Source organism: Marinobacter shunpengi, from assembly GCF_045449695.1.
Taxonomy (GTDB): Bacteria; Pseudomonadota; Gammaproteobacteria; order Pseudomonadales; family Oleiphilaceae; genus Marinobacter.
In genome coordinates this window covers 226692-555004 of record NZ_JBJJKZ010000012.1, presented here as the reverse complement: position 1 = coordinate 555004, position 328313 = coordinate 226692, and the positions used below count along the sequence as shown (strand labels likewise).

Below are 328313 nucleotides of genomic sequence, written 5' to 3'. Positions count from 1 at the left end.
GAAGCCCTTCTTTCTGATCACTGGGTCAGAATTGCTCTTTAACAATTCGGATGAGATTGAAACACGAGATTGATTCTTCTAGTTCAGAGTCAATCTCAGCGATAACGATCAAGCGTTATCCGGTGTGTCGTTGAAGTGGTTGTTTATAGCTTCAGTCGGCTGTCTCTGAAAGCCATCCTTAACAGGATGATGACCTGGCTTGCCAGGGCATCGTTCGATTTAGGTTGGTGAACAGGTCAGTTGTCTTGGGGTTATATAGTCAAGCAACTAAGCGCATACGGTGGATGCCTTGGCAGTCAGAGGCGATGAAAGACGTGGAAGCCTGCGATAAGGCTCGGGGAGCTGGCAAACAAGCTGTGATCCGGGCATCTCTGAATGGGGAAACCCACCGACTTTCGGGTCGGTATCTTACACTGAATCCATAGGTGTAAGAGGCGAACCGGGGGAACTGAAACATCTAAGTACCCCGAGGAAAAGAAATCAACCGAGATTCCCTTAGTAGCGGCGAGCGAACGGGGACCAGCCCTTAAGCTGGACGACTGGTAGGAGAAGGTTCTGGAAAGGACCGCCATAGTGGGTGATAGCCCCGTATCCGAAACCTGAGTTCAGTGAAATCGAGTAGGACGGGTCACGTGTAATCCTGTCTGAACATGGGGGGACCATCCTCCAAGGCTAAATACTCCTGACTGACCGATAGTGAACCAGTACCGTGAGGGAAAGGCGAAAAGAACCCCTGTGAGGGGAGTGAAATAGACCCTGAAACCGTATGCGTACAAGCAGTCGGAGCCCCTTCGTGGGGTGACGGCGTACCTTTTGTATAATGGGTCAGCGACTTATGTTCAGTGGCGAGGTTAACCGTGTAGGGGAGCCGTAGGGAAACCGAGTCTGAATAGGGCGACTTAGTCGCTGGGCATAGACCCGAAACCGGGCGATCTATCCATGAGCAGGGTGAAGGTGCCGTAACAGGCACTGGAGGCCCGAACCCACTGTCGTTGAAAAGCCAGGGGATGACTTGTGGATCGGAGTGAAAGGCTAATCAAGCCCGGAGATAGCTGGTTCTCCCCGAAAGCTATTTAGGTAGCGCCTCGGACGAATACCACTGGGGGTAGAGCACTGTTTCGGCTAGGGGGTCATCCCGACTTACCAACCCGATGCAAACTCCGAATACCAGTGAGTACTATCCGGGAGACACACAGCGGGTGCTAACGTCCGTTGTGGAGAGGGAAACAACCCAGACCGCCAGCTAAGGTCCCCAAGTACCAGTTAAGTGGGAAACGATGTGGGAAGGCTCAGACAGCTAGGAGGTTGGCTTAGAAGCAGCCATCCTTTAAAGAAAGCGTAATAGCTCACTAGTCGAGTCGGCCTGCGCGGAAGATGTAACGGGGCTCAAACTGGTCACCGAAGCTGCGGCTGCATACGCAAGTATGCGGGGTAGGGGAGCGTTCTGTAAGCCTGCGAAGGTGTGCCGAGAGGCATGCTGGAGGTATCAGAAGTGCGAATGCTGACATGAGTAACGATAATGGGGGTGAAAAACCCCCACGCCGGAAGACCAAGGGTTCCTGCGCAACGCTAATCGGCGCAGGGTGAGTCGGCCCCTAAGGCGAGACCGAAAGGTGTAGTCGATGGGAAACGGGTTAATATTCCCGTACCTTGGGTAGCTGCGATGGAGAGACGGAGAAGGCTAGGTGAGCCGGGCGACGGTTGTCCCGGTTTAAGCGTGTAGGAAGGGGACTTAGGCAAATCCGGGTCCTCAATTCCGAGACGTGACGACGACTGCCCTTTCAGGGCGGGAAGTCATTGATGCCAGGCTTCCAGGAAAATCTTCTAAGCTTCAGGCTACTCGGGCCCGTACCCCAAACCGACACAGGTGGTCAGGGTGAGAATCCCAAGGCGCTTGAGAGAACTCGGGTAAAGGAACTAGGCAAAATGGTGCCGTAACTTCGGGAGAAGGCACGCCGGCGTTAGGTGAAACCCCTGCGGGTGGAGCCGAGGCCGGTCGAAGATACCAGGCCCCTGCGACTGTTTATTAAAAACACAGCACTGTGCTAACACGAAAGTGGACGTATACGGTGTGACGCCTGCCCGGTGCCGGAAGGTTAATTGATGGGGTTAGTCCTCGGACGAAGCTCTTGATCGAAGCCCCGGTAAACGGCGGCCGTAACTATAACGGTCCTAAGGTAGCGAAATTCCTTGTCGGGTAAGTTCCGACCTGCACGAATGGCGTAACGATGGGGGCGCTGTCTCTACCCGAGACTCAGTGAAATTGAAATCGCCGTGAAGATGCGGTGTATCCGCGGCTAGACGGAAAGACCCCGTGAACCTTTACTATAGCTTCACAGTGAACTTTGAGCATGTTTGTGTAGGATAGCTGGGAGGCTTTGAAACCGGGACGCCAGTTCCGGTGGAGCCAACCTTGAAATACCAGCCTGACATGTTTGAGGTTCTAACTTGGTCCCCTGATCGGGGATGAGGACACTGTGTGGTGGGTAGTTTGACTGGGGCGGTCTCCTCCCAAAGCGTAACGGAGGAGCACAAAGGTGGGCTAAGCATGGTCGGACATCATGCGGTTAGTGTAATGGCACAAGCCCGCTTAACTGCGAGACAGACACGTCGAGCAGGTACGAAAGTAGGTCATAGTGATCCGGTGGTTCTGTATGGAAGGGCCATCGCTCAACGGATAAAAGGTACTCCGGGGATAACAGGCTGATACCGCCCAAGAGTTCACATCGACGGCGGTGTTTGGCACCTCGATGTCGGCTCATCACATCCTGGGGCTGAAGCCGGTCCCAAGGGTATGGCTGTTCGCCATTTAAAGTGGTACGCGAGCTGGGTTTAGAACGTCGTGAGACAGTTCGGTCCCTATCTGCCGTGGACGTTGGAGATTTGAGGAAAGCTGCTCCTAGTACGAGAGGACCGGAGTGGACGAACCTCTGGTGTTCGGGTTGTCACGCCAGTGGCACTGCCCGGTAGCTATGTTCGGACGGGATAACCGCTGAAGGCATCTAAGCGGGAAGCCCCTTCCAAGATGAGATCTCCCCGGGCCCTCGAGGCCCCTGAAGAGCCGTTCAAGACCAGGACGTTGATAGGCCGGGTGTGTAAGCGCTGCGAGGCGTTGAGCTAACCGGTACTAATTGCTCGTGCGGCTTGACTATATAACACCCAAGACAACTGCGATAACCTTGATCGTAAAGCACTTCAATCTCATCCATCCCAGTGATCAACCGTTTTGCCTGACGACCATAGCGGTCTGGAACCACCTGATCCCATCCCGAACTCAGCAGTGAAACAGACCAGCGCCGATGGTAGTGTGGCGTTGCCCATGCGAGAGTAGGTCATCGTCAGGCTCTTAATCCCAAAACCCCGACAGCTAACGCTGCCGGGGTTTTTTATTGGCCGTTAGAAAGAGATGACCTACGAGAGTGTGAGCCTCGGTGCCCGACAGGGCAGGCGACGCGCAGCGTTGCCAGGGGCGAACGCCCGGAGCGTCTCGCGAAGGGCCGGGGCATCGTCGCCCTGCGCAGCAGGGCCTGGGGGCCACACCAAAACTCCTCGGCGCCCTGCGAGCGCTACCCCTCTCCCCAGCCCTCTCCCTCAGGGGGAGAGGGAGTAAGTCTGTGCAAACCGGCAACGGGGGCACTCAATACTCACCATAAAAAAGCCCCGACACCAACCGGCATCAGGGCTTTACACTCCGTTAAAAGCAGCCTCTCAGTCCCGCAATCCTAAGCACCACTCCCTCAAACAAACGCCATCCAGGGCACCGTCCACACCCCGAAGATCACCATCGCAGCCCCGGCAATCTGCCGAAACCACCGATTGGTGCGAAGTGCCTGTATCCAGGTAGCTGCGAGACCGGTGCCCAGCATGGAGGGCAGTGTTCCCAGGCCGAAGAACAGCATGGTGAGAGCCGCCGCAGGAACGGTGGGTTGCAAGGCGGCCCAGCCCAGGGTGCTGTAGACCAGTCCGCAGGGTAACCAGCCCCAGAGTGTGCCCAGTAGGAGCGCCTGGAATGGGTTGCGGACGGGTAGCAGCTTGCCGGTAATGGGCTGCAGGCGCCGCCAGACCGGCGCCCCGATCCGTTCAATGTGGCGTATGCCGTTCCACCACTGGCCCATGGAAAGCCCCATCAGGACAAGGAGCAGCCCCGCCAATGTCCTCAGGGGTGGTCCCAGGCTGCTCCAGGTGCCAGTGGCACTGACGCTGAGCCAGGCGATGAGGGTTGCGATAACCACATAGGAGGCGATACGCCCGCCGTTGAAGGCGAGCAGCATGGAGAGTTGACGAAACCGAAAACCGCGACCCACCGGCAGGCTCATGGACAGTGACGCACTGATGCCACCGCACATGCCCAGGCAGTGGGTACTGCCCAGGAGGCCAATAACAAAGGCGGCGGGGTAGCTCAGTGCCAGGTCGTTCAAGGTCAGGCCTTTGGCTCGTTCCGTTCGTCCTGATCGACAGTGCGCCCGGTTTCGGCTCGGGCGACGTCCCGGGGCTGCTTGGCGTCGTCGGGGATCATGTCCCGATCATCGTCGTAGAGGATGCGGTGCGCCGGGCCTTCCAGGTCGTCATACTGGCCATTTTTTACCGCCCAGTTAAACAGCAGGATACCGGCGGTCACCAGCAGCAATGTGATGGGAACGAGTATGAGGACTATATTCACCAGCTAATCACCTCTATCCGCCCGTGGCGGACATCTTGTGTTGGCCCTGTTCGCCAGGTTCGGGGAGAGACGCTTCCGTCTCCCTCCTGGCATCCTGGCTGAGCCTGAGTGCATTGAGGACCACCACCAGCGAACTCAGCGACATGCCGATGGCCGCCAGCCAGGGCGGTACAAGGCCGGCAGCCGCCAGTGGCAGGGCCAGCAGGTTGTAACCCAGTGCCCACAGCATGTTCTGCCGGATGATACGCCGCGTATCCCGGCTGGCGTCAATGGCCCTGGCCAGGAGCGACAGCCTGCCACTGAGCAGGATGGCATCCGCCCGGTATTGGGTCAGGTCAGTGGCGGAACCCATGGCCACGGAGACCGCAGCACCCGCCATGGAGGGCAGGTCATTCAGGCCATCTCCCACCATCATGATCTTCCTGTCCTTGTCCGCCAACCCCTGCAGGTATGATAACTTGGCTTCCGGGGAGGCACCGCCAATTGCTTGGTCGACGCCCAGTTCCCTGGCTACCCGATCCACGTGGCCGGAACGGTCACCACTGAGCATGATGGTCGCAATCCCCCGGGACTGTAATGTGTGGATGGCGTCCCGGGCATCGTCCCGGATCCGGTCATCGATCAGGAAGCATGCCTCGACCTGGCCGTCCACCGACAGCCACAGATCGATGCCGGCGCCATCCTCCGGCACTGGGGGAGGGGCTGTCGTTGTACGGGTGGCGATAAACTCCCTGTGACCTATTGCCACGGGGTGGCCCTGCCATCGGCCGGTCAGCCCCTCCCCGAGATGATTGTGAACGTCGGATACCTCCTCGGCGGACATTCCGGCGAATACCCGACTGATCGGATGTTCCGAATGCCGCTCCAGTCCCGCAGCCACCGCCAGGACCTGTCCGGACGACAGAGACCCCAGCGGCTTTGTGTCCAGCAGGTGCAGCCTGCCTTCGGTCAGGGTGCCGGTCTTGTCGAAGACAATGGTGTCGATTTCCCCCAGGGATTCCAGGGTGTGGCCCCTAGTGGGCAGGAAGCCCAGCTTCCGCAATGTCAGAGTAGCGCTGGTCAGGGCCGTGGGGGTGGCCAGTGACAGGGCACAGGGGCAGGTTACCACCAGCACCGACAGGGTGATATCGAAGGCGTGGTCAGAGCCGGCCAGCCACCAGCCCAGCCAGACCAGGGGCGCAATCACCAGTACACGGCTGACAAAGACTGCGGCGATTCGGTCTGCCATCCTGGCCACCCGTGGCTTGTCGGACTGTACCCGGTCGAGGATCCTCAAGATGCCCGACAGGCGGGTACGGCTGCCGGTCCGCGATACCTCGATTTCCAGCGGGTTCTCACCGTTGATGCTGCCGGCAAACACCTCGTCACCCGGTTGGTGGGATTCCGGCAGGTATTCGCCGGTCAGGGCTGCCTCGTTGAGTGTGGAACGCCCATGGACGATGACACCATCCACCGCCAGGGTCTCCCCGGGTTTCACCCGAATATGGTCGCCTGCCTGTAATTGGTGAGCTGGCACCACTTCCGGTTCCCCGTCACGGACAAGTGTGGCTATCCGGGGCTGGTAGTCGCCCAGGGCCTTGCCGGTGAGCCCCGCGCGGTATCGTGCCCTGGTCTCGATGTAGCGGCCCAGTGACAGGAAGAAGGTGAACATGCAGACCGACTCGAAATACACCTCCCCGCCGCCTGAGACGGTTACCCAGGCGCTGGCGATGTAGGCCAGACCAATGGCGGTGGCTACGGGCACATCCATAGTGAAGTGCCGGGCCTTCAGGTCGCGGATGGCATTGGTGAAAAATGGGCGGGCGCTGTAGACCACCACTGGGGTGGCCACCAATAGGCTGAACCAGCGGAAGAGCTGGATAAACTCCGGCGTCACGTCGCTGATCATGTCGAAATACAGCGGGATCGCGAGCATCATGCTCTGCATGGTGCCGATACCGGCCACCAGCAGGCGGATAATGGCGGAACGGTTTTCGGCCTTCAGGGCCTGCTCGGCTTCATCCGCGTGATAGGGGGAGGCCGTGTAGCCCAATTCCTGAATGGCGATCAGCAGGTCACTGAGACGGGTCTCGTCCGGTGACCAGACGAGCCTTGCCCGCTGGGTGGTGTGGTTGATGGAAAACGCCTCCACACCCGGGTACCGGGTCAGGTGCTTCTCCAGCAGCCAGATACAGGCCGCGCAGGTGATGCCCCCGATCAGCAGTTGCGCCTCCATGGCGCCCCTGACCGGTGCGACGAAAGACTCCTGGGCGGCGGGATGGTCCAGCTCACGCAGCCGTTCCAGGTCCGGTTCGGAGAGTGAGCGCGGGGTTGCCGCCGGCGCCGTGCGGAACTCGTAGAAACGATCCAGTCCCTCCTGGTGGATGGTCTCGAATACCGACTGACAGCCATGACAGCAGAACACCCGCGCGGGATGTGCCGGATCGGGGACGATGGCCCCGGCGGACCGGACGGGTTCACCGCAGTGGAAGCAGGAAAGCGTATCAGCCACGATCCGAGTCATCGGGGCGCAACGTTATCCCGGACTCAACAGGAAAACGCCCCTCACCCTTGATACGCCAGTCGGCGGATGGGTCGCTCAGGTCAAGGTACCAGCGACCGTCAATATTGCCGGCAATCTGGCCCTGGTAGAGGCCGGGGCTGACAGATCGGAGCTGGATTATCCGGTCCTCCTCACCCAGGGTCGGGTGGAACAGTTGCAGGACCAGGTACTCCGGTGCCACCGCCGTGGTCTCCCTGCTCTCCAGGGTAACCTCCAACTGGCGCTGGGACTGACGGATACGGGCTTCCAGGCCCAGGTCCGACGCCAGAATATCCCGGGCCATGGACTGATTGATGCCAAGCCCTTCCTTGGAATAGTCGTCCACCACCATGGAGTTCTGCGTGTTCAGGGCTATGGTAATGGCGATGATGCAGTAGGTAATGGACATCGCCGGAAACAGAACCAGGAACCAGAACCAGGGCTGTCGGTACCAGGGGCGGTTAGCTTCGTCGGTATGGATATTCGCGGTGTTGGACATGGTGTACTCGTTTCAGGGAACAGGTTGCCCGGCCCCGGGGCCGGGCTGGTGGTCAGCGGGGTCTTGGACCAATGAACTGGCTATCGGTTTCATCGGATATGTTAGGGCTGTCGACGGCTTCTATGCGGAAGGTGATCCTGGTATTGATGTCTTCCAGATCCTCCGGGTCCACCTCGACCACCACCGGCACCGATCGGTGACCGCTGGGGTCGACGCTGACCGGCTCACTCCCGCGGAGGAGCCTGGCTGACTCGATGCCGTCGACTTCAATGCGGTATTCCCGCGGATCTTCCGACAGGTTGTTGATTTTCAGGGTGTAGGTGTTCTCCACCCAGCCCCGGCCATTGTAGTTGAACATGGCGCCCCGGTCGCGGATCACATCCAGATCCACCGGTACCCGGGTGACAATGGTAACCACAACCGCCGCGATCATGAGCATCAGCAATGCCCCGTATCCGAAGGTGCGTGGGCGAAGCAGTTTCGAGCTTTTACCTTCCAGTTCGTTCTCCGTGGTGTAACGGATCAGGCCACGGGGGTATTCCATCTTGTCCATAACGCTGTCGCAGGCGTCAATGCACAGGGCACAGCCGATGCATTCATATTGCAGGCCGTCCCGTATATCGATGCCGGTGGGGCAGACCTGCACACAGAGACCGCAATCGATACAGTCGCCCAGCCCGATTTCCTCCCGGTCGGCGGACTTCTTGCGGCTGCCCCGGGGCTCACCACGGTTGGGATCGTAGGAGACCACCCGGGTATTGCGGTCGAACATGACGGACTGGAAGCGGGCATACGGACACATATACAGGCACACCTGCTCGCGCATCCAGCCGGCGTTCATGTAGGTAGCCAGGGTGAAGAAGCCGACCCAGAAATACGCCCAGCCGTTGGCGTCCAGTGTTGCCAGGTCCGCCAGCAGGTCGCGGATGGGGTAGAAATACCCCACGAAGGTCAGGCCGGTGGCCAGGGCAATCAGTAGCCAGGCAATGTGTTTCGCTGACTTACGCATGACCTTTTCAGGAGAGTTGGGGGCCTTGTCGAGTTTTATCCGCTTGTTACGGCTACCCTCGATACGCTCCTCAACCCACATGAAGATGAAGGTCCACACGGTTTGCGGGCAGGTGTAGCCGCACCAGACCCGGCCAAACAGGGTTGTGATAAAGAACAGTCCGAAGGCACAGATGATCAACATCGCCGCCAGCAGAAAGAAATCCTGGGGGTAGAAGGTGCCGCCGAAGAGATGGAACTCCCGGGCGGGCAGGTCAAAATGGATCAGCGGTTGACCGTCAAACGTCACCCACACGAACAGGAAGTACATGCCCATCAGGGCCATCAGGCTGAAGAAGCGGATACGCTGGAACAGGCCCGTTACTGCCCGCACGTAGATCTTCTTGCGGCTGGCGTAAAGCTCGACGGTTTCCGGCTTCTTTTTGTTGTTGTCGGAGGGGCCGTCAGTGTTCGGGTCTATTTCTTTGACCGGAATCTGACTGCTCATCAGTTACCTCCCGATGAAACAAGGTGACCAGCCCGTAGGCAGTGTGGTCCTTGGGGATCTTTTCAAGCCTGGGTCCGTGGTGGCAGGCCCAGGGTTGAAAAGACACCGGGCGCCGCAGGGCGACGCCGGAGACTTCAGTCGTTGGAAAGGCTGTACACGTAGGCGGCGAGGATATGGATCTTGTCGTCGCTCAGGCGTTCGCCCTGGGCAGGCATCTCGTTCTGACGACCGTAGAGTACGGTTTCCTCGATCCAGTCGTAGGTGCTGCCATACAGCCAGTTGTCGTCGGTCAGGTTGGGGGCACCAAAGGCATAATTACCCGTGCCATCGGCGCCATGGCATGACGAGCAGGCCTGGGCGAAGACTTCCTTTCCCGCTTCTGCTGCCGCTGCGTCCTGTTCACGGCCACTGAAACTCAGCACGTAGTTTACCACCTGGTCCACCTGCTCGGAGGTCATATTGGGCATCATGCCTTTTGCTGGCATGTTGCCCTTACGGCCATCGTGGATGGTCTGTACGATGGTTTCCGGGTCACCGCCATGGAGCCAGGCATCGTCCGTCAGGTTGGGGAAACCGATGGATCCCCGGGCCGCGGAGCCATGGCAGACAGCACAGTTGTTGGCGAACAGGCGCTGACCCATTTCATTGGCTTCTTCGTTCTGTGCCAACTCTGGAATCGGGACGTCGCCAAACTGGGCATAGATTTCATTGTAGCGGGCTTCCGCCTGCTGCATTTCCTCTTCCCACTGCTTTTCCTGACTCCAGCCGAGCAGGCCCTGCCAGTTACCGAGACCCGGGTACAGGGCCAGGTAGCCCAGTGAAAAGACACAGGTAGCGATAAACAGGTAAAACCACCATTTGGGCAAGGGGTTGTCATACTCCTCGATGCCATCGAAGGAGTGGCCAGTGGTTTTTTCAGTTTCGGTATCGGTCGTCTGGCTCTTGCGGGTTGCCCAAAGCAGCCACCAGCAGCCGAAAATGGTACCGAGCACGATCACACTGATCCAGATGCTCCAAAAGGTACTCATTGTTTCTTCTCCGTCTTGTCCTGTTTCAAAGTGCGGTCGGCGATGTCGTCATCGTCGAAGGGCAGATGTGCTGCCTCGTCGTTAGGCTTCTTGCGGTGGGCACTATAGGCCCACCAGACGATGCCAAAGAAGGCGATCATGACCAGAAGAGTCTGGATGCCTCTCAAAACATTAATATCCATCGACATCACCGCTTGTCTGAAATTACGGTACCCAGTTGCTGCAGGTAGGCGACCAGCGCATCAATTTCAAACTGCCCCTGGACCTGCTCGGCAGCGCCGGCGATCTGTTCATCGGTATAGGGCACGCCCAGTGTCTGCAGGGTTTTCATCTTCTGCGCCGTCTGGGTGTGATCTACCCGGTTTTCGAACAGCCAGGGAAACGCTGGCATGTTGGATTCCGGTACGACACTACGGGGGTCGTAGAGGTGCATCCGCTGCCAGGCGTCGGAGTAGCGACCGCCGACACGGGCAAGGTCAGGGCCGGTACGCTTGGACCCCCACAGGAACGGGCGGTCATAGACGAACTCGCCCGCCACGGAGTAGTGGCCATAACGTTCGGTTTCCGCCCTGAAGGGGCGGATCATCTGGGTATGGCACACGTGGCAGCCTTCCCGGATATAGATATCCCGGCCTTCCAGTTCCAGCGCATCCAGCGGCTCAAGGCCAGCCACCGGTTCGTTGGTCTCCTTCAGGAAGAACAGGGGAACGATTTCAACCAGAAAGCCACCGCTGATCACCAGCAGGATCAGCACTGACATCAGGCCAATGTTCTTTTCTACAATCTCGTGTTTCATCTTGCGTATCGCTCCTGATCAGGCCGGCTGTGCCGCGACGTTGTCGGCCGCAACCGCGTCTTTCTGGCGAATGGTCATCCAAACGTTCCAGGCCATGACCAGCATGCCGCTCAGGAAGATGACGCCCCCGATAAAGCGCACCAGATAACCGGGCCAGGAAGCCTCAAGGGCCTGTACGAAGCTGTAGGTCAGGGTGCCGTCTTCGTTCACCGCACGCCACATCAGGCCCTGCATGATACCGTTGACCCACATGGCGACGATGTACAGGACGGTGCCGACAGTGGCCAGCCAGAAGTGCACGTTGATCAGGCTAATGCTGTACATCTCCTTGATACCCCACAGTTTCGGGATCAGGTGATAGATTGCGCCGATACTGATCATGGCAACCCAGCCCAGGGCGCCGGAATGAACGTGTCCGATGGTCCAGTCGGTGTTATGGGACAGGGCGTTGACGGTCTTGATGGCCATCATCGGGCCTTCAAAGGTGGACATGCCATAGAAGGACAGGGACACCACCAGGAAGCGCAGGATCGGATCGGTGCGCAGTTTGTGCCAGGCGCCAGACAGGGTCATCATGCCGTTGATCATACCGCCCCAGGAGGGTGCCAGCAGGATCAGTGACATGATCATGCCTGCAGTCTGCGCCCAGTCTGGCAGTGCTGAGTAGTGCAGGTGGTGGCCGCCGGCCCAGACGTAGGTGGCAATCAGCGCCCAGAAGTGCACGATGGACAGGCGATAGGAATAGACCGGGCGGTTGGCCTGTTTGGGCACGAAGTAGTACATCATGCCCAGGAAGCCAGCGGTCAGGAAGAAGCCCACGGCGTTGTGGCCCCACCACCACTGCATCATGGCATCGGTGACACCCGCATAGGCGGAGTAGGACTTGAACAGGGAGGCGGGCAGCGCCAGGTTGTTACCAATGTGCAGCACCGCAACGGTGATAATGAAGGCGCCGTAGAACCAGTTGGCCACATAGATGTGGGGTGCACTACGCTTCATGATGGTGCCAAAGAATACAATGGCGTAGGAAACCCAGGTGACCAGGATCAGCAGGTCGATGGGCCATTCCAGTTCAGCGTATTCCTTGGTGGAGGTAAGGCCGAGGGGCAGGGTGATAACCGCTGCTACCAGAACAGCCTGCCACCCCCAGAAGGTGAAGGCCGCGAGACCGTCGGAAAAGAGGCGCGCCTGACAGGTACGCTGGACAACGTAATAGGACGTCGCAAACAGGGCACTACCGCCGAAACCGAAGATCACGGCATTGGTGTGCAGTGGCCGCAGCCGGCCGAAGTGGGTCCAGGGCAGGTCGAGGTTCAATTGTGGCCACACCAGCTGTGATGCAATGATCACACCCAGCGACATGCCCACAATACCCCATACCACCGTCATGATGGCGAACTGTCTCACCACCTTGTAGTTGTATGTCAGGTCTGCATTCACTGTGCTCATAGCCTTACCAATGGATTCAGGGGTGGGAAAGAAATCGGCGCAAGTATGGAGAAACGCTAACCCGTTTGCAATGACTCAGATCAACTCCGCCGGCCACGGTAATGCCGCTTAAATCAGTGTGATGGCGAATCTGTTCAATGTCGGACTGATGTACAATTCGCGGGATTTTCAATATTCATCAATAGTTCCCGCTACGTAACCAGGGCAGCAACAGGTACCGGTCTGGTTGCGCCTGCCCGTAGACCTATAAAGAGGAGGGTAGTTCCTCAGATGGAGCTTGCAAAATGACACACTGGCTTTTCGACGATGCCAACGACGCGCCGGACAGCGCACCGGTGATACTTCTGGCCCATGGCGCTGGGGTGGGGTATGACACTCCCTTTATGGAACGGCTGGCCTGGTCACTGAGTGTCAATGGTGTCAGCGTGACGCGCTTCGAGTTTCCCTATATGCAGAAACGCCGAGAGGACGGCCGTAAACGGCCACCAGATCGCCAGCCGCTGTTACTGGAGCACTTCGAGTCGATGGTCCGTCAGTGTCGCAGGGACATTGGCGATCAGCGGACGCTGGTGGTGGCGGGAAAATCCATGGGCGGCCGCATGGCCTCATTGTTGGCGGCGACCCCCGGGCTGCTGGAACAGATCCAGGGGGTGGTCTGTTTCGGCTATCCGTTTCATCCACCGGGGAAGCCGGATCAATGGCGTACCGGGCACTTTCCGGAGGTCGCCGTACCCATGGCGATCTTCCAGGGCACCCGGGATCCGTTCGGAAAGCCGAATGAACTCGCGGACCACGGACCGCTGCCAGCCCATGTCCGGTTGCAATGGCTCGACGGCGGCAATCATGACCTGCGGCCCCTGAAGAAGCAGGGCCTGGGTGCGGATGCCCTCATTGACGAGTCGGCCAGACGGGCGGCTGCTTTTGTCCGTTCCCTCGGGTAGGCTGTCGTCCTTTTATGGCCGTTGCTGAATAGGTGCATGATGGATTCTCCCCTGAACAAACTGCTGCTTTACTGCCGCCCGGGCTTCGAGGCGGAAGCCGGGCGTGAGTTGACCGATGCCGCAGCCTCCCTCGGAGCCTGGGGCTACTTCCAGCCCGCCGAGGGTATGGGATGGCTGGAGTTCACGCTGGCCGGCGGTATGGATGCACCGGCGCTGCTGTCCGACCTGCCGTTGAGTACCCTGGTCTTCGTGCGCGACTGGATGGTTGTGGTGGCGGATGTTGAATTGCCGGCAACGGACCGGGTTGGTGCCGTGCTTGACGCAGTGCGTTACGCCGGGGCCGACGCTGTCTCGGGCTGTGACCGACTTGAGGTGCGGGTACCGGAAAACAACAGCGATGCGGACCTGAGTCGCTTTAGCCGCAAGTGGGTGGCACCCCTGTCCCGCGCCCTCCGGGGTGCAGGCCTGCTTGGTGATGGAGGCGGCGATGGTGACCGCCTTGAGTTGCTGCTGGTGGACTTTTCCCGGGTGATCATCGGCATCAGCCCGGTGAACAACCGGGCACGCTGGCCTATGGGAATTCCACGACTGAAGCTGTCCGAAGCAGCGCCCAGCCGGTCAGCACTGAAGCTCGAAGAAGCCTGGAAGGTGCTGTTGCCGGAGGGCAGGGCGCTGGATTATCTGGGGGGCGGCAAGACCGGGGTTGACCTGGGGGCCGCGCCAGGGGGCTGGACCTGGCAGCTCGTACAGCAGGGGATGACCGTGACCGCAGTGGACAATGGCCCCATGGACGATGCCCTCATGGCAACCGGCATGGTGACCCACATCCAGTCAGATGGTTACCTGTGGCGTCCGAAACGTGCGGTGGACTGGATGGTCTGCGATATCGTGGACAAGCCACGGCGGACCGCCACCATGGTCAGCGACTGGTTTGCCGACCAGCTCTGCCGATACAGTGTCTTCAACCTCAAGCTACCCATGAAGCGCCGCTACGAGGAATGGCTGGTGTGCCGTGACCTGATCAGGGAACATCTGGCCGATGCCCCCTTCGCCGTCCGGTTACGGGCGCGTCAGCTATACCACGACCGGGAAGAGATTACCTGCTTTCTGGAGCGGACCGACTAGGTCAGCACTGTTCCAGGATGGTGATCTTTTCATCCTGGTCCATCATGGGTTTGATCTCGCTCAGCAACTGCTGGCGTTCCTCCGAATGATACCAGCGGTCCCAGTCCGCCTCGGAGCGCCAGTTGGCCAGGGTAATCCGGTGGTTGCGGTCCCTGGCGTCCACCAGGGTCTCGCCCGACACGAACCCCGGGGCGGTGACCGCGCTCTGCAGTATGAACCTTGAGCGGTCCTCGTAGGCGGATTCCAGGGATTCGGCGATATGACGTTCAATGATGACACGAATCATAGACACCTCAATGCTATACCGTTCAACGGGCGATGTGGTCTAAAATGGACCATCTAAACAGTAATTTAGCACCTGGACCGGGAATTACCATCAGGTTATTGAGGCACCATGACGCGGGTGCCTGAAACAACCGCCCCGGGGCCGGGGTGCAAAGCCCGGGAGATAAGCATGGCCGAGTTACCGAATCAGGATGCCGAACTGGATGCCCGAGGCCTGATGTGCCCCGAGCCGGTCATGATGCTGCATAACCGGATTGCCGATGTGCCGGTGGGGGGCGTGCTACGGGTACTGGCCACGGACCCGTCCACCACGAGGGACATTCCCCGTTTCTGCCAGTTCCTGAACCATGAACTGGTGCGGCAGGAAGAGACCGGCGGCGAGTACCTGTTCTGGATTCGGCGGGGAGCTTAGCAGGCCCGCGAATCTAATCTGCCGCGACCTGCTGTTGTCCGGACACCCCCTGGAGCATGGAGCTGGCCCGCTCCAGGTGCTCCCGGAACTGGGCCAGGTCCATTTCCCCCAGCACCCGGAGATCCGCCTGCTCTTGCCCGTTGCCGTCGTAGAACAGGATGGCTGGTGGCCCGAACAGGCCGAGCTCGTCGAGAAGCGCCTGTTGTGATGGGGTATTGTCGGTCATATCGATCTGCAGCAGGGTATAGGGTGCCATGGCGGCAATCACGCCCGGCTTGCTGAATACCTCCCGCTCCATGATCTTGCAGGAGATGCACCAGTCCGCGTAGAAATCCAGGATCACCGGCTGCCCCTGGGCGCTGGCCTGGTCCAGCCTTGTCCGGATGGCATCCGGGTCTTCCAGGCGCTCGAACGGGGCGTGTTCGGTCGCGGTTGCGCCACTGCTGCTGGCCGACGACGCCATAAAGGGTGCCAGTGGTCTCATGGGGTTCGAGGCACCCGAGAGGGCGCCGGCAAGTAGCGCAAGCCCCCAGGCGAACAGGACCAGGCCGGCACCTTTCCAGGTACGCTGCCATCCCGCCCGGGCCTGATCAAAGGCCCCCAGTTGCACGCCGGTGATGGCGGCCAGAACGCCCCAGAGTGTCAGTGCCAGCCAGGCCGGTACCAGCCGCTCCAGTAGCCAGATGGCCACGGCCAGCAACATCACCCCGTAGAAGGCCTTGACCACATTCATCCACGAGCCGGTCGTCGGCAGTAAGTGACGACCGCCCACGGCGACCAGGATCAGGGGAATGCCCATGCCCAGTCCCAGGGACAGCAGGGCAACCCCGCCCACCACCGCATCCTGGGTGGTGCTGATGTAAAGCAGGCTGCCCGCCAGGGGGGCGGATACACAGGGGGATACCACCAGGGCGGACAGTGCTCCAATGCCGAAGACGCTGGCGACACGACCGCCGCTGAGGTTCTGGCTGGCCTGACTCAGCCGGTTCTGGATGCCCTGGGGCAGTTGCAGGTCAAAGATATTGAACATGGCCAGGGCAAAGAGCACGAACAGGGCGGCGAAGCTGCCCAGCACCCAGGGAGACTGCAGGTGTGCCTGCAGGTTGAAGCTGGCCCCCAGCAGTCCGGTAATCACGCCGGCGGCGGCATAGGTAAGTGCCATGCCCAGCACATAGCTCAGGGCCAGCGCCAGCGCCTGCCCCGTGCTGCGGGTGTTCTGGCTGGACACCAGCGTGGAGATGATGGGCACCATGGGCAGTACGCAGGGCGTGAAGGTCAGCCCCAGCCCCAGCGCCAGGAAAACCAGCGCGATGATGGCCAGGGACTGCTCCGACAGGAACCCGGCCAGGCCAGTGGCGCTGTCCAGGTTGCCATCCGGGGTGGTGGTCGTGGCGCCGCCGGTCGGGCCGGAGCCTGCTGCCGCTGGCTCCTTTGACTGATCCTGGCTGGCATAGAACAACACTTCCCGGGTCTGTGGGGGGTAGCAAAGGCCTGCCTTGGCGCACCCCTGGTAGGTCACCTCCAGGGTTGCCTCGCGGACGCCCTCCGGCAGGTCCAGATCGACCCGGGCCTCCACCGGCTCATAGAACACGTTGACGGTGCCGAAGTAGGGGTCCTCCGTTTCCACGCCCGGCAGGGAGAAAGCCGGTTCTGACACACTGACCCCCTCGGTCAGCGTGGACACGGCAATACGCCCCCGGTACAGGTAGTGGTCTGGCGCGATATCCCAGCTCAACAACACACCGGACTCGGTGTTGGTAAAGCTGAAGGGCAGCGCCTCGTCCACTGGCAGGAAGTCCTGGCCGCCCAGGCTGTTGCTGTTGAAGGAGGCCCAGCCGGTGCTTGCGGACAGGAGCGTGGCCAGGGTCAGCAGGAACAGTCGCAGGAGGTCAGCAGGAAAACGGGATATCAGTGGCATGGATGTCAATGTCTGTCGGTTGGCAGGCGAGCGTATCCGGAATGAAAGGAAAGACTGGCTTCGATCCGGAAAGTTCCCGGTTTTTGCAGGAATATATCCGGGATTTAGTCAAGGATCCCTTAATATCCCGCTGGCATTCCTTTCGTTAAAGACGCACAATAACGGACCCATGAATCACCGTCCAGAAGACCTTGTCACACTGTTCAACAGACTGTTCCTTGAAAGTACGGGAACGGAACTGGTTCGCGGTGGCGATGAGCCTGAATACCTTCCTGCTGGCGTAGCCGGTCGCTATGCTCAGGTAATCTTCGCCCACGGCTATTTCGCCAGCGCTCTCCATGAAATCAGTCACTGGTGTATCGCCGGCGAGCGTCGGCGGCAGTTGCCGGACTATGGTTACTGGTATTGTCCCGATGGCCGTACCCGTGAACAGCAAAGGTCTTTTGAACAGGTTGAGGTGAAGCCCCAGGCGATCGAGTGGCTGTTCGCCACCGCCTGCGGCAGCCACTTCCATATCAGCGTGGACAACCTGGATGGCGGCGGTGCCATTGATGAGGACGGATTCCGTCGCAATGTATACCGTCAGGCATGCCGGTACCTGGACCTGGGTCTTCCGGTCAGGGCGGAGCATTTCCTGGAGTCCCTGATGGATTTCTACGGCACAGGGGCGGACGAGTTCTGCCGATGGCGTGAACGCCATGCCTGGCTGGCGGATGAGTTACGCCGGCAGCCACACCATTTCACAACAGAAAGCGAAGCCTATGACGCAAGCTCCTGAATCTGGTAACACCACGGACAACGTGGCCAGTGCAAACGATGATACCGAACTGAAGCAGAGTGGAACCCGCTTCTCCGAACTGGGTCTCCACCAGCAATTGCAGGATGCCATCAGTGGTATCGGGTTTGAATACTGTACCCCGATCCAGGCGGAGACGTTGCCCTACACCCTGGCCTGTCATGACCTGATCGGGCAGGCCCAGACCGGTACCGGCAAGACCGCGGCTTTCCTGATCACCGCCATCCAGACGCTGCTGGAGACGCCGATCCCGGACAAGGACCGGTTTGCCTCCGAGCCCCGCGTACTGGCCCTGGCGCCGACCCGGGAACTGGCCATGCAGATTGCCAAGGATGCGGAGCAGCTCTGCGAGCGGACAGGCCATCGCGTGGTGTCCGTGGTGGGTGGCATGAACTACGACAAGCAGCGGGAAGTGCTGAGGGAAGAGATCGTGGACATCCTGGTGGCTACACCGGGGCGCCTGATCGATTTCATGGGCACCCAGGATGTGTACCTGGACCAGGTGGATCTGCTGATCCTGGACGAGGCGGACCGGATGCTCGACATGGGCTTCATCCCGGACGTCAAGCGGATTATCCGCCAGTGCCCGCCCAAGGACGATCGCCAGACCCTCCTGTTCAGTGCCACTTTCAACCAGGACGTGCTGAACCTGGCGTCCATGTGGACACACGGTGCCGAGTTTATCGAGATCGAACCCCAGCAGAAGACCGCCGAGCGCGTGAAGCAGACGGTTTACCTGGTGTCCGAGGACCAGAAGCTGCCGGTGCTGGTGAATGCCCTGAAGCAGCAGGGGGTGGACAAGGCCATCGTCTTTGCCAACCGCCGCGACCAGTGCCGTGACCTGGAAGAAGACCTGAAGAACCAGGACGTCAAGGCGGCCCTGATGTCGGGCGAAATTCCCCAGAACAAGCGGCTGAAGACCCTCGACCAGTTCAAGAACGGCGATATCCAGGTACTGGTGGCCACGGATGTGGCGGGACGTGGTATCCATGTCGAGGGCGTGACCCACGTGTTCAACTACAACCTGCCGGACAATGCCGAGGATTATGTACACCGCATCGGCCGTACCGGTAGGGCGGGGGAGTACGGCATCTCCATCAGCTTTGCCAGCGAGGACGATGCCTTTGCCCTGCCGTCCATCGAGACCTACATCAGCCAGAAGCTGACCACGACGGTACCGGAGGAAGATCTGCTGCAACCGCTGGATAAACCACTGATCCAGCGTCGTCGTGGCCGTCGCCGGCCCAGTGGCGGCGGTGGTGGTCCCCGCGGTGGCAACCGGGGACGCCAGGGCGGTCGGCCCCGGTCGTCCGGTTCCCGCTAGCCCGGTTCCCGGCAGGCGGCCATGCTGCGTATCGTTGCCGACGAGAACATTCCGCTGCTGGAACCGTTCTGCGGCGGTCTGGGCAGCCTGACCCGGGTTAACGGCCGCACCCTTGGCCGGGAGCAGTTGATGGACGCCGACGTACTGCTGGTACGTTCGGTGACACGGGTGGACGCCAGCCTGCTGTCTGGCACGTCCGTCCGGTTTGTGGGCACGGCGACCATTGGCACCGACCATGTGGACACCGACTGGCTGGAGGAACAGGGCATTGCCTTTACTCCGGCGCCCGGCTGCAATGCCACCAGCGTGGTGCAGTATGTGTTATCGGTGCTCTCGCTGTTCCTGCTTCATCGCCAACCACGGTCGTTTGACGGTCTCACCGTGGGCGTGGTGGGCGCGGGCAATGTCGGCGGCGCGCTGGTCCGGCGCCTGCAGGCCCTGGGAGTAACGGTACGGGTCAGCGACCCGCCCTTACAGGCGCAGGGTGCCGACCTGCCATTCGCCTCGCTGGACGAGGTGCTTCAGTGCGATGTGATCTCCCTCCATACGCCCCTGACCAGGGGCGGCCCCCATGCCACTGCCCATTTGCTGGATGAGGACCGGTTGTCGCGCCTGTGCGGCAACCAGTTGCTGATCAACAGCGGGCGAGGACCAGTCATCGACAATCAGGCGCTGCTGAGGCGTCTTGACGAACAGGACGCGCCCACCGTGGTACTGGATGTCTGGGAAAACGAGCCCGAGCCCCTGTCGGCGCTGGTGGCCCGTTGCTGGCTGGCGACACCCCACATTGCCGGTTACAGCCTGGAGGGCAAGAGCCGGGGCACGGAAATGGTGGCCAGGGCACTACACCAGTGGGTAGGCCTGCCCATGGATACGGATCTGGCGACGGTGCTGCCGGCGCCCCCTTTGTCTGAGCTGCGGTTTACGGCCCGGGCAACCCCTATGGAGGCCCTGCACCGGGCTCTGATGGCCTGTTACGACCCGCGGGATGATGACGCCCGGTTACGGGCGGCGTATGCCCGTGTGGCAGGGCCTGGCTCCCCGGTGGGGCCGGCTTTTGACGGCCTGCGCAAGCAATACCCGGTGCGGCGTGAGCCCGCCAGCCTGAAGGTTGTAGTGCCGGCGGACAGCGGGCAGGGTGCCCTGCTGTCGGCGGCCGGCTTCCAGGTTATTGAAACCCCGGGCCCCTGAAGGCCCGGCACGATCGACCTACCCCAGACTGGCCTGCTTGAGGGCGGCAATCCGGTCCTCCAGCGGCGGGTGAGTCATGAACAGGGCGGCCAGGCCCTGGCGGGCGCCCCGGTTGATGCCAAAGGCCTGCAGGCTGTCGGGCATCTGGTCGGGAATCCCGCTTTCCTGCTTGAGCCGGGCCAGGGCGCTGATCATGGAGCCGCGACCAGCCAGTTGTGCCCCGGCGATATCTGCCCGGAATTCCCGCCGCCGGGAGAACCAGAACACGATGGTGCTGGCCAGGATGCCGAGCACAATTTCGGCCACAATACTCACCACGAAAAAGCCGATACCGTGCCCTCCCTCATTCCTGAAGACGACACGGTCCACCATCGAACCAATCACGCGGGCGGCAAAGATCACAAAGGTGTTCACCACACCCTGGATCAGGGCAAGGGTAATCATATCGCCATTGGCCACATGCCCGATCTCGTGTCCCAGGACTGCCCGAATCTCCTCCTTGCTGAAGCGTTGCAACAGTCCTTCGCTCACGGCCACCAGGGCATCATTTTTCTTCCAGCCGGTGGCGAAGGCATTGGACTGGCTGGCCGGGAAGATAGCGACTTCCGGCATGCCAATGCCGGCCTTCTTGGCCAGTTCCGCCACCGTATCCACCAGCCAGCGCTCCGCCGGGGTACGGGGGGAGTCGATGACCCGCGCGCGGGTCATTCGTTTGGCCATGAATTTCGACATCAGCAGGGAGATGAACGAGCCGGCAAAACCGAAAACGGCTGCAAAGATAAGCAGCGAGCTGTAGTTGATGCCGTTCTGGGCCAGGTAACTGTCGACACCCAACAGGCTGAGGGTGACGCTGGCCACCAGGATCACCGCCAGGTTGGTGGCAAGGAAAAGCAGTATTCTCATGGGTCAGTCTCTCTCAAAAGGGACGCATTACACACTAATGCCCAATATCGGGCCACTCCGGGTTATTTCAATGACCTGAGTGGTTCTCGATGCGGTGAGAAAGACCGGCTGACAGGAGATCAGTTCCCGGTAGGTGCGAAGAAGGCCGCCTGCATGGCCCGGTTGAGGGTGGGGGAGTGGCCGCCCTTGATGGACTGGCGCAACACGTGCACCCAGGTGGAGCGGTCCTGGCGGACCGATGCGGGCAGGGAGTCGTCATCCGGGGCGGGCACGCCAGGTTCCGGCAGCTCCAGGGCCGCCGCCAGGTCGGCTGGTGCCGGGGTGCTCAGGCGGATAAAGGCCCGGCGGGTTAGGACGGCCTGGTCCAGGGCCTCCTGGCGGATGGTATCCACGTACCGCAGCAGGCCCTCTTCCTCGAGCCATAGCAGTGCGCCGAAGCAGGCCATGTGCCGGGGGCTGTGGAGGCCGAACTCGTCAGGTTCATCTGGCCCGGCGATATCCTCCACGAACAGGTTGATACGCCGTGGGAACACGCTGTAGAGCTGGACCAGGGCAATGGCGGAATCCCGGTAGAACTCCTCGATGTGGATATCGGCCATGTTTTTCCTCTTACTGCATCCCTTACATTATGCCCGCCAAGTGGACAGGAACCTTTCCAGGCGGCCGATGGCATCCTCCAGGGCGTCGACCCGGGGCAGGAACACCACCCGGAAGTGCTGGCGGTCGTCGATGTTGAAGCCGGAGCCCTGGACCAGCAGGATACGTTCCTGCCGCAGCAGGTCCAGTACGAACTGCTCGTCGTTCTCAATGGGGTAGAGCGCCGGATCCAGCTTCGGGAACAGGTACAGGGCCCCCTTGGGCTTCACACAACTGATACCCGGAATGTCGTTGAGCAGGCGCCAGGCGGTTTCCCGTTGTTCGTAGAGTCGGCCGCCCGGCGCAATCAGGTCCTCGATGGACTGATAGCCCCCCAGGGCGGTCTGGATGGCAAGCTGGGCCGGCACATTGGCGCACAGCCGCATGGACGCCAGCATGTCGATGCCCTCGATCAGGTCCACGGCCTTGTGCTTCGCGCCACTGATGATCAGCCAGCCGGACCGGTAGCCGGCGGCCCGGTAGTTCTTGGACAGCCCGTTAAAGGTGAAGAACAGCACGTCGTCCGCCAGGGAGGCAGTGGGCACGTGCTGGACCCCGTCATATAGGATCTTGTCGTAGATCTCGTCGGACAGGATGATCAGGTTGTGCTGACGGGCCAGTTCGATTACATCCTCCAGCAACTCTTTCGGGTAGACGGCGCCGGTGGGGTTGTTGGGATTGATCAGCACGATGGCCTTGGTGCGGTTGGTGATCTTCCGGCGGATGTCGTCCAGGTCCGGGAACCAGTCCTGCTGTTCGTCGCAGCGGTAGTGCACGGCCTTACCGCTGGACAGGGTGATGGCCGCGGTCCACAGCGGATAGTCCGGAGCCGGTACCAGCACCTCATCGCCGGTGTTCAGCAACGCCTGCATGGACATGACGATCAGTTCGCTGACGCCATTGCCCAGGTAGATATCGTCGATATCCACCTTGTCGATACCAATCTGCTGACAATAGTGCATCACCGCCTTGCGGGCGGAGAACAGCCCCTTGGATTCTACATAGCCCTGGGCCTGGTGAAGGTTGTAGATCACATCCTGCTGGATCTCTTCCGGTACATCCAGCTCGAAAGCAGCAGGGTTGCCGATATTGAGCTTGAGTATCCGATGGCCTTCCTCTTCCAGGCGACGCGCTTCACGCAGTACCGGGCCACGGATTTCATAGCATACGTTGTCCAGTTTCGCGGATTTTCTGTAATTCTGCATAGAAGGCGTCTTCCCGGCGTTGGTAGGCATGCCGCAACAGGCGGCAGGATCAGAACAGGCTCACCATTCTAGCGGAGCCGGGGTTCAAAAAAACAGTCCGAAAAGGGCGCAATTGTGATGAAAAATGGCAGGGAGGGCTGCAATTTGGAGCCGGTTTCTCAAACTGGCTTTCGGAAATAAAATTGTGCACAATATAATTGTTGAAAATCCATAAGGAGCCTGACATGGCGAACGCGCCCCTCTACGACATCGAAGTAACGGATATCAAAGGCCAGCCCCGCACCCTGGCGGACTATGCTGGCAAGGTGATGCTGATTGTGAACACCGCTTCGAAATGTGGTTTTACGCCCCAGTTCGAAGGCCTGCAATCACTCCATAATGAACTGGCTCCCAAAGGGCTGGAAGTGCTCGGTTTTCCCTGTAACCAGTTCATGAACCAGGACCCGGGAGAGAACAGCGAGATCAGTGAATTCTGTTCCCTCAACTACGGCGTCAGCTTTCCCATGTTCGCCAAGCTCCAGGTCAACGGACCGGATGCCCATCCTCTGTACCGGCTGCTAAAAGACGAGGCGCCGGGTATGATGGGTTCGAAGAAAGTGAAGTGGAACTTTACCAAGTTCCTGGTGAACCGGGAGGGCCAGGTTGTCCGGCGTTATCCGCCGACTGCAAAGCCTGAAGCCATTCGCGATGATATTGTGGAGTTGCTGTAAGTGAGTGATTCGGCTATGCGTGCCAGCAAGGCTAACAGTGATGAGCTGCTGGCCCTGGACAACCAGCTCTGTTTTGCCGTGTACGCGGTGAACCGGGCGATTACCAGCCGTTACCGGCCACTGCTGGCGGAGTTGGACCTGACCTACCCGCAGTACCTGGTGATGCTGGTCATGTGGGAAGCGGACGAGGCGGGGGAGACGCCACGTGTCTCCTCCATCGGTCAGCGGCTGCGCCTGGATTCGGGTACCCTGACGCCCCTGTTGCGGCGCCTGGAACAGCGAGGCCTGATCATCCGCCAGCGGTCCAGCGAGGACGAGCGGGTGGTAACGGTTGCCCTGACGGGGGAGGGCCGCTCCATGCGTGAGCGGGCCACCGACGTACCGGTGCGGCTATTGTGCGAGCTGGGCGTGGGGCCGGAAGATGCGGTGCGCCTGCGCGGCGAACTTCGGGATCTGCTCAGTCACCTGGAGCAGGCGGAGTATCGGTAACACCTTCCGCAGTGGACCAGCGCTGGATCATCCGGTCCAGTACGTCCCGGTTGTAGGGTTTGGTGATGTAGTCGTCCATGCCCGCCGCCAGGCATTCTTCCCGGTCGCCGGACATGACATTGGCGGTGACGGCGATCACCGGCAGTTTCTTCCACTCCGGGTTCTGGCGAATCCGTCGTGTGGCTTCGTAACCATCCATCACCGGCATCTGACAGTCCATCAGCACCAGGTCGTAGGATTTCAGCGACAGGGCCGCCAGCGCCCGTTCCCCGTTCTCGGCGTGGTCCACTTCATGGCCGAGCTTGTGCAGAAGGCCCGAGGCAACGATCTGGTTGACCCGGTTGTCCTCCACCAGAAGGATACGGCAGTGGCGTCTGGTGGGCCCGGTTTCCACCACTTCCGCCATCTCCGTCTCGTCCCTGTCGGTACTCTCGTCCACCGGCAGCGGCAGGGTGACGGTAAACCAGGTTCCCTCGTCCTCCCTGGAGTCCACCCGTATCTGGCCGTGCATGCGCTCCACCAGTTGCTGGCAAAGGGCGAGGCCAAGCCCTGTGCCGCCGTAACGCCGGGTGGTGTCGGTGGCCGCCTGGGAGAACGGCGAGAAAATCCGGTCCAGTTCCTGCCGTGACATGCCAATCCCGGTGTCCCGGACTTCCAGTCGGATCCCTTCAGGGGTCTGCTCGAGATGAATGGAGACCGTGCCTTCATCCGTGAACTTGATGGCATTGGACAACAGGTTGTTGGCCACCTGCCTCAGGCGGGTGGGATCGCCCAGGTACCGGGTCGCGAGACCGGTTTCCAGGTGAGTGGTGAATTTCAGACCCTTGCGGCGGGCCTGCTCGCCATGGATGGTGGCACACTCATTGATCAGTTGTCGCAAGTCGAAGGAGATAACCTCCAGGTCCAGCTTGCCGGCCTCTACCTTGGAGATGTCCAGAATATCGTTGAGCAGGCTCAGTAGGCTCTGGCCGGCCCGGTGGGCGATTTCAAGCTGATGGCGTTGGGCAGGTTCCAGGTTACCTTCCAGGGCCAGCTCCAGCATACCCAGCACGCCGTTAAGGGGCGTGCGGATTTCATGGCTCATGCTGGCCAGGAAGCGGGCGCGGGTCTGGGCCCGTCGCACGGCGTCCTCCTTGGCGCGGATCAGGGCCCGGTTACCCCGCTGCAGGGCTTCGTTCTTTTCCGAGATTTCCCGGGTCCGGTCCTCAACTTCCCGTTCCAGTTTGCCGGAATAGTCCTTCATCTGGCTTTCCACTTCCCGCAGCTGGCTCAGGGAGGTGTCCACGGTCTGCAGGTGGCGGTTGATAATGGCCACCATGCTGCCGATCTCGTCATGTTCGTGGGAAGGCGGAACCGGTAGCCGGGCCTTTTCGGGCGCGTTGCGGACGTCCTGCAGGCTGCTGATGACCCGCATCATGGGCTTCGTCAGCACGAAATAGAACACCACCAGCAGCATGGCCGACAGCACCAGACTCTTGAGGATGCCGCTGATCAGGATGAATGCGGCCCGGGACAGGAACAGGTTGCCGTAGTAGTTGGTGGATATTGTGATGACCAGCTGGCCCAGTTCGATCTGTTGCAGGTCCGGTACTTCCAGCTCTGTGGAGTAGCGGCGGGTTTCCCCGAACAGCAGGTCACTGATCCAGCGGTAGCTGCCATCACCGCTGCCGCGGCTGGCGGCGGACAGGGTGCGGTTCTTGGTGTCCAGGATGCGGGCGTCGATCACCGCCGGGTGGCGGAGCATGCCGTCCAGCAGTTCACCAGCCAGCCGGGTGTCGATATTGTAGGCGATCTGGGACGCAGGGCTGTGGCTGATGTCCATCAACGCCTCAATATCCTGATCCATATAGGTGCGGGTACTGTGGTATTCCACCGTTACCTGGATCAGGTTGAGAACGAGCCCCACCGCCATCGCAAGCAACACGGTGTTGCGGGTGAGGCGGTATGACAGACGGTTCCTGAAAAGATGCGTCACTCTATTCCCTGTGCGGCTGGGCAGACCTGGGTGGGTTGTCAGTCGTCGTAGTCGGCTTTCTTCTTCCAGTCATCGTCATGGAGGAAGGTATCCCATTCCTTGTCCAACCGGTTCTGCTGTTCTGCGGAACGGGCGCTTTCGCCACTGTTCAGCTCCTGTTCCAGTTCATGGATGCGTTCCTTGAAGGCGGCCACCGCCCTGGCGGCCATGTCATTGCCCTTGGACTTGGCCATTTCCGACGCCGCCAGATGGTAGGCATGGATCGCCTTGCGCAGGTCATTATGCCTGACATGATCCCGTGCCTGGAAAACGAACAGGTCGGCGTGGGTCTTGTGGATGGTAAACAGCACGTGGCGCAGGTTGGCCTTGGCCGTGGCCGCATTGACCTTGCCGGACTTGTGGAGAGACTCGATCAGCTTGAAAAGGCTTTGCAGCAGCTCCTTGATATAGTTCGACTTGTCGGGGGAATCGATGATAACTTTCGGGTGCTCGTCGGTGCCGTCCAGCACTTTCTGTTTGTTTTCCTGCACCTTGGCCAGCCAGTCTTTCACGGGGAGGTCGGCCTGTTCCTGCTGGAGCCCCTTGCAGGTTTCCTCCATCCGCCGCAGCAGGAGCAGCTTGATGTCCCGGGTCAGGTACTGGCCCGGCAATTCGTCATAGATCCGGTAGGCCCGGTTGTAGGCGTCCTCCAGCGAGGTGATACGGCGGGCTCGTTCGATGCGGGCCCGTTCGCGCATCTGGCTGATCACCACAATCACGATCGAGGCAACGACAACCGCCAGTAACAGCAGAACAATGGTGATGGTATTCATGTATCCCGGGGGGCTCCCTGATTATCTTTCTGATTTGGGGAAGGCTGCCATGAAACGGATCCGCCAGTGCCCATGATGGGGCACAGGACCCGTCCCTATAGCGCCCGAGCTATCGCAAGTATCTGGCAGACTGACAGAAAAGTCTAATCGATTCCGTTCCAACATGTTACAGGTGATAGAATGGGATGTTTGCCGTGTCCCGGAGGCGTTGCCCGCAATGGATATTTCCCGCGTTGACCTGAATCTGCTGGTGTACCTGGATGTGCTGCTGCGGGAGAAGAATGTCACCAAGGCAGCCAATCACCTGGGCATCACCCAACCGGCCATGAGTAATGGCCTGCGGCGGCTCCGCGACCTGTTCGACGACCCGCTGCTGGTGCGCACCAGCGAGGGCATGACCGCCACCGAGCGGGCCACGGAGCTGCAACCGCTGGTGCGGGGCATCCTGTCGGATATCGAGCAGGCGGTGCAGGAGAAGGCGTCATTCTCCGCCAATGAGAGCCAGCGGGTGTTCCGGATCATGGCCAGTGACTATGCCGAGTCCTGTCTGATGCCCCGGGTGTTGCGGCGTATTCGCCAGGAGGCCCCCAACGTGATCCTGGACGTACTGACCCCCAGTGATGTGAGTTTCCAGGATGTGGAGCAGGGGCGTCTGGACATGGCCATCAACCGCTTCGACAAGATTCCCCAGTCCTTCCACCAGAAAACCCTGTGGACGGAATACTTCGCCTGCCTGATGAACGTGCGCAACCCGATCCTGCAGGATCCGTTTACCCTCGACAGTTACCTGGCGGCCAGTCATATCTGGGTCAGCAAGACCGGGTTCGGTGTCGGTGTCGGGGTCAATCCCAAGGATGTGCAGCGTCTGGGATGGGTCGACGAGGCCCTGGGCCTGATGGGGCGCAAGCGGCATATCGCGGTGTTCACCCGACACTACCAGGTGGCGATGCTGCTGGCGGAGCAGCATGACCTGATTGCCACCCTGCCCAGCCGGGCGGCGTGGTTGCAGAAGGATAACGCCAACCTGGTGATCAAGCCGCCTCCCTTTGACATTCCGCCCTTCGAGCTGAAGATGGCGTGGAGTCCGCTGTTGCAGCACAACGCCGACCATCAGTGGCTGCGGCGACTGGTGGCCGCCGTGGCGGAAGAGGTGGACGAGGAGTTCGCCGAGTTCGGGCGCCAGTTCGAGGCGGTGGAGCCGGATGGCCCCCACCGGTCAGAGCGGTAGTTCCCGCAATTCCAGCGACGGACGGGCGATGTCCCACATGCGCTGGAAATCCTCCGCCAGCAATCTGGCCCGGCCGCTGTCCGCGAAGCTGGCGAATCCCTCCGGACGGTCAAACCGGTGCCGGACCAGGACACCTTGCCGGTCCACCAGCAGGAATGGTTGCTCCACCGGCGGGTAATCGGTGTTGACCAGTCGCAGGTCGATGGCACTGGGCAGGCGCCGCAGCAGGTCCACCAACCGGTGACGACGTTTCACCAATGGTGCATCGTCGTGGATCAGCAGGCGGATTTCGCTGTTGCGGTGATGTCGGGCCAGCCACGACAGCAGATCCCGCAGACGCTGGCGGTCGTACAGGTCGTGGTCCAGCAGGCGGTCATAGAGCCACAGCCGTTGCCGGGCCTGCCCCGCCAGGCTGTCCATCAGGTCGGGTATCTGGTGGTCACCGTCAATCAGCCAGCTCTGTTCGTCCTCACCCAGTATCATGGGCTTGTGCCGTGGGGGTTCATCGTCAAATCCCCCGGTCACCAGTGTTGGTGCCAGGCAACGCATGCCGTAGTGGGGGATGCCCGCGTCGTCGTAGGGTTCCGTGAAGACATGGAAGCCACTGCGCTGGTAGAAGGGGACGGCGTGTTCCTGGGCTGACAGGTGCAGGTTCTGCACCTGGCCGGCGGCCTCGGTCATCAGGTGCCGCAGCATCTTCTCGCCGAGGCCGGTGCCCCGGTGCTGGGGCCGAACGGCCATGCGCCCGATGTGGGCGGTGTCATCAAGGGTATAGAACATCCGTGCCGTGGCCGCCGGGGTGTTGTCCGGCAGCACGGCGAGGAAGTGGTCGGCGATCTCGTCGGTGTCGTCCCACTCCAGTTCCGGCGGCACCTTCTGTTCGTCGATGAAGACGGACTGGCGGATATCCCTGACATCCCGGGGCGCCAGTTGCCAGCTGTACTTGCGGAATCTCACAGTCATTCGAAATAGAGGCTTCCCTGGTTGTAGAGTACGGTCAGCAGTTCCGCCAGGGCGGGATCCCGGCACAGGCGGGTGACCTCTGCCGCGTCTGGCCGGCTGGATGCGCACAGCACCGGCGCCAGGGGTTGTGCATCACCGCTGAGCAGGTAGCGTTCCCCGTCCACGAACAGGGCGGTCTGTCCGTCCAGTTCCGTATAAGCGAAACGGGAGCCCTCATTCCAGCGTAGTACACCGCCATCCACCAGGGCTTCCAGCAGGTCGTCGGTGGTTGCCGGTGGTTCCGCGGAAATTACGATGTCACTGTTCTTCGGGGACGTGCTGAACTGGCCGAACCACAACGCCAGGTTGCGTCGGTCGGACACCCGTGAGCGGATTTCCGCTTCCAGCCTGTCCAGTGCCTGGTCGCCGATGGCGCCCGGGTTATCCGGCAGGCGGGTATCGCCATCGGAGAGATGAGCGGAGACGTCGGTTTCCGTGCACAGGAAATCGGTAAAGCTGGTCAGCAGGTCGTCCACGGTTGGCGCGCGGAACCCCACCGACAGGGTGATACAGTCATCTTCCGCCACGCCATGGTGGCCGATGCCTGGCGGCAGGTACAGCATGTCGCCGGGTTCCAGCAGGACTTCCTCATCCGCCTGCCAGTCCTTCAGGATGCGAAGCGGGGTGCCTTCCACCCGGGGCGACTGTTCGCTGCAGGCGCCACCGAAGCGCCAGCGACGATGGCCCTCTGCCTGCAGCAGGAACACATCGTACTGATCGAAATGGGGGCCGACACTGCCACCGGCGGGGGCGTAGCTGGCCATGATGTCGTCCAGGCGCCAGTTGGGCACGAAGCGGAAGTGGTCCAGGATATCGGCGGCCTCCGGCACCCAGTGGTCCAGCCCCTGCACCAGCAGGGTCCAGTTTCCCGGCGGTGGGGAGGTAAAGCGGTCGGTGCTGAACGGGCCGTTGTGGAGTTGCCAGGGGTGGCCGTTCTCTTCCTCCACAACCATTCGGGATTCCACTGCCTGTTCACAGGCCAGGCCAGCCAGTTCATCGGCACTGACCGGGCTCTCGAAGCCGGGAAACGCCTGGCGGATCACCAGCGGCTTCTTCTGCCAGTAGTCCCGCAGGAAGGTGTCGGCGGACAGGCCGCCGGGGAGTCGGTCAGGTACCGTCATGATCCGATGTTTTCCGCCTGTTCGGCCGCATTGCCGGTATAGTTTGCCGGCGTCAGCGCCATGAGTTCATCCTTTGCGGCCTGGGGGATGTCCAGGTTCTGCACGAAGTCGTGGATCAGTTCCGGGCTCATGTCCTTGCCACGGGTCAGCTCCTTGAGCTTCTCATAGGGCTTTTCGATGTTGTAGCGGCGCATCACCGTCTGGATCGGCTCCGCCAATACCTCCCAGGCGTTGTCCAGGTCATCGTTCAGACGCGTCGGGTTGACTTCCAGCTTGCCCAGGCCTTTCAGGGTGGCCTCGTAGGCAATCAGGCTGTGGGCAAAGCCCACGCCCAGGTTGCGCAGTACAGTCGAGTCAGTCAGATCCCGCTGCCAGCGGGAAATCGGCAGTTTGCTGCCCAGGTGCGCCAGGATGGCGTTGGCAATGCCCAGGTTGCCCTCGGAGTTTTCGAAGTCGATGGGGTTGACCTTGTGGGGCATGGTGGAGGAGCCAATCTCGCCGGCTACGGTTTTCTGCTTGAAGTAGCCCAGGGAAATGTAGCCCCAGATATCCCGGTCCAGGTCGATCAGGATGGTGTTGAAGCGGGCAATGGCGTCGAACAGCTCGGCGATATAATCATGGGGTTCGATCTGGGTCGTGTAGGGGTTCCAGGACAGCCCCAGGCTCTCAACAAAGTCCCTGGCGTTGGCGGCCCAGTCCACGGAGGGGTAGGCGGACAGGTGGGCATTGTAGTTGCCCACGGCGCCATTGATCTTGCCCAGCAGTTCCACCTCGCGGATCTGCTTCAGTTGGCGGCGCAGTCGGTGGACCACGTTGGCCAGTTCCTTGCCCACGGTGCTCGGGGAGGCGGTCTGGCCATGGGTACGGGAGAGCATGGGCTGTTTCGCATGCTCCACAGAGAGTGCTTCCAGGCGCTGGACAATGCGGTCCATGGCCGGCAACAGGCCGTCGTCCAGGCCTTCCCGCAGCATCAGGGCATGGGACAGATTGTTGATGTCCTCGGAGGTGCAGGCGAAGTGGACAAACTCGGTGATGGCCTGCAGTTCCTCCACCGGTGCGATCCGTTCCTTGATGAAGTATTCCACCGCCTTGACGTCGTGGTTGGTGGTGCGTTCGATGGTCTTGATGGCCTCGGCGTCCGCCAGGCTGAAGTTTTCCACCACCCGGTCCAGGCCGTCCCGGGCACTGGCGCTTAGTGTCGGTACCTCGGTGATCTCTGGGTGGTTCGCCAGTTGCTGCAGCCAGCGTACCTCCACCTTGACCCGGTTACGGATCAGCCCGTACTCGCTGAAAATTTCCCGGAATACCGAAACTTTGTTGCCGTAGCGGCCGTCCACCGGAGAAATGGCGGTCAGGCTGGTCAGTTCCATCAGATTGTAACCTCATCAGAATCGGGCAGGGCGCAGGAATGCGCGAAGCCTGCGGGGTGAATAGTTTGGTGTCCATGATACACCAGCGCGAACGGCAATTCAGCGCCGGGTGGGTGTCGGGTGTGACACGATGGCAGGGGCGGGTTACCCGGAGTGATAGACCGACTGGTTGGCCTTCTCCGCCAGTTCCCGGGCAATGGCAGCCACCTTGCGGCGACGAAAGATCAGTTGCCAGCGGCGGCCCCCGGTCTGGCGCCAGAGCACGGCGGAGCGTATGCCGGCCAGCAGCAGGGCGCGTACCCGGGCGGCGTTCTCTTCCCGCTGGAGCACGTTGGGATCGCCGGTCACCTGGATGCGCAGACGGAAGGTGCTGATGGTGTCCTGATAGACTGAGGCCAGGTTGCTGATCAGGTTGCCGTGCACATAGCCGAAATGGCTGGCGGTGTGGCGGGCGCTGTCGATGCGTTGGCCGATGGCGGACAGCATGTCGCGGTTGCGGTTGAGGCTCGACTCCAGCTGGATCAGGTTCAGGCTGTAGCGAAGGATATCCATATCCTGCTGGCGGGTCTGGTTGCTGAGGATCTTGGCCAGGGCATCGAGACCTTCGCGCAGGTTCATCAGCTCACCGCCGTACACCTCCAGGGTGTCGTCCGGATTGGTGACAAACAGCGACCGCAGGGCGGTTTCCAGGCTGGACTCGGCACAGCGGCCCTGGTGGGCCACCTGGCTGACCAGGGTGGCGGCCTGGAAGACCCCTGCCAGTGCCAGTGTCTGGTCGGTGAGGGACTTGCTCAAGACGCCTCCGCCTTGGCGCTGGTGGCCGGGGCTGACGGTTCCTGCTGGTCGTCCCGCCAGGTGGTCTCGATAACGGCGCCACCCAGGCAGACCTCACCATCATAGAACACCACGGACTGCCCGGGGGTAACCGCCCGCTGGGCGTCATCGAACACGACCCGGGTACCGCGACCGGTCACAGTAACCTCGCAGTCCTGGTCCGGCTGGCGATAGCGGGTCTTGGCCTTGCAGCGGAAGCGGTGTGCCGGGGGCTCTCCGGCCACCCAGTCAACCGGCCCGCTGAGCAGTCCCCGGGACAACAGCAGGGGGTGCTGCTTGCCCTGGACGGCCACCAGTACGTTGCGGTCCAGATCCTTTTCAGCCACATACCAGGGATCGTCACTGAAACCCGCCAGGCCACCGATGCCCAGGCCCTGACGCTGGCCAATGGTGTGGTACATCAGGCCCTGGTGACGACCGATTACATGGCCGTCCGGCGTCTGGATCTCACCGGGCTGGGCCGGCAGGTACTGCTTGAGGAAGTCGCTGAACTTGCGCTCCCCGATAAAGCAGATGCCGGTGGAGTCCTTCTTGTCGTGGGTGATAAAACCCTGTTCCTCGGCGATACGCCGGACCTCCGGTTTTTCCAGTTCACCCACGGGGAACAGGGTGCGGGCGACCCGCTCGCCGGACACCGCGTGCAGGAAATAGCTCTGGTCCTTGTTATTGTCCAGCCCCTTGAGTAACTGGGCCCTGCCAGGATGATCCGGATCGGGACGCTGGCGGGTGTAGTGGCCGGTGGCGATATAGTCGGCCCCCAGGGTAATGGCGTAGTCGAGGAATGCCCGGAACTTCACTTCCTTGTTGCACAGGATATCCGGATTGGGGGTGCGACCGGCGCTGTATTCCGACAGGAAGTGCTCGAACACCCGGTCCCAGTATTCGTCGGCAAAGCTGGCTGTGTGCAGGGTGATGCCGATGGCATCCGCCACCGCCTGGGCGTCCGCAAGGTCGGTCATGGCCGTGCAGTATTCGGTGCCGTCGTCCTCGTCCCAGTTTTTCATGAACAGGCCTTCCACCTGGTAGCCCCGGTCCTTCAGCAGCCAGGCGGCCACGGAGGAATCCACACCGCCGGACATGCCGACGATAACCCGGGTATCTGCTGGTGCACTGGTAGTGAGCTGGTTCATGGCGTAAACGGATTCTGGTTGCCGGTGGATATCAGGGGCGCGATTGTAACACCGTTTGTGGTCGCTATGCTTCCGGCTCCACGATGACCTCCAGCGGGAAACGGCGGCCTTCTCGGTAATCCAGTATGCAGTCGAGCACCATGGGGCTGCGCAGACGGTCCCCCAGTTGGCGGATCTCGTCCAGGGTGAGCCAGTGGGCCGCGGCGATGCCGGTATCCAGTTCGGTGGTTACCTGGCGGACCGGGGAGGCGGTAAAGCAGAAACGGAAGTAGGTCACCCCGTTTGCGGGGGCGATATAGCGGTACATGCCCAGGAAGGCTTTGGGTTCCACTTCCCAGCCGGTTTCCTCAAGGGCTTCCCGGCGGGCCGCATCGGCCACGGCTTCGCCTTCTTCAATGTGGCCGGCGGGCTGGTTGAACACCAGGTCGCCGTTGATGCGCTCTTCCACCAGCAGGAAACGTCCCCGTTCATCTTCCACGATAACGGCGACGGTGGCATGTGGTTTCCAGGTCATGGGCAACTCCCGGTCAGGTGTGTTGGCGGCGATGTCGGGGGCGTCGGCGACTGGCACTGGGCCCTTTGCCAGCGGTCCTGCCTGGCCCTTTGGGAAGGTGGATCGTGAGTTGGCGATATTCCCCGGGGGCAAGGTTATCCAGGCTCCATTCCCCGATCTGCCAGCGCACCAGTCGCAGGGTGGGGAAGCCGGTGGCAGCGGTCATACGGCGTACCTGTCGGTTGCGGCCTTCGGTCAGCCTGAGTTCGAGCCAGGAGGTGGGGATGTTCGCCCGCTCACGCACCGGCGGGTTCCGGGGCCAGAGTGATGGTGTTGGTATGCGATGAGCGGCAGCAGGGCGGGTGGGGCCATCTTTCAGGTCGACACCCCGACGCAACTGGTCCAGGGCCGAATCGGTGATTGCTCCCTCTACCTGGACCAGATAGGTTTTGGTCATCTTCTGGTGTGGGGAGGCAATTCGGTGCTGCAGGCTGCCATCATCGGTCAGCAGAACCAGGCCTTCGGAGTCGTAGTCAAGACGACCGGCGGGATAGACGTCCGGCAGATCCACATAATCGGCCAGCGTTGATCGGCCCCGTTCATTGCTGAACTGGCACAGGGTGTGAAAAGGCTTGTTGAGCAGGATAAGGGCAGCCATCCCGACATGTTAACAGACTGACATCCATTAACACGGGGGGATGGCTTATGATCGTGGTAGCGATCTTGTGTCAGCCGTTGACCATACGTACCACGTTGCTGGCCTGACCCTGTTCCTGGTCGGTGTTATCGTTATCCCGCGCGGAATGAGAATCCTGTCCCTTCGTGGCGGGTTGCTGTTCCGGAACGATGTTCACCGCGTGAACACCCTTGTCGCTGGGTTTCTTGTCAAAGGTGACCGGTTGGCCGGCTTTCAGGGTTTTATACCCTTCCATTTGTACCGAGGAGAAATGTGCAAACAGGTCGTCACTGCAGCCCTCTTCGATAATGAAGCCATAACCCTTGGCGTTGTTAAACCACTTTACTTTGCCCCTAGGCATGATGAACTCCCTTGTCCAGTCATTATCTGTCGTAACCTACGGCCTGCGCGGGCCGCCTGATACGGCGTTTTACACAATTTTACATTGCAAGATTTACTTTTGATCATTAGTGGGTGTGAGTCAACACTAAACTCGCGGGAATTACTGATTGTGCACATTACATCATTGTTATGGGGCGCTATGGTGCACCGAAATCTACAGGTTTTCGGTATTTATTGAGCATGACGTTATAGCAGCGGAATTAATAAAAGCATGGGGTCTAAGGACGGCTTCCCATCTACCGATTCGGGCCCGCCGCCGGTCCGTCCAGTGCGGGATCTTTTCCTGGGGCGGGGTGTCGTTTTGGTGACAAGGGCACTCCGGGCTGGTTGCCCCGGGTATCGACGCGGTATCATGCGCCATTGAACCCGGTGGCGTTTTTACTGTCTGAGTGACTGTCGAGTGCTGACCTTCTGTTTCTTCCCTGGAATACCGGAAAGGTGGTCCGAAGAAGACGGGCAGCGAGAGTGCGTCCAGTCGCATAGCAGGGTAGCTCGGATCTTGAAAACCCGTCGCCGGACATCCATCTTATGTCACAGAAACCGACATCCGGTACGAGAATCATGCGGACACTCAGAAATTCTCTACTAATATTGAATCAGGGGGATCACGACGGTGAGGACGAGCCAGGGCGCGAAGACGGCGTCAGCGTGGCTCCGGAGAAACCGGCCCTGAAGCGGCCGCCCCAGTATCGGGTGGTCCTTCTGAACGACGATTACACACCCATGGATTTTGTGGTGGATGTGTTGATGAAATTCTTCGCCATGAACGAAGAAAAGGCGACGCAGGTGATGCTGCTCGTCCATACGCAGGGAAAGGCCGTATGTGGGGTGTATACCCGGGACATCGCGGAAACGAAAGCAGCGCAGGTGAACCAGTATTCCTCCGAGTGCGAGCATCCGCTGCTGTGCGAGATTGAACGTGCGGACTGACTGACCTTATGCGGGGTGGCCCATGCTGAGCAAAGATCTTGAAATTACGCTGAATGCCGCGTTCCGGAATGCCCGGGACAAGCGTCATGAATTCATGACGGTTGAGCACCTGCTGCTGGCATTGCTGGACAACGATTCAGCGGTGGGCGTCCTCAAAGCCTGCGGGGCTGACCTGCAGCGGCTGCAGGATGAGCTTACCGAGTTCGTGGACTCCACCACGCCTCTGATTCCCGGCAGTGACAGTGAGCGGGAAACCCAGCCGACCCTGGGCTTCCAGCGCGTACTGCAGCGGGCCGTCTTCCATGTACAGTCTTCCGGTAAGAAGGAGGTCACCGGTGCCAACGTCCTGGTCGCCATTTTCAGCGAGCAGGAGAGTCAGGCTGTCTACCTGCTGAAGAAGCAGAACATTGCCCGTATCGATGTGGTCAATTTCGTTTCCCATGGCATCTCCCGTGTCCAGGGAGGCGAAGAGCCGGAAGCTCCGGATCCGGCCGCGCAGGAAGAGGGCGCCGAGGAAGGTTCCTCCAACCGCCCTCTGGAAGCCTATGCCTCCAATCTGAACGAACAGGCTCGTCAGGGGCGTATTGACCCGCTGATTGGCCGCGAGCACGAAGTGGAGCGGGTGGTCCAGATCCTGGTCCGCCGCCGCAAGAACAACCCGCTGCTGGTGGGTGAGGCCGGTGTCGGCAAGACTGCCATCGCCGAGGGCCTGGCCCGTCGCATTGTGGACGGCCATGTGCCGGACATCATTGCCGATGCGGTGGTCTACTCCCTGGACCTGGGCGCGCTGCTGGCGGGCACCAAGTACCGCGGTGATTTCGAGAAGCGCCTGAAAGGGCTGCTGGCGGAGCTCAAGAAGGAGAAGCGGGCCATCCTGTTCATCGACGAGATCCACACCATCATTGGTGCGGGATCCGCCTCTGGTGGCGTGATGGACGCGTCTAACCTGCTCAAGCCGATGCTCAGCTCCGGTGAGATCCGCTGCATCGGGTCTACCACCTTCTCCGAGTTCCGGGGCATCTTCGAGAAGGACAGCGCGCTGGCCCGTCGCTTCCAGAAAATCGACGTTAACGAGCCCAGCGTGGATGACACCTACCAGATCCTCAAGGGACTCAAGCCGCACTTCGAGAAGCACCACGATCTCAAGTACACGGACAAGGCCCTGCGGGTGGCCGCCGAGCTGGCGGACCGGTACATTTCCGACCGTCACCTGCCGGACAAGGCCATCGACGTCATCGATGAGGCCGGTGCCCGTCAGCGTCTGCTGCCGGAAGCCAAGCGCCGCAAGGTGATCGGTGTGTCTGCCATCGAGGATGTGGTGGCTACCATTGCCCGGATTCCGCCGAAGAGCGTGTCCAGCAGCGACAAGGACCTGCTGCGTAACCTGGAGCGGGACCTGAAGATGACCGTGTTCGGCCAGGACCCGGCCATCGAGTCGCTGTCCAACGCCATCAAGCTGGCCCGTGCCGGCCTCAAGGCGCCGGAGAAGCCGGAGGGCGCGTTCCTGTTTGCCGGCCCCACCGGTGTCGGCAAGACCGAGGTGACCCGTCAGCTGGCCAAGGTGCTGGGCATCGAACTGGTCCGCTTCGACATGTCGGAGTACATGGAGCGCCATACTGTGTCACGGCTGATTGGCGCGCCTCCGGGCTATGTCGGTTTTGACCAGGGTGGTCTGCTCACCGAATCGGTCAACAAGCACCCGCACTGTGTGCTGTTGCTGGATGAGATCGAGAAGGCGCACCCGGAAGTGTTCAACCTTCTGCTTCAGGTGATGGATCACGGCACCCTGACCGACAACAACGGTCGCAAGGCGGACTTCCGCCACGTCATCCTGGTGATGACTACCAACGCCGGTGCCGAGGACATCAGCCGTCGCTCCATCGGTTTCCAGGAGCAGGACCACAGCACCGATGGCATGGAGGTGATCAACAAGATGTTTACGCCGGAGTTCCGCAACCGCCTGGATTCCATTATCCAGTTCGGCGGCCTGGCGCCGGAGATCATCACCCATGTGGTGGACAAGTTCCTCACTGAACTGCAGGCACAGCTCGACGAAAAGCAGGTGGTGCTGCACGTGGACGACGAGGCCAAGCTCTGGCTGGCGGAGAAAGGGTACGATCCGACCATGGGGGCCCGTCCTATGGCCCGCCTGATCCAGGACAAGATCAAGCGTCCGCTGGCGGAACAGATCCTGTTCGGGGCGCTGTCCGAGAACGGTGGCGAGGTGAATGTTCACCTCAAGGATGGGGAGCTGGTGTTCGAGTACGAGAACGAGCCGGCCGAAGCGGTGTAACGATCAGGCCCCGGGGAGCCGGGGCCTGTGATCCGCGCCATGCACAACAACGAAAAAGCCCCGCCTTGGCGGGGCTTTTTCTTGCGCAGATGTCAGGCCGCTGTGTTGCCGGCCCGGCAGGCTGGCGGCATTAACGGGCGCGGTAGACGATGCGCCCCTTGCTCAGGTCATAGGGAGTCAGCTCTACCTTGACCTTGTCGCCAGTGAGGATGCGGATGTAGTTCTTGCGCATCTTGCCGGAGATGTGGGCAGTGACAACATGGCCGTTGCTCAGCTCCACACGGAACATGGTGTTGGGAAGGGTATCCACAATTACCCCTTCCATTTCAATGACATCTGATTTCGCCATTCAGTAAGGACCTCGCTTGATTGGGTTTCCCTGATTCCGGAATGGCGCAATTCTGCCTCATTTGGTCGCGATTGGCAAAAAAAGCGTCAATCCTGCGGGAACGTCGTCTTATGGAATAACCGAAAGGCGGTGCTCAGGAGGGTTCCTGGTCCGGGTCGAACTGCTGCCAGGAGCCGTCGATCAGCGCCTCGATCGGACGGAAGCGGGTCTTGTAGTTCATCTTCCGGCTCTGGGCAATCCAGTACCCCAGGTAGACCCAGGGCAGCCCCTGCTCCCGGGCCTCCCGGATCTGCCAGAGTATGGCCAGGGTACCCAGGCTGCGCCTGTCGTGGTCCGGGCTGAATACGGTGTAGATGGCGGATAGCCCGTCATCCAGCTTGTCCAGCACCGCCAGGCCGATCAGCTCGTCACCGACGTTCATCTCCAGGAACCAGCTGTCCGTGGCACCTTCCACCAGGAAGGACTGGAACTGGTCCCGGGAAGGCGGGTACATGTCGCCGTCGGCATGTCGTTCATTGATGTAGTGCTCATAGAGCTGGTAGTACCGTTCGGAGAACTGGGCGGGCACCAGCTTGAAGGTGACATCCTCGTTGCGTTTCCAGACCCGGCGTTGGGACCGGTCCGGGCGGAACGCGCGGGCGTCCAGGCGAACCGGGACACAGGCGTTACAGTGCTCGCAGTGGGGGCGGTAGTAATGGGAGCCGCTACGGCGAAAGCCCAGAGCAGTGAGCTGGCTGTAGAGCCGCTTGTCTATCTGCGCCCTGGGGTCCACGAACATGGTGGTGGCGTCGCGGCCGGGCAGGTAACTGCAACTGTGGGCCGGTGTGGCAAAGAATACCAGCGTTCTCAGGCTGCTCATCCTTATCCCTCCCCCGGGCGTGAGCCTTGCCAGGTCCAGTCCAGTCGCCAGTGGTCCTGGCGAGGTGGGTGGTCGATGTTTTCCTCCAGTATAGATAAGAATACCCGCCGGGGAATAGTTCGTGCGCCCATTCTCAGCAGGTGGGGGCTTTCCACCTGGCAGTCCATCATGCGGTAGCCGGAGCGCCACAGCTCGCCGCACAGGTGAACCAGCACTGTCTTTGAGGCGTTGGTTTCCAGGGAAAACATGGATTCACCAAAGAAGCAGCGCCCGATGGACAGCCCGTAGAGGCCGCCCACCAGTTCATCGCGGTGATTCCAGGCTTCGATGGAATGGGCGTGACCACGACGGTGGAGTTCCTTGTAGGCCTGCTCCATGTCGTCGGTGATCCAGGTGCCTTCGGGCCGGGTGGAACCGCACAGATGGATGACGCGTCGGAACGACTGGTTCGTGGTGATGCGGAAGCGCCCCTGGTTCAGGGTGCGACGCAGGCTGCGTGAGATATGAATGTCATCGGGAAAGAGGACGCATCGGGGGTCGGGGGACCACCAGAGGATCGGCTGGTCGTCGCTGAACCAGGGGAAGATGCCGCTCCGGTAGGCGTGCAGCAGCCGTTCAGGGGACAGGTCGCCCCCGAGGGCTAGCAGGCCATCGGGTTCCCGCAGGGCTTCTTCCGCGGGGGGAAACCACAGGTAGTCCGGATCAAGCCAGGGCAGGGCACTCATCGGGTCTGCCTCTTGTTACCCACCCCGGGCTGACGCCGGGGCGGGTGATTTCCATGCGGGGTTCAGCCCTGCTGGTCCAGGAATTTCTCGGCATCCAGCGCCGCCATGCAGCCGAAGCCGGCGGAGGTGACCGCCTGGCGGTAGACATGGTCAGCCACGTCGCCGGCCGCAAAAACGCCGGGCACGCTGGCCTGGGTGGCCATGCCTTCCAGGCCGCTGCGAATGCGGATATAGCCGCCTTCCATATCGAGCTGACCTTCAAACAATTCGGTATTGGGGCGGTGGCCGATGGCAATGAATACGCCGGCCAGGTCCAGTTCCCGGGTGCTGTCATCCTTGGTGCTGCGAATGCGCATGCCGGTAACGCCGGTGCCATCGCCCAGAACCTCGTCCAGGGTATGGTCCCAGACAATCTTGACGTTGCCGTTCTCGGCCTTCTCGAACAGCTTGTCCTGCAGGATCTTCTCCGCCCGGAGCTTGTCCCGGCGATGGACCAGGGTCACTTCGTCGGCGATATTGGACAGGTACAGGGCCTCTTCAACGGCGGTGTTGCCGCCGCCGATCACCGCGACTTTCTGCTTCTTGTAGAAGAAGCCATCGCAGGTGGCACAGGCGGATACGCCCTGGCCCTTGAACTTCTCCTCGGACTCCAGACCCAGGTACATGGCCGAGGCGCCGGTGGCAATGATCAGGGCATCGCAGGTGTACTCGCCGCTGTCGCCCTTGAGGCGAAACGGACGGTTACGCAGATCGGCCTCGTTGATGGTGTCGTAAACCACATTGGTTTCGAAGCGCTCGGCGTGCTTGAGCATGCGCTGCATCAGTTCCGGGCCCTGGACGCCGTCGTTGTCGCCGGGCCAGTTGTCCACGTCGGTGGTGGTGGTGAGCTGGCCACCCACCTCAATGCCTGTGATCAGGGTAGGCTTCAGGTTGGCGCGGGCCGCGTAGACAGCCGCTGTATAACCGGCGGGGCCGGAACCCAGGATGATCAGTCGGGAGTGTTTGCTGTCGGTCATTGCTCGTGTCTCTTCAGTTCTCGGGGCGATTGTCCGTGGCGGAAAAGGATACCAAGATCTATGGCAAACGCGAATTTGATTGCCGTAATCTGGGTCATTGAGTGGCGCTATTCCTGTCGGATGACCGGGTGATCGTATGATGCCCGGTCGGGCAGAGGGCTAGGCTCGCCCGATGACCGGCACCTGGTCCAGTAGCTGCCGGACCCGTTGCTCGCCCTTGCCGCTGTCGCCCTGTTCCAGTCGATGACTGGCGATGGCCGGGAACACGGTCTGTACATCATCTGGCAGGACATGATGACGCCCCTGCATCAGTGCCCAGGCCCGGGCGGCCCGCATCAGGCCGAGACCGGCACGGGGAGACAGGCCATAGATCAGGCCCGGCATGCGCCGGCTCTCTTCCAGCAGGTTCTGGATGTAGTCCAGCAGGGCCGGGCTGGTACTGACCCGGGCGACGCCCTCCTGCAGGGTTTTCAGGTCCTCGGGGCGGAACATGGTGCGAAGCCGCTCGGTCATCTGGCGCCGGTCTTCCCCTTCCAGCAGTTCCCGCTCTGCCTTGGGGTCCGGGTACCCCAGGCGCAGGCGCATCAGGAAGCGGTCAAGCTGGGACTCCGGCAGGGGATAGGTGCCCCCCTGTTCCACCGGGTTCTGGGTGGCAATCACGAAAAATGGCAGGGGCAGGGGGCGGGTTTCACCCTCGATGGACACCTGGCGCTCCTCCATGGCTTCCAGCAGGGCACTCTGGGTGCGCGGAGAGGCGCGATTGATCTCGTCGGCCAGGACCACCTGGGCAAAGATGGGCCCCTGGTGGAACACCAGTGAACCGGCCTCCCGGTCGTACATGGAGAACCCCAGTACATCCGCCGGCAGCAGGTCGTTGGTGAACTGGATGCGCTGATAGGACAGGCCCATAACCTTGGCGAGGGCGTGGGACAGGGTGGTCTTGCCCATGCCGGGGATGTCCTCGATCAGCAAGTGCCCCTGGGCGAGCAGCCCGCACAGGGCGAGCCGGATCTGGGGCTCCTTGCCGAGGACGATGTGGTTCAGTTCGGTGATCGCGGCGTCGATCAGTTTCTTCATGGAGAATCCGGTGGTTGTGTGTCAGTCCCGCACGCGCTTGAGCAGGTCGCTGTACGCATCGATACGTCTGTCCCTGAGGTACGGCCAGATGCGACGCACGGACTCGCTCCGATGCCGGTCGATGTCTGCCGCCAGGATAGCTTCCTGGTGCTCGTCTGCGCGGTTGAGGAATTCCCCCTGGGCACCACAGATGAAGCTGTTGCCCCAGAAGCGGATGCCAGTGGTCTGGCCGGACGGGTCCGGTTCGATGCCCACCCGGTTGGGGGCAATCACGGGCAGGCCGTTGGCGACCGCGTGGCCCCGTTGCACGGTGATCCAGGCGTCCAGTTGCCGTGCCTGTTCGTCGGCGTCATCGGTGGTGTCCCAGCCAATGGCGGTGGGGTAGATCAGCAACTCCGCGCCGGCCAGTGCCATCAGTCGGGCCGCTTCCGGATACCACTGGTCCCAGCATACCAGCACGCCCAGCCGGCCTACGGAGGTGTCAATAGGGGTAAAACCGCTGGCGCCGCTGTTAAAGGTAGCGTCCCCCGGTGTGAAGTAGAATTTTTCGTAGAAACCCGGATCGTCGGGAATGTGCATCTTGCGGTAGAGCCCGGCGATGGAGCCGTCGCTCTCCAGCACCACGGCGGTGTTGTGATACACGCCATTCATGCGGCGTTCGAAGACCGAACCCACCAGTACAATGCCCAGCTCCCGTGCCAGCGAGGCCAGGCGGTCGGTGGTGGGACCGGGAATGGGTTCCGCCAGGTTGAAAACCGCCGTGTCTTCCGTCTGGCAGAAGTACAGGGTGGCGTGCAGTTCCTGCAGTATCACCAGTTGCGCACCTTCGGCGGCAGCCTGTCTGACCAGTCGCTCCGTGGTCTCCAGGCTGGCCGATTTATCGTCACTGCAGGCCTGCTGGATGGCGGCAACCCTGAGTGTCCGGTCTGCGCTCATAGATCCACCACGCCCTGTGGCAGTTGCATGGTGACACAGTGCAGGCTGCCGTGCTGTTCCACAAGGGGCCGACAGGCAACGGGGATGATCTCCCGGTCCGGGAACAGCGCGCGCAAGGTGGTCAGGGCGTCGTCGTCCTGGGGAACGTCATAGGTGGGTACCAGCACCGCGCCGTTGATCACCAGGAAATTGGCGTAGGTGGCGGGCAGGCGCTCGCCGTCCTCGTCCAGGACCGGGTCCGGCCAGGGTAACGGTGTCAGCCGGTAGGGGGAGCCGTCAGCCTGGTGGAACTGGCGCAACTCCTCCTCCATGGCCTTGAGGGCCGGGTAGTGTTCATCGTTGGGGGCGCCGCAACGGACATAACAGATATGGTCCGGGCTACAGAAACGGGCGAGGGTGTCGATGTGGCTGTCGGTATCGTCACCGGCCAGGTAGCCGTGGTTCAGCCAGAGCACACGTCTGGCCCCGATGGTCTCGCCCAGCAGGGCCTCAATGGCGGCACGGTCATAGTCAGGGTTGCGGGTCGGCGTCAGCAGGCATTCGCTGGTCACCATGATGGTGCCTTTGCCATCGGATTCGATGGACCCGCCTTCCAGGACGAAATCCACCGTTTCCAGTGGGGTGTCACCAAAACAGCCCCCGGTTGCCAGATGCTGGTTCAGGGCGTTGTCTTTCTCCCAGGGGAACTTGCCGCCCCAGGCATTGAAGCGGAAATCCAGCAACCGGGTCCCGTCTTCGGTCGTTACGGCAAGGGGGCCGTGGTCCCGGGCCCAGGTATCGTTGGATGGTGCGGCCACGCAGTGGGCCCTGCCTGGCAGGTTTTGTTCGCGGGCCCACTGGTTGAGCTCCTGCTCGAGCTTCTGGGCCCGGAACACATGCTCGCAACTTACCACCAGGTGCTCAAACCGGAGAACCGCCCGGGCGATGGCCAGGAAAACCGGTTCCACTTGATCCATCTGGCTGAACCAGTCAGTTCCGGGGTGTGGCCAGGTCAGCATGACGGCACTCTGGGGTGCCCATTCGGCAGGCATCACGCGTGTCGAAGTCAAAATAGCAACCATCCTGTCAGTGGTTCACGGTAGGGAACCGGCCATTGGGTCCCGCGTCGGATTTCGCCGCATTCTACCGGTTTGGTAGCGTAGCGTCAGTTGTGTTCGAGAGTGCGTACGGCATTCAGCGGGAGTGCCTGGCGACAGTGTGGATTACGTGGTTGTATTCGAAGTAGACCACGAAGTCATCATAGTGCCACTGGGAGATGGGGGGATCACCCACGGGGCCGGAAGTGCGGACCGGATCACCAAACCGCTGACGTACCATTTTCCGTGACTGGCCGGTATCCGGCAGTGTCATGGTCTGGCGGTCGCCCTGGGACATTACCGGCACCTTGACCTCGTCAGCCTGGGCCGTGGGTACCAAACCCGTTCCCAGTGCGGTAATGGCAAGACTCGCAGCGACGGCTGCGGACATCAGCTTGTTCATTGTCAGTTCTCCTGAAACTTCTTTAATGATTGATTCGGTCCATTATGAATCGAACCAGTTCATTATTGCGATGGTTCGCCGCCCTGTCTCTGTCGAATCTGCCATGCCATGACGTGTTTCGCAATCTGCTGACGGTCACCTTCCGGTATGTCGACGAAGGAGGTATGTATGAGCTCCAGACCGGCGCCCGGAGCTGATTCCAGTGGTGTGATATCAACCACTTCGGCGGTACCCTGGGGGCGGTAGAGTTCCGGTGGCAGGGTCAGGCGGAGGGCCACCAGATCACCCCGGGACAGTTCGCCACCTTTTGCCGGAAAGCTTACACCGCCTTCACTCAGGGTAACCTCCCGCCAATCTTCCGGTTGCAACGGATTTTGGTCAAAGGCCATAATGCGCGCCAGCGTATCAACCTTACCGTTCAGCGACTTGAGCAGGGAAGCCGCCAGCCGGTCCCGCTCCGCCAGTAACGGAAGCTGGTTGCGGAATTCCTGGTCCAGGCGTTTCAGTTCCGATTTCAGGCTGTCCAGGTGGTCCTCTGCAAAGGGATTGCCGCCGGTATCGTCCGGATGAATCCGCTGGTACTCCAGACCGATCCGATCTTCGATGCGGTAAAAATCCCGGCGGTCCGGGGCGTTATGATCTGACGTCATTCGGGCTCCAGCACATTGACGGGTGACCGGGCGATTCGCAGCAGCAGGCGGTCACCAGGACCAGGAACCGAAAGGGCACCCGTATCCAGAGCAGTTTAGCAGCTTCCCGGTGGCAAGAAAGCGGGGGCACTCGATTCGATTTCCGGCAGTGACAGGCGACCTGTATGTTTCGACCTCTCTCGTTCTACATCGGTTTGCGTTATACCGCAGCCAAGCGACGAAACCACTTTATCTCCTTTATTTCCCTGACGTCGATGATCGGCCTGATGCTCGGTGTGGCCGTGCTGATCATTGTACTGTCGGTGATGAATGGTTTTGACCGGGAACTCAAGCAGAAGGTGCTGGGTATGGTGCCCCATGCCGTGGTCAAGGGGGATCCCTACCTTTCGGACTGGCAGGACGTTGACCAGAAGGTGACGGCACATCCCCGGGTCCTGGCTGCGGCCCCCTTCATTGAGGGTCAGGGCATGGTCACCGGAGGCGGCAATGTTCGTGGTGTGCTGATCAAGGGGGTCGTGCCTGAGGAAGAGGACACGGTGTCGATCATCTCCAGCCAGATGATTGAGGGGAAGCTGGAGGACCTGAAGGCCGGCGAGTTCGGCATTATCGTGGGACGCCCCCTGGCGGCCAGCCTGCGTCTGGAGGTGGGCGACAGACTAACCATTGTGCTGCCGGAAGCCTCGGTCAGCCCGGCGGGGGTGATGCCCCGGCTCAAGCGCTTTACCGTGGCCGGTATCTTCAGTACCGGGGCCGAGCTGGATGGCAACTACACCCTGGTTCACATGGAGGATGCCAGTAAGCTGATGCGGACCGGCGGTCGGGCCGAAGGCGTGCGCCTGCTGGTGGATGACCTGTTCGCCGCGCCCACCGTGGTGGAAGAAGCCGCACTGAGTCTTGGTGGTCGCTACTACATCTCCGACTGGACCCGCACCCATGGCAGTCTGTTCAGTGCGATCCAGATGGAAAAGACCATTATCGGCCTGTTGCTGATGTTTATCGTGGCGGTGGCGGCGTTCAATATCGTTTCGACCCTGGTCATGGTGGTGACCGACAAGACCGGCGATATCGCCATACTCCGCACCATGGGGGCCACCCCGGGGCGGATCATGAGGATCTTCATGATCCAGGGAGCCATTATCGGGGTCTTCGGTACGCTGGTGGGGACCACCCTGGGCATCTTCGGCGCCTGGTACATCAGTGACCTGATCAGCGGGCTTGAGAGTCTGCTTAACCACCAGTTCCTCAACGCCGACGTCTATTTCATCAGTTACCTGCCCTCCGACCTGCAGTGGCCGGATGTGGCCATCATCAGTACGGCGGGGCTGGTCATGAGTCTGCTGGCCACCATCTATCCGGCCTGGCGGGCATCACGCATCGATCCGGCGGAGGCCCTGAGGTATGAGTGAGGAGCAGTCCATGCAATCGAACCAGCGGCCCGTGATCGAGTGCCGGACCATTACCCGAACCTACCGGGAAGGTCCCGCCACGCTGACCATTTTCTCCGACATCTCATTGGTGGTCGGAGCCGGGGAAACCGTCGCCATTGTCGGTAGCAGCGGTGCCGGCAAGACCACTTTGCTGAACCTGCTTGGCGGCCTCGACAAGCCATCGTCCGGCCATATCGCCATCTGCGGGGAGGACATCCACCGCATGAGCGAGGCCCGGCGGGCGCGCTTCCGCAACCGGCACCTTGGCTTTGTCTACCAGTTCCACCATCTGCTGCCGGAGTTTTCCGCCCGCGAGAACGTGATGCTGGCCTGTACCCTGGGGGGGATGTCCATCCGGGAGGCCGGGGATCGGGCCGATGATATGCTGGCCCAGGTTGGCCTGGCGGAGCGTCTGGGCCACAAGCCTGGCGAACTGTCCGGTGGTGAACGCCAGCGGGTGGCCATTGCCCGCGCACTGGTGAACGAGCCCGAATGCGTGTTGATGGACGAACCCACTGGCAACCTGGACGAGCAGACCGCCAACAGTGTCCAGAAGCTGATCGAAAGCCTGCGGGACCGGTTGGGTATCGCCTTTGTGGTGGTGACCCATGACATGACCATTGCCCGTGGTCTGGGGCGGGTGCTCAGGCTGGAGCAGGGCAAGTTGCATCCGGCCTGATCAGCGGCAAGGGCGGATCTCAGGGATGGCGGCGACGATGGCGCCATTCCGTACGTACCTTGCGGCGCCAGAGGAACTGGATCAGCAGGTAGCTGGCGCAGGCCAGAACCGTGGCCACGGCCATCGAGCCGATGTACAGCGGAATGCCGATTTCCACGATCCGTTCGCTGAACCAGTTCCATGAAAACTGGAACTCGAAGGTGATCACCGGGCGGTCCAGCAGCATGGCCCCCACCTTGTAGTTGAAGTAGAAGATAGGCGGCATGGTCAGGGGGTTGCTGATCCAGACCAGTGCCACCGACAGTGGCAGGTTGGCGTTGAGCCAGACGGCACCGAAGGCCGCCGCCACCATCTGGAACGGCATCGGAATAAACGCGAGGAAAATGCCGATCAGGAAGGCCCGGGCCACACAGTGGCGGTTGATATGCCACAGGTTGGGTTCATGAAGGATGTCCCCCAGGAAGTGCAGCGACTCGATGGAGCGCACTTTCTCCGGTGACGGGATGTAACGTTTCATGAACTTCTTCGGCATATCGAAGAAAAGCCTGGTTGCCTGGATGGCCCGGCATGGAGAAACCGGGTTCCGAACGCCTGGTTGATGGAATTGGGGTGGAGTCTCGTCCGGTTTGCTGAATGAGCCGGACCGGAGACCAGGAATCCCCTTCAGGATAGGGACGATCAACTCATGGGGGCAAGGATCGCCGCCTTTGCCTGCGGCGTCATCATACTGTACTCCGGGCTTTTTCCGCCACCTCGGGCGCTGTCGGTGTCGGTTTTCTGCCTGGCCCTGATGGCGATCGTTGCGCTCTGGCGGAGGCACGGCAGGGGACGTCACTATCTGGTGATGGCGATCTGCCTGATGCTGGGGCTCGCCTGGGCAGCCCTGGCCTCCCAGGGTCGCCTGGAGGACCGTCTGGCGTCCGCTCTTGAGGGCCGGGAGTTGACGGTCACCGGATACCTCTGTGACGCCCCGTCGCCGGGGGCCTGGGACAGTGTCCGCTTCAGCCTTTGCCTGACCGGCGACCGCCCCGACGGGGTGCCCCGTCGGTTGCGCCTGTCCTGGTATGGCGACGGCGCCACCCTCGCGCTTCCCAGCCCCATGACCGCCACGGTGGTGCTCAAACGTCCCTATGGCGCCATCAACCCCGGCGGTTTCCGTTACGAGACCTGGCTTTTTCGCAAGGGGTATGGCGCCACCGGCACCGTGCGTGAGGTGGGCGCTGCCCCGTCGGAATCCTGTGGCCTGCCTTGCCGGTACTATCGCTGGCGCCAGCAGGCACTGCTGGCCACCCGCGATACCCTGGATGACATGGCGCATAGCGGCCTGGCAATGTCGCTGCTGCTGGGCTATCGCGGAGATCTGGGCAACCGACACTGGCAGGTGCTCGAAGCCACCGGAACCATCCACCTGGTGGCCATATCGGGGCTGCACCTGGGTCTGGTGGCGACGCTGGCGTCCCTGGTGCTGCGCTGGCTGGCTCTGCGGTTGCCCCGCCGGGCACCCTCTCCCCGGCAACTGCGGTTGTGGCTCTGGTTGTGTGTGATCCTGGTGGCCGCTGGCTATGCCCTGCTGGCGGGTTTTACGGTTCCCACACGACGGGCGCTGGTGATGGTGGTGATCGCCGGCTGGCTGTTGCTGGTGGGACGCCTGTCCTCGCCCTGGCACGGGTGGTTGCTGGCCCTGGGGGCGGTCCTGCTGCTGGACCCGCTGGCGCCCCTGGACCAGGGGTTCTGGTTGTCGTTCTGCGCCGTGGCGGTGCTGATTCTGGTGTTCAGCCGTCGACAGGCGCAGCCTGGCGCTATCCGCGCCCTGGTGATTGCCCAGGCAGCGGTGTTTGCGGGGCTCTGGCCGGTACTGTCGGTGCTGGATCAGGGCGCCGCCTGGGCGGGCCTGGTGGCCAATATCCTGGCCATCCCCATGCTGTCCCTGATTGTGATGCCGGTGCTGTTGGCCGGTGGCCTGGTGTTGCTGGTGACCGGTGGGCAGGCGGCTGCCTGGGTTGGCATGGTGTTCGATGGTGTGCTTGGCAGCCTATGGTGGGTGCTGACGTCTCTGGCCGGGTTGGATCTGCCCCAGGGGCGGATGCCGGTGGTACTGGCTCTGGTGGTGGCCGGCACCGTGCTGGTCGCCCTGTGGGTTCCGGACCGTCGTCTGCGCTGGTGTTCGGTGCTGTTGGTGGGGGCGGTGCTGGTGGGTGCCGGGCTGCCTGCCGGAAACCGATGGCAACCGACTCCCCAGCTATGGGTCTGGGATGTGGGGCAGGGGTTGTCGGTGATGCTCCGGCACCGGGATGAGGTGCTGGTCTATGATACCGGGCCGGAATCCGCCTCGGGATACAACGCCGTATCCGAGGTGCTGATCCCTTCCTTTGAGCACATCGGTGTCCGGCACATCGCAACCCTGGTGCTCAGTCACGGCGACCAGGATCACGCCGGTGGCTTGGCCCATCTGTTCCGGCGCTATGAGCCCGGACGGATCATCTCAGGGGAAGCCGGCCGGATCGCCGACAATGTCGGGAATCGTGCCGTGGTGCCGTGCCATCGGCAGGAGCCCTTGAAGGTGGGGGCGGTGGAGGTCCATTTCTGGCAGGCGATGCCAGCGGAAATCGACGATGCCAACGATCGTTCCTGTGTCCTGGCCATTCGCCATGGCAACCAGCAGATCCTGTTGCCGGGCGATATCTCGGTGCCGACGGAGCGCAGGTTGCTGGCGGAGTGGCCCGTGGCACTCGGGGAGGGGCGTGAACTGACCCTGCTCGCCCCGCACCACGGCAGCAAGACCTCTTCCGGGGCGGCATTCGTCCGCCGGCTGTCTCCGGAGCGGGTGATCTTCACCGCAGGCTACCGGCACCGCTACGGCCACCCCCATCCGGATGTGGTGGCGCGTTACCAGTCCGCTGGCAGCGACCTGTTCAATACCGCGACATCCGGTGCCCTGAGGCTGGACCTGGATACTGATGGGTTGTGGGTAACACCCTGGCGGCAGGGGGCCCCGTTCTGGGTCCGTGGGCCGGAGTCCGTCACCCCGGAGTGAGGAATCCTTCCCAACCGTCGCTTTCGGGTGTGGTCTGATTCCGTGGCTATGCTAAAGTAGCGCCGCTTGTAACAGATCAGGGAGACCGTGCGTGTTTGAGCTTCTGAAAGCGGGTGGCATTCTGATGGTGCCGATTGTGTTGTGCTCCATTCTGGCGCTGGCCATTATCCTGGAGCGGTTGTGGACCCTCAGGCCCTCACGGGTGGCGCCACCGGATGTCATGTCCGAGCTGTGGCGCTGGATCAAGGCCAAGGACCTCAATGGCCGCAAGCTCAAGGCACTGCAGGCATCATCTCCCACCGGTCGGGTGCTGGCCAGCGGCCTGATGAATGCCAAGCATGGCCGGGAGGTCATGAAGGAAAGCATTGAACAGGAAGCGGCCCAGGTGATCCACGACCTGGAACGGTTCCTCAACCCCCTGGGCACCATCGCCACCATCTCGCCGTTGCTGGGTCTGCTGGGTACTGTCATCGGTATGATCAAGGTGTTTGCGAAGATGCAGGGCACCGAAGGGGCCGCCAACATCGCCACCCTGTCCGGTGGTATTTCCGAGGCGCTGGTGACCACTGCCGCTGGCCTCACTGTGGCCATCCCCGCGCTGATCGCCCACCGTTACCTGATTCGCCGTATCGAGGCGCTGGTGGTGGGTATGGAGCAGGAAGCCATCCGCCTGGTGGAGGTGGTGCATGGCGACCGCGAAATCGACGTTGAGGGAGCCTGACGGCCGTGAAATTCCAACGCCAGCGAAGCCGGGAAGTGGGGGTGGATCTTACCCCCCTGATCGATGTGGTATTCCTGCTGCTGATTTTCCTGATGGTGTCCACCACCCTGCCGGACGATAACCAGCTCAACATCCAGTTGCCCGAGGCCGACGGTGAACCGGTGGCCGTGGAGGCGGAACTGATCGACCTGGTGGTGAACGCCCAGGGCCACTACATTGTTAATGGCCGCACCCTGATCAATAATCGTCGTCAGACGCTGGAGCAGGCCATTCGCGATGCGGCGGGCGACAACAGCGACCTGCCGTTCGTGATTACGGCGGATGCCCGCACGGCCCACGAGTTTGTCATCCGGGCCATGGATGTCGCCGGCAAACTGGGTTTCACCAAGATCAAGTTCACCACCGATCCCACGTCGGACGACTCCTAGTGTCACGTCTGGGATACTGAATCCGGCAAACACCTGGCAGGGCGATGAACCAAGCTGAAGCTTCCAACTGGCAGACCTACGGGCGACTGCTCAAGTACGTCAAACCCTTCTGGTTCGCCTTCTCCCTGGCGGTGGTGGGCAACGTTATCTATGCGGCTGCCTCCACCGGTATGGCGGCGGCCATGGAATTCGTCATCCAGGCCATCGAGAATCCCACCGCCGAGAATCGCATGCTGATTACGGGGATGATCGTGGGGGTGTTTGCCTTCCGGGGCGTGGGCACCTTCATGAGCCAGTATTTTATTGCCTATGTGGGCCGCCATGTGGTCAACGCGCTGCGCAAGCAACTGTTTGACCGGCTGCTGTCGTTGCCATCCAGCTACTATGATAATCATGCCTCCGGGCGGCTGGTATCCAAGCTTACCTTTAACGTCGAGCAGGTGGCGGATGCCACCACCAACGCGGTGACCATTATCCTCCGGGAGGGGCTGACCATCGTTGGCCTGTTGGGGTTCATGGTCTATACCAACTGGAAACTGACCCTCATCTTTGTCGCCCTGGGGCCGTTGATCGGGCTGGTGGTGAACTACGCCAGCAAGCGTTTCCGCAAGATCAGCCGGCGCATCCAGAGTTCCATGGGGGATATCACCCACGTATCGTCCGAATCCATTACCGGTTACCGGGTGGTGCGCACCTTTGGCGGCGAGGACTATGAACGGCAGCGCTTCGGTGATGTTGCCGACCGCACCATGCGCCAGGGCCTGAAGATGGCCTCCACCCAGGCGATCGCGACACCAGTGGTACAGGTGCTGGTGGCCCTGGCCCTTGCCGCCCTGGTATGGGTGATGCTGGCGCCGGAGATCCGGGGGAGTATGACCACCGGGCAACTGGTGGCGTTTATCACCGCCGCGGCCACCATGGCGAAGCCGATCCGACAGGTGACGTCGGTGCATAGCAAGATCCAGAAAGGGGTGGCTGCGGCCCATGATGTATTCGGCACCATGGACGAGGAGCCGGAAGAGGATGCCGGTCAGTACGCGCCGGAGCGGGTCGACGGTGCGATCCGTTTCGACAACGTCTGCTTCCGCTACCAGGACACCCTGGACGACGTCCTGCACCAGATCAGCCTGAATATCCCGGCAGGGCAGAGTGTGGCCCTGGTGGGGCGGTCCGGCAGTGGCAAGTCCACCCTGGTGAGCCTGCTGCCCCGATTCTACGAATACCACCAGGGGGAGATCCGGCTGGATGATCACCCCATCACCGACTTCAGCCTGGCGGCACTGCGGGCCCAGATTGCCCTGGTGACCCAGAACGTGGTGCTGTTCAACGACACCATTGCCGCCAACATCGCCTATGGCTCGCTACGGGAACGCTCCCGGGAGGAGATCGAGGAAGCCGCCCGCAAGGCCCACGCCCTGGAGTTTATCGAGCGCATGCCTGAGGGGCTGGACACCGTGGTGGGCGACAATGGCGTGATGCTGTCCGGAGGCCAGCGCCAGCGCCTGGCCATTGCCCGGGCCCTGCTCAAGGATGCGCCGGTGCTGATCCTGGACGAGGCCACCTCGGCCCTGGATACCGAATCCGAACGCCACATCCAGGAAGCCCTGGAGGTGGTGATGAAGGGGCGCACCACCCTGGTGATCGCCCACCGCCTGTCCACCATCGAAAAGGCGGACCGCATCCTGGTGATGGAGTCCGGTCGCATTGTCGAGGACGGTAGCCACCAGCAACTGCTGGCCGCCGATGGCGCCTATGCGCAGTTGCACCGGATGCAGTTCAGCGAAGGGTGATGGGGAACCTGGCGGAGACACTCTGGTATCGGCAGCGACGCCCGCTGTGGCCACTGCTGCCGTTGTCCTGGCTTTACCAGCGGATTGCACGGAGCCGTCGCCAGCATTTGCAGGCAGCAGCCCGACCCTTGCCGGTACCGGTGATCGTGGTGGGCAATATCACCGCGGGGGGCACCGGCAAATCGCCCCTGACCGCCTGGCTGTCTGGTTATCTGGCGGAGCAGGGGTGGCGACCGGTAATCCTGTCGCGGGGCTATGGTTCCGATCGTCCCGCTGATTCACCGATGGTGGTGACCCCCGACAGCGATCCTGCCCGTACCGGTGATGAACCGGTGATGCTGGCAGCCCAGACCGGTCGCCCGGTGGTGGTGCATCCCCGCCGTCTCGAGTCGGCCCGGCTGGTCCTGGAGCAGGACCTGGGTGACCTGTTGCTCTGCGATGACGGCCTTCAGCACTATTACCTGGCCCGAGACCTGGAGCTGGCGGTCTTCGATGGCGCCCGGGGTATCGGCAATGGCGCTGGCCTGCCGGTGGGGCCGTTACGGGAAATGCCGGAACGCCTTGGGGAGGTGGACTTCGTGGTGGTCAACGGCGAGGCCACCGGGCCCGTACCGGCCCATCCCGACCGCTATGCCATGACCCTTGAGCCATCCCGGGTCCGTAACCTGGCCACCGGCGAGACACAGTCCCCGGACTGGTTGCAGGGGCGGGAGTGTGCCGCCCTGGCCGGTATTGGCAATCCGCAACGATTCTTCGACCAGTTGCGGACCCTCGGCGCCACCGTGGAGGGGAGGGAGTTTGCTGATCATCATCGATATACTGGACGGGATATCGCCATGGCCGACAACCGTCCCCTGTTGATGACCGCCAAGGACGCTGTCAAGATCCGGTCATTCGCCCATGACCAGTGCTGGGTGCTGGATGTGGAGCCGACCCTGCCCCCGGGGTTTGGACCGGCGCTGGAGCAGGCACTACACCGGAAACTGACGGGGCGTGGCCTGCAACTGACTTCTTCAAGAGAGACCTGACATGGACAAGAAACTGATTGCCATGCTCGCCTGCCCGGTGTGCAAGGGAGACCTCAAGCTCGACCGGGAGCGCAATGAGCTGGTGTGCTATGCCGACGCCATGGCCTTCCCCATCCGCGAAGGCATCCCGGTGATGCTGGCCACCGAGGCCCGCACCCTGTCCACGGATGAGCGCGTCGATCGGCCGCTGGGGTAATCAGCATGTCCTTCACCGTTGTCATTCCGGCCCGGTACGCCTCCTCCCGCCTGCCAGGCAAACCCCTGGCGGACATCAACGGCGTCCCGATGATTCGCCACGTCTACCAGCAGGCCTGCCGCAGCCATGCCGGCCGGGTCCTGGTGGCCACCGACGATGAACGCATCGTGGCCGCCTGCAAGGATTTCGGCGCCGAGGTGGTCATGACGTCCCCCGACCATGCCAGTGGCACGGACAGGTTGCAGGAGGTGGCGGAAAAACTGGGGTTGCCGGACGACGCCCGGGTGGTGAATGTCCAGGGTGACGAGCCGTTGATCCCCCCGGGCCTGATTGACCAGGTGGCAAAGGCCCTGGATGACTACCCGCAGGCTGCCATCGCCACGCTGTGTGAACGCATTACCACGCCGGCGGACCTGTTCAATCCCAATGTGGTGAAGGTGGTTCGGGACCAGGACGGCTATGCCCACTATTTCAGCCGTGCTCCCATGCCGTGGCTGAGGAACCAGTGGCAGACCCTGGCCACGCCGGACAGCCTGCCGGAGGATTACCGGGCCTGGCGTCATATCGGCATCTACGGCTATCGGGTCAGCCTGCTACACCGTTTTGTCGGCTGGCCGCCCGCGCCCACCGAGACCACCGAGAGCCTGGAACAGCTTCGGGCGCTCTACCATGGCGCGAGGATTCATGTCAGCGAGGCGTCGGAGCCCCCGCCGGCGGGGGTGGACACCCCGGAAGACCTGGAGCGGGTGCGCCAGCAACTGGCGTCCGGAAAAGGAGTGTAGGAGACCCTGATGAGCAACCAGATTCGCGTATTGTTCGTGTGCCTTGGCAATATCTGCCGGTCGCCCACCGCCGAGGGCGTGTTCCGGCACCGGCTGGAACAGCAGGGCCTGTCGGATCGTGTCGAGGTGGATTCCTGTGGCACCGGTAGCTGGCACATTGGCAAGGCGCCGGATGAGCGGGCCAGGCAGGCGGCCGCCAGCCGTGGTATTGATATCGGTCACCTGAGGGCCCGCCAGTTCCACCCGGGGGACCTGGAGGGGTTCGATTACGTGCTGACCATGGATCGTCAGAACCTGGCGGACGTGCGGGATATCTGGCTGCAGCAGGGCGGCACCGAGCCTCGTCTGTTCCTCGACTTCCTGGAAGCTGGTCACGAGGACGAAGTGCCCGACCCCTATTACGGCGGCAACGATGGCTTTGAACGGGTGCTGGACCTGATTACCGAAGCCAGCGACGGCCTGCTGGCCGACATCCGGGCGCGACTGGACTGATGCGCCCCCACAACCTGATTGAAAACGCCCCGCTGCAGAACCTGAGCACCATGGCGACACCGGCCGCAGCTCGCTACCTGGTGGAAGCGACTGATACCGGGGAAGCGAAGGCCGCCCTGGCATGGGCACAGGAGGAGGGATTGCCGGTCCAGGTGGTCGGTGGTGGCAGCAACCTGATCTTCTGCGACGACTTTCCCGGACTGGTCCTGCACATGGCCCTGAAAGGCCGCCATTGGACCGCAATGCAGGGCGACTGCGCCACGCTGGTGTTGGCGGCGGGGGAGAACTGGCACCGGGCGGTCCTCTATGCGGCTGCGGCAGGCTACCGGGGCATCGAGAACCTGGCCCTGATCCCCGGTACGGCGGGTGCCGCCCCGGTCCAGAACATCGGCGCCTATGGTGTCGAGCTGTCCGATACCTTCGTCAGCCTCAGCGCCTGGGACCGGCAACTCGGGGAGGAAGTGGTGCTGACCACCGAGGATTGCCGTTTCGGCTATCGCGACAGCCTGTTCAAGCATGATCCCGAGCGCTACCTGATCCTGGAAATCCGGCTGGCCCTGAGCCGCAGCCGTCCCTGGTCCCTGGGGTACGGCGAGCTTTCCCAGTGGTTCGAGGGTGAAGCGCCATCGTCACCCACGGCGGTGGCCGAAGCGGTGATGGCGGTACGTCGCCGCAAGCTGCCGGACCCGGCCCAACTGCCCAATACCGGCAGTTTTTTCAAGAACCCGGTGGTCAGCCAGGAGCAATGGGAGTCGCTGCAGCGGCAATGGCCGGAAATGGTGGCCTATCCCCTGGACGACGGCGTCAAGCTGGCCGCCGGCTGGCTGATTGACCAGTGTGGCTGGAAGGGCTACCGGAACCGGACGGTCGGGGTGCACCACCGGCAGGCCCTGGTGCTGGTGAACCATTCGTCGGGTACCGGTGCCGATGTGCTGGCCCTGGCCCGGAGGATTCGTGATGACGTGCGGGAGCGTTACGGAGTCACGCTGGAAATGGAACCGGGGGTCGTTCCTTCAGGCTGTGGACTGACACCGCCAGCCTGAAGCGGGCGTGATGCCGGGCGACAGGCTCTATCCCGGATAGCCTGTCGCCCGGCAGCGCTGTTTCAGAGTCCCCGGCGGGGGGAGGCATTGAGCAGGAACGGCAGGATGTCCTCCACGGCAACGTCCTGCTTGTCCGCATCCCGGCGGCCTTTGTACTCCAGGGTGCCGGCGGTCAGCCCCCGGTCCGAGACGACGATCCGGTGGGGCAGGCCCATCAGTTCCAGGTCCGCGAATTTTACACCCGGGCGCTCGTTGCGGTCGTCCAGCAGCACATCGAAGCCCGCCTGGCGCAGCTGCTCATAGAGCTTTTCGCCCGCTTCCTGCACCGCCGGTGACTTGTGTCCATTCAGGGTGACGATCGCCACCTCGAAGGGAGCGATGGCCTCCGGCCAGATAATGCCCCGGTCGTCGTGGTTCTGCTCGATGGCCGACGCCACGATGCGGGATACGCCGATGCCGTAGCACCCCATCTCCAGTATCGCGCTCTTGCCGTTCTCGTCCAGCACCGTGGCGCCCATGGCCTGGCTGTACTTGTTGCCCAGCTTGAAGATGTGGCCCACTTCGATGCCTCGACGAATCTCCAGCTGACCCTTGCCATCGGGGCTCGGGTCACCTTCCACCACGTTACGCAGGTCTTCCACGCGCCCCAGGGGCACGTCCCGTTCCCAGTTGACGCCGGTGAGGTGATAGCCCTCCCGGTTGGCGCCGCAGACAAAGTCCGCCAGATGCGCCGCAGCGCGGTCGACAATCACCGGTACTGTCAGCTTGACCGGGCCGATGGAGCCGGGCGGGCAACCAGTGGCCTCACGGATCTCGTCGTCGGTGGCCATGGTCAGCGGTTCGGCAATGCCCGACAGGTTCTCGGCCTTGATGTCGTTGAGGGTATGGTCGCCCCGCAGGATCAGGGCCACCAGGCCTGCATCCTCGCCTTCTTCCGCCTCGGCTTTCACCAGCAGGGTTTTCACGGTTTTTTCCGTGGGCACCTTCAGGAAGTCCGAGATGGCGGCAATGGTGGTCTGGCCCGGAGTTTCCACTTCTTTAAGGTCTTCGGAAGGTTGCGGGCGGTCACCCGTAGGTGCCAGGGCCTCGGCCTTCTCGATATTGGCGGCGTAGTCGCTTTCCGTACTGAAGGCGATCTCGTCCTCGCCGGAGGAGGCCAGCACGTGGAATTCGTGGGAGGCGCTACCACCAATGGCGCCCGAATCCGCCTCCACCGGGCGGTAGTCCAGGCCCAGGCGGTCGAAGATGGCGCAGTAGGTGCGGTGCATCACCTCGTAGGTGTCATCCAGGGAGTCGCGGTCAATGTGGAAGGAGTAGGCGTCCTTCATCAGGAATTCCCGCGCACGCATCACACCGAAACGGGGCCGCCGCTCGTCCCGGAACTTGGTCTGGATCTGGTAGAAGTTGGCCGGCAGTTCCTTGTAGCTCTTCAGCTCGTTACGGATCAGGTCCGTGATCACTTCCTCATGGGTGGGGCCGAAACAGAAGTCCCGCTCATGGCGGTCCTTCATCCGCAGCAGTTCGCCGCCATACTGTTGCCAGCGGCCGGATTCCTGCCACAGCTCCGCCGGTTGCACCGCGGGCATCAGCACCTCCTGGGCACCACTGCGGTCCATCTCTTCCCGCACGATGCGCTCCACCTTGCGCAGCACCCGCAGCCCCAGTGGCAGCCAGGTGTACAGGCCGGCGGCCAGCTTACGGATCATGCCGGCCCGCAGCATCAACTGGTGGCTGATGATCTCGGCATCGGAGGGATTTTCCTTGAGGGTGGCAATCAGATAACGGCTTGCTCGCATTATGGTTTCCGTAACGAAAAAGTGTTGTTGGTTCAGGAGTTCTGCAGGGCTCCTTGATGCTTGCCCCGTATTGTACGTGCCCTGAGGCAGAAATGAACCGGTCAGATGTTCCGGGGGGCCTGAAACTTTCCGTTGTTGTCGTTGTGGCCTACCTTTATGGATGGCCGCCAGACAAGCGGCTTTCTCCCATCCAGAGACAAGGAGGACCCATGAAACGTACAGGTTCAGCCATTTGGCAGGGCGGTTTGAAAGACGGTAAGGGCAAGCTCGCAACCCAGAGTGGCGTATTGTCCGACAGTCGGTATGGCTTCCAGACCCGATTCGAGGAAGAGCCGGGCACCAACCCGGAAGAACTGATCGCCGCAGCCCATGCCGGCTGCTTCTCCATGGCCCTATCGATGATTCTGGGGGAAGCGGATCTCACGCCGGATAAAATCGACACCAAGGCCCACCTGACCCTGGACAAGACGGAGGATGGTTTTGCCATCACCAGGGTACACCTCGACGTAACCGCCAGGGTGCCGGGAGCGGACCAGGCCCAATTCGAGGAACTGGCGCAAAAGGCCAAGGTCGGCTGTCCGGTATCCAGAGTGCTGAAGGCGGAAATCACAATGGACGCCAAGTTGGAATCTTAAAGGGGATGCTTCCCCGGTTGAGGAAGTAGGTCACGGTGGCGTTTGTTGTTCCGTGGCTTTGCTTCCAGGATTACCGGGTTGGCGTGGACACGCGGCCTTGATACTTTTTGTGCGTGACACCGGGGGAAGTCCACGTCAGAGTGCCGCGTTTTGTTAACTGGTTTTCTCGATATTGGCACGACGTTCCCGCTCCCGCTCAGTCATTTGTTCCTGGCGTTCCTCAAGGGAGTTCAGTCCAAGACGCGCACGGCGTTCATTAACCGTGGCAGAATCCTCGATAGGAAACGGTGTTGGCCAACCGTTTTCATCAACATCAAACTGGGTGCCGTAGTATTGAGGCTTGCCAGATAGCGTACGCACCCGATCCTGGAGGAATGCCAACTGCCAGCCCGCTACATCCTCTCTCGCAACGGCATCTTCCAGCAGGGAGACACACTTTCCCATGAACCCGGGATCTGAAACAGAATGCTGAACGACTAGCCATGCAGCTTTGGCAGCCTCTTCCCCAACTAGCGAAATGCCAGGCCAGCCGTGAGTACCAATAATCTCTTTCAGGCGGGAAGCATTGTGCTCATGCAGGGCTTTCATCCGGGGATGGTAAGACTCAGATGGCAGCTCGCCGGAATTGAAGAGTTGCTGCAACAACCGCTGGTCTTCCGTCATCATCGTGACCAGCTCATTCGCAAGATTCTGATTCATGGGCTCCTTCCCAGTTAACGTTAAGTATCATGGGTGATTCTACTACCGTAAATCTTCTTGACCGGAATCGCCTCTAGATCCAGCCCTTCCAGACACCTGACATTAACCGCCCAACCGTCGAAGGGCTCGACTCCCTCGCGTAGCTCCTGCGTCGTAGGATCGCTCGGCCGCCTAAATGGCAGGATGCCGCACACCGGACAGAAGTAGTCTTTCGCTGTTCTCGAACCCCATTGGTACAGTGCGAGATCGCTCCACGGAACCAACAAACGAAGCTTCCCCTTCGCTACCCGATGGTTCAGGGCACCTCTACGGAGGCACACAGAACAATCGCAGGAGCGCACATGATCAATGTCCGCATCCACCTCAAAGCGGATTCTTCCGCAATGGCAGGAGCCTTGGTATCTCTTCATGGCACTTAACGCAGCCGACAGCGGCCGGAGTGAAGGCACAAGGTGCCGTAACGGAGGTCCGGCCCACGAAGTGGGCGATGCTGACCAGCTTTGTTCTGCATTTATAAGAGCCTCTGCACGCCCCACCAGAGGCCTGATACAACAAGCCCCAGCGCCCCGAACTGCAAACCAGCGATGGCTAAGTACGCTACACCAGAATTTGCGGCATTCTTAGATGTGAGCGCTAGCAACAAAGTGAGTGCTATGGGTACCACGATTATAGCCAAGCTTATTGATGCCAACGTTCCAGGGTCAAACACCAAGATTCCCTCTAAAATTGAACCGACGCATAACAGCTAGTTATACGAACACGTTCGTATAACACTCCATTCGTATAATTCCATTTCGAAGCCGGCTTTCATCTGAAGAAAAGATCATGAATTCATAATGTTAAGTCAGATCCCCACGGCTACCTCAGGAGTTATACACCCGCGCAAGGCCGGCCCTGAATCTTCCAGGTGGGCGTATAACTCCACCGATCCCTGTTTCCCCTTCAACCCTATCAGATGGTTATTGCCATTTCCTCGTGAGCTGGCGGATTTATGCGAACGCGTTCGCTTAACTACGGACGACGTCGGGGCTCTGGACACGTTCGCATGCCCAGTGAATTGGCGGACATGCAAGGTGGTAATCACAGGCCCTCCAGATATTTCAGGGGCAGGGCGGTGGAATCGATCACCCGGCGCAGCACAAAGCTGGAGTGCACGCCGCTGACACCGGGGATGCGGGTGATCTGGTTCAGCAGGAAGTGATGGTAGTGGTCCATATCAGGCACCACCACCTTGAGCATGTAGTCGGCGTCCTGGCCGGTGATCAGGTAACACTCCTGCACCTCGGGGTACTGGGCCACCTGCTGCTCGAAGGCTTCGAACCGCTCCGGCGTGTGGCGGTCCATGCCGATCAGGATGATGGCGGTCAGGGACAGGCCCAGTTTCTTGTGATCCAGCACCGTCACCCGCTGACGGATGATGCCGGCTTCCTCCAGGGCCCGGACCCGACGCAGGCAGGGGGAGGGGGACAGGCCGACGGCCTCCGCCAGTTGCTGGTTATTGAGGGTGCCATCCCGCTGCAGGGCATCGAGGATGCGGCGGTCAGTACGGTCCAGTTTATGCAGTTCCTGGTGTTTTTCCGGCATAATATTCCAAAAATGTTGGCTTAAACGACGAGGATGTTGCCCTGATTCTGGCAATGGCAGCAAAAATAGCAATAAAATTCTATGCATCCTGCGTTAATATAGTGTCATATCATTCCTGACTCTGTTTCAGACAAAAGGACACAACCATGGCTTTCGATCACAGCAAGTACATCCCCTTCCGGCCGGTTCGCAAGACCGACCGTCGCTGGCCGGACAAGGTTATTGAACGTGCGCCCACCTGGTGTGCCGTGGACCTGCGGGATGGCAACCAGGCGCTGGTGAAACCCATGACCGTGGCCCAGAAGCAACGCCTGTTCGACCTGCTGGTGAAGGTAGGCTTCAAGGAGATCGAGATCGGCTTTCCGGCAGCGAGCCAGCCGGACTTCGATTTCTGCCGCAAGCTGATTGAGGAAGACAGGATTCCCGACGACGTTCGCATCCAGGTGCTGACCCAGGCCCGTCCGGAACTGATCGAGCGCACCTACCAGGCCCTTGAAGGTGCCAAGCGGGCCATCGTGCACGTGTACAATTCCACCTCCACCGTCCAGCGGGAGCAGGTATTCGGCATGGACCGGGACGGCGTCAAGCAGATTGCCGTGAACGGCGCGAAGCTGGTGCAGGAGATTGCCGGACGCTATCCGGATACCGACTGGACCTTCCAGTATTCCCCGGAGAGCTTTACTGGCACCGAGCTGGATTACGCCGCCGAGGTGGTGGATGCGGTCACCGAGGTGTGGCGCCCGGACCAGGGCCAGAAGGTGATCATCAACCTGCCCGCCACCGTGGAAATGGCCACCCCCAACGTGTTCGCCGATCAGATCGAGTGGATCTGCGACAACATCCAGCGCCGCGAGCACCTGAGTATCAGCGTGCACACCCACAATGACCGGGGTTGTGGCGTCGCCGCCGCCGAGCTGGCGGTGATGGCCGGTGCCGACCGGGTGGAAGGCACCCTGATGGGCAACGGCGAGCGCACCGGTAACATGGACCTGGTGACCATGGCCATGAACCTGTACAGCCAGGGCATCGATCCGAAGGTGGACATGTCCAACATGGCTGAAATCACCGATGTGGTGGAGGCCTGCACCGAGATCTCCACCCATCCGCGTCATCCCTACGCCGGCGAACTGGTGTTCACCGCCTTCTCCGGCAGCCACCAGGATGCGATCCGCAAGTGCCTGTCTTACCGCAAGGACGGCGACAAATGGAACGTGGCCTATCTGCCCATTGACCCGAGGGACCTGAATCGTCGCTACGAGGAAGTGGTGCGGATCAACAGTCAGTCCGGCAAGGGCGGCGTGGCCCACGTGCTGGAGCGGGACTACAAGATCAGCCTGCCCCGGTGGCTGCAGATCGAGTTCAGCCAGTGCGTGCAGAAGGAAGCGGAAACCAACGGGGGCGAAATCGATTCCGAGACCATCCATCGCCTGTTCGAGGACCGTTACCTGGCGGTGGCCGAAGCCTGGGCCCTGTCCACCTACGACCTGCACCGGGACGAGGAAGGTGTTAACGCCACCGTGCGGTTCGGTAAGCCGACCGTGGAACTGAAGGGGCATGGTCTTGGCGCGGTTGAAGCCGTGGTGGCCGCGCTGGAAGCGAGCTATGACATCTCTCTGGCCGTGGAGGCCTATGACGAGTTCGCCCTGGGCGAGGGTACCAATGCCAACGCCATGGCCTGTATCCGCATCGTGGTGGGCGGCCAGGTCCACAGTGCCGCCGCCCTGGCCGAGGACACCACCTCCGCCACCTTGCAGGCCCTGCTGTCAGCGGTGGGTAACCACGTGGGTGCGTCGGCGGGTGTTGAGCCGGCCACGGCCTGAGGTCGGCCCCAAACGCAGGAAAGCCGGCAACTGCCGGCTTTCCTTGACTCACTCCAAAGCCCGTGAGGGGCAATGGACGGAAGCCATAACCCTATACTGGGGTTACGTTTTCCGCCTGGGGGCCTTTCGGTCCCTGGGTAACGGAGAACTGCACCTGCTGGCCTTCGGCCAGAGTGCGGAATCCGCTGGCGTTGATTGCACTGTAGTGAACGAAAACGTCACTGCCACCGTCCTGGGCGATGAAGCCAAAACCCTTGGACTCGTTGAACCACTTCACGTGGCCGGTTTTGATATCGGACATTGATCTTTCCTGTGTTTCCTGTACGTTGCGCCCTCACGGGACCTTTCCTGTGTGCCGGTCCATGGGGAAAGTTCCGGCACGGTATAGCCGGGAACATGGCAGTTGTACTGAGGGAAGGAGTAACCGAACGCCTGATAAAGCAGACCGCTGAAACACTTTCACTTAATACCGCTGTCGTTCCACAGCAAATTCAGTATAGACCGAGTTCGGGGGCCGTCAAAGATTTTTTGAGACCCTTGAACCACCCCCGATTTCGGAGAAAAAACAGGCGTCTGTCACACTCACGACACAACCCTGTGGACTGATTACCGGCGCAGTTGCTGATCAATTTCCGTCAGTATCGCCGGGTCATCGATGGTGGACGGTGCGTTCCACTCTTCGCCATCGGCAATCTGCCGGATCACCCGCCGCAGTATCTTGCCGGACCGGGTCTTGGGCAGTCGTTCCACCAGCACTGCCCGGCGGAAGCAGGCGACAGCGCCGATTCGCTCCCGCACCATCTCCACCAATTCCTCCTCCAGCTCTTCCGGGTCGATGGTGGCGCCATCCTTCAGCAGCACCAGCCCCAGGGGAACCTGTCCCTTCATCTCGTCCCGTGCGCCGACAACACAGCATTCCGCCACGGCCGGGTGGGAGGCTACCACTTCCTCCATTTCCCCGGTGGACAGGCGGTGCCCGGCCACGTTGATGACGTCATCGGTCCGCCCCATGATGAACACGTACCCGTCTTCATCCACGAAACCGCCGTCACCGGAACTGTAGTAGCCCGGGATGGGGGCCAGGTAGGTTTTTCGGAACCGGGCATCGTCACCCCAGACCGTGGACAGGCAGCCCGGGGGCAGTGGCAGTTTCACCGCGACCTGTCCCTGTTCGCCGGGGGGCATGGGGCGTCCGTCGGGGCTGACCACCTGCACATTGAACCCGGGAGAAGGCAGGGTGGCGGAGCCGGGCTTGGTCTTCATCTCCTGGATGCCCACCGGATTACAGCAGATGGCCCAGCCGGTTTCCGTCTGCCACCAGTGATCGAGTACCGGCAGGCTGGTATGTTCTACCAGCCATTCATAGGTGGAGGGGTCCAGGCGTTCACCGGCCAGGAACAGGCGTTTCAATGAACGGATGTCGTAGTTGGCCATCAGGTCCGCTTCCGGGTCTTCCTTGCGCACAGCACGGAAGGCGGTGGGCGCCGTGAACAGGTAGTTGACGCGATGGTCCTGCACTACGCGCCAGAAAGCTCCGGCGTCCGGTGTCTTCACCGGCTTGCCTTCGTAGAGGATGGTGGTGCAGCCGGTAATCAGCGGTGCATAGACGATATAGCTGTGGCCTACGACCCAGCCTACATCCGAAGCGGCCCAGAACACATCACCGGGCCGGGCGCCATAGACCAGCTCCATGCTGTAGCGCATGGCGACGGCGTGGCCACCATTATCCCGCACAACCCCCTTGGGCTTGCCGGTGGTGCCGGAGGTGTAGAGGATGTACAGCGGATCGGTGGCCGCCACGGGCACCGGGTCGGCCGGCGTGGCCCCGGCCATTTCGGCCTCCCAGTCCAGGTCTCGTCCCGTGATCATGTCCGCCGTCACCTGGGGCCGCTGGAACACGATGCAGCACTCCGGCTTGTGCTCCGCCTGCTCAATGGCGCTGTCCACCAAAGGCTTGTAGGCAATGACCTTGTTGACCTCGATACCGCAGGAGGCGGTTACCACGGCCTTGGGCCGGGCGTCGGTGATCCTGACCGCCAGTTCCCGGGCTGCAAAGCCCCCGAACACTACCGAGTGAACGGCCCCGAGCCGGGCGCACGCGAGCATGGCGATAACCGCCTGGGGCACCATGGGCATATAGATGATGACCCGGTCGCCGTGACCAATGCCCCGGGCCTTGAGCACACCCGCAAAGCGTGCCACCTGGTCGGTCAGTTGGCGGTAGGTATAGCTCTGGGTGGTGCCGGTGACCGGGGAATCATGGATCAGCGCCTTCTGGTCACCGCGGCCGGCGCGGATATTGGCGTCCAGGGCGACATCGCTGGTGTTGATCAGGCCATCCGGAAACCACTCGCCATGGCCGTTTTCACTGGCCTTCCAGATGTCCTCGGGGGGACGGATCCAGTCGATCGCGTTGGCTTTCTCACGCCAGAACTGTTCCGGCTGCTCCACCGAACGACGGAACTCCGATTGGTAGTCCATGGGTCCACCTCATGCAGTCGATCATTGTTGTTTTATTGCACTGTTGAGGTCGACTGTAAGGGATATGGGGCGCAGAGGAAGTAGACCAAAGGCTAAGGGAGACTTTGGCTACAGTTACATGCCAGCTTGCCGCACCGAATGAGCAGGGAGGTTTCAGTCGGAACCCGTATCCACGGACGAGACAGTGGCGTCCACGGTGCCTTTCGCCAGCTTGGCCTGAATGCGGTCCCCCGGGGACAGGGTGGCCGGGTCCCGGACCACGGTCTGGTCGTCGCTGGACACAATGGCATAGCCCCGGCCCAGGGTGGCCAAGGGGCTGACTGCATTGAGGGTGCGGGCGGCTGATTCCAGACGCTGGCTCCGCTTTTCCAACTGGCGGCCGAGGCTGGCCTGCAACCGTTCACCCAACTGGTCCACTCGCTGTGTCTGTTCGCCGATGCGCCGGGAGGGCCGGTGGGCCAGCAGGCGCTGGGCCAGGTGGTCGCTGTGGGTTCGCTCCCGGCCCAGGCGCTGGCCGATGGCCTGGCGGAATCGCAGTTCTACATCGTCCAGGCGCTGGGCTTTCTCCTGCAGCTGTCGGCGTGGGTCCCGCAGTCTGGCCGTAAGCTGGCCGAGGCGGACATCCTGCTGGCGCAGGTAACGGCTGGCGGCGCCGGCCAGTCGCTGGCGGGTTTCGGTAAGGCGGGCCAGCCAGGCGGCCTGGTCCGGGGAGATTTTCTCGGCCGCAGCGGATGGCGTCGGGGCCCGGAGGTCTGCCACAAAGTCGGCAATGGTCACGTCCACTTCATGACCCACGGCACTGACGGTGGGAATCGGGCAGGTGGCGATGGCCCGGGCCACGGCTTCCTCGTTGAAGCACCACAGGTCCTCCAGGGAGCCGCCGCCGCGGCCGATAATCAGCACGTCGGCCCGGTTGTGGCGGACGGCCCGGTCGATGGCGCCGACAATGCTGGCAGTCGCGGCCTGACCCTGGACCGCCGTGGGGTAAAGGGTCACCGGAATACCGGGGCAGCGACGGCCCAGCACCGTCAGGATATCGTGGATGGCGGCCCCGGTGGGGGAGGTGATCACCCCGATATGGCGGGGCGTGTCCGGAATCGGCTTCTTGCGCTCCACTGCGAACAGACCCTCGGCCTGCAATCGGGCCTTGAGGGCCTCGAAGGCCTGCTGCAAGGCACCCAGGCCGGCGGGCTCCAGGTGTTCGACGATGATCTGGAAATCACCACGGTTCTCGTAAAGGCTGACCTTGCCCCGTATGCGGACCTGGTCTCCTTCTTTCGGCACCTGGCGGATGCGCTGGTTGAACCCCCGGAACATGGCGCAACGCACCTGGGCCCGCTGGTCCTTCAGGGAAAAGTACCAATGCCCGGATGATGGGCGCGACAGGCTGGACAGCTCACCTTCCACCCATACCTGCATGAAGCTGGTCTCCAGCAGGTGCCGGGCCTGGCGGTTCAGTTCGGAAACCGTCAGGGCCCTGGGCCGCAGGGACGGGGATGGGTCGGAGTGCATCGGCGCCTCTATCGTTGTGCGAGGAGTCTGGAAAACCACCATGTTATCAGAACCTTCCCGTCTGCCATACGGGTTTTCCGAGAAAGGGGGTGGTTAAAAGTTACCAAAATTCAGCAAGATGCGCGCTGAGGCCGGTGTTGACGCGGTTTACTGTCGCGCCCGCGACCCTTATAATAGTTCGATTAAGGTGACCGGTTCCGATGTCGCGCTGCCACACCGGCGCCGGGCCTCCACATAGATTGTCCAAAAGGCGGGTCCCAATGTTGCGAATAGCCGAAGAAGCCCTCACGTTTGACGATGTTCTCCTGATGCCGGGTTACTCCGACGTGCTGCCCAAGCACGTGGACCTGAAGACCCAGCTTACCAAAGGCATTACCCTCAACATTCCGCTGGTTTCAGCCGCCATGGATACCGTCACCGAGTCAGAGCTGGCCATTGCGATGGCCCAGGAAGGCGGCATCGGTATCATGCACAAGAACATGACCGTCGAGCAGCAGGCCGCCGCCGTACGCAAGGTCAAGAAATTTGAAAGTGGCGTGGTCAAGGACCCGATTACCGTATCGCCTTCCAACACGGTACGGGAACTGGTGGATATCACCATGGCTAACAGCATTTCGGGTCTGCCGGTGGTGGATGGCAAGGACCTGGTGGGCATCGTGACCGGCCGTGACATCCGCTTCGAGAGCCGGATGGAAACCCGGGTCGCCGATATCATGACCCCCAAGGACAAGCTGGTCACCGTCCGCGAGGGTGCCGACCTGGAGGAAGTGAAGGAACTGCTGCACCGCAACCGTATCGAGAAGGTGCTGGTGGTCAACGATGAATTCGAGCTGCGCGGGCTGATCACCGTCAAGGACATCCAGAAGGCCAAGGACTATCCGCTGGCCTGCAAGGATGACCAGGGCCGCCTGCGCGTGGGGGCCGCCGTGGGTACCGGTGGTGACACCGAGGCCCGTATTGCGGCGCTGGTGGAGGCCGGTGTTGACGTGATTGTGGTGGACACCGCCCATGGCCATTCCGCCGGTGTTATTGAGCGGGTCCGGTGGATCAAGCAGAACTACCCGCAGGTAGAGGTGATCGGTGGCAACATCGCCACCGCCGATGCGGCGATTGCATTGGCGGATGCCGGCGCCGACGCCGTCAAGGTGGGTGTGGGCCCTGGTTCCATCTGTACCACCCGGATCGTGTCGGGCATTGGTGTGCCGCAGATCAGTGCGGTGTCCAATGTGGCGGCTGCGCTCAAGGGTAGGGGGGTGCCGCTGATTGCCGACGGTGGCGTTCGTTTCTCCGGCGATATCGCCAAGGCGATTGCCGCAGGCGCCTACAGCGTGATGGTGGGTGGTCTGCTGGCGGGCACCGACGAATCGCCGGGCGAGGTGGAACTGTTCCAGGGTCGCAGCTACAAGGCCTATCGCGGCATGGGCTCACTGGGCGCCATGGGGCAGGGCTCCAGCGACCGTTACTTTCAGGACGCCAGCGAAGGCGTCGACAAGCTGGTGCCGGAAGGCATTGAAGGCCGCGTGGCCTGCAAGGGTCCGATGCGTAACATTGTCCATCAGTTGATGGGCGGCCTGCGGGCATCCATGGGCTACACCGGTAGCGCCGACATGGAAACCATGCGGACCCGGCCCCAGTTTGTTCGCATCACCAATGCCGGCATGCGTGAGAGTCACGTGCACGACGTGACCATCACCAAGGAAGCCCCGAACTACCGCGTAAGCTAATGTTGCCTGGTTTGCGGCCCTCTTCGGAGGGCCGTTTTCGTCTTTCATGTTGAGGAACCCATGTCCCAGAACATCCACGACCACCGCATCCTGATTCTCGATTTCGGTTCCCAGTACACCCAGCTCATTGCCCGCCGGGTGCGGGAAATCGGGGTTTACTGCGAGATCAAGCCCTTTGACATGACGGCAGAGGAGATCGATGAGTTCCGTCCCAAGGGGCTGATCCTGGCGGGTGGTCCGGAATCGGTCACCCAACTGGGTGGTCCGCGTGCGCCGGAAGGTGTGTTCGAACGCGGCGTGCCGGTGCTGGGCATCTGCTATGGCATGCAGACCATGGCGGAGCAGCTTGGTGGTAGCGTGGCCAGTTCCGAGAAACGGGAGTTCGGCTACGCCCAGGTCAAAGTGCGGGCAGAAGGGCCGCTGCTCAAGGACATCAAGGATCACCTCACCGCCCAGGGGGAATCCCTGCTGGATGTGTGGATGAGCCACGGCGACAAGGTGGTCAACATGCCGGAGGGCTTCGAGCTGCTGGCCTCCACCGAAAGTGCGCCGGTAGCCGCCATGCAGGACGTTAGCCGTAACCTCTACGGCGTGCAGTTCCACCCGGAAGTGACCCACACCCTCCAGGGGCAGCGCATCCTGGAGCATTTTGTAAAGGACATCTGCCAGTGTGAGGCCCTGTGGACACCGGCCCGCATCGTGGATGACGCGGTGCGTCAGATCCAGGAACAGGTCGGCGGTGAAAAAGTGCTGCTGGGCCTGTCCGGCGGCGTGGATTCCTCGGTCACCGCCGCGCTACTGCACCGCGCCATCGGTGATCAGCTCACCTGCGTATTCGTGGACAATGGCCTGTTGCGCCTGAACGAAGGCGACCAGGTGATGGACATGTTCGCCCGCAACATGGGAGTGAAGGTGATCCGGGCGGATTCCGAGGACCTCTTCCTGGGCCGCCTGAAGGGCGTCGAGGACCCGGAGCAGAAGCGCAAGATCATCGGCAACACCTTTATCGAGGTGTTCGACGAGCACGCGACCCAGATCACCGACGTGAACTGGCTGGCCCAGGGCACCATCTACCCGGACGTGATCGAATCCGCCGCCTCCAAGACCGGCAAGGCCCATGTCATCAAGTCCCACCATAATGTGGGCGGTCTGCCGGAGACCATGAAGCTCAAGCTGGTGGAACCCCTGCGTGAGCTGTTCAAGGACGAGGTGCGCCGTATCGGCCTGGAACTGGGCCTGCCCTACGACATGGTCTACCGCCATCCCTTCCCGGGGCCGGGCCTGGGCGTCCGTATCCTGGGCGAGGTGAAGAAGGAATACGCCGATATTCTGCGCCGCGCCGATGCCATCTTCCTGGAAGAGCTGCACCGGGCCGACCTGTACCACAAGACCAGCCAGGCCTTTGCGGTCTTCCTGCCGGTAAAGTCCGTGGGTGTGGTAGGCGATGCCCGTCGCTACGAGTACGTGATCGCGGTCCGCGCCGTGGAAACCATCGACTTCATGACCGCCCGCTGGGCGCGCCTGCCATATGAAGTGCTGGAAACCGTCTCCAACCGGATCATTAACGAGATCTCCGGGGTGTCCCGGGTAACCTACGATATTTCTTCCAAGCCGCCTGCGACCATTGAGTGGGAGTGAGGCTTTGGCCTGACAGAAAACGGCGCCCCAAGGGGCGCCGTTTTTATTTGCGGTAGAGCGGCAATACTTCAGAAGGTGTAACGGGCACTCAGGGCAATCGAGCGGCCCGGCTCCAGCAGGGTTTCTACCGTTGGGAACTCATGCCCGTAGCTGGCCCGGTCGGTGTAGGCCTCGTCGGTGAGGTTGTCCACGGACAGGCGCAGGACCAGGGGCTCGATGGGGCGGTAGTCGGCGTAGATGTCCACCACCTGGTAGCTGTCCTGCTTCGAACCACTTTCCTCGACGGCGTCGTTCTCCAGCGCGAATTCCGCGTTCATGCCCAGGTCCACCGACACAGAGGGGAAGGCCAGGGCGCCGTTGACGGTAATGATTTTGCCCAGGGGTACGGTGAAGTAGTTGCCGTCATAGGAGGTGGCCACTTCGCCGTCTTTCTCGGATTCGATATCCGAGTATTTGATCGACAGTTCGCCCCGCTCGTGCAGGTAGCCGGCGGCCAGATCGTAACCTTCAATATCAAAGTCGGCAAACAGGTCCGGACCGCCGCCCCAACTGGGTGTGCGACCGTTCTTGATCTCGGTCTGATAGACGTTGGCCTCACCGAAGAAACCGGCCGCCTGGACCCGCAGGCCAGCGGTATAGTTCTTCGATTCCACCGACTCAACGTCGTCGTAGACCCATGCGCCATTGAGGATGAAGTTCTCGGCCAGCGCCACGCCACCCCAGACATCCGAGTAACCGGCATTGATGGAGACATACTCGTTCAGGAACACTTCGCCGGAGAGGTTGGCGCTGACGCCGGAGTCGTCATGATCCGAGCCGTCGGTGCCGGTGAACTCCTGCCGGTCATAGCGGGCACCGTAGGAGAGTCTCAGCCAGTCGCCTACGGGCTGACGGACCTGGATGAAGGTACCGACATTCTCGGCGCTTTCCTCCAGGTCGGGGTCACCTTCGAAGCGGAATGTTGCAGTATCGTCATAGTAGTCGACGCCAGCGGTCACGGTAGCGAAGGGGGTATGGAACAGGTTCTGGACGGTGGCAGAATCACTCTCGGTGATACCGTTGTAGACGACGGTGGTTTCCGGAGCAGTCAGGGGGTGCTCCCGGGTTTCCAGATCCGTCTCGTTGGTGCCCAGGGTAACTTCGGGGTTCCACAGACCTTCGCCCCGATCACGGCTGTAGTTGAAGACGGTGTTGGTGCGGGTCAGGTCATAAACCCGGGATTCGGGCACCGGACGACCGGCAGTCAGATCGGCAAAGTTGGCCCGGTAGGGGCGGTCCGTGTCGTCGTTGACGACTTCATGACTCAGCTCCAGGCGGCCCAGTATGTCGTTCTCGTAGGCAATCTTGGCCAGGCCGCTGATCAGTGCGGGCGAGGTGTGGTCAACGGTATCTCCGTTACCATCCTCATAATCGTCGCCGTCCATATGTTTGATGTAGCCCAGTAGTTCCACATCGCCGGCACGGCCATAGAGGGATCCGGAGGTGGTCAGCTGGTCGCCGTTGGTGGCGTAGCGGCCATCCACGAAACCACCAATAGTGCGGTCTGGCGCCAGCACGTCGTTCACGTCGATGGTCTCGTACGCCAGGCTGCCGCCAATCGCCCCGGGGCCATCATCGGCCGGAGCCACGCTGGCGGATGCCCGCACGGCTTTCAGCAGGGCCGGATCAATCAGGTTGGTGGCGTTGTGGTGGAACACCTTGTTGTTTTGGCGGGCACCGTCCACAGTCACGGCCATGGCGGTTTCCTCGACGCCCCGCACATACACCTTCTGGTTCATGGCGATGGGGCCGCCCACGGACACGGAGGATTCCTCCTTGAACAGGTCCTTCATATCCTGGGGCTGGCTGGCCTCAATATCGGCACGGTTGTAGTTCACGGTGTCCGTGGGATTGGCGTCGATGGCGGCGAAAATCTGCACCGTGGGCAGCGCGGAAACCTCACCGTTGCCCTGCGCCAGTGGCTTTAGCAGTACAGCATTCTCGCCAGTGCGTTCGTAGGTGACACCGGTGCCCTGTAGCAGGTTCTGCAGCGCCTCATCCGGAGTGTAATCGCCACTCAGGGGGGAGGCGGTCCGACCTTCCAGCAGGGAGGTGTTGCCGCCAATGTTCAGGCCGGTCTGCTCCGCCAGTTCGGTGACCGCCTGGTCCAGTGGCTGGGCGGTGATGTTCACGGGGACTGCCGGCTCCTGGGCCAGGGTCAGGGTAGGTGTCGCCATGCCCAGGCCAAGGGCCAGCAGGGTGGCGGGAAGGTGTCGGTTGTTGCGCATCGAAATGCTCCTGATTGTCATTTGATAGTGTCTGTTATCTGTAATGACAATCCGGAGAAAGAATCGGGCAGTCATGGTCGACCTTTTTTTCAGTGGGCGACATCCAGGTACACCACATAGGGCGGGAAGCCCCGAGCATCCAGCCCCAGGGAGCCCGCGAGCAGACTGATGGCTGCCTCGGTATCCCGGGTAGGCAGGGCGCCGGTAAAACGCTTGTCGCTGGCGGCCAGTTCGTCGCTAATCATCAGCTTGCCGGAGTGATACTCTTCCAGCCGACCGACAACATCCTCCAGCGCGGCGCCGTTGAAGATGAGCTGTTCCCGGCTCCAGTCCGGCGTGGCCCGCAGTGACGCTGAGCCGCTCTGGAGCATGGCATCGCCCATGCGTGCCCACTGGCCAGCATTCAGTGCCAGGGATTCCCTGCCGTTGCCGGTGGTCACCCGGACCCGGGACTCGTACACCGTCACCAGGCTGTGGTCGTCATTGCGACGCACGCTATAGAGGGTGCCCATGGCCTCGGCTTTGCCGTCGCGGGTGGTCACGATGAACGGGTGGTCCGGGTCCGTCTCCACTTCTAACAGCACCTCGCCTCGGATCAGGCTGATCTGGCGGCGGCCCTTATCGAAGTTCACGTCAACGGCGCTGTTGGTGTTCAGGGTGATTTCGCTGCCGTCGGGTAGCTCAACGGTCGTCACCTCGCCGACGGCGCTACGGTAATCCGCCTGCCAGTATTGCCGGGGCAGTTGCAGTCCGGCCACGGCAACCAGCAGGCAAAGGCCTGCCGCACCCAGCGCACGTCCCAGGTGTGACGGAGAAGTAGCCGGGGCGGCGCCGGTCCACAGTCGCTGCATCTGTTCGAACACGTGGCGGTGTCGGGGATCCCGGGTCAGCCAGTCCTGGAATTCCCGGTTGTCGGTCGGATCAGGCGGCCCCTCGGCATCGAAATGGATCAGCCATTCAGCGGCCTGCTCACGGATGGCGTTCATCTGGCTCATTCCCCGTTCCTCCGAAAATCGTCATAGAGGCGGGCATGGCAGTGCACCAGGGCCTTTGATATGTACTGTTTGACGCTGCTTTCCGAGACATCCAGCCGCCGGGCGATCTGGCGGTAGCTGAGGCCTTCCGTCCGGGCCAGCAGGAAGGCTTCCCGGGGCTTTTCCGGTAGTTCCTCGGTGAGCATTATCAGCACCTGGTGGAGCAGATCCCGTGCTGCCACGATTTCTGCCGGCCCCTTGTGGTTGCCGGACTCCATGGTATGGGCAACCTGCTGCAGCACGTCAGCCTCCAGGTGCCTGCGACGGTGGCGGTTGATCATCAGCCGGTTGGCAATCACCAGCAGGTAGGCACGGGGTTCCCGCAAGACGGACAGATCCACGGTCAGCAGGCGCAGAAAGGTGTCCTGGCTCATGTCGCCGGCATCGGAAGGGCAGCCCAGCTTACCCTTGAGCCAGTTGAGCAGCCAGGGCTGGTGGTCCCGATACAGACTGTTTACGTCCCCTTCCGCGGAAAAGACAGGGGCTGTGTGTGAGTCCTGCGAGCTGGTGGACATGGAAGGTGAAACCTGTGCCTGTAGTAACTTGCGAATAGTAACCATTATCATTTTTAAGCTCAAGTTTTACGTATTTAACGGGGACAGGTGGATGGGGTGGTTGGTCTCTGGAAAGGCGCCGTTGGCGGAGGGTTATCGAAAGTCGCACAATGACTCGGGCTTTTGGTATTCTTGTCGCCGGTTAAGCAGCCCTACAGCGGGCATTGTTGAGAGGTTTCTCGGGCGGTAGCGTGTCGGAACATTCCGAAGACGATCAATTCTGGATGCAGCGGGCCCTGGCGCTGGCCGCCCATGCCGCGCGTCTGGGTGAGGTGCCGGTGGGCGCGGTGGTGGTGCAGGGCGGCCGCGAGGTGGGGGTCGGTTACAACGCACCGATATCGGCCTGTGATCCCACTGCCCACGCGGAGGTCCGTGCACTGCGTGATGCCGCCGCCCGGCTCGGCAATTACCGCTTGTCCGGTGCGACGCTTTACGTAACACTCGAACCCTGTACCATGTGCGTAGGCGCACTGGTTCACAGTCGCATTTCCAGGCTGGTATATGGAGCCACCGAACCCAAGGGCGGAGCGGTGGCGTCGGTCCGTGCCACCCTGGAGGAACCCCACTTCAACTGGTCGGTGACGACCACCGCCGGGGTCCTGGCCGACGAGTGCGGGCGGATGCTGACCGATTTTTTCGCGGCCCGGCGTGAACAGATTCGCCGGGCCCGGACCAAACCTCAGGCCTGAATGATTCAGGGACGAAACGGAACACTGACATGAAAGTACTGGTGACCGGCGGGGCCGGCTATATCGGAAGTCATGTGGTACGCCAGCTTGGCCAGGCGGGGCATGACATCATTGTTTTCGATAATCTCTCCACCGGCTATGCCTGGGCCGTGACCGCCGGTGAACTGGTGGTGGGTGACCTGGCGGACGAACAGGCCATCGACGAGCTGTTCGCCAGACACAGCTTCGACGCGGTGCTGCACTTTGCCGCCAACATCGTGGTGCCGGAGTCCGTTGCCAATCCCCTCAAGTACTACAGCAACAACACCCGCAACACCCTGAACCTGCTCAAGGCGGTGGAGCGTTACGGGGTCTCCTACATGGTCTTCTCTTCCACGGCGGCGGTCTACGGCATGCCGGAGGAAACCGTGCTGACAGAGGACATGCCCCTGGCACCGATCAACCCCTATGGTGCCTCCAAGATGATGAGCGAGCGGATGATCATGGATCTTGCCGCGGCCTCCTCCCTGAACTACGTGATTCTCCGCTACTTCAACGTGGCCGGCGCCAACCCGGAGGGACTGTTGGGGCAGGCCACCCCGGAAGCCACCCACCTGATCAAGGTGGCCTGCGAATGCGTGACCGGAGCGCGGGCAGGCATGAGCATTTTCGGCACCGACTATGATACCCGCGACGGTACCTGCATCCGTGATTACATCCACGTGGAGGACCTGGCCAAGGCTCATGTCATGGCGCTGGACTACATGGCCCAGGGCGGCGAGTCCCGGGTACTGAACTGTGGCTATGGCCGCGGCTTCACGGTCCGTGAGGTGATCGATATGGTCAAGGCGCGCTCCGGGGCGGATTTCCCGGTGGAGGAGACCGGCCCCCGTGCCGGCGACCCGGTGGCCCTGATGGCCGACAACCGGCGCATCACCGACACCCTCGGCTGGATCCCGGACCATGACGACCTGGGCACCATCGTCCAGACCGCCCTGGACTGGGAAGCAAAATGGCAGAAGATTCAGAAAGAAACGGTTTAATCGCAATAGGTTGCGAAAGACTTTTAACGTAAATTCTACTCGATTCGATAGCAGGGAATGAGCCCATGAAAATTACCATTTTTGGCACAGGCTATGTGGGACTGGTGACAGGCGCCTGCCTGGCGGATTCCGGCCACGATGTGCTTTGCATGGATGTTGACCAGGGAAAGATCGAACGACTCAGGAATGGCCAGATCCCCATCTACGAGCCGGGGCTGGAGCCCATTGTCCGCCACAACGCGGATGCAGGACGCCTGAAGTTCACCACGGATACGGCGGAAGCCGTGGCCCATGGCCTGCTGCAGTTCATTGCCGTGGGCACGCCCCCGGATGAGGACGGTTCCGCCGACCTGCAGTATGTACTGGCGGTGGCCAAATCCATTGGCCAGCATATGGACGACTACAAGGTGGTGGTGGACAAGTCCACGGTGCCCGTGGGTACCGCCGACAAGGTGCGTGACGCCGTGCGCCTCGAGCTGGACCACCGTAACCTGGAGCTGGATTTCGATGTGGTCTCCAACCCCGAATTCCTCAAGGAAGGGGCCGCGGTCAACGATTTCATGAAGCCGGACCGCATCATCATCGGCACCAACAGTGACCGGGCGGAAGAGGTTCTGCGGGAGGTTTACTACCCGTTCAACCGCAACCACGACCGGATGATCTTCATGGACATCCGTTCCGCCGAGCTGACCAAGTACGCCGCCAACGCCATGCTGGCCACCAAGATCAGCTTCATGAACGAGGTTGCCAACCTGGCGGAACGCCTGGGCGCGGATATCGAGGCGGTGCGTCGTGGTATCGGTTCCGACCCGCGTATCGGCTACCACTTCATCTACCCGGGCTGTGGCTACGGTGGCTCCTGCTTTCCCAAGGATGTGCAGGCGCTGGCCCGCACCGCCCATGGCTGTGGGTATGAGTCAAAGCTGCTCAATGCCGTGGAAGCGGTAAACTACGACCAGAAGCACGTACTGTTCGACAAGGTCAGCCACTACTTCCAGGGCGACCTGGCGAACAAGACCGTGGCGGTCTGGGGGCTGTCCTTCAAGCCCAACACGGATGACATGCGAGAAGCGCCGGCCCGTACCCTGATGGAATCCCTCTGGGAGGCCGGTGCCAGGGTCCAGGCCTTCGATCCGGAAGCCATGGAGGAAACCCAGCGTATCTACGGTAACCGGGATGACCTGCAACTCTGCGGTACCAAGGAGCAGGCCCTGCGCGGCGCCGACATCCTGGTAATCTGTACCGAGTGGAAGGAATTCCGCTCACCGGACTTCGAGGCCATCGTGAAGACCCTCAAAGAGCCGGTGATCATCGACGGCCGTAACATGTACGAGCCCCAGATGCTGGATCGTTATGGTCTGGTTTACTACGCTATCGGTCGCGGTCGTAACCAGTTCAACGTCGGCTGACGTCATGGCTGGAGATTTCCTCCTTCACGCACGGCTGGAGGCTGACACCATCAGCCTCGGTCGTACCGACCTGTGTGAAATCCGCCTGATGAACGACCGGACCTGGCCCTGGGTGCTGCTGGTGCCCAGGCGTCCGGATATCCGGGAGATCTACCAGTTGTCCGTTGCCGATCAGCAGCAGTTGCTGGCGGAATCCTCGTTACTGGGGAAGGGGATGATGGGGGCGTTTGGTGGCGACAAGCTTAACGTCGCGGCACTGGGCAATATGGTTCCTCAGCTCCACCTGCATCACATTGTCCGCCGGGAGGGGGACACCGGCTGGCCTGGTCCGGTCTGGGGGCTCCAGGCCCCTGAGCCCTACGGTGAGGGCGAGCTGGAGGCGTGTCTTGCGCGGCTTGAACCAGTGCTTGCCGAACTGATCAAAGGGGTTCCGGCGGGCTGATTCCCAAATCCTGGTTCAGAGCCGGATCGTGTTCCGGTGCCGTGCCATTACCTGGGAGCCCAGCAGCACCATGCGCAGCTCCATTTTCAGCCGCTTCCGCAACTGCTCCCTTTCCTCGCGACTGGCATCCAGGGCCTCCGCACCCTGGTTGAACACCAGCGTCACCATGGCTTCCGCCACCGTGCGGGCATTGTAGAGTGGTTTGCCCCGTTCCTCGCCAAAGCGGGCCAGGTCATCCGCCAGTTCCGTCACGAAATGATCGATCTCGGCCTTCACGGCGGTACGGAACTGCTTGGATACCCCGGTCCGTTCACGCAACATCAGGCGGAACAGGTTGGCGTTGTTGCCCAGGTATTCCAGGAAGGTATCCACCGACGTGCTGATGGCGCTGCCGTTACGGGCGATCCGCTTGCGGGCCTGGCGCATGAGTTGGCGCAGGGCGACACCGCCTTCGTCCACCAGGGCCAGGCCCAGTTCGTCCAGCTCCGCGAAGTGGCGATAGAAGGAGGTGGGTGCAATGCCCGCCTCCCGGGCCACTTCCCTCAGACTCAGGCTGCCGAAACCCCGGTCGGCGCTGAGCTGGGAGAGGGCAGCGTCCATCAGGGCACGGCGGGTACGGAGTTTCTGTTCGGCGCGGGCTGACACGGGGTATCCTTGGTTGGTCTGCTGGCGAGTCATTGTAGACAGGCAATTATGAGGATGGTAGCGGACAGCGACGACTCTGAGACAAATCACCGGAACGGATTCCATGTGCCGTGCGGCCGATTCGTGAATCCGCAGCAAATCCTGGTCCTGATTTTGGGCGCGATTGTGTTTATAATGACCCGCTTTTTCAAAGGCGCCTTCAGGGCAGCCACCATCCTGGTGGCAGGACTTCAGAACACACACTTGTAACGACAGCTATGGGAACGGGTATGCGCAGTCATTATTGCGGTGGAATCAACGAGTCAAACATCGATCAGGACGTCACGCTCTGTGGCTGGGTCCACCGCCGGCGGGATCACGGGGGCGTTATCTTCCTGGATCTGCGTGACCGGGACGGCATGGCCCAGGTGGTGTTCGATCCGGATACCGAGGAAAGTTTTGCCAAGGCCGAGAAGGTTCGTAGCGAGTTTGTGATCCAGATCACCGGCCGGGTCCGTCGTCGTCCCTCTGGCACCGAGAACCCCAACATGCCCACCGGCCAGGTGGAAGTGCTGGGCCGCGAGCTGACCATCCTCAACGCCGCCGCCACCCCGCCGTTCCCCCTGGACGAGCATGTGGATGTGGGGGAGGACGTGCGCCTGCGCTACCGTTTTGTCGACCTGCGTCGCCCTGAGATGCTCAACCGTCTGCGGTTCCGTTCACGGGTCACCAGCTACATCCGTAACTTCCTGGATGGCAACGGCTTCATGGACGTGGAAACCCCGATCCTGACCCGTGCCACGCCGGAAGGTGCCCGTGACTACCTGGTGCCCAGCCGTACCCATGAAGGCTCCTTCTTCGCGCTGCCCCAGTCTCCACAACTGTTCAAGCAGTTGCTGATGGTGTCCGGCGTTGACCGTTATTACCAGATCGCCAAGTGTTTCCGGGACGAGGACCTGCGTGCCGACCGTCAGCCGGAATTCACCCAGGTGGATCTGGAGGCTTCCTTCGTCAATGAGGAAGACCTGATGAACCTGACCGAATCCATGACCCGCAACCTGTTCAGGGACGTTCTGGACGTGGAGCTGCCGGAATTCCCTCGCATGCCTTACGGCGAGGCCATGCAGCGTTACGGCTCGGACAAGCCGGACCTGCGTATCCCGCTGGAACTGGTGGATGTGGGCGACCTGGTCGAGAGCGTCGACTTCAAGGTATTTTCCGGCCCGGCCAAAGACCCGAAAGGCCGCGTTGCCGCACTGCGGGTGCCCAATGGCGGCAGCCTGACCCGCAAGCAGATCGACGACTACACCAAGTTCGTTGGCATTTATGGCGCCAAGGGGCTGGCCTACATCAAGGTGAACGAGGTTGCCAAGGGCGTTGAAGGTCTGCAATCGCCCATCGTCAAGTTCCTGGGTGATGAGACCGCCATGGCGGTCATGGAGCGTACCGGCGCGGAAGACGGCGACATCGTATTCTTCGGTGCGGACAAAACCAACGTGGTCAATGAGGCCCTGGGGGCCCTGCGGATCAAGGTGGGCCACGACCTGGAGATGCTGACTAAAGAATGGGCGCCCCTGTGGGTGGTGGATTTCCCCATGTTCGAGGAAACCGACAACGGCGGCCTGACCGCTATCCACCATCCGTTCACGGCGCCGAGCTGCACTCCGGAGGAACTGGCGGCAGACCCCGCCAATGCCCTGTCCCGGGCCTACGACATGGTACTGAACGGTACCGAGTTGGGCGGTGGCTCCATTCGTATCCATGATGAGAACACCCAGCAGTCCGTGTTCCGGGTACTGGGGATCGACGAGGAGGAAGCCCGGGCCAAGTTCGGCTTCCTGCTGGATGCCCTCAAGTTCGGTTGTCCTCCCCACGGTGGCCTGGCCTTCGGCCTGGACCGTCTGGTGATGCTGATGACCGGCGCCAGTTCTATCCGTGACGTGATTGCGTTCCCGAAAACCCAGAGCGCCACCTGCCTGATGACCCAGGCACCGGGCGAGGTGGACGAGAAGCAGCTCAAGGAACTCAACATCCGCCTGCGCAAGCCGGTCGCCAAGGCGGCCGACCAGGCCGGGGAGAAGTCCGAAGGCTGAGACAGGGCCGCTCCGGTATTCGTTTCGGTCGGGGCGGCTCCCAATCCATTGGCCAGCAGCAAGACAGGAGTGGTTTATGGCCGGGCACAGTAAATGGGCCAACATCAAGCACCGCAAGGCGGCCCAGGATGCCAAGCGTGGCAAGATCTTCACCAAGATCATCCGTGAACTGGTGGTGGCGGCAAAGCTGGGTGGCCCGGACCCGAACGATAACCCCCGTCTGCGTGCGGTGATGGACAAGGCCCTGACCGCCAACATGAAGAAGGACACCATCGAGCGCGCCATTGAGCGGGGCGCCGGCGGTGGCGACGACAACAACTACGAGGAACTGACCTACGAAGGGTATGGTCCCGGAGGCGTCGCCATGTACGTGGAGGTCATGACCGATAACCGCAACCGTACCGTGGCCGAGGTGCGTCACGCCTTCAACAAGTTCGGCGGCAACCTGGGCACTGATGGTTCGGTGGCGTTCCTGTTCAGCAAGCAGGGCATTCTCAGCTATGCTCCCGGCACCAGCGAGGAACGGTTGATGGAGGTGGCCCTGGAGGCGGGCGCGGAGGATATTGTCGAGCAGGATGATGGCTCCTTCGAGGTACGCACCACCCCGGAAACCTACCTGGATGTGAAAGAAGCCCTGGTGGAAGCCGGCCTGGAACCCGACAATGCCGAAGTCACCATGGTGCCGGCGACCACCGTGGACCTGGACCGGGATGGCACCGAGTCCAACCTCAAGCTGATCGACATGCTGGAAGACCTGGACGACGTGCAGAACGTCTATTCCAACGCCGAATTCGACGACGAGGTTCTGCAGGAACTCAACGCCTGAGTCGACTCCCTACCCACAAGACGCGGGGGCAGTGCCTGATGGCAATTATCCTTGGGGTGGATCCCGGATCCCGTATTACCGGGTATGGCGTCATCCGCACCAGTGGCCGCACTACCGAATACCTGGACAGTGGCTGTATCCGGGTCGGGGAGCGGCCCATGGCGGAGCGGCTGCAGGTGATCTTCCAGAGCCTGGCCACGCTGATTGCCGAGTACCGGCCGGACGAATTCGCCATTGAGCAGGTGTTCATGGCCCGCAACCCGGATTCAGCCCTCAAGCTGGGGCAGGCCAGGGGCGTGGCTATCGTCAGCGCCGCCAATTCCGGGCTGGCGGTACACGAATACTCCGCCCGCCAGGTGAAGCAGGCGGTGGTGGGCAAGGGCGGCGCCGACAAGTCCCAGGTCCAGCACATGGTGCAGGCCATCCTCAAACTCGCCCGCAAGCCCCAGGAGGATGCCGCCGACGCCCTGGCCATCGCCCTGTGCCATGCCCACATGAGCCAGAGCGTGGCCCGCCTGTCCGGGGCCGGTCAGGCATCCGCAACGTCGGCCACATCACAGGCGGCTGCCGGCAGGCGTGTCCGCGGCGGTCGGATGCGTTAATCTTCCCTCTATCCCGGAAACAGAACACTATTCCAGTAACAGAACAACGGAGACAGACCCGGTGATCGGACGACTGCGCGGTACCCTGGTTGAAAAGCAGCCTGGCCAGGTCCTGGTGGAGGCTGCCGGCCTCGGCTATGAAGTGGATATTCCCTACACCACCTTCTTCCATCTGCCGGAAGCCGGCCAGGAAGTCACCCTGCATACCCACTTTGCGGTCCGTGAGGATGCCCAGAGTCTGTATGGCTTTGCCCGGCGCCTGGACCGGGATCTGTTCCGCCTTCTGATCAAGGTGAACGGGGTGGGCCCGAAGCTGGCTGTGGGGATTCTTTCGGGTCTGGATGCGGATCAGTTCATCCGTTGCGTGGAGCAGAGGGACACCAGCGCCCTGGTGAAACTGCCGGGTGTGGGCAAGAAGACCGCCGAGCGACTGTTGATCGACATGGCTGACCGTATCGGGCAGCTTGAGGGGCAGTTCGTGGTATCCAGTGATGGTGCCGTGAAAGAATCGGACCTGCCGTCACGGTCTCCAAAGCAGCCGGACGCATCGGAAGAGGCGGAGGCCGCCCTGATCGCCCTGGGCTACAAGCCCCAGGAGGCCAGCAAGGCCATCAATCGTGTCGCCGAGGACGGCATGAGCCGGGAAGAGTTGATCCGGCAGGCGCTCAAGGCCATGATCCCCGCCACCTGAGGTGGATATCCGGCTGTTCGCCGTTCGGAAATGGCCGGGGAATGTGTAAAGAGCGTAACGTGACAGGCATACTACTGACCGTACAATGTGTCCGGGTTGAGGGGATGACCGGAAGCACTTGGCCAGGGCCTGCCGACGTGGGTCAGGGAAGGGGATGCACCGACGGGGTCCGACAATGCCGGTCAGGGCGGATGAACAAGTCATCCGAACACAGGTATGATGGTGAAAACCTGTAACGAGTCTTTACATGATTGAATCTGATCGACTGATTTCTCCCCAGGCCGGGCTACAGGAAGAGGCCTACGACCGCGCGATACGGCCCCATCGCCTGGAAGACTACGTGGGTCAGCCCACTGTCCGCGAACAGATGGAGATCTTTATCTCCGCCGCCCGGGGCCGCAACGAGGCCCTGGACCACACGCTTATCTTCGGCCCTCCGGGTCTCGGCAAGACCACCCTCGCCAATATCATCGCCAACGAAATGGGCGTGGCCATCAAGACCACCTCCGGTCCGGTGCTGGAGAAGGCCGGTGACCTGGCCGCCATGCTCACCAACCTGGAGCAGGGCGATGTCCTGTTTATCGACGAGATCCACCGCCTCAATGCAGCGGTGGAGGAAGTGCTCTACCCGGCGATGGAGGACTACCAGCTCGATATCATGATCGGGGAAGGGCCGGCGGCCCGCTCGATCAAGCTGGACCTGCCGCCGTTTACACTGGTGGGGGCGACCACCCGGGCCGGATTGCTGACATCACCGCTGCGGGACCGCTTCGGCATCGTGCAGCGGCTGGAGTTCTACAATACCCGCGACCTGACCTCAATTGTGCTGAGGTCGGCCGCCCTGTCCGGCGTCTCCATTGATGACGCCGGTGCCTATGAGATCGCCCGGCGCTCCCGGGGCACGCCGCGAATTGCCAACCGCCTGCTGCGCCGGGTGCGGGACTACGCGGAAGTAAAGGCCGACGGTTCCATTACCGCCGGGGTGGCGGACCAGGCCCTCAACATGTTGAAAGTGGACAACGAAGGCTTCGATCACATGGATCGACGGCTGCTGCTGGCCATGATCGAGAAATTTGATGGGGGCCCCGTGGGGGTCGACAGCCTTGCCGCCGCCATCAGCGAAGAGCGGGGCACCATCGAGGATGTGCTGGAGCCTTTCCTGATACAGCAGGGGTTCATGGTTCGGACGCCGCGAGGGCGTATGGTCACCAACAGTGCCTACCTTCACTTTGGCGCCACGCCGAAATCATCACACCAGGAGGATCTCCTTGACGGACAGCCGTAACGACGCCGATCAGGAACTCGCCGCCTTTACCCTGCCCGTACGTGTCTATATCGAGGATACAGATGCTGGCGGTATTATCTTTCATCCCAAGTACCTGCATTATATGGAGCGGGCGCGTACTGAATGGTGTCGGGGGCGTGGCGTGGGGCTTCGCTCCGGGCTCAGCGACAACATCAGCTATGTGGTACAGAAACTGAACATTCACTACGCGGCGCCCGGTTATGTCGACGACGAACTGCTGGTCACGGCAGACCTGGTGAATGCCGGGCGCGTATGGATGGAGTTCGACCAGAGGGTAAGCCGCGCGGCGGATGACCGGGAACTGGCCCGCGCCAGTGTCACGGTTGCCTGCGTGGCCCTGGATTCCGGGCGCCCGAGGCGGCTGCCGGAAGACCTGGGGCAATTGCTGCAGCGGCACCTGGCGGCAAAGACATCATCACAGACACATCAGGAGTAAATGGTGGATTCAGAACTTTCCGTATGGCATCTCATCGCCCAGGCCGGCCCGCTGGTACAGCTTGTCATGCTGTTGCTGGCGCTGGCATCGGTGATTTCATGGGCGCTGATCTTCCAGCGTATCCAGGTTTTCCGCAAGGCAAAGCGGGCACAGCGGGCCTTTGAGGAACAGTTCTGGTCCGGCATGGACCTCGGCCAGCTCTATCGGGAAGTCAACGCCAACCCGACCCCCTATTCCGGCATGGAGTCCGTTTTCCGGGCCGGTTTCCGGGAATTCTCCCGCCTGCGCCAGCAAAGCCGCGATCCCGATGCGGTGATGGACGGTGTCCAGCGGGCCATGCGGGTGGCCTTCTCCCGGGAACAGGAGCGTCTGGAAACCCATCTGCCGTTCCTGGCGACCGTCGGCTCAACCAGCCCCTACGTCGGTCTGTTCGGGACCGTCTGGGGCATCATGAACTCGTTCCGCGGGCTGGCGACCGTGCAGCAGGCGACACTGGCCACGGTGGCGCCGGGTATCTCCGAAGCGCTGATCGCCACGGCCATGGGTCTTTTCGCGGCCATTCCGGCGGTTATCGCCTATAACCGGTTCTCCTCAAGGTCCGACGCGCTGCTGCAGAACTATGAAACCTTTGCCGAGGAGTTCTCCAGCATACTGCATCGCCGGGTGCACGGTAACGGTGGCAGTCAGGGCTGATCGCGAAGGCGACGGGAGAGGATGTGATGAAAGGCGGAATGATGCACACGGTTCGCCGCAAACCCATGGCGGAGATCAACGTCGTACCCTATATCGACGTGATGCTGGTGTTGCTGGTCATCTTCATGGTGACCGCTCCCATGCTGACCCAGGGTGTGAAGGTGGACCTGCCGGAGACAACCTCGGATCCGATCCAGGCTGAGAAGGAGACCGAGTCTGTGGTGGTATCCATCGACGCCAATGGTGCCTACTATCTGCAGGTGGGTGATGAGGACAGTGATCCGATGCCCTTACGTCAGGTACAGGAGATGGTCGGCAAGATCATGGCCGGGCGCACCAATCGCGAGGTGCTGGTGCGTGGCGATCAGAACGTACAGTACGGCAAGGTGGTTCAACTGATGTCGGTACTGCAGCAGGCGGGTGCCACCAATGTGGGCCTGATTACCGAGGCAGAAGAGACGGATGAGGCGGGTGGATAATCTGTGACGGATCCACGACCCGAAGAACGTAAGGAAAGCCGCCCGGCGTGGACATCGCCGGTATTATTGTCGCTGGTGCTCCACGGCGCCATTGTGGCGATTACGCTGATGAGCTGGCACTGGGTTTCGCCCATTGAGGAACCGCCTGAGCCCAGCATCTCCGCCCGGCTGGTCGCTCCGGAGGCTGTGCCGCCCCAGGAAACCACCACACCGCCGCCAGAGCCTGAACCCGCGGAGCCGGAACAGCCTCCGGAGGATGAGCGTCAGCAGCAGGAAGAGGAGCAGCGGCGCATTCAACAGGAGCAGGAGCGCCAGCGCCAGGAACAGGAGCAGCGCGAGCAGGAACGTCTGGAACAGCAGCGACGTGAGCAGGAGGCCGCCCGCGAACGTGAGCGCCAGGCCCGTGAGGAAGAGGCTGCCCGGCAGAAAGCCCAGGCCGAAGCGGAAGAGGAAGCCCGCCGCCAGGCCGAGGAAGAGCGCAAGGCCCGCGAAGAAGCGGAGCGCAAGGCCGAAGAGGAACGCAAGCGCCAGGAGCAGCAGCGTCGTGAGGAAGAGGAGCGGCGCCGCCAGGAAGAGGAACGCCAGCGTCAGGAGGAAGAACGCCGTCGCCAGGAGGAAGCCGAACGCCAGCGTCAACAGGAAGAAGCCGAGCGTCGCCAGCGGGAGCAGCAACTGGAGGACATGGCCCGGGAGGCCGAGGAATCCCGGCTGGCAGAGGAGCGCCGACAGCAGGAGGCCGCCGCGGCCAGGGCCCGGGAAACCGAGATGCAGAACGAAAGGGCCCGCTACGTGTCACTGATAGGGCAGGCCATTGAGAATCAGTGGTATCCGCCGTCGTCGGCACGGGAAGGTATGAGTGTCCTGTTGCGTCTGACGTTGCTGCCCAATGGTGAACTGCAGTCGGTGGAAGTCGTCGAAAGCAGCGGGAACCAGGCATTTGACAACTCCGCTATCAGTGCCGCCCGGGCAATCCGTGAGTATCCAATTCCGGAGAGCCGCGATACCTTTGAGCGCTACTTCAGGCAGTTTACGATCAAGTTTGAGCCGGAGGTCTGAGGTGTGATGCTGAACACCCAACCGGAACCCCGAAAAAGGATGGTGAGGCCAGTATGACAGTAACCAACCCCACGAACACGGCCAGTTCCCTGAGGATCACCGGACCGGTTGCACTGGTCCTGTTGATGGCGACCCTGTTGCTGGCTACCTCGGTGGCCCGGGCGGAACTGATGATCAGGGTGACCAAGGGCACCGGAGAGGCGATTCCGGTGGCAGTGGTACCCTTCGGAAAGTCCGGTGACCTGCCGGCGGGGGATGATATCAGCACCATTGTCCGCAATGACCTGGAAATGACCGGCGAATTCACCCCACTGTCGGCGGAGCGCATGCTCAGCCTGCCGTCCAGCGGTGACGACGTCTTCTTCAGGGACTGGCGCATGCTGGGGCAGCGCTACCTGCTGGTGGGCAATGTTACCCTGGAGGGGGATCGGGTCCGTGCCCGCTATGAGCTGTTCGACGTGAACAGTGAGAAGCGCATGCTGGGGGAAACCTCCACCACGTCGGTCAACAACATACGCACGCTGGCACATCACATCAGCGACAAGGTATACGAGGCGTTGACCGGCGAACCGGGCATCTTCTCCACCAAGCTGGCCTATGTCACCCTGGATGAACATGAGGGCAAGCCCCGCTACCGCCTCCAGATCAGTGACGTGGATGGTCGCCGCTCCAGCGTCCGGCTGGAGAGTCGCGAGCCCATCCTGTCTCCGGACTGGTCGCCGGATGGCAAAAAGCTGGCCTATGTGTCTTTCGAGAGCGGCAGGCCGGAGATCTTCATACATGAGCTGGCCACTGGTAAACGTTCCGTGGTGGCGTCTTATCCCGGTCTGAATTCCGCCCCTAACTGGTCACCGGATGGTCGTTCGTTGCTGGTAACCCTGTCCCGCTCGGGCAATGCCGAGATCTACCGGCTGGATGTGGATACTCGTTCCCTGACGCGCCTGACCGACCACTGGGGCATCGACACCGAAGGTGCCTGGCATCCGGACGGAGACGGTCTTGCCTTTACCTCCGACCGTTCCGGTGGCCCGCAGATCTATATCAAGGAGAGCGAACGTGCCTCGCCCCGCCGGATTACCTTCGGTAGCCGATATAACGCGCGGCCGCGTTTCAGCCCGGATGGCGAGTACATCTACTACGTCCATCAGCGCGACGGCGCCTTCCTTATCGCGCGGACCGAGCTGGACTCCGGCGACGAGCAGGTGCTGACCCGCACCGGCATGGACGAATCCCCAAGCATCGCGCCCAACGGCCGACTGCTGATCTACGCGACCCGCCAGGGGAATGACAGCGTACTGACCGTTATATCCACCAATGGTGGCGCTGCCTATACGCTGCCGGCGGCCCGTGGGGATGTACGTGAACCGGCCTGGTCCCCCATCCTCCGTTGAACAGCGGCGGGGGAGGAACAGGCCCATTGAAAACCATGAAATTGGAACAACAGAAACCTAAGCAGAAGGACGTTCTATGAACACCATGATGAAAAAATCCGCATTTGCCCTTGTACTCTCGCTGGGTCTGGTCGCTGGCTGTAGTACCACTGGTGACGAGCCCATGGGCGATGATGAGATGACTGCCGTGGATCAGGACGGTGGTGCCTCCGTATACGGCGATGATGGCGACGGCGGTGTTTCCTCCGATGAACTGAGGGACGGCGAGCGCGGCCAGGCAGGTCAGGCCGCCACTGGCGAGGATGCGGCCCTGCGTCGTATCACCACCTTCTACTTCGATTTCGACACCGCCGAAATCAAGGCGGAGTCCCGGGATGTGCTGGCGGCTCACGCCCGTTACCTGGCCGGCAACCCGAACGTGAACGTACGCCTGGAAGGTCACACCGATGAGCGTGGCACCAAGGAGTACAACCTGGCCCTGGGCGAGCGTCGTGCCAATGCGGTGCAGCGTTTCCTGGTGGTTAACGGTGCTGACCGCGGCCAGATCGAAACGGTAAGCTATGGTGAGGAAAAGCCGGCGGCCATGGGCTCCAATGAAAGTGCCTGGGCCCAGAACCGTCGTGTGGAACTGATTTTCCGCTAAGACACAGCGGTGACTGACAATAGGTGTACCCATGAGAAAGCTTCTCGTGGCGGCAGTGGCACTGGCGGTTTCCGCCGGTGCCCTGGCGCAATCTTCCACGCCGGCCTATCAGAACAACGAGTCGGAAGCCCGGCGGCAGTCCGCCGGTAACCAGGGCAATGCCGAGCTCTTCTTCATGATCGAGCGGCTCCAGCAGGAAGTACGAAGCCTGCGGGGAGAACTGGAGGAGCAGCGAAATCAGCTTGAGCGCCTGACACGGCAGTCCCGGGAGCGTTATATCGATCTGGATCAACGGCTGATGGAGCTGTCCGAACAGCAGAGTCAGTCCCGCTCCGGTGGCGGCGGCTCGTCCGGTGGTTCAGCAGCCGCCGCGTCCAGCGAACGGCAACAGCCCCAGACCGTTAGCCAGGAATACCGGCAGCCGTCGGCGGAGGAGCGGGAAGCCTACGAGCGGATCCAGGCACTGATCCAGCAGGACAAGGCCTATGACCAGGCCATTGGTGATCTGTACGACTTCATCGGCGAGTACCCGGAAGGGGACCTGACGGTAAATGCGTACTACTGGCTCGGCGAAGTCTACCTGGTCAAGCCCCAACTGGAGCAGGCCAAACAGGCGTTTACGATTGTTGCCACCCGGTATCAGGATCACCGCAAGGCACCGGATGCCCTCTACAAACTGGGGGTGGTCCATGACCGTATGGGTGAGAAGGATCAGGCCGAACGGTACATGAAGCGGGTAGTTGATCAGTACGGCACCAGCCAGGCGGCCAATCTGGCAAAAAAATACCTGGGCGCCGGTTAAAAGGGGTTGATCACCCCAAAAAAATCCGTACTATATGCGCCTCGTTTGGGTCGTTAGCTCAGTTGGTAGAGCAGTTGGCTTTTAACCAATTGGTCGAAGGTTCGAATCCTTCACGACCCACCACTATTGCTTCGGCTGGCATGGAAAGCCGGTCTGATCCCGGTCATGGGTCGTTAGCTCAGTTGGTAGAGCAGTTGGCTTTTAACCAATTGGTCGAAGGTTCGAATCCTTCACGACCCACCAATCAGGCAGGCTGTATCGGCCTGCCGTAAAAAAGAGCCTCCGGGCTCTTTTTTTTTGCCTGAAAATCCCCACAATCAGGGGGGTACGGTGTCTGTCCCATGCTTCACGGTGTTTGGTGCAGGGCTGTGACCGACGCCGGGGGTGATATACTGCCCGTATTCAGGAGTAGCAACAGAGAAGCGAATGATGACACGAGTTGAAGATCGTATCCTGGTTCAGGAATACCTTGCCCACGAGGCGGAGCCCAAGCCGCTGAGTGACGAGGAAAAGGCCGGACTGGAATCCCGCATCCGCGAGGCACTCCGGCAACAGGATGCGGTACTCGTTGCCCATTACTATACCGACCCGGATATCCAGCGCCTGGCGGAGGAAACCGGTGGTTGTGTGGCCGATTCCCTGGAAATGGCCCGTTTCGGGAACCAGCACCCGGCGTCCACGGTGGTGGTGGCCGGCGTTCGCTTCATGGGCGAAACCGCCAAGATCCTCAACCCGGAAAAGCGGGTACTGATGCCGACCCTGGAAGCGACCTGCTCCCTGGATATCGGCTGCCCCCCGGACGAATTTGCGGCCTACTGTGATCAGCACCCGGACCGTACGGTGGTGGTCTACGCCAACACCTCCGCCGCCGTGAAGGCCAGGGCGGACTGGGTGGTAACCTCAAGCTGTGCCCAGGCCATCGTCGAAGACCTGGACGCCCGGGGTGAAAAGATCCTGTGGGCTCCGGACAAACACCTGGGGGGCTATATCAAGCGCACCACCGGCGCCGACATGCTGATGTGGGATGGCTCCTGCATCGTGCACGAGGAGTTCAAATTCCGGGGCCTGGAAGACCTCAAGGCCCTGTATCCGGATGCTGCCGTGCTGGTTCACCCGGAATCGCCGGAACAGGTGGTGGATATGGCGGATGTGGTGGGGTCTACCTCGCAGTTGATCCACGCCGTGCAGTCCATGCCCAACGAACGCTTTATCGTGGCCACTGACAACGGCATCTTCTACAAGATGCAGCAGCTTGCGCCCAACAAGACCCTGATCGAGGCGCCCACCGCCGGTAATGGAGCCACCTGCCGCAGCTGTGCCCATTGTCCGTGGATGGCCATGAATGGCCTGGAGAACCTGCTGCACGTGCTGCAACAGGGTGACCAGGAGATCCGGGTGGATGAGGCCCTGCGGGAGGATGCCCTGCGCCCCCTGCGCCGGATGCTGGACTTCACTGCCAATATGAACCTCAAGGCCGCCGGCAACGCCTGATCAGGCGTTGGCGCCTTTCCCTTCGACGGTCCGTCGCCTCAGGACTGGCCCAGGCGACGGCTGACTTCCGCCAGTCTCTCGGAAATTACCTGTCGCAGCGGGGTACTGGACGGTGCCCGTTCCTGGGCCTGTCGAAGCTGGCGCTGGGCTGCTTCCAGATCGCCCATCAGGATGTCGTATTCCGCCCGGGCCCTGTGCACGCCGACAATATTCCTGGCCATGCCCTCCGCTTCCGCAAGCCGCAGCCACAGGTCCTCGCGATTAGGGTATTCCCGGGTCAGTGTCTTCAGGTAGTCCGCAGCCCGGCTGCCGTTACCCGCCTGGATCTCGATGTGGGCCAGGCGATCGGTGATGGGGTAGTTGCCGGGGTTGCGGCGCAGGGCGGTTTCCATCAACTCCCGGGCGTCGGCTAACCGGTCCTGCGCCTGCATGGCTTCCGCCAGGGTGACCTGGTAGGTGATGCGGTTGGGGCTTTCCTCCAGCAGTTCCTCCAGGATGGTCCGGGCACGATCAGGCTGCCCGTTGGCAAGCAGCGCAACGGCCAGACCGTATTGGGCTGCTGCTTCGCTACCTGAGGTCGGGTCTTCCAGGTAGGACTGGAAGGCATCGATGGCTTCCCCTTTGTTGCGGGCGTAGCGTACCTGCAGCCGTGCCCGCACCAGGTGATATTCGTGGTGGTCGCTGGCGCCGGCTCCCCGGTACTGGTCGGCACGGCTGCGGGTGTCGGACACCCGGGACTGGGTCAGGGGGTGGGTTGAGAGGTATTCCGGCACCCGGTTCCCCTGCAGACGGCTTTGCCGCATCATGACCTCGAACATTTCCGGCATGCCACGGGGATCGAGGCCGGCGTCCGCCATGATTTCCATTCCGACCCGGTCAGCTTCCTGTTCGTGGGCACGGCTGTAGGCCAGCATATTCTGCACGCTCATGGCCTGGGTGCCCATGATGGTGGCGATACCAGCCTCCGAACCGGTGACGGCGGTCAGCACGATGCCGGCGATGATGCCCGCCGCCGTCAGCGGTGCCGAGCGTTCCTGCTGCTCCAGCCGGCGTGCAAAATGGCGCTGGCTGAGGTGGGCCAGTTCGTGGGCAATGACGGAGCCGAACTGTTGTTCGGTCTTGGCGTTCAGGAAGAGGCCGCCGTTGACCCCGACAATGTTGCCGGGCACCGCAAAGGCATTGATGTTGGGGTCGTCAATCACCACGATGGTGAGCTCACGGTTGCTCAGAGGGGTATAGGGCACCAGTCGATATATCATCGACGTCAGGTACTCATACACCAACGGGTCCTGGATCTGTCCGGCGGAGCGTCGTATTGAGCTCATCACCCGCTGACCAATCTCGGTCTCCATCTGGTCCGATAGCAAGCCGCCGCCTAGACCGCCAATGGCAGGCAGGTCCCTCTCCTGGGCCTGGGCCAGCCCCGGCCATACCGGGGACAGGAGCATGACCAGGGTCATGGCCAGCGCTACGGAGCGCCTCAGCGGGCAGGTGTAAATACTGGAATCGAAAGTCATACCTTGGCTGATATACTCCAAACGAAACAATGCAACACGCCGGAACCAAGGGCATAATGGTGGCCCGGCAACCACAGCGAGACTGTCAGAAACAACCTATGGTTGATATTACCCTTGATGCTACCGGGCTGCGATGCCCAATGCCATTGCTAAAGGCCAAGCTCCAGATTGGCGCCATGACAGCCGGCCAGGAACTGGAAGTACTGGCCACCGATGCCGGATCCGCAAGGGATATTCCCGCCTGGCTGGCGCATACCGGGCACGAACTTGTCTCCAGCGATGAAGAGCAGGGTCGTTTTCGCTTTATCATTCGTGTCGGAGATCAGGAGTAAGTTCCACCATGGTTCGCATTCTACGTGGCCTGGCCCATAAATATTTTTCAGATGACGAAGCCGTTATCCTGTTCCTGCTGCTGTTGGTCGGCGTACTGACCATCGTCTTCCTGGGGGCCATGCTGGCGCCGGTGATCGCGTCGGTGATTATCGCCTTTATCCTGCAGGGCCTGGTGACCCGGTTGACCCAGGTGGGGGTGCCAGAGATCGTCTCCATCATCGGGGTGTTCGTGGTATTCCTGGGCACCCTGGCCGGCTTCCTGTTCGGGCTGCTGCCGCTGATCTGGACCCAGCTCGCCTCATTGGCCACCGAGGCCCCGCGCATCTTCCGGGATATGCGCAGTTACCTTGAACTGTTGCCGGAACAGTATCCCAACCTGATCTCCATGAATGCGGTGAACGACTTCTATCACCAGGTGACGGCGGAAGCGGGCAACGTGACCCAGTGGTTGGTGTCCTTCTCCCTGAGCAGCATTCCCGATCTGGTGGGGCTGCTGATCTATCTGGTACTGGTGCCCATCCTGGTGTTCTTCCTGCTCAAGGACCGTCGTCTGATCCTGGCGGCCATTACCCGGCTGTTGCCCAGCCAGCGACCGATGATGAGCCAGATCTGGCGTGAGGTGAACCAGCAGTGTGCCAACTACGTGCGGGGCAAGGCGGTGGAGATCCTGATCGTCGGCGGTGTCACCTTCGTCACCTTCAAGATCCTTGGGGTTCCCTATGCCGCGCTGTTATCGCTGCTGGTGGGGCTGAGTGTCGTGGTGCCGTATATTGGCGCCGCCGTAGTGACCATACCGGTGGCGATGATTGCGCTGTTTGCCTTTGGCTGGGGCTCCCAGTTTATCTGGGTGATGGTGGCCTACGGCATTATCCAGGCCCTCGATGGTAACGTGCTGGTGCCGCTGCTGTTCTCCGAGGTAAATAACCTCCACCCGGTGATGATCATCATCGCGGTGCTGTTCTTCGGTGGTATCTGGGGGCTCTGGGGGGTGTTCTTCGCAATACCGCTGGCCACTATGGTCAAGGCGGTGTTTGCGGCGTGGCCGGTGCGACCGGACGACCCGGTCCGGCTGCCCGAGTAACGGGGCTGCCGGTCGGGTGTCCGGGGCAGGGCGCGGACACCCCAAACGGCTACTGACGGGCGGTCAGAGTTCCCGGACGGCGTCCAGAACCTCTGCAGCGTGTCCCTTGACCTTCACCCCGCGCCACTCCCGGCGCAGCTTGCCTTCCCTGTCGATCAGGAAAGTGCTTCGGTCAATACCCATGTACTCCTTGCCATAGAGTTTCTTAAGCTTGATAACGTCGAACAGGGAGCAGACGGTTTCGTCCTTGTCGGAGATCAGGTGGAAGGGAAAGTCGTGCTTGGCCCGAAAGTTCTCATGGGCCTTGAGCCCGTCCCTGGAAACGCCGAGAATGACCGCATCAAGCGCCTGGAACTGGTCGTAGAGATCCCGGAAGTCCTGGCCCTCGGTGGTACAGCCAGGGGTGTTGTCCTTGGGGTAGAAGTAGAGCACCACAGGGTTCTGTCCCCGGAAATCGGACAGTCTGATGGTCTGGTCTCCGGTGGCTGGCGCTTCGAAATCAGCAACGGGTTGGTCGAGTTCTGGCTTCGCCATGGCTTCTCCTTTGTTTCCCTTGTGTCGGTTGACACCCAAGATTACCATAACCGTTTTATTTGCACGGAGTCCTTATGATTACTGGTAGCCTTGTCGCTCTGGTGACGCCCATGCACCCGGATGGCAGCATTCACTGGGAGCAGCTGGATGCACTGGTGGACTTTCACCTTGATAACGGTACCCACGGCATCGTCGCGGTTGGTACCACCGGCGAGTCAGCAACCCTGACCCCTGCGGAACACCTCAAGGTGATCGAGCAGATCATCAAACGGACAGCGGGCAGGATTCCGGTGATTGCTGGCACGGGGGGCAACTCCACCCACGAGGCGATCGCACTCACCTCCGAGGCGGCCAAACTCGGCGCCGATGCGTGCCTGCTGGTGGTGCCGTACTACAACAAGCCCACCCAGGAAGGCCTCTACCGTCATTTCAAGGCCATCGCGGAGGCGGTGCCCGACGTCAGCCAGATCCTCTACAACGTACCGGGCCGTACCGCCTGTGACATGCTCAACGAGACCGTGGAGCGCCTGGCGGATATTCCCAACATCGTCGGTATCAAGGACGCCACCGGTAACATCCCCCGGGGTGCCGAGCTGATCAGGGCCGTGGAAGGCCGTCTGGCCGTCTACTCCGGTGACGATGCCACCGCTGCGGGGCTGATGCTCGCTGGCGGCAAGGGCAATGTCTCAGTGACCGCCAATGTGGCGCCGAAGCTGATGTCGCAACTGTGCGAGGCCTCCATTGCCGGTAATCAGGAAGAGAGCGATCGTCTCAACGAGATCCTTGATCCCCTCAACCGCAAGCTGTTCCTTGAGGCCAACCCGATCCCCGTCAAGTGGGCCCTGCAGCGCATGGGCATGATGGATACGGGAATCCGGTTGCCCCTGACACCCCTCAGTGACAAGTTCCACAACGAGGTTGAAGAAGCACTCAAGGCCGCAGGCGTACTCTGAATGACAGATAGCAACAACACAGTGATGCATTGCTCCCGCGGTGTTATCCGGGTTCGTTCACTGCTGGCGCTTGCCATGGCCGGCATCCTCGCCAGCGGTTGCAGCCTGATCCAGGACCGTTCCGATGACTACGCCACTGCCGAACAGGCCGAGCCCCTGCATGGCCTTGATGGTGAACCACTGCCACGCCAGCGTTCGGCTTATCCGATCCGATCGGTGAGCGGAAGCGGAACCATGGCCAACCAGGTGCCGCGGCCACCGGACCTGACCGCCGAAATCCTCGACGAGAACTATGTCATCGAGTCGGTGAATGACCAATCCTGGTTGCTGGTCAACGAGGTGCCGGGCCGTATCTGGCCAGCGGTGGCCGCCTGGATGAACGAAACCGGCCTGGCCGTTGCCTCCGACAGCACCCAGCTTGGCATGATGCAGAGTGAGATCGCCAACTTCAGCCGCCGCGCCCGGGAACTGGTAGGGCTGGGTGAAGCCGTTTCCGGTGAGTCGCTGACGCTGGTGCAGGTCCGCCTGGCCCCCGGCGTACGGCGCAAGACCACGGAAATCCAGGTGCGCCCCCGCCAGGTGTCGGAATCCCCCGGGCGGCTGCTGCCATGGCAGGACCAGCCCATGGATCAGACCCGGGAAGAGCAACTGCTTAACAACCTGTCCCAGTTCCTGCAGGCTCGGGAAGATAATCGTTCCTACTCCCGTGCGGCCCTGGATATGAGCAGTGAACCCCGGGTCAGTATGCGCCGGCCCAACGCCGAACAGGCGCAGGCGGTGGTCATTGAGTTGCCTTACGACCGCGCCTGGGGTGAAGTTCGCCGTGTCCTCGAGGACGAGAATATCCCCGTGCTGGACCTGGATCAGAGCGCTGGATATTTCCTGGTGGACGGACGACCCGCTGAGGACCGCCAGCGTGGCTGGTTGACCAGTTGGTTCGCCGGGGATGAAGTGGAGCCGGTGGCCACCAACCGGGTGGATCTGGTGGAAGAGGATGGCAGGGTAGTCGTCACTGCCGACCGTGCAGACGGCTATAATGGCGGTAACTACTCCCGCTCCGTGCTGTCCCGGCTCTACGAATACCTGTACTGATACCGCGGACCCCAACAGGGGGTTGGCAAGAACAACGCAGTGGTCAGGATAGCTTGCCTGGCCACCGGAGACTGATATGGAAAAGCGCAAAGAACTCTACGCGGGCAAGGCCAAGTCCGTTTTTACCACCGATGACCCTGAGCGGTTCGTGCTGGTGTTCCGTGATGACACCTCCGCCTTTGACGGCCAGAAGAAGGAACAGCTCAACCGCAAGGGCATGGTGAACAACCGCTTCAATGCCTTCATCATGGAAAAACTGGAGGCGGCCGGCGTTCCCACCCACTTCGACCGGCTGCTGTCGCCGACGGAATCCCTGGTCAAGAAACTGGAGATGATTCCCGTTGAGTGCGTGGTCAGGAACGTCTCCGCGGGCAGCCTGTGTCGCCGCCTGGGGGTGGAAGAGGGGCAGGACCTGAACCCGCCCACCTATGAGTTATTCCTCAAGAATGACGAACTGCACGACCCCATGGTCAACGAATCCCTCGCGGCAACCTTCGGCTGGGCGAAGCCGGAGGAGCTGGAAGAAATGAAGCGACTGACCTACGAGGTCAACAGTGTGCTCAAGTCCCTGTTTGCCGACGCCGGCATGCTGCTGGTGGATTACAAGCTGGAGTTCGGCCGTTGTGAAGGGCGTATTGTGCTGGGGGACGAGTTCAGTCCCGACGGTTGCCGTATCTGGGACCGCGAGACCCGCAAAAAGATGGACAAGGACCGGTTCCGCCAGGGGCTGGGCGAGGTAATAGAGACCTACGAGGAAGTGGGGCGTCGCCTCGGTATCAGCTTCGACTAAACTCACTGAATGGGGGCCTCTGGAGGCCCTCGTTTATATAGGTTGTCTACTATCGACCATAGGGGAGCCGCCCATGAACAAACTGATACCCGCTGCAACCGCTTGCCTTTTTGTCACCGCTCCGGTGGCCCAGGCCGATGTCATGGGACTCGGCGCCACCATTGGCTACTGGGATTCCGACCTGTCCGGCAAGGTCTCCAATGGCTCTGACCGGGTCAACGTGGAGAACGACCTGGACCTCAGCAACAACAACGAGGCCAACCTCAGCGCTTTCCTGGAACATCCGATACCGCTGCTGCCGAATGTCCGCCTGAGCTATGTTCGTATCGACCAGACCGGTCGCGGCGAACTCAGTTCCGGTTTCGACGGCGTGCCTGCCGGGGTGCCGGTGGATTCGGAGCTGGACTGGCGGCAGACGGACCTCACCCTGTACTACGAGATCCTGGACAACTGGGTGAATCTGGACCTGGGCCTCACGGTCCGTGACCTGGACGCCGAGCTGAAAGTCAGTGATGTTGCCGGTCTTACCCGCAGCAAGACGGACGTGGATGCGGTCGTTCCCATGGCCTACGCCGCCAGTCGTTTTGACCTGCCGCTGACCGGCCTGTCCGTGGGTATCAGCGGTAACCTGGTCAGTTACGGTGGTGATTCCCTGTATGACTATGATCTCTTTGGCCAGTACCAGATCTACGGCGTACAGCTTCGTGCCGGCTACCGGGAAATGGCGGTTGACTACGAAGACGGTGATGATCGCCTGGATATCGACGTGGGCGGTCCCTTCGCCAGTGTCGGCTTCAACTTCTGATGTAGAACAGGGACAGAACCTTGAAACTGCTTGTTACCGGCACCGCCGGATTCATCGGATTCCATCTTGCCCGTCGTCTGCTGGAGCGCGGCGACGAGGTGATCGGCGTTGATAACGTCAACGGCTATTACGACACCAACCTCAAGGAAGCCCGGCTGGACCGGCTTCGGGACCATCACGGCTTTACCGAGGTTCGCCAGGATATTGCCGACCGGGCTGCCATGGAATCCATGTTCCGGCAGCACCAGCCCCAGCGGGTCGCGCATATGGCCGCCCAGGCCGGCGTCCGTTATTCCATCGAGAACCCCCATGCCTATGTGGACAGCAATATGGTGGGGTTCATGAATATCCTGGAAGGGTGTCGCTACAACGGGGTGGAGCACCTGGTTTATGCATCCAGCAGTTCCGTGTATGGCGCCAACGAGACCATGCCGTTCTCGGTCCAGGACAATGTGGACCATCCGGTAAGCCTGTACGCGGCCTCGAAGAAAGCCAACGAGCTCATGGCTCATACCTACAGCCACCTGTACCAGATACCCACCACCGGGCTTCGCTTCTTTACCGTGTATGGCCCCTGGGGGCGCCCGGATATGGCGCCGTTCATCTTTACCCGTAAGATTCTTGCCGGCGAGCCCATCGACGTTTTCAACTTTGGTCACCACAAGCGGGATTTCACCTATATTGATGATATTGTCGAAGGTGTGATCCGCACACTGGACCATGTGGCCTGCTCCAATACAGACTGGAGTGGGCTGGAACCGGATGCCGCCAGCAGCAAGGCGCCGTACCGGCTCTATAATATTGGCAGCAACAATCCGGCGGAACTGGCCCGTTTCATCGAGATTATCGAACAGGAAACCGGCAGAACCGCGGAGAAGAACTACCTGCCCATGCAGCCGGGTGATGTGCCTGCTACCTACGCCGACGTAGATTCACTGATCAGGGACGTGGGCTACCGGCCGGAAACGTCGCTGGAGGAAGGGCTGTCGCGCTTTGTTGCCTGGTATCGTGAGTTCTACGGCGTCTAGCTGAGCTTCCAGATCGTCATCGGCGAAGCGGACGCCCGAACAGAATCGGGAGGACACCGGTGATTGGTCCCCAGCTTGCAGATGATAACCTGATTGAGTCGTTTCGCATGCACGCCCGCTGGCAGGAGCCCGCGGAACTGCAAGAGCATGACGGCATGCTGATGATTGCCGGGTGCAACAGCCGCCCGGGACTCTACCGCAATTGCGCCCTGCGGCTGGATCCGTCCGTGCCGGCAGGGAAAGCCTTCGAGCAGACCATGCGGTTCTTCGGTTCCCGGGAGCGGGGGTTTACCCTGGTCACCCGCAAACGCTTCGACGAGGATATGGAAAAACTGCTGGCGGACGCCAGCATCTTCCCTCGTGGCAGTTCCCCCTGCATGATCATCAACCGTGAGCTGGAGCCGGCGCCCCTGCCCGAGGGGGTCTATACCGTGGCCATTTCCGATCAGGATCAGTTGCGGGACAGCGTCCAGGTGAACATGGAAGCCTACCCAAGGTTGGGCATGGCGGCGGAGGAAGTGGCCGCTTTCTTCCACCACGGCGACCGGGTCATGGGTGACAGTGTCAGCGGCCTGGTAGCCTACAAGGACGGCGTCCCCCTGGCCACGGCGCTGACCTATGTCACCGGCCCATCCGCCGGTATCTACTGGGTGGGTACCGTGGCGGCCGCCGAGCGCCAGGGCCTGGCAGGCGCCTGCACCCGTCTGGCCGTCAACGCCGGATTCGAGCAGGGTGCCCGCGTTGTGACCCTCCAGGCCAGCCCCTTCGGCCTGCCGGTCTACCAGCGTCTGGGTTTCCAGAATTACGACGGACTCAGTTTTTACTTTTTTGGTCGTTCGCAGGTCAGTTGACCTCCGGTTCGGCCCACGTCGGCATAGCCACAAACAAAAAGCCCCCGAACGTTTCCGCTCAGGGGCTTTTCAGTATCTGGTAGGACCAGGCAGATTTGAACTGCCGACCTCTGCCATGTCAAAAATGCGCGCTAACCTTAGCAACAAATTGAATAGAATAAAGAAAAATGTTTAAGCGCCCTGTATCGTGTGCATGTATTGCACACTTTATGAATCAATGCATTAGATACTGTATATTGACAATGGATTTTGGCGGGAGTGGGTATGGTTTGGTCGGCAGTTTCCGGGATTTTGGGTGTACTGGTTGGACTGTTTCTCGGGCACCGGTTGGCTCTGGGGCGGGATAGGCGGTTGGAATTCAACGAAGCAACGGAGAAGGTACGGGTAAAGTTGCTTGGGCACCTCAAAGAGATCGAAGGGGGCAATACTGTAACTTTAATCGAGGATCAGGATATCGATGGGATAGTTGGGGCATTGGGAGTTAAACGGTCAGAGGTGATAGTCGCGAAATACAACCGTTATAAGGCCACGTTTGATGAACACGTAACTTATCGCGCGGATGTTACCAGAGAGCTTATTGGGTGGCCCATGGGACACTTTGACTCATCCGACGGTCAGGCTAAATTGCTCGGTGCCGCCCAGAATCTCTATAGATCGGTTCAGCCTAAATAATCGACTTAATTTCCAGCCCAGCCTCAACCCGCACCCACTCCCGCTGGTGCCCCTTCTGATAATGCTCCGTCATCTTCCCATCAGCGTGAGCCATGAGCGGCTGGATGTAGGTTTCGTTGTCGTAGCCGGCCTGTTTGTAGAGCCAGGAGCCCAGGGCGCGGATCTCGTGGAAGGTGGGGCGTTGCTCCCGGGGTAGGTGGTCGAAGGCTTTCGACTTGTCCCGGTACTTACGGAACTGTTCGGTGAAATGGTTCGGGGTGAGCTGGGTCCAGTGCTCCCGGCCTTCTGCGTCTTTCTTACGCTTGGGGAAACGGTGGACGATGTAGGGGCTGGCGACGCCGGATTTCCGGGCCCGCTTGATGATGTCTTCCAGCTCCGGGCAGTAGATCTCCAGGTGTGAGTGCTCGTGTTTGCTGGTTTTCTGGCGGACGACGCGGATGGTTTTGTCCTGGTACTGGTCGAACTTCATGCTTATGACTTCCGCGCGGCCCTGGAGGGTGATCAGGGCGATTTCCATGGCGATCTGCAGCCAGGCCGGCGCCACCGCGTGGATCTTCCGGAACTGCTCCAGGGTCATCCGGCGCCGGTCCTTGCCATAGTCTGTCTTGGCATAGGTGGTTTCAGCGGGGTTTCCCCATTCGGCGGGATACAGGCCTTTCATCATGGCGAATCGGAACAGCTCGATCAGCATGGCCCGGTGCTTTACGTAAGAATCCCGCTCGAAGTTGTCGTCCAGGTATTCGGCGATCGCCTGCACATCCACCTGGTCTATCTGCCGGTCACCGATATCCCGCCCGATCCGGCCCAGCCGGTAGTTGGTGGTCTGTAGGGTGCTGGCCGCCAGCTTCTTGGTGGGCAGGTGTTCTTCTTTGAACCGCTTGATCAGGTGGTTGATGTTCTGTTCAGCGGTGCCCATGACCTGGCCGACCAAGTCGGAGTCTTTCAGCAGGATGCCGTTCAACTGGCGCGCGGCGGCACAGGCCTCCGACTTGCTGGCCCCCATGCCATGATGCACGCCCGTCTCCGGGTGCCGGTATTTGTAGTAGGTCACCCCGTTCACCTTGTTGGTGTAGAGGTTCGCCGGCAGGTCCTTGTTCTTGCTTAAACGTCGTCGCGGTGCCATCAGCCAGCCTGCAATACTCGGTCAACCAGCGGGTTGCCGGTGCGTTGTTGTTCTTTCTGAGGGTCTACGAACCAGAGCCCTCCGATTTTCTTTGCCCCCATGATATGACCTTCCCGGGCCCACTTGTAGCAGACGCTCTTTGAGGGGCGGGGTTCGGCGAAGGTTCTCTCCCGCCACACTTCCAGGGGTATCAGTTGTGCCATGGTTCAGCCCTCCGGATATTGGTCCCAAAGCTGGCCATCCAGGCGGCGGCCTGCCTTTTTCTTGCCGGCCCATCCCATGAGCGTGCCGTCTTCAAAGGAATGCTTGTTGCTGCGAATCGGGACACCTTCAGCCTGGCCCAGCACGGGTAGCCACTCGCCCCATTGCTTGAACAGAAACGGCACGCCTGCCTTCAGACACTGGTTCCTGATCGATCGGGGCCAGTCGGGGTGCATGGGGCGGGCGCCGGAACCGGATTCGCCGCCCACGACTACCCAATCCAGTGCGGGGCGCACCCAGGTTGTTTCCTCGTATTGGGGATCTGACAGCATGGCTGCGGCCAGTGGATCAACGTCGGCCAGGCCGTGGTCTCCCCGGTACAGGAACGGGCCAAGATCCACCTGTCCGAGAAGTGGTTCCGCGCTTATCCATCGGATTGCCGCCGGGGCATCCAGTAGGGCCGGAATTCGCTCGTCAGCTGTCTTTTGATCCTCCACGCTTACGCCCAGCCAGACGTTAGGCAAGGGCCACGTGCCATTAAGATCAACTCTCAGGTTTCCGCCACCGTCAGGCAGGACCTCGGATGCCTTCTGCGCGAGAAAGAACGGGCGCCAATCAGCGTCCGGGTATTTCTCCTGCAGCTGGTCGGACTCGAACTGTGCCCGTTCCGGGTGCTCATCCACCCATTGGAAGAATTGCAGCATGTGTTCAGGGCGCTTAGTCAGTACCTGGAAGGTGTGCCAGGAAGCGGCGGCCATGATTCCGAAGATGCCGGCTACCAGGTCGAACGGAATGGAGGGGTGGAAAAGGTCGCTCATGCTGTTCACGAAAATCCGCCGAGGCCTGGTCCACAGGCAGGGTTCAGCCAGCTTGTCGTGTATCACCCGGACGCTGCCGTTCCACTGGCCTCCCTTGGCGATCAGGCCTTCGTAGGGCTGGCCGGGGCCGCTGAATCGGTTGGCGACCGTTTCCGCGTAGCAGTTACGGCAACCCTCGCTGACCCGGGAGCAGCCACGGATGGGGTTCCAGGTGGCTTCGGTCCATTCAATGTTGGATTTCTGGCCCATTACTCAACCTCCAGATCTCTTTTGGTGACGTATACGGTCCGCTGTGTCCCGTCCACCATGATCGACAGCTTGCCTTTGTTGGGCCCGGTCTTCGCTTCCCGGAACTGGGCGCCGGAAACCTTCATCGTCCTGAAGTCCTCCGGACGATCTTCCATCCAGCCCATTTCGTATAGCCTGAAGTTCTCTGGCAGGGGGCCGTTTTCGGACATCACCTTGAGGGCGGCCTTGCCGAATGAGGTGCCAGCAAAAATGTCTGTACTCATATCACTCATTGGCGGAGTCCTCCTGATCGGACGGCTCTACCTTCCGCCACTCAAAGTTCATGAAGATCCTGCACTTCCCGTCTTCCTTGTAGGCTTTCCCGTCCCGGACAGTGATGGCCATTGGCTCGTCATCGTCTTCGTCCATGCGGCATTCATAGGAGCCGTCTGGTGGTAGCCCTTCGTACTCGATCCATTCGCCCACACTCTGCTGGCCCTCCTGGTTGTTGTGCGGGATCTCTCGATACCAGATCACAACCGGGCCATCCTCGGTGTCGTGAATGCTGAGCATGTGCCATTCGGGGCCAGGTGGTTCCGGACTCCATCCGACGCTACCGGGGTGGCCTTCTTCGAAATGACGAATCCAGGCCGGGTGGTCTGGCGCCAGCTCTCCATCCATTTCGGATACAGTGGTCTCGATGTTGTGCATGGCGCACCATTGCTGCCATTCGTCAGCTGGGATCACTTCACGGTCACCGAATAGGGCTGGTAAGGCTGAGTGGGTCCAATCGCCATCGGCATCGCGTTGTACGGGCTCCGGGGTTAGCATTTGTCTGTCTCCTGTGCTGGTGGGTTGGGGCGATCCATCTGCACCAGTTCAGCCCTTGCATCGGCATATTCCTCGTAGTCAGAGCAAGATTCCGTGCGAATCAGGTTCCACATTTCGGTTATGGTGTCCTCATCCACCTCGGCCTGGAGGCTGAACCCGCAATCCCCACAGTTGATCTCTGACACCTGGAGTTCTCTACTGGAGTCGCAGTGTGTGCAATCCGATCCACATCGGGGGCAATTTTGGAGTTCACCTTCTCCCCACCACTTTTCAGACCCGCTGAAGCGGAGGACGAACCCCGCCTCTTTGGCCCGAGAGTGGGCGCACTCGACACACAGCAATCCTCCATCGCCTTCGGGCGATGGTTTGATGTGATCCCAGACATGATCCGGTGCCCAATAGATGGCGTGGTAGGTACGCCCGCAGGATTGGCATAGTTCGCCGGCGCCATGTTCGCCATTGTGGGTGGCCGGCCTGGTGGTTGTTCTTTTCAGGTAGTCCTCGACAGTCACGGCCATGGGCTGGTTGCCGTCGCCGAAATAGGTATCGGCGAGGCCGGCTTCGGTTTCGGGATCGACCTTCCACCCTGACTTCGTAACCTCCCGTACTCGTGCCGCCGCCAAGTGTCGGGCGTCTTCTTTGGTGACGGAGACAAACACCAGCGTTGCTTCAGTGGGCAGCCTCTTGGTCCGTGGTTCATCGCGCCCCATTACATGGGTGGATAGGCCATGACAGTCCGCTCGGGAACAGCCCATGGCAAAGGGCGTCACGCCATCCCGGGAGTTCCAGGCCTGGTTAATGTGGCCACAGCCGCCGCATTTGTAGAGCATCAGGCGGTAGGCTTCCTGATGCTTGTAGGGTGGGTCGTACTTAAAGCTCATGAGTTTTTTCTCCGTCCAGGTGCTTCGGGCTGTTGGTATGGCCAGCCGGTTTCGGTCCAGGGCCATCGTCAAGCAGTGCGGACCTGGCTACGTCCATGGCCTCATTGAACCGCTCCCATTTCGAATGGCTGACGTTTACTGCCCGGGTGCCGTCTGAGTCGATATCTGCGCGCATCAGCAGGTCATCCCGGATCTCTTCGCAGGCGTGAAGTAGGCGCCCCAGTTTTGCCATGCCATGCGGTCTGTTATCCAGAATAAATTGAAGGCGCTCAGCTACCTGTTGTTGGTCGCAGCCTTCAGGACCGATCCATTCGAATATCAGGTCGACGATGGCTTCGATCCGCGTCGTCGGTGGTGCCTTCATGACGTCCCTTTGCTGGAGCTCTTCCAGGATCTGCTCAATGTTCATGGCCACGCCATCCTTCAGGATCACGGCGCCGTCGTGGGTTACGCCCTGGGTGTATTCAGTCATCGTCGGATCTCCCAATGGTTTCAGCGATCGCGTCGCGTTCTTCGCCTACGAGCTCTACAACATCGTCCGGGATAGGACAGCCAGGGTTAGCAAACAGATGCCAGGTGCCGTCTCGTTTAGCGTATCCGGGTGTGAGGAATCGCCCTTTCAATGGATGGATGTCGAGGCCCAGGGATCTGAGGAATTCGAGCATGTCCGGCTTTGCGGGTAGTGCCTTGAAGTCTTTCGCCGCCTCGGACAGCGGGCCTTTCAGTGAGGGTCTATAGGCTACGCCCCATGATTTGCAGCGGACCCAGCCTTCTGGCGGGGATTTGTCGTCAAAGGTTATCCCTTCCAGAGTGGCCCCAGCATAGAGCCGGTCGCCGCCGTATTTTTTGCAGAACACGGTCCATTCGGCCTCAACCTGCGCCCGTGTTTCCGCGTCCCGGGCGAGGGCCGCGTGTGTGCGGGAGTCCGTGGGCACCCGGAATAGGGGTTGTTGGACAATTCTCATGAAATTTCACCGCGTTGATCGGTTGTGGATTCTGAGGTTTCTGCTGGCGCCAGGAACAGCTCCGTACCATTCGGCAGGGGTGCGCCCTTCCAGTGGCCGGAGACATGCAGCATCAGCTGGCTCCCCTGTTGCTGGCACAGAACTACCTGCCCGACTGGTTGGGCCTCGATCTGTTGCCGGCGGTGCCAGTGGGCTTTGATCTGATCGGCCAGGTACTGGGCGCCGGACTGGCTGAATGGGTCCGACTTGGTGGCCATGGCCTGCAGGCGGTCGATGAGGTCGAAGACGTTGCTGTTGTCGCTCATCACCCGGCCCTCAAGTCGAATTCGTCTGCCATGGCGTATCGGTCCATGCCCACTTCACGGATGACGCCTTCCTTGGCCATTCGCTTGCAGCGGCTGGCGCTGATGGTTATGCCGTTGCGGCTGTCGTTGTCTGGCAGACCTTCGATGGCGGCCCGGCGGACCTTCGTATGGATGCGCAGGTGGGCGCCGTCCTGTAGTGCGGAAATGACGCGCTCCATCATCTTGTTGTCCTGTCGGCGGCTGATGGACTGGGCGCTTTCACCGACATCGTTTGCCTGGTTCATGACACGCTCCTGTGGAAGCTATACTGTCTCTCCGGGTTGCTGGAGGATTGCAGATGTGTGGCCGGTTCAACGTGAGTGATGATCCCTTTGTGCAGGGGCTGATGGAGGCGCTGGGCATGCCACTGAAGTTGAAGCCACGGCGGAATGTTGCCCCGGGCAGCCAGGCGGAGTTCGTGCTGGATGCGGGCGATGGCCGGCAGCTGGTGGAGGGCATGTGGTCCCTGCTGATCGAGCCGCGTCCGGATGGCACCGGGTACCGGCCCAATCCCAAGTTCAAGACGTTCAACGCGCGCTCGGATCGGCTCACGTCCAGCCCGCTGTGGAAGCGGGTGTACCCGAAGCAGCGCTGTATCGTGCCCATGTCGGCGTTTCACGAATGGCGCAACGGGCAGGTCTACAACATTCACCCGCAGGGCGAGGCGATCGCCATGGCGGGGCTGTGGCAGAGCTACCGGAACGGTGACGACGAGGTTCTGGCCTTTACCACCATCACGCTGCCGCCGCACCCGCGCTTCAGTCACATCCACGACAAGAGCATCCCTTTGATGCTCCGCCCTGAGGACTTTGATGCCTGGCTGGATCCGGATTTCCACCAGGTGGATGCGTTCCAGGGTCTGATGCGCACCCATATCCCGGTACCGCTGGTGTGCCAGCCGGTGCGCAGCCCGACGAACCTGGAGCCGGTTGGGGAAGCGGAAGTGCTTGAGGCGGATTAGCCGCCGGTACCGCCGTACTTTTGCCAACCAATTTTCGACCTTCTCGATTTCCTTCCAGATGATCTGGCGCAGTCGGTGGCACCGGCGGAAGCAGATCCCGAGAATGGCCTTTCCCCGGTTGGCGTCGCCAACCTGATCGCAGGCGATCTGGTAGGCCTCCAGCAGGAGGTTCAGCCGTGCGGTGATCATGCCGGCCCTCCGAAGTTGTTGCGGGCCTCTTCCATTTCCATCAGCCACTGCTCCCGTTCCCGCCGCTTCTGCTCCTCGATGGCCTTCAGCCGGGCCGCCTCGTCCAGGGCGATCTCGTCTTCACGGAGGGATTCCTCAAATTGGTGACGGGTGACTCGTTCGATGGTCATTGCGTGATCCTCCGAAACTCGATCACCCACACCCAGGGGTTGGCGTCCCAGCTATCAGGCCCGTTGATTTGGCTCCAGAGGTGGCGGAACCCACGCCGATAGCTAATTTCCGCACCACTGTGTCCATGGGTAGGCCCGCCCTCTGCTTTGGCATCTGCCACGCTGATATCCTGCAACCGCTCCACCCGAACATCGGTGATCTCCAGGGTGATCCGGCTGGCCCAGCGGGGCATGTGGATAGAAGGGCGCCATTTCGATTCGCCATCGTCATGGGTGGCTCTATACAGAACGGTGTCAGTGCATGGACACCCACAAGGCGACTCGCTACAACCACATTCATCGATGGCATTGAATTGGCGCCATGTCTCCCGCACCCACAGCCGGTCACCGGGCTGGCCGTAGGGGCATGGAATAATGCTGTGCTCAAAGTGCTGTTGGCCCGTACCGACTGAGCGCCGGATGAATACACCGAAGCGTTCCCGCAGCGGGTGTCGACTACGAATCCAGCCGTACTTGATTCCTATCTCAGATGCGGTACCGAACTCCCATCCATTGCCTGGCTGGGGGTTCAGTATCGGTCGCGTCTGAGTCTTACGGTCCTCCAGGATCGCTCGCACATTGTCATCCTTGAACCGGATCGGTCGTTCCTTTGTGGTGTGCTGTTTCATGCCATGTCCTCCAGCGGCCTATGGTCCACAGACAGCGCCACCCGCAGCGGCTGGACCCAGACTTTCTCCGGGCTGAGCACGAAGGTCTCACCGGTCCAGGCCAGTAGCAGGGTTTCCCCCATGGTGTTGCCGATGGCCTCGGCGGCGAGGGCCGGTACCGCGTTGCCGATCTGTTCGCGCCAGACGCTGTCGGACTTGCCGTGCAGCACCAGGTATTCCTCCGGCTCGATCAGGGATTGCAGGGCGGCGAGCTCCAGGGTGGTGAAAGGCCGGTGCCAGGTGCCGTCCAGGGCGGTGATTTCCGCGATCAGGCGGTCAGTGGCTGCCGGCAGGGTGTCTTCCGGACCCTCGCTGTTGGCAGCTGGGCGGGGATCGGCGACGGTCCATCGGCCATTGTCGTGGCCGGCGGCAGCTGAGACGGCACCGGCGGGGGACTGCCAGGGCACGACGCCGTAATGGCCGGCGGTCAGGTAGCTGTCGCCCTTCTTGCGGGAGAGGCCCGGGCGTGGGTCCGCTACGGCGAAGGCGCTTTCACCGGTGGTGCTGGCTGCGATGACGGCGCCGCTGTGCTCGTTGTAGCAGGTGACACGGTACTTGCTGCGGGCTGCCGGCTGGCCTCCCGGGCGCGGGTCCTGCACACACTGGCCAGCACCGTGGGCGCTGGTCACTGCACCGGCGTTGCCTTCCCATGGCGTGATCCGGAAGGCGTTGTTGTGTTTGGCGGTACCGTGGTGCCGTGGGTCCGCCACACTGAACCGACCTTGACCAGGTGAGCGCTGGCCGGTGACGACGCCGGCGGTTTCCTGCCAGCCCAGTACGCCGTACTGGCTGTACTGCTGGCCGTCATACCGTGGGTCGGCGACGCTGAAGGCCCCGTTGGTGGGTCTACTGCCCCCGGCGATGGTTCCAGTGGGCGCATCCCAGCTGTTCACCCCGAGGTAGCCGTTGTGGTATCCGGGCACGATTAGGTAGTCACGCAGGTGGCCGTCCTCGATCGCCAGCCGGTTCAGGCTGCGCCAGTCCTTGCCCGCTTCGACGAAGGCCAGGCGTACCCACGTCTTCCATTGCAGGCTGGGGATGCGGTGCATGGGGCCGGCGTCTTCAACCCCCGGCAGCGGCATGGCCCCGAGGATATCGCCGACGGCGCGCAGCGTTTTCTTGGGTGGCTCGTAGAGGAACGGCGGTACCTTTTCCTCGTGGCGCGCCACCAGTAGGAACCGGCGGCGGCTCTGGGCGAGCCCGCCGATCTCCCCACAGTCGTGGGTGGTTTCCGCCACGGCGTACCCGTAGGCCCGCAGTAGCTGGGTGATTTGCTCCAGCAGGTGCCGGCCACGGTTGGCGATGCGGGGCACGTTCTCAAAGATCAGCAGTTCGGGCGGGTCGTTCTTCCAGGCTTCCAGGGTCAGCCAGATGCCCCGCAGTGTCAGTTCGTTAAGGGCCTGGTACTTGGCCGTGGTGCTGAGGCTTTGGGACAGCAGGCCGCTGAAGCCCTTGCAGGGTGCCGACAGAAACACAATGTGGGGCCGCTCGCCGCCGGCAGCGTTCTGTATGTCTGCCGGTGTGGCCTCCCGCCATCCCTCCGGTGGTGGGTGCCCATGGTAGGCCTCGTACTGCTGGGCGCTCATCAGGTCGCGGACGGTGCCCGGGACGCCCGTCAGCTTCTTGAAGTTGGCGATGGCCCTGGCGTCCACGTCGATGCCACCCAGACAGCGGAACTCGCCCTGGAGGTTACCTACCCGGGGGTTGGCCTTGTTGAAGCCCTTGGCTCCTCCGCCCAGTCCGCAGAATAGGTGGAAGTGGCGGATCTTCACTGGCTTCATGCCTGTGCCCTCTGGTGTTGATCACCCCAGACAGCGATCACCCGCCGAATCTGTTCTTCGGTCAGGTAGCGTTCCAGGTGATGGAAGGGGCCGACATGGGTCAGCAGGGCCAGCATGGCCTGGCTGTTGTCGATGTCCAGGGTTGAGACCACGTCGCGCATGTTGGCGGCAAAGCGGTTGTTCCACAGGGAAAGCAGCAGGGCAGAGGCAGCACGACCGCCCCCGGTATCGGTGATGGCGATTTCATACAGCTTGATAGCCGCTGCCTGTGGGTCGTTCTGGTAGCGTTGGCGGGCTCGCTCTTCCTTCTCCCGCTCCATGGCTTCCATTTCTTCCAGCGTGCAGCGGATGGTGACGTTGCCGTTGTAGGTCGGGTCCTGACTCTGTTCCATGACGGTGTCCTCTTATCGTGATCGGGTCGTTGCATCCGGCAGGGCTCTCGCTGGAAAGCCCTCCCGGATGTGCCCCCGCAGGGGGCGGTGGATTTACGGGCAGAAGATGCCCACGTAGGTCTTCACAGGGCTGTCTTCGAAGCTGGTGCGCAGCTTTTCCTCCAACTCCCGGGCCATTTCCTCCTCCTGGGTTTCCAGCCGGACGATGCGGGTGCTGATCCTGGGTTCCTCGCCGGTGATCACGGCCAGGCGGACGCGAAAGGTCCGTTCGTCCAGGCCCTGGTAGGGTTCGCACTTGAAGGTCAGGAATGCCGGAAGCTGGTCCTGGTTCTTAGCTTCCACTTCCGCCATGGCGCTGCGGCGGGTGCCAAAGTTGGATTCCTCGCTGGTGGCTTCGGCGTTGCTGCCGATGGTGATGCGGCGGATGGCGCTGACGGCCTGGGCCATGGAAAGGAGAACGCCGCCAGACGTTTCCGCTTCCAGGTAGTCCACGTGGTCTTCCATCCATTCGGCCAATTCGCGCTGGCCGAACTTCTTCTCATTAATGCTGAGCAGTTCCTGGAAGGCCGCCGTCTTTTGCAGCTTTAGATTGGCGGTGAAATCACCGTGGCCGGGAGACTCGGTATCACCGAGGTTGAAGAACGCCTTGGCAGTCATCTGTTCCGGATTCACGAAGCACGGAAATTGATCTGGCACCCCATCAGTCAGCAGGTGAATGCTGTCCACAGTGGTTCGGCTGTACTCAACAAACTCGCTGATCAGCGTCGTGGCCATGGAGCCCCGGTAACGGCGGCGCTCTTGCAGGTACATTTCAAGGTCGCAGACCTCAACACCTTCGGGCAGGGCTGTCGCGGTATCGTCGGACTGCTCCTGGATGAAGGCTCGCAGGGCGTCCGCCTGCACCGCCTTGGTGTATTCGCGCAATGATTCGTTATCCACGGTTTACTCCTCGTCGTTCTGGTGGGTTTTGGGTTGTCCCTTGCGGTCGAACATCTGGCCTTGGTCTTCCGGGAACACACTCATCCGTCCACCGCGATTCACGTGCATGACGGATTCGGTGGTGTTCTCCTGGCTGTAATTGCCGTTGCGCTCGGGCACCTTGTAGGTGAGCGTGTGCTTGATGCCGACGCGGTAGCTGTTGCCGATGCGGCCCAGCTTGAACTTGAGGGTGACTTCACCGTTCTTGTCGGTGTCGATCACCCCGCCCGCTACGTCGCTGAGGGCGCGGCTGACCTTTTCGGCGAACACACCGCCGTCCAGGTCGTTGATGAAGTCGGGCAGGTCGGTGCCCCGTTGGTTGTCCATGGGTTAGAGCTCCGGTTGGTGTTGGATGATCTGCCCGAGTTCCTGCAGGCACTTGCCCACCAGGTCCGTCAGTCCGGGCCGGGTGGGGTAGTACTGCTGGTGTTGCAGCAACTCGTGGCACAGGTGCACGCCCTCCAGCGGGTGGCGGCTGGCTGCGTTGTGAATCTCGCAGCGAAGCTCCACGTCCGACAGGCGCATGAGCGGTGCCAGGGTGTGGCAGGTGGCGGTGCAGGCGCGGGGCATCAGTGGTCATCCCCCTGTTCGCCCCAGGCCACCAGCACCGGCTCCATCAGCTGGTCGCTGACGATCTGCCGGAAGTTGACCTGCACGCCGATGATGAAATTCAGCACGTGCCGGCAGGCGTAGTTCAGTTCCCGGTCGAAGAACCCCAGGTCATGGATATCGAGGGGGTATTTGCTGGGGCTCCACAGGCTGAGCAGGAACTGGGCCGCGCGTTTGGCATCCCGGTCTTCCTCCAGGGCACGGGTGAATAGCTCCCGGAGTGACCGGTTCACGACAGAGGGGACAGTGCGCAAGTCCAGCCATCCCAGCCTTTCGTCCTTCGCGGCCAGCCCGTTGTACAGAGAGGCGCCAGCGCTTGGCCCCGAATGGGGTGCGGACGGTGAGCCAGTGGATGACGATGGATTGATGTTGGGCATCGGGGTCATCGTGTTGCGTCCTTTCCAGGTTGGTGGTGCTGACCAGCCACACGGCGGCCAGGGCGAGCATCAGTAAGACGGCGGTCGATACCATCGGGTGTGTCCTTGGGTTTCGGTGGTATGGGTGTGCTGCGCAGGCGCTGGCCGGCGCCCCTGGCCAGTTGGATCAGGTCGGCCAGCAGCATGTCGTCAGTCAGTGGCAGGGTGGTGCCCATGGTTCAGTCCTCCGCTGGCGTGATGTGGTGGTTGATGGCCCGGTTGCCCCGGTGCAGCAGGGCGCGGATCTGGACCGGGTCGCTGTACTGGCCGGTAATCTTGCGGACGCGGGCCAGTACGTCCGGCTGCTGGGCCGCCGGGAACAGCGCCACGTGGTAGTTGATGGCGTCCAGTAGCGGGCGGTTGCCCGGGTGGCCTTTCAGCTTGGCGCTCCAGATGGACTGCCAACTGGCGAGCAGTTGCAGGCAGGTTGGGCGGCTGCTGGCGTGGCGTAGGGTGCTTTTGGCCTTGGTCATGCACGGGTACCTGATGGTTGGTGGGTGGTGCCCTGGTGGGCCTGTTCCTGGGCGATCTGCACGTCGAATTCCCGGGCCAGCCAGTTCAGGCCACGGGCGGTGACGTGGGTGACGGCGTAGGGGCGCTGGCCGACCACCTGGTGCTGGTAGCCCTTGAGCTTGGTGGTGAACAGGCCCCGGTCCACGTAACTCCGGTAGGGCAGGTTGTTGCGGTCCAGTACCCGGCGCTCACGCAGGGCGCGGAACAGTTTGTTGGGGCCCAGGCCCAGCATGCGGGCCGCCTGGCGTAACGGGATGGGGAAACGGGTGCTCATGCCGTGCATACCTCCGTAACGGTGATGTCGCCGTTGGTGCAGATCTTCAAAACCACATCGTTGACGGCCTGGTCGATGACCTGGGCGATCCGGCGTTTCTCTTCGATGCTTTCCTGCACCATGGCCTTCAGTACCGGGTTGGTGGTCTTGCGCAGGATGGCCTGGTTATCCCGGATCTCCCGGTTGACGGTGACCAGCAGGGCGATGGCCTGGCGTTGGGTGAGGTGGATGTTCATGCAGCCCCCAGCCAGTTATTCAGGTCCATTTCCAGCCGTCCCGGGCCCCGGGGGCCGATGCGGACGGACGTGCTGCGGGTGCCGCCACGGCGGTAGACGTCGGAATCCGGCAGGGTGCTGCCGACCCATCCGCCGGCGATGATCAGCAGGGCGGCGGCCATGTGGCGGGGGTTGTCGCGGGCGGCGACGATGTAGCCATGGATGCAGGCCCTGGCTACGGCCAGGGTGCGGGTGCTGGCGTTCAGCTTGAGCATGACGCTGGCCACCAGCTTCTTGGCACCGGGTGTGCCGTGGCCACGGAGCATGGCAATGGCGGCGTTCTCTTTGCCTTCGCCCATGTAGGCCAGGGTTTCCAGCTCGGCGGGGGTAAACCTGCCGTCCTTGTTGACTGCCGTGAATTCGGTGGCTGTGAACTGATCCATAAGTCACCCCTTAGTAAATGTAAGGCATGACTTAAAGATAAACCGAAATTTCAGGTAGGTAAAGGTGGGCTTACCATAATTAAGTCTAAGCTGATTGCGATGTTAATAGTTGTTGGCTATAAGTTGATCAGAAGCAGAGTAGGAGGTAGCGATGCGATATGTAGTTCTAGGGGTGTGCTTGTTCCTGGGAATGAGTACTGCTAGCGCGGCAGAAACAGTTGGCGGGAAGATCGCCTGTATTACCAAGGCGTGGTACGACGACTTCGTTAAGTTTGCGGCGGCGGATGACCTTGAAAGCATCGAGGTGTACATGGAGCAGAAGCGCTGCTTCCAGCTCAAGGATGGCATGACGGTAACCATCATGGAGTATCCCGGAATGCTAGGCGGTGTCTGGGAGGTGGCGTATCGTGGTCAGAAGTTCTACGTGCAAAGGGAGGGGATTCGTGACTATTAGGGCGTTACGGCTTCTTCTTGGTCACCAGGGAGTGCACAAAATCTGCGAGCAATCCAACTGATTCCTCTGATAAGCGGTTGTTGGCTAAAGCGTAGTTCAAGCTGCTGATCAGCCGCTGGACATTCTCTGACTCACCATCCGATGAATAGATAGCCCTGGTTTCGGCTATCTGCATTTCCTTGATGTTCTCTTCTTCGTCCGTGACCAGCTTCGGGCCTTCTCCCTTCAGTATCCAGAGATAACGATAGCCGGTGATGATGCTGGTTTTCTTCAGGTTGTCCTTGGATATCTGTCCAGACCGCTTCCAACCGCCAACTGATTGCACTGTAACGTCGCAATAGTTGGCAATTTCCGTTTGGGACGGAGGGCTCTGTTCAATGGCTTCCTTGAGCCGTAGCCGGAAGCATTCAAGGTCTGCTTTATCCATGGCGGAACGATATACAGAAACCTTATGGTTGCATAGCAGCCCAGACTGAGTAATCATGAAGGTCAGCCTTAGTCATTGAGGGTTACCTTGTGAACGTCGCACCAATCAGTCTTCCAGACGTGAATGTCATTTTTCACCGATTGAAGCAACACCCTGAAATTCGGACAAAAACCCGTATCGCTGAGATATGTGGCGTTAGTCCTCAGTCGCTCAACTGCTGGACACGGATCCCCGCAGAGTATGTTCGTCGTCTGGAGCACGCTTCTGGTGGTTCTGTGACTCGGTACGAAATGCGCCCCGATGTCTTCGGGCCAGGTCCCGACGACGATTCAGACCTGGATCAGGTTATGACTAATCGCTGTGTTGCATAAGTAACCATATAGCTAGTGCATTGAGGGCTCTTTGCATGTCACCTTTTCAGCTCCCCGGAGGGCTGCCATGGATGTAACGGCAGTACTCGACCAGTTTCGTTCCCTGGGCTTGATCGTTGATAGCCTGGATTCCAGTGGCAAGATCGTGCGGGTACCGGTGGACTATCCTCGGGCCGACCGTGGCGGTAAGAAGTCTGGCTGGTATGTGGTCCATGAGTTCCGACTGAGTTCCGGCGCCATCGGGTTTGCCGGTGCCTATGGCAACCATAAGCTGCCGGATGTCGAAAGCCAGACCATTGGCGTGGACGCCCGCCAGCTGACCGAGGCGGACCGGCAGGAGTACGAGCGCAAGCGCAAGGCGGCGGCCCAGCAGGTGCGGGACGATGCCCGCAAGGCGGCGGATGAGTGTGCCACCCGGGCCCGGGAAATCTGGGGCAAGATGAGCGACAGCGGCACCAGTGCCTACCTGGACCGTAAGGGGGTGCGGGCCTACGGCCTGAAGTTTGGCCGGGGCAAGGTGGTGGTGCCGGTGTATCACGCCCGCCCGGGCGAGGATACGGATGCCCTGGGTCTGGCCCTGGTGGGGCTGCAATTCATTGATGGTGACGGCAACAAGAAATTCCTGACCGGTACCCCCAAGAAGGGGGCCTTTCACTGGCTGGGGGCCGTTCCCTCCGACCCCTCCCTGACGTGGGAGCACAACAGCACGGTGCTGGTCGCGGAAGGGTACGCCACGGGCGCGAGCCTGCACATGGCCACGGGGTTGCCGGTGGCGGTGGCGTTCGATGCGGGCAACCTGGCGCCGGTGGTGACCGCGCTGCGGTCATGCCTGCCCCATGCGACCTTCTGCATTGCCTGTGACGATGACCGCGACACCGAAGGCAACCCCGGGCTGAGCAAGGGCAGGGCGGCGGCCCAGGCCGTGGGCGGTGTGTTTGTACTCCCGCAGTTTGAGGAGCCCGCCCGTGAGCCAGACTGACTTTAACGACCTGCACAAGGCGCGGGGCCTGGAGGCGGTGCGGGAGCAGATCCTGGCCGCGATCGAGGCCGGCCCGGTTGACCCCAGTAATGATGACGGCGGTGATGATTCTCCCCCGGCCCCCTCCGATTCAGGGGGTGCGGGGGAGCGGATGGACATCGACCAGGCCCTGAAGCAGTTTGCGCTGATCCATGGTGAGACGAAGGTGTACGACTACCGCCTGCGCAAGGTGTTCAAGGGCAGTGGTATCAAGGCCACCGTGGGTAATGAGATCTACAAGGCCTGGCTGGAGCACCCGGACCGGCGGACGGTGACCTGGCAGGATGTGAACGGGTACCAGCAGAAGCCGGACGGCAGCGACCCGGTGAACGTGATGCTGGACCGGTACGTGCTGATCTACCCCACCACGGATATATGGGACCGGAAGACCCAGCAGCTGGTTACCAAGCAGGCCTTGCAGGCCTACCTGCCGAACGACTTCAACCGATGGCTGGAACACCCCCGCCGGCGGACCATCGAGCGGGAGCAGCTGGTGTTCGACCCCACCCAGACGTCGGACCCGGAAACCACCATCAACACCTTCACGGGCATACCGCTGGAGCCTGACCGGGAGGCGGCTGCCACCGCCTATACGGAGTGCCGGGGTATCCTCAAACTGCTGTGGCACCTGTGCAACCGTGACAAGGCGGTGCTTGATTGGGTGCTGAAGTGGCTGGCCTACCCGTTACAGCATGTGGGGGCAAAGCTGGACACAGCGCTGCTGTTCCACAGCGATGTCCAGGGCAGTGGCAAGAGCCTGTTCTTCGGGCGGGTGATGACCCAGATCTATGGGCGCTATGCGTCGATCCTGGGGCAGCACCAGTTGGAGTCCCAGTACACGGACTGGCGCAGCCGGTTGCTGTACGCGGTGTTCGAGGAAGTGCTGTCCCGGTCGGAAAAACATAATCAGATGGGGACGATCAAGCACATGATCACCGGTACCACCCAGCGGATCGAGCAGAAGTTCGTGTCCGGCTGGGAGGAAGCCAACCATATGAACGGCGTGTTCCTGTCCAACGAGATCCAGCCCTTCCCTCTGGAGCCCACCGATCGCCGCTTCCTGGTGGTGTGGCCCAATAAAACCCTGGACGAACCCTTGCAGGCCCTGGTGTCGCGGGAGCTGGACAGCGGCGGGCCGGCGGCGTTCTACCAGTACCTGTTGGACTATGAGCTGGGGGACTTCAACCCGCATTCGAAGCCGCTGGATACGGAGGCGCGGCAACGGGTGATCGAGTTCAGCCTGCCGGGGTTCGAGGTGTTCTACCGGGAATGGAAGGATGGCGAGCTGGACGCGCCCTATATGGCCTGCACTACCCGGGACCTTTACCAGGTGTACCGGCGATGGTGCAACGAGACCGGCAACCGGCCCCTGACGGAGACCAAACTGATCACCATCCTGGCCAGCCGTGAGCTGAAGGCCCGGGAGCGGTTCCGGATCATGAACGTGGAGCACCAGGCCATGTGCCTGGTGGTGGGGAAGCCACCGGCAGACAAGCCGAAGATGGACTGGCTGGGCAGCTGCGTGGCTGAGTTCCGGCGCAAGACCCGGAAGGAGACTGACGAATGAGCCGGGGTGCGGGCGGTGATGTGCAGGGTCTGTGCAGGGTTCAGAAACAACCCTGCACACGTTCAGCCCTTGGGGCAGAAGGGATGTGCAGGGTGTGCAGGGTGTGCAGGGTTGTCCCGCGCGCACGTGTGCGCGTGTTTTTACGGGGGCTTATCATCCACCTTGCTAAAAAAATTTCCCGCGCGCGTAGTCATACCCCTGCACACCCTGCACACCCTGCACATCCATTGGGAGAGTAAGGCTAAACACGTGCAGGGTTGATTTCCAACCCTGCACATACCCTGCACAACAGGTTTTTAACGACAACACGAGGGTGAGTGATGCTGGAGAGTACAAAGCTACGGTTGAAACAGTGGGGCGACTGGGTACGCAGTGGCGGCCATAACCTGGGGTATTCCTCGGTGCGGATGAACGCACCCTCTGGCGGCTGTGACGTGCCGGATGACCAGGCCATGCAGGTGGACCAGGCAGTGGCCTGCCTGAAGCGGCAGGAGCCTGCCTTGGGCAAGGCCCTGATGCGCCACTATGTGCAGGGGTGGGACTACACGATGGTGGGGGAGGAGATCGGCAAGTCCCGCGACCAAGTGAGGGTGCTGTTGCGCAGCGCGGAAGCGTGGGTGGATGGTCGGTTATTTGAGTAAGTCGGGACTAAAAAATACTAAGTCTAGGTTGACTCCGTGCGCGCACGGATATAGGGTTATTCCCGTAAGGTCACGAAATTGTGTCCTTCGTCAGCAAGAGCCCCGTAAAACCCGGTCAGCGATGGCCGGGTTTTCTTGTTTGGGGCTTACTACTGGTACTGATCGGGAAGAGTAGTCGTTGCAATCGCCTTGCCCGCCGTTTGGCGGGCTTTTTTCTTTGTGCCCGGAGTTGACCCATGCACCTGTATGAGATGGCCTTCCGCCGCTGTGATGGTTTTGGCTGTGGCGGGTTCGGGGACTCGCGGGGCAGTCGCAAGCACAACGGCGTTGACCTGATCTGCCAGGCCGGGGCCCGGATCCAGTCGCCGGTGTCTGGCCGCGTGACCAAGCTGGGGTATTGCTACCCAGATGACCTGTCCTTCCGGTATGTGGAGGTGAGCAGCCACGGGTACCGGTACCGGGTGTTCTACGTGGAGCCACTGGTCAGCGTGGGTGATGAGGTTTCCCGGGATTCCTGCATTGGCGTTGCCCAGAGTATTGCCAGCCGTTACCAGGGCATCACGCCCCATGTTCACTTTGAGCTGATGACCGCCGATGACGGCTATATCGATCCGACGCCGGTCATTCTGGCCCAGCAGCCCTGATCGTTAACCGGAACGCTATGGACAACAAGATGCCCGAGAAGTGGATCGCGCAGTTAGTGGCCAAGGTTGTGGAGTATTGGGACGCGATCTTCGTGATCCTCTTCGGAGCGACAGGCGGGGTGCTGAAGTACCTGCACGATGTGAAGGATGGCAAGGAGCGGTGGAGCTTCTGGGCGTTTGCCCTGGCCGCTGCGTCTTCCGGGTTTCTGTCCCTGGGCCTGTACTACGTGTTTATCGAGCTGTTCGAGTGGAGCGCGGACCTGTCCGTGGCCATGTCGGGCATCGTCGCCTATGTCGGTGCCAAGCGGGTTGAGCGCCTGCTGACTGAGATCATCCTCCGTAAGTTTTCCTGACCTGGAGAGTCCCATGTTGAAGCCCCTGATTGCCATGCTGCTGGTGGTGGCACTGGCGAGTTGTGCCGTGCTGGAGGAAGTGGAAAAGAACCCGATGACGGCCCAGCTGATGACCGACCAGCTGACCCTGCGGCTGATTGCCGCTGACGATGACCCCGTGGCCCGTGCCGGTCGTGTGCGTGAGGCGGTGGCCAACCTGCAGGCGAGGGTGGACGGCGGTGCAGAGTTCACACTGGAGCAGTTCCAGGAGTACGCCCTGGAAGAAATCGGCATTGATTCGCTGAACCAGGCGGACCGCGAGCTGGTGCTGTACGGCGTGCGGCTGGCCAGGCAGTCCATCGCGGAGCTGATCGGCGAGGGCGTGGTGGCACCGGATGAGCGGTACACGCTGGCTACCTTCCTGTCATGGATTGACCAGGCGGCTGCGAGGGTTCGGTGATGCCTGCTGCTGAGCAGATGTTCTCGAAGCTGCACCAGACGTTCACCGCGTCCCGCCAGTGGCGGCTGACCATGCCGCTGATGTACTTCCACCGCACCGGGACGATTGTGGTGCCGACCGGGTTCAAGACGGACCTGGATAGCGTACCCCGGATCCCGGTGGTGTATGCGGCGTTCAAGGGCAGGGCGGTGAAGTCCGCCGTTGTCCATGACTATCTCTATGAATCCCAGCGGGGCAAGGCCTTCGCCGATCGGGTGTTCCTGGATGCCATGCGGCATGAGGGTGTCCCGGCCCGCTGGCGCTATCCCATCTATTGGGCGGTCGTTCTGTTCGGCGCCCCGATCTATTCGAGGAAACGGTAATGCGACTGATCGCACTGATGTTGCTGGCCCTGCTGGCCGTGCCCGCCATGGCGGAAACCCTGACCTGGACCCCGCCCACTGAGCGTGCAGATGGTACCCCCCTGGACCCGATGACCGAGGTTGCCGAGTACCGCCTGGTGTGCGGTGAGGTGGTCACCAGTATCGAACCCACGGTTGCCGAGGGTGAGCAGTACGAGCTGACCAAGCACCAGGTGCTGCCGGATTACGGTACCTGGGACTGCCACATGACCACGGTGGACAACGATGGGTTGGAGTCTGAGCCGAGTGAGACGGTGGTGATCGGATGGAAGAAGGTGCCGCCGCGTGAGCCTACGGATGTGCTGGTGATTGTGGAGTAGCGCTGTGCCTGCGAGTGAGAACCGGCGCTACTACCTGGTCCGCACGCGGGCAGCCTATGACGGCATTGAGCCGGACATTGATGGCCTCGACCGAGCGACGTTCCGTTACCTGTCCACTGATATCGCCGTAGTGCGAGACCCGGATGGAGTTCATGATTTTCCGCCGGCCACTGTGGATTCAACGGTTGATGACCTCCCGCTCTTGTTGCCGCTGGATCTGACCCAAGCAGAGGTTGATGCGTTGTGTGCAGCGCAGGGCCTTGCCTCGGTGGACATTGAATCACTGGCGGCAGACCGTGTCGGGGGTGATTGATGGTCCAGACGGTCAACGATTTTTCACAGTATACGGTTGGTGCATTTCCATCGGATTGGGCTCGGGTTGGTGTGGGATCTTCCCCCTTTTCTGTTGAAGAGGCGGAGCCGGAAATTGGGAACGTCCTTCGCTACGTAGGTGCCGGTACGGTCAACGACCAGGGGGCGGATTGGATGCCGCCCGCTAGCGGGTCTGCCGAGGGCGATATGCTCGTTAAGTTCCGGGATCTCAGTTCGATCTCGAACCCGGACTACACGCCGGCAGTGATGCGATTTAGTAGCACCGGCGGATATGCGGTGGGTGGCGCGGTGCCGGATCCGACAACCTTGCGTATTAATCGGCTGTTCAGCTATCAGGCCTACGGAACAGCGTCGATATCGAATGTGCGTGGGGCTGGGTGGCACTACCTCCGATTCAACTTTGATGCCACTACGAAGGATGCCAAGGCGAAAATCTGGCATATCGACGATCCCGAGCCAGGCGTTTGGGATCTTGAGCTGAATGCATCCGGTGTGGCGGGTGATGATAGCGATAACTCCGGCATTGGTGTCCATGTCTACCGAGGCAGCAATGGTGCCTTTCATGAGTGGGCATGGCTCTCATTCTCCGATAACCCGGCGGTGCCTGCGGAGAACCCAGACCAACCAGGCGGTGATTCCAACCTGCTGGCCTCTGGCGCGACTGCCGGGGACACCTGGGCTGTAGAGTGCCAGTCGGCCACGACGTTGAGCGCCGGGGCGGTTGCCAGCGATAACCTGGGCGCCATTGCACAGGTCAACATGGCCTTGGTGGATGCAGCCCAGGCATCGGACAGCACAGGCGACCAGCCCGCCGCTGTTGGCTCCCTGCAATCCGCGGCGACCGGAAACGACACCGTAGACGCCCTGGCCAGTGCAGCCGCTGCCCTGTCTGCCGGCGCAGCGGCTGGAGAGTCCTGGACCGTCCAGGCCCAGGCGGTGGTGAATCTGCTGGAGCAGGGAGTAGCCGCTGACGAGATGCGCCGGCAGACAGAGGGCGCGCTCACTGCTGCCATGGCTGAGAGTTCGCAGGCGGCTGACCAGTTCGTGGCGGCCATCAATGCCCTGGTCTCACTGACCGATGGGGCAACAGCAACCGATACCTACCTGGCGGTGGTGGCCCAACTGGCGAGCATCGCCTCGGGCGCCGTTGCCAGTGACAGTTTCCGCACCGGCGTTGGCCAGGTTCGGGCGATATCGAACGGCGCTCTGACCAGCGATGCATGGGCGGTGATGGTGAATCTGGCAGCGGCGCTGTCGTCAACCTGTACCGCCAATGACCTGATGCATGCCCGGGCCACGATGACAGCTAGCGTCAGGGCCGGGGCGGTTGCAACCGACCGTTTCGCCATCGTCAATGCCGGCGTCCGCTATCTGGTGATGGGCGCCATCATCCTACGGGATGCCCTGCAATACCGCGTGACCTCGAAACCCGCATTGAACCAATCCGTGAAGATCAAGCCAGGACACTGAGCCATGAAAGACCTGACCAAAGCAAAAGACCGCATGAAAGCAGCGGGGGCCGCCCCTGCCTCCCTCCCCCTGGGGAATGCCCTGGCGCGTGGTAAGTGGCGGGCCGAGTTCCGCGATCCGGAGGGCAACCTGCTCCACGTGGCCGAGTGGGAAAACCTCATCGTCAACGAGGGTCTGGACCAGTTGCTGGATGGCGGTTTGGTTGGCGCCGGGCCGTGGTACATCGGTCTAACCGATGGCTCGCCAACGGTAGCGGCTGAAGACACCATGGGTACCCATGATGGTTGGGGTGAGGTTTCCGGCTATGACGAGATTAATCGTCAGAACTGGACCCCTGGCACAGTGGCCAATCAAACGGTGGACAACAGTGGCGCCGCCGCGGAGTTCACCATCACCAACAACAGCACCACCATCGGTGGCGCATTCCTGACGAACAATGCCACCAAGGACGGTTCCACTGGGAAGCTCTTTGCGGCTGGCGCCTTCGAGCAGGGCGACGTAACCCTTTCCGCTGGCTCTACCATCACGGTGGTGGCTGAGTTCAGCCAGGCGGCGGCAGCATAACCGGTGCGCGTTTACTACCGCGAGAACACCCGGGTGGTTGAGGTGCCCGAACTCACGGATCACGAAGGTACCCCCGTCACCGGTGCAACGGTCGAGGCGACCATCACGCTGGAAGACGGCGCGGATGTACCTGGGATCACCAACCCGGTGGCGATGACTGATGAAGGCGCGGGCAAGTACCTGGGGATCATCCCACCGATCGAGGTGGAAGACGGAACGATCGTCATCCTGGAAGTGAAAGCGGATTACGCCGGGGTCGAATCCACCTCCCGGGAGCGCTTTGTGGTAAGGGATCGCGGCTTCTCGGATTCGTGCGGGTCCTTCTGAGCAGGGGCCGGCCGCACGGGGGCGCAGACCGCGCTTTTTTCGCAGACTTGGGCGGTCCTTGGCCTTCCTTCCTTGGTTTGAGATCAGGTAGTTACGATGGGTAAGCGGGTTAACAAGCGTGAGCTTGCGGAGATCTTCGGGATTTCTGAACGCAGTTTCACGGCCTACCAGAAAGACCCGTCGTTTCCGGTTGCCCGGTCCGGTGGCCGGGGGCAGGCGAACGAGTATGACACCCAGGACGTTCACGAGTGGCTGGTGTCGCGTGCCGTTAATGGCGCGCGCCACGAGTCGGCCCGTGAGCGCCTGGAGAGAATCAAGGGCGATCGCGAGGAGCTTGGCCTGGCGAAAGACCTGGAAGAATTGGTACCAGCCGTACTGATCGGGGCTCGATTGGAACAGGTGGTGTTGGCGATCCGCACTGGTGTGCTGACCGGCAACCCGAAACTCAAGACCGAGATCGATGCGCTGTATGACATCGACCTCGATATCGAGCTTCTGAATGAGCATTCTCGATCCGTCCTCAAGCAGCTGGCAGCGCTTGAAAGCCAACCTGGACAGAATCATCTGCCAGGCCCTGGTGAAGTTCGAGCCGCCGGAGAAGATCACCTCAACTGAGTGGGCCAACGAGTACCGCTACCTGGCACAGGAAAGCAGCCCGATGCCGGGCAAGTACTCCACCGACCTGACCCCGTGGGTGCCCGGCATGCTAGATGCGCTGGACGATCCCGCCACCAAGGAAGTGGTCTGCATGAAGTCCGCGCAGGTGGCGTGGACGGATGGCGTCTGGAACAACTACCTGGGCCGGCGGATCCACAACGATCCGTGCCCGGTGGTGCTGTTGTTCCCGAAGGACAAGACGATCCGGCGGTACCTGGATCAGAAGTTCGTGCCCATGGTGGGGGCCACGGAGGTGCTGCGGCCCCTGGTGGACGTGACCACGTCTCGCACCACTGGCAACCGGACGGACTTCAAAAAATTCCCGGGCGGATTCCTGGCGCTGGTGGCGTCGAACGCGCCGGACAACGTGAAGTCCCTGTCCGCCCCCGTGGTGTGCGTCGAGGAACCGGACGACTGCAACACCAACGTCAAGGGCCAGGGCGACTCGGTCAAGCTGCTGGAAGAGCGGGCCAAGACCTACGAATACCGCAAGATCATCTTCGGCGGCACGCCCACGGTGAAGGGGCTGTCCCGGGTGGAGAAGGCGTACCTGGGTAGTGACCGCCGCAAGTTCATGGTGCCCTGCCATGAGTGCGGGGATAGCCACGTGCTGTCCTGGGATAACGTCTTCTGGGACGAGAAAGCGGAGCTGGAGGACGAGGTACTGGGCCGCGCCCAGCCCCACACCGCTTGCTATGTGTGCCCCCACTGCGGCGTGCCCTGGCGCGACGTGGACAAGAACCGCAACGTGCGCCGGGGTGAGTGGGTGGCGGAGCGTCCGTTCAGGGGTGTGGCCGGCTTCTACATCAACGAGCTGTATTCACCGTTCCCCGGCTCCAAGCTGCACATGCTGGTGGAGCGGTACCTCAAGGCCCGCCACGAGCTGGAGAAGGGCGACGAAAGCGACATGATCGTTTTCGAGAACAGTTGCCTGGGCCTGCCCTACGAGTACCGCACCGATGCACCGACCACCGAGGCCCTGCAGGAACGGGCCAAGGAATACGACGAGCTGACGGTACCGGCTGGCGGCCTGCTGCTGACGGTGGGTGTGGATGTCCAGTGGGACCGCCTGGCCGTGGTAGTCCGTGCCTGGGGTCGGGACGAGGAAAGCTGGCTGGTGTACTGGGGCGAGATCGCCGCCGCCACCAGCTGCATGGATAAAGAGGATCCCGTCTGGGACGAGCTGGACCGCTACGTGTTCGGCAGCTACCAACATGAGCTGGGCTTCCAGGTGCACGTCACGGCGGCCAGTTTCGACAGCTCCGACGGCAGCACCAACGACGCCGTGTACCACTACGTTCGCCGCCGGCGGAATCGCGGCGTAAAGGTCATGGCCATCAAGGGGGAATCGACAAACATCAGCCGCGAGATCGTCACCCCGGCCAAGAAGGTGGACACCAATGCGAAGGCCACCAAGGCCGCCAAGTACGGCCTGCCGGTCCACATCGTTGGTACCCACAAGGCCAAGGACCTGATTGATGCCCGCCTGAAGCTGACCGGCAACGGGACGGGGCGCATTCACTGGTACAACGGTGTGCGATCGGACTACTACGACCAGATCACCAGCGAGATCAAGGCGCCATCCCGGCAGCGGGGTGGCCGCAAGGTGTGGCAACTGAAGTCCGGTGTTCGCAATGAGGCGCTGGACTGCGAGGTGTACGCCCTGCACGCGGCCCGGGTGGTGAAGGTCCACATCAAAAAGGCCGCCCAGTGGGACGCCCTGGAGGCGAAGCTGAAGCAGGGCGACCTACTGGCGCCGGCCATGCCGGAGCCCGTGGAGCGTACCGACACACCGGCGGACAAGCCGGCAGCCCCCGCCAAGCGGGGCACCAAGGTCACCATTTCCAAGCCTGAAGGCCGCAAGCGCAGCTTTGCTGAGCTGGCCCGGAGAAACTGATGTCGATCCAACAGCAACTGGCCGATGCCAAAGCGGCCTACCACAAGCTGATGACCGGCCAGAGCGTGGTCCGCATCGAGCGTGATGGCAAGACCGTGGAGTTCCGGTCCGCCAACCGGTCGGAGCTGCGGGCCTATATCACGGAACTGGAGGCCCAGCTCAACCCGGGCGTGGTCCGCCGCCGGCCAGCGAAGGTGTCATACTGATGTCAGCCGTTGCCAAGCAAGAGCCGAAAGTCACGTTCCTGGACGCCAGTGGTAAGCCCATGGCCAGCGCTGGTGGATACAGCGGCGCTGGTGCCGGCTTCGGTGGCCAACTGCGTCGCTGGAACCCGGGTGGCCGAACCGCCGACGCCGCCCTGTTGCCGGACCTGGCCCAGGGCAATGCCCGGGCGGAGGACCTGGTGCGCAACCACGGTATTGCCTCCAACGGTGTGCAGTTGCACGTGGACAACATCGTGGGGCACCTGTTCCGGCTCAGCTACAAGCCCCGCTGGCGGGCACTGGGAATGTCCGAAGCGGACGCCCGGGCGTTTGCCGCCGACGTGGAGGCCGCCTTTACCGAGTACGCGGAAGACCCCGTCAACTGCTGGGTGGATGCCGAACGCAAGCGCACCCTGACCATGATGGTCCGGGAAGTCGTTGCCAACCACAGCACCGTGGGCGAAGCCGCCGGCAGCGCGGAATGGATCAACCGTGGTGGCACCCCCTTCCGCACCGCCATCAAGTTGATTAACTGCCACCGGATCAGCAACCCCAACAACCTGCCGGACACCAACAACCGGCGGGGCGGGGTGGACGTGGATCGGTATGGCGCGGCTGTCGGCTACTGGGTGCGCAACCACGATACCATGGGCGCCGGGTTCGGCAGCAACGGCCTGGGCTACAACTGGACCCGGGTACCCCGGGAGACCAGCTGGGGCCGGCAACAGTTCCTGCATGTTTTCGAGCCCCGTGGCGACGGCCAGACCCGTGGCGCCAACCAGTTCCTGTCGGTGATGGAGCAGCTGCCCCAGCTCGCCAAGTTGCAACAGACCAAGCTCCAGAACGCCATCGTCAACGCCATGTATGCGGCTGTGATCGAGTCGGAGATGGGCCCCGAGGCGGCGTTCGAGCTGATCGGTGGTGAGACTGATCCCGACGGCCTGCACAAGTACATGGAGATCCTCCAGGACTATCACCAGGGCGCGGACATCCGGCTCAATGGTGTGCAGATCCCGCACCTGATGCCGGGTGAAAAGTTCAACCTGATGACCAGCAGCAATGCGGACAACGGGTTCAGCGAGCTGGAGAACTCCATTATCCGCTGGATCTCCGCCGGTCTGAACGTGCCCTACGAGCAACTGGCCAAGGACTACAGCAGGACCACCTACAGCAGCGCCCGGGCCAGCATGATGGAAGGCTGGCGATACTACATGGGCCGCCGGAAGATCATCGCCAGCCGGTTCGCCTCCATGGTGTTCTCGCTCTGGTTCGAGGAGGCCCTGGACCGGGGAGAGATCCAGCTTCCGCGAAGTGCCACTCGCGATTTCTACCAGGCCAAGGCGAGCTGGTGTAACGCGGAATGGATCGGCTCAGGCCGCATGGCCATCGACGGCCTGAAGGAAGTGAAGGAATCCGTGCTACTCATCGAGTCCGGCCTGTCCACCTACGAGAAGGAGCTGGCCAAGATGGGCGAGGACTATCAGGAGGTGTTCGCCCAGCAGGTCCGCGAGATCGAGGAACGCCGCAGTGCCGGCCTGCCGCCGCCCAGCTGGATGAACACCCAGGCGCTGGCGCCGGATCAGGAACAGCCGGAAGTGGCAGGAGCGACAGTATGAAGATCTGGAAAACGGCCAATGTGGGCATGAGCAGTTTTATGGCCGAGGGCCTCGGCAGGCCCAGCCCCTACGCAGAGTTTGCCCAAAAGTTCGAGCACGTGGGGTACCGTTCCGCGAGAGAAGAAGCGTTCGATATTTCAGGCTTGCCACTTACCGCCGAAGAACAGTGCTTTGTGCGGTTGAGCTGGAAGGGTGGGTGCCGATTGCCGCGTGGCGTTGCCCGCAAAGCGAAGCCACGACTCCAGAGCCGACGGTGGGTCAAAGACCCGGATGGGGTCCGCCGATTCAGACAATGCAGAGTGGAGCAGCGGTAGCTTGCCGGGCTCATAACCCGGAGGTCGCAGGTTCGATTCCTGCCTCTGCAACCAATTCCAGACCCCGCCCAGGTGGGGTTTTTTAATACCCGGAGAAACCACATGCGACACCAGAACATCGCAGCCCGCGTGCTGAATACGCCGCTGCTGCTGGAGCCTGGCTATGCCCGGGTGTTCATCGGCGCACTGGCGCCCCGGTTGGGGATCGCCAGCCTGCATGACGAGACCGGCCTGGTTGAGCCGCAGGAAAAGCTGCGCATGCGGGCGGATGCCTTTGATCCGGACCGGCCCCGCAACCGCCCCTACGAGGTGGTCAACGGTATTGCGGTGATTCCGGTGGAGGGCAGCCTGGTGCACAAGTTCGGGCACCTGCAACCGTTCTCCGGCATGACCGGCTATGACGGCATCATCGCCCGGGTGGAGGACGCCCTGCAGGACAACACCGTCACCGGCATCCTGCTGGACATCGACAGCCCGGGCGGGGAGGTCAGTGGCTGTTTCGACACGGCTCGCCGGATCCACGACCTGCGAGGCATCAAGCCCATTGGCTCCATCGCCTACGACACCGCCTGTAGTGCGGCCATGGCTCTGCACAGCAGCACCGACTACCGCTACACCACCGCCACGGCCCGCAGCGGTTCCGTGGGTGTGGTGATGATGCACGCCAGTTTTGAGCGGCAGCTCGAGGAAGCGGGCATCGAGGTGACGCTGATCCACTCCGGTGCCTTCAAGGTGGCGGGCAACCCCTATGAAAACCTGCCGGCTCAGGTACTGGAGCGGTTCCAGTCGGAATCGGACCGCCTGCGCGCGGCGTTTGCGGACCTGGTGGCCGACCAGATCGGCCTGTCCGCCGCCGATGTAATGGCCACCGAGGCCGCGATCTACACCGGGCAAGACGCGATTGATGTTGGATTCGCGGACGAGCTCATTAACGGTCACGACATGCTGGCCGCCTTCTCGGACTACGTCCAAACCACCCAAACCATCGGAGTAAGCACCATGACCGATAGCACCCGTAAGCCGGTGGCCCAGCAGCAACAGGCCACCACCCAGGCCCAGGCCGGCAGCAACGGCCCGGATGAGGAAACCACAACCCTGGTGGACACCGCCGCCATTGCTGCCGATGCCACCGCTGCCGAACAGGCCCGCGTCGCCGGCATCCTCCAGTGTGAGGAAGCGGAAGGCCGCGCCAAGCTGGCCCAGCACCTGGCGTTCAATACCCGCATGACGGTGGACGATGCCAAGGCCACCCTGGCCGCGTCCGACCAGGCGCCGGCAGCCGCCAATAGCAGCCTGCTGGATGCGGCCATGGGCAACACCGACCAGCCCGAGATTGGGGCGGACGGTGGTACTGCCGATGGCGACCCGGTGAAGCAGGATGCCTCGGTGGCCCTGATCTCCGACTACCGCCGTGCCACGGGCCGGACGGGCAAGTAACCGCCCCGCCGGCAGCGGGCAACCCTTTGATACGAGCACGAGGACAATCCCATGAGCGACCAGATCGCACGTAGCAGCACCGAATCGTACCAGCCGGACAGCCTCATCATCGGCGGTCTGGCCGACTTTGGCCGTGGCACCCTGGCCTCCGGCCAGGACCTCACCCGTGGCGCCATCCTGGGGCGCGTGACGGCGTCCGGCGAACTGACTCTGTCTGTGGAGACCGCCACTGATGGTTCCGAAGAGCCGGTCGGGGCGCTGTGCCATGACACCGATGCCAGCGGCGGCGCCGAGGGCTGCCAGTTTGCCCGGGGTGGCTGGCTGAACGAACACGTCGTCAACTTCGACGCCAGCTGGACCGTGGACACGCTCAACGCGGCTTTTGACGGCACCCCGCTGAGCATCGTCAAGCCCTACTGACCAGCCCCCGCCTGGCGTAACGCGCCCGGACAACTGACATTCGCCGAATCAAGAGGAAACCACCATGGCCTATGAAACCACCACGCTGCTCAACGTTATGAGCGAGCTTGATCGGTTCAGTCCTTTTCTGCTGAACCTTCTGTTCCAGAGCGTAGTAACGTTCGATACCGAGGAAATCGCCTTCGATGAACTGGAGCTGGACGAGACTCTGGCTCCTTTCGTCAGCCCGTACATCGCCGGGAAACCGAATCGGGAGAAGGGCGGCGCCCTGCGCAAATTCGTTCCCCCAACCGTCAAGCCGAAAGATGTCGTTAAGCCCGGACGGGCGCTGAAGCGCCGACCTGGTGAGGACCCCAGTGGTGAGATGACGGCAGAAGCGCGGATGAATGCGATCCGTGTTGATCTGCTGGACAATCACCGCCGCCAGATTCTTCGCCGGATGGAATGGATGGTGGCCCAGTTGCTGCGTTCCGGAAAGATCGTTGTTGAGGGCGAGGACTATCCCAAGGCGGAAGTCGATTACGGACGTGATCCCAACAACACCATTACGCTGGCTGCTGGTGCCGAATGGGGTTCTGGTACCGAGGATGTAATCGGCGACCACGAGGATTGGTTTGCACAGCTGGCGGCGCCATGCACCCATGTTATCTACGGCCGGGGCGCGTTCCGTCGTGCACTGCTGGATGAGAAGTTCAAGGATCTGGTGGAAACCGAACGGGGCAGTGACACCGAATTTGAGATTGCCCCTGCGGTTAACCTGGCTTCCTACCGTGGGCGCTTCGGCGGTGCCGGTCCGGAGCTCTGGTCCTATACCGGCTATTTCAAGGATGACGAGGGCAACAAGGAGCTGTTCATTCCGGATAACGGCGTAGTGCTCTTGTCGACTGGTGCGCCTGGTGTTCGTGCCTATGGTGCGATTCTGGACAAGAAGGCAGGTTTCCGTCCCCTTGAGTACTTCCCGAAGAACTGGGACGCCGACGATCCCTCCGTTGAGTACCTGATGACCCAGAGCCGTGGCCTGCCGGTACCGGGACTGGCGGATTCCACCCTGTACGCCACCGTCTTCACCCCGTAGCGGGGTAACCACCCGTAGCAGTCCGGGGCCACTGGCCCCGGCCAACCCCTTTCCATCGAAGGTAGCAAGCCATGAGCAAGAAAACGTACATCACGGTCAATCGTATTGAGACCCGTAATTCGAAGCGTGAGAAGTCCGTTATCAAACCCAATACGAAGCTGGAGCTGACAGCGGCTGAGGCCAAGAAATATGGCGCTGCCGTGGTTGAAGTGGTCGAGGATGAGCAGGAAGAGATCGAAGACGACGACACCGGTGAAGGCAACGGTAGCGAGGGCGGGGGCGCCTGATGTCCCGCAGCCTGTTTGATGAAACGGCGGACTCGTTGGAGTCCGCCGTTGACTGTGCCTTCGCGGTGGATGCCGTATACGCCGACAGCAACGGCGGTGTATTCGAGATCCGCTGCATTGTGGACCGAGACGTGGAGCAGCGGGAGGCGTACGACACCAACCTGCCGGTTCGGCGCCACGAGATCGAGATCCGCAAGTGCTACATCTGCAACCCGCGCCGTGGTCACCGCGTCCGGGTGGGTGACACCACCTGGATCCTGGACGGCCTGATCTACGACGACGGTCATGTGACGAGGCACCACGCCAATGTCTGCAAGGATTGAGCGCAAGAGCCTGAACGGCCTCCGGCTCTACTTGGCCTCCATTGGCCGGGAGTCTCCGAAGGCCCATGCCCGGGCCCTGAACAAGACGGTGACAAAGGCCCGCACGGAAAGCAGCAAGGCGATCCGTAAGCAGGTGCGCCTGAAGGCCAGCTACGTGCGGGAGCGGCTGAAGATTCGCAAGGCCAGCCAGAAGAACCTGTCTGCCTGGATTCGTACCCCCGCGCGGGGACTGCTGCTGTCCCGCTTCTCCACGGATTCCAGCATTGCCAACGACTCCGTCAGCTGGATCAAGCCACCACCGGAGCCGCCCCGAGGTATCCGCGTGAAGGTGAAGCCGTCCGGTGGCGCCAAGGTGTTTCAGGGCGACAGCTCGATCAAGGGTAAGCCGTTCTACATGGTGTTGCGGAGCAGCAACCGGGTGGTCATTGCGGGCCGGCGGGCCACGCCGGGCAAGAAGGGCGGCAAGATCAAGGTGTTCTATGGCCCGTCCCTGTCGCAGGTATTCACCGACGTGAAGGACGACATTTCCGAGCCGATGCTGGAGTACCAGCTTGAGCAGTTCGTGAAGGAACTGGAAACCATTGTGAGGGGTTACTGATGCCGGACAGCATACGGGAGAAGGTCGTGCAGGCGTTCAGCCAGCGCCTGCAGGCGGAACGGTCTGAGCAACTGTCATCCGAAGACGAGCTGCCGGCCCGCTGTCTGTGGGACATGGATGAATCCGCGGAACGCCTGGCCTACGGCAAGCTGCGCATGACCCTCAGTGTGGGCGTCGGTGTGATGGACCGGGTACCACGGTCCGTGACAGCCAGCGAGAAGGGTAACGAAATGCTGGCCGAGCTGCTGGAAGACGCCCTGAACCAGGACCCGACCCTGGGCGGCCTGACGGAGCAGATCAACTATTCCGATTCCACCCTGGATTACCCGGAACCCGGGCAGGACATTATCGCGGTCCTGGCCAACTTCGAGATCGTCTACCTGACCGACTCGATCTCACCCTACACCAATTCGTAAACCGCCCGTGCAGGGCAATCAGCACCCGGAGAGACAACCATGGCAAACGCTGAGAATGCAAAGATCCAGATTGAGGGCGGCCAGCAGCAGCACCCGATGGGGGCGCTGAGTAACACTGGTGACAACACGGTATTTGAGTCCGGTTCGGAGCTCTGGTCGCGCCGGTCCGGCTTTGAGCCGGTGGTTCGCCCGGATGGCCTGATCACCGGCGGTGCCATCACCCCGGCCCAGGGTGGCACCCAGAACGCGGTTGACGTGGCCGCGCTGACGGCCTATGTGGGTGGCAACGAGGTGGCCGCCGCTGCGGAAACTGGCCTGGTCTGCGCCCGCCCGACCACCGATACCCACGTGGTCTACAGCATTGTGGTAGACAGCGCCGGCGCCATTACCGCCGAGGGCGGTACCGAGGGCACCAGCTTCACGGAGACTCGGGGTTCCGCCGGTGGCCCGCCGCTGATTGCTGTGGATGCGATCGAGCTGGGCCAGGTGCGCCTGGCGAGCCAGACTGCCGCCGCCGTGAAGGCGTCCGAGATCTTCCAGGTGGTGGGTGTGCACCAGGAGCGGTACGACTTCCCCATTTACGAGATCGACTACCGCAACGGTGCCGTGGTGTTCAACAGCGCCCTGGCCACCATCCACACTGGCAACGAGCCCAAGGGCGTCAGCGCCAGCTACGCGGAACCGATCTTCACCGATCTGGCCCGGGCGACGGACTTTGTGCCGTCGGAGACTTCCCACAGCCTGAGTTCCACCCAGATCTACGGGGGCACCATCGGCAGCAGCAGCTCCACCCTGAACCAGGCCAGCTTCACCGCGTTCCTGGCCGATGGCATCACCGACGCCATCATCAAGCTGAAGAACGAAATCCTGTGGTACAAGTTCTTCCAGAACCGGTTCGTCAGCAACTACATCCTGGAGCAGGGCAAGCTGGGTATCAGCCGCAGCTTCCCGGCGGGGGATGAGATCCAGGCCGCGTGCACCATTTCACCGGAAACCGCCGGTGTTGAGGTGACCGCGTAATGCTGGACGTGAAGGCCCTGCGCAAGACCAAGTTCACCCCCCGTGAGGACGAGGTCACCCTGTCGGCCCTGGCTGATGCCGGACTGGGTGACGGGGTGGTGAAGGTGCGCGGGCTGACCGCGCACCAGCTCGCGGAAGCGGAGGAAGCCTCGTCCAAGAGCCGCATGCTCACCGACCTGATGGAGAAGCTGGTGGGCTCCGAAAAGGAGAAGGTCGCCGCCTTGCTGGAAGGCATCGGCATTGGCCAGGACGTGCCGGCCAGCCTGGCAAAGAAGCTGTCCCACGTGCAGATGGGCGTGGTGGAACCGGAGATGGCCCTGGAGGATGTGGTCAAGCTGGCTGAGGTCTACCCGATTGAGTTCGGCATACTGGCCAACAAGATCTACGAGCTGACCGGTAAGGGCCAGATCGCCCAGGTAAAGCGGCAGCCCTCTGGAGGCAAGCAGACATCCAAGCCAGCCTAGCCCTGGCGGATAGCAAGGGCGGCTACCTGTACGAAAGCCGCCCTGATGTGTTTCCAGAGGGCTACCTGACCGAGACGGAAATCAGCCTGTGGGCGAAGTACTACCAGCAACGGCGGCGGAAATAGTTGCTATAGTGGTGTGGAACTGTCGCTTACAGGGAGGTATCCATGAAGAATGATTCTGTCGGAGAGATGATCGCTGAGCTTAAATCTAGCCCTAAGAAGCTGGCCTTCGTGGTTTTCGTATTCGTGGGTGGTGTTCTGGGGCTCTTGAGTATGGCATCCCAGCAGGACGATCCGATTGCCGTTTCCTACAGCGATCTGATGAGCGACATCTACCTTTCAGATCGAACGACTGCCCAGCAGGAACAGGTAAAGGGTGAGTTTCAGGGCAAGTATGTTTCCTGGTCTGGTGATGTGGTCGATGTGCAGGAAAAATGGCCGGGCTACCAGGTGTCGGTCGGCACTATGGGCACGCTGTTTACCGACATCGTTCTGAGTGGCGTTTCCGAATCGGAAGCGTTGGCTCTATCCTCTGGTGATGAGATCCGGTTTACCGGTCAAATCGACAGAATTGAGGACGCCCGCATCACTGGAACCGTTTACCTCTCCGATGTCCAGGTGAACTAGCACCAACCAAACCAGATTATCCCTCACAACCCCGCTTCGGCGGGGTTTTTTTATGCCCGGAGAAAACATGGCCGACGCATCCAAGACGGTTGAAATCATCTTCGGCGGGGTGGACCGCACTGGCCAGGCGGTCAGCTCCGTAGGCGCGAACCTGAAGCGCCTGGAAGACGGTGTTGGCAGTGTCACCGGTCCCCTGGCCAATGTCACCGACTCCATCCTCAAACTGGACGCCGCCCTGGCTGCTGCTGCCATTGGCGTTACTGCCTATGCCGTCAAGATCAGCGATGACTTTGACACGGCCTTTGGCGAAATCGCCACCCTCATCGGCCAACCTGCGGAGAACCTGCGGGATTTCCAGGACCAGATCCTGGAGTACTCCGAGCGGTCCAGCCAGTCACTGGCGGAGATCACCAGCGCGACATACAGCGCTATTTCCGCCGGTATCGAGTATCAGGATTCCATTGAGCTGATTGCCGCTGCGGAGCAGTTGGCTATTGCCGGTCGGGCAGACCTTGGTGCCACTACCACGGCCTTGGTCAGCACGCTGAATGCCTTTGGTGCGTCCGCTGATGAGGCAGGGGACTATGCCGACACCTTCTTCACGGCGGTCCAGCTGGGCCAGACGACGATCCCGGAGCTCGCGGATACCATTGGTCGGTTGGCGCCGATCGCTGCTGCTGCCGGTCTGACCTTTGACGAGATGGCTGCGGCCATCGCTACCATCACCGCTGAAACGGGTACCAATACTGCCGAGGCAATTACTGGAATCCGGGCTGCGATCAATGCCCTGTTGAAACCCTCGGCGGATGCCGCCGGGCTGGCGTCTAACCTGGGCATTGAGTTCAATGCGACTGCGTTGGAAAGCAAGGGATTTGCGGGTGTACTGGAAGATGTAAGGGAAGCCACCGGCGGTAGTACTGAGCTGATGGCCCGCCTGTTTGGCTCGGTGGAGGCGTTGACTCCGGTCTTGGCCCTGACTGGTAATGCCTCTGAAGCGTTCGCGGATAATATTGCCGCGATAAATGACAATGCTGGCGCTGCCCAGACAGCATCACAGGAGCTCACCAGTTCGCTGGGGCTCCTGGGCCAGACCCTCCAGAACAATGTCAATTCCGCGCTCATTGCGTTTGGCTCCAACCTGACCGACGAGACCCGCAGCGCGGTCAACTCGATGACCGATATCTTCAATTCGTTCGGTGCTGAGATCCGTCTGGATGATGGTGTCTTTGCACCGCTGATACAGGGTATTGAAACACTGGCCCAGGACATTGATGTCAAGCTGCGCCAGATTGCGGACAACTTCCCCGAGGCTCTATCCGGCATTGACCTGTCCGATCTGCTCAGTGCGTTTGGGGACCTGGGTGACGAACTGCAGGAGGCCTTCGGAAACGTCTTCGGTGAGATCGACCTGGGCACTGTTGAAGGCCTCGAACAGGCCTTGCAGCGGGTAGTGGATGCGTTCACCGCCCTGGTGAACATTTCCGCCGGCATTATCGATGGTCTGCAACCGCTGTTCATCCTGGTCGGCGAGGGCATCGAACAGTTCGAGAACCTTGACGAGTCCACCAAGCGAAGTGTTGGGGAGCTCCTGGGCCTGGGCAAGGCGGTGGATACCGTGCTGCCGGCAGTCGGTGCACTGGGCGGCGGGCTGGATGCTGTTGGTTCCGGCCTGACGGCACTGGCCGGTGCATCCGGCTTCAAGACGCTGATCACCAACCTGGACTCGGTCAAGAACATTGCGGCTGGAGCGGGCCGCTTTGGCCTGGTCGGTGCCGCCCTGCTGGGCTCCGCCGGGGTAGGGTACGGCATCGGCACGTTGATCCAGGAGAATATCATAGAGCCGATCGAGGATGAGTTCGGCCAGTCGATTGGTGGGTGGTTGTATGAACAGCTGAATGCCGGGGAACTTGCCCGGGTAGAGGCCCAGTGGGAGGGCTACGCCTCGGAGGTCCGCCGGGCGGCGAAGGATACTCAGGATATCAACGATATCAACGAGATCCTGAACCGGAACCTGACGGATATGCAGGTGGCCACCGATGAACAGCAGCAATCCTGGCAGGACTACGCAAACGAACTGGTGAACGCTGCCAACTCGGGCGAACAGTTGGCGGAGAACCAACAGGGCATTGCCGGCGCGGTCGGAGATCTCAGGGACGCGGCCCGGGAAAGTGGCGGTGCTCTGAAGGATGTGTCTGACAACACCAGGGAGCTGGCCGAGAACAACCGCTCGTTGCAGGTCGGGTATGACGAGGCCAGCGGCAAGGTTAACAGCTTCTCCGGCGCTGTCATCAAGAGCGGCAACGCCATGGAAGACGCCGCCGAAAAGACCAAGGAAGTGGTCAAGCAATCGGAGGAATACCAGCTCAAGCTGCTGGAAATTGCCAGTGATGAGCGGATTGCCAGCATTGAGGCCAAGGTTTCGCTGGACATCGCTGAGGTAGAGGCCAATGCCCAGAAGGTGGTGGCGCTGGCAGAAAGCCTGTCCGATACGTTTGTCAGTACCGGGGAACAGATCAGCAATTTGTGGGGCGCCTACAACGAATCAGGAAGGCTGGAGCAATTCGACATTGCTCGGCAGATCGAGGCGGAACAGAAAATGCGAGAGGAGGCGTTTGAGACCCAGCAGAAGCTTGCGCAAGCCGAGATCGATCAGATACGTGAACGGACTAAGGCCCTGCGTAACGGGGATGCACTTATCAAGGTGGAAGGCGATGGACTGCAGCCGCACCTGGAGGCGTTTATGTTTGAGATTCTTCGGGCAATTCAGGTTCGTGTAAATGCGGACGGTCGTGAAACGCTGCTGGGGCTTACGTGATGCTGACCATAAATGCTCCGGTGTTTGATATTGACGGGCATCTAACCGTGGAGAATCCAGTAGAGGATGGCGTGGCCAGTTTCACTCGCCGGGTTTCCAGGGTTGCAACACTCGATGGCGCCGCCGCGATCAACGATTTTGGGTACAGTGCGGCAGATAGGACGCTGAACATCGAGTGGACTCCCCGATCTCTTTTAGAAGAGGATCTGGCGAGGCGATTGGTGCAGTCCTACGGGCGGCTGATTGTGACGTTCCGGGAGGGATGCTTCGTTGGGGCCCCGTTTTCTTTCGATTTGCAAGAGGGGGTGGTGACAGTGGTTATTCTGGTTGAAAGGAAGTTGAGCGCATGAAGATTTCCACGAGCCTGGCATCGGCCTGGGCGCAAACATTTCTTTCTGAAATCGTGGCCGGCAGCACGGCGAATCCCAAGATTGAGATTTACTCCGGGACTATGCCCGCAACAGTATCCGGCACCCCCGGTGGAACGTTGTTGGCAGAGCTTGAACTGACCCAAACGGCGGGGTCGGAGTCCGATGGTACGATCACATTTGATCCGATTGCGGACGATGACGAAGCGAACGGATCAGGGGAGGCGTCCTGGGGGCGGATTCTGAATCGCGACGGTGATGCCGTTGGCCTTTTTTCCGTGAGTAATACCAGCGGCAACGGTGAGTTGCAGCTCTCCACGACCACCTTCGTTGAGGGTCTTCCCGTGTCGATTTCGTCCGCGTCTATCCAGGTGGGTGACTGATGGCCGTAAAGAGTGGTTCGCCATACCCTACGATAGCGACAGGTACATACCTGAGCTGCGTTCTGGATGAATTTGGTGAAGCCGTAACTTGGGGTGGATCCGGTCAGTATGGTAGCGATCCTCCTCCGGCCTTCCCAGCGGGGCCTTACAAGAATATCTCCTGCAACCATGGCTATGGCCTGGGTGTGACTACCGGCGGAAGCGTAGTTAGCGCCGGTACGCCGCAGTCCAATAACGGTCAGACCGCAATCCCGAGTGGTCTGAACGACGTAATGGTGGTTTCGGCTGGCTATCGACACGCTCTGGCAGTAAGAGAGAATGGCGCAGTAGTTGGCTGGGGATCGGATTCCAGTGGAGAGGCGACAGCACCAGGCACACTTGATGATGCGGTAAAGGTCGTTGCTGGGCGGGACGAGTCGCTTGCTATGAAGGCAGATGGATCCGCTGTCTCATGGGGTTACGTGGCCAACGATGTAGCCTCAACGTTGAGTGGAGTGGTAGATATAGGGGGCTACGACGAGACCTTTATTGCGCTTCTGGACGATGGCACCGTGCTGTCCTGGGAAAAGTACGGGGAGGGATCGGATTCTGCCCCGGCAGGGTTGGTGGATGTGGTACAGGTCGCTTGCGGATTCGATCACTATGTCGCGTTGCAGGCCGACGGAACGGTTGTTTGCTGGGGAGAGAACAACCGGGGCCAGACTGACGTTCCAGCAGGACTTGCCGATGTGGTACACATCCAGGCTGGCGGCGATCAGACCATCGCGGTGCAATCGGATGGAACCGTGGTCATGTGGGGGTTCGACAATCAGGAGCAGTCCACCCCACCCGCTGGCCAGAAGGCCATGGTACCAGGTGAGCCGGACCCTATATCCGGTTCGCTTTCGGGCGCCATTCGAATTGGGTTCACTGCGATCGCAAATCATGACCCGGCACCCAAGGGTGAGATCACGGCCCGTATCCCTATTCGTTTCAGGGGGGCGGCCTATCAGGACTGGACTCAGTCTGTCCCGCTGTCGGAACTACAGGAGCTCTACTTTCTCGTGATTGAGGCGGATGGCCTGGAACCGATAGAAATCCCCATATCCAGTTGGCAGGCTACCAACCAGAGTGAAGGCCGCCAGAAGTTCTTGCAGGCCGTTATCCCCGCTGCCGCTGATCTTATGGAAGATATCGAGGCCCGGGCCGGCGGTGAGCTGGCCATTCTTAAGGGGTATCGGTTGTCCGATGGGGCCGTTAGGAGAGAAGAGATTATCCGAACTACGTTTGGCCAGCCCCGCTCTGATCAGGGTGGCACCAATTTCACCGTGACGGTGTCGGGTTATTCGGACGGGGGGAGCGTGAGTTCAGGTGATAGGACCCTGACGGGTATTCGATCAATCAGCATGTCAGATGGAAATCCGCGGGTTCGGTGTGATATCGACCTATTTTTGCGCCCGGGCATGACGGTCACGGCGGGCGAAATGACCTTTCGTGCCGACTATATCAACTATTTCGTCGGTCGCGCCGATAAGTTCTGTGAAGTGAGCCAGCGATAATGTCCCGGGGTGAGATTCTGAACCATAAGGAAGATGGCCTTTATCGAGTCCGGCTAAAGTATGCGGTGGAGCAATTGCTAGAGGATCGCCAGCGCTGCCAGGAGCGTCTACAAGAGTTGAATGGGGTTCTGGTGGATCGTTTGGATGAGAAGGATACGCTGGAGTCCACTGCCTGGTCCCTTGAGCGAGATATAGATACCCTTATTCCTCAGTATGTGGAAGACCCTGCAGAGCATTTCGCCGAGATGACGGCGTTGCAGTCTGAGTTGATCCGGATTCAGTCCGGGCTCAGTCTGGTGCGATTCGATCTGGCCCGTATTCGCATCGAGCGCCTTGAACTACAAAAACGGATTAGTGTGATCGATAGCTTGCCGGAAGACATAACGCTAGATGCGTGGTGTGCTGATTTCACAGAGGATCTTTCTGGCGAGGTAGGTCTGATCGATCTTAATGACGAAGGTGGTCAGGGAATCATCATACAGCCTGGTTATGATGGAAATGCCGCCTACGATCCTGCTCGTGATGGGCAGCTTGTTCATCGGGAAGCCCAGACTGGTGCGCAAATGTTCTTTAATGCGGCTATTCTTCCGGGTATACAGAAATGGTTCCCCCGGTACCGCGTTGGAACGATTAGTAATATTGTCGTGGACACCTGTACCGTGTTGTTGGACCCCGCCTCGTCATCCGCTCAGGAACTTAATATCAATCAGCAGCTGGACTACACCAGTGTTCCGATCATGTATATGGATTGCAATGGTGCAGCCTTTGAGGACGGTGATCGGGTAGTGGTCCGCTTTACCCAGTCGGGGCCTTTGGTTGTGGGTTTTGAAGAACAACCAAAGCCGTGCGACCTGCCGGTATTCATCCTGGCTAACGGGAATCGAATAATCGAGATGGAACCAGATTTCTCTGCAATCAGGCGGTCATTTGGTTTTGTCAGTAATAATACATATTCCATTGCCGTGTGCCAGGATCAGATTGCCTACATTTACGGTCTAGGGCTTAGTGGTGGCGATAGTGTTCTGAACTTCATGGGCGGTCCTAACTATGGCGCTGGGCAAGATGAGGTTTTTTATGGCGTTCATGGCGACTTGGATGGGATTTGGGTTTCACGTAACGATTTTGAGCCGATTCCAGGCACGCCACTTTTCCTTCGCTATAACTTGGATGGACAACTAGATCGCCAGGTATCGCTCACCACCGGAGATCTCGATGCGGCGGCCTATACTGGCAGCAACTTCACCTCTGATGGGGAGACACTGACGGGGCTGCTGCAAGGTTATCAGGATGGCCCGCTACGAAGCGACTGGTACCATTTTCTGGTGGACGCACAAACGGGGGCGCGTACTGGTCTTCGTTCTGCATTTTCTCGTAATCCCCAGGGAACCTGTATCAATCAGGATTACATGTTCATTGGTTCTAGAGTGGGCTTGAATCCTGTGTTTGTTGAGGTTTTTGAGAAAGGTAGCTATTCAGTTGTCAGTACCTTCAATCTCCAAACGAATACTCCTGACTATCAGGCAATCACAGCATCGAGAACAAAATTTTATGCCTTCCTCACGCTCCCACAAGAGCAGGGGGGCCCCGCCCCAGAATGTTATGTCGAGATCTATGGCATAGCGGATGGTGTGTGCACCTATGAGCGCACAGTTAATCTTAATGCAGATTTTTCGGTGGAGAGTGTTTATAGCGCCGCAGTCGATTCAGCGTTACTCCTCCAGTAGCTGCCCCACTCTTAGTTTTTCATTGCCACAAATACTAAAATAACTGCCACTTTTCTGCGCACACTACCAATTTGCTTATGTTCCTATGGTTCATGGGGTGGCTGCCCAGTTTCAGGCGTCCCGTATACCCTAACGACAAGGTAAAGGAGTAGGAGCCATGCGGTTGTTCTCTCGGTTCTGCATAAAAAAACTCCAAAAATCGCATACCGTACTGTTGTGTGGCAAAGGGATGCAAATCCCGAACGAAAGGGGATAGCCGGAAATTTGGTCTGAAATCTGTGGTTAAATAGTGTTGTCGTTCGAGACAGAGCGCACTATGAATAACCCACGCAAGACGGATAGGGAGGGAGCGATGCAGTAGGTACTGGAATTGAGAGAGGTAAAGCGCCGGCAGACCACGAGGGCCTGCCAGCTAGCGGTTAGGTGTCGGAGCCTTTTTAATACCGCAGCTGTATTATATACGACCAGTGGTTGTAGTTCAGCCTCGTGTGCCTGCCATTTTGTTAATCACCGATAATGGATTGATTTTCTGATGGATGTATCACACGCAGTTGCGATTTTTGAAAGCCTGTTCGCTTGTCTGGGGAACGAAGTTGTTTTCGATGATGACAGCGCTATGCGGTTGATCGAGGCCGCGTTCTGGATTCTCGCTGAGCACAGCAGGGAAATCCTCCTAGTTGTTCTGGAGGGAATTCTGGAAGCTCTCAAGGGTCGCTAGGGAAGTCCGGCGGCGCTTTCGGGCGCCGCCATTTTTGCCCGAGGATCAGATCCGAAACCGTAGACCTGGTCGCGGGACGATCCGGACGGCGTCATCCTCTGTCACACCATACACGCCATTCCGAACCAGGCAGCCCTGGAGGCATTTATCCCTGGGTAGGGTCACCCATTCGCGCCTGATGATGTCGTCGCCATAGGAATAGGAGTACATGTCGACCTTGACGGGCCGCGCTCCTGGTAGCTGCTTGGCCACCGCCACGTCAATGAACCCCAGCCACCAGACGGAACGGCGTTCACCTGCCCGGGTAACAACGAAGACTTCGCCCGCTGGTTGGTTATCCAGAGTGATCAGTTTGTAGTTCAGGTAGTACCGAAATTGAATCATGAGCCTCCCGGAAATACTGTTTATACGTACAGTATAGGAGGCAAGATTGGGCGGGTGCTACATCTGCGACCGGCAGCGCTATGGAAATACTGTATAAGCCTTCTGTTTTTCCAAAATATTTCCAAAATATTTCCAAACGAAAAAAGCCAGTTCTCACGGTCGCCCGTAAGTAACTGGCTTTAATCAGGAAATCTGGTAGGACCAGGCAGATTTGAACTGCCGACCTCTGCCATGTCAAGGCAGCGCTCTAACCAACTGAGCTATGGTCCTGTGTGCAACGGGGTGGAAATATACTGATCCCGGCCCGGTTGGTCAACCATTTCCCGGGACTTTTTGTTGTCTTCCTTAGTCCTGGCTGGCCGCCCGGATGCGGGCGATGCGGCGGGCCCGGGCGGACTTGCGCAGTCGACCCCGCAGGGCCTTGGACAGCACGGTCCAGCGGTTGATCAGCAGGGCCAGCAGGATGACCCCGCAGCCGGCAATCTGGGTGGGGGTCATGGTCTGGCTGAACCAGACCCACGCCAGCAGGGCCACCCAGACCGGCTCCAGGATCAGGATCACCACGCCATGGCTGTGGGCGGACAGGCTCTGGGCGTAGGTCTGCAACAGGAAGCGAAAGGCGGTACCGATGGTCGCACTGGCCACCAGCCACATCATCAGGGTGCCGCTTAAGTTGGTGAGCGTGGGCATCCATTCTTCGAAGAACAGGGAAATAACGCCGGTCAGCACCCCCGCCGTGGTCATGCTCAGGGCGGTCAGGGGCAGGGCGGGCACCCGTTCCCGGATAACGGTCTCACCCTGACGGGTTACCTCCGTGCGGGTGTTGGCAGTACGGGACGTCAGGATATAGGAAATGGCGAAGATGAAGGATGCCGCCACGAACAGCAGTTGGCCTTTCTCCGGGCGGAACCCGTTCTCCAGGGACAGCAGCGCCAGCCCGCAGACTGCGACGGGAATTGCCAGCCAGGTGCTCATTGGCTGTTCCTCGCGGAAGAAGATCCGGGCAATGGCGGGGACGATCACCACCGCCAGGCTGACAATGAAGGCCGCCTCACCCAGGTTGACGCCCAGCCAGATGCCCATGACCCAGCAACTCATGGCGGACCCGAACACCAGGCCCACCCGCGCGCCGCGCAGCATCTGACGGAACTCCAGCCGGGGCAGTTGTCGTCGGGCGAAGAATGCCAGCAGGGCGCCGGCCATCAGGAAGCGCAGGGACATGAACATCAGCGGCGGCATCAGCAGCACGGCTTCCTTGGAGAAAGCCCAGCTAAAAGCCGCCAGCAGGGTAACGAAGACGAGGTAAAGATCCGATTTGTGGGTATCAGAAAGGGCCATGGGAACGCGGTTATCCGGAAATCAGGGCGCGGAGTTTAGCATGCTCATGACCCCGGTCCTAATCGTACTGACCCGGAGATCGCTGCGGAACGCTGCCGTCCGGTGCTAGAACCAACCATTGTCCTCAATAGCCTCGAACTCGAAGCGCAGGTGTACCTCGTCCCCGACCATCAGCGGGTCCAGGGCGTAGGTCATGCCCCACTGGCTGCGCTGGATGGTAGTGCTGGCTGACACCCCGAGGGTGTATTCCTCGTGGCCGATCGGGTATTCCCCCGCCTTGTTCAGGGTGATGTCCAGGGTGACCGGATGGGTTTCCCCCAGTAGGGTCAGGTCGCCGGTGAGCTTGCCGGTGTTGTCGCCAGTGCTCTCGAAATCCGTCACCTCGAAGGTGATCTCCGGGTAGCGGTCACTGTGCAGGAAGTCATCCTTGCGCAGGTGCTCGTCACGTTTATCGTGGTTGGAGAACACGCTGGCACTCTGGATGACCACCTTGCCCGTGGGGATGTCCCGGGCCTCCGCGTCGTACTCGAACTGCCCCTTGCCCTCCAGGAACATGCCGATAACCGGTGCATACCCCAGGTGGTTCACTTCAAAGGTGGCCGAGAAGTGCTCATCGTCGATCTTGTACCCCTTGGGCTCCGCGAGGGCGGTGTTGGCGCCCAGGGTGAGGGCCAGGGCAGCCAGGCCGGCGGTCAGGTGATGGGTGGTCTTCCATTGAGTACTCATGTCGGGCTCCTTGTTGATGCATGCCGGTACAGGTATTGAACGTCGATGGCGAAGGACCAGCCCAGCAGGACCAGCGCTACTATAAGCGTAGCATGGGCAAACAGATCCGGCGTGGCCGGCAGCAGCGCCACCATCAGCGTCACCAGTTGCCAGACGCATACGGTCTTGCGCCGGAAACTCTCCGGCAGGGGTCCATTCAGCCACGTCCAGTACCAGCCTGCCATGACAAAGCCGTAACGCATCAGGCCGACCAGCAGTATCCAGGCCCCGGCCTTTCCCAGTACCATCAGGGCGATACACAGCATCAGTATGAAGAAGGCATCCAGTTCCATGTCGAAACGGGCGCCGAAGCGACTGGCGGTGCCGGTGCGGCGGGCCACATAACCGTCGAAGCCGTCCATGACCAGGGCTGCCAGGCACAGCAGTGCATAGGGCCAGGCCATGCGCTGCAACAGCTCGGGGTGGAAGGTGAGGGTGGTCAGGAACAGTACCAGCACGGCCCGGCCCAGGGTGACCCGGTCCGCGGGGCCGAACCGGCTGTGGCTCAGGGTCAGGCCGGTGACCAGTAACAGCACCAGTGCGAGGTAAAGCAGGCCGCCGATGGCAAGGGGCAGGGCGGGCAGCCCGAGGGTCAGGGTGCACAGTGACAGCAACCCGGCCAACCCCAGGCCGGCCAGGATCAGGTCCCGCCAGGGAGCCCTGGCCAGGGTGTTGGAATGCAGGGGTGAATCCATACCCGGTACCTGTCGTAAGCTATGCTGACTATCACTATTACCCGGCTGGCCGGGCTTCGGATCAGTGGCGTTTCCATGGTCCCCGGCGCCGGTCTTCATCCTTCAGCATGGAGCGATCATGGCGTCACCGTCAACGGAAACTTCTCCCGCCTTCTGGTCCCTCGGCAACGGCCGTGGGGAGATAGCGAACGGACTGGTGGACCACCATGACGGCCAGGCCCCCTGGGTGGAGGTGGAAACCGTCTATTCCGCCATCAGCCGGGGCACCGAGGCCCTGGTCTTCAACGGCCAGGTGCCGGAATCCGAATACCAGCGCATGCGCGCGCCCTTCCAGCAAGGGGATTTCCCCGGCCCCGTGCGCTTTGGCTATATGAATGTGGGCAGGGTAACCACCGGACCGGTCGACCTGGAGGGGCAGACCGTGTTCTGTCTGTTTCCGCACCAGCGCCGCTACCGTGTGCCGGTATCGGCGGTCACCCGGTTGCCGACAGCGGTACCGCCGGAGCGGGCGGTGCTGGCCGCCAATATGGAAACCGCCATCAATGGCCTCTGGGACGGGGCGCCCCTGGTGGGTGACCGGATCGCGGTGGTTGGCTGCGGCGTGGTGGGCTGCCTGGTGGCCTGGCTGGCCTCCCGCATCCCCGGTGCCCGGGTGGTGGCCGTGGATCCGAACCCCCACCGTCAGCCGGTGCTGGCATCCCTCGGTGTGGAGTGTGTCACCACGCTGGAGCGGGATGACCACGACCTGGTGTTCCATACCAGTGGTCATCCCTCCGGGCTGGAAACCGCCCTGTCGGTGGCGGGCAACGAGGCCCGTATTGTGGAGATGAGCTGGTATGGCCGGCAGGCGGTACCGGCCACCCTGGGCGGGGCCTTCCATTCCCGTCGGCTGACACTGCGCTCCAGCCAGGTGGGGCAGATCAGCCCCCGCCAGGCGTCGCGCTGGAACCATGGCGACCGCATGGCCCTGGCGCTGTCGATGCTGGCGGAGCCGGCCCTGGAGGCACTGATCACCGGCGAGAGCGCCTTCGAGGACCTGCCGACGGTAATGCCGGAACTGGCGGGCGGCGCCTCCGATACCCTTTGCCATCGTATTCACTACTGATAAGCCCAAGGAACGATTATGTACACACTCACCGTTCGCGACCATGTCATGATCGCCCACAGTTTCCGGGGCGAGGTGTTTGGCCCGGCCCAGCAACTTCACGGGGCGACCTACACCGTGGACGTGGGCTTCGAGCGCCCGGCCCTGGACCAGAACGACCTGGTGGTGGATATCGGCCTTGCCAGCGAGGCCCTGGCCCATATCCTGGCCCCCATCAACATGCAGAACCTGGACGAGATGGAGCGGTTCAAGGGGCGCAACACCACTACCGAGTTCATGGCCAGGTATATCTTCGATCGCATGGCCGAGGCGATCCGGAACGGCGTCCTGGGCTATGGCGCCCGGGAACTGACCGGACTGGTGGTCACCCTGTCGGAGTCCCATGTGGCCTGGGCCAGCTATCGTGACACGCTCTGACCCCGGTTGGGCGGTATTGGTCCCCGGGGACCCGGGCCAGCTCACCGGTGGTTATGGTTACGTGCGTGAAGTGGTCGAGGGCCTGATCCGCCTGGGACAGCCAGTAAACCTGCAGGGGGTGCCCGGCCGCTTTCCAAGGGTGGACCAGCCGGCCAGGGATGCCCTGGACGGGGCCCTGTCCCGCCTGCCGGACGGCACCACGGTCATCATCGATGGCCTGGCCCTGGGAGGCTGCCCGGAAGCGGCGGAACAACATCGCCATCGCCTGCACCTGGTGGCCCTGGTCCACCACCCGTTGGCGGACGAGACGGGCCTGGGCGAAGCTGACCGTCAGCACTTCCTGGCCACCGAGAGGCGGGCCCTGGCAGCGGTCCATCGGGTGATCACCACCAGCGATACCACGGCCCGGGGACTGGGCAGGTTCAATGTGCCCGCCAGCCGGGTTGCCGTGGTGCGGCCAGGCGTGCGTCACCCGGTCAAACCCTCGGAAGACAGGGCCGTCACCGACGGTTTCCATATCCTGTGCCTGGCCCACCTGTCCCCCCGCAAGGCGCAACACCACCTGGTGGAAGCCCTGTACAGTGTTCCGGGGACCGGTTGGGAGTGTGAACTGGCAGGGTCCGCCGACCGTGATCCGGAATACGCCCGCACGGTGATGTCGATGATCCAAGAGCGGGGGCTTTCCGACTGGGTCCGGGTGACCGGTGAGCTGTCCGGACCGGCGCTGGAACAGGCCTTCCATCGTGCCAACCTGTTTGTACTGCCATCCCTGCATGAAGGCTATGGCATGGTCATCGACGAGGCCCTGGCCCATGGCCTGCCGGTTATCGCTTCCGACGGCGGGGCCTTGGCGGAGACGGCAGATCGCCCGGGTTGCGTTACCTATCCGGTGGGGGATGTGGACGCCCTGGCGGCACTGATCCACGAACGGCTGCACCACCCCGAACAACTGGTACAACAACAGCAGGCTGCCCGGCGGAGCGCCCGGACACTACGAACCTGGGACCAGGCGGCCAGGGAGTTCCACCAGGCCATTGCCGGTAGCCTGCCGGCGGGTAGTGACTTTGACGCCCACTGGCTTGCCCTGCGGGAGCCGGCGGACCATGCCGCCCGCTCCACAAACCTTACCGACCAGGCGGTGGCATGGCTTCGGTACCGGAACGCACCGGTGGTCGCGGATATCGGTGCGGGTACCGGCTCCAACTGGCGATACCTGTCCCGGGCCCTGGAGACCCGGTCCGTGGGGCATTGCCAATGGCACCTGTTCGAGCAGGATGCGGCACTGGTGGATAGCATCGGCGTGGCCGGATCTGGTCCTGAGGTGCATGTCCAGCGGCTGGAGGCGGGCAATATGGACCATCTGTTGCCCATCCCCCTGGACCTGCTGACTGCATCGGCGCTGATTGACCTGGTCTCCCGGCCCTGGCTGGAGGCGCTGGCCTCGACGGTGGCCCGTCGCCGGGCGGCGGTGCTGGTGGTGCTGTCCTACGCCGGCCGGTTCCGGCTGACGCCTGAACACAGGGCGGACGAGGACCTGCGACAATGGGTCAACCAGCACCAGCATGGTGACAAGGGCACCGGCGCCGCCTGCGGCCCGGAGGCGAGTGACCACCTGGCGCAGGCCCTGGAGGCCCGGGGCTATACCGTCCAACGCGAGGGCAGTCCCTGGCACCTGGATGGCAGGCACAAGGAATTGCAGAAAGCCCTGATGGAGGGCTGGGCGGAGGCCGCCAGGGCGCAATTGATCGCGAGTAAAGAGGATTCGGGGTGGCTGGACCAATGGTTGGCCGACCGGTTCCGGCAGGCGGACGACGGAGCCCTGGTGATCAAGGTGGACCATATCGACCTGCTTGGGCTTCCCTCACCATGAAGACCGGCGGCCGAGCGCTGTTACGCTGGCTGGCCACCCTGGCGCTCCTGGGGGCGGTGCTCTGGCTGGTGGATGTCGGGGCCATCCTGGCGCAGCTTTCGTCGGTGGACCTGCCCTGGTTACTGCTGGCCCTGGCGGTCACGCCGCTGCAGGTGGTGGTATCCGCCTGGCGGTGGCGTTACACGGTGGCGCAACTGGGAGAGCAGTTGCCGTTGGGGCATGCCATCCGGGAGTACTACCTGGGCACCCTGGTCAACCAATTGGTACCCGGTGGCGTGGTGGGCGACGCCGGTCGCGCCCTGCGACACCGCCGGAATACGGGGCAGACCGCTACCGCCATCCACGGGGTCATGATCGAGCGGTTCTCGGGGCAACTGGTGCTGCTGTTGCTGGCGGTATTGTTAATAATGCTGTGGCTGCCGCTGCCGCCACCCCCGATGCCTGGCCTGTTCCTGATTCCCGGCGTGCTGGTGGCCGCACTGCTGGTCTGGTCCCTGTTACAGGCGCCCCCGGTCCGGGCCTGGTGGCGGCGATTTCGGAACGACCTGTGTCGGGCGTTACTGGCCCCGGCGGTGTTGCCGGTCCAGCTTGGCTCATCCCTGGTGGTGATTGGCAGTTACCTGCTGGTGTTCTGGTGCCTGGCCATGGGCATCGGGCTGGAGATCGCCCGGACCGGGCCCTGGCTGCTGATGGCCCTGTGCACCGTGTTGCTGATGGCCATGGTGGTGCCCCTGACCATCTCCGGTTGGGGCGTAAGGGAAGGGGCGGCGGCGCTCATCTGGCCCCTGGCCGGCCTGGACCCGGAGCAGGGCGTGGCACTGGCGGTCAGTTACGGGCTGCTGGTGCTGCTGTCGGCGCTGCCCGGGGCGCTGTTCCTGTTCAGTGGCCGGAAAAATCCAGGTCAAACAGCATATCGCTGCCCAGATTGACCATGGTGGAGCAGGGGCGTAGGGCATCCCCCAGGCTGTCGATCTCGGGTAGCTGGAAGGCAGGCTGGCCACTGCCGATAATCATGGGGGCGACCAGTACATGCAACCGATCCACCAGGCTGGCTCCCAGGAAGGTGGACACCGTCTGGCCGCCCCCCTCCACGAAGATTCGCCGCAACCCCAGGCGCCGCAGGACATCGATCACCTCCCGGGGATTGATCGGGCCGTTTTTATCACTGAGGCAGGGAATTTCAGTCACGCCGGACGCCAGGGAGGAGGGCAGCGACACCGGGTCCAGACGACCGGCCACCAGGCGCAGGGTGGGGGCGGCGCCATCGGTAAACAGGTGGTGTTCGTCCGGTACCCGCCGGTGACGGTCTAACAGTACCCGAACCGGGTTGGGCCCCCGGGCCAGGCGAACGGTGAGGCGGGGATTGTCGGCGCTGGCGGTACCGGAACCCACCACCACGGCATCTGATATTGCCCTCAGGCGATGCAGGTGGAGCAGCCCGTCGGGCCCATTGATATACCGCGACTTGCCTGTAATGGTGGCAATACGTCCGTCCAGGCTCTGGCCCATCTGGGCCACCAACTGCTGCTCTCCTTCCTGCAATGGGCGCACCAGGGGGCGAAACAGGTGCAGCAACTGGCGGGCCTGGTCCGCTTCGGTGGGGGCGACCGTATCCGGCCAGCGATCGTTGTCATTATCCGGCTGTTGTCGTTGTTGTAGTATCAACTGCCAGGCCTGGTCTGGAGTCATCGGTACCTCAGTATTCTCGATCCGTTTGTGTCCCTATGAAATATTTACGCAATAATCGGCGATTGATTCACTGTAGAGACATAAACTTGTCCATACCAACGGAAATGCGCCATCTGACCGGGTTGTAATCAAGGCCTGTGGCCGCCGATGGCCGGGAACCTTGACCGGGTTATCGCGGAACGCCACGGTAAAGGATAAAGTGGGAAGTCGTCGCCCTTCGTCCGGGCGGAAACTGGGGCCGGATTATCGGCAGGAGTAACCCGCATGCGCTACATGGAAACCTTCTGGCAGAGACTCAAAGAAGCCCGGGAAGCCAGGCAGTTGTCCCGTCGTGACCTGGCGGAACTGTGCGATGTGGACCTGGCCGTGGTCACCCGGTGGGAGCATGTGGATGCGCGCCAGCGCCTCTATCCGGCGGTGGACGAGCTGATCGACCTGTGCCGGCACCTGGACGTACCACTGGATGCACTGCTGGACCCGGAAATGATGGTGAACCCCGGGCAGCTTCAGTTACCCGGGCTGGCGTTCTCCAACACTGATGAGCTGACCGGAGCCCTGGACGAGCTTGAACGCCAGTTCCAGCGGATACAGCCCACGGACGAAGAGGCGGAACTGCTGCGCCGGTACCGCAACAGCACGGACGAAAACCGGCGCATGATCTTTCAGCTACTGGGGCGCTGAATCTGCCTGGGGCAGGGCGCAGCCCGAGGCCGCGCCGCTCTTTGCCCGCTGTTACTTCTTCTTTTCCTTGTTCTTCTTGTACACGTTCTCGTAGACGTAGTTCGTTGCGTCCACAAAACCCTCGATGGAACCACAGTCAAAGCGCTGCCCCTTGAACTGGTAGGCCAGTACGCAACCGTTTTTCGCCTGTTCCAGCAGGGCGTCGGTGATCTGCACCTCGCCGTTCTTCCCGGGCTTGGTGTTCTCGATGATCTCGAAGATGTCCGGGGTCAGGATATAGCGGCCGATAATGGCCAGATTGGACGGGGCCTTGTCCGGTGACGGCTTCTCCACCATGTCGGTGATGCGGTACAGGCCGTCCTTCATGGGTTCACCGGCAATCACACCGTACTTGTGGGTCTCATCCTTGGGCACTTCCTCAATGGCCACGATGGAGCAGCGGAACTGCTTGTACAGCTTGGCCATCTGGGCCAGCACACCGTCCTCGCCTTCCGGCACCACGCAGAAGTCGTCCGCCAGCACCACGGCAAAGGGGCTGTCGCCCACCAGGTTGCGGCCGGTGAGGATGGCGTGGCCAAGGCCCTTCATCTCGTTCTGGCGGGTGAAGGCAAAGGTGTTGTTGTTGATCAGGTCGCGGATGGAGGTGAGCAGATCTTCCTTGCCGGTGCCGGCAATCTGGTGCTCCAGCTCGTAGCTGATATCGAAATGATCCTCGATGGCCCGTTTACCGCGCCCGGTGACAAACCCGAATTCATTGATGCCGGCTGCCGAGGCTTCCTCAACCCCGTACTGCACCAGGGGTTTGTTGACAATCGGCAGGATTTCCTTGGGCATGGCCTTGGTGGCGGGCAGGAAGCGGGTTCCATAGCCGGCAACGGGGAAGAGGCATTTTTTGATCATCGATATCGTCCTTAGTGTCAGTTTCCTGAAGGTGAGGTGTGGCACTCAGAAAGCATGCCAAGTGTAACCAAGATACCGTTACAAAGGGAAACATCAGCGGGTTATGGGAATTTTACGGTTTCTCCATGGATTGGCGAAGGGGCGTATTCTATGGGCAGTGGCAATTACGCACAAAGCTGGTGCGCCGAGGCTGTTGTTGACAAACTGCCGGGTACTTTAGGTCATAATTGTTGACAATAATGGTCGTCAGGCGTAGTTTTCCCACAGTATTCGCATGGATTGTCGACAATGAATATGAGCACCGCCCTCCCACAGTCCCTGACCCGTGCCGACGAGGCCTTCGATTGTCTGCAAACGGCGATCGTCAAAGGTGATCTGTCCCCCGGTGAAAAGATCGGTGAAGTGGAGCTGTGTGCCCGCTTCAACCTGACCCGTGGGCCCCTGCGGGAAGCACTGGGCCGGCTGGAATCCCGGGGCCTGCTGGTGCGCCGCCCCCACGCTGGTGTAAAGGTGGTCTCCATCAGCGCCGAGGAACTGATGGAGCTGTATCGCATCCGCGAAGTGATGGAAGGCCTGGCCGCCCGCCAGGCCGCCGAGCGCATGACCGACCAGGAGATTGCCGACTTGCAGGCCACCCTCGATGCCCACGAAACCATGATCGAGGAAGCCCATGGCCAGGCCTACTACCAGGCCGAAGGCGATTACGACTTCCATTACCGCATTGCCACCGGCAGCCGCAACGCCAAACTCGCACAAATGCTGCTGGGTGATCTTTACTACATGGTGCGCATGTATCGATACCGGCTGAGCACCTCCAGTGGCCGGCCGCACCGCGCCCTGGGGGAACACCGCCGCATAGTCGAGGCCATTGCCCAGCGGGACGGCGAGCTGGCGGAATTCCTGATGAAGCGCCATATCAATGCCGCCCGGCAGAACATCGAACGCAAGATCAGCGAGGGTGAAATCACCTTCTGAGCAGACCCGATCATCCGCATACAATGAATAAGGAACCCCCATGTCCCAGAAACAACTGTCCCCGGGCGCCCGCTTCCGCAAGGCGCTGAAAGAGAACCAGCCGCTGCAGATTGTCGGCACCATTAACGCCTACTCGGCCATGATGGCGGAGCGGGTCGGGCACCAGGCCATCTACCTGTCCGGTGGCGGTGTGGCCAACGCCTCCTTTGGCCTGCCGGACCTGGGCATGACGACCATGAACGATGTAGTGGAGGATGCCCGCCGCATCACCGCCGCTACCGACCTGCCGTTGCTGGTGGATATCGACACCGGCTGGGGCGGCGCCTTCAACATTGCCCGCACCATCCGTGAGATGGAGCGTGCTGGTGTCGCCGCCATCCACATCGAGGACCAGGTGGCCCAGAAGCGTTGCGGCCATCGTCCCAACAAGGAAATCGTCTCCAAGGAGGAAATGGTGGACCGCATCAAGGCCGCCGCCGATGCCCGCCAGGACGACGACTTCTTCATCATGGCCCGCACCGACGCCTTCCAGAAGGAAGGGCTGGAGGCGGCTATCGATCGAGCCAAAGCCTGTATTGAGGCTGGCGCCGACGGCATCTTTGCCGAGGCGGTCCATGAGCTGTCCGACTACAAGGCCTTCGCCGAAGCCCTGGACGTGCCCATCCTGGCCAACATCACCGAGTTTGGCGCCACTCCGTTGTACAACAAGGCCGAGCTTGCTGACGCGGGTGCCGGTATGGTGCTGTATCCGTTAAGCGCCTTCCGGGCCATGAACAAGGCGGCCCTGATGGTGTACGAAAATATCCTGGAGAAAGGCGACCAGAAGGATGTGGTGGACAGCATGCAGACCCGTGCCGAACTCTACGACTTCCTGAACTACCATGACTTCGAACAGAAACTGGACGAACTCTTCGCCCAGAAAAAGAACTGAACCGATACCGACAACAGTTTGATGGAGAGCAACGATGGCTGAAGCAAAGAAACTCGGAGGCGCTGGCCTGCGTGGTCAGGTAGCTGGTGAAACCGCCCTGTGTACCGTGGGCAAGTCCGGTGCCGGGCTGACCTATCGAGGCTATGAGATTGCCGACCTGGCGGAGAAGGCCCAGTTCGAGGAGATCGCCTACCTGCTGCTGCGGGGCAAGCTGCCCAACCGCAGGGAGCTGGACGAGTACAAGCAGAAGCTGCAAAGCCTGCGCGGCCTGCCGGACGCCCTGAAAGCCGTGCTTGAGCAGATTCCCAAAGACGCCCACCCCATGGACGTGATGCGTACCGGCTGCTCCATGCTGGGCAACCTGGAGACGGAACAGGACTTCAGTGAGCAGGACGACAAGATCGATCGCATGCTGGCGGTGTTCCCGTCCATCATCACCTACTGGTACCGCTTCGCCCACGAAGGCGTGCGGATTGAGACCGAGAGCGACGTGGACTCCATCGGCGGTCACTTCCTGGAGTTGCTGCACGGCAAGAAGCCGAGCGAGCTGCACGAGAAGGTGATGAACGTGTCCCTGATCCTGTACGCGGAGCACGAGTTCAATGCCTCCACCTTCAATGCCCGGGTGTGTGCCTCCACGCTGTCGGATATCCATAGCTGCGTGACCGGCGCCATCGGTACCCTGCGTGGCCCGCTGCATGGCGGTGCCAACGAGGCGGCGATGGAACTGATCCAGAAGTTCCAGACTCCAGACGAGGCGGAAAAGGGCCTGCTGGGCATGCTGGAGCGCAAGGACAAGATCATGGGCTTTGGTCACGCCATCTATAAGGAGTCCGATCCCCGCAATGCGATCATCAAGCAGTGGTCGAAGAAGCTGGCGGACGAGGTGGGCGACACCGTGCTCTATCCGGTGTCCGTGCGCTGCGAGGAAGTGATGTGGCGGGAGAAGAAGCTGTTCTGTAACGCGGATTTCTTCCACGCCTCTGCCTATCACTTCATGGGCATTCCCACGGAGCTGTTTACCCCCATCTTCGTGATGTCCCGGGTGTCTGGCTGGACGGCCCATGTTAAGGAGCAGCGTGCCAACAACCGGATTATCCGTCCCAGTGCCGACTACACTGGCCCGGCGGATTCCAAGTGGGTGCCCATTGATGAGCGTCCATAAACTTGGATGGAGGAGGCTTACGCCCCCTCTCCCTTGAGGGGAGAGGGCCGGGGAGAGGGTGGAGCGACCTACACCAGAGTCCGCCATTTTCCCCCTCTCCCTAACCCTCTCCCTCCAGGGGAGAGGGGACCAAAACGAACACAGATTCTCGAGAGACCTCCAATGAATACGAAGTACCGCAAGCACCTCCCAGGCACAGATCTGGACTATTTCGATACCCGCCAGGCTGTGGAAGACATCCAGCCCGGCGCCTACGACACGCTGCCGTACACCTCCCGCATCCTGGCGGAACAGCTGGTGCGCCGTTGTGATCCGGATGCCCTGACGGACTCCCTCAAGCAGCTGATCGAACGCAAGCGGGACCTGGACTTCCCCTGGTACCCGGCGCGGGTGGTGTGCCATGACATCCTGGGCCAGACCGCCCTGGTGGACCTGGCCGGCCTGCGGGATGCCATCGCGGAGAAGGGCGGCGACCCCGCCAAGGTGAACCCGGTGGTGCCCACCCAGTTGATCGTCGACCACTCCCTGGCGGTGGAGCACGCCGGCTTCGAGAAGGACGCCTTCGAGAAGAACCGGGAGATCGAGAATCGCCGCAACGACGACCGTTTCCACTTCATCGACTGGACCAAGACCGCCTTCCGCAACGTGGATGTGATTCCACCGGGTAACGGCATCATGCACCAGATCAACCTGGAGAAGATGTCGCCGGTGATCCAGAACCGTCCGGACGGCGAGGGCAGGCACGTGGCTTTCCCGGATACCTGCGTGGGCACCGACAGCCACACCCCCATGGTGGACGCCCTGGGCGTTATCTCCGTCGGCGTCGGCGGTCTGGAAGCCGAGAGCGTCATGCTGGGCCGTGCCTCCATGATGCGCCTGCCAGACATTGTTGGCGTGGAGCTGAAGGGCAAGCTGAAGCCGGGTATTACCGGTACCGATATGGTGTTGGCCATTACCGAGTTCCTGCGCAAGGAACGGGTGGTAGGCGCCTACCTGGAATTCTACGGCGAAGGGGCCGACAGCCTGACCGTGGGCGACCGGGCCACCATCTCCAACATGACTCCGGAGTATGGCGCCACCGCCGCGATGTTCTACATCGACGACCAGACCATCGACTACCTCAAGCTCACCGGTCGTGAAGACGATCAGGTGGCGCTGGTGGAGAAGTACGCCAAGCATACCGGCCTGTGGGCGGATGCCCTCAAGACCGCCGAGTACGAGCGGGTGCTGACCTTCGACTTGAGCAAGGTGGAGCGCACCCTGGCGGGCCCGTCCAACCCCCACGCCCACCTGCCTACCGCCAAGCTGGCGGAGAGCGGCATAGCCGGTCAATGGGAAGAGGAAGAGGGCAAGATGCCGGATGGCGCCGTCATTATCGCCGCCATCACCAGCTGCACCAACACCAGCAACCCCCGCAACATGGTGGCCGCCGGCCTGATCGCCCGCAATGCCAACAAGCTGGGGCTGACCCGCAAGCCGTGGGTGAAATCCTCCCTGGCGCCAGGTTCCAAGACTGTCAAGATGTACCTTGAAGAAGCCAGCCTGCTGCCGGAGCTGGAAAACCTGGGCTTCGGTGTGGTCGCCTACGCCTGCACCACCTGCAACGGCATGAGCGGTGCCCTGGATCCCGTGATCCAGAAGGAAGTGGTGGAGCGTGATCTCTACGCCACGGCGGTGCTGTCCGGCAACCGCAACTTCGACGGTCGCATCCATCCCTACGCCAAGCAGGCCTTCCTGGCGTCGCCGCCGCTGGTAGTGGCCTACGCCATTGCCGGCACCATCCGCTTCGACATCGAGAAGGATGTACTGGGCCACGACCAGAACGGCAACCCGGTCACCCTGAAAGACATCTGGCCGGACGATGAAGAGATCGACGCCATCGTCAAACAGAGCGTGAAGCCGCAGCAGTTCCGCGACACCTACATTCCCATGTTCGACCTGACCCGGGATAAACAGGCGGCCAGCGAACCGCTATACGAATGGCGCCCCCAGAGCACCTACATCCGCCGCCCGCCATACTGGGAAGGCGGTATGGTGGGCGAAAAGGCCCTCAAGGGCATGCGCCCGCTGGCGGTGCTGCCGGACAACATCACCACCGACCATCTGTCGCCGTCCAACGCCATCCTGATGGACAGCGCCGCTGGTGAATACCTGCACAAGATGGGCCTGCCGGAGGAGGACTTCAACTCCTACGCCACCCACAGGGGCGACCACCTGACCGCCCAGCGCGCCACCTTTGCCAACCCCAAACTGTTCAACGAAATGGTGCGGGACGAGCAGGGCAACGTCAGGCAGGGCTCTCTGGCCCGCATCGAGCCGGAAGGCAAGGTCACCCGCATGTGGGAAGCCATCGAAACCTACATGGAACGCAAGCAGCCGCTGATCATCATCGCCGGTGCCGACTACGGCCAGGGCTCCTCCCGTGACTGGGCCGCCAAGGGCGTGGCACTGGCGGGTGTGGAAGCCATCGTCGCCGAAGGCTTCGAGCGCATCCACCGCACGAACCTGATCGGCATGGGCGTGATGCCCCTGCAGTTCCAGGAAGGCACCACACGCAAGACCCTGGCTATCGACGGCACCGAAACCTACGACGTGGAAGGCACCGCCGCCCCCGGCGCCGAACTGACCCTGGTCATCCACCGCAGGAACGGCGACACCGAACGGGTCCCGGTCACCTGCCGCCTGGACACCGCCGAGGAAGTGGACATCTACAAGGCCGGCGGCGTACTCCAACGCTTCGCCCAGGACTTCCTGGAGTCTGAGGGGGCAGCATGAGCGGCGCACCGCAAGTAAAAATCCCCGCTACCTACATGCGAGGCGGCACCAGCAAAGGCGTCTTCTTCAACATCGAAGATCTCCCCGAACGCTGTCAGCAACCCGGCGAAGCCCGGGACAAACTCCTGATGCGCGTCATAGGCAGCCCCGACCCCTACGAAAAACAGATCGACGGCATGGGCGGCGCCACCTCCAGCACCAGCAAGACCGTGCTGCTGGCCAGGAGCCAGAGCGACGACCACGACGTGGATTACCTGTTCGGCCAGGTGGGCATCGACAGGGCCTTCGTGGACTGGAGCGGCAACTGCGGCAACCTCTCGGCAGCCGTCGGCCCCTTCGCCATCACTAACGGCCTGGTGGACAAGAGTCGGGTACCGGACAACGGCATAGCCACCGTTCGTATCTGGCAGGCCAACATCGGCAAGACCATCGTCGCCAAGGTGCCCATGACCAACGGCGAAGTGCAGGAAACCGGTGACTTCGAGCTGGACGGCGTCACCTTCCCGGCGGCGGAAGTGGCGGTGGAGTTCATGGACCCGGCGGATGGCGAGGGCGCCATGTTCCCCACGGGAAATGTGGTGGATGAGCTGGAAGTGCCGGGTGTGGGGACCTTCAAGGCCACCATGATCAATGCCGGAATACCGACCATCTTCGTCAACGCCGAAGACATCGGCTACCAGGGCACTGAGCTGCAACCGGCCATCAACGGCGACCCGGAAGCTCTGGCTATGTTCGAAACCATCCGCGCCCACGGAGCGGTGAAGATGGGACTGATCAAGACGCCGGAGGAAGCCGCTAACCGGGGGCATACCCCCAAGGTAGCCTTTGTTTCTGCGCCCAAGGACTACGTCAGTTCATCCGGCAAAGAGATCAAGGCCAGCGACATTGATGTGCTGGTCCGGGCCCTGTCCATGGGCAAGCTTCACCACGCGATGATGGGAACGGCGGCTGTGGCGATTGCCACAGCTTCTGCAGTGTCTGGGACACTAGTGAATCTTGCCGCCGGGGGAGGGGATCGCACATCTGTGACCTTTGGGCATCCTTCCGGGACGTTGCAGGTTGGGGCTGAGGCTTCTCTGGTGAATGGGGAGTGGACTGCGAAGAAGGCTGTTATGAGTCGTAGTGCTCGGGTGCTTATGGAAGGTTGGGTTAGGGTGCCTGGGGATTCGTTTTAGTTCGCGAGCTGAATTATTTGGAATTGGGCTCTTTATGTGATTGCCGCCTTGGATTTTGCTCTTGGCGGCTTTTTTGTGTTTGCGGTGTGGGTTTTGGTGGGATATCTTAACGTTTGGTTAACTAGTGAAAATGGATCTTACAATCATTTTCATATTCTTCCTGTCAATATAAGAATTTGGTACCGGCTATAACTTACTGTATATATAGTTCTTAATAACGAAGTTTGCCGCTGGCGGGGAATGTAGGGAGTCTAAAGTGAGGATTTATAATGGATACCAATGATCATCCGATAATCAAGAATTTTAAGATTATTGGCCTTCACGGCTATAAAGACGTTGTTATCGATTTTGATTCACCTGTACGAATAGTTATTGCGGAGAATGGCGCTGGTAAGACTACTATTTTGTCGGCGCTACATTCGTTTTTGACGTGCAAGTTTCATAATTTAAGAGCTATAGATTTCGAAGAGATGCGGTGCGTCTTCTACAATCTTGACGAAGAGATAGTGCTTAAGAAAAAGAATTTAGAAAATTTTTCTTCTGTAGGAATAGAGGCTATTGAAAACATTCTACAGTTTTCCGATTCAGACGAGGAAAGCATTGTAGCTTACATTACCACAGAGTTTGACGCTGATGACATGAGTAGTGTGCGTCGATCAGCTATCGGCCAAGAACTGTTTGCGAACTCACCATGGCATTGGGATACGATACATGAGCTTTTTTCTGAAGCACTTGAGCAGTTTGACTCATCTATTGATACCGAAACACGTGCAGTAGCAAAAAATATTAAGCATGCGATTGGTGATATTGAAATACTATACTTACCGACATATAGGAGGATCGAAAAGCTTTTTGAGAAAGATAAAGCAAGAAATTCAAGGAAACGAGGTCTTGCTCTATCCAGGCGGAGGATAGGCCATTCTCCTGCCATCAGGTCCCAAATGAACTATGGACTCTCTGATGTTGAGGATAGATTGGCCGCTCTGACAGAGGATGTGCAACGAAGAACGAATACTGGTTACCGTGAGATCAGTGCGAATATTATTGATGATCTTCTTGCAGGAAAAGCAAAAAGATCGAAACCTGATTTCTCAGAGTTACCTGAGCTGGAAACTTTGAAGCTATTTTTCTCTCGGATAGGTGGCTCTAAGCCGATGGGCGATAGCTATTTTGATAGGATTCAAAAGATATACGAGAAGAAAGATTATGATGATGGCGGGGATAGGGATACCTTAATGTATTTCTTATCAAAGCTGTCCCAAGTGGTTAACCAGACGAAGCAGCTAGAATCTACGATAGAGAATTTTGTCAGCAAAGCAAATACATATTTAGGGAGTACAAGTGATGTAAAAACCTTTAACTACGATCCGGAAAGCATGAGGATTGCTGTTATCAATAAATGGACCTCTGACGAGGTCAAGTTGAACGATCTTTCTTCAGGTGAAAAGCAAGTTGTTTCGTTGCTTTCTTACTTATTTCTTTACCCTTCTAACAAGATTATATTAGTCGACGAACCGGAGTTGTCTCTGTCTATAGATTGGCAGCAAAGGATTCTCGTAGATATGGTTGCCGCTCCATCTTGTAAGCAGCTTTTGGCTATTACTCATTCCCCTTTTATTTTTGATAATGAATTAGATTCTTATGGGGCGCCGTTAAAAATTACAAGAAAGGCAAAAGTAAAGGAATAAAGATGTCTTCGGAATATTATGTCGAGCATGTGCGAGAAGCTAGAAAGCGGTCGTCGGTTTTAAAGATCAAAGTTTTAACTGTCCGTTCTGGGGATAGGCAATCACCTATTTTTATATATGAGGGTAAGACTGATGTGGGGCCGTACGAAACGTGGATAAACCGTATTGATAACGACCTACATTACAAGTGTATACCAGGAGAGGGAAAGGCGCAGGTGTTAGAGTTTAGGGAATCGGTCCATAATTCTAGCTCTTCCGATTTTTCATCGCTCTATTTTTTTCTTGACAGGGATTTTGATGGACTTAGAGGCTATCCTAATACCAAGGATACGTTCTGCTTAGATGCGTACTCATTTGAAAATTATTTAGTAACCTGTGAGGTTTTAGTATCCATATTAACTGACGAGTTTGAATGTGCAGCTGAACCTGAAGCTATTCAAGATGTTCGAGACTTATATGAAAAAGTTTCAGCCGATTTTTGTGAGGCAATGGCAGACGCCAATTTTAGGATCTTTCTTGCGGCAAGATATGGGTTAGATAGAGGGCGATTAGAGAATAGGATTAATCGGTTCGTGAATATAAAGGTCGACGCTGTTGAAAGATTATACAACTCAAATACTGTCAACGATCTGATTCCATTGGCGAACAGCGCTCCCGAGCGTGAAATAGACTCTGCGATGAAAGACTTCAATGATATCGAGAACCCTATGAAAAGTTATAGAGGAAAGTACATGTTATTGTTCTTCTTGACTTGGTTAGATTTTTTGGCCTCATCTCGGCGATGTGGCTCGTTTCCGTTCAAGAGAGCTGAGAATATAAAATTTAATAGAGCAACTATGTCCGAGCGATCCTTGGCAAGCCGGTCGCCATTACCTGAAGGTTTAAAGGAGTTCATTCTTTCGATCTAATCGGTTGTTGTCGGTTGTTGTCCATGAACGAGCGCAAGAGACAGGCACATACTAAGAAGAAAGCTTCATCCGGTGTCCTTGGTGGTTGGTGAAGGGCAGGGAACTCAGTTCGATCGGTGGGAATCAGCTTTTGGCGACAGGTTTACTAGAAAATCATTGAATTTCGCCGAATCTTACTCACGTCCGGTCCCTGGCAGTAGCCAGTAGGGTGTAAGTCAGGGGAGAGGCGTTACGTCAGCCAGCGGATCGTCGTCGGTCCAGGTGAGCCCGCCGGTTGTCGTGGAATCGGTCTTCGAACTCAGTGGCTTCGGCAAGCCATTCCTCGGTACTCAGGCCGAGTCTTTCCAAGATCGGTAGCTGGCGCTCCGGGATGTGTCCACGCTTGTCGGGATTGATGATTCGCCCGGTGTAATCCACCAGTTCCAGGTAGTCGTTCAGTGAGAACAGAATGCCCCGTTGCGGTTGGTTTCTGACCGCCCCCTCGAAGTTTAGTAGTGGTTTGACGGGGAGGCGGAATTGCTTCAAAAAGAGCTGTTCACCTTGGGACTGGACCGCTTCTGGCAGATTGAACCTGGGAGCTATTCGTTCCTGGATACTGGTGTAGTTGGACGTTTCCGGTGTTTCTGCCATGGCTGCTCGAACCGGGTTCAGGTCTACATAGGCCATGCAGCTCGAAAAGATCGAGAATGCCTGTCCCCGAGACAACCGAGCTATCACCTTGATGGGGGGGGTGTTCAGGCTCTGACCCTCACCCAAAATCAAAGATCACGGCAGCGAATACCAACAGCACGAAGCCATGCCCAGCAACCATGAACACCCATGCCCGGAGCCGGTCAGCCCTCGTTGTATATCGCTTTACATCCGATGTTTTGAGCTGACGGTTGTCTACATCAGTAAAGAAAAATTCTGGTAATGCGACAGCGTATGCGTACCATACCAGCCGCCCGCCAACCCCATCCCACGGGCAGGGACGGGGCTTGCCTTCTGCCATGATGGCTTTCTCGATTCTCGCCATGGACAAACGGCCAAAAACCAGCCAGGAAACCATGACCGTTAGCAGGCATCCGGCGAACACAAATGCAAATATGAGCTCTCCATCCATGCGTCAGTCGCCCGTAAAGTAGTCGTAGATTCTTCCAAAAAGGTTCTGGCCACGCTCGTCAGCTTGATACGCGGCGTAAGCACCAACGGCAACTGCGGAGCCAATCATCAGCGCCCATCCCCAGGGTGTGGCTGCTAATGCGACTCGGGCCATAGTCATGGCTACCGTTTTGCCAGTGACAAACCCTGCTGAGGTGGCGCCAGCCAGACCGCCGGTTTGCGCAACGAGTTCCCGCTCCCACTCTTCCTCATTCCGGTAGCTCTGGTAAACCTTGTTGGCCCTGAATCCCACATCCGCCACAATGATGCCACGTCCGGCATATTGCAGGCCCTGAGAAAAACGGCTGACAGCCTGGCCTTCATGCATGTCGGCGACATGAATCCCACGTCCCTTATGCCGTTCAGCCAATGTGACACCGCGATCGGCTCCGGTGATCGCGGTACCTTTGTTCTTGCCAAAGTCAGAACCCGGAGCCAGTCGTTGTAGTTCTTGCTGGAAGTAACGGTTAAGCCGCTCGTAGGTCGATTGAACGTTTTGCCTCAACTGGGCTTTCGTCTGAGCAGGGCCTCGTCCCACTCGGGAGAACTCGTTCAGCTTTACAAGCGCCTCCTGGTACTGACTCAGCGCATTCATAAAACTGTTCGTCCTGGCACCAAGAATCGTGGCTCCCATACCGGCAGCCGAGTTGGTACTGCTGGCATTGTCTGGATTTAGTTGACTCTGAACCCACTCGACAAATAACGCCAACCGAACCGTGTCCTGCCCATGCTGGTCCACGCAGCAGCCAAGCCGCTGTCTGGACTTCTCGGGTAGGCTGTTAAGCATATTGCTGACCGCCTGATCCTGCGGGCTCGGATCGATCGCGAGACAGTAGGCATAGTCCTTGGATACGGATTGACAGCCAAACATCGCTTGACGAGCTCTCGCGTAGTCGTCGAGGGCTGCTGAGGGTTCACAAAAATCAGAAAGGGTGGACGAGTGTCGGGGGATGACGATATCCGTCATGGCGAGGCTCCTGTATCTATCCTTGAAATTGCACTATTTCAGAGAACTACTATAAATCTTGAAATAGAAGCGTCCTGATGCCGTATGCCCTGAACCGAACGTTCGGACAACGTCTCTGGTCCGGTCTACGAACCGTAGAAAGTATTCCACACCAATCTACGTCCGGCAACCTCCTGCCTCAACGTAACGGTGATTTGACGAGATGTCTTCTGACCGGGAAAACGGTCATCGTGACCATGAAAAGATTAGAGTCAGGCATAGCTAAAAGAAGAAGCTTTTGGTGGTTGTCCTGGTACCGTTCTTCGAACTCAGCGGCTTCGGCAAGCCATCCGTTGGTACTGAGTTCGAGTCTTTTCAGGATGGGCGGTTGGTGTTCCGGTATGTGTCCGCGCTTGTTGGGATTGATGATCCGCCCCGGTGTAATCCACCAGTTCCAGATAATCATATAGACTGAAGAGCGTCCCCCTTTGTAAAGCTGTCAAGACACACAAAAGCAAGAAAGGCTGTGAGAAAAACGAATGAGAGACGGACAGGCGTAATCACTGTGCTCTATTTGCGGATACGGAGGCTGCGATGAAAGTGATATCGATAGGCATGCGCCTGATCTTGCCCGGCGCGTTCGTTCTGTTCCTCACCGGTTGTTCGATAACATCCCATATGGGGCCCCCTGAGGGAGGGCTTGAAAATCTGGAATTTGGTAAGACACCAAGTGCTGCCGATACCGTCAACCTGGCGAAGGGCTGGGAGTTCAGTCCAATCGGCGAGAATGAGCTTTTGGCGACAGGTTTGGGTTTAGATCACGAATTTTCACCACATCTGGCCCCTGGCAGCCGTCAGTAGGATGTAAGTCGGGGGAAGTGGGGGCGTCAGGCCGTGGATCGTCGTCGGTCCAGGTAGTCGTTTGGCGAAAACAGGATGCCCCATTGCGGTTCGTTCCTGACAGCCCCTTCGAAATCGAGTAGCGGTTTTCGCCACAGCGCCTTGCTCTCAAGGCGCTCAGTGGATTAGTCGGTTAACGAATTACCCGGACCGGACCCTAATTGACCCGAACCGGGTCATGGCTCGGTTGCCACTCCATGATCAGTGACATGTCTTCCGGATTGAACGGGCAGGAAAAGTGTTCGTGCACGATCCGCCATTGCTCACCATCCCGACGCCACACCTGGGTGCCGCGCATCCAGCCACCCTGTTTCTCGCCATCTAACGTCGCCCCGCAATAGGTCAGGCTGTGAGCCACTGCCAGCGAATTGGAGGCCTCCACCTTCAGATCGTACATTTCAAAAAAAGGATCGCCGGGGCAGGACTCCATACATTTTCCCCAGTGCTCCCGGTACGCCGCTGCCCCTTCCACCTGCAAGGCAAGAATGGCATCAAACGAACGAATGTCAGTGTGATACAGCGCCATGACCGCATCCAGGTCATTGTTGGCAGCAGCCTCCATCCAGCGCTGTGAGAGGGTTTTGATGGTGGTTTCGATATTCATGATCGGGCTCCCTGGTTAGATAGACTCATCCATGAGTCGAATTGGGGAATGCCTTTTCGACAGCGCCGCCGGATTTTTTGTGGGACTTCGTATGGATCTGTTCAGACAAAGCATTTCCCAAAGGCGCGAAATAACGTCATGTCCCCTTTAACCCGAACCTTTCGGAGCGCGAGGGCGGCCAGCACGTTGTACTCGCGGGAGACGACCTTGAGCCAGGTTGCCGAGTCGGCGGTCACTGTGATGTCCGCTTCTCCCACATGGTCGCGTTCGATGGTGAGTTGGCTGTCCTTTATCTCGATCGTGGCCTGGATCTTCTCGTCGCCGGTAAAGGTCCAGTGATAGCGGGCGTCCACCCCTTTGGCACGGCCCCGCTGGAAGCTGAGTGGCATCATGCGCAGGAGCATGTCCACGGATTGCGGACGAATCTGTGGGCGAACCCGTTTGATTTCCTTGTGAGGGAACCGTTGTCCCGCGTGTTTTTCGGCGTCCGAGTGGGGTAGCACGTAGACGGTTTCCTCCTGTTCCGTTAACGGCCGCAGTACCTGCTTGACGTAACTCTTCTTGTCTTCGAGGAAGGGGTTGATGGCATCCTCGCCGGCCGGGCAGACGGCTAGGCAGTAGGCCGCCTTGTAGCCGGGCTTGAAGGACAGGGACTGCCAGATGGAGGCCGTTTCCCCATCCGTGAAGCGCTTGCGGTAGTCCTTGGCGCTTTTGGCATCGGCGAGGGTATGGACCCAGTCGCCGAAATTGCCCAGGAACTCACGGTAGTTATGGGTGAAGCAGCTCATGAAGTCGAAGCCACCGTCGGTCTTGATGGCACCCACGGGGCAGGCCGCCACGCACAGGTTGCAGCCCAGGCAGGGGTTGTAGTCGATCGGTTTATCGTAGGCGGTGGCTTCCTCGCCGATGAGTATGGTGCCCAGGAGCACGAAGCTGCCGAACTTCGGGTGAATGACGTTCCGGTGCAGGCCGATCATCCCCAGCCCGGCTTCCACCGCAACGGGCTTGTGCGACACCATCCAGCCGCGCCCGGGAAGCTGCACCTCCATGGGAAAGGCGGCGACGGCATTGCAGGCGGGGATGCCCTGGGCCTCCAGTGCACGGACGATTCGTCGGGCCGTGTCATTCACGTCGTCATAGACGGCGTGGAATTCCTGATTGGCGACGGAGCGGGCGGGCGAGCGTACCGGTTCGCGGTTCATTCTTATGACAAACGACAGTAGCGCCTTCGCAGGCTCGAACACCTTGCCGATATAGGGGCGGTCCATTTCCAGCGCTGGCCGGTTGACCTCCACCAGGCCGACATCGTCAGCACCGCATTCCAGGGCCAGGTCCTTCAGGAAGGTCGCGTCAATAGGACCTGAACGTTTTTGGGCGGCGCCGTTGGCGCGAACCTTTACAACAGTGGGGTGGTTGTCCATCTTCATGCCGGCCTCCGGGGCTGTGGGTTGAACCAGGAATCATTGAATGCAAGGCACTGTGCGCTCCGGTGAAGGGTTTTCCATTCGGGGCGGTTGTTCAGTGGCCGTTTTATATTTCGGCCATCATATTATGATCATAATATAATTTATGCAAGGGATGGAGGAAGGGAAGTGCCAGTGCAATCGACCTCGAATGGGTGAAGAGATTGCTGGGGTGCAGGAGTGAGTATTGAGCCAGTAAGTTCTGGTCCGAGGGCTTTCAGTGTAAAATGTTCCGACAGGGTGATTGAGAAAAACAGCAGTTATCAAGGACGGGCCACGCTAAAGTCATCAAGACGGGACTACAACCATTAAGGATATAGGTACCGCGCAGAACCCTCGCCATCGCATCTTCGGCTCTATGCTGGAAATTCGCCTAAAGGAAGTTGAATGGAACAGCCACCGATCGATATGAACCCCTTCAACGACTTCGAGTCGGCTAGTCGTGCCGTTCTCCGTTTCCTTCATGATCGAATAGACATGGGCTTGTGGATGATGACACGGACCGAGGGCCATGACTGGATCGTGCTTCAGGCAGATGATCACCGGTACGGTGTAGAGGAGGGGACCGTGTTCCAGTGGGTGGATAGCTATTGCTCTCGCATGGCCCGGGGAGAGGGTCCAAGAGTGGCGCCCAACGCCTCTGAAGTGGCTGTTTATGCGGAAGCGCCCATCAATGAACAGATTGAGATAGGTGCGTATATCGGAGTTCCTGTATGCAGAAATGACGGTTCATTGTTTGGCACGCTCTGCGCGATTGACCCTAGTGCGAAAAGGGAGTCAATGGAGAACGAACTCCCGCTCGTTGAGTTGTTGGGAAAGCTTCTTGGAACCGTGTTATCGAGTGAACTGTTGGCTGTCGATATAGAAAGGGCTCTGGAGAAGAGCCGGCGTGAAGCAACAACGGACGATCTGACAGGTCTTGTCAATCGACGCGGTTGGGGGGCAGCCATTGAGGCGGAAGAAGCCAGGGCCGGTCGGTATGGCAGTCCTACGAGCATAATGATCGTCGATGTGGATGGTCTCAAAGAGATCAACGACACCCAGGGGCATGCCCAGGGAGATGATTTGCTATGTCGTGTGGCTCTGGCCCTCAAGGACGCTGTAAGAGAAAGCGACCTGGTAGCTCGACTTGGTGGTGATGAGTTCGGGGTCATGGCAGTCGAATGCGGCCGGACTGAGTTGGATAGCCTTCTTGATAGGGTACGTTCGTCCTTTGCCAGGAACGGTGTTGCGGCCTCGATAGGTACAGCTACCCGTGATCCGAAGCTCGGACTGCTGGGTGCTATATCCGATGCTGACCGACAGATGTATGTTGAGAAAACAGCCCGACGCCGAAAGGTAGGTGGTTCAGGGGGCAGGCAGGATTAAAGCCGTGCACAATCAGAGCCTGGATTACGGTAGCGCTGTTATTGGCGGTAGTCCTCTTTGCCTGCACCACCTCATTAGTGTCTGAGGCCGGCTTACTAAAGAGCGCGACATCGAAATTAGCCAGCGCGGCGTTGCTCCAGTATTTCAAACAGCCCCATACCTGCCAGCATTGCCGCGACGAACACTATAGCCTTGAGTTCGCCTGCTCCCAATGCCACCAGGGCAGGGCCCGGGCAGAAGCCGGCCAGACCCCAGCCCACGCCGAAGCCCAGTCCACCCAAAATCAGGCGCTTGTCCAGGTGTGTGGCGGTGGGTAGACGCAGGGGCACGCCCAGCCATGAGCGGTTTCGGCCCCTGGCGAGCCGGAAGCCTACCAGGCCAACGGCCACCGCAGCCCCCATCACCAGTGCCAGGGAAGGATCCCAGGCGCCAGCAAGATCCAGGAAGGCCAGTACCTTGGCCGGATTGGCCAGGTCGGACACCAGTAGGCCCAGTCCGAATACCAGGCCGGTGATCAGTGCGGAAAGAAGGTGGCGGTTCATATCAGTTCCCCAGCAGATGACGGGCGACGTAGACAGTGGCAAAGCCGGTGGCCATGAAGCAGACGGTGGCCACCAGGGAGCGCGGCGACAGCCTGGAGATCCCGCAGACCCCGTGCCCGCTGGTGCAGCCGCTGCCGCACCGGGTGCTGATGCCAACAATCAGGCCAGCGATGACCAGTATCGGGTAGCTGGCGGCGATGGTCAGTTCCGGAGCAGCCCATGCCACTGTCCAGATCACGGGCGCCAGTACCAGGCCCGCGACGAAGGCCAGCCGCCAGCCGACATCCCCTGCCTGGGGTCGCAGCAGACCACCCACAATGCCGGATATGCCGGCAATGCGACCGTTGAGCAGCAGGAACGCCACCGCCGCCAGGCCGATGAGGGCCCCGCCGGTCAGCGCCGATACCGGGGAAAATGCATTCCAGTCTACAGTCACGATGCTTCTCCTTTGGGTTGGCAATAGAGTTCATAGAGCGTCTGGAGCAACACCAGCACGCTTTTGTCGGCAATTCGGTAGTGGATATGCTTGCCCTGACGTCGGGTGGCCACCAGTCCTTCCCGGCGCAGCACTCCCAGCTGCTGGGACAGGGTAGGCTGGTGAATTGCCAGCCGTGTCTCCAGATCGCTCACGCACAGTTCTTCCTGGCTAAGCTGGCAAAGCAGCAGCAGCCGGTCCTCGTGTGCCAATAACCGCAGCATGGCGGTGGCTTCACCGGCATTCTCGCGCATTTGGGCCACACTCAGATGGGAGGTATCAGCCATCAGATCATCTCTCTTCACTAAAACAATATATTGTCAGATATTATGTATAAAAGTATATTGATTTTATCGTCGGACCGGAATACAGGAGAACCCCCATGCGTCCCCAGGTAGAAGCCTTCCTCGACCCGGACACCGAAACCTGGAGTTACGTGGTGTACGAAGGCGCAGGTGGCCATGCTGTGGTCATAGATCCGGTGCTGGATTACGATCCCAGGGCGGGCCGGACCAGCACCGCAGGTGCCCAGCGCCTGGTGGACTTTGTGAAGCGGCACAATCTCACCGTCGACTGGGTGCTGGAGACCCACGCCCATGCCGACCATCTTTCCGCTGCACCCTTTGTGCGTGATCAGGTAGGCGGCCGGCTGGCCATAGGCGAGCATATCCGTGAGGTGCAGGCGACATTCCACGAGGTGTTTAATCTGGGGAAGGAATTCCTCTGCGACGGCAGTCAGTTCGACCACCTGTTCAGCGATGGCGAGACCTTTTCTGTCGGCGAGCTGAAAGGCCGGGTGATTCATGTGCCGGGTCATACCCCGGCAGACATGGCCTGGCTGATCGGCGATGCCCTTTTCGTGGGCGACACCCTGTTTATGCCCGATAGCGGTACTGCCCGTTGCGATTTCCCGGGGGGCGATGCCGGTACCCTGTATCGCTCCATCCGGAAGCTTCTGACCTTACCCGAGCAAACCCGTGTATTTGTCTGTCATGACTATCCCGGAGGCCGGCGAGAATACGCTTGCCAGACCACCGTCGGTGAGCAGAAACACCACAACATCCATATCCGTGAAGGTGTTAGCGAGGCGGAATTTGTCAGTATGCGGGAGGCGAGGGATGCCACTCTGGAGATGCCGCGACTGATACTGCCCTCGGTGCAGGTGAATATACGGGGCGGGCGAATGCCGCCGCCGGAAGGCAACGGGGTAAGCTACCTGAAACTCCCCATCAACCGCTTGTAAGGAAAAAGTCAGGAAGAAGCAAAGAAGGGCAAAGCGGAAAACGCAAAGGACGACGAGTACCTGCCCATCGTAATAAAAAACCCCAGCCAGGCAGGCCAGGGTTTTCTGAAGTGCTAGAGTCGAGTGGTGATTAGTTATTAACCAACCAACGGTTGGCATATTCGCGCATTACCTCTCCAGGTTCGCCGCCCGTACCGCCGATGGGGGCAAAGTGAGTGCCGGACGTTGTCTCCTGGCTATAGCGAGTCGAGTTACGACGGCAGTTGCTGGCATTGAAGGGCAGTGCCGGGGCCAGCACGTCACCGGTGCTGAAGATGCAGACAACGTCAACATCGCTAGCCACGGGGCGATCGATCCGGGTGGTGTAAACGGTGTCGGGCTGAACGGCGATCACGCAATCCGCATCCAGGCGATTCGCAGCATTGAAAGAACCACCGCCACCTTGAGAGTGACCAGAGGTACAGACTTTGGGATCTGACCCAACAATGTTGCTGTAACGGCTCTTCGCCTGGTTAACCGCGCTTTCCACATCCCTGCCATTTCCGGACTGGGTAGTGGTGGCAGCGGCGACCAGGACACACTGCTCTGCAACAGACTCCAGCATGCCGCTGTATGCGCTTACGGTACCGCCGGTCCCGTTGCCCCAGCCCAGAATGTTGTAATTACCGCTACCACCGCTCGGTACAAAGAACCGAGCGCCGGAACCTCGTTCGGTGTCAACGTCGCAGGCACCGCCGCCGCCACCACCGACGGCCAGCGCCGAGCCTGACATAAAAAGTCCTGAGGCCAGAACGGCTGCAATGCTTCCAAGTTTCATCTTTGTTGACAGTTTCATAACAAACCCCTTTGTTTGTACGTTATGTTGATATTTTTTACACTTGAACAAATGCATGAAAAGTAACGATTCAAATTACAACCATGAAAACGTACTGAAAGCACCTGCGCCCAAACCTGACGTCTAGCGTCTGGTGCAGGGTCACAAATAGGGTAAAAGCCAGGCTTTCCTCTTGCTATCACACGAAATTCAAAAATAGATATATTCGTGGAATCTCAAAGTAATTAATAATGACCCTTTGCACAGAAGGGAAGCACGACAGGTATGATGATCCATAGCCTTGGAAGAGGTCGTTCTTCGCCTCAGGGGCTTAATAAAGTTCAGTATTTTTAGTGGCCTGGGGGGGCTATTACATAGCGATTACGAGTCTTTCATCTTATTAATTTCCAGTAGCTCAACATCAAATACCAGCACGGCATTCGGGCCAACGTATTGTCCTGCTCCTTCCTCTCCATAGGCAATGTCGGAAGGAATATACAGCTCCCACCTGGAGCCTACTGACATCAACTGGAGTGCTTCGGCCCAACCTTCGATGAGTCGCTTGACTTCAACGGTGTACGGTTCATTACGGCTGTAGGTACTGTCGAATTCGGTGCCATCGACATAGGTACCTCGATAGTGCACAGTCACTTCATCGTCTGCCGTCGGGTTATAGTCACCATCACCTTCGGTGATGACCTTGTACTGCAAACCGCTCTCAGTGATTACCACGCCGTCCTTATTGGCATTCTCCGCCAGGAAGGCTTCTCCTTCCCGTTCGTTTTTCTCAGCCTCCACGGCCCGTTCTGCGTCTTTCTTTTTATTATGAATCCGCTGATAGATTTCGATGGTGGCGGCGATTTCTCCATCGGACATTTTCATTTCGTCGCCGTCAAATACCTCTCGCATCGCCGTCGCCAGCATGTCGACATCCAATGCAACGCCCTCGGCCTTGAAGTTCTTTGCCAACTCAGCGCCATAGGCATAGCTGTAACGGTCATCCAGATCGTCAAAGAATGGCTGTTCTTCGTTAGCTACTGTTGTTTTCTGTTCTGACTCCCCGGGTTGAGACTGTTCACTGTAGGCTCCCATGGATACCGTGCCTATCAATAATGCCACGGCAGCGACTGTGTATTTTCTCATGTGACTTCCTCACTGAACTGAAATTAAAGAACCAACATTATAAGAATGTCGAAGCAGAAATTATTCACGCAAATAATAAAAAACCTCAACCATATAGGCTGAGGTTTTTAAAGAGCTGGCGCTAGAAGCGATTAGTTAACCAACCAACGCTCGGCATATTCACGCATTACGTCGCCAACGGCGCCGCCATCACCGGAGGTCGGCGTAAAGTGAGTACCAGAAGTAAGTTCCTGGGTGTACCTGGTTGAGTTGCTACGGCAATTCCTGCCGTTAAACGGTGATGCCGGTGCCAGGGTATCCCCTGTGCTGAAGATACAGACAACGTCGACGTCGCTGGCTACCGGACGATCAATGCGGGTGGTGTAGACGGTGTCAGGCTGAACGGCGATGACGCAGTCTGCATCCAGGCGATTCGCGGCGTTGAAGGAACCACCGCCACCCTGGGAATGGCCAGACGTACAGACCTTCGGATTGGAACCAACAATGTTGGCGTAACGGCTCTTCGCCCGGTTAACCGCGTTTTCCACATCCCTACCGTCGCCGGACTGAGAGGTAGTGGCTGCCGCCACCAGGATACATTGCTCCGCGACAGACTCCAGCATACCGTCGTAGTTGCTCACGGAACCACCGGTACCGTTACCCCAGCCGAGGATGTTGTAGTTACCATCACCACCGCTGGGTACAAAAAATTCTGCGCCCAACGACCTTTCGGTGCTGACGCTGCAATCACCGCCGCCACCGCCGCCGACAGCGAGTGCGGAACCTGACATAAAGAGCCCTGACGCGAGGACGGCGGCTATGCTCCCCAGTTTCATTTTTGTTGACATTTTCATAAGAAACCTCTTTTTTATAATTTACGTTGTAACTTTGATCTTTACATAACCTAATGGAAAGTAAGAGTTCAGATTACAACCAAATAACCACACTGATCTGTACCTGAGCTCAGACCTGAAAGGGGTCTTTGCACCAGGATCCAGGGAAGTGTAAAAGCGAGGTTTATCTCCTGCTATCACCCGGAAGCCGCAAAGAATCTCCTGGCGGAATGTCGAGTGATCAAATTTTGCACTAAATCATCTTTCTTTCATATTTGCCAACATGGACACATTGGGTGTAACTCTAAATGCGAAAAACGTGCGTGAATGGAATATGGGGTTTTTCTATTGTGGGAAAGCGCATACGTGTCGATCAGGTCAGGTTTCGCACGACAAGTTACCAGTAGGTCGCATACAGCTGATCTACGTTGACCAAGGAGCACTGAATCATGACGACCACACCAAAGAACAGAATCTGCCTCTGGTACGACGGCACTGCCGAGGAAGCAGCATGCTTTTACGCCGATACGTTTCCGGATTCGGAGGTCCTTGCCGTTAACCGTGCACCGGGGGATTATCCCGCAGGCAAAGCGGGAGATGTTATCACCGTTGAGTTCACTGTATTGGGTATTCCATGCCTGGGACTTAATGGCGGGCCAGCGTTCACGCACGATGAGGCGTTTTCATTTCAGGTAGCCACGAGAGACCAGGCTGAAACGGATCGCTACTGGAATGCCATTGTCGGCAACGGAGGCAAGGAAAGCGCCTGCGGCTGGTGCAGGGACAAGTGGGGAATCTCCTGGCAGATAACCCCGATCGTACTGACCGAGGCCGTTACCGATCCCGACCCCGCCAGGGCCAAGCGGGCCTTTGAGGCGATGATGCAGATGAGGAAAATTGATATCGCTACGATTGAGGCCGCGGTTCGCGGCTAGCCGTTATAGGGACGTGTCGATTTCGTTTCCTTCAGCCCGACTAGTCAGGGAGTCAGACAGATTTTCCTTCCTGCAAACGAACGGAGCTGGACACCATGAAACTGTACGGAGCCCCCCCGACCCGCGTTCTGCGCGTTATCTGGTTGTTGAATGAACTTGGCCTGGAGTATGAGATGCTCCCGGTGGATCTCCTCAACGGTGAGCAGATGAACCCGGAGTTCCTGGCCCTCAATCCTGCGGCGAAGGTGCCGGTTTTGATCGACGATGGTCTTGTGATGACTGAGTCCGCCGCGATCCAGCTCTACCTGGCGGAGAAGCATCCCCAGGCCGGGCTTATTCCGGAAACCGTGGAGGACAGGGGCCAGATGTATCGCTGGATATTCTTCCTGGTGACCGAGATCGAACAGCCCCTGTGGCGAATTGGTCGGCACACACTGTTGTATCCGGAAGACAAGCGACTGCCCCAGGATATCGCCCTGGCAAGACAGGAGTGCATAGACATGGTGGCCGTGCTTGAGCAGCACATGGAGGGCCGGGAGTTCCTGGTGGGCGACCGGCTCAGCGTGGCCGATTTCAACGCGGCGTATACCCTTGACTGGGCAAACGAGGAGGAGATGCTCGGCGACGCGCCAAGGTTGCGGGAGTACCTGGCGTGGATGTACGCCCGGCCCACCGCGCCGCCGACCATCGCCGAGTCCTTCGCTGCCCTGGAAACCTGATCAGGGCCAGCCGTTCCGGCTCGGAGGAAGTTACTGCAGGTTCAGTTCGTAGACCGCCTCGTTGTTGCCGTTCACTTCCAGGAAGCTGGCGTTCATGGCGTTGTCGGCCACGAAGTTGCGGGCGCGGTCGGTGTTGGGCACCCGGAACACCACGGTCAGGTCCACGCTGGCGGAAATGGGTGCAATGGACCAGTTCTCATCCGCAGTCGGGGTAACCGGGCTGTTGTCGCGGATGTAATTGGCCAGCACGGTGCGGTTGGCGTCGGGTGAGTTGATCACCACATGGTCGCTGCCGGTTCCCGGGAACACGCCCCCGTTAGCCCGGTAGTTATTGCTGGCGACGATGAACTCCTGGTCCGACGTGACCGGCTGGCCTTCGAACTGCAGGTCCACGATGCGTTGGGCACCCGGGTTCAGTACGTTGCAGGTACCGTCGGTCCTGGGGGGGCGGGTGACGTCAATCTGGTAGGTAACACCATCGATGACATCGAAATTGTAGGTGGGGAAGCCGGTGAAGTTCACCAGTTCCTGGGGGGCGGTGGAATCCACGTCGATCTGGTTGAACTGGGAGGCAGAGCACTCCAGCCAGCCCCGGAGTTCATCGCCGTTGAGTTTCACCGCCATCAGGGTGTTCGGATACAGGTAGAGGTCGGCGGCGTTACGCAGGGTGAGTTCTCCGGCGGGCACGGTGGTGAAGCTGCTTTCCTCGGCACAGATACCTTCACGGTCGCAGGCCTTGAACGGTGCGGCGGCGGAAAGCACTGGCAGGTCCTGCAGGTTGACGTCCCCCTGGATCAGTTCCTCCACATAGGCCTTCTGGGCGTCGCTGACGATCTGGATCGACGGGTCGTCCTTTACCACTGCCAGGAAGGAGAACATATCGGCGGTGGACTCGCCGATGGGGGTGCCCATGTAGTTGCGGGTGGCCTGGTCATCCCCGGCCAGCAGGGCGGCGATGATGCTGTCCGCATCCACCACGGATTCGCCGTCCACCTGGATCGGCCGCGCCTCGACCAGGCTGTCCGCCACGGTCCAGGCGTCGTTGTCCACATTGTACTCCAGGGTCAGGTCGATGATGCCCAGGTGGCTGCCCCAGTAGCCGGGCATCACGGCGGGAATGCCCTTGATGGTGCCCTTGTCGATGTCCACTTCCGCGGTGTCCGCGAAGGCGTCGGAGGGAAACACGAGGTGGCTGTGGCCGAACATGATGGCGTCGATACCCTCTACTTCCGAGAGGTACCAGGTACTGTTCTCAGCCTTGGCGTCCTCGCTGTAAGCCTGGGTGCTGACGCCTGAGTGAGGAATGGCCACGATCAGGTCAGCTCCCTTTTCCTTCATCTCCGGCACGAATTTTTCGGCGGTGGCGCGAATGTCCTTGGCAATCACTTTGCCGGTCAGGTTGTCCTTGTCCCATTGCATGATCTGCGGGGGCACGAACCCGATAAAGCCGATGGTCAGTTCGTACAGGTTACCTTCGCTGTCCTGGACCTCTTTATCCACCAGCAGGTAGGGATCGAAATAGGGAACATCGTTGTCCGGGTTGTCATCGCCATCATCCACGTAGATGTTGGCACTGATGTAGGGGAAGTTGGCATCGTTTACGCTTTCGGCCAGGTATTCCAGGCCATAGTTGAACTCGTGGTTGCCGTAGTTGCCCACGGTGTAGTCCAGCTCGTTCATGGCCTTGTAGACCGGGTGCACGTCCTCCGCTGACATGCCTTCGGCATGGCGCCAGTCACCCATGGGGCTGCCCTGGATCAGGTCTCCATTGTCCACCAGCACGCTGTTGGGGACTTCACTCATCTCATTCCGGGCCTCGCGGATGAGCGTGGCGGTGCGCACCAGGCCAATGGAGGAATCCGGCTGGTCACTGTAGTAGTTGTAGTCCATGACATTGGAGTGAATGTCAGTGGTTTCCATCAGGCGCAGTTCCACTGTCGCGGTGTTGGTGGACGGGCCATCGTCGTCATCGCTGCCGCAGCCAGCCAGCAACGTGGCAGCCACCAGGGGGAGGGCGATGGCAATGGGGGATGGGGTGAACGTGCCTGTTCGACGTTTCATGGAGACTCCTTGCTCGGGATATCGGAAATGGTTCTGAAGTGGGGCCACCGGTCTTTTGCCTGGATTTCGTTAGGTGGCGAAGTTCAGCCTCAGGCTAGGGGGAGCCTGTGACGCCGGTGTGAACGGTGTCTTACCGGGCGATGACGATACCGAGACAGCGGAGATGACAAGGTAAACTCGGAAACCAAGGAAGGCACTGGATGGATCAGGGGCCGTCTTCCAGGCCGAAGGCCTTCCGTGTCGCTGATGGTATGATGATGAACGCTGGCGCCCTGTCGCCCACGACATCGTCGGCCTGGCGCGCCTGAGGTTTCAGTACACCGGGACGGTGACAGCAACAGGAAACGGGTTAAAAGCGGCCGGATGACAGCGCCATCCCGCCGCCGGAGGACAATGACCAGGATGCGGTATTCCATTTCCATTCCAGGCAGTATTATGTTCCTGGCGATGCTGCTGGCAGGCGCGCAGGGCGCCCGGGCGGATCAGGCTGATTCCCCCGTTGTGCTGCTTCACGGCCTGGCACGCTCGCACCATTCCATGGACGACATGGCTGAGGCCCTGACGGCGGCGGGGTTCCGCCCGTGCAATATCGACTACCCCTCCACTGACCACCCCATCGGGAAACTGGCCAGCGACTACGTTGTCCCGCAGATCCTGGAGTGTGTCGGCCCGGATAGTGAAAGCGAGGTTGCGTTTGTGACCCATTCCCTGGGCGGTATCATCGTGCGGTATCTGAACGATGGGGACGCACCGTTCCGCTTTGGGCGGGTGGTCATGCTGGGGCCGCCAAACCAGGGCAGTGAGGTCGTGGATAAACTTGGCGGGCTGGCGCCTTTCCAGTGGATCAACGGACCCGCTGGAAACCAGTTGGGAACCGGGAACGATTCAGTTCCCCAGTCTTTGGGATCCACCGATCTCGATGTCGGGATTATCGCCGGCCATGATTCCATCAACCTGATCCTGTCGACCCTTATCCCTGGGGACGATGACGGCAAGGTTTCCATCGAGCGGGCGAAACTCGTGGGCATGCAGGACTTTATCACCGTGCCGGTCAGCCATCCTTTCCTGATGACGGATGATGAGGTGATTGAACAGACCCTTCACTTCCTGCAGGACGGTGAGTTCCAGCATCCTTAGTATGCCCGGAGCAAGCGTCAGGTAACGACCGGTCGACCGACGTTCTCGGTGACGGCAGCTCGTCCGGTGGGAACGGACCGGACCTCGTCTGCCCTCAGATTCCGCCAGGCGGCGGGCGCCAGATCCTGGGGCAGGGTGATTTCTCCAATACGCTCCCGGTGCAGGCTGGTGACCTGGTTGCCGACGGCATGGAACATGCGCTTCACCTGGTGGTAGCGGCCTTCAAGGATGGTCACCCGTGCTTCGTTGGACCCAAGCTGTTCGAGAGTGGCGGGGGAGGTGGTCAGGCCTTCGTAGGCAAACCAGATGCCCTCCGCAAACCGTTGTGCGGTGTGGGGCTCGATGGGCCGAAGGGTGGTTACCCGGTAGACCTTGGGTAATTTGACCTCGGGTTCTGTCAGGCACCGTGACCAGGTGCCATCATTGGTCAGGATCATCAGTCCGGTGCTGGCCCGGTCCAGGCGTCCGGCAATGTGCAGGTCGGGTCTGATCCCCAGCGGTAGCAACTCCATAACCGTGGGATGAACGGGATCCCGGGTGGCGCTGAGGTATCCAGCCGGTTTGTTCAGCATCAGGTAGTGTGCCGGCAACGCCCGCCTGATGATCTTATCGCCCACCACCACGCCCTGGAAACGCGAAACCTCCCTGGCGGCGTCGGTGCATACCTCTCCATCCACCCGTACCTGTCCGGAGGCAATGGTCCGGTTGGCCTGCTGGCGGCTGACACCATTCTGATTGCTGAGGATGCGGGAAAGTTTCACGGGAATGTCCGGGCCGGCCTGGAATATGCGTGGCATAGTACCAGACCTGGCCCGTGTGGATATTCCTCTCGGTCGACCATCATCCGCTGTTGACGGCTTTCCTACCGGTTTCGTGGATGGCACCCTCTATCAGAGATGACATATAGCTGCCACGGTTTCCAACGAACGCCAGCAGGCGTTCCGGATAGTCTGCAGTAACCGCTTGCCGAACGGACTCACGTGTCCGCAGATGACTCCGCCAAAGCTGGACTTTTTCTGCATTCTGGAAAATATCGAGATCCAGTGCCGTATCGAATACGTCAAAGTACCTGAAAATCGGACCGTAAACGGCATCAATAAGGCAGAACGTCTCTCCGGCAAACCAGGGACCGTTATCCAGCCGTTCGTCCAGTTGCCTGAACCGCATTCGTAACGTCTCACAGGCTGTGTCGAATGCTTCTCTTGTGGCGCCACTGTACATCCTGGCGATCTCGGACAGGATGCCCGAACCGAAATCGATCCAGGCCCGATGGTCAGCCCGTCGCCATGGGTCCTCCGGGTGCAGTGTTCCCGGCGTAACCTCATCCAGGTATTCACAGATCACGGCGGACTCGAACAGGGCCCCTTTTCCCTCTGCTACCAGCACCGGCACCTTGCCCAGTGGGGAAATCTGTTGGAACCAGTCCGGTTTGTTGGACAGGTCGATGTCGGTGCGACGGTAGGGGATACGTTTTTCCTGCAGGGCGATGACCGAGCGCTGCACGTACGGACACAGCACGTGGGTAATGAGTTCGAATTCAGGAATCATGGGTGAACCTCCCCGCGGAACCAGCTGAGTGGGCGGGTGCGGCGGTATCAGGGGTTAATCTGCCAAACATTGTGTGTCCTCCACGTTTCTGGGGTCCTGGCCAGTATCTCTCTTGCACATGGCGGGTGAAATTAGCAATCATGGAAAGGTGATATTGCAATTTTGCAAAGCGAAGGTGAGGCAAGTGGACTGGAATTCACTGAAGGTTTTTCTGGCGGTCGAGCAGACGGGCTCCCTGGCTGGGGCGGCCCGAACGTTGGGGGTGAATCACTCCACGGTTTTTCGTCGTCTGAATGCCTTCGAGGAGGATCTTGGCGCCCGTCTGTTCGACCGGCTTCCCGGAGGTTACGCTCTGACCCCCCTGGGTGAGGAACTAAGGGAGTTGGCCAATCGTGTGGATGGCGCCTTCAATGATATTGAACGACGGATTGCCGGTCGGGATGTTCAGCCCGCCGGCAAAGTCCGGATAACCGCCCCCAATAACCTGGCCTACCGATACCTGCCGGACTACCTGGCCGATCTTAACCGGGATTACCCCGATATCAGGGCCGAGATACTTGTCAGCAACCAGGAGATCAACATGAGCAGCCGACAGGCGGATATCGCTGTTCGTGTAACGGCCGCGCCCCCGGAGCATCTCGTGGGGCGTAAGGTACGGTCCATTGGCTGGAGTGTCTACGGCAGCCAGGCCTATCGGAACAAGCACGGATTCCCCGTCAGTCCGGACGAACTGCAGCATCACCGGCTCATTGGCGCCAGCGGTGGCATGCTACGCTTGCCGGCCTTTGTCTGGCTCGAGCGCACGCTTGCTCACTGTGTCACGGCTCGCAGTGACGATCTGGTGGCGATGTCCTGGTTGGCGCAGGGCGGACATGGTCTGGCACTTCTGCCAAACGACCAGCAGAGACCGGAGTTGGAAACACTGTTCCCATTCCCCCCGGGGAAGTCATCGGATCTCTGGTTGTTGACCCACCCCGACTTGCGCCGGGTGGAGCGTATCAAACTGGTCATGCGCCACCTGTCGGATGCCTTTGCCGGGGATCAACGTCTTTGCTCAACTTATTGAGCAAGCGTATTTATAGGGTCTATAATCGAGCGCTTGCATTATTTTTTGATCAGACGGGCAAGCCACCATTTGCCACGAACTGACGCCAACCCTATAAACCTAACAAAGGGCGACCCATGAAACTTGATCAGGTCATTCAGGAACGCCGCTCCATCCGTGGATTCCTGGATAAACCCGTTCCCCGTGAACTTCTGGAAGAGATCATTGCGCTGGCGAACCGCGCGCCTTCCTCCATGAACACCCAGCCCTGGCACCTGCATGTGCTGACGGGCGAGCCCCTTGAAAGGGTTCGCCGGGGCAATACGGAGCGAATGCTGGAAGGTGTGCCGCCGAGCCGGGAAATTGGCGACTATAGCGCTTATGAGGGGGAACACCGTAAGCGCCAGATCGAAATTGCGGTGCAACTGTTCGAAGCCATGGGGATAGAACGCCACGATGCGGAGCGCCGGCAGGACTGGGTGATGCGGGGCTTTCGCCAGTTTGATGCGCCAGTGTCGATCGTGGTCTGCTTCGATCGGGTACTGCTGGACAACCCTATTGCCCATTTTGATTCCGGGGCCATGACCTACGGGCTGGTGCTGTCGGCCTGGAGCCGGGGGCTGGGCGCCGTCATTAACGGGCAGGGCATCATGCAGAGCCCGGTGGTGAGGGAAGTGGCCGGGATTCCGGATGACCAGGTCATACTGACCTGTGTCGCGCTCGGCTGGCCGGATGATGAGTTCGTGGCCAATTCCGTCGTTTCCCGCCGGAGACCGGTGAGTAATACCGCGAGCTTCCTGGGCTTTGAAGCCTGACATCAAGCGATGACGGGCGGCAACCGGATCACCGGGGCCCGCCAGGCTTAACCGGCCACATGCATCCGGTTACGCCCGCTCTGTTTGGCTTTGTAGAGCGACTGGTCCGCCTCGTACACCAGTTGTTCGGCCGTTGCCTGTTCGTGAGGAACGGTGGTGGCGCAGCCGACACTGACAGTGATGTGGTCACCGGTTGATGAGTGGTCGTGCTCGATAGCCAGTGCCTCGATGGCGAGGCGTGCGTTTTCGGCGACCCGGATGGCGCCGTCACGGTCGGTGTTGGGGAGTATCATCATGAACTCTTCGCCGCCGTAGCGCACCACCATGTCGGTGGAGCGTTGTATCTGAGCCTCAAGCGCCCCCGCCACCCGGACCAGGCACTCGTCACCCATCTGGTGACCGTAGTTGTCGTTGAAGCGCTTGAAGTCGTCCACATCCAGCATGATCACCGACAGTGGTTGAGGCTCACGGCGCAGGCGCAGCCAGGTGTCCTGCAGGTAGGCGTTACCGGATCGCCGGTTGGCGACGCCGGTGAGCCCGTCCCGGTCGGCCAGTCGTTGCAGTTCCACGTTGAGTGATTCCAGCTCGGCGGTACGCTCGGCGACTTTCTCTTCCAGGGTGCGGGAATAGTCCTGGACCTGGGCATACAGGTGGGCGTTCTCAATGGCCACCGCCGCCTGCGCGGCCAGCAGCCGGATCAACTCCACCCTGTCCTCGGTGAAGGCGCCGTCGGTCAGGTTGTTCTCCATGTAGACCGCCGCCTCGAAACGTTCCCTCAGGATGGGCACACAGAGGACCGAGCGGGGGCGCAGGCTGACGGTGTAGGGGTCGTTGAGAAACGGCCCATCGGCAGCGGCATCGTGCAGGACGATGGCCTCACCCCTCTGAAATACCTGGCTGAGAACGCTCATGGGCATGGCGATGGCGTTGCCGTGGTGATCACTCAGGGTGGAGTGCGCGGGGAGGTTGGCGGGTGGCAGGTCCTGCTCCGGCAGGATGGCGGCTTCCACCACACAGCGGGCCCCGGTCCGCTTGATCATACAGCCCCACTGGCCGCCAGCGTTCTCCAGCAGGATGGCCAGGGTTTTCTGCAGTAGCTGGTCCAGTACCATTTCGCCCGAGATCTCCCGGGAGGCCTTCATGACCGACGCCAGGTCCAGGTTGGACAGCGAGTGGCCGGGCGCGCCGAGCTGTGCCTGGCGCCACTCACGCAGTAACGGAAATTCCTCCTCTAACTGTTTCACCTTGCGTCTGGCGCCCCAGCGGTTGTACATGCCGTAGGCGCCACGGAGGTATCCTTCCGCCGACCGGTTCCTGCCCAGGGCCAGTAGCAGGCGGGCGGCGCGCTCGAAGGCGGCGGCCTCGTCCCTCAGGAACCCGCTGGCACGGGCGCCGTCGATGGCGGCATCGTAGTGGGCCAGGGCGGTCAGGTTGTCGCCGTCCAGGCGCGCCAGCTCAGCGCTCATCAGCCATTGCAGGTGCCGGAAGTTGGCCTCGCAGTTATCGGCCCAGAGGGTCATCCTGGCCAGGTCCTGTTCCAGCCGTTGGCGGGTGGCCTTTTGTTCGGCGATGCCCATGGTCGGGTAGCAGGTGGTCAGTGTCAGATTGGCGACGACATAGAATCGCACCAGTTGTGGTAGCGACATGGCGGACCTGATCAGTGTGTCCTGCTTTCTGACGGATTCCAGCGCCTTTTCATAATCCCCGTACAGCGCGTTGATCTCGGCATGGTAGATGTGATGGTTGGCAATACCGGTCATGAACTGACGGTCCGTCATCGCGTCCAGGCATTGGCCGGCATCGAAATCGCTGCTGCTCAGGCTGGAGGGTGCCTCTGTTTCGCCGAGGAAGTTGCGCTGCATCTGCAGGAACAGGCTGCCGGAGTCCAGCGAGTCCTGGTAGGCGCATTCGCGTACGATTTCCAGGTTCTCGGCGTGCAGTCGACGGGCGGTCTCCAGGTCCATGGTCGGGTCCCAGATGACGCAGTCCTGGGCGCTGTAGGCCAGGTAGAGCAGGTCACCGGACTGGTAGCCTGCCTCGATACCCTTGTGGAACCAGGGAGTCAGGGTCGACCAGTGATTGCTCCAGTGGTGGACAAACATGGCATAGACGTAGATGACACGGGCTCTCAGGCTCAGGTCGTCGAGCCGTTCGTTGATGGCAAGGCCGGCCTTGCCGTATTCGTAGCCGAGGGCGGGTTCGTCCAGTTCCCCGCACAGCAGCATGCCGTAGGCGGCATAGGCAAAGGCGGATTCCGGGCAGTTGCCCCGGTGCAGCGCCAGATTGACCGCCTTGAGCACCAGGTAGCTGAACAGGTTGCTGCCGGAAAGAAAGGCTGCGGCGAAGATCTCCATCAGCAGCCGCATGGCCGTCAGGGTGGCGGGGTCGTCGATGATCGGAGCGTCGACCAGATCCGCAATCTCCCGACCCGCCAGATATTCCTCAACCCGTTGACGCTCTTCGGCGATATCGTCGAGGGTCGGGTGTTCGGTGAAATTGACACCCAGCAGGGCCAGTCCTTCGATGGCGGCCTGGATGGACTCGCTCATCCTGCCCAGGGTGGCATTCTGGCGGGTGCGTGTGGCGAGGATGTCGGCACGCTCAAGGGGCGTTGCGGCATGCGCCAGCATGACCTCAAGCCAGTGGTCCGCCTCTTCGGTGTGGCTGGTCAGGTAGAAGCAGAGCTGTAGCTCCGAGGCCAGCGACTTCATCAGGTCGGGATGGCTGGCCCAGGCGTTCTCAGGCAGCAATTCGCGGGCAACCCTGAGGTAGTTCAGGGCCGACTCATAGGCGGAGGCCTGCCGGGCTCGGGTGCCGGCACGGAGGTTGAAACCGGCCAGTTGTCGACGTTCGTCCTCGGACTCGATCAGGTCGCGCCCCAGGTTGAGGTGGTTGACGATATCGATCAACAGGTCATTGCCGGGGGATTTGCCACCGTGTTGTAGCAACAACCGGCCCACCAGCAGGTGCATGCGTGGCAGCTCCGATGCCTCAATCAGGTTATAGGCCGCCTGCTGAACCCGGTCGTGCTGGAAGCGGTAGTAGGGGTTCAGGGACAGCCGGATGTCTGGCTGGCTGACCAGTCGGTAGTCGCTGTGCAGCGGCAGCACGGTGTACTGTTTCAGGGCGGGCAGCAGCGCCTGGGCAGTGTCCGCCGTCGAATGCTCGTAGATGGCAGCGAGGGTGTGGAGGGTGAAGGTATTGCCGATGCAGGCGGCCAGTTTCAGTACAGTCTGTGTCTCGGCGGGAAGCTGCCGCAGGCTGTCCAGCATGAACTCCACCACATCGTGGCTGATGTCTTCCCAGTGGGTCCGGGCCAGATGCCACTGCCACTGGCCGGTATCCGGGTCCGCTGAGATCGCACCCTGGGTATGAAGTTGGCGCAGTAACTCATTGGTAAAAAAGGGATTTCCCTCGGCTCTCTGATAGAGCATACCGCTCAGTTCGGCGCTGGCGTCAGGGTCGCAGCGAAGGGCGTCCGCCACCAGCTGCGTGACCGAGTAGTGATCCAGTGGCCAGACGGGGATCTCATGAATGCATTGGTGATTGTCCAGGTCTTTCAGTAGCAGGGTGAGAGGGTGCCCCGGGCCGACTTCGTTGCTACGGTAGGCGCCGATCAGCAACAGGTGGCTCTGGTCCCTGGCGGTGACAATACGGCGTAGCAGTTCCAGGGTGGGAGTGTCACTCCATTGCAGGTCGTCCAGGAACAGCACCACGGGGTGCCCCTTGCCGGCAAAGACCCGCAGGAAGGCGGCCAGCACCAGTTGCAGCCGGTTACGGTTTTCCGCCGGCGGCAGTTCGGGAACCGGGGGCTGGTCACCGATGATCAGCGCCAGTTCCGGCACCAGGTCGATGACCAGGGCGCCGTTGGGCCCCAGTGCGTCGGTCAGGCGTTCACGCCACTTCGACAGTTGCGCCTCCGGTTCCAGCAGGACCTGCTGGACCAGGCCCCGGAACGTGGCCGCCAGGGCGGAATAGGCTTCACCCTGCTGGAACTGGTCGAACTTGCTCTGCACCAGGAAGCCGCGCTCGCGCACCTGGTAACGGTCGATCTCATTCACCAGTGCCGACTTGCCCACACCGGAATAGCCATGAACCAGACAGAAACGGGTACGGCCTTCCACCGCCTGTTCGAACAGGTTCAGCAGCTCATCCAGCTCCTGTTCGCGCCCGTAGAGGGCCTGGGGGATCAGGAACTGTTGCAGGCGGTCCTGTTCTCCCAGCTCGAAGGGGAGCGGTGGCTGGCCCTGCTCAATATCGGTTATGCACCGGGCCAGGTCATGCAGCAGGCCCTCGCCGCTCTGATAGCGCTCGTCCGGGGACTTACTCAACAGCTTCAGCACGATGTCGGAAACCGCCTTCGGCACCTCCGGTGACACGCTGCTGGGAGTGGGTGGCAGACGGCTGATGTGGTGGTGTACCCACTCCAGCGTGTTATCGGCGACAAACGGGGGCTGGCCGGTGAGCAGTTCGTACAACAGTACGCCGAGGGAATAGTAGTCGGAGCGGTAGTCGAGGCTGCGGTTCATGCGGCCGGTCTGCTCGGGGGATATGTAGGCCAGCAGCCCTTCCAGGTGAGTCGCCAGATCCGTGGCCTGCCGTTCCTGGCCCAGCTCGGAGGCGATGCTGAAGCCGGTCAGTGCCAGTTCGCCACGCTTCCGGTCGAACAGGATGTTATGGGGAGTGATCGCCTTATGGACGATGTTCCGGGCGTGGATCTCGATCAGGGTCCGGGTCAGGTCCCGGGCGATCTCCAGCACCTGGAGTACCGGCAGGTGCCCGCCGTTGGTCCGGTTCAGCAGATCGGTGAGGGAGCTGTCGTAGTGATCGCTGATCAGGGCCAGGTTACCGCTGCCGTGGGGCAGCACCTGGTGAATCCGGCGTACACCGCCAACACCTTCCAGGCGGGCCGCGATGCTCGCTTCGTGTTGGAGCGCGGCCACCTGGCGGCGGTCCGGATATTCGGTGTCCAGGGTTTCAATGATGACCCCAGTGCCATCCATCTGGCGCTGTGCACTGTACGCCACCCGCCCGGTGTGGCGCCACAGGCAGGAGGTGATGGTGTAGCCCGGTAGCTGGACCGTGTTCTGCATCAGGGTCTTCCCGATCCGGATACCAGGAGTCTGCGCGGTAGAAATCGCGCCAGGCGAGAGCGTCCCACTTTGAGGCCATTTTGACGGTCATTTGAGGCGCATAGTGGTTCTATGCAACGAAAATGAGCGCTCAAAATGGGCCAGAGTGGGGCGGTCGCAGCGGCGGGACTTTCTGCCACGCAGACTCCTAGCACTGGAACAACCGGTTAAACGTCGCGCTGAACTGCTCGTGGGCGCTGTCCAGCAAGGGCTCGCCATGGCCGCACAGGGCGTGCCTGAAGTTCAGTGCCTGCAGGCGGCTGAAGTCCTCGGCGGCCGGTTCCGCAGCCTGTAGCCAGACCGGGCCCACATTGGCCGGTGTGAAGAAGCCCATTCCCGCCATCCGTTCGCGGGTCACGTCGCAGAAATGTTCATCCGGTCTCAGCCAGTTCTGGAGGGCATCACAGGCGACCAGGATGCCACCATCCCGGTCCAGGTGGAGCACGCCTTCGGGAACGTTGGAGGTTCTGAACTGGAACAATGAGGCATCACTGATGGGTAATGGTGAGGTCTGGTCGAGGGGGTGAGCTGTAGTGTCGTCATCCTCCAGACCGGGAGTTACCCAGTAGCGGGCCTGGTACCGATCCAGGTAGAACGCGTCATCCCGCCCGTGCAGCGCGCCCAGGCGGATTACGTCGGTAACCTTTCCCAGGCGGTCGAGTTCGGCCAGGCCGCTGTCATCCATCCGGACGGTGTTGATCAGGATCAGTCGTTCGCCATCCCGGACAATGGTCATATTGCGGCTGAACTGCCAGTCCAGGTCCATAAGCACGGTTTCCATGGCACCGCTGACCATGAATACATCGGTAAAGACCTCTTCAATGGCACCGTGTGCCAGGGCGGGAGGGAAAGGGGGAGTTACTGCCTGGTCCATAGAGGTTCCTCAATCTTTATCATAGTTATATTGGCCGACATAGCGATACTCCCTGGCGTACTCGTTAAGGTAAGCGTTGAGGTATTGCTTCTGGGCCTGATCAAGGCGTCCCTTCCGGATGTCGTCCATGGTTTCATCAACCTTGCTGCTGTCCAGCCTTCTCAGGTGATACAGCGTCATATCCCTGCCACCAAGAAAGCCCCTGAGAAAGTCGTGCAGCGGCCGGGCCTCCGACATGTCGAATACCGCACCATAGAGTGCGGTATAGAGCGGCTGGTCGGCCAGTGTTTCTTTGTCAAAGATTGGGAAATTGCCCAACGGCGGCGTGAATGCGGGATAGTCGGCCATCTGGTGTACCGGATGACTGGCCAGGGCCTCGATATAATCCTCATCCAGCCCGGCCTGGCGGGCCCCCTGCAGCACGATGTTCAGGTAGCGTCGACTGGGCAGGCGGCTGTTATCGATAAACCCGGGCATGCCTACATAGGTGAGGGCGGGGACTTTCCTGTCATTGCCACCAGCACCCCCGGGCCGTACTACCTCGACCTCAATGCGGTCATAGCCGTGGCCATAGGCTTCTGCGGCATCCAGTTGTGTCAGGGCCTCGTCCGGGCATTCGTGGAGCACGCCGAGGACGCGGTCGTCCGGGTTGCCGGTGGGTTCGATATTGCCCACGCCTCCCTCGTGCCGGAAGAAGTGCTGCACGTTGAAGCACAGGCGCCAGCCGGGTAATACGGCTTGTCGCGATGCCAGAGGCTCAACCCCCTTGGCTCTCAGCGACAGCATGCTCATGTTGGAACCGAAGCCAAAGTACTGGAACATAGGACGTCGCGAAGTATAAACAGGTGGTCGTGGCTGTTCAGCCCAAGTACCTGATTTATTGAATTAGCCACAGGTTAACCTGCCAGCCGTGACTTTTCTATAACCCCGTATCCCAATGTCTGGACGATTTTTCGAGGGCCGGCCCGCGGTTGCCGCCGTTGGACCGCGGACCGGTGATACCTTCTGGGAGGACATCCTCAACGGTCCTGCGGACGGCCTGTCTCATCCATGTTTGGGAAAGTCCTTGTCATAGGGCACGGAAAACTCTGGCACCGCCTTGCGGGGCTGTGGCTCGGTGAATACCGCTTCAAAGGTGGGGGCTTCCGTGATCCGGTCGCCAAGGCCCCAGGTTTCCCGGGCAATGCCATACCAGTCGAGCAGCGTTGCGGCAAAGGAGGTGGCATCGAAGCTCTGGTCGCCAGTGCTGCGCAGGATCGTCTGCGGCCTGATCCAGGGGGAGGCGAACACTGCCGGCACCCTCGGCCCCATGAGGTCGAACCCGAAGCCGTCGGCCATATCGTTGGGCCAGGGCTTGCGGGCGTAGGGCGGGGGTACATGGTCGAAAAGCCCGCCGTTCTTGTCGAAGGTCACCACCAGCAGGGTTTTCGACCAGACCTTTTCATTACTGCTGAGGGCCTGGTAGATCTCGTTGAGGGCTCGTTCACCGGGGACCACCGAGTTGAGCCCGCTGGCGGAGGAACCGGGGTGATAGGAAGTGCAGTTGTCTCCAACCCAGGCAGGCTCCAGGTAGCTGAAACGGGGCAGCGCGTCGTTCTTTACATCGTCGTGGAACTGCTGGAGCGGTGCGATCCACCAGGAGCTGGGCAGGTCGCCGTAGGGCCTCGCCTCCAGCACGGCCTTCGCCCAGGCGGCGTCCACCTCTGGTATCTGGCCCTTGAGGTAGAGTTGGTGGGTGAACACGGCCTCCTGCCAGAGGATGCTGTAGTATATTTTCCAGTCCTGGTGACCGTGGCTCCACAGGGTTTTCCAGAGCGACTGGCGGTGTGCGGTATCGGGCCAGTCCTGGTAAGCCTTGCCTCCCTCCCAGGTGCCGAGGCGGTTGTAGGCCGACCCGCTGACGGAGAAGCCGCGGTTGATATCGGTTCCGCCGGGCACGGAGCCGAACCAGTCGTCACTCACCGCAAATGCCCTGGCGAGGCCGTTCAGCACCGACAACTGCTGTGGGGTAAAGCTGGATAGCACCGCCGCACTGTCCTGGTTCCAGGCAAAGCCGTCCATGGTGGGCGTCCGTCGTCCCGAGTAGCCCTGGTAGCCATGGAACATCTGCATCAGCACATCGCTGTTGTCGTGCCAGGGGTCCTGGGCGGGGCCGCCGAGCACGAACTCGTTGCTCAGTCCGCCATCCATATACTGGCTGACAAACGCCTGCCGACCATCGGGGAGAGGGTTGTTCATCGACGTATCCAGGCCACGGAAGCCGTCCGTGTCGGGCCCGATCCAGTTCAGACCATCCCGCTGGCCGCGTTCGTAGAGCCACCCCAGTACATTGTCGAAGGACCGGCTCTCCAGCATGTAGTAGACCACATGCTCAATCTCCCGGCGCATGAACTCGATGGTGCCCGGTGTCTTTGCGCGAACGGCATGGACCGGTTGGCTGGGCACCACGCCAGACAGGGTCGATTGCGGTTCAAAGCCGTCCGGTAGTGGTGCGGTGTTGAGCGGCTCACCCCCCAGCGGGTCCGCGTTGCGGGCATCAAACGGCCAGATGCGACAGCCTGCCGAGGGTGCTGCCGGTTTCCAGGTGACCAGGTACCCGCCCACCACGCTCATGGCGTCGCTGTCATCAATCGTGCTCCAGTGGCCTTCCTGCACGGTGGGCAGCGGAAGGGGCGGGGCGGACTGGGGATCAAAACTCCAGACCCGGTAGTGGGCGCCCTTGCGGTCCAGCACATAGTTGCCGATGGGGTAGAGCTCACGGTCGGCCGTGATGTCCCGGAAACCGCCGCTGCTGAATTCCCCGGTGGAAAGGCAGTCGTGCTCCACTTGCGGGTCGAAGCGCCAAAGCTGGTAGGTGCGGCGCCCGGCGGCGGGAATAAGGCTGAGGACATACCCCGGCAGGCCGATCAGCTCGATCTGCTCAAAACCTGCGCCAAAGTCGGGGCGGTAGTCGCCGAAGAACTTCTCCCGGTCCCAGGTGCCGTAGGTTACCGCTTTCTCCGCCAGGGGATTGCTACTGTCGCGGTCGTACTTCACCACCCGGTAATGGATGACATCGTCATCAGCCGTTGGCGGCGTCCAGTCCACCAGGTAGCCGCCTACCTGCATCAGCCGGTGGCTGGTGGGGAAACGGGCGTGGCTGGCCATCGGTACGTCCGAAAAGGGCTGGTTGGCGTGGGGGGCGAAGGCGTAGGCGGCATACTGATCCGAATCGGGGGAGCGTTTAAGGGCAAAGGCTTTTGCCGTGGCCTGCGCCTCGGTGGGCGTGAAGCTGTTGTTGTCGAGCCCAAAGGCCTGGTTCTGCTCCTTCATGATTGCCAGCAGGGCGTCGGCCTTGTCCTTCTTTACCGTGCCATTGCTGGCGTCCCAGCCCCACTGTTCCTCCAGGGCGGCCAGGACCCGGTGGGGATTGTCATCGGGGTGGTCGGCCATATGGGCCTGCCAACCGGCGGCAATCAGGTCCTGGCACATGACATGGATCGGGGGCGGGTAGTCGCCATTGGGTTTGAAGGCATCGCTTAACGGCAGGTTGGTGTCATAGAGGTATTCGCTGGGATGGTTGGCACACAGGACCCAGGTCTTCGCGGCCGGTTGCCCGTGGTTACCCTCCAGGATCGACAGTTGCACGATATCCAGGGTGCCAGGCGTCTTCGACAGGTCAAAGGCCTGCCTGAGCCAGTCATGGACCGGCTCGCCGTAGGCGACCATCGGTTGGGTCAGTTCGTGACCGGTCTCCGCCAGTGGTGTCAGGAAGTTCCGTAGCTGCGCCAGGGTGTAGGGGATGAAGTCCTGGTTGTAATCGCTCAGCTCGCTACCGGCACCCCCCGGCGCGGCGATGGGAGCCACATCCACGATGCGTTCCACCGAGGTGTTGCCGGCCCCGTCAAAGCCGTTCTGTGCCAGCAGGCACTCCCAGCGCCGGTTGGTGGGAGAATACAGGTAATCCTTATAGGTGAAGGTCTCCAGGGGCGGAAAATGCAGTAGCTGAACCGATCTGACATTGGCCATGGCGAGGCCAAACGGCAGCAGGAACTCCCAGCCTGCGCGCGCCTGGTATGGGATCTTCCCGTAGTAGCTGGTCAATGCCTGTTTACCCGCGGCAACGTATTGCGGAATCAGCGTCTCATAGGGGGAAACATCGTCACAGGGGCTGGTGACTTTCAGCCGGTACTCGCCATTGCCGTTGCGATAGGCCTGGGCCCAGGACCCGAAGTACCGGTCCCGTTGCAGGGTCTGACTGAATACGAAGGTGATGGCGTCCTCAAGGTATGGGCTGTCGTCCCCGAACCTGAACAGACCCTCGATATCCTGGTAGTAGCCCAGTCCGATATCAATACTGCTGCGTTTGGCGCTGGTTTCCTGGCTTTGCACAGTCGTCTCCCTGTTATTGGTATTGACGCAGTATGTGGTGACACGGGCCGGAGTGCCAATTGCTGCAGCGTATCCAGCGATCAGTATGAGCGGTTAAGGCCCTGGACGGGGCCTGGCAGGTTGTCGAACTCACTGGATCACGGTCAGGCGGGATAAGGGCCTTGATGGGTAGTGCGTTACGCGGATGATGATCGGCAGGGCGGTAAGCAGGGTTCAGGGGTGGTTGTTGATTGGCAGGTATGGAAGACGGAGGGCCCTGGCCGGTGATGGTCAGGGCCCTGTCAGCAGATCATGATGCGCTGCTGTCGGCCTTCTCTTCGACCTTGCTGTCGGCAGTTTCAGCCGCCTTGGTGTCGTGCTCTTCCTGGGAAGCCTGCAGCTGCTGCTCCAGGACCTCTTCCATCCACACTTGCTGTGCACTGGCGTTGGCGGCGCCGAGGACACCGGCAACAGCGATGGCGGCGATGGCAGCGGTTTTCTTCACGTTTGCATTGATACCGAACATAATAAAATTCCTCATTAACGACTATCTGGTTGAGTCGGGTATCAGCGTTCAGTAGCCTTCGCTGATCTCGATGGTTGTATTATTGAGGAGTTAGGCTGCTCACAAAAATTGTTTAATCGTATTCGATTCATCATTTCAGGTGATGTTAATGGCCGTGGATTGGAAGCCAGTGGCAGTACGGCTTTCTTGACCACGGCGTAATCCGGCTTAGGGTTAGTAGTGACGAGTTCACGTTTGACAGCCGGATCACCGGACAACCGAAGGGAGCACGCAATGAGCAACAAGATCCAGGTGGCATCACCACTGGTCATCCTCCACGGCGACGAGATGGCCCAGGTGGCGTTCGAGGAACTGCTGAAGACCTTCGTCTCCTCACGGTTGGATATCGAACTCAGGGAAATCGACCTCTCCGCCGAGAATCGCCTGGTGACCAACGGCCATGCGGTGACAGAAGCCATCAAGGCGCTCCGGGAGTACGGTGTGGGCATCAAGAACGCGGGTATCACTGTCAACCGGAGCCAGCTCGACGAGTTGCTCCGAAAGCACCCGGGCGTCGACGGCACCTCCCTTGACCCGTTGGCGACCAAGTCGCCGAACGGGGCCATCCGCAAGGGCATTGGTGGCAACATCACCCGGGAGGATATCCAGTTCCGCAATATCCGGGTGCGCAGGCCCGAATGGGTCGGCCGCGACATCGAAGTGATGACCATGGACGACGGCGGTATCAAGGACAGCTTTAACGAACTCTCCCGGGCCACGGGTATCATCAAGCTGCTCTTCGTGGGCAGCAGTGGCGACCCGGAAGAACTGCATCGCCGGGAGATCAGCAAGGGCGATCCGCTGCTGCTTGCCACCAACAGTGTCGACGACATCGCGGAGTGGTCGCACCGGTTTTTCCAGCGGGCCATTGATGAGAAGCGGGACATCTACCTGGGCCTGAAGGACACGGTGATCCCCGGCTACGACGGCGCCATGCGATCCATCGTCGAGGGCATCTACAGACGCGACTATCAGGAGAAAGTGGAAGCCCTCGGTCTCGGTTTCCATTACGAACTGATCGATGCCCAGGCGGCGAGGATCGTTTCCAACCCGCCGGATCGCGCACTGTGGGGGGTGCCGGACAACACCACCGGCCGCAAACTGTTCAAGCTGGTCAACCAGCTCAAACTCCATGGCATTCCGCCCCGCAATGCCCACGTGTCCATCTCCCGCATGAGTGCCGGCGGGGGCGACCAGTACGGCAGCTTCAACGAGCCCGCCCGGGAAGACGGCATCGTCAAGGTGGTGGTGGACGGTGAGGAGAGGCATGCGAGGCATGTCAGGAAGGGCGATCCCATGCTGCTGATGTCCAACGACCGCAAGGCCATCAAGGACTGGGTCAGCCAGGTCTTCCGTGACGCATCACGCAAGCAGAAGGAAGTGTATTTCGGCCTGAAACGGGAATACATGGAATACGATGAAGTCTTCAGCAATGTCATCACCGAAGTGCGCCGGGAACTGGCCAAGGAGGACACACCGCCACCCTCCTTCATGATCATGCGGCCCTCCAGCCAACTCATCAAGATGATTACCGACCCGCCCCGGAATGCCCTGTACCCGTCCCAGAACCTGGATGGGGACATTTTCTCGGACATATCCGCCGCCCTGGGTGGCAGCCTGGCCACCGCCAGTTCGATCATTGAAAGCCAGGAAGGCACCATGCTCTTCGAGGCACCCCACGGTACCGCCCATGACCTGTACGTCCGGTATCAGGAAAGCGGCGGCAAGGAGGCGCATTTCAACCCCTCGGCACTGGTCTACGCCCTGGGCAACGCCCTGGAAACCCTCGCACTGAACGAAGGCAACGACGAACTGGCAGGGTATGCGCTTGCACTCAAACAGGCCCTCAAGGATACGGTGGCCGATGGTATTATCACCGCCGACCTCAAGGGCAAGACCACCGACCCGGACTCCGAGAAGGTGGTGGATCTGTATGGCTTTATCGATGCCCTGCGGGAAAGACTGTGATAGGAGACTAGTAGGTCGGACGAAACGGTTCCGGCGACGAGCCAAGCCCCCAGTTGATGACCTCCTTCAGCTCAAACAGCGTGGGCTCGCCCCCCGGGTAGCCGCCACCGGTATCGATGTAGAAGCGGTTGGCCAGGTGAGTGGGGGAGGCCAGGGGCGTGTGCCCGAAGAACACATGGTCAATGCCGCTGACCGGCGGGGCAGGCTGGCCACGGAGTGCGTTTGTCAGAGTTGTCCGGCCCCAGATGGCATACTGCCGGTCGTCATCCGACAGGGGCGAGGACCAGCATGTCCATCGGGCCCCGGGAACCTCGGCATGGACCACGCCAACCCTCTGGCCTTCCACGGGAACTTCCATGGCCAGTGAGGTTTTCTCGGCATGGGTTGTGATCCGCTGCTTGAGGTCGTCCCGGTCGGACTCCAGGGCCCAATCGCCTCCGTTGAGCATCCATAACCGGAAATCGGGGGAATTCCGGGAGGTGTCCAGGCCTCTCAGCATCAGGTCTTCATGATTACCCCAGACGCTATGGAACCAGGGCTCCCGGACCAGCTGGAGACAACGCCAGGAGTCCGGCCCCCGGTCGACCAGATCGCCCACCGAAAGCAGGCGGTCCGCCGCCGGGTCGAACCCCCTGGCGTCCAGTTGCCGCATGAGGGCGTCGTAGCAGCCGTGGAGATCACCCACCACGAAATCCCGACCGCGGTCATTCTCTGGCAGAACGGTTAATGCCTGGAGTTGCATGGGTGTTTTGCCTGGTTGAAGGGAGGTGGCGTGGTAAACACCCCCGATATTACTTTCCTTACCTGAAAATAGCTGATAAAGGCTGAACTGTCAGCGGTTTATGGGAAAGCCCGGGGTTGGCGGTGCCGTTAATCCGTCCGGGAAGCGTGAGCCATCCCCGACGCTGGTCGGAATTCCATGGCAGGCTATGCTTGGGGTATGAGCGACCCTGAACGTTCCCACTGGAGTGGCTATGCCGGAACAGGAACATCGCGACACCATGGCCGAGGCCATGATGGCCGCGCTGGATGAGACCCTGCAACATGGCGAGCCGGGGAACCGACGAGACACCGGGCTGACCCTGGACAGCCAACTTGAAAGCGACCTGGGGCTGGACAGCCTGAGCAGGGCGGAATTGCTGGTGAATGTGGAACGCCGGTTCTCGGTCCAGTTACCCGAACAGTTGCTGAGCGATGCCGACACCCCGCGGGATATCCTGGATGCGGTAGCACGGTTGAGGGGAGAGCAGCCGGAGTCCGCCGGTGGTCATTCCTACACAGAAGGCCTGGAGGATACTGAAGAGGACCGCGAACATTTCCAGGTACCGGATTTCGAAACCCTGCAGGAGGCCCTGCAATGGCACAACCGGCGGCATCCCGGGCGAACGTACCTGCACTGGATCCGAAGCTATGACGATGTCGCCCCGCTGACATTTGGCGAGTTGCACAAGGGGGCGCTGCGGGTTGCCAATGGTCTTTTCCAGCATGACCTGCGCCAGCGGGATACCGTGGCGTTGATGCTGCCCACCGGCCATGACTATTTCCATGGCTTCTTTGGCACACTCTATGCCGATGGTATTCCGGTGCCGCTTTACCCGCCCGCACGGGCCTCCCAGCTTGAAGAACACCTGCGTCGGCAGGCGGACATCCTCAACAATGCCCAGGTGCGGGTCCTGATCACCTTGCCGGAGGCACGCAAGCTGGCGTCCCTGATCAAGGGGATGGTGCCAACCCTCAGGCACGTGGTGACGCCGGATGAACTCTGGGGCCACCCGCTGGATCGGCCAGTTGGCGGCTCCGGGGCCAGGGACATCGCCTTCCTGCAATACACCTCTGGCAGCACCGGCAATCCCAAGGGCGTCCAGCTCAGCCATGCCAGCCTGTTTGCCAATATCCGTGCCGCCAATGAGGTGCTGCAGGTGGACCAGGACGATGTCTTCGTCAGCTGGCTGCCGCTCTACCACGACATGGGGCTGATCGGGACCTGCCTGTCCAGCCTGTGGTATGGCATGCACCTGGTGATCATGTCGCCGCTGCTGTTCCTGACACGGCCCCGGTACTGGCTGTGGGCTATCCACCAGTTTGGCGGTACGCTGTCGCCGGCACCCAACTTCGGATACGAACTCTGCCTCCGGCGCCTGGACGACAGTGACCTGGAGGGGCTGGACCTGGGCTCCTGGCGGGTGGCATTCAACGGTGCGGAGGCCGTCAGTCCGGATACGGTCGAGCGTTTTATCGAACGCTTCCGGCCCTACGGGTTCCGCCCTGAAGCCATGGCGCCGGTTTACGGTCTGGCGGAGAACTGCGTCGCGCTGACCTTTCCGGCGGAGCCTCGGGAACCGGTTATCGACGAGGTCGACCGTGACCGCTTCCAGGAGCAGGGCGAAGCCCGCCCTGTGGGCGCCGGGGCAGGAAACCCACTGCGCTTCGTGGCCTGCGGCAGGCCCATTCCCGGTCACCATATACGGATTGTCGATGCCAGCGGCAAGGAACTGCCCGAACGCCACGAGGGAGCGTTGCAGTTCACCGGACCTTCCGCCACGGCGGGCTATTTCCGCAACGACGAGGAGACCGCCAGGCTGTTCGAGGGGAATTGGCTGAATACCGGTGATCGCGGGTATATCGCCGACGGTGAGCTCTATCTGACCGGTCGCAACAAGGACCTGATTGTGCGCGCAGGCCGCAACCTCTATCCCGGTGAGATCGAAGAAATGGTCGGTAAACTGGAAGGCGTAAGAAGTGGCTGCGTTGTGGCCTTCGCCACCGGCATGGGGGAAGCGCAGGGCGAGAAGTTGGTGCTGGTCGCCGAGACACGGTCGACCGACCGAGAGCTCCGCGACCGCCTGAGGGACGACATTGCCCGCATCGCGCGGGAGTCGCTGGGCATCGATGTGGATGATGTGGTTATCGTCAGGCCCCGTAGCGTTCCCAAGACCACCAGCGGCAAGCTGCGGCGCCATGAAGCCCGCCTGCGTTATGAACGGGGTGAGCTCGAGCAAAAACCGGTGCCGGTATGGCGTCAACTGGCACGCCTGGCCCGTGGTAGCTGGCTGCAACAGGCAAGGCGTATGGTAACCGGCATGGGGCGTTTGCTCTATTCCGGCTGGGCCTGGGTAGCCCTGGTTCTGATCAGTGTACCCGTGGTGGTACTGGTCAATATCCTGCCCCGGTTACGCTGGCGCTGGCGGTTGTGCCACTGGGCCGCCAGGCTACTGGGCCTGCTGACCGGCACCCGCCTGCGGGTCCACGGCGGGGAACGGCTGAAGCAGGTGCCCGGGGGCTGTGTGATTGTGGCCAACCATTGCAGCTACATTGATGCGTTCGTTATGACCGCGCTGGTGCCATTTCCCGTCACCTTCCTGGCCAAGGCCGAGCTGCGTCGGTTTGCCGTGTTGCGGCGTTTTATGGACAGAATAGGCGTGGAAACCATCAAGCGCGCCAGCGGTGAGGCCAGTGTCCGGGGCTCGCGACAGATTGCCGAACGCGGCCGTGACCACCGCCTGGTGTTCTTCGCCGAAGGCAGCTTTGATGCCGCCCCGGGGTTGCGGCCCTTCCATATGGGCGCGTTTATGACGGCATCGCTGCTCCGGGAACCGGTTATCCCCATTGCGCTCAGGGGGACCCGCACCAAGTTACCGGCGGATCGGTGGAATCCCCGGCCAGGCGCCGTGGACGCCATTGTGGGGGAGGCCATCGAGCCGACCGGGGATGACTGGGCCTCCGCCATCCGGTTACGGGATACGACCCGCAGGCGGTTGCTGGCGATGACCGGCGAACCCGACCGGCTCGCCTGGTAATGGTCCGGGATGACAACCTGAGAACCGGACGGCAGTTACGCTGGCCCCAACCTTTTCTGTGGGCTACCGGCTTGAAAGAAGCTGTTGCCGGACGCAGTAAGATAGGACTTTCCCGCCAATGATCAGGAGGTGAACCATGCGTGTTCTTATTGCCGGTGCCAATGGCAAGATCGGCCAGCACCTTGTCCGGCAGATGGCCGGTAGCCAGCACTCCGCCCGGGCCATGGTCCGGAACCCCGAGCAGGCGAAGACGATGGAGGAACTGGGCGCCGCCGAAACCGTGGTGGCAGACCTGGAGCAGGACTGCAGTCATGCACTCAAGGACTGCGACGCGGTGGTGTTCACCGCCGGCTCCGGCCCCCATACCGGCCCGGACAAGACCATTGATGTGGACCAGAACGGTGCCATCAGACTGATTGACGCGGCCGAGGCAGCCGGCGTAAAGCGCTTCCTCATGGTCAGCAGCATGCGGGCCGATGCGCCGGGAAAGGCCCCGGAGAAACTACATCACTACCTGCGGGCCAAACAGAAGGCGGACGAACACCTGCGTGCCAGCAGCCTGGATTTCACCCTGGTCCGCCCCGGCCCCCTGACCAACGATCCCGGTACCGGGCGGGTCGAGTTGCGCCCACGGCTTGACCGGACCGGCTCCATTCCCCGTGAGGATGTGGCTGCGGTGCTGCTCGCCACGCTGGATGCGGACAACACCGTGCACCAGACCTTCGACCTGCTGTCCGGGGATGACGGGATTGACGAGTCCCTCGTGAGTCTGTAAGCGCCGCCTCTCCTGAGCGGTGTCAGGAATATTTTCTGGCACCGGGCCTTGCCTGTCGATTGTTTGCGCCAGTCGTGCTATATCAGCAAACCCTTTCATCTCACTTTAAGGTTGCAGGACGGACAGCAATGCCAAAAGCCAGCGAAATCAAGAAAAATCAGGCCATTGAATATGATGGCAGGGTCTATTTCGTCAAGGATATCGAGCGCTCGGTGCCCCAGGGGCGTGCCGGGGGCAGTCTCTACCGCATGCGCATGTACGATGTGGTGACCAGCGCCAAGCTGGATGAGACCTTCAAGGATTCCGACATGCTCAACCTGGCGGACCTGGTTCGCCGCCCATCGGCCTTCTCCTACTCCGATGGCGATGAGTATGTGTTCATGGACACCGAGGACTACACCCAGTACAGCCTGAACCGGGAAGCCATCGCCGACGAGCTGCTGTTCATCACCGAGGAAACCCAGGGGGTGATGGTGATCCTGCTGAACGACGCACCGGTGGCTATCGACCTGCCGCCCACCGTGGACCTGGAGATCGCCGAGACGGACCCCTCGATCAAGGGTGGCTCAGCCACGGCCCGCACCAAGCCGGCGAAACTGACCACGGGACTGGTGGTGCAGGTGCCGGAGCATATCTCCACGGGAGACCGGATCCGGATCAATGTTGAGGAGCGGAAGTTCCTGGGCCGGGCCTAGCGTTACGGTACCAACTCCCCATCAACCCAGGGGATCCATCCGGAACAGGGCGCCAAGGCCGGGCTGGGGACTGAGTCTGCCGCATAACCTCAGTCCCTCCCAGAAGCTGACCTGGTTGGCGGTCAGCACCGGTTTGCCCGCCGCCGCTTCCAGGTCTTCCAGCCAGGCGGCGGAGTGTAGCGCGGTGTCCGGCACCAGCAGGGCATCGGCGTCCGGGTGGTTGTTATCGATGGCGAACCCGAGCACCGCCTCCCTGTCCAGGGCGCCTACCTCCGTGGCGGTGATAATGCCGTGACTGGCGACGGATACCACCTCGATATCGAAATGCTCCAGGAACGCCTGGAACCGCAGGGCGATATCCCGGGGATAGCTGGCGGCGATGGCAACACGTTTGGCGTCAAGGGCGGTAATGGCCCGGGCAAAGGCCATGGCAGTGGTGGAAGCCGGGATATGAAGCAGGTGTTCCAGGGTCTCGATCTGTTCCCGGATGCCGTCGATACCGCGCACGAAGCTGGCGCTGGTGGAGGTCCAGAGCACCGCGTCCAGGTCCTGGTGCTCCAGGTGTCTGGCGCCTTCGGTCAGGCGCCGTGGGCTGCCCATCTCCGTGAGTGCCTCCACGGTATGGGCATCCTCGTCAAACGCCGTATGGATGACAGTGACGTCCGCCGCCGGAGAGACCATCCGCGCCAGTCGCGGGTAATCATCCTCGGCGGCGTGGCCGGGATAGAGGAAGGCTATGCGGGCGGTTGTGCTGCTCATAGGTTACCGGATACCGTCTATGCCATGAACGGCGCAAACACCCGGGCCAGGCCTTTTTGACCCTTACCCTTGGGGGCGTCGCACCACCCTGATCTTACCACTGGTGCCGCCACCACAGAAGAAGCGGTCGCTGCCGTTGGATTCGAGACCGGATACGCCCGTGTTGGCCGGCATGGCCAGTGTTTCCAGGGTCTCGCCGGTGTCGGGGTCGATGCGCATAAGCTCGCTTTCGTCATCTTCCCAGCAGCCATGCCAGAGTTCCCCGTCCACCCAGGTGACACCGGTCACGAAACGGCTGCTCTCAATGGTGCGCAGGATATCGCCGGTTGCAGGGTCCACCTGGTGGATCCTGCGGTCCCGGTATTGCCCGACCCAAAGGCTGCCTTCCGCCCAGGCCATGCCGGAATTGCTGTTGCCGGGGGCCGGGATGCTCGACAGTACCTCGCCGGTGCCCGGGTCCAGCTTCTGGATACGGTCCTCGGCAATCTGGTACAGGTGCGTGCCGTCCCAGGCAGTGCCCGCGTTGGCCGTCACATTGAGGGTGCGCTGGAGTGCGCTGCTCTCCGGGGCCAGGGCGAGCAACCGGTCACCCACGGCAAACCACACGTGCTTACCGTCGTAACTGACGCCATGAACCGCATCGACCTCCGGGAAGGGGCCATATTCGTCGATAATGATGGCATTGGATTGTTTCATTGGAGCATTCCTTTCGCTGGTTGAGGTTTGACTGCCACCGCTCAATGGCGGGCCGACAGCCTCAACGACAGCCTAATGCACCGGCAGTGGCGACGGGAGTAACAAGGTTGTCGTGAATCCCGGCACGGATGGCGTGGTCCAGCGCCGGGCCCGCCCGCGGCCGAACGCCTGTATCTTGCCTGCCTGAGCCAGGGCGTCCAGGGCCCGTTGCACGGTGCGCTGGCTGGTGCCCAGGGCAATGGCCAGGGATGAGCTGGACCAGGCCTCGCCGTCCACCAGCAGGGCGAGTACCGCCGCGTGCCTGTCGTCCACCGGGGGAGCCACGAGCACAACGTCTTGCCCGGAGTGGGGCGCCAGTGCATAGCCGTCCCCGGTGGCGCTGACGTCGGCCAGGGGTTGAAGGGCGGTGCGCAGCCGCCCCATTTCCACCCGCAGCCGCACCCGCAGGGATTCATCGGTGGGTTTCAGCCGGAAGGCGTGGTGGGTCAGGGTGTCCCGGGAGACCTCCGCCGGCCAGGCTTCAGCCAGGGTACGGGCAAGCGTGAACAGCACCGGGCGACCGGCCAGGGAAACCACCTGGTCGCGATGGCGAACCAGATAACGGCAGGCGTCCACCACCAGGTTGTCCGAGGCGAACAGGGCCTCCACGTCTTCCAGCCGCATGGGGTATTCACTTCCCATCGATACCCTTCGGGCAGCCGGGGCATCCAGCACCTGGAAGGCGTTGTCCACTTCTCCGGCAAGTGCCGGTATGCCTGACTCTCCGGCGGCCTGTCGGGCACGCTGGAGTGCCGCCCGGGCGGGTCCGGTTTGCAGGCGTCGCAGGGCAATGCCCGCTGTCAGGAGTTCGTGGACCGCCACCAGTGGTGGGGGAAAGTCTGTGGGGGTGAGCCAGGCGAGGGTGGCTTCGGCGTCGTCGATATGCCCGATCAGCAACTGACGCCTTGCCTCGAGGTAACGGGCGTGTGCGGCGTTGGCCCGGTCACCGTGTTGTTCCAGTGTCTGCCGTGCCCGGTCGACCACGTCGGCGGGCCAGCCCAGGTCCCGGGAGGCCAGCGCCACTTCCGCCTCGGCGATAGTGCACCTGGCCCGGGCCAGAGCCTCTTTACGACCAAAGGAGCGCCGGGCCCGTTGCAGGAGCGCCCTGGCACGCCCGAAATCCCCAAGCTGGGCCATGGCAGTGCCGCGCAGCGCCAGTGCCGGTGGATCGTCGCGCAGGGCGACCCGGTTAAGGGCTCCGAGCGGGTCGCCCGCCGCCAGGGCGCGCGCCGCCGCCGTGATCAATGCATCCATGAATAGTCCGCCATACCGGTCATGTCCTCTACTGGACTGGTCACCGTCAGTTAACGAACGGGACACTAGCTGATGATAAACAACTGCAGAGAGGAATGAACCATGGAGGGCTTGGGGGGACACACGTTGATGGGCGTGTTCCCCTTCACAAAGGTTTGGCCGCTTCAGCAACCTGGGGCGACGGTTGCCCCACGTGGGCTCCTGTCAGAGCTGGCGGGGGCAGGCTTCCCGGTGGCGGTGATTGCTGTTCCCTCAGCTCCATCCGGAGAACATGGCCGTTTCCCGTACTGCTCCTCAAGGTGCTGCCGCCGTGCCCGCCGGCACCTGGCCAGGGCCTTGAGGGCGTCCACCTTCAGCGGCAGGTTGAGGGCCCATTCGATATCGCTCCGTTCCAGGCCGACATCCTGCAACACCGTGTCGGACGCCTTCAGTAGGGGAGCACTGCGGTGGCGGAACCGGAGCCGGCGCCAGACCATCCGTACCCAGAATTCGAGAACCGATAGTGATGCCAGCGGCGGTGTGGCGGGCATATACAGGTCCAGCCGTGGTGGCTTCCGGGGGGATTCCGGTGTTGGTTGTGGGCGCTGGAATGTGTGGTTGTGGTTCATGGTCCTGGCCTCCTCTTTTCTGTCTCGTTCGAGGGTGTGTTGGCTAAGGAGGCCTGGCTTCTGTTGGCCTCCCGTCCTTTCCAAACAGGATGGGCCGGGCAGTTTGATAAGACAAACGAAAAGATTTAAGGTATCTGTTAAGTAAAATTGAAAGGTCTGAATTCAGAAGGTAAGAGTTCAAATGGACGCTTCCGTTGCCACCCCCCATCCCGCCAATCTGCCTTTGCTGGATATCGATGTGCTCAGGACCTTCGTTGCCATTGCCGAGAGCGGCAGTTTTACCCGTGCGGCACGGCAGGTTCACCGAACGCCCTCGGCATTGAGCATGCAGATAAAGCGCCTGGAGGACATCCTGGGGCAATCACTCTTCGTGCGGGAGGCCCGACATGTGCGGCTGACTTCCGAGGGCGAGGTGCTGCTCGGCTATGGTCGGCGTTTTCTGAGCCTCAACGAGGAAGCGGTCCAGCGGTTCCTGTCTCCCGTCCTGGAAGGCCGGATCAGCCTGGGGACCACGGACGATGTGGGGACACGAATCCTGCCGGGGGTGCTGTCCCAGTTTGCGCGTTCGCACCCGGCGGTGCAGGTGGATGTTGTCGTGGGGCCAAGCGAGCAGAACCTGGCCCGGCTGGATGCCGGGGAACTGGATCTGGTACTGGTCACATCGGGCAACCAGAACCAGGAACCAAGGGGGGAGGTGGTGCATTCTGAACCCCTGGTCTGGGCCGGACGGGAAGGGGGAGTAGCCGCTCATCGCTCCCCCCTGCCGGTGGCCCTGGCCAACCATGGCTGCGTCTGGCGCCGAACCGCCCTGGATGCCCTGGACCGGGCTGGCGTTTCCTACCGGGTTGCGTTCAACTGTGATCACTGTGCAGGGCAGGAGGCAGCCATGATGGCGGACCTGGCGGTGGCGCCTTTCCCGCGAAGCCTGGTGCGCCCGCCGTTACGCCGGCTGGACAAGGAAGGGTTGCCGCCGCTGGCGAACTATCAGGTGGTGCTTGTCCAGCGTGCCAGGGCACCCGTCAGCGACGCCCTGTGCGGCCATGTGCGGGATGCGCTGAAGGAACTCAGGGAAGGGTAGTTTTAGGACGCGGCGGATTCGCGAGGCGATCATGGGATAAAGGACCAGAGGACAGGATGAAGATACTGGGTCGATGGCTTTGTCGCAGGTCGGGATCTGCCTGTGGACCGTGCCATCAAATGTGATATCCGGTTGACGGAGTGGCTTCTGGAGTCGGGGCCCAGCCATCTCCGTGTGGTCAGGTCGGAATAGTCACGAAATGACGAACTGGCGCTAGCGACCTGCCTGGTTGCGCAGGGCTTCCAGCTCCCGGGTGTGCTCCTCAAGCTCGTCTGTGGCCTCTTTCAGGTCTTCCCGGCGGTCCTCGATCTCATCGGTGTCGCCTTCCTGGATCGCCTCCTCGAGTTCCTGCCTTTGCTCTTCCAGATCCTCCAGGCTGTCCCGGACCTCTTCCTCGGCGTCTGCCAGCAGTCCCTCGTCGGTGCAATGGGTGCGGATACGCTCCAGCGACGTTTCCAGGCCCCGGAGCCGCTCCCGGTTGCCTTGCTCGCGAGCCATGTCCATTTGCCGTTCTACCTCGGCTTCCTTGGCGGCACAGAGTGGGTTTCCGGTGGAAGCCGCAAACGCCGGGACGCCGAAGCCGAGGGCCAGCACCAGCGCCGACAGGGAGAGAGAGTGTCTTTTCATCTGCAGATCCATGGTTTGAGAAGTGAAGGCGAGACCGGAACTGAAGCAACGACCATTCGCTGATTACCGGCCACGCGTATCGGCCAATATTGCGGCCCATCCTATCATTGCGGAGTCCGCTATGGTCCTGACCGTCCCGTAATCGTCGCCATCCGTTACCGCCGGCTATTGCCTACAGGATCCGGCCAAGCAGTGAAAGCCGGTCATCCAGCCAGATATCCTGGGGGCTGATAAACCCCTTCCGGTTGTAGCGGAACTCCTTGCCGGCGTGGGCGAAGCATTCGTAGACGAGTTCCGAGCAGATGTATTCCCGGTCCCGTTTGCGTTTGCCCTTACCGAGTGTGATGCGGGCGAGCACATTGGCGATCTCGTCCTTGTCGTAGGGCTTGGTCAGCTCGTCCACACCAAACACCGATAGCTTTCGGACCATGTCGGGCGTGATGTCAGCGCAGCGGGCAATGGCGACGCGTCCCTTGTAGGGTTTTCCGTTCTCGTAGTCCCTCACATACTTGGACAGGGGGGCAAAACGGACGCCCATATCCTCGACACTTTCCAGCAGCAGGATGCGGTCAATGGCCTCGATATGGAAGACGATGCCCACGTGGCTCCAGGCGCTGCGGGTCATGGTCTGGATGGCCTTTGAAACCAGGTAGTCGCCGGAGGTGAACAGCAGGTCGCCGGACCTGAGCTGAGAGCGAAGATCCTGGTACGACAGGACGGGTAGGGCTTCAAGGTCTGATTTTTCGATGTGGGCCGCCATGATACTTCTTCCCTGACGATCGGTGTTATGGGTTGGGGGCTGGGACGAGTCAACCTGGATAGCTCTACCGCAGTCAGGTGACAGCTGGATTGCGGTGTGGCTGTCGGGGTGGGCTCGTCGACCAGCGTGCCCTGAAGAATAGACCATGGGAGCCGATCTGTTCAGTCAGACGATAGTCTGTGGTGGTGTGGTACTCGTAACTGTCGCCCATAAAAATGGCAGCTGCGGCGAGGTTTCAGAGCCCTTGTCAGGTGCCCGCCATATTTCGCCACAATCCGCCATTCTTCCGCCGCCTTCCGATACCCGGGGCAGTGTATGCTTCCCTCTGGTTGTCACTACACAACGGCTGAGGATATCCCTGTATGGCAAAGGTAAAGACACGTCGGCTTCGTACGATCAGCATGGGGGCGGCTGTTGCTGCCCTGGCATTGATGGCCAATATGTCCTGTGCCGACACCGGCCCGTCCGCTGACGAGCGATTCCAGGAGTCGATTGAAGCCCTGGAATCCATCAATGGTGGTCGCCTGGGCGTGGCGGTCCTGGATACTGAAACAGGTCGGCGATTCGAGTATCGGGCTGACGAACGCTTCGCCATGACCAGCACCTTCAAGTGGGTTCTGGGGGCGGCAGTCCTGGCCCGGGTGGATGCGGGGGAAGAGACCCTGGACCGACCGGTTCGCTACGATGAGAGTGATATCCAGTCCTACGCCCCGGTGGCGAAAGAGCACCTGCCCGAGGGTGAAATGACCGTAGCCGAACTGATTGACGCCAGCATCCGTTGCAGCGATAACACCACGGCTAACCTGCTGTTGGAAACCCTTGGCGGCCCGGCGGGGCTGACCTCTTACATGCGCTCCCAGGGTGATACGGTATCCCGGCTGGACCGGAATGAGCCGGACCTGAACACCAACCTGCCAGGGGATAAACGGGACTCCACGACGCCTGCCGCCATGCTGGGCCTGATGGAAACGGTACTGCTGGGTGAGGCCCTGTCTACCGGTTCCAGGGAGCAACTGCATGACTGGCTGATCCGCAATACCACCGGTGACAGCAAGCTCAGGGCCGGCCTGGACCCGCAATGGACGGTGGGTGACAAGACCGGCAGTGGAGACCGAGGTGCCAGTAATGATGTCGCCATTGTCTGGCGCCCGGATGCCGGCCCGGTCCTGATTGCGGTGTACTATTCCGGTTCTGAGCGCTCGAACGATGCCCGCAGTGCGGTGCATGCCGAGGTAGGGCGGCTGGTGACCGAGGTTGTGAAGAGCGAATAGCGATTCACCGCCAGCCGGTTACCGGAGCCGGTGGCGGGGCGCCGCCGTTTCTTCGAATTCGGTAAAAAGGGGATGTGCGATCCAGACTGCCAGGCTTGGAGTCGAAGGCCGATAGGGCCTTGGAAGAGCCCGTCAGGAAACTATACAGGTAGATTGCGAAAGGAGGTGCCACCATGTCCATGCTGACATTCTACGTCAACCGTGCCGGACGTCAGTTGTCTTATGCCCAGCGGGACACCCTGGAACGGGCCAAGGACGAACTGAGGGCGTTGTATGGCCGTCCCCTCAGGGGCGGACGTTCCTAGGGGATTGTCAGGCAAGTACAGTCATCATTACCCGTCGAGCGAGTGTCAGTTCAGTTTACAGCCAGGTTTATCTTATTTATTAACTACATGAAAGTATTAGGTAATATTATCTGGCATGAGGGTTGCTTATATCACTTCAGAACGAATCTGATATCGATCGATATGGAGTATCGAGATGAAGCAGTACCTGAAACCCGTCGCAGCCGTCCTCGCTATCGGCGTGGCCTCTGCCGCCAACGCCGCCCCGATCCTTAACATCAGCGGCCAGGGTGCATCCGCCGCCTCTGCCGCCGAGGCAGCCTTCCTTGGCTCGGCCCAATCGGGTTATATCACCGAGAATTTTGACGACGCCAGCTACTCGGTGGGTACCCAGGCCGGTACCATCAATTCCGTGGCCGGCGTGGGAAGCTTTAGCCGTGTAACCGCCGGCTCCGGCGGCCTGTGCGATACCGGCAGCTACGACTGTGACGACGGGCTGGCGGTGCTGGATGCCGCCACCACCCCCTTTACGGGTCGTTTTTCCGTGTCTCCGGACAACTGGCTGGACAGCATGGATGCCATGGAAATGACGATTTCCCTCACCGCCGGTTATAACGCGATCGGGTTCTACATGACCGATCCCAACGACGCCGGGGGCCGTTTCTCCATCGGTGGGGTGGACTTCAGTTTCACCGATGTCTTTGGCTCGTCCCTGGGTAATGGCAAGGTCTACTACGTTACGCTGTTCGACGCCGCCGGGCTGGACGACATCAGTATCTATTCCAACAACCCGGACGACGGCTATGGCCTGGATGATGTCACCATAGCCAGTGTCGCCGAGCCGGGTACACTGGCCCTGCTTGCTTTGGGCGTATTTGGTCTGGGCATGGCCCGTCGCCGCCAGAAGGCCTGAAACGCGGTTCATCGGAAAACCCGGGGGCGGTATAGCGCTTCCGGGTTTTTTCGTTTTGCGGGTGTCGTCAGACGTAGTCCCGTAACCGCACCAGTTGCCTCTTCGCGCCCCAATTGCCAGCCGGTCCCCGGAGTGATGGCAGTAGGTGCTGGAGCCGCCATGGTCATGGACGTTGCCGGTGTAGGCGTAGCCATAGGTGGTCAGCACCATGGCGTCGTTCAGACGTCCACGGACAAAGCAACAGCCCTCGCTGGCCTTCATGAAGTTTGCAGAAGCGGGGGAACAGGTCACACTGGATCCGGCCGTCGTCGAGGAAATGCCAGTACCCCCCTGGATGGCCCTGCAGGATGGGAGTGTCGCCCATGGTCAGACCTCCGCGCCTTCTCCCCTGCAGGACCGGATTCGCCACCTGAAACGCAAGGCGGGACTACTGGACCACTACTGGTCTTCATCCATGCGCTTCGGGCGGTATTCCAATGAGGAGATGTCTTCCTCCGAGTGACTCTGGAACAAGCCACCAGCGGCCATTTTTGTGGCATCCTGTGCAGCACCTTCAGTTACGTCCAGTTAACGGGCCTCAATACCAACCAATCATCGGAGCAGGATCATGGCGTTCGCCAGACTCTATGAACAGGCCGCTGCACGAAAAGGCGGCGAGGCCGCGTTGCAAAGTCTGTTACCCCGGATAGCGGAACCCGGGGAGCTGGAAGTGTTTGGTGATGACCGCTACCTGTCCGAAATCACCCGCTGTATATTCAAGGCCGGATTCGTCTGGCGGGTGATCGACAACAAGTGGCCGGGCTTCGAGGCCGCCTTTGATGGGTTTGTGCCACTGTACTGGCAACAGGTGCCACCGGAGGTGATTGAGGACCTGGCCAGGGACGAGCGTATCGTCCGTAACCTCCAGAAGATCCGTACCGTGCCGGAGAATGCCCGGATGATTGTGGATGCGGCCCGGGAGCACGGCAGTTTCGGGCAGTTCCTCGCCCAGTGGCCGTCGGATGACCAGGCCGGGTTGCTGTTGTGGTTCAAACGTAACGGCGGTCGCCTGGGTGGTAACACGGCTCAGTACTTTCTCCGCCGCATGGGTTGGGACGGGTTTGTGTTGTCCGGGGATGTTATCGCCGCCCTGCGTCGGGAAAATCTCCTGGATGCCACACCGGGCACCAAAAAGGCGTTGATGCAGGCCCAGGCGGCGTTTAATGACTGGCACCGGGAAACCGGACTGCCCTACAGCCACCTCTCGAAAATCCTGTCTTTCACGGTTGGTGATTGAGGATGTTATCCAGCCATGGGTGAGGGGCGAGGTGCCGGAGCAGACTGGTTGATTGTTCCCGGCGGTTCCGTCCAGAATCCTCTGGTGCGGTAGTCTCTGACAATGTTCGGCCCGGCCGGATCGGCCAGAAAGGGAGCGTCAACCATGCCTGTACTTACCTCATCACTGAAGAAGGATTTCGTTGTCCTCGATGCCGGCAAGAAGGCGACACTGGAGCCGTGCGACGGAACCCTCTATGAACGCCTGGATCGGGATTACAACGGCTTCAGTGGCTGTGAACTGATCTCCCACCATGAATTCGACGCGGACTGGCCCAGTTGGGAAAAGCACCCCCATGGTGACGAGATCGTTATCCTGTTGTCCGGACACATGACCTTCGTACTGCAGTCGGCGGACGGCGACCGGGAGGTTGAGCTCAAGGCGTCGGGCGACTACGTGGTGGTGCCCATGGACACCTGGCATACCGCCAGGACCCACGAACCCTCCCGTATGCTGTTTGTGACCCCGGGAGAAGGAACCGAACACAGACCTGCCTGATAAAGGGAAGCCCATGTAGCGAACGTCCTGGCTTGCCAGTACCCCGGACATTGTCTTTACTTAAAGTCGTCCGCTCAGGACAGCACCCTGTTACGCCGGTCAGGGATTCGATGAAGTCGGTCGGCCCAGGCTGTCTGCGCAGGTGCCCAGGCACTTTCAATGCGTTGGTATACGTAAAGGGAACCGCCAATGGAGAAGGCAGGCAGCCACAGCGTCTTTGAGCCCGTCCTGGTCCAGGCCGTCAATAACCGGCAGCGGCTTTTTGTCCGTTATTTCCTGGCCATCCTGATCGACCTGGTGGTGCTGAACCTGTTCAACGAGTATTCAGACCACGTCCGCATTGATTCCTTTACCACCTCCCTGTTCGCCGCCGTGCTGCTGCAGGTTCTCCTGCGCCTAACCATTGTGATTGAGCACCGGGTGGCGGCCTGGTTCAGGGCGATGCGGGGAGGGTTTGCGGTATTCATGCGTTACTTCAGTGCCTGGCTGCTGCTGTTTGGTTCCAAGTTCGTGATCCTTGAGGCGCTATCGTTGGCCTTCGGCGATGGTGTGCAGTTCCTGGGCCGGTTCCATGGTGTGCTGGTGCTGATACTGGTGATTGTCACCATGCTGCTGGCCGAAGAACTGGTCGCACGGATCTATCGGTGGCTTGGGGAATCTCCGGAAACCAGCGACAAGACGAATGGTGAAAGCCTTCGCCCGTGACGGAGAGAACATCCATGGCGTTTGATGAATCCGTAGTTCGTAGGATGGTGACCCGTGACCTGTTGGAGACGCTGATCAGAGTCGCCCTGGTGCTGGTCCTGGCGGTGGTCTGTGTTCGCATCGTCACGCCCTTTGCCAACCTGGTGATCTGGGCAACCATTCTTGCCATTGCACTGTCGCCAATGACGGAGGGCCTTGCCGCCCGCCTGGGCAGTCGTCGGGGCCTGGCAGCGGGCATTGTTGTCATTTCCGGGCTCCTGCTGATTGGTGTACCGACGTTGCTGCTGGGCATTTCCTTTGTTGATCATCTGGCCGGTGTGCTCGATGGGGTGAGGAGCGGGGCACTGCACATTGATCCACCGCCCGAAACCGTGGCGGACTGGCCGCTGATCGGCAACGCCGTGTATGGCGCCTGGAGCGAGGCGGCGGCCAATCTGCCACAGTATGCAGAGGACCACCGTGAAGCCTTGGCCGACTGGTCCCGCCGGGCGTTGTCAGGGGTGGCCGGTAGCGCCGTGGGCATCCTGCTGTTCCTCGCTTCCATCGCCATTGCCGGTGTCATGCTGGCGTACGCTTCCCACGCGGATCAGGCTTTTGAGCGGATCTTCGTCCGCTTTACGGATCCTGTCCGGGGGCGCCGCCTGAAGGTATTGTCCATCGCCACGGTACGGTCGGTGGCCACGGGTGTCATCGGGGTTGCTTTTATTCAGTCGTTGCTGTTGGGAGTGGGCTTCCTGCTGGCAGGTATTCCGGCGGCCGGTGTTCTGGCGCTGGTTGTGTTCCTGACAGGCATCATCCAGCTACCTGCCCTGATCATCACCCTGCCGGCCATCGCGTACCTGTGGACCGGCGATGGTTCCACGGTCAGCAATACGGTGTTCACCGTCTACCTGTTTGTTGCGGGGCTGTCAGACAACGTCCTCAAACCCCTGTTGCTGGGGAGGGGAGTGGAAGCGCCAATGATCATTGTCCTGCTGGGGGCGTTGGGCGGCATGATCACCGGTGGCTTGATCGGGCTGTTTGTCGGCGGGGTGGTGCTCGCCGTGGGCTATCAGATATTCATGGAATGGGTGGATGCGGCTGAACCGGTTACGGAGGAAGCAGCAACGGATGTGCGGACCAGTGCCGAGGGCAATGACTGAGTCCGTGCCATCGCCTGGGTGGCGACGGTTACGGGGTGTGTTGGTGGTGCTGGCGCTGCTGGGAGGCTGTGCCACCGTGGGACCGGACTACCAGCCACCAGAGGTGGACTGGCTGGCGGACTGGCGACCGGACCTGTATGGCCAGCGGGTTCAGGCGGACGACGGCACGGGGGATGACCTGCGTTTCTGGTGGCAGCTATTCAATGACCCGGTGCTCACGGTCCTGATTGCCGAGGCACGCCGCGAGAATCCCTCGCTGCGCCTTGCCGGCCTGCGAATCCTGGAAAGCCGGGCGGCCCTGGGTATCGCCGGTAGTGGCCGCTATCCGCAACTGCAGCAGATTGGCGCCGATGCCACCTACATTCGCGGGGAACAGGCGGGCGGGGCGGACCGTGACCGGAGTTTTGCCCGCTATTCAGCGGATTTTTCCGTGGGCTGGGAGCTGGATTTCTGGGGACGGTTTCGCCGTGGTATCGAATCGGCGGATGCGGCCTTCTTTGCCTCCATTGCCAACCAGCAGGATGCCCAGGTGCTGCTGGTGGCCCAGGTGGTGGACCTTTACTACGCCTATTGCACGACGCTTCAGCGTATCGACATAGCCCGACACAATGCGGCCATCCAGCACCGCAGTTTCGAGATCACCGAGCGGATATTCAAGGCAGGGCAGGGCTCGGAACTGGATCTTCAGCAGGCTCGGACCCAATACCTGGCAACCAGGGCCACCATCCCGCTGTTACAGGCGGACATGATTCGATTGCGTAACGCGCTGGCGGGGCTGCTGGGCCGGCCCCCCGGTCCCATATCGGAACTGGAGGCCACCAGGGGTGATCTGCCCCCTGTCCGTCCGATGGCGATCGAGGCGGTGCCCGCTCAACTGCTGCTGCGACGCCCGGATGTGCGCTCCGCCGCCTGGCATGTGGCTGCGCAATCGGCCCAGATCGGCGTGGCGGAGGCGGACTACTACCCGGCGATCTCCCTGTTCGGCAGCATCGGCTGGAGCACATCCACGTTGTCGGACAGCGGCTCCAGTACCAGCCTGCTGGCCGGTCCGGCCCTGAGCTGGAATATCTTCGATTACGGTCGCATCAGCAACAACGTGCGCCTGCAGGATGCCCGCCTGCAGTCGGCCATTGCGGCCTTCCAGGGCCAGGTGCTGGCTGCCGCCAGGGAACTGGACGATGCCGCCGTCCAGGTGGTGAAGACGGTGGAAAGCCAGCGGTCCCTGACGGAATCCGTCGAGGCGGCACAACGGGCCCTGGATCTGGCTACCAAACGCTACCAGGAGGGTTATTCGGACTTCCAGCGGGTGCTGGATGCCCAGCGCATCCTGTTTGCCCAGGCCGAGCGGGAGCTGGTCAACCACGGCGCCCATGTGAGCGCCATCGTCGACCTGTACCGGGCAGCGGGTGGCGGCTGGATGCCCATGACCACGAACGACATGCTGCCGGCAGACATTCGCCAGACCATGGAAGAGCGAACGGACTGGGGGGACCTCCTGGATGAACCCATTCCCGAGGTGGGCCATCCCGCCGGTCCTGCGGCCCCATCATCATCGACCCCGTGAGAGCCATAACCGTGAACGACGAAAAACCAAAACCAGCGGCAGGGGAGCCGGAGCAGGAGACGGCTCCGGCTGACCCCATCACCGAGGCCCCGGATGCGGAAAAATCCGTGAAGAAGGGCGGGGTTCTGGTGGTACTGATGATCATTCTGAGCCTGGCGGCCTACATGCTGGCGGACCGGTTCACGCCCGTCACCAGTCAGGCGAGGATCGAGGGGTACGTGGTCGGCGTGGCGCCGGACGTCAGTGGCCGGGTTACCGATGTGTGGGTGCGGAACAACCAGGAGGTGATGGCCGGGGACCCCCTGTTCCAGATCGATCGCTCCCAGTACGAGATTGCCCTGGAAAGTGCCCGGACCCAACTGGAGAATGCGGAACGTCAGATGGGCGCCGGCAGTGCCGCCGTGGAGGCTGCTCGCGCCAGTCTGCGCGCCGCACAGGCCAATGAACGCAAGGCCCGCCAGGACGCCAGTCGACTGGAGCGTCTGTATGCGGAAGACCCGGGAACCATCTCGGTACGGCGCCTGGAGATCGCCAGGGCGACCCTGGAACAGGCGGAGGCGGGTGTTACCGCAGCGCGGGCAGATATCCAGCGGGCCATCGAACAGATGGGGGGCGATGACGCCGAGAACAATACCCTGTTGAAGGGCGCCGTTACCGCTGTCAACAAGGCCGAACTGGACCTCCGGAACACCCTGGTCCGCGCTCCGTCCAGGGGCATGATTACCGACCTTCGGGCCGATCCCGGACAATTCGCCAGCGCCGGCCATCCCGTGCTGACCCTGATTCCCATCCACGATGTCTGGATCAATGCCGAGTTCACCGAGAATAACCTGGGGCACATCCGGGTGGGCACGCCGGTGGACATTGTGCTGGACGCCCTGCCGGGCCGGATATTCGACGGCGAGATTCGCAGCGTCGGCCTCGGTGTCAGTGATGGTCGGAGCCAGCCGGTGGGGGCTCTGCCCACCATCCAGAACGACCGGGACTGGCTGCGGCAGGCACAGCGCTTTCCGGTGATCATCGAGTTCGATACGTCACAGGCGGACGAACTCCGGCAACAACTGAGGATTGGAGGCCAGGCCACGGTCATCGCCTACAGTGACCAGAGCGCCATCCTGGACTGGCTGGGCAGGCTGTACATCCGCATCAATAGCTGGTTGACCTATGCCTACTGACACCGCCCGGCCCCTGGCGGAGGGCTGTCCACCCATGGCGGCAACCCGGACATTCCGCTTTGCCCTGACGGTGTCACTGGCACTGGCGGCGGGCTATGGGCTGGCGCTGCCGTTTCCGTTCTTCGCACCGTTGTTCGCGATTCTACTGGGAGCAACCCCCGGGCCACCCCCGGCAGTGCGGGGGTTGTTTGCTCTGGTGATGCTGGTCGTTCTGGCGCTTGGGTTGGGACTGTTCCTGACACCCTTCCTTGCCGTCTATCCGATTGCCATAGTGCTGGTGATCGCGGTCTGCCTCTATGGCGCCACCTACCTCAGCGTCGGTGGGGGCAAAGTGCTTCCGGGTATACTGCTGACCATTGGTGTCACCATGATTCCTGCCGCCGGGCTGGTGGAATACGCTTTGGCGGTGGCCGTACTCCAGGGGCTGGTGGCGGGTATTGTTGTGGCCGTGCTGTGTCAGTGGCTGGTGTACCCGCTGTTCCCGGAACCGCCAGCGTCAGTGACGTCCGTGCCGCCTCCGCAACCGGCAGGGCAGGCCCGCTGGATTGCCGCCCGCACCACCCTGATCGTTATCCCACCGGTGCTGCTCGCTTTCACCAATCCGGCACTCTATATGGCGTCGATTATCAAGACCGCAACACTGGCCCAGCAGGGCTCCAGGATCAGTGCCAGGGCGGCAGGTCGAGAATTGATTGGTTCGACGTTCCTGGCGGGCCTGCTGGCGGTGGTGTTCTGGTTTGCCCTCAGGCTGGCGCCGACGCTTTGGATGTTCTTCCTCTGGATGTTTCTGTTCGGCCTGCTTTTTGGCGGGAAGCTCTATGGTGCCCTGGCAAGTCGTTTCCCGCCGACGTTCTGGCAGAATGTCGCGGTTACGCTGATCATCCTGTTGGGACCGGCGGTGCAGGACAGTGCCTCCGGTAAGGACGTGGAACAGGCATTCGCCATGCGCTTCACCCTGTTCGTCGCCATCACCCTCTATGCGTGGCTGGCAATCCTCCTGCTGGAGCACCTTAGGGAACTGACCGCAAGGCGACGACAATGAAACAGGAGGTCGATCCTTGCTGATAAACCTGATAATCGGGCTATCCACCATGACGGCCTGCCTGTTGTTGCAGGCCATACTGCTGGTGCTGGCTATCCGCTACTACATTGGTCACATCGGTCTGGCGACCACGTCCTCATCCTGGTCGATGCTCCGCGTTATCTGCGCCTTCATGGTCATGCTGGTCCTGGGCAATCTGTTGCAATGCACGATCTGGGCATTGGTATTCATGGTACTGGGAGAGTTCGAGGCATTGTCCGAGGCGGTCTACCACTCCGCCGTGAACTTCGCGACCCTGGGGTACGGAGACATTGTGATGTCAGAGCGGCACCGCCTCCTGGGGCCGATAGAAGCCATCAACGGCGTCATAATGATCGGGGTATCCACCGCCGCCCTGATGACGGCGCTGCAGCACAGTCTGAAAGAGTCCCTGGCTGCCCAGCGATGGACTCTTGAACAGCGTCGGGATGACCATGAATCCCATTGATGCGGTGGGATAAGGCATGGGATTCACCATGACAGTGGCCCCGGACTCCAATCGGATATTTTTTGAATCCTTTCAATTCAGGGTTGTCTGATCGCTGAACGAGACCTATAGTGATTTTGACTCATAAAGTGACATAACCCTGGAGAAGATAGACCAGAAACGTTCACTGGCGCCCCGGCCAGGCCCTATCCCTTTGAATGCAGTACGTTTGTTGATCCGTTTCGGCAAACCGGATCTCCCGGCGATATTCAGGAAGAAAGACGAATACAACAATAAAGGATTCCTGCATGAACAATCCCAACCCGAACACGGCGCGCACAACGGTCGTGGCCACTCTAACGTCCCTTGCTTTCGCCCTTACCGGCTGTGGTGGCGATGGTGGTGGCTCTTCAACACCCAACAGCCTCACCGGTACCTTTGTGGACAGCCCCGTTTCGGGACTGGACTATGAGGGCGACCAAACGGCGGCCTCCCTCACCAATGAAAATGGCCAGTTCCAGTACCTTGACGGTGAAACCCTGACCTTTGCCATCGGCGACCTGGTGCTGGGTTCGGCAACCGGCGCCGGCACGGTGACCCCGGTGGACATCACCGAAGGCGCCAGCGACGGATCAGACCCTGGCGTCCGTAACCGGCTGGTGCTCCTGCAGACGCTGGACGCCGACGGTGACCTGAACAACGGCATCCAGATTACCGACGCCATCCGGATGGAGGTATCGGCCAGTGCCGACAGCCTTGACCTGAGTCTGATCCCGGAGGATTTCAGCGCCGCCCTGCTACCGGTGGTGAACGCCCTGGAAGCCGATAATGCCTTCACCGACAACAATCCCCGGCCCCGGGCAGTGGTGTCTGCCAGTGACGCGGCAGAGCACTTTGCCCGCTCCACCAGCCCGCGGCAGGTGGTGGAGACCGCCAGCGGTGAGGTGCGCGGTTTCGAGTCCAGTGCTGATACCTGGCAGTTCCTCGGCATACCCTATGCCCAGCCCCCGGTTGGTGACCTTCGCTGGCGCCCGCCCCAGCCCCTGGAACCCTGGGAAGGGGTGCGTGAGGCGGTGTCCTGGAGCGACCAGTCGGCCCAGAATCCCGCCCTGCAGCAGTTCGGGGAAGGGGGCATGAGCGAGGACTCCCTCTACCTGAACGTCACCACCCCCAAGGAAGCCGACGGGCTGCCGGTGATGGTGTGGTTCCATGGCGGTGGTTTTACCTCCCTGACCGGCAACACCAAACCCTTCAACAACCCGGAGGCCCTGGTGACCAGGGGGGTGGTACAGGTGTCGGTGAACCATCGCCTGGGGCCCTTTGGCTATATCGCGCATCCGGACCTGACAGCGGAAAGCGGTTATGGCGGCTCCGGAAATTACGGCCAGATGGACCTGGTGGCCGCTCTGGAGTGGGTACAGGCCAATATTGAGGCGTTCGGGGGCAACCCGGACAACGTCACCATCTTCGGGGAGTCCGGTGGTGGCCGTAAGGTACTGTCATTGATGGCTTCGCCGCAGGGCGCAGGGTTGTTCCACCGGGCCATCAGCCAGAGCGGGACCCTCTATCCTGATACCCGTAGCCTGGAAGACGCCGAGGCCATCGGCGATCAGCTACAGGCCAACCTGGGCGCCTTATCACTGGCGGAAATGCGCGACGCAAGCTGGAGTGAAGTGGTGGCCGCGTCTGCGGAACTGCAGCCCTATACCAACGTCGATAACCACTACCAGCCCTATACCGAGAGGGCGAGCTTCGAGAACGGCAACCAGAACGACGTGCCGTTCATGTTCTCCATCAACACCAACGACACCCCGGATCCGACGGCCACCGCCATCGATGTCTTCCCGTGGATGGCGCCACTGAATACCTCCAACATGTACGCCACCCTGTTCAGCCACCAGCCCGCCGGCTGGCGGGCCCGGGGCGTGGAGGCCTACCACGCGGCGGAGCTGGCCTATGTGTTCAACATGCCCCAGAGCGTGGTCACCCATTACCTGCTGGGCCTGGTGATTGATCCGGCCACCGGTGAGTCCCTGGACATCGGAGACATTAACGGTAACGGAGTATCCGGCTCCGACGGCGATCCGGCGGACATCCTGGTCTCCGCCGGGTTCGATGAGACCGATGCGGTGGTGATCGACCGGATGCTCACCATCTGGACCAACTTCGCCAAAACCGGCGATCCCGGCATACCGGGCGAGATCGAGTACCCGGTTTACGACGCTGCCACCGAGTCCTATGTGGACATCGGCGTGGAGGCGGAAGTGAACAGCGGCCTGGGGGAGGTGCTTGACGATGAATAAGACCAGAAACCGTATCGCGGGGCCAATGATGAACGTTCCAACCAGGACCTGGGCGTGGCGGACCTTCCTGATGACCGTGGTGGTGTCGCCAATAGCCATTACTGGCTGTGGTGGCGGTGGTGGTAGTTCTTCGGACGACGCCCGTACCGGCACCTTCGTGGACAGCCCGGTGGCCGGGCTGGATTATACCGGCCCGGATACGCCCTCCGGGCGTACCAACGACAACGGCGAATTCCAGTACCAGCCGGGGGAGACCATCACCTTCGCCATCGGCGAACTGGAACTGGGGTCGACTGAAGGGGCAGAGGTAGTGACGCCCCTGACGATCACCGCCGGTGCCGGGTCTGCCGACGATCCGGGGGTCACCAACCGGCTGGTCCTGTTACAGAGCCTGGACGCCGACGGCGACCTGAACAACGGCATCCAGATCACTGAAGCTATCCGCGATCAGGTATCGACTGATGCAGGCGTGATTGACTTTGGCCAGGCGCCGGAGGATTTCCGCACCAGCCTGGAGCCAGTCCTGAGCGCGATTGAGGACAGCGGTGCCTTCACCGACCTGGACCCCCGTCCGCGGGAGGCCCGTGAAGTGGCGGATGCGACGCAGCATTTCCAGCGCGGTCGTAGTGACGGCGTTACCGTGGCCACCACAGGGGGTGACCTGCGAGGCTTTGAGTCCAGCGAGAACACCTGGCAGTTTCTCGGGGTGCCTTACGGGAAACCTCCGGTCGGGGATCTTCGCTGGCGTCCGCCAGAGCCGGCGGAGCCCTGGGATGGTATCCGTCAGGCGACGTCCTGGGCGGACCAGTCGGCCCAGAACCCGACCCTGGAATCCGTGAATGAGGGTGGTATGAGCGAAGATTCCCTCTACCTGAACGTCACCACGCCGAAAGATGCCGAGAATCTGCCGGTGATGGTTTGGTTCCATGGTGGGTCTTTCTCGATCCTCTCCGGTAATTCCATGCAGTACAACAACCCGGACAGCCTGCCCACCAGGGGCGTGGTCCTGGTGACCGTCAACCATCGCCTGGGGCCGTTTGGCTATATCGCCCACCCCCTGCTGACCGAGGAAAGTGGCTATGAGGGCTCCGGAAACTACGGCCAGATGGACCTGGTGCTGGCATTGCAGTGGGTTCAGGACAACATCGAGGCCTTTGGTGGCAACCCCGACAACGTCACCATCTTCGGCCAGTCCGGCGGTGGCGGCAAGGTGTACTCCCTGATGAACTCGCCCCAGGCGACGGGGCTGTTCCACAAGGCCATCGTGCAGAGCGGTTTTGCCCCGATGGATGAGGACAGAACCGCCGAAGATTCACTGGCGGAATCCGAGGCCATTGGAACCGCGTTGTTTGAGCGGCTCGGGGTAAGCACGCTGGAAGAGGCGCGGGCCCTGTCCTGGACCGAGATTACCCAGGCGGACCTGGCCAATAATATCCCTCGACAGACCTACCGGCCCAACGTGGACAACGATTACCAGACCAGGACCTACTACCAGAATGTGCAGGAGGGTATGCCCAGCGATGTGCCTTTGATGGCCGGCGCCACCAATGGTGATTACGATAGCCTGCGTGCGGCCCTGCCGATCTGGCTGGACCAGCGTTCCGCCGACTACCAGTCCGACCAGTTCGTCTATGTGTTCAGCCGGGTGCCCGATGGCTGGGACGAACTGGGGCTGCGAAGCTGCCACGGTTGTGAGTTGCCCTATGTCTTCCATTATCCGGCTGGCATGGTCCAGAACTATTTGTTGGGCCTGGTGCTGACCCCGGACGGGGCACAGCCGGACATCGGCGATCTCAATGGAAACGGGGTGTCAGGCACGGAAGGGGACGCGGCGGATGTCTTTGCGTCGATGCAATACGGTGCGGATGATGTGGCGATTTCCGATCTGACCATGACATTCTGGACGAACTTCGCCAAGAGCGGTGACCCAAGCACGGGTAGTCTGGCGTGGCCAGCCTATACCGGTTTCAATGATGCCTTTATGCACATTGGGCCTGCGAGCGACGCGGTCGCCGAAACCGGTCTGGAGTCGGCGCTGGAATGATGGATGGCCGGGGCCCGGGGCTTTAGCCGGGCCCCTGTGCCGGGCGGTTGACGTTACCAGCCGCCTTTATCCTCCTTGCGGTCCTGTTCCTCGTTCTCTGCCTTCTGCTTCTTGATCCTGGCCATCTTCTCTTTCGAGATGGGCATGTTGGCGCTGTCCCTGAGCATCAGCAGGCCGCCGACAACCAGTGCCAGGGCGAGCAGGAGGAATATCCAGCCGATCATGGGCATATACCGGGTTCCTGATTATCCGTTACGTGTGCATTTATGGTGAACCAGGTTGGGGGGATATGCCAGTATCGGGAGAGGTCGATCGGGAAGGGAAGGACTGATGATTGGACGGCTCCCTGTTATCTCAGGGAGATAGTCAGGCGTCGCAAATCCGGCGGCCGGTCCGGCTAACCGGACCGGCCAGGCTGGCGATCAGTTGGCGTCGACGGTCAGCCCGAGCATTTTGGTGGCGTCGGCGGTGGCGCCCATCATCAGCATCATGCTGATCTGGGTCAGCTCTTCCATGCTGAGGGGCTCTTCCGGCTCGATGGTTATCGAGAGCTGCTTGGGGTCCTCGATAAAGGCACGGATCTCTCCGACCACTTCGGAATCGCCAAGCTGCTGTTCCATACCAGCCAGGATCTGGGCCTTGAACTGGTCCGCGGTAACACCGTTTTCCCTGGCAACCGCTTCCATCATCAGTTCCACCTCACCGTCATTCTCGTAGCGAAGTTGGGTGCGGTTGAAGCGAACACTCTGAAGCTCGGCCTGGATGGCCTGTTGCTGGGCAGGGGTGAAGTCAGTGCTACCGCTGTTTTGTTTATAGGCAGCCTGCAACGCTTCCCAGCCACCGGAGACATCCGACAGGGTCATCTCATGGTTCAGGCTGCTCAGGCCCTCGGTGGACCAGGTCAGGTTGGAGGCCAGCTCGTCCTTGCCGTTGTTAACGTCGTAGCCGAAATGGAAATCCATGGGATGCTCGCGGTAGTCCACCTCGGCAAAGCTGGACATTTCGGTCAGCAGCTTCTCGTTAACGATTAGCAGATTCTTAACGGACAGGCTGAAGTTGTCTGGCAGACGCTCGTTTTCCGTATAGCCCTCCATGACAACAGTAATGTTATCTGCCTTGAAAAGATCGCCTTCCGACTTGCTGCTGATCAGCACACCGTTGAGGGTGGCGGAGCTGGAGAACAGGGAGGAATCGACACTGTCGTAGGTGATGACAGCATCGCCATCGCTTTCCTCTTCAATGGTTTCGATCGCTTCCACGACCTTGGCTTCCGCCTGGGAATTGATGAACCAGGATGCGGCGAAGTAGAGGGCGGCCAGGATCACGATGATCGCAATGGCGATTTTCCCTTTGTTGCTTCCTGACGGGGTTGTGACTGCATCACTCATTGAAACGGTACCTCCTTGATTATTGAGGGGGAGAAGGTTGCAGAAAGTTCATGTGGTGTCAATTAAAAGCCGAATTTCAGATGTAAATTCGATCTGACAGTATCCGGGGATAACATGGTGATCAGAGGTGGTCGGCAGGGGCTGGCGTACCGGGTCGGTTTCCGGAGAAACAGGCGGGATACTGAAAATGGCCCATGAATGGCTGGACCGGTCAGCCCTGGGGCTCCTCCACCGTCGGTGTCGACAGGGCCAGGGCACAGAACCGTTCCATTTCCCCGGCCCAGGATTCCATCCGGGCCACGTCCAGATGCATATGGAGGGCGTAGCGCCGGCCGCCCCACACCGCCAGGTGAAGGGCCTCCACGGTTTCGGCGGATGGCCTGGGGGCGAGGTCATGGCAGGCCGCCAGCGTCCGGTGCCAGATGTCCAGCAGCTCGTCGTAGGCCCGTTGCTGGTGCCTGGGGTCCGCCACAACAGGCTCAAGCCGCATCATGTCCGGAGAGAACCAGGTCCGGTCCGATTCCAGTCCCGCCAGGTGGCGGATCAGCCCGTGCAGCCTCTGCCGCCAGCCCAGGTTGTCCGGGGTGATCACCCGCTCCTCGATCTGCTGAAGCAGTTCTTCGATGCAGTGGCGGACATAGCCGGAGTGCAGCGCCTCCTTGCTGGGGAAATAATCGTAGAGAGTGCCCACCGCGATACCGGTCTCCAGGGCCACCTTGCGGGTGGTGAGCTGGTCCCAGCCGTCGCGCTGCCAAATCCGAACATAGGCATCGTAAATGGCCTGTACCGTGAACCGGGCACGGGCCTGTCTCGGCCGCTTGAGCGGCTTGTTGCGGGGGCTGTCGATAGCCTGGGGCTTGCTCATGGGGATTCCGAACCACCTGTCCTCGGGCGCTGGATACAATGATCCTGAAACAGAACGTTTGCAACCAGGTGGGATCGACAGCCACCCGGGAGCACCCATAGTAACCCTTTTACGAGGATCAGGCGCATGACAGACATCACTCGACTGGTGACTGACCAAGAGTCACTGGGCACCTCAAAAGTTATTAACGAGCAGGTTCCGCCGCTGGCGGATGGCCAGGCCCTGATGCGTATTCACCGTCTGGCGGTGACCACCAACAATATTACCTACGCCGCCTTTGGCCACACGCCCCACCTGCGCTACTGGGATTACTATCCGGTGGCGGAGCAGGGCTGGGGGCAGATGCCCGCCTGGGGTTTCGCCGAGGTGGTAGAGTCCACCGTGGAAGGGGTGGAACCGGGAGAGCGTTTCTATGGCTTCTGGCCCATCGCCACCCATGTGGTGGTGGACCCCGTCCGTGTCAGCCAGCGGGGCTTCTACGATGGCCGCGACTATCGCCTGGATCTGGTATCGGCTTACAACCAGTACCAGCGGGTGCATACCGACGCGGCGTATCGTCCGGAGAACGAAGACTACCAGATGCTGCTGCGGCCACTGTTCATCACCTCGTTCATGCTGGCCGACTACCTGGAGGATAACGGGTTCTTCGGGGCCCGCCGGGTAGTGATTTCCAGTGCTTCCAGCAAGACCGCCTACGGCACCGTGTTCTGTCTTCAGCAACGCGACGACCTGGACGTGGTGGGACTGACGTCAGCGTCCAACAGGACCTTCGTGGAAGGTCTGGGCTGTTACGATCAGGTGGTGGACTATGACGGCATCACCGGGCTTGATCCGTCGGTGCCCACGCTATACGTGGACTTCTCGGGCAATGACGGGGTCAGGGCGACGATCCATCACCACCTGGCGGAACAACTGGTCCATAACTGTTATGCCGGTTCCGCCCACAATCACGAACATATCAATGAGGCGGAATGGACGCTTCCAGGGCCTGCGCCCCGGCGTTACTTCGCCCCGGACCAGATTCGCAAACGTAATGCCGACTGGGGACCGGCCGAGGTGACGCGCCGGTTCAACGAGGCCCAACTGGCCTTTATCGACCGTGTACAGCAGCCCGATTCGCCCTGGATCACGGTTGAGGAACACCAGGGTCTGGAGGCTACGCAGACACTGATCCGGTCACTGGTGGATGGTCGCGTCGATCCGGTCAAGGGCCATGTTGTCGTCCTGTAGGTGCCGGTAGGGGAAGGCCCTGCCTGGGCAGGGCCTTCGAGAGGCAACGTCAGTTAAAGATGTTCTGGTGGATAACGCTTTCGCTCTCATTCACCAGGTTCTTGCTGACGCTCTGGATCACCGATTTTTCCAGGGGACCGTTGAGCTTCTGGCGGATAACGCCCAGGAAGTGAGGGCTGGCCACCAGGATCAGGTCGCTGAAGCGGCCTTCCTGTCGGGCCTTGTCCAGGGTCTGGACCAGTTCCCCGGCAAATGCGGCTTCCTCCTGGACGGTGGCGCTGGCTTCCGACATGGCGTGGCCCTGCGCCAGGGATTCCCGGGAGCGTCCGGGCTGGTCCGATACCAGTTCGCTTTCCTTGAGCCGACTCTCGGGGTGCTCCAGTCGGGTAATTTCGGTAGGCATGGCCGTGCGGGCCGTGGTAGCAAGGATTCGTGCATGGGCACTGTCGGCGACCAGAATCCAGATCTTTTCCATTGCATCCTCCACGTCGTTGGTGGGTGAGTTCGGCTCATGACGTGAGTATGGATCAAATCAGCACTATTTGTGATGTTACGAGAAATAGTCTGCTTCCGATACCGTTGGCTGGACTCCGTCTTCGGTCACCAGGTGAAGGCCCTCAGTAAAGGGCACGGCTTCGAATAGCTCGCCGGAATGCGCTACCTGCCGGACCCGTTTGCGTGAGTCACCGAGTACGTATACCGGTTTCCCGGCAGCCAGCAGGGTCCTGGCTATCCGCCCGCTGCCAACCTTGTTGACGAAACAGTGGTCATCGTATTGATCCACCCCAAGCCAGGCGGCATCCAGGGATGGGACCAGGCTGGCGATACTTTCGTCGTTCACCAGATCGCAGGCGATTCCGCGATCCGTCAGAAAACGGTGTTGGGTAGCGCCCTCGTCACCGGGCAGGGAACGGGTTTGGCAGAAGCATATGGTCGGCGCGGCCTGGTGCGCCTGCTCGATGGCGGACAGCAACATACCGCTGTGGCTGTGCAACAGGACCCGGGCACCATTCCAGTCGCCGAGGGAAAGCAGTTGGCGGGCCACCCGGGCGGGGATGTCCGACCACCGGTGGACATAGTCGTCCAGCCTGGCCTGGAAATCGTCGCCTGGTTCGGTCCCCAGGGTGTCCAGTAGGTGATGAACCACTACCATGGAACAGTCGATGTTCCTCAGTTCCTTAAGCGCCCATCGCCGCTGGGCCCGGGACGGCGTGTTGTCCCCCCGGTCACCCAGGGCGTCAATGATCCACTGCACGAGGGTGGATGAGCCGTGTTCCCGGTCTGTGATGATGGTATTGATGCGTTCGGTAAAACGATCCATGCAATTCGCCTGGGTTTATCGGAGCTGGGTAGTAAAGGGGGTATTCAGAGGCCCCTGAACCAAGATTACTTCAGTATCAGCCATCGGAGTTCCGGAAATGTTGGCAGGTTCCTGTTTCAGTCGGGTGATTTCGCTATACTTTCGTTAATCTGCAGGCCATGTCGGACGGTGTATGGCGTGGCTGAATATTGATGAGGTGTGGATGCGTTTTTCCGGTAAAGTCCTGACCACCGGTGCCATTTTCTGTCTGTCCCTGATCCTGCCCTGGTCGTCGGCCACGGCGGATTCCGTGCGTCGTATCGTCCACTCGGATGGACGGGTGGAATTCACCAATGCCCCATCGGGCCAGTCGGCCCGGGCCAGTACCGGTAGCGAGACGGTGTACAAGTTCACTGATGAGAACGGTGTGGTCACCTTCAGCGAGGCGAGGCCCGACGGTGCCAAGTACGACGTCATCCGCTTCGAGTGCTATGCCTGCAAGCCAGATTCCACGGTCGACTGGCACCGGACGCCGCTGTTTGCGGGCCGTTACCAGGAAGAGATCGAACAGACCGCGCGGGAATTCGAGGTGGACCCGGCGCTGGTACAGGCGGTCATCCATGCCGAAAGTGCCTTCAATCCCCAGGCGGTCTCCTCCAAGGGAGCTCAGGGGCTGATGCAATTGATGCCGGCCACGGCCCGGGATGTGGGGGTCAGTGACGCCCTGGATGCGGAGCAGAACATCCGCGGCGGGGTTCACTACCTGGCCCGGATGATTGCCCAGCACGATGGCGACATCAAGCTGGCCACGGCGGCCTACAACGCCGGCCCGGGGGCAGTCAGACGTCATGGTGGCATTCCCCCCTATGCCGAGACCCGCGCCTATGTGAAACGGGTTGGTATCCTGCACGAGCGCTACCGGCTGGCCTCCAATTAATGTCCTATCTACCGGTGCGGTTGGCTCGGTAGAGTAACGAATTACCCGGTTGGGGCACTGGCCCTGAACAGCAGGTCGAATACCTGTGGAAGTGGGCCGTCCCCCTCATCAAACGCTCCCTGGCCGGGGCGCTCTCCCCAGAATGCGCGATAACCATAGGCCCCCAGGGTATCGCACACCGTCCGGTAGCTGTTGGGTGTCCTGTCGGAATCCGGTCCGCGCACCTCGCACCAGATCACGGGCCTGTGGCCCTGGCCCAGGTAGCCGGTCATGCCACGGACCACGGCCCCCTCGAACCCTTCCACATCGATCTTGATCATCCCTATGCCTGCTCCCTGGTCGGGCAGTTCCGACAACAGCGCGTCCAGCCGTCGTACCCGGACATCGATGGTGGCCTGGTACAGGGACGGTTTGCGCTCTTCCCCGGCCGGTTGATTGCCGGGAGCCTCGGACACCAGGGAGTTGCCCCCGGGGTTGGACTCGGACACAAAGAACCGGGCGATGCTTTCAGCGTCACCCACCGCCACCGCAAACACAGTGGGGTAGAGCTCCGGATGCCGCTTCAGGAAGTCGCCGTGGCCGGGCTCCGCTTCCACTAACACGGGATCGAAACCCGCCTCCCGGGCAAGCAGGCTGTACAGGCCCAGGTTGCTGCCCACATCCAGGAAGGTGCCTGGCGGGCCCCGGCGGCTTGCCACGTCGATAATCACCCGGTTCAGGGGGCTGGCGCGGTAATGCCGTAACAGGTTGCCGTAGTAGCAACTGAGCAGGCGCTGGTTGCAGGCACTGAGGTCAACCAGGAACTGGCGGCCATCACTGGTGCTGATCTTTTCCATCTGTGCGCCCGGAGGTGGCGGGTAGAGCCGGTCCATGACGGACAGGCCCAGGTCACGGCGACGTCCGGTGATCTTCATATCAAAAGGCAACAGGCCAAGAATGTTTCGCAGGGCCCTCTTGCTGGCAGGTTCGAGGATGCTGGGCATGGCTGGGATCTCCTCCCTAGGTGAGCGGTACTCCTTGGGTACGGCCTGACTTTTACCCCAGATAAGCTAGCGCAGGGTGGTTGTACAGGAAATGTTCAATTTGTACCCATATACGGTGGAATGCAGTGCTTGCAGCCTGGGCTAGACTTTTCCATATTGGGGCTGTCTACGCACACCAGGAGGAATCATGAGCGCGAATGCCGACCAGAATGTACGACCGGACTACGACGACCTGCTCAAACAGATTGCTGACTACGTGCTGGACCATGCTATTGACAGCGACGAAGCCTGGACCACGGCCCGCCACTGCCTGATGGATACACTCGGGTGTGGGCTGCTGGCCCTCAGGTATCCGGAGTGTACCAAGCACCTGGGACCGCTGGTGCCGGGTACGGTGGTTCCCCAGGGTGCCCGGGTGCCGGGTACCTCGTTCGAGCTGGACCCGGTCAAGGCGGCGTGGGATATCGGTTGTATCGTGCGCTGGCTCGACTACAACGATACCTGGCTGGCGGCGGAGTGGGGCCACCCGTCGGACAACCTGGGGGGCATCCTGGCGGTGGCCGACCAACTGTCCCGCAGGCGAGTGGCCAACGGCCAGCCGCCGCTGACCATGAAAACGGTACTGGAGGCCATGATCAAGGCCCATGAGATCCAGGGGGTGCTGGCGCTGGAGAATTCCTTCAATCGGGTGGGCCTGGATCATGTGGTATTGGTGAAGGTGGCGTCCACGGCGGTGACCGCCTGGCTGATGGGCGCCAGCCGCGATCAGTTGCTGTCGGCCCTGTCCCATGCCTGGGTTGATGGGCAGTCACTGCGTACCTACCGCCATGCCCCCAACGCCGGTTCCCGCAAGTCCTGGGCGGCCGGGGATGCCACGTCCCGGGCGGTGCGGCTGGCGGACATTGCCATGCGGGGCGAGATGGGCATTCCTGGCGTGCTGACGGCACCGCAATGGGGCTTCTACGACGTGCTGTTCAGCAAGACCAACCGCGACCAGGCCCTGAAGCCGGAAGACCAGCGCCGGTTCACCCTGCCACAGCCCTTTGCCAGCTATGTGATGGAGAACATCCTGTTCAAGATTTCCTTCCCGGCGGAATTCCATGCCCAGACCGCCGCCGAGGCGGCGGTCATTCTCCACCCCCAGGTGAAGGATCGGCTGGACGATATCGACCGGGTCGAACTGACCACCCATGAGTCCGCCATCCGCATCATCTCCAAGCAGGGTCAATTGGCCAACGCCGCCGACCGGGACCACTGCCTGCAGTATATGACGGCAGTGCCGCTGATCTTCGGCGAGTTGACGGCGGATCACTACGAAGATGGATTCCACGAGGCCCATCCGGAGATCGACCGGATCCGGGATCGCATGGTGGTCGTTGAGGATGAACGATACAGCCGCGAGTACCTGGAGCCGGACAAGCGTTCCATCGCCAATGCCATCCAGGTGTTCTTCAAGGACGGCAGCAGCACCGAACGGGTGGCCGTTGAGTATCCCATTGGTCATCGCCGTCGGCGGGAGGAGGGCATCCCCCTGCTGGAGGAGAAATTCCGTAGCAACCTGGCAACCCGGTTCCCGGGGCAAACCTGCCGGCGTATTGACACCCTGTGCGGCGACCAGCCGTCACTGGAGCAGACCCCGGTACCGGCGTTCATGGACCTGTTCGTGATCTGAGGGACGTGGCCCCCGGTACCAATCCGGCGCTTAAGCCTGTGCTGCTTCCGCCGATGTGTCGATGCGGTACTTGTCGGTCAGGTTGTACAGGGTGGGGCGAGTAATTCCCAGCAGGCGGGAGGCCTGGGCCATATTGAAGCCGGTGGTCTTGAGGGCCTGCATGATGGCATTGCGCTCGGCGGTTTCCCGCACCTGGCGGAGATTGAGCTGGTTGTCTCCCGGCTCGGTATCACCGTTCAGTTCCAGGTCGCCGGCGGTGATCCGCTTGCCTTCGGCCATGATGGTGGCCCGTTTGACCTTGTTGATCATTTCGCGGACGTTGCCGGGCCAGGGATAGCCGTTGATGGCCCGCACCGCATCGTCGCTGAACGACAGGGTGGGGCGGTCCATCTGGCGGGACAGGCTTTGCAGCAGGGAGCGGGCGATCAGCAGCGGGTCGCCCTGACGGTCACGCAGGGCGGGCACCTCCAGGGTGATTTCACTGATCCGATAGTACAGGTCTTCCCGGAACTCGCCAGCGTCGATTAACTGCCTGACGTCGCGGTGGGTGGCGCAGACCACCCGTACATCCACTTCCACTGGCTTGACGCTGCCCACCCGGTCCACCGAACGTTCCTGCAGGAAACGCAACAGCTTGGCTTGCAGGGCCATGGGCATATCACCGATCTCGTCCAGAAACAGGGTGCCGCCGTTGGCGCTTTCAATCTTGCCCTTCTTGCTCTGGGTGGCGCCGGTAAAGGCCCCTTTCTCATAGCCGAACAGCTCGCTTTCCAGCAGGTTCTCGGGAATGGCCGCGCAGTTGATGGCGGCGAAGGGCTGCTCGGCCCGATGGCTGAGATCATGGAGGGCCCGTGCCAGCAGTTCCTTGCCGGTGCCGGTCTCTCCGGAAATCAGGGTGGTGACGTCCGTGGGAGCGACCTTTTCAAGGGTCCGGCAGACCGTCAGCATCTGTGGGCTGGCGGCGACAATACCCTTGATATTGGCGCCGTTCTGGCGGCTGGCCAGTTCCCGGTTTTCCCTTTCAAGTTCGGCAAGGCGGAAGGCGCGGTTGACCACGAAGGCGAGGATGTCCGGGTCCAGGGGTTTCTGGTAGAAGTCGGACGCGCCCATGCCAATGGCCTTGACGGCGTTCTCCTTGTCCTCGCGACCCGTCACCACGATAACTTTGACCATGGGCGACAGCCGCAGGATATCATCGAGCAGGGCAAAGCCTTCCGAGGCACCGCCGGGGTCCGGGGGCAGGCCCAGGTCCAGTGTGACAACCTGGGGTTCATTGCGGCGGAGGCTGGCCAGTGCCGATGCCCGGTCCGCGGCGACATCCACCTCCAGGTCACTGCTGAAACACCAGCGCATCTGGCTCTGGAGGCCCGGGTCATCTTCTACGATCAGTAAGCGTTTGGTCACAACAGAATAAATCCTTTTCGTTGTTGGGAAAATTCTCCAGACCGGACACTGCGTCTCTTTCAGTTTCGGCCGAAATCAGGAGGAATGCAATCCTCCAGCCCGCCCGGGTAGGGTTTCGGGCTCGTCGGGGAGGGCGGCGGGCGGCTCCCCGGAGGCGACTTCGCGGGTCGGCTGGGTGGCGATCTTCACCGTTGGCAGCAGTACCGAGAAGCATGATCCCATGCCCGGTTCGCTGGTGACATCGATATTACCGCCAATCTGGCGGACGTATTCCCGTGCCTGATAGGCACCGATGCCCATGCCGGTCAGCCCCTTGGTGCTTTCGAACGGCTTGAAGAGCTGCATGCGGATAAACTCCTCACTCATGCCGGTGCCGCTGTCCTGGATGAATAATACCACATGGTCCGCGGAGGCCTTGAGGGTCAGTGTCACCTCTCCGTCTGGAGGTGTGGCGTCCTGGGCGTTCTGGATGAGATGGCCCAGTACGCTCCATAACTGGTCGTGGTCTGCCCGAACCATCACCGTATCGGGCGCTCCGGTGACTCTGGGGCGCGGCTGGTTGCGAGCGTAGTGTGACGCCAGCTCGTTAATCATCTGCTGCAGGTTAAGCGGTGCCTGGGCACCCTGTTCCGAGGCGGGCTTGCGGATATGGTCCACCAGGTTCGACATCTTCTGTACCGCATGCTCCGTGGTACTGATCATGTCATCGATGAACGCCGGGTTGTCCCGATGGTGGTTGGCATTGCGCACCAGCAGCGACAGTTGCGCGATCAGGGTCTTCAGGTCATGGACCATGAAGGCGGAGGCCTTGCTCACCGCCTCGAACTGCATGGCTCTGGAGAGCCGGTTCTGGGCGTCGGCCTGGGCCAGCAGGTTACAGGTCTGGCGGGCCACCACCCGAACCAGGTCAAAGTTCTCCCAATTCAGCTCAACCCGGGCGTTGGAGCGGCCCACCAGGGTAATGCCGTAGAGTTCATTGCCCAGGTACATGGGAATCAGCAGCCAGCCCCGGTCGAACTTGAGGATGGGGTCCGGTATTTCCAGCAGGTTATAGCGCACCGGGTCGTTACGGTACTCTTCCAGATCGATGATCCACTCCCGGTCGCCGAAGAACTGGGCCAGCTCGCAGTCGCCGTCGATACTGGTGAAGCGGGGCTGGTGGAGGTTGACGGTGCTCTGGAGCATGAAATTGCCGTCTTCGTCCCGGACCCAGAGTGCGCCGGAGGAACTTTCCACCAGGCCGGCCAGGATCCGCACGATGCGCTCCGGTAGCGGCGGATCGTCGCTGAGGTTGGCCAGCTCCCGGGTCATCTTCAGCCATTCCTCCCGGTAGTCGTACTTGTAGTCGAAGAAGTTCTGGCTGATAAACACCATCAGGCGGGCCCGGAACCGCCGTGAGGTCAGCAGCAACGCCAGGAACGACAGGGCCGCGGTGATGAACAGCATCTGCAGGGCGTCGCCCCATTCGCCACCCAGTACCCGGACGTAGTAGCCACCGGCAGCCGCAAACAGCAGGTAGATACCGGCAAACACCAGGGCGCTGACGTGGAACATGGCGTTGCGGGAGAGCTGGAACTCCACCGGCTGTTTGCGGGTGTTCATCATGGTGATGCCCAGCAGCGGGACAATCACGGTGTTAACCGCTCCCCTGGCGTCCCAGAAGCCGCTGGAAACCTGGCCAAACAGCAGGGCATCGGTATACATGAAGAAGTCATAGGCGAACAGCGTCAGGATGCCGATGCACAGGTAACGGATACTGGAACGGCTGGACTGCACGGAGTTGCGCCAGATCTGTTCCACCAGGCAGATGCCCAGCAGGGACAGGGAGATCTGGCCCACGATCTTGAGCTTGCCGCTGACCAGCGGGATATTGAGCAGGGACTCCAGCGCCGCCAGGGTGAACAGCACGAAGATCACCGAGAAGGTCAGGAAGCCCAGCAGTCGCCGGGTCTGGTGGGCCTCCATCCGGTGGCGGTCGGCGGAACGCAGCAGGGCCAGAAGGACGATGACCCAGCCGGCGTCCCGCAGCAGTTCCAGCAGGTAGCGGATGATAAAGGACGGTTCGCCCCAGAGTTGCTGGGTGACCAGCGAGCCCGCCCAGAAGAAGGACAGTATGGCCGCCAGCAGCAGCACCCGGTCCGATGTGCGGCGGAGGTAACGGGTCACGATCAGCCCGCCCAGCAGCAGGAAGGCCAGGGAGGCGGCAGCGTAGCTGATCAGTCCGAATTCATTGAACATCGACGGCACATCCTGTGATCTTGGTGGCCCCCGGCTTCAGGGCCCCTACACCGGGTGTTTGTTCTCCCGATAATAATGGAATATATCATCCAGGGTGCGTTTTGGGCGAAAACCGAACTCCTTTGCAAAATGCCGACCGTCGATGATGACCGGGTACTTGAAGAAATCCATCAGGTAGGGGGGGAACCGTTTCAGGTTCAGCAGCCGAAGTATGGTGCGTGGCAGGATCGGCGGAATCGACGGAATGGGTACCTGCTGGCAGCCGCAAAGCTCCAGTGCCCGCTGGTAGGCGACCCAGTCGTCGGGTGCCACGTTGTAGATGCCTTTCTTTTTCCGGTGCCAGGCCCGCACGATGGCGTCGGCCATGTCGTCGATATGGATAAACTGCATCATGGGCGAGAAACCGGCCAGCACCGGCGCCCGTTCCCCGGACAGCAGGGTACTGATGGCGTTGCGCACGCCGGGGCCGACGATGTTGCAGGGCCGCAGGATGGTGATGTTCAGGTCCGGGTAGCGCCACAGGTAGATGTTGGCCAGGTTCTCCAGTTCCACTGAATCCACCAGGTCCATGGTCAGGCCGGCGGCCTTGAGGGGGGCTTCCTCGTCAATCAGCGCCGGGTTGAAAGGCATGGCGCCGTATACATGGTAGGTGGACAGGATCATGAGCCGGCCAACCCTGTACTTGTGGCTGAGATCCATCAGCTTGTGGGTGCCCAGCACATTGGCGTTGTAGCGTTGCAGGCGGGTTTCCTGGCTCGACATGATGCGGCCCAGGTGGATAACGCCATCAAAGTGGAAGCGCCGGAACAGGTCCTCGAAAACCCGCTTGTTGAAATCGATGCAGTAGCTGGGGATGTCGTCCCCCAGCCAGACCTGTTCCCGGAAATCCACCGCCACGATGTCGCAGGTCTCGCGGAGCTGGCTGATCACTTCCTGGGCGAGGGTGCCGGCGGCGCCGGTCACCAGGATCTGTGGCCGTTTGCTGGATGGCATCAGAATATCCTTCTCCGCTGGTTCAGTCCCCTCTTGATCATCTCGCCGACGGCGGCCTTGACCAGTTCCACCCGTGCCGTGACCTGCTCCTCGGGAATGTCGTCGTTGTCGAAGAACATGGGCTCCCCGACGCAAATGTGCACCTTGGCCGGAAGCACTATCGGCGCCGCCAGGGGAAAATAGGGCAGGCCCAGCAGTCTGGCCAGGGGCTTGATGTTGGCCAGGGCGGGAATGGTTTCCTCGCAACCGACAACCCCGACGGGCACCACCGTGGCATTGTATTTCATGGCCAGGTGCATGAAACCGTTGCCGAAGCGCTTGAGCTGGTACCGGTCACGGTAGAGCTTGCCGGAGCCCCGGATACCCTCCGGAAAGACGATCACCGCCTCGTCGTTGGCCAGGATCTTGGCGCAGTTCACCGGGTCCCCCAGCACGGCGCCGAACTGGTTCAGCAGGTTGCCGAGGTAGGGAACCGTGGGGAAGAAGCGTTCAATCATCGCCCGGGGAATGCGCGGTCTGTCCTTGCGGGAGGCCAGTGCGAAACCGATCAGCAGACCGTCGATGGGCAACTGGCCACTGTGGTTGGCGATGATCAGTACCGGGCCCTCCGCCGGAATCCGGTCAATGCCATCCACCTCCACCCGGAAGTACTTTTCGTAGATTTCCCGGGTGATGGCGTAACCGATCTTGAGGGTGTCGTTGTTGTAGCCCCATGGATCATACCCCAATGACCCAATGGGTTTACCGATCCGGTCGATCTGCTCGTCCAGTTGGCTGGAAACAAGACGGCGCTTGAGAAACTCTGCCAGGCTCATCGGTCATCCTTTCCTGTTCTATTCCCGCAGTATAGGCAATGGGTTCCGGTCGTCAGCCCGCAGGCCGATGTTTTCGACGATTACCTGACCGGCGTCAGCTCCTGGCCAGGGTCATCGACAGGGCATGGCTGGTTTCGGGCGCCACCTGTCGCCCGTCATCGGCGGCGTTGGCGGTTTCCACACACAGCATGCCGGTCCAGGCATCGTCCGGAAAATCCGACAGCCGGCCTGCCTTTTCCGGCCCCGGGTTCCAGACCACGGTGGACTCGCTGCCCTTCGCTGTCAGCAGGTAGCGGTGGGGCGGCGAATGGATATCCAGATCCGGTGCGCCCTGATAGATCCGGTCCGTTTCCCCGTCAAAGGTTACCCTGCCTGTCTGGGATCTCCGCTGCCAGCCATCCAGTGTGTCCAGGTAATGGCAGCCGTCAAACCCATAGAGGTGAGTGCCCCGGATGTCGTCCGTCGGCAGGTAGGTGTGCAATGCCTGGGTGATGCTCAGGGGCTCCCGGCCGGTGTTGAGGGTTGTCAGTTGCAGCGACAGGGTATCCGGGCGGAAACAGAAGGTCAGGGTGGCCCGGGCCTGGCCTGTCCAGGGAAATCCGGTGGTGGCATCCAGGGTAAGCGTGATGGCGACCTGATCGCCGGACTCTTCGATGGCGTCCACTGACCACGGGGCGGTGCGGGCAAAACCGTGGGCCTTCCCCGTTTGTACACGTTCCTTCACGGTATCCGGATTGCGGTCCGGGTCGCCGAACCAGGGCCAGCACACAGGAATGCCGCCACGGACGGCGACGCCTGGCTGGAAGCGGGCCGTGGGGCTCATCCACAGCCAGTTGCTGTCACCGGTCGGGGCGAAATGCACCAGGTGGCCCCCCTGGAGCGCCAGGGTGGCCCCAAATCCGGGGTGGTGAACATGGAGGGCGTCGAGGCCGCCCAGTGTTGTCCGTTGGGTGTAGCGGGTCTGTGTCCAGTCGACCATGGGTATCCTGTGGTAATTGCCTACCGGAAATTGTAGGCAGGGGCTTCCGGTTCTCTGCAGAAGTTCTAGAATGCACGTTTTTACCTGCGGGGAAAACTCCCTATGACCATTGTTTCCATCCTCCAGTCAGACGCCGACGCTGCTTCCCCGGAATCCGCGTCCACATGCCCCGATGAAGGCTGGCTGGATACCATCGCCGGCCAGCTGTCGGAATGGGGGTGGCTGACACTGGACGTATCGCCACAACTGGGGCCAGGCCTGCTGACCGGACTGCGCCGTGAGGTGAATATCCTGGAGAAGACAGCTGCCATGGAGCGTGCCGGTGTTGGGCGTGGCGCGGACTTTACCCAGGATCGTTCGGTCCGCCGTGATCGTATTGCCTGGCTCGATGGCGAAACCGCCGACCAGCAGCGCCTGTTCAACTTCCTGGAGGACATCCGGGTGGGGCTGAACCGTCGGCTGTTCCTGGGGCTGCAGCGTTTTGAGGCTCACTATGCCAGCTACCAGCCCGGGGATTTCTATCGTCGCCACCTGGATAGTTTCCGTGGCCGTGCCTCCCGGGTGGTCAGCCTGGTGCTGTACCTCAACCAGGGCTGGGATTCCGGCGATGGCGGTGAGCTGCAGGTGTTCAACCGGGAGAACCCGGGGGAAATCTGTGGTCGTGTATCGCCGGAGGCGGGCAGGGTGGCCATCTTCATGAGTGAAGAGGTGCCCCATGAGGTGTTGCCGGCGAGTCGTCCCAGGCACAGTATCGCGTGCTGGTTCCGCCAGGACGTGGTACCAGTCCCCCTGACGGGTGTTTGATTGGATAGCTCTGACCGGATAGAAACAGGTGACTTATGGGGATTGATACCATCCCCACCTGCTGCTACTATGCGCGCCGCGCTCGGGTAATCCGGGCCATCGTTATGGTGGTCCTGCTGGTGCCCCCGCAACGATAAACCGTGAACCCGGTCAGGCCCGGAAGGGAGCAGCCGCAGCGGTGGATTCGTGTGCCGGGGTGTCGCTGGTGGGGCCACCCCCAGTTTCTTCCCGCTTTTCTAATCAGCCTTCACGCCGTCAACGTCCTGTTGCCCGCTGACCTTCACAGGGTCGCCATCAGCCGGTGCGCTGAATACCACCACCTTATTCCGCCCCTGTTCCTTGGCCCGATAGAGCGCTGCATCGGCTTCCCGGATGATATCGCCCCACTCGATCCGTCGGTTGGCGGAAAAGATCGGCGCCAGTCCGGCGGTCAGGGTATGGCGGATAAAGTGGCCGTCATACTGGGTGGGGTACTGCTCAAAGGCCTGGCGGATGCGTTCGGCAATGCGCAGGGCCTGGCGCTCTTCCCGCACCTGGACCAGCATGGCGAATTCCTCTCCTCCGTAGCGAAGGCATGTGTCCCCGGGGCGGCAGTGGGTGCGCAGCAGGCGCCCGAATGCCCGCAGGACGCAGTCGCCGGCATCGTGGCCGTACTGGTCGTTCAGCTCCTTGAAATGATCCAGGTCGATCATGATCAGATAGACAGGGTCTCCGGTTTGCCGGAACCGGGCCTGGTAGTGTTCCAGCGCCTGGGGGAAAACCCGCCGGTTGTTGAGCCCGGTCAGGGCGTCCTGCCGGGCCAGGGTGAGCGCCTGTCGCCGGTCCCTGTCCCAGGCAATCAGGCGTTCCCCCAGGGCGACCAGCAGCAGGCAGGATTCCAGTACCGCACTGATCTGGGTGAACACGAGTGGGTCCATGCCCCAGTTGAACAGCGGAGTGCCGGCACTGAGCACGCTGATCAGGAGTCCGATGCCGTACACGGCCCAGGCAAGGGCGTACCAGCGGGCGTAGCGCTGACCACGACGCCAGGCCAGGTAACCGATCATCGGCAATAATGCCAGTAACGCCAGCGACGCGAAGGACAGTGCCAGAACCGGCTCATATACCCCCAGGAGCCGGAGGCCGATGCCTGCCGCCATGATTACCTGGAGAATGATTGCGCCCCGGTTGAACAGTGGGAACTTGTCCCTTGCCTTTAGGAAATGCCGGGAGAACTGCAGGGCAGTGATTGATGTGGCCAGGAACAGGACATGAAAGCCCTCGTTATGCAGGAATACCGACGAGGGCCACAGATACTGGTAGGCAAAGCCGTTCAGCGCTGCCCACATCAGCGTGCTGAAGGTGAGGAACAGGGCGTAGTGGAGGTAGACCACCTGACGAAGCAGGGCCGCGCCCAGCAGGGCGATCAACAGCAGGGTCCCCATGACGCCGAAGAAGACGCCGTAGGCCATGTACTCGCCACGGCTCCGTTCCGCGAAGTGGGACGTTTCGGACAGGTGAATATTCAGGCTGACGGAATCAGCCTTGTTCGGGGCGTAGGCCATCTTTACGTACAGGTCGGTGTATCCGCCGGCTGCGGTTGCATGGGGGAAAGCCAGGGTGCGATAGGCCAGGGGGCGGTCATCGAACGGAACCCGGTCGCTGAGGGAGACCTTCCTGAGGATGTCATCGCCGTCCGAGTAATAAAGGGTGATGTGGTCCAGGTAGCTGGTTTCGTGATGCAGCACCCAGGGTATGCTGTCGGTACCCCCGGTATTGTCCAGTCGGAATCGCACCCAGAACGTTTTGCCGGTAATGCCCTGGTTGACGCTGGCGGCGGTAAGGGGCTGGAAATCCTTGTCCTGAACGTCCTCCAGGGTGCTGTCTGAAGTCGTGCTCAGATACTCCGCCGGTGCCCGGATCAGCTCGTGTTGCAACCCGCTGATATCTAGGGCGGGAAGGGATGCTCCCGCGGGCACTGCCAGGGTAAGGAGCGCGATCAGTGCAACGATGGTCAGGGGAGGGGCAAATGTTCGCAAGGGCGGGACCATACTGGACGACAATCTCAGGACGCAATTCAAGCATAGAGCAATGGCGGCCCGGTAGGAATAGCTTGCCTGGTAACTGCATGTTACCGGTTGTGAGCCGGTTTCCGAAGACGATATTTTTCACCTTCTTATGATACCGGGTCCGTGCTAAGGTTAGCGCCATTAACCAGCCGTAGTTGATGGATCATGAGTTACCAGGTACTAGCCCGCAAATGGCGCCCCCGCACGTTCAGCGACATGGTCGGTCAGGAGCATGTGCTCCAGGCCCTGGTCCATGCACTGGAACACAATCGCCTGCATCACGCCTACCTGTTTACCGGAACCCGTGGCGTGGGCAAGACCACCATTGGTCGCCTGCTGGCCCGTTGCCTGAACTGTGAGACTGGCATTACCGCCAACCCCTGTGGCGAATGCAGCAGTTGCCAGGAAATCCTCGACGGCCGTTTTGTCGACCTGATCGAAATCGACGCCGCCTCCCGCACCGGGGTGGATGACATGCGGGAACTGACCGACAACGTCCAGTATTCCCCCACCCGCGGACGCTACAAGGTGTACCTCATTGACGAGGTGCACATGCTCACCAACCAGTCCTTCAACGCCTTCCTGAAGACGCTGGAGGAACCCCCGGAACACGTCAAGTTCCTGCTGGCCACCACCGATCCGCAGAAGCTGCCGGTGACCGTGCTGTCCCGGTGCCTGCAGTTCAACCTCAAGCGCATGACGCCGGAGCATATCGTTAGCCACCTGCGTTACATCCTGGGTGAGGAAACGGTGCCCTTCGAGGAACCGGCGTTGTGGCAGCTTGCCCGTGCGGCGGACGGCAGCATGCGGGATGCCCTGAGCCTGACCGACCAGGCCATCGCCTTCGGTAACCAGAAACTGGCGGCCAGTGATGTCAGCAGCATGCTCGGCACCATCGACCAGCGGGATGTGGAGAAACTGGTGGATGCCCTGGTCAGCAGTAACGGGCCCGAGCTGCTGGCGGAGATCGACCGGATCTCGGACTTCGCGCCGGATTTCAGCGCCATCCTGGCGGACCTGCTGTCCCTGTTTCACCGCATCACCATGGAACAGGTGGTGCCCGGCAGCGCCGACAACGCCATGGGCGATGCCCACCGGGTTCAGGAACTGGCCCGCCAGTTGAGCGCCGAGGATGCCCAGTTGTTCTACCAGGCGGCCCTGGTGGGGCGGAAGGATCTTGAGATTACGCCGGATGCGCGCATGGGCTTCGAGATGACCCTGCTGCGTATGCTGGCTTTCCGGCCGGGGGCCGAGCGTCGCGACCCGCCGCTGGTGGGTAGTGGTACGCCAGACCGGAACCGTGCCCGGGAGGGGGCCACCGACGGTGGTTCGGGCGATCGGGAATCCGGGGAAGAACCCGCCCCTGCGGCAGTGGAAGCCGGGGCGCACCGCTCCGCGTCGGAGACATCGGTTGCCTCTACCCCGGAACCGTCAGCGCCTACACCACAGCCGGAACCCGAGATTGCGGCACCAGCGGGTACGGAGACGCCAACCGGTGCCGAAGCAGGGGAGAGTCACGGACAGACCCGGGTGGATAACCCTCAGCCGGCGCCTCTTGACAATCCGGGATCTGCCCCCATGGACAGTCCCGGGCAGGACGCTCCGTCCCGGTCAACGGACGAGGTGATGGAGGCTGCGCCGGCGGATAATCCGTCGCCACAACAGCCGCAGCCGGTGCAGGAATCGGCACCATCGCCAATGGCCGAAGCCCCGTCGGAAGACGACAGCCTGATGGCCATGGCAGACCAGATGGCCGCCGGTGCCGAAGCGATGGATGACGTGCCCTGGGATACGCCGGAGGCGGAGCCGACGCCAGCCATGGCTGAACCGGAAACCGCACCGGAACCGGTTGCGCCTGCGCCGGAACCGCAGGCACCGGTACCCTCGGAGCCGGCAGAGTTGCTCAATGCGGAGGGGTTTGTCTGGTCCCGGGATTTCCGGCAGCTCGGTATCGTGGGCATGCCCGGCAACCTGGCCAGCCAGGCCTCCTGTGAGCGGGATGGTGATCGCTTCCTGCTGACTATGGATGAGGGGCACTACCGGCTGCTCACCGATCGCCACCGGGAAAAGATCCTGGAGGGGCTGCGCGGGGCCTTTGGCGATGGGGTCACGCTGGAGGTCGTCCAGGGTGATGCCGGCGACCAGACGCCCATTGGCTGGGAAACCCGGGAGAAGGTCCGGCGCCAGCAACAGGCCGAGCAGGCCATTGACCAGGATCCGAACGTGAACGCCATTGTGGAACGGTTTGAGGGGCGGGTCGTCAAAGAGAGTATCCGGCCCCTTCAGAAGTCAGCCGGCTAGGTGCTATTAAGAGGCTCCCCAGGCACACAACATTGTGAGGTGGACGACATGATGAATGGTATGGGCGATATGATGAAAAAGGCCCAGCAGATGCAGGAAGAAATGCAGAAGGCCCAGGAGGAAGCGGCCAAGTCGGAAGTGACGGGTGAGGCCGGAGCCGGGCTGGTCAAGGTGACCATGAATGGTCGCCACGATGTCCGCAAGGTGGATATTGACGATTCCCTGCTGTCGGAAGACAAGGAAGTGCTGGAAGACCTGCTGGCGGCCGCGATCAACGACGCGGTAAGACGCGTGGAGGCAGACCAGAAGGAGCGCATGTCCGGGTTGATGTCGGGCATGGGGCTGCCGTCGAACTTCAAGATGCCGTTCTGACGGCCGATAGTTAACTGACGGCGCTCTGAGAAGGGCGCTGACTGATCCAACATTGTCATTGCAGGAGTACGGATGGCTTTCAGCCCACTGGTGGATGAACTGGTTGAATCCCTGAGATGTCTGCCGGGGGTAGGGCAAAAGACCGCCCAGCGCATGGCCTTTCACCTACTGGAAAAGGGGCGTGCCGGTGGCGAACGGCTATCGGAAGCCCTGTCCTCGGCCATGACCGGGGTGCGCCGCTGTGAAAGCTGCCAGAATTTCTCCGACACTCCCATCTGTCCCATCTGCGAAAACCCCGAACGTCGCGGTGGCACCATCTGTGTGGTGGAAAGCCCCTCGGACTTGCTGGCCATTGAGCAGGCCGGTGACTACCAGGGCGGTTATTTCGTGCTGATGGGGCACCTGTCGCCTATTGATGGCATCGGCCCCGAGGACATCGGTGTGGAACGGCTGCTGCGTCGGGTGCGGGAGGAGGGCGTGACGGAGCTGATCCTGGCCACCAACCCGACCGTGGAAGGTGAGGCCACCGCCCATTACATTGCCGACCGCCTGGATGGCTCCGGTGTGCTGACCACGCGGCTGGCCCATGGCATCCCCGTTGGCGGGGAACTGGGTTATGTGGACGGCTTTACCCTGACCCATGCCTTCCGTGGCCGCAAGCCACTGGCGGAATGATCCATGGCTGACCGGGAGTTTACATGAACCAGGCCCTGCCGAGCGTGCCGCCGATACCCGACGTGTCCCGCTGGCTCACTACCGTTGACGAGCTGGACGCCTGGCTGTCCGGGCACCGGGATCAGCCCCTCGCGCTGGATACCGAATTCGAGCGGGTATCCACCTTCTTTCCCATTCCCGGGCTGGTGCAACTGGGTGCTGGCGGCTCCCTGAAGCTGGTGGATCCGTCCGTGGCCGAACAGTGCACCCGTTTCCGGGAAACCCTGGCGGACAGTGAGCGCCCCAAACTGCTGTACGCCATGGGCGAAGACCTGGAGCTTTTCCGGCACTGGCTGGACCTGGAGCCCCGGGGCCTGCTGGATCTGCAGCTTGGGTCGGCACTGGCGGGTGCGGGCTTCTCCGTGGGCTATGCCCGCCTGGTGGAATCCCTGTTTGGTGAAGCCCTGGACAAGTCCGCCACCCGTTCCGACTGGCTGGCCCGGCCGCTGACCCCGGCGCAGGAGGAGTACGCCCTGGACGATGTGCGTTTCCTGGAGCCACTGTACCGGTGGGTCACCGAAAGACTGGCAGAGCGGGGCCTGGAGAGCGCCCTGGCGGAGGAGTCCGACCGCTTCGCCGCGGACCTGCTGGCTCAGTCGGAACCCGCCGATGCCTACCTCAAACTGAAAGGGGGCTGGCAGCTCCCACCGGAAAAGCAGCAGGTGCTCCGGGCGCTGGTGGTATGGCGTGAGCAGGAATGTCGCCGCCGTGACCGGCCCCGGAACCGGGTGCTGGCGGACCCCGCGCTGATCGGTATTGCCGACCGACTGCCGGACAATGCCGGTGCCCTGGCCGCGGTCGACGGCGTGCCCCCGGTGGTGGTGCGCCGCTTCGGCGACCAGCTCCTGGCAGTGGTCCGGGAGGCGAGACAGTCCGGTGAGGTGCCCGGGGTACTGATCGACCGACCGCTGACACGGCCCCAGCAGGACCTCTACCGTCGCATAAAGAAAAGTATGGTCCGTGCCGCCGAACAGGCAGATGTACCGGTGGAATTGCTGGCCCCCCGCAAGCGCCTGGAGGCCCTGTTGCGGGAGGGGAACCCGGCCAAAGGCGACCTGGGATTTTTCGATGCGGGATGGCGGGCCCAGGTGCTGGCCAGTGAGCGTGCCGGCATCGTGGCGTTACTTGAACAACAGGAAAACCATGACTGACAAGACCTTTGTGTCCGTCTTTCGCAGCAGTGCGAGGGAGGATACCTATCTTTACGTAAAGCGGGGGCAGGACTGGAACGAACTGCCTGAATCGCTACGGGAAATTTTCGGACAGCCGGTCCACGCTCTGGACTTGGTGCTGACCCCGGATCGCAAACTGGCCCGCACCACCGGCCGGGAGGTGCTGGAGGCCATCCGGGACAAGAACTACTATCTGCAGCTTCCGGAGAAAGCGGACAGCTATATCGTGGCGTTCAAGGAAAAACTCAGGGACTTCGGTGCGTGATTGCGGAAATTCCCTTCTGGCAGCGTAAACGCCTCGAGGACATGACGCCCTCGGAATGGGAATCCCTGTGCGACGGCTGCGGCAAGTGCTGCCTGGAGAAGCTGGAGGATGACGAGACCGGCGACGTGTATTATACCGACCTGGCCTGCAGCCAGATGGACACCGCCACCTGCCAGTGCCGGAGCTACCAGAATCGCCAGCAGGTGGTTCCCGGGTGCACGGTGCTGACGCCGGACAACATTCACCAGTTCCACTGGTTGCCAACCACCTGTGCCTACCGGACCCTTGCCGAGGACCGTCCGTTGCCGGACTGGCACCCGCTGCGCTCCGGCGACCCGGACACGGTCCACGAGGCCGGCGTCTCGGTCGCCCACCGGGTGATGCCGGCCAGCGAAGTGCCCGAGCAGGACTGGGAAGAACACATAATTCATTGGGTATTGTAAAGGATCCACTAAGACCTATGACTGACTCTCTGCCTATCGCCGCGCTGGATACCGACTCCCAGACCGCCTACGCTTTGTTCTGGAGCATCTATGCGGCAGGCTTCGCCCTGTTCTACTGGGCCATGGCCAGGCTGATCCGCTGGCTGCCCCTGTACGGTGTCCGCACCTTTGTGAAGGCGGCCCTGATCGTGCTCATCGCCACCCCGGTCCAGTCCGCCATGGTGGACGGCTGGTGGGTGCCGGCCTGGCTCTATGGAGGCTACGAGACCTTCCTGGGGGACCCGTCGGAAGCGGCTCGTGCCTTCTTTAACATGGGAGCCGCCGCCATGGTCATGCTGCTGGTGTGGATACTGGACCTGGTGCGGTACCGGTTCACCCGTCGCTGAACCGGGCCTGATAGCGTTTCCAGGCCATCGTCTCCCGCGGTTTCGTAGTGTGCCGTGCGGTGAATTCGCTGACCTACTGTGCCACTGAGAGCCTTGAGAGCAAGGCGCGGTGGCGAAGGTTTGGTGGTTCCAAATCGAGCCGGCGCAACGCGGCTATCAAGGCTCTCAGTGGCTCCCGAAGGGCGCGACGCTGGGGCTTCTGGCCGGTGTTGCCAGCCCTTGATGTGGAACCACCACACCAGCGGACTGGCGCCTTGGCCAGAAGCCCCAGCGTCACGCAGTAGGTCAGCGAATTCACCGCACGGCACACTAGCCCGATAACAACAAGAGGACCTGTTCATGGCGATGCGAAAGCTGCTTTTCACGTTGATTTTCCTGTCGACGTTGACGCTTTCATCCGTACAGGCCCAGGAAGGGCAAATCCCGCCCGCCCGTGATGTGCGGGTGGTGGTGGATATTTCCGGCAGCATGAAGGTTAACGACCCGGACAACCTCCGGCGCCCCGCCGTCAGGCTGATTGCCCGGCTGCTTCCCGAAGGCACCCAGGTGGGGCTGTGGACCTTTGGCCGGATGGTCAACATGCTGGTGCCCCACGATGCCCTGGACGACGAACTGCGGAACACGCTGGTGTCGGACTCCGACAAGATCAATTCCGTGGCCCAACGTACCAATATTGGCGGCGCTATCGAGGAGGCCGCCGACAACTGGTACGCCCCGGACCGCTCCCTGACCAATACCCACCTCATCCTGCTCAGTGATGGCAAGGTGGATATCTCCCCGAACCAGGCCAGCAACGACCGGGAGCGTAACCGCATCCTGGAGGAACTGGTGCCGGCCCTGGCGGAGCAGGGGCTCACCATCCATACCATCGCCCTTTCCGGAGAGGCCGATCTGGACCTGCTGGGTGCGATCGCCGATATGACTGGGGGCGTCGCCCGGGTGGCGGACTCGGCGGACGAACTTAGCCGACTCTTCGCCGACACCATGGGGCAGGCGGTTCCGGCCAACGAAGTGCCACTGGAGGACAAGGGCTTCACGGTGGATGGCGGCGTCGAGGAGTTCACCGCCCTGATCTTCAGTGCCACACCGGCGGGCCAGCGGGAACTCGCGCTGGTAAACCCCGAAGGCGAGCGCTATGGGCCTGACGTTGAAGAGGAAACCGTGCGCTGGGCCCGGGAGGCGGGTTATGACCTGATCACCGTAACCCGACCCGAAGCCGGGGACTGGCAGATGGAAGGTACCCCGGGGGAGGGTAGCCGCGTTACCGTGGTGAGCGACCTGCGGCTGGAGGTGGAACCCATACCGGCCCGCTTCCGGTTGGGGGAAGAGGTAGACCTCCGGGCCTTCTTTACCGAGGAAGGGGAACGGATCACCGACCCGGATTTCCTGGGCGTGATTACGGTCACCCTCAGCATGACCACGGAGGACGGTCGTCAGGGCAGTCGCGTACTCAATGAAGGCCAGCCGCCGGCGGATGGCATCTACCAGGACACCATAGCCAGACTGCCCGAGCCGGGGCAATATCTGCTGGAACTGGAGGCCGATGGCAGTACTTTCTCCCGTAAGTTCCGCAAGACCCTGGTGCTGGAAGCTCCGGAAGGGGCAGGCCCTGTCCCGGCGGATGGGGACAGCGTGCCGCTGGCCCCCGAAACCGGGGACGATGCCGACCAGGCAGGGACAGACTCCGCGTACCAGCCGGAATCGGACGGCCCCATCGATCTGTCCCAGCTCGAGGAACCGGCGCCTGAACCTCCGGCGGAGCCCGAACCCACGCCCCAACCGGAAGAGCCGTCCGAGACCGATGCCTCGCCACAGGCGTCGGACGCGGAGCCATCACTGACTGACCGCCTGCTGGCCTGGTGGCCCTGGGCCGCCGGGGGGCTGGGGGCGTTGGTCCTGGCTGGTGGAATCCTCCTGCTGCTGAAGCGCCGCCGTGGGGCCGGTGACGAAGACGCCTTGGCCGGCGCAGCCGACGATGCTCCGGAAGACGTTGGGCCGGACGCGACCGACGACTCGGACATGACCTCGTCGGAACAGGCCGCTGCAGTTGACGACAACCTGTCAGGGGAAGTGGAAGAAGACGCCGTTGATCCTGACCAGGAAGAGGCACCCGGGGACGCGCTTGTTGACGATTCCACAGAGGATTCGGCCGCCAGTGACTCCAGGGATGGTCAGGAGGAAGTCCCCGAACCAGCCGCTGTCGATGATGGCGATGCCGGGGAACCCGAGGCACCGAAGGAGGGGGAAGGCAGCCCCCGGCCGGAACCTGAGGCTGAGCAAACCGAGCCAGCCACCGAACCGCAGGGCGAGGAGCCCCCCACCGCAACCGTGCCGGAGGACGCCGATTCGCCGGAGGACGAACCAGCGGAGGACGACGACGAGGAGTTCGGGCTGGAGGATTTCGACCTCTCGGACATCGACGACCTGCCTGATCTGGAGACGGATGAGGACGAAAACGAGCGCGAGAAACCGTCCGAAGAGGACAAGAAGCCGAAAGAGTAACGCCGCTGGCGCTTATCACTGACGGGTAAAAAAATTATACTCTTGCACCATTACCGATTACCGGGGTGTGATCTGGTTGTTTTCTACCATGATCCCCGGCGCACATTTACCCGTTACATCGAACACAGGATCCAATGTCATGAAGTTCACCGGTACCGATAAATACGTCGCAACAGAAGATCTGCAAATGGCGGTTAACGCCGCCGTCGCCCTGCAACGCCCACTGCTGATCAAGGGCGAGCCCGGTACCGGCAAGACCCTGCTGGCGGAAGAAATGGCCGAGGGACTTGGCCTGAGGCTGATCCCGTGGCACATCAAGTCCACCACCAAGGCCCAGCAGGGGCTCTATGAGTACGACGCCGTCTCCCGCCTGAGGGACTCCCAGCTCGGCGATGAAAAGGTCAAGGACATCCGCAACTACATCGTCAAGGGCAAGCTTTGGGAGGCTTTCGAGGCGGACGAGCAGGTGGTGCTGCTGATCGACGAGATCGACAAGGCGGACATCGAGTTCCCCAACGACCTGCTGCTGGAACTGGACCGCATGGAGTTCTTCGTCTACGAAACCCAGCAGTTCGTCAAGGCCAAACAGCGTCCTATCGTGGTGATCACCAGTAACAACGAGAAGGAACTGCCGGACGCTTTCCTGCGCCGCTGCTTTTTCCACTACATCAATTTCCCGGAGCACGACACAATGCAGCACATTGTAGACGTGCACTTCCCCGGTATTCAGCAGGATATTGTCCGGGACGCCCTCGAGGTCTTCTTCGACGTTCGCAAGGTGCCGGGACTGAAAAAGAAACCGTCCACCTCCGAGCTGATCGACTGGCTCAAGCTGCTGATGGCGGACGACCTGTCCCGCAAGATGCTGCAGGAGAAAGACACCAGCAGTGCCCTGCCGCCGCTCTACGGCGCCCTGGTCAAGAACGAGCAGGATGTGCACCTGCTGCAGAAGCTGGCCTTCATGGCCCGCCGCAAGAAGTGATGCAGGGCGTCCGGGGCAGGGGGCTGCCCTGGCGGACATTTGATTCAACGGCCTCTTCTGGGAGGACGCCATGCTGATAGATTTTTTCATGGAAGTTCGTGCAGCCAGGGTGCCCGCCAGCCTGCGCGAATACCTTGACCTGCTGGAGGCCCTGCAAAAGCGGCTCGCCTTCGCGGATATGGAGGAGTTCTACTACCTGGCACGCCTGTGCCTGGTCAAGGACGAACGCCACTTCGACAAGTTCGACCGGGCCTTCGACGCCTATTTCAAGGGCATCGAGAACCTGGATGAACTGATGGAGGCGCTGATACCGGACGACTGGCTGCGGGCCGAGTTCGAGAAGCAGCTTTCCGAGGAGGAAAAGGCGCAGATCGAGTCCCTGGGTGGCCTGGAGGAACTGATCGATACCTTCAAGAAGCGCATGGAGGAGCAGAAGGAGCGCCACCAGGGCGGGAACAAGTGGGTTGGTACCGGGGGCACCTCGCCGTTAGGTGCCAATGGCTATAACCCGGAGGGCTTCCGCATCGGCCAGAACGAGGGCCGCCATGGCCGTGCCGTGAAAGTCTGGGAGAAGCGTCAGTTCCGGGATCTGGACGACAGCATCACCCTGGGCATCCGCAACATCAAGGTGGCCCTGCGCCGGCTCCGCAAGTTTGCCCGCCAGGGCGCCGCCGACCAGTTGGATATGGACGACACCATTCGCTCCACCGCCCGCAATGCGGGCTACCTGGATCTGAAGATGGTGCCGGAGCGCCATAACGCCGTGAAGGTGCTGCTGTTCTTCGACGTGGGCGGCTCCATGGACCCCCATGTGCGGGTCTGCGAGGAGCTATTCTCCGCCGCCCGGATGGAGTTCAAGCACATGGAGTACTTCTACTTCCACAACTTCATCTACGAGTCGGTGTGGAAGAAGAATGTGCGCCGTCTTAACGAGACCACGCCGTTGTGGGATGTGCTTCACAAATACAGCTCTGACTACAAGGTGATCTTTATTGGTGACGCCACCATGGCCCCCTATGAGATTACCCATCCCGGCGGTTCCATCGAACACTGGAACGAGGAAGCCGGTGCGGTCTGGTTCCAGCGCGTGTACGAGCATTTCCGCAAGGTGGTGTGGATCAATCCGCTTCCGGAGAGCTACTGGGGGCGGGGCGGCTCACTGGGCATTACCCGCCAGTTGGTGGGTGATCACATGTACCCGCTCACCATTGAAGGCCTGGAATCGGCCATGCGTTACCTGAGTAAGTAAGCCTGGTCGGGTGACTCCCGTCACAGGGAGCCGATAGCACTGTAACACCAGATTCAGCCCGGCCCTTGTGCCGGGCTTTTTGGTATCTGATAAAAAATAAGACATTTTCAGTTAACGTCTCACTGTGCTTCAATTCGCCCTGAGTCTCAAAGGTCAGAGGCTCTCTGTTATGCCCTGGTTTGCCGAGATGGAACCTCGCGCCGTATTCCGGGGCTCCCTAACTCATTTTAAGTCAGGAAGGAACCTGTTCTATGAACAAGAAACTGTTTGCTGTCAGCGTACTGGTTGCCGGAATGGGCATGAGCTCCATGGCCATGGCCAGCCCCGTCTGTGAAGCGCAAAAGGCCGCCACGCCGGACCTGGTGGGTGCGCGGGATAGTGATACCGCCATTGAGGAGGTTTACTCCGCCATTGACGAGAACGCCAGCAGCGAAGCTTCCGCCACTGTGCTGAAGGAATCTGTTGCCCAGATCTACGCCGACGAGAACATGGGCCTGGATGCCGCCTCCGAACTGATCCTTTCCAATTGTGAGTCAAAACTGGGCGCCTGATGCCGCCCCGGTGCCGGTTCAGGCAGTGCCGGCACCAAACGCCGACCGATGTCCGGCCTGTCCTATTATCCCACCTGTAACCTGTTAACCAGGCATGCCTTGTCCGGCTGGTGAATCGGTATAAAAAAAGCCGATACACGGTTGAGAGTGTATCGGCCAAGCTCGGCATTTAACGTCAGGTACCTCCAGTAAGCACCTGCGTCAGCGTTCCTTAAGCACGATCGTTGCCATGATTGAAAAGTTCCAAATAAACAGGAAGGTAAGTCTGTCTAATGTGCCTGTTCAATACCGTCAGGTACGTGACTGTAAAATAGGCTGACATAAATACGCGATGATCGTCACAATCACCGTCAGGATTCCATGTCCAGGGGGCGTCGCATCTACCTGAATGCGGCCAAAACTGGTATTCTCGCCTTCTTTATAAGGCTGATACTTTAGTCTGCTTGTTTTTTCGCCGGAAGTTGTTCCGGGAAAAGCTGGCTGGATGGATAGTATCCCGACATGCTGCGGCAGTCCGGGCCGGGCAGGGAAGCAGGGTTGGCAGGACTGCGACACTATAATCATAAAGTGATAACAGGAGATGGTGCGATGGACTTAGAACAGTTCTATCAGGACAAGTATCCACCCGGTATTCCCCGCGAGATTGACCTGAACAAATACCAGAGCATGGTGGATGTGTTTGAGCAGGCAGCGAAAAAGTACGCTGACCGGCCCGCATTCAGCGCCGTTGGCGTGACCCTGACCTATGGTGATCTTGATGTCCAGAGCCGGAACTTTGCCGCCTGGCTGCAGAACAAGACCAACCTGAAACCGGGTGATCGGATTGCCGTCCAGATGCCCAACGTGACCCAGTATCCTGTTGTTGTTTTCGGCGCCATGCGGGCCGGTCTGGTGGTTGTTAATACCAACCCTCTGTACACCACCCGCGAAATGGAGCACCAGTTCAACGATTCCGGTGCCAAGGCCCTGGTTGTGCTGGCGAATATGGCATCCAACGCGGAAAAGGTGTTGCCGCAGACCGGCATCGAGCATGTCATCGTGACCGAACTGGCGGACATGCACTCCCCCCTGAAACGCACCCTGATGAACGCGGCAGTGAAGTACCTGAAGAAGATGGTACCTCCCTTCAACCTGCCCCAGGCCCATAAGCTGCCGGCGGTGCTGGCTGCGGGTGCCAAGGAAAAGCTGGACCAGGCCAAACCCACCCAGGATGACCTGGCGGTCCTGCAGTACACCGGTGGCACCACCGGTGTTGCCAAGGGTGCCATGCTGACCCATGGCAACCTGGTGGCCAACCTGCTGCAGACCCGGGCGATGCTCGAGGACAAGATCGACGAGGGCCAGGAGGTGATTATCGCGCCGCTGCCCCTGTACCACATCTACTCGTTTACCCTGAACTGCGGCATCATGCTGGAGGCCGGTGGCCATAACGTGCTGATCCCCAACCCGCGGGATATTCCGGGCTTCATCAATGAGCTCAAGAAATTCAAGTTCACCTCCTTCCTGGGTCTGAACACCCTGTTCAACGGCCTGATGGCCCACGAGGACTTCAAGGACCTGGACTTCAGCCACATGAAGATGACCTCTTCCGGTGGTATGGCCCTGACCAGTGCCACGGCGAAGAAGTGGCATGACGTGACCGGCGTGGAAATCGGCGAAGGTTACGGCATGACGGAGACCTCCCCGGTGGTGACCCTGAACCCGCCCAGTGCCATCCAGCTTGGAACCATCGGCCTGCCCATCTGTAATACCCTGTGCAAGATCATTGACGAAGACGGTAACGACCAGCCCCTGGGCGAGCCAGGTGAGCTCTGCGTCAAGGGTCCGCAGGTAATGCGCGGCTACTGGCAGCGGCCGGAGGAAACCCAGAAGTCCTTCACCGAGGACGGTTTCCTGCGTACCGGCGATATTGCGGTGATCCAGGAGGATGGCTACATCCGCATTGTTGATCGCAAGAAGGACATGATCATCGTGTCCGGCTTCAACGTCTACCCGAACGAAGTGGAGGACGTGGTAAGCGGCCATCCGAAGGTGCTGGAGTGCGCCGCGGTGGGTATTCCGGACGAGAAGACCGGCGAAGCGGTCAAGATGTTCCTGGTGCCGTCTGATCCGAGCCTCAAGGAGGATGAACTCAAGGAGTTCTGCCGTGAACGCCTGACCGCCTACAAGGTACCCAAGAGTTTCGAGTTCCGCGACGAACTGCCCAAGACCAACGTGGGCAAGATCCTGCGTCGCGAACTGCGTGACGAGGAGATGAAGAAGCACCAGTAACCTGGCCTGCTGATCATCCCGAAAAGCCCTGCTCCGGCAGGGCTTTTTCGTTTATAAAACGGCTTCCGTTACAATAGCGGCCTCATTCACCAACTGAGCGATCCATGAGCCAGACCCCGCCCGGTAATCACGCCCCTGATACTCAGACCCTGCAGGGCGCCGACCAGATCCGGCGTCAGCTTGGGGACTGCAACCAGCGGGAAACCGCCCGCATCCTGCGGCTGCTGGCGCGCACCCGTAACCAGCCTGACGAACCGGAGTTGCGGCGGATGAATCGCTGGCTGGAAGAGGGGCTGGCAAAGGTGGAAGCACGCCGCCAGTCACACCGGCCCGCCAGCTACCCGGAAGGGCTGCCGGTGTCCGACCGGGTGGAGGACATTACCCGGGCGCTGGAGCAGCATCAGGTGATCATAGTGGCCGGGGAGACCGGCTCCGGCAAGACCACCCAGTTGCCCAAGATCTGCCTCAATGCCGGGCGGGGCACCCGGGGGCTGGTGGGCCACACCCAGCCCCGGCGAATCGCCGCCCGTACCGTGGCCAGTCGTATCGCCGAGGAGCTGGGGCCACAGCAGGGTGACCAGGTGGGCTACCAGGTGCGTTTTACCGACACCACTTCGAACACCACCCGGCTCAAGGTGATGACCGACGGTATCCTGCTGGCGGAGGTCCAGCATGACCGCTTCCTGGACGCCTACGACACCATCATTATCGATGAGGCCCATGAGCGCAGCCTCAATATCGACTTCCTGCTGGGCTATCTGAAGCAGCTACTGCCGAAACGGCCAGACCTGAAGGTGATCATCACCTCCGCCACCATTGAGGTGGAGCGTTTCAGCGAATACTTCCACCAGGCGCCGGTGATCGAGGTATCGGGCCGTACCTATCCCGTGGAAGTCCGTTACCGGCCCCTGGCCGGCGATGCCGACGAACGGGACCAGGGTTGGGGCGACGCCGTGGTGTCGGCCGTGGAGGAAATCGAGGACCACGAGCGCAGTGAGAGCAAGCCACCGGGGGATATCCTGGTGTTCCTGCCGGGGGAGGGGGAAATCCGGGCCCTCAGCAAGCAGTTGCGCCATGCGGACCTGCGTCATACTGAGGTGCTTCCGCTGTACTCCCGGCTCAGTGCCCGGGAGCAGAACCGGGTGTTTCAGTCCCATCCGGGGCGACGCATTGTGCTGGCCACCAACGTGGCGGAAACCTCGCTTACGGTGCCGGGTATCCGCTACGTTATTGATACCGGCGTGGCCCGTATCAGTCGTTATTCAGTGCGCTCCAAGATCCAGCGGCTGCCGGTGGAGGCCATTTCCCAGGCCAGCGCCAACCAGCGGGCAGGGCGCTGTGGCCGGGTGGCGCCGGGCATCTGCTTTCGCCTGTTCGACGAACAGGATTTCGTCAGCCGCGACGAGTTCACCGACCCGGAGATCCTGCGCACCAACCTGGCGTCCGTTATCCTGCAGATGGTTACCCTGGGTCTGGGGGATATCAAACAGTTCCCGTTCCTGGAGCCCCCCGACAACCGCCAGGTGAACGATGGCTACAAGCTGCTGGAGGAATTGGGGGCGGTGTCCGGCAAGCGTCGGATTACACGCCTGGGTCGTACCATGGCGCGGCTGCCCCTGGACCCGAGGCTGGCCCGCATGCTGGTGGCCGCCGATGAGCTGGGCAGCCTGGCGGAACTGCTGGTGGTCATCGCCGGCCTGAGTGTGCAGGACCCCCGGGAGCGCCCCCAGGACAAGCAGCAGGCGGCGGACCAGGCCCACAGCCAGTGGAACGACAAGGAGTCGGACTTTGTCACCCTGCTGAACCTCTGGAATCACTTTGAGGAGCAGCGGCAGGAGCTGTCCGGCAACCAGTTGAGCCGGTACTGCAAGAAACAGTTCCTGTCCTGGATGCGCATGCGCGAGTGGCGGGATACCCACCGGCAACTGACCCTGCTGTGCCGGGAGCAGAAATTTACCGTCAATCGCAACACCGCCAGTTATGAGGCCGTCCACAAGGCTATCCTGTCGGGCCTGCTTGGGCAGGTGGCCACCAAACTGGAAAAGAAGGAATACTTGGCTACCCGCAACCGTAAGGTGTTCATCTTCCCCGGCTCCAAGGTGGCAAAGTCTTCCCCCAAATGGATCATGGCGGCGGAGATCGTGGAAACCAGCCGCGTGTTTGCCCGCATGGTGGCCAAGATTGAGCCGGAGTGGGTGGAGCCGCTGGGTGAGCATGTCGTCAAGCGGCATTACTCCGAGCCCCACTGGGAACAGAAGCGGGCCCAGGTGATGGCCTTCGAGCGGGTCAGCCTGTACGGGCTGGACGTGGTCAGCCAGCGCCGGGTGCCCTATGCCTCGATCAACGCGGCGGAATCCCGGGAGCTGTTTATCCGCCGGGCGCTGGTGGAAGGGGACTACCGCACCAAGGCGCCGTTTATCGCCCGCAACCGGGAACTGCTGGATACCGTCGAGAACCTGGAGAACAAGACCCGCCGTCGGGACCTGCTGGTGGATGACGAACAACTGGTGGCGTTCTACGACCAGCGGCTGCCGGCGGATATCGTCAGTGGCCGGCATTTCGAGAGCTGGTGGAAGTCCCTGTCCGCGGAAGATCTCAAGGGCATGGAGCTGACCGAGAAGGACATCTTGCAGCGGGACCTGGACTACGATGAACTGGAGCAGTATCCGGACGAGCTGGAGTGGGAGGGAGCGAAGTACCCCCTGAGCTATAACTTCGAGCCCACCGGTGAGGACGATGGTGTCACCATTCAGGTGCCGTTAATGGCCCTCAAACAGTTGCCGGGGCATCGGCTGGAATGGCTGGTGCCGGGGCTGGTCCGGGAGAAGTGCATTGCCCTGGTGAAGGGGCTGCCCAAGTCGGTCCGCCGCAATTTTGTGCCGGTGCCGGATTTTGTCGATGCCGCCCTTGAGAAGATGACCCCGTCCAACGAGCCGCTGACCGATGCCCTCGCGGACCAGCTCCGTCGCATGACCGGTGTGCGCATCGCGCCGGAGGACTGGCCCCGTGAGGCATTGCCCCGGCATCTGCGGATGAATCTCAAGGTCCTGGGAGAGGGTGGCAAGGTCCTGGCCCGGGGGCGGGACCCCGACGAGTTGCAGACGAAGCTGGAAAAACAGGCCGAGCAGGCCCTCAGCCAGGTGGAAGAGGAGGAAGGTAAGGGCCCGGGCCGTCAGGCGTCCGACTGGCAGTTTGGTACCTTGCCAGCCTCGGTCCATACCGATCGCGGAGGCATGCAGGTCACCGTGTACCCGGCCCTGGAGGACCTGGGCGGCGAGGTACGGGAGACCCGTTTCCTGGACCCGCTGACGGCAGCGGACGCCCATCGCCGGGCGGTGGCCCGTCTGGTCCTCAACCGCCTGGGCAATACGCTGGAGAAGATCGACAGCCGGCTGCGCCATTTCCGGGATTCAGCGCTGATGTTCGCCCCGGTGGGTCAGGCCCGGACATTGCTGGACGACTTCCTGCTGGCGGCTGCCGCCAACCATTTCCTGGGCGGGCCAGACCGGTCGGCGGAAAGCCTCCCCCGCAGTGCCGGTGACCTGGACGCCGTCTACGAGTCGGGCAGGGGAGATTTCCTGCCGGCGCTGGAGGAAGCCGATGCGCAGCTCCATCAGGTGATGCGGGGCCACCACCGGGTCATGAAACAACTCAAGGGCAAGATCAGCCTGGCCATGGCCAACAGCATGGCGGACCTGAAGTTCCAGATGGAACACCTGGTGTACCCCGGCTTCCTGACGGCCACCCCCCCGGACTGGCTGGCCTGTTTTCCCCGCTACTTCGAGGCGGCGGACATCCGGCTGGAGAAAATGCCCCGGGAAATGGGGCGGGAACGGGAGTTCCTGCATGCCATCGAGCCGCTGTGGAGCCGGTACCAGAACAAGGCCGAACAGCACCGGCGACAGGGGATCCTGGATCCGGAACTCACCCTCTACCGATGGATGCTGGAAGAGTTCCGGGTGTCGTTCTTCGCCCAGCAACTCGGTACCGCCATGCCGGTGTCGGTCAAGCGGCTCGACAGGCAGTGGGCCCTGGTGCACTGAACGGCTTCGTGGAGCAACCGTAAAATCCTCTACATCCAGGCTCGTTGGACTATCTTTGTGATAGTATTCACGGTCAGACCATGAGCCTGCAGGATGCGCTCCGCCAACACGCATCCGGCTCGACCAGATAGTAGTCCACAATAATGTCCAGAAAAGTCGGGGTCCTTTGTGAGCATCACCGCCATCATTACCGGTACCGGGTTGTATACACCACCCGCCTCCATCAGCAACGAAGAACTGGTAGCCTCGTTCAACCAGTACGTTGAGTTACATAACGAGCGCCATGCGGCGGAGATCGCCAATGGCGATGTCGAGGCGCTCCAGCCTTCCTCGGTTGAGTTCATCGAGAAGGCATCCGGCATCAAGAGTCGCCACGTGATGGACAAGGACGGCATCCTCGACCCCGAACGGATGTGCCCGCGACTCCCGGACCGCAGTAACGATGAATACTCGATCCAGTGCGACATGTCTGTGATTGCCGCCCGACAGGCCCTGGAGCAGGCCGGCCGTGACGCCAGCGAGGTGGACGCGGTGATCGTCGCCTGCTCCAACCTGCAGCGGGCCTACCCGGCGGTGGCCATCGAGGTCCAGGATGCCCTGGGCATTGACGGGTTTGCCTACGACATGAACGTGGCCTGCAGCTCGGCCACCTTCGGTATCCAGGCAGCGGCCAATGCCGTGGAAAACGGCACCGCCAACGCGGTGCTGGTAGTGAGCCCGGAGATCTGTTCCGGGCACCTGAACTTCCGTGACCGGGACAGCCACTTTATCTTCGGCGACGCCTGCACCGCGGTGCTGGTGGAGCGGGATGACCGGGTAGCGGACGGCCAGGGCTTCGAGATTCTGGGAACCCGCCTGAAGACAAAGTTCTCCAACAACATCCGCAATAACTTCGGCTTCCTCAACCGGGGTGACGAATCCGGTGTCGGCAAGCCCGACAAGCTGTTCGTGCAGCAGGGCCGCAAGGTCTTCAAGGAGGTTTCCCCGATGGTGGCGGAACTGATCGTCAGTCACCTGGAGAGCCTCTCCCTGGGAGCGGACGACCTGCGCCGGATGTGGCTCCACCAGGCCAACCTCAATATGAACCAGTTGATTTCCAAACGCGTACTCGGCCGCGAGGCCACCGTCGAGGAAGCGCCCGTTATCCTGGACGAGTACGCCAATACCAGCTCTGCCGGTTCGATTATTGCCTATCACCTGCACAAGGACGACTTCGGTGCCGGTGACCTGGGTGTGATCTGTTCCTTCGGTGCCGGGTATTCCATTGGCAGCGTCGTGATACGCAAACGCTGACCGGAGTGCCAGGGACAGGGCAGGGCCACGACCTGACGAATAGCCAACCAGGAACCTCCATTACCATGTTTCGCGATCTCTCCCGAGCGCTGACAATACTCATGTTCGGTGCACTGGCGCTTGCCGGCTGCGCTTCCTCCCCCGATGACCGTGAGCCGGAGTCGCCCCCGGAAGCGGTGTCTTCCGGCAATCCAGCCGATCCCTGGGAATCCTGGAACCGCAGGGTCTATGCCTTCAACGAAGGGGTCGACGACTGGGTGTTGCGACCGGTGGCCGAAGGCTACCAGTGGGTCATGCCGGACATTGCCGATCGGGCGGTGACCAACTTCTTCAACAACCTGGGAGAAGTGCACAATTTCATCAACAGCGTGCTCCAGCTCAAGGGCGAGCATGCCGTGGTGGCGGCAGGCCGGTTCACCTATAACTCGGTGTTCGGTATTGGCGGTCTGTTCGATGTGGCCACCGCCTTCGACCTGCCGGAGCGGCCCGAGGATTTCGGGCAGACCCTGGGGTACTGGGGCGTGGGCCCCGGGCCTTACCTGGTACTGCCGTTCATGGGGCCATCCACGCCTCGGGACTTCACCGGTACCGTGACCGACAGTTTCGTGTTCCCGTCGGCCTGGGACTATGTGGAGAGTCCGGAGCAGTGGTACCTGCTCGGCCTGTTCGTGGTGGATACGCGGGCAGATCTGCTGGCTGCCGAAGGGTTCATGTCCGGAGACAGCTACACCTTTATACGCAACGCCTACCTACAACGTCGGGAATACCTGATCAATGATGGCAAGATGACTTCAGATCCCTTCACCGGGAGTGATGAAGACGACCTGATGCTGGATGACTTCTAGGCGTCAGGAGTCCGGCGGAAAGTTCTATGTCGCAATCTAGAATATGTGTCGCAAACGGTGAAGCGGTTGGCCCGTGATGGTGACAGTTGTCGACTGCGGGCGGTATCATGGCTGCCATTACAACGCGGACCTTCTATTGAAAGGGACAGGTCCGGATAACCCGGCCGCAAGCTGACTGGAATACCATGTACTACGATTTCTTCGGGTTTCGGGAGCCGCCGTTCTCCATTGCGCCGGACCCCCGATACCTGTATCTCAGTGAACGTCACAAGGAAGCCCTGGCCCACCTGATGTATGGTGTTCAGGGGCAGGGTGGCTTCATTGTGATCACCGGCGAGGTGGGCACCGGCAAGACCACGATCAGCCGCTGCTTCATTGAGAACGTGCCGGAGCACGTGGACATCGCGTTGATCCTCAATCCGCGTCTGTCGGCGAGGGAACTGCTGGCCTCCATCTGTGATGAACTGGGTATTGCCTACCCGGACAACGCCACCATCAAGAAGCTCATCGATCGCATCAACCAGCACCTGCTGGAGGCCCACGCCCGTGGGCGTCACCAGGTGCTGCTAATCGATGAGGCCCAGAACCTGTCCGCCGAAGTTCTGGAACAACTGCGCCTGCTGACCAACCTGGAAACCGCAGAAAAGAAACTGCTCCAGATTGTTCTGCTGGGGCAGCCGGAGCTGAAGGATATCCTGGACCGCCCGGAGTTGCGTCAGCTCAACCAGCGGGTAACCGCCCGTTACCACCTGGATGCCCTGGAGCGGGACGAACTGCCAGCCTACATCCACTATCGTCTTGGGGTAGCCGGGGTCAAGGTGGAACTCTTTACGCCGTCGGCAATTCGCACCCTGTTCCGGAAAAGCAACGGTGTGCCCCGGCTGATCAACCTGATCAGTGACCGGGCCCTGCTGGGGGCCTATAGCGAAGGCGTCCAGCAGATCGAACCCCACCACGTGAAGGCTGCGGCGAGGGAGGTGGGCGGCGTGCCCGGGCGTACCGCCCCGGGCGGGGTGTCTCCCATGCTGCGCATGGTGACGGCGGTCACCGCGTTGATGGCGATTGCGGTTGTTGGCTGGGCCTTCATCGAGAGCCGGCAGGATGCCCCGGTGGCCGCCATGGAGAATGCCGACGCCTCTGGAGCTTCAGCCGATCACAGCACGCCCGGTAACGAGACCGCTGGCGAAAACGGTGCCGCCGGTTCCGATACTGCCGGGCCGGACCTCACCGACGATGAGCTACTGACCGGTGCCGTTGAGCGAAGTGACGAGCCCGGGCCGGTCGTGATCGAAGAGCCGGAACTGACAGCTTTCGATATCCGGAAGCATGGCCTGACCACGGCCCAGGCCTACGACGGCCTGTTCCAGTTGTGGGGCTATGACTGGGACCGCTCCAGCTATCCCTTCGCCTGTGATTACGCCGATGCTGCCGGCCTCCGCTGTCTGCACCGACAGGGCAGCCGTCGCAGCATGGAGGATATCAATCGTCCGGCGGTATTGACCCTCAAGGGCACCGAAGGCACGGACACCCATGTCACCCTGGTACGCCTCGAGGGAGACGTGGCAACCCTGAAAACGGCAGAAGGCACCCTGGAAGTGTCCTTCCGGGAAGTGCAGGACCACTGGTACGGGGAGTTCTCCGTGCTCTGGCAGGTTCCCCCCTATATGGCGTGGAACGGTGACCCCTCCGAGCTGCCCCGGCAGAACCGGGAGGGCGTCTGGCTAAGCGCACGCATGATGCAACTGGTGGGGCTGCATGCGGACAACAGCGATGAAATCGATCGTGTAAGCCGCATGATCCGGGATGAACAGATACGCTGGTACCAGCGGGTCAAGGGGTTGCAGCAGGATGGGGTCGTTGGCGCCATGACCCTGATCCAGATGAGCAACGATCTCGATGCCGGTGTGCCGCGGCTGGTACCCACCAGTAGTACCGTGATTGCCCCCGCCGGTCCGGGGCAGCCGGTCCAGCCACGGTCCGGATGATGCCGTCATGAGCTATATCCTGGAAGCACTGAAAAAATCCGAGTCCGAGCGTAACCAGGGTCGGGTGCCGAACCTGGGCCAGCAGATACGTATGGTCCACCGTAAGCGCAAGCGGGGAATTCCCGCCCTGGCCTGGCTCGCCATTGCTCTGACCCTGAATGCCGTAATACTGGCGGCCCTGTTCTGGCCAGGTGCCGGCCTGTGGTGGGACCACTCACAGACCGCCGGGGCACTGGCCCGGTCAACGGAGCAGGTGGCTGGTGCGACCGCGGCCGGCAGTGAGGAGGCACCAGCCGCCGCCAGCGGCGAGGTGGCCAGGGCCAAGGAGCCGGTACCGGAACCGGCGGAAATCACCGCCGCCACCGGCGAGCTGGAAAGCCAGGGGGCCGTGATACTGGATACCGTGAAGGAAGCCCCCACGGTGATCGTCCCCACCGTACGCCAGCCCGGCACGGCCGGCGGCAGTGAGTACACCCCGGAGCCCTGGGAGGGCCGTGTACCCCACCTGGTGGAGCTGCCCATGGCGTTCCAACGCCAGGTGCCGGACCTGGTCTTCAACAGTCATGTCTATTCATCCCGGCCATCGGCACGGAGTGTGATGATCAATAACCGTTATCTGCGTATGGGCGACTCCTTCGGACCACTCCGGGTGGAGCGTATTACCGAAGAAGGGGTGGAACTGAGTATGGACGGCCAGCGCTTCCGGGTTGGTGTCGTCCGTGACTGGAGCAGCCCCCGCTGATGCCCCTGAGCGACGCCGTCAAGGCCGAAATCCAGCAAGCCTATCGTGATGTTCTCGCGGGCAAGGGCATTCGCGCCCGCTATGGCCAGCGTCTGATGATTGCCGAGATCGCCCGTTACATGGGCGATATCACCGAGAACGATGGCCAGCGTACGTCCTCGCCCGCGGCCTGTGTGGTGGAGGCCGGCACCGGCACCGGCAAGACCCTGGGTTACCTGATTGCCGCCATCCCCGTGGCCCGGGCCCTGGGCAAGACCCTGGTGATCTCCACTGCCACGGTGGCGTTGCAGGACCAGATCATCTCCAAGGATCTGCCGGACCTGAAACAGCACAGCAAGCTGTCGTTCGAGTGGACCCTGGCCAAGGGTCGTGGTCGTTACCTGTGCATGTCGCGCCTGGAAACCAGGCTCCACGACGAGGGCAATGGCGACAGCGACACCATGCCCCTGTTCCTGCTGGACGAGGGCAGGGAACAGGAGCCGGGGTCCCGGGAGTTCTTCGAGGAGATGCTCGGCCGGTATGGCTCCCGGGAGTGGGACGGCGACCGGGACCACTGGCCCACCACCATTCCCGACGAGGTCTGGCGGCAGGTCACCACCGACCATCGCCAGTGCACCAACCGGCATTGTGCCTACTTCGATAACTGCGCCTTCTTCGACGCCCGCAAGGGACTGGAAACCGCCGATGTGGTGGTGGCCAACCACGACCTGGTACTGGCGGACCTGGCGCTGGGCGGCGGTGCCATCCTGCCGGAGCCCGAGAATGCCCTGTACGTCTTCGACGAGGCCCACCACCTGCCGGACAAGGCCCTGAATCACTTTGCCGCCTCGGTACCCCTGAACAGTACCCGCCAGTGGCTAAAGCAGCTTTCCCAGGCGCTGGCGAAGATCCAGCCGTGGCTGCCTCCCGTGACCGTGGCAGGGCGCACCGTGGAGAAAATCTCCGGGGCGTCAAGGGAGCTGGACGACTGGCTTACCCGGGTCCACGATCACCTGTTGGAGAGCATCCAGTGGGAGTTCTCGGAGGAGCGTCGCACCGCCCAGTGGCGGTTCCCTGAAGGCCAGCTGCCGGAAGACATGCTGGCGCTGGCTACCGAGACCCGGGCCGCGACTGCCACCCTGGTACGCCACCTGGGCACCGTGGCTGATGAATTGCAGAAGGGGTTCGATGAGCGTAAGGACCATGAGCTGGATCGGGACACGGCCGAAGCCTGGTACCCGGTGATCGGCAGCTTCCACGCCCGGGCAGAGGATCAGTCGCGGCTGTGGGCGGCCTGGTGCGATGTGCCGGCGCCGTCGTCGGAAGACGCTGAAAAGGCCCCTGTCCGGACCCCACCGCCGGCCCGGTGGGCCATCCGCCAGCGCTGGGAGCATGCGGAGGAGGTCACCCTGTACAGCAGCCCGGTACTGGCGGACAACCTGCTGTTCTCCCGCCTGTGGTCCCGGGCCCACGGCGCCGTGCTGACCAGCGCCACGCTGACCGCCCTGGGACGCTTTGACCGGCTCCGCTCCCGGGCCGGGTTGCCGGCGGACAGCCGTTACCTGGTGGTGCCCAGCTCCTTCCGCTATGCCGACATGGCCACGGTAGAGGTGCCGCCCATGGAAGCCCTGCCTACGGACACGGAAGGCTTTACCAACGCCCTGGTACGCTGCCTGCCGGAACGGTGGGCCACGGAAAAGGCCACACTGGTGCTGTTCACCTCCCGCCGCCAGATGAACGCGGTACGTGACCGCCTGGCCCCGGATCACCCGGGTCTGATCACCACCCAGGACGACATGGCCAAGGGTGAGGTGCTGCGACACCACCGGGAGCGGGTGGATGCCGGCAAGCCATCGGTGTTGTTTGGGGTGGCCAGCTTTGCCGAGGGCATCGACCTGCCGGGACGCTACCTGGACCATGTAGTCATCACCCGACTGCCGTTCTCGGTACCGGATGATCCCATCGAGGCGAGCCTGGCGGAGTGGGTTACCAGCCGCGGTGGCAATCCGTTCATGGAGATCACGGTGCCGGATGCCTCGATCAAGCTGGTGCAGGCGGTGGGCCGTCTGTTGCGCACGGAAGAGGACACCGGCCGCGTGTCCATCCTGGATCGCCGGATCGTCAGCCGTCGCTACGGTCAGTTGCTACTGGATGCCCTGCCGCCATTCCGCCGGATTATCCAGTAGGCCGGCGAGTTCCCCAAGCGGCATGCCATGGACGATGTCGGGGAACGTCTCACACTGTTATACCCCGATTTTATGAAAACCGACTTGTATACCCCGGTTTTGGTCTACACTGATTATCGAACACTCTCTATTCGATAAAAGAATGAAAACAACCATCTTTATGCGTATTCTGGTGATGGCTCAGGCACGAGCCTGCCAGTGGCAGGGTGCAATATCCTGCGTCCGCTATGGGGAGAGAAAGCAACAATGAAATTACAACAACTGCGCTATATCTGGGAGGTTGCCCACCACGACCTGAATGTCTCCGCAACGGCCCAGAGCCTGTTTACCTCCCAGCCCGGTATTTCCAAGCAGATCCGGTTGCTGGAGGACGAACTGGGAATCGAGGTGTTCGCGCGCAGCGGCAAGCACCTGACCCGGATTACCCCGGGCGGGGAAACCATTATCCGGGAGGCGGGGGAGATCCTGCGCCGGGTGGAGGGCATCAAGAAGATTGCCCAGGAGTTCAGCAACCAGCGCAAGGGTGACCTCAGTATCGCCACCACCCACACCCAGGCACGCTACGCACTACCGCCGGTGATCCAGGGTTTTATCGAGACCTATCCGGACGTGTCCCTGCACATGCATCAGGGCACCCCCATGCAGATCTCGGAAATGGCCGCCAATGGTGCCGTGGACTTTGCCATCGCCACCGAGGCCATGGAGCTGTTCAACGACCTGATCATGATGCCCTGCTACCGCTGGAACCGCTGCGTGATCGTGCCCCGCAACCATCCCCTGGCGCAGCTCCCGGAGCTGACCCTGCCGGAACTGGCCAAGCACCCGATTGTCACCTACGTGTTCGGGTTCACCGGGCGTTCCAAGCTGGATGAAGCGTTCCAGGCGGAGGGGCTGGAACCCAAGGTGGTGTTCACCGCCGCCGATGCCGATGTCATCAAGACCTATGTCCGGCTGGGGCTGGGTGTGGGGATCATTGCCTCCATGGCCTACGACCCGGAGGCGGACTCCGACCTGGTGGCCCTGGATGCCAGCAAGCTGTTCCGACCCAGTGTGACCCGCATCGGTTTCCGCAAGGGTACCTTCCTGCGAGGCTATATGTACGACTTCATTGAGAGGTTTGCGCCGCACCTGACCCGCGACACCGTCAACGAGGTAGTGTCGCACCAGGGCAGCCGGCAGGAAATCGAAGACCTGTTCCGGGACGTGGAACTGCCCCTCTATTGAGGCGCGTCATCCCGGGATGCCGGGAGAGTGGCGGGCAGTTACCCGCTACGTCCCCGCAACACCCCGGGTGTTTGTTCAGACGGTCAGGCGTCGCTGGCAATCAGGTTGCCGGCGTGCAGCCCGCACTCCTTCTGGGTGGCTTCCTCCCACCACCAGCGGCCTTCCCGCTCATGCTGGCCGGGCAGTACCGGACGGGTACAGGGTTCGCAGCCGATGCTGACAAACCCCCGTTCATGGAGCTTGTTGTAGGGCGCTTCAGAGATACGGATGTAGTCCCACACCTCTTTTGACGTCCAGTTGGCCAGTGGATTGAACTTCACCAGTTCGCCACTGCGGCCCTCGAAGGCGTCGTCCAGTTGCACCACGGGCACTTCATTCCGGGTGCCGGGGCTCTGATCCTTACGCTGGCCGGTGATCCAGGCATCCAGGGTCTTCAGCTTGCGGCGTAGTGGCTCTACCTTGCGAATCCCGCAGCATTCACCGTGGCCATCCTCATAGAAGCTGAACATGCCTTTTTCCGTGACCAGGGCCTGGACCGCTTCGGCATCCGGGAACTGGAATTCGATGTCGATGCCGTAGTGCTTGCGCACACGCTCGAAGAACTCGTAGGTTTCCGGGTGCAGGCGACCGGTATCCAGGGAAAATACCCGCAGCCGGTCTGTCAGTTTGTGGGCCATCTCGATCAGGGCCACGTCTTCCGCGCCGCTGAAGGAAATGGCGATCTCGTCGTAGCGGGCCAGTGCCGCCTTGAGGATCGCCCTCGGGCTCTGGCCGTCCAACTCTCTCTGAAGCTGCTCAATGTCAGTCATCGAATTATCGTTATCCTGTGAAATGGTGACGCCAATTTATCACCAGATCGAAGGTTCATGAAGTAATCTGCAATCATAAGGTTATAGCAGGCCCATGTTCCGGCCAATATCCGTGTCCCCTGACAACGATGCAATTGGTGTCGGATTTTTCTATCATAGCGGGCCCATCGATCAACAAGCGGGCCATGCCCGGCCGGTAACAGGAGAATAGTGTGGAACTTGCGTGCCTTGACCTTGAGGGAGTGCTGATCCCGGAAATCTGGATCGCGTTTGCGGAGAAAACCGGGATTGAAGAGCTCAAGGCCACCACCCGGGACATCCCCGACTACGACGTGCTGATGAAGCAGCGGCTGCGACTGCTGGACGAGCATGGCTACGGCCTGCCGGCCATCCAGGAGGTGATCGGTGAGCTGGACCCGCTGCCCGGGGCCCCGGAGTTCCTGGACTGGCTGCGTGAGCGCTTCCAGGTGGTGATCCTGTCCGATACCTTCTACGAGTTCGCCATGCCGCTGATGAAGAAGCTCGGTTATCCCACGCTGCTGTGCCACAAGCTGGAGGTGAACGACGAGGGTCGCATCACCAACTACCTGCTGCGCCAGCGTGATCCTAAGCGTCAGTCGGTGCGGGCCTTCCAGTTGCTGAACTACCGGGTAATTGCCGCCGGTGACTCCTATAACGACACCACCATGCTGACCCAGGCCGAGGGCGGCATTCTGTTCCATGCACCCCGGAACGTGATTGAGGAATTTCCCCAGTTCCCGGCGGTGCAGGACTTCGAGGCCCTGAAGAAGACCTTCCTGGAGCTCAGCAACCGGTTCTGAGCCCACCCGGTGCCCGCGGCAATGCCGCGGGCTCCTTACTCCTTCCCCAACGCCTCCAGAGTGGAGAGCAAGCGCTGGATCTTGGTCAGGGATTCCTGGTATTCATCCTCCGGATCGGAGTCCGCCACGATACCGCAACCCGCCCAGCCGCGGATGCGGCCGTCCGCCAGGGTCTGCAGGCTGCGGATGGCGATGTTGCTTTCCAGCCGATTGTCCGCCCCCCACCAGAACAGGCTGCCGCAGTAGGGCTCCCGGGGGTGGGACTCCAGCTCATCGATGATCTCCATGGCACGGCGTTTGGGGGCTCCGGTAATGGAGCCGCCGGGAAAGGCGCCCAGCATGGCCTCGAAGGGCGTGGTGTCCGCTTCCAGGGTGCCGGTGACCGTACTCACCAGCTGGTGCACATTGCGGTAGCTTTCCACCTCGAAGAGCTGGGGAACCCGCACTGAGAAAGGTTTGCAGAAGTGGGACAGGTCGTTGCGGATCAGGTCCACAATCATCAGGTTCTCGGCCCGGTCCTTGGGGTTGGTGGCCAGTGCCCGGGCCAGGGCGCGGTCCTGCTCCGGGTCGCTCCCCCGGGGGCGGGTGCCCTTGATGGGCTTGCTGGTCACGCGGTCGCCATGGATTTCCAGGAACAGCTCCGGTGACACGCTCAGCAACTGCCAGTCGCCGGCGTTGAGGTAGCCGCCGTGGGGTACGGGGATAGCCTCGGTAAGGGCGTTCCAGGCCAGCCAGGGATCACCGTCGAAGCGTCCCTCGAACATCTGGGACAGATTGGCCTGGTAACAGTCCCCGGCCAGGATGTAGTCCAGTATGCGACGTACACCGGCCTGGTAGTCCGCCGCCGATGCCAGCGACCGGAACGGGGCAGTGAGCCGGAAGTCATGCCGGGCCGGCGTTTCCAGGCTGTTGGTGGTATACCTCAGGATGCGGGCTGCCAGGTCCGACGGACAGGATTCATGGAACAGGAGCCGGGCATCCCCCGACGCGGGGATCACCAGTTCCCAGGGGTAGGCGCCGGCCCAGCCGACACTGTCCAGGGCGTCACCCCGGCTGCGGAAACCGGGAACTGTCTGTCTTCCGGCTTCGTAGAACAGGCTGCCGGCGATGCCGCCACAGGTGTCTCCGCTGACCAGTCGCCGGTGTTCCCCGAGGATGTCGGAGACGGTAGCGGCGAACCGCTGCGGGTCGTCCGGAAAGCGCCATTCCCGGACCGGCAGGGCGCTGATCCGCCGGCAATTGCCCCGGTCCGTGTCCAGGCAGATAAAACCCTCAAGCCCGGAGAGGGCATCAACGATACCGTCGAGTCGGGAACGGGAGACTGTGTAGCGGGTCAACATCCGGAAACCTGATCGGGTCGTGGGGCTGAATAGGCCGCACATGATACCCTATTATTCATCGGGGGACCTCCGGATAAGCCCGGATCACCGGTTCCTCAAGAAGGGTCCAGAAGTAAGGAAGTAGCGTTGCCAGCCATCAGACTCAAGGCCAACCGCCGCTGGCGGGCGTGGGTGAACCGCCGGATTCCGCGGCAGGATCAGCGCCACCTGGACCGGCGTTCCATCTTCATCCTGCCCACCGGTGCTGGTGTGGTGTTCGGCGTGTTGCTGGTGGTCATGCTGCTCACCGGCATCAATTACCAGAACAGCCTGATCTACCTGCTCACCTTTCTGCTGGGGGCCCTGTTCGTGGCGGCCATGCACCAGACCCACAACAACCTCAGTGGCCTGGATATCGCCATGGTGAAAGCCGGCGAGGGCTTTGCCGGTGAGCCGATTGCCTTCCAGGTCCGCTTGCAGGCGGCCCACGACGCGACCGCTATCGATCTGCTCAACGACGACGGCCCGGGCGCAAGCCTGTCGGTTCCCGGTGGTACGCTGGTGGACGGGGCCATTGAGGTGCCCAGTCGCGAGCGGGGTTACCTGCTGCCCGACCGGGTGCGGGTGGAAACCCGCTTTCCCTTTGGTTTATTGGTGGCCTGGTCCTGGCTGCGACCGGCTACGCCAGCCATTGTCTACCCCCGTCCGATCACGCCGCCCCAGGCGCCGGAAGGCACCACCGACGGAGAGAACATGGAGGCGGATCAGCGCAGCCACGGGCAGGACCAGGTGGAACTACGGCCCTGGCGGGAAGGGGACCTCAGTGCCCGGGTGGACTGGAAGCGTTACTCCCGGAATGGCGAAATGGTGGTGGCGGACTGGCAGGGGGAACTGGGCAGTCCCCAGTGGCTGGACTTCGAGGGATTTCCCGGTGCCGATCACGAACTGCGCCTGAGCTACCTGACGGCCCTGGTCCAGGAGCGTTCCCAGGCCGGAGAGGTCTGGGGCCTGCGTCTGCCCGGGCTGACCATTGAGCCGGACCAGGGCGACCAGCACCGCAAGCAGTGCCTCCGGGCTCTGGCCACCTGGCGACAGACACCGCCGCAGGGGGAGGGCGATCGATGAGTACCCGCGCCCCCATACTGCCCAGCGGCGCACTGCTCTGGTTGCTGTGCGGATTCCTGGTACTGCTGTTGCCCCAGTGGGACCGCCTGCCCCTGTGGCTGTTGGCAGCGTGCCTGTTGCTGGCCGGCTGGCGCTGGGCGGTCCAGCAGGGCCGAGTACGACTGCCCGGGCGATGGCTGCGGCTGGGGGTAATGGGCACTCTGGTTGCCGCCTATGTGGCCACGGTCAGCGGTCATTTCAGTGTCGATACCGCAGCGTCGTTCTTTGTCCTCGCCGTCGGCTTGAAATGGCTAGAGACCCGGACCCGGCGGGATTTCTTCGTGCTGTTCTTCATCCTGACCTACCTGGCCGCGGTGAACTTCCTGTTTCAGCAGGGGATTGGCTGGACGCTGGTCACCCTGGCCGGGATTGTCCTGCTGCTGGTGGCCCTGCAGATGCTCCATACCCCCGGTGCCTCTCACAGCCCGGCCAGGGGATTACGGCGGCTGGGGGGCATGATGCTCAAGACCCTGCCGGTGGTACTTGCACTGTTTATCTTTTTTCCCCGTATGGCGCCCCTGTGGAGTGTGCCACTGGTGTCCGGTGAAGCCCGCACCGGGCTGTCGGACTCCATGACTCCGGGGGACATCTCCAGCCTGGCCCAGAACAGCGACCGGGCCTTCCGGGTCACCTTCGGGGGCGCCATACCCGCCCACCGGGACCGGTACTGGCGGACCCTGATCCTGGACCGGTTCGACGGCAATACCTGGAGCCAGTGGCAGGACGAACCACCATCGCGGCTGGGGCGTGTCGACCTGGATGCCGGCATCGGCGACCTGGCCGACAACCAGTACGACGTGTTGATGGAAGCCTCCGGCGAGCGCTGGGTCTACGCCCTGGACAACTCCCGGGCGGTGTCTGGCAATGTCAGCCCGGTGCCGGGCAATCTGTTCCGGCTGGACCGACCGGCAGATACCTCGGTGCGCTATCGAATGGCCCTGGAGCCTGCCGCCGAGGATCCGCGTCCGCTGAATCCTTCGGAACGACGCCGATACCTGCAATTGCCGGAACAGGGCAATGAACGCAGCCGCCGGCTGGCCCGGGAACTGTCCGCCGCCACCGACTCCGACATGGAGCTGGCGCAGTCGATCCTGACGCGCTTCCGGCAACAGGAATATTTCTACACCCTGCGACCGCCCACCATGCCCGACAACCCGGTGGACGCCCTGTTATTTGATACCAAGCGGGGATTCTGCGCCCACTACGCCAGTGCCACCACTTTCCTGCTGCGGTCCGCCGGCATCCCGTCCCGTATCGTGGCGGGTTACCAGGGCGGTTCCACCGGCGCCGATGATGCCTACCTGATCGTACGCCAGTACGATGCCCATGCCTGGGTGGAGGCCTGGGTGGCGGGCCGTGGCTGGGTCAGGCTGGACCCCACCGCCGCCATCGCACCGGAGCGTATCGAGTCCGGCTTGCGGGACGCCGTGGCGGAGGAAGGCTCGTTCCTGGAGGACAACTGGACCTCGCCCCAGCGGTATGGGGATGTGGCGGTGGTGGAATGGCTGAGCTTGCAGATGGATCGGGTCAACTATCAATGGCAGCGTTGGGTAGTGGGTTACCAGGGGCAGTCCCAGATGGACCTGATGAGTCGCCTGCCGGGCAACATCGGCCTCAAGGAACTGGGTTACATCACCGCGTCCCTGGTGGGACTGGCCCTGCTGGTGGCGGCGGTGATCACCGCCCTGCGTCACACTGGTGGTCGCCAGGCGGATCCGGTCGCCCTGCTGGTGGATCGCTGGGTGCGGGCCCTCCGGCAGCAGGGTGTCACCGTACCGGCAGGAGTGACTCCCGAGCAGCTGGCCCATATCACAGCCGGCCAGGCGCCGTCCGCCGGCCGCCTGGCCCTGGCCTTTGCCCGCGACCTGAACAACCATTACTATGGCCCCAGTCCCCGTCGGTCGAGGACCGACAACCGGCAGGAGGCTCTCGGCCCGAGGGTCATGCGGCGCCGGCTGTCGGCCATCCGGCGGGCCCTCAGGGAACGCCCCAAACCATCGCCAAGCAGGAACCGCCCGTGACCCGAATGCCCTGGCTGACGCCAGCACTGGAACCCTTTGCGCAGGCCCTGGACCAGGGGCGGCTGCCCCATGCAACCCTGATCCACGGGGAACGGGGCGTGGGCAAGCGGCAACTGGCGGAGTCGATTGCCGCCTTGCTGGTGTGTGACCAGCGAACCGGAGGCAGCCGCGAGGCCTGTGGCCAGTGCCGCCAGTGTCTGCTGGTGGCGGGGGAGTCCCACCCCGATATCCGGGTCTACCAGCCGGAGAAATCCCGCATGATCCGTATCGACCAGGTGAGGGCGTTGTCCCAGTTTGCCGTGGCCTCGCCCCAGGTGGCCGGCCTCAAGGTGGCCGTGGTGGACCGGGCGGACCAGCTCAACATCAACGCCGCCAACGCGCTGCTCAAGACCCTGGAGGAACCGGCATCGGATGTGGTGCTGCTGTTGCTGCAGGAAACCGGTCGACCGGTGTTGCCCACCATCCGGTCCCGCTGTCGCATCATGCCGGTGGCGACGCCACCGGCCGCAGAGGCCGCCAGTTGGCTTTTTGCCCGGCTGGGTGAGCGGGACGATGCCCCGGAGACGGACCAACAGGCCCTGGCCCTGCATCTGGCCGGCGGGGCGCCCAGACTGGCACTGGAGTTGCTGGACACCGGTTTCCTGGAACAGCGTGAGGCGGCACTGGAGGCGTTCCGGCAGTTCATGAAGGGCGCGGTATCGGTGGCGACCGCCGCCAGGGCCTTCCGGGGTCTGGGCCACGAGGCCACCCTCAACCTGATGGAAGGCTGGGCCAATGACCTGGCCCGTGCCATGGCCGGTGGCGAGCCCCGGGACCCCGGTATCGCGGAAGTGGTACGATACCTGGCGTCGGGCAATCCGCCATGGCGGGCCCAGGAACTTGTGGACGCCATCCGCGAATCCCGACGCGCCCTGGTGAATAATGTGAACCCCGAGCTGGAGACCGACCGCCTGCTGATCCAGTGGCGAAGCCTGATGCCCCGGCGTAAGCGGGCAGGGTAGGTCTGCTAGACTAACGATACATTCAGCCTGCGGAACTGTTGCCGCGGCGACACAAATACAAAAGCTGGAGGAAAGCCATGGGTCCTGGTTTTGGCGCACGCAGTGGTATCCTGACCCTGACCATCAAGGACAAGGCGGTGCTGTATGCCGCCTACATGCCCTACATCCGCCAGGGTGGGCTGTTTATTCCCACCCAGAAGCAGTACCAGTTGGGGGATGAGGTCTTCCTGCTGCTCAACCTGATGGATGAACCCGAGAAGATCCCGGTGGCCGGCAAGGTGGTCTGGATCACGCCACGGGGGGCACAGGGCAACCGTGCCGCCGGCATTGGTGTGCAGTTCAACGGTGAGGACGAAACCGCGCGGACCAAGATCGAATCCTACCTGGCGGGCTCCCTGAGTTCCGACCGGCCCACCCATACCATGTAACGTCCGGGCGCGGCTGCCCGTTGTTCTGTTTTAAGGAAAGTCTGCTTTCATGAACCAGTCCCTGTCCCCGGACCTGCCCCCTGATTCCGAATCCGACTTCAGGGAGGTGCGCTGGCCCCTGAAACACCTGACCCTGGCGGGGCTGCACTGGCCGGCCAGCGACGCCGATCCGGGGGCCACTCCGGTACTGATGCTCCATGGCTGGCTGGATAACAGCCTGACCTTCTACCGGTTGGCGCCGACCCTGCGGTCCATGGGAGATATCTGGGCCCTGGACCATGCCGGCCACGGTTACTCCGACCATCGACCAGAGGGCCAGAGCTACCTCCTGGCGGACTACGTGGCCGATCTGGCGGAACTGATCGAGACGCACTTTGCCGATCACGACCAGGTGGACCTGGTGGGCCATTCCCTGGGCGGCATTGTTTCCATGCTGTATGCGGCGGCGTTTCCCGAGAAGGTTCGCCGGCTGGTGATGATCGACAGCCTGGGCCCCATCTCCAAGGCACCGGAGGAATCGGTCAGCCAGCTTCGCCGGGGCATCCGCAAGCGCCTGTCCGGCTCCGGCGCCAGTACCGGTTATCCGTCCCTGGACGATGCCGCCAAGTTGCGGACCCGGGGGCGCAATCCGCTGTCCGTGGAGGTGGCCAGGGTAATGCTCTCCCGCAACCTGGAGCAGGGGCCGGAGGGCTGGCACTGGCGCACCGATCCCCGGCTGCGTCACCCGTCCACCATGGTGTTCTCGGAGGAACAGGTGATGAGCTTCGTGCGCTCGGTGTCGGCTCCGGTCCTGCTGATCCGGGCGGAACAGGGTCTGCTGGCGTCCTTCGAGCGCTGGCAGCAACGCTTCGACGCCCTGGCCAATGTGCGCTGCCTGGATATCGACGGCGGACACCACTGCCACCTGGACGGCGATATCACGCCGGTGGAGCAGGGGATCCGGGCGTTCCTGGCAGAGGAGTAGTGGCCATGCCGATACCTGATTTCACCCAACTCCGGGCCTTGCTGGTGCTGACGGTGCTGTCGGTTCCGTTCGCCGCACAGGCCAGCGTGCTCCCTGACTTTCCGCTGTCCACCCTGGAGGAGGAGCGGTCAATCACCGCGGCCGGCCACCGGGTCATGCTCAGCGCCATTCGTGAGGTGGGGGATGAGGTCCGTGCCGAACGTTCGGTCCGGCTGGAGGTGGACGGTACCGGTCACCTCTACCTGCTGAATCCGGACGCCGACCGGCGGGATGCCCGGGCCTGGTACCTGGAGGCGTTGCAGGCACGCAACGCCACCATCCTGTTTCAGTGCGAGGGCCGCCAGTGCGGTCGGAGCAATGTATGGGCCAACCAGGTCTTTGACCAGGCCAGTCTCTATGGTCGTGATACCAACCAGGACTACCTGGTGGCGGGCTGGCAGGATGAGGCGGGCCAGCGCTGGCTGGTGCTCCTTTACACGGTTACCCGGGGCAACCAGCGGGACCACCTGTGGGTGGAACAACTCAGGCTGGCCGACGGGGCGGAAATCCCGGGGTTCCAGGGCATCGGCAGTCGTGTTGTCGGGCCGGTGATCGTGCCCTGGGAAGGGGATATGACCGTCCGTTTCGACTGGGACGTGGAGACCCGTCGCCGCATAGAGTCCATGGCCAAAACCGAAGGCAGCCGGGTGGCCATAGCCGCCTTTACCGGCCTGGAGGACGACGAAACGGTCGAGGACGCCATCGAACGGGCGGAACGGGTCGCAGGAACGATGTCCGACCTGTTGGACCGCTCGGGCATCTCCCGCTCCCGTCACCTGATACAGGGCATTGGCCCGCTGGTTGACGTGGCATCACCGGGGCGCCCCGAAAACCGCATCGAGATCCTGGTCATCGCACCACCGGCAGGAGGATCGACGGATGACTAGCCAGAAAAAATCAGCGTCCGGGCCATCTGGAGGGAGAACGCCCGCGATCGAAACTTCTGCAGCCGGACCGCAGCCGGCGGCAACTGAAGCCCGCGGGATTGATGCCCCGCCAGAGCAGCGCAAGCGGGTGGCGCTGGCCCTCGGGTCCGGGGGCGCCCGGGGGTATGCTCATATCGGCGCCATCGAGGTACTGGAGGAGCGAGGTTACGAGATCGTGGCCATTTCCGGCTGTTCCATGGGGGCTCTGATCGGCGGGGTGTATGCCGCCGGCAAGATGCAGGCCTACAAGGACTGGGTCACCGGGCTGGGTCAGTTCGACGTGCTCAAGTTGCTGGATGTGACCCTGAACTCGGTGGGTGCGATCCGGGGGGAGAAGGTTTTCTCCGTGGTCCGGGACATGCTGGGGGACACCCGCATCGAGACCCTGCCGATTGCCTACACCGCCGTGGCCACGGACCTGCTGGGGCACCGGGAGATCTGGTTCCAGGAAGGGCCGCTGGACCAGGCGATCCGTTCCTCTATCGCCATTCCCGGACTGATCACTCCGGTAATATTGAATGGCCGGGTGCTGGTGGACGGTGCGCTTCTCAACCCGCTGCCCATCATGCCTACCATTTCCGCCCACGCCGACATGGTGTTTGCGGTTAACCTCAGTGGCGAGAACGACCGGGACAGCCGTATTCCCGATGCCGCCTTCCATCCCCTGGACGACGACAGCGAGCTGGACGAATGGATCGGCAAGATCCGCGACAAGGCCTCGCGCTGGCTCGACTGGGAGGCTCTGAAATCCTTCGGGGGCCGCCGGGATATTGGGAGCCCGGTAAAAGGTGACTCCCCGGAGGAGAAACTCGAGGACGAAGTCCGGGAGCAGAGTGAAGAGAAGCCGTCGGCGGATCGCGACCCCTGGCAGGAGACGGGTACCATCAACTGGGACAAGCTGGGTATCGGCAAGTTCGACATTATGAACCTGACCATCGAGACCATGCAGAGCGCCCTGGTGCAGTACAAACTGGCCGGCTATCCGCCGGACCTGCTGGTGAACGTGCCCAAAAACTCCTGCCGTACCTACGATTATCACAAGGCACCGGAGCTGATTCAGATTGGCCGCGAACGCATGCACGCCGCCCTGGACCGGTTCGAGAAGAACCGCAACAGCTCAGGGCCGCTGGCGCTCTGACAGCGGGGCTGCCCGGCACGACGAATCCGCGTATAATCCGCCCACAACATTCATTGCCCGCCGCCATGGCGGAGCTGGCAGAAGGAACCGGCAGTGACCCGTCCCATCGACGAACTGATTACCGTACGGGATTACCTGCGCTACGCGGCGTCCCGTTTCAGCGAAGCCGGCCTCTACTTTGGCCACGGCACCGACAACGTCTGGGACGAGGCGGTGTTGCTGGTGATGCGTAGCCTGCACCTGCCGCTGGAGAACAACACCCTGTTCCTGGACGCGCGGCTGACCCGTGACGAACGCCAGGTCATCCTGGAGCGTATCGACCGGCGTGTCCATGATCGCAAGCCGGTGGCCTACCTGATTGGTGAGGCCTGGTTCATGGGGTTGCCGTTCAAGGTGGACGAGCGGGTACTGGTACCCCGGTCCCCCATGGCCGAATTGCTGGAGGCTGGCCTGCAACCCTGGCTGGCGGACCATCCCGTGGAGCAGGTGCTGGACCTGTGCACCGGCAGCGGTTGCATCGGGATTGCTGCCGCGAGCGTATTCACCGATGCCCGGGTGGACCTGTCCGACGTATCGGATGGTGCCCTTGAAGTGGCCCGCACCAACATCCAGCTCCACGGGCTTGAAGACCGGGTGAGGGCGGTACGGTCCGATGTGTTCGACGGAATCGAGGGCCGTTACGACGTTATCCTGAGCAACCCGCCCTACGTGGATGCCGAGGACATGGCGGACATGCCTGACGAATACCACCATGAGCCCAGGCTCGGCCTGGAAGCGGGCCAGGACGGCCTGGCTATTGCCCATCGCATACTGGACCAGGCCGCCGACCACCTGAACCCGGGCGGGCTGCTGATTGTGGAGGTGGGTAATAGCTGGGGCGCGCTGGACGATGCCTACCCGGAACTCCCGTTTACCTGGCTGGAGTTCGAGAACGGGGGCGATGGCGTATTCCTGCTGACCCGTGAAACCCTGGTGGAAGGCCTCGACAGAACCTGATTCGGATTTTAACTTTCAACCACAAGATACTGAATTATGTCCGGAAACACCTTTGGAAAACTGTTCACCGTCACCTCCTTCGGTGAGAGCCACGGTCTGGCCCTGGGCTGCATCATCGATGGTTGTCCTCCGGGTCTGGAGCTGAGCGAGGCCGACCTGCAGGCGGACCTGGACCGCCGCAAGCCGGGCACGTCCCGCCATACCACCCAGCGCCGGGAGGCGGACGAGGTGAAGATCCTGTCCGGGGTGTTCGAGGGTCGGACAACCGGCACCCCCATCGGCCTGGTGATCGAGAATACCGACCAGCGCTCCAAGGATTACTCGAAAATCGCCAACCAGTTCCGACCGGCCCATGCCGACTACACCTACATGCACAAGTACGGTGTACGGGACTACCGTGGCGGCGGTCGCTCCTCCGCCCGGGAGACCGCCATGCGGGTGGCCGCCGGCGGGGTGGCGCGCAAGTACCTGGAGCAGCGTCTGGGCATCCGCATCCGCGGCTACCTGTCCCAGCTTGGCCCCATCAAGGCGGAAACCTTCGACTGGGAGCAGGTGCACCAGAACCCGTTCTTCTGCCCGGATGCCAGCAAGGTGCCGGAGATGGAAGCGTACATGGATGCCCTGCGCAAGGAGGGTAACTCCATTGGCGCGCGCATCAATGTGGTGGCCGATGGGGTGCCACCCGGCCTGGGCGAGCCCATCTTCGACCGGCTGGACGCGGACCTGGCCCACGCCCTGATGAGCATCAACGCCGTCAAGGGCGTGGAGATCGGCGCCGGCTTCGACTCGATCACCCAGAAGGGAACCGAGCACCGGGACGAAATGACCCCGGAAGGCTTCCTGTCCAACAATGCCGGTGGTGTGCTCGGGGGCATTTCCTCCGGCCAGCCCATTGTCGCGAGCATCGCCCTGAAGCCCACCTCCAGCCTGCGACTGCCGGGGCAGAGCATCGATGTGGACGGCAACCCGGTGGAAGTGGTTACCACCGGTCGCCATGACCCCTGCGTCGGCATCCGGGCAACGCCCATTGCCGAGGCCATGATGGCCATCGTGCTGATGGATCACTACCTGCGCCATCGGGGGCAGAACGGCGATGTCGAGGTTACCACCCCGAATATCGGGCAGCGTTGACAGCGGGGGCGTAGCGCCCCCGTAACGGCTTTACCGGACGACCTGAATCTCAAGGAAAACCGTTATTTACTGGCGACTCTCAAACCTCTACTTCTGGTTCTTCGCCCTGCTGGGCTCGCTGCTGCCCTACTGGTCCCTGTACCTGGAAGGGCGGGGATTCTCCTACCTGCAGATCGCCACCCTGATGGCGACCATCCAGCTCACCAAGATCGTGGCCCCCAGCATATGGGGCTGGATCGGCGACCAGACCGGCCTGCGGGTCCGGCTGGTACGCTTCGGTGCCGTGGTGGGCTCACTGTGCTTTGCCGGCGTGTTCCTGGAGCCTGGTTTTTATGGGCTGCTGTTGGTGATGCTGCTGTTCACCTTCTTCTGGAACGCCATCCTGCCGCTGTACGAGGTCATCACCCTGCGGGTGCTGGGCTCAAAGAAAGAGAAGTACGGTCGCATCCGCCTGTGGGGGTCGGTGGGCTTTATCGGCGGTGTCGCCATCATTGGCGCCATACTGGAGTTTATCCCGATCACCATGCTGCCATGGTTGCTGTTACCGGTGTTTGCGGGTATCGCCGTATCCACCTTCCTGGTGCCCTCGGAACGGGGCGCCCAGAAAACCAGTGCCCCCAACGGTAGCCTGAAAGCCATCGTCGGTCACCCGGCGGTGATTGCCTTCTTCGGCATGAACTTCCTGCTCCAGGTCTCCCACGGCGCCTATTATACCTTCTTCAGCATCCACCTGGAACAGCACGGTTACGGCAAACTCCCCATCGGCCTGCTGTGGTCCCTGGGCGTAATTGCCGAAATCGGACTGTTCGTGGTCATGCACCGACTCACACGGTATTTCAGCGTCCGCCAGATTGCCATCGGCGCCCTGGTGCTCACCATGGTGCGCTGGATCCTGATTGCCGAAGTCACCGATGTGGTGCCGGTACTGATCTTCGCCCAGCTACTGCACGCCGCCTCCTACGGGGCCCTCCACGTGATCTCCGTACAGTACGTGCAGGGTTTCTTCGGCCAGCACCACCACGGGCAGGGCCAGGCCCTATACAGCGGCCTGACCTTCGGCGCCGGCGGCGCCGTGGGTGCCTGGCTATCCGGCTTCCTGGTGGACGGCTTCAGCACGTCCGCCGCCTTCTGGGGTGGTGCAGTGGCCATGGTCTTCGCCATCTTTATCACCTGGCGCTGGTTACAGCCGCCGCCAGACGCCGCCGCTACCTGATCTCACCGGCGATCGTTAGCAGGGCCCGGGACTGGGGACTGAGTGACCGCCCCCGCAACCCGATGGCGCCCAGGAAACGACTGACCCGGTGCTTGATCGGCAGCACCGTCAGCGAATCATCCACCATGCTAACCGGCAACACACTCCAGCCCAGGCCGACACCGGCCATCACCTTCAGAGTTTCCATATAGTTCGTGGGCATGGGCAGGTTCAGGGACAGATCCGCATCCAGGAACAACCGGCTCACCGTCCGGTAGGTGGCCGTCCCCGCTTCGGGCAACAAGGCGTCATAGCCCGACAGTGCGGCCAGATCCGGCGCCGCCATACCGGCCAGCGGATGCTCCGGCGACACTACAAACACCATCTCATCCTCCCACCGGGCGTGCACCTCGAACGACTGGTCCATACTCTCGCTCAGCGTCACGAACGCCAGCTCCGCCGACCGCCGCCGCATGCGGTCATAGGCCCCTTCCGAATCCATGAACTGCAGACCCAGCGTCACATCCGGATACTCCCGGTTCAGCCGCTGGAGCCAGGCGGGCAGGTGATGCAGACCAATATGGTGACTGGCAATCAGCGACAGGTGACCGGCCACCTCGCCATCCCGGTCCTGCAGGGCCAGCCGGGCGTTATGGACCTCATCCAGAATGCGCCGGGCATGGGGCAGCAACCGGGCACCGGCGTCCGTCAGGCGGATTTGTCGATGGCTGCGTTCAAGCAGTGGGGTGCCAAGCTGGTTCTCCAGTGCGGCCAATCGTTTGCTGATGGCGGGCTGGGTTAGATGGAGGGTTTCGGCGGCTTCTGAAAAAGAGCCTTGGTCGATAATGGTTATAAACGCTTTGAGGGCATTGGAATCCATGCGGTTACTCCAAGAGCGACTGGCACCTGGTCAGAAAGACGGGGAGGGGGATGGCTTTTCCGGACCGTCGAGCGCCATGGACGGCGCTCGTCGAGCCCTACAGGGATGTACTTGCGGGGCGTGTCCGGAAAAGCCATACCGCTCACCGGCCATGCCACCATGGGTCTCAGGCTACCCAGGTCAGTCGAGCAGGTTTGGTTCTCTCACTATAGCATTCCAAACTGGAATAAAGAGAATGAAAAACATGAATTGAGGTTATTCGCCACAGGGGAGTAAAATTCCCCACATAGCAGTCAAAACCAAGACCCGAATAACCGAGAGAGACCAAACCATGGCGGGCAAGACCTTATACGACAAATTGTGGGACGACCACCTGGTCAAACAGCGGGAAGATGGCTCCGCACTGATCTACATCGACCGGCACTTGCTCCACGAAGTCACCTCACCACAGGCCTTCGAAGGCCTGCGCCTGGCCAACCGCAAACCCTGGCGCATCGACGCCAACATCGCCACGCCGGACCACAACGTGCCCACAACCGACCGCGAACGTGGCGTGGAAGGCATCGTTGACCCCGTGTCCCGCATCCAGGTGGAAACCCTCGACAGGAACTGCGACGAGTTTGGCATCCTCGAATTCAAGATCAAGGACCAGCGCCAGGGCATCGTCCATGTCATTGGGCCGGAGCAGGGCGCCACACTGCCGGGCATGAGCATCGTCTGCGGTGACTCCCACACCTCCACCCACGGCGCCTTCGGCTGCCTCGCCCACGGCATCGGCACCTCCGAAGTGGAACATGTACTGGCCACCCAGTGTCTGGTCCAGCAGAAAATGAAGAACATGCTGGTCAAAGTGAACGGCAAGCTCGGCCCCGGGGTTACCGGCAAAGACGTGGTACTGGCCATCATCGGCAAAATCGGCACCGCCGGTGGCACCGGCTACGCCATCGAATTCGGTGGCGACGCCATCCACGACCTGAGCATGGAAGCCCGCATGACCATCTGCAACATGTCCATTGAAGCGGGCGCGCGGGTAGGCATGGTCAGCGTTGACGACACCACCATCGATTACGTCAAGGGACGCCCCTTCTCGCCCAAGGGCGACCAGTGGGACGAGGCGGTAGAGTACTGGCGCACCCTGCATAGCGACGCCGACGCCGAGTTTGACAAGGTCATCGAACTGGAAGGCTCGGAGATCCAGCCGCAGGTAAGCTGGGGCACCTCGCCGGAAATGGTGGCAGGCGTTGGCAGCAACGTGCCCGACCCGGCAGCCGAGGAAGATCCGATCAAACGGGAAGGCATCGTGCGGGCGCTCAAGTACATGGGCCTCGACGCCAACATGAAGATTACCGACATCAAGCTGGACCGGGTGTTTATCGGGTCCTGCACCAACAGCCGTATCGAGGACCTGCGCGAGGCGGCCAAGGTTGTGAAGGGCCGGAAGGTCTCCCCGATCCTCAAGCAGGCTATGGTGGTTCCCGGCTCAGGTCTGGTAAAAGCCCAGGCCGAACAGGAAGGCCTGGACAGGATCTTCATCGAAGCCGGCCTGGAATGGCGCGACCCGGGCTGCTCCATGTGCCTGGCTATGAACGCCGACAAGCTGGGGCAGGGGGAGCATTGCGCGTCCACCTCCAACCGCAACTTCGAGGGCCGTCAGGGCTTTGGTGGCCGCACCCACCTGGTCAGCCCGGCCATGGCTGCGGCAGCCGCCATCAACGGCCATTTCGTTGATGTCCGCGAGATGATGAACTGATCCACAGGAGACAGACCATGAGAGCATTGCAGCAACACAAGGGCATCGTCGCCCCCATGGACCGGTCCAATGTGGATACGGACATGATCATCCCCAAGCAGTTTCTCAAGTCCATCAAACGGACCGGCTTCGGCCCCAACCTGTTTGATGAGCTGCGCTATATGGACGAAGGCAAGCCGGACCAGGACTGCTCCCAGCGGCCCATCAACCCGGATTTCTTCCTGAACCAGGAACGGTATCGCAACGCCAGCGTGCTGCTGGCCCGCCGCAACTTCGGTTGTGGGTCCAGCAGGGAGCATGCGCCCTGGGCCCTCGACGATTTCGGTTTCCGGGTGATCATTGCCCCGAGCTTTGCCGATATTTTTTACAACAACTGCTTTAAGAATGGACTGTTACCTATTGTTCTTCCTGAAGAAACTGTCGACCAGCTGTTCCAGGAAATCGAGGCCAATGAGGGCTACGAGCTGTCCGTGGATCTGGAGAGCCAGACCGTGACCACGCCATCCGGCGAGTCCTTCAGCTTCGAGGTGGACGACTTCCGCCGCCACTGCCTGCTCAACGGCCTGGATGATATCGGTGTCACCCTTGAGGATGCCGACCTGATCCGTGAATACGAGAACAGCCGTCGTGAAACAGCCCCCTGGCTGTTCAATGCCGGCCACTGAAAACGCTGACGCTATTCGCTGAATCAACGCTGAATCAACAAGGAAAACACACATGTCCAGAACCGTACTCATGCTACCTGGTGACGGAATCGGCCCCGAGATTGTCACCGAGGCGGAAAAGGTCCTGCGCAAGATAAACGACCAGTTCAACCTGCAGTTGCACTTCGAGCAGGCCCTGGTGGGCGGTGCCGCCATCGACGAAACCGGCGAACCGCTACCGAATAAAACCCTGGATCAGGCAAAGAAGGCCGATGCGATTCTGCTCGGTGCTGTGGGCGGCCCCAAGTGGGATGGCCTGGAAATGGCCAAGCGGCCCGAAAAGGGCCTGCTGGGTCTGCGCTCCAACCTGGAGCTGTTTGCCAACCTGCGTCCGGCCATCCTGTATCCGCAACTGGCCTCGGCTTCGTCCCTCAAGCCCGAGGTGGTCTCCGGGCTGGATATCATGATTGTCCGGGAACTCACCGGCGGCATTTACTTCGGTCAGCCCCGGGGCGTCCGAAAACTGGAAGGCGGGGAGCGTCAGGGTTATAACACCTATGTCTACAGCGAATCCGAGATCCGCCGCATCGGCCGGGTGGCCTTTGAAGCCGCTCAGCAGCGCGACGGCAAGCTGTGCTCCGTGGACAAGGCCAATGTGCTGGAAGTGACCGTGCTGTGGCGGGAAATCATGGACGACCTGGCGAAGGAATACCCGGACGTGGAGCTGTCCCACATGTACGTGGATAACGCCGCGATGCAGTTGGTCAGGGCGCCCAAGCAGTTCGACGTGATTGTGACCGGTAACATGTTTGGTGATATCCTTTCGGATGAAGCGGCAATGCTCACCGGCTCCATTGGCATGTTGCCATCCGCTTCCCTGAACTCTGAAAAACAGGGCATGTACGAGCCCTGTCATGGTTCAGCGCCGGATATCGCCGGTCAGGGCATTGCCAATCCGCTGGCCACCATTCTCAGTGGTGCCATGATGCTGCGTTACAGCCTCGGTGAGGAAAAAGCCGCCGAGGCCATTGAGGCGGCGGTCAGCAAGGTGCTGGACCAGGGGCTGCGTACCGCGGACATCATGTCCGAGGGCGCGACGCAGGTGTCCACCCGGGAAATGGGTGAGGCTGTCCTCACGGCCCTGTAACGGTCAGCCCATAGGCCGGCACCCACGAAACCCGACGGTAGCAGGATGCCGCTGCCGCGGGATCATCCATCCGGTCCCTGCCAGCGATAACGGCAGTGGGCGGGCATAGAGTCACAAAGGTCGCACATGAAGCGAGTTGGACTTGTAGGTTGGCGTGGCATGGTGGGCTCGGTCCTCATGCAGCGCATGCGTGAAGAAAACGATTTTGCCGATATCGATCCGGTGTTCTTTTCCACTTCCCAGACCGGGAAGCCGGCCCCGGACGTTGGCAAGGAAGGCGTCCCGCCACTCCAGGACGCCTTTGACGTTGGCACCCTGAAAACCATGGATGTCATCGTCACCTGCCAGGGTGGTGATTACACCACCGCGGTATACCAGAAACTCCGTGATGCGGGCTGGGATGGCTACTGGATTGATGCCGCCTCCACCCTGCGCATGGTGGACCACTCCGTGATTGTACTGGATCCGGTGAACCGTAACGTCATTGACGAAGCCCTGGGTAAGGGCGTCAAGGACTATATCGGCGGTAACTGCACCGTCAGCCTGATGATGCTGGCGCTGGGTGGCCTGCTGGAGCAGGACCTGATCGAGTGGGTGTCCCCCATGACCTATCAGGCGGCCTCCGGCTCTGGTGCCCAGAACATGCGGGAACTGCTCAACCAGATGGGTTCACTCAACGGTGCTGTGAAGTCCGAGCTTGAAGACCCGTCGTCAGCCATCCTGGAAATCGATCGCAAGGTCACTGACACCATGCGTTCCGGGAACTTCCCCACCGAGCATTTCCAGGTGCCCCTGGCGGGCAGCCTGATTCCGTTTATCGACAAACAGCTCGATAACGGCATGAGTAAAGAAGAATGGAAAGCCGGCGTGGAAACCAACAAGATCCTGGGTCGTAGCGATAACCCGATCCCCATTGATGGTATCTGCGTGCGGATTGGTGCCATGCGTTCCCACAGTCAGGCCCTGACCATCAAACTGAAAAAGGATCTGCCGATCGACGAGATCGAGTCGATCCTGGCGAAGGCCAACGACTGGGTGAAGGTGGTTCCCAACGAGAGGGAAGCCACCATGGCGGAGCTGACTCCGGCCAAGGTGACCGGCACTTTGAGTGTGCCCATCGGTCGGATTCGCAAACTGACCATGGGGCCGGAGTACATTTCCGCCTTCACGGTCGGGGACCAGTTGCTCTGGGGAGCGGCTGAACCCCTGCGCCGGATGCTGCGCATCCTCCAGGAGCGTTGAAAAACTGACGATTGCAAAGTCGTATAATGCCAACTGTGTACCGTTTCAGGTAACACGTCAGGGGCGCCGGCTGAAATCAGCCGCCGCCCCTGTTATTTTTTCGGGATCTTTTCTCAGTTTGTTCCAAAAATGAGACGGAATAAGCCATTGAATACTGGAAATGGCGTATCGTGTCCTGAAAGTCTCGACTCAGGCCGATGGTCACCGACCTGTTTTCAGAGGGTTTCTAAACTTGGAGTCACAACTGTTTCCGTGAAATACATCAGGAAGTGGTGCAAAGATGCGGTGTGATTGATTGATAAAGCTGGCATTATCAACAATACTCTCTTCACTCTAAAATTAAAAAAGTGAAAGTCATCCAACCTCGTCCGATTCTGTATTCATCTAGCGGTAACGAATAACGGAGACTGGTAAGGAAAAAGCATGAAAGTACGCAAGCTTGCGGTTGCTCTGGCTCTGGCAGGAGGGCTTGGTTCCGGTGTCGCACAGGCGCTGGGGCTCGGGGAGATAGAAATACAGTCCTATCTGAACCAGCCAATGAATGCAGAGATCGACGTTAACAGGCTGGACGGTGTTAGCCCCGACGACATCATTGTTAATCTGGCATCAGAGCAGGATTTTGAACGCGTTGGCTTGCGCCGCGACTTCTTCCTTACGCGCCTGAACTTTGAAGTGACCACCGCGCCCAATGGCGAGCTGGTCATCACGGTGACATCCAGCGAGCCGGTGCGCGAGCCCTACCTGAATTTCCTGGTGGAGGTGACCTGGCCCAGCGGTCGTGTCATGAGGGAATACTCGGTACTGGTGGACCCCCCGGTCTATGCCGAGGATTCCGGGGTCTCCGAGCCCGTGCAGAGCACACAGACCCGGCAGACCACCAGCCAGCCCCGCGACACCGCCGGCCAGGACACTCAGCCGGCTTCCGGTGATGCGACCACCACAACCACAACCCGTTCCGCCGTCAGTGGCAGCCTGGAGGTACAGGCATCCGACACGCTCTGGGAAATTGCCGAGCGAGTTCGGCCAGACACCAGTGTGTCCATGGAACAGGTTATGCTGGCCATCCAGGACCTGAATCCCGATGCGTTTATAGACGGCAATATCAACCGGATCAAGCGCGGCGAAATACTCCGGGTGCCGGAGTTGGACGACATGACCTCCCGTACCCGGGCCCAGGCCAGTCGTGAAGTGGCAGCCCAGCACCGGGCCTTCGCCCAGCCTGAGCCCGAAGTGGACGCCACCCAGGGTAATGTCGCTGCGTCGGGCAGCGGTGATGGCGCCGGTCAGGCGTCGCCCGACGAACTCAGGCTGGTAGTGCCTGAGGACGGTGGCGACGCTCGCAGCGACGGTTCTGCCGGTGGTGACGGTCGCCAGGGCGGTACCGCGGATGCGGGTGAGGCCGTCGCGTTGGAGGAACTGGACCGCGTACAACGGGAGAACGACGAACTCAACAGTCGGGTGGAAGACCTGCAGGATCAGGTGGAAACCCTGCAGCGGCTGATCGAGTTGAAGGATACCCAGCTTGCCGAAATCCAGGGTGGCATGGCCGGGGATGGTGAACCCGCGGATGGCTCCGGCGAAGAGCCGGGCGTGACCACAGCGGAGCCCGGTACTGAGGATGCCGCTGATGAAACTGCGACCGCGGAAGGTGACGCCGGGGAAATGGCGGACGATACCATGGCGCAGGATGGTGAGGCCGTGGATGAGGCGGCCGATACTGGCATGCCGGGGGATCAGGCCGAACCGGCGGGCGATGCCATGTCCGGTATGGATGAACCGGCCATGACCGATGAGGACATGGCCGCGGGTGATGACACTACTACCATGCAGTCGCAGGACGACGGGCAGCCGACCGATGTCGCTGCCGATGGCCCCGTGGCTGCCACCGGTGAGCAGCCGGAAGCCGAGCAACCGCAGCCGTCCCGCCCCGGGCAGGACAAGGGCTTCCTGGCCACCGCCATTGACCTGATTGCTGGCAACTTCCTGTACCAGATCGCCCTCGGCGGTTTCCTGGTTCTGCTGTTGCTGGTGGTGCTTCTGATTTCCCGTCGTCGCTCTAACAAGGAGGATGAGTTCTATCAGCAGTTGGATGAAGGCGAAGAAGATGATGGCTTCGAGCTCACCCTGGGAGAGGAAGAAGCAGCGGAATCCGCCGGCGCCATGGAAGAGGCGGACCGGTATGTTTCCTACGGTCAGCATGAAGCCGCCGCTGAAGTGCTGGAAAACGCCATCTCCCGGGAGCCGAGCCGTTCCGACTTGCGCCTGAAGCTGCTGGCGGTCTACGCGGATACCGGCAACCGTGCCGCGTTCGACAAGCAGTACGCGGAGCTGGAAGCCATGGAGCTCGATGACGCCCAGCCGGAAGCGGAAGCCCTTCGTGCCCGCCTGGAAGAAGCAGAATCCACCCCCAGTATCGACGAGCTGGAATCCCAGCTCCGTGGCGGCGACGCTCTGGGTGGCTCCCGGGGGGATGAGGAAGCCTCCGATAACATGGCCAGCACCCCCATGGATGAGGAAACCAGTGAACTGATGACCTCGTTCGAGGAGCTGGACCTGCCGGAAGAGAACGCAGGAGAATCGGAGGAGGAGGAAGATAGGGACGCACCCATTGAGTATGACTTCTCCGGACTGGATACCTCCGATGCGGCCGAGGAAGAAGCGAAGCAGCCGGAACCGGAATCCACCCCGGAAGAATCCGACGACGGCCTCGGCGATATCGACTTCGAGCTGCCGGAAGAGCAGGGCAGCGAGGCTGACGTCAGCGACCGGACCGAAGAGGAGTCCCTGGAACTGGATGATGACTTCGGTTCCCTGGATCTCGAAGATGCCGGCGTCGACAGTGAGCCGGCTGCGGAGGACGTGGAAGGCGCGGCAGAGCCCACCGAAGAGGACAACCTTGATTTCGGTGACCTGGAGCTGGAAGGCGAGGGTGAAGAGCCCGTTGACCAGTCCGCCAATCCGGAGGATGAGGCGGACATGGACGAATCCTTCCTCGACGAGCTCGATGCCGAGCTGGACAAGGTTACGTCCGGAGAAAGCAGTGATGACGACGGGCTTGAGGATCTGGAGTTGGATGTGTCCGACGAAGACCTGGAGCTGATGGACCAAGCCTCCGAATCCGAGCCGGAAGACGAAAGCCAGCTCGACCTGGGCGACCTGGACCTGGAAGAACCGGAGTCCGCGTCCGAGGCCACCGGCGAGGAGCCGGCGGGGGACGACCTGTCCGACCTGGAGATTCCCGAGCTCGACAATGAATCGGCTGCGGATGAGGAGGCCGGTACGCCTGTGGAAGAATCTGAACCCCGTTCCGGCGACAAATCCAGCATCGACGAGATCGACGAAGCCTCCCTGGGCGATGACGATGACTTCGATTTCCTGTCCGGCACGGACGAAGTGGCGACCAAGCTGGACTTGGCCCGTGCCTACGTGGATATGGGCGACAGTGAAGGTGCCCGGGAGATCCTGGAGGAGGTGATCCTGGAGGGAAGCGACGAGCAGAAGACCGAAGCGCAATCACTGCTCAAAAAGCTGCCCTGATCCGTTATAATAGTGAGCTGAACCAGAACGCCGGCCCATGCGCCGGCGTTCTTTATTGACGCACCCCATATATCGACCCGGTAACACCTTGTTCCAGACACCCATTCCGCTAACCACTGACAATGCCATCGGCGACGGCCGGGTCGCCCTCGCCCTGGAATACGACGGCGCCGCCTACCATGGCTGGCAACTCCAGAAAAGCGGCGTGCCATCGGTGGAAGAGACGCTGACCCGGGCGGTCAGCAAGGTGGCGGATGAACCCGTGGACCTGGTCTGTGCCGGGCGTACCGATGCCGGCGTCCATGGCAGCTACCAGGTGGTGCATTTTGACACGCGGGCGGTGCGCAACCTGCGGTCCTGGGTCATGGGGATCAACACGGCACTGCCACGCAGCATTGCGGTACACTGGGCCGGTAACACCCCGGAACCCTTCCACGCGCGATTTTCGGCGGTGTACCGCCGCTACCGTTATGTTATCTTCAATGGTCCGGTAAGGCCGGCGCTGCTGGCACCACAGGTGTCCTGGACATTCCGTCCGCTGGATGCGGAAGCCATGCAGGAAGCGGCGCACCTCCTGCAGGGAGAGCATGATTTCAGTGCCTTTCGGGCAGCCGGTTGCCAGTCCCGCTCGCCCTGGCGTTTCGTGGAGTTCATCCGGGTCCATCGCCGGGGTGACTATGTGGTGATCGATGTCCAGGCCAACGCCTTCCTGCACCATATGGTGCGGAATTTTGCCGGCACGCTGATGGCCGTTGGCCAGGGTAAATACCCCCCGGCCTGGGTCGCGGAGGTGCTGGCCACCGGTGACCGCCGAAAGGCGGCCGTCACCGCACCGGCGGAAGGGCTTTACCTGGTGGATGTGGGTTACCCGGAGGCGTTTGCCATCCCCGGTGCGCAATGCGGCCCGGCCTTCGTCCGACCCTGGTTTGATGACGGGCTGAATGCCCCGGTGGCCCCGAGCTGGATCCATCGAAAGCCACGAACCCGTTCCTGATGAGGTCAGTCGTGTCTCCAGTACGCACACGCACCAAAATCTGTGGCATTACCCGACCGGAAGACGCCCTGGCCGCTGCCGAGGCGGGCGCCGACGCCATCGGGCTGGTATTCTACGAGGCCAGTCCGAGGGCCGTGACCCTCGAACAGGCCACGGCCATTGCCGGGGCGTTGCCGGCCTTTGTCACCCTGACCGGGCTTTTCGTCAATCCGACACGCATGGAAGTGGAGCAGGTGCTGGCCCGGGTGCCCCTGGATCTGCTGCAGTTCCATGGCGACGAATCTCAGGATTTCTGTAGCCAGTTCCATCGTCGCTGGATAAAGGCGGTCCGGGTCCGCCATCGAGAAGATATTGAAAAGGCCTTCCGGGACTGGAATCGGGCATCGGGATTGCTGGTGGATGCGTATTGTCCACAGCGGTATGGCGGTACCGGCCAGAGTTTTGACTGGTCCGTCATCCCGGAACAGCGTCCGTTACCCCTGATATTGGCCGGTGGTCTCAACTCTGCTAACGTTGCCACCGCCACCCGGCAGGTTCGGCCCTGGGGTGTGGACGTCAGTGGCGGCGTGGAAGCGTCCGACGGCACACCTGAAGGCACCCGCAAGGGCATCAAAGACGCCGCCAAAATTACCGAGTTTCTGAGCGAGGTTAATCGTGCCAACCAAACTGACTGAAGAAATGCTGAGCCAGCTGCCGGACGCCCGGGGGCATTTCGGGGCCTACGGCGGTCGTTTCGTGTCCGAGACACTGATGGATTCGCTGATGACCCTGGAACGGGAATACCTCCGGCTGAAGACGGATCCGGAATTCCAGGCGGCGTTCGACAAGGATCTGGCCCACTATGTCGGCCGCCCCAGTCCGCTCTACTTTGCCGAGCGACTGACCCGGGAAACCGGCGGCGCCCAGATCTGGCTCAAACGCGAAGACCTCAACCACACCGGTGCCCACAAGGTGAACAACACCATCGGTCAGGCCCTGCTGGCGTCGTTCCTTGGCAAGACACGCGTTATCGCCGAAACCGGCGCTGGCCAGCACGGTGTTGCCACGGCGACGGTCTGCGCCCGGCTGGGGCTGGAATGCCACGTGTTCATGGGCGCCGAGGACGTACAGCGACAGTCCCTCAACGTCTATCGCATGAAACTGTTGGGGGCGGAAGTCCATGCCGTCGAAAGTGGCACCCGCACCCTGAAGGACGCCATGAACGACGCCATGCGTGACTGGGTGGCCAACGTTGACGACACCTTCTACATCATTGGTACTGTGGCCGGTCCCCATCCCTATCCGTTGCTGGTGCGTGACTTCCAGGCGGTTATCGGTCGCGAGACCCGGCAACAGGCACTGGAGCAGGCCGGAAAACTCCCGGATGCCCTGGTGGCCTGTGTGGGTGGCGGTTCCAATGCCATCGGCATGTTCTATCCGTTCCTGACCGACGAGTCCGTCAAGCTCTATGGGGTCGAGGCGGGTGGCCTGGGCCTGGAAACCGGCCAGCACGCCGCGCCCCTGGCGGCGGGTCGCCCCGGTGTCCTTCATGGCAACCGCACCTACCTGATGGAAGACGAGAATGGCCAGATTGCCGCAACCCACTCCGTGTCCGCCGGGCTTGATTACCCGGGGGTAGGACCGGAGCACAGCTGGCTCAAGGACATCGGGCGCGCGGAGTACGTGTCGGTAACGGATGATGAAGCCCTGGCGGCGTTCCGCCGGCTGACCCGGGTCGAGGGCATCATGCCTGCACTGGAAACCGCCCATGCCGTGGCCTACGCCATCAAACTGGCCGCCGACATGGATCCGGAGCAGATGGTGGTGATCAACATTTCCGGTCGCGGCGACAAGGATATCCACACCATTGCCCAGCTTGACGGCATCGAGGTCTGAGCCCGGTGCCGGACCAGGATCCACTGATACAGGAGCACGCATACGCATGAGTCGAATTGCAGGGGTGCTGGACACTCTCCGGGAGCAGGGCCGCAAGGCGCTGATTCCCTATATTACCGCCGGTGATCCACACCCGGACCAGACCGTTGAACTGATGCACACCCTGGTGGCAGCGGGGGCGGACATTATCGAGCTGGGCGTACCCTTTTCCGACCCCATGGCCGATGGCCCGGTGATCGCGCTGGCCTGCGAGCGGGCGCTGAAACACGGCACCTCACTGCGTCAGGTGACGGCCATGGTGAAGACCTTCCGCGAGAAGGATCCCCATACGCCCGTGGTGCTGATGGGTTACCTGAACCCGATGGAAGCCATGGGTTACGAGGCCTTTGCCGATGCCGCAGCGGATGCCGGTGTGGACGGCATCCTCACGGTGGACCTGCCGCCGGAGGAAGCCGACGAAGTGGCGCCACTGTTCACTCAGCGCCGGATGGACTCCATTTTCCTGCTGTCGCCCACCACCACCGATGAGCGCATACGTGCAATCAGTGAACACTCTTCGGGCTATGTGTACTATGTTTCCATAAAAGGTGTGACCGGTGCCGCCTCCATTGATGTGGAGGAAGTGGGTCGCAAGGTGGCCAATGTCCAGCGCATTACCGCGTTGCCGGTGGGTGTCGGTTTCGGGATCCGTGACGCGGAAACCGCCGCCGCCGTGGGTAAGGTATCCGATGGTGTAATAGTCGGCAGCGTGCTGGTGGATACAATAGCTCGCCATCAATCGGATCCGGCCGGGCTGAAAAAGGCGCTTACGGATCTGCTGCACCCAATGCGAGAAGCGCTGGACGGGCTGGCCTCCTGACGGCGTCGCGTTCAGCCTCCATGGAATGACAGGATGACAAAATGAGCAACTGGCTAGACAAGATCATGCCGAGCAAGATCCGCTCGGAATCCAAACAGCGAACCGGTGTGCCCGAGGGGCTCTGGAAGAAGTGCCCCAAGTGTGGCGCATTCCTCTATAAGCCGGAGCTGGACAAGAACCTTGATGTCTGCCCCAAGTGCAACCATCACTTGCGGGTGAGTGCGCGTCGTCGCCTGGAAATCTTCCTGGACGACGATGGTCGCGAGGAAGTGGCCAACGAACTGGAGCCGTGGGATCGCCTGAAGTTCAAGGATACCCGGCGCTACAAGGAGCGCTTGGCCCAGAACCAGAAGGCTACCGGTGAAAAGGATGCCCTGGTGGTCATGCGTGGCCGCACCCTGGGCATTCCCCTGGTGGCCTGTGCCTTCGAGTTCAACTTCCTGGGTGGCTCCATGGGGCAGGTGGTGGGCGAAAAGTTCGTCCGCGCCGCCAACATCTGCCTGGAGGAGCGAATCCCTCTGGTCTGCTTCTCGGCGTCCGGCGGCGCCCGCATGCAGGAAGCCATCCTGTCCCTGATGCAGATGTCCAAGACCGCTGCCGTGCTGGAACGGATGAAGCAGGAGGGCATTCCCTACATCTCCGTGATGACCGATCCGGTGTTCGGTGGTGTCTCGGCCAGTCTGGCCATGCTGGGTGACCTGAATATCGCCGAGCCCTATGCTCTGATCGGCTTTGCCGGTCCCCGGGTCATCGAACAGACCGTGCGGGAAAAACTGCCGGAAGGCTTCCAGCGCAGTGAGTTCCTGCTGGAGCACGGTGCCATCGACATGATCCTCCATCGCCACAAGATGCGCGAACGTATTGCGTCCATTCTGGCCAAGTTCACCGACCTGGACCGGCCGGAAAAAGAAGAGCCCATCGAATTCGAGGTGACGGAACGCCCGGACTCACCTGACGTGGCCAATGCCGAGCAGTGATCGGATGGTGCCCGCCTCTCCGGGGGCGGGCTCCGGGCTGTCCGACTGGCTCTCGTATCTCGAATCCATTCATCCGGTGGAGATGGACCTGGGCCTGGACCGGGTCCTGCTGGTGCTGCGCAAGCTGATGCCGTCGGGGCCGCAGGGTCGCGTGATTACAGTGGGGGGCACCAACGGCAAGGGCAGTACCGTGGCTGCCCTGGAAGCCCTGTTGCTGGCCGCCGGGAAGACCGTCGGCTGCTATACCTCACCCCATCTGCTGGTCTATAACGAACGGGTGCGACTCAATGGCCATGATGCCAGTGACGAGGCGCTGATCCGGGCGTTCGAGCAGGTGGAGAAGGCCCGGGGCCGTACCTCACTCACCTATTTCGAATTCGGCACACTGGCGGCCTTCCTGGTGATGGCGGAAGCTGGCGTGGACAACCTGGTGCTGGAAGTGGGGCTGGGTGGTCGCCTGGATGCGGTCAATGTTCTCGATGCCGACCTGGCGATTATTACCTCGGTTGACCTTGATCACACCGCCTGGCTCGGTAACGATCGCAACACCATCGGTTATGAAAAGGCCGGTATCCTGCGTCCCGGACAGACGGCCATCTACGGAGATGACGATCCTCCACCCTCCATCCTGCAGCAGGCCAGTGCCCAGAACGTTCGCCTGCTCCGGCCCGGACAGGGCTATGACATCCGCACGTCGGGGACCGGGGCACAACTGGTGACTGCCGATGGCCACGGGATCGACCTGCCTGGGAACAGCCTGCCATTGAACAGTCTGGCGGCTGCGGCCATGGCCTGCCTGGCGCTGGATGTGGGCCTGGATGACGCGGCGATAGCCCGGGTGCTGGCCAGCGTTGCCCTGCCGGGGCGTTTTGAGCGGGTGGCCCGGTCGCCGGATGTGTTCCTGGATGTGGGGCACAATCCCCACGCCGCACTCTGGCTCGCCCGTCGGCTCGACACTCTGCGTGAGTACTATGGTTATCGGCGGGTGCTGGCCGTCTATGCGGGCCTCGCAGACAAGGATTCGGTGGGTGTGGCCCGGGCCCTGGTGCCGCAGGTGGATCACTGGTTTCTGGCGGGGCTTGACGTGCCCCGCAGCCTGTCCGGAGAGTCACTGGCCGTGCGTCTTGAACCGGAACTCCCGGACGGCAGGACCACCGTCCACGATCATGTGGCTGAGGCCATTGCCGATGCGGTGCAGTCGGCGGGGGAGAGCGACCTGGTGCTGGTGTTCGGCTCCTTCTTTACCGTGGTGGAAGGCAAGCGGTATTTTGCAGGCGGGGTATCAGAAAAAGCGAAGTAACGCCTTACGGTTCCGTCATGGACCAGACGACGCTTTGAGTTGGCGGTCTGTGGCGGTTATATTCACACTCATGACGTCGACGTATCCGGTCACCCGTGACCGGTCACGCTACCATGGCCTGTAACAGGGAGCCGAAGTAAGGTGAATGGACTGAAGCAGCGTATTATCGGAGCATTGGTGCTGATTTCACTGGCGGTGATCTTCGTGCCGATGATGTTTGACGAACCCCACGACGAACGCGCCGTCCGTTCCCTGGATATCCCCGAAGAGCCACCGTTCCCGGAAGTGTCCGTGCCCGAGCAGGATGAGTCCCTGAGCGGCGTGCCGGACTATCGTGTGGAGGAAGCGGACCCGGCACCCACCCCGGAGATTGTCGAGGACCCGGCCATGGGCACCCAGCCGGGACAGGCTTCTGGCGAAAGCGACGATGTCGCCCCCGTCGAGCAGCCGCTGGTGGGTGAGGAAGAGCCTTCCGAGTCAGAAACCACTGCATCGGCGGAAAACGCCGACAATGCCGGCGAGACATCAGCCGATCAACAGGCATCCGCCCCCTCCGAACCGGATACCTCCGGGGAAGGGGATTTCGAGCGCACCCTGGAGGGCGCCTGGGTACTGCAGCTCGGCAGCTTTGGCGATGAGTCGAACGCCCGCCGACTGCGGGACAATGTGCGGGAGCGCGGCTATGGCGCCCATCTGCAGGAAGTGGTCCGTGATGACCAGCGCCTGGTCCGGGTATTCTCCGGTCCGTTTGCCGAAAAGGCCGAGGCCGAGAAAGCCAAGGAAGTGCTGGACAAGGCGTTCGGCGTCAAGTCCCTGGTGACCGAGGGCGGTGGTTGATCATAACCGTCGCCCATGGATTGTCCTGAAATGCCCCCTGAGATTCCGGGTGCCCCCGTTTGCTCCTCGTCCTGTAGGCATAACCACAAGTGCCCGGATGGTTTGGGTTGCCGGTGATTCCTGATAGAATTCGCGTTTCCTGTTCATCACCGGGTTACTCATGAACGCGCTGATCTGGATCGACTGGGTCATTATCGCCCTGCTGACAATCTCCGCCCTGATCAGCCTGAAGCGGGGCTTCGTCAGGGAAGCGCTGTCGCTTGTCACCTGGGTGGCGGCGTTCATCATTGCCCGGACCTTCCATCCGCAGATGCAGTCGCTGCTGGCCAGTACCGTGGAAACCCCGCTGGTTCGCCTGATTGCCGCCTTTGCCATTCTGTTTGTCGCCACGTTGATTGTCGGCGCCATCGTCAACAACCTGATTGGCCATCTGGTCCGGGTGACCGGGTTGAGTGCCACTGACCGGGTGCTGGGCATGATTTTCGGGCTGTTGCGGGGTGTGGTCGTGGTGGTAGTGGCCATCGCCTTCACCCGGTACACGCCACTGGCGGAGGATACCTGGTGGCGGCAGTCCCTGATGATTGAACGCCTGGGCGTGGTGGAAGACTGGTCCCGGCGGACCTTTGGTGATGAATTCGAACGTTTCCTGGGACCCGCACCGTCGGGCGAGGCCGTGCAGGAGAAGGTATCCGAGGCAGTCAGGAACCGGGCCCTGGAGCCCGGTGCCGAGAACCTCTGATTACCGCCTGAATGCAGTTGATCTAATGTTCTGGAGAACACAGCACTCATGTGTGGAATTGTAGGCATTGTCAGTACACAGTACGTGAATCAGGCGTTGTATGACGCCCTGACCGTACTCCAGCACCGGGGCCAGGATGCGGCCGGTATCGTGACCTTTCAGGATGAGCGGTTTTTCCTGCGCAAGGACAACGGCCTGGTGCGGGATGTGTTCCTGACCTCGCACATGCGTCGGCTGGTGGGCAACGTGGGTATCGGCCATGTCCGTTACCCCACCGCTGGCAGCTCCAGTTCCGCCGAGGCCCAGCCGTTCTACGTTAACAGCCCCTACGGCATTACCCTGGCCCATAACGGCAACCTGACCAATGCCGACGACCTGGCACGGGATCTGTTCCGCACCGACCTGCGTCATATCAATACCAATTCCGACTCGGAAGTGCTGTTGAACGTGTTTGCCCACGAACTGCAGAAACTGGGCAAGCTCAACCCCACCAAGGATGAAATCTTCGCGGCGGTGAGGGCAGTGCACAAGCGCTGTCGTGGCGCCTATGCGGTAATCGCCATGATCACGGGTTACGGCATCGTCGGCTTCCGCGACCCCAACGGTATTCGCCCAGCCTGTTATGGCGTGCGCGAAACCGACGAAGGCAAGGAGTATATGATTGCCTCCGAGAGCGTGGCCCTCAATGCCGCCGGCTTCCGTCTGGTTCGGGACATCGCCCCGGGTGAGGCGGTGTACATTGAAACCGACGGCACGCTGTACACCGAGCAGTGCGCGGAGGCCCCGAGCCTGCACCCGTGTATCTTCGAGCATGTATACTTTGCCCGTCCTGATTCCATCATGGACAAGGTGTCGGTCTACAAGGCCCGCCTGCGCATGGGCGAAACCCTGGCGGACAAGGTGCTGCGGGAGCGGCCCGACCATGACATCGACGTGGTGATGCCCATTCCCGACACCAGCCGGACCTCCGCCCTGCAGATGGCGCACCGGCTGGGGGTGAAGTTCCGGGAAGGCTTTATCAAGAACCGCTACATCGGCCGCACATTCATCATGCCCGGCCAGACCATGCGCAAGAAATCCGTGCGCCAGAAACTGAACCCCATCGATCTGGAGTTCCGGGGCAAGAACGTGATGCTGGTGGATGACTCCATCGTGCGTGGCACCACCTGCCACGAGATCATCCAGATGGCCCGGGATGCCGGGGCCCGCAAGGTGTATTTCGCCTCCGCCGCGCCCCCGGTGCGTTATCCCAATGTGTACGGCATCGATATGCCGTCGCCCCAGGAACTGATTGCCCATGACCGCACCGTGGAGGATATCCAGAAGCTGATTGGTGCCGACTGGCTGGTCTACCAGGACCTGGATGACCTGATTTCCTGTGTCAATGATGTGAACCCGGACATTGAGGGCTGGGAGTGTTCGGTCTTCAATGGCAATTATATTACAGGCGATGTGGACGATGCCTACCTGGCGCGGCTTGATGCCCTGCGCCGGGACGAGGTCAGGGAAGCGGCCAGGGCCGGCCTTCCCGAAGACAACGGTATCATCGACCTGCATAACGACGAAGACTGAGGAAAGCATGACCCATCGCCGCGAAGAGCATACCTTCATACCGGAGCCGGACCTGGAAGGGGTGTCCGTGGATACCCTCGCGGTGCGTGCGGGACAGCACCGCACCAGCGAGCTTGAGCACAGCGATGCCATCTTCCCGACATCCAGTTTTGTCTATGGCAGCGCCGCCCAGGCCGCCGCCCGCTTCGGCGGTGACGAGCCCGGCAACATCTACTCCCGCTTCACCAATCCGACGGTGAAGGCATTCGAGGAGCGCATTGCGGCCATGGAGGGTGGCGATCGTGCGGTGGCCACGGCATCCGGCATGGCGGCCATCCTGGCCACCTGCATGGCATTGCTGCAGCAGGGAGACCATGTGGTGTGCTCCCGGGGCGTTTTCGGAACCACCAATGTGCTGTTCCAGAAATACCTGGCACGGTTTGGGGTATCCACCACCTTTGTCGGCCTGACCGATATGGAAGGCTGGCGGGCGGCGGTCACCGACCGTACGCGCCTGCTGTTTATCGAGACCCCGTCCAACCCCCTGTGCGAGGTGGCGGACATGACGGCGCTGGCCGAGCTGGCCCACGCCAACGACGCCCTGTTCGTGGTGGACAACTGTTTCTGCACGCCGGTGCTGCAGCGCCCGTTCGAGTATGGCGCGGATATTGTGATCCATTCCGCCACCAAGTACCTGGACGGCCAGGGGCGCTGCCTGGGTGGCGTTGTGGTGGGCAACAATCAACTGATGGAAGAAGTATTCGGCTTCCTGCGGTCGGCAGGCCCCACCATGAGCCCGTTCAATGCCTGGATCTTCCATAAAGGCCTGGAAACCTTACCAATCCGTATGCGTGCCCACTGTGAGAATGCGCTACAGTTGGCCCGTTGGCTGGAACAGCAGCCTGCGGTTGAAAAGGTCTACTACGCCGGGCTGGAGAGCCATCCCCAGCACGAGCTGGCGAGCCGGCAGCAGGATGGCTATGGCGGTGTGTTGTCGTTCACCGTCCGTGGCGGTCAGCCGGAGGCCTGGGCCTTTATCGATGCCACCCGCATGGTGTCCATCACGGCCAACCTGGGTGACGTGAAAACCACGATCACCCACCCGGGAACCACCACCCATGGCCGGTTGTCCCCGGAAGACAAGGCGCTGGCCGGCATCAGCGATAACCTGATCCGGCTGTCAGTGGGTGTTGAAGCCCTTGAAGACCTGAAGAACGACATGCGCCGGGGCCTGCAGGCCCTGGAGACTTGATGCCGGCGGTATCATCGTTTTCGCCATTTCATCAGCAGAGGATCGTTTCCGGACTTCATGGCTAAGACTGGCAAGCAAGAAGCGGCCCCAGCGGCGCTCACGGAAAAACAGCAGCGGTTTCGCCGTCTGGTCGCCCAGGGTGCCAGGGAAGGTCTGGTCATTGCGCTGATCGCATTGACCATCTTCCTGGCCATGGCCCTCGCCACCTACAGCCCGGCCGATCCCGGCTGGGCGTCCATCGGCCATCAGATTAATGTGGACAATGCCGCCGGTCGCTTTGGTGCCTGGCTGGCCAGCCTGATGATGGATGTATTCGGGCAGGTCTCCTACCTGTTTCCCCTCATGGTGGCGGGATACGCACTGCTGCTGATCCGCCTGCGTCATGATCCCCTGGAGATGCACTGGCCCCTGCTGCTGGTCAGGGCGGGGGGCTTCCTGCTGATCCTGTTGTCCGCCTGCAGCCTGCTGGCCCTGTATTCCCTGTTCGGCCTGGGGGCAACCTCCGGTGGTGTGCTGGGGCAGGCGGTGTCCTCCGCCATGGTCCGCTTCTTCAATCTGCCCGCCACCACCCTGATCCTGGTGGCCATCTTCCTGTTCGCATTGACCGTGACCACGGGGCTGTCCTGGTTCCGGTTGATGGACGCGGTGGGCGGCTACACGCTCAAGGGGCTGCTCTGGCTCAAGGACCTGTTCACCCCCGGTGAGTCCTCCGACGACGAAGACGCCAGGCCGGAATCTGCCCGCAAGGTGAACCCCGCACCGGAGCCGCCCGTGCTGACCGCTACCGGGGCAGGGGAGGAGACATCCGGCAAGCCCAGGTGGCGTTGGTTGTGGCCATTTGGCGGGAAAAAGGATGATGATAACGATGAGGTCTCCCGGCCCAAGGCGGATCCCATGTCCGCGCGGCGGGGGCTGGACGACGATGAGCCGGTGATCCTGGAAAGTTTCAGTTCCCGGGACGACGAGGCACCGGCTCCGAAGCCGAAGAAGGCTAACGGTAAGAAGACGGATGCGGCCAATAACAGCAAGGTGAAAATCTCGCCGTTCAAGCGGGACGACGTCAGTGAGTCGGAGAAGGCGGAGACCCGTAAACAGGCGTCCCTGTTTGAGGACCTGGAAAGTCCGATACCGCCACTGACGCTGCTGGACCCGCCGGAGGAACACAAGGGCCAGGGCTACTCCGAGGAATCCCTGGAACACATGTCGCGGATGCTGGAAGAGAAACTGGCGGATTTCGGTGTCTCCGTGGAGGTGGTCGAGGTTAATCCCGGCCCGGTGATCACCCGCTTCGAGATCAAGCCGGCGCCGGGTGTGAAGGTCAGCAAGATCTCCAACCTGGCCAAGGACCTGGCCCGGTCACTGGCGGTGCTCAGTGTGCGGGTGGTGGAGGTGATTCCCGGCAAGTCCGTGGTTGGGATCGAGATCCCCAACGAGAAGCGGGACATGGTTCGCCTGAGCGAGGTGCTCGGGGCGAAAGTGTTCACCGAATCCTCATCGGCACTGACCCTGGCGCTGGGTAACGATATCGGCGGCAATCCCATGGTGGCGAATCTTTCCAAGATGCCCCACCTGCTGGTGGCCGGCACCACCGGTTCCGGTAAATCGGTGGGCGTGAACGCCATGCTGATCAGCATGCTGCTGAAGGCGACGCCGGAGGATGTGCGCTTCATCATGGTGGATCCCAAGATGCTGGAACTGAGCATCTATGAAGGGATCCCGCACCTGCTGTCGCCGGTGGTGACGGACATGAAGGACGCCGCCAATGCGCTGCGCTGGTGTGTGGCCGAGATGGAGCGCCGCTACAAACTGATGGCCAATCTCGGGGTCAGGAATGTGGCCGGCTACAACCGCAAGGTAAAGGACGCGCGGGCTGCCGGCGAGCCGCTCCTCGACCCTTTCTGGAAGCCGGACGAGTATCTGGACAATGACGAACAGGAACGCCCGGAACTGGAAACCCTGCCGTTTATCGTGGTGGTGATCGACGAATTCGCCGACATGATGATGATCGTCGGCAAGAAGGTGGAAGAGCTGATCGCCCGCATCGCCCAGAAGGCGAGGGCAGCGGGTATCCACCTGATCCTGGCCACCCAGCGTCCGTCGGTGGACGTGATCACCGGCCTGATCAAGGCCAACATCCCCACCCGGATTTCCTTCCAGGTGTCCTCCAAGATCGACTCCCGCACGGTACTGGACCAGGGCGGCGCCGAGCAGTTGCTGGGTCATGGCGATATGCTCTACCTGCCGCCGGGGTCTGGCCTGCCGGTGCGGGTCCACGGCGCCTTCGTTGATGACGACGAGGTGCATCGTATCGTCAATGCCTGGAAGGCCCGTGGGGAACCGGAATACGTGGACGATGTCCTTAATGGAGCAGAGGGCGAGAGCCTTCCCGGTGTGCCCACCCTGTCCGAGGGTGGTGGCGACAGCGAGGGCGATGCGCTCTTTGATGAAGCGGTGGCATTCGTCACCGAGGGGCGGCGGGTGTCCATCTCCTCGGTTCAGCGCAAGTTCAAGATCGGCTACAACCGGGCCGCAAACCTGGTGGACGCCATGGAAGCCGCCGGTGTGGTCAGCCCCGCCGGCCATAATGGCGCCAGGGAAGTCCTTGCGCCGCCACCCCCGAAACCCTGAGTTCTCAGGAGGTACTGAATGATCAAAGCGGGTCGAACAATTCTGGCCGCGGCAGCACTGGTGCTGTTCTCCTCGTTCACCTGGGCGCAGGAGCAGGCCGCCAAACGCCTGGCCGACACCCTGAGCAGCTATGCCACCTTCCAGGCCGGCTTCACCCAGACCGTGGCGGATGACCAGGGCCGGGTGATCCAGGAAACCAGCGGCACCCTCAAGGCCAAGCGGCCGGGGCTGTTCTACTGGGAAACCGAGCCTCCCACCAACCAGTTCATTGTCAGCAACGGCGAGACCGTTGAGCTGTACGACCCGGACCTGGAACAGGTCACCATCCAGGACCTGGATGAGCAGGTCAGTACCACCCCGGCCCTGCTGCTCAGTGGCGAGACCGACGGCCTGGCGGAAACCTACGAGATCACTGAGGCCCGCTACGGCGACCACACCCGGGAATATACCCTGGTGCCCCGCAGCGAGGATTCGCTGTTCCTGTCGCTGACACTGACGTTCTACGACGATGAGCTTCAGGCCATGCGTCTGGAGGACTCCCTGGGCCAGCGTACGGAGCTCGAGTTCGGTAACATCCGTATCAACCAGCCGGTGCCGGACATGGCGTTCAAGCTGGACTACCCGGAGTCGGTGGATGTGATCCAGGGTATGCAGTAATGCAGGACAGCCTGTTCGGGGACCAGCGCGGGTTCGAGCCGCTGGCGGCACGCATGCGGCCCCGCAACCTGGATGAGTACGTGGGCCAGGCCCACCTGGTGGGGCCCGGCAAACCGCTGCGCCAGGCGGTGGAGCAGGGGCAGCTCCACTCGATGATCCTGTGGGGGCCGCCCGGCGTGGGCAAGACCACCTTCGCCCGCCTGCTGGCCAGTGTCGGCGATATGGGGTACGAAACCCTGTCGGCGGTGCTGTCCGGGGTCAAGGATATCCGCGCCGCCGTGGAGCGGGCCCGCAGCCGCAAGCAGGCGGAAGGGCGGGACACCCTGCTGTTCGTGGACGAGGTGCACCGCTTCAACAAGAGCCAGCAGGATGCTTTCCTGCCCCACATCGAGGATGGCACCTTCATCTTTGTGGGGGCCACCACCGAGAACCCGTCGTTTGAACTCAACAGTGCCCTGCTGTCCCGCACCCGGGTGTACGTGCTCAAGAATATCGAGGAGCCGGACCTGATCGGGCTGCTGAAACGGGCCCTGCACGCCGAGGAGGGCCTGGCGGACCGGGTCACCGTCAGTGATCCGGTGCTGGCAATGATGGCCGCTGCCGGCAGTGGTGATGCCCGCCGGGCCCTGAACGTGCTGGAGGTGGCCTCCGACCTGGCGGAACCGGGTGCCGATGGCCGCCCGGAGATCACCGAGGCGGTGCTGGAGCAGGTCCTTCAGAGCAGCCTGCGCCGCTTCGACAAGGGCGGCGACGTGTTCTACGACCAGATCTCCGCCCTCCATAAGGCGGTGCGGGGGTCGGACCCGGACGGCTCCCTGTACTGGATGTGCCGCATGCTGGATGGTGGCGCCGATCCGCTCTATGTGGCACGCCGGCTGGTCAGGATCGCCTCCGAGGATATCGGCAACGCCGACCCCCGGGCCCTGCGCATGTGCCTCGACGCCTGGGAGGTGCAGGAGCGCCTGGGTTCCCCTGAAGGTGAACTGGCCATGGCCCAGGCGGTTACTTACATGGCCCTGGCTCCCAAGAGCAATGCGGTCTACAGCGCCTACAACCAGTGTATGGCCGATATCCGCCAGGACCCGGATTACCAGGTGCCCGTCCACATCCGCAACGCTCCCACCTCGCTGATGAAGGACCTGGGCTATGGTGAGGAATACCGTTACGCTCATGACGAACCCGAGGCCTTTGCCGCCGGTGAAGCCTACCTGCCCGAGGAGATCCACCAACGCCGTTATTACGAGCCGGTGCCCCGGGGGCTGGAGATCAAACTCGGGGAGAAGCGCCAGCGCCTGGATACCATGAACAGCGCCAGCCAGCGGCAGCGTTATCCGTCCGGCAAGTCCTGACACGGGGTCACCCACGGGTCGCCTGTATCCGGTGGATCCGCCCCTTCTTCCCATACCCCTTCCGCAATTGCCTGTCATACCTTAACGGGGGACACGGCGAACGGTTATAATCTCCCGCTATTGCTATCAATCACACCCAGTCAAACAGGGATTGCCATGCTCGACCCGAAACGTGTCCGCGCTGAAACCGACGACATTGCCCGCCGCCTGGCGGTCAAGCACTTTACCTTTGATCGCGACCAGTTCAACGAGCTGGAAGAGAAGCGTCGATCCATCCAGGTGCGGACCGAAACCCTCCAGAGCGAGCAGAACCGCCGGTCCAAGTCCATCGGCAAGGCCAAGGCCGCGGGTGAGGATATCCAGCCCCTGCTGGAGGAAGTGGAAGACCTGAAGCGTCAGAAGGCGGAAGCGGAGGATGAACTCCGCGCTGTCCAGGAAACCCTGGCCGCTTTCCTGGACGGCATCCCGAACGTGCCGGACGACACCGTGCCGGAGGGGGAGAGCGAGGACGAGAATGTAGAGGTGCGCCAATGGGGCACGCCCCGTTCCTTCGATTTCGAGGTGAAGGACCATGTCAGTCTGGGCGAGGCCCTGGGCGGCATGGATTTCGAGGCCGGCACCCGTCTGGCCCACAGCCGGTTCGTGGCCATGCGGGGCGGCATTGCCCGCCTGCACCGGGCGCTGACCCAGTTCATGCTGGATCAGCACACCCTGGAGCATGGTTACGAGGAAACCTATGTTCCTTATCTGGTGAACAAGGATACCCTGTACGGAACCGGTCAGTTGCCGAAGTTCGAGGAGGACCTGTTCCGTATTGACGGCGAACAGCCCCTGTACCTGATCCCCACCGCCGAGGTGCCGGTGACCAACCTGGTGGGAGACAGCATTCTGGACGACGCCAGCCTGCCGCTGAAGTTTGTCGCCCATACGCCGTGCTTCCGCAGTGAGGCAGGCTCCTACGGTCGTGATACCCGGGGCATGATCCGGCAGCACCAGTTCGACAAGGTGGAGCTGATCCATATCGTGCGCCCCGGGGAATCCGAGGCGGCGCTGGAGGAACTCACCGGCAATGCGGAAAAGATCCTGCAGCTCCTCGACCTGCCGTACCGGGTGGTGGAACTGTGCGGTGGCGACATCGGCTTCGCCGCCGCGCGCACCTATGACCTGGAGGTCTGGTTGCCGGGGCAGGGCAAGTACCGTGAGATTTCCTCCTGCTCCAACACCCGGGACTTCCAGGCACGCCGCATGCATGCCCGGTGGCGTAACCCGGAAACCGGTAAGCCCGAGCCCGTCCATACCCTGAACGGCTCAGGGCTCGCCGTTGGCCGCACCCTGATTGCGGTGATGGAGAACTACCAGCAGGCGGACGGCAGCATCGAGGTGCCGGAAGCGCTGCGCCCCTATATGAGAGGTCTGGACAGGATTCAATGACAGGAAAGGAAAAGACGGACGTTCGCCCGGAACAGGGTGGTGCACCCCGATCCGTGGACGCACCATTAAAGGGCGGTTCGGGGGTTCGGCTCCCGTCCCGCTACCGGGTGAACCCGGTCACGCGGAACCCCAATTCTTCGGAAGGCGAGGTGTTCCTGGTCGGCGCCGGTCCCGGAGACCCGGAACTGCTGACCCTGAAAGCCTGGCGGATCCTGCAGCAGGCGGACATCGTGCTCTACGATCGGCTGGTGTCTCAGCCCATCATGGAGTTGATCCCCGAGGGCACTGAGCTGGTGCATGTGGGCAAGAAGCGCGCCGATCACACGCTTCCCCAGGACCAGATCAACCAGAAGCTGGTGGACCTGGCCCGGGAAGGCCGTCGGGTGGTGCGCCTGAAGGGCGGCGACCCCTTTATCTTCGGTCGGGGTGGTGAAGAGATCGAAACCCTGGCGGAAGCCGGCGTCCGCTTCCAGGTGGTTCCCGGTATCACGGCGGCCTCCGGTTGTGCCGCCTACGCTGGTATTCCGCTGACCCACCGGGACTACGCCCAGTCCGTGCGCTTTGTCACCGGTCACCTGAAGAATGACACCTGTGACCTGCCGTGGACCGACTTTGTCCAGACCAACCAGACCCTGGTGTTCTACATGGGGCTGGTGGGGTTGCCCATTATCGTGCGCGAGCTCACCGCCCATGGCATGTCACCATCTATGCCGGTGGCCCTGGTGTCCCGGGGAACGACGCCGGAGCAGGAAGTGGTGAGCGGGACCCTGGAGGATATCGTGGACAAGGTGCGGCAGAGTGCGGTGCAGGCCCCGACGCTGGTGATCATCGGCGAAGTGGTGGGGCTCAGGGGAAAACTGGACTGGATAGCCGCCGTACAGGTCGGCGAGACGGGGCAGGACTGAACGGACCAGGTAGGAGTCTGCGCGATTTCTACCGCGCAGACTCCCAGGCCGGTCCGTCCGTCTCAGGGAGTTCAGCTCAGGCGACCGGGCAGCACATCCTTGAGTTTGTTGCGCATATCCCGCAGGGCCTTCTCGGTGGTTTCCCAGTCGATGCAGGCATCGGTCACCGAGACACCGTACTTCAGGTCGTCCAGGTTGTCCGGAATTGACTGGTTGCCCCAGTTGATGTTGCTCTCCACCATCAGGCTCTGGATCGACCGGTTACCTTCCAGGATCTGGTGGGCCACATCCTGCATGACCAGCGGCTGGATGGCCGGATCCTTGTTGGAGTTGGCGTGGCTGCAATCCACCATGATGGACTTGCGCAGGCCGGCCTTCTCCAGGGCCTGCTCGCACAAGGCCACACTTACCGAATCGTAGTTGGGCTTGCCGCCGCCACCACGCAGTACCGCGTGGCCATACTGGTTGCCCCGTGTACGGACAATGGCCACCTGGCCCTGCTGATCGATGCCCAGGAAGGAGTGGGGGTGGGACACTGACTTCATGGCGTTGATGGCCACATCCAGGCTGCCGTCGGTACCGTTCTTGAAGCCGATGGCCATGGACAGGCCACTGCTCATTTCACGGTGGGTCTGGGATTCGGTGGTGCGGGCGCCGATGGCGGACCAGGAGATACTGTCCTGCAGGTACTGGGGCGAGATGGGGTCCAGCGCCTCAGTAGCGGTGGGCAGCCCCAGTTCCGCGATATCCAGCAGCAGGCGACGGCCCATGTGCAGACCCTGCTCGATGTCGAAGGAGTCGTTCAGGTGCGGGTCGTTGATCAACCCCTTCCAGCCGACGGTGGTACGGGGTTTTTCGAAATAGACCCGCATCACGATGTAGAGGGTGTCACTCAGTTCATCCGCCAGTGCCTTCAGGCGCCGGGCGTAATCCCGGGCCGCTTCCACATCGTGGACGGAGCAGGGCCCGACCACCACGAAGAGCCGATGGTCCTTGCCATCTAGGATGTCATAGATGGTCTGGCGCCCTTCGGTGACGGTGGTCGCGGCCTTCTCCGTCAGGGGCATTTCCCGTTTGAGGGCTTCCGGTGTGATCAGCGGCTCCTGACTGGCCACGTTGAGGTTCTCGAGTTGCTTGCCGGACATACTGTTGTGCTTCCTGATGTTCTCTCGTCAAAACCCTCCGGACGCTGATGCGCAGGGGCTTTGGTGGTTATTTTGATGGACCGATATACTGCGCCATTTGACAGGTCAATGCAACGGAGCAGGGCCGCATTCCGGGCGTTGCGGGCTGGACCTGAGGAGACTGGCGTGCTGCAATGTGGCAGGTGTCCCCAAACGGGATAATCAGGTGCCCGATGGGGCTGATGTCTGAAGCCAAATGGTCAACATGCCCGATTCCTCTCTTACCGATTCCCTGTCCGAACAGATCCTCGGTGTTATCCGCGAGATCCGGGTACCGGACCTGCCGTACCCTGTCGGACAGCCGGAGCGCTTCCAGGACTGGTCCGGGCTCCTGCGGGAGCACTGGACCCTGCAGACCGACCAGCGGGTGTCGGAGGTACTGCAGAACCTGGAAGGCCCCTGGTCTGTGCAGCAGGTCAACGGTGCCTACCTGGCCGACCGTATCATGGACGTGTTCCTGCGTTCGTCCGGATTGCATCCGGTGCTGGTCGCCCGTCTAGCCCGCCTGCGTTACCCCCTGGCCTGGCGGCTGGTGGCGGAAGAGCATCCGGTGTTCACCGGCCTGCTGGTGGAGTGGCTGGACAGCTTCGCGGACTGGCGCGGGTGGAGCGATTCCGGGGGGCGGTCGTCCCGTGCACTGCTGGATCAGCTTGACCGGTTGGTGGCGGTGCTGGACCAGTGCTTCGGGAATAATGACCTGGCGCCATTCGAGGCCTTCTGTGACAAGTGGCAGCGGGATGCTGACCGTCGGCACCAGCACTCCAGCCGCCTGCACCAGCGACTGATGGAAACGGAAACCGGGGCTGCGCGCCAGCGCCGGGCGGACCAGGTGGCCAGGGCCGTGACCGGACGGGCGCTGGACGGCCGGCAACTGCCGGTGGCAACACAGGACTTCCTGATCGATCACTGGCTGCCGCTACTGCGACAGGTGGCCTGGCAGGAGGGTGTTGAGGGGGAGAACTGGCGCCACGGCACACGCCTGCTGGAGTGGATGGTATGGGCCGGTGATCCACAGCTCTCCGGCCAGAACATGGACCGCCTGTACCAGGTGGGCGAACAGCTATCCGACCGGATTACCGAGGTCTGGCAGCGGGTCCGACGGGAAACCCCACCCCGTGGGCCCCTGTCTGCGGTGGAAGCGGTGTTGGTGGACCGCCTGCGGGGAGGCGATCCCGAGGCGGAATCCACCCGGGAAAGGCTGGCCCGCCTGGACCATGATCCGACCTGGATTGATCTGCCGGAGGTGTCCGCCGGGACCCTGGAGCAATACTGCGGAAGCTGGTTCGTGGAAGGCAGCGGTGCCCGGGAACAGCGCCGTTTCTTCCTGGCTTATCTGGAAGAGACGGGGGAAGTGCTCTGGAGCAATGGCTATGGTGTACGGCTGGGGCTGACACCCTGGCATGAATTCCGTCAGTCCCTGGATGAGGGTCGTATGCGTCCGCTACCGCCGCTGACCCGGTTTGGCGATGTGCTGGGCGATACCGTATCGGCCCTGGACCGGGTGCTCTCATCCCAGCGTGGCCAGCGCCAGGAAGCGGCCCGCAAGGCCCGGGAGCGGGCGGAGCAGCTCAGGCAGAAGAAAGAGGCTGAAGCCAGGCAAAAGGCGCAGGCCGAGGCGGCCCGCCAGGCGGAGGCTGAGAAACAGGAACGACTGGCCCGGGAACAGGCGGAGGAGGAAGAGGTCGCCAGGCTCGAAGCCGCCCGTGCGGCGGCCCTGGAGCAGGCGGTGGCGGAAGTGGATCGTCTCAACCTGGGAGGCTGGATCGCCCTCCGGAAGCAACCTGATGCCGAAGACGAACAACGCCTGAAACTGGCGGTGCGGATCAACGCCAGTCGCAAACTGGTCTTTGTTGACCGTCTTGGGCTCAATCGCACGGAGCTGACCACCGATACCCTGGTGGAGCGGTTGCTGGCCAGTACCGCCCGCATACTGGGGGCGACCGCCGAGTTCGACGAAACCCTCAGCCGGGTGGTGGGCCGTATTCGTGTCGGCCGCTAGCCCCGTGGTCCCCTGATGAAAGTGGCAGAACAATGAACAATAACGACCCCTACGCATTTGGCAGTGATGAGCTGGACCCGGACCGGGAACAGCGGGATGAGTTCCGGCTGGTGGGACGCGCCAGCGTCGCCCTGGAGCTGGAATCGCCGGAGCCCGGCGAAGCTGGGCAGGCGCGGGTCGCCCCGGCGGAAAGTTCGGACGTGTCTCCGGGCGGACTGAAGGTAATCACCCGAGAACCGCTGACCCCGGGGGCGTTGTTGCCCGCAGGCATCCGCCTGCACGGTACCGATGAGGCCTGTTCACTGACGGTGGAGGTGGTCTGGTGCCGCCCGGTGGACGATGGTCGCTGGCAGTCCGGGCTGAAGATCCTGGAAACCGGAAACAGTGATTACCTGGCCTGGATGGATGCCGTGGCCCGGGCCATGGAAGGAGAATAGGTGGTGTGCCGTTTGGCCAACTCGCAGTAGATCAGCGAGTTGACCCAACGGCACACCAGGGGGTGAGGGTCACCCCCGGCCGGAACAGATCACTCTTCCAGGGTGCCCATACCGGTAATATTGAAGCCACAATCCACGTACATGACTTCGCCGGTAACGCCGCTGGCCAGATCGGACCCCAGGAAGGCCGCAGCGTTGCCCACTTCCTTCTGGGTGACGTTACGCTTGAGGGGCGCGCGACCGGCGTTCTCGTTGAGCATGCGTCGGAACGCCTTGATGCCGGACGCGGCCAGGGTCTTGATGGGGCCGGCGGAGATGGCGTTGACCCGAACCCCGTCACCACCCAGCGATACCGCCATGTAGCGCACGCTGGCTTCCAGGGAGGCCTTGGCCAGACCCATGACGTTGTAGTTCGGCAGGACCTTCTCGGACCCCAGGTAGGACAGGGTCATCAGGGAACTGTGCTCGTTCAGCAGGCCCTGCTGACGGGCACCCTTGGCCAGGGCCACGAAGCTGTAGGAACTGATGTCGTGGGCAATCCGGAAACCTTCCCGGGTGGTAACGTCCACATAGTTGCCGTCCAGTTCATGGCCCGGGGCGAAACCTACCGCATGGACGATGATGTCGATGCTGTCCCAGTGTTTTTTCAGTTCCGTGAAGACATTGTCGATCTCCTCGTCGCTGGCGACATCGCAGGGGAACGTGAGCTGGCTGCCCCAGTTTTCTGCGAAACCCACCACGCGGGATTTCAGCTTGTCGTTCTGATAGGTAAAGGCCAGTTCGGCGCCTTGCTCATGAAAGGCCTCGGCAATGCCGTAGGCAATGGAATGTTTGCTGGCAACGCCAACAATCAGTGCGCGTTTACCGCTGAGGATTCCCATGTGTGTTCTCCCTATGATGAATTTTGGGGGCATTATCCCTGAAGGAGGTGGCCCTGCCTAACGGTCCATTGGTCGTAGGTCTGCCTCCGACCCATTGGACGGCGGTCGGTAAAACAGTGCGGCCGCCAGAAGTTCCCGGGTGTACTCGGATTCCGGGTTCCGGAATATGGTCTCTGCTGGTCCGCTTTCGACTACCTGGCCGGAGCGCAAGACCAGCAACTGGTGACTCAGCGCCCGGACCACGGCCAGGTCGTGACTGATGAAAAGATAGCTTAGCCCGTAACGGGACTGCAATTCCTGCAGTAATTCAATGACCTGTTTCTGGACCGTACGGTCCAGAGCCGATGTGGGCTCGTCCAGCACGATCACGTCCGGTTGCAGCACCAGGGCCCGGGCAATGGCGATGCGTTGTCGCTGCCCCCCGGAGAATTCGTGGGGGTACCGGTGGCGGGCATCCGGATCCAGTCCCACGTCCAGCAACGCCCGGATTACCTGCTGCTTCTGCTCCTCCGGGCTGGCGTCGCTGTGGATGCCGAGGCCTTCCCCGACGATGTCGCCCACCGACATTCGTGGGCTCAGGCTGCCAAAGGGGTCCTGGAAGACCAGCTGCATTCGCCGTCGCCAGGGCCGGAAACCCTTCTGGTTGAGGTGGTCGATACGGTCGCCAAGGAAGAACACCCGCCCCTGGCCGCTGGTCAGCTTCAGCAGGGTATGGCCGATGGTGGTCTTGCCGCTGCCGCTCTCACCGACAATGCCCAGGGTTTCCCCCCGGCGCAGGGTGAAACTGACGTCCTGGACCGCGTGGAGCCATCGGCGGGGCTTGCCGAACAGGGACCTGCCCACCGGGAAGCGGACGTTCAGGCCTTCCACCCGGAGCAATTCATCCTGGCTGTCATCCATGGGCCGGGGTTGCTCCGGGGGCTCCGAGTCCAGCAGTTTGCGGGTGTACGGATGTGACGGGCTTTTGAAGACCTGATCGGTGTCGCCTTCCTCCACCTTGAGCCCGTTCTCCATCACCACCACCCGCTGGGCGTAGTGGCGTACGATGGTCAGGTCATGGGTGATCAGCAGGACTGCCATGCCCAGCTTTGCCTGCAGTGACTGAAGCAGTTCCAGCACCTGTTTCTGTACCGTGACATCCAGTGCGGTGGTGGGCTCATCGGCGATCAGCAGGTCGGGATCGTTGGCCAGGGCCATGGCGATCATCACCCGTTGTTTCTGGCCGCCGGAGAGCTGGTGCGGGTAGCTGTCCAGCCGGTCCTCCGGTTGCGGGATGCCCACCAGTTCCAGCAGTTCCAGCACCCGCTTACGTGCCTGTGGACCCCGGAGCCCGCGGTGTATGGCAAGTACCTCGGCCACCTGCTTTTCCACGGTATGCAGCGGGTTCAGGGAGGTCATGGGTTCCTGGAAGATCATGCTGATGGAGCGACCACGGACCTGCCGCAGTCGCCGTTCACCGGCGCTGAGCAGATCTTCTCCCCGATAGCGGATGGCGCCCTCAGGGTAGTTCACCAGGCGTTCGTCCAACAGCCCCAGCGCCGACAACGCCGACACGGACTTGCCGGAGCCGCTTTCCCCCACCAGGGCCAGGATCTCGCCCTCCCGCACCTGGAAGGTCAGGCCCCGGACGGCGGGTTCGTTGTCACCGAACCTGAGGGTGAGGTTGTCGAATTCCAGCACGCTGGCCATATCAGTTCTTCCTCGGATCAAAGGCATCGCGCACCGCTTCGCCCACGAATACCAGCAGGGTCAGCATCAGGGCCAGGCTGACGAAGGCGGAGATACCCAGCCAGGGGGCATGCAGGTTCTCCTTGCCCTGGGAAATCAGCTCGCCCAGGGACGGGGAGCCTGGAGGCAGGCCAAAGCCCAGGAAGTCCAGGGAGGTCAGCATGGTAATGGCGCTGGTCAGGATGAACGGCAGGAAGGTGAGAGTGGCCACCATGGCATTGGGCAGGATGTGCCGGAACATGATCTTACGATTCCCGAGCCCCAGGGCCCGGGCGGCCTTGACGTACTCCAGGTTACGGGCCCGCAGGAACTCCGCGCGCACCACGTCCACCAGGGCAATCCAGCTGAACAGCAGCATGATGCCCAACAGCCACCAGAAATTGGGTTTGATAAAGGCCGACAGGATGATCAGCACAAACAGGACCGGTAACCCCGACCAGATCTCCACGAAGCGCTGGCCCAACAGGTCCACCTTGCCGCCGTAATAACCCTGCAGGGCGCCCACGGCAACACCAACGATACAACTCAGGATGGTGAGGATCAGACCGAACAGGACAGAAATACGGAACCCGTAGATCACCCGGGCGGCGACATCCCGGGCCTGGTCATCGGTGCCCAGCCAGTTGTCGGCGGACGGCGGTGCCGGCGAGGGCTGATCCAGGTTGTAGTTCACGGTGTCGTAGCTGAATCGGATGGGAGGCCACAATATCCAGCCCTTGCTGTTGATTTCCTCGAGGATAAAGTCGTCCCGGTAGTCGGTTTCCGTGGGCAGGAAGCCGCCGAAGGTTTCCTCGGGGATCTTCTCGATCATTGGCAGGTACAGCTCACCCTCATAGGACACCAGCAGCGGTTTGTCATTGGCGATGAGCTCGGCGCACAGGGACACGGCGAACAGGATGAGGAACAGCCACAACGACCAGTAGCCCCGTCGATTGCGGCGGAAGTTCTCGAAACGGCGGCGCTGTATGGGTGACAACGTCATCATTACCTAGCCCTCCCTGCTTTCGAAATCGATGCGGGGATCCACCGCCACGTAGGTGAGGTCGCTGATCAGTTTCAGAATCAGCCCCATCAACGTGAAGATGTACAGGGTGCCGAATATCACCGGGTAGTCACGGTTCAGGGCCGCCTCAAAGCCCAGCAGGCCCAGACCATCCAGGGAGAAGATTACCTCGATCAGCAGTGAGCCGGTAAAGAACAGCGACACCAGCACACCGGGCATGCTGGCGATGACAATCAGCATGGCGTTGCGGAAGACGTGGCCATAGAGCACCTGACGCTGGTTCAGACCCTTGGCCCTGGCGGTCACCACATAATGCTTGCCGATCTCATCCAGGAAGGAATTCTTGGTGAGCATGGTCAGGGTGGCAAAGCCGCCGATGACGTTGGCCGTAACCGGGAGCACCAGGTGCCAGAAGTAGTCCTGGATTTTCTCCGGCCAGGACAGTTCGTTGAAGTTGGGAGAGGTCAGCCCGCTGAGGGGAAAGATGTCGAAATAGCTGCCGCCGGCAAACAGGACGATCAGCAGGATGGCGAACAGGAAGCCCGGGATGGCGTAGCCCACCACGATCACGGAGCTGGTCCACACATCGAAGCGGGTGCCGTCGTGGACGGCCTTGCGGATGCCCAGTGGGATCGAGACCAGGTAGATCACCAGTGTCGACCACAGGCCCAGGGAAATGGACACGGGCAGCTTGTCGACAATAAGCTCGACCACGGTTCGGTCCCGGTAGAAGGAATCCCCGAAATCGAAGCGGGCGTAGTCAGCCACCATCTGGAAAAAACGCTCGTGGGCGGGCTTGTCGAAACCGTACATGGCCTCGATCTCTTCCAGCAGTTCCGGATGGATGCCCCGGGAGCTGCGACTGTCACCACCCGCGGATATCTCGCCGCCGCCACCGCCGCTGGCGCGGGTCAGCGCACTGCCGCCGTGGCCCTGCATCTCGGCGATAAGCTGCTCAACCGGGCCGCCGGGTGCGGCCTGGACGATGATGAAATTGAGCAGCAGGATCCCGAACAGGGTCGGGATAATCAGTGCAAGACGCCGGAGAATATAGCTGCCCATGGTAACTGTCAGCTCCGGTGGTCAGGCATGTAGGTGGAATCAGGCATGGAATCAGTTGCCATACCACCAGTTGTCGACGTCCACCCCGTTCTTGGGAGTGGTGGAGGGGCGCTCCAGGAACGACCAATAGGCTATCCGGTCTACGGCAAGGTACCACTGGGGCACCACGTAGTGCCCATGGAGGAGTACCCGGTCCAGAGCATGGGTGCGGGTGACCAGGGATTCCCGGTCCGGCGCCTGGATCACCAGCTTCACCAGTTCATCCACCACCGGGTCCTGGATGCCCGCGTAGTTGCCGGAACCCTTCACATCCGCCACCGAGGAATGCCAGTAGTTCCACTGCTCATTGCCGGGAGAGTCGGATTGCGGAATCCTCATGGTGACGATGTCGAAATCGAAACTCTGGACCCGTTCCACGTATTGATTGGTATCCACCAGCCTCACATCCACCTCCATGCCCAGGCGCTCCAGGTTGTTCTTGAACGGCAGCACGATCCGCTCAAAGGCCTTCTGGTGCAATAGGAACTCGAACGAGAGGGGCTCCCCGGTTTCCCGGTGGACCATGGTGCCGCCGCGAATCTGGTAGCCTGCCTCCTGGAGCAGGGCCATGGCCTTCCTAAGGTTGTCCCTCAGGGTGCGGTCGCCCTCTGTGGAGGGGGGCGCGTAGCGTTCCGTGAATACGTCGTCCGGCAATTGATCCCGGTAGCGTTCGAGGATCTCCAGCTCGCGCCCCTCGGGCAGCCCGGACGATGCCAGTTCGCTGTTCTCGAAGAAACTGGTGCTGCGCTCGTACTGGTCATGGAACAGGTTGCGGTTGGCCCAGTCGAAGTCAAAGGCATAGCCGATGGCCTCCCGCACCCGGGGGTCCGAGAACTTGTCGCGGCGGGTGTTGAAGACAAAAGCCTGCATGCCGGCGGGACGCTGGTGCTCAATGGCCTCGGTGATGATCTGGCCGCTGGCGAAGCGGTCGCCACTGTAGGCGGTGGCCCAGTTCTTGGCAGACGTCTCCATGCGGTAGTCGTATTCACCGGCCTTGAAGGCCTCCAGGATGACCGTCTCGTCGGTATAGTAATCAATGCGGATCAGATCGAAGTTGAAGCGCCCCTGGCGCACCGGCAGGTCGGCGGCCCAGTAGTCCTTGGCCCGCTCGTAGGTGACAAAGCGGCCGGCCTCAAACTCCCCGATACGGTATGGGCCGCTGCCCAGGGGTGGGGTCAGGCCCTGTTTACCAAATTCCCGGTCCTGCCAGTAGTGCTGGGGCAGGATTTCCATCTGCCCGAGGATCAGGGGAAGTTCCCGGTTGCTGGTTTCCCCGAAGTCGAATCGTACCCGTTGTTCCGAGAGGACGGTTACTTCCTCCACCTCGGCGTAGTAGTTCTTGATACCCGGGTGACCCTCTTCCATCAGCAGATTGAAGGTGAAGGCCACATCGTCTGCCGTGATCGGGTGGCCATCGTGGAACCGGGCCTCTGGGCGCAGGTTGTAGATAACATAGCTGCGGTCTTCCGGTGTCTCGATGGATTCCGCGATCAGGCCGTAGGCTGAGAAGGGTTCATCGGCAGAGGATGCCAGCAGGGTGTCATAGAGGTAGGTGCGGATGCCTGCGGCGTAGATGCCGCGCACGATAAAGGGGTTGAAGGTGTCATAGCCGTTGGAGCGCACCGCCAGTCGAAGGCGCCCGCCCTTCGGGGCTTCGGGGTTGACGTAGTCAAAGTGAGGGAAATCCGGTCCGTAGGCCGGCTCGCCATGCATTGCCAGGGCATGTACGGGTTCAACCGTTGCTTCGATGTTCTGAGTGGTGTTGTCGTCGGCTGAGAGGGTGGTGGACAGGAAGAGGGCGCCTGTCAGTGCAAATAGGGAAGAGAACCGAGATATCCTTGGTCTGGCCATAGACATTCTTATACCCGTTATTGTTGCCTGGGCGACCGAAGCCGCCCACTGGAATTGTTCAGAGGCTCCCTTTGACCGGAAAAATCAAGGGCTGTTCCGCACGTCCACGTAGAGTACCAGACTCTGACCGGGTTGCAGATAACGGGAGGTGTTCAGATCGTTCCAGGCGGCGATGTCGCTGACATTAACCGCGAATCGGTTGGCAATGGTCGACAGGGAGTCGCCCCGGCGAACCCGATACCCCACTTTGCGTACCATGCCGGAACGGTTGTTACTGGCCACCTGGGTGGCGGATGCCGCATCGGCATTCTTGGACCAGATCACCAGCTTGCGGCCAGGCACCAGCGGGTCTCCCGGTGCCATGCCATTCCAGGCGGCCACCTGCCGCACGCTGACGCCGTGCTCCCGGGCGATATCCCAGAAGGTGTCCCCCCGGGTTACCTTGTACTCCACCCGCTGGCCGTCGTTGTTGCGGCCACCCTGTGCCTGTTTACGGGCGATGCGCTGGCTTTCGCTGTGGCTGTAGGTGTCTTTGCCGGCCCGGGCGGAAGGGATCAGTAGTTGCTGGCCAACGCGGATGATGTCGCTGTTGAGGTTGTTCACCTCACGCAACACCGCCACCGTTGTGCCATGGCGGCGGGAGATGGCGCCAAGGTTGTCGCCGGAGCGGACCTGGTAGTGGTCCCAGGATACCCGTGAGTCCGGATCGAGCGCGGCAATGCCCTGGCGGAAACGGTCGGCACTGGCTACCGGCACCAGAAGGCGGTGGGGGCCATCCGGGCGAGTGGCCCAGCGGTTGAACGATGGGTTCAGCAGGTAGATCTCGTCCACGTCCACACCGGCCAGTTCCGCCGCGTGGGCCAGGTCGATCTGACCGCCGGTCTCCACCACCTCGAAGTAGGGCTCATCCTCAAGGGGGGGCAGTTCAATGCCGTAGGCCTCGGGGTCGTCGAAGATCTTGGCCAGGGCGATCAGCTTGGGGACGTAATGGCGGGTTTCCCGGGGCAGGTCCAGGGACCAGTAGTCCGTGGGCTCACCCTTGCGGTTGTTGCGGCGGATGGCGCTGGATACCGTGCCGCCACCACTGTTATAGGCCGCCAGTGCCAGGGTCGGGTCGCCGTCGAAACGCTGGGCCAGTTGATCCAGGTAGGTCAGGGCGGCATTGGTGGATGCGAGGACATCACGACGGTCATCGTGCCACCAGCTCTGGTCCAGCCCGAAGTGGCGACCCGTGCCCGGAATGAACTGCCACAGGCCGGACGCCCGACCGTGGGAATAGGCAAACGGATCGAACGCGCTTTCCACCACCGGCAGCAGGGCGTACTCCATGGGCAGCCCGCGGTGTTCGATTTCCTCGACAATGTAGTAGAGGTAGCGACGCCCCCGTTCCACCACACGCTTCACGTAGGCCGGGTGCTTCTGGTACCAGTCCAGTTGTTGTTGCATGCGCTCGTCGCCCTGGTCGTGGTCCATGGCGAAACCAGCGCGAATCCGCATCCAGAGGTCCCGGTCCTCCTCGGCCACCTCGCCGTCCGCCACTTCACCGGAATCAAGCCGGTCCCGGGCCTTTTCGGCGGTTTCCTTGAGGGAGGGCTCTATGGACTCGTCCAGTTCGGTGGTGCCGTCTTTTGTCTGGTCCTCGACAGAGCGCTTCAGGGCATCGTCGCCGGCGGCAACGGTCTGCTGGTGGGAGTCGAGGACGGTATCATCCTCCTTGCCGTACCAGGCCGAATTGGAGGTGCAACCGGCCAGGAAAAAGGTGAGGAGGGTCAGTGTGGTGGTACGTTTTGCCATCATATCGGACATTCCAGAGCTCGGACGGATTCCAGCCTTTTCCCTGGCTGCCGAGCGGGTCAACGGGTTCGTAAAACGTTCGCGATTTTATGTAACCCCCGTATGCGGGTCAATCACGGTCGCGTTACGGGTTCGCAACGCCGGCCCCCATGATGGGCCCGGCATCAGTGGCTGAATCGGTAAAAGACAGCTGGATGGGAGCAGTGTAGCGAATCAGAAATGATCCTTGCCGTGACGCACTGCCGCAAACACGCCGCTGTCACTATCTGTTACAAGATTGTGCTCGCGGCCATAACGTTCGGCGACGCGGATGACCGCCGGGTCGTCCCAGCGCAGGAACGGGTTGCGCTGCTTCTCGTCACCAAGCACCACCGGCACGGTGGGGCGGTCTTCATCGCGCAGTGCCCGGCAGTGATCCTCGAAGGCGGACAGGGCAGGATCATCCGGCAGCCAGCTGCGGGCGAAGCGCAGATTGGCAAGGGTGTACTCATGGGCGCAGAAAACGTGGGTGTCATCCGGCAGGCCGCGCAGGCCGGCCAGGGATTCCACCATCTGTCCCGGCGTGCCCTCGAACAGGCGGCCGCAGCCGCAGGCAAACAGGGTGTCGCCGCAGAACAGGACCGGATGGCCGGCCACCGGCGTATCGCAGAAATAGGCGATATGGTCGAGGGTGTGGCCAGGCGTGGCCATTACCTGGAAGGTAAGGCTCTGCCAGACCACCTCGTCGCCGGGGTGGACCGTATCCGTTCCGCCGGTGTACGGGGAGCCGGCCGGCGCAACGATCCGTTGCGGGTCCAGTTGCTCACGCAGTTGTGCGATACCCCCGGTGTGGTCCGGGTGGTGATGGGTCACCAGGATGGTGTCCAGGGTGAGCCGGTGACGCTCCAGGTGGTCCACCACCGGCGATGCCTGTCCCGGATCGACGACCAGCGCCTTGCCGGAATCCGTGTCTGCCAGGCACCAGATATAATTGTCTGAGAATGCCGGAATCGGTGTAATGGTCAGCATGGACGCCTCATTTCAGGTGGTGGCCTCATTTCGGGCGGTGGAGTGTCACTGCTATGATAAAGCATCGGGTTGCGCGTGCCCAAGAGCAACCCTCATCACCGACGGGGTAACGGATGGCAAACATGCGTGGCTTGGAGTGGCAGCGGTTAATCCGTCGCCGGCGCCGTCAACAGCCCGATTACCGGGCCTCTCACCGCAGCCTGGAGGCCTGGTTCCAGTCTTCCCTGGGCCAGGCCCTGCTGGCGGACCAGCATGCCTGCGTGAACACCCACGTGGCGGAACTGGGCGGCGCGCGCCAGCTTCATGTTGCCCTCAGCCATCGCCTGCCCCTGGCAACGGATACTGATTACACCCAGCACATTATCGCCACCCCCTACTGGCGCAAGGACCTGCCCGACGGGGTGGTGGTCTGCGATCCCGACGAGCTGCCGTTTCCTTCGGGGTCGGTGGACCTGGTGATCCTGCACCACACGGCGGACTTCTCGGCATGGCCCCACCAGGTCCTGCGCGAGTCGACCCGGGTGCTGCGAGGTGGCGGGCAGTTGCTGCTGCTGGGTTTCAATCCGATCAGTTCCTGGGGCGTCCGGCGTCTGCTCAGCCAGCGTCGCCGGGGGCCCTGGGGTGGGCGCTTCCTGCTGCGGTCGAGGATGGAGGACTGGCTGAATCTGCTGGAATGCACGGTGGAGCGATCCGGCAGCTATTTCTTTCGTCTGCCTGTGCAGAGCGATTCGCTGATAGAGCGGCCCAGTCTGCTGGAGTACGTGGGTAATCAGGGAATGTTGCCGTTGGGCGCCTACTACTGCGTGCTGGCTACCAAGCACGTCTGTGCTCCCATTGCCCGGCGTCGGGCATGGCGGCCCGGTAAGGTGATTCCGCTGCCCAGTCCCGGTACACTCGGCGTTTCACGACAGGGTCGCGCCCAGGGCAGGGCGCGGCATGATGCCGAGGGACACGCAATCCGGAATCTTTGATGAGCGAACGAGTAACGCTGTATACCGATGGCGCCTGCAAGGGCAACCCCGGCCGCGGGGGGTGGGGCGCACTGTTGAGCTATGGTGGTCACACCCGGGAACTGTCGGGAGGTGAGCGGGAAACCACCAATAACCGCATGGAGTTGATGGCCGCCATCGAGGGGCTCCGTGCCCTGAAGCGCTCCTGCAAGGTGGATCTGTATACCGATTCCCAGTACGTGCGCAAGGGCATCACCGAGTGGATGACCGGCTGGAAGAAGAATGGCTGGAAAACGGCTGCCCGCAAGCCGGTGAAGAATGAGGACCTGTGGCGCGCCCTGGATGAGGAAGTGGCCCGCCACGACATCCGGTGGCACTGGGTTCGGGGGCATTCCGGTGTGCCGGGGAACGAGCGGGCAGACGCCCTGGCCAACCTGGGCATTGAACAGCTTGATCGCGCCAAAGTGGAGTAGTAACGAGCATGAGACAGATCGTCCTGGATACGGAAACCACCGGCATCGATCCGGCGGAAGGTCACCGCATCATCGAGATCGGCTGTGTGGAGGTGATGGAGCGGCAGCTGACCGGTCGCCATTACCATGTCTATATCAACCCGGACCGGGAGGTGGAAGAGGAAGCTATCTCGGTGCACGGGATCACCAACGAGTTCCTGGCGGACAAGCCCCGGTTTGCCGAGATTGCCGAGGAATTCTTTGAGTTCATCAAGGGCGCGGAGCTGGTCATCCACAACGCGGCCTTCGACGTGGGCTTCATGGACGCCGAATTCGCGCGGCTCAAGCCGGTGCGCAAGGTGGCGGACCACTGCGGCGTGCTGGACACCCTGGCCATCGCCCGCCGTAAGCACCCGGGTCAGAAGAACAACCTGGATGCGCTATGTAAGCGCTATGGCGTTGACAACAGTAACCGGGAACTTCACGGCGCCCTGCTGGATGCCGAGATCCTGGCGGATGTCTTCCTGCTGCTTACCGGCGGCCAGACGGCGCTGTCGCTGGATGCCGGTAGCGACGGCGATGAAGGTGTCCAGTCGATCCGGAGACTGCCGGCAGACCGACCGCCCCTGGCCGTAGTGCGGGCCAGCGATGACGAACTGGCCGCCCACGAAGCTTTCCTTGATACGGTGGAAAAGGCGGCCGGAGAAGTTCTCTGGCGGTCGTCAACATGAATGGCAGGGTGATGAAAAGGGTTTCGTAGGGATATGCGACAGAACTGAGAACTGTTTAGGAGTTCTTGAAAGTGATAGCCGCACTCGCTTGAGCGGGCTAACTTTTGTGTTATAAGTAATGGACAGTCCTTGTATTACGGCGATTTGCCCGGGTAACCCGCGAAACTCCTGCGCTGTACCAGAAAGGTCGTGTGGTGCCCGGCCAGGCAGTACCGGTTGAATCCGGGGCGGGCCTGACCCGCGACCGTCGGGAGACCCCTGTTCAGGCCAGGCCTGTGCAGGAGGTACCTGAAGAAGTGAAACGGTACCTGCGCAGGCCATGCTGAGACAGGAAGCGTCAGTTTATGATTCAGTCGTCACTAGCGACGAAGTCACAGTCGTTCGATCTGGTCAAGAAAGAGATAGAGCAGACCATCCGCAATGCGGAAACCAGCCTAGAGCGCTTCCAGGAGAACCGCGAAAGCGGTGAAGACCTGCAGAACTGTGTGGATTACCTGAACCAGCTCCGGGGTATCTTCGTGCTGGTGGAGCTGCGCGGCGGTACCCTCCTGTGCAAGGAGGCGGTCACTGTGGCCAACGATGTGCCCGTTGGTGCCAGTGACGACAAGAACATCCTCCTCACCACCCTCAACAGCTCGCTTTTTATCCTCCGCCGTTATGTAGAGTACTACCACCAGCAGCGGGAGGACCACCCGGAACTGTTGCTGCCTATCATCAACGAACTGCGGGTGGCGCGGGGTGAGCAGCCACACCCGGAATCCCACTTCTTTGAGCTGGACACCGAGAAGCGCCCGGATTTCTGCACCGGCACCTCCACCGAGCCCCTGGACCTTTCGGACGACGAGTTCGAGACCTACGCCCGGCGGATGCGACTGATGTTCCAGGTGGCATTGATCGGCGTGATCCGGGAGCGTAATGAGGTGGTCAGCAAGAAGCTTCTTTCCAGGGCTTCACGGGGATTTGCGCGCCTGTGCGGGGAAGGGCAGTTGAAGCAGCTCTGGTGCCTGCTGATGGTGGTGGCGGATACCATGACCGACCGCGCCATGGGGTTCAATAAGGCTCGCAAGCGTTTGTTGATGCGTGTCGAGAAGTACAGCCGTGACATGGTCTATGTGGGCCGCACGGCGGCACGGCGGACCCTGGACGAATCCATTATCCGCGAAATGGTCTACCTGCTCTATCGGAGCGGTTCCGGTAACCAGGAGGTACAGCGCATACTGTCCGCCTGGAACCTGGCACCATCGGACTATCCTGAATCCATGATGGAGGCCCACCGCAAAAGGCTGTATGGCCCCGGGGCGGATGTGCTCAAGTCCCTGTCCGAGGCCCTGCAGGACGAACTCAACCAGCTCAAGGACCGCCTTGATATTATCGAGCGTGGTATCGAACCGGACCTGAGCGAGCTGTCCACCATTGCCGATTCCCTCAACCGGCTGTCCAACACCCTGAACATGCTCGACCTCAGCCAGCTTGGGGAGATCGCCCAGGGCGAGGCCGAAAGGCTGCGCACCTGGGAGCATGCCGGATCGCTGCCGGCCGAGGATGAACTCTATTCCCTGGCGGATGCCGTGCTGGGTATCGAGAATGCGGTGCAGCAAATGGTATCGCGAGGCATTACCTCCGAGACTGATGCCCTGGCCATGGCCCGTCCGGATGCCCGCGAGGAGTCCCTCTACCTGCGGGAGGCCAGCATTGTGGTGGGGGACGAGGCCCGCAGTGCGCTGACCCTCGCCAAGCGTGCCATCACCGCGTTTGTGGAATCCGACTACGACAAGCTTCACCTGGCGAACCTGCCCCATACCCTGCACAGTATCTGGGGCGGTCTGCTGATGACCGGCGACCCGGACGCGGCGGATGTGATGGAACGGGTGGCCAGGTCCATCCAGGAGCGGTTGCTGGACGTGAAGGAACCGCCGGGCAGCGCCGTGCTGGAGTCCCTGGCCGATGCCCTGACGTCCCTGGAGTACTACATCGAGACCATCGGCACCCGTGACAACCGCAATCCGGATCTCCTGAAGCTGGCGGAGTCCTCCCTGGACGACGGGGGACTGTAATCAATGTCCTATCCGATGGCGATGCTGGTACTGGCCGGTCTTGGCGGCATTCTGGTGCTCATGGGACTGGCGTTCTTCCTGCGGCCCCGGTGGCTGCTGGGGTGGATCAAGGGCATGTTCGTCATTGTGCTGGTGGGCGGCGGTCTCTACGGCATTGCCGTGGCCATGCAGTTGCGCCACTACCAGGCGCTCTCCCATATGGAGACCATTGGCTCGCTCCGTATCGAGGCGATTGGTGACCAGACCTGGCGGGTCCGGCTGGACCAGCCCGGGGAGCCGGCGGAGAACTGGACCCTCAGCGGTGATGAGTGGCAGCTCGATGCCCGCATCATCCGTTTTGGCGGGCCGTTCGGCTGGCTTGGCGTCTCCCCCGGCTATCGTCTGGAGCGGATCAGTGGGCGCTACCATTCCCTGGAGCAGGAACGCAATGATGCGCGCACGGTTGAGGCAGTCGGCGAACAGGGCTGGCCGGACCTGTGGGAGATGGACCAGGCCTGGAACCTGCCTTTCATGGAGGGGATCTACGGTAGTGCCACCTATATGCCGTTCCGGGATGGCGCCCTGTACGATGTCCGGCTTTCGTCCAGCGGGCTGGTGACGGTGCCGGTGAACGAAGAGGCCAGGTCGGCGGTGCGGTTCTGGGACGAAGAATAGTTCAGGCAGGATAGTAAAAGAAAAGGGCATCCCGAGGGATGCCCTTTCTCGTTCCGTGAACGGTGGATCAGTTCAGCGAGAACAGCTGTCCGAGCTTGGTAGCCAGCATCATGTCACCTTCAGCGCGGAGCTGGCCGGACATGAACGCCTGCATGCCATCGGTCTCGCCCGAGACAATGCCATTCAGGGTGGCGGAATCCATGATCAGGGTAACGGAGGGATCGTCGTGATCGCCCTGGACCATCTTGCAGGTGCGGTCCTTGATGATCAGGTGGTAGTTCTGGTCGTCCTCGATGTTGAACTGGAACACCAGATCCATGCCTTCAGCGGCATCGGGGTTGAAGTTCTGTTCGAATTTTTCGAATACCTGGGCTACGGACATTGTTTTTCCCTTTTGTGTAACAAACTCCGCGAACGAGCGGTTCGCATCGTGCTGGGCGGACCGGCTGGCGATACACCAACGGGGACTGCCGGGTCTCCCGGCCAGCCGGCTCAGTCCGACTTTAGGGGCGCGCAGGGGGAGTGTCAAGAAAAAATCAAACGATCGTTTGACGAATTTCCGTCCCCGCTGTGCAACTTTCGTCCCCGGATGGTTGTACCCGCTATGGCCTCGGTTACAATCAGGACTCTCATTTGCAGTCGATCATGGAGCGTGCCTTGGAATTCCTTTCTGACTACGGTCTCTTTCTCGCGAAAGTCGTGACCTTTGTGATTGCGGTAGTGGTGGTCATCGTGGTGGCGGCTACGTCCATCCAGAAAAGCCGGGGGGAGGGTGACGATGAAGGCGAACTCACCGTTCGCCGACTCAATGAAAAGTACCGCAAGCTGCGGGAAGCCATTGAGAGCCGGATGCTGTCACCGGAACAGCGTAAGCTGTGGAAGAAAGCAAAACAGAAAGCGGAGAAGGCAAAGAAAAAGGCTGGCAAGTCCGCCGACAGGAAAGACAAGGAAGAGGAGACCCGGCCGAAGACCTTTGTGATCGACTTTGACGGTGACATCAAGGCCAGCGATACCGAGACCCTGCGGAAATCCGTAACGGCGGTGCTCTCTGTGGCCGAGCCAGGGCGTGACGAGGTGGTGGTGCGCCTGGAAAGCGGGGGCGGCCTGGTCCACGCCTATGGCCTGGCGGCGGCGCAGCTCGACCGTATCCGGGGCAAGGGTATCCACCTGACCGCCTGTGTCGACAAGGTGGCCGCCAGCGGCGGTTATATGATGGCCTGCGTGGCGGACCGTATCGTGGCGTCCCCCTTTGCGGTGCTCGGTTCCATTGGCGTGGTGGCCCAGTTGCCGAACTTCCACCGGGTGCTGAAGAAACACGACGTGGACTATGAGATTCTCACGGCCGGCGAGCACAAGCGGACGCTGACGATCTTCGGTGAGAATACCGACAAGGGGCGCCGCAAATTCCTGGAAGACCTGGAGGACACCCATCACCTGTTCAAGGACTACGTCCGTGAGCGCCGGCCCGACCTGGATGTGGACAAGGTGTCCACCGGTGATATCTGGTTTGGCACGCGGGCACTGGAGGTGAAGCTGGTGGATGAGATCCGTACCTCCGACGAGTACCTGATCGATGCCTGTGATCGCTCGGATGTGGTGTCGGTCAGTTTCCAGCGCAAGCGTACATTGCCGGAGAAACTGGGGCTGGCCACCAGCGCCGCCCTGGAAGCAACGGTCTGGCGCGTGCTGAGTGCCTTCCGCAACCAGAACATCCAGTAACAGACCATTCCTCAACCCCAGGAGACAGGCAATGAGCAACGATACCGAGTACCAGGCATGGCGTGTCCACGAGCAGGATGGTGACTACGTTGGTGCCGAGGAAACCTGCAATACTGCTGATCTTCCGGACAACGAGGTGCTGATCCGTGTCAGCCATTCCTCCCTGAACTACAAGGACGCCCTGTCCGCATCCGGCAACAAGGGCGTGACCCGCAACTTTCCCCATACCCCCGGCATCGATGCCGCCGGCGAGGTGGTGGCCTCCGGTGGCAGTCCCGCTGTCGGGGCCGAGGTGATCGTGACCGGCTACGACTTGGGCATGAACACCCCGGGCGGCTTTGGCGAGTATATCCGTGTGCCGGCGCAGTGGTGCGTGGCCATGCCCGATGGCTGGGACGCCCGCAAGGCCATGATTTATGGCACTGCCGGCCTGACCGCGGGCCTGTGCGTGGGTAAATTGCTGCGCATGGGGGCCACCCCCGAGCAGGGGCCGGTGCTGGTGTCCGGCGCCAGCGGGGCGGTGGGTACCGTGGCCGTTGAGATCCTGGCGGGTCTTGGCTTCCAGGTGACCGCTGTCTCCGGTAAGTCCGATCATGCGGACGCCCTCAAGGCGCTCGGTGCGGCGGAAGTGCTGGGCCGGGATGCCCTGGAGGCTTCTCCCAAGCCGATGCTGAAGCCGGCATTCGCCAACGCCGTCGATACCGTGGGCGGCAGTCCGCTGGCGGAAATCCTCAAGCAGGTCCAGCCGGGTGGCTCGGTTTCCTGCTGTGGCCTGGTGGCCGGCCCCAAGGTGGAAACCACGGTGATGCCGTTTATCCTCCGGGGCGTGAATCTGCTGGGTGTGGACTCCGTGGAGATTCCCCTGGCGGAGAAGGAGGCGGTCTGGAAGAAGCTGTCCTCGGAATGGGCCTGCCCGAAGACCGAGGCGTCCGCCCGGGATATCGGCCGCAAGGATCTGGATTCAGCCCTCAAGGCGTTTCTTGCTGGCCAGTCCAGCGGCAAGATCGTGCTGGATCATGGCCTCTGAGGCATCGATGTGATCGGTGTCAGGAGCGGGCGCCGGTCACATACAGACGGGCATAAAAAAACGCTGGCCGAGGCCAGCGTTTTTTGTTTCCGGATCAGGCGGTTTCCGCTACCGGGAATTCCCCGCGCCGGCGGAACAGCGGCTCATCGTTGTCCGTGGCCGCCTGGTAGGCATTGCTGAAGAAGTTCAGGCACCGCGGCGCCTTGTTGATGTCCTTGTCCGCCCGCAGGGCGTAACTGTCGAAGCCACAGCGCTTCATGAACTGGAGCTGGTCCAGCAGGACATCCCCAATGGCCCGGAGTTCGCCCCGGTAGCCAAAACGCTCCCGCAGCAGGCGGGCGGAGGAATAACCGCGACCGTCGCTGAACTTGGGGAAGTTCACCGCAATCAGGGGCAGTTCCTGCACGTGATCGGCGATGAGTTCCGGTTCCTCGTGGCTGTCCAGCCAGAGGCCTACCTGGTCGTTACCGGCATAGTGCTCACGGCCGGCCAGCCAGAGTTCCGCCGGCACCAGGCAGGGGCCTTCCGGCAGCGTCAGGGTCTCGCCTTCGGCGGGATGCTCCAGCACCTGCCAGTGGTCGGCAACGATACTGCCGTCGTGGCGAACGATATCAGGCATAGACGCGCTCCTTGAACGGGGTGATGCCGATCCGGCGATAGGTATCGAGGAACTCTTCCTCCTCGGTGCGGTTGTCCACGTAGACGTTGATGATCTTCTCGATCACCTCCGGCATGTGCTCGCGGGCGAAGGAAGGGCCCAGGATCTTGCCGATGGAGGCATCGTGCTGGGACGCGCCGCCAAGGCTGATCTGGTAGTACTCCTCGCCCTTCTTGTCGACACCGAGTACGCCGATATGACCCACATGGTGGTGCCCGCAGGCGTTCATGCAGCCGGAAATGTTCAGGTCGATGTTGCCCAGGTCGTAGAGGAAGTCCAGGTTGTCGAACCGGCGCTGGATGGACTCGGCCACCGGGATTGACTTGGCGTTGGCCAGGGCGCAGTAGTCGCCGCCGGGGCAGCAGATCACGTCCGTCAGGGTGTTCAGGTTGGCGGTGGCAAAGCCCATGGGGCGGATGGCCTGCCACAGGTCGTAGAGCTGGTCCTGACGCACATCCGCCAGTACCACATTCTGCTCGTGGGTCACCCGTACCTCGCCCAGGCTGTACTGCTCGGCCAGGTCGGCAATCTGCTCAAGCTGGCGGTCCGACACATTGCCCGGGGGCGTGCCGGTCTTCTTCATGGTCAGGGTGACAATGGCGTAGCCGGGCTTTTTGTGCTCGTTGACGTTGCGGTTCACCCAGTTGTCGAAAGGCCTGCTCTCGGCACGGGCGGACACCAGGGATTCGGGGTTATCCTGCAGAGCCTTATAGTCCGGCTCGGTGAAGTAGCCCTTCATCCGCTCGATGGCATCGTGGGTGAGGCGGGTGGGGGAATCCTTGATATGGGCCCATTCCGCCTCCACGCGCTCGGCAAAACCCTCCGGCGTCAGCGCCTTGACCAGGATCTTTATCCGCGCCTTATACTTGTTGTCCCGGCGACCATAGCGGTTGTACACCCGCAGGATGGCTTCCAGGTAAGTCAGCAGATCCAGCTCCGGCAGGAAGTCGCGGATTGCCGGGCCGACCATGGGCGTGCGGCCGAGGCCGCCACCGACATGGACCCGGAAGCCAAGCTCACCGGCGTCGTTGCGCACCATCTGCAGACCGATATCGTGGACCTGGATGGCGGCGCGGTCGGTATGCTCGGAGGCGTTGACCGCCACCTTGAACTTCCGGGGCAGGAAGGCGAACTCCGGATGGTAGGTGGACCACTGACGGATGATCTCGCAGTAAGGGCGCGGGTCTGCGATCTCGTCGGACTGGACCCCGGAGAACTGGTCCGTGGTGGTGTTACGGATGCAGTTGCCGCTGGTCTGGTTGGCGTGCATCTCCACTTCCGCCAGTTCCGCCAGGATATCCGGCACATCTTCCAGTGCCGGCCAGTTCAGTTGCACGTTCTGACGGGTGGTGAAGTGGGCGTAGCCCTTGTCGTAGTCACGGGTGATGCTGGCCAGCCGCCGCAACTGCTCGGCACGCAGCATGCCATAGGGAATGCAGATCCGCAGCATGGGTGCGAGGCGCTGAACATAGAGCCCGTTCTGCAGGCGCAGGGGGAGGAATTCGTCCTCGGCCAGTTCACCGGCCAGGGCACGATCGGTCTGGTCCCGGAACTGGGCTACCCGTTCCGAGAGAATCTGCCGGTCGTGTTCATCATAAACGTACATAATCGGATAGTCCTGAATCGTCCTGTTGCACTCTCTCCGGTGGCTGGCCTCGTTGGTCGGGCTGCCTGCCGGGAGATGACATGTGTCAATGGGTGCTGATGCGGGGCAGGATAGCACCACGTCCTTATTCTTAAAATGATTATTTCAAAATATGGTAATCGATTCTGGTGATAAGAGGAGCCGCCAAACGTGCGGTCAATAACGGATCAGGCGGGCTGTACCGGTTTCAGCCAGATTGGCTTGCAGCGGCGTCCCGCCTGCATTAAGGTAAATCCCGGACGTGGTAAACGGACGTCACGAGACCAGACCAGAACAATATCAAAAAACGTCAATCGGAGAACCGGATATGAAGAAAAGCACACTCAATGACAGCCAGGTCGACGCTATCGCCTTTACAGCGCTGGTAGTGCTGGTGGTTGCTTTTGCCGTTAGCTGGGTATCGTTTCAGTAAGCGGACCCTGGCGGCAGGTCATACCCGGTGGTGTGCCTGCCCCGATCGCTTGATTTTTCAGCGCCCGGCCAGCACCCAGCTGACGATCAGGGCCAGTACCACCACAAACCCCACCGTAAACAGGATACCGGCAATAATGTAGGGCCATGGGCTGTGACTGCTGAAGTCCTCCTGATGACGCTTGCCGGACTGTACCCCGAAGGCGCCTGCCAGCACACTCTGCAGAACCTTGAGGACACCAGGGCCTTTCTTGCGTCCCCGGGTGCTGTCAGGGGCTGACCTGTCCTGTCTGTCGTTGTCTGCCATGGCTACTCCTGTCGTTTTCTTGTTGTATCGGGTCGGTCGGTGTGGGGGCAGGCAGGAATGCCCGCCCGTTCCCGCTCACTCCGCCGGATCGTAGGCCAGGCTGGGGGCGAGCCAGCGTTCGGCCTCGGCCCGGCTGATACCCTTGCGGTCGGCATAGTCGGTGACCTGGTCCTTGCCAATCTTGCCCACGGCAAAATACTTCGACTCCGGGTGGGCAAAGTACCAGCCTGACACCGCTGCCGTGGGGAACATGGCGAAGTGCTCGGTCAGTTCGATACCGGTGTTCTCCGGCGCCTTCAGCAGGTCGAACAGGATTTCCTTCTCGGTGTGGTCCGGGCAGGCCGGGTAACCCGGGGCAGGGCGGATGCCCTGGTACTTTTCCCGGATCAGGTCGTCGTTGTCCAGGTGTTCCTGCGGCTGGTACCCCCAGAATTCCTTCCGCACCCGCTCGTGCATGCGC

At 61.3% G+C, this 328313-nt stretch carries 318 protein-coding genes, 4 tRNA genes, 2 rRNA genes, 1 other RNA gene and 3 pseudogenes (1 of these 328 only partly in view); 195 read left to right on the top strand and 133 right to left on the bottom strand.

The features are described from left to right. Positions 1–257: 257 nt before the first annotated feature. Positions 258–3152, top strand: a 23S ribosomal RNA gene (locus ACJO2E_RS09290). A gap of 77 nt (positions 3153–3229) precedes the next feature. Beyond that, positions 3230–3344: ribosomal RNA gene (gene rrf / locus ACJO2E_RS09285) — 5S ribosomal RNA — on the top strand. A gap of 393 nt (positions 3345–3737) precedes the next feature. Here the strand turns inward: rrf and ACJO2E_RS09280 are convergent. The 9 genes from ACJO2E_RS09280 to ccoN form a co-directional block, all read right to left on the bottom strand. Continuing rightward, positions 3738–4418: a sulfite exporter TauE/SafE family protein gene (locus ACJO2E_RS09280; protein ID WP_406963584.1), complete on the bottom strand. Its 681-nt coding sequence runs from the start codon at positions 4416–4418 to the stop codon at positions 3738–3740. A gap of 2 nt (positions 4419–4420) precedes the next feature. Beyond that, the gene (gene ccoS / locus ACJO2E_RS09275) at positions 4421–4660 is read right to left on the bottom strand and encodes a cbb3-type cytochrome oxidase assembly protein CcoS (RefSeq protein ID WP_406963583.1); all 240 of its coding nucleotides are present in this window, start codon (positions 4658–4660) and stop codon (positions 4421–4423) included. A 13-nt stretch (positions 4661–4673) separates the two neighbouring features. Beyond that, positions 4674–7151 (bottom strand): heavy metal translocating P-type ATPase, encoded by a 2478-nt coding sequence (locus tag ACJO2E_RS09270; RefSeq protein ID WP_406963582.1) that lies wholly within the window; start codon positions 7149–7151, stop codon positions 4674–4676. After that, positions 7144–7680: a FixH family protein gene (locus tag ACJO2E_RS09265; RefSeq protein WP_406963581.1), complete on the bottom strand. Its 537-nt coding sequence runs from the start codon at positions 7678–7680 to the stop codon at positions 7144–7146. The genes ACJO2E_RS09270 and ACJO2E_RS09265 overlap by 8 nt, the downstream gene beginning before the upstream one ends. A gap of 52 nt (positions 7681–7732) precedes the next feature. After that, positions 7733–9175, bottom strand: coding sequence for a cytochrome c oxidase accessory protein CcoG (gene ccoG, locus ACJO2E_RS09260; RefSeq protein ID WP_406963580.1), 1443 nt, complete (start codon positions 9173–9175; stop codon positions 7733–7735). Positions 9176–9309: 134 nt separating this feature from the next. Then, positions 9310–10203, bottom strand: coding sequence for a cytochrome-c oxidase, cbb3-type subunit III (ccoP, locus tag ACJO2E_RS09255; RefSeq protein ID WP_406963579.1), 894 nt, complete (start codon positions 10201–10203; stop codon positions 9310–9312). Beyond that, positions 10200–10385 carry a cbb3-type cytochrome oxidase subunit 3 gene (locus tag ACJO2E_RS09250; RefSeq protein ID WP_406963578.1) on the bottom strand — a complete coding sequence of 62 codons (186 nt, stop codon included), beginning with the start codon at positions 10383–10385 and terminating at the stop codon, positions 10200–10202. The genes ccoP and ACJO2E_RS09250 overlap by 4 nt, the downstream gene beginning before the upstream one ends. Positions 10386–10390: 5 nt before the next feature. After that, a complete protein-coding gene (ccoO, locus tag ACJO2E_RS09245; RefSeq protein WP_406963577.1) occupies positions 10391–10999 on the bottom strand; it encodes a cytochrome-c oxidase, cbb3-type subunit II in 609 nt (202 codons plus the stop codon). A gap of 18 nt (positions 11000–11017) precedes the next feature. Then, on the bottom strand, positions 11018–12448 hold the full coding sequence (gene ccoN, locus ACJO2E_RS09240) for a cytochrome-c oxidase, cbb3-type subunit I (protein WP_406963576.1): 1431 nt from the start codon (positions 12446–12448) through the stop codon (positions 11018–11020). A gap of 284 nt (positions 12449–12732) precedes the next feature. Here ccoN and ACJO2E_RS09235 point away from each other — a divergent pair, with 284 nt between their 5' ends. Both ACJO2E_RS09235 and rlmM read left to right on the top strand, forming a co-directional pair. Further along, entirely contained in the window at positions 12733–13389 is a 657-nt protein-coding gene (locus ACJO2E_RS09235; RefSeq protein ID WP_406963575.1) for an alpha/beta family hydrolase, read from the top strand. A gap of 51 nt (positions 13390–13440) precedes the next feature. Next, entirely contained in the window at positions 13441–14514 is a 1074-nt protein-coding gene (rlmM, locus tag ACJO2E_RS09230; protein ID WP_406963603.1) for a 23S rRNA (cytidine(2498)-2'-O)-methyltransferase RlmM, read from the top strand. A gap of 1 nt (position 14515) precedes the next feature. Here the strand turns inward: rlmM and ACJO2E_RS09225 are convergent, their stop codons facing one another. Continuing rightward, positions 14516–14800, bottom strand: coding sequence for an antibiotic biosynthesis monooxygenase family protein (locus tag ACJO2E_RS09225; protein ID WP_406963574.1), 285 nt, complete (start codon positions 14798–14800; stop codon positions 14516–14518). 168 nt (positions 14801–14968) lie between these two features. Here ACJO2E_RS09225 and tusA point away from each other — a divergent pair, with 168 nt between their 5' ends. Then, entirely contained in the window at positions 14969–15211 is a 243-nt protein-coding gene (gene tusA / locus ACJO2E_RS09220) for a sulfurtransferase TusA (protein WP_406963573.1), read from the top strand. Positions 15212–15224: 13 nt separating this feature from the next. On the opposite strand, the gene dsbD is transcribed toward tusA, so the two are convergent. Further along, positions 15225–17129, bottom strand: a complete 1905-nt coding sequence (gene dsbD / locus ACJO2E_RS09215) for a protein-disulfide reductase DsbD (RefSeq protein WP_406963572.1) — start codon at positions 17127–17129, stop codon at positions 15225–15227. A gap of 169 nt (positions 17130–17298) precedes the next feature. On the opposite strand from dsbD, the gene ACJO2E_RS09210 reads away from it, so the two are divergent. From ACJO2E_RS09210 to ACJO2E_RS09200, 3 genes are read left to right on the top strand one after another with little or no spacing between them, the layout of a single operon-like run. After that, positions 17299–17907, top strand: coding sequence for an elongation factor P hydroxylase (locus ACJO2E_RS09210; protein ID WP_406963571.1), 609 nt, complete (start codon positions 17299–17301; stop codon positions 17905–17907). Continuing rightward, positions 17891–19249 carry a DEAD/DEAH box helicase gene (locus ACJO2E_RS09205; protein ID WP_406963570.1) on the top strand — a complete coding sequence of 453 codons (1359 nt, stop codon included), beginning with the start codon at positions 17891–17893 and terminating at the stop codon, positions 19247–19249. The genes ACJO2E_RS09210 and ACJO2E_RS09205 overlap by 17 nt, the downstream gene beginning before the upstream one ends. 24 nt (positions 19250–19273) lie before the next feature. Continuing rightward, complete coding sequence (locus ACJO2E_RS09200; protein WP_406963602.1) at positions 19274–20440, top strand: 4-phosphoerythronate dehydrogenase; 1167 nt, start codon at positions 19274–19276, stop codon at positions 20438–20440. An 18-nt stretch (positions 20441–20458) separates the two neighbouring features. Here the strand turns inward: ACJO2E_RS09200 and htpX are convergent, their stop codons facing one another. The 3 genes from htpX to ACJO2E_RS09185 all read right to left on the bottom strand — a co-directional run bounded on the left by htpX (position 20459) and on the right by ACJO2E_RS09185 (position 23184). Beyond that, complete coding sequence (gene htpX, locus ACJO2E_RS09195; protein ID WP_406963569.1) at positions 20459–21343, bottom strand: protease HtpX; 885 nt, start codon at positions 21341–21343, stop codon at positions 20459–20461. 119 nt (positions 21344–21462) lie between these two features. Then, positions 21463–21942 carry a hypothetical protein gene (locus ACJO2E_RS09190; protein WP_406963568.1) on the bottom strand — a complete coding sequence of 160 codons (480 nt, stop codon included), beginning with the start codon at positions 21940–21942 and terminating at the stop codon, positions 21463–21465. Positions 21943–21969: 27 nt separating this feature from the next. Beyond that, on the bottom strand, positions 21970–23184 hold the full coding sequence (locus ACJO2E_RS09185) for a pyridoxal phosphate-dependent aminotransferase (protein ID WP_406963567.1): 1215 nt from the start codon (positions 23182–23184) through the stop codon (positions 21970–21972). 224 nt (positions 23185–23408) lie between these two features. On the opposite strand from ACJO2E_RS09185, the gene ACJO2E_RS09180 reads away from it, so the two are divergent. Then, entirely contained in the window at positions 23409–23894 is a 486-nt protein-coding gene (locus tag ACJO2E_RS09180; RefSeq protein ID WP_406963566.1) for a glutathione peroxidase, read from the top strand. A 15-nt stretch (positions 23895–23909) separates the two neighbouring features. Next, positions 23910–24383, top strand: coding sequence for a MarR family winged helix-turn-helix transcriptional regulator (locus tag ACJO2E_RS09175; protein ID WP_406963601.1), 474 nt, complete (start codon positions 23910–23912; stop codon positions 24381–24383). Here ACJO2E_RS09175 and ACJO2E_RS09170 read toward each other — a convergent pair. Both ACJO2E_RS09170 and ACJO2E_RS09165 read right to left on the bottom strand, forming a co-directional pair. Continuing rightward, the gene (locus ACJO2E_RS09170; protein WP_406963565.1) at positions 24352–26358 is read right to left on the bottom strand and encodes an ATP-binding protein; all 2007 of its coding nucleotides are present in this window, start codon (positions 26356–26358) and stop codon (positions 24352–24354) included. The genes ACJO2E_RS09175 and ACJO2E_RS09170 overlap by 32 nt on opposite strands. 38 nt (positions 26359–26396) lie before the next feature. After that, positions 26397–27170 (bottom strand): hypothetical protein, encoded by a 774-nt coding sequence (locus tag ACJO2E_RS09165; RefSeq protein ID WP_406963564.1) that lies wholly within the window; start codon positions 27168–27170, stop codon positions 26397–26399. 217 nt (positions 27171–27387) lie between these two features. On the opposite strand from ACJO2E_RS09165, the gene ACJO2E_RS09160 reads away from it, so the two are divergent. After that, the gene (locus ACJO2E_RS09160; protein ID WP_406963563.1) at positions 27388–28398 is read left to right on the top strand and encodes a LysR family transcriptional regulator; all 1011 of its coding nucleotides are present in this window, start codon (positions 27388–27390) and stop codon (positions 28396–28398) included. On the opposite strand, the gene ACJO2E_RS09155 is transcribed toward ACJO2E_RS09160, so the two are convergent. The 8 genes from ACJO2E_RS09155 to ACJO2E_RS09120 form a co-directional block, all read right to left on the bottom strand. After that, positions 28387–29361 (bottom strand): GNAT family N-acetyltransferase, encoded by a 975-nt coding sequence (locus ACJO2E_RS09155; protein WP_406963562.1) that lies wholly within the window; start codon positions 29359–29361, stop codon positions 28387–28389. The genes ACJO2E_RS09160 and ACJO2E_RS09155 overlap by 12 nt on opposite strands. After that, positions 29358–30521 (bottom strand): ribosomal protein uL16 3-hydroxylase, encoded by a 1164-nt coding sequence (locus ACJO2E_RS09150; RefSeq protein ID WP_406963561.1) that lies wholly within the window; start codon positions 30519–30521, stop codon positions 29358–29360. Before ACJO2E_RS09150 ends, ACJO2E_RS09155 begins: the two co-directional genes overlap by 4 nt. Then, positions 30518–31891, bottom strand: coding sequence for an adenylosuccinate lyase (gene purB / locus ACJO2E_RS09145; protein WP_406963560.1), 1374 nt, complete (start codon positions 31889–31891; stop codon positions 30518–30520). The genes ACJO2E_RS09150 and purB overlap by 4 nt, the downstream gene beginning before the upstream one ends. 144 nt (positions 31892–32035) lie before the next feature. Next, complete coding sequence (gene hflD, locus ACJO2E_RS09140; RefSeq protein WP_406963559.1) at positions 32036–32686, bottom strand: high frequency lysogenization protein HflD; 651 nt, start codon at positions 32684–32686, stop codon at positions 32036–32038. Next, positions 32683–33855 (bottom strand): tRNA 2-thiouridine(34) synthase MnmA, encoded by a 1173-nt coding sequence (gene mnmA, locus ACJO2E_RS09135; protein WP_406963558.1) that lies wholly within the window; start codon positions 33853–33855, stop codon positions 32683–32685. Before mnmA ends, hflD begins: the two co-directional genes overlap by 4 nt. A 64-nt stretch (positions 33856–33919) precedes the next feature. Continuing rightward, positions 33920–34369, bottom strand: a complete 450-nt coding sequence (locus tag ACJO2E_RS09130) for an NUDIX hydrolase (RefSeq protein WP_406963557.1) — start codon at positions 34367–34369, stop codon at positions 33920–33922. A 13-nt stretch (positions 34370–34382) separates the two neighbouring features. After that, positions 34383–35006, bottom strand: coding sequence for a pseudouridine synthase (locus tag ACJO2E_RS09125; protein WP_406963556.1), 624 nt, complete (start codon positions 35004–35006; stop codon positions 34383–34385). 70 nt (positions 35007–35076) lie between these two features. After that, positions 35077–35385 carry a cold shock domain-containing protein gene (locus ACJO2E_RS09120; RefSeq protein WP_406963555.1) on the bottom strand — a complete coding sequence of 103 codons (309 nt, stop codon included), beginning with the start codon at positions 35383–35385 and terminating at the stop codon, positions 35077–35079. A gap of 602 nt (positions 35386–35987) precedes the next feature. Here ACJO2E_RS09120 and clpS point away from each other — a divergent pair. Together clpS and clpA are read left to right on the top strand one after the other, a co-directional pair. Next, a complete protein-coding gene (gene clpS, locus ACJO2E_RS09115; protein ID WP_328189356.1) occupies positions 35988–36356 on the top strand; it encodes an ATP-dependent Clp protease adapter ClpS in 369 nt (122 codons plus the stop codon). A 22-nt stretch (positions 36357–36378) separates the two neighbouring features. Further along, on the top strand, positions 36379–38649 hold the full coding sequence (gene clpA / locus ACJO2E_RS09110) for an ATP-dependent Clp protease ATP-binding subunit ClpA (protein ID WP_328189355.1): 2271 nt from the start codon (positions 36379–36381) through the stop codon (positions 38647–38649). Positions 38650–38779: 130 nt separating this feature from the next. Here clpA and infA read toward each other — a convergent pair whose 3' ends face one another. From infA to ACJO2E_RS09065, 9 genes are all read right to left on the bottom strand, one after another. Continuing rightward, positions 38780–38998: a translation initiation factor IF-1 gene (infA, locus tag ACJO2E_RS09105; RefSeq protein WP_008938619.1), complete on the bottom strand. Its 219-nt coding sequence runs from the start codon at positions 38996–38998 to the stop codon at positions 38780–38782. A gap of 133 nt (positions 38999–39131) precedes the next feature. Continuing rightward, positions 39132–39857, bottom strand: a complete 726-nt coding sequence (locus ACJO2E_RS09100; protein ID WP_406963554.1) for an arginyltransferase — start codon at positions 39855–39857, stop codon at positions 39132–39134. Positions 39858–39859: 2 nt separating this feature from the next. Continuing rightward, positions 39860–40582: a leucyl/phenylalanyl-tRNA--protein transferase gene (gene aat, locus ACJO2E_RS09095; RefSeq protein ID WP_406963553.1), complete on the bottom strand. Its 723-nt coding sequence runs from the start codon at positions 40580–40582 to the stop codon at positions 39860–39862. A gap of 62 nt (positions 40583–40644) precedes the next feature. Beyond that, positions 40645–41598 (bottom strand): thioredoxin-disulfide reductase, encoded by a 954-nt coding sequence (gene trxB / locus ACJO2E_RS09090; protein ID WP_406963552.1) that lies wholly within the window; start codon positions 41596–41598, stop codon positions 40645–40647. A 159-nt stretch (positions 41599–41757) separates the two neighbouring features. After that, positions 41758–42675 carry an AAA family ATPase gene (locus tag ACJO2E_RS09085; RefSeq protein WP_406963551.1) on the bottom strand — a complete coding sequence of 306 codons (918 nt, stop codon included), beginning with the start codon at positions 42673–42675 and terminating at the stop codon, positions 41758–41760. 21 nt (positions 42676–42696) lie between these two features. Then, positions 42697–43611 (bottom strand): carbon-nitrogen hydrolase, encoded by a 915-nt coding sequence (locus tag ACJO2E_RS09080; protein ID WP_406963550.1) that lies wholly within the window; start codon positions 43609–43611, stop codon positions 42697–42699. After that, the gene (locus ACJO2E_RS09075; protein WP_406963600.1) at positions 43608–44642 is read right to left on the bottom strand and encodes an agmatine deiminase family protein; all 1035 of its coding nucleotides are present in this window, start codon (positions 44640–44642) and stop codon (positions 43608–43610) included. The genes ACJO2E_RS09080 and ACJO2E_RS09075 overlap by 4 nt, the downstream gene beginning before the upstream one ends. 142 nt (positions 44643–44784) lie before the next feature. Continuing rightward, a complete protein-coding gene (locus ACJO2E_RS09070) occupies positions 44785–45090 on the bottom strand; it encodes a hypothetical protein (RefSeq protein WP_406963549.1) in 306 nt (101 codons plus the stop codon). Positions 45091–45152: 62 nt separating this feature from the next. Next, positions 45153–45740 (bottom strand): PilZ domain-containing protein, encoded by a 588-nt coding sequence (locus tag ACJO2E_RS09065; RefSeq protein ID WP_406963548.1) that lies wholly within the window; start codon positions 45738–45740, stop codon positions 45153–45155. A 164-nt stretch (positions 45741–45904) separates the two neighbouring features. On the opposite strand from ACJO2E_RS09065, the gene ACJO2E_RS09060 reads away from it, so the two are divergent. Together ACJO2E_RS09060 and ACJO2E_RS09055 are read left to right on the top strand one after the other, a co-directional pair. After that, a complete protein-coding gene (locus ACJO2E_RS09060; RefSeq protein ID WP_406963547.1) occupies positions 45905–47146 on the top strand; it encodes a lipoprotein-releasing ABC transporter permease subunit in 1242 nt (413 codons plus the stop codon). A 10-nt stretch (positions 47147–47156) separates the two neighbouring features. Then, on the top strand, positions 47157–47846 hold the full coding sequence (locus ACJO2E_RS09055) for an ABC transporter ATP-binding protein (protein WP_406963546.1): 690 nt from the start codon (positions 47157–47159) through the stop codon (positions 47844–47846). A gap of 19 nt (positions 47847–47865) precedes the next feature. Here ACJO2E_RS09055 and ACJO2E_RS09050 read toward each other — a convergent pair whose 3' ends face one another. Further along, the gene (locus ACJO2E_RS09050) at positions 47866–48363 is read right to left on the bottom strand and encodes a DUF2062 domain-containing protein (RefSeq protein ID WP_406963545.1); all 498 of its coding nucleotides are present in this window, start codon (positions 48361–48363) and stop codon (positions 47866–47868) included. 168 nt (positions 48364–48531) lie between these two features. Between ACJO2E_RS09050 and ACJO2E_RS09045 the strand changes: the two genes are divergently transcribed. The 9 genes from ACJO2E_RS09045 to murB all read left to right on the top strand — a co-directional run bounded on the left by ACJO2E_RS09045 (position 48532) and on the right by murB (position 57360). Next, complete coding sequence (locus ACJO2E_RS09045) at positions 48532–50880, top strand: DNA internalization-related competence protein ComEC/Rec2 (RefSeq protein ID WP_406963544.1); 2349 nt, start codon at positions 48532–48534, stop codon at positions 50878–50880. Between the two features lie 91 nt (positions 50881–50971). Beyond that, positions 50972–51601 carry a flagellar polar localization protein PocA gene (gene pocA / locus ACJO2E_RS09040; protein WP_328189342.1) on the top strand — a complete coding sequence of 210 codons (630 nt, stop codon included), beginning with the start codon at positions 50972–50974 and terminating at the stop codon, positions 51599–51601. A gap of 5 nt (positions 51602–51606) precedes the next feature. Further along, entirely contained in the window at positions 51607–52029 is a 423-nt protein-coding gene (locus ACJO2E_RS09035; RefSeq protein WP_406963543.1) for an ExbD/TolR family protein, read from the top strand. Positions 52030–52073: 44 nt separating this feature from the next. After that, positions 52074–53819: a lipid A export permease/ATP-binding protein MsbA gene (msbA, locus tag ACJO2E_RS09030; protein WP_406963542.1), complete on the top strand. Its 1746-nt coding sequence runs from the start codon at positions 52074–52076 to the stop codon at positions 53817–53819. Beyond that, the gene (lpxK, locus tag ACJO2E_RS09025) at positions 53819–54847 is read left to right on the top strand and encodes a tetraacyldisaccharide 4'-kinase (RefSeq protein ID WP_406963541.1); all 1029 of its coding nucleotides are present in this window, start codon (positions 53819–53821) and stop codon (positions 54845–54847) included. The genes msbA and lpxK overlap by 1 nt, the downstream gene beginning before the upstream one ends. Position 54848: 1 nt before the next feature. Beyond that, on the top strand, positions 54849–55043 hold the full coding sequence (locus ACJO2E_RS09020) for a Trm112 family protein (RefSeq protein WP_406963540.1): 195 nt from the start codon (positions 54849–54851) through the stop codon (positions 55041–55043). 5 nt (positions 55044–55048) lie between these two features. After that, a complete protein-coding gene (kdsB, locus tag ACJO2E_RS09015) occupies positions 55049–55825 on the top strand; it encodes a 3-deoxy-manno-octulosonate cytidylyltransferase (protein ID WP_406963539.1) in 777 nt (258 codons plus the stop codon). Positions 55826–55834: 9 nt separating this feature from the next. Continuing rightward, entirely contained in the window at positions 55835–56317 is a 483-nt protein-coding gene (locus tag ACJO2E_RS09010) for a low molecular weight protein-tyrosine-phosphatase (RefSeq protein WP_406963538.1), read from the top strand. Beyond that, positions 56317–57360, top strand: coding sequence for a UDP-N-acetylmuramate dehydrogenase (gene murB, locus ACJO2E_RS09005; RefSeq protein WP_406963537.1), 1044 nt, complete (start codon positions 56317–56319; stop codon positions 57358–57360). The genes ACJO2E_RS09010 and murB overlap by 1 nt, the downstream gene beginning before the upstream one ends. A 62-nt stretch (positions 57361–57422) precedes the next feature. On the opposite strand, the gene ACJO2E_RS09000 is transcribed toward murB, so the two are convergent. Beyond that, the gene (locus ACJO2E_RS09000) at positions 57423–59156 is read right to left on the bottom strand and encodes a proline--tRNA ligase (RefSeq protein ID WP_406963536.1); all 1734 of its coding nucleotides are present in this window, start codon (positions 59154–59156) and stop codon (positions 57423–57425) included. Positions 59157–59365: 209 nt separating this feature from the next. Here ACJO2E_RS09000 and ACJO2E_RS08995 point away from each other — a divergent pair, with 209 nt between their 5' ends. Next, complete coding sequence (locus ACJO2E_RS08995; protein WP_406963535.1) at positions 59366–59791, top strand: OsmC family protein; 426 nt, start codon at positions 59366–59368, stop codon at positions 59789–59791. A 153-nt stretch (positions 59792–59944) separates the two neighbouring features. Here the strand turns inward: ACJO2E_RS08995 and ACJO2E_RS08990 are convergent, their stop codons facing one another. From ACJO2E_RS08990 to ACJO2E_RS08985, 3 genes are all read right to left on the bottom strand, one after another. Then, positions 59945–60490: a DUF6624 domain-containing protein gene (locus ACJO2E_RS08990; protein WP_406963534.1), complete on the bottom strand. Its 546-nt coding sequence runs from the start codon at positions 60488–60490 to the stop codon at positions 59945–59947. Positions 60491–60510: 20 nt separating this feature from the next. Beyond that, entirely contained in the window at positions 60511–60900 is a 390-nt protein-coding gene (locus tag ACJO2E_RS20105) for a GFA family protein (RefSeq protein ID WP_504362693.1), read from the bottom strand. Between the two features lie 670 nt (positions 60901–61570). Continuing rightward, on the bottom strand, positions 61571–62074 hold the full coding sequence (locus tag ACJO2E_RS08985; protein WP_406963533.1) for an Lrp/AsnC family transcriptional regulator: 504 nt from the start codon (positions 62072–62074) through the stop codon (positions 61571–61573). Between the two features lie 146 nt (positions 62075–62220). On the opposite strand from ACJO2E_RS08985, the gene leuA reads away from it, so the two are divergent. Continuing rightward, positions 62221–63894, top strand: coding sequence for a 2-isopropylmalate synthase (gene leuA, locus ACJO2E_RS08980; RefSeq protein WP_406963532.1), 1674 nt, complete (start codon positions 62221–62223; stop codon positions 63892–63894). A gap of 91 nt (positions 63895–63985) precedes the next feature. Here leuA and ACJO2E_RS08975 read toward each other — a convergent pair whose 3' ends face one another. The 3 genes from ACJO2E_RS08975 to xseA all read right to left on the bottom strand — a co-directional run bounded on the left by ACJO2E_RS08975 (position 63986) and on the right by xseA (position 67887). After that, entirely contained in the window at positions 63986–64195 is a 210-nt protein-coding gene (locus tag ACJO2E_RS08975) for a cold-shock protein (protein ID WP_328189326.1), read from the bottom strand. A 305-nt stretch (positions 64196–64500) separates the two neighbouring features. Then, entirely contained in the window at positions 64501–66375 is a 1875-nt protein-coding gene (locus ACJO2E_RS08970) for a propionyl-CoA synthetase (RefSeq protein WP_406963531.1), read from the bottom strand. Positions 66376–66528: 153 nt separating this feature from the next. Beyond that, positions 66529–67887 (bottom strand): exodeoxyribonuclease VII large subunit, encoded by a 1359-nt coding sequence (gene xseA, locus ACJO2E_RS08965; RefSeq protein ID WP_406963530.1) that lies wholly within the window; start codon positions 67885–67887, stop codon positions 66529–66531. A gap of 260 nt (positions 67888–68147) precedes the next feature. On the opposite strand from xseA, the gene guaB reads away from it, so the two are divergent. After that, positions 68148–69611 (top strand): IMP dehydrogenase, encoded by a 1464-nt coding sequence (gene guaB / locus ACJO2E_RS08960; protein ID WP_406963529.1) that lies wholly within the window; start codon positions 68148–68150, stop codon positions 69609–69611. Positions 69612–69671: 60 nt separating this feature from the next. Beyond that, on the top strand, positions 69672–71249 hold the full coding sequence (guaA, locus tag ACJO2E_RS08955; RefSeq protein WP_406963528.1) for a glutamine-hydrolyzing GMP synthase: 1578 nt from the start codon (positions 69672–69674) through the stop codon (positions 71247–71249). 68 nt (positions 71250–71317) lie between these two features. Here guaA and ACJO2E_RS08950 read toward each other — a convergent pair whose 3' ends face one another. From ACJO2E_RS08950 to ACJO2E_RS08940, 3 genes are all read right to left on the bottom strand, one after another. Continuing rightward, complete coding sequence (locus ACJO2E_RS08950; RefSeq protein WP_406963527.1) at positions 71318–73516, bottom strand: TonB-dependent receptor; 2199 nt, start codon at positions 73514–73516, stop codon at positions 71318–71320. A gap of 89 nt (positions 73517–73605) precedes the next feature. After that, a complete protein-coding gene (locus tag ACJO2E_RS08945) occupies positions 73606–74511 on the bottom strand; it encodes a FecR family protein (RefSeq protein ID WP_406963526.1) in 906 nt (301 codons plus the stop codon). After that, positions 74508–75065: a sigma-70 family RNA polymerase sigma factor gene (locus ACJO2E_RS08940; RefSeq protein WP_406963525.1), complete on the bottom strand. Its 558-nt coding sequence runs from the start codon at positions 75063–75065 to the stop codon at positions 74508–74510. The genes ACJO2E_RS08945 and ACJO2E_RS08940 overlap by 4 nt, the downstream gene beginning before the upstream one ends. Before the next feature lie 230 nt (positions 75066–75295). Here ACJO2E_RS08940 and tadA point away from each other — a divergent pair, with 230 nt between their 5' ends. The 4 genes from tadA to ACJO2E_RS08920 all read left to right on the top strand — a co-directional run bounded on the left by tadA (position 75296) and on the right by ACJO2E_RS08920 (position 78666). Continuing rightward, positions 75296–75793, top strand: coding sequence for a tRNA adenosine(34) deaminase TadA (gene tadA, locus ACJO2E_RS08935; protein WP_406963524.1), 498 nt, complete (start codon positions 75296–75298; stop codon positions 75791–75793). A gap of 29 nt (positions 75794–75822) precedes the next feature. Beyond that, a complete protein-coding gene (galE, locus tag ACJO2E_RS08930) occupies positions 75823–76815 on the top strand; it encodes a UDP-glucose 4-epimerase GalE (protein ID WP_406963523.1) in 993 nt (330 codons plus the stop codon). Between the two features lie 65 nt (positions 76816–76880). Then, complete coding sequence (locus ACJO2E_RS08925; protein WP_406963522.1) at positions 76881–78224, top strand: UDP-glucose dehydrogenase family protein; 1344 nt, start codon at positions 76881–76883, stop codon at positions 78222–78224. 4 nt (positions 78225–78228) lie between these two features. Beyond that, entirely contained in the window at positions 78229–78666 is a 438-nt protein-coding gene (locus ACJO2E_RS08920; RefSeq protein WP_406963521.1) for an HIT domain-containing protein, read from the top strand. A gap of 15 nt (positions 78667–78681) precedes the next feature. On the opposite strand, the gene fabR is transcribed toward ACJO2E_RS08920, so the two are convergent. Further along, positions 78682–79311: an HTH-type transcriptional repressor FabR gene (gene fabR, locus ACJO2E_RS08915; RefSeq protein WP_328189301.1), complete on the bottom strand. Its 630-nt coding sequence runs from the start codon at positions 79309–79311 to the stop codon at positions 78682–78684. A gap of 269 nt (positions 79312–79580) precedes the next feature. Between fabR and aspS the strand changes: the two genes are divergently transcribed. From aspS to nadA, 15 genes are all read left to right on the top strand, one after another. Beyond that, positions 79581–81383: an aspartate--tRNA ligase gene (gene aspS / locus ACJO2E_RS08910; protein ID WP_406963520.1), complete on the top strand. Its 1803-nt coding sequence runs from the start codon at positions 79581–79583 to the stop codon at positions 81381–81383. Between the two features lie 76 nt (positions 81384–81459). Beyond that, positions 81460–82209 (top strand): YebC/PmpR family DNA-binding transcriptional regulator, encoded by a 750-nt coding sequence (locus ACJO2E_RS08905; protein ID WP_406963519.1) that lies wholly within the window; start codon positions 81460–81462, stop codon positions 82207–82209. Positions 82210–82247: 38 nt separating this feature from the next. Beyond that, the gene (gene ruvC / locus ACJO2E_RS08900; RefSeq protein ID WP_406963518.1) at positions 82248–82811 is read left to right on the top strand and encodes a crossover junction endodeoxyribonuclease RuvC; all 564 of its coding nucleotides are present in this window, start codon (positions 82248–82250) and stop codon (positions 82809–82811) included. Between the two features lie 61 nt (positions 82812–82872). Further along, a complete protein-coding gene (gene ruvA / locus ACJO2E_RS08895; RefSeq protein ID WP_406963517.1) occupies positions 82873–83502 on the top strand; it encodes a Holliday junction branch migration protein RuvA in 630 nt (209 codons plus the stop codon). A gap of 247 nt (positions 83503–83749) precedes the next feature. Further along, positions 83750–84787 carry a Holliday junction branch migration DNA helicase RuvB gene (gene ruvB / locus ACJO2E_RS08890; protein WP_406963516.1) on the top strand — a complete coding sequence of 346 codons (1038 nt, stop codon included), beginning with the start codon at positions 83750–83752 and terminating at the stop codon, positions 84785–84787. Then, entirely contained in the window at positions 84771–85244 is a 474-nt protein-coding gene (locus ACJO2E_RS08885) for a YbgC/FadM family acyl-CoA thioesterase (protein WP_406963515.1), read from the top strand. Before ruvB ends, ACJO2E_RS08885 begins: the two co-directional genes overlap by 17 nt. A gap of 3 nt (positions 85245–85247) precedes the next feature. Then, entirely contained in the window at positions 85248–85937 is a 690-nt protein-coding gene (gene tolQ / locus ACJO2E_RS08880; RefSeq protein ID WP_328189290.1) for a protein TolQ, read from the top strand. 26 nt (positions 85938–85963) lie between these two features. Further along, positions 85964–86416, top strand: a complete 453-nt coding sequence (gene tolR, locus ACJO2E_RS08875) for a protein TolR (protein ID WP_328189392.1) — start codon at positions 85964–85966, stop codon at positions 86414–86416. Positions 86417–86419: 3 nt separating this feature from the next. Further along, a complete protein-coding gene (tolA, locus tag ACJO2E_RS08870; RefSeq protein ID WP_406963514.1) occupies positions 86420–87472 on the top strand; it encodes a cell envelope integrity protein TolA in 1053 nt (350 codons plus the stop codon). A 53-nt stretch (positions 87473–87525) separates the two neighbouring features. Continuing rightward, positions 87526–88863 carry a Tol-Pal system beta propeller repeat protein TolB gene (tolB, locus tag ACJO2E_RS08865; protein WP_406963513.1) on the top strand — a complete coding sequence of 446 codons (1338 nt, stop codon included), beginning with the start codon at positions 87526–87528 and terminating at the stop codon, positions 88861–88863. Positions 88864–88939: 76 nt separating this feature from the next. After that, positions 88940–89506: a peptidoglycan-associated lipoprotein Pal gene (pal, locus tag ACJO2E_RS08860; protein WP_406963512.1), complete on the top strand. Its 567-nt coding sequence runs from the start codon at positions 88940–88942 to the stop codon at positions 89504–89506. Positions 89507–89537: 31 nt separating this feature from the next. Beyond that, a complete protein-coding gene (gene ybgF, locus ACJO2E_RS08855) occupies positions 89538–90308 on the top strand; it encodes a tol-pal system protein YbgF (protein WP_406963511.1) in 771 nt (256 codons plus the stop codon). 47 nt (positions 90309–90355) lie between these two features. Next, a tRNA-Lys gene (locus tag ACJO2E_RS08850) sits at positions 90356–90431 on the top strand. Positions 90432–90475: 44 nt separating this feature from the next. Further along, positions 90476–90551: transfer RNA gene (locus tag ACJO2E_RS08845), tRNA-Lys, on the top strand. Positions 90552–90737: 186 nt separating this feature from the next. Continuing rightward, entirely contained in the window at positions 90738–91799 is a 1062-nt protein-coding gene (gene nadA / locus ACJO2E_RS08840; RefSeq protein WP_406963598.1) for a quinolinate synthase NadA, read from the top strand. Between the two features lie 38 nt (positions 91800–91837). Here the strand turns inward: nadA and ACJO2E_RS08835 are convergent, their stop codons facing one another. Then, entirely contained in the window at positions 91838–93316 is a 1479-nt protein-coding gene (locus ACJO2E_RS08835; RefSeq protein WP_406963510.1) for a M48 family metalloprotease, read from the bottom strand. A 98-nt stretch (positions 93317–93414) separates the two neighbouring features. Between ACJO2E_RS08835 and ACJO2E_RS08830 the strand changes: the two genes are divergently transcribed. Together ACJO2E_RS08830 and ACJO2E_RS08825 are read left to right on the top strand one after the other, a co-directional pair. Further along, on the top strand, positions 93415–93648 hold the full coding sequence (locus ACJO2E_RS08830) for a sulfurtransferase TusA family protein (protein WP_406963509.1): 234 nt from the start codon (positions 93415–93417) through the stop codon (positions 93646–93648). An 8-nt stretch (positions 93649–93656) separates the two neighbouring features. Further along, the gene (locus ACJO2E_RS08825) at positions 93657–94730 is read left to right on the top strand and encodes an AI-2E family transporter (RefSeq protein WP_406963508.1); all 1074 of its coding nucleotides are present in this window, start codon (positions 93657–93659) and stop codon (positions 94728–94730) included. Between the two features lie 63 nt (positions 94731–94793). Here the strand turns inward: ACJO2E_RS08825 and ACJO2E_RS08820 are convergent, their stop codons facing one another. Beyond that, complete coding sequence (locus ACJO2E_RS08820) at positions 94794–95264, bottom strand: peroxiredoxin (protein WP_406963507.1); 471 nt, start codon at positions 95262–95264, stop codon at positions 94794–94796. Positions 95265–95338: 74 nt separating this feature from the next. Between ACJO2E_RS08820 and dapA the strand changes: the two genes are divergently transcribed. From dapA to ACJO2E_RS08790, 6 genes are all read left to right on the top strand, one after another. Continuing rightward, entirely contained in the window at positions 95339–96217 is an 879-nt protein-coding gene (dapA, locus tag ACJO2E_RS08815; RefSeq protein ID WP_406963506.1) for a 4-hydroxy-tetrahydrodipicolinate synthase, read from the top strand. Then, entirely contained in the window at positions 96218–97309 is a 1092-nt protein-coding gene (locus ACJO2E_RS08810) for an NlpB/DapX family lipoprotein (RefSeq protein ID WP_406963505.1), read from the top strand. Positions 97310–97385: 76 nt separating this feature from the next. Next, entirely contained in the window at positions 97386–98099 is a 714-nt protein-coding gene (gene purC, locus ACJO2E_RS08805; RefSeq protein WP_328189276.1) for a phosphoribosylaminoimidazolesuccinocarboxamide synthase, read from the top strand. Positions 98100–98172: 73 nt separating this feature from the next. Next, a complete protein-coding gene (locus ACJO2E_RS08800) occupies positions 98173–98904 on the top strand; it encodes a TIGR04219 family outer membrane beta-barrel protein (protein WP_406963504.1) in 732 nt (243 codons plus the stop codon). A 20-nt stretch (positions 98905–98924) separates the two neighbouring features. Beyond that, positions 98925–99932: an NAD-dependent epimerase gene (locus tag ACJO2E_RS08795; RefSeq protein ID WP_406963503.1), complete on the top strand. Its 1008-nt coding sequence runs from the start codon at positions 98925–98927 to the stop codon at positions 99930–99932. A 59-nt stretch (positions 99933–99991) separates the two neighbouring features. Further along, complete coding sequence (locus ACJO2E_RS08790) at positions 99992–100783, top strand: GNAT family N-acetyltransferase (protein WP_406963502.1); 792 nt, start codon at positions 99992–99994, stop codon at positions 100781–100783. 664 nt (positions 100784–101447) lie between these two features. On the opposite strand, the gene ACJO2E_RS08785 is transcribed toward ACJO2E_RS08790, so the two are convergent. From ACJO2E_RS08785 to ACJO2E_RS08740, 10 genes are all read right to left on the bottom strand, one after another. Then, a complete protein-coding gene (locus tag ACJO2E_RS08785) occupies positions 101448–102578 on the bottom strand; it encodes a phage integrase Arm DNA-binding domain-containing protein (RefSeq protein WP_406963501.1) in 1131 nt (376 codons plus the stop codon). Further along, positions 102578–102781 carry a DNA-binding protein gene (locus ACJO2E_RS08780; protein WP_406963500.1) on the bottom strand — a complete coding sequence of 68 codons (204 nt, stop codon included), beginning with the start codon at positions 102779–102781 and terminating at the stop codon, positions 102578–102580. The genes ACJO2E_RS08785 and ACJO2E_RS08780 overlap by 1 nt, the downstream gene beginning before the upstream one ends. Positions 102782–102784: 3 nt before the next feature. Beyond that, positions 102785–103846 carry a DUF5131 family protein gene (locus ACJO2E_RS08775; protein WP_406963499.1) on the bottom strand — a complete coding sequence of 354 codons (1062 nt, stop codon included), beginning with the start codon at positions 103844–103846 and terminating at the stop codon, positions 102785–102787. After that, complete coding sequence (locus tag ACJO2E_RS08770) at positions 103846–104109, bottom strand: hypothetical protein (protein WP_406963498.1); 264 nt, start codon at positions 104107–104109, stop codon at positions 103846–103848. Before ACJO2E_RS08770 ends, ACJO2E_RS08775 begins: the two co-directional genes overlap by 1 nt. A gap of 1 nt (position 104110) precedes the next feature. Further along, on the bottom strand, positions 104111–104572 hold the full coding sequence (locus tag ACJO2E_RS08765) for a hypothetical protein (protein WP_406963497.1): 462 nt from the start codon (positions 104570–104572) through the stop codon (positions 104111–104113). 77 nt (positions 104573–104649) lie between these two features. Further along, positions 104650–105537, bottom strand: a complete 888-nt coding sequence (locus tag ACJO2E_RS08760) for a hypothetical protein (protein ID WP_406963496.1) — start codon at positions 105535–105537, stop codon at positions 104650–104652. Further along, positions 105527–106009: a hypothetical protein gene (locus tag ACJO2E_RS08755; RefSeq protein WP_406963495.1), complete on the bottom strand. Its 483-nt coding sequence runs from the start codon at positions 106007–106009 to the stop codon at positions 105527–105529. Before ACJO2E_RS08755 ends, ACJO2E_RS08760 begins: the two co-directional genes overlap by 11 nt. Beyond that, entirely contained in the window at positions 106002–106502 is a 501-nt protein-coding gene (locus tag ACJO2E_RS08750; RefSeq protein ID WP_406963494.1) for a hypothetical protein, read from the bottom strand. Before ACJO2E_RS08750 ends, ACJO2E_RS08755 begins: the two co-directional genes overlap by 8 nt. After that, positions 106499–106807, bottom strand: coding sequence for a hypothetical protein (locus ACJO2E_RS08745; protein ID WP_406963493.1), 309 nt, complete (start codon positions 106805–106807; stop codon positions 106499–106501). The genes ACJO2E_RS08750 and ACJO2E_RS08745 overlap by 4 nt, the downstream gene beginning before the upstream one ends. Continuing rightward, complete coding sequence (locus tag ACJO2E_RS08740) at positions 106807–107091, bottom strand: hypothetical protein (protein ID WP_406963492.1); 285 nt, start codon at positions 107089–107091, stop codon at positions 106807–106809. The genes ACJO2E_RS08745 and ACJO2E_RS08740 overlap by 1 nt, the downstream gene beginning before the upstream one ends. 53 nt (positions 107092–107144) lie before the next feature. Here ACJO2E_RS08740 and ACJO2E_RS08735 point away from each other — a divergent pair, with 53 nt between their 5' ends. Then, positions 107145–107807: an SOS response-associated peptidase gene (locus ACJO2E_RS08735; RefSeq protein WP_406963491.1), complete on the top strand. Its 663-nt coding sequence runs from the start codon at positions 107145–107147 to the stop codon at positions 107805–107807. 185 nt (positions 107808–107992) lie between these two features. Here ACJO2E_RS08735 and ACJO2E_RS08730 read toward each other — a convergent pair whose 3' ends face one another. From ACJO2E_RS08730 to ACJO2E_RS08670, 13 genes are all read right to left on the bottom strand, one after another. Then, positions 107993–108166: a hypothetical protein gene (locus tag ACJO2E_RS08730; RefSeq protein ID WP_406963490.1), complete on the bottom strand. Its 174-nt coding sequence runs from the start codon at positions 108164–108166 to the stop codon at positions 107993–107995. After that, a complete protein-coding gene (locus ACJO2E_RS08725) occupies positions 108163–108834 on the bottom strand; it encodes a hypothetical protein (RefSeq protein WP_406963489.1) in 672 nt (223 codons plus the stop codon). Before ACJO2E_RS08725 ends, ACJO2E_RS08730 begins: the two co-directional genes overlap by 4 nt. Continuing rightward, positions 108831–110654: a DNA cytosine methyltransferase gene (locus tag ACJO2E_RS08720; RefSeq protein WP_406963488.1), complete on the bottom strand. Its 1824-nt coding sequence runs from the start codon at positions 110652–110654 to the stop codon at positions 108831–108833. The genes ACJO2E_RS08725 and ACJO2E_RS08720 overlap by 4 nt, the downstream gene beginning before the upstream one ends. Next, the gene (locus ACJO2E_RS08715) at positions 110651–111046 is read right to left on the bottom strand and encodes a DUF7673 family protein (protein WP_406963487.1); all 396 of its coding nucleotides are present in this window, start codon (positions 111044–111046) and stop codon (positions 110651–110653) included. The genes ACJO2E_RS08720 and ACJO2E_RS08715 overlap by 4 nt, the downstream gene beginning before the upstream one ends. A 93-nt stretch (positions 111047–111139) precedes the next feature. After that, positions 111140–111985, bottom strand: a complete 846-nt coding sequence (locus tag ACJO2E_RS08710; RefSeq protein ID WP_406963486.1) for a DUF2303 family protein — start codon at positions 111983–111985, stop codon at positions 111140–111142. Positions 111986–111988: 3 nt separating this feature from the next. After that, a complete protein-coding gene (locus tag ACJO2E_RS08705) occupies positions 111989–112351 on the bottom strand; it encodes a YfdP family phage-associated protein (protein ID WP_406963485.1) in 363 nt (120 codons plus the stop codon). A 3-nt stretch (positions 112352–112354) separates the two neighbouring features. Further along, on the bottom strand, positions 112355–112594 hold the full coding sequence (locus ACJO2E_RS08700) for a hypothetical protein (protein WP_406963484.1): 240 nt from the start codon (positions 112592–112594) through the stop codon (positions 112355–112357). Beyond that, on the bottom strand, positions 112594–113019 hold the full coding sequence (locus ACJO2E_RS08695) for a DUF7673 family protein (protein WP_406963483.1): 426 nt from the start codon (positions 113017–113019) through the stop codon (positions 112594–112596). The genes ACJO2E_RS08700 and ACJO2E_RS08695 overlap by 1 nt, the downstream gene beginning before the upstream one ends. After that, on the bottom strand, positions 113016–113225 hold the full coding sequence (locus ACJO2E_RS08690) for a hypothetical protein (RefSeq protein ID WP_406963482.1): 210 nt from the start codon (positions 113223–113225) through the stop codon (positions 113016–113018). Before ACJO2E_RS08690 ends, ACJO2E_RS08695 begins: the two co-directional genes overlap by 4 nt. Positions 113226–113228: 3 nt before the next feature. Next, a complete protein-coding gene (locus ACJO2E_RS08685; RefSeq protein WP_406963481.1) occupies positions 113229–113522 on the bottom strand; it encodes a hypothetical protein in 294 nt (97 codons plus the stop codon). After that, on the bottom strand, positions 113519–113836 hold the full coding sequence (locus ACJO2E_RS08680) for a phage antirepressor KilAC domain-containing protein (RefSeq protein ID WP_406963480.1): 318 nt from the start codon (positions 113834–113836) through the stop codon (positions 113519–113521). Before ACJO2E_RS08680 ends, ACJO2E_RS08685 begins: the two co-directional genes overlap by 4 nt. After that, positions 113833–114072, bottom strand: a complete 240-nt coding sequence (locus tag ACJO2E_RS08675) for a hypothetical protein (RefSeq protein WP_406963479.1) — start codon at positions 114070–114072, stop codon at positions 113833–113835. The genes ACJO2E_RS08680 and ACJO2E_RS08675 overlap by 4 nt, the downstream gene beginning before the upstream one ends. After that, positions 114069–114494 (bottom strand): helix-turn-helix domain-containing protein, encoded by a 426-nt coding sequence (locus ACJO2E_RS08670; RefSeq protein ID WP_406963478.1) that lies wholly within the window; start codon positions 114492–114494, stop codon positions 114069–114071. The genes ACJO2E_RS08675 and ACJO2E_RS08670 overlap by 4 nt, the downstream gene beginning before the upstream one ends. A gap of 190 nt (positions 114495–114684) precedes the next feature. On the opposite strand from ACJO2E_RS08670, the gene ACJO2E_RS08665 reads away from it, so the two are divergent. Further along, positions 114685–114948 (top strand): hypothetical protein, encoded by a 264-nt coding sequence (locus tag ACJO2E_RS08665; protein WP_406963477.1) that lies wholly within the window; start codon positions 114685–114687, stop codon positions 114946–114948. A 4-nt stretch (positions 114949–114952) separates the two neighbouring features. Here ACJO2E_RS08665 and ACJO2E_RS08660 read toward each other — a convergent pair whose 3' ends face one another. Further along, complete coding sequence (locus tag ACJO2E_RS08660; protein ID WP_406963476.1) at positions 114953–115432, bottom strand: hypothetical protein; 480 nt, start codon at positions 115430–115432, stop codon at positions 114953–114955. A gap of 32 nt (positions 115433–115464) precedes the next feature. Between ACJO2E_RS08660 and ACJO2E_RS08655 the strand changes: the two genes are divergently transcribed. The 34 genes from ACJO2E_RS08655 to ACJO2E_RS08490 all read left to right on the top strand — a co-directional run bounded on the left by ACJO2E_RS08655 (position 115465) and on the right by ACJO2E_RS08490 (position 142725). Beyond that, a complete protein-coding gene (locus ACJO2E_RS08655; RefSeq protein ID WP_406963475.1) occupies positions 115465–115746 on the top strand; it encodes a YdaS family helix-turn-helix protein in 282 nt (93 codons plus the stop codon). Positions 115747–115813: 67 nt separating this feature from the next. Further along, positions 115814–116725: a primase/helicase family protein gene (locus ACJO2E_RS08650; protein WP_406963474.1), complete on the top strand. Its 912-nt coding sequence runs from the start codon at positions 115814–115816 to the stop codon at positions 116723–116725. Next, positions 116712–118331: a DUF5906 domain-containing protein gene (locus ACJO2E_RS08645; protein WP_406963473.1), complete on the top strand. Its 1620-nt coding sequence runs from the start codon at positions 116712–116714 to the stop codon at positions 118329–118331. The genes ACJO2E_RS08650 and ACJO2E_RS08645 overlap by 14 nt, the downstream gene beginning before the upstream one ends. 320 nt (positions 118332–118651) lie before the next feature. Then, a complete protein-coding gene (locus ACJO2E_RS08640) occupies positions 118652–118972 on the top strand; it encodes an antiterminator Q family protein (RefSeq protein ID WP_406963472.1) in 321 nt (106 codons plus the stop codon). Positions 118973–119208: 236 nt separating this feature from the next. Then, positions 119209–119616, top strand: coding sequence for a peptidoglycan DD-metalloendopeptidase family protein (locus ACJO2E_RS08635; RefSeq protein WP_406963471.1), 408 nt, complete (start codon positions 119209–119211; stop codon positions 119614–119616). Positions 119617–119633: 17 nt separating this feature from the next. Next, on the top strand, positions 119634–119969 hold the full coding sequence (locus ACJO2E_RS08630; protein WP_406963470.1) for a phage holin family protein: 336 nt from the start codon (positions 119634–119636) through the stop codon (positions 119967–119969). A 13-nt stretch (positions 119970–119982) separates the two neighbouring features. After that, positions 119983–120408 (top strand): hypothetical protein, encoded by a 426-nt coding sequence (locus ACJO2E_RS08625; protein WP_406963469.1) that lies wholly within the window; start codon positions 119983–119985, stop codon positions 120406–120408. Further along, complete coding sequence (locus tag ACJO2E_RS08620) at positions 120408–120770, top strand: DUF1353 domain-containing protein (protein ID WP_406963468.1); 363 nt, start codon at positions 120408–120410, stop codon at positions 120768–120770. Before ACJO2E_RS08625 ends, ACJO2E_RS08620 begins: the two co-directional genes overlap by 1 nt. Further along, positions 120770–121129: a hypothetical protein gene (locus tag ACJO2E_RS08615; RefSeq protein WP_406963467.1), complete on the top strand. Its 360-nt coding sequence runs from the start codon at positions 120770–120772 to the stop codon at positions 121127–121129. The genes ACJO2E_RS08620 and ACJO2E_RS08615 overlap by 1 nt, the downstream gene beginning before the upstream one ends. A gap of 4 nt (positions 121130–121133) precedes the next feature. Beyond that, positions 121134–121442 carry a hypothetical protein gene (locus ACJO2E_RS08610; RefSeq protein WP_406963466.1) on the top strand — a complete coding sequence of 103 codons (309 nt, stop codon included), beginning with the start codon at positions 121134–121136 and terminating at the stop codon, positions 121440–121442. Positions 121443–121648: 206 nt separating this feature from the next. Beyond that, the gene (locus ACJO2E_RS08605) at positions 121649–122932 is read left to right on the top strand and encodes a hypothetical protein (RefSeq protein ID WP_406963465.1); all 1284 of its coding nucleotides are present in this window, start codon (positions 121649–121651) and stop codon (positions 122930–122932) included. Positions 122933–122935: 3 nt separating this feature from the next. Next, positions 122936–123496: a hypothetical protein gene (locus ACJO2E_RS08600; RefSeq protein WP_406963464.1), complete on the top strand. Its 561-nt coding sequence runs from the start codon at positions 122936–122938 to the stop codon at positions 123494–123496. Positions 123497–123499: 3 nt separating this feature from the next. Beyond that, positions 123500–123823: a hypothetical protein gene (locus ACJO2E_RS08595; RefSeq protein WP_406963463.1), complete on the top strand. Its 324-nt coding sequence runs from the start codon at positions 123500–123502 to the stop codon at positions 123821–123823. 96 nt (positions 123824–123919) lie between these two features. Continuing rightward, positions 123920–124438, top strand: coding sequence for a terminase small subunit (locus ACJO2E_RS08590; protein WP_406963462.1), 519 nt, complete (start codon positions 123920–123922; stop codon positions 124436–124438). Beyond that, on the top strand, positions 124362–126377 hold the full coding sequence (locus ACJO2E_RS08585) for a phage terminase large subunit family protein (RefSeq protein WP_406963461.1): 2016 nt from the start codon (positions 124362–124364) through the stop codon (positions 126375–126377). The genes ACJO2E_RS08590 and ACJO2E_RS08585 overlap by 77 nt, the downstream gene beginning before the upstream one ends. Continuing rightward, positions 126377–126583 (top strand): gpW family head-tail joining protein, encoded by a 207-nt coding sequence (gene gpW / locus ACJO2E_RS08580; RefSeq protein WP_406963460.1) that lies wholly within the window; start codon positions 126377–126379, stop codon positions 126581–126583. The genes ACJO2E_RS08585 and gpW overlap by 1 nt, the downstream gene beginning before the upstream one ends. Beyond that, positions 126583–128196 carry a phage portal protein gene (locus ACJO2E_RS08575; RefSeq protein ID WP_406963459.1) on the top strand — a complete coding sequence of 538 codons (1614 nt, stop codon included), beginning with the start codon at positions 126583–126585 and terminating at the stop codon, positions 128194–128196. Before gpW ends, ACJO2E_RS08575 begins: the two co-directional genes overlap by 1 nt. A gap of 293 nt (positions 128197–128489) precedes the next feature. Then, positions 128490–128564 (top strand) — tRNA-Met (locus tag ACJO2E_RS08570). Between the two features lie 48 nt (positions 128565–128612). After that, the gene (locus ACJO2E_RS08565; protein WP_406963458.1) at positions 128613–129947 is read left to right on the top strand and encodes a S49 family peptidase; all 1335 of its coding nucleotides are present in this window, start codon (positions 128613–128615) and stop codon (positions 129945–129947) included. A 51-nt stretch (positions 129948–129998) separates the two neighbouring features. Next, complete coding sequence (locus tag ACJO2E_RS08560) at positions 129999–130367, top strand: head decoration protein (protein ID WP_406963457.1); 369 nt, start codon at positions 129999–130001, stop codon at positions 130365–130367. A gap of 64 nt (positions 130368–130431) precedes the next feature. After that, the gene (locus tag ACJO2E_RS08555) at positions 130432–131442 is read left to right on the top strand and encodes a major capsid protein (protein ID WP_406963456.1); all 1011 of its coding nucleotides are present in this window, start codon (positions 130432–130434) and stop codon (positions 131440–131442) included. Between the two features lie 71 nt (positions 131443–131513). Continuing rightward, the gene (locus ACJO2E_RS08550) at positions 131514–131729 is read left to right on the top strand and encodes a hypothetical protein (RefSeq protein WP_406963455.1); all 216 of its coding nucleotides are present in this window, start codon (positions 131514–131516) and stop codon (positions 131727–131729) included. Next, positions 131729–132052, top strand: coding sequence for a head-tail joining protein (locus ACJO2E_RS08545; protein WP_406963454.1), 324 nt, complete (start codon positions 131729–131731; stop codon positions 132050–132052). Before ACJO2E_RS08550 ends, ACJO2E_RS08545 begins: the two co-directional genes overlap by 1 nt. After that, positions 132036–132650, top strand: a complete 615-nt coding sequence (locus tag ACJO2E_RS08540) for a phage tail protein (protein ID WP_406963453.1) — start codon at positions 132036–132038, stop codon at positions 132648–132650. Before ACJO2E_RS08545 ends, ACJO2E_RS08540 begins: the two co-directional genes overlap by 17 nt. Continuing rightward, complete coding sequence (locus tag ACJO2E_RS08535; RefSeq protein WP_406963452.1) at positions 132650–133066, top strand: hypothetical protein; 417 nt, start codon at positions 132650–132652, stop codon at positions 133064–133066. Before ACJO2E_RS08540 ends, ACJO2E_RS08535 begins: the two co-directional genes overlap by 1 nt. Before the next feature lie 39 nt (positions 133067–133105). Further along, entirely contained in the window at positions 133106–134086 is a 981-nt protein-coding gene (locus tag ACJO2E_RS08530) for a hypothetical protein (protein ID WP_406963451.1), read from the top strand. Beyond that, on the top strand, positions 134086–134550 hold the full coding sequence (locus ACJO2E_RS08525; RefSeq protein ID WP_406963450.1) for a hypothetical protein: 465 nt from the start codon (positions 134086–134088) through the stop codon (positions 134548–134550). Before ACJO2E_RS08530 ends, ACJO2E_RS08525 begins: the two co-directional genes overlap by 1 nt. 167 nt (positions 134551–134717) lie before the next feature. Continuing rightward, positions 134718–135179, top strand: coding sequence for a hypothetical protein (locus ACJO2E_RS08520; RefSeq protein ID WP_406963449.1), 462 nt, complete (start codon positions 134718–134720; stop codon positions 135177–135179). A 67-nt stretch (positions 135180–135246) separates the two neighbouring features. After that, positions 135247–137994, top strand: a complete 2748-nt coding sequence (locus tag ACJO2E_RS08515; RefSeq protein WP_406963448.1) for a phage tail tape measure protein — start codon at positions 135247–135249, stop codon at positions 137992–137994. Next, positions 137994–138344: a hypothetical protein gene (locus ACJO2E_RS08510; protein WP_406963447.1), complete on the top strand. Its 351-nt coding sequence runs from the start codon at positions 137994–137996 to the stop codon at positions 138342–138344. The genes ACJO2E_RS08515 and ACJO2E_RS08510 overlap by 1 nt, the downstream gene beginning before the upstream one ends. Next, positions 138341–138745 carry a hypothetical protein gene (locus tag ACJO2E_RS08505; RefSeq protein ID WP_406963446.1) on the top strand — a complete coding sequence of 135 codons (405 nt, stop codon included), beginning with the start codon at positions 138341–138343 and terminating at the stop codon, positions 138743–138745. The genes ACJO2E_RS08510 and ACJO2E_RS08505 overlap by 4 nt, the downstream gene beginning before the upstream one ends. Beyond that, positions 138745–140283: an RCC1 domain-containing protein gene (locus ACJO2E_RS08500; protein ID WP_406963445.1), complete on the top strand. Its 1539-nt coding sequence runs from the start codon at positions 138745–138747 to the stop codon at positions 140281–140283. The genes ACJO2E_RS08505 and ACJO2E_RS08500 overlap by 1 nt, the downstream gene beginning before the upstream one ends. Then, the gene (locus ACJO2E_RS08495; RefSeq protein ID WP_406963444.1) at positions 140283–142007 is read left to right on the top strand and encodes a hypothetical protein; all 1725 of its coding nucleotides are present in this window, start codon (positions 140283–140285) and stop codon (positions 142005–142007) included. The genes ACJO2E_RS08500 and ACJO2E_RS08495 overlap by 1 nt, the downstream gene beginning before the upstream one ends. 532 nt (positions 142008–142539) lie before the next feature. Then, positions 142540–142725 (top strand): hypothetical protein, encoded by a 186-nt coding sequence (locus tag ACJO2E_RS08490; protein WP_406963443.1) that lies wholly within the window; start codon positions 142540–142542, stop codon positions 142723–142725. Positions 142726–142770: 45 nt separating this feature from the next. On the opposite strand, the gene ACJO2E_RS08485 is transcribed toward ACJO2E_RS08490, so the two are convergent. The 5 genes from ACJO2E_RS08485 to ACJO2E_RS08465 all read right to left on the bottom strand — a co-directional run bounded on the left by ACJO2E_RS08485 (position 142771) and on the right by ACJO2E_RS08465 (position 145907). Then, positions 142771–143109 (bottom strand): hypothetical protein, encoded by a 339-nt coding sequence (locus ACJO2E_RS08485; RefSeq protein WP_406963442.1) that lies wholly within the window; start codon positions 143107–143109, stop codon positions 142771–142773. A 193-nt stretch (positions 143110–143302) separates the two neighbouring features. Then, a tRNA-Val gene (locus tag ACJO2E_RS08480) sits at positions 143303–143379 on the bottom strand. Between the two features lie 75 nt (positions 143380–143454). Continuing rightward, on the bottom strand, positions 143455–144447 hold the full coding sequence (locus ACJO2E_RS08475; RefSeq protein ID WP_406963441.1) for a DMT family transporter: 993 nt from the start codon (positions 144445–144447) through the stop codon (positions 143455–143457). A gap of 105 nt (positions 144448–144552) precedes the next feature. Beyond that, positions 144553–145173 carry a YceI family protein gene (locus ACJO2E_RS08470; protein ID WP_406963440.1) on the bottom strand — a complete coding sequence of 207 codons (621 nt, stop codon included), beginning with the start codon at positions 145171–145173 and terminating at the stop codon, positions 144553–144555. Beyond that, entirely contained in the window at positions 145170–145907 is a 738-nt protein-coding gene (locus tag ACJO2E_RS08465) for a CDP-alcohol phosphatidyltransferase family protein (protein WP_406963439.1), read from the bottom strand. The genes ACJO2E_RS08470 and ACJO2E_RS08465 overlap by 4 nt, the downstream gene beginning before the upstream one ends. Positions 145908–146025: 118 nt before the next feature. Here ACJO2E_RS08465 and ACJO2E_RS08460 point away from each other — a divergent pair, with 118 nt between their 5' ends. Genes ACJO2E_RS08460 through ACJO2E_RS08445 form a run of 4 tightly spaced genes read left to right on the top strand, consistent with a single transcriptional unit; the run spans position 146026 to position 150228 of the window. Next, positions 146026–147012: a zinc-dependent alcohol dehydrogenase gene (locus tag ACJO2E_RS08460; protein ID WP_406963438.1), complete on the top strand. Its 987-nt coding sequence runs from the start codon at positions 146026–146028 to the stop codon at positions 147010–147012. 18 nt (positions 147013–147030) lie between these two features. Beyond that, positions 147031–147429, top strand: a complete 399-nt coding sequence (locus ACJO2E_RS08455) for a 6-pyruvoyl trahydropterin synthase family protein (RefSeq protein WP_406963437.1) — start codon at positions 147031–147033, stop codon at positions 147427–147429. Then, entirely contained in the window at positions 147416–149299 is a 1884-nt protein-coding gene (locus tag ACJO2E_RS08450; protein ID WP_406963436.1) for a glycosyltransferase, read from the top strand. Before ACJO2E_RS08455 ends, ACJO2E_RS08450 begins: the two co-directional genes overlap by 14 nt. Continuing rightward, entirely contained in the window at positions 149296–150228 is a 933-nt protein-coding gene (locus ACJO2E_RS08445; protein WP_406963435.1) for a lysylphosphatidylglycerol synthase transmembrane domain-containing protein, read from the top strand. The genes ACJO2E_RS08450 and ACJO2E_RS08445 overlap by 4 nt, the downstream gene beginning before the upstream one ends. Here ACJO2E_RS08445 and ACJO2E_RS08440 read toward each other — a convergent pair. Then, a complete protein-coding gene (locus tag ACJO2E_RS08440; RefSeq protein ID WP_406963434.1) occupies positions 150179–150988 on the bottom strand; it encodes a RibD family protein in 810 nt (269 codons plus the stop codon). The two genes, ACJO2E_RS08445 and ACJO2E_RS08440, sit on opposite strands and share 50 nt — an antisense overlap. 264 nt (positions 150989–151252) lie before the next feature. On the opposite strand from ACJO2E_RS08440, the gene ACJO2E_RS08435 reads away from it, so the two are divergent. Continuing rightward, positions 151253–151669, top strand: coding sequence for a helix-turn-helix domain-containing protein (locus tag ACJO2E_RS08435; RefSeq protein WP_406963433.1), 417 nt, complete (start codon positions 151253–151255; stop codon positions 151667–151669). Between the two features lie 51 nt (positions 151670–151720). Here ACJO2E_RS08435 and galU read toward each other — a convergent pair whose 3' ends face one another. Continuing rightward, positions 151721–152569, bottom strand: coding sequence for a UTP--glucose-1-phosphate uridylyltransferase GalU (galU, locus tag ACJO2E_RS08430; protein WP_406963432.1), 849 nt, complete (start codon positions 152567–152569; stop codon positions 151721–151723). A 294-nt stretch (positions 152570–152863) separates the two neighbouring features. On the opposite strand from galU, the gene ACJO2E_RS08425 reads away from it, so the two are divergent. From ACJO2E_RS08425 to ACJO2E_RS08395, 7 genes are all read left to right on the top strand, one after another. Beyond that, entirely contained in the window at positions 152864–153544 is a 681-nt protein-coding gene (locus ACJO2E_RS08425; RefSeq protein WP_406963597.1) for a GntR family transcriptional regulator, read from the top strand. A gap of 40 nt (positions 153545–153584) precedes the next feature. Beyond that, entirely contained in the window at positions 153585–154475 is an 891-nt protein-coding gene (gene prpB / locus ACJO2E_RS08420) for a methylisocitrate lyase (RefSeq protein WP_406963431.1), read from the top strand. Between the two features lie 34 nt (positions 154476–154509). After that, positions 154510–155640, top strand: a complete 1131-nt coding sequence (gene prpC / locus ACJO2E_RS08415) for a bifunctional 2-methylcitrate synthase/citrate synthase (protein ID WP_406963430.1) — start codon at positions 154510–154512, stop codon at positions 155638–155640. 162 nt (positions 155641–155802) lie between these two features. Next, on the top strand, positions 155803–158415 hold the full coding sequence (gene acnD / locus ACJO2E_RS08410) for a Fe/S-dependent 2-methylisocitrate dehydratase AcnD (RefSeq protein WP_406963429.1): 2613 nt from the start codon (positions 155803–155805) through the stop codon (positions 158413–158415). Beyond that, the gene (gene prpF / locus ACJO2E_RS08405; protein ID WP_406963428.1) at positions 158412–159590 is read left to right on the top strand and encodes a 2-methylaconitate cis-trans isomerase PrpF; all 1179 of its coding nucleotides are present in this window, start codon (positions 158412–158414) and stop codon (positions 159588–159590) included. Before acnD ends, prpF begins: the two co-directional genes overlap by 4 nt. Before the next feature lie 269 nt (positions 159591–159859). Continuing rightward, complete coding sequence (locus tag ACJO2E_RS08400) at positions 159860–161278, top strand: AAA family ATPase (protein ID WP_406963427.1); 1419 nt, start codon at positions 159860–159862, stop codon at positions 161276–161278. A gap of 2 nt (positions 161279–161280) precedes the next feature. Beyond that, positions 161281–162186 carry a DUF4435 domain-containing protein gene (locus tag ACJO2E_RS08395; protein WP_406963426.1) on the top strand — a complete coding sequence of 302 codons (906 nt, stop codon included), beginning with the start codon at positions 161281–161283 and terminating at the stop codon, positions 162184–162186. Positions 162187–162420: 234 nt separating this feature from the next. On the opposite strand, the gene ACJO2E_RS08390 is transcribed toward ACJO2E_RS08395, so the two are convergent. The 4 genes from ACJO2E_RS08390 to ACJO2E_RS08375 form a co-directional block, all read right to left on the bottom strand. Continuing rightward, the gene (locus ACJO2E_RS08390) at positions 162421–162711 is read right to left on the bottom strand and encodes a hypothetical protein (protein WP_406963425.1); all 291 of its coding nucleotides are present in this window, start codon (positions 162709–162711) and stop codon (positions 162421–162423) included. 223 nt (positions 162712–162934) lie between these two features. Beyond that, positions 162935–163288 carry a hypothetical protein gene (locus ACJO2E_RS08385; protein WP_328184501.1) on the bottom strand — a complete coding sequence of 118 codons (354 nt, stop codon included), beginning with the start codon at positions 163286–163288 and terminating at the stop codon, positions 162935–162937. Between the two features lie 3 nt (positions 163289–163291). After that, positions 163292–164293 (bottom strand): hypothetical protein, encoded by a 1002-nt coding sequence (locus ACJO2E_RS08380; RefSeq protein WP_406963424.1) that lies wholly within the window; start codon positions 164291–164293, stop codon positions 163292–163294. Between the two features lie 178 nt (positions 164294–164471). Next, entirely contained in the window at positions 164472–164738 is a 267-nt protein-coding gene (locus tag ACJO2E_RS08375) for a hypothetical protein (RefSeq protein ID WP_406963423.1), read from the bottom strand. Positions 164739–164866: 128 nt separating this feature from the next. On the opposite strand from ACJO2E_RS08375, the gene ACJO2E_RS08370 reads away from it, so the two are divergent. After that, positions 164867–165133: a hypothetical protein gene (locus ACJO2E_RS08370; RefSeq protein WP_406963422.1), complete on the top strand. Its 267-nt coding sequence runs from the start codon at positions 164867–164869 to the stop codon at positions 165131–165133. Positions 165134–165329: 196 nt separating this feature from the next. Here the strand turns inward: ACJO2E_RS08370 and ACJO2E_RS08365 are convergent, their stop codons facing one another. Both ACJO2E_RS08365 and ACJO2E_RS08360 read right to left on the bottom strand, forming a co-directional pair. Further along, positions 165330–165776 (bottom strand): YybH family protein, encoded by a 447-nt coding sequence (locus ACJO2E_RS08365; protein ID WP_406963421.1) that lies wholly within the window; start codon positions 165774–165776, stop codon positions 165330–165332. A 101-nt stretch (positions 165777–165877) separates the two neighbouring features. Beyond that, complete coding sequence (locus ACJO2E_RS08360; protein ID WP_406963420.1) at positions 165878–167203, bottom strand: SCP2 sterol-binding domain-containing protein; 1326 nt, start codon at positions 167201–167203, stop codon at positions 165878–165880. 423 nt (positions 167204–167626) lie between these two features. Here ACJO2E_RS08360 and ACJO2E_RS08355 point away from each other — a divergent pair, with 423 nt between their 5' ends. Continuing rightward, positions 167627–168607: a sensor domain-containing diguanylate cyclase gene (locus ACJO2E_RS08355; RefSeq protein ID WP_406963419.1), complete on the top strand. Its 981-nt coding sequence runs from the start codon at positions 167627–167629 to the stop codon at positions 168605–168607. 116 nt (positions 168608–168723) lie between these two features. Here the strand turns inward: ACJO2E_RS08355 and ACJO2E_RS08350 are convergent, their stop codons facing one another. The 3 genes from ACJO2E_RS08350 to ACJO2E_RS08340 are packed head-to-tail and all read right to left on the bottom strand — an operon-like array spanning position 168724 to position 169911. Next, the gene (locus tag ACJO2E_RS08350) at positions 168724–169149 is read right to left on the bottom strand and encodes a DUF6691 family protein (RefSeq protein ID WP_406963418.1); all 426 of its coding nucleotides are present in this window, start codon (positions 169147–169149) and stop codon (positions 168724–168726) included. A 1-nt stretch (position 169150) separates the two neighbouring features. Then, positions 169151–169585 carry a YeeE/YedE family protein gene (locus tag ACJO2E_RS08345; protein ID WP_406963417.1) on the bottom strand — a complete coding sequence of 145 codons (435 nt, stop codon included), beginning with the start codon at positions 169583–169585 and terminating at the stop codon, positions 169151–169153. Next, the gene (locus tag ACJO2E_RS08340) at positions 169582–169911 is read right to left on the bottom strand and encodes a metalloregulator ArsR/SmtB family transcription factor (protein ID WP_406963416.1); all 330 of its coding nucleotides are present in this window, start codon (positions 169909–169911) and stop codon (positions 169582–169584) included. The genes ACJO2E_RS08345 and ACJO2E_RS08340 overlap by 4 nt, the downstream gene beginning before the upstream one ends. A gap of 95 nt (positions 169912–170006) precedes the next feature. On the opposite strand from ACJO2E_RS08340, the gene ACJO2E_RS08335 reads away from it, so the two are divergent. Then, positions 170007–170867, top strand: a complete 861-nt coding sequence (locus ACJO2E_RS08335) for an MBL fold metallo-hydrolase (RefSeq protein ID WP_406963415.1) — start codon at positions 170007–170009, stop codon at positions 170865–170867. A 130-nt stretch (positions 170868–170997) separates the two neighbouring features. Here the strand turns inward: ACJO2E_RS08335 and ACJO2E_RS08330 are convergent, their stop codons facing one another. The 3 genes from ACJO2E_RS08330 to ACJO2E_RS08320 all read right to left on the bottom strand — a co-directional run bounded on the left by ACJO2E_RS08330 (position 170998) and on the right by ACJO2E_RS08320 (position 173594). Beyond that, on the bottom strand, positions 170998–171702 hold the full coding sequence (locus ACJO2E_RS08330; protein WP_406963414.1) for a hypothetical protein: 705 nt from the start codon (positions 171700–171702) through the stop codon (positions 170998–171000). A gap of 360 nt (positions 171703–172062) precedes the next feature. Beyond that, positions 172063–172824, bottom strand: a complete 762-nt coding sequence (gene bamJ / locus ACJO2E_RS08325) for a BamJ family beta-barrel-assembly machinery protein (RefSeq protein ID WP_406963413.1) — start codon at positions 172822–172824, stop codon at positions 172063–172065. A gap of 131 nt (positions 172825–172955) precedes the next feature. After that, entirely contained in the window at positions 172956–173594 is a 639-nt protein-coding gene (locus tag ACJO2E_RS08320) for a hypothetical protein (RefSeq protein WP_406963412.1), read from the bottom strand. 491 nt (positions 173595–174085) lie between these two features. Here ACJO2E_RS08320 and ACJO2E_RS08315 point away from each other — a divergent pair, with 491 nt between their 5' ends. Both ACJO2E_RS08315 and ACJO2E_RS08310 read left to right on the top strand, forming a co-directional pair. Continuing rightward, entirely contained in the window at positions 174086–174571 is a 486-nt protein-coding gene (locus ACJO2E_RS08315; protein ID WP_406963411.1) for a VOC family protein, read from the top strand. Positions 174572–174666: 95 nt separating this feature from the next. Further along, positions 174667–175290, top strand: a complete 624-nt coding sequence (locus tag ACJO2E_RS08310) for a glutathione S-transferase family protein (RefSeq protein ID WP_406963410.1) — start codon at positions 174667–174669, stop codon at positions 175288–175290. 30 nt (positions 175291–175320) lie between these two features. Here ACJO2E_RS08310 and ACJO2E_RS08305 read toward each other — a convergent pair whose 3' ends face one another. Further along, a complete protein-coding gene (locus tag ACJO2E_RS08305) occupies positions 175321–177351 on the bottom strand; it encodes a bifunctional 2',3'-cyclic-nucleotide 2'-phosphodiesterase/3'-nucleotidase (protein ID WP_406963409.1) in 2031 nt (676 codons plus the stop codon). A 393-nt stretch (positions 177352–177744) separates the two neighbouring features. Between ACJO2E_RS08305 and ACJO2E_RS08300 the strand changes: the two genes are divergently transcribed. Further along, entirely contained in the window at positions 177745–178488 is a 744-nt protein-coding gene (locus ACJO2E_RS08300; protein WP_406963408.1) for an esterase/lipase family protein, read from the top strand. Between the two features lie 17 nt (positions 178489–178505). On the opposite strand, the gene ACJO2E_RS08295 is transcribed toward ACJO2E_RS08300, so the two are convergent. Further along, positions 178506–179249: a pseudouridine synthase gene (locus ACJO2E_RS08295; protein WP_406963596.1), complete on the bottom strand. Its 744-nt coding sequence runs from the start codon at positions 179247–179249 to the stop codon at positions 178506–178508. A 79-nt stretch (positions 179250–179328) separates the two neighbouring features. Continuing rightward, positions 179329–180036 carry a glutathione S-transferase family protein gene (locus ACJO2E_RS08290; RefSeq protein WP_406963407.1) on the bottom strand — a complete coding sequence of 236 codons (708 nt, stop codon included), beginning with the start codon at positions 180034–180036 and terminating at the stop codon, positions 179329–179331. Positions 180037–180220: 184 nt separating this feature from the next. Here ACJO2E_RS08290 and ACJO2E_RS08285 point away from each other — a divergent pair, with 184 nt between their 5' ends. Together ACJO2E_RS08285 and ACJO2E_RS08280 are read left to right on the top strand one after the other, a co-directional pair. Then, complete coding sequence (locus ACJO2E_RS08285; protein WP_406963406.1) at positions 180221–181102, top strand: LysR family transcriptional regulator; 882 nt, start codon at positions 180221–180223, stop codon at positions 181100–181102. Between the two features lie 116 nt (positions 181103–181218). Beyond that, a complete protein-coding gene (locus ACJO2E_RS08280) occupies positions 181219–181896 on the top strand; it encodes a nitroreductase (protein ID WP_406963405.1) in 678 nt (225 codons plus the stop codon). A gap of 47 nt (positions 181897–181943) precedes the next feature. On the opposite strand, the gene ACJO2E_RS08275 is transcribed toward ACJO2E_RS08280, so the two are convergent. The 5 genes from ACJO2E_RS08275 to ACJO2E_RS08255 all read right to left on the bottom strand — a co-directional run bounded on the left by ACJO2E_RS08275 (position 181944) and on the right by ACJO2E_RS08255 (position 192778). Then, the gene (locus tag ACJO2E_RS08275; protein WP_406963404.1) at positions 181944–186989 is read right to left on the bottom strand and encodes a diguanylate cyclase; all 5046 of its coding nucleotides are present in this window, start codon (positions 186987–186989) and stop codon (positions 181944–181946) included. A 187-nt stretch (positions 186990–187176) separates the two neighbouring features. Next, positions 187177–187902 (bottom strand): hypothetical protein, encoded by a 726-nt coding sequence (locus ACJO2E_RS08270; RefSeq protein WP_406963403.1) that lies wholly within the window; start codon positions 187900–187902, stop codon positions 187177–187179. Positions 187903–187911: 9 nt separating this feature from the next. Beyond that, positions 187912–188724: a gamma-glutamylcyclotransferase family protein gene (locus tag ACJO2E_RS08265; RefSeq protein ID WP_406963402.1), complete on the bottom strand. Its 813-nt coding sequence runs from the start codon at positions 188722–188724 to the stop codon at positions 187912–187914. A gap of 222 nt (positions 188725–188946) precedes the next feature. After that, positions 188947–192273 carry an alkaline phosphatase family protein gene (locus tag ACJO2E_RS08260; protein ID WP_406963401.1) on the bottom strand — a complete coding sequence of 1109 codons (3327 nt, stop codon included), beginning with the start codon at positions 192271–192273 and terminating at the stop codon, positions 188947–188949. A gap of 289 nt (positions 192274–192562) precedes the next feature. Further along, a complete protein-coding gene (locus tag ACJO2E_RS08255; RefSeq protein ID WP_406963400.1) occupies positions 192563–192778 on the bottom strand; it encodes a hypothetical protein in 216 nt (71 codons plus the stop codon). Positions 192779–193051: 273 nt separating this feature from the next. On the opposite strand from ACJO2E_RS08255, the gene ACJO2E_RS08250 reads away from it, so the two are divergent. Next, positions 193052–194785 (top strand): isocitrate/isopropylmalate family dehydrogenase, encoded by a 1734-nt coding sequence (locus ACJO2E_RS08250; protein WP_406963399.1) that lies wholly within the window; start codon positions 193052–193054, stop codon positions 194783–194785. A gap of 7 nt (positions 194786–194792) precedes the next feature. On the opposite strand, the gene ACJO2E_RS08245 is transcribed toward ACJO2E_RS08250, so the two are convergent. Next, on the bottom strand, positions 194793–195527 hold the full coding sequence (locus tag ACJO2E_RS08245) for a metallophosphoesterase (RefSeq protein ID WP_406963398.1): 735 nt from the start codon (positions 195525–195527) through the stop codon (positions 194793–194795). A gap of 232 nt (positions 195528–195759) precedes the next feature. Here ACJO2E_RS08245 and ACJO2E_RS08240 point away from each other — a divergent pair, with 232 nt between their 5' ends. The 3 genes from ACJO2E_RS08240 to efpL all read left to right on the top strand — a co-directional run bounded on the left by ACJO2E_RS08240 (position 195760) and on the right by efpL (position 200052). Further along, positions 195760–198582: an AMP-binding protein gene (locus ACJO2E_RS08240; RefSeq protein WP_406963397.1), complete on the top strand. Its 2823-nt coding sequence runs from the start codon at positions 195760–195762 to the stop codon at positions 198580–198582. A 136-nt stretch (positions 198583–198718) separates the two neighbouring features. After that, complete coding sequence (locus ACJO2E_RS08235) at positions 198719–199357, top strand: SDR family oxidoreductase (RefSeq protein ID WP_406963396.1); 639 nt, start codon at positions 198719–198721, stop codon at positions 199355–199357. A gap of 128 nt (positions 199358–199485) precedes the next feature. After that, positions 199486–200052, top strand: coding sequence for an elongation factor P-like protein EfpL (gene efpL, locus ACJO2E_RS08230; protein WP_406963395.1), 567 nt, complete (start codon positions 199486–199488; stop codon positions 200050–200052). A 21-nt stretch (positions 200053–200073) separates the two neighbouring features. Here the strand turns inward: efpL and ACJO2E_RS08225 are convergent, their stop codons facing one another. From ACJO2E_RS08225 to ACJO2E_RS08210, 4 genes are all read right to left on the bottom strand, one after another. Then, a complete protein-coding gene (locus tag ACJO2E_RS08225) occupies positions 200074–200811 on the bottom strand; it encodes a maleate cis-trans isomerase family protein (protein ID WP_406963394.1) in 738 nt (245 codons plus the stop codon). Between the two features lie 63 nt (positions 200812–200874). Next, positions 200875–201507: a Vgb family protein gene (locus tag ACJO2E_RS08220; RefSeq protein WP_406963393.1), complete on the bottom strand. Its 633-nt coding sequence runs from the start codon at positions 201505–201507 to the stop codon at positions 200875–200877. A 72-nt stretch (positions 201508–201579) separates the two neighbouring features. Next, positions 201580–202800 (bottom strand): helix-turn-helix domain-containing protein, encoded by a 1221-nt coding sequence (locus ACJO2E_RS08215; RefSeq protein ID WP_406963392.1) that lies wholly within the window; start codon positions 202798–202800, stop codon positions 201580–201582. Between the two features lie 164 nt (positions 202801–202964). Next, positions 202965–203408 (bottom strand): hypothetical protein, encoded by a 444-nt coding sequence (locus ACJO2E_RS08210; RefSeq protein ID WP_406963391.1) that lies wholly within the window; start codon positions 203406–203408, stop codon positions 202965–202967. A gap of 181 nt (positions 203409–203589) precedes the next feature. Here ACJO2E_RS08210 and ACJO2E_RS08205 point away from each other — a divergent pair, with 181 nt between their 5' ends. Then, positions 203590–204486, top strand: coding sequence for a LysR substrate-binding domain-containing protein (locus ACJO2E_RS08205; RefSeq protein WP_406963390.1), 897 nt, complete (start codon positions 203590–203592; stop codon positions 204484–204486). Between the two features lie 213 nt (positions 204487–204699). Here ACJO2E_RS08205 and ACJO2E_RS08200 read toward each other — a convergent pair whose 3' ends face one another. Together ACJO2E_RS08200 and ACJO2E_RS08195 are read right to left on the bottom strand one after the other, a co-directional pair. Beyond that, positions 204700–205113 (bottom strand): DUF1090 domain-containing protein, encoded by a 414-nt coding sequence (locus tag ACJO2E_RS08200; RefSeq protein WP_406963389.1) that lies wholly within the window; start codon positions 205111–205113, stop codon positions 204700–204702. A 172-nt stretch (positions 205114–205285) separates the two neighbouring features. Beyond that, the gene (locus ACJO2E_RS08195; protein ID WP_406963388.1) at positions 205286–205873 is read right to left on the bottom strand and encodes a YiiX/YebB-like N1pC/P60 family cysteine hydrolase; all 588 of its coding nucleotides are present in this window, start codon (positions 205871–205873) and stop codon (positions 205286–205288) included. 362 nt (positions 205874–206235) lie between these two features. On the opposite strand from ACJO2E_RS08195, the gene bla reads away from it, so the two are divergent. From bla to ACJO2E_RS08125, 14 genes are all read left to right on the top strand, one after another. Further along, on the top strand, positions 206236–207144 hold the full coding sequence (bla, locus tag ACJO2E_RS08190; RefSeq protein ID WP_406963387.1) for a class A beta-lactamase: 909 nt from the start codon (positions 206236–206238) through the stop codon (positions 207142–207144). A gap of 173 nt (positions 207145–207317) precedes the next feature. Further along, positions 207318–207449 (top strand): DUF3175 domain-containing protein, encoded by a 132-nt coding sequence (locus ACJO2E_RS08185; RefSeq protein WP_406963386.1) that lies wholly within the window; start codon positions 207318–207320, stop codon positions 207447–207449. Between the two features lie 175 nt (positions 207450–207624). Continuing rightward, positions 207625–208341: a PEP-CTERM sorting domain-containing protein gene (locus ACJO2E_RS08180; protein WP_406963385.1), complete on the top strand. Its 717-nt coding sequence runs from the start codon at positions 207625–207627 to the stop codon at positions 208339–208341. A 208-nt stretch (positions 208342–208549) separates the two neighbouring features. Beyond that, positions 208550–208843 (top strand): hypothetical protein, encoded by a 294-nt coding sequence (locus ACJO2E_RS08175; protein ID WP_406963384.1) that lies wholly within the window; start codon positions 208550–208552, stop codon positions 208841–208843. A gap of 105 nt (positions 208844–208948) precedes the next feature. Next, on the top strand, positions 208949–209617 hold the full coding sequence (locus tag ACJO2E_RS08170) for a DNA-3-methyladenine glycosylase I (protein WP_406963383.1): 669 nt from the start codon (positions 208949–208951) through the stop codon (positions 209615–209617). A 144-nt stretch (positions 209618–209761) separates the two neighbouring features. Next, entirely contained in the window at positions 209762–210154 is a 393-nt protein-coding gene (locus ACJO2E_RS08165) for a cupin domain-containing protein (RefSeq protein WP_406963382.1), read from the top strand. Positions 210155–210343: 189 nt separating this feature from the next. Further along, a complete protein-coding gene (locus tag ACJO2E_RS08160; protein WP_406963381.1) occupies positions 210344–210859 on the top strand; it encodes a hypothetical protein in 516 nt (171 codons plus the stop codon). Positions 210860–210873: 14 nt separating this feature from the next. After that, positions 210874–212001: an AI-2E family transporter gene (locus ACJO2E_RS08155; protein WP_406963380.1), complete on the top strand. Its 1128-nt coding sequence runs from the start codon at positions 210874–210876 to the stop codon at positions 211999–212001. Next, positions 211994–213565: an efflux transporter outer membrane subunit gene (locus ACJO2E_RS08150; RefSeq protein WP_406963379.1), complete on the top strand. Its 1572-nt coding sequence runs from the start codon at positions 211994–211996 to the stop codon at positions 213563–213565. Before ACJO2E_RS08155 ends, ACJO2E_RS08150 begins: the two co-directional genes overlap by 8 nt. A gap of 11 nt (positions 213566–213576) precedes the next feature. After that, positions 213577–214740 (top strand): HlyD family secretion protein, encoded by a 1164-nt coding sequence (locus ACJO2E_RS08145; protein ID WP_406963378.1) that lies wholly within the window; start codon positions 213577–213579, stop codon positions 214738–214740. Next, the gene (locus ACJO2E_RS08140) at positions 214730–215782 is read left to right on the top strand and encodes a DUF2955 domain-containing protein (RefSeq protein WP_406963377.1); all 1053 of its coding nucleotides are present in this window, start codon (positions 214730–214732) and stop codon (positions 215780–215782) included. Before ACJO2E_RS08145 ends, ACJO2E_RS08140 begins: the two co-directional genes overlap by 11 nt. A 16-nt stretch (positions 215783–215798) precedes the next feature. Continuing rightward, the gene (locus ACJO2E_RS08135; RefSeq protein ID WP_406963376.1) at positions 215799–216269 is read left to right on the top strand and encodes an ion channel; all 471 of its coding nucleotides are present in this window, start codon (positions 215799–215801) and stop codon (positions 216267–216269) included. 287 nt (positions 216270–216556) lie between these two features. Continuing rightward, on the top strand, positions 216557–218551 hold the full coding sequence (locus ACJO2E_RS08130; RefSeq protein WP_406963375.1) for a carboxylesterase/lipase family protein: 1995 nt from the start codon (positions 216557–216559) through the stop codon (positions 218549–218551). Next, a complete protein-coding gene (locus ACJO2E_RS08125) occupies positions 218544–220595 on the top strand; it encodes a carboxylesterase/lipase family protein (protein ID WP_406963374.1) in 2052 nt (683 codons plus the stop codon). The genes ACJO2E_RS08130 and ACJO2E_RS08125 overlap by 8 nt, the downstream gene beginning before the upstream one ends. A gap of 53 nt (positions 220596–220648) precedes the next feature. Here ACJO2E_RS08125 and ACJO2E_RS08120 read toward each other — a convergent pair whose 3' ends face one another. The 3 genes from ACJO2E_RS08120 to ACJO2E_RS08110 all read right to left on the bottom strand — a co-directional run bounded on the left by ACJO2E_RS08120 (position 220649) and on the right by ACJO2E_RS08110 (position 222848). Further along, positions 220649–220825, bottom strand: a complete 177-nt coding sequence (locus tag ACJO2E_RS08120; protein ID WP_406963373.1) for a DUF2897 family protein — start codon at positions 220823–220825, stop codon at positions 220649–220651. 192 nt (positions 220826–221017) lie between these two features. Further along, complete coding sequence (locus tag ACJO2E_RS08115) at positions 221018–221983, bottom strand: DUF945 family protein (protein WP_406963372.1); 966 nt, start codon at positions 221981–221983, stop codon at positions 221018–221020. Positions 221984–222194: 211 nt separating this feature from the next. Further along, complete coding sequence (locus tag ACJO2E_RS08110; RefSeq protein WP_406963371.1) at positions 222195–222848, bottom strand: TetR/AcrR family transcriptional regulator; 654 nt, start codon at positions 222846–222848, stop codon at positions 222195–222197. Between the two features lie 126 nt (positions 222849–222974). Here ACJO2E_RS08110 and ACJO2E_RS08105 point away from each other — a divergent pair, with 126 nt between their 5' ends. Then, entirely contained in the window at positions 222975–224078 is a 1104-nt protein-coding gene (locus ACJO2E_RS08105; protein ID WP_406963370.1) for a DUF2855 family protein, read from the top strand. Positions 224079–224127: 49 nt separating this feature from the next. Here ACJO2E_RS08105 and ACJO2E_RS08100 read toward each other — a convergent pair whose 3' ends face one another. Both ACJO2E_RS08100 and ACJO2E_RS08095 read right to left on the bottom strand, forming a co-directional pair. Next, positions 224128–224553, bottom strand: coding sequence for a host attachment protein (locus ACJO2E_RS08100; protein ID WP_406963369.1), 426 nt, complete (start codon positions 224551–224553; stop codon positions 224128–224130). Between the two features lie 75 nt (positions 224554–224628). Continuing rightward, entirely contained in the window at positions 224629–225399 is a 771-nt protein-coding gene (locus ACJO2E_RS08095; RefSeq protein ID WP_406963368.1) for an eIF2B alpha/beta/delta subunit family protein, read from the bottom strand. A 202-nt stretch (positions 225400–225601) separates the two neighbouring features. On the opposite strand from ACJO2E_RS08095, the gene ACJO2E_RS08090 reads away from it, so the two are divergent. Continuing rightward, complete coding sequence (locus ACJO2E_RS08090) at positions 225602–226315, top strand: transglycosylase SLT domain-containing protein (RefSeq protein WP_406963595.1); 714 nt, start codon at positions 225602–225604, stop codon at positions 226313–226315. A gap of 41 nt (positions 226316–226356) precedes the next feature. Here the strand turns inward: ACJO2E_RS08090 and ACJO2E_RS08085 are convergent, their stop codons facing one another. Continuing rightward, positions 226357–227298 carry an FkbM family methyltransferase gene (locus ACJO2E_RS08085; protein ID WP_406963367.1) on the bottom strand — a complete coding sequence of 314 codons (942 nt, stop codon included), beginning with the start codon at positions 227296–227298 and terminating at the stop codon, positions 226357–226359. 187 nt (positions 227299–227485) lie between these two features. Between ACJO2E_RS08085 and ACJO2E_RS08080 the strand changes: the two genes are divergently transcribed. Continuing rightward, entirely contained in the window at positions 227486–228970 is a 1485-nt protein-coding gene (locus ACJO2E_RS08080) for a bifunctional 2-methylcitrate dehydratase/aconitate hydratase (RefSeq protein WP_406963366.1), read from the top strand. A gap of 30 nt (positions 228971–229000) precedes the next feature. Here the strand turns inward: ACJO2E_RS08080 and prsR are convergent, their stop codons facing one another. The 5 genes from prsR to ACJO2E_RS08055 all read right to left on the bottom strand — a co-directional run bounded on the left by prsR (position 229001) and on the right by ACJO2E_RS08055 (position 235399). Further along, positions 229001–230374 (bottom strand): PEP-CTERM-box response regulator transcription factor, encoded by a 1374-nt coding sequence (prsR, locus tag ACJO2E_RS08075; protein WP_406963365.1) that lies wholly within the window; start codon positions 230372–230374, stop codon positions 229001–229003. Between the two features lie 75 nt (positions 230375–230449). Continuing rightward, complete coding sequence (prsK, locus tag ACJO2E_RS08070; RefSeq protein WP_406963364.1) at positions 230450–232612, bottom strand: XrtA/PEP-CTERM system histidine kinase PrsK; 2163 nt, start codon at positions 232610–232612, stop codon at positions 230450–230452. 45 nt (positions 232613–232657) lie between these two features. Further along, positions 232658–233605 (bottom strand): SDR family oxidoreductase, encoded by a 948-nt coding sequence (locus tag ACJO2E_RS08065; RefSeq protein ID WP_406963363.1) that lies wholly within the window; start codon positions 233603–233605, stop codon positions 232658–232660. Continuing rightward, complete coding sequence (locus tag ACJO2E_RS08060) at positions 233605–234420, bottom strand: lysophospholipid acyltransferase family protein (protein ID WP_406963362.1); 816 nt, start codon at positions 234418–234420, stop codon at positions 233605–233607. Before ACJO2E_RS08060 ends, ACJO2E_RS08065 begins: the two co-directional genes overlap by 1 nt. A 94-nt stretch (positions 234421–234514) precedes the next feature. Beyond that, a complete protein-coding gene (locus ACJO2E_RS08055; protein WP_406963361.1) occupies positions 234515–235399 on the bottom strand; it encodes a D-hexose-6-phosphate mutarotase in 885 nt (294 codons plus the stop codon). A 102-nt stretch (positions 235400–235501) separates the two neighbouring features. On the opposite strand from ACJO2E_RS08055, the gene ACJO2E_RS08050 reads away from it, so the two are divergent. Then, positions 235502–236203 carry a 2OG-Fe(II) oxygenase gene (locus ACJO2E_RS08050; RefSeq protein ID WP_406963360.1) on the top strand — a complete coding sequence of 234 codons (702 nt, stop codon included), beginning with the start codon at positions 235502–235504 and terminating at the stop codon, positions 236201–236203. 114 nt (positions 236204–236317) lie between these two features. Then, an RNA gene (gene ffs, locus ACJO2E_RS08045) (signal recognition particle sRNA small type) lies at positions 236318–236414 on the top strand. Between the two features lie 25 nt (positions 236415–236439). Here ffs and ACJO2E_RS08040 read toward each other — a convergent pair. After that, positions 236440–238221, bottom strand: a complete 1782-nt coding sequence (locus tag ACJO2E_RS08040; protein ID WP_406963359.1) for a sensor domain-containing diguanylate cyclase — start codon at positions 238219–238221, stop codon at positions 236440–236442. A gap of 195 nt (positions 238222–238416) precedes the next feature. Here ACJO2E_RS08040 and dnaX point away from each other — a divergent pair, with 195 nt between their 5' ends. From dnaX to cysB, 19 genes are all read left to right on the top strand, one after another. Continuing rightward, on the top strand, positions 238417–240552 hold the full coding sequence (gene dnaX, locus ACJO2E_RS08035; RefSeq protein WP_406963358.1) for a DNA polymerase III subunit gamma/tau: 2136 nt from the start codon (positions 238417–238419) through the stop codon (positions 240550–240552). Between the two features lie 48 nt (positions 240553–240600). After that, positions 240601–240924, top strand: a complete 324-nt coding sequence (locus ACJO2E_RS08030) for a YbaB/EbfC family nucleoid-associated protein (protein WP_406963357.1) — start codon at positions 240601–240603, stop codon at positions 240922–240924. A gap of 72 nt (positions 240925–240996) precedes the next feature. Beyond that, complete coding sequence (gene recR / locus ACJO2E_RS08025; protein WP_406963356.1) at positions 240997–241599, top strand: recombination mediator RecR; 603 nt, start codon at positions 240997–240999, stop codon at positions 241597–241599. Between the two features lie 23 nt (positions 241600–241622). Further along, a complete protein-coding gene (locus ACJO2E_RS08020) occupies positions 241623–242789 on the top strand; it encodes a ribonuclease D (RefSeq protein ID WP_406963355.1) in 1167 nt (388 codons plus the stop codon). Further along, on the top strand, positions 242782–243075 hold the full coding sequence (locus ACJO2E_RS08015) for a YcgL domain-containing protein (RefSeq protein ID WP_406963354.1): 294 nt from the start codon (positions 242782–242784) through the stop codon (positions 243073–243075). The genes ACJO2E_RS08020 and ACJO2E_RS08015 overlap by 8 nt, the downstream gene beginning before the upstream one ends. Continuing rightward, positions 243072–243518 carry a YcgN family cysteine cluster protein gene (locus ACJO2E_RS08010; RefSeq protein ID WP_406963353.1) on the top strand — a complete coding sequence of 149 codons (447 nt, stop codon included), beginning with the start codon at positions 243072–243074 and terminating at the stop codon, positions 243516–243518. The genes ACJO2E_RS08015 and ACJO2E_RS08010 overlap by 4 nt, the downstream gene beginning before the upstream one ends. Before the next feature lie 17 nt (positions 243519–243535). Beyond that, on the top strand, positions 243536–243904 hold the full coding sequence (locus ACJO2E_RS08005) for a hypothetical protein (protein ID WP_406963352.1): 369 nt from the start codon (positions 243536–243538) through the stop codon (positions 243902–243904). A 339-nt stretch (positions 243905–244243) separates the two neighbouring features. After that, positions 244244–246406: a VWA domain-containing protein gene (locus ACJO2E_RS08000; RefSeq protein ID WP_406963351.1), complete on the top strand. Its 2163-nt coding sequence runs from the start codon at positions 244244–244246 to the stop codon at positions 246404–246406. A 139-nt stretch (positions 246407–246545) separates the two neighbouring features. Continuing rightward, a complete protein-coding gene (locus tag ACJO2E_RS07995; protein ID WP_328184443.1) occupies positions 246546–247388 on the top strand; it encodes an AAA family ATPase in 843 nt (280 codons plus the stop codon). Between the two features lie 70 nt (positions 247389–247458). After that, the gene (locus ACJO2E_RS07990) at positions 247459–248637 is read left to right on the top strand and encodes a vWA domain-containing protein (RefSeq protein ID WP_406963350.1); all 1179 of its coding nucleotides are present in this window, start codon (positions 247459–247461) and stop codon (positions 248635–248637) included. Between the two features lie 251 nt (positions 248638–248888). Further along, positions 248889–249188, top strand: coding sequence for a hypothetical protein (locus ACJO2E_RS07985; RefSeq protein WP_406963349.1), 300 nt, complete (start codon positions 248889–248891; stop codon positions 249186–249188). 588 nt (positions 249189–249776) lie between these two features. Beyond that, a complete protein-coding gene (locus tag ACJO2E_RS07980; RefSeq protein WP_406963348.1) occupies positions 249777–251459 on the top strand; it encodes an AMP-binding protein in 1683 nt (560 codons plus the stop codon). 104 nt (positions 251460–251563) lie between these two features. Further along, complete coding sequence (gene hrpA, locus ACJO2E_RS07975) at positions 251564–255502, top strand: ATP-dependent RNA helicase HrpA (RefSeq protein WP_406963347.1); 3939 nt, start codon at positions 251564–251566, stop codon at positions 255500–255502. A 174-nt stretch (positions 255503–255676) separates the two neighbouring features. Beyond that, on the top strand, positions 255677–256795 hold the full coding sequence (locus tag ACJO2E_RS07970) for a beta-ketoacyl-ACP synthase III (RefSeq protein ID WP_406963594.1): 1119 nt from the start codon (positions 255677–255679) through the stop codon (positions 256793–256795). Between the two features lie 65 nt (positions 256796–256860). Further along, entirely contained in the window at positions 256861–257640 is a 780-nt protein-coding gene (locus ACJO2E_RS07965) for an MlaA family lipoprotein (RefSeq protein WP_406963346.1), read from the top strand. Positions 257641–257825: 185 nt separating this feature from the next. Beyond that, positions 257826–259625, top strand: a complete 1800-nt coding sequence (locus tag ACJO2E_RS07960; RefSeq protein ID WP_406963345.1) for an ExeA family protein — start codon at positions 257826–257828, stop codon at positions 259623–259625. 7 nt (positions 259626–259632) lie between these two features. Continuing rightward, positions 259633–260367 (top strand): general secretion pathway protein GspB, encoded by a 735-nt coding sequence (locus ACJO2E_RS07955; protein WP_406963344.1) that lies wholly within the window; start codon positions 259633–259635, stop codon positions 260365–260367. After that, positions 260367–262532, top strand: coding sequence for an ATP-dependent DNA helicase DinG (gene dinG / locus ACJO2E_RS07950; RefSeq protein WP_406963343.1), 2166 nt, complete (start codon positions 260367–260369; stop codon positions 262530–262532). The genes ACJO2E_RS07955 and dinG overlap by 1 nt, the downstream gene beginning before the upstream one ends. Before the next feature lie 246 nt (positions 262533–262778). Further along, a complete protein-coding gene (gene cysB / locus ACJO2E_RS07945) occupies positions 262779–263756 on the top strand; it encodes an HTH-type transcriptional regulator CysB (RefSeq protein WP_406963342.1) in 978 nt (325 codons plus the stop codon). An 83-nt stretch (positions 263757–263839) separates the two neighbouring features. On the opposite strand, the gene ACJO2E_RS07940 is transcribed toward cysB, so the two are convergent. Next, positions 263840–264589: a phosphoadenylyl-sulfate reductase gene (locus ACJO2E_RS07940; RefSeq protein WP_406963593.1), complete on the bottom strand. Its 750-nt coding sequence runs from the start codon at positions 264587–264589 to the stop codon at positions 263840–263842. 188 nt (positions 264590–264777) lie between these two features. Between ACJO2E_RS07940 and thrH the strand changes: the two genes are divergently transcribed. Beyond that, on the top strand, positions 264778–265386 hold the full coding sequence (thrH, locus tag ACJO2E_RS07935) for a bifunctional phosphoserine phosphatase/homoserine phosphotransferase ThrH (RefSeq protein WP_406963341.1): 609 nt from the start codon (positions 264778–264780) through the stop codon (positions 265384–265386). Between the two features lie 35 nt (positions 265387–265421). Here the strand turns inward: thrH and pabB are convergent, their stop codons facing one another. Beyond that, entirely contained in the window at positions 265422–266726 is a 1305-nt protein-coding gene (pabB, locus tag ACJO2E_RS07930; RefSeq protein ID WP_406963340.1) for an aminodeoxychorismate synthase component I, read from the bottom strand. 126 nt (positions 266727–266852) lie between these two features. On the opposite strand from pabB, the gene ACJO2E_RS07925 reads away from it, so the two are divergent. From ACJO2E_RS07925 to ACJO2E_RS07880, 10 genes are all read left to right on the top strand, one after another. Further along, positions 266853–267830, top strand: a complete 978-nt coding sequence (locus ACJO2E_RS07925; protein WP_406963339.1) for a DUF58 domain-containing protein — start codon at positions 266853–266855, stop codon at positions 267828–267830. After that, positions 267827–269890 (top strand): transglutaminase TgpA family protein, encoded by a 2064-nt coding sequence (locus ACJO2E_RS07920; protein WP_406963338.1) that lies wholly within the window; start codon positions 267827–267829, stop codon positions 269888–269890. The genes ACJO2E_RS07925 and ACJO2E_RS07920 overlap by 4 nt, the downstream gene beginning before the upstream one ends. 5 nt (positions 269891–269895) lie before the next feature. Then, entirely contained in the window at positions 269896–270891 is a 996-nt protein-coding gene (holB, locus tag ACJO2E_RS07915; RefSeq protein WP_406963592.1) for a DNA polymerase III subunit delta', read from the top strand. A 77-nt stretch (positions 270892–270968) separates the two neighbouring features. Continuing rightward, positions 270969–271319, top strand: coding sequence for a PilZ domain-containing protein (locus ACJO2E_RS07910; RefSeq protein WP_189577885.1), 351 nt, complete (start codon positions 270969–270971; stop codon positions 271317–271319). A 49-nt stretch (positions 271320–271368) separates the two neighbouring features. Then, on the top strand, positions 271369–272283 hold the full coding sequence (locus tag ACJO2E_RS07905) for an alpha/beta fold hydrolase (protein WP_406963337.1): 915 nt from the start codon (positions 271369–271371) through the stop codon (positions 272281–272283). A gap of 5 nt (positions 272284–272288) precedes the next feature. Continuing rightward, the gene (locus tag ACJO2E_RS07900) at positions 272289–273209 is read left to right on the top strand and encodes a DUF4892 domain-containing protein (protein ID WP_406963336.1); all 921 of its coding nucleotides are present in this window, start codon (positions 272289–272291) and stop codon (positions 273207–273209) included. Next, complete coding sequence (locus ACJO2E_RS07895; RefSeq protein ID WP_406963335.1) at positions 273202–274386, top strand: patatin-like phospholipase family protein; 1185 nt, start codon at positions 273202–273204, stop codon at positions 274384–274386. Before ACJO2E_RS07900 ends, ACJO2E_RS07895 begins: the two co-directional genes overlap by 8 nt. Before the next feature lie 93 nt (positions 274387–274479). Beyond that, complete coding sequence (gene prmB, locus ACJO2E_RS07890) at positions 274480–275382, top strand: 50S ribosomal protein L3 N(5)-glutamine methyltransferase (protein ID WP_406963334.1); 903 nt, start codon at positions 274480–274482, stop codon at positions 275380–275382. A gap of 36 nt (positions 275383–275418) precedes the next feature. Then, complete coding sequence (gene aroC, locus ACJO2E_RS07885; RefSeq protein WP_406963333.1) at positions 275419–276513, top strand: chorismate synthase; 1095 nt, start codon at positions 275419–275421, stop codon at positions 276511–276513. Between the two features lie 46 nt (positions 276514–276559). Beyond that, positions 276560–277726: an MFS transporter gene (locus ACJO2E_RS07880; RefSeq protein ID WP_406963591.1), complete on the top strand. Its 1167-nt coding sequence runs from the start codon at positions 276560–276562 to the stop codon at positions 277724–277726. On the opposite strand, the gene ACJO2E_RS07875 is transcribed toward ACJO2E_RS07880, so the two are convergent. After that, entirely contained in the window at positions 277719–278585 is an 867-nt protein-coding gene (locus ACJO2E_RS07875; RefSeq protein ID WP_406963332.1) for a LysR family transcriptional regulator, read from the bottom strand. The two genes, ACJO2E_RS07880 and ACJO2E_RS07875, sit on opposite strands and share 8 nt — an antisense overlap. 331 nt (positions 278586–278916) lie before the next feature. Between ACJO2E_RS07875 and leuC the strand changes: the two genes are divergently transcribed. The 21 genes and pseudogenes from leuC to cobA form a co-directional block, all read left to right on the top strand. Next, positions 278917–280335 (top strand): 3-isopropylmalate dehydratase large subunit, encoded by a 1419-nt coding sequence (gene leuC / locus ACJO2E_RS07870; RefSeq protein ID WP_406963331.1) that lies wholly within the window; start codon positions 278917–278919, stop codon positions 280333–280335. Positions 280336–280352: 17 nt separating this feature from the next. After that, positions 280353–281000, top strand: a complete 648-nt coding sequence (gene leuD / locus ACJO2E_RS07865) for a 3-isopropylmalate dehydratase small subunit (RefSeq protein ID WP_406963330.1) — start codon at positions 280353–280355, stop codon at positions 280998–281000. Between the two features lie 52 nt (positions 281001–281052). Then, on the top strand, positions 281053–282126 hold the full coding sequence (gene leuB / locus ACJO2E_RS07860) for a 3-isopropylmalate dehydrogenase (protein WP_406963329.1): 1074 nt from the start codon (positions 281053–281055) through the stop codon (positions 282124–282126). Positions 282127–282252: 126 nt separating this feature from the next. Next, positions 282253–283368 (top strand): aspartate-semialdehyde dehydrogenase, encoded by a 1116-nt coding sequence (gene asd / locus ACJO2E_RS07855; RefSeq protein ID WP_406963328.1) that lies wholly within the window; start codon positions 282253–282255, stop codon positions 283366–283368. A 423-nt stretch (positions 283369–283791) separates the two neighbouring features. Continuing rightward, a complete protein-coding gene (locus tag ACJO2E_RS07850; protein WP_406963327.1) occupies positions 283792–286905 on the top strand; it encodes a FimV/HubP family polar landmark protein in 3114 nt (1037 codons plus the stop codon). A gap of 88 nt (positions 286906–286993) precedes the next feature. Beyond that, positions 286994–287899: a tRNA pseudouridine(38-40) synthase TruA gene (truA, locus tag ACJO2E_RS07845; RefSeq protein WP_406963326.1), complete on the top strand. Its 906-nt coding sequence runs from the start codon at positions 286994–286996 to the stop codon at positions 287897–287899. Between the two features lie 11 nt (positions 287900–287910). After that, entirely contained in the window at positions 287911–288573 is a 663-nt protein-coding gene (locus ACJO2E_RS07840; protein ID WP_406963325.1) for a phosphoribosylanthranilate isomerase, read from the top strand. Beyond that, complete coding sequence (gene trpB / locus ACJO2E_RS07835) at positions 288566–289774, top strand: tryptophan synthase subunit beta (protein WP_406963590.1); 1209 nt, start codon at positions 288566–288568, stop codon at positions 289772–289774. Before ACJO2E_RS07840 ends, trpB begins: the two co-directional genes overlap by 8 nt. Positions 289775–289820: 46 nt before the next feature. Next, positions 289821–290633: a tryptophan synthase subunit alpha gene (gene trpA, locus ACJO2E_RS07830; protein WP_406963324.1), complete on the top strand. Its 813-nt coding sequence runs from the start codon at positions 289821–289823 to the stop codon at positions 290631–290633. A gap of 41 nt (positions 290634–290674) precedes the next feature. After that, complete coding sequence (gene accD / locus ACJO2E_RS07825) at positions 290675–291610, top strand: acetyl-CoA carboxylase, carboxyltransferase subunit beta (RefSeq protein ID WP_406963323.1); 936 nt, start codon at positions 290675–290677, stop codon at positions 291608–291610. Continuing rightward, on the top strand, positions 291597–292910 hold the full coding sequence (folC, locus tag ACJO2E_RS07820; protein ID WP_406963322.1) for a bifunctional tetrahydrofolate synthase/dihydrofolate synthase: 1314 nt from the start codon (positions 291597–291599) through the stop codon (positions 292908–292910). The genes accD and folC overlap by 14 nt, the downstream gene beginning before the upstream one ends. 141 nt (positions 292911–293051) lie before the next feature. Then, positions 293052–293747 (top strand): SPOR domain-containing protein, encoded by a 696-nt coding sequence (locus ACJO2E_RS07815; protein WP_406963321.1) that lies wholly within the window; start codon positions 293052–293054, stop codon positions 293745–293747. Between the two features lie 160 nt (positions 293748–293907). Next, a complete protein-coding gene (locus ACJO2E_RS07810; protein WP_406963320.1) occupies positions 293908–294486 on the top strand; it encodes a CvpA family protein in 579 nt (192 codons plus the stop codon). A gap of 48 nt (positions 294487–294534) precedes the next feature. After that, the gene (purF, locus tag ACJO2E_RS07805) at positions 294535–296058 is read left to right on the top strand and encodes an amidophosphoribosyltransferase (protein ID WP_406963319.1); all 1524 of its coding nucleotides are present in this window, start codon (positions 294535–294537) and stop codon (positions 296056–296058) included. A 7-nt stretch (positions 296059–296065) separates the two neighbouring features. Beyond that, positions 296066–297289 carry an O-succinylhomoserine sulfhydrylase gene (locus ACJO2E_RS07800; RefSeq protein ID WP_406963318.1) on the top strand — a complete coding sequence of 408 codons (1224 nt, stop codon included), beginning with the start codon at positions 296066–296068 and terminating at the stop codon, positions 297287–297289. Positions 297290–297346: 57 nt separating this feature from the next. Continuing rightward, positions 297347–297965: pseudogene (locus ACJO2E_RS20100) on the top strand (DNA translocase FtsK 4TM domain-containing protein); the annotation flags it as partial. Positions 297966–298375: 410 nt separating this feature from the next. Continuing rightward, a pseudogene (locus ACJO2E_RS20095) lies at positions 298376–299917 on the top strand (DNA translocase FtsK); the annotation flags it as partial. Between the two features lie 18 nt (positions 299918–299935). Next, a complete protein-coding gene (gene lolA, locus ACJO2E_RS07790) occupies positions 299936–300574 on the top strand; it encodes an outer membrane lipoprotein periplasmic chaperone LolA (RefSeq protein ID WP_406963316.1) in 639 nt (212 codons plus the stop codon). Then, positions 300574–301923, top strand: a complete 1350-nt coding sequence (locus ACJO2E_RS07785) for a replication-associated recombination protein A (protein WP_406963315.1) — start codon at positions 300574–300576, stop codon at positions 301921–301923. The genes lolA and ACJO2E_RS07785 overlap by 1 nt, the downstream gene beginning before the upstream one ends. A gap of 156 nt (positions 301924–302079) precedes the next feature. Next, positions 302080–303354, top strand: coding sequence for a serine--tRNA ligase (gene serS / locus ACJO2E_RS07780; RefSeq protein ID WP_406963314.1), 1275 nt, complete (start codon positions 302080–302082; stop codon positions 303352–303354). 143 nt (positions 303355–303497) lie between these two features. Continuing rightward, positions 303498–304259 (top strand): annotated as a pseudogene (cobA, locus tag ACJO2E_RS07775) (uroporphyrinogen-III C-methyltransferase); the annotation flags it as partial. Positions 304260–304330: 71 nt separating this feature from the next. Here the strand turns inward: cobA and ACJO2E_RS07770 are convergent. Then, a complete protein-coding gene (locus ACJO2E_RS07770) occupies positions 304331–305404 on the bottom strand; it encodes a 3-deoxy-7-phosphoheptulonate synthase (protein ID WP_406963313.1) in 1074 nt (357 codons plus the stop codon). Positions 305405–305648: 244 nt separating this feature from the next. On the opposite strand from ACJO2E_RS07770, the gene ACJO2E_RS07765 reads away from it, so the two are divergent. Together ACJO2E_RS07765 and ACJO2E_RS07760 are read left to right on the top strand one after the other, a co-directional pair. Next, positions 305649–307442 (top strand): DUF1631 family protein, encoded by a 1794-nt coding sequence (locus tag ACJO2E_RS07765; protein WP_406963312.1) that lies wholly within the window; start codon positions 305649–305651, stop codon positions 307440–307442. Between the two features lie 32 nt (positions 307443–307474). Then, complete coding sequence (locus ACJO2E_RS07760; protein ID WP_406963311.1) at positions 307475–307879, top strand: PilZ domain-containing protein; 405 nt, start codon at positions 307475–307477, stop codon at positions 307877–307879. An 89-nt stretch (positions 307880–307968) separates the two neighbouring features. Here the strand turns inward: ACJO2E_RS07760 and ACJO2E_RS07755 are convergent, their stop codons facing one another. From ACJO2E_RS07755 to gloB, 7 genes are all read right to left on the bottom strand, one after another. Continuing rightward, positions 307969–308760: an enoyl-ACP reductase FabI gene (locus ACJO2E_RS07755; protein ID WP_406963310.1), complete on the bottom strand. Its 792-nt coding sequence runs from the start codon at positions 308758–308760 to the stop codon at positions 307969–307971. Between the two features lie 57 nt (positions 308761–308817). Next, the gene (locus ACJO2E_RS07750; RefSeq protein WP_406963309.1) at positions 308818–310449 is read right to left on the bottom strand and encodes an ABC transporter ATP-binding protein; all 1632 of its coding nucleotides are present in this window, start codon (positions 310447–310449) and stop codon (positions 308818–308820) included. A 1-nt stretch (position 310450) separates the two neighbouring features. After that, positions 310451–311470, bottom strand: a complete 1020-nt coding sequence (locus tag ACJO2E_RS07745) for an ABC transporter permease (RefSeq protein WP_406963589.1) — start codon at positions 311468–311470, stop codon at positions 310451–310453. A 6-nt stretch (positions 311471–311476) separates the two neighbouring features. Beyond that, positions 311477–312553: a microcin C ABC transporter permease YejB gene (locus ACJO2E_RS07740; protein ID WP_406963308.1), complete on the bottom strand. Its 1077-nt coding sequence runs from the start codon at positions 312551–312553 to the stop codon at positions 311477–311479. A gap of 51 nt (positions 312554–312604) precedes the next feature. Further along, on the bottom strand, positions 312605–314443 hold the full coding sequence (locus ACJO2E_RS07735; RefSeq protein ID WP_406963307.1) for an extracellular solute-binding protein: 1839 nt from the start codon (positions 314441–314443) through the stop codon (positions 312605–312607). An 84-nt stretch (positions 314444–314527) separates the two neighbouring features. After that, the gene (locus tag ACJO2E_RS07730; RefSeq protein WP_406963306.1) at positions 314528–316240 is read right to left on the bottom strand and encodes a lytic transglycosylase; all 1713 of its coding nucleotides are present in this window, start codon (positions 316238–316240) and stop codon (positions 314528–314530) included. Positions 316241–316450: 210 nt separating this feature from the next. Beyond that, positions 316451–317245: a hydroxyacylglutathione hydrolase gene (gloB, locus tag ACJO2E_RS07725; protein ID WP_406963305.1), complete on the bottom strand. Its 795-nt coding sequence runs from the start codon at positions 317243–317245 to the stop codon at positions 316451–316453. A 122-nt stretch (positions 317246–317367) separates the two neighbouring features. Between gloB and ACJO2E_RS07720 the strand changes: the two genes are divergently transcribed. The 5 genes from ACJO2E_RS07720 to ACJO2E_RS07700 all read left to right on the top strand — a co-directional run bounded on the left by ACJO2E_RS07720 (position 317368) and on the right by ACJO2E_RS07700 (position 322086). Next, complete coding sequence (locus ACJO2E_RS07720; protein ID WP_406963304.1) at positions 317368–318216, top strand: methyltransferase domain-containing protein; 849 nt, start codon at positions 317368–317370, stop codon at positions 318214–318216. After that, positions 318216–318668, top strand: coding sequence for a ribonuclease HI (gene rnhA, locus ACJO2E_RS07715; RefSeq protein ID WP_406963303.1), 453 nt, complete (start codon positions 318216–318218; stop codon positions 318666–318668). The genes ACJO2E_RS07720 and rnhA overlap by 1 nt, the downstream gene beginning before the upstream one ends. A gap of 8 nt (positions 318669–318676) precedes the next feature. After that, positions 318677–319378, top strand: coding sequence for a DNA polymerase III subunit epsilon (dnaQ, locus tag ACJO2E_RS07710; protein ID WP_406963302.1), 702 nt, complete (start codon positions 318677–318679; stop codon positions 319376–319378). A gap of 344 nt (positions 319379–319722) precedes the next feature. Then, positions 319723–321432, top strand: coding sequence for a FimL-related protein (locus tag ACJO2E_RS07705; protein WP_406963301.1), 1710 nt, complete (start codon positions 319723–319725; stop codon positions 321430–321432). 3 nt (positions 321433–321435) lie between these two features. After that, on the top strand, positions 321436–322086 hold the full coding sequence (locus ACJO2E_RS07700) for a multidrug transporter (RefSeq protein WP_406963300.1): 651 nt from the start codon (positions 321436–321438) through the stop codon (positions 322084–322086). Between the two features lie 67 nt (positions 322087–322153). Here the strand turns inward: ACJO2E_RS07700 and ACJO2E_RS07695 are convergent, their stop codons facing one another. Continuing rightward, a complete protein-coding gene (locus ACJO2E_RS07695) occupies positions 322154–322468 on the bottom strand; it encodes an SCP2 sterol-binding domain-containing protein (protein ID WP_328189908.1) in 315 nt (104 codons plus the stop codon). A 275-nt stretch (positions 322469–322743) separates the two neighbouring features. Between ACJO2E_RS07695 and sohB the strand changes: the two genes are divergently transcribed. After that, complete coding sequence (gene sohB / locus ACJO2E_RS07690) at positions 322744–323805, top strand: protease SohB (RefSeq protein WP_406963299.1); 1062 nt, start codon at positions 322744–322746, stop codon at positions 323803–323805. 31 nt (positions 323806–323836) lie between these two features. Beyond that, the gene (locus ACJO2E_RS07685; protein ID WP_406963298.1) at positions 323837–324832 is read left to right on the top strand and encodes a YhdH/YhfP family quinone oxidoreductase; all 996 of its coding nucleotides are present in this window, start codon (positions 323837–323839) and stop codon (positions 324830–324832) included. A gap of 94 nt (positions 324833–324926) precedes the next feature. Here the strand turns inward: ACJO2E_RS07685 and ACJO2E_RS07680 are convergent, their stop codons facing one another. The 4 genes from ACJO2E_RS07680 to metH all read right to left on the bottom strand — a co-directional run. After that, positions 324927–325451, bottom strand: a complete 525-nt coding sequence (locus tag ACJO2E_RS07680; protein ID WP_406963297.1) for a DUF934 domain-containing protein — start codon at positions 325449–325451, stop codon at positions 324927–324929. Further along, on the bottom strand, positions 325444–327096 hold the full coding sequence (locus ACJO2E_RS07675) for a nitrite/sulfite reductase (RefSeq protein WP_406963296.1): 1653 nt from the start codon (positions 327094–327096) through the stop codon (positions 325444–325446). The genes ACJO2E_RS07680 and ACJO2E_RS07675 overlap by 8 nt, the downstream gene beginning before the upstream one ends. 508 nt (positions 327097–327604) lie before the next feature. After that, positions 327605–327853, bottom strand: a complete 249-nt coding sequence (locus ACJO2E_RS07670; protein WP_406963295.1) for a DUF2970 domain-containing protein — start codon at positions 327851–327853, stop codon at positions 327605–327607. A gap of 75 nt (positions 327854–327928) precedes the next feature. Beyond that, positions 327929–328313 carry the 3' end of a methionine synthase gene (metH, locus tag ACJO2E_RS07665; RefSeq protein ID WP_406963294.1) on the bottom strand. It continues 3314 nt past the right edge of the window, so the window shows 385 of its 3699 coding nt (coding positions 3315–3699); its start codon lies beyond the right edge, outside the window; it ends in the stop codon at positions 327929–327931.

Excerpts from the sequence above, each read along its gene's own strand:
- bamJ (WP_406963413.1), bottom strand. The coding sequence starts at position 172,824 with ATGAGAAAATACACAGTCGCTGCCGTGGCATTATTGATAGGCACGGTA.
- ACJO2E_RS07985 (WP_406963349.1), top strand. The coding sequence starts at position 248,889 with ATGAACAAGAAACTGTTTGCTGTCAGCGTACTGGTTGCCGGAATGGGC.
- ACJO2E_RS08475 (WP_406963441.1), bottom strand. The coding sequence starts at position 144,447 with ATGGCCCTTTCTGATACCCACAAATCGGATCTTTACCTCGTCTTCGTT.
- guaB (WP_406963529.1), top strand. The coding sequence starts at position 68,148 with ATGTTGCGAATAGCCGAAGAAGCCCTCACGTTTGACGATGTTCTCCTG.
- ACJO2E_RS08770 (WP_406963498.1), bottom strand. The coding sequence starts at position 104,109 with ATGAGTACAGACATTTTTGCTGGCACCTCATTCGGCAAGGCCGCCCTC.
- recR (WP_406963356.1), top strand. The coding sequence starts at position 240,997 with ATGGCTTTCAGCCCACTGGTGGATGAACTGGTTGAATCCCTGAGATGT.
- ACJO2E_RS08945 (WP_406963526.1), bottom strand. The coding sequence starts at position 74,511 with ATGAGCCAGATGAACGCCATCCGTGAGCAGGCCGCTGAATGGCTGATC.
- ACJO2E_RS08490 (WP_406963443.1), top strand. The coding sequence starts at position 142,540 with ATGGATGTATCACACGCAGTTGCGATTTTTGAAAGCCTGTTCGCTTGT.
- ACJO2E_RS07990 (WP_406963350.1), top strand. The coding sequence starts at position 247,459 with ATGCTGATAGATTTTTTCATGGAAGTTCGTGCAGCCAGGGTGCCCGCC.
- ACJO2E_RS08105 (WP_406963370.1), top strand. The coding sequence starts at position 222,975 with ATGACAGACATCACTCGACTGGTGACTGACCAAGAGTCACTGGGCACC.
- ACJO2E_RS08270 (WP_406963403.1), bottom strand. The coding sequence starts at position 187,902 with ATGGACCAGGCAGTAACTCCCCCTTTCCCTCCCGCCCTGGCACACGGT.
- ACJO2E_RS08520 (WP_406963449.1), top strand. The coding sequence starts at position 134,718 with ATGAAGAATGATTCTGTCGGAGAGATGATCGCTGAGCTTAAATCTAGC.
- ACJO2E_RS08250 (WP_406963399.1), top strand. The coding sequence starts at position 193,052 with ATGAGCAACAAGATCCAGGTGGCATCACCACTGGTCATCCTCCACGGC.
- ACJO2E_RS08525 (WP_406963450.1), top strand. The coding sequence starts at position 134,086 with ATGCTGGACGTGAAGGCCCTGCGCAAGACCAAGTTCACCCCCCGTGAG.
- ACJO2E_RS08995 (WP_406963535.1), top strand. The coding sequence starts at position 59,366 with ATGAAACGTACAGGTTCAGCCATTTGGCAGGGCGGTTTGAAAGACGGT.
- ACJO2E_RS08560 (WP_406963457.1), top strand. The coding sequence starts at position 129,999 with ATGAGCGACCAGATCGCACGTAGCAGCACCGAATCGTACCAGCCGGAC.
- ACJO2E_RS08300 (WP_406963408.1), top strand. The coding sequence starts at position 177,745 with ATGACCAGGATGCGGTATTCCATTTCCATTCCAGGCAGTATTATGTTC.
- infA (WP_008938619.1), bottom strand. The coding sequence starts at position 38,998 with ATGGCGAAATCAGATGTCATTGAAATGGAAGGGGTAATTGTGGATACC.
- tolR (WP_328189392.1), top strand. The coding sequence starts at position 85,964 with ATGAAAGGCGGAATGATGCACACGGTTCGCCGCAAACCCATGGCGGAG.
- ACJO2E_RS08590 (WP_406963462.1), top strand. The coding sequence starts at position 123,920 with ATGGGTAAGCGGGTTAACAAGCGTGAGCTTGCGGAGATCTTCGGGATT.
- ACJO2E_RS08170 (WP_406963383.1), top strand. The coding sequence starts at position 208,949 with ATGGCGTTCGCCAGACTCTATGAACAGGCCGCTGCACGAAAAGGCGGC.
- ACJO2E_RS09010 (WP_406963538.1), top strand. The coding sequence starts at position 55,835 with ATGAGCAACCAGATTCGCGTATTGTTCGTGTGCCTTGGCAATATCTGC.
- ACJO2E_RS08650 (WP_406963474.1), top strand. The coding sequence starts at position 115,814 with ATGGATGTAACGGCAGTACTCGACCAGTTTCGTTCCCTGGGCTTGATC.
- ACJO2E_RS08115 (WP_406963372.1), bottom strand. The coding sequence starts at position 221,983 with ATGAGTGATGCAGTCACAACCCCGTCAGGAAGCAACAAAGGGAAAATC.
- guaA (WP_406963528.1), top strand. The coding sequence starts at position 69,672 with ATGTCCCAGAACATCCACGACCACCGCATCCTGATTCTCGATTTCGGT.
- ACJO2E_RS08195 (WP_406963388.1), bottom strand. The coding sequence starts at position 205,873 with ATGGCGGCCCACATCGAAAAATCAGACCTTGAAGCCCTACCCGTCCTG.
- ACJO2E_RS08545 (WP_406963454.1), top strand. The coding sequence starts at position 131,729 with ATGTCCCGCAGCCTGTTTGATGAAACGGCGGACTCGTTGGAGTCCGCC.
- ACJO2E_RS08255 (WP_406963400.1), bottom strand. The coding sequence starts at position 192,778 with ATGTTCGGTATCAATGCAAACGTGAAGAAAACCGCTGCCATCGCCGCC.
- ACJO2E_RS08535 (WP_406963452.1), top strand. The coding sequence starts at position 132,650 with ATGCCGGACAGCATACGGGAGAAGGTCGTGCAGGCGTTCAGCCAGCGC.
- ACJO2E_RS08085 (WP_406963367.1), bottom strand. The coding sequence starts at position 227,298 with ATGCCCAGCATCCTCGAACCTGCCAGCAAGAGGGCCCTGCGAAACATT.
- ACJO2E_RS08210 (WP_406963391.1), bottom strand. The coding sequence starts at position 203,408 with ATGAACCACAACCACACATTCCAGCGCCCACAACCAACACCGGAATCC.
- ACJO2E_RS08600 (WP_406963464.1), top strand. The coding sequence starts at position 122,936 with ATGAAAGACCTGACCAAAGCAAAAGACCGCATGAAAGCAGCGGGGGCC.
- ACJO2E_RS08540 (WP_406963453.1), top strand. The coding sequence starts at position 132,036 with ATGTCTGCAAGGATTGAGCGCAAGAGCCTGAACGGCCTCCGGCTCTAC.
- dapA (WP_406963506.1), top strand. The coding sequence starts at position 95,339 with ATGATTACTGGTAGCCTTGTCGCTCTGGTGACGCCCATGCACCCGGAT.
- ACJO2E_RS08785 (WP_406963501.1), bottom strand. The coding sequence starts at position 102,578 with ATGGCACCGCGACGACGTTTAAGCAAGAACAAGGACCTGCCGGCGAAC.
- ACJO2E_RS08320 (WP_406963412.1), bottom strand. The coding sequence starts at position 173,594 with ATGTCAGGTTCCGCACTCGCTGTCGGCGGCGGTGGCGGCGGTGATTGC.
- xseA (WP_406963530.1), bottom strand. The coding sequence starts at position 67,887 with ATGCACTCCGACCCATCCCCGTCCCTGCGGCCCAGGGCCCTGACGGTT.
- ACJO2E_RS08375 (WP_406963423.1), bottom strand. The coding sequence starts at position 164,738 with ATGATTATCTGGAACTGGTGGATTACACCGGGGCGGATCATCAATCCC.
- ACJO2E_RS08725 (WP_406963489.1), bottom strand. The coding sequence starts at position 108,834 with ATGAAACAGCACACCACAAAGGAACGACCGATCCGGTTCAAGGATGAC.
- clpS (WP_328189356.1), top strand. The coding sequence starts at position 35,988 with ATGCGGACACTCAGAAATTCTCTACTAATATTGAATCAGGGGGATCAC.
- ACJO2E_RS08640 (WP_406963472.1), top strand. The coding sequence starts at position 118,652 with ATGCTGGAGAGTACAAAGCTACGGTTGAAACAGTGGGGCGACTGGGTA.
- prpB (WP_406963431.1), top strand. The coding sequence starts at position 153,585 with ATGTCCCAGAAACAACTGTCCCCGGGCGCCCGCTTCCGCAAGGCGCTG.
- ACJO2E_RS07770 (WP_406963313.1), bottom strand. The coding sequence starts at position 305,404 with ATGTCCGGCAAGCAACTCGAGAACCTCAACGTGGCCAGTCAGGAGCCG.
- ACJO2E_RS08240 (WP_406963397.1), top strand. The coding sequence starts at position 195,760 with ATGCCGGAACAGGAACATCGCGACACCATGGCCGAGGCCATGATGGCC.
- ACJO2E_RS08095 (WP_406963368.1), bottom strand. The coding sequence starts at position 225,399 with ATGGATCGTTTTACCGAACGCATCAATACCATCATCACAGACCGGGAA.
- ACJO2E_RS08310 (WP_406963410.1), top strand. The coding sequence starts at position 174,667 with ATGAAACTGTACGGAGCCCCCCCGACCCGCGTTCTGCGCGTTATCTGG.
- ACJO2E_RS08920 (WP_406963521.1), top strand. The coding sequence starts at position 78,229 with ATGGCTGGAGATTTCCTCCTTCACGCACGGCTGGAGGCTGACACCATC.
- ACJO2E_RS08365 (WP_406963421.1), bottom strand. The coding sequence starts at position 165,776 with ATGAATATCGAAACCACCATCAAAACCCTCTCACAGCGCTGGATGGAG.
- ACJO2E_RS08235 (WP_406963396.1), top strand. The coding sequence starts at position 198,719 with ATGCGTGTTCTTATTGCCGGTGCCAATGGCAAGATCGGCCAGCACCTT.
- ACJO2E_RS08400 (WP_406963427.1), top strand. The coding sequence starts at position 159,860 with ATGGATACCAATGATCATCCGATAATCAAGAATTTTAAGATTATTGGC.
- ACJO2E_RS08620 (WP_406963468.1), top strand. The coding sequence starts at position 120,408 with ATGCCTGCTGCTGAGCAGATGTTCTCGAAGCTGCACCAGACGTTCACC.
- ACJO2E_RS08925 (WP_406963522.1), top strand. The coding sequence starts at position 76,881 with ATGAAAATTACCATTTTTGGCACAGGCTATGTGGGACTGGTGACAGGC.
- purC (WP_328189276.1), top strand. The coding sequence starts at position 97,386 with ATGGAAAAGCGCAAAGAACTCTACGCGGGCAAGGCCAAGTCCGTTTTT.
- ACJO2E_RS09070 (WP_406963549.1), bottom strand. The coding sequence starts at position 45,090 with ATGAACAAGCTGATGTCCGCAGCCGTCGCTGCGAGTCTTGCCATTACC.
- ACJO2E_RS09045 (WP_406963544.1), top strand. The coding sequence starts at position 48,532 with ATGGGGGCAAGGATCGCCGCCTTTGCCTGCGGCGTCATCATACTGTAC.
- ACJO2E_RS07675 (WP_406963296.1), bottom strand. The coding sequence starts at position 327,096 with ATGTACGTTTATGATGAACACGACCGGCAGATTCTCTCGGAACGGGTA.
- leuD (WP_406963330.1), top strand. The coding sequence starts at position 280,353 with ATGAGAGCATTGCAGCAACACAAGGGCATCGTCGCCCCCATGGACCGG.
- ACJO2E_RS07785 (WP_406963315.1), top strand. The coding sequence starts at position 300,574 with ATGCAGGACAGCCTGTTCGGGGACCAGCGCGGGTTCGAGCCGCTGGCG.
- ACJO2E_RS08985 (WP_406963533.1), bottom strand. The coding sequence starts at position 62,074 with ATGCCGGAAAAACACCAGGAACTGCATAAACTGGACCGTACTGACCGC.
- prpC (WP_406963430.1), top strand. The coding sequence starts at position 154,510 with ATGGCTGAAGCAAAGAAACTCGGAGGCGCTGGCCTGCGTGGTCAGGTA.
- ACJO2E_RS07965 (WP_406963346.1), top strand. The coding sequence starts at position 256,861 with ATGTTTCGCGATCTCTCCCGAGCGCTGACAATACTCATGTTCGGTGCA.
- ACJO2E_RS08615 (WP_406963467.1), top strand. The coding sequence starts at position 120,770 with ATGCGACTGATCGCACTGATGTTGCTGGCCCTGCTGGCCGTGCCCGCC.
- ACJO2E_RS08180 (WP_406963385.1), top strand. The coding sequence starts at position 207,625 with ATGAAGCAGTACCTGAAACCCGTCGCAGCCGTCCTCGCTATCGGCGTG.
- purB (WP_406963560.1), bottom strand. The coding sequence starts at position 31,891 with ATGGAACTGACCAGCCTGACCGCCATTTCTCCGGTGGACGGCCGCTAC.
- ACJO2E_RS07765 (WP_406963312.1), top strand. The coding sequence starts at position 305,649 with ATGCCCGATTCCTCTCTTACCGATTCCCTGTCCGAACAGATCCTCGGT.
- ACJO2E_RS08635 (WP_406963471.1), top strand. The coding sequence starts at position 119,209 with ATGCACCTGTATGAGATGGCCTTCCGCCGCTGTGATGGTTTTGGCTGT.
- aat (WP_406963553.1), bottom strand. The coding sequence starts at position 40,582 with ATGAGTGCCCTGCCCTGGCTTGATCCGGACTACCTGTGGTTTCCCCCC.
- ACJO2E_RS08760 (WP_406963496.1), bottom strand. The coding sequence starts at position 105,537 with ATGAGCTTTAAGTACGACCCACCCTACAAGCATCAGGAAGCCTACCGC.
- ACJO2E_RS08950 (WP_406963527.1), bottom strand. The coding sequence starts at position 73,516 with ATGCGCAACAACCGACACCTTCCCGCCACCCTGCTGGCCCTTGGCCTG.
- ACJO2E_RS09050 (WP_406963545.1), bottom strand. The coding sequence starts at position 48,363 with ATGAAACGTTACATCCCGTCACCGGAGAAAGTGCGCTCCATCGAGTCG.
- galU (WP_406963432.1), bottom strand. The coding sequence starts at position 152,569 with ATGATCAAAAAATGCCTCTTCCCCGTTGCCGGCTATGGAACCCGCTTC.
- efpL (WP_406963395.1), top strand. The coding sequence starts at position 199,486 with ATGCCAAAAGCCAGCGAAATCAAGAAAAATCAGGCCATTGAATATGAT.
- gpW (WP_406963460.1), top strand. The coding sequence starts at position 126,377 with ATGTCGATCCAACAGCAACTGGCCGATGCCAAAGCGGCCTACCACAAG.
- ACJO2E_RS09180 (WP_406963566.1), top strand. The coding sequence starts at position 23,409 with ATGGCGAACGCGCCCCTCTACGACATCGAAGTAACGGATATCAAAGGC.
- ACJO2E_RS08495 (WP_406963444.1), top strand. The coding sequence starts at position 140,283 with ATGTCCCGGGGTGAGATTCTGAACCATAAGGAAGATGGCCTTTATCGA.
- ACJO2E_RS07685 (WP_406963298.1), top strand. The coding sequence starts at position 323,837 with ATGAGCAACGATACCGAGTACCAGGCATGGCGTGTCCACGAGCAGGAT.
- ACJO2E_RS07730 (WP_406963306.1), bottom strand. The coding sequence starts at position 316,240 with ATGATGGCAAAACGTACCACCACACTGACCCTCCTCACCTTTTTCCTG.
- ACJO2E_RS09265 (WP_406963581.1), bottom strand. The coding sequence starts at position 7,680 with ATGTCCAACACCGCGAATATCCATACCGACGAAGCTAACCGCCCCTGG.
- ACJO2E_RS08715 (WP_406963487.1), bottom strand. The coding sequence starts at position 111,046 with ATGGAACAGAGTCAGGACCCGACCTACAACGGCAACGTCACCATCCGC.
- ACJO2E_RS07755 (WP_406963310.1), bottom strand. The coding sequence starts at position 308,760 with ATGGGAATCCTCAGCGGTAAACGCGCACTGATTGTTGGCGTTGCCAGC.
- ACJO2E_RS08630 (WP_406963470.1), top strand. The coding sequence starts at position 119,634 with ATGGACAACAAGATGCCCGAGAAGTGGATCGCGCAGTTAGTGGCCAAG.
- mnmA (WP_406963558.1), bottom strand. The coding sequence starts at position 33,855 with ATGAACCAGCTCACTACCAGTGCACCAGCAGATACCCGGGTTATCGTC.
- accD (WP_406963323.1), top strand. The coding sequence starts at position 290,675 with ATGAGCAACTGGCTAGACAAGATCATGCCGAGCAAGATCCGCTCGGAA.
- ACJO2E_RS08970 (WP_406963531.1), bottom strand. The coding sequence starts at position 66,375 with ATGGACTACCAATCGGAGTTCCGTCGTTCGGTGGAGCAGCCGGAACAG.
- ACJO2E_RS08485 (WP_406963442.1), bottom strand. The coding sequence starts at position 143,109 with ATGATTCAATTTCGGTACTACCTGAACTACAAACTGATCACTCTGGAT.
- ACJO2E_RS08975 (WP_328189326.1), bottom strand. The coding sequence starts at position 64,195 with ATGTCCGATATCAAAACCGGCCACGTGAAGTGGTTCAACGAGTCCAAG.
- ACJO2E_RS08435 (WP_406963433.1), top strand. The coding sequence starts at position 151,253 with ATGCGCTACATGGAAACCTTCTGGCAGAGACTCAAAGAAGCCCGGGAA.
- ACJO2E_RS08755 (WP_406963495.1), bottom strand. The coding sequence starts at position 106,009 with ATGACTGAATACACCCAGGGCGTAACCCACGACGGCGCCGTGATCCTG.
- ACJO2E_RS07960 (WP_406963345.1), top strand. The coding sequence starts at position 257,826 with ATGTACTACGATTTCTTCGGGTTTCGGGAGCCGCCGTTCTCCATTGCG.
- ACJO2E_RS07750 (WP_406963309.1), bottom strand. The coding sequence starts at position 310,449 with ATGGCCAGCGTGCTGGAATTCGACAACCTCACCCTCAGGTTCGGTGAC.
- ACJO2E_RS08370 (WP_406963422.1), top strand. The coding sequence starts at position 164,867 with ATGAAAGTGATATCGATAGGCATGCGCCTGATCTTGCCCGGCGCGTTC.
- ACJO2E_RS08440 (WP_406963434.1), bottom strand. The coding sequence starts at position 150,988 with ATGACTCCAGACCAGGCCTGGCAGTTGATACTACAACAACGACAACAG.
- ACJO2E_RS08080 (WP_406963366.1), top strand. The coding sequence starts at position 227,486 with ATGAGCGCGAATGCCGACCAGAATGTACGACCGGACTACGACGACCTG.
- ACJO2E_RS09185 (WP_406963567.1), bottom strand. The coding sequence starts at position 23,184 with ATGCAGAATTACAGAAAATCCGCGAAACTGGACAACGTATGCTATGAA.
- ACJO2E_RS08740 (WP_406963492.1), bottom strand. The coding sequence starts at position 107,091 with ATGAACCAGGCAAACGATGTCGGTGAAAGCGCCCAGTCCATCAGCCGC.
- ACJO2E_RS07760 (WP_406963311.1), top strand. The coding sequence starts at position 307,475 with ATGAACAATAACGACCCCTACGCATTTGGCAGTGATGAGCTGGACCCG.
- dnaX (WP_406963358.1), top strand. The coding sequence starts at position 238,417 with ATGAGTTACCAGGTACTAGCCCGCAAATGGCGCCCCCGCACGTTCAGC.
- ACJO2E_RS07695 (WP_328189908.1), bottom strand. The coding sequence starts at position 322,468 with ATGTCCGTAGCCCAGGTATTCGAAAAATTCGAACAGAACTTCAACCCC.
- ACJO2E_RS08185 (WP_406963386.1), top strand. The coding sequence starts at position 207,318 with ATGTCCATGCTGACATTCTACGTCAACCGTGCCGGACGTCAGTTGTCT.
- ACJO2E_RS08280 (WP_406963405.1), top strand. The coding sequence starts at position 181,219 with ATGAAACTTGATCAGGTCATTCAGGAACGCCGCTCCATCCGTGGATTC.
- leuA (WP_406963532.1), top strand. The coding sequence starts at position 62,221 with ATGGCTTTCGATCACAGCAAGTACATCCCCTTCCGGCCGGTTCGCAAG.
- ACJO2E_RS07875 (WP_406963332.1), bottom strand. The coding sequence starts at position 278,585 with ATGGATTCCAATGCCCTCAAAGCGTTTATAACCATTATCGACCAAGGC.
- tolB (WP_406963513.1), top strand. The coding sequence starts at position 87,526 with ATGACAGTAACCAACCCCACGAACACGGCCAGTTCCCTGAGGATCACC.
- ACJO2E_RS08775 (WP_406963499.1), bottom strand. The coding sequence starts at position 103,846 with ATGGGCCAGAAATCCAACATTGAATGGACCGAAGCCACCTGGAACCCC.
- ACJO2E_RS08100 (WP_406963369.1), bottom strand. The coding sequence starts at position 224,553 with ATGGAAAAGATCTGGATTCTGGTCGCCGACAGTGCCCATGCACGAATC.
- ACJO2E_RS09155 (WP_406963562.1), bottom strand. The coding sequence starts at position 29,361 with ATGACTGTGAGATTCCGCAAGTACAGCTGGCAACTGGCGCCCCGGGAT.
- ACJO2E_RS20105 (WP_504362693.1), bottom strand. The coding sequence starts at position 60,900 with ATGAAGAGATACCAAGGCTCCTGCCATTGCGGAAGAATCCGCTTTGAG.
- leuC (WP_406963331.1), top strand. The coding sequence starts at position 278,917 with ATGGCGGGCAAGACCTTATACGACAAATTGTGGGACGACCACCTGGTC.
- ACJO2E_RS08470 (WP_406963440.1), bottom strand. The coding sequence starts at position 145,173 with ATGAGTACTCAATGGAAGACCACCCATCACCTGACCGCCGGCCTGGCT.
- ACJO2E_RS08380 (WP_406963424.1), bottom strand. The coding sequence starts at position 164,293 with ATGACGGATATCGTCATCCCCCGACACTCGTCCACCCTTTCTGATTTT.
- ACJO2E_RS08330 (WP_406963414.1), bottom strand. The coding sequence starts at position 171,702 with ATGAAACTGTCAACAAAGATGAAACTTGGAAGCATTGCAGCCGTTCTG.
- ACJO2E_RS07920 (WP_406963338.1), top strand. The coding sequence starts at position 267,827 with ATGAGTACCCGCGCCCCCATACTGCCCAGCGGCGCACTGCTCTGGTTG.
- ACJO2E_RS08625 (WP_406963469.1), top strand. The coding sequence starts at position 119,983 with ATGTTGAAGCCCCTGATTGCCATGCTGCTGGTGGTGGCACTGGCGAGT.
- ACJO2E_RS08705 (WP_406963485.1), bottom strand. The coding sequence starts at position 112,351 with ATGGACAACCAACGGGGCACCGACCTGCCCGACTTCATCAACGACCTG.
- ACJO2E_RS07800 (WP_406963318.1), top strand. The coding sequence starts at position 296,066 with ATGACCCATCGCCGCGAAGAGCATACCTTCATACCGGAGCCGGACCTG.
- ACJO2E_RS09160 (WP_406963563.1), top strand. The coding sequence starts at position 27,388 with ATGGATATTTCCCGCGTTGACCTGAATCTGCTGGTGTACCTGGATGTG.
- ACJO2E_RS08780 (WP_406963500.1), bottom strand. The coding sequence starts at position 102,781 with ATGGCACAACTGATACCCCTGGAAGTGTGGCGGGAGAGAACCTTCGCC.
- ACJO2E_RS08395 (WP_406963426.1), top strand. The coding sequence starts at position 161,281 with ATGTCTTCGGAATATTATGTCGAGCATGTGCGAGAAGCTAGAAAGCGG.
- ACJO2E_RS08835 (WP_406963510.1), bottom strand. The coding sequence starts at position 93,316 with ATGACTTTCGATTCCAGTATTTACACCTGCCCGCTGAGGCGCTCCGTA.
- ACJO2E_RS09075 (WP_406963600.1), bottom strand. The coding sequence starts at position 44,642 with ATGCCTGCCGAATGGGCACCCCAGAGTGCCGTCATGCTGACCTGGCCA.
- ACJO2E_RS09165 (WP_406963564.1), bottom strand. The coding sequence starts at position 27,170 with ATGAATACCATCACCATTGTTCTGCTGTTACTGGCGGTTGTCGTTGCC.
- ACJO2E_RS08515 (WP_406963448.1), top strand. The coding sequence starts at position 135,247 with ATGGCCGACGCATCCAAGACGGTTGAAATCATCTTCGGCGGGGTGGAC.
- ACJO2E_RS08690 (WP_406963482.1), bottom strand. The coding sequence starts at position 113,225 with ATGGGCACCACCCTGCCACTGACTGACGACATGCTGCTGGCCGACCTG.
- ACJO2E_RS08825 (WP_406963508.1), top strand. The coding sequence starts at position 93,657 with ATGGTTCGCATTCTACGTGGCCTGGCCCATAAATATTTTTCAGATGAC.
- htpX (WP_406963569.1), bottom strand. The coding sequence starts at position 21,343 with ATGAGAATACTGCTTTTCCTTGCCACCAACCTGGCGGTGATCCTGGTG.
- ACJO2E_RS07995 (WP_328184443.1), top strand. The coding sequence starts at position 246,546 with ATGAAGTTCACCGGTACCGATAAATACGTCGCAACAGAAGATCTGCAA.
- galE (WP_406963523.1), top strand. The coding sequence starts at position 75,823 with ATGAAAGTACTGGTGACCGGCGGGGCCGGCTATATCGGAAGTCATGTG.
- ACJO2E_RS07900 (WP_406963336.1), top strand. The coding sequence starts at position 272,289 with ATGCCGATACCTGATTTCACCCAACTCCGGGCCTTGCTGGTGCTGACG.
- ACJO2E_RS09080 (WP_406963550.1), bottom strand. The coding sequence starts at position 43,611 with ATGAGCGCAGACCGGACACTCAGGGTTGCCGCCATCCAGCAGGCCTGC.
- ACJO2E_RS08130 (WP_406963375.1), top strand. The coding sequence starts at position 216,557 with ATGAACAATCCCAACCCGAACACGGCGCGCACAACGGTCGTGGCCACT.
- ACJO2E_RS08385 (WP_328184501.1), bottom strand. The coding sequence starts at position 163,288 with ATGGATGGAGAGCTCATATTTGCATTTGTGTTCGCCGGATGCCTGCTA.
- ACJO2E_RS07955 (WP_406963344.1), top strand. The coding sequence starts at position 259,633 with ATGAGCTATATCCTGGAAGCACTGAAAAAATCCGAGTCCGAGCGTAAC.
- ccoN (WP_406963576.1), bottom strand. The coding sequence starts at position 12,448 with ATGAGCACAGTGAATGCAGACCTGACATACAACTACAAGGTGGTGAGA.
- ACJO2E_RS08680 (WP_406963480.1), bottom strand. The coding sequence starts at position 113,836 with ATGAGCACCCGTTTCCCCATCCCGTTACGCCAGGCGGCCCGCATGCTG.
- ACJO2E_RS08315 (WP_406963411.1), top strand. The coding sequence starts at position 174,086 with ATGACGACCACACCAAAGAACAGAATCTGCCTCTGGTACGACGGCACT.
- ACJO2E_RS08265 (WP_406963402.1), bottom strand. The coding sequence starts at position 188,724 with ATGTTCCAGTACTTTGGCTTCGGTTCCAACATGAGCATGCTGTCGCTG.
- ACJO2E_RS08305 (WP_406963409.1), bottom strand. The coding sequence starts at position 177,351 with ATGAAACGTCGAACAGGCACGTTCACCCCATCCCCCATTGCCATCGCC.
- lpxK (WP_406963541.1), top strand. The coding sequence starts at position 53,819 with ATGGGGAACCTGGCGGAGACACTCTGGTATCGGCAGCGACGCCCGCTG.
- ybgF (WP_406963511.1), top strand. The coding sequence starts at position 89,538 with ATGAGAAAGCTTCTCGTGGCGGCAGTGGCACTGGCGGTTTCCGCCGGT.
- ACJO2E_RS08060 (WP_406963362.1), bottom strand. The coding sequence starts at position 234,420 with ATGAGCCTGGCAGAGTTTCTCAAGCGCCGTCTTGTTTCCAGCCAACTG.
- ACJO2E_RS09055 (WP_406963546.1), top strand. The coding sequence starts at position 47,157 with ATGCAATCGAACCAGCGGCCCGTGATCGAGTGCCGGACCATTACCCGA.
- prsK (WP_406963364.1), bottom strand. The coding sequence starts at position 232,612 with ATGTTCAATGAATTCGGACTGATCAGCTACGCTGCCGCCTCCCTGGCC.
- ACJO2E_RS08660 (WP_406963476.1), bottom strand. The coding sequence starts at position 115,432 with ATGATTACTCAGTCTGGGCTGCTATGCAACCATAAGGTTTCTGTATAT.
- gloB (WP_406963305.1), bottom strand. The coding sequence starts at position 317,245 with ATGCTGACCATTACACCGATTCCGGCATTCTCAGACAATTATATCTGG.
- nadA (WP_406963598.1), top strand. The coding sequence starts at position 90,738 with ATGACACGAGTTGAAGATCGTATCCTGGTTCAGGAATACCTTGCCCAC.
- ACJO2E_RS07980 (WP_406963348.1), top strand. The coding sequence starts at position 249,777 with ATGGACTTAGAACAGTTCTATCAGGACAAGTATCCACCCGGTATTCCC.
- prpF (WP_406963428.1), top strand. The coding sequence starts at position 158,412 with ATGAGCGGCGCACCGCAAGTAAAAATCCCCGCTACCTACATGCGAGGC.
- ACJO2E_RS08220 (WP_406963393.1), bottom strand. The coding sequence starts at position 201,507 with ATGAAACAATCCAATGCCATCATTATCGACGAATATGGCCCCTTCCCG.
- ACJO2E_RS09085 (WP_406963551.1), bottom strand. The coding sequence starts at position 42,675 with ATGAAGAAACTGATCGACGCCGCGATCACCGAACTGAACCACATCGTC.
- tusA (WP_406963573.1), top strand. The coding sequence starts at position 14,969 with ATGGCCGAGTTACCGAATCAGGATGCCGAACTGGATGCCCGAGGCCTG.
- ACJO2E_RS08110 (WP_406963371.1), bottom strand. The coding sequence starts at position 222,848 with ATGAGCAAGCCCCAGGCTATCGACAGCCCCCGCAACAAGCCGCTCAAG.
- ACJO2E_RS08555 (WP_406963456.1), top strand. The coding sequence starts at position 130,432 with ATGGCCTATGAAACCACCACGCTGCTCAACGTTATGAGCGAGCTTGAT.
- ACJO2E_RS07740 (WP_406963308.1), bottom strand. The coding sequence starts at position 312,553 with ATGGGCAGCTATATTCTCCGGCGTCTTGCACTGATTATCCCGACCCTG.
- ACJO2E_RS07720 (WP_406963304.1), top strand. The coding sequence starts at position 317,368 with ATGCGTGGCTTGGAGTGGCAGCGGTTAATCCGTCGCCGGCGCCGTCAA.
- ACJO2E_RS09150 (WP_406963561.1), bottom strand. The coding sequence starts at position 30,521 with ATGACGGTACCTGACCGACTCCCCGGCGGCCTGTCCGCCGACACCTTC.
- pabB (WP_406963340.1), bottom strand. The coding sequence starts at position 266,726 with ATGTTGACCCGCTACACAGTCTCCCGTTCCCGACTCGACGGTATCGTT.
- ACJO2E_RS08445 (WP_406963435.1), top strand. The coding sequence starts at position 149,296 with ATGAAGACCGGCGGCCGAGCGCTGTTACGCTGGCTGGCCACCCTGGCG.
- ACJO2E_RS07745 (WP_406963589.1), bottom strand. The coding sequence starts at position 311,470 with ATGACGTTGTCACCCATACAGCGCCGCCGTTTCGAGAACTTCCGCCGC.
- ACJO2E_RS08150 (WP_406963379.1), top strand. The coding sequence starts at position 211,994 with ATGACTGAGTCCGTGCCATCGCCTGGGTGGCGACGGTTACGGGGTGTG.
- ACJO2E_RS08290 (WP_406963407.1), bottom strand. The coding sequence starts at position 180,036 with ATGATTCCTGAATTCGAACTCATTACCCACGTGCTGTGTCCGTACGTG.
- murB (WP_406963537.1), top strand. The coding sequence starts at position 56,317 with ATGCGCCCCCACAACCTGATTGAAAACGCCCCGCTGCAGAACCTGAGC.
- clpA (WP_328189355.1), top strand. The coding sequence starts at position 36,379 with ATGCTGAGCAAAGATCTTGAAATTACGCTGAATGCCGCGTTCCGGAAT.
- ACJO2E_RS09020 (WP_406963540.1), top strand. The coding sequence starts at position 54,849 with ATGGACAAGAAACTGATTGCCATGCTCGCCTGCCCGGTGTGCAAGGGA.
- ACJO2E_RS08940 (WP_406963525.1), bottom strand. The coding sequence starts at position 75,065 with ATGTCCACCAGCTCGCAGGACTCACACACAGCCCCTGTCTTTTCCGCG.
- rnhA (WP_406963303.1), top strand. The coding sequence starts at position 318,216 with ATGAGCGAACGAGTAACGCTGTATACCGATGGCGCCTGCAAGGGCAAC.
- cysB (WP_406963342.1), top strand. The coding sequence starts at position 262,779 with ATGAAATTACAACAACTGCGCTATATCTGGGAGGTTGCCCACCACGAC.
- acnD (WP_406963429.1), top strand. The coding sequence starts at position 155,803 with ATGAATACGAAGTACCGCAAGCACCTCCCAGGCACAGATCTGGACTAT.
- ACJO2E_RS08340 (WP_406963416.1), bottom strand. The coding sequence starts at position 169,911 with ATGGCTGATACCTCCCATCTGAGTGTGGCCCAAATGCGCGAGAATGCC.
- ACJO2E_RS09250 (WP_406963578.1), bottom strand. The coding sequence starts at position 10,385 with ATGGATATTAATGTTTTGAGAGGCATCCAGACTCTTCTGGTCATGATC.
- ACJO2E_RS09065 (WP_406963548.1), bottom strand. The coding sequence starts at position 45,740 with ATGACGTCAGATCATAACGCCCCGGACCGCCGGGATTTTTACCGCATC.
- serS (WP_406963314.1), top strand. The coding sequence starts at position 302,080 with ATGCTCGACCCGAAACGTGTCCGCGCTGAAACCGACGACATTGCCCGC.
- ruvC (WP_406963518.1), top strand. The coding sequence starts at position 82,248 with ATGGCAATTATCCTTGGGGTGGATCCCGGATCCCGTATTACCGGGTAT.
- ACJO2E_RS08335 (WP_406963415.1), top strand. The coding sequence starts at position 170,007 with ATGCGTCCCCAGGTAGAAGCCTTCCTCGACCCGGACACCGAAACCTGG.
- ruvB (WP_406963516.1), top strand. The coding sequence starts at position 83,750 with ATGATTGAATCTGATCGACTGATTTCTCCCCAGGCCGGGCTACAGGAA.
- ACJO2E_RS08800 (WP_406963504.1), top strand. The coding sequence starts at position 98,173 with ATGAACAAACTGATACCCGCTGCAACCGCTTGCCTTTTTGTCACCGCT.
- ACJO2E_RS07905 (WP_406963337.1), top strand. The coding sequence starts at position 271,369 with ATGAACCAGTCCCTGTCCCCGGACCTGCCCCCTGATTCCGAATCCGAC.
- folC (WP_406963322.1), top strand. The coding sequence starts at position 291,597 with ATGCCGAGCAGTGATCGGATGGTGCCCGCCTCTCCGGGGGCGGGCTCC.
- ACJO2E_RS08745 (WP_406963493.1), bottom strand. The coding sequence starts at position 106,807 with ATGAGCGACAACAGCAACGTCTTCGACCTCATCGACCGCCTGCAGGCC.
- dsbD (WP_406963572.1), bottom strand. The coding sequence starts at position 17,129 with ATGCCACTGATATCCCGTTTTCCTGCTGACCTCCTGCGACTGTTCCTG.
- ACJO2E_RS08550 (WP_406963455.1), top strand. The coding sequence starts at position 131,514 with ATGAGCAAGAAAACGTACATCACGGTCAATCGTATTGAGACCCGTAAT.
- ACJO2E_RS07895 (WP_406963335.1), top strand. The coding sequence starts at position 273,202 with ATGACTAGCCAGAAAAAATCAGCGTCCGGGCCATCTGGAGGGAGAACG.
- ACJO2E_RS07735 (WP_406963307.1), bottom strand. The coding sequence starts at position 314,443 with ATGGCCAGACCAAGGATATCTCGGTTCTCTTCCCTATTTGCACTGACA.
- ACJO2E_RS08510 (WP_406963447.1), top strand. The coding sequence starts at position 137,994 with ATGCTGACCATAAATGCTCCGGTGTTTGATATTGACGGGCATCTAACC.
- ACJO2E_RS08830 (WP_406963509.1), top strand. The coding sequence starts at position 93,415 with ATGGTTGATATTACCCTTGATGCTACCGGGCTGCGATGCCCAATGCCA.
- ACJO2E_RS08030 (WP_406963357.1), top strand. The coding sequence starts at position 240,601 with ATGATGAATGGTATGGGCGATATGATGAAAAAGGCCCAGCAGATGCAG.
- ACJO2E_RS07705 (WP_406963301.1), top strand. The coding sequence starts at position 319,723 with ATGATTCAGTCGTCACTAGCGACGAAGTCACAGTCGTTCGATCTGGTC.
- ACJO2E_RS08245 (WP_406963398.1), bottom strand. The coding sequence starts at position 195,527 with ATGCAACTCCAGGCATTAACCGTTCTGCCAGAGAATGACCGCGGTCGG.
- dnaQ (WP_406963302.1), top strand. The coding sequence starts at position 318,677 with ATGAGACAGATCGTCCTGGATACGGAAACCACCGGCATCGATCCGGCG.
- msbA (WP_406963542.1), top strand. The coding sequence starts at position 52,074 with ATGAACCAAGCTGAAGCTTCCAACTGGCAGACCTACGGGCGACTGCTC.
- ccoG (WP_406963580.1), bottom strand. The coding sequence starts at position 9,175 with ATGAGCAGTCAGATTCCGGTCAAAGAAATAGACCCGAACACTGACGGC.
- ACJO2E_RS08050 (WP_406963360.1), top strand. The coding sequence starts at position 235,502 with ATGACCATTGTTTCCATCCTCCAGTCAGACGCCGACGCTGCTTCCCCG.
- ACJO2E_RS08090 (WP_406963595.1), top strand. The coding sequence starts at position 225,602 with ATGCGTTTTTCCGGTAAAGTCCTGACCACCGGTGCCATTTTCTGTCTG.
- ACJO2E_RS08695 (WP_406963483.1), bottom strand. The coding sequence starts at position 113,019 with ATGACCCCGATGCCCAACATCAATCCATCGTCATCCACTGGCTCACCG.
- ACJO2E_RS08700 (WP_406963484.1), bottom strand. The coding sequence starts at position 112,594 with ATGCCCCGCGCCTGCACCGCCACCTGCCACACCCTGGCACCGCTCATG.
- ACJO2E_RS08750 (WP_406963494.1), bottom strand. The coding sequence starts at position 106,502 with ATGAGAATTGTCCAACAACCCCTATTCCGGGTGCCCACGGACTCCCGC.
- ACJO2E_RS08175 (WP_406963384.1), top strand. The coding sequence starts at position 208,550 with ATGGCGTCGTTCAGACGTCCACGGACAAAGCAACAGCCCTCGCTGGCC.
- ACJO2E_RS09235 (WP_406963575.1), top strand. The coding sequence starts at position 12,733 with ATGACACACTGGCTTTTCGACGATGCCAACGACGCGCCGGACAGCGCA.
- ACJO2E_RS07810 (WP_406963320.1), top strand. The coding sequence starts at position 293,908 with ATGAACGCGCTGATCTGGATCGACTGGGTCATTATCGCCCTGCTGACA.
- ACJO2E_RS08000 (WP_406963351.1), top strand. The coding sequence starts at position 244,244 with ATGGCGATGCGAAAGCTGCTTTTCACGTTGATTTTCCTGTCGACGTTG.
- ACJO2E_RS08605 (WP_406963465.1), top strand. The coding sequence starts at position 121,649 with ATGCTCGTTAAGTTCCGGGATCTCAGTTCGATCTCGAACCCGGACTAC.
- ACJO2E_RS08355 (WP_406963419.1), top strand. The coding sequence starts at position 167,627 with ATGGAACAGCCACCGATCGATATGAACCCCTTCAACGACTTCGAGTCG.
- ACJO2E_RS09190 (WP_406963568.1), bottom strand. The coding sequence starts at position 21,942 with ATGGCCGATATCCACATCGAGGAGTTCTACCGGGATTCCGCCATTGCC.
- ACJO2E_RS08720 (WP_406963488.1), bottom strand. The coding sequence starts at position 110,654 with ATGAAGCCAGTGAAGATCCGCCACTTCCACCTATTCTGCGGACTGGGC.
- ACJO2E_RS08730 (WP_406963490.1), bottom strand. The coding sequence starts at position 108,166 with ATGACCATCGAACGAGTCACCCGTCACCAATTTGAGGAATCCCTCCGT.
- ACJO2E_RS08225 (WP_406963394.1), bottom strand. The coding sequence starts at position 200,811 with ATGAGCAGCACAACCGCCCGCATAGCCTTCCTCTATCCCGGCCACGCC.
- aspS (WP_406963520.1), top strand. The coding sequence starts at position 79,581 with ATGCGCAGTCATTATTGCGGTGGAATCAACGAGTCAAACATCGATCAG.
- ACJO2E_RS08015 (WP_406963354.1), top strand. The coding sequence starts at position 242,782 with ATGACTGACAAGACCTTTGTGTCCGTCTTTCGCAGCAGTGCGAGGGAG.
- ACJO2E_RS09125 (WP_406963556.1), bottom strand. The coding sequence starts at position 35,006 with ATGGCTGCCCTTATCCTGCTCAACAAGCCTTTTCACACCCTGTGCCAG.
- ACJO2E_RS08165 (WP_406963382.1), top strand. The coding sequence starts at position 209,762 with ATGCCTGTACTTACCTCATCACTGAAGAAGGATTTCGTTGTCCTCGAT.
- ACJO2E_RS08820 (WP_406963507.1), bottom strand. The coding sequence starts at position 95,264 with ATGGCGAAGCCAGAACTCGACCAACCCGTTGCTGATTTCGAAGCGCCA.
- ACJO2E_RS08140 (WP_406963377.1), top strand. The coding sequence starts at position 214,730 with ATGCCTACTGACACCGCCCGGCCCCTGGCGGAGGGCTGTCCACCCATG.
- ACJO2E_RS08350 (WP_406963418.1), bottom strand. The coding sequence starts at position 169,149 with ATGAACCGCCACCTTCTTTCCGCACTGATCACCGGCCTGGTATTCGGA.
- ACJO2E_RS07670 (WP_406963295.1), bottom strand. The coding sequence starts at position 327,853 with ATGGCAGACAACGACAGACAGGACAGGTCAGCCCCTGACAGCACCCGG.
- ACJO2E_RS08465 (WP_406963439.1), bottom strand. The coding sequence starts at position 145,907 with ATGGATTCACCCCTGCATTCCAACACCCTGGCCAGGGCTCCCTGGCGG.
- ACJO2E_RS08125 (WP_406963374.1), top strand. The coding sequence starts at position 218,544 with ATGAATAAGACCAGAAACCGTATCGCGGGGCCAATGATGAACGTTCCA.
- ACJO2E_RS07680 (WP_406963297.1), bottom strand. The coding sequence starts at position 325,451 with ATGCCTGATATCGTTCGCCACGACGGCAGTATCGTTGCCGACCACTGG.
- ACJO2E_RS08425 (WP_406963597.1), top strand. The coding sequence starts at position 152,864 with ATGAGCACCGCCCTCCCACAGTCCCTGACCCGTGCCGACGAGGCCTTC.
- aroC (WP_406963333.1), top strand. The coding sequence starts at position 275,419 with ATGTCCGGAAACACCTTTGGAAAACTGTTCACCGTCACCTCCTTCGGT.
- ACJO2E_RS08005 (WP_406963352.1), top strand. The coding sequence starts at position 243,536 with ATGACTGACTCTCTGCCTATCGCCGCGCTGGATACCGACTCCCAGACC.
- ACJO2E_RS09130 (WP_406963557.1), bottom strand. The coding sequence starts at position 34,369 with ATGACCTGGAAACCACATGCCACCGTCGCCGTTATCGTGGAAGATGAA.
- ACJO2E_RS08055 (WP_406963361.1), bottom strand. The coding sequence starts at position 235,399 with ATGGTCGACTGGACACAGACCCGCTACACCCAACGGACAACACTGGGC.
- ACJO2E_RS09120 (WP_406963555.1), bottom strand. The coding sequence starts at position 35,385 with ATGCCTAGGGGCAAAGTAAAGTGGTTTAACAACGCCAAGGGTTATGGC.
- ACJO2E_RS07700 (WP_406963300.1), top strand. The coding sequence starts at position 321,436 with ATGTCCTATCCGATGGCGATGCTGGTACTGGCCGGTCTTGGCGGCATT.
- ACJO2E_RS08215 (WP_406963392.1), bottom strand. The coding sequence starts at position 202,800 with ATGGATGCATTGATCACGGCGGCGGCGCGCGCCCTGGCGGCGGGCGAC.
- lolA (WP_406963316.1), top strand. The coding sequence starts at position 299,936 with ATGATCAAAGCGGGTCGAACAATTCTGGCCGCGGCAGCACTGGTGCTG.
- ACJO2E_RS08460 (WP_406963438.1), top strand. The coding sequence starts at position 146,026 with ATGGCGTCACCGTCAACGGAAACTTCTCCCGCCTTCTGGTCCCTCGGC.
- ACJO2E_RS08505 (WP_406963446.1), top strand. The coding sequence starts at position 138,341 with ATGAAGATTTCCACGAGCCTGGCATCGGCCTGGGCGCAAACATTTCTT.
- ACJO2E_RS08685 (WP_406963481.1), bottom strand. The coding sequence starts at position 113,522 with ATGACCAAGGCCAAAAGCACCCTACGCCACGCCAGCAGCCGCCCAACC.
- asd (WP_406963328.1), top strand. The coding sequence starts at position 282,253 with ATGAAGCGAGTTGGACTTGTAGGTTGGCGTGGCATGGTGGGCTCGGTC.
- ccoO (WP_406963577.1), bottom strand. The coding sequence starts at position 10,999 with ATGAAACACGAGATTGTAGAAAAGAACATTGGCCTGATGTCAGTGCTG.
- ACJO2E_RS09100 (WP_406963554.1), bottom strand. The coding sequence starts at position 39,857 with ATGAGCAGCCTGAGAACGCTGGTATTCTTTGCCACACCGGCCCACAGT.
- ACJO2E_RS08500 (WP_406963445.1), top strand. The coding sequence starts at position 138,745 with ATGGCCGTAAAGAGTGGTTCGCCATACCCTACGATAGCGACAGGTACA.
- ACJO2E_RS09175 (WP_406963601.1), top strand. The coding sequence starts at position 23,910 with ATGCGTGCCAGCAAGGCTAACAGTGATGAGCTGCTGGCCCTGGACAAC.
- ACJO2E_RS08675 (WP_406963479.1), bottom strand. The coding sequence starts at position 114,072 with ATGAACATCCACCTCACCCAACGCCAGGCCATCGCCCTGCTGGTCACC.
- ACJO2E_RS08155 (WP_406963380.1), top strand. The coding sequence starts at position 210,874 with ATGGCGTTTGATGAATCCGTAGTTCGTAGGATGGTGACCCGTGACCTG.
- holB (WP_406963592.1), top strand. The coding sequence starts at position 269,896 with ATGCCCTGGCTGACGCCAGCACTGGAACCCTTTGCGCAGGCCCTGGAC.
- ACJO2E_RS08810 (WP_406963505.1), top strand. The coding sequence starts at position 96,218 with ATGACAGATAGCAACAACACAGTGATGCATTGCTCCCGCGGTGTTATC.
- ACJO2E_RS07850 (WP_406963327.1), top strand. The coding sequence starts at position 283,792 with ATGAAAGTACGCAAGCTTGCGGTTGCTCTGGCTCTGGCAGGAGGGCTT.
- ACJO2E_RS09225 (WP_406963574.1), bottom strand. The coding sequence starts at position 14,800 with ATGATTCGTGTCATCATTGAACGTCATATCGCCGAATCCCTGGAATCC.
- ACJO2E_RS08205 (WP_406963390.1), top strand. The coding sequence starts at position 203,590 with ATGGACGCTTCCGTTGCCACCCCCCATCCCGCCAATCTGCCTTTGCTG.
- ACJO2E_RS08065 (WP_406963363.1), bottom strand. The coding sequence starts at position 233,605 with ATGCCATCCAGCAAACGGCCACAGATCCTGGTGACCGGCGCCGCCGGC.
- ACJO2E_RS08275 (WP_406963404.1), bottom strand. The coding sequence starts at position 186,989 with ATGCAGAACACGGTCCAGCTACCGGGCTACACCATCACCTCCTGCCTG.
- ACJO2E_RS08020 (WP_406963355.1), top strand. The coding sequence starts at position 241,623 with ATGAACCAGGCCCTGCCGAGCGTGCCGCCGATACCCGACGTGTCCCGC.
- ACJO2E_RS09205 (WP_406963570.1), top strand. The coding sequence starts at position 17,891 with ATGACGCAAGCTCCTGAATCTGGTAACACCACGGACAACGTGGCCAGT.
- purF (WP_406963319.1), top strand. The coding sequence starts at position 294,535 with ATGTGTGGAATTGTAGGCATTGTCAGTACACAGTACGTGAATCAGGCG.
- hrpA (WP_406963347.1), top strand. The coding sequence starts at position 251,564 with ATGAGCCAGACCCCGCCCGGTAATCACGCCCCTGATACTCAGACCCTG.
- ACJO2E_RS08735 (WP_406963491.1), top strand. The coding sequence starts at position 107,145 with ATGTGTGGCCGGTTCAACGTGAGTGATGATCCCTTTGTGCAGGGGCTG.
- leuB (WP_406963329.1), top strand. The coding sequence starts at position 281,053 with ATGTCCAGAACCGTACTCATGCTACCTGGTGACGGAATCGGCCCCGAG.
- bla (WP_406963387.1), top strand. The coding sequence starts at position 206,236 with ATGGCAAAGGTAAAGACACGTCGGCTTCGTACGATCAGCATGGGGGCG.
- ACJO2E_RS08530 (WP_406963451.1), top strand. The coding sequence starts at position 133,106 with ATGGCAAACGCTGAGAATGCAAAGATCCAGATTGAGGGCGGCCAGCAG.
- pal (WP_406963512.1), top strand. The coding sequence starts at position 88,940 with ATGAACACCATGATGAAAAAATCCGCATTTGCCCTTGTACTCTCGCTG.
- ACJO2E_RS08565 (WP_406963458.1), top strand. The coding sequence starts at position 128,613 with ATGCGACACCAGAACATCGCAGCCCGCGTGCTGAATACGCCGCTGCTG.
- kdsB (WP_406963539.1), top strand. The coding sequence starts at position 55,049 with ATGTCCTTCACCGTTGTCATTCCGGCCCGGTACGCCTCCTCCCGCCTG.
- ACJO2E_RS08670 (WP_406963478.1), bottom strand. The coding sequence starts at position 114,494 with ATGGATCAGTTCACAGCCACCGAATTCACGGCAGTCAACAAGGACGGC.
- ACJO2E_RS08120 (WP_406963373.1), bottom strand. The coding sequence starts at position 220,825 with ATGCCCATGATCGGCTGGATATTCCTCCTGCTCGCCCTGGCACTGGTT.
- ACJO2E_RS08665 (WP_406963477.1), top strand. The coding sequence starts at position 114,685 with ATGAGTACTGCTAGCGCGGCAGAAACAGTTGGCGGGAAGATCGCCTGT.
- ccoP (WP_406963579.1), bottom strand. The coding sequence starts at position 10,203 with ATGAGTACCTTTTGGAGCATCTGGATCAGTGTGATCGTGCTCGGTACC.
- ACJO2E_RS08990 (WP_406963534.1), bottom strand. The coding sequence starts at position 60,490 with ATGAATCAGAATCTTGCGAATGAGCTGGTCACGATGATGACGGAAGAC.
- ACJO2E_RS08575 (WP_406963459.1), top strand. The coding sequence starts at position 126,583 with ATGTCAGCCGTTGCCAAGCAAGAGCCGAAAGTCACGTTCCTGGACGCC.
- ACJO2E_RS08160 (WP_406963381.1), top strand. The coding sequence starts at position 210,344 with ATGGAGAAGGCAGGCAGCCACAGCGTCTTTGAGCCCGTCCTGGTCCAG.
- ACJO2E_RS07910 (WP_189577885.1), top strand. The coding sequence starts at position 270,969 with ATGGGTCCTGGTTTTGGCGCACGCAGTGGTATCCTGACCCTGACCATC.
- ACJO2E_RS08360 (WP_406963420.1), bottom strand. The coding sequence starts at position 167,203 with ATGAAGATGGACAACCACCCCACTGTTGTAAAGGTTCGCGCCAACGGC.
- ACJO2E_RS08905 (WP_406963519.1), top strand. The coding sequence starts at position 81,460 with ATGGCCGGGCACAGTAAATGGGCCAACATCAAGCACCGCAAGGCGGCC.
- ACJO2E_RS08200 (WP_406963389.1), bottom strand. The coding sequence starts at position 205,113 with ATGAAAAGACACTCTCTCTCCCTGTCGGCGCTGGTGCTGGCCCTCGGC.
- dinG (WP_406963343.1), top strand. The coding sequence starts at position 260,367 with ATGCCCCTGAGCGACGCCGTCAAGGCCGAAATCCAGCAAGCCTATCGT.
- trxB (WP_406963552.1), bottom strand. The coding sequence starts at position 41,598 with ATGACCGACAGCAAACACTCCCGACTGATCATCCTGGGTTCCGGCCCC.
- ACJO2E_RS08455 (WP_406963437.1), top strand. The coding sequence starts at position 147,031 with ATGTACACACTCACCGTTCGCGACCATGTCATGATCGCCCACAGTTTC.
- ACJO2E_RS09000 (WP_406963536.1), bottom strand. The coding sequence starts at position 59,156 with ATGCGAGCAAGCCGTTATCTGATTGCCACCCTCAAGGAAAATCCCTCC.
- trpA (WP_406963324.1), top strand. The coding sequence starts at position 289,821 with ATGAGTCGAATTGCAGGGGTGCTGGACACTCTCCGGGAGCAGGGCCGC.
- ACJO2E_RS09210 (WP_406963571.1), top strand. The coding sequence starts at position 17,299 with ATGAATCACCGTCCAGAAGACCTTGTCACACTGTTCAACAGACTGTTC.
- ACJO2E_RS09060 (WP_406963547.1), top strand. The coding sequence starts at position 45,905 with ATGTTTCGACCTCTCTCGTTCTACATCGGTTTGCGTTATACCGCAGCC.